Below are 461,373 nucleotides of genomic sequence, written 5' to 3'. Positions count from 1 at the left end.
CCTCGCACCTCGGCTGGAGTGGGCGCTCGGCCGCTCGGGCGAAGGGCACGAATGTCCCCGCTGGTGCTGTGACCGGATAAGTTCACTGGCTCGCAACGCCCGGCACGGTACCTCGCTGCGTTGTCGCATCACCCGAGTACCCCAGTACAAGGGCGATCCTCCGCCTTGCGATGCACTACACCGGACGCCGCGAGCTTCCCGGCAAACCTGTCCGGTCACAGCACTAGGCGGGAAGGATGCCGGTGTCGGCGAGGATCTGTTCCGCCGATGTGCAGTTGCCGTCCTGTATGGCCATGGTCATCGCGGCGTGCGCGGCATCCGCGTCTGCCTCGAGTGGGATCACCAGGAAGGAGAAATGATCCTGAGGTCCCCGAGTGATGAGCATTGTGTGGTCGTCGACCGCGGACCAGTCGATACGGACCATGCGGTCATCGATGACCAGGTGGCCCGGAGCGCGGTCCCAGGCGCTTGCGTCCAAGCCGACGCGTGCGATGGGGCCCACCTGGGCGATGAGGGCGGTGATCAGGCCCGGCAACTGAGCCCCGATGTCGCGGGAGCGTGGCCACCAGGCTCCGTCGAACAGCCCCACACGGCTGGAGGTGGTCTCCATCCTCAGCACAGCCGCACCGGGAACCATCGGCTGATCGCTCGTGTCCGCGAGGAGCAGGAGATGAGTCGTCGGAGTGCTGAAGTCGGAAGTCATGAGCGACGGCGGGGCCAGAGCCGCCCCACGGCACCGGAAGCGTGATTCACGAGCGTGCCCAGGGCGATCATCGCCATGAGTACGAGCACGGTGAGGATGGTCCCCATGATCCTTACACCCCCTCCGTCGGCTCCGGTACGTGAGCGCTCACCGCTCGCCCAGCGGAAGATGAGCTCACGCGGCGCACTTCGTGGCCGCCCTCGGAGTCCCAGACCCTCTCCCGGTTCGAGTCCCAGTCGGCCTCGGCCGCCATCCGGAAGAACTCGGCCTCTTGGATCAGGCCGCTCGCAGTGAGACAGCGCGACGGATCGGTCGCTGTAGCCATCAGACGGGCAGCCGTGGCGGCGCTGGTCTCCGGTGGGATGACCAGCAAGTCCCAGCGGCCGGACGTGTAGGAGAGCAGCAGCAGCTTGTGGGGATCCTGCTCGGCCTTGAACCAACCGACATGCACCACATGCCCGGCGACGGGCAGCTTCCGTGGGATGACCGGCCAGAACGTGGGGTTCACGGTGACGCGGGTGATCCGCCCCCACAGCGGGTCCAGTACGGCCGTCAGTGCGGGAAGTTCCGCACTCAGATCGCGGGAGCGGGGCCACCAGGCACCGTCGATCAGGGCCGGAGCGGTGCCGGCCGGCGCCAGCATGAGTCGGAGCGGCAACGAAGAAGAGGTCCGGTCTTCGACCGCGGGCGTAGGGAAAATGGTCGCGGTCATGACACGGAACCTGCCCCCGGGCCGGTCTGCACCGGCCCGGTGTCGTGAATCGCCGAAAACGACACGAGCGTGGGAGCTGGTGCACGAAGTGTCCTCGGTATCTCCAGGGTACTCCTGGCCGGTACCCACCGGACCCATGCGGAACGCCGGGCTGAACGGCTTGCGGGAGCCGGCCAACGGCCCCGGCGTATACACACCGGGGCCGCCCTTCCGGGCGGTTGCACGTGAGAGTGCACCAACCCAAATCCCGATTTTACTCCCGCTGGTGCTGCAATTCCGGCCCTGGGGCGCGGGCCGATGCCGCGACAGCCGCGCTCTTCCTCCTCGGCCTCCATGCGTCGGATGTTCCAGGTCCTCGATCGCAGCGTGCGTCTCGTTGTCCTGCGTCCTCAGCGGCCCGCCGCGGTAGGCGAGCGGCCCGTCCGCGGGATCGATCCGCCGCAGTGCGGCGACGAACCGCGCCAGATCCAGTGCGAGGGCCGCTGGGTCGGCAAGGTCGCCGACGGTCGGGTTCTCGCCGTCGAGCCAGCTGTACACCGACCAGTTCCAGGGGTACCCCTCGGCTGGCACTCCCCTCCCCGGAACGACGGGAATGTCCACCGGAAGTACCGGAGCAAGCCGTGGCAGCCACCGGTACTCCTTCTTCCCTTCGTCGACGCCCGACGCGATGCGGGGGAGTCGCACAGCCATGTCGTCCCCCAGCCGAAAGACCGCGTTGACGGTCCCGGCCGAGGGGAACGGCTCGACGGGCAGGTTCGCCCACTGCGTGAACTGGGTCGCGAGCAGCCGCCGGACGAGAGAACCGTCGATGTCCGCCTCGTCGGCAGGCATCCTGCCCGCGCACACGAAGGCCTCCGGGAGTGGGTGAGACCGTTGCGATTCGGGCCGGGGTTCATCCGAACGTTTCGGGACGCGGAAGATCAACTCATTTGCGGGTGGGCGGGGTTGTGGACCGGCCGACGGCTTCGGCCGCGGTCGCCTACATCCAGGTGTCGGGGCCCGGGTTGCCGTCCTCCGCGAGGGTGGCGAGCCGGTCGGTGTAGTGGATCCAGCCGTCCTTGTGGGCCGCGCGGGCCTGGGGGGAGGGGAGATCGCGGTGGACCAGGCGGAGCAGCGTGCCCTCGGCGTCGGGTTCGAGGGTGATTTCGACGGTTGTCGAGCCGGGCGGGACACCGAGGTCGCTGTCCAGCCAGCCCCAGGTGAAGACGATGCGTTTGGGCGGGTCGATCTCGACGAAGTGGCCCTCGGCGATGTTCTGGCCGGTGACGGTGGTGCGGTAGGCGCCGCCGGGCCGGAAGCTGAACTCGCCGTCCTGGCCCATCCAGGACAGCCATTTGTTCCGGTCGGTGAAGAAGGAGAAGACGGTCTCGGGCCGGGCGTCGATGCGCCGTTCCAGGGTGACCAGGTCGGTGCTCACGGGCTTGCCTCCTCGGACTTCTCGGCGCGTTCAGCCGCTTCGGCCAGTTCGGTGAGGGCGTCCAGCTTGGTGGCCCACATCGACTGCAGGTAGTCGGCCAGCGGGCCCATGCCCTTGCGGTCGGCCCGGTAGTAGCGCTTTCTGCCGTCCTGGCGCAGCGTAACCAGGCCCGAGTCCCTGAGCACCTTGAGGTGCTGGGAGACCGCGCCGAAGGTGACGTCGAACCGCTCGGCGATCTCGCCCGCGGACAGCTCGGCATCCCAGACCAGGCGAAGAATCTCGCGCCGTCTGGGCTCGGCGACCGCCCGTACCGCATCCATGACCTTCATTTTAGCCACCGCTTCAGCTTGCCATCGGGGCGACATCATTTTAGTCTCGACTAAAGCAATCGAACGGGGCACCTCTCATGGCGGACATCGCGATGCAGCTGCACATCGAGGCCGACGCGGACACCGTGTACGCGGCGATCTCGACCACCGAAGGCATTACAGAGCTGGTTCACCACGACCGCCACCGCCGACCAGGGCGTGGACGGCCTGCACGAGCTGGCGTTCCCGGGCGTGCCGGAGCCCTGGCGGCTGCGCGTCGTCGAGACGGAGCCCGGCAAGCGGCTCGTCCTGGCGGGGGAGAACGGACCCTGGACCGGCACGGCGCAGACCTACGAGGTCCTGGCCCGCCCGAAAGGGACGTCACCCTGCGCTTCACCCACAGCGGCTTCCCGGCCGTCGACGACGCCTACCGGGACTTCACCTACGGCTGGGCGACGAAGTTCCTCCAGCTCAAGGCGTACGCCGAGACCGGCAAGCCCGCGCCCTTCTTCACCGCCTGACCGCTGACCACCCGGCCCTCCCGGGCCGCCTAACAACTTACGGAGAGATCCATGAACACCCAGCAGCACACACTGCCCACCGCCATCCGGGAATGCGCCGACGCGGTCTCCGCCACGGCCACCGGCATCCGCGGCGACCAGCTCGGCGAACGCACCCCGTGCGAGAAGTTCACCGTCGCCGAGCTCCTCGACCACCTGGGCAGAACCTTGATCTCCTCCGAACGCGCCGCCCGCAAGGAGCCTCACCCCGCTGAGGCTGCCGCGGCCGCCGCGTTGGGCATGTCCCCCGCCTCGGTCGCCGACTCGGCGGACAGGGTCGCGGCGGCCTGGGGCGACCCCGGGGCGTACGAGGGCACCACCGAGTTCGGCCCCGGTGAGATGCCGGCCGGCTTCGCCGCCACGATCACCCTTGAGGAACTCGCCCTGCACGGCTGGGACCTGGCCATGGCCACCGGACGGACCTTCGCGATCAGCGAGGAAGCCGGGCAGGCCACGCTCGGCGCGGTCGAACAGATAGCGGAGCAGGGCCGTACCAACGGCGCATTCGGCCCGCCCGTCTCCGTGCCCGCCGACGCACCCGCCTTCCACCGTGCACTCGGTGCCAGCGGAAGGAATCCTGAGTGGGCCCGCTGACCGCCCGGCGGGACCCGCCCGGCAAGGAGGTCGAGGCAGCGGCATGACGATCGACGAGGCAGCGGAGCGGGTGATCCCGCTCCCGCCCGACCAGATGGCGGGCTACGCGATGGACTGGCGCCACGATCCCGAGTGGACCCAGGGCATCCGCACGGCGCGGACCGCAGAGCCCGGGCTCGGGGCTCGGCCTCACCCTGGTCGCGCAGCAGACGGCGCTGCACCGGGGTCAGGTAAGGGTCCAGGACCCGCCCGGGGCGGAGGCGCCCGCTTCGAGGTTCGCCTCCCCGTGCTGGGCGAGAGCGCACCGTCCCTGCCCGCCGATCGGGACCGGCTGATCGCAACGGCCCGGCACCCACAAGGTTTCCACAAAGTCGGCCCCTAACTTCTGGCTGCGCGCAGGCACATGGGCCCCGCGCCCCCTTCCAGGAGGTACGTCATGAGGACCGCCAAAACCGCTGCCGTGGCTCTCACCGCCGCGGCCGCCCTGCTCACCGCGACCGGCGCAGCCGCAGCCGACGCGGGAACACCCGGTACGGCGACACCCTCGCCGGCCGCCGAACCGACCGGCGACGGCGCGCAGGCACTGTGCAAGCGGGTGCCGAAGATCGAGAAGCGCCTGGCGCGAGCCCTGACCCGCCTGGGCGGGGACGCGACACAGCACGGGTCCATCAGCAGGCTGGAGCAGCGGGCCGAGAACGCCAGGAAGGCCGGCCACACCGAGATCGAGACCTACCTCAACGACAAGCTCACCTTCCGGCGCTCACTCGTCCCCACTCTGGAGAAGCGGCAGAAGGACCTGGCCGCGGTGAAGACCTGGTGCGGGGCGCACAACAACGGGAGCGGGAAGTGACAGTCCGCCGGGGTGCCGGAAGGGCGTTGGCATCCGCGCTCGTCGTCCTCACCGTTCTCGGCGGCGTCGCCGGGTGCGAAGGGGGCGGCGAAGAGAAGGGCGGCGGGAGGAGCGACGGCTCGGCCACCACCAGCCCGCCGGATCTCACCGAGATGCGGAAAGTGGTGGACGCGGCCGAATCGGCGGCGGCCGCGGCGGAATCGGCGGCTGGCGAGGACGACTGAGCCTCGCCGTTCGTGTCCGGTCGGCGGCTCGCTGAACTCGTCCCAAGCGGGCCGTAGATGTCAGTGCCGTTGGGCATTCTGCTCCGCATGATCCCTCTGACCCTGACAGACATCACGGCGGCGCTGCGAGCCGGCTGGGCGCGTGACACTTGCTCCCCGGACGATCTCGAGCGCGCCGACTGGACCACGGACAACCCCGCCTGGGGCCACTGCGACATCACCGCTCTTGTCGTGAACGACATCCTCGGCGGCGACCTCGTGGTCAGCGAGGTGCACTTGGGCGGTGAGCAGCACGGCTACCACTGGTGGAACCGGCTGCCCAGCGGGATCGAGATCGACCTCACCCGCGAGCAGTTCCGCGGCGGCCAGAGGGTGACCGGGGGGCGAGTCGTCACACGGCCCCCGGGCCGGTTGCCGCGGCGCTGGGAGGAGTACCAGCTGCTGCGTCGGCGTGTGATGGCAAGGCTCTCCCCGTTGTAGCGCTTCGTATCGGTCGTGCACAGCTTGGTGATTGATGCATTGACGTCGTTCTCCCGCACTGGTTGAGTGGCTCATCCACTGAGCCACCCAATCACGCTGGAGGAACCCACGTGGAGGCGCTGCCCCGCGAGACCATCGTCGATGTCCTGGAGACACGGCTGCGCGAGGACATCCTCGCCGGTCGCCGTCCGGCCGGCAGCTATCTGCCTCCGGAGCGACAGCTCGCCGACGGGTACGGCGTCACCCGTACCACCCTCAAGCACGCGTTCGGGCGCCTCGTGCAGGCCGGGCTCCTGGAGACACGGCACGGTGTGGGCACCCGCGTGCGGGACTACGCGCGGCTCGGCGGGGCCGATCTGCTCCCCATGCTCGTGAGGCACAGTCCGGACTGGATCGGCGAGGTCTTCGAAGTGCGGTGCAGCGTAGGCGCGTTGATCGCCGAGCGGGCTGCCGCCCGCTCCACCGTGGAGCACCGGGGCGAGCTGCGTTCCCTGTTGGCGGCGGTGCGGGCTGCCGAGGGCGGGGATGCCGTGCAGCTCGCCGACATCGAGGTGCACCGGGCGCTGGCCCGGGCCACCGGGAACCGCGTGTATGTGCTGCTGACCAACACGCTCTTCAATGCCTATCTGCCGGTGCGGGCCGCCCTCGTGGCCCCCTTCACCGACCCCGTCGCCGCGCACACCAGGCTGGAACCGGTGGTCGAAGCAGTCGTCGCGGGCGACGAGGGCGGCGCACGGCGGGCCGCGGAGGCGTATCTGACGGCGACCGAGCGGATCATGCTGGAGGGCCTCGCATGAGGACACGCAACGATCGCGGAACGAGGGGGACCGTCTTCAGGGAGACCATGTTGGGCACGGTCACCCTCGACGGGGAGGACCGTGCCCGCGCGGTACGGCTCGATCTGAGGGCCGCGGCGGATCGCGTCCTGCGGCCCCGCGGCACGACCGAGGCGCGGATCACCGGACGCATACGCATCGCCGGATGGGCGGATGACCCCTGTACCGAGGGCGAGTTGGAGATTTCACCGCTGGCCCGGCGGCGAATCCGCTACCGGATCTCCTTCACGGCCGGGGACCGCCGCCTCACTCTCGACGGCTGGAAATCCGTGACTCCGCGCCGACCGCTGGCGTCGATGACCGTGCTGCCGTTCACGGTGTACGAGGGCGGCACCCCGATCGGCGAAGGCACCCTGCGCTTCCCCGTGACGACGGGACTGGTGCCCTTCCTCACAAGCTTCCGCTTCCCGCGGCGCGCCGACGCGGGTACGCATCTGGCGCCTCGCTGGCGGGGTGAGCCGGGTCGTACCGAAGTCTGGTACACCACGCTCACCGACCCGGCCACCGGCACCGGACTGTGGCTGCACCACGAACTCGTCGCGCCCGCCGACGGATCCGGGGCTTTCGCACACGGCTGGGCCGCGGTCTTCCCCAAGGACGGTCCGATACGGCACGCCCGCTTCGGCCCCGAGAAGTGGACCGGGAACGGGGACGCCTTCACCGCGGACGGCTTTTCCGCTGAAGGCATCTCGGCCGTGCCCGGCCGGCTGTCCGGGTCGGCGGGCGCACTGCGCTGGGACCTGACCGAACAGACCGCGGACGCCCCGCTGTTCACGTTCCCCCGCTGGTCCTGGCGCCGCCCTCTGCTGCCCGCGGCCCAGATGCTTCCCGCCGCTCGTGCCTCGTACGCCGGGACCTTCTCCTACGACAACAAGACCCTCACGCCGGTCGGCGCGCCCGGAGCGTCCGCCCGGATCTACGGCCATGGCAACGCCCGCCGCTGGGCCTGGCTGCACGCTGATCTCGGCGGGGGCGATGTGCTGGAGATCGTCGCCGCGGTCTCCACCCGGCCGGGGCTGCGGAGCCTGCCGCCGCTGGTGTTCCTGCGGCTGCGCCGCGACGGCCGGACCTGGCCGCGAAGGGCGGAGCGTACGGCGGTGGGCTGGGCCGGGTTCGGGCGGTTCCGCTGCGCCATCGGCCTGCCCACCTGGAAGGCGACCGGCCGTGCGGGCCTGCGCCGTATCCGGGTCGAGGTCACCCAGCCCGAGGAGCGCACCCTCGCGCTCGACTACACCGATCCGGACGGCAGCCACGCGACCTGCCGCAACAGTGAACGTGCCGACGCGCATGTCCTGCTGGAGCGGTGGTGGGGCGGCTGGCGCACCGAGGCCGAGTGGACCCTGGACGGCACGGCACACGCCGAGGTGGGCGCCCGATGAGTCTCAACGCATCGGTGGCCGCCCTGATCGCCGACGACGGCACCGCCGACTGGCCGGCACGGGTTCCCGGCAGGCTGGAGGCCGTCATCGGCTCGATGCCCGCTCCCGCGCGGGCCGGGGTCCGGGCGGCTGCGGGTGCGCTCGACGCGTATGCCGTGGCCCGCACCGGTCGCAGGCTCGGGACCCTGACCGCCGCGGAGCGGGAGAGGGTGCTCGCCGCGCTCGGCGCCCGCACCGCGCTGCTGCCCCTCCTCGACGTGCTCAAAGTGCCCGTTCTGCTGGCCGCCGGGACCGAGCGGATGCTCGAACACGGCATACGTGCACAGGGGTTGACGCGCCAGGACCCACCGCTCGACTGCACTGACTCGCGCGAGTGGCGGACCCGGTCCACGGCTGACGCCGTGGTCATCGGCTCCGGTGCCGGTGGAGCCATGGCGGCCCGGACCCTGGCCCGGGCCGGTCTCCGCGTCGTCGTACTGGAGGAGGGACAACACCACTCCACGGCGTCGTTCGGACGGCGCACCCCGCTCGACCGCTTCGCCGACCTCTACCGGGACGGCGGGGCGACCGTGGCAGTGGGCAATCCGCCCCTTCTGCTTCCGGTGGGCCGCGCGGTCGGCGGCACCACCGTCGTCAACTCGGGTACCTGCTACCGCACTCCGGACCATGTGCTGGCGCGCTGGAAGGACGACTTCGGTTTCTCGCCCGCCGAGCGTTTCGGCCCCTATCTCGACGAGGTCGAACGCACCCTCAACGTGGCCACCCAGCCGCTGGACGTCCTCGGCAACAACGGCCGCCTCGCGCTCGCCGGTGCCGAACGCCTCGGCTGGCGGGCCGCGCCCCTGCGCCGCAACGCGACCGGCTGCAAGGGCTCCTGCCAGTGCGTGGTGGGCTGCCCCACCGGGGCAAAACAGAGCGTGCAGCTGTCGGTCCTGCCCGACGCATGCGCCGCGGGAGCCCGCATCGTCACGGGCGCCCGCGCCCGGCGTGTCCTTGTGGACACCGACCGTCCGGGCGGTCCCCGCGCGGTGGGTGTGCTCGTAGGGAAGGAGGGCGGCGGTGAGTTCGAGATCCTCGCGCCGCTGATCGTCGTCGCCGCTGGTGCCCTGCAGTCCCCGCCCCTGCTGCGCCGCTCGGGCCTCGGCGGCCACCCACGGCTCGGCCGCAACCTCAGCGTCCATCCGGCGACCAGTGTCGCGGGCCGCTTCCCCGAACCGGTTACCGCCTGGGAAGGGGTGCTCCAGAGCGTCGGCGTCGAGGAGCTGCACGAGCGTGGCGTACTGATCGAGGCCACCGCGACCCCGCCGGGCATGGGTTCCTTCGTACTACCGGGCCTGGGTGGTGAGTTGCGGCGCGAACTGGAGAGCTCCGACCGGCTCGCCACCCTCGGCGCGATGATCGCCGACCGCCCGTCGGGACGGGTACTGGGCCGTGAACGGACTCTGCTCCGCTACGACCTGGACCCGCGCGACGGCGACCGCCTGATGCTCGCCGTACGCGCGATGGGCCAACTCCTGTTCGCGGCGGGCGCCAAGGAGGTTCTCACCGGCATCGCCATCGCGCCCCGTGCCCGCTCCCTGTCCGAACTGGACGCAATCCTCGGGCGCGTGGGGCCGCGCCACCTGCACCTGTCCGCCTATCACCCCACCGGCACCGTCGGTGCCGGTGCCGACGACCAGCTCTTCCCGGCCGACCCCGCAGGGCGGCTGCGCGGAGTGCACGGGGTGCTGATCGCGGACGCGGCGGTGCTGCCGGGCTGCCCCGAGGTCAATCCGCAGCTGAGCATCATGGCCGCGGCGCTGGCAGTCACCGAAGGCCACCTGGAGGGGGCACCCGGCGGGGAAGATCGTCGCCCGGCGGTTCAGCGGCGCTGACCCGCCCTGTCGCGTCGCCCCCACCCCCTGATGACCGTGCGTGAATCCCTCTGTGGTCGGCCGCAGCCACGCACGTCACGGAGTCCACGAGGTCACAGCCGGGGGGCTGTGACCTCGTGGTGTGCCGGTCGGGGGGACACGGTCATTCAGCCGTCGGGAGGATGTCGTCAACACCTTCGAGTGAACCGTCCGCGACGGTCGGCACGGCGACCGGAAGGCCCAGGGACTCACCGAGTGCGGCGGCGTGAGCGCTGGGGGACGGGGTGATGAGGGAGGCGACGACACCGGTGACGAGGGACGCAACAGCAGCCATGCTTCGCTTCTTCATACCGTGGTCAACGGCCGACGCCCCGCGACGTCACGGGTGCCCCGGGTGGACTACTGGCAGAAGGCCGCGTTCGCCCAAGACCTTCTTGGCGACGAAGCCGGCGCTGTAGCCCGGCCGGCCGCTCACCGGATGCCGTGCGGCCCGGAACCCGGCAAGGTGGCCTCCACCAGGATTCTTCCAGGACCTGCCAGGACGCTTCCGCACAGACGAGGAACGCCGCTCATGTCCGTGACCGATCACCGGCGTCTCGGCATTGCCGCCGGGGCAGCACTCCTGACCATCGCCGTCGCGGGCTGCTCCGACCTCGGCCGCAACGCGGTGGGCACTGTTTCCTACCTGACCGAGGAGGAGCGCGTGGTGACCGTGTCCAACCCCTCGGTCAACGGCTGCCACCGCTTCGGGCCCGCCGGTGCGACCGAGGTCGCCAACAACACCCTCGTGGACCTGATTCTTTACCCCAACGAGGACTGTTCCGGGGACCTGACGACGTATCTGGCGACGACCGTCAGCGACAGCATCGTGCCCCACGCCGAGCCGTGGGGCAGCTACACCCTCGTTCACTGAAGACCGCGTGGAACGGAACCGGCGCCGCACCCATCTGGACAGTGGGTAACAACACGCGACGGGGGAGAGTCCTGATGACGACGGGTCGAGGTGTGCGCCGCTCCGGTGCCGTGACTGTGGTGGCCTTGCTCTGCTGCGGGCTGCTGGTGTCGTGCGGACAGGAGAAGCAGAAGCCGAGCACCGTGGTGGCCGGCGGTTCCGCACAGGGACAGTCGGGAGCGGCCCAGGGCAGCACCGATGAGACAACGGACGACACGGCCGATGAGACGACGGATCGGACGACCGACGAGTCGGGAGCGGCTCGGCCCGATCTGACGACCGAGGGCGACGGCGAGCCGGTGATCAGCTCGGAGGAGGAGATGGCGGGCTGGTACGACGCCAAGGCCGATTTCCGCAGGCACCTCGCCTCGAACAAGGACAAGACCGACGACGCCCTGGGCCCGATGGCGGTCAAGGTCGTCATCCGCAAGGTGGGGGACACCAACGAGGCGAAGGTCTGGATGCAGGCCGCCCACGGCTCGGACAAGGACATGAACCGGGTGGCCGACGCCTTTGCCAGGTGGCGCCGGGAGGTGTACGACGACAAGGGCCGGGTGAGCGTCCTGGTCAGCGCGAAGATGGGCGGCGTCGAGAAGGACTGGTAGCCCTCCCCGCCTTCAGGCCCTGACTGCGGGTCAGCCCCAGCTCTGTGAGTAGTGCGTTCGGTAGCGGCGGCGGTCCTGAGCGGACCAGATCGAGCGGGTGGCGATCAGCCCGACGAGGCTCACCACGAGGACGACGAGTCCCGGTGCCAGTGCCCGGGCACTGATGATTCCGGTGACCTCGTCGGGGCCGCTCGCCTGCCCCGGCCCGGGCGGTGTGCCGGCTCCCGCGGGAGCCGGCGGCAGAGCCGCGGGGTTGAGGGGGGCCGCGCTCGCGCCACTGCCCTGTGCGGGAGCGGTGCCGCCCGTCAGGTTCACACCGAGGGCCGTCATCGCCTTGGTCGCCGGCTGGAAGAACGTGGTCCCTCCCGTGCTGCAGTCGCCGCTGCCGCCCGACGTCACCCCGAGCGCCAGCCCCTCCGCGAACAGCGGGCCACCGCTGTCCCCGGGCTCGGCGCAGACCGTCGTCTCGATCAGCCCGCTGACGGTGCCTTCGGGGTAGTTGACCGTCGCGTTCAGCCCGGTCACGCGACCGGAGCGCAGTCCGGTGGTGCTGCCGCTGCGGAAGACCTGCTGGCCGACCGCGGGGTCGGCTGCCCCGGTGATCCGGACTCCCTTGCCGCCGCCGATGTTCACGACGTTGGCTCCGCCGGGGGTCTCGCCGTTGCGGTACTGGATGAGCGAGAAGTCGGTGCCGGGGAAGCTGCTGGCGGTGGTGGCGCCGAGCGGCTGGCTGCCTCGCTTGTCCTTGAACCAGCTGGTGCCGACGGGGCCGCAGTGCCCGGCTGTCAGCACGAAGTTGTCCCGGCCGTTGGTCACGTTGAAGCCCGCGGAGCAGCGGCCGTTGGGAGCGAGGATCGGCTCGGCGCCGTTGACCCTGGTGGTGAAGGCGCCGGTGGTGCGCCGCATCTGTACGAAGCCGCCGATCCCTTCGGCGACGCCGGACATGCGTGACCAGTCGGTGGCCGAGACGGTGCTGTCGGCCTGCACCACGACCTTGTTGGAGGCGTAGTCCACGGCCCATGCGGTGCCTGGCACCCGGGGGGCTTCGCTCAGGGTCCGCGTGGCCGAGCGAAGCCGGCTCATGCTGTGCCGGACGACTTTGGCGCGTGCCCCCGCCCGCTCGACCTCGGCCGCCGCGTCCGCGTCGGTCACCGCGACGACCTGTCGCCCGTCCTCGCCGATCCAGTTGCCGGCGGTACGGGACATGCCGAGCTCCGACACGAGACGTGCGCCCAGGCCGGTGTTCTCAAAGGTGCCGCCCGAGCCCCCTCTCGGGGCGGAGCCTTCGCTCGCCACGGCATCGGTGATCATCAGCCCGCCGCAGAGCAGTCCGCCGACTGCCGCCAGCCGCGCGAACCGCTGCAGCCTGCGTCGTGCATGCGTCATCTGCTGGCCCCTCAGTCGTTCCGGGACGGCGCTGTGGAACGCCGGGGGCCCGGACGTCGGGAGCCCTCCTCTCATACGTGGCGCAGTGCCGCGCGGTTCATCGCGCGGCCTTTGGAGGTCAGTAGTCGGTGTCCTTGCCGATGTACAACTCGGCGAAGGCGGCCGCGGCGGCCGGCGAACCGAGGGCGCGCCACACTGGGGCCGGCCCGCAGGCGCGAGGCGGAGGTCCCGTCGTGAGTAGTTGCTCGGTCTGATCGGACGCGACCCCGGCTGAGCCCCACGGGCGTTCGTCGAGCGCGCGTCGAGTCGGCTGCGACGGCGGTGATCGAGGCTGGCTCCACGAGTGCCGAGTTCGTGGGGCGGAGGGGTGTGGGCCGATGAGTGGTGTTCGTTCCGGGGCTTCGGACGAGGTGGGTGTCGAAGAGGACCTTTCCGGAGAGCTGTTCGAGCTGGCCGTGGGGTATGTGTACTCGGCGGCGCTGCATACCGCGGCCCGGTTCCGTATCGCGGATCTGCTCGCCGGGGGTCCCCGTACGTGTGGCGAGCTGGCCGAGTCGGCCGGTGTGGACGGGCCGAGTCTGCGGCGGGTGCTGCGGTATCTGGCGACCAAGGGGGTCTTCCGGGAGGACGGCGCCGGGCGTTTTCATCTGACGCCGCTCGCTGATGCCCTGCGCTGTGATGCCCCTCGTTCGCTGCGGGACTTCGTCCTGATGCGGGGCGAGGACATCTTCTGGCGCCCCGCGGGCCGGCTTCACGAAGCGGTACGCACCGGCGGCACCGTCTTCGAGGATCTCTTCGGCGTCCCCTTCTACGACTATCTCGCGGCCGATCCCGCACTGGCCGCACGCTTCAACGCCGGCATGGCCGCCTTCTCCGACACGTTGAGCGACGATGTCGCCCGCGCCTACGACTTCTCCGCAGCCGTCGGCGGCACCGGGCAGGTTGTCGATGTGGGCGGTGGACGCGGCGGACTGCTGCGGGCAGTGCTGCTGCGGCATCCGCGGCTGACAGGCGTGCTGTTCGAGCTGCCCTCGGTGGTCGCCGATCATGTGCTGGATGTGCCGGGGCTGGCCGGGCGCTGGAGCGCGGTGGCGGGCAGCTTCTTCGACGCGGTGCCCGACGGCGGCGACGTCTACCTCCTCAAGCACGTCCTCGCCAGCTGGCCCGACAAGGAGGCGGTGCGCATTCTTGCCGAGTGCCGCCGCGCCATGGCGGACCACGCCAGGCTGCTGGTCGTCAACGCGCTGATCCCGCAGGGGAACGCGCCCCATCCCGGCAAAAGCGTCGACGCGATGATGATGACCGTGCTGAACGGCAAGGGGCGTACGAAGGACGAGTACGAGGCGCTGCTGGACCGTGCGGGTCTCATGGTGACCCGGGTGATTCCGGTCTCGCCGCACGCCGGGGTCATCGAGGCGGCCGCGGGCTGAAGGGCCGCCCCGCCCCGGAGGATGCCGGGGCGGGGACGGGGCCGTCAGTCCTCCAGGACGCGGTCGAGGTAGCCGCCGCTGGCGATGGGGATGGCGGAGAGGAATTCGCCGGGCAGGTCGAAGGCATCGACCAGGGTCATCATGTGGGGGGCCAGGTCGGCGATGGCCTCCTCCATGGCGTTGGACCAGGCGCGGACATGATGGCTGTTCAGGGCGCCTTCGGCGAGCAGGTCGCCCGTGTGCGCGCACAGCTGTTGCAGCAGGAACAGCCTGCACAGCCCGTGCAGCAGGCGTGCCGCAGTCGGGTCGGTGGCCCGGGCGGCGGCGGCTATGAAAGCGTCGGTGGCGTTGAGGCCGGCGTGGGTGGAGACCATCTCAAGCCCGGCCGAGGACGCGGCGTTCCACCGGTTCAGCGGGCTTTTCGCCGGGGCCCTGCGCACGGCGGCCCGCGCGCGTAACTGCCATATGCCTTCCACGTCGCCGAGCAGGGCCCGCAGGAAACCGAGGTCGTCGAGATCCTTTTCGGCGATTCCGGAATGGCGATGCGAGCCGGGCCGGGTGGTCTGGTGGCCGAAGACCATCTCGGACGCGGCCTTGACCCAGACCACCAGGTTGTCGCCCTCCGCGGTGATCGAGCTCTCCAGGTTCAGCGGGAAGTCGGCAAGGCCGTTGGCGGGGAACAGGCCCTGGGCGCCGCAGCGTTCGCGGCATTCGAGTGTGATGTCGCGGGCCTGCCAGGTGATCCAGCCTTTCGCGATGGCGGTCATCCGCTCGGCCTCGGCCCGGTCCTCGGGGGTGTGCTGGGACCAGTGGGTGACGACCGTACGGTGCAGAAAGGTCATCGCGTACGCCTTGGACAGCGCGTACAACAGCCGGCCGTGATGACTGCGATGTGCGGCCAAAGGCACCCGCTCGCCCGCCCTGGGCCCGCTGATGTGGCGGTGGTGCGCATAGCGAACCGCGATGGTCAGGGCCGCCCGCGAGACACCGACGGCCTTGGCGCTGAGGCAGAGTTTGCCCACGGTGACGCGGCCGATCGAGCGCAGGAATCGTCGTCGCCGACTGCCCAGGCTGCCGGTGACGAGCCCGTCGCGGTCCAAGCGCCCGTGATCGGCCTCCATCAGCGCCTCGCGCGGCAGTCGCACCTGGTCGAACGACGTGAGGCAGTGATCCAGCGGCACGCCGGTCCGCTCCGGCAGCATCCGGATCCGGACGCCGGGCAGCGGACCGTGTTCATCGCTCAGCGGTGTCAGGAACAGGCAGACGCCCTGGTCCTGACCGTCGATGAGGAGCCGCGCGGCCACGACCGCGCTCTTCGGGCCGCCGATCATGCTGGTGTTCGGCATGAACTTCTGTGCACCGGGAGTGGGTGTGTGCAGTACGAAGCCTCCGGAGGCGCGGTCGAGGGCAGCGGTGGTCTCCAGGCCGGCGACATCGTTGCCGTGATCGAGCTCCGTGCACAGAAACGTTCCGGTGCGCTGCATGGAGGTGAACTCCGACAAGTTGCGGCGGCGTTCGGGGTCGTGGTCGAGGAGGCTGCCCAGGAACAGGTTGTAATGGATCCCCGCCACCGTTCCCAGCGCCGCGTCCACCACCCCCGTCCACTCGTGCAGGCTGGCCAGCCGGCGGGGGTCGCCCGCCAGCGCCTCGGGACTGTCCAGCGCGCCGTTGAGCAGGCGCAGCCGGGCGTAGGAGCGTGCGATGCGCTGTTCTTCGGACAGCCCCGGGCGGTAACGGAACTCCTCGCCGCCGATGAGTGCGCGCCAGGTGCCGTGGACGCGTTCCCGGTCCTCCTGGTCGAAGAGCAGATGCGCCAGTTCTTCGGCGGCCGTGGCCGGGGCTACGGTTTCGGACCCCACGCGCGGGAGTGGTCTCCCCGCGGTCTGGGGATGGTCATCCTTCTGGAACGTCAGCAGGGTCATGGGACCTCTCCGCAGAGACGTCGAGTCAGGGAAGGAAGTTCAGTGGCCCATAAAGATACGGCCCAACCGGTTTTTTGCAAGGAATCGAGGGAAGTCCCAGGTCATCTATGTGGCGTTGGGCCCCGTATGACCGGAAGACGACCGTCCGGACGCCTTGAAAAACCGGACGCTTGGTTTTATTGTGGGGATTGTTCGCACCCCTGCCCGGGAGCGAGGGCCGGACCGACCAGTCCACGCCGTCCGGTGGCGGGGCGGGCGAACGGCAAGCGCAGGCAGGCATGTTGCCCGCCTGCTCCGGCGCCTCTCGTCGGCCGGTGGCCGGCGCGGGGGGCATCCGTCATGTCCGGGTGTGACGGGGGGTACGGAGGTGTACTGTGGCGCGCCAAGAACGGGCCACTCGAACGCGGCAGACGATCCTGGTCGCGGCGGCCGAGGTGTTCGATGAGGTCGGATACGAAGCAGCGACGATCTCTGAGATCCTCAAGAGATCGGGAGTGACCAAGGGAGCGCTGTACTTCCACTACGCCTCCAAGAAAGATCTGGCCCAGGAGGTGCTGGGTGAACAGCTCGGCGCGCTACCGGAGTTGCCTCCCCGGGACCTGAGCCTGCAGCGGGCCGTGGACGAGGCCTTGCTGCTTTCCTACCTGCTCAGGGAGCATGAGCCGATTGTGCGGGGCAGCGTTCGGCTCACCGTGGAGCAGGGGTCGTCCAAGGACGGCCTGGACCGGCGTGTGCCGATGCAGGCCTGGACCGACCACAGTCTGAGCCTCTTCGAACAGGCGAAGGCGGACGGCGAGCTCCTGCCCCACACCGACCTGGCCACCGTCGCGACGATGTTCGTCGGGGCGTTCACCGGCGTGCAGGTGCTGTCGAGCATCATGACCAGACACGAGGACATGCTGGAGCGCGTGTCGGAGCTCTACCGGCACCTGATGGCCGCGATCGCGGTTCCGGGGGTGCTGGTGCGCCTCGACTTCTCCCCGGGCAGGGGGGCCAAGGTGTACGAGGAGGCCATGAAGCTCCGCCAGGAGAAGGAAGTCGCTGCGACCGCGTAGCGCTGTCCGTTGGAGGGGAACTCCGCAGCCCTCGCGGCGGGCGGAGTTCTCTGTTGTGCGGTGTCTCCCTGCCGCCGAGACGGGTCCCCGAGAGGTTGTCGAGCGGGATCCGAGCCCTTCTTGAGGATCGCCGCCGACCGTGGCGGGGAGGAAGGGAGGCCGCTGTGAAGGCTGAACACGGAACCGATCACGTGGTGCGCGTCGAGCGCGGACTGGCCGAGGCGGACGAACTGGCCGCCGTGACCGTGGTGTTGCTCTCGCTGCTCGCCGGGCAGAAGGCCCACGTGGAGTGCGCCGGGGAGCGGCGGCCCGCCGCAGACCGGCGGCGCTGGGAGGGCCTGGCTGCCTACCGCGCTCCGCACAGCTGGCAGTGAGCCGCCCGTGGACGTTGAAGTGGACACACCGCACAAGCGGTTTGTTTTGGGGGCTGCGTCCGGACCGGACGCACCTGCGCCGGAGAAAGGACCCGTTGTGACGCTGCTGAGTGACACCGCCCCGGTCCGCGTGGAGGCGGTCCATGCCCGGGGACGTGTGGCGGAGCTGCATGCCCTTCGTGAGGAGGCCCGTCGTGGGCCGAGTGAGAGGGCGACCGAGGCGCAGCATGCGAAGGGCAAGCTGACGGCGCGGGAGCGGATCGGGCTGCTGCTGGATGAGGGGTCGTTCCATGAGGTCGAGCAGTTGCGCCGGCATCGGGCGACGGGGTTCGGTCTGGAGGCGAAGAAGCCGTACACGGATGGTGTGATCACCGGGTGGGGCACGGTCGAGGGCCGCACGGTGTTCGTGTACGCGCATGATTTCCGGATTTTCGGCGGGGCGCTGGGTGAGGCTCATGCGACGAAGATCCACAAGATTATGGACATGGCGATCTCGGCGGGTGCGCCGCTGGTGTCGCTGAACGACGGCGCGGGGGCCCGGATCCAGGAGGGTGTCTCGGCGCTGGCCGGGTACGGAGGCATCTTCCAGCGCAACACCCGCGCGTCGGGGGTGATTCCGCAGATCTCGGTGATGCTCGGCCCGTGCGCGGGCGGGGCTGCCTACAGTCCGGCGCTGACCGACTTTGTGTTCATGGTGCGGGAGACCTCGCAGATGTTCATCACCGGCCCGGATGTGGTCAAGGCGGTGACCGGCGAGGAGATCACGCAGAACGGGCTGGGCGGCGCGGACGTGCACGCCGAGACCTCGGGTGTCGCGCACTTCGCGTACGACGACGAGGAGACCTGCATCGCCGAGGTGCGCTACCTGCTGGCGATGCTGCCGTCCAACAACCGGGAGAACCCGCCGTCCGTCGCGGCCGAGGACCCCGCGGACCGGCGTGGCGAGGCGCTGCTGGACCTGGTTCCCGCGGACGGCAACCGGCCCTACGACATGCACAAGGTGATCGAGGAGCTCGTCGACGACGGCGACTACCTGGAGATCCACGAACGCTGGGCCCGCAACATCATCTGCGCCCTGGCCCGCCTGGACGGGCAGGTGGTGGGCATCGTGGCCAACCAGCCGCAGTCGCTGGCGGGGGTGCTGGACATCGAGGCCTCCGAGAAGGCGGCCCGGTTCGTGCAGATGTGCGACGCCTTCAACATCCCGATCATTACGCTGCTGGACGTGCCCGGCTTCTTGCCGGGGGTGGACCAGGAGCACGGCGGGATCATCCGGCACGGCGCCAAGCTGCTGTACGCGTACTGCAATGCCACGGTGCCGCGTATTTCGCTGATCCTGCGCAAGGCGTACGGCGGGGCGTACATCGTGATGGACTCCCAGTCCATCGGCGCGGACCTGACCTACGCGTGGCCGACGAACGAGATCGCGGTGATGGGCGCCGAGGGTGCCGCCAATGTCATCTTCCGCCGGCAGATCGCCGATGCCGAGGACCCCGAGGCGATGCGGGTGCGCATGGTCAAGGAGTACAAGGCCGAGCTGATGCACCCCTACTACGCCGCCGAGCGCGGTCTGGTCGACGACGTCATCGACCCGGCCGAGACCCGCGGGGTGCTGATCGCATCCCTCGCCATGCTCCGCACCAAGCACGCCGACCTGCCCTCCCGCAAACACGGCAACCCCCCGCAGTGACGGAGCAGTTCGATGGTCAAGCAGGAACGCGCGGCGCGTACCCGTGAAGCACTGATCAGATCCGCGGCTGAGGTCTTCGACCGGGAAGGCTTCACCGTGGCCTCGCTCACCACGATCTGCTCGCTCGCGGGGGTGAGCGCCGGCGCGCTGCACTTCCACTTCGCCACCAAGGCCCAGCTCGCCGGGGCCGTCGAGGAGGCGGCCCTGGAGCGTCTGGACGGGATCACGGCGGGTGAGGAGCAGGCGGTCGAGCCGGTGAGCCCTCTGCAGTTGCTGGTCAACGCCTCGCACCGGCTCATCCGCGGCCTGGGCGAGGACGTGGTGCTGAGGGCCGGGTTCGAACTCAGCGGTGCCGCTGCCGGCGAGCACGACCTGCGCCGCCACTGGCAGCAGTGGGTCACGCGGACACTCCACAACGCCGAGGGGGAGGGAGAACTGCACCGGACGGTCGCACCGCAGGACGTGGTGACGGCGGTGGTGGCGGCCACGGTGGGCTTCGAGGTGCTCGGCGCGCGAGACTCCGCCTGGCGCTCCTCACCCACCGTCACCCGGTTCTGGGAGCTGCTGCTGCCACGGCTCGCCGTCGCATCGGTGCTCGCAGGACTCACGGCCGAGGGCGCGCCCCGGCCGTAGAACCATCCCTCTCACCCATCACGAGCAACCAGACACTAAACCGTCAAGCTGGTTTGTTTTCAGGGCTCCATTGGGCCTGCGACGCGTGCCCGTGCGAAGCGCCCGGATGGCTTGTGATGAGCCCATCCGGATACCTCCGCGCCCTCGCCGCCTGCCCCATCCGCCACGATGCGCACCCCTGACACGCCTTGCGTGCAAGGGATGCGCACCTTTGTGCGACGAGATCGGCATCGGCCGGAAACCGACCGTAGGTCGCCGGCGGTGAAGCTCGCGGAAGCGACCGTTCCAGGATTGACAAACCGACCGTGCTGTTTTTTAATCGTCATGTTCGTGTACGACAGGTGCCGCAACTGCATCTGCGGGGCGGACGCGGTGAGTTCACACACCTGACCCTGCATGCCCGACGTTGGGGGAGAAACATGAACATCGAAGTGCTGGGGGCGCTGTCGGTGCGGGAGAAGGGACGGTCGATCGCGCCCTCCGCGCCCAAGCCACGGCAGGTTCTGGCCCTGCTCGCGCTGAACGCGGACCAACTGGTCCCGGTCTCCCAGCTGGTGGAGGAGCTGTGGGGCCAGAATCCGCCACGCAGCTCGCGCACCACTCTGCAGACCTATGTGCTCCAGGTGCGTGACCTCATCGGCGAGGCCCTGGCCGTCGGCCCCGACGAAGGGCGCAGCGCCAAGAGTGTCCTGGTCACCCTTCCCGGCGGCTACCGCCTGGAGACCGAGGGCGGCACCGTCGACTTCCGTGAATTCGAGCGCCGCGCCGGTGCCGGGTACCGGGCCATGGACGCCGAGGACTACTCCCAGGCGGCGGCACGGCTGCGGGACGCGCTGTCCCTGTGGTCGGGGCCCGCCCTGGCCGATGTACAGGCAGGATGCCAGATCGGCATGGAGATCGAGCGGCTGGAGGAAGCCCGGCTGTGCGCCCTCGACCAGCGGATCGAGGCCGATCTGCGCCTCGGACGCCACCGGGAACTCCTGTCCGAACTGACCGTGCTCGTCAGCCGGTACCGCACCCACGAGAGCCTGCACGGGCAGTTCATGCTCGCCCTGCACCGCTCCGGACGGCGCGGCGAGGCACTCAACGCCTACCAGCGGCTGCGCAACACCCTGGTCGCGGAGCTCGGCCTGGAGCCGTCGGCCGCGCTGGGCCGGCTGCAGCGCTCCATCCTCATGGCCCAGCCCGACGCCCCGGCGCCCGGGGGTCCGGGACGCGGCACGCGCGTACCGGCTCGCGTGCGCTGACCGGCACCGCCCCGCCTCGCACCATGAGCCCGGAAGACGCCGAGGCCCTGTCCCTCCGGCAGGCTACACAGGTGCTGGCCCGGCTGCTCTACCGGGATGCCGCGGACATCGAACCGGACCTGACCTTCTGGATGCTGGGCGTCGACGCCCTGCTCGGCGCCCAGTTCGTGGCCCTGCTGAACGCCGCTTGCGGATGCGACATCGACGTCGCCGAACTCGACGACTACCCCACGCCCGCAGCCCTTTCCCGGCATGTCGCCACCCAGCTGACGGGCGCCCCGCCGCCCAGACCGTTCGCAGAGCGGGCCGTGCCCGAGCCGAGGCCGGTTGTGTCCGCGGCGGGCAGGGCGAGCGGAAAGAGGTCCGACGTCCTCAGCGTCCTGCGCGAGCAGCTCGCCGAGACGCTCTGCTGCGACGTGTTCGACATCGACACCGAAGCCACCTTCCGCAGCCTGGGCCTGGACCCCGTACTGGGCGCCGAGTTCCTCGACTTCGTCAACGGCGCGTACGGGCTCCAGGCACGGCCCGCCGTCCTGTTCGACCACCCGAGCCTGTCCGCCCTGGCGGCCCATGTCGCGGCGAGCACCGCCGCCCTGGCTCCCGGGCCGTCGGCGGCCTGGACACGTTGAGCGGCCCCGCGAGCGCCCACGCGCGAAACCCTTCACTGTCCGGCCGCGGGTGGGGCCGTCAACTGGTCGAAGCGGTGCATCAGATGCTGCTGTTCGCGCGCGAGCCGCTCGACGTGGCTGCGCAGGCGTGCGATCTCGTCGCTGAGACTCAGCACGCTCGCTCCCAGGCCCGCAGCGGCGTGCGGGGTGGCGTCGTGGAGGGAGCTGGGCAGCCTGTGGACGGTGGCGACCTGCCCGCGGTACGCCGGTGCTTCAAGGCCCGGATCATGGTGGAGGATCGCCTCCATACGGCCGCGCAGCGCGGGCCCCGGCTCCACCCCCAGCTCGTGCACCAGTCGCTTGCGCGCCCGGTCGTACACACTCAGGGCCTCCGCCTGTCTGCCGCACCGGTACAGGGCGGTCATCAGCAGGTCGTAGAAGCGCTCCCGCATCGGGTGATCAGCCGTCAGCTCCTCCAGCTCACCGGTGACATCGCCGTGCCGTCCTGCGCGCAGACACGCGTCGTACAGCGTCTCCAGCACTGTCAGCCGCACCTCTTCCAGCTGGGCGGCCTCGGCCGAGCAGATGTCCCCGCGCCCGGCGCCCTCCAGCGCCGCCCCCCGCCACAGCGCCAGCGCCCGGCGCAGCAGGCCGGCCGCCCGCTCGGGGTCCGTCACGGCGTGAGCGCGTCCTTCGGCGGCCAGCTGGTGGAACTGCCCCGCATCGGTACCGGCCCGGCCCGCGCGCAGCACGTAGCCCATCGAGCGGGTCACGATCCACTCGTGGTGGGGCTCACCCGACCCCGGCGCCGGAACCGGCAACAGCCGCCGCAGCCGCATCACATGAGCCTGCAGCGCATTGGTCGCGTTCGCCGGAGGGGTGTGGCCCCACAGCTCGTCGATGAGCCGGTGCGCCGACACCACCTGTCCGCGCTTCACGATCAACGCGCCCAGCAGCGCCCGCTGTTTGGCTCCCGCCACAGCGATTCGCACACCGGTGCCTTCGTCATGGATCTCCACCGGACCGAGGACGCGGAACTCCATCTCTCCCCTCCTCTCACAGAAGAAAAGAACCGGTATCGAATTCCACGAAAGATCCGTCCGGCGATCCGGTGGAAGGATTCCTGGAATTGATGACGCGCAACTCCTCGCCCTGTCGACCATAGATGCCGTGCGCGCGGCCCGGGAGTGGCACCAGTGCTGCTCAGCGTGTCATGAAACGTTTCTTGAGTCTCGTTCGGGGCATGCCGCGCGCGGGCCGGAAACGGAGGCGACGGCACCGCCGGAGAACGGCTCGAAAGGCGGCGGAGTGTGACGGAGAACGCTGTCGAACGCGGTTACGGTTCTTCTCGTCCAGGGCTCGTGTGGAAAGGACAAGGAGTCCCGCGAGGCGACAGCATCGACGACCCGGATACCGGCTCGAAACGGCGGAGGCCGGCCAGGTACGGAGGAAATCGTGAAGATGAAGGTTCTGGGTCCACTGAGTGCCGAGGTCAACGGAGTCTCGATCGTTCCGACCGCCGGCAAGCCCCGCCAGATACTGGCCCTGCTCGCCCTGTACCCCGGGCGGGTCATGCCGGTCCCGACCCTCATGGAGGAGATATGGAACACGGACCTTCCACCCAGTGCCCTGACCACCCTGCAGACCTACATCCTGCAGTTGCGCAGGCGGCTCGGCACGGCCATGGGCCCCGATGCGCCGGGCTCGGCGAAGGACGTACTCGCCACCCGCTACGGCGGCTATCTCCTGCAGATCCCCTCCGAGGCGGTCGATGTGCACGAGTACGAAAGCCTGGTGGCCCAGGGCCAGGACGCGTTCGAAGAGGGCGATGACCACACCGCGGCCCGCTCCCTGCGCGAAGCCCTCGACCTGTGGGAAGGGCCCGCGCTCGTGGACGTACGCGTCGGCCCGATCCTGGAGATCGAGGTGACACGGCTGGAGGAGAGCCGACTCGTCGCCAGGGAACGCCGCATCGACGCCGACCTGCGCCTCGGCCGGCACGGTGAACTCATCGCCGAACTCACCGACCTGATTGCGCGTCACCCACAGCACGAAGGACTGCACTCGCAGGCCATGGTGGCGCTCTACCGCTCCGGCCGGCAGGCCTCCGCGCTCGACGTTTACCGCCGGCTGCGCAGGCGGCTGATCGAGGACCTGGGCGTGGAGCCCTCCCCGCAACTGCAGCGGCTGCACCAGGCGATCCTGGCCGTCGACCCGATGCTGGACGTCGTCGCAGGCCCCAGGCGCTCCTCGACCTTCGACCTGTACGCGGCGTGAAGCCGCCCGACCGGGCAGGCGGCAAAGGGTCAGCCGTGGGTGAGGGACGATGAGGCGCGTCGTGGTCACCGGCCTTGGCGTGGTCGCGCCCGGTGCAGTGGGCACCAAGGAATTCTGGTCGCTGCTCACCGCGGGCCGCACCGCCACCCGGGCCATCACGCTCTTCGACCCCGCCCCCTACCGTTCCCGCATCGCAGCCGAGGCCGCCTTCGACCCGGCCGAGCACCATGTCACCCCGGACGCCGTCGAACGACTCGACAGGGCCGCCCAGTTCGCTCTGGTCAGCGCGCGTGAGGCAATCGCCGACAGCGGCCTGGACCGTACGGAGGATCCACTGCGCACCGGGGTCGCGCTCGGCAGTGCGGCCGGCTGCGTCACGGACCTGAGCACCGAGTACGCAGTCGTCAGCGACTGCGGATCCACCTGGCACGTCGATCACACCCGCGCCGTGCCGCACCTTCTCGACTGCCTCATGCCCAGTTCGCTGGCGGCCGAAGTGGCTCTGGACAGCGGCGCGCAGGGGCCCGTCACGTTGTTGTCCAACGGCTGTACCGCGGGCCTGGACTCCATCGGGCACGCAGCCGCCCTGATCCGCGAGGACAGCGCCGACGTCATGATCGCAGGCGGCACCGAGGCACCCGTCGCCCCGATCCCCGTGGCCGCTTTCGACGCGCTGAAGGTGACCAGCCGGCGCAACGACGAGCCCCGGACCGCCTCCCGGCCCTTCGACCGGACGCGCGACGGCTTCGTGCTCGGAGAGGGATCGGCCGTGCTGATCCTGGAGGAGTTCGAGCACGCGCGCCGCCGGGGCGCGAGGATGTACGCCGAGATCGCCGGTTTCGCCCGGCGCAGCAGCGCCTACCACATGACCGGGCTGCGCCCGGGTGGCCACGACCTGGCCCGGACCGTCCGGGCCGCCCTCGACCAGGCGCGGATCGACCCCGGAGATGTCGACTACATCAACGCCCACGGCGCAGGCACCCGGCAGAACGACCTGTACGAGACCGAGGCCCTCAAACGCAGCTTCGGCTCGCACGCCTACCGCATCCCCGTCAGCTCCATCGCATCGATGATCGGCCACGCCCTCGGGGCGGCCGGCTCTCTCGGCGTCTGCGCGAGCGCGCTCGTCATCGAACACGGTGTGGTGCCGCCCACCGCCAATCTGCGCGTCCCCGACCCGGCCTGCGACCTCGACTACACCCCGCTGACCGCCCGCGAGCAGCGCACCGACACGGTGCTCGGCGTCGGCAGCGGCTTCGGCGGATTCCACAGTGCCGTGCTCCTCACCCGCCCGCGTCCGGCAGCGGGCCCATGAGCGCCCGGATCCGCAGCGGGCAGCCCGCCGCCCTCGTCACCGGAATCGGCGTCGCAGCCCCCAACGGCCTGGGCGCCCGCGCCTGGTGGGCCGCCGTGCTGCGTGGTGAGAGCGGCATCGGGCCCGTCACCCGATTCGACGCCGACGGCTATCCGGTACAGGTCGCGGGCGAGATCGACGGCTTCGTGGACGAGGACCACGTTCCGGCCCGGCTGCGGCCGGCCACCGACCGGATCACCCGGCTCACCCTCGCCGTGGCGGCCGAAGCCCTGGCCGACGCGGACGCCGCCCCGGCCCTGTCGGCCGGCAACAACGCCGGTGCTGTCACGGCCAGTTCCGCAGGCGGCGTCGAACTCGGCCAGAGCGAGCTGCAGGCGCTGTGGAGCAAGGGGCGACGGCACGTCAGCGTGTACCACGCGAGCGCCTGGTTCCCCGCGGCCGGGGGTGGCCAGCTGGCCATCCGGCATCAGCTGCAGGGCCCCGGCGGCGCCGTTGTCGCCGAACAGGCGGGCGGCCTGGACGCGGTGGCACAGGCCCGCCGGGAGCTGCGTAACGGCGCACGCCTGATGCTGGCCGGTGGCGTCGACTCGGCGCTGTGCCCCTGGGCCTGGGCCGCGCACATGGCGGCCGGCACCCTGAGCACGGTCGCCGAACCGGCCCTCGCCTACCGTCCGTTCGCCCCCGAAGCCTGCGGGCATGTCCTGGGGGAGGGCGGCGCACTGCTGGTCATCGAGGACGCCGAGACCGCACAAGCACGCGGCGCGACGGGCTACGGGACCGTGGCAGGATGCGCGGCCACCTTCGACGGACCCGGCGTGCCCCGATTGCGCGCGGCTGCCGAACGGGCCCTCGCGGATGCCGGAGTGAGTCCCGCCGACGTCGACGTCGTGTTCGCCGACGCCGCCGGCGAGCGCGGTGCCGACAGGGCCGAGGCCGAGGCGATCACCGCACTGTTCGGCCCGTACGGCGTCCCGGTCACCGCGCCCAAGACCATGACCGGCCGCCTGCTGGCAGGAGGCTCCTCCCTCGATCTGGCCGCCGCCCTGCTCGCCCTGCGCGACGGCGTCGTGCCGCCGACCACCGCGACCGAACGCACCGCGGACGACTGCCCGCTCGACCTGGTGATCGGCGAGCCCCGGCGTGGCGGCGTACTGCGCTGCGCGCTGGTCCTGGCCCGCGGCAGGGGCGGGTTCAACTCCGCGGCCGTCGTACGCGGCCCGGGCTGACCACCCCTCCCGGCATCCCGCAGTACACCCCTCCAGGGCACCACGAGCGTGCCGAGCACGCAGGAAGAGAGGCCACCGTGGCACCGTTCGACCTGTCGGACCTGAGCGCCCTGCTGCGTGCATGCGCGGGCGGAGCGGAGGGGGAGGGGGAGGGGGAGGCCGGGGACCTGGACGACAGCAAGCTCGACGTGCCGTTCTTCGACCTCGGGTACGACTCGCTGGCGCTCCTGCAGACCTCTGCCCGGATCGAGGACGAGCACGGGCTCACCCTGGACGAGGAAGCCGTCGACGAGGCCGAGACCCCCCGCGAGTACATCGACCTCGTCAACCGGGCCCTGGCCGCCCGCGGCACGGACGCATTGCACACGGACGCGGTGGTGGTCGGCGCCGGCCCGGCAGGCCTCGCCCTCACCCTGATGCTCCTGCGGTCAGGGGTGAGGGTCGTGCTGGTGGAGCGCTCGCCCTCGGCCGGACGTGACTTCCACGGGGAGATCCTTCAGCCCGGCGGCCAGCGCATCCTGGACCAGCTGGGAGTGCTGGACGCGGCCCGCGTCCGGGGCGCCGTGGACCTGGACGGATTCCAGGTCCTTGAGCGGGACAGGCTGCTCCTGGACATCGACTACCGCCGCCTCGACGCACCGTACAACCGGCTGCTCGCCCTGCCGCAGCGCCATCTGCTCGACGAACTGCTGGCCCGCTGCCGCCGGCTGCCCGGCTTCCACTACCTGGGCGGGCACCGCATCAGCAGTCTGCTGCAGACGGACGGGGAGGGGAACGGTGGGTGTGCGGGGGCCGTGGTGAGCGGGCCCGGCGGGCGGCGCATCACCGTACGGGCCCAGGTGGTCGTGGGCTGCGACGGACGGTTCTCCAAGACCCGGCAGCTCGCCGGGATCGCGTCCGGCCGCACCGAGGCCTTCGACCAGGACGTGGTGTGGTTCGCGCTTCCGGCGTCCGGCCGCACGACCGGCCGGGTGCGGGTGCACCGGGCGGGAACCGCCGCGGTACTCGTCCACGACTGCTGGCCGGACCGGCTCAGGATCGGCTGGACGCTGCCCCACCACACCTGGCAGCAGGCCGCCGGGCGCGGCATCGACGACATCCGGCGCGAACTGGCCGCCGCCCTGCCCTATTTGGCCGACCTCATCGGCGAACATCTCACACAGCTGTCCGACCTCACACTGCTCGACGTCTTCGCCGCCCGCGCCGATCAGTGGGTGCGCGACGGCCTGGTGCTGGCGGGGGACAGCGCGCACACCCACGGCCCGCTCGGCGCACAGGGCATCAACCAGGCCCTGCAGGACTCCGCCGTCCTGCATCCGCTGCTCGTCGCCGCCATCGGCGCCGGGGACTGTTCACAAGCGCGCCTCGCCGCCTTCGAGGCGGCTCGTGCCCCCGCGGCCGAGGCGGTCCTGCGGATGCAGCGCCTGCAGGCCGCCGCCTTCTTCGGCCACGGTGGACCACTCGCCGCGTTCCTGCGCGCCCGCGCCGCGCGGCTCGTCACGCGCACACCGCTCGGAGCGCGGATCACCCGGCGTATCGCCTACGGCGAGCCCCAAGTCCGCGTACGGACCGATCTGTTCGGCGTGGACGGGGACCGCCCCGCTGCTCAGTCGTCGACCTCGATGTCGTAGAAGCCGTCGTGTTCCCACTGCCTGATGGTGGCGTGATCCCGCTCCACCACCGAGCGGTCCCGGTGGATCAGATAGACGGCGCCCGGCCGGGTGAACAGGTCCTTGGTGCGACGGACGAACTCACCCGCGCGTCCGGCCGGAGCGAGCATGCTGTGGTACGAGGGCAGGGTCCGCAGACGGGACCAGTCCAGGTCCCGGCGCAGCCGCCCGCTGCTCGGGCAGATGAAGCTCACACCACGGGCCTCGGCGAGCGGAACCGTCGGCAGCCGCCTGGAGGTGTAGAGATCGGGGACGAGCATGGCGTGCACGGTGTTCGCCACCGGGTTGCGGCCGGTCGCCCGCGTCACCGCCGACACGTCGATGGTGCCCTGAGGGCGTGCCGCGCTCTCGACCAGCCGTGGCCCGTCAGCGGTGTTGATGACCTCGGTGTGGGAGGGACCCCAGCGGGTCCCCAGCGCGTCCAGGACGTCTCGTACGTAGGCGGTGACGGGTTGTGCGTCGGGGTGGTGGGGCGGCACCAGATCGATGTAGTCGTAGACGGGCGCACCCGCCAGGACCGTTTTGACGGAGCGCCAGATCTCGGTGACGGTGTGCTGCCCGTCCGCGGAAAGGCAGTTGACCATGTATTCGTCGCCGGCCAGATACTCCTGCACAAGGACGGACGCGTTGGTCTGGCCGTAGACGCTGCGGCTGCCCAGGAGTTTGCCCGCGGCGGCCGCGGCCTCCTGCGGACCCGTACAGCAGAACACGCCGTCCGTGCCCGCACTGCGCAGGGGTTTGACGACGACCGGCCCGCCGCCGTGCCCTGCGGTCACCGCATACGCCTCCTCGGCGGTGGTGACCGCGGCGTGCCAGGCGGCCGGCGCACCGGCGCCGGTGAGCGCCTGCTGCATCTGCAGCTTGTCCCGGCGCGCGGCCGATGAGGCGGGCTCGTTGTTCGCCTCGAGGCCCAGTACGGCGGCGAGCTTGTCGGCCAGCTCCACCCCCGATTCGGTGCCGGCGGTCACCCATCCGACATCGTGCCGCTCCAGGGAGCGCAGCAGCGTCTCCCAGTCACCGTCGAAGGCGTACGCCGCCCGGTAGCTCTCCGGGGCGTACGTGGCGCGGAAGGCTCCGGCACGCTCCGCCCGGTTCTCCACGTGCACCGTGCCGATTCCGTACGCGGCGAAGGCCGGCGCGTACAGCGCTCCGGTGGAGTAGCCGTCTACGACGACGGCGACCCGCTCGTTCATGGTGTGCAGGGGCATGCCGCTACCTCCGGCGGTCGGGGTGGGACCAGGCCGGCCTGGGCACCCGGTAGACGAAGCTGATCGCCGTCCGCGGCTCGCTCGCCGTCGAGTTGGGGGCCGAACGGTGCAGCATCATCCCGTCGAAGGCGACCGCCGAACCGGGTGACAGCGGCACCGACACGGGAGCGGGTGCGGGCAGCACTTCGGCGGGGTCCACATGAGGTTCGACCGCGTCCGCGAGGGGCGGCCGGCCGGGCTGTCGCTCGCGGACGCCGCGGTGCTCGAACAGGCCGTGCCGGTGGGAGCCGGGGATGAACTGCAGAGCGCCGTTGGCCTCGGTCGCCGCCTCCACCGCGACCCAGACCGTGACCACGCTGTGCGCGGCGGTGTCGAAACCGTCGGGAGCGAACGCCAGGTCCTGGTGCCACGGCTTCTCCGAGCCCAGCCGGGGCGGCTTGGCCCACAGGAAGGAGTTCACCAGCACACCCGGCGCGCCCACCAGCCGGGGCACCAGGCCCTCGGGCAGGTCCAGTTCGGCCTGCAGCAGGGCCAGGTCCGGAGCGTGGTGATGGGCCCGGCTCACCGAGCGCAGCAGCCCGGCGACCTGCGGATCGCCCCGCTGCCAGGCCACCCAGCCGCCCACCCCGGCCGCCTCCAGAACGAAATCCCCCGCCGAGGACTCGAGGTGGGCGGCGCGTTCGCGCAGCACGCCGGCGGCCCGGCGCAGCCGGGCGAGCCCCGCCGCCGGCACCAGGCCGGGCAGTGGGACGAACCCGCTCCCCTCCAGGGTGCCGACGGCGGCATCGGTCACGTTGTGGGTCATAGCCAGTTGCCCTCCTGCATGAGGTCGCGCCCGGACAGTTCATTGACCTCCCGCCACGCCTGTACGTGCCGGGGCTTGATACGGAAGTACTGGTACGGCGTCTTCAGCTCACGCGGATCGAAACCGGTCTTCTGCGCGAAGGTGTCCCCGAACTCGGGGCCCTCGTCCTCCGGTTGAACGGGTGCTGCGGCGCCCTCGACCAGGACGACATCACGCGTCGCGCCGAACGCGAGCCGAACCCGGCCGCCTGCGAGGAGGTTCCGGCTGGTGGGCGAGGAGCGCACCGTGGAGATGTAGAAGAAGGTGCCGTCCCACAGGAAGGACAGCGGCACCAGGTAGGGCCCGCCGTCCAGGTCCGCAGTGGACACCCAGGTGTCGACGTCCTTCTCGAAGTGCACGAGAACATCGCGGCGGCGCTCTTCGCGGCTGCGCGGTGGTGCGAGAGTCATGGTGTTCTCCTCATCGTCGTGTACGGGACCTGCCGACCGCGGCGAATGTACCGGGCTCCTCGCAACGCGGGCCGCCGTCCGCGCCGACACGGCGCACGTCGGAGAGGGCAAGACCGAGGAAGACAGGGGCTCCCACCAGGGCCGACAGCCACATCGCGCTGTGCAGTCCCACCACTTGGGCCAGCGCGCCCCCGAGCAGCGCGCCCACCGGCAGCGCACCCCAGGACACGAAGCGCACGGTGGCGTTCATCCGTCCCATCAGCAGCCGGGGGGTCACTGCCTGACGCACGCTCACCTGGTTGACGTTGAGCACCACCGCACCGACCGCCTGGATCAGCAGGCCGCCGACCAGCAGGGCGTCGACCAGCAGGGCGTGCGGCGCGGCGTACCCGGCCAGCGGAAGCAGCAGGGGCCCTGCCCCGCACAGCAGCGAGGCGGCGACGATGGTGGGCCCGGTGCCGATGCGTCGGGCCGCCCGCCTGGAGGCGAGCGCTCCGCCCACCATTCCGGCACTGGACAGCGCCATGACCAGGCCGATGCGGGCGGGGGAGAAGCCCAGCTGACGCGTCGCGTACGTGACGAGCAGGGCCGAGACCATGGCGTACGACAGATTGGTCAGGCACGACGTGATCGTGATGGGGGCCAGGAGCCGGTGGTGTCTGACGAACTTCAGGCCCTGGATGATGTCCTGGCACGGAAGCCGGCCCGTGCGTGCGGCAGGCTCCGGCGGGCGGGGCCGGCCGGGAATGCGCCACACCATCACGGCGGAGAAGAGGAACGAGAGGATGTCCACGCACAGCGCCACGGGCCCGCGCAGCAGCCCGATCAGCCAGCCGCCCGCGGCGTGCCCGCCGACCAGCGCGCCCGAACGGGCCAGTTCCAGCTTGGAGTTGCCTTCGGCGAGGTCGTCGGCGGGCAGGATGTCGGGCAGATAGGACTGGTAGGCGATGTCGAAGAACACGGTGGCCGCGCCGATCGTCAGCCCGACCGCGTACAGCTGCGCCAGAGTGAGCACGCCGAGCATGTGGCTGACCGGCACCGTCAGCAGCACCAGGGCCCGCACGAGGTCCGCCGTGATGAGGACCGGCTTGCGCGGCATCCGGTCCACCCAGGCGCCTGCGGGCAGCCCGATCAGAAGGTACGGCGCGACCTGCACGGCCTGAACGGCGCTCACCTCGAACGCGCTGGCGTTGAGGGTCGTCAGGGCGGTCAGCGGCAGGGCGAGGATGCTGATCTGCGTGCCGAACTGGGTGACCGCCTGGCCCGCCCACAGGCGGCGGAACGCCGGTTGCCGCAGCAGTCCCATGTCACACCCCCGCCGTGGGGCACTCGGGCGCTGGGGGAGCCGGGTAGGTGAACACATGCGCGGTGCAGGCGCGTTGATCGGCGCCCATCCCCACCACGGCGCCCGCATGGGCGGGCAGCGCGCGGGCGTAGGTGCCGGCGTGCCCGTCCGGAGTGAGGAACAGGCTCCACACGGTGCGCCAGTCCTCGGTGCGGCCCGTGGCGGGATCGAGGACGGGTTCGGGGCGGGTGCGGGCGCGCTCCTGGACGACAGCGCCCGAGACATCGACCGACTCCAGTGCGCGCCGCCACCGCGGCGGGGGTGTCTCCCATCCGGCCACCTTGAGGGCGGTGTTCAGCGGGCCGTCCGGATCGGCGTTCTCGCGCAGAAATGCCGCTGTCACCGGATCGGTCGCCTTCCGGTTCGTCCTCGTGCTGTGGGTCGTCATGGCGGGCAACTGCCTTTCCCTCGGGCTCACGCGGTGCTCAGGCGCACGGCGTGAGCCGCCTTGTCGGCCTCGATCCGGCACATGTCGGCGCTATGCCCGGTGACAAGCACATAGGCGTAGCGGCTCATGATGTGCCCGGCGGGCGGCAACAGCAGTTCCTGCCCCGGCTCGGCCAGCGCCTGCGCCCGTACCGCGGACGCGGGCAGCGCCGCCGCGTCCACCTCCACGCCGGCGGCCACACAGTCCTGTTCGGGGTAGAGGAAGCGGACCGCGGCGCAACCGCTGCGGCGCTCGGGTGGCGGGAGCGTGCCGCCGCAGGCGATCGCGACGGCCCACTGGCCCGGGTCCACCCGGCAGGCGAACGAGGCCACCAGGGGAATGAGATCGCCACCGAGGCGGGCGTTGATCTCGATCACCTTCGGTCCGGCCTCGGTGAGTCTGAGTTCGGTGTGGGTGATCCCCGTGTGGTAGCCCACCGCCGTGTGCGCGCTGCGCAGAACGTCCAGCACCTCGGGATCGTCCAGCAGCGGATCAGCGGCGTCGACGCTGTGCGCGATCTCCTCGAAGTACGGCTCATATCCGCAGACTTTGCGGGCGAGGTAGAGCGGGGTCAGCTCGCCGTCCAGCAGTGCCGCGTCGATGCTGATCTCCTCGCCGAGCAGGTACTCCTCGACCAGGACGCTCCCACCGAAGTCCGGCGCGCCGGCCATCGCCACCGTTCCCGCTGTGATGTACGCCGCCGTGACCTCTGCGGGCGATGCGGCCCGGCTCACTCCGACACTGGCTCCCAGACCGCGGGGCTTGACGACGACCGGGAAGCCGATGCGGGCCGCGGCCTGCTGAGCCTCGGCCGCTGACGCCACCGGGACGGAGCGGGCCTGGGGCACGCCCGCGGCATCGAGGGCCCGCCGGGTGCCGTGCTTGTCGCGGCACAGCGCCACGGCCTCGGGCGGGGAACCCGGCAGGCCCAACTCCCGTTGCAGCCGGGCACTCTGCTCCACCAGCAGCTCGTTCCAGGACAGCACCCCGGCCACCGTGTGGCGGGCAGCCACGGATCGGCCCGCGGCCCGCAGAGCGGCGAAATCATGGAGGTCGACCACGGTGTGGCCGCACAGATACGGCAGCTCCCACGTGGGCTCGGTGTCCAGGAACAGCCAGATACGGGAATGGCCCGCGGCCATCGACAGGAGGTATTCGCGGAATTTCTGCACGCCACTGTGCAGAAGGAGGACCAGCGGAAGTTCCTCTGTACCGGCCACTGAGTTCACCCCGTACCTCTCACGACGCGGCTCTCGTGAAGGAGAGCAATGATGCGGCTGCGGCTGAACTGCCCGCCGCTCGGACGCTAGCCCCGGAAGAGCCCCGGATGCGCCGGACGGGCAAAGATTTGTAACTCCCCGGCGAGATTTATCATTGCTATCCGAAACTTGTCATTGCCCTCGGCGTATATTTCCGGCCAGGCGCGAGGGTGCTGCCATTTAGCCGACTCCCGTTCCCAGCGGGGAAGATGTCGCTCACGCCAGGCTTGATAGCACGGCGAAGCACCTGAACCGGCCATCCCTCACAACCTCCTGGGGAATTCGCTATTGACGATCCGGCGGCTCGGGATTCACTCTGATTCCGCTCGGCGACTGATTGAGGTCGCTGGACTTACCCTTTGTGGAAGGAGGATGGTTCTCATGGAGAAGGACTTCATCGGGTCGCGTGACAACGGCCAGGGCATCGAGAAGTGGTAATTCCGCTCCACCCGTTCCACGCACCCCGAAATACCTAAAAAGCCGCCCGCATGTACGACAGTGCGGGCGGCTTCACAACGTCTTGAGGGAGAGATCTGGTGGTTGGCAACCTTCCGTCGGCGACCATGGAGCTGTCGCCGGAGTTTCTCGAGGTGGACCAGTCGGACGACGCGCGCTACTGGGCGTCGGTCGAGGCCGTCGTGGATCTCGCCGACCGTCGTGGCCGCGACCGGGCCGGCATCCCCCTGCTCATCGGCCTCGCGGTCAAGCACCCGCAGTGGCCCGTGCGCGCCGCTGCCGTGCGCCTCCTTGCCGCTCACCACCGCGACGACCCGACCTCGGCCGCCGCGGTCGCCGCCGCCACCCATGACCCCGTGGACTGGGTGGCGTTCACCGCCCTCAAGGTGGTGACCGAGCACCGCATCCGCCAGGCCGTGCCGGACATGATCCGTATCTCTGGATGGCCGAGCAACTTCGCCCGCGACGACTACGCCCGCAAACCGGTCGGCTGCGGAGCCGCGTTCACCAAGCGTGCCCTGCTCGCCATCTTCGGCACCCGGGACCCACAGGAGCTGCGCCGTCTGGAGGACGAGTACTTCACGGACATGCGCGCCCGTGTCGCCGCGCACGCCCGCCGCCCGCGGCTGAATGACGACGTCGTGCTGGTGCCCGCCGGTCCCTTCCTGGCAGGCACCGCCTCGTCCGCGGGCGGGCCCTTCCGTATGAAGCAGGGCGACAACCCGCTGCGCGCCGAGACCCTGCCCGCGTTCCACATCGACCGGACCACCGTCACCAACGCGCGTTACGCCGAGTTCCTGCACAAGGCCTCGGACACGGGGGAGTACGACCACCCGGACCAGCCCGAGGAGCGCCGCCACCACCAGCCGGCCCACTGGCACGACGCCCGCTTCAACGAGCCCGGGATGCCCGTCGTCGGCATCGACTGGTACGACGCCTGGGCCTTCGCCAACTGGGCCGGCGGCACCCTGCCCAGTGAGCTGCAGTGGGAGAAGGCGGCCCGCGGCACGGACGGCCGCGCCTACCCGTGGGGAGACACCTTCGAACCGGACCGGGTGAACTACGTCGAGCGCTCCTACGGCCGTCCGGTCGCCGACCTGGACGAGCTGGAAGCGCTGCTGGTCACCACGACCCACGACGACACCCCGCCCCACCCGGTGTTCGCCTCCGACAGCCTCCCCGCGGGAGCCAGCCCCTACGGCGTGCTCCAGATGTCCGGCAATGTTTGGGAGGTGACCCGCACCAACTACTACACCGGCGAGGACATGGACCCCTTCTTCAAGGGGCGCCACCCGATGGAGTTCATGAACCGCAAAGAAGCCTTTCATGTGCTGCGCGGTGGTACCTGGACCTCGCCGCCGGTGTGCCTGACCACCTTCTACCGGGGCAAGGACCTGATCACCGACCTGCACAACGAGGTCGGATTCCGCTGCGTGTACGAGGCGCAATGATGCGGCTGACATCCCTGGGGCATGCCGCCGTCCTCATCGACACCGGTGAGCGGCGCATCCTGGTCGACCCCTGGCTCACCCAGCGCCTGGACCGCTTCTGGGAGCACCATCCCGCCCTGCCCGACGGGCTGCTCGACGTCCTGGACGGCGGCGTGGATCACATCGTCTTCAGCCACCACCACTTCGACCACCACCACTTCCCCTCCCTGGCCCGGATCCTTGAGGACAGTGAGGCCGACTTCGACGACAGCCCGCACCGCGCGCCGGAAACGGACTGCATCTTCCCCGTCGGCCCCGTCCCGCCCCGGTTCACCGGATCGGGACTCGGCCACCAGGCCGTCGCATGGACCCTGCGCCGCGTCGGCTTCGAGCGACTGACCCCCGTCACCCCCGGCAGCACCCTGCACCTGGGCGACACGGTCCTGCACACCTTCGTCTCCGACGTCACCTTCCCCGAGATGAGCATCCTGGTACAGAGCGGCGAGGCGTCCGTGATGCTCTGCGGCGACGCCATCCTGCACGAGTCGACCGTGCGGCACTTCGCCCGCCCCGACGCCGCCCGGATCGACGTCGCCTTCGTCCCGGCGCACAGCATGTCGCCGCCCGGTGTGCTCACCGAGCGCCGCCCGCTCGCCGACGCCGAGTCCGTGCGCGCCCGCGCAGTCGCGAACTTCGACCGCTATGTCACCACCCTGAACGCGGGCCTGACTGTCCCGTCGTCCTTCGGCTGGAAGGTCAGCGGCGACGGCGATCAGGACTACTCCTGGTGCAATCGCACCATCTTCCCCCTCACGCCCTACCAAGCTCTCGGCCGCCTGAGTGAGTTGGGCAAGGACGGGCTGCTCTGGGGGCCCGGGCAGATCATCGAGGTCGCGGACGGCAGCGCCGTACTGCACAACGGCTCCCATGCGCCGAAGGGGTACGACTTCGAGGCCGTCTACGCCGAGGTGAGCCTGGACGAGGCCGCCGCCGTCCCGCCGTTCACACCCGAACGCGACCGCCACGGCCGCCAGACGCGGCGCGCCCAAGAGCTGCTCGCCGACCTGATGGAACGCCTCGTCGGCACCGACTTCTGGTACCGCGCCATCGACAGCGGCGCGACCCACACCATCTCGCTGTACGAGGACGGCGGCGCCACGCGCAGCCATCTCCTGGACCCGGTGACCGGCCGCGTCGTCCACCTGGGGACCGGACCGGCCCGAGACCATCTCACGCAGGACACCGGCTACACGGAGATCGCCGCGAGCACCCTGCAGGCCCTGCTGGACAGCGAGTTGCTCTACGGCAGCTCGTACGGACTGTGGGCGAGCAACAGCAATCTGCTCTCCGCCGTCTTCCACCAGCCCCTGAATTACACCCGGCATGTGGACCAGGTCCTGGGCAGGCCCGGCGATGAGTGAGAGGGCCGGGCGGCGCATCGTCGTCGACCACCACAGCAACTGCCTGCGGGACAACCCGCTGGGTGACCCGTACACCCGGCGGATCGAGGTGCTGCTGCCGCCGGGTTACCGGGACGACGCGCGTCACCCCGTCGTCTACTGGCTGCCCGGCTTCGGCGCCGCCCCCACCCTGACCAACCGCGCGCTGGCGTTCGGCGACTCGGTGGCCGGGCGGCTGGGGGCAGCCATGGCGCGCGGCGAGATCCCCGCGGCGCTCCTGGTCGTGCCGGACTGCACGACGGCGTACGGCGGTTCGCAGTACATCGACTCCCCGGCCTGCGGCCGCTACCTCACCCACCTCACCGAGGTCGTCGCCGAGGTGGACCGGCGCTTTGCCACCCGGGCGGAGCCCGCCTGGCGCGCGATCGGGGGCAAGTCGAGCGGCGGCTACGGCGCGCTGATCGCCGCCATGCACACCGGCCTCTTCGGCGCGGTCCTCGCCCACACACCCGACGCGGGCTTCGAACACTGCTATCTGCCCATGCTCCCGGGCGTACTGGACACGATCGAGGCAGCCGGCGGTACCGAACAGTTCCTCGCCCGCCGCGACAGCGGGCCGCACGACGTGGCGTTCATGGTCGCGATGAGTCTGCTGGCCATGGGCATGTGCTACGCCCTCGAGCCTGGGGTTCCTGCCGAGCAGAACCTGCCCTGTGATCCGCGCACCGGGCTCTTCCGCCCCCAGGTGTGGGAGCGCTGGCTGCGGCACGATCCGGTGCGCACCGCCGCCGCGCACACCAAGCGGCTGGGGGCACTGCGGCTGCTTCACCTGGAGACCGGCCGCCGGGACGAGTACCACATGCACTGGGGTGTCAGGGCTCTGCACGCCACCCTGCAAGAGCTCGGCATCGCGCACGAGTACCAGGAGCACGACGGCGGACACCACGGTATCGAGCACCGCTTCACCACCTCGCTGGCCCGCCTCGGCCGGGTGTGGCAGACCGTGGCAGACACCCCGGGAGGACGCTGACATGTGCGGCATCGCAGGCTTCATCCCGCTGGGCGCACCGCGCGAGCGGCAGTGGCTCGCGGCACTCGGCCGCACCATGACCGAGGCGATGGCCCACCGCGGCGAATCGGCGGCCGCCCCCTGGGTGGCGCCGTCAGGCGCGGCGATGCTCGCCTGCGTCCGGCTCGCCGTCCAGGACCGGTCCGGCGCCGGCGACCAGCCCATGGCGGACCCGGACGGGAGGTTCGTACTCGTCAACAACGGCGAGGTGTATGCCTCCCGCGCACCGCTCGCGCCGCCCTGGCCACGACGCACCCACTGCGACACCGAATTCGTCCTTCAACAGGTCAGCCGGGCCACCGCGGACCAGGAGGCATCGGTTCTGAGCGGCCTGGACGGCATGTTCGCGCTCGCCTGGCACGACACCCGCACCCGCCGCACCGTCCTGGCGCGCGACCACTTCGGCGTCAAGCCGCTCCATTACTGCTACACCGACGACGGGCTGCTCTTCGCCTCCGAGGTCCAGGCCCTGCTCGCCACCGGGCTGATCCGGCCGGAGGTCGACCCCGCCGAATTCGTGCTGCGCTCATGGGTGCGGATGGACGCGGCGGACGAGCACACCTGGCTGTCCGGCATCCGCGTGCTCCAGCCCGCCGAGTACCTGGTCGTGGACGCGCCGCGGGTGCGCCTTCGCCGCTACTGGCAGCCCGACCCGTCCGACGAGGTGGTCGGCGCCGAAGAGATCCGTGCCGCCTTCGACCGTGCCGTAGCCCTGCGTTCCGTGGCCGACGTGCCCCGGGCGGCGGTGCTCAGCGGCGGCGTCGACAGCTCGGCCGTCTTCTCGGCGCTGCACGGCAGTGGAGTGGAGGTGGCCCCCTATGTCGCCCACTACGAGGACGGCATCGGCGGCTCCGGCAGCGACGTGGACCACGCCCGTCTGGTGTCCACCACCCACGGCGTCCGTCTCACCGTGTGCGAACTGTCGCGCCGCGACGCGGTCATGCTCATTCCGGAGGTCGCTCACCGGCTCATGCGGCCCCTGCTGCACGGTGCCGAACTCGCCATGTACCAGCTCTACCGGCGTATCTCCGCCGAAGGCCGGGTCGTCGTCTACTCAGGCCACGGGGCCGACGAGATGTGGGGCTACCAGGACGGCGGTTACTTCCCCGTCGTCGACCCCGCGGCCGCGACCCATGTGCACGGCCGCCACTACCTCACCCATCACCTGTACCGCGACGAACGCCCGCTGTGGGGCGAGCTGATCGAGTGGCTGGCACGCGAACTCGGTGTCGACATGGAGGACATCAGGCAGCGGGTATGGGACCGGGTGCTCAGGGAGTACCGGGGGCTGGACACCATCGACCCGCTCAAGCGCGGCAGACACCATCTGATGCGCCGCTTCCTCGTCTACGTCAACGACATGGTGGACCTCACCTCCTCGACGTACACACTCGAGGACCGGCCCGTCTTCCAGGACGTCGCCCTGGCCGAACTCGCCTTCCGCTGCCCCGAACATCTCAAGAGCCCGTCGGCGCCCGGCAGCCACAAGGAACTGCTGAAATCAGCGCTCGGCATCCTGCTGCCGCCCGCCGTCGTCCGGCGCCGCAAACAGGGTTTCCCCTCGCCCACCGACCCGGTCTACGAGCAGGCGCTGCGGAAGCTGGCGGCCGAGCAGGGACTGCCGTTCGGACTCACCGGTCTGCCCGCACACCTTCACGATGCCCTGGGCAGTGGGGAGTTGATGTTCCTTGCCTCCAGCTCCGCATGGCTGGAGCGGCTGCGGACGCCGGAGCCCACCCCCTTGTAGAAGGAGAAACACCCATGGCGCCGACCCATACCTGGCAGTGGCACACGGTCGCCGACGCGGCCGGACTGGAGGACGCGCCGCCCCGGTGCTCTCCCCAACCGGCCCAGGCGTGGTGCAACTTCACGCTGTGGCATCCCGCGGAACTGCCCGGCCGCTGCGACACGGCGGTCGGCACCCTGCGCAAGGAGGCCCCGCCGGGCCGCACCGCCGCGAGCGCCGGCCGCACCCCGTGGTCCGATGCCAACCCGGCCGCGTACCGCACCGAGATCAGCGGCGGCGGGCGCCGGTTGCGGCTCAAGCAGTTCCTGTACGACTGGGCCTTCCCCGCCGCCGACCACCCCTGCCTGTGGGGCAGCGAGACCCGCGCCTTCCCGATCGGTGCGGGGCGCGTGGTCTGGCTCGGAACCGACTACCTCGGACACTCCGCCGCCTCCGCGCGCATGAGCCGTACAACGGTCGAACTGTCCGTGCTGGAGGGTGAGTTCGCCGACGAGGAGCTGGTGGACTTGTATCGGGCGCTGCGTCCGGCCGACCCGGCGGCCCCGGCGCGGATCGTGCGTACCGCGTTCAGTGAACTCTCGTACTGGGCCAGGCACACCACCGACATGGTCTCGGTGCCGACCGGGCTGTATTTCTTCCACCGGCGCGATCGCCTGCACGAGGGAGACTGGGTGCCCACCGCGGAACTCGCCTCCTTCCTTGCGGCCCAGGACCTTCCCGCCGGGCTGAGCGGCTTCGCATCGGACAGCGCCGTCGTCTTCACCGGTCCGCAGGGCGCGCGGGAACTCGAAGCGATCTACACGAACGCAGCCGGCGGCGGTGAGCTGCGGCTGGTCCTGCAGCGCTCCGGCGCCGGGCGGATGCCGTACCCGCCGGAGCGCGAGAAGCACCCCGCCCGTACACAGAAGACCCAGGTCCGGGGCCGGTCCGTGGATCTTGCCTACGTGGATCCGGCGGTCGGCCCCTTCGACGCCGTCTGGCAGGACCCGGCCCTGGGGGTGGAGGGAAAGCTCCTGAGCAGTGCCGGGCAGGGCATGGACGTGGAGTTCGTGCTCGGCTGCCTGGACACCCTGCTGACCTGCTCCCCACTGGCGGGTCGGGGGGCCGCGCTGTGAGCTCCCCGCCGGCACACCCGGACCCGAGCGATCAGCATCTGTGCCTCGATTTCCGCAGCGACACCCGCACGCGTCCCGACGCGGCGATGCGTGCCGCCATGGCCGCGGCCGAGGTGGGAGACGACGCGTACGGGGACGACCCGACCGTCCGGGCGCTTGAGGAGGAGGGCGCCCGGCTCACCGGCAAACAGGCGGCGCTTTTCCTGCCGAGCAGCACCATGGCCAACCTCGTCGCGGTCCTGGCCGCCGCACCCGCCGCACCCGCCGCACCCGCCGCATCCTCCGAACGCGGCGCGCACACCCGCCTCGTGACCGGTGAGGACACCCACATCGCCCGCTTCGAGAGCGCGGCCATGCGCCGGTTCGGCGGCGTACGGCTCGTCGGGGTGGCACAGCACGACGACGGAAGCCCCGAGCCCGTCGCGTTCGCCCGGGCACTTGACGACGGCCGCGGGCAGCCGCTGATCGTCTCCCTGGAGAACACCTGCATGCTCCAGACGGGCAACGCCCTGGACGCGTCCACAACCTGGAGCCTGGCGTCGCTCGCGCGGGAGTACGGGGCCCATGTCCACCTGGACGGCGCACGCCTCGCCAATGCGGCGGTCGCCCGGCAGGTCCCCGTACGGACACTGGCGGCAGCCGCGGACAGTGTCACCTTCTGCCTGGCCAAAGGCCTGGGAGCGCCGGTCGGATCACTTCTGTGCGGGGGCGCCGCCTTCGTGGACCGCTCCCGTGAGCTGCGCCTTCAGCTGGGCGGCACCATGCATCAGGCGGGTGTTGCGGCGGCGGCGGCCCTGGTTGCCCTGCGACGCCTGCCCCGCCTGGCCGACGACCACGCGCTGGCTGCCGCGCTGGCGGCCGGACTGGCTTCGGTGCGGGGCGCGGACGTTGCCGTACCGCCGCGGCGGACGAACATCGTGACGGTCCGGCTGGCCGGGCTCGACGCCGCGGAGTTGCAGCGACGGCTGGCGGCTCGCGGGGTGCGGGTGCTGCCCCTCGACCATGGCCGGGTGCGCTTTGTGGTGCACCGCGAGCACGTGGCCGCGGCGGTGCCGGACGTGGTCCGTGCGCTGGCCGGGGCGCGGGCCGTCTCCGCGAGCGTTGTTCAGCCCGCTTCGAGCTCCCGCTGAAGCGCCTGCTCCAGCGGGCTGAGTGGAATGTCCGGGCGCAGCCGCTCCGGGTGGCGCTCGGGCGGGCCCTTGAGCTCCGGGGCCCGCTCGGGCGGCAGCGGAGGGTACGGGTGCCCCGGCTCCCCGCCGGTGTGCTGCATGCCCAGAGCCACCAGACCGCGGAACAGCGCGGTGAGCAGGCGGCGGAGGAAGGAGGGTTTCACGTCTGACATCACTCCCTCGTCGCGGACCGGGCCGGTTTCCGACACCTTCCGGCCCGCCGCTCGGCACAGCTTCGAGACGGGGTCGAGCCCGGCTCGAACACACAGCCACACACTTCTGAGCACCCGCCGGGCCCGGCCCCGGGGCGGGAGGAGGGACGACGATGACCCGTGACCAGAGCAGGAAGTGGCAGCAGGTGCGCAGGGTTTCGGCGGCGCACACCCGGGCGGGCCTGGGGATCGACGGCTTCGACGAAGCCGTCGCGCATCCCCGGGACGAGGACTCCTCAGCCTTCGCCGAGCCGGCCGTCCCGGGCGGCGACGAGGGCGCCACGGTCGAAGACATCGAGGATCTGGTGGCCGATCTGCAGCTGGAACGTGCCGGGCTGACCGGGTGCGACCCCGAGCCCGCCGTGCGGCGGGCCCGGCGGCTCGGCGACGAGATCGCCTTTCTGGGACTGACCCGGCTGGTCGCCGAACTGACCGGCGACACCGCCCCGCCGGCCGCTTCCGCGGTATTCGCCCTGGAGGCCGACGAGAACGCCCGCCTGGCGTCCTGTGCTCGACAGCGCGCCGAGGCCGGAGGGCTGGTGGAGCCCACCTGGCAGTGGCTTTCGGCTCGCCGTCGCGCCGCCGGGGGACAGCCCTGGTGGTCCACCGGCAGGCTCCGCCCGCTGCCGCCCGGCACCCTGCGACAGCTGGCCGAAGTGTCCGAGCCCGTACCGGACTTGGCACCCATCGCCGAGTCCTGGGGACGCGCGGCCGGACTGCGCGACGGCGCCGCTGAGCACAACTGGCGCTGGCTGATGCACGGTGAGCCGTTGTGCCGATCCACCGCACCGGCAGGACACCGGCTGCCCCGGCTGAACGAACTGCTCGCCGGCCTGGTCGCAGAGGCCCGCGGGCACGGGCTGCTGCCGCCCACTCACAAGGTCAAGCTGATCCGCACGCTGGGCACCGTGCCGCGGGCCACCCCCGTGCGCATGCCAGGGTTTTCGCTGCTGACCGCACCCACGCGCGTCACCCCCGCCACCGTGCGGCAGCTGCAGCGGCACATCGCCGCGCTGACCGAACACGCGTTGCGTCCCAAGCACGCACCGCTGGCCGAACGGTGGACCCTGGACCCTCTGCGCTCCGCCGGCTGGGCCCTGCTGCTCGTGCACCGGGTGCACTCGCCCGAACTGCTTGCCAGGCTCGGCCTGGAGGAGCACACCGCGGTGTCCGCGGCCCGGTTCCTCGCCGAGCACGAGCGCTTCTGCCGTGGGCTGTCGGCGGTCGACCTGGCTCTGGACGCCGCTCTCGACGGATGCCGCAGCGTGGACGGCGCGCTTGACGCGGCGGCCGAGGTCGCCGGGCGCAGCGGGCTGGGGATGGCGCCCGAACTGCTGCTGCTGCGCCAGCCCCGCATCCTGAACCGGCGCTCCCACCTGGCGGCCGGGCCCTGGCACGGAGCTGTACGTGACGCTCTCACCGACCGGTTCGGCACCGGCTGGGGCCAGCGGGACGAGGCATGGGCGCTGCTGCTGCACACCCTGACGAGCACCGATACTGCCGCCGCGTTTCTGGCAGCGCTGGCGGCACCGGGTCGTCCGGGCCGTGGCGGGCGGCGTCCGGGCATGCTCATGCCGGTTGGGGCCGCCGCGTGAGCGGCCTCCGCAGCCAGGGTCTCCGCGGCCAGGGCCTCCGCGCTCGGCGGCCGAAGCGACACCGGCCACGGAGGCGGCGGCCGGCGAACCGGTGAGCAGACCTCCGGCCGCCCGCGTGGTCGTCAGATTCCACGGGGCGGCCGGGTGGCGCGCGGCGCCGGGAAGGGGGGACGCTCCCCGACGCCAGGCGCCTGGCGCTCCGTAAGGAACGCCGGTCACGGGCGGCAGGACGGCCGCAGCTCGCCGATCGAACGACGAGATCCTCCGGGATCAGCTTTCCCGTACCGGCTGGAGCACGGCTGGAGGCACCTGTGACATGGGACGGATCCAGTTGTCCTCGAGGCCGCTCCCAGCCGTGGCGGTCACGCTTCAGGCCGGCAGGTCCGGGCCGCAGTCCGGGCGGGCATTCCGGGTCGGAGCGACGGGAGTTGGCGCCGTGACAGATGTGGTGACCTACGCAAGCGTGGGAGAGGCGGATCGGCGCGCCGCCGTCCGCAACGTGGCGATGAGGCCGCGATGACGGCGACACTCCCCGGCACCCTGCAGACGCAGGAAGTCGCCGACGGGGTCTTCGCGTACGTACAGCAGCCCGGCGGCTGGTGCCTCAACAACACGGGCCTCGTCGTCGGGGACGAGGGACAGAGCGTGCTGATCGACACGGTCGCGACCGAGCGCCGCGCCCGGCGGCTGCGCGAGGAGGTGCTGCGCCGCGTGCCCACTCCGCCGCGCACCCTGGTCAACACCCACTTCCACGGCGACCACGTCTTCGGCAACTTCGTCTTTCCCGAAGCCCTGATCGTCGCGCACGAGGGCACCCGCCGCGACATGGCGGAACACGGACTGCACCTGGCCGGGCTGTGGCCCGACGTGTGCTGGGGCGACCTCGAACTGGCGCTGCCCCAGGTGACCTACCGCGATGCGCTGACCCTGCACACCGGCGGCGTACGCATCGAGCTGCTGCACATGGGCCCGGCCGCGCACACCACCAACGATACGGTCGTCTGGCTGCCCGAACAGCGGGTGCTGTTCACCGGGGACGTGCTGATGGCAGGCGTCACGCCGTTCTGCGTCATGGGGTCGGTCTCCGGATCGCTCGACGCCCTGGACCGGCTGCGCGCCCTGGACCCCGAGGTGGTGGTGCCGGGCCACGGACCGGTCGGCGGGCCGGGACTGTTCGACGCCAACGAGGCGTACTTCCGCTGGATCCAGCAGCTGGCCGAGTGCGGAACCGTGGCCGGTCTGACCCCCTTGCAGCTCGCGCGGGAGACCGACCTCGGACCGTACGCCGAACTGGTGGACGCGGAGCGCCTGGTGCCCAATCTGGCCCGGGCCTACGCCGAGGTCCAGGGCGCGGCCCCCGGTTCGCCGCTGGACGTGGGTGCCCTGTTCGGGGAAATGATCGACTACCACGGCCGGCTGCCCGACTGCCACGCCTGACCGCCACGCACCACTGGACAGCACGACCGGCATCCCCGCGCCACGGCCCGGGGATGCCGGTGCGTGAGGGCTTACGGGAAGTCGTCTCGGGTGACCGTGCGCGTGCGCACCTGCAGCTCGTCGCCGCTGCGCACCAGCACATCGGTGCAGACACAGACCCGGTGCACCCGGCAGCCGCCGCCGATCCTGGAGGCGTACACGATCGTGTAGGCGCGTACGTCCAGCACGCCGTCCGGGCGCTCGGTGATCTCGAGCATGCCGATGAAGTGGCGGTGCCGCTCGCCCGCTTGGGCGAGTGCGTTGGCGCTGCGCCGGGCGGCGGTGACCAGACCGGGGCGGCCGTGCACCGGCTCCGGCAGCGTCGGCACATCGAAGCGGGCGTCCTCGGTGAAGGTGGCCGCCCACCGCTCCGCCTCGCCTGCGTCCAGCAGCTGCATCTGGTGTGCGTAGAACTGCTGCACCTGCGCATAGAGGGCTGCGAACGCGTCGGTCGGCCGCAGGGCCTCGGCCTCGCTCCGCACAGTCATGGCATCTCCGTTCCGTTGGTTGGCGCCACTGTCCAGGACCCCGATCGAGCGGCCTTCGAAGATTCCTCAAGCGTCCCGGCCGACCGTGAGGGCCCAGGGCTGTCTTTTGGATCAGGCCGGATCAGTGAGCGGGGTCTGGCGAGGTGCCGCGACAGGGCATGCGAGCCCGGCAAGATCCGAAAGACGCCCCCGTCGCCGTCCGGAGCAGGAGGTCCGAGCCCATGCCGTCGTTCACCTATCCAGAACTGCCGCTGGACGGGCTGCTGCGCCGGGCCGCCATCCGCCACCCCGGCAAGGCCGCCCTGGTCACCGAGTCGAGCACTGTCGACTACGCCGAACTCGACGACCGTGCCGACCGCATCGCCCACTACCTGGAGCACACGGTCGGCCGGCGCGAGGCGGCGATCGGTGTGGCCAATGTCCTCGACCCCGCTTTCCCCGCCGCCTTCTACGGCACTGTGCGCGGCGGCAGCGTCGCCGTGCTCGTCAACCCCCTGATCAGGCAAGCGGTGTTGCATCATGTCTTCGCCACGGCTGGCATCGAGGTGGCCTTCGTCCCGACCGCAACCGCCGAACTCCTGGTGAAACTGCGGGAGTCACTGCCAAAGCTGCACACGATCGTCGTCACCGACGCCGAGGACGGCGTGGTCCCGGCCGACGCTGTGCCGTTGCAGGCAGCCCTCGACGCGGTGCCCGATAGTGTGGGCGGGCACCGCCGGGGCGCGGCGGCCCCCGGCGCCGTCGCCTGCGTCCAGTTCACCACCGGCACCACAGGCAGGCCCAAAGGAGTGCGCCTGACCCACCGCAACCTGGTGGCCAACGCCGCGCAGACTGTCCACGCACACGCCCTGGGCCAGCAGTCAGTGACCCTCAACCATCTGCCCCTGTACCACGTGATGCACCTCAACTCGGCTCTGTACGCGGGCGCCACGCAGATTCTGTGCCGCGATCCCGACCCGGTCGCGTCCCTCGCGCTCGCCGCCCGCACCGGTGCCACCCACTACTACGGGCTGCCCGCGCGGCTGCACCGGCTCGCCGCCGACCGGAGGCTGGAGGCCCGCCCGGAAGGCGTGCCGGCCGGACCGCGGCTGACCGCAGTGCTCTCCGGCGGCAGCGCGCTGGCCGATGCCACCGCCCGGCGGCTGCGCGAACTGCTCGGCGTCCCCGTCATTCAGGGCTACGGACTGGCCGAACTCTCCCCGCTGTCCCACAGTCAGCGGCCGGGGGACGGATCGCGCAGGGGCTGCGTCGGGCCCGCCGTGCCCGGCACCGAATGCCGGATCGTGGATCTCGGGACGGGGAAAGGCGTCGGCGTGTACGCGACCGGCGAGGTGCAGGTGCGCGGGCCGCAGCTGATGGCCGGATACCTGGACGAGGACGAGCCCTCATGGACGGACGCGGACGGCTGGTTCGCCACCGGCGACGTCGGCCACCTCGACGAGGACGGCGCGCTGTTCCTGGTGGACCGGCTCGGCGACGTGTTCAAGTACGACAACGAACTCGTCTCGCCGACCGCCGTCGAGCGGATCCTTGCCGAGGACCCGCGCGTGGCCGACTGTGTCGTTTCGGGCTGGCCCGATCCCGTGCACGGCGCCGTCGTCTGGGCGGGCATCGTGCTTCATCCGGACGCCGGACAGCGCTGGTGCTCTGTGCTCGACATCCTGGACTCGATCACCGAGAGGGCAAACGCCCAGCTGGCGTCCTTCGAGCAGATCCGCCGCGTCGAGACGCTCGACGAGGTACCGCGCACTCCCGTCGGAAAGCCCCGGCGCCTGGAACTGAGGCAGCACCTGCGCGCCCGCGCCGCCGCCGAAAGCGCCGCCTGAGCCTCGTAACACCCACCCATCGCGCACCACCGACCCGCAGGAGACAGGACATGGCCACCTTCGTCAACAAGCTGACCGTGCATGGCGACCACGAGACCTTCCTGGCCGTCAGGAACCGGCTCACGGCCTACATGGCGGCCCAGCCCGGCTATGTCGGCCACCAGCACCTGCGCCGGCTCGGCGAAGGTCACGTCTACCTGGAAATCGCGACCTGGCAGGACGCCGCGGCCCACCGCGCGGCGTTCGCCACCGAGGGCTTCCAGCGCCTGCTGGCCGAGCTCAGGCCGCTCGTCACCGCCGAGCCCGGCATGTACGAGCCGGTGGACGCGCGCGACCAGGCCGGTCCGGAGGCAGCCGGTGTCCGGTGAGCTCCAGGTCCTGGTCGTCGGCGCCGGTCCCGTCGGCCTGAGTGCCGCCCACGAACTCGCCCGCCGCGGCCTGCGCGTGCGTCTCGTCGACGCCGCCACGGGCCCCGCCCGCACGAGCAGGGCTGTCGCCGTCCACCCGCGCACCCTGGAGACCCTCGACCAGATGGGCACGGTCGGCCCGATCCTCGAACAGGGGCGCCGCAACGGGGCGTTCACGATGTACGCCAAGGGCCGGCGCCTGGTGAGGCTCGACGCCGACTACACGACGATGCCCACCCGTTACCCTTACACCGTCATCATCGAGCAGATACGTACGGAGGCCACGCTGCGGGCGGCAGTCGCCCGGCTCGGCGTCGAGGCCGAGTGGGGTGTGCGTCTGGCGTCCTTCGAGCAGGACGAGACGTCGGTCCGAGCCGTCCTGCGCCACCCCGACGGCACCGAGGAGCCGTGCCGGGTGCCCTGGCTGATCGGCTGCGACGGCGGGCACAGCACCGTACGCAAGGGCCTCGGTCTGCCGCTGATCGGCGAGAGCCGCGACACCTGGATGCTCGCCGACGCACCCGTCACCACGGACCTGCCGCCCGACAGCATCTACTGGGTGCACACCGGCACCGGGGCCATGATGATGGTGCCCTACGCGAGTGAAGGGCACTGGCGGCTGCTGGAGACGGCACCCGGCCACTGCGCAGGGCGGGACGTGGCCGAGCACTTCTCCGCCCGCCTCAGCGGGGGCCTGCGACATCAGGTACGGGTCGGCGAACCCGAGTGGACGTCGGTGTTCACCTTCCAGCAGCGCATGGTCCCGCGCATGCACGAAGGCCGCGTCTTCGTCGCCGGCGACGCCGCACATGTGCACAGCCCCGCCTCGGGGCAGGGAATGAACACCGGAATCCAGGAGGCGTACAACCTGGCCTGGAAGCTCGCCATGGTCGAACAGGGCCATGCCGGGCGGGAGTTGCTGGACAGCTACAGCCAGGAGCGTGTTCCCGTCGGGCGCGAGCTGCTCGGCTCCACCCGCACGGCCACGTTTCTTGTCCAGTTCAAGAACATCCTCGCCTCGGTGGCGCTGCCCGCGGTCTTCGCCGTCGTGCGCAGGGTCCCGGCGCTGCGCCGCGCCATCCAGCGCCGGGTGCTCGGCTCCATGTCGGGACTGCGCCTGAACTATGCCCCGAGCTCCCTGAGCCTTGAGCCCTCGGGCCGGCCCGCACCACCGGCGCACTGCCGCCCCGGACACCGCGTCGCCTTCGCCACCGCCGGGCAGCCGCCGACCGCGGGAGCGCGCGCCCTGAGCGAGGAACTGCGCGACGTACGCTGGACCCTGCTGGCCGCGGCCGACGGCCGTGGCCGGGCCGGTGAACCCGCACGGGCCGCCGCCGACGCGGCCGCCCGGCACGGCGCCTGGCTGTCGGTGCGCACCGTGGGCGGGTACGGCTGGGCGGGCCCGGCCCCGCTGCCCGATCCGGACGGAGCCCTGTGCGCCGCGCTGGGCCTGGTGCCCGGCGGCTGGCTGCTGATCAGGCCCGACGGCTATCTCGCCGCGCACGGCGCCCTGTTGAGCGGCCGGACGCTCGACGAAGCACTCGCCGCACTGCGGCTCCATCGCTCACCTGGAGTGCAGCCGTCGCCCGTCGGCGCCCCTCGACCGGTGTTCGAGCCGTCCTCGTCCGTTCTTCGACCCGGTCAGGAGAAGGTCAATGAGACGGTAAATACCGTGGCCTTCGCGGACAGAGAAACCCGATGACGAGCCGACTACGACCGGGGTGCGCACAGGCCACCGACCCAGCCCGGTGCCGTCCCGCGCACCGGCTGGGAGCCGGACATGCGTGGCGGGCCCGGTGACGCCCGCCCCCGCTCCGGCGAACCCATCCGACGCGAGAGGGGTGTTGCACATGTCGGACACGCGCGTGCACCGTACGAGCCACCGGGCTGAGGTGGCCGCTCCGGCCGGAGTGCTGTACGGGCTGATCGCCGACACCGTACGGTGGCCGCTGTTCTTCCCGCCCAGCATCCATGTCGAGCAACTCGAGTTCGACGGAACCCACGAGCGGCTGCGCATCTGGGCCACCGCCAACGGCCGGGTGACGTCATGGGCGTCGGTCCGCCTCCTCGACCCCGAGCTGCGCCGGGTCGACTTCCGACAGCAGGTCCCCGCCTCGTCCGTCGAGTCCATGGGCGGCACCTGGATCGTCGAGGCGCACGGAGGCGACCGCTCACAGCTGACCCTGCTGCACGACTTCACCGTTCCCGGTGACGCGGCCGAGCAGGCGGCCTGGGTACAACGCGCGACCGACGCCAACAGCCGTGTCCAGCTGGACAGTCTCAAGGACATGGCCGAGAAGTGGACCCGTCTGGACGACCTGGTGCTTCTCTTCGAGGACTCCGTACGGGTCAACGGCCCCGCCGAGCTGGTCTACGACTTCCTCTACCGGGCGGGTGACTGGCCCAAGCTTGCCCCGCACGTGCGGCGGGTCGAGCTGACCGAACAAGCGCCGGGCGTACAGGTGATGACCATGGACGCCTCCGGCGCCGACGGCGCGATGCACACCACCGAGTCGGTGCGGATCTGCTTCCCGCACGCCGGACGCATCGTCTTCAAGCAGACGGCCCCGCCTGCCCTGATGGCGGCACACACCGGGGAGTGGTCGGTCGAACCCGACGAGACGGGCGTGACGGTCACCGCGCAGCACCAGGTCGTCCTGAACGAGGAGGACATCGAGCGGGTGCTCGGCGAGGGCGCCGACCTGGCAGCGGCCCGGCGGCGAGTGCGCGAGGACCTCGGCCGGGTCGGCACCCTCATGCTGGCGCTGGCCAAGCAGCACGCGGAGAGTGCGGTCCGGGTCCTGTGACCGAAGCCGCCTGTTACGGCACGCCCGCCGGCCGGCAGCCCGGTGCTGCCGGCCTCCCGGCCGCCGCTCCCGAGCGGGCCGCGCGCCTGGAGGCGCTGCTCGGCGACCCGTTCGACCCCGCCAACCCGCACGGCCACACCGCGCTGCTGGGGTCGGACGAACGGCGTGAGGTGCCCGAAGCCACCGAGCAACTGCTGGCCGATGCCCACCTCGCCGCGGAGTTCGTGCCCCAGGACCTCGGCGGGCGGCTGGCCAGAGCGGACGACCTGGCCCGCGTCCTGCGTCCGGTCTTCCGTCGCGATGCCGCCCTTGGCTTCGGGTTCGGCATCACCTCGCTGTTCGCGACCTCCGCCGTCTGGGCGGCGGGCGACGCGCGCCAGCGCACGGAAACCGCCACTCTGCTGCTGGAGGGCGGCCGGGCCTCGATCCTGCACCGGGAACTCGCGCACGCGAACGCCATCCTGCGCGACGAGTTCACCGCTCGCCCGGCCCCCGGCGGCGGCTTCACGCTCGGCGGCCGCAAGGACGTCGTCATCAACGCCGACAGGGCCGAAGCCTTCGTCATGTACGCCCGCACCGCGTCCACCACCGGCCCGGGCAGCCATTCCGTACTGCTGCTCGATCCGGAACGGCTGCCTCCGGGCGGGCTGCTGCGCCTCGCGCGCGTCGACACCGCGGGGATGCGCGGCAGCCGCTTCTCCGGTATCGCCTTCGCCGACTGTCCCGTCGGGCCGGACACCCTCGTCGGCGGCCTGGGCGAGGGTGTCCTGCTCGCACTGCGCACCTTCCAGGTCAACCGCTGTCTGATCCCCGGTGTGGTGATCGCCGGAGTGGACAGCGTCCTGCGGCACGCCGTGCGGGCCGCCACCGAGAACCGCAGCAACGGCCTGCCCGCCCGCCGCTGGCACCGGGTGCTCGCCGGGGTGTTCGCGGATCTGCTGGCCTGCGACAGCATGGCGGTCACCGGGCTGCGCGCCCTGAGCCTGCTGCCCGACAGCGCCCATCTGCTCGCGGCGGCAGTCAAGTACACGATGCCCGACCTGCTCCGTGAGGATCTGGAGGAACTGGCCACGGCGCTCGGAGCCCGCGGCTACGACCGCGGACCGCGGTACGGCGGATTCCAGAAACTGGTGCGGGACCTGCCCGTCGCCGGTCTCGGACATGCGGGCACCGCCGCCTGCCAGGCGGTCCTCGTGCCCCAACTGCGCACCCTGGCCCGCACCTCTTGGTTCCATTCGCCCGAGCCGCCTGCCGGCCTGTTCCGGCCCGAGGACCCGGTGCCACCGTTCGACTACCGCAGGCTGACGGTCTCCGGAACGGAGGACCGGATCACCGCGGCCCTGGTCGCCGAAGCCGAGCGTCTCGGCACGCTGCGCTCGGCCGGACCGGTCTGGGCGGCACTGTCGGATCTTGCCGAATCGTTCGTCCAGGAGGTGCGCGCGCTGCGCGAGGAGTGCGCGGCGCCGGCCGGCCGCGGCCCGGAGCTGTTTGCCGACCCAAAAGCGTGCGTCCTGGCCGACCGTTACGCGCTCCTGCTGGCCGGCGCGTCCTGCCTGGGCGTCCGCCGTGCCCAGGACGGAACCGGCTCCTTCCTCGACGATCCCTCCTGGGCGGTCCTGGCCCTGAGCCGGATAGGCCGCAGGCTGGGAGTGCCGGTGCCCGAACTGCCCGACCAGGTCACCGGCACCGTCATCGCCGAGGTGCTGGAGCGCTACCGGGACGGCCGCAGTTACGACCTGTACGCCACGCGGCTCGCCGGATGAGCCCTTGCCGGAACCAGCCACCATGCAGGGAACCTTGGGGACGAGGGGAGGACGACCATGGACGAGCCGACCATTGCCGCGCCGGTCCACGTGCCGCGGCCCGAAGGGCCATGGCATGCCGTACACCGGAACCTGACGGAGACGGGCAGCGCGGTGGTGTACACAACGTGGGGCGAGTGGCTGCCCGCCGTGCTCACCACACCGGGGCTGCGCCGGCTGCTCGGCCACGACTGGACCCGCTACCGCCGTACGGCCGATGCCACGGTGCGCTTCCGCTTCGCGGCCGCCCGCCTGCTCATCAAGTACGCGGCGGGCGCCGCGCTGTGCACCCAGCCCGCATCCCTCGACCTCGCCTACCGGCTCGGCGGCCGCCCGTATCTGCGCGGCTTCGACCAGATCGAGGTGAGCCTGACGCACACCGGCGAGCTCATCGTGGTCGCGCTGAGCCGGATCGGCCGCATCGGTGTGGACGCGGAACCGGTCGGCCGCCCGCTGCGACTGGACCTGCTGAGGTCCCAGATGTGCACCCCGGCCGAGGCGGCCGAGCTGGACGCGCTCCCCGAGAACGAACAGAGCGCGCAGGCCCTGCGGTTGTGGACCTTGAAGGAGGCCTACACCAAGGCGCTGGGCCAGGGCATGCGGCTGGCGTTCACCGAGTTCGGCTTCGGCCTGCACGGCGGCCGGCTGCGCGCCCCCGACGGGAGCGCGGGTTCCCACGGTGAATGGGGCTTTGCCACCCATCGGGAGCTCGGCCGCTATCTGATCAGCATCGCCTGCCACGACGCCGGCCTCGACCCGGCGGGCGACACCTCGGTGTGCACCATGCTCGACGAGGGATTCCTGACGGCGATGACACAACGCCTCACCGCTGAGGACGACCCGGGGCCGTCCAGGGTATGACCCCGCGTCAGCGGCGTATCAGCCCCGCGGCAGCGGCGCGGGGCATCCTCGGCCCGGGAGCACCGTATCCGTCCGGCTGAGGAACCAGGAGACGTCCCATGACGAAGGCAGGCCACCCGTGCCACCCCGGGGACGGAGGTGACGAACCATTCATCACCCAGCATCCTCCGCACCCGGAGCGGCCGGACTCCCCGGCGGGGGAGCACCCCGGCGACGGCCCACTTCTGCCCGACGGCACCCCGGAATGCACCACGCTGTCGGCCGGCGCCCCTGAGGGGTCCGACTGCGTGCCGCTGACCCCGCAGCAGCACAGCCTGCTGCTTGACGCGATCGCGCACCCGGGCACCGGCCGCTATGTCGAGCAACTGGTCTGGCGATGGCAAGGCCCGCTGGACACCCTCCGGTTCACCGCCGCCTGGCAGGCCGTCTTCGACCGTGAGAGTGTCCTGCGCGCCGCATTCGACGTGCTTGGCGAGCCCCGTATCGTCCTGCACGAGCATGTCAGGGCCCAGGTCGTCCGGCATGCCGCGGGCGCCGTCGCCTGGGACGAGCTCGTCGAGCGGGACCGGCTGAGCGGCTTCGACCTCGGCAGCCCGGGTCTGCTGCGGATCACCCTCGTCGACGAGCCCCCGGCCCCGGCGGGCCCGCCTGCGGCCGCCACCCGGATCCTGCTCACGCACCACCATGTCCTGCTGGACGGCTGGAGCGTCGTCGTCCTGCTGCAGGAGTTCTACCGGGCCTATCTCGCCGGGGGCGAACTGCCCGGAGGCGAGCGCCGCCCCGACATCCGTGACTACACCCGCTGGCTGGCGGCTCAGGACACCGGCCCGGCCCGGGGGTTCTGGTCCCGGGCCCTGACCGGCACCGCGCCCCCGCTGACCCTGATGCGGCCCGGGCCCGGGCCCGTCACCGGCCAACGGGGCCACGGCCGCGCCGCTGCCCGGCTCGACGCCGCCGAGGCCGAACTGCTGCGTACCTGGGCGGCGGGCCACGCCGCTACCGAGGCCGGAGCTCTGCAGGCCCTTTGGGCGATCCTGCTGTACAGGGCCAGTGACGCCCGTGGCCCGGCGCCAGTGGGATTCGGCGTCGCCGTGTCCGGCCGCGGCATCCCGCTGGAGGTCGCCGAGCGGCTCCCCGGACTGCTGATGAACGTGCTGCCCATGACCATCCAGGTCGACCCGGCGCAGCACCTGCCGCTGCTGCTGGCCCAACTGCGTGACCTGACACTGGACATGGCCGCGTACGAATGGGTGTCGCTGGAGCAGATCCAGGCGTGGAGCGGCCGCCCCGCCGACGAGCAGCTCCTCGACAGCGTGCTCGTCTTCGCGCACTGTCCGCGGATGGCCGACGGCCTCGAGACGGCTCTCGCCGCGCAGGACATCTGCGTCTCACTGCCCGGCGCCGTCGGCTCGCCCGCCGCGTACCCCGTCGTCCTGCTCGCCGGCCGCGACGCCGACGGCGGCCTCGCCCTCACTGCCGTGCACGACCGCGGCAGGATCGCCGACGACGCAGCCGGCCAACTCCTGGGCCAGTGCATCCGGTTGCTGCGGCAGCTGCCCCACACAGCCGACGACACGACCGTAGGCGACATCCTTCATCTGCTCTGCGAGCAGGACCCGCCACCCGTCACGGGCTGAGCCCCGGCGGCCCTGTCAGCTCCAGCCGCTCTCGAGCAGATCTTGACACCCTGGTCCGATCGAACCGGAGGAGTGGTCCGGGCGATCCCCAGGAGGAGCTCATGCACGACGACAAGCAAGAGCGCGAACGCCCCGCACGAGACCTCGTGTCCCTGGCTCCGGCGCCCCGGCTCGCCGGGGTCGACGAGGACGACACGGCCGAGCCGCACATCGTCCGCGGCATCGACTGAACGTCCCGCCGGTACACCGCAATTCGAGCGCGCCCCGGCACACTGCCCCGGCAGCCGAATCACGAGGGGGAATCACGCCATGCCGCGCTCAGGAGCACGTACGGACATCCCGACGATGCCGCCCCAGGCCGAGGAATTCCTGGCCGCGCCGCAGGTCGGCACGCTGACCACCCTGCGGCCCGACGGAACCCTGCACGCCGCGCCAGTACGGTTCACCTGGGACGCCGCAGCCGGACTCGCCCGGGTCCTGACGGTCGCCTCCTCGCGCAAGGCCAGGAACCTCGTCGCCGCCCCCGGCAGCCGGATCGCGCTGTGCCAGGTGGACGGCTTCAGCTGGGTCACGCTCGAAGGCACCGCCACCGTCAGTGAGGACCGCCGGCGCGTGGCCGAAGGCGTGCGGCGCTATGCCAGGCGCTACTGGTCCGCGCCGCCCAGCCCGGCCGACCGCGTGATCATCGAGATCGCCGTCGACCGGGTGCTGAGCCTCAATCTGTGAGGGTGTCGGTTCACGCACGCGGTGCGGGCGGGTTCCCGGTGGCCCAGATCAGGCGGAACGACAGCAGGCTCAGCCGCCAGCCCTCGCTCGTCCGTCGGGCCTCGCCGGTCACGAACGTGCCGGTGGCGAACAGAGGCGGCCGCTCGCCGCCCGGCAGTTCGCCCTGCGGCAGATGGACATGGGTCGAGATGAGGTTGGCCCGCAGCCGGGCCCGCTCACCGTGGATTTCGACGACGGCCGGCGAGCCCAGATGCTGCGTCCGCTCGAAGGCCGCAAGCGCGCTGCGGTGATAGGCGGCGAGGCCGTCGATCCCTTCGTGCCGGCTCATCGGGAACTCGACGACCGTGTCGTCGGTGAACAGCCTTTTCGCCCAGTCGTCGTCGAGTTTTTCATCGTCGAGGCCGACCAGGTAACGGTCCAGAAGTGAGCCTATTTCGGCGGTGGATCGGGTTGAGGTCATGCCTGAGCATGACCGCAGTTCTTCGCGCGGACCAACCCTGCCTGTACGAGATCTGACATTCACCGCAGACATCTGTACTGGCGTGTAAAAGGCCTGTCCCGGCGGCTATTTACGGCCCGGGCGCCCCTCGCAATACTCGAGAAACACCAGTTGGAAGAGGGCAGATGGACACCTTTGACGCGGACGTGATCATTGTAGGGGCCGGACCCACCGGACTCATGCTCGCGGGCGAGCTGGGTCTCAAGGGAGTCTCGGCCACAGTCGTCGAGCGGCTTGCCGAACCCATCAAGGAATCGCGGGCTCTTGGTTTCTCGGCGCGTACCGTCGAGGAATTCAATCAGCGGGGCCTGCTGTCCCGTCTGGGCGACGTCGACGTTATTCCGGCCGGTCATTTCGGGGGCATTCCTCTCGACTACCGTGTGATCGGCGGAGGTTCGTACGGAGCCCGCGGAATTCCCCAGTCGCGTACCGAGGCCATGCTGGGCGCCTGGGCAGTCGAACAGGGCGTGGAGATACGCCGGTCGCTGGAGGTCTGCGGCCTCGACGCGGACGACGACGGCGTGAGCGTGCAGCTCAGCGGGCCCGAGGGCACCAGTGCGCTGCGCGCCCGGTACGTGGTGGGCTGCGACGGCGCGCGCAGCACCGTGCGCCGACTGGCCGGAATCGACTTTCCCGGCACCGACCCCGCCGTCGAGCTGCGCTTCGCCGACGTCGCGGGCGTCCCGCTGCGGCCGCGTTTCAGTGGCGAACGCGTGCCGGGCGGCATGGTGATGGTGCTGCCGATCGGCCCCGACCGCAGCAGGATCATCTACTTCGACCGGGACGAACCGCTGCGCACCAGCCCCGAGCCGATCACCTTCGAGGAGGTGTCCGCCGCCTTCCAGCGGCTGTCGGGCGAAGACATCAGCGGCGCCACGCCGCTGTGGGTCAGCTCCACCACCGACATCAGCCGTCAGGCCGCCGAGTACCGGCGCGGCCGCGTCTTCCTGGCCGGCGACGCGGCGCACATCCACCTGCCCATCGGGGCCCAGGGAATGAGCGCGGGCGTGCAGGACGCCGTCAACCTCGGCTGGAAGCTTGCCCTGGACATCCAGGGCAAGGCGCCCCACGGTCTGCTCGACACGTACCACAGCGAGCGCCACCCGGTCGGCGCCCGCATCCTGGCCAACACCCTTGCCCAGCGCATCCTCTACCTGAGCGGGGACGAGATGACGCCGCTGCTCGGGGTCCTCGCCGAGCTGACGCAGCACGGGTCGGTCCAGCGTCACCTCGTCGGCATGGTCACCGGCCTCGACATCCGCCATGACGTCGGCCCCGGCGACCACCCGCTGCTGGGACGGCGCCTCCCGGACAAGGACGTGGTCATCGGCGGCAGGAAGACCAGCAGTTCGGAGCTTCTGCACTCAGGACGCGGCGTACTGCTCGACCTGAAGGGCGACCCGCAGCTGCGCGACATCGCCGCCGGATGGGCCGGCCGGGTCGACAGGGTCACCGCCGACGACCCCGACTGCGACGCCCCGATGGACGGAATCCTCGTGCGCCCCGACGGCTATGTCGCCTGGGCCTCACCCTCCGGCTCACGCACCGACGGTCTGGCCGACGCGCTCGGCCGCTGGTTCGGCCTGCCCGACTGAGCCGGGAACGACGGCTCTCATATCCGCCACCTCAAGGAAGCGAAGGAAGAAATGCCCATCATCTCCACCGAGGACCAGCATCTGACCGTCCTCAACCTGTTCACGACCGACGCCCCCGAGAAGCAGGACAAGCTCCTGGCGGAGATGCGGAAGATCGTCGACGCCGCGACGTACGAGGGCTGGATCTCCAGTACCGTGCACGCCGGCCAGGACAAGCCGGGCACCGCGAACTTCATCCAGTGGCGCAGCGGGGAGGACCTTCAGGCGCGGTACGCCGGCGAGGAGTTCAAGCACCGCACGCTCCCCGTCTTCGGCGAGATCACCACGTCGATCCGGCTGCTCCAGAACGAGATCGCGTTCACCCAGCGCCACCCGTCCGCAGGCGAGGCGATCGAGATCTCGCCCACCCGCGACGACCTCACCGTGATCGAGGTCTTCGGGGTCGCCGAGGGCGACCAGGGCGACCTGGTCGACGCCCTGGGCCCGTCCCAGGACTGGCTGCTCGACGTCCCGGGCTACCGATCCCACAGCGTCCTGCGCGGTCTGGCCGCCCGGGGCCTGGAGGGCTCCTTCGTCGTCGTCTACTCCCAGTGGGCCGACAAGGACTCCTACGACGCCTTCCGCGCCGTACCGCGCAGCGAGCAGTCCCCGGCCCGGCAGAAGTCGCAGGCCCGCGTCGAGGCCCTGGCGACGAGCAGTGACTGGAACACCTACCGCGTCGTCCACACACGCTCGGCCGGCCAGTGACACACCCGAACACCTAGGGAGTGTTCCAGGACACGCCCCAGGTACGGCACGCCCGAAGCGACAGGACGCCCGGCTCCGTCGGCGAGCCGGGCGTCCTGATGCGCCCGGCCGGTGCCGCCGATAGATCAAGCCATTCCCACTCTGCCGGAATTCTGGCTTCCCCCGTGCCGGGCACGATCGCGAGGCCTCACCGTCGGCCCTGCGAGCTCAAACCGCGACCGCCAAGGAGCGAACACGTATGAACAGCACGCTGATCGTCGCCCGGATGGCACCCGGTTCCAGCGCTGAGGTGGCCAGGCTGTTTGCCGACTTCGACGCGACGGACATGCCCCGGCTCATGGGAACACGCCGCCGCCAGCTGTTCTCCTACCGGGGCCTGTACTTCCACCTGCAGGACTTCGACGAGGACAACGGCGGCGAGCTCATCGAACAGGCCAAGACCGATCCCCGCTTCGTCGGGATCAGCGATGACCTGAAGCCGTTCATCGAGGCGTACGACCCGGCCACCTGGCGCTCGCCGTCCGACGCCATGGCCACCCGCTTCTACACCTGGAAGGCCTCGGCGTGAGCGGGCGCAGGGTGGTCATCACCGGTCTGGAGGTCATCGCCCCAGGCGGGGTGGGGGCCAAGAGCTTCTGGGACCTGCTGAGCGACGGACGAACCGCGACCCGCGGGATCACCTTCTTCGACCCCGCCCCGTTCCGCTCCCGGGTGGCCGCCGAGATCGACTTCTGCCCCTACGGCCACGGGCTGAGCCCGCAGGAGGTCCGGCGCATGGACCGGGCCGCGCAGTTCGCCGTGGTCGCCTCGCGCGGCGCGGTCGAGGACAGCGGTATCGACGTCGGCGGCCTCGACCCGTACCGCATCGGCGTCACCGTGGGCAGCGCCGTGGGCGCCACGATGGGGCTCGACGAGGAGTACCGGGTCGTCAGCGACGGTGGCCGGCTGGATCTCGTGGACCACCGGTACGCGGCCCCGCACCTCTACAACCACCTGGTGCCCAGCTCGTTCGCGGCCGAGGTCGCCTGGGCCGTCGGCGCGCAGGGGCCGAGCACCGTCGTCTCCACGGGCTGCACCTCCGGCATCGATGCGGTCGGCTACGGCGTCGAGCTGCTGCGGGAAGGCTCCGTCGACATCATGATCGCTGGCGCGTCCGACGCCCCGATCTCGCCGATCACCATGGCCTGCTTCGACGCCATCAAGGCCACGACCCCGCGCTACGACGACCCGCAGCGCGCCTCACGTCCCTTCGACGGCACCCGTAACGGGTTCGTACTCGGAGAGGGCAGCGCCTTCTTCGTCCTGGAGGAGCTGGAAAGCGCTCGCAAGCGCGGCGCCCACATCTACGCGGAGATCGCGGGCTACGCCACCCGCAGCAACGCGTACCACATGACCGGACTGCGCCCGGACGGCGCGGAGATGGCAGAGGCGATCCGGGTCGCGCTCGACGAGGCGCGGATGAACGCCGACGCGATCGACTACATCAACGCCCACGGCTCAGGCACCAAGCAGAACGACCGGCACGAGACCGCGGCGTTCAAGAAGAGCCTCGGCGACCACGCCTACCGCACCCCCGTCAGCTCCATCAAGTCCATGGTCGGGCACTCGCTGGGCGCCATCGGCTCCATCGAGATCGCCGCCTCCGCGCTGGCGATGGAGTACGACGTCGTGCCGCCGACGGCCAATCTGCACACCCCCGACCCGGAGTGCGACCTCGACTACGTACCCCTCACCGCGCGCGACCAGCTCGTCGACGCGGTCCTCACCGTCGGCAGCGGCTTCGGCGGATTCCAGAGCGCCATGGTTCTCGCCAGTCACGAAAGGAGCCTGATATGACCTCGTCGGTAGTGGTCACCGGCCTGGGCATCGCCTCTCCCAACGGGCTCGGCGCACAGGACTACTGGGCGGCGACCCTGAGCGGCAAGAGCGGCATCGGCCGCATCACCCGCTTCGACCCGTCCGGCTACCCGTCCCGGCTGGCCGGGGAGATCCCCGGCTTCGAGGCGGAGCAGTATCTGCCCAGCCGCCTCATCCCGCAGACCGACCGCATGACGCGGATCGCGCTGGTGGCCGCCGACTGGGCGCTCGCGGATGCCGGGGTACGGCCGGAGGACCTTCCCGAGTTCGACATGGGCGTCGTCACCGCTAGCGCGTCGGGCGGTTTCGCTTTCGGCCAGGGCGAGTTGCAGAAACTGTGGAGCCAGGGCAGCCAGTTCGTTTCCGCGTACCAGTCATTCGCCTGGTTCTACGCCGTCAACAGCGGCCAGATATCCATCCGTAACGGCATCAAGGGCCCCAGCGGCGTCGTCGTCAGCGACCAGGCCGGCGGCCTGGACGCTGTGGCCCACGCCCGCCGGCAGATCCGCAAGGGGACCAGCCTGGTCGTGTCCGGCGCCGTCGACGCGTCGCTCTGCCCCTGGGGCTGGGTGGCTCAGCTCGCCGGCGGCAAGCTCAGCACGAGCGACGAACCGACGAGGGCGTACCTGCCCTTCGACCGCGACGCGCGCGGATATGTGCCGGGTGAGGGAGGCGCGATCCTCATCCTCGAGGACGCCGAGTCCGCCAGGGCCCGGGGTACCCGCGTCTACGGCGAGATCTCCGGCTACGGGGCGACCATCGACCCCAGGCCGAGCATGGGCCGGCCCAGCGAGGAGCACGGACCCGGACGCGAGCCGGGCCTGCGCAAGGCCATCGACATCGCTCTCGCCGACGCGGACATCGCCCCCGGCGACGTGGACGTGGTCTTCGCCGACGGCGCGGGCGTCCCCGCACTCGACCGTATCGAGGCCGAGGCGATCACCGCGGTCTTCGGTGTCCGCGGGGTCCCCGTCACGGCACCCAAGACGATGACCGGACGCCTGTACTCGGGCGCGGCCCCGCTCGACCTGGCGACCGCCTTCCTCGCCATTGAGGAAGGCGTCATCCCGCCCACCGTGCACATCGACCCCTGCCCCGAGTACGTCCTGGACCTGGTCCTGTCCCAGCCGCGCCCCGCCGACGTGCGGACCGCGCTGGTGCTTGCCCGGGGCCACGGCGGATTCAACTCCGCCATGGTCGTGCGCGCTCCCGGCAGCACCGCGTGACCCCTGAGAAAACCGCCTCGCACCACCGGGGCGCACCCACCACCACTTGCCGTATCGATGAAGGGATTCACATGGCCACCAAGCTTTTCACCATCGACGACCTCAAGCGCATCCTGCTCCAGGCCGCCGGCGCGGACGAGGGCGTCGACCTGGACGGCGACATCCTGGACACGCCCTTCGCCGTTCTCGGCTACGAGTCGCTGGCGCTCCTGGAGACCGGGGGCTTCATCGAGCGGGAGTACGGGATATCGCTCGACGACGACGATGTCGCCGACGCGGGGACCCCGCGCGCCCTCATCGACGCCGTCAACGCGCAGCTGGTGCCCGTCCAGGCAGCCTGAGGGGAACCGACATGACACAGAACACGGCACGCGTCGCCCTGGTGACGGGCGCGACCAGCGGGATCGGTCTCGCGACGGCCAGGCTGCTGGCCACGCAGGGCCACCGGGTGTACATCGGCGCGCGCAACGCCGAGAACATCACCGCCACGGTCAAGGAGCTGCAGGCCGAAGGGCTCGACGTCGACGGCTCGGTCGTCGACGTGACCGACGGAGAGGCCGTGGCGGCGTTCGTCCAGGCCGCCGTCGACCGCTTCGGCCCGATCGACGTACTGGTCAACAACGCCGGCCGGTCGGGCGGCGGAGTGACCGCCGACATCGCCGACGAGCTGTGGGACGACGTGATCGACACCAACCTCAACAGCGTCTTCCGGCTCACCAAGGCGGTGCTCAACACCGGCGCCATGCGGCACAAGGACCGCGGCAGGATCATCAACATCGCCTCCACCGCGGGCAAGCAGGGCGTCGTGCTCGGCGCGCCGTACTCGGCGTCCAAGCACGGTGTGGTCGGCTTCACCAAGGCACTCGGCAACGAGCTGGCGCCCACCGGCATCACGGTCAACGCCGTGTGCCCCGGCTATGTCGAGACACCCATGGCCCAGCGGGTGCGGCAGGGCTACGCCGCCGCGTACGACACCTCGGAGGCGGCGATCCTCGAGAAGTTCCAGGCGAAGATCCCCCTCGGCCGCTACTCCACCCCCGAAGAGGTCGCCGGACTCGTCGGCTATCTCGCATCGGACACGGCCGCCTCCATCACCGCGCAGGCATTCAACGTCTGCGGCGGCCTCGGCAACTTCTGACCCCAGTCCACGCATGTGAAGGAGGAGTGGTCATGACGACCCGTGAAGTAGAACACGAGATCACGGTCGGCGCCCCGGCGGCGGAGGTCTACCGGCTGCTGGCGGAAGTCACCAACTGGCCGCGCATCTTCCCGCCGACGATCCACGTCGACCAGCTGGAGGCGGACGCGGACGGCACCCGTGAGCGTATCCGCATCTGGGCGACCGCCAACGGCGAGGCGAAGAACTGGACATCACGCCGCACCCTCGATCCCGATGCCCTGCGCATCACCTTCCGGCAGGAGATCACCGCGCCGCCGGTCGCCGAGATGGGCGGCACCTGGATCATCGAGCCGCTCGGTGAGCGGGAGTCCCGGGTCCGGCTGCTGCACGACTACCGGGCCGTCGACGACGACGCGCACGACCTGCTCTGGATCGAGCGGGCCGTCGACAAGAACAGCACCGCCGAGCTGGCGGCCCTCAAGGAGAACGTCGAACTGGCCCACGCCGCCGAGGAGGTGACCTTCTCCTTCACCGACACGGTGCGCATCGCCGGCGCCGCCAAGGAGGTGTTCGACTTCATCAACGAGGCGGACCTGTGGTCCGACCGGCTGCCCCATGTGGCCACCGTACGGCTCACGGAGGAGACTCCCGGCCTGCAGACCCTCGAGATGGACACCCGCGCCAAGGACGGCTCGGTGCACACCACCAAGTCGTACCGGGTGACCTTCCCGCACCAAAAGATCGCCTACAAGCAGGTCACGCTGCCCGCGCTGATGACCCTGCACACCGGGGTCTGGACCGTCGAGGAGATCTCCGGCGGCGGCACCGAAGCCTCCTCACAGCACACCGTCACCCTCAACACCGCCAACATCGCGAAGATCCTCGGCCCCGACGCCACCGTCGCCGACGCCCGCGCATACGTCCACACGGCGCTCAGTACGAACAGCCGCGCCACCCTGGACCACGCCAAGAACTACGCCGAACAGAAGAGCTGACCGTGGCCGCGGACCGCCTGGACACTCAGGTCGTCGTTGTCGGCGCCGGCCCCGTCGGGCTCATGCTCGCCGGTGAGCTGAGACTGGGCGGCCTCGACGTGGTCGTCCTGGAGAAGCGGCACGTCCACACGGACGAGTCGAGGGCCTCGACCCTGCACGCCCGCACCATGGAGATCCTCGACAGCCGCGGCCTCCTCATCCACTTCGGCACACCGCCGAACGAGACACGCGGCCATTTCGGCGGCATCCCGCTCGACCTCACCCTGCCGAGCCCCTACCCGGGCCAGTGGAAGGTCCCGCAGACAAGAACCGAAGCGGTCCTCGAAGAGTGGGCGCTCTCGCTGGGCGCCGACATCCGCTGCGGTCACGAGCTGCGCGCCCTCACGCAGTCCCGGGTGGGGGCGGGGGAGGGGCAGTACGTGCAGGCCGAAGCCGCGGGCCGCGACGGCATCGTGCAGGTACGCGGCCAGTACCTCGTCGCCTGTGACGGCGAGGACAGTACGGTCCGCCGGCTCATCGGCGCCGACTTCCCGGGCCACGACGCCCGCCGCGAACTGCTGCGCGCCGACGTGGAGGGAATCGGCGTCCCCGACCGGCGCTTCAACCGGCTGCCGCAGGGCCTGGCCGTCGCGGCCCGCCGCAACGACGGCGTGACCCGCGTGATGGTGCACGAGTTCGGCAGCAGCGCGCGGCCGCGCGCCGAAGAAGCACAGTTCGATGAGATCGCCACCATCTGGAAGCGGGTCACCGGAGAGGACATCAGCGGCGGAAAGCCGCTGTGGGTCAACTCCTTCGGCGACGCCAACCGCCAGCTCGTCAGCTACCGCCACGGCCGGATCCTGTTCGCCGGGGACGCGGCCCACCGCCAGATGCCCATCGGTGGCCAGGCCCTCAACCTCGGCCTGCAGGACGCCTTCAACCTGGGCTGGAAACTGGCAGCGACGGTGGCCGGCCGTGCCGGAGACGGCATGCTCGACACCTATCACCAGGAGCGGCACGCCGTCGGCCGGCGGGTCCTGGCCAACATCGAGGCGCAGGCGCGGCTGCTGCTCGGCGGGAGGGAAGTCGAGCCGGTACGCACCGTCCTGGCGGAGCTCATCGCGTACACCCCCGTGCGCGAGCACCTCGCCGGCATGATCAGCGGCCTGGACATCCGCTATGACGCCGGGCCGGGCGGCCATCCGCTGCTCGGCGCCCGGCTGCCGCACTCCGTCCTGCTCTCGGGTGAAGGACACCTCACCACCTCCCAGCTGTTGCACCCCGGCCGGGGCATACTCATCGATCTGAGCGGCGGCACCGGAGCACCGCTGCGCCCGTACAGCGGCTGGTCCGAACGGGTCAGCCTGCTGGCGGCGCTCCCACGAGCGGGCAGCGCTCTGGACGGCACAGGCTGTGTCCTGGTGCGGCCGGACGGCCATGTCGCCTGGGCAGGACCAGGAACAGGAACCGGGACAGCCGGACTGCGCCAGGCGCTGGAACGCTGGTTCGGCCCGCCGCGCTGAGCCCCCGACGCCCCGCCCTCAACCCCCCACCCCCGCGGCACCACAAGTCCATCTCGAGGAAAGGACAACCATGGAAGGGACAGCCGTGGACACCGATGTCATCGTCGTCGGCGCCGGTCCGACCGGACTGATGCTCGCCGCCGAGCTGCGTCTGGGCGGGGCACGCGTCATCGTCACCGAGCAGCTGGCCCGCCCCACCGGCCAGTCACGGGGCCTGGGCTTCACCGCCCGGGCCATGGAGGTGTTCGACCAGCGCGGGATCCTGCCCCGGTTCGGCCAGGGCGAGACGCTGGAGATCAGCCCGATGGGCCACTTCGGCGGGGTCCAGTTCGACTACACCACCCTGGAGGGCGGCCACTTCGGAGCCCGGGGAATCCCGCAGAGCCAGACCGAGGCCGTACTCGAGGAGTGGGCCCGCGCGCTGGGCGCGGACATCCGCCGCGGCTGGCAGTTCCTCGAACTCGCCGACGGCTTCCTGGACAGCGAAGGCGACGGCGTCACGGTCACCGTGCAGACCCCGGGAGGGGTCAGGCAACTGCGCGCCGCCTACCTCGTGGGGTGCGACGGCGGACACAGCAACGTACGCAAGGCCGCCGGCTTCGACTTCCCGGGCACATCGGCGACGCGCGCGATGTTTCTCGCCGATGTGACCGGCTGCGAGCTGCGCCCTCGCTTCCTCGGCGAACGCCTGCCGAACGGCATGGTGATGGCGGCTCCCCTGGCCGAGGGCGTGGACCGCATCATCGTCTGTCCGAACGGCACCCCGGCGCGCGGCCGTGACGAGATGCCGGTGACCTTCACCGAAGTCGCCGACGCCTGGCAGCACATCACTGGCGAGGACATCCACGGCGGCGGGGCCGAATGGGTGAGCTACTTCACCGACGCCTCCCGCCAGGCGTCCGAGTACCGCCGCGGCCGGGTCCTGCTCGCCGGGGACGCGGCTCATATCCACCTCCCGGCCGGCGGGCAGGGGCTGAGCTGCGGGGTCCAGGACGCGGCCAACCTCGGCTGGAAGCTGGCCGCCGTCATCAGGGGCGGCGCACCGGCCGGTCTGCTGGACACGTACCACGGCGAACGGCACCCGGCGGGCAGTCGCCTGCTGATGAACACCCGCGCCCAGGGCATGGTCTTCCTCGGCGGCCCGGAGTCGGACCCGCTGCGCGAACTGTTCTCGGAGCTCATCGAGTACGACGACGTGAAACGGCATCTGGCCGGCATCGTCAGCGGCCTCGACATCCGGTACGAGATCGGCGACGGCGACCACCCGCTCCTGGGCCGCCGCCTTCCGCGCCGTCAGCTGATCGGCCAGGACGGCGAGATGAGCACCACCGAGCTGCTCCACCCGGCGCGTGGTGTGCTGCTCGACCTCGGCGACGACGCCCGCATCCGGCAGGTGGCAGCCGGCAGGAACGACCGCGTGAGCGTCATCACCGCCGTGCCCAAGCCGGTCGAAGGAGCCGACCCGCTGACCGGCACGGCCGCGCTGCTCATCCGGCCGGACGGCCATGTGGCCTGGGCCGGGGACGAGTTGGACGGCCTGGCCAAAGCCTTGCAGCGGTGGTTCGGTCCGGGCACGCGGGACGGGTCCGGCGCATGATCCAGGAATGGCCCGGCCTGTGGGGGACGCTGATGGGCAGCGCACTGTCGGATCCGCTGAACGGGACTCCGCTGGCCGGGATCCCCCTGATCGGCGCATCCCTGGCCGGGTCGCCGTCGGCGGTTGAGCCGTCGGCAGGGCCTCCGCCCGCTGTGGCCACCGCGGGGCCCGGGGCCGCTCAGCCCCCGCCCGCCGTGGCCACCGCGGGGCCCGAGACCGCTCAGCCCCCGCCCGCCGCGTCCAGACCGGTACGCCGGATCACCCTGGACGCGGCGGGCATCCCCCTGTCCGCGCTGGTGATCGAGCCGGAGCACACGGCCCCGCGCGCGGTCGTGGTCGCCATCCACGGCGGCGGCATGACCGCAGGCTACTTCGACGGCACGGCCCACCCCGACCAGTCCTTGCTCCTCCTCGGCGCGAGCCTCGGTTACACGGTTCTGGCCGTGGACCGCCCCGGCTACGGGCAGTCCGCGGTGGATCTGCCCGAGGGACAGACACTGGCCGGGCAGACGGGGCTGCTGCGTGCGGCACTCGCCGACTTCGCCTCCCGGTATCCGACCGGCGCGGGACTGTTCCTGCTCGCCCACTCCTTCGGCGGGAAGCTCGCACTGTGCACCGCCGCGGACCCGGCAGAGACACCGCGGCTCCTTGGCCTGGACATCTCGGGCTGCGGCCACCGCTATGCCGCCGTTCCCGCCGCGAACGGCGACGGCAAGGACACCCGGCGGCACTGGGGGCCGCTGCGCCTGTATCCGCCGGACACCTTCCGTTTCTGCGCCACGGTGGTGGCCCCGATGCCGCTGCGCGAAGCCTCGGAACTCGGCCGCTGGCCCGAGCTCTTCCCCGACATCGCGCCCCGCGTCCGTGTACCGGTCCGGCTGACGTTCGCGGAGCACGAGCGCTGGTGGCACCACGGCGATGAGGACCTGGCCGACCTGAGGGCCCGGCTGAGCGGCGCCCCCCGGGTCCAGATCGACCGGCAGCCGGACGCCGGCCACAACATCAGCCTGGGCTGGGCAGCTCGCGCCTACCATTTGCGAGCCCTGGCGTTCCTGGAGGACTGCCTCACAGTCAGGTGACGACGCTCGTGGCTCGTGGCCCAGGACCGAATCGGTCCTGGGCCACGCACGTCATCCGGGCGGCCTCACCGGCCGCCCCGCCGGATCAGCAGGGCCGCGCCTCGACTATCGAGATCGCCGCCGCGGTCTGCACCACCCGCTCCAGCCGGAACCCCGCGGCGGCGAGCAGTTCGGCGTACTGCTCCTGGGTGCGCTCCCTGCCTCCGACGAGCAGCATCAGCCACAGGTCCACGAGCTTCGCCGCGTGCGGCGCGTTCCCCGAGGACGGAGGCACCATCTCCATGAGAAGCAGCCGGCCGTCCTCACTGATCGCCTCCCGCACGTTCTTGAGGATCTCCAGCGCCTGGGACCGGGGCCAGTCGTGCACGATGTGCTTGAGGATGTACGCGTCGTGGCCCGCGGGAGGCGCGTCGAACAGGCCCCCGTCCACTGTCGTGCACCGGTCGGCGACGCCTTCCTCCTTGAGGAAGTCCGCGGCGCCGTTGGTGTCCACACGGGGGTCGTAGAGGATTCCGCGCGCCTGGGCCGCGCGCTGCAGAATCCCCGCGAGCAGGGTGCCGCGGCCGCCGCAGAAGTCGACGATCGTCCCGAACCGCGAGAAGTCGTACGCCGCGACAATCGGCAGCGTTTCGGTGTCCGACATGGCGCCCATCCCGCCGATGAACACCTTGCCGTATGCGGGATTCGCCTCCAGATATTCGAATGCGCCCATGCCGCGCAGCTTCGGCATGCTCGGCTCGCCCGTGCGCACGGAATCCAGCAGATGGCTCCAGTCCTCCCAGTGGGTGGGGTGGCCCATGAGGACGGCGATGGCGCGCATCGAAATCGGCGCGTTCTCGCGCAACGCGTCGGCCATCGGCGTCAGCCCGAACCGGCCGTCCGCCTGCTCCGCGAATATCGAGTAGCCGGCCAGAAGGCGCAGCAGACGGCAGAGCGCTTCGGGGTCGGCGTCGACCTCGCGCGCGAGCTCCTGCACCGTGAGCGGCCCGTCCTCCAGCGCGTCGGCCACGCGGAGTTCGGCGGCGACGTAGATCGCCTGGGTGACCATGGAGCCCTGGGCCAGCTCGAGCAGGGCGAAGGGAGCGGGCGCCAGCTTGCGGGTCAGGTGCTGCAGGCGCGCTCGGACACCTTCGACGGTGCGGACGACGCGGGCGGGTGGCAGAGCGGGCATGAGTTTCCTCCGTGGCGGTGGCTCAGCTGTGGCGGACTTTCCCCTGTGGCGGCGCGTGTTCATCGCATTCCGCGTATTCCGGCGGCTGTACGGGATACATCGATTTTCGGAAAACCATGGGCTTCGCCCGGCCGACTGTAGAGCTGCCGCGCAGAGCCGGACAACTGCTCAGGGAAGCGGCTCGTATTCTCGAGAACTCCTGGGGCCACAGTCGGTGTTCAAGCGCGGAATCACCGCAGTTGAACACCCTGCCGACCCACCCGTAATAGCGCCAAGACGCTGGTCATGAGCCCGGCGAACCACAATGCACCACTGATCGGCGGCGATTGGACACACAGGACCGGCGTGAAATGCATGCCTATCGTGACGCGGGTTTCCAACCGCTCCCACGACAGGGGGCAGGCTCACGACGAGGGAGAGAGATGTCGAGATTGGGCAGGTCATGGACGGGCGCCGTCCTGGCGACCGCGGCCGTGGGCGGCGTCACGGCGGCCATGGGGCCGAGTGCCGCTCAGGCCGCGCAGAATGACACGGCACCCGGCTACGAGGTCATAGCGAGCGGGCTCAACAACCCGCGCGGCATCGCCGTCCTGAAGGACGGCACGGTCCTGGTCGCCGAGTCGGGCACCGGCATGCCCGGCTGCGCGGCGGGCACGGAGTGCGTCGGTGCCACCGGCTCGGTCTACCGGGTCGGCGGCGGCAGGAGCAGCGGCCGCGTCGTCACGGGCCTGAAGTCGGTCGCCATGGGCCCCAAGAGCCCGCAGGAGCCGGTCTCCGCCACCGGCCCGAACGATGTGGCGCCCGGACCCCGCGGCACCTTCGTCGTCCTCAACGGCGGTGGCGGCAATCTCGAGCACCGGGCCACGCTCGGCGAGGACGGCAGGTACGCAGGCACCCTTTACCAGTCCCGGTCCGGCCGGGTGCTCGGGGACCTGGTGAAGTACGAGACCGAGGCCGACCCCGACTGGGTCCTCGGCCACGCGCCGACGCCGCAGGAACCCACGACGGCCCACAGCAACGCCTGGCGCTTCGCGCAGACCCGCACCGGCTGGCTGGTGGCCGACGCGGGCGGCAACGACCTGGTGAAGGTTCCCGGCTGGGGACGCCCTTCCACCGAGACAGTCTTCCCCGACAGCAGGAGTGCCGACGGGAAGCCCGTGCAGGCGGTGCCCAGCGGCGTCGTCGTGGCCGGCGACGGCACCATCTACGTCTGCGACATGGGCGCCCTGAAGCCCGGGGCGTCCCGTATCTGGAAGATCGTGCCGGGCCACAAGCCGGAGGTCTTCGTCAACGGCCTGACCGCGCTCAGCGACCTCGCCCTGGACAGTAAGGGCAACCTGGTCGCGCTCTCGCTCACCGGCGGCTACACGCAGACCGGTCCGCTGCCCGGCAAGGTCCACAAGGTCGACACCCGGTCCAAGGAAGTGACCGAGGTCCCGACCGGCGACAAGCTGTCGATGTCGACCGGCCTGGGCGTCGGGCCCGACGACGAGATCTATGTGACCAACAAGTCGGTCGGCACCAACGGCGAGTTGGTGCGGATCACGCCGTGACGCCCGACGGTCCCGCCGGCCCTGCAACGCCCGGCGGGACCGTCCGCGCCCACGTACCCAGGAGGCAGCCGTGTTCCTTCCCGCCGACACCCCCGACACCCCTGACGCCCGCTGCACCCCCGACCTCTGTGACACCTCCGGCCCCGGGCCCAGGACCGGAGTGTGGTTCCTCGGAGCCCGCGGTTCACTCGCCACCACGGCCGTGGCCGGGTGCGCCGCCGTGGCCGCCGGCCTGATCCCTCCCACCGGGATGGTCACCGGGACACCGCCCTTCGCCGCCTCGGGACTTCCGCCGCTCGGCTCACTGGTCTTCGGCGGCCACGACACGCAGAGCGCCCCGCTGCCCAAGCGTGCTGAACAGCTGGCCGACGGGGGAGTGCTGCCGTACGGCCTCGCCGAGGCCGTACGGGGTGAACTGGCCGCCGCGGACGCGGAGATACGCCCCGGCGGGCCACAACCCGGCGACGCCCGGACGGACGAGGAACTGAGCGCCGCCTTCACCGCCGACATCACGGACTTCGTACGCCGCCGCCGACTGGCCCGGGCGGTGGTCGTGAACGTCGCCTCCACCGAACCGGCCACCGCGGCCGGTGATGCCCGCCTTCCGGCGAGCTCGCTGTACGCGGCGGCGGCGCTGCGCGCGGGCTGCCCGTATGTGAACTTCACCCCCTCGGCCGGGCTGCGCCATCCCGCGCTCGCGGCGTCGGCCACCGTCTGCGGGCTGCCGTACGCGGGGCGCGACGGCAAGACGGGCCAGACACTGCTGCGTTCCGTGCTCGCCCCGATGTTCGTGCAGCGCGCGCTGACGGTGCGGGCGTGGTCGGGTACGAACCTGCTGGGCGGCGGGGACGGAGCGGCGCTGGCCGACTCCCGGGCCGCGGCAGCCAAGAACGCGGGCAAGAACCGGGTTCTCAGCGACACCCTCGGCATGGTGCCCGAGGGGGAGGTCCATATCGACAACGTCCCGGCGCTCGGCGACTGGAAGACGGCCTGGGACCACGTCGCGTTCGAAGGCTTTCTCGGCTCGCGGATGGTCCTCCAGACGATCTGGCAGGGCTGCGACTCGGCACTGGCGGCGCCACTGGTCCTTGACCTGGCCCTGCTCCTGGCCCGCGCGCATGAGGTCGGCCTCGCGGGCCCGCTGCCGGAGCTGGGCTTCTACTTCAAGGATCCGGACGGGGGTCCGGCGGCGCTGGGTGAACAGTTCGAGGCTCTGCTGTCGTTCGCCGACCGGCTGCGGGAGACACAGCGAACGCCCTGTTCTCGCAGGTCGTACGAATCGGAGGGCGTCTGATGTACGCGGAAGCAGGAACAGCCGATCTGCACACCGAACCGGAGGAACGGCTCGCGCCCCCGGCCCGTGACTGGCTCGAAGGCGCACTGGCCGCCGCGGAGTCGGCCAAGCACCGACCCGCACTGCCCGCCCAACGAGGGCTGCCCAGCTGGGAGTTGCGATTCGCCGAGGCCGGCCGCCACTGCGGAGAGGACGCCGCGGACGTCATCCGGGTCCTGCTGCTGCACGCTGCCCGTACCAAGGCCCCCGCGGTGGCCCGCCTCTATCACCAGGGATCCGCCGCGGAACGCCGCGCGGTCCTGCGGGCCCTGCCCTATCTCGGCCTCGATCCGGCCCAGGGGCTGCCGCTGGTCGAGGACGCGCTGCGTACCAACGACACCCGGCTGGTCGCCGCGGCGGTGGGCCCGTACGCAGCCGAGCACCTCGATCCGCACGCCTGGCGGCACGCCGTCCTCAAGTGCCTCTTCAACGGCGTGCCGGTCGACGCGATCGCCTTCCTCGCCGAGCGTGCCCGGGGGGATGGGGAACTTGCCCGCATGCTCGGCGACTACGCGGGAGAACGCACCGCGGCGGCACGTGAGGTGCCCGGTGATCTGTACCGGGTGCTGGCCCTGATCGGCGAGCAGTCCGACGGCCCGGGGCAGCAGTCCTGAGCGGTCCTGACGGCAGCAGTCCTGACAAGGGGACTCAGTCGTTGAGGAACGCCAGGTCGAGACGGCGCAGCCGTTCCGGCTCGGCCACCAGGTCGATGGCGGTGATCTTCCCGTCCGTGATGGTGAATCCGAAGACGACCAGCGGCCGGCCGCGGGGCGCCCACACGGCGCCGACGGCTCCGTCGACCAGCGCTGTCTGGGCCAGTTGGGCGCGGCCGGAGAACGTGCCGGCCACGGCGGAGGCCCCGCGGACGAGATCGGTGGCGCCCGCGCGTACGGCCGCGGAGTCGGCGCGCAGGACGACGTCCGGGTCCAGGACGGTCAGCAGCGCGTCGAACTCCCCGCCGCGCGCTGCCGCGAGGAACGCATCCACGATCTCCCGCTGGCGGGACACATCGGGTTCGGGCAGCGGGGCCGCACCGCGTACCCGGCGCCGTGCGCGGCTCGCGAGCTGGCGGGCGGCCGCGGGAGTGCGGTCGACGATCGGGGCGATCTCGTCGAAGGGCAGCGCGAACATGTCGTGCAGGACGAACGCGAGGCGCTCCGCGGGGTCGAGGGTGTCCAGGACCACCAGCAGCGCCAGGCCGACCGAATCGGCGAGCAGGACCTCCTGCTCGGGATCGACCACGTCCAGGTGATCGGTGACCGGAACGGACGGGGACCCGTCGAGCGGGTCTTCGCGCCGCGAGGTGCGCGAGCGCAGCATGTCCAGGCACACCCGGCCGACGACCGTGGTGAGCCAGCCGCTCAGGTTCTCGACGGTGTCGGGGTCCGAGCGATGGAGCCGCAGCCATGCCTCCTGGACGGCGTCGTCGGCTTCACTGCGGGAGCCGAGCATCCGGTACGCCACCGCCTTCAGCCGCGGCCGGTTCTCCTCGAACCGCGCGGCCAGCCATTCGCCCTCATTCATCGGTCACATTCCTCCGTCGCGGTCCGTCATAGAAGTGACGAACGCGTCCACGGTCACCACCCGGCCGCGGTCCGTCATAGAAGTGACGAACGAAACCCAGCCGATGTGACGAGAACTGGCCCCTTCCGATCGGTTGTCACCGATTCGGACGTGACCGAGCGGTGCAGCCGGGAGCGAGCAACTGATCGCCGGCAGTGCTCGCGGCCGCGTAAGACGACCGGCAGAGGACTGGCGCGCTTCGTCCCTTCCCCCCCCGTGAGTTCGTAACGAGCCCTGGGTAACAGGACTCCCGACCCTTAGCGAGCATTCATGACGACGCACCCTCCGACTGCCGAGCCGGCCATCGCGCAGCCGCCCCCCACATCCACCTTCTCCAGCCGATACGCCTCGCTCGTGGCGGGCCGACGCACCAAGTGGGTCGTCCTCGTGCTCTGGCTGCTGCTCATGGGCGTGGGCGGATCGCTGGCCGCCAAGCTCGGCGACGTCCAGGACAACGACCCCGAGACCTGGCTGCCCGCGAACGCCCAGTCGACGCAGGCGGTCAAACTCGCCGAAGAACACTTCGCCGACAAGGACAGCAGCACCGCCGTCATCGTCTACGCACGCGGTAGCGGACTCACCGAGGCCGACCTGGCCAAGGTCAACGCCGACCGGGGCCGCCTGGCGCAGAGGGGCGCCGCCGGCCCGGTGTCCGAGCCCCTGGTGTCCAAGGACAACAAGGCAGCGTTCCTCAGCGTGCCGCTGGCGACCTCACCGAGCGACAACAGCGTCCTGGGCGACGGTGTGGACGAGGTCAAGAAACTCACCAAGAACGCCGCGCCGGACGGTCTGGAGGTCAGGATCGCCGGTGAGGCAGGCAACATCGCCGACTTCATCGACGTCTACTCCGGTATGGACGGCGCTCTCCTGGGCGCCGCGCTCGCCGTTGTCGCACTGCTTCTGCTGGTCACCTACCGCAGTCCCGTCCTGTGGCTGATCCCCCTGCTGTCGGTGGGACTTGCCAGCCAGGTGGCGAGCGGCGTGGTGTATCTGCTCGCCAAGCACGCGGGGCTCGTCGTCAACGGAATGAGCGCCTACATCCTGGCCGTCCTCGCGATCGGGGTCGGTACCGACTACGCACTGCTGCTCATCGCCCGCTATCGCGAGGAGTTGCACCGCCACGAGGACCGGCACGAGGCGATGGTGGTGGCCGTACAGCGCTCGCTGCCCGCGATCGCGGCCTCCGCCGTGACCGTCGGCATCGCCACGCTGTGCCTGGTCTTCGGCAGCATGAACTCCACGCGCGGTCTCGGTCCGGTCGTGGCCATCGGTGTCGCCGTGGTGTTCCTCGCCATGACGTCCCTGCTGCCCGCGCTCCTGGTCATCCTGGGCCGGTGGGTGTTCTGGCCGTTCGTCCCGCGCCACACGCCCGGCTACGAAGCGAGCGCCGAGCAGGGACGCACGGTGTGGGCGCGCGTTGCGGGAGCCGTGGGTCGCAGGCCCCGCCCGATCTGGATCGGCACCGCTGTCGTGCTGGTGGCCCTTGCCTTCGGGGCCACCTCCGTGCAGACGGGGCAGACCCAGGCCGAGCAGTTCACCAGCACCGTCGACTCCGTGGCGGGCCAGCAGCTGCTCGCCGAGCACTTCCCGGCAGGGTCCTCGTCCCCGGCGGACGTCTATGTCCCGGCCGGCGGCGCGGACGCGGCACGAGCGGCCGTCGAGGGCGTGTCCGGCGTGGAGTCGGCGGCAACCGCCGGGTCCAAGGACGGCTGGACGCACATCACCACGGTCCTGAGCGCATCACCCGACACCCAGGCCGCCCGGGACACCGTCAAGAGCATGCGCACGGCTCTGGACAAGAGTCCTGGGGAAGCGAGTGACGCGGTCGTCGGCGGTCAGACAGCCGTCGCCCTCGACACCTCCACCGCACAGGCCGACGAGGAGATGCTGCTGATCCCGCTCATTCTCGGCGTCGTACTGATCATGCTGATCGTGCTGCTCCGCGCTCTGGTCGCGCCCCTGGTCCTGCTGGTGTCCGTGGTGCTGTCCTACGCCTCGGCCGTGGGAGCCGCGTCCCTGCTGTTCCACGCGCTGGACTACCCGCGCATCGACCGCGGACTCCTGCTGTTCGGCTTCCTGTTCCTGGTCGCGCTCGGGGTGGACTACACGATCTTCCTGATGACCCGGGCCCGGGAAGAGGTTCAGCTGCGCGGTCACCGCGAGGGCATCCTGACCGGTCTTCGGGTGACCGGAGGCGTCATCACCTCGGCGGGTGTCGTGCTGGCGGCGACGTTCTGCGTGCTGGCGGCTATTCCGACCGTGCAGGCCCTGCAGCAGGGGCTCCTTGTGGCGGTCGGGGTGCTGCTGGACACCTTCCTGATCCGCAGTCTGCTGATCCCCGCACTCTCCCTGGAGATCGGTCCGCGCATCTGGCGTCCGGGCCGTCCCGAGGCGGAGCCGCACCTCCCGGTCACCGAGCACGTCGAACCGGCACGCGTCGGAAGCTGACCGGACAGCAACACCCAGGCGGGCGCGGGACTCTGTGAAGTCCGCGCCCGCCGATCGCCATGTCCTTGGCTTGATCGGCCTTGCTGGGATCCCATTGAGTTACGGGGACGACGACAGGGAGAAGAGATGACCGAGCCGACCGTGACAGATCTGCCCGTCGAGGACGGCACCTTGCGGGTGCTGCGCTTCGGCAGCGGGCCGCGCATCGCCATTGCCGCGCACGGCATCAGTGCCTCCGGAATGTCGTTCCGGGCCGTGGCCGGGCAACTGCCCGCCGAGTGGAGCCTGTTCGCCCTGGACCTGCGCGGCCGCGGCGGCAGCTCCGGCACTCCGGGCCCGTACGGCATCGACCGGCACGCTGCCGACCTCTGCCTCGCCGCCGAGGAGTTGGGGAACGGCGGGCCGGTCGCGCTGACGGGCCACTCGATGGGCGCGTACATCGCCCTGCGCGCCGCCGCCCGCAGGCCCGAGCTCTTCGACCGGCTGCTGCTCGTCGACGGCGGTCTGCCGCTGCCTGTGCCCGAGGACGCCGATCTGGACGGGTTGCTCGACCTCACGCTCGGCCCGGCCATGGAGCGCCTGCGCCGCATGTACGCGGACGACGAGGCGTATGTCGACTTCTTCCGCATGCATCCGGCGCTCGGTGCCGACTGGAGCGCGGACATCGAGGCATACGTACGCTACGACCTCACCGGACCTCAGGGCGCGCGCTGTTCCAAGGCCAGGGAGGACGCCGTGCGGCAGGACGGGCGCGATCTGCTCGGCTCCACCGGCCGCTGTGGCGCGGACCTCGGGCGACTTGCCGTACCGGCCCTGCTGGTGCACTCACCCCTGGGCCTTCTCGGGCAGGAGCCCCCGATGCTCCCGGCTGCCGTGGTCGAGCACTGGGTCGAGCGGGTGCCGCAGCTGACAGCAGAGCTGGTCGAACGCTCGAACCACTACACGATTCTCCTGGGCACACACGCCAAGACCGTGGCCGAGCGGCTGGCCGGCTCCTGGGACGTGGCCTGACGGGGCGGGCCCGAGCGGTTTCGGCCATCGCAGTCTCCAGGGGTTGGCCGATTCACGCGCATCCTCCTGTCACATTCGAGGGCCGCGATCCGTCATACCAGTGACCCACGTGCAAGACCTCTGGAGGAGAGATTCATGGAAGCACGGATGAAGAACCCGGCGATGGTCCTCGATGCGATGCAGCCCATCCAGGCGCTGTACAAGTCCGTCTACGCGGGCGGGGTGGAGCCGAAGACGCTGGAGCTGGTGCATCTGCGCGCGAGCCAGATCAACGGCTGCAGTGCGTGCGTCGATTCGGGGGCCAAGAGCGCCAAGAAGGCCGGCGAGAGCGACGAGCGGCTCTTCGCGGTGGCGGCCTGGCGCGAGTCGCCCCTCTTCACCGACGCCGAGCGGGCCGCCCTTGCCCTCGCCGAGGCCGCCACCCGGCTGGCCGACCGCACCGACCCGGTGCCGGACGACATCTGGGACGAGGCCGCCGACCACTACGACGAGAAGGGGCTCGCGGCCCTGATCCTCATGGTCGCGGTGACCAACTTCTTCAACCGCCTCAACGCCACCACCAAGCAGGTGGCCGGGGCCTGGGGCTGAGCAGCACCGAAGCGGCCCGGACAGCCCCTCCAGGGTGGTGTCCGGGCCGCTTCGTTGTGTCCCATCCGCGCAGGCCTAACGGTTGTCGCGGGCACGCGCGGCGTGCCCGGCCGCCTCGGCCAGTGCCAGGAAGGGGCCGTCGTCGTCGCTCTCCTCGGCGTGCCACTGCACGGCCACGGCGAAGGGATGGTCGGCGATTTCCACGGCCTCGATCGTGTCGTCGTTTTCCGACCGGGCGGTGACGGTGAGCCCCTCGCCGAGCCGGTCGATCACCTGATGGTGGTGGCACGGCACCGTGGCCCGCTCGGCGTCAAGGATCTTGGCGAGGCGGCTGCCCGGCTCCAGGCGCACGGGCTGCTGCCCGAAGTCACGCAGCCCGGGGGAGTGGCCGGTGTGTCCCACGATGTCGGGCAGATGCTGGTGCAGGGTGCCGCCGCGCAGCACATTGAGCAGTTGCAGACCACGGCAGATCCCGAGGAACGGCACCCCCGAAGCGAGCGCCGCATCGAGCAGCGCCAGCTCGGCGGCATCCCGCCGCGGGTCGATGGGCGCGGTCTTCTCGTGTCGCGGCGCCGAGTAGGAGGCCGGGTCCACGTCCGGGCCCGCCAGCAGCAGCAGACCGTCGAGACCCTGGACGGCCGCCTCCACTCCGGGCAGCGGAGGCAGCAGTACGGGCACACAGCCCGCGGCGGCCACCCGGTCGATGAACTGCTGCGGGGTGAACGTCGCCTCCATGTCGAAGATCGCGACCTTGATCGATGTCGTGGCGGCACTGATGCCGATCACGGGCCGGCGGGCGCCGTCGGGGGCGCCCGTGCCCTCGTACACAAATGAATCCACAGTCAACGCCTCACAGTGCTCGGGGAAATGAGGGTCAGTGCCCGTCGGCGGCCTGTCCTGCGGGGCGGAAGTCCGCCTCGTGGTAGGCGAGCCATTCGGCGTACGTGTAGGGCGCGCGCCCCGTGACCCGCTCGACCGTGGGCAGCACCTCGGCGGTGGTGCCCACCAGCGAGGCCCGGTGGTCGAGCAGTTCGTCCACCAGGGCGGGCGGCAAATGGGCGGTCATCTGCTGCCGTACGTGTTCGCGGGGCAGTTCCTCGAACCGGGCCGTACGGCCGAGGACCCGGCTCGCGATCCCTACCCGCTCGACCTGGGTCAGTGACTGCGGGCCGGTGACCGTGTGCACCGTGCCGGACCGGGGGTCGAGCAGGGACCTCACCACCACCGCGGCGATGTCGCGTTCGTCGATGGGGGCCAGGGGCGACATTCCGTACGCGCCGCGCACCACTCCTTCACCGGCGAACTGCCCTGCCCAGTGGAGGTCGTTGACCATGAGGGCGCCGGTGCGAACGAACGTCCAGGACATCCCGGAGGCGCTCACCGCTTCCTCGCACGCCTGGTGCGGTTCTCCTTCCGAGTACTCAATGGCCTGCGAGGACAGCATCACCACATGCTTGACCCCCGCCCGCCGCGCGGCTTCGACCGCTTCGGGGACCGCGCCGAACACAGGGAAGAGGTACATGCTCTCGACGCCGCCGAGCGCGGCCGCCAGGGTCCCCGGCTGCTTGAGGTCGCGGGGAACGACCTCCACCCCGGCCGGCCAGGGGCGGCTGCCGGGATTGCGGCTCAGGGCCCGTACCTTCCCGCCCGCCTCGAGCAACCCGCTCACGATGTGCCGCCCCACGTGGCCGGTTGCTCCGGTCACCAGGATCATGACTACGGCCGGCCGGCTGATGCGGGGGCGGACAGGTTGAGGCGCCACGACATCCCGAACCGGTCCTCGACCAGCGCGAACTTGGCGCTGAACCCGTAGGAGCCGACCGGCATGACGACCTCGCCCTTCTCGGAGAGTGCGGAGAAGAGCCGGTCGAACTCGCTGTCGCTGGAGCACTGGACGTAGGTCGCCGTCGCGCCGGAGAAGCGGTACGTGTCCCATGGAGCGTGATCGTGACCGCGGGCTCCGGCCGGCGGAATGTTGATGCACATGAACTGCTGGCCGCCGAGCGAGAAGATGGCGTGCTGCAGGGTCCCCTCGGTCCAGCCGGGCTCATCGGCGCGCGCGCGAATGGTGTGGAGCACCTTGGAGTCCTCGAACACCGACGTGTAGAACGTCACGGCCTCCTCGGCGTCCTTCTCGAACGCCCAGAACGTGGTGAGCTTCTGCGGGGGAACGGCAGACATCGTGGCTGCTCCTTTTCAGGCTGATGTACCGGTCGGCTGTGTCAGAAGTATTCCGGCAGGGTGTCGCCGTCGGGAACGCGTACAGGCAGTGCAATTCCCGAACATGACCGTAACCGCGACTCGTTGTGTTCAAGTGCGGAAAAGAAGCACTTGAACACCCTTGGTCATTCGGCTGGTTGCTCCACAATCCGATGACGGCCACTCTTGGAGTTATGTATCTCAGCCGGGAGGACAAAGAAATGGGAACTGGTGTCATCATCGCCGGTGCCGGACCAGTCGGACTGATGCTTGCCGGTGAGCTAAAGCTCTGGGGAGTGGATGTCGTCGTCTGCGAGCAGCGAGCCGCCCCCAGTGGGGAATCGCGCGGAGTCGGCTTCACGCGGCGCGCGTACGAAGTCTTCGACCAGCGCGGGCTGCTGGAGGGCCTGGGCGAGATCGAAATCGGCAACCAAGGACATTTCGGTGGCGTGCGCGTCGACTTCGACAAGCTCGACGACATCCACTTCGGCATACGCGGTGTCCCGCAGTACCGCATCGAGGCGATGCTCGAAGCCTGGGTGACCGGCCTGGGCGCATCGATGCAGCGCGGCTACGAGGTCGTCGACTTCCGCGAGAGCGACGACGGCATCGTGGTCGTGACCGAGGGGCCTCAGGGCCGAAGCGAGATGACGGCCCAGTATCTCGTCGGATGCGACGGGGGCCGCAGCACCGTGCGCCGGCTGGCAGGCATCGACTTCCCGGGCATCCCCGCCACCCGGGGCATGTACGTGGCGGACATCGCCGGCTGCGACATCCGCCCGCGGCCGGTCGGTGAACGGGTGCCGGGCGGCATGGTGATGGCGATCCGGCTGGAGGAGGGTGTGGACCGGATCATCATCCACCCGGACGGCCAGCCACCGCGCGAGAACGGTCAGGTGACATTCACCGAGGTCGCCGACTCCTGGGAGCAGCTGACCGGCCAGTCCGTCCACCATGCCGACGTGCGCTGGGTGAGCGCCTTCACCAACACCACCCGCCAGGCCTGCGAGTACCGGCGCGGCCGGGTGCTACTGTCCGGAGACTCGACTCACATCCATGTCCCGGCCGGTGCGCAGGGCCTGAGTGTCGGCGTCCAGGACGCCGTGAACCTCGGCTGGAAGCTCGCCGCCACGGTGAACGGCTGGGCCCCCGACGGCCTGCTCGACACGTACCACACCGAGCGGCACCCGGTGGGGCAGCGCCTCCTGCGCAGCACACTCGCCCAGTCGCAGCTCTACCTGACCGGCGACGAGATGGAGCCGCTGCGCAGCGTCATGCGCGAGCTCGCGCAGATCCCTGAGGCGGCGAACGCCCTGGCCGGAATGGTCAGCGGGCTCGAAGTCCGTTACGACGTCGGCGCGTCGGGGCACCCGCTGCTCGGCAGGCGCCTGCGGCCCGACCGTGAGCTGCGACTCGCCGACGGCACCCGCACCAAGGCCGTTGAGCTGCTGCACCGTGGCCGGGGCGTGCTCATCGACGCCGGCCCGGCCGGCGAGGCGGGCAAGCTCGCCGCCCCGTGGTCGGACCGGGTCGACGCGGTCGCGGCCACCTGGGTCCCGGTCGAAGGGGCGCCCGGGCAGCCCGCAGTGGAGTCGGTGCTGGTCCGCCCGGACGGCCATGTCATCTGGGTTGCGCCGGAGGGCGGTGATCTCGAGGAGGCTCTGCGGCGGTGGTTCGGAGCCGCGGGTGCCGGTGCCCAGTCCCGGGATCCGGAGGCCGTGACCGCCGCGTCCTGAGCCGGGGGATGTCCTCCCCGGAAAGAGAAGAGCCGAGGCCGCGAACAAGGTTCGCGGCCTCGGTGTTTGTGCGTCGCCCTACCGCAGCTGTGGCACTGCTGTGTCGGGGGCCAGGACGGTGAGCAGCGCGTCGAACTCGCCGCCGCGCGCGGCGGCGAGAAACGCGCCGGCGGCCCGGTGCTGGCGCGGCAGGTCGCGTACGGGCGCCGTGCCCGAGACCCGGCGCCGCGCGCGGCTGGCGAGCTGGCGCGCAGCCGACGGGGTGCGGTCGACGATGGGAGCGATGGCCTCGAAGGGCAGGGCGAACATGTCGTGCAGGACGAACGCGAGCCGCTCGGCGGGGTCCAGGGTGTCCAGAACCACCAGCAGCGCAAGCCCGATCGAGTCGGCCAGCAGCGCTTCCCGCTCGGGGTCGGCACCCTTCACCAGGCTGACGAGCGGCTCGCACGCGAGCTCTTCGAGGGGGTCCTCGCGCCGGGCCGCGAGTGAGCGCAGCATGTCCAGGCACACCCGGCCGACGACCGTGGTGAGCCAGCCGCTCAGGTTCTCGACGCTGCCCGGGCCACAGCGGTGGAGGCGCAGCCAAGCCTCTTGGACCGCGTCTTCGGCCTCGCTGAGTGAACCGAGCATCCGGTAGGCCATGGCCCGCAGCCGCGGCCGGTTCTCCTCGAACCGCGCAGCCAGCCATTCGCCCTCGTACACGGTCGACTTCACGATAGACACCTCGGCGTTCAGTGTTCCGGTCGGCGCTCGGCCGGTTTTCTCTCCTCGGAGGTGGCCGGAATTGTTAGTGCTGGCGTGCGGCGGGTTTTTTCTGCGTGGCCGGAAAACCCGGTCGGCTCTGATCCATGACCCATCGGCTGCACGGCGCCCGCATTGCTGCGGGCGCCTTCGTAGAATGCCCGGCACGCCACCGGAATGCTGTCCGGTGGAGTGCCCCTGTACCGAATCTCGAGCGGGCTTGGATCAGGAGTCGAGTTCCGTCAGGATTCCGTCCCACAGCGCCACTCGGGCCTTCAGCGCCGCCACGACGGTGTCGGCGCACTCGTCCCACTTGGCCTGGTCGTCGCCGCACAGGTCGGCCACCATCGCCATGGCCATCGGGGTGTGCTGCTCGCCGTCCACCTCGATGTGGCGCGCGAGGTACTCGCGGAAGGTGGCCAGCCGACCGCCCTGGTCGTCGATCTTGATGACCTGGTCGAACATCTCGGGGATGAGGTCCTCGCGGCCGAACGCGAACGCCGCCGCCTGGCAGTGCAGTGCCGCGTTCTCGATGAAGTCCCAGGTGGTGGCGACGAACGCGGCGGCCGCCGGCGGCACCGGAGCGTTCACCAGCGCCTCGCGCACACCTTCGCCGCGCCGGATCCGGTCCAGGAAGTCATGGATCGGCTTCACATCGGCCCCGGCCTCCTCCATGCCGTTGACGTAGAGCTCGAAGTGGCTGATGAACCCGTCGCCGAGCTCGTCGCTCTCCTCGACCAGAACGATGTCGTTGATCAGGCGCCGGCTCTCCGACGAGCCCTGCGGCACCCACGGCACCTGGACACAGGTCAGGTTCCGCTGAAGGTTCTTCAGCAGGGACATGAAGTCCCAGACCGCGAATACGTGGGTCTCGTTGAAGGTGTTGACGTCCTGGAGCGTCTTCAGCCGGGTGTAAATCGGGTGCTTGATGACGTCCAGGCGTGCGTCGTCAATCACCTTACGCAGCCTGGCGATCTCCGGATTCTCTTTGCCCCAGTCGTAACGTGACACTGAAAGCCTCCTCCGTTTAAGGAATGTTTCTCCTTCAGCGGAGACTATGGATGGCTTTCACCGATGGCCGCAACAGTAAAGAGACTTGGTGTTCAACTGTGCTGTTTCCGCGGTTGAACAGTCCGGACCGACCGCCATTGCGCCGGGCTCCAGCGGGCCGCGAGGGCCACTCGGGGGGCCGTCGAGAAGATTCGGCCACTATCGAAGCACCTGGTTTTAGAAGGGTGAATTCCCGTGAGTGAGAACGCTTCGCCGGCTGCACGGCCCGGGCGGGACGAGCGGATTTCCGCCCGCTCCCGCGGCGAATCCTGGAAGAAACCACCACGCCGTATCGAGACGTCGGAATGCATCACGTGCGACACGTGCCTTCGTAGCTGCCCGTCCGAGTTCGGCGCCATATTCGACCGCGGTCTCGATGTCGTCATCATTCCCGAACTGTGCTCGGGCTGCCCGGTGTGCGTGCTGGAATGCCCCGTCGACTGCATCTATGTCGACGAGGACTGGACCCCCACCGACGACGACATGTGGAACCACATCGAGCTGACCGCCGACGGTGCGGCATGACCGCCCCCGCCGAGCACAGCCCCGCCTCCGCGGGCGGCGGCCCGTCGCGCCGTGCGCTGCTTGCCAAGAAGCGCCAGAGCCGCCGGCCCAGCCGTCTCGGCGTGCCCGCGGGAGCCACTCCCAAGCCGGACCGCGTGTCCGAGGACGACGCGGGGTTTGCCGGTCTGCTCAAGCGTGCCTGGCAGCAGGCGACGTCGGCTCCGGATCTGCGCACCGCGGTGGATACGCTCCTGACCCTCGGTGGCCATGTCCCCGCCGACATCCAACTGCGCGCGCTGCGCACCCCGGACGAGGCGGCGCTCAAGGTGCTGTGCGGCCGGTCCTGGCGCACCGGTGAGCAGCACGACCGCCCCTGCGAGGGCACCGGTGAGGAGCCGGCGTTCCTGGGCGAGCTCGGGCTGACCACCGGTGGCCGGATCGTCGTCCGCGTCCCCTCCCAGGGCCCGCTGGCGAGCAGGGAACGCCTGGTCGGCGGCAGCATGCGTGTGCCGTGGTCGGGACAGGACCTGCTGGACTACCAGAGCGAGCTGGAGCGTGCCGAGGCCCGGCTCGCCGAGGCGGCCGCCGACTGCCGCGCCTGGCTGAACTCGGCCGGGCCGGAAGGCCGGAGCCGGCTTCTGGAGCAGCTCAAGGAAGCTGCTCTGCGCACCGCACCGTTCGTCCTCTACCAGGAGGACAAGCAGTACACGAACTTCCGCGACCGCAACACTGTTACGGGCAAGACCCTGTGGCCCGGGCATCCGGACTGCTCGCTGAGCAGTCTTCAGGGCATGCCGCTCCGGCTGTGGTCGGACAACGACGCGGTGATGGTCGTCTGCCTCACCCTGCTCGTACGCTCGGCCGGTTTCGGGCGTATCGAGGAGGCCAACGGGACACAGCTGAGCCTCGATCACATCGCCTTGCTGCTGGAGCGGACACGACGCAACTACAACAGCGCCGTCGACGGGCAGACGGTTCCTCCTGCGCCTTCGGCGCGGGTCGAGGATCTCGACGCCCTTGCTGCAGCGCTGGGTGACAAGCGCCGGCAGGTCGCCACGAGCGTCCAGCTCTACCGGGAGATCCACGGCGCCCTGATGCACAAGATCGAGCGAGTCGCCGCGCCGTACGGCGACGAAGCGCGGCGGCGCGAGGAAGCGCTCTGTGCCAGCCTGCGCGAGCAACTTCCGCTCACCGGCTGCACGTTGGAAGAACTCGGCGCTGAGGTTCAGGACTCGCCGGGCTGGCTCGCGCGGCCGTACGGCGGCTTCGGCACCGGACTCGAGTCCCTGGTGTACGAGGCCGTCTCCGCATCGGCCCATGCCTTCGAGGCCGACTTCGCCATGAGCCGGGGCATCCGCTCGCTGCCCCTGCTGATCCAGGCCCTGCGTGCACAGGACTGGGCCGAGATCACCCAGTGGGGCATCACCGACTTCTTCTGCTGTGTCGTGCCGCTGCCCGAAGCTCGCAGGTACTTCGCCGGCTCCACAGCCCAACTCGCGGACACAGCCTGGGCGATGTCGTCCCGTATGCAGTACAACTCCTGGCACTTCATCGCCGGGAACCTCCCCAAGGTCCCCGAAGTGACCGCCCGCGACCACTTCGTACCGCCCACGATCCCGGACATCGCCTTCTACTCCGACCAGCACCATCACGGTCACGTCGCCAACCGGGTCCGCTTCAGCGTCCGCAGCCCGCAGGCCGTCGACATCCTGGACCGGCCCTTCAACGGATTCATGGACCTGCGGCTGCTGCGCTGCGAGGGCACACCGTTCCACGAACAGGACCTGCTCGCGGCCCACCGCACCTCGGCCTTCGTCGCCCGGGCGACGAGCAGCGCGGCCCGCCTGGTCGCCGAGGGCGAGGGCATCGAGGTCACCTCGTTCGACTCCGTCTGGCACGGGGCGACCATCGCGGGTCCCGAGGCCGCCGCACCGTGAGGAGAGCCCGATGAGCGCACCCGGCATCAGCCGGACACGACAGATGCTCCAGCAGGGGGAGACCTCCGTCGCCGAGCACGTCCAGTCGGTCCTGAGCGACATCCGCGACAGGGACGGCGACGTGGGAGCCTTTGTCGCGGTGGCGGGAGACGAAGCACTTGTGGCGGCGGAGCGGGCCGATGCGCGCATCCGTGAACTCGGCCCGGCCGCCTGGCAGGAGATGCCCCTGCTGGGGGTGACCGTCTCGGTCAAGGACCTCATCCAGACGGAAGGCCTGCCCACCACCCGGGGGTCCCTGCTGGACAATCCGCGCCCGGACACCGATGCGCCCGCGGTCGCCCGGCTGCGGGCTGCGGGCGCCATCGTGGTGGGTAAGACGACCACCTCGGAGTACGGCTGGAGTGCGAGCACCGTGTGCCGGGTGGCTCCTCCCACCCGCAACCCCTGGAACCTCACGCGCACCGCCGGAGGGTCCAGCGGAGGAGCCGCGGCCGCGCTCGCGGCAGGGCTGTGCTCGGCGTCTCTGGGCACCGACGGCGCGGGCTCGATCCGGATTCCAGCCGCATTCTGCGGCGTTGTGGGATACAAGCCTTCGTTCGGCCGCGTCCCCTATGTTCCCTCCGGCGCGGAGCGGCTCGCCCATCTGGGGCCGATCGCGATGAATGTGCCGGACGTCGCGGAGCTCGCGGCGGTGCTCGCGGGTCCCGACCGCAGCGACCCGGACTCGGGTCTGGGTTCGCTGGACGCGCCCCGGGAGGCAAGGAGACTGAGGGTTGGCTGGATCGAGTACGCGGGAACCTCCGAGGAGGTCCGCGCCGTCAGCGAACGCGCGTGGAGCGTTCTCGCCGCACAAGGCCACCAACTCGAGCGGGTCGAGGTGCGCTGCCGCGACATCTATCCGGCCCTCGTCGACATCGTCGCCGCGACGGAGGCCGCCACCACCGCACCCGAGGACGAGGAGTGGATCGACTTAGGCCGGCTCGCGGTCGTACGGCACGGACGCACCGTCAGCGGCGCGACGGTGATGCGGGCCGAGGAGGTGCGGCACTCGCTGCGCACCACCCTGCGTTCGGTGATGGACCGCTTCGACATGCTGGCCATGGCCACCGTCCCCATCGAGCCGTTCGAGGCCGAGGCCATCGGCCCCGCCTGGGCGGCCGATCCGGGCGATCTGCTCTGGCTGGCCTGGGCCCCCGCCTCCTACCCGTTCAACATGACCGGTCAGCCCGCTCTGTCGATGCCGGCGGGACTCACCCGGTCCGGACTGCCCGTGGGACTTCAACTGGTCGGGCCCGTGGGGGCGGACGACCTGGTCCTGTCCACCGCCCGACGCATCGAGTCGGAGCTCGGCACACTCGCCCCGCCGCCGGCCCGCGTCACCGAAAGGATGCTGTAGCCGATGTACTCCCGCTCGTTCTCCCCCCTGTACGCAGAAGGCAGCGTGGGGCGACCCTCGTTCGCCGCCGAACTCGGCCTCTGGAACGACCAGCAGACTCAGGCGGCCGAGCAGATCGAAGCTGGCCTCGACAAGGTCGACCTGGTCCGCCTGGTCTTCTGCGACCCGCACGGGATCGCCCGCTCCAAGACACTCAGCGCGCAGACCTTCCGTACCGTCCTGCACAACGGCATGAACTTCAGCCCGGGCCCGTTCCTCTTCGACACCGGCCACGCCGTCGCCGTCGACTTCCTGGGCGACCCCGGTATCGGCGTCGACGAGATCGCCGGCGCGGGCAACTTCATCCTCGTCCCCGACCCGACGACGTTCCAGCTGCTCCCCGGCAGCGAGCCGCGCACCGCCTGGGTCCTGGGCGACGAGTATCTCCGAGACGGAACACCGCACCCGCTCTCCGCCAGGAACGTGCTGCGCCGCGTGCTCTCCGAGTACGCGGAGCGGGAACTCACCCCGGTCCTGGGCCTGGAGGTTGAGTGGTACCTCACCCGCCGCCTCGGCGGCCCGCCGGGACACAGCGGCAACGGCTTCGGCACACAAGGACCGGCGCCGCTGGTGGAGCCGATGAACTCCGGTTACCAGTTCAACGGCGCGAGCATGTACGACACCGTCGCCCATGTCACAGACCCGCTCGCCCTGCACCTGGGCGCGCTCGGCCTCCCGCTGCGGTCCATGGAGCACGAATCGGGACCGGGCCAGGTCGAGACGACCTTCAGCCCGATGACGGCTCTGGACACGGCCGATGCGATGGTGCTGTTCCGGACCGTGACCAAGCAGTGGACCGCGCGGCGCGGTTACCACGCCTCGTTCATGTCGCTGCCCCGTATCGACAGCTTCGACCCGAGCGGCTGGCACCTCAACCAGTCCGTGCGGGACGAGCGGACCGGACGCAATCTGTTCTGTGCCGAGGGCTTTTCCGGCGGCATGTCGCCGGGCGGAAAGGGCTACGCCGAAGGGCTGCTCGCCCATGCCCGCGACTTCTGTCTGCTGTCCGTGCCCACCGTCAACGGCTACCGCCGCCTCAGCGCCGACTTCTCCCTGTCTCCCACCCGCATCGGCTGGAGCTTCGAGGACCGCAGCGCCATGTTGCGCGTGGTGGGAACCGGCACCTCCGCCCACATCGAGAACCGGGTCGGCGAGCCGTGCGCGAACCCGTACCTCACCATCGCCGCGCAGCTGTTCGCGGGCCTCACCGGAATCGCCGGGGCGCCCGACCCCGACCGGCCGGCGGCAGCCGGCGCCCAGGACACGGACCCCCACCAGACCGTGCCCCAGTCCCTGCGCGAGGCCCTGGACGCCTTCCGCGGCGGACGGGCGGCCCAACTGCTCGGTACGCCGCTCGCCCAGTGCCTGGTCAAGCTGAAGGAGAGCGAGGCCTCCCGGTTCGAGGCCTGGTGCGAGCAGGAGCGGCCCGCGGGCGGCGAGGTCACCGAATGGGAGCAGCGCGAGTACTTCGAGACGTACTGACCGCCGGGCGAGCTCCGCGGGAAACCTTCGCCGTTGCCAGTCCACCACGACCCAGGGATGCAGGCCGTCATGATTCCTCGCTACACACTGCCCGAGATGGCGGACCTCTTCTCGGACCAGTCCCGCTACGAGACATGGGTCCGGGTGGAGATCCTGGCCTCCGAGGCACAGGTGCACCTCGGACGGGTGCCGGACGAAGCGGTCCGGGACATGCGCCGTGCACGGGTGCCGCTCGCGGCACGGGTGGCCGAGATCGAAAAGGAGCGGGACCACGAAGTCCTCTCCTTCCTCGCGGCCTATTGCGAGGACATGCCGGACGAGTCCGCGCGCTGGGTCCACCTCGGGATGACGAGCTACGACCTGGTGGACACCTCCCTGGGCCACACTCTGGCTCGCGCGGCCGATCTGCTGACCGGCGCCGGTCAGCGGCTGCGCAAGGTCCTGGTGGAGCGGGCGCTGGAGCACTGGAACACCGTGATCGTGGGCCGTACCCACGGCGTCCACGCGGAGCCCACCACCTTCGGCCACAAACTCGCGGGCTTCGCGTTCGCCGTCGACCGCTCCCTCGCCCGGCTGGCGGCCGCGCGAGAGGCCGTGGCGGTGGGCACCATCTCCGGCTCCGTGGGCACCTACGCACTGATCGACCCGTACGTCGAACGCCATGTCTGCGAGGAACTCGGCCTGGGCATCGAGCCGGCGCCCAGCCAGGTCGTCGCCCGCGACCGCCACGCCCAACTCGTCCAGGCAGTCGCGGTGCTGGGCGCCTGCGTCGAGCAGATCGCCCTGGAACTACGGCTGTTGCAGCGCACCGAAGTACGCGAGGTGGAGGAACGGCGCACCGCCGCCTACCAGGGCTCCAGCGCCATGCCCCACAAACGCAATCCGACGACCAGCGAGCGTCTGTGCGGGCTGGCACGGCTGCTCCGCGGATACGCGACAACGGCACTGGAGAACGTGGCGCTGTGGCACGAGCGGGACCTTGCCCACCAGTCGGTCGAGCGGGTGATCCTGCCCGACAGCCTGTCCGTCGGCCACTTCCAGGCCACGGCGGCGGCCGATCTGGTCCAGTCACTCACGGTCTTCGAGGACCGCATGCGGGCGCACATCGAGCAGACGGACGGGCTCGTATACAGCTCGGCGGTCCTCGCCGACCTGCTCCAGGACGGTGTGGAGCGGGAGAGGGCCTACCGGGCGGTGCAGGCCGCCTCGAACCGCACCGCCGTCTCCGGCGAACACCTTGGCGACACCCTCGCAAAGGAAGGAATCGACGCGGGGATCGGGCTCGGCCCGGAGCGATTCCTCGTCCACCACGATGTGATCCGCACCCGTCTGGAGGCTCTTTCATGACTGTCACGAACGTCAAGACCGAACGTGTCGACGGCACCGACCTGGACATCGACGAGGTCCTGGAGGTGTACCGGGCCTCCGGCCTGGGCGAGCGCCGCCCGGTCGAGGACCGCGAGCGCTTCAGGGCCATGGTGCGCCGCGCCAACCTCGTGCTGGTCGCCCGCGTGGACGGCGAACTCATCGGCATCGCCCGCGCCGTTTCCGACTTCAGCTATGTCACCTACCTGTCGGACATCGCGGTCGCCCGTGCGCACCAGCGCTCCGGGATCGGCCGCGCCCTGATCGAGGCGCTGCGCCAGGAGGCGCCGGACGCGAAGATCGTGCTCCTCTCGGCACCGGCCGCCGCCGAGTACTACCCGCACATCGGGTTCGCCCCGCACCACTCCGCCTGGGTCCTCAACCCGTAGGGAGGCATGGGGGGATGTTGTCGAAAGCGCTGCTGGAGCCTCATACGCCTGATCAGCCCGATCAGCTGCCCGACCGCGCCGGGCGGCGGATCCTGGTCGTGGACAACGACGCCGACACCGCGGAGCTGCTGGTGAACCGCCTGCGACGGCACGGGCACCAGCCCGTCAGCGTGAAGCGCGGCGGCGCCGCTCTCAAGGCGTACGAGGACGCCGATCTGGTCCTGCTCGACCTCGAACTGCCTGATCTGGACGGCCTGGAGGTGTGCCGGGCGATCCGTTCGATGAGCCATGTCCCGGTGATCATCGTCACCGCCCGCGAGTCCGAACTCGACTGTGTGCTGAGCCTTCAGGCGGGCGCCGACGACTATGTGGTCAAGCCCTACGGGTTCCGTGAACTCATGGCCCGTATCGAGGCTGTCGTACGCCGCACCCAGTGGCAGCCGGCGGCCGCGGGCGAGATCCGCCACGGCCGGCTCTGCATCGACGCCGCCGCACGCCAGGTCAGCGTGGACGGCCGTGTCGTCGCGCTGACCCGCAAGGAGTTCGACCTGTTGCGCCTTCTCGCCGCCCATCCGGACACCGTCATTCCCCGCAGGCTGCTCCTGCAGCAGGTATGGGGGGATTCCTGGTCCCGGCGCACCCTGGACACGCATGTCAGCAGCCTGCGCGGCAAGCTCGGCGACAGTGGCTGGATCACCACCGTGCGGGGAGTGGGCTTCAAGATCGGGAGCGGCTGATACACAGTGGCGTCCCATGGCAACGCGAAGCCCGCCGCCGGGAGTTCCGCTTCCGGCGGCGGGCTTGTCCGTGCGGCAGCTCGGGTGAGCCGCGGGAGGTCACCAGGTGCGTCCCCGCAGTTCCTCGCAGCCCTGCAGCTCGTCCGCGAACAGCCGCCAGAGTTCGGCGTACCCGTTCATCAGTTCCGACATCTGCCCTTTGCAGTGCGGAGGCAGGTTCGCGATGATCGTCTGCCGGTCCTTGGCGACCAGCGAACAGGCGTCCAGCATCCGCAGGACGTTGCGTCCCACCTCGTTGAGGCGCAGGGAGGGATCCCGCCGGAGCGAATCGAAGATCATGAACAGTTCGCCGGGCGACTTCGCCTCCGGCTCCCGCGGCTGCGCCGGCCGCGGCGCCTGCCGCTGCGGCCTGCGCTCCACCGCCGTGATGCCGCGCTGCCTCGGCGGAACCGGATCCTCACCGCGCAGCAGCCGGTCCCGGACATCCGCCACCGTGGCAGGGGAGATCCCGGCCTTCTTGGCGATGGTCCGCAGGGAGGCCGCGGGGTCGTCCTTGATCAGCTGGCCGGCGAGCTCACGCCCGTGCGCGGAGTTGAGCGGCCGGGCCCGGCCGTCCAGGCCGACCCTGCGCTCGCAGTGAAGCGTGCCCGCGGCCGTCAGCCGTATCTCCGACACCTTCTTCGCGGACAGCCCGGCCACGGCCGCCACGGCCCGGTCCGACCAGTGCGGGCGCGAGGCGAAGATGAGCCCGGCCGCTGCCGTCCGGTCGGCCATCGACAGCGGACGCCCCTGGGCCACGTTCATGGCCACCGAGAGAAGAGCGGCGTCGTCCTCGGCTCCGTCGAAGAAACGGACCCGTATGTGCTCATGCCCCTTCAGAGCGGCGGCGCGCAGACGATGCAGCCCGTCGATGACTGTCATGGTCGAGCGGTGCACGAGGATGGGGGGCAGCTCAGCCTCCAACTCGGCGAGTGCCAGGACGTATTCGCCGTCGACTCCCGCCACCCGGGGGGTGTAGGAGACCAGCAGATCGCCGAGCGGCACCAGCTGCACCGGAGCGTCGTGCAAGGCGTTGTCCCGCAGGGCGAGCAAGGAGTCCGAACTGCTGCCTTCGTGCACTCGGACAAGCTGATGGGCGATCACCGCGACTCCTCTATGGCGCGATCGGGCTGCTTCGCTGCCTCTTCGGGCGGTCCCTTATCGACACTTTCTGACAGAGTCGATCCTTCCTGCGCGAGCTGACGTCGCACTGACGGACGCCTGATACGTCCCTGGGATGCGGGATGACCTGCACATACATCCAGGAGACTGAAAACCGCGGCTGACGAGAACGAGGTGGGCACGGCGGCGACGCCCAGTACTGCAGCCGCGAGGGCTTCGCCGTTCAGGCAGGCGACTTCCGAGCCGTCGGCTTCCACCGGCTGTGCGCCCCGCCAGGGCCCAGGGTGTCGCAGGACGGACTGCCAAGACGAGCTCTCGGGAGGGCGAACCGCACCAGCGGCGCACAAGTGGTTCCTGCTGCACTTCGCCCGCGCGCCCATTGACAAGCCTCCTGGAGGAACCATGGTCACCCGACGCAATGTGCTCGGCGCCGGCCTCGCCACCATCGGCGTGGGGCTCACCAATGCTGCTCTCACCCCCCTGATCACCGCGCACAGCGCCACGGCCGACACCGCCGCCTCGCAGGCAGGGGGCGGTGCCGCGGGCTTGGCGGTGGAGCCCTTCCGTATCGCCCTGCCCGTGCCGCCGGTGCTCGCGCCGGTCTCCACGGTGGGAGGTGTCGACGTGTACGCCGTCACCATGCGCCGGGCCGTCAAGGAGATAGTCCCAGGGCAGCCGGCCGAGGTCCTGACCTACAACGGCAGTTTTCCCGGCCCCACCATCAAGGCGCGTTCCGGCCGGCCCGTCGTCGTACGCCAGCGCAACGAGCTGGACATGACCACGTCGGTCCATCTGCACGGCGCTTCGGTGCCGCACCGCAGCGACGGTGCCCCGATGGACACCATCGCGCCCGGGGCCGGACGCACCTACGTCTATCCCAACCGCCAGCCGCACGCCTCGCTCTGGTATCACGACCACGCCCACCACATGGAGTCCGAGCACGTCTACCGTGGCCTGTCCGGCTCCTATCTGCTCACCGACCACACCGAGAGGCGGCTGCCGCTGCCCTCGGGGGCGTACGACATACCGATAGCGATACGCGACGCCCACCTCGACGAGTCCGGTCAGCTCGTGTACGTCATGGGCGACAGGAACCGCACCACGCTCCTGGCCAACGGTGTGCCCTACCCGTATGTCGCTGTCGCCGCCCGCAAGTACCGCTTCCGGCTGCTGAATTCGGCCAACACGCGCTCCTTCCGGCTGCGGCTGGCCGACGGGAGCCCGATCATCCAGATCGGCTCGGACGGCGGTCTGCTGCCCGGCCCGCACACCACCGACTCCCTCTACCTCTCGGCCGGTGAACGCGCCGATGTCGTCATCGACTTCTCGCGCTACCCGGTCGGTACGCAGCTGGTGCTGCAGAACACCACCGGATCGGGACCGGCCGACCAGATCGGCCATGTCCTGCGGTTCGACGTCACTCGCAGCGCCCACGACCCCAGCGTCGTTCCGCCCGTCCTGCGCAGGCTGCGCCCGCTTCCGGCGGCCACCGCGGAGCGCAGCATCGAGCTGCGCATGGACGAGGGCGGCACCGTACCGCCCAAGGCATACATCGACGGCAAGACCTACGACCCCGATCGCGTCGACTCCCTGGTGCGCCACGGCGCCAGCGAGATCTGGACCGTCACCAACCCCAACAAGGTGATTCCCCACAACTTCCATATGCACCTGGTGCAGTTCCGGGTGCTGGAGCGCAACGGGAAGGAGCCGGACCCAGGCGAGGTGGGCCTGAAGGACACCGTGATGCTGATGCCCGGCGAAACGGTCAAGCTCCAGGCGACGTTCGACACCTACCGCGGCACGTACGTCTATCACTGCCACATGCTGGACCACTCGGCGATGGGCATGATGGCGACCATGAAGATCGCCTAGGGGAGTGGCCAGGATGGAGGCAACCGCAGGAAAACCGGCTGCCGTTGACCAGGCGGCGCGCACCCGCAGTGTCCGTGTCGTGCTGCTCCCGCTCATGATCGCGATGCTGTTGTCGATGCTGGACACCATGATCGTGGGCACCGCGATGCCGACGATCGTCGGTGAACTCGGCGGGATGGAGCATCTGTCCTGGGTGGTCACCGCCTATACGCTCGCCACCGCCGCCTCCACCCCGATCTGGGGCAAGCTCGGCGACATGTACGGCCGCAAGGGCACCTTCCTCGCCGCGATCGTCATCTTCCTGATCGGGTCGGCGCTCAGCGGAATGGCGCAGGACATGGGCCAGTTGATCGGCTTCCGCGCCGTCCAGGGCCTGGGGGCCGGCGGGCTGATGGTCGGCGTCATGGCCATCATGGGCGAACTGATCCCGCCGCGTGAACGCGGCAGGTACCAGGGCATGATCACCAGTGTGATGGCGCTCGCGATGATCGGCGGACCGCTGGTCGGCGGCACCATCACCGACCATCTCGGCTGGCGCTGGTCCTTCTACATCAACCTGCCGCTCGGTGCCATCGCCCTCGCCGTGATCAGTGCGGTCCTGCACCTGCCTCACAAGCGCTCCCGCTCCAGCGTCGACTACTTGGGCGCCGCGCTGCTGACCGTGGGCATCACCTCGATCGTGCTCGTCACCACCTGGGGCGGTACGGAGTACGCCTGGGGCTCGGCCACCATCACCGGGCTCATCGCGCTCGCCGCCGCCGCGCTCGCCGCGTTCCTGTACGTGGAGACGAAGGCCGCTGATCCGGTCGTGCCGCCGCACATCTTCCGCACCCGCAACTTCGCGCTGATGTCGGTGATCGGATTCCTGACCGGGTTCGTCATGTTCGGCGCGGTGCTGTTCCTGCCGCTGTTCCAGCAGTCGGTCCAGGGCGCGTCCGCGACCAACTCCGGTCTGCTGCTGTTGCCCATGCTCGTGTCCATGATGCTCGTCTCGCTGATCGCGGGCAGGGCGACCAGCAGCAGCGGCAGGTACAAGATCTTCCCCATCGCGGGCAGCGCACTGATGATCGCCGGGCTCTTTCTGCTCGCCCAGATGGACACCGGGACCTCCCGCCTGACCTCCGGCCTGTCCATGGCGGTGCTCGGCGCGGGGACGGGATTTCTGATGCAGATCGTCATGCTGATCGCGCAGAACAGTGTGGGGATGGCGGACATGGGCGTCGCGTCCTCCTCGATCACGCTGTTCCGTACGCTCGGCAGTTCCTTCGGCGTCGCGATCATGGGCGCGATCTTCAACCACCGGGTCCAGAACGTGATGGCCGAGCGGGCCGGCAACTCAGCCGGACTGCACGGCGCCCAGCTGGACGCGGCGAGCCTGGCGAAGTTGGACGCCTCCACGCGCGCGGCCTACCAGTACGCGGTCTCCGCCGGGACCCACTCCGCCTTCCTGCTCGGCTCCGCCGTCGCCGTCATCGCGTTCCTCGCGGCGCTCTGCATCAAGGAGGTCCCGCTCAGGGGCGGTGCGGGCGAAGGCGCCGGAACCGGGCGCACACGTCGGACGGCGTCGGCTGTCTGAAGCCGTTCCCGAATCCGGGCTGCCGGCCGGGTGCCGTCGTCAAGACGGCCCCCGGAGCGTCAGCCCTTCGCGCCGATGCGCTCGCACCGGAAGCTACGCGCCCTCGCGGATGGCCGCGATCGCCTTGGCGATACGCCGCTGACGCGTATCGGCGGTCTTCGCGCCCTCGATGGCGAGAACATGGCGGCGCCGGTGGGTGTACGCGAGGCGGTCGTACGCCTCGCGGAGCCGCGGATCGGCATCCAGCGCCTCGGCAAAGTCCGGCGGCTCGACCACCACGCGAGGCTCGGTGTCCAGCTGGAGGTCGACCTCCACCTCGTCACCCTCGGCGATCTTGCTCGCGGCACGGTTCGCGGCGCTGATCCCGACGATGAACCGCCCGCCCATGGCCGCGACGCGGCTGCGCCACGTATGCCCGTTGATCGTGATGGCCACCGCGGGGCGCTTTCCCGCGCCCAGCGCGTCGACGACATCCGCCGGGACCTCGACCCCGGTGGCGTTTCCGGCCGGTTCGACCGTGGCTCTGAACTCCATGTCCGCACTCCCCTCAGGCTCTGCGGATGCTGTCATGCCCGCGTGAGCCTCTCAACCAGCGGAGCCTGCCCTGCGGGTTGTGTCGCACCGACAGCTGCCTGTGTACGACTCGGAGATGCGGTAGTTGACCGTCGCGGCTCTGATGCATGCCACGGGCGACTCGCAGAGCGAGCTGGCGCGTGCTCTCGGCCTGACGCAGACGCAGGTGTCGCGCCGCCAGGCGGGGCGTACCGCCTGGACGACTGCGACAGCTTGGCTGCGCACTTCGGGCTCCCTGTTCTGGACCTGCTGGCCGGTCCGACGAGGGCCTGCGAACTGCTCTCACCGGCCCGGCGCCGGGCGCCGCGCGAGACGGCGCGGGCCGCCCGGATCGGCAGGCCGTCGTTCTCGCACCAGGAGTCGGGACGATGACGGACTTCGACTCCATCGACGCGCTGCTGGCCTCGGCCCGGCAGGAGGTTCCGCTGCCGCCCGCCGAGGAGCGGCGCCCCCTGCGGGAGGGGCTGAGCCTGTCACGTACGCAGGTCGCCGGTGCTCTGGGAGTGAGCCCGTCGACGGTCGGCGGTTGGGACGGGGGCCGCGACCCCAGTGGCGAAGTCCGGGAGAAGTGATGACGCACCGATTGTGGCGCGCATCCGGCCGTGGGCGAGAAGCGCCGTCCCGTGTTGCGGCTGAATCGCCGAACGGGGGGCTGCCGCGCGAAACCGCACTCTGGGGTGCCTGGCCGGCATGCGGCGTTCCGCGGGGCGTGGGGTCACCGTGATGCCGCGTTACCGTCACGTGGCGTACGGTGCGCGGCGCAGCAGGGCCTTCTGTGAACCGGCAGCAACCAACCCCTTACTGCCGGGAAACCCCGCGGGCCACCTCGGTTCGTATCGTCGTCGGATGTGATCCACAACCTTCGGCGCCTTCTGCCGCCGCCTCCCGTCCTCCCCGGCTGGGGCACGATTCGCGGCCGTGTGGCCATCGTGCTCGCAGTCCCCACCTGCCTGCTGCTGGTCGTGACCGGCCTCGGAGTGGCAGACAGGGCATCCGACTGGTCCGCGGCGCGCGAGACCGCGGGCCGGGTCGAAGTTGTCCTCACAGCACAGGGGCTGGTACGCGAGCTGCAACGCGAACGGGGCCTGACCAATGGCCTGCTCGGTGGCGCCGCGGGGTACCGCGACGACGTCGACGCCCAGCGCCTGCGCACCGACACCGCCCGTACTGCCTTCGACTCCCTGCTCAGCCAGGGCGGCACAGGCGTGGACGCGGGCGACGGTTTACGCGACGCGCTCGCCCCGGTCTCGGCCCTCGTCGCCGTGCGCCGTCAGGTCGACGGCGGCACTGCCCAGCGCCCCGCGACCCTGGCCGCGTACACGGAGGCGATCGACGGACTGATCGGTGCCTCGGCGGCACAAACGGCTCGTGGCGACCGTTCCCTCAGCGAGGGGATGGACGCCCTGCAGGCCCTCACCCGGACCACCGAAGCGATCGCCCTCGAACGCGGCTTCCTCAACGGAGTGTTCGCGACCGGCCGTTTCAAGGGAGCCGAGTTCCTCCAGTTCACCGAAGTGCGAGCGGAGCGGCTCGCCTTCCTGCGCCAGTACTCCGAACTGGCCGCCCCTGCCCAGCAGTCCGCGCTCGACTCGGCCCTCGCCTCCAGCGACGCCCGGCGTGCAATGGGTTACGAGAAGCAGGCCCAGGGCGGAGCCGATGGCAGCCGGCTTACCGTGGACCCCGGCCGCTGGTGGTCCTCCATGACCGCGCTCGTCGACCAACTCCACGACGTTCAGAGGCAGATCGGCGCCCAGGTGAGGGCCCGCGCGGACCGGATGGGGGACGGGGCCACCGGCCAGCTGGGCGGCTTCATCGGTCTCGGTGTGCTGATCCTGGCGCTCGCCACCGCACTCGCCGTGCTCTCTGGCCGTTCGATCACGCGGCCGCTCGTCGCACTCGCTGATGAGGCCGACTTGGTCGCCAATGCCGGGCTGCCCGCCGCTGTTGCCCGGATTCAGCAGGCCGAAGCGGGCGACGAGCTCGCGCCCCAACCCGCCCGCCGCGTGCCGGACAGCGCCCGTGAGTTCACCCGGCTCGCCTGCGCCTTGCACAATGTCGAGCACACCGCGATCGGTCTTGCGACCGAGCAGGCGGTGCTGCGGCGCAACAGCTCCGAGTCGCTCGCCAGCCTCGGCCGCCGCAACCAGGCGCTCATCTCCCGCCAGCTCGGCCTGATCACCGCCCTGGAGAGGCAGGAGATCGATCCGGACGCACTGGGCGAGCTCTTCGAACTCGACCACCTGGCCACCCGTATGCGCCGCAATGCCGAATCGCTGCTCGTGCTCGCGGGGGAGGAGCTGCCGCCGCGCACCTGGTCGGGCCTCGTCACGGCGGCCGAGGTGGTCCAGTCGGCGATCGCCGAGGTCGAACAGTACCCACGCGTGGCCGTGATCGACGTACAGCAGGCAAGGATCCGCGGGAGCGCCGTCGCCGAGCTCTCCCATCTGCTGGCCGAACTCATAGAGAACGCCCTGCTCTTCTCACCCCCCACGTGCCCGGTCGAGATATACGGCTGGCGCGACGGCGGCGACTACTGCCTCGCTGTGGTCGATCGCGGTTCCGGGATGTCGGCCGAGGAGCTGGCCCGCTCCAACGCCCGGCTCGCGGGCCGGGAGTCATTCCTCGTCGCTCCGACCCGCTATCTCGGCCACTACGTCGTAGGGACCCTCGCGGCCCGGCTCGGTGCCCAGGTGGAACTGCGCCCCACCCAGGGTCAGGGCAGTGTCTGCGGAGTCACGGCGTACGTTGCCCTGCCCACCACGCTCGTCGAGGTGCCTCAGACGCAGTCGGCGGCGACGACGGGCTGAACCGGCTCGGGTCACTCGTCCGTGCAGATGAGCGTTGACGGACTCGGCGGGCTCGCGCCAGTCGTGTAGAACATCTACGGCGGGCAAGTGTTGCCGACGTCCTGAGAGAGGGCTTTTGTGAGTGCCATCAGCGTCAGCCAGGCCGCCGTGCTGGGTGTGGTGGAGGGGGTGACGGAATTCCTTCCCATCTCGTCCACCGGCCACCTGAAGATCACCGAAGGGCTGATGGGCATCCCCGTCGACGACACATCCGTCGTCGGTTTCACGGCCGTCATCCAGGTCGGGGCGATCGCCGCCGTGCTGACCTACTTCCGCAAGGACATCATGCGGATCCTCTCCGCCTGGGGCCGCGGCCTGGTCGACCGCGAGGAGCGGTACCACCACGACTACAAGTTCGCCTGGTGGGTCATCTACGCGACCATCCCGATCGTCGCCGTCGGGCTGGCCGCCAAACCGCTCATCGAGGGCCCGCTGGCCTCGCTGTGGGTGGTGGCCGGATCGCTGATCGCGGGGAGCGGCGTGATGTGGGCGGCCGACCGGATGGGCCGGCACAAACGCGGCGAGGACGACACCGGCCTCAAGGACACCATGCTCGTGGGCTGTTCGCAGATCCTCGCGCTGCTCTTCCCCGGCTTCTCCCGCTCCGGCGCGACCATGTCCACCGCCCTCATGCTCGACCTCGACCGGGTCGCGGCCACCCGGCTGTCGTTCTTCCTGGGCATTCCGGCGCTGACGGGCGCGGGACTGTACGAACTCAAGGACGCCGTCGGCGCGGGCGTGGACACCACCCCGCTCCTTGTCGGCACGGTCGTGTCCTTCGCCGTGGCCTACGCCTCCATCGCCTGGCTGCTGAAGTTCGTCGCGAAGCACTCGTTCAACGCGTTCGTCGTCTACCGGATCCTGATCGGCGGCGTCCTGTTCGCGCTGCTGGGTACCGGAGCGCTCCACGCCTGACCGACATGGGCGCGAGTGGTGGTGCGGTTCGAGCAGGCGACGAGGGTCGCGCCTTTGCGGCCGGCCTGCCACCGAAGTGACCCGCGGATCGGCTCGGGGGCCCCGAACGGCAGGCGGCCGGCCGGGCCGGAACCGGCTGCCGTCAGCTCACCCGCTCCGCGAGGAAGTCCTCCCAGGTCCGCCGGCCGACCGTCGCGCCGACGAGGGTCGGGTTCCCGCCCGCTCGGTACGAGCGCCCGGCCTTTCCGCCGCGCGGCACGCGGTGTCGTCCATGGCATGCCGGACTGGGCCACCGACTGCTCCGCGCCACGCCGAGAGGAAAGCTTCTTCCCGCGGGCTCACTTGGCGGCCGCTGCGTCGATCTCGGCGATCAGGCCCTCGACCAGCTTCCTGATCTCGTCGCGGATGGGGCGTACGGCCTCGACGCCCTGGCCCGCCGGGTCCTCCAGCTCCCAGTCCAGGTACCGCTTGCCGGGGAAGACCGGGCAGGTGTCGCCGCAGCCCATGGTGATGCAGACATCGGACTCGCGGACCGCGTCGACCGTGAGGACCTTGGGCGTCGCGGCGGAGATGTCGATCCCGACCTCCTTCATCGCCTCGACCGCGGCCGGGTTCACGGCGGTGCCGGGGTTGGAGCCCGCGGAGCGGACCTCGATGCGGTCCCCGGCGAGGTGCGTCAGCCAGGCGGCGGCCATCTGAGAGCGCCCGGCGTTGTGGACGCAGACGAACAGCACGGAGGCGGCAGGGGTGAAGGCCATCGGAGCTACTTCCTTTGCTCAGTCCGGACTGGTGTCAGCTCAGGCTGATGTGACAGTATCAGTCCATGATGACGTCAGTCGACACTGACCTGATCCGGGTGCTGGCCGACCCGCTCAGGCTCCAGATCGTGACCCTGCTCGCCCGCGAGACCCTGTGCACCACGCATCTGGTCGAGGAGACCGGCGCCCGGCAGACGAATCTCTCGAACCATCTGAAGGTGCTGCGCGAGTCCGGGGTCGTGGAGACTGAGCCCTGCGGACGGTTCACGTACTACCGGCTGCGGCCCGAGGTCATCGAGGCGCTCGCAGGTCGGTTCACCGCTCTCGCGGAGACCGCGCGCGCCACCGCTGAAGCGAACATCAAGCGCTCCTGCCCCTGATTCGCTCTGTTCTTCAAGTCTGCCTGCGCCTGTACTGAGGAGTCCTGTTGAGCACCACCCCGGCCGCCAGAAACGACTCCGCCGCGGATGTCGTCGTACCAGCCACTGAACCGCAGCCCGTGCCGGGCGCCACCCCGCCGCGCACGCCGCTGGTGGCCCGGGCCGCCGCCGAACTGACCGGTACCGCCGCCCTGGTCGCAGTGGTCGTCGGTTCCGGCATCCAGGCCACTGAGCTCACCCAGGACGTCGGCCTCCAGCTTCTGGCAAACTCCCTTGCCACCGTCTTCGGGCTCGGCGTTCTGATCGTCCTGCTCGGCCCGGTCTCCGGCGCGCACTTCAACCCGGCCGTCACGCTGGCCGAGTGGTGGACCGCCCGCCGCGGTGGCCCTGGCGTCACCGCCCGCGAGGCGGTCGTCTACGTCCCCGCCCAGATCGCCGGAGCCGTCGCGGGCGCCGTGCTGGCTGATGCGATGTTCGCCGAGCCGCTGGTCAAGTGGTCCGCGCACGACCGCTCGTCCGGACACCTGCTGCTCGGCGAGGTCGTCGCGACCGCGGGGCTGATCCTGCTGATCTTCGGCCTGGCGCGCACCGACCGCCTGCGCTTCGCGCCGGTCGCCGTCGCCTCGTACATCGGTGCCGCCTACTGGTTCACGTCGTCCACGTCGTTCGCCAATCCGGCGGTGACGATCGGCCGGGCGTTCACCGACACCTTCGCGGGTATCGCGCCCGGCTCGCTCCCGGGCTTCATCGGTGCCCAACTGGCCGGTGCTGTGGTCGGACTGGCTCTGGTGGCGCTCATCTTCATGCAGGGGCGAGCCCGTAGCCACTGACCACCGCCGCGCCGTCAGGACAGTGTGGCGACGATGGTGCGGACCTGGTCGGCCACCTCTTGCGGCAGCGGGGCGTAGTGGAGGCGCGAGAGGTCCTTCTGTCCCTCCGCGCCCGCGGTGTAGGTCAGGAAGGACTTGAGGGCGGGCAGGGCGTCGGCCGGAGTGCCCTTGTCGCAGACGATCTCGTAGGTGACGAGCACGATGGGGTACGCCCCGGCCGCCTTTGTTCTGTAGTCGAACTTCACCGTCATGTCCTTGCCGGTGCCGGACACATGGCCTGCTGCGATACCGGCCGACGCGGTCTCGGCGGAGACGGCGACAGGCTCGGGCGCGCCGGTGTCGAGTCCGACAGTGGGGATCTTGCTGGCCTTGGCGAAGGACAGTTCGAGGTAGCCGATCGCGCCGTCGGTGTTGGCCACCTGGGCCGCCACCCCGTCGGAACCGGCCGCGGAATTGCCTCCCTTGGCCTGCCAGGTCTTCTCCTTCGGATAGGGCCAGTCGTCCGGGGCCGCTTCGGAGAGGTAGGCATTGAAGTTCTGGGTCGTGCCGGAGCCGTCGGAGCGGTGCACCGCGCTGATGGGGGTGGCAGGCAGACGGACGCCGGGGTTCAGGCGCTGGATGGCCGGCGCGTTCCACACGGTGATCTCCGAGTCGAAGACCTTCGCCAGCGTGGGGGCATCGAGCACGAGGCTGTCGACGCCGGAGAGGTTGTATCCGAGGGCGATGGGGCCGCCGACCATCGGCAGGTCGATGGCTCTGCCTCCCTTGCACACCTCGCGGGAGTCCTTGATCTCGTCCGGCTTCAGGGTGCTGTCGGTCCCGCCGAGCACGGTCGCCCCACGCAGAAACTGGGCGACACCGGCGCCGGAGCCGGCGGGCACGTAGCGGATCTGCACGCCCGGGCAGGCCCGTTGGTACTCCTTCATCCAGTGCGTCATGGCGTTCTGCTGGGCCGTGGACCCGGACGCTGCCAGCTGACCTGTCCTGGCGCACGCGATCTGGCTTCTCGTCGCCTCGGCGCTCGGGGACGGGTCGTCCGCGGCGCCGAGCCCGCAGCCGGAGAGGAGGACGGCGCCGGTCACTGCCGTCACACCCGCGCCGAGCAGATGCCTGCGGCTCGTGGGTCGATGCTGCATCTGTGGTCCCTTCGAGAAGCCGGGGAGACCGATGCTCGGCCATGCGGGAGCGGCCGAGGTGGCGTGTCGGTGAACACCAGCCGTCGCTCTGTCGACGCTCAGTTTGATTAGATGAATGTCTATGTTGACGCTCATCGAACCAGGTGTCATGCTGGCAGGGCAGTCCATCGACGGTTGTCGAAACAGCAGGCGTCTCGCGGCTCGGCCGTTACCGCGTGGCGGGCGCCGACCGCGATCAGCAGCCGTTCACCGCCCTGACAGGAGACACGACATGTCCCGCATACAACTCGCCCTCCGCGTCCCCGACCTCGCCGCTTCCGTGGCCTTCTACACCAGGCTCTTCGGCACCGAGCCCGCCAAACTCCGCGACGGCTACGCCAACTTCGCCGTCGCCGAGCCGCCGCTCAAGCTCGTCCTCATCGAAGGCGACTCCGGGGAGGACACCCGCATGGACCATCTCGGGGTAGAGGTCGAATCCACCGACGCCGTCGAGGCGGCCACCACCCGCCTGAGCGAGGCGGGCTTGGTGACGGTGGAGGAGAACGACACCACCTGTTGCTACGCGCTCCAGGACAAGGTCTGGGTTCATGGCCCCGGGCGGGAGCCCTGGGAGGTGTACGTCGTCAAAGCCGGCGCCGACACGTTGGCCAAGCAGCCGAACAGCACGTGCTGCGCGGGCCCCGGCGAACCGGTGGCCGCCGGTGGCTGCTGCTGATCCGGCGATGGCCCTCGGTCTCGCGGCCTACGCTGAGCCCGTTGTGCAACTACTGATCGCGGCAGCTGACAACGCCGGTTCGATCCGCGTCCTGGAGAAGTGCGGATTCACCGTCACCGGTCGAAGCCGGATCTACGCCCGTGAGCGGGGTGAGGAGATCGACCTCGTCGAGCTCACTCTTGTGTGACCCGGGCCCGGGCGATGAGCAGGGCCACGTCGTCGTGGTTTCCCGGTTGGCGCAGCTCGCGCAGGAGCGCGTCGCATACTTCCTCCAGGGAACTCCGCGGCTGCGCGAGCACGGCGAGGAAAGCGTCCAGACGCTCGTCGATGGCCTGGTCACGTGTTTCGACCAGGCCATCGGTGTAGAGGACGAGCTGGTCGCCAGGGTGCAGAGCGAGCGTGGTGGTGTGGAAGGTGATGTCGCCGACGCCGAGCGGCGCGGCGGTGGGCAGGTCGACCAGCTCGGGGTCCCGGCCGGGGCGTACCAGCGCGGGCGGAAGGTGTCCGGCGCTGGAGATGAGGCACTGGGCGTCGTGCGGATCGTAGATGGCGTAGAGGCATGTCGTGATGGTCTGCCCCATGCGGTCGGTGATGCGGTCGAGGTGGCGCAGCACCTGGGCGGGGTCGAGGTCGAGCTCGGCCAGCGTGCGGGTCGCGGTGCGGAGCTGGCCCATCGTGGCGGCGGCGGTGATGCCGCTGCCCATGACGTCGCCGATGACCAGGGCCGTCTTGTCGCCGGACAGCGGGATGACGTCGAACCAGTCGCCTCCCACCTCACTGGCCGCAAGGGCGGGCTGGTAGCGGTAGGCGATCTCCAGGCCGGGCTGTTCCGGTGGCTGCTGCGGCAGAAGGCTGCGCTGGAGCGTGAGAGCCGTGTTGCGCAACTGCCCGTACCAGCGTGCGTTGTCGATGCACACGGCGGCCCGCGCCGCCAGCTCGCCGGCCAGGACCTCGTCGTCGGCGTCGAAGGGCTGCGGGTTGGTGGTGCGCTTCAGGTCCAGGGCGCCGAGTACTTCACCGCGAGCGATCAGCGGCACGGCCAGATACGAGTGCACTCCGGCGGCGTCCAGCAGCGTCGCGGCGTTGGGACTGCGGGCGATGCGCTTCAGGTCGTCGCTGTCCACGTGGGACACGCGGACCGGGTGGCCGGTGTTCACGCACCGGGTGACCAGCCGGTCGGCGTCGTACCGGGCGACCTCACCGGGGGGATCGGCCGCGCGTATGGCATCACTGGAAGGTGAGGCGGCGACGGCAAGCGCGCGGAACACCGCGGGGCCCGCGTGGATCACGACGCCCGAATGGCCGTTGAGGATGCTGTCGAGCACGTCCACGGCCGCCACGTCGGCGAGCGCGGGTACGGACACCTCGGCGAGTTCGCGGGCCGTTTGCTCGAGGTCGAGCGTCGTACCGATGCGTATCGAGGCGTCCGCGACGAGGGAGAGGCGCTGCCGGGCCTGAGCGGCCTCCCTGGTGGCCAGGTATCGCTCGGTGACGTCCACGACGGAGGTGGCGAGTCCCAGTACCTTCCCGTTCGAGGTCTCCAGCCGGTAGAAGGACACCGACCAGGCGTGCTCGTGGTCCGGGTCGGCCGGTGTGTGCCCGACGGATTCCCTGTCCAGGATCGGAACACCCGTGGCGAGAACCTTGCGCATCGCGGCCTCGATGGCCTCGGTGTCCAGGAACGGCAGTGCCTCACGGACATTACGGCCAACATGCTCGGCGGCGGGCAGGCCGTTGATCCGCTCCAGGGCAGGGTTGACGGTGACGTACCGCAGATCGGTGTCCACCACCGCGAGGCCGATCGGGGACTGGGAGATCAGCCGGGTCGACAGCGCCAGATCCCGCTCGACCCGCCGCAATGTCCCCTGATCGGTGGCCAGGCCCAGGGCGTAGAGGCCCTTGCGGTTGTCCTCCAGCCGCATGTTCCGGAATTCAACCAGCAGCGTGCCGCCGTCCTTGTGCCGCACGGGAAAGACTCCCGCCCAGGTCCCCTCGCCCGCCATGACCTGGGAAAACAGCCGTCGCACCAGCGCACGGTGCTGCGGGTGGACAAGCAGCTGGCCCGCGTACCGGCCGAGCGCCTCATGGGACCGGTAGCCGAACATCTTCGCGGCCTGCGGGCTCCACAGCACGATCCGGCCGTCCGCGTCCAGCACCACGGCGGCGACGCCCAGGACGTCCATGAGGCCACCAGGCTGGGCGCTTCTGCCCTTGGGACGGGCCGCGTCGGCCGGGAAGGATTCGGTTGCGCTCATCCCAAGCCCTCCGTCCGCCCGCCGCCATCCTTTGATGCCCGGTGCTGACTTGCGGCCTCGGGCGCCGCCGGTCTCGTTGCCTTCCATGGTCTCTCTGCCCTGCCTGAGGCCGCACCCTGCCGCACCACTACAGCTCCCGCGTACCCCCGTGGTACGAAACAAGACGTAGCGAGCCTCGCGTACACCCTGCGGGGCCCCAGCCTGGCGGGCCGCCCGCGCCTGTGATCTCCGCCGGGCGAGATCTGCACAGGATGCTCACGCGAGGTCGTCCACCAGCGGCATACGGTCCGTTGCGCCGGGCCGGGCGAGTGAACATCCGGCCGCAAGGGTGTCAGCGCTGACTCACCCGATGCCCAGCCATGAACGGCAGTGAGACCGGCAGACGGCTGGTCGACGGCCCCTTCGGCTTCTCGGACGCCTGGACGGCGCGGCATGGGCACGGTGTGGCGTGCCAGCGAGATTGCCCGGCACCGGGAGGGACCGCTCAAGGAAGTCCGGCGCCGAGCCCGCGCCGGGTGAGCGCGTGTTCCGCACGCGCAGGACTCTCCGGGATCGCGCGATCCGCGGGCCGGCGACATCATCAGAGGGAGCCTTCGCTCACTGTCCATGTCGGCGACGAGTGCAGCTCCGGCTGCCTCAGTGCGGGACTCGACGGCTCGTACGCAGGCTCACTCCGGTGTCCGGCTCGATGCGGGAAGGGTCGTCCGTGACGTCGCGGCGCCGGGTGACAACTCGTGGCCTTCTCGCACCAGTTGATGGTTCGTCACCAACCCTGCAGGTTGAGCGCTTTGCCATCTCTTTGCCAACCGAACAGGGGGATCTTCTCGCATGTCAGGGGCTGTCAGGCAACGAGCGTGAAGAGGCATCTCAAAGTTACTGTCGGGCAGTCGGGTCAGTCGCGCCCGTGGGGGGACCTGGGCGCGCAGCGCCAAGTCGCAGTGATGCGGCGATGGTTGTGAACCGCTCGGCCCGCCGCCGCTCATGGTAGGTGAGCCTTGCCTCACTTTCAAGGGGTGATCCTCGGCGCCTGGCTGTTCGTACAGTCCCGACACCGTCGACCCCTGTACCGGGGTATGCAGAGAAACTGGGAGATCCCAAGGTGACCACGGTCCATGACACGCTCACCACGGAGGAGTCCGGAGCCGGAGTCGTCGGTACGGCGACGGCTCTCCTCGATGCCTATCGGCCCGCGACGGACCGCTTCTTCGCCTCACCGACGAGAACGCTTCTCGCCCGCGGTGTGCGTGCCTCCGTGTCGCACGACACGCGACCGCTGACCGAGCGCGTCCAGGACGCCCTGACTGCGGCAAGGAACTCGGGACAGCCGGACCCCGTGGTCATCGGAGCGATCCCCTTCGACCCGTCCGCGCCCGTCGCGCTCGCCGTCCCCGAGACACTGCACCGGGCACCGGCCCTCGGCAGGGACCCGCTGATCGCGCTCCCCGCGCCCCAACCGGCCGCCACGGCCTGGAAGATGCGCCCGGTGCCGCTGCCCGAGCAGTACACGGCCGCTGTCGCCGCCGCTGTCGGCCGGATGAAGGCCGGCGAGTTCCGCAAGGTCGTCCTCGCCCGCGCACTCGATCTGACCGGCGACCGGGAACCCGACGTACCGGGGATGCTCCAGCGCCTCGCCCGCCGGGACACTCGCGGCTACACCTTCGCGATGCCCACGGGCACGGACCGCACCCTGCTCGGCGCCAGCCCCGAACTGCTGGTCTCCCGACGCGGCAACAGCCTTCTGGCCAACCCGCTCGCCGGTTCCACACCGCGCAGCACCGACCTGGCCGAGGACGTGCGGCGCGCCGCGGCGCTGCTCGAATCGCCCAAGGACCTGCACGAGCACGCCGTCGTCGTGAACGCCATCGGCGAGGCGCTCGCCCCGTACTGCACCGACCTTGTCGTGCCCGAGCGGCCCACCCTGGTGAAGACCGCCGCCATGTGGCACCTGTCGACGACCATCACCGGATCCCTCGGCACACAGCCGGTCTCCGCGCTGGAACTCGCCTGTGCGCTGCACCCCACACCGGCCGTCTGCGGGGAGCCCACGTCGTTGGCGCGCAAGGTCATCGGGGAACTGGAGCCGTTCGACCGGGGGTTGTACTCCGGCGTCGTGGGCTGGGGCGACGCTCAGGGCGACGGCGAGTGGGTGGTGACCATCCGCTGCGCCGAGGCGGCCAGGGGCGGACTGCGGCTGTTCGCCGGGGCGGGTGTGGTGGCCTCGTCCGACCCGGCGGCCGAGACCGCCGAGACGAGCGCCAAGTTCCGTACGTTCCTCGACGCCGTGGGCGCAGAGCTGTGAGCACAGACGCGCCCACCTGGCCCGCCGACGTCGCCGCGCGCTACCGCGCGGCCGGGTACTGGCAGGGGGAGACGTTCGGGCAGATGCTGAGGGCCCGTGCCGGGCAGTATCCGGACCGGGTCGCCGTGGTGGACCCGGCCGGGGACGGGCGGCGCTGGACCTACGCGGAGCTGGACCGCCGGGCCGACCGGCTCGCCGCCGGCTTCCGCGACGCCGGCATCGCCAAGGGCGACCGGGTCGTGGTGCAACTGCCCAACGTCGCGGAGTTCTTCGAGGTGGTCTTCGCGCTGTTCCGGATCGGCGCGCTGCCGGTGTTCGCCCTTCCGGCCCACCGGGAGGTCGAGATCGGGTACTTCTGCTCGTTCTCCGAGGCGGTCGCGTACGTCGTCGCCGACCACCACGAGGGCTTCGACTACCGCGGCCTCGCCGCCAAGGTGAAGGAACAGGCACCCACCCTCCGCCATGTGTTCGTCGTCGGGGAGCCGGGCGAACACACCGCGCTGAGCGTTGTGCCGCGCGAGGTGACCGGACTCGACGACCCTGACGGCCCGGCGGCGTCGGACCTGGCCTTCCTCCAGCTGTCCGGCGGCAGTACGGGAGTGCCCAAGCTGATTCCCCGTACGCACGACGACTACCTGTACTCGCTGCGCGGATCCAACGAGATCTGCGCGGTGGACGAGAACAGCGTCTATCTCGTCGTCCTGCCCGCTGCCCACAACTTCCCGCTCAGCTCGCCCGGTTCGCTGGGCACCCTGTGCGCGGGCGGACGGGTGGTGCTGTGCCCCGGCTCGGCACCCGAGACCGCCTTCCCCCTCATCGAACGCGAGGGCGTGACGATCACCGGCCTTGTGCCCCCGCTCGCCCTGGTGTGGACCGAGGCCGCCCGCGGCACGCCGCACGACCTCTCCAGCCTGGACGTCCTGCTGGTGGGTGGAGCCAAGCTCAGCGAGGCGGCCGCCCGGCGCTTACGCCCCGCGCTCGACTGCACGCTCCAGCAGGTCTTCGGCATGGCCGAAGGCCTCGTCAACTACACGCGGCTGGACGACGACGAGGAGACCGTCCTCACCACCCAGGGCCGCCCGATCTCGCCCGACGACGAGATCCGCATCGTCGACGACGAGGACCAGGACGTCGCACCGGGAGAGCCAGGGCATCTGCTCACCCGCGGCCCCTACACGATCCGGGGCTACTGGCGTGCCCCCGAGCACAACGAGCGCGCGTTCACACAGGACGGTTTCTACCGCACAGGCGACATAGCCCGGGCGACCCCGAGCGGACACCTCGTGGTCGAGGGGCGCGCCAAGGACCAGATCAACCGCGGCGGCGAGAAGATCGCCGCGGAGGAGGTCGAGAACGTCATCCTCGGCCACCCGGCTGTGCACGACGTGTCCGTCGTCTCCGTACCCGACGACTATCTCGGCGAGCGCACCTGCGCCTACGTCATCCTCCGCGAGGCGGCCGAACTGCGCCCCGCCGCCCTGCGACGGTTCGTGCGCGAACGCGGACTGGCCGCCTACAAGGTGCCCGACCGGGTCGAGTTCGTCGATGTCTTCCCGCACACGGGTGTCGGCAAGGTGAGCAAGAAGGACCTGCGCACGACCGCCACCCAGCCCGCCCATCCCTGAAAGGCACTTCCTTCCATGGCGCTGCCCGCCATCGCCCCCTACGCCATGCCCGGCGTCGCAGGCCTGCCCCAGAACCGCGTCGACTGGACCGTCGACCCGGCACGGGCCGTCCTGCTCGTCCACGACCTGCAGAACCACTTCCTGTCCGCGTTCGAGGCGGATGCCTCACCCGTGACCGAACTCCTCGCCAACACCGCCCGGCTGACCGACGAGGCCCGAAGCCGCGGCATCCCCGTCGTCTACTCCGCGCAGCCCGGTGGACAGAGCCCCGAACAGCGCGGTCTCCAGCAGGACTTCTGGGGGCCGGGGCTGCCCGCCGACCCGCACGCGGAAGCCATCGCCGCGGCCGTGGCTCCCAAGGACGGGGACACGGTCCTCACCAAGTGGAAGTACAGCGCCTTCGTGCGGTCCGACCTCGCCGCGCTCATGGAGCGCCAGGGCCGCGACCAACTCGTCATCACGGGCGTCTACGCACACATCGGCGTCGTCATGACCGCCTGCGACGCGTGGATGCGCGACATCCAGGCCTTCGTCGTCGCCGACGCCGTCGCCGACTTCGGCGAGGACGAACACCGTTCGGCGCTGCGCTGGGCCGCCGGCCGCTGCGCCTTCGTCACCACCACCGACGCGATCTTCAAGGGGGACTGACTCATGGCGCTGACCATGCAGCAGATACGTGAGGACGTCGCCGATGTGCTGGGGGAGGACCCCGCGGACATCCCCGACGACGAGAATCTCGCCGACTACGGGCTCGACTCGGTCCGGCTGATGAGCCTGGTCGAACGATGGCGCCGTGAGCACGGCGCGGACATCACCTTCGTCGCACTCGCCGAACGCCCCGCCATCGAGGCCTGGTCGCCACTGCTGGGGGCCGAGGCATGACGGCCCTGCCGACAGCCGAACCCACCGCCCAGGCCGCGGCGCCGCGGGGCGCCGGTCTGCCGCTGACCGCGGCCCAGTCGGGCATGTGGTACATGCAGGCACTCGACCCGCAGAGCCCCGCGCTCAACACGGCCGAATACCTGGAGATCGAGGGGCCCTTGCAGCCGGAGCTGCTGGCGAGGGCGCTGCACCGTACCGCTTGTGAGGCGGACGCGCTGTGTGTACGCATCGCGGAAACCCCGGACGGGCCTCGGCAGTTCGCCCTCGACCCGGGCGCGCCCGAGCACGGCTTTCCGCTGCACACAGCCGATCTGCGCTCGGAGCCCGAGCCGCTGTCGGCCGCCCGCGCCTGGATGGACGACGATCTGACGCGGCCGTTCGACCTCCCCGCCGCGCCGCCGTTCCGGCACGCGGTGTTCCGGGTCGGCGACGAGCGCTGGCTGTGGTACCAGTGCGTGCACCACATCGTCATGGACGGCTTCGGCTACTCACTGCTCGCCCGCCGCACCGCCCAGGTCTACACGGCCCTGGCCGCGCAGGAGGAGCCGGGCGAGAACCCCTTCGGCACTCTGGCCGAACTGATCGCCGACGACGCCGCCTACCGCGACGGCGACCAGTTCGACAAGGACCGGATTCACTGGGCCGAAGCTCTCGCCGACCGCCCGCAGGCGCCCGCCCTCGCCGGACGCACCGTGCTGCCCTCCCGTACCTTCCTGCGGCGCAGCGCCCGCGTCCCCGCCGTTATCACGGCCCGGCTGCGGACACTCGCCGACGAACTGCGCGCCACCTGGCCGGAGTTGCTGGTCGCGGCCCAGGCACTCTATGTCTCGCGAGCCACCGGCACCCCTGACGTGGTGCTGGGGATGCCGATGATGGGCCGCATGGGCTCGGTCGCCCTGCGCATCCCCGGCATGGTGATGAACGTGCTGCCGCTGCGGCTGACCGTCGCACCGGACACCACGCTGGCCGGACTGACGCGCCAGGTCGTCCTCGCCGTACGGGCAGCGCGCCGCCACCAGCGCTACCGGATCGAGGACATCAGGCGGGACCTCGGCCTGCTCGGCGAAGGGCGGGCGCTGGTCGGACCGCTGGTCAACATCATGCCGTTCGACTACGCACTCACCTTCGGCGGCAGCACCGCGGTCCCGCACAACCTCTCCGCGGGCCCGGTCGACGATCTCACCGTCAACGTCTACGACCGGACCGACGGCCGGGGCCTGCACATCGACCACGACGCCAACCCCGCCGCGTACACCGACGACGAACTCCTCGCCCACCAGGGGCGGTTCCTGCACCTGATCAACCGGATCGCCCATTGCGACCCGGCGGCCCCGCTCGCACAGCTCGGCATCGCGACCGAGGAGGAAGCGCAGCGCGTCCTCGTCGAGTTCAACGACACGGCCCGGCCACTGCCCGCGACCACCCTGATCGGCCCCGTCGAGGCGCAGGCACGCCGCACACCCGACGCCACGGCCCTCGTCTTCGGGGACAGGACGCTGACGTACGCCGAACTGAACGCCGATGCCAGCCGTCTCGCCCGCCATCTGACCGGACACGGTGTTCGGCCCGGCTCGCTGGTGGCGATCGCCCTGCCGCGCTCGGTGGAACTGATCGTCGCTCTGCTGGCCGTACTCAAGGCGGGCGGCGCGTATCTGCCGCTCGACCCGGGCTATCCGGCAGGACGCCTCGCCGACATGCTGGAGGACGCCGAGCCGGTCTGCGTGGTCACCGACTCGGCCACCCGGGTCCGGCTGCCGGACACGGACCTGCCGTACATCCTGCTCGACCGGACGGATCTTTCGGCCCTGTCGCCCCTCGATCCGGTGCGCGCGCTCACGCCGCAGCACCCGGCGTATGTCATCTACACCTCCGGTTCCACGGGCAGGCCCAAGGGCGTTGTGGTGCCGCACGCGGCCATCGACAACCGGCTGCGCTGGATGCAGCACACCTACCCGCTCGGCCCCGGCGACCGGGTGCTGCAGAAGACACCCTCCGGCTTCGACGTGTCCGTATGGGAGTTCTTCTGGGCCCTGCGCGAAGGTGCGACGCTTGTCGTCGCCGAACCCGACGGGCACAAGGACCCGCACTATCTGGCCAGGACCATCCAGGAGCAGGCGATCACCGTCTGCCACTTCGTGCCGTCCATGCTCCAGGTGTTCCTCGCGGAGCCGGAAGCGGCCGGATGTTCCTCGCTGCGCGACGTCTTCTGCAGCGGTGAGGCCCTGCCCCGGGAGACCGTGGAGGACTTCCAACAGGCCGTGCCCGCAGCGCGGTTGCACAACCTCTACGGTCCGACGGAAGCCGCCGTCGACGTCACGCACCACACGTGCACACCCGGGCAGGGCGGGTCCGTACCCATCGGCCGTCCCGTGTGGAACACCCGGCTGTACGTCCTGGACGCGGCCCTCCAACCGTGTCCGCCCGGCGTCACGGGCGAGCTCTACCTCGCCGGAGTCCAGCTCGCCGACGGCTACCTTCGCCGCCCCGACCTGACCGCGACCCGCTTCGTCGCCGACCCCTACGGTCAGGACGGCGCCCGTATGTACCGCACGGGCGACCTCGCCCGGTGGACGGCCGACGGCGAGGTCATCTACCTGGGGCGCACCGACCAGCAGGTCAAACTCCGCGGCCAGCGCCTCGAACCCGGCGAGATCGAGGCCCACGTTGCGGCGATGGACGCGGTGACCGGCGCCTGTGTGGTGGTGCGCGAGGACCGGCCCGGTGACCAGCGGCTCGTCGCCTACATCACGGGCAGCGACGCCGTTCCCGACCAGGAGACCCTGCGGGCACGCCTCGGCGCGCTCCTGCCCGAGTACATGGTGCCCTCGGCGATCGTCCGCCTCGACGACTTCCCTCTGAGCCCCAACGGAAAGCTCGACCGCAGGGCCCTGCCCGCCCCCGCCGCCGATACGCACTGTGGCGGACGCGCACCCCGCAACCCCGCCGAGGAGACACTGACCCGCCTCTTCGCCGAGGTCCTCGGCCTCGAACGGGTCGGCACGGATGCCGCGTTCTTCGACCTCGGCGGCACCTCCCTGCTGGCCGCCCGTCTCATGTCCCGTATCCGCGAAACGCTTGGCATCAGCGCCCCGATCGGGACCCTGTTCCGGGCGCCGACACCCGCCGCGCTCGCCGAGCGTCTCACCGACGACAACAGCGCCGACACCGCGCTGGAGGTTCTGCTGCCGCTGCGCGCCACTGGCGAGCGCGTCCCGCTGTTCGTGTTCCACCCGGCCGGCGGCATCAGCTGGTGCTACTCGGGGCTCCTCTCCGGTCTCGGCAGCGGACAGCCCGTCCACGGACTCCAGGCCCGTGGCCTGATGCACGACGAGGAAATCCTGCCCGCCACGATGGACGAGATGGCCGCCGACTATGTGGCACAGATCCGCACCGTCCAGCCGCACGGCCCCTACCGGCTCCTCGGCTGGTCCGTCGGAGGAGTCATCGCCCACACCGTCGCCGTCCATCTCCAGCACAGCGGCGAACAGGTCGACCTGCTGGCCCTCATGGACGCCTACCCCTCGGACCAGTGGCGGGACCTGGCAGGACCCACCGAGGCCGACGCGCTCAACGCCCTTCTGCGCATGGCCGGTTTCGAGGGCGGTGACGGACTGACCCGGGACGGTGTCCTCGCCACCCTGCGCCATGAGGGCAGTGCGCTCGCGGCCCTGCCCGAGCGGGTACTGACCGCCGTCCTCGGCATCGTGACCAACAACGCCCGCCTCATGCGGACCCACCGGCACCAGACCTTCGAGGGGGACCTGCTGTTCTTCACGGCAGCCGCGCCCCGCGCCGAGGACTGGCTCACTCCGCACGCCTGGCGGCCGTACATGACCGGCAGGCTCGACGAGCACAGGCTGGACTGCCTGCATCCCGAGATGACACAGCCACGGCAGCTCGACGAGATCGCCACGCTCCTCATGGCCCGGCTGAAGGAACTCGACACATGACCCAGCCCTTCGACCCCACGGGCACGCCCGACTTCACCCATCTCGTCCTCGTCAACGCGGCAGGAGCACGGTCACTGTGGCCGGTATTCCTGCCCGTGCCCGCCGGTTGGGCCACGGAACACGGCCCCGCATCACACGAGGACTGTCTGCGGGCACTTACGTCCGTGCCGTCCGTGCCGCCCGGCTGATCCGGTGAAGCAGAAGGCCTGGGACACCAATTCCAGGGCTCCCGCGACGGCGGGGAATTCGGCGACACATTTCTCGATACCCGGCCGGAACGTGTCAGCGATATGTCAGACGAGGGGGAACGACCCGCCAACGGACAAGTCCTGCCCCCATAGTGAGGCAGGGGCCCAGCAGGGGCGCATATCCACGGTGCCATGAAACCGGCATCCACTTCTCATTGTTCTGGAGGAACAAACCATGTCCCGCACCCGAAGCTCAATTCGTCGCCGGGTCCTGCTCGCCGCCGCCATAACCGCCACCTGCGCGCTCGGCCCGGCCGGCACGGCCACGGCCACGGCCGCGGCCCCGGCGAAGGTTCACACGCTCCAGGCGTCCTACACGGTCGACTCGGCCGAGCTGGGCAAGGGCCTTTACCAGTCCGCCTATTCCGCGCGGAACAATGTCCTGTGGGTCACCAGCTCTGTCGGATACCCCCCGGTCACCCAGACCCAGCTGCTCAAGGTGGACCCGGCAACGCTGAAGGTGAAGGCCGCCTACACGCCGCCCCTCAAGGACGAGGCCACCGGGGCGCGGGAGGCCGTCTACGGGGTGGCCGTGGACGACGTGCACAACACGGTGTGGACCACCAACACGCTAGACAACTCCCTTGCCGTCTACAGCCAGCGCACGGGCGAGCACCTGGCCTCGCTGCCCGGCGTGAAGCACGCTCGTGACGTGGTCGTCGACCAGCAGCGCAACCTGGCCTGGACGGCCGGGCTCGAAGACGGCAGCATCGTCGCCTTCGACACCCGTACATACCAGGAGAAGAAGCGCGTCACGGTGCCCGGTGCGGCACCGGCGGGCGTGGCCGTCGACGAGCGCACCGGCACCGTCTACGCGGCCGATCTGACCAACGGTCAGCTCATCGAGGTCTCCGCGGCATCCAGCACTCCCAGGCTGATCCCTGCCGGCAAGGGCACGATCGACGTCGCACTGTCCGCCGACGGCAGGACCGCCTACGCCGCCAATCTGACGAGCGGTTCCCTCGCCGTCATCGATCTGCGCGCGGGAGTGGTGCGGAAGGAGATCGCGACGGGAGCGGGTGCCCTGGCGGTCGCGACCGACGCGTGCACGGGCAACGTCTTCGTGGCCAACAGGGAATCCGGTACGACCTCGGTGGTCGACCCCCGCAAGGGAGTCGTGCTCGCGAACCTTGCGACCGGGGCGAACACGGACCATGTCGTCGTCACGCGCGGCACGGCCTATGTCGTCGACAAGGCGGAGGTCGGCGCGGAGGCGATGGACTCCATCCACCGCATTCGTGCGACCGGCTGACCGGCTGCTGTACCTGAGCGCTCCGGATGGCGGGCTTCGCCGTCCGGGGCGCTCTGCTCTGTCCTGGTGGGGTCCCGTGGGGTCCCCGGGCACGCCCCGAAAAGCACATTGTGTCCGAAAAGGCCCGCATGGGCAGTTCATCTCTATTGTTATTCGATGCCCGCACAAGAGGAACCCGGGCGAATTCTCTTTATCCGCATCGCACTGTCGCAAATCGGACTCGGTTGCATTGCAGTCCAGTGAAATGGGTCACGTCTCGCGAGGTCTTCGCAAGGCGGCCGGCGCCCAGTCCCGTTCTGCGACAAGAAAGTTGAGATTCCCGATCATGCCGGCAGTCGGGAATTTCTCGCGAAGAATCCGACTCGCGTATTGAAATGTGAATCGGCACTTGTTCCGCCCGGTCTGCCTCGTTTACGGTCACCGCAACCCGGATGGACCGCCGAATCCTGCCGCCGTCCGGAAACCGACCACCTACGACATACGCACGGCAGGAGCGGGGGACCCAGGTAAGCCGCCGATCCGGAATGCGGAACGGCTTGGGGTGAAGTCGCCAATTGCGGCCGGGCATCTCCAGCCCGAACCCGACAGCTCACCTCGCAGGCGACGGAGAGGAATTCGCCATGCCCGGAAAGGGTAAGCATCGCCGTCCCAAGTCCCGTGCACTCAGCCGCGGTCTCGTCGCCGCGGGCGCGGGCGGCACCGCCCTGGTCCTGCCGGTGATCGGCGCGAGTGTGGCCTCCGCGCAGACGGCACCGCAGTCCGCTCCCGCCGCCAAGACCTCCGTCACGGCCTCCGTCCTCGCGAAGAAGGCGGGCACCACGACCTACACGGTCGTCGCCGGGGACTCCCTGTCCAAGATTGCGGACCAGCTCAACGTGAGCGGCGGCTGGAAGAAGCTGTACCGGGACAACCGCAAGGTCATCGGCGGTGACCCGCGGCTGATTCACCCCGGCCTCAAGCTGACGATCGGCAAGAAGGCCAAGGCGGCCCCCGCCGCCGACCGGGCCAACCGCTCCAAGCGTGCGACCACTCTGACCGCGGGGAAGAGCGCCCCCGCTGTGAAGCCGAAGAAGAAGGCGTACACGAACGACCTCGACGGCTGGATCAAGGAGTCGCTGGACGTCATGGCCAAGCACCGCATCCCCGGCAGCTATGACGGCATCCACCGCAACATCATGCGCGAGTCCTCGGGCAACCCGCTGGCCATCAACAACTGGGACTCCAACGCCATGGCGGGAACGCCGTCCAAGGGCCTCCTGCAGGTCATCGACCCGACCTTCTTCGCCTACCACGTGCCCGGCACGTCGATGGACAGCTACGACCCGGTCGCCAACATCACCGCAGCGTGCAACTACGCCGCCGACAAGTACGGTTCGATCGACAACGTGAACGGCGCGTACTGACCGGCCTGCCCCTCCGCGCCGGGATACTGGTCAGACTTGGATCAACTCGCTGACCACGAGGGGCTGGCACATGGTGGACGACGGGCAGAAAAACGGCAGTTGGCGACGGGGGGCGGGCGCGAGAGGGCGCCACGCCGTCGTTATCGGGGGCAGCCTGGCCGGGCTGCTGGCGGCACACGTACTCGCCGAGCACGCCGACAAGGTGACGATCGTCGAGCGCGACCGCTTTCCCGAGAGCCCCAAACCGCGTGCCGGCGTGCCGCAGGGGCGCCACGCGCATGTGCTGCTCGAGGGCGGACAGCTCGCCCTCGAGGCTCTACTGCCGGGTTTCATGGCCGAGTTGAGGGCTTCTGGCGCGCCCCGGCTCGGCCAGCCCTCGGACATGGTGCAGTGGCAGAGCGGCCGCTGGTTCAGGCGTACGGAGCCGACCTCGTACATCTACACCGGCTCCCGCGGACAGATCGAGCACCTGGTCCGTGAGCGCGTCCTGGCCAACCCGGCGATCGCGACGGTCACATCGGCGGAGGCCGTCGGGCTGCTCGGCGATGCCTCCCGGGTACGAGGTGTGCTGCTGCGCCCCCGCGGCGAGGGTCCCCACGCCGTCGGGCAGGAGCCCCAGGTGCTCGAAGCCGGCCTGGTGCTCGATGCGTCGGGACGCGGTTCGCGCGCCTCGCAGTGGCTGTCGGCGATCGGCGCCGAGCCCCCGGAGGTGGAGACCATTGACACGGGTCTCGCCTACGCCTCTCGGATCTACCACAACAAGAGCGACAACCTCGGCTCCGATTCGCTCGGTTATTACGTCTTCCCCAACCCCTCGCAGGTGTGCGGGGGCGGCGTGCTGCCCCTGGAGGACGGCCGTTACCTCGTGATTCTGTCGGGCGTACGCGGCGACGAACCGCCCATAGACGAGGAGGGGTTCGAGGCGTTCGCGGCCCGTTTCCCGCACCCCTTCATCCATGACTGGATGCGCGAGGCAGAACCGGACACGCCGCCCTTCGGCTTTCGCCAGACGTCGAACCTCCGCCGCCGCTACGACCGCCCGGGCCGCCGCCCCGCCGGATTCCTCGCAACGGGCGACGCGCTGTGCACGTTCAACCCGATCTACGGCCAGGGCATGGCGGTCGCCGCGATGAGTGCGGTGGCGCTGCGCGACGCGCTGGCCCACCCGCGGCGTACGCCGACGACACACGTCGTCCAGAAGGCGCTCTTCGAGGCGTCGCGCCAGGCCTGGGACATCTCGGCGGGCGCGGACAAGAAGATGCCGGGCGCAGTGGGCAACGCGGTCACCACCCGGGCGGCGGACCGCCTGGTGGGCTGGTATCTGGCCCGCGTCCAGCAACGCTACCCGGGCGACCCGGTCGTGGGCCCGGCCTTCCGCTCCGTGCTGACCCTGACAGCGCCGCTCACCGCGCTGTTCGCACCGAAGGTGGCCAGGTCCGTGCTCTTCGGGCCGGTTCCCGTGACGCCCGCTGAGCCTCCGATGACGCGGGAACCGGCCTGCGGCTGAGGTACGGCCGGCGACAGGCGGCGGCACGGCTCACGCTGCGGCCGCGCGCCGGATCGCGTCCAGTGTGCGCTCCACGTCCTGGTCGGTCGTCGACCAGTTGCTCACCGAGATCCGCATGACCCGGCGGCCGTGCCAGGTGGAGCCGCTGATCCATGCCGTGCCGTCGGCGAGCAGGCGGTTCAGCACCTGTTCCGTCCGTTCGTCGTTGCCGAACTCGGCGCAGACCTGGGTGAACACCACATCGTTGAGCACGCTCGCCCCGTCGATCGCGGCAATCCCGGACGCGAACGTGGAGGCGTGCCGGCACAACCGGTCGATCAGGTCGGCCACTCCGGACCGGCCCAGCGACCTGAGCGCTGCCCATACGGTGAAGGCCCTGCCGCGCCGGGAGAGTTCGGGGACCTTGTCGATGGGGTCGCCGTGCTCGTCATGGATGAGGTAGTCGCCGCGCAGGCCCATCGCCGCCCGTACCGCGGACGGGTCGCGCACGATGGCGAGGCCGCAGTCGTACGGGACGTTCAGGGTCTTGTGGGCATCCGTGGCCCACGAGTCGGCCTCGGCGCAGCCCTCCGTCAGATGCGCGTACGCGGGTGAGGCGGCCGCCCAGAGTCCGAAGGCGCCGTCGATGTGCACCCATGCGTCCGCCTCATGAGCGGCGCGGATCGTACCGGTGAAGGAGTCGAAGGCACCGGAGTGGATGTCTCCCGCCTGAAGGATCACGATCGTGGGGCGCTGCCCGCCGGCCGCCAGGGCCTGTCTCAGCCCTTCCGGCTCGATGCGTCCCTGGTAGTCCGACGCCACCAGTTCGGCTTGGCCGAGCCCCAGGTAGCGCAGGGCCAGGTCGATGGCCATGTGGCGGTCCTCGCCCGCGATGACATGGACGGGTGGTCCGCCGGCGAGCCCGTCGCGGGCGATGTTCCAGCCGGCGCGGCGCAGCACCGCGTCGCGTCCCGCGGCGAGGCAGGTGAAGCTCGACATCGTGGCCCCGGTCGTGAAGCCGACGGCGCTGTCGGCCGGCAGGCCGAGCAGGTCGAGCAGCCAGGCGCCGGCGATGTCCTCCGCGGCCGCGTGCGCGGGTGAGACGGCGCGCATCACGCTGTTCTGGTCCCAGGCGCTGACCAGCCAGTCGGTGGCCAGCGCGGCCGGTTCACTGCCACCGACCACGAAGCCGTAGAAGCGGCCGCTGGGAAAGGCGGTGAGCCCCGGCTCGCAGGCGCCGGCCAGCAGGTCGACGACATCGGCGGGAGCGCTTGGACCCTCCGGCAGCTCGGCACCGAGCGCACGCACGATCTCGTCGACCGAGGCGCGAGCCGGAACCGGGCGATCGGACAGGCTCGCCAGCCAGCGGACGGCATGGTCGTACGCCTGATGAAGCGCTGTCTCCCGCGCGTCCATGCCTCGGACTATGAGACAGGTGCGGTCGCCACGCAACCGGGGAAGCCTTCACGCCCTATGCCTGGCGCACGGCTGCGCGCTGGCGGGCGGTTCGTACCGCCGCGGACAGGTGGCCGATGTCGTAGGCGCCGTGGTGGCGGATCCCGTTGATGAAGAAGGTCGGTGTCCCGGACACGCCGCTGAGGTCGGCGGACTCCACGTCCTCGGCCACCCGCGCCGCGCCCCTCCGCGTGCGCAGGTCGCGCTGGAAACGCTCGACGTCCAGACCGATCTCCTGCGCGTGGAGGACGAGATCCGAGGGCTTCAGTGCCTCCTGGCGTTCCATGAGCAGGTCGTGCATCTGCCAGAAGGCGTCCTGTGCGGCCGCGGCCTCGGACGCTTCCGCGGCGAGCTGGGCCCGGGGGTGGACGTCGGTCAGCGGCAGGTGCCGCCAGACGTAGCGGACATCCCCGAAGTCGGCCAGGAGAGCGCGGACGACGGGTTCCGCCTGACCGCAGTACGGGCATTCGAAGTCGCCGTACTCGACCACGGTTACCGAGGCGCCCGCGCTTCCGCGGATGTGGTCGCGTTCGGGGTCGACAGGTGCGGCGAGGTCGACGATGCCCTCCTGGGCGCCCAGCAGCGCACGAATCTGCGTACGGCGGGGCAGCAGCCCGATCACGGCCGTGACCGCCCAGGTGAGGGCGAAGGCGCAGATCACCGCGCTGAGGATGCCGATCTTCGCCTCTTCCAGCTGGTCGCCGCTGAAGGCGAGGGTCGCGATCAGCAGGGACACGGTGAATCCGACGCCCGCGATGGTGCCGCCGGCCGCCGTCGCGCCCCAGCCGACCGGCGGACGCAGTTGCCCGTGGCTGAACCGGCTCGCCAGCCACGACGTAGCGAGAACGGCGATCGGCTTGCCCAGGACCAAGCCGAGCAGGATGCCCAGCGTGAGGGGCGAGTGCGCCGCGCGCGACAGCTGCTCGGTGCTGATGGGGATGCCCGTGTTGGCCAGCGCGAACAGCGGCACGATCACATAGCTCGTCCATGGGTGGAACATCCGCTGCAGCCGCTCGTTCGGCGAGATGGCCGAGGCCAGTCCCTGCCGTACGGAGCGCTCGAGCTCCGGTGTCGGCTGCTCACGGAACAGCCGGAACAGTCCGCTTGCCCGCTCCAGGTCGCTCCTGGCCGCCGGATACGCGTACGTGAGCAGCCCGACCGCCAGACCGGTGACCACAGGGTCGACGCCGGACTTCAGCATCGCCGTCCAGGTCGCGATCGAGAGCAGCGCGTACACCGGACCCCGGCGTACGCCTGCGCCCCTCAGCACCAGAATGCCGCCGAAGATGCCCAGCGCCACCAGTAGCGCCGGGACGACGATGCTGTCACTGTAGGCGACCGCGATGACGCCGAGCGCGACGAAGTCGTCGACGACGGTGACCGTGAGGATGAAGACTCTGAGGCCGGCCGGCAGGCGCGAACCCAGCAGGGCCAGCATGCCGAGGGCGAAGGCAGTGTCGGTGGACATCGCGACGCCCCAGCCGTGCACCGAGGCGTGGCCGCCGTTGACAACGAGAAAGATGACCACCGGAACGATCATGCCCGCGATGCCGACGAGCAGTGGCAGCGTGACGCGTCGCCGTTCGCGCAGTTCCCCCATGTCGAACTCCCGCCGGGCTTCGAGGCCGACGACGAAGAAGAACAGGGTCATCAGACCGCTGTTGACCCACCCGCGCAGGTCGAGCGACACGCCGTGGGAAGCGAGCTGCACCGACAGGTGGGTTCCCCAGAAGGCCTCGTAGGAGCCGGGCGCGGCATTTGCCCAGACCAGCGCCGCTACCACGGCGGCCAGCAGGAATGTGGCACTGCCCGTCTCGGTCCGCAGGAAGTGGCGCCACGGCGTCCGCATCTCGTCGCCGCACACGGTCTGCGCGGACATGCTGGGCGCCGCTGAGGGTTCGGTCACCCGGTGATTCTCTCCCGTACCCGGCCCTCGAGCCTGCCGTCGCGCGGATCCATGTGCCTCATACGGCGCCGCCTGGCACCGAAGCGGTGGGCGACGATGCCTTCCACGGCATCGTCCAAGGCCGAAACAGCACCCACCGCCACGGCGAAGCGTCCGGGCGGACGCCGGTTACTTCACGTTGACCGCGCCCCAGGCGGCGGCGACCGTCTTCGCCTCCGTGCCGTCCGTGCCGTACAGGTCGTTGGCCGCCTTCACGGTCGCCTCACGGGCAGCCTTGTAGTCGGTCTTCGAGGTCATGTACGTGGTGAGTGCCTTGTACCAGATCTTGTAGGCCTTGTCCCGGCCGATCCCGGTGACCGTCGAGCCGTCCGAGGTCGGCGAGTCGTAGTCGACCCCGTTGATCGTCTTCTTGCCGCTGCCCTCGGACAGCAGGTAGAAGAAGTGGTTCGCGATGCCGGAGGAGTAGTGGACGTCCACATCCCCGGCGCCTTCCTTCCAGGCGTCCAGCGACTTTCCGTCCTTGCTGGGCTTGTCCATGTAGCGCAGCGGCGTGCCGTCGCCGTTGATGTCGATCCTTTCGCCGATGAGGTAGTCGCCGACGTCCTCCTTGTTGTTGGCGAAGAACTCGACCGAGGTGCCGAAGATGTCGCTGGTCGCCTCGTTGAGACCGCCCGACTCACCGCTGTACTCGAGGCCCGCGGTACGGGAGGTCAGGCCGTGGCTCATCTCGTGCCCGGCCACGTCGAGCTCGGTGAGGGACTTCTTGTCGCCCTCGCCGTCGCCGTACGTCATGCAGAAGCAGCTGTCGTCCCAGAAGGCGTTGACGTACGACTGGCCGTAGTGGACCCGGGAGTACGCGGCCTTGCCGTCGCCCGCGATACCGCTGCGGCCGAGTTCGGCCTTGTAGAAGTCCCATGTCACGGCCGCGCCGTAGGCGGCGTCGACGCCGGCGGTCTGCCGGTTGTCGTTGCTGCCGCTGCCCCACTTGTCGTCGTCGTCCGTGAGCAGCTTGCCGGTTCCGCTCTGGCCCTGGTTGAGGTCGTACGTCTTGTGGCCTCCGCGCTCGCCGTCGGTGAGCTCGAATCCGGAACCGTTCTTGGTGGTGGTAAGGGGGACCTCGCCGCTGTACTGGCTGGCGCCGGTGCCGGTCTCGATGGCCTCGTACTGGTGGAGCTTCCTGCCCGTGGTGGCGTCCGTGATGATGTGCAGCCTGCTGGGCGTACCGTCCTTCTGCACACCGGTCTTGACGGTCTCGAAGGCGAGGACGGGCTTGCCGTCGCCCGCCCAGATCACCTTGCGGGCGCCGGCAGCGGCCTTGCGTGCGGTGTCGGTGCCCGCCACCGATATCTGTGCGTCGTTCGCCTTGTCCACGCTCTTGAGCGTGCCGTTCGCGGCGGTGTGCGTGACGAGGTCACCGCCGAGAACGGGCAGCCCGGCGTACGTGCGCTCGTAGCGGGTGTGCACGGTGCCGTCGGCGTCCTTGATGACGTCACGGACGACGAGCTTCTCCTTGGTGCCGAGGCCGAGCCGTTCGGCGGCCGAACTGGCGTCGGCCTGAGCGGACTTGATGGCAGCGGCACGCGCGGACACGCTCGTCGGGGCGGGGGTGGGGTCGTCCGCCCGGTTGGGTGCGGTGGTGGCGGAAGCAGTCTGTACGCCGACGACCACCATGGCGGCCGTGGCTACGAGGGCAGCGGCGCGCCGGGAGTTCTTGTGGGGGGTCATGCGATCTCCGTTGTTCGTCCTGTGGGGGGTTGAACCCCACGAGCGTGTCACCAAACGAACGAAGTTGACGGAGTGTCAACAATTACCTCACAACTTTTTGACCAACTCTTGTCCGAATTCAAGCCAGTGTTGTCCGTTACTCGGCGAGTGACCCCACTCTGCGGAGCGCGCCAAGGCACGCGTAGATTCCAGGCTTTGACGTTGATCACTTCTGGGGGAGACGTGGACTGGGGGACACTCGTCGCCGCCGTCAGCGGTGGCACCATCGCCATTTCCGGCACCGTTCTGGCCGACTACCTTCGCCATCGCCACGAACAGGATCGTGGGGTGGGGGAGCGGCGGCGGGCCGTGTACATCGAGTTCATCACCGCCGCCGGTGACTGCCACGCGCGGCTGCGCCAGATCGCACAGGCCCCGGGCGCCGAGGCCGACCCGGACGCGGCGGCCCGCGCGGCACTGAGCGATGCGGCGATCCATGAAGTACGGGAACGGCTCTTCATCGACGCGACCACCGATGTCGCCGCTGCCGGGCAGGCGATGTTCCAGCAACTCCGTGCTCTGCAACGGACGGTCGCGACAGGTGCGTCGCTGACATCACCCGTCTTCCACGATGCCTACCACCCCTACATCGGTGCGGTCTGGATTTATCGGGTCGCCGTGCGCAGGGAGTTGGAAGGAAAACCGCTCGCGCCCGAGGATTTCGGATGGGAAGGGTGGGACGGCAGGGGCCGATGCCCGATCTGCCAAGGCGCCGCTGTCACCGGGGCGTAGGTCTGTCCGCCCGGACGACAGGCTTCTGCCCGTCACGGCCTCTCCGTCACGGCCTCCCCGTCATGACCTGCTCTTCCCGTCCGGAACACCGTCCGCGGCGGCCCGGACCTGGTCGCGCAGCTCGCGAAGAGCGTCGGCAGGTGCTCCCAGCCCGTTCAACTGGAGCCGCCCGGCCTCCACACGGGAGTCCGGGTTCGTGGTGAAGGCGAAGACGAGCGACTGGTGCAGCATCCACTGGTGGTAGGACAGCAGTCGTACGGCGCGTTCGCTGACCTCGGCGACGTCGTCGTCCGCGGGCAGGGCGCGCACCATCCCCCGCAGCCGGTGATAGACCACCACCTGCTCACCGGCCGCTATGGCGACGGCACCCGGTACCGGCTCCGGCTCTCCGCACGCGGCCACCAGCCGGTCCGCCAGAGGCTGTGCGGCGACCGCCGCGTCGAGCACGTCCGCGAGCGTTCTGAGCTGCTCGGACCGAGCGGGCCGCAGCGGAGTCGTAGCTCCGGCAGGCCGCCGGTGCCCGAGCACGCGGGCCGCGCGGTGCAGCAGATCCTGTGTGACAACGAATATGCGGGACGGAGGGTCCTGAGCGGCATGTTCGGGCATGGCTCCTCCTGGTCACAGCCCGGCCAGATCTCGTAGTGGAAGATCAACAGGTGCGGTGAGCCCCGTAACCGGCGCGCTGTGCGCACCTTCAGTGTGCGCCGACCATGGCCCGGTGGCACCGCACCGACCCCCAGTGGTTCGCGGCGGCGTGGTCCGGCATCCCGCGCACGGGAGGTTTCCGCGACTAGCCTCCAGAACATGCTGCGTATCGCCGACACCCGCACCGGCCGCCTCGCGGAGATTCCCCCGGGGCATCGCCATCTGCTGCGTATCTGCGTCCACCTGCCGGGCATCGACGCCGCGACAGACACGACGTCCGCCCCGGCGATCGGCGCGGCGCATCTGCGCGCGCCTCTGGTCGGCGACGTACTGGCACGCGCGGCGGAGCTGCACGGTCTGCAGGCCGTCACGGTCCTCACCGCGCCGGATCTGCCGGACGAGCGTGCCCGGGCGCTCGACCGGGCCATGGGCGCACTCGGCATCCATCCGCCTGCCGCCGTCGACGCTCATGATGCGACTGGGTCACCCGGCGCACCGGCCGACGTGCACCTGTTCGCCCACGGCACCGGCAGCGACACCGCCGACGCCGGCGACGGTGCCCGGATCGACGTGGGCGGCGTCAACGCACCCATTGCGATTGACCTGGGCCTCGAAGGGGCCGATCCGCTCGCCGTCAGAATGCTTCTCCTCGGCCACGCCCACAGCGTGCCGGTCACCGTCACTCTCGCCGCGCTCGCCGAGACCGGGAGGTTCCTGGGGCACTGGCGGCAACAGGTGGCCGACTGGGCGCGGGAGCCGTCCCGGCCGATCCCCGCCGACCTGCTGCAGCGGGCCTATGCCGCGCTCGACGACAATCTCGGCGTGCCGGCCGTTCTGGAGCTGCTGGTCGGCCTGGCGCGGGACTCGGACGTCCCGGGCGGCGCCAAGTTCGAGACCTTCGCCCATCTCGACCGTGTCCTCGGTCTCGACCTCGCACGCGAGGTCGGCCGCCAGCCCAAGGAGACGCGATGACAGCTGCAGACTCCCGGCGCCTGGTCGTGCTGCGGCACGCCAAGTCCGCCTGGCCCGACGATGTGGCCGACCACGAGCGGCCGCTCGCGCCGCGTGGCCGACGCGACGCCCCGGCCGCCGGCCGCTGGCTGCGCGAGGCCGACTGCGTCCCTGATCTTGCTGTCTGCTCCACCGCCCGCCGCACCAGGCAGACATGGGACCTCGCCTCGGCGGAGGCCGGCGTCGCGACCCCGGTGACCCATGACGTGCGCCTGTACGGCGCGAGTGCGACGGAATTGCTCGATGTCGTACGGGAGACGCCCGCACACGTGCGCACTCTGCTGCTGATCGGGCACAACCCGGGCATGCAGGACCTGGTCCTGATGCTCGCCGGGGAGGCAGAGGGTGTCGCGCTGGAGCAGACGCGTACGAAATTCCCGACGTCCGCCATCGCCGTCCTGCGGGTGCCGGGCGCCTGGTCGCACCTCGGCGCGGGGGCAGCCCGGCTGACCGAGATGGCCGTGCCCCGCGGCGCGAAGCCCTGACGCGCGCCACAGGTGACCACTCGGGGGCAGGGGAATGCGGCAGGGCCTCGACGCGTTACCACCACTAGCAAGCTACTGGTAACGATGGCCATCTGGAGGAACCGCATGGCACGAAGTGACACCCGACCGGTCATTACGCTCCGGTCGACTGCCGGAACCGGTCACATCTACGTCACCCGCAAGAACCGGCGCAACCACCCCGACCGCCTGCTCCTGCGCAAGTACGACCCCGCCCTCGGCCGGCATGTCGAGTTCCGCGAGGAACGCTGACCGGCTCACGCACGCCGCACCCGGCCAAATCCTCTCAAGCGAAGGATCCGCGCATGAAGTCTCGTATCCACCCCATATCCCGGCCGGTCGTCTTCCGTGACCGTGCGGCGGGCACTGCTTTCCTGACGACCTCGACCGCGGACTCCGCCCAGCGAGTGGAGTGGGAGGACGGCAACACCTATCCCGTCATCGACGTGGAGATCTCCTCCGCGAGCCATCCGTTCTACACGGGAACCTCGCGGGTCGTGGACACCGCCGGCCGCATCGAACGGTTCGAGCGCCGATACGCGTCCGCAGCCTCCAGGGGCTGACCACCCCACGTCCAGCGGCGGGTGCCCAGCCGGGTGCCCGCCGCAGTCATGTGCGGTCAGAACTGCTCGGACTCCGGGATCAGATGCATCGCCGCCTCCTCCGCCGAGGCCGCGCCGTCGATGCCGACGTCGGTAGCGATCATGTCCTTCTCCAGGCCGGAGTGAGCCCCCTCGTCAGGAGCCACGAGCCTGCCGGCGCGCTCCTCCCCGACCTCGCCGTCGATCAGCTCACCGTCCGTGTCCCAGGTGTCTCCCAGCCCGTCCCCGACGGGAACGGCGACGTCGGGCGTCTCCTCGGCCAGCCGGTCGTCCAGACTCTCGCCGCGGTGCTGCTCCTCGGCGGTGGTGCCCACCCGCTCCACGGCCCAGGGCCGCTCCGGTGGGGAGTACCCGTCGGAGAGGATCTGCAGCGCGGGATCCTCGAGCGTGTCCTCGGCGTCCAGCAGCCCGGCGTCGTCCTGTACCTCGGACCCGTCCGGCTGGTAGACCTCGTCGCCCATGGAGCTCTCGCTCATGTCTCCTCCTCACCGCCCTGTGTTTTCAGTTTCCGTCAGGTTGCGGCGCCGGTCTCCTCGTGGCGGGCATTTCTGCGAGCCGATCACGTGCGGCCGCAGGTGGAGCCGAGGGTCAGGGAGAGGCCGGGCATGAGTTTGTCCCGGTCCTCGCGGCTGATGGTGGCGCTCAGCCTGCAGATCTCGGCCAGCCGGGCAGCGGTGTCCAGATTCCAGAGCCGTACGGTGCCGTCGTTGCTGCTGCTGGCCACCGTCCGGCCGTCGGGCGCGAAGGCCACGCCCCACACCGCGTTGGTATGACCGGCCAGAGCCGCCACCAGGCGGCGCCCGGGAACGTCCCACAACCGCACGGTCCGGTCATTGCCGCTGCTCGCCAGGGTGCGGCCGTCGGGGGAGAAGGCGACCCCCCGTACGGAGCCGGTGTGGCCGGTGAGTATCGCCACCGTCCGGCGGCGCCGGGTGTCCCACAGCCGTACGGTGCCGTCGTTGCTGCTGCTCGCGAGGGTCAGCCGGTCCGGACTGAAGTCCACACCACGCACCGCGCCGGTGTGGCCGCTGAGCGAGGCCAGGGCGCGGCGCCGGGAAACGTCCCACAGCCGCACGGTCAGGTCGTCCCCGGCGCTTGCCAGAGTGCGGCCGTCGGGGCTGAAGGTGACGTCGTTGGCGAAATCGGTGTGGCCGGTGAGTGTGGCGAGCAGTCGCCGCCGCGGCAGGTCCCACAGGCGGACGGTGCGATCGGATCCGGCGGAGGCCAGGGTGCGCCCGTCGGGGCCGAAAGCGACCGAGAACACTGCTCCGGTGTGGCCCGTGAGTGTGGCGAGCGGCCGTCGCCGCGGCAGGTCCCACAGGCGGACGGTGCCGTCGGATCCGGCGGAGGCCAGCATGCGCCCGTCAGGGCTGAAGGCCACCGAGAACACGGTTCCACTGTGTCCGGCGAACGTGGCGAGCAGACGCCGCCCCGGCACGTCCCACAACCGAACCGTGTGATCGGCGTCCGCCGTCGCCAGCCGCCCGCCGTCAGGGCTGTAGGCCGCCTTCCAGATCTCGGTGAACGGACGCGCCGCAAGGACCGACCGGCGAAGGTCCCACAGCACAACGGAGTCGTCGAACCCGGCCGTGGCCACCACCGAGCCGCCGGAGTCGACGGCGACCCCCTGCACATAGTCGGTGTGGCCGGACAGGGTGCTGGTCAGGCGGCCGCTGCGTACGTCCCACAGACGCGTCGAGCCGTCGCCGCCCGCGCTGATCACCGTGGTGCCGTCCGGGGTGTAGGCGACGGCGTTGATGTCGTCGCTGTGCCCGGCCAGGGTCGCGGTCGTCCGGCGGCCGGCCAGGTCCCACAGCCGCAGGGTCCGGTCGACGCCGCCGCTGACGACGGCTCGCCCGTCGGGAGCGAACGCGACTCCCAGAACCTCGTCGGTATGACCCCGCAGCACGGCCGTCGGGCGGGCGCGGACCGCGTCCCACAGCCGTACGGTGCGATCCGCGCCGGCCGACGCCAGGGTCAGGCCGTCGGGGGCGTAGGCCAGGGCGTTGATGTCTCCGTCATGGCCCGCGAGGGTCGCCATCAGGCTGTGGGCCCCGGAGGCCCGCCACAGTCTGATCCTTCCGTCGGGACCGGCGGTGGCGAGAGCGGTCCCGTGGGGTTCGAAGGCCAGCGCCCGAGTGGCTTTGGTTGCGGCGGGAAGAACGGCTTTCGTACGGCGGCTCGTGGTGTCCCACAGTCGTACCGGGCCGTCGGTGGACGTCGCGGCGAGCGTGTGTCCGTCGGGGCTGAAGGCGACCGCGCGAACCCGTCCGGGCGCGGAGAACGACGCGATCTGCCGGCGGTCGGCCACACGCCACATCTTGACCGTGCCGTCGGAACTGGCCGTCGCCAGCGTCCTGTTGTCCGGCGCGAAGACCACGGCGTTGACCGGACCGCTGTGCCCGGTGAGCCGGGCCGAGAAGTACTGCGCCTGCGTACTGAGCAGGGCTCCTCGTGCCTCCGTCGTCGCCGAGGTGCGATACGCCCGCTCGGCGAGCAGCAGCGAAGCCTCCGGCTGGCCCGCTGCCAGGGAGGTGGACTGTGCGGCAAGGGCCTGTGAACGGGCGACGCGTCCCTGGGCGAGTGCGCCGGAGCGCTGGTGATAGGCGACGGCTCCGGCGGTGACGGCCAGTCCCAGCAGAACGGCGAGGGTGGCCATGAGCCTGCGCTGCTGCCGGACCTGGTGCCTGGCGCGCTCTTCCGTGCTCCGTTGCTCCGCCTGACTGGCCTGAAGGAACTGCCCCTCCAGGGGGGTGAGCCGGGCCCGGCCGTCGAGGTCGTCGGCCCAGGCGCGGACTGCGGCGAGCCGGCTCCCGCGGTAGAGGTGGGAGGGGTCGCGCTCCTCGCGCTCCCATTCTCCCGCGTCGCGGGCCAGTTGCTGATGGATCAGAAGCCCCGCCCGGTCGGCACTGATCCACCCGTGCAGTCGCGGCCAGGCGTGCAGAAGGGCCTCGTGGGTGATCTCCACGGTGTCCCGGTCGAGGGTGATGAGCCGGGCCCGTACGAAGGCGTCGAGCGCGGCGGCGGATCCGTCCGTGTTTGCCAGTTGTTCCATCAGGGCGGTACGGCTCATCCGGCGCCGAGTCGGCCCGGCGCCGTCGGCGACATGGACCAGCCGTACCAGGATGCGGCGGATCGTCTTCTGCTCGGCGGGGTACAAGCCCGCGAAGACATCCTCGGCGGTCCGCGCGATCGCGCCCTGGATGCCTCCAGTTCGCTCGTATCCGGCGACCGTCAGCGTGGAGCCGTCGCGCTGCTGCCAGGTGGCCCTCAGCGTGTGGGACAGCAGGGGAAGTGCGCCGGGCGGCGTGTGGTGGGGCATCCTGCCCGGCTCGTCGCGTAACCCCGCGTCACGGAGCAGGAGTTGGACCAGACCCGGTTCGAGCGTCAGACCGGCCGGCTCCGCCGGACGGGTGATCGACTCCCGCAGTTCCTCCATGGACATCGGAGGTAGCACGAACAGCGCGTCCGTGAAGACGGAAGCCAGTTCGGGAACGTCGAGGCAGTGCCCGGAGAAGTCGGCGCGTACACCCAGCACGACAACTGCCGGACTCTGCTCGCCTGCGGCCGGCCCCGATGTGGCCACCGCCGAGAGCACGGATACGAACGCGCGTCGCTCGGCCTCGTCGGAGCACAGGGTGAAGAGCTCCTCGAACTGATCGACCAGCAGCACCAGTCGGCTGGGAGGAGGTTCGCGGTCCCCGGGGCCCGCCGGGGCCGGAGCCGGCATCGTGTTGACGGCGTCCAGCAGCGCATGCGGGCGGTCGCGCAACTCCTGGACGGTGATGTCGAGCGAGGTTCCGAGGACCTTCCCCGTGCAGTCGAGGAGTTCGTCCAGCGGATGCGCCGTGGGGGTGAACATCACCACGGGCCACGCGTCCGCACCCGGCATCGGGAAGGCGCCCCTGCGGCGCAGGGCGGGCACCAGGCCGGCGTTGAGCAGCGAGGACTTGCCCCCACCGGAGGGTGCGACCAGCATCAGCGGTCCGCCGCCGATCCGTTCGAAGACCCGGTCGACCAGGGCGGCGGTGACACGCTCGCGTCCGAAGAACCGTCCGGCATCGTGCGATGTGAACGCCGACAGGCCCTGGTACGGACACTCACCACCGGACTCCGGCCCTGCCGCAGGCCCCGTTCCCCTGCGAGAGCCCGGTGAGCCGGCCTCGGGCAACAGGCGCAGCAGCTCGCCTTCGGCTCGCAGCACCTGGTCACAGCGGCGCGCGACGTCGAAGGTCGCAGGCTTCGAACCTGTCTCGATCTTGCTCAAGTAGCCTTTGCTGTAGTGCGTCTGACGGGCCAGATCGGCCAGTGACAGGCCTCGCCGGACACGCAGGCGCCGGAGTTGTGCGGGGAATGACATCCCCGCGGCGTCAGGTAACTCACCCTGGTCGATGGGTTCCTGTCCGTCCCGTTGCTCCCACAAAGAGCACCCCCTGGCATTTCGTGCGTAAGCCACGTTACAGCTGGTGCACAGGCCACAGCGGGGTCGGACGGTGATTTGGCGACTTTCGGCCGATGGTCAGGGGCGCATGTCCTTGGGCAGTGTGACCAGCCAGCGGGTGTCCTGCCGCGGACGGAGGTAGAGCGCCCAGTACACCGTTGCCGTCGCCATGATGCCGCCGGTCCACGTCAGGTACTGCGTTTCCTGCTGGCTCAGGATGTAGACGAGTACGGCGATCAGCACGAGGGGCATGGCGGGCCAGAGCGGCATCCGCCACGCGGGCAGCTTCTTGTGCGAGGCGCGCCGGGCAGCGAGCGCGGCGACGGCGACGAGGAGGTACATGCCTGTCACGGAGACGCCGGTCACGCCGTAGAGAGTGTCGAGGTTCACGAAGCACAGGGCCGCGCCGGGGATTCCGACCAGGAGCGTGGCGACCCACGGGGAGCCGAACCGGCCCAGGCGCGAGAGGGCGGTGTTGACCGGCTCGGGCCAGGCCTTGTCGCGGGCGGAAGCGAACAGCACGCGGGAGTTCTGAATGACCATGACGATGCCCGCGTTGATGATCGCCAGCGCGACGCAGAGGCTCACGAAGGTGCCGACCGCCGAGTTGCTCCAGGCGGTGACCATGGTGCTGATGTCGCCGGAGGTGAGGGCCGCGAGGTCGGGGGCGCCCATGGTGATCGCGACCACCGGGACGAGGATGACGGCCGTCGAGATGGCCAGGGTGGCGAGGACAGTACGCGCCACATTGCGCCGTGGATTCTCCATCTCCTCGGAGAGATAGACGGCGGTGGAGAAGCCCTGGGTGACGAAGAGGGCGATGGCCAGGCCCGAGACGATCAGCATGGCGTTGACCGGGCCCGGTGAGCCGCCCTCGTCCGCGACCACGCCGTGGACGAGGCTGCCGGCGCCGCGCTCGCTGTGAGCGAAGCCCAGGACGGCCACGACGGCGGCGGCAATGACTTCGAGGACCAGGAAGACTCCGGTGATCCAGGCGTTGGCGCGCAGGTCGAGGAGACCGGCGAGGGTGGCCAGCAGCATGACTCCGGCCCCGGCGGCCTCGGCCGGTACGTGGACCAGCGGTGCGAGGTAGTCCGCTGTGCCCATGGCGATCACGGGCGGCACGATCATCACGACCAGCAGCGACAGGACGAAGACCAGCCACCCGGCCAGGCGGCCGGTCAGGGTGGTGACGATGGCGTACTCGCCGCCCGCGCTGGGAATCAGGGTGCCCAGCTCCGAGTAACAGAACGCGACAGCGATACAGAGGAGCGAGCCGATCGCGATGGTGAGAGCGGTGGCCGTGCCGAGGCTCCCGAACAGGTCGGGCACGACGACGAACAGGGTGGAGGCGGGTGTGACGCACGAGAGGGTCAGCAGTGTCCCGCCGACGACGCCGATGGAACGCTTGAGGGTGCGCGGCCCGTCCTGGCCGCTGGAGCCTGCCCCCGCAGGTGCTGGGTCGGCTGTGAGCGGCTGGCTGAGCGTGTCGGTCATGGAGCGGTTCCGATCGGCTGGGCGTGACGAGTGACGGCGGGAGTGCTATCGCCTCCGTGGCTGGCCTGGCTGTGGTTCATCCACTCCCGGCGCGTTATGGAATCCTGTCGAATCCGGATCGTCAACCCCTGTTCACCTTCGGAATTCGTTGCTCAGGAGATGTTCTACGGCGGTTTCCGAAGATGATCGCCGAATCGGCGGTCGGACGGCCGGTGGTTGATCCCGGCCCTACGTCGGGTCGATGACCTTCGAAGCGAAGGTGTGTAGGCGTGATCGCCTTCGATATGCAAGGCGAGAGTGTGGGCCACGTCGGTCATCGGCAGTGAGGGGAGCCCTGCGGGAATCGAAGCCGACAGGCCCAACTGGCTTCGCAGCCTTTGCGTTGGGACGCGCCGAACGCCGACGACCTCGGACACGGAGTGGTCGCGCACAGGTTCATCGACCATACTGCCCGTCGTGGAACAGCGCGTAGATCCAAACAGCCCGCTCGAGTACGCCGCCGGGACCGACCCGGCTTACATCCCGGGCCTCACTGCACCCCGCTCTGCCGAGTCGGCCGAGTCGGTAGAGGCGGAAGAGGCGCAGGAGCCGGTCACGGAGCCGGCCGCGGAGCCTGCGGCCGACGCGGCCGCCCCGGACGATGCGTCCGTCCCTGACGAGGAGGGCGCCGCCAGTGAGGCGGACGAGGGGGCGAGCGGCCCCGTCTTCGAAGTCGAGGACCGGCGCGGTTCGATCAAAGCGGACCGCGAGGGCATCCGGTTCCGGCTGGACGACCAGGAGGCCGAGTTCCGCTGGGACGAACTCGGCGCCGTCGAGGTCAAGCCCGCGCGATTCGGCCGCCGGTTCACCGTCACGGTTCACCTGACAACCCGCCGCTGGTTCGACGCCGAGGTCGAGGCCCCGGCCAGGAGTTGCCTCAAGGAGTGGACGGCGGACCTCGACGCGGTCCTGGACGCCTACTTCGAGGACGCCTGACGGTTAGTCGGCGTATCTGTCGGCCCGGGGGGTGTCTGCAGGACTCCCGCTGAGCCGTCTCGCTGAGGACCCCCATGTGCAGGCATTGTTCGGTCTGGTGCACGATCTGATGGTGCGTGGGCACACCGATGCGCTGATGGGCACGATTGCCCGTCGGCGTGAGCGTGAGGGGGTTGATCGGCAGATGTCCCAGGTGGCCGGTGTTGGTCATGACGTTCTCGAGGGCGACCGAACCGGTGAAGGCGAGCCCGTCGGCGAGGACGGGTCGCGGGCGGAGGGTGGGGGAGTCACAGGGCGAGTGCGCGCCGCGCTGAGTTGGTTCGCACGTTTCGTCTGGAGCACGATCGTCGGTGAGTGGCGTGGCATTGTCGTCGCTCCTCTGCGGGAGCTGGTGCACCGGCGGCTGGGCGGGCTCTCGTTGGCGTTTGTGGCCACGTTCGCGGTCATCTTCTTCCACGCGATTCATGTGACACCGAGTGGTGCGGTGGTGGTGCGGCTGCTCGGCGAGGTGCGTGCCGACCTGCCGCTCCCTCTCGCCCTGTTGCGCACCCCCGTGTCTTTGTTCGTCCCTGCGCTCGATCTGCCGGTGTGGGCAGGCATTACGCAGTTGTTCCTGGCATTCGCCCTTGCCGAGCTGTCGCTGGGCCGTGCCCGGACGCTGATGGTCGCGTACGCCACAACTCTGGCGGGCACGCTCAGCGTCCGGGTCATGATCGCCATCGGCCCGGGCTGGTGGGGGCTTGGGCTGCCGCCCGAGATCGGGCAGGTCCTCGACACGGGACCGTCTGCCGCTGTGGTGGGTCTGTTCAGCTACCTCGCGGTGGTACGGCGGGCGCCCGTCCTGTTTGCCTTCACCGGAGGCTCGATGGTGCTGGAGTGTCTCGTCAAACCCAATCTGGCGGCTCGTGAGCACCTGATCGCGATAGCCGCGGCGATCGTCCTGGGGCTGTGCCACGGACGCTTCCGGACGCGGACCGAGGCCGCCGACGAGGCCCCTGTCCGACCTGGACCGTGATGACGACCTTGCCGCGTACAAGGCCGTCGTGCAGATGCCGGATCGCCTCAGGGACGTCGCCCAGGGAACCCTTGACATCCGTCAAGGGTTCTTAACATCGTCGAGCAGCGTCCAAGCAGGAGCCACGGGGTCTCGTCGAGCGGGCGGCGGGGTCTTTGCGCGCACGCGCACGTGTGCCACGCCTGTCGCGGCAGGGCTTACGACGTCACTGCGCAGGCGGCGGCCGGGTGCGGTACTTCCAGACGATCAGGACTGCGGCCGGCGGGACTGGTCGCCTCGCTCCGCGTTCTTCTCCTTGACGCGCAGGGCTTCCTTGCGGACCTCGGCCTGGGTGGCGCGCTCCTTGTGCAGCCACTCGGGACTTTCCGCCTTCAGCGCGTCGATCTGTTCGGTGGTCAGAGCTTCGGTGATTCCGCCCCGTGCGAGACCCGAGATGGAGATGCCCAGCTTCGCCGCGACCACGGGCCGGGGGTGCGGGCCGTTGCGTCGCAGCTCCTGCAGCCACGTGGGCGGATCGGCCTGCAGCGCACTCAGCTCGGCGCGCGAGACGACGCCCTCCTGGAACTCGGCGGGGGTGGCCTCGAGGTACACACCCAGCTTCTTTGCCGCAGTGGCGGGCTTCATCGTCTGGGTGGTCTGGTGCGACGTCATGGTGTCAAGAGTATCGAGCGTGTGCACCACCTCTGACCACGACCGATAACCTTGCAGGGTGACAGGCTCGGAAGTATCCCCTTCGTTCCGGCTCGCGTATGTCCCGGGAGTGACGCCCACCAAGTGGGTGCGGATCTGGAACGAGCGGCTGCCCGACATCCCCCTGACCCTCGTCGCGGTGTCCGCCGCCGAAGCATTCGACGTACTGCGGGGCGGAGGCGCCGACGCGGGGTTCGTACGGTTGCCGGTCGACCGTACGGACCTCAGCGCGATCCCGCTCTACACCGAGACGACGGTGGTCGTGGTCCCGAAGGACCACGTCGTCGCGGCGGTCGACGCGGTGTCCGCCGAGGATCTGGCCGACGACATCGTGCTGCATCCCCTCGACGACACCCTCGCCTGGGAGCGCCTGCCGGGGCGGCCCGCGAACGAGCGCCCCGCCACCACCGCTGACGCCGTCGAAGTGGTGGCGGCCGGAGTGGGCGTGCTTGTCGTGCCCCAGTCGCTCGCCCGCCTGCACCACCGCAAGGACCTCACGTACCGGCCGGTCACGGACGCCCCCGAGTCGCGTGTCGCGCTGTCCTGGCCCGAGGACGCAACCACCGACCTGGTGGAGGACTTCATCGGGATCGTCCGCGGGCGGACCGTCAACAGCTCACGGGGCCGCACTCCGACCCCGGCACAGCCGAAGCGCAAGCGCCCCGACACGGGCGGCGGCCCACGGCAGAAGTCCGCAGCCGGCAAGACGGCCGGCAAGAGCCCTCGGAGCGGTTCCGGCGGCTCCAAAGGCGGCAAGCGCGGCAAGCCCCGCCGTCGCTCGTAAACCGGCTCGGCGCAGTACGGCCGGGGCTTGTGCGCGGCCGGCTCCGAATCACCGCGCCATCGCCCGCAGCACCCAGTCCGCCGGCGGCGCGGTCGCCGGACGGGAACGCCGGAGATCGCCCACGTGGCCGAAGCCCGGCCGGTCTTCCCCTGAAGCTGCGAGCGGCCGCAGACGGAAAATGTGGAGCCGAAGATCAGCCAGTGGCGCCCGTGCCGCTGCCCGGAGAGGCCGTGGCGCGGGGGAGCGCGGCGCAGAGGCGGTCGATTTCGTCGTCCGTGTTGTAGTAGTGCACCGAGGCCCGGACCACGGAGGTCAGGCCCCGTGGTTCGAGGTCCCAGCGTGCGTAGTCCGCCACCGAGACCGAGACGTTGATCCGTTTCGCCAGGAGCTCGCGGGCGATGTGATCGCTGTCGTGACCGTCGACAGTGAAGGTCACGATGCCGCACTGGCGTGATCCCCGGTCGTGGACAGCCACCCCCGGAAGGGAGCGGAGACCTCGGCGCAGATTCTCGGCGAGGAGGGTGACTCGGTCCTCGATGGCGTCCAGGCCCAGGTCGAGTGCGTAGTCGACGGCGACGCCGAGGCCGATCTTGCCGGCGTAGTACGTTTCCCAGTTCTCGAACCGGCGGGCGTCGTCCCGGACGCGGTAGGTGTCCGGCGAGGTCCAGGTTGCGGCGTGCAGGTCCAGGAAAGGCGGCTCCAGGCGCGCCCGGACACGTGGCGAGCAGTAGAGGAAGCCGGTGCCGCGTGGGCCGCGCAGGAATTTGCGGCCGGTCGCGGTGAGAAGGTCGCAGCCGATCTCGTTCACGTCCAGGGGCATCTGCCCCACGGACTGGCAGGCGTCCAGCAGGTACGTCACCCCGGCTTCCCGGGCTGCCCTGCCGATCTCGGCCGCCGGGTTCACCAGGCCGCCCTGGGTGGGGACATGGGTGACGGCAATCAGCTTGACCCGCTCGTCGATCATCCCCCGCAAGGCGCCGACATCGAGCTGTCCGCTGTCGTCGTCGGGCACGACATCGACCTGGACACCATGGCGACGGGCGGTCTGCAGGAAGGCGATGGCGTTACTGGCGTACTCGGCGCGGGCCGTCAGGATCCGGTCGCCCCGGGCCCAGGGAAGCGAGTAGAAGGCCATGTCCCACGCGCGGGTGGCGTTCTCCACCACCGCGATGTCCTCGCGGGCGGCACCCACCAGGCGGGCCAGCGCGTCATAGGTGTGCTCGATGCGGTCGGCCCGGGCGGCCGCGGCCTCGTAGCCCCCGATCTCTTCCTCCAGCCGCAGGTGTTCCACCACCGCGTCGACCACGGGCCGCGGCTGCAGCGCGGCCCCGGCGTTGTTGAGGTGGGTGACACGCGCACAGCCTGCTGTGTCCTGACGTACCTGCTCGACATCGATCCGCATCATCGGCTCCACCTCGTTGGTCCTCGCATTCTGCCTCTGCACACCGCGTGGGAGCCGGACAACATCCCCAGACGCCGGCGGAGTCTGTCGTCGCGCCGGCGCCAGCTCGCGCGGCGTCACCCCCTGAGCCCCAATGGGCTGTTCCACCGTTCGGCGATGGTGGCCGCGTGGGCGCAGTGGGCGGCGGCCTCGTCGCGGCCGAGGAGTCCGGCGAGTTCGCCGAGCGTGTACGCGACCGGTCGGAGGGCCACGGTGAAGCCGGATGACGGCGGCGGCGCGTCGCGGCAGGGCAGCAGGGACCCGTACAACTCATCCGCGCCCTTCGCCTCGCCGAGCTCCACCATCGCCATCGTGCGGATCGGCGACGGCCGACTCGGGCAGCCCGCGCAGAGGCCGCGCTGAGGCGATTTCCGCGCCAGAACGGCGAGTGCGTCGGTGAGGCCTCCCTCGGCCTCGTCCGGCCGGTACGCGGCGACCATGTGGCGCACTCGCACCGCTGATTTCCTCGCGGATCGCGCCAACCGCACAACTCTCCGGAGATCTCGTTGCACTGGTGTAACAGTCGCCGCCATTACCGGCCGGGATGGGCCGGTATGCGGCCCAACAAGCCCAATAGGTAAGGAGAGTTGAGCGATTGCGTACCCTTGTCACTCCGTCGGTGGTTCCACATAATCGCAGGGCGCATTGCGGACTCATCCCCCACTGGGTTCGGACGCCTTATGACGTGCTGCCCTTTTCAACGCATGTCATTCGATGGTGACTTCCGGTCCCCGGGGGCGGTGTGAGTTCGCCTTTGCGGCGTACCCCCCACGAGAGGAAGTCCGTTGAAGAGCCACCTGAATTACCTGAGGACGGCCACCGCGATCGGTGCCGTCGCCCTCGCCGCCTTCAGCCTCCAGCCCGGCGCGGCCAACGCCGCCTCCGCACCGACCCCACGCGGTGACGTAGGCACGAAGGTCGTCGGCGGGACCAAGGCCGAGCAGGGTGAATTCCCGTTCATGGTCCGCCTGTCCATGGGCTGTGGCGGCGCGCTGTACGCCAAGGACATCGTGCTCACCGCCGCCCACTGCGTCGAAGGCAGCGGCCCGAACACCGGCATCACCGCGACGGCGGGCGTCGTCGACCTGCAGGACTCCACTGCGATCAGCGTCAAGTCCACCGAGGTCCTCCAGGCGCCCGGCTACAACGGCAAGGGCAAGGACTGGGCCCTGATCAAGCTCGAGAAGCCGATCGACCTGCCGACCCTGGCGATCGCCGGCGACGACAAGCTCAACAACGGCGACTTCGACATCGCCGGCTGGGGCGCCGACAAGGAAGGCGGCGACCAGCAGCGCTACCTGCTCAAGGCCAAGGTTCCGTCCATCGACGACGCCACCTGCCAGAAGGCGTACGGCGACCAGTTGACCCCCGGCGATGAGCTCTGCGCCGGGAAGCTGGACACCGGCGGCGTCGACACCTGCCAGGGTGACTCCGGTGGTCCGATGTTCCGCAAGGACGAAGCGGGCGCCTGGATCCAGGTCGGCATCGTCAGCTGGGGCGAGGGCTGCGCGCGCCCGGGCAAGCCCGGTGTCTACACCGAGGTGAGCACCTTCGCGGCGGACATCAAGAAGGCCGCCGACGGGCTGGGCGGCTGAGCAGTTGATCACCGCGTCCCGGCGCCGTGAGGCCAGTGGCCCGGCGCTGGGACGCGGCTCGCTCCGGGGGACCGGATGACGAGAGCAGGCACGGCCGCCCACGGCACCTACAGGTCGTGCACCGCAGCTCGGGCCGTGGAGACAAACGTCAGGACAGACTGCCAAAAGGGGTCGTAACACTGATCAAAGGCGGCGGGAGCATTCGAGTCACCCTCGATCGACGCCGCAAGTGCCTGGTAGGGAGGCCGGGTTGAGAGTCTGACATTCTCCGCCGCATCGGCGACATCGTCGGGCCCTTCCAGGTTGATCACCCATATGAAATGGCGGAGTTTGCTGTACTCCTCCCGGAGGTTCGCCCGGACTTCCTTGAGCGCGGGCAGCTGCTCAGTGCGTGTTCCACCCGATCCAAAGATGTCCGAAACCTTCCAGTACAACTCGGCCATTCTGTGGGCCTGTTCAATGAGGCTCACGTAGGCGGACCGCCGTGCCTCACTCACTCGAACGGTGCGCTGAGTCTTCTCGGCCGCGTCGGCCTGGATCTGCGCGGCACGGGATGTCCCGCGGCTGGTGACCCAACTGGCAAGCACAGCGGTGCCGGCGGTCAACGACGAGATCCACAGGGCGGAGTCAGTCATGCCGGTGAGTGTTCCCCGGCATGGTGCCGCCGATGACGCCGACAGCCTGGCATTGGCTACGGCGGTCGCTGTTTCAGCCACGTCGGCTGTCGGGTCGCGGTGGATGGCGTACGGGCCGGGCGCCACGTCGGCGCCTCCAAGCCGGCACGCCGATGACCGGCTCCCGGCCTCGCCTTCAATTCCGCCTTGGGATATGCCATCCGTCCTGAAACCTGCGCTGCCGGGCAGCCAACCGTGATTGATGTCTCTCGGACTCCGGCTCGCGCTCCGACTGTTCAACTGCCGCCGCCACAAGCCTCGCAGAGCCGTCGGCGTGTTGTGATCAAGCCAGGCGACGGCTCGCCCGCGTCACCTGGGGATCTTTCCGAAGCGGGGTTACGCATGTGGTCGGTTGGAGCCCCTGACGGCCGCCTGCCCTATCGACGTTTTCCCAGGTGCGGGCTCCAGGGCGGCAAGCTCTGTGGCGCGATGGCCCTATTGGAACGGAAGTGACAGCTGGGTACTATGCGGCGTCGTTGATCAAGCGCGTGGCGTGATTCGCGCCGCGGAGCTGACCGTTTCTCAGAGAGGTGATCACGTGGGACCGGAGCTGACAGTTCCGCCGATCTACTCTCCGATACCGCCGGCCATACACCCGAGCCATCCGGCCATCGACGCCCAGACCACCGCCTGGGCCCAGGCCATCGGTATCGGATCCGACGAGCTGCGCAGCCGGCTCGTCCAGCACGACATCGGAACCTTCGCCGCGCGGGTCCTGCCCGACGGACGCGAGGCCGTGGTCGGCATCCTGTCGGACTTCGTACTGTGGCTGTTCGGTGTGGACGACGGGTACTGCGAGGAAGGCGAACTGGGCCGTCGGCCCGGCGAGTTGATGGCCGCACTCCAGCGGCTGCTGCGTGTCGCGCAGAACCCGGAAGTGCCCATGCTGCTGGACGACCCGATCGCCGGCGGGCTGCGTGACCTCCGGCGCAGAATCTCCGAGCACGGCACCGTGGGTCAGGCGGCTCTCTGGGTCAACGCGCTGCGCGAATACTTCTCCACGGTTGTGTGGGAGGCGGAGCATCGCCGCGCGGACTCCGTACCCGACCTGAACGACTACACCCTGATGCGCCTCGCGGACGGCGCGACGACTGTCGTGCTGCCGTTGCTGGAGATTGGCCACCGCTACGAACTCCAGCCGCAGGAGAGGGACCAGAAATCCGTGCGCGCGGCGGCCGAGATGGCCTCGTTCATCATCACGTGGGACAACGACATCTTTTCCCACAGCAAGGAGAGCCGGAGCCCCGGCTACTACCTGAACGTGATCCGGGTGCTGGAGCACCAGTACGGGCTCACCCCCGGCCAGGCCCTCGATCTCGCGATCTCCCAACGGGACCGGGTGATGCGTCTGTTCATGCGCGTGCAGGAACGTCTGCTTCCGGCGGCGAGCCCGCAGCTGCGGCAGTATCTCCACAATCTGGGCACGTTCATACGGGGCGCCCAGGACTGGGGCACGAGTTCCGTGCGCTACACCACTCCCGGCGATCCGGCGAACCTTCCCACCGTATTCCGCGAGACCCCCACGGATCCCAGTGACGATCCGGTGGACATCCCAGCCATCGCCTGGTGGTGGGACCTGGACATTCTCCGGACGTACACGCACTTCGCGGACCGTACGCAGCCGGCCTGATCGCACTCTTCCGCGTCCGGCCCGCCGGCCCGGCCGGACCGCATTCCGCCGCGGGTGCAGCTCCGCGTCGCGCCGCGCGGTCTGAGACCGTGCCTACCCTTGAGCCGCCGGCATGGAGGTCAAGGGGAGGGCGGGCGCGGAGGAGGACAGATGATCGGACAATTGGGGGATATGCCACCGAGGCAGGACGCTGCGCTGGCCCGCTGGGCCTTTGACACGGGAGCCGACGAGGTTCTCGCGGTGGTCCGGCCCGCCAACACCCGCGCTGCCCGGACCGCTCGCCGGATCGGCATGGAGTGGGTCGGGGAAACCGAGAAGTACTGCACCATGCGTCTTCAGGTGTTCCGGCTTCGCTCCGGTGACTTCGACGCTCAGATGCCCCCGCCGGGACGCGGGGCGCGGCAGGGCCTTAACGCTGGAACGGATGTCCCCCACCGCGGAGGAGCGCGGGACTCTGTGACATGGGCCGAAGTGGTGGCACCATAGGCGCACGGACCGTACAGGCGGTCGGCACACGTACCTGGGGCATTCATGAACATCCGGCTCCCAATCCGACTCCTCGCCGCAACGGCCGTGACCGGCCTGATGCTCACCTCCTGCAGTAGCGGCGGGTCCCCGAACGCATCGGGATCTCCGTCCACCACACCCGCGGCGTCCTCGCCGGCCCAGTCGCCCACCGTGTCCGCCTCCTCGGCCCCGTCGGCGACCACACCGTCGGGCACGCAAGCGCCCACGACGCCCGCACCGGGCGCCACTGCGCCGGCGATCGGCCCCGGACGACTCCAGCCGTTGTGGCCGTTCGCCACGCTCGCCCAGGCCCAGGCATGGGAACGCGAGTATCACTCGGGCGGACATCAGCCCTGGCATCTGGACCCGGAGCAAACCGCCCTGTCCTTCACCCGGGGCTACCTGGGCTTCCGTGAGATCGACCGAGTCTCCTCGCGCAACGTCCGCGGGGCGCACGCCCGCATCGGCGTCGCGGGGAGCGGAGCCGAGGGCGGCACCGCGGCGATTGTCCACCTCGTGCGGTTCGGAACGGGCCCGAGCGCCCCGTGGGAGGTCGTGGGCACCGACGACACGACGCTCTCCCTCACCACGCCCGGATACGGGTCGCTCGTACGCTCCCCGGTGGTGACCGGCGGACGGATCACCGGCGTGGACGAGGGCATCCGGGTGCAGGTGCGCCAACTGTCGTCCGCGGCGCCGCTGGGCACCTCGTGCTGCACGTCGGCGGGCGGCAACAACCAGCCCTGGAAACAGTCGGTGTCCTTCTCCGGCGCCCGCGACCGGGTACTCACGGTTGTCGCGTCCACCGGCGGGCACGTCGCCGAGGTCGAGCGCTTCACCATCACGGCGGTACGCACCGGCTGACCGCGCACATCGTCCGTCGGATTCGGGAAAGGGTCACTGGCTCCCGAAAGCCGGGCTTCGCCGACAGCCCGGCCCCGTACGACGCGGGCGCCCCGTCAGATCTCTTTGTGCGTATCAGATCTCTTTGCGCATGCAGGCCCGCGGCCACCTGTCCAGTCCGTGTGCGGCCTCCGCCGCCCGGATCTCACGGAGTCCGGGAGTCAACTCCGCCTCGGGGAGCAGCCGGAAGCCGAGCTTCTCGTAGTACGGCCCGTTCCAGACCACCTCGGTGAACGTGGTCAGCGTCAGTGCCGGCGCTCCCTGTGCCCTCGCCCACCCCGCGGCATGGTCGATAAGGGACTTGCCGATCCTCTTGCCGGCGTGGTCGGGGTGTACGGACACCTGCTCGACATGCCCGTTGCCGTCCACCAGGTCCGCGATCAGGTACGCGACCGGGAAGTCGTTGTCGTCCGCCCACACCCAGGCCCGGCCGTGTTCCTGATACTCACCGAGAACCTGCAGCGACGGCGGCTCGTCCTCCGCGACCGCGACCATGTCGATGTCGGCGAAGACCTTTCCGGCAGCGCGCTCGATGTCTTGCAGATTCGGCAGGTCCGCCGCTCTGGCCAACCGGATCACGGCTCTCCTTCGTCCAGTCCATGTGTTGGTGAAAGGCAGGGTATCCAATGCGTGGGTTTCCCCGAGGACTTGGAAAGCGGACGTCAGCGTTCTGTCAGCCGGGGGACCCCGCGTCAGCGGAGTGACACGTTCGGAGGGCGAAGCTCGGAGGAGTCCCATTGGGACGTGGTGCGGTTCGTGCCCTGCTCCGCCGGGCTCGCCGCTGCGGGAAGCGGAACCGGAATCGACGGGCCCGTGCGGAGACCTCTTAGACAGTGCTCAAAAAATTCCAGGCAGCTCTGTGCCGGTGGGTTGTGCGTGTGCTTCACTGTTGCCAGACCTAAACGGGGCCCAAAGCGGGGGGCCGGGGGATGTGCAGGGGGGCTTTTCGTTTTCTCATCGCTACTGTGGTGCCCTGATGTAAAAGGGTCCCGGGCGATTTCGGCGGGGTAGAGATCTCCATCAGTCATTGTTGGCGCGCGAGCGGGTCGTTTTTTTGACGATCCGCCGGACGGGCCTACCATAAAAACGGGGAAAGGTCATGGAGTCAGCAAAGGGCGAGACCCGGGGCAGAGGGAATCCGGGGTCTCCGCACTTACCGTCGATTGTTTCCGATGACGGCGTGCGGTGGGTCGACTTCCGTAAGACCTTAAGGCCCCGCTTCGGGATTGTGTGGCGCGATATCGGTCTTTGCTATCTGTTCCTGGCCGTCGGCGTCCTCGCCGCCGCCCTCGCGTCGCAGGTGTGGCCCGGATGGGCGGCGGGCGCGCTCGTCGTGCCGGCGGCCTGCTGGACCGGGTTCTGGCTCCACTCGCTGTTCCTGTTCGGTCACGAGGCGGCGCACTCCAACCTGGCACCGCGCCGTAAGACCAACGACCGGCTGGGCGACTGGTTCGTGTGGCTCCTCTACGGCTCCACCACGGTCAACTACCGCCATACGCATATGGCCCACCATGCGCACCTCGGCGATCACGACGACACGGAAACCACCTATCACCTGTGCCTTTCCGTGCTGAACATGCTCAAGGCGGTCACCGGCATCCATGTGCTGGAGGTGTTGCTGCGCAAGCAGCGGATCGGTGAGACCCGCAGGAAGTCCAGCCGTACGTCCAGCGGACTGCTGGCCTCGCTGCGCTCCTTCGCCGTCCACGCGGCGATCGTGGCCGGGCTCCTCCTCGCAGGCTTTCAACTCGGCGCGCTGACCTGGGTCGTGGCCGTCGGGGCCGTGTTCCCGCTGCTGGCGACGGTGCGGACGATCGTCGAGCACCGGCACCTCGAAGCCCCGTGTGACGTCGACTTCTCCGTCGAGCTGCACGGGCCGGTGAACCGGCTGTTCGGGACGGGCCTGGTGTCACGCACCTTCGGCTCGGCCGGTTTTAACCAGCACCTGCTGCACCACTGGGACCCGGCCATCTCCTACACACGTTTCGCGGAGATGGAGCAGTTCTTTTCCCGTACCCCGCTTGCCGCGGATATGGAGGCCAGCCGCACCGGATACGGCGCGGCCGTCAGGACGCTGATATTGGAGGCCCGTCGTGGCTAAGACGTTGATGGCTTGCCCAATTTGCGGGGAAACCGCGGTCGAGTTGTTCGCCAAGGCGTACGACAAGGAATACTTCACCAGCGACGAGGAATACCACTACGCGCTATGCCCGTCCTGCACCGCCGTTTACCTGGACTCGCCGCCGGCGGACCGTCTCGACGAGATCTACCCCACCAATTACTATTCCTATGGCGGGATCGGGGAGTCGACCACTTTCACGGAGCGCATCAAGGAACGCCTCGACGGTCGAATGCTCGCGAAGGTACTCAAGGGAATTCCCGGCGAAAAGCTGCGGGTGCTCGACGTCGGCGGGGGTTCCGGCTGGCTGCTCAGCACCGTGCGCAAGGTGGATCAGCGGGTGGTGGAGACCCACGAGGTCGACCTCCAGGCCGCGGCCGCGCCGCTGGCCGAGGCGGCCGGCCATGTCTACCACTGCATGCCCATCGAGGAGTTCGCCTCTGACGAGCCGTTCGATCTCATCCTGATGATGAGCATCATCGAGCACGTGCCCGACCCGCGGAAGGTCATGGCCGGGATGGCCGGCCTCCTGTCGGAGAACGGTGTGCTGCTGATGAAGACCCCCAACACCGCCACCGTCGACGCCCGTATCTTCCGGCACCGTAACTGGGGCGGACTGCACTGCCCACGGCACTTCGTGCTGTTCACGGAGCCCGGGCTCGACAAACTCGGCTCCCAGGTGGGGCTCGCCAAGTCCGACAGCTACTACACCCAGGGCGCCCCCCAGTGGGCGATCAGTGTGATGGCGTGGCTCAGCGACCGTGGCTGGATCAAGGTCACCCCCCAGAAGCCCGCCTATATGAACTGGGTGTACGAGCCGCTCACCGCGTTCTTCGCCGGCGTCGACTTCCTGCGCGCCAGGTTCGCCCCGACCGCGCAGATGATGATCAGTTTCAAACGAGCCCGCTGATGACTGAGGCCGTCAGAAATGACCATGACCATAGGGACCGTAGGGAAGACATGAGCCGGAAACTCGACGAGCACCTGACCGACGCGGCCGACAGCGTGGACCTCAGCTTCGTCATCCCCATGTACAACGAGGCGGACATCGCCCGCGAGGCCGTGGAGCGGGCGGTGAAGGTAGGCAAGAACTGGGGCCGCTCCTTCGAGGTGCTCGCGGTCGATGACGGCAGCACGGACGCGACCCCGCGCATCCTCGCCGAACTGCGTGCCACGACGCCGGAGTTCCGCTGGGTGCAACTGCGCCCCAACTGCGGTCAGCCCGCGTCGAGCAAGGCCGGCATGATCGCCGCGCGCGGCGCGATGGTGTGTGTACTCGACGCCGACATGCAGACCCCACCCGAGGTGGTGGCACAGCTGGTCGCCGCGCTGGAGCAGGCGGGACCCGAGATCGCCGCGGTGTTCGGTGTGACATCCACCCGCAAACGCGACGACCCGACGCGGCTGCTGGTGGGACAGGCGGTCTTCTACTTCCTGGAGACCAGGTTCGGCAGGCATCCGATCCCGCACGGCGCCAGCTCGTTCTTCGTCATGCGCCAGGACGTCGCCCGCAGACTGGGTCATCTGACGTTCACCAAGGGCAACGTCGGCGCGATCATGGCCGCGCTGGGGCTCGACATGGACACGGTCACCTACGTCAAGCCCAAGAGCTACCGCGACGATTCCCGACTGGGCCTGAAGGGCCATGTCGAGGAGGCGGTGGGGTCGCTTGCGCTCACCGGAGTGCTGACCCGGTTCGGCGTGACGGGCGGGGCGCTCGCCGCGCTTGCGGGTGTCCGGTCCCGCTCGCGGTGGTTCCGGGTGGCTGCCACGGCAGCGGCGGTGGCCTCGCTCGGATCCGTCGCCGCCGCGGAACTGTTCAACAGGCGCTCGCTGCAGGTCGCAACCACAGACCTGCCGATCTTCGAAGGCGAAGCCGCAGTCGCGGAGCAGGTCTGAACACGGCCTGCCCGTGCAGGCCTGAACACCCGCCTGCCTACGCAGGTCTGAACACCAGCCCGTCCAGGTCGGACAGTGCCTTCGGCACGTCCTGAGCCGAATGCTGCCACAACGGATTACGACGAAAGGAGGGGAACGTGCGAGTCGCGGCTATCGGGCAGGGATACGTGGGTTTGCCGCTTTCCATCGCCATAGCGTCCTCCGGCCACACCTTGTACGCGGTCGAGATCGATCCGGTCCGGTTCGAATCACTGCGGGCGTGCCGGTCGTACATCGTCGACGTCACCGACGAGGAACTGCGCAGGGAGACCGAGAACGAGCGCTATGTGCCGATGGCGAACCTGGCCGAGGTGCCGGAGGTCGATGTCTATCTGATCTCCACGCCCACTCCGCTGACCGACGACAAGCGGCCCGATCTCACCTACGTCGACCGGGCGTTGGCGCAGGTCGCCTCGGTCGCCAGGCCGGGTGCGCTGATCGTGGTCGAGTCGACGGTCTACCCCGGCGCGATACGTCAGCACGTCGCGCCGCTCTTCGAGCGGCTCTCCGGTCTGAAGTCGGGCGTCGACGTGTTCTTCGCCTACAGCCCCGACCGGGTGGACCCCGGCCGTGACGCGGTGCTGTGTGATGTGCCCAAGCTGGTCTCCGGCCTCGACGACCAGGCCCTCGAAGCGATCCGCACCTTCTACGGAACGGTCTTCAAGGAGGTCGTTCCGGTCTCCAGCTGTGAGGTGGCCGAGTTCACCAAGCTCCTTGAGAACACCTTCCGTTATCTGAACATCGCCTTCGTCAACGAGCTGAGCAAGGCGACGTCTGCGATGAACATCAGCCTGCGCGAGGTGATCTCCGCCGCGTCGACCAAGCCGTTCGGGTTCATGCCGTTCCACCACGGGCCCGGCGTCGGCGGGCACTGCCTGCCCAACAATGTGCACTACCTCAACCACGCGCTGGGCTCGGCGGGACACAAGAGCCATCTGCTCAACGCGGCTGCCGAGATCAACGAGTCGATGCCGCGCCATGTGATGCAGCGGCTGGCCGCGTCGCTGCGGCGGCAGGGCAAGAGCCTGCAGGGCGCGACCGTGCTCATCCTCGGTGTCGCGTTCAAGTCCGGGGTGGCGGACTCGCGCAACTCTCCCGCCTTCGCGATCGGCGCCGAACTGGTCAGCATGGGCACCACCGTCAAGGTCACCGACCCGTGGCTCGGCATCGACATGGACTCCGACACGTTCAAGGCCGTCGAGTTGACCGCGGACGAGTGCCGCCACGCCGACGCCGTGGTGCTGGTGACCGACCATGAGGAGATCGACTACGAGACGGTGCTCGCCTCGTCGAACCTGATCTTCGACTGCCGGGGCATGCTCAACGCGGCGGAGGTCGAGCAGCTGTGAGCCGCGCACCGGCGACCCTGCGGCTGACGTTCGACGGGCTGCGCCGCAGCCAGATCGAGACGCGCTGGGCCCGCGAGCTCGGCGGTCTCGAGGCCTACGTCTTCGACGGCGGCGACATCGCCGACGAGGACCAGTGGCAGGTGCTGAGCCAGAACCTGCGCCACGCGTTCGATGTCGGCGCGCGGCGGCTGACCCTGCACTTCCCGACCGAGAACGCGGACTGGGTCGCCGACAAGGGCGTCTTCGGCCGGCTGCGCCGCTTCTGCGACCTTGCCGCAGAGGTCGGTGCGCTGGGTGTCGTGCTGCACGCGAACCAGTTCGTGTCGCTGGCCGACTGGGCCACGTTCGACCTGCCGGGGGCGCGGGCGCGGGTGGTGGAGAGGGTCGCCGAGCTCGACGCGTACCTGGGCGACTCGCCGATCTGGATCGGCATGGAGAACATGCCCGTCATCGGCGCGCAGGGCATCGACTTCGACTCCGTCTTCGTGCGGCCGGCGGACTTCGCCCCGCTCGCCGAGCTCGGCTCGCAGCGCGTCGGGGTCACTTGGGACGTCTGCCACTGGGCCGTGTCGTACTCGACGCTGACCGCGGTGGCGCGGCTGGAACAACGCGCCGAGCCGGTGGGGCCGTTCGAGCTGCCGTCACTGCCGGTCAAGCACCTGCACTTCGCTTCGTTCTCCGGGCACGCCATGCCGACCTGGCCGGACCAGTGCCTCGAAGGCGTACCGCCGCAGCACGGCGACATCGCGCAAGACCTGCTCGCCGGCATGCTCGCCGCCGCACTCGACGCGGCAGCGGCCGGGGGCGGCGAGGTCGGAGTCGTCTTCGAGGTGCAGGAAGACGACTACGAGGACCGGAAGAACTGCTGGGCGACCTACGAATGGCTGGCCTCGGTCCCCGAACTGGCCGCGCGGGTCGACTGTACGAGGAGGGGCGATGTCTGAGCCCGATCTTCCGTACGCCCGGCCCCACTGGGACGCCGAGGAAGCCGTCGCCCTGATGGCGGCCCTGGAGTCCGGGTTCTGGACCAACGGCAGCCAGGTGGTGCGGTTCGAGGAGGAGCTGAAGCGGATCACCGGCGCGCCCACGGTCACCATGGCCAGCGGAACCAGTGCGATCTTCGCACTCCTGCACACGCTGGGGCGCTCGGTGTCCGGGCCGAAACTGCTGGTGTCGCCGACACTGAACTTCGCCGCGGGCCCGGCGTCTGCCCGGCTGCTCGGCTGGGACGTCGCGCTGTGCGATGTGAGCGCCGACGACCTCACCCTCTGCCCGGCGAGCCTCGGTGACCTGCTGGAGCGCGTACACGGCGACTACGCCAGGATCGTCGTGCTGCCGGTGCACTACGCCGGCCACTGCGCCGACATGGCCGCGCTGTCGGCGCAGTGCGAGCGCTACGGCGCGGACCTGGTCGAGGACGCCTGCCACGCGGTCGGCGGCTCCTACGACGGCGTGCTGCCGGTCGGGTCGTGGCCGACCTCGGTCGCCGCGTACTTCAGCTTCCACCCGACCAAGCCGATCGCCGCGGGCGAGGGCGGCGCGGTGAGCACGGCCGACCCGCACCTGCTGCACGAGCTGCGCCTGGTACGCAACCACAACATGTCGGCCGTCGACGCACACACCGACGACCACGGACCGTGGCCGTACTCGATCACGGTGCCCGGCATGAACCTGCGCCTGTCGGAGTTCAATGCCGCCGTCGGGGCGGTGCAGGCCGGCAGGGTCGAGGAGTCCCGGCTGGAGCGTGCCCGGCTGGTGGCGCGCTACCAGGACGCGCTGCACGGGCTGCCGTTCGTACGAGCCGTACCAGAGCGGCAACGCGCCGGATCCGCACACCACTTGTTCCCCGTCGTGTTCGACGTCGAGGGCCTCGGCATGTCGAAGAAGGACCTGCTGGGCACCTTCTTCTGCTGGGGGATCCGCTGCCAGGTGCACTACACCCCGCTGCACCGGCTGCCCGCCTTCGCCGGCATCGCGCCCCTGCTGAGGACGTCGTTCACCGCCGTCGACGCCGTCTTTCCGGGACTGGTCTCGCTGCCGCTGTGGCGCGGGATGACGGACGGCGACTGCGACCGCGTCATCGGCGTCGTCACCGAGATCGTGCACCGATCCACTCGAGCAATGGGAAGATCATGAGCGAACAGCACACTGGTCCGCGCACTCTGATCACCGGCGGATTCGGCTTCCTGGCGACCTGGGTCGCAGCCGGTCTGGTCCGGTCGGGCCACCGAGTGGTCCTGGTCGACAACCGGGAGCCCGGCGGCACACCGATCTGGCTGTCCGGGCTGCTGGACGACCCCGCGGTGGAGACCGGCAGGGCCGACATAACCGAGCGAGGGTCGCTCGATCAGTTCGGCGAGGTCGACTACGTCGTACACGCCGCGGCACTGCTCGGGGTGAACAAGGTGCGCAACGCGCCCCGTGAAACCCTGCGCGTCAACATCGACGGCACCGCGGTCGCCCTGGACTACGCCGCGCGCATGCCGGGGCTGCGCCGCTTCCTGCTGCTGAGCACCAGCGAGGTGTACGGCAGCGACGCCAAGGACGCAGAGGAGAGCGAGTGGCTGTCGGTGCGGACCGGCGACCCGCGCTGGGGCTACGCGGTCAGCAAGGTCACGGCGGAGTCGATGACCGCGGCCTATGGCACCGAGGACAAGCTGCCGTTCGCGATCGTGCGGCCGTTCAATGTCTACGGCCCGCTGCGGACCGGCGCGTACGCGGTCGGAATCCTGGCCGCGCAGGCGGTGGCCGGGCAGCCGATCACCGTACACGGCGACGGATCGCAGTCGCGGGCCTGGTGCCACGCGGAGGACTTCGCCGCCGGCCTGATCCGCTGCCTGCACGCGCCGGAGGCCATCGGTGAGGCCTTCAACATCGGTGACGACACCAACGACCTGACGGTGGCCGAACTGGCCAGGCTGACGGGGGACTTGAGCGGCACCGACGCCCGGATCCAGCAGATCCCGCACACCGGCCCCGACATCCAGTCGCGCAGGCCCGACCTGACCAAGGCCCGCAAGCTGCTGGGCTACGAGCCGGTGCGCGACTTCGAGGCGGGACTGAGGGAGACGATCGAGTGGGTCCGCGGCGGCTCGGGGCAACTGCCGTTGCGTCTGGAGCGCACTGACTGGCCGCAGTGGACCGCCGACGGGGCGGGTGTCCGGTAGCCGTGATCCATGACCAGGCAGAGATGTCCGACCTGTGGTACGCGCCCGTGCCGCGCCGCCCGGTCGGCTACCTCCACCCGTCCCGCATGACGGCGGGCCGCGTCGCCGCGACTGCGCGCGCGGCGGCCCGGCCGCGGCACGCGCGGACGGGCCTCGCCGCCCGGCTGCGCGAGCATGCGGGACGGAACCGGTGTGTCCTCACCTCGACCGGGCGCGCCGCGCTCGAACTCGCGGTGCGGCAGACCGGTGCTGCCGAGGTCGTGCTGTCCACCTTCAACTGCCCCGCCGTGGCGGACGCCGTACTCGCGGCGGGCGCGCGACCGGTGCTGGTCGACCTCGACCACGTCCAGGGTGCCGCGTTCACCTCGGTGGACCTCGACGGTCGTGCGGTGGTGCTGACCAACGCACTCGGCCTGGACGAGTGGAGGGCACACGCGGCGCAGATCCATGAGCGCGGAGGCACAGTGGTGCTCGACCTGGCGCAGGCGAGCGTCGCGCCCAGGGTGCTGCGCCGGTTCCGGGAGGCTGCCTGTCCGATCGTGCTCAGTTTCGGCGAGGGCAAGCCACTGGGCGGAGTCGGCGGCGGCGCTCTGCTCACCTCGGTGTCTCTCTCCTCGGCGCCGGTCGCCGGTGCCGCCGGGCCGCGGCGGCGCGGTGAACTGGCTCCGCTGCGGCGGGCCGTGGCTGAGCGGATCGTGGCGCACGCACCGGGCTTCGTACGGGCCGCGGTCCAGCGCGCGCAGTCGCGCACACCCGGCTGGTCGAACACCAAGGCCGACCACCTGCCCACCGAGGCGGGTCAGGTCACCCAGGGCGAGGCGTCCCGCTGGGAGGTCGCGTCGGCTGCTGCTCTGCTACGGACCGCATCCTCCGTCGCGGACGAGGCCGCGCTCACCCATGAGCGTGTCCGCTCCGCTGTCGTCGGCGAGCTGACCACCTGTCAGCCGGTGGCCGCCGACCCCGATTTGGGGCCGGGAATCGAGCTGGTGTTCCGGCGTCCCGGGCAGCGATTTCTCTTCGCGCGGGCGCTGGCCGAGGGCGGCGTCCCGAGCACGTGGAACTACTACCCCCTGCACAGGCTGGCTCCGTACGCCGCCTTCGCAGCGGGATCGATGGCCGGAGCCGATGCGCTGTGGCCGCGAGTGCTGACCGTGGCCAAGCAGCCGCAGCCGCGACTCACGGCGCAGTTCCTGGTGGAGGCGATGGTCGCGGCCGACCGTTCGGTGCGGGAACAGGAGGCGGGTCGTGACTGATCTCCGTGAGCGCACTGCCGCGTCGGTGCTGTCGGAGTCCGCATGGGACGCCCGGCTGGCAGCCGCGCGTGCCGAACTGCCCTTCGCGCGGCGGTGCTGGCTCACGCTCGGTCTTGCGGACTCGCCGGACCTGCGCTTCGTGCCGACAGCGGTGCGGTGGGGGCACTCGGGTGAGCTGTTGTTGCCGCTGTGCGTATCCGGCCGGCGGGCGCAGATCGGCTGCTACGGCTACGGATCGGTGGCCGTGTCCGCCGACTGGCAGGGAGAGCTGCCCGGCTTCGCCGAGCTTGCCGAGGTCGTGTGCCGTGACCACGCTCTGACGGAACTGTCCACTCTGCTCCCTCCGGCCGCCGCTTCGTCCGGCCTGGAACGGCAGTTGGGGCACTGGCCCGCGCGGCCCGGCAGGAACACCTTCCTCCTCGACCTCACCGAGGGCGCGGACGCGGTGTGGAAGGCAGCCAAGGGCAGCTCCCGCACAGCCGTCCGGAGGGCGGGCGCGCTCGGCCTCGTGGCATCGGTCGCGCTGCCCGCGCACGGGGACGACCTGCTCAGGCTGCACCGGCAGACCCTGGGACGCAACGGCGTCGGATCCGCCTACAACGCATCGGACATTGCCTTCCTCCTCGACGGCGACCAGACAGTCACCACCGTCGTCGCCAACGGCGACGCGGTCCTTGCCGCGTCGGTGTTCGCGGTGGGTGCGGCGGGGGCGTACCACCTCATGCAGCTGACCTCAGAGCACGGGCGCAAGGCCAACGCCGGCCATCTGGCCTTCTGGTCCGCCCTGACAGCACTGGCCGACCGCGGTATCGGCACGGTCGACCTCGGCGCGGCGGCCGGCGACGGGCAGGAGAAGTTCAAGGCGGGCTGGGGCGCGCTGGCCGCGGCGACCCGTCTCGTCCACTGGCCGTACGGGGAGGCGCGATGATCATCAGCGCGCACCAGCCCGCCTACCTGCCGTGGCTGGGCTACTTCGCCAAGATCGCCGCCTCCGACCTGTTCGTGCTGCACGACCGCAGCCGGATCGGCCGGCGGAACATGCTCAACCGCAACAAGATCGGCGGTCCCGGCGGCGAACAGCTCCTGACCATTCCGCTCTCGCACGAGGACCTGCGGGCCGAGCGGCCGATCGACGAGGTGCGGCTGGTCGACGACGGCTGGCGGCGCAGGCACTGGAAGGCCATTCAGATGGCCTACCGGCGGGCGCCCTACTTCAGGCTGCACGCCGAGTTCCTGGAGACCTACTACGCCACCGAGTTCGCCACGCTCAACGAGGTGTGCCTGCCGTTCATCGACTACTGCCTCGAACAGCTCAAGATCGACTGCCCGGTGCACCGGATCTCGACGCTGCAACTGCCCGAGTTCGACCGCCAGACCATCATCCCGCTGCTGTGCCGGAAGTACGGCGCCGACGCGTTCATCGCGGGGCCGCAGGCGACGAACTACCTGGACACCACGGGCCTGGACGCCATCCGGATCGAGTACTTCCACTACGCGCACCCGGAGTACCCGCAGGGGCGCGACGGCTTCCAGTCGCACCTGTCCGTACTCGACCTGTTGATGCACTGCGGGCCGGAGAGCGCCGACATCGTCAGGGGGACCCCGTCATGAGCACCGTGCTCGCCGTCGTCGCGCATCCCGACGACGAGGTGATCGGCCCCGGCGGCACGCTGGCCAAGCACGCCAAGGCCGGCGACGAGGTACACGTACTGATCCTCGCCGAGGGCAAGACGTCGCGGGCCGACGACCCCGATCCCGAGGCCAGCGCGGCACTGTCGGCACAGGAGACGGCAGCGTCCTGCGCGGTCCTGGGGAGCACCGGCGTGCACCGGCTCGACCTCGCCGACAACCAGCTCGACACCTACCCCCTGCTCATCCTGGCCCAGCAGATCGGCGCCGTCGTCGAACGGCTCGCCCCGCACACCGTCTACACCCACCACAGCGGCGACCTCAACATCGACCACGAACTGACCACCCGTGCCTGCATGATCGCGTGCCGGCCGCACGCGAGCCCGGTGCGCTGGCTGCTCGGCTTCTCCACCCTGTCGGCCACCGACGCGGGTTACGCAGGCCGCGAACCGTTCGTGCCCGCTCTCTACAGCGACATCACCGACACGCTGGCGAACAAGCTCGACGCCATGCGCTGCTACGCGTCGGAACTGCGGGACTTTCCGCACCCGCGCTCGCTCAAAGCCATCGGCCTGCAGGCCGAACTGTTCGGCGCGCACGCGAACACCGCCGCGGCGGAGGCGTTCAGCGTGCTGCGCGGGACCTGGGACACACACATCAGCCAGTCGAAGGAGGTGTGACCGCTCGTGACCGGTCACGTGGTGCTGCCGGCGCCAACGAAGGTGAAGACCCATCCGTTCATGGTGTGGGGGGAGCGCGTCGAGCCCGACAACGACCCCCGCGTACTGGAGTTCCCCAACGGCGCCAGGGCCGCGGTCCCGCGGCTGACCCGGGCGCTCGTCGATCGGCTGCACAACCCGCCGACCGACCTCGCCGAGACCCCGCTGCAGGAGATTGTTGCCTACCTCAACCGGATCGGGCACCTGTGGAACAACGAGGAGTACGCGCGCCGCAGGCTCTACGTCCGTGAGCTGAAGCGGATGCACGGCTACTCCCAGCAGATGGCCGACGCCGAGGCCGACCTGATCTCGGCGACGCTGCGCGCCCACGCACAGCTGCACGACATGGTGGCCGTCGAGCTCGGCCACCGGCAGATCATGGACCGCTGGATCCCCCGCGAGGACGCCGAGGTGCGCGCCTATCCGCGCGGCCGCAGCGTGCACATCCTGCCGGGCAATGTCCCGTACTCGACCACGGTCTCGCTGATCCGCGCGCTGCTGACCAAGAACACCTCGGTGCTCAAGTACGCCGCGGGCGAGCCGGCCACCGCCGTCGTACTCGCTCAGAGCTTCACCGACATCGACCCCAATCACCCGGTGACCAGGTCGGTGAGCGCGGTGTTCTGGGAGCGCGACAGCGACCTGGGCAAGGAGATCCTCGGCAGCGCCGACGTGATCTGCGCCTGGGGCGGTGCCGAGGCGGTGCAGGTTGCCTACCGGAACTGCTCGTCCGAGGCGATCGTGGTGCCCTACGGCCCGCGGCGCAGCTTCACCGTCGTCGGCAAGGACGCGGACATGGCACGGGCGACCCGCGGCATCGCGCACGACGCGTCGATGTACGAGCAGCGTGCCTGCTTCTCCACCCACCAGGTGTTCACCGACGCCGACCCCGAGGAGTTCGCCGACCGGCTGCAGGCCGAGCTGGTGCGCTACGAGGACATGCTGCCGCGTACCTCGGTCACCGCCGACGAGGCCGCGCAGGCGTCCATGGAGGTCGCCGCGCAGCAGTTCCTCGGGCAGCGCGTCCGTACCGGCTCCTGGGGATCGATCCTGATCACCGACCCGGCCACCGTCACTGAACTCCCCAGCGCCCGGACGGTGTTCGTGCACCCGGTCGCCGACCTGGCCGAGGTGTCGAAGTGGGTCGACCCGACGGTGCAGACCATCGGCCTGGCGCCGTGGTCCCTGCACGAACAGCTGCGGCACGAGCTGGCCCGGCGCGGCGCGTGCCGGTTCGTCGAGGCGGGACTGTCGCCGTTCTTCCGGCTCGGCGGCTCCCACGACGGCCTCCAGCCGCTGCAGATGATGACCCGGATGGTCTCGGTGGAGGCCCCGCGGCTCAACTACGGCAAGGGAATGGTCGTGCCGATCGACCAGTCCGAGTTCCTGGAGCACCGCCGCCTGCGCGACCTGCTCATGTGAGGGGCCGCGGCAAGCGCCCGACGCCCGAAGTTTCCCGACCGAATAACCCAAGACGAATAACACAGAGGAGAATTCTGATGGACGTAGGCGTGATGCTGACGACGGCCCACCCCGACCACTGGTCGGAGACCGAGGTCTTCGACTACTCGATGGACTTCGCCGTCGAGGCCGACAAGATCGGCTACCAGTCGGCCTGGCTGCTCGAGCACCACTTCACCCGCTACGGCCTGTGCCCGAACACGCTGACCATGGCGGGCTATGTGCTGGGACAGACCAAGCAGATCAAGGTCGGCACCGCGGTGGTCATCCTGCCGCTCGACCACCCGATCCGCATCGCCGAGCAGACCAACATGCTCGACCAGCTCAGCCACGGCCGGTTCATCCTCGGTGTGGGCCGCGGGTACTTCCCGAAGGACTTCGAGGCCTTCGGCGTGGACCCGGCCAAGTCCCACATCCTGCAGACCGAGTACGTCGACATCATCCGCAGCATCTGGGAGACCGGCAGCGCCAAGTGGGAGGGCCAGGAGATAACGCTGCCCGACGTGACGCCGTTCCCCACCCAGTACACCAAGCCGACCCCGCCGCTGTACGGCGTGGGCCAGTCGCCGTCGACGATCGAGTGGGCGGCCTCGCGCGGCATTCCGCTGATCATGCCGGCCATCGGCGCGTACGAGGCGATGCGCTCGATCATCGACCTCTACAACGAGACCGCCGAGAGCCACGGCATCGACCCGACCACCGTGCCGCACGCCCTGTGCACCGTCGCCCATGTCGCCGAGACCACCCAGAAGGCGCATGACGAGATCTGGAAGCACATGTGCTGGTGGGAGCAGGAGCACGACGACGCCGCGTTCACCATGGAGCAGCTGCAGAAGCTCCCGAACTACCGGTTCCAGTACGGCGAATGGCAGGCAGCGGCGCTGCGCGGTGACCGCACCAACGCCGACTTCACCAACTACATGCTGGAAAACAGCATCGTCGGCAGCGTCGAGGAGTGCGTGGACCGCCTCGGCCGGACCATGGAGGTCACCGGCGTGCGCAACTTCCAGCTCGGCGTCGAGGCCACCCTCAACCGCGACCGGATCCTGGAGAACATGAACATGTTCGCCGAGGAAGTCCTTCCCCGTATCGGCTGGAAGCCGAGCGCGGTCTCGTGATGACGACGCACATCGACGCCGGGCCGCGGTCGTCCATCGCGCTCACCGGCACCGAGTTCGCCGAACTCGACCGGTTGATCTTCGAGGACGACGACTGGTGGGCGATGCCGAGCGCCGACCAGGCCGCGCTGCGGCACCGGTTCATCACCGCGGCGGTGGCGCACCACCTGGAGCACAACGCGGACTACCGGGCCTTCGCCGAGTCGAGCGGGTCCACGCTCGCCGACCTCGGCGCCCCCGGGAGCCTGGAGCGGGTGCCTCAGTTCCCGACCCGGATGTTCAAGCGCGTCGAGGTACGCAGCGTCCCCGCGGCGGACTGCGACGTGTTCAAGTCCAGCGGTACCAGCGGCACGCAGAGCATGGTCTGGCGAGACGAACCGTCGCTGGAGCGGCTGGCCGGCTCACTGCGTCCCGAGGGCGACATCTGGCGCACCCTCTACGGCGACATCGACCTCGACGACGACGGCCAGATGATCCACCTCGGGCCGAACCGTCGCGAGGCGGACGGCGTGTGGATCAGCTACATCATGACGCTCGTCGAGATGTTCGCCTCCACTCGCTCCTATGTCGCCGACGGTGTGCTGCGCCTGCGCGACGTCGTACGCGACCTGGAAAGCGCGCTGGCCGACGGGAAGTTCGTGTGCGTGGCCGGTCCGCCGGTCTTCACGGCGGAACTGCTGCGCCACATGTCGGACAACAGCATCAAGCTGTCCGCGGGCGACCGGATGGCGGTGATCACCGGCGGCGGCTGGAAGAAGAACGAGTCCACCAAACTCGACCCGGACCGGCTGCGGTCACTCGCCATGGACACCTTCGGCCTGGCATCGGAACAGCAGGTACGCGACGTGTTCAACCAGGTCGAGCTGAACACGGCGTTCATCGAGTGCGAGCACCACCGCAAGCATGTGCCGCCGTGGGTCGAGGTGATCGTGCGCGACCCACGCGACCTGACCCCGGTTTCGGCCGGGCAGGTCGGCCTGATGTCGTACCTGGACCCGACGGCGCGCAGCTACCCGTGCTTCCTGCTGGCGGAGGACTTCGGATCCGCCGAGACCGACAACTGCCCGTGCGGGCGGGCCGGCACCACGGTTCACATCGACCGCAGGATGCGCACCTCCAGCCACCACGGCTGTGCCCTGCGCCTCGCCGAGACGGTGCGGACCGACTGACGGGCAACAGGACAGACAAGCAACAGATCACACAGGAGGGGGAGCCATGTCGACAGAGTGTTTCGACGTGACTACGAACAACGGCCGGACCGTGGCCGTATGGCGCGACAGCCCGTCGGACAATGCCGGCACCGGGCCGATCGTCGTCATGGCGCCGGGATTCGGCCAGCGGATGCGCAGCTCCGGGGTGCTCGCGCTGATGCTGGTCTACAACGGCGCAACGGTCTACCGGTTCGACGCGCTCGACCACGTCGGGATCAGCGACGGCGAGATCGTCGACTATTCCGTCACCGAGCTGATGCAGGCCCTCACGGCGGTGGTCGACAACGTGCGCAAGCGCGAGGGTGTGGAGACCGTCTCGATGGTCGCCACCAGCCTCTCCGCGCTGCCGGTACTGCAGTTCGCGGCCGCCAACAAGTGCGCCGACAACATCGCTCTGATGCTGGGCGTCGTCAACGGCCGGCAGACCCTGCTCAAGGTGCTCGACGTCGACTACCTGGACTGGGAGCTGGACGACCTGCCCGCCCGGGTGCACATCGACAAGCACTCCGTGGACCCGCGGCCGATCGTCAGCGAGACCCGGGTCGTCAACTGGTGGGAAATGTCGGCCACCGTCGATGCGCTGTCCCAGCTCACCATCCCGGTGCGCAACTTCGTCGCCGCCGACGACGACTGGGTGGACATCGCCGACGTACGCACCGCGTTCGGGGCCGCCGACATCGACCAGAGCAATGTCATCGAGGTCGCGGTGTCCGGGCACGCGCTGCTGCGCAACCCGGTGGCGCTCAAGCAACTGCTGATGGACGTGACCCGCAGCCTGATCGGCGGAGACGACGACCCGGTCATGCCGAGCTTCGAGGAGATCGTCGCGCTGCGCGGCTCGGAGCGCGAGCTCGAACGCCACCATGTGGCCACCCGCGAGGGCGGCCGGGCAGAACCCACGGAGTAGGTGCGATGAGCGTGGAACCGGCAACTCACGGCCAGGGCGAGACGGCGGCCGACCCGGGGGACTCGACCCTGATGAACGCCACGTACAGCGGCGTCTACGGCGAGATCTACCGCACGCACTGGTGGTGGCGGGCCCGGGAGCACCAGGTGCTGCACTACGTCGGCAAACACGGCCGGTGGGCCGGCCGCCGGGCGAAGGTCCTCGACGTCGGCTGCGGCGACGGGTTCATCTGGCGGCGGCTCGAACCCTTCGGCGACGTCGAGGGGATCGAGCCGGACCGGGTACTCGTGGCCCCCGATTCGCCGGTACGCGACCGCATCGAGGTCGCGGACTTCGTGCAGGGGCGGCCGCGCGGCGACGACCACGACCTGGTGCTGATGCTCGATGTGCTCGAGCACATCGACGACCAGGACGCGGCGCTGCGCCGGGTGGCGTCCCTGCTCGGCCCCGACGGCCGGGGCGTGATCACGGTCCCCGCGCTCATGGCGCTGTGGAGCGAGTTCGACGAACTCAGCGGCCACTTCCGGCGCTACACCCGCACCTCCTTGCGGGCGGCGCTGGAGGGCGCCGGCCTGAGGGTGCTGGAGCTGCGCTACTACTACGCGTGGACAGTGGTGCCGCTGTTCCTGCGCAGGATGCTCTTCAAGGCGGACGCCTCGGAGCACAGCCACTTCGTGAAGGCGCCCGCGCAGCCGGTCAACCGGCTGATGTACGGGCTGAGCCGCATCGATCACTGGCTCACCCGCCGGCTGCCCGCGCCTGCCGGCAGCTCCCTCATCGCGGTGGTCGCACGGACTCCGTGACGGGCCCCAACCAACACTCTTAAGGAATGTGACATGTCGGAACATCGTGCGCGGTGGTCCCGCCGCGTCCTGGGGCTGATCGCCGCGGGCAGCACTCTGGCCCTCGCGGTGGTCGTGCCCACTCTGGCCGATGCCCACGAGGCGAGTGCCGAATCGACGGCGGAGATCGGCTGGGCCGACTGCGGTGAGGGCTCGGTGCCCGGCGCCCAGTGTGCGCAGATGGAGGTGCCGCTGGACTGGACGAAGCCGGACGGGAAGAAGATCACCCTGGCTCTGTCGAAGCTGCCCGCGCTGGATCAGGACAACAAGATCGGTCCGCTGCTGTTCAACCCGGGCGGCCCCGGCGGCTCCGGCATGGGGGCGGTGGCCTACAGCGACCTGCTCGCCGTCGCGCCCGAATTCGCGCCGCTGCGCCAGCGGTTCGACCTGATCGGGTTCGACCCGCGCGGTGTCGGCCAGAGCACGCCGATCGCCTGCCCCAAGCCGCTGCACGACTCCGCGGTCAGTACGTTCCCGCGCAGCCGGGCCGCCTTCGAGCAACTCAAGCAGTTCAACAAGGCAGCGGGGCAGGCCTGTCGCGAGGCGACGGGACCGCTGATCGACCACGTCGACACTGCCAGTGTCGTCTCCGACGTCGAAGCCCTGCGCAAGGCACTCGGCGCACAGAAGATCTCCTGGCTGGGCCTGTCCTACGGCACCGAGATCGGCTCGCTCTACGCCCAGCGCCACCCGGACCGGGTGCGGACGATGGTGCTCGACGGAGTCGTCGACCACAGCCTGCAAACCCGCACGGCCGCGCTCGACGAGGCCCGGGCCACGGAGAAGGCACTGCGGCGCTTCGCCGACTGGTGCAAGACCGATGAGCAGTGCGCCCTGCGCGGCGCCGACGTGATCGCCACGTACGACAGCGTCATGACCGCGGCGCGGACCTCGGGCATCCCGGCGTCGAACCTCGGACGCAAGGCCAACGCCGAGGAACTCGCCAACGGCGCGTACACGTTCCTGACCCAGCCGTCGGCCTGGCCGCTCCTGTCGGGTGCGCTCGCGGCCGCCGCGGGCCTGGCCGGGGACGCCGACGCCACGGGCCTGGTCACCCCCGCGTCGTTCCTGCAGCCGGAGTACAAGGCGTACCGGACCGTGGGCTGCCACGACTTCGCGCCGAACACCCGCGGATTCGTCGACATGGCCGTGCAGTCCGCCCGCCTGCGCTCGGCGGCCCCGCACACCTGGCGCTACTCGGAGTTCTGGGACTGGACGAGCGGCTGCCTGGGCTGGCCGGTGCCCGCCGCCAACCAGCCCGCCCCGCTGGAGGTCCACGGCGCACCGCCCGTGCTGCTGGTCAACACCCGCTACGACGCGGCGACTCCGTACCCATGGGCGCAGCGCCTCGCGGCGAAGATCGAGGGCAGCCGGCTGCTCACCGTCGAGGGCGACGGGCACACCGGCATCCTCAACTCCGCCTGCGCGCGCGGCCACGAGGCCCAGTACCTGGTGACCGGAAAGACGCCCGCGGCGGGCACGACCTGCGCGACCTCGAAGTCGGCCGCAGTCGCCAAGGCGATCACCAGCGGCGGACTTCGGTGACCGGGACCCCCGGCGCTCCCTCCGCCCAAGACGCCGAGGCCGCTGCCGGTCAAGGCACCGTGGGCAAAGCCACGTACGAGGAGTGGCTCGGCCTGGTCGTGATCGTGCTGTGCTGCGTCCTTGTGGCGATGGACATCAGCGTGCTGTTCTACGCGGTGCCCTTCGTCTCGGCCGATCTCACCCCCAGCACCACCGAGGTGCTGTGGGTGATGGACATCTACGGATTCCTGCTGGCGGGCCTGCTGATCACCATGGGAGCGCTGGGGGACCGGATCGGGCGGCGCAAGCTGCTGCTGTTCGGCGCGGCGGGCTTCGGCGTCGCATCCGTCCTCGCCGCCTACTCCAGCAGTCCCGGGCTGCTCATCGCCAGCCGGGCACTGCTGGGGGTCGCGGGCGCGACGTTGGCGCCCTCGACGCTGTCGCTGATCCGCAACATGTTCCACGACGAGGGGCAGCGCCGCACGGCGATCGGATTGTGGACCGCGGGCTTCGCCGCGGGCGCGATGCTCGGCCCGATCACGGCGGGCGTGCTGCTGGAGCGATTCTGGTGGGGCTCGGTGTTCCTCATCAATGTGCCGGTCATGATCCTGGTGATCGTGCTCGGCCCGATCCTGCTGCCGGAGTTCCGCAGCCCCAGCCCGGAACGGTTCGACCTGTTCAGCGCGGCCCTCTCGCTGGCGGCGGTGCTGCCGGTCGTCTACGGGGCCAAGAGGTTCGCCGAGGGACACCACGACTGGAAGTCGATTGCGGCGGTCGTCGCCGGACTCGCCGTCGGCGCGCTGTTCATCCGGCGGCAGCGCCGCTCGCGCGACCCGCTCATCGACACCAAGCTCTTCCGCGACCGCGCGTTCAGCACCGCCATCGTCACCACCACGGTGGTGCAGTTCGCGATGCTCGGCATGATGATGCTCAGCTCGCAGTACGCACTGTCCGTGCTGGGCCTGCGGCCGTTCGTCGCCTCGATGTGGCAACTGCCCGCCATCGCCACGCTGTTCCTCGGGCTCACGCTGGCGGGCGTCCTGGCCAAGCGGGTCCGGCCCGCGTTCATTGTCTGCACCGGACTCACGGTCGCCGCTGCGGGCTTCGCGGTGATGAGCCTGGTGACCGCGGACAGCGGGCTGGCCCTCATCGTCGTCGGCAGCAGCATCATGACCTCCGGCGTGGGCATGGTCGTGCTGCTGGCCACCGACGTCGTGGTCGCGAGCGCCCCGCCGGAGCGCGCGGGGTCGGCGTCGGCGCTGTCGGAGACCAGCAACGAGTTCGGCGGCGCCATCGGCATCGCGATGCTCGGCAGCATCGCGCTGACGGTGTACCGGCGCGAGGTCGAGGACGTCATCCCTCCCGGCCTTCCGGCCACGGCGGACGAGGCCACCCGCGGCACGCTCCAGGCGGCGATGGAGGTCGCCAAGTCCCTGCCGGACCCGGCAGGCGCGGCGCTCAAGCAGGGCAGCATCGAGGCGTTCACCGACGGGTTGCAGATCGCGGTGCTCACCGGGTCGGCGATCCTGCTGGTCGTCGCCGCCGCTGCGGCGATCGCCCTGCGGCCCGTACGTATCGACGCGCAACAGGTGGGGGAGTGACACCCGTGACCATCCAAGGGGCGGCCCTGCGCACGGCACTGCGGCCGTACGCCTCGGGAATCGCGGTCCTCACCGCAGCAGACTCCGCGGGCCCCGCGGGAGTGACCATCACCTCGCTGACCTCGATCAGCACGGAACCCGCGCTCGTCTCCTTCGCCCTGGCCGACACCTCCTCCACCTGGCGGCGGATCAAGGACAGCCAGTGGTTCGGGATCCAGATCCTGGCCGGCGACCAGCTGGACCTGGCCCAGCGGTTCGCCACCCCGGGCACCGACCGCTTCGCCCCACCCACCCGCTGGCACACCGGCCCCCACGGCGTCCCCCTCGTCGAGGGCTGCCTGTCCTGGCTGGTCTGCTCCCGCTACGACCAGATCAGACTGGGCGACCACCACTTGGTCGTCGGCGCGGTGGACTACGCGGAGGTCGGGGCGGGCGGGGACAGCCTCGTCCATCTCCACGGGGCACTGCAGCCGGTCGCCTCCGTCGCCCTGACCCAGGCGAGCGTCGACTAGCGGGGTCCCTGCCCGACACGATCGGCTGTCACAACGAGCGCGCGTATGGCCCTCAGGGGGTGCCCGGACCGCGGCTGCCATCTTTTCCCGTCACGGCACTATGAACTGATACGCCCCCTCGCTACCCTCCGCGCATGATTTCCACGGTTGTCTGGGGTACCGGCAATGTCGGTCGTGCGGCGATCCGTGCCGTCGTGGCCCACCCTTCGCTGAAACTCGCCGCCGTACTCGTCCACAACCCCGACAAGGTCGGCCGCGACGCGGGCCAACTCGCCGGACTCACCGAGGAGTTAGGGGTCGCGTGCACTGACGACATCGACGCGGTACTGGCCGCCGGTCCCTGCGCGGTGGTGTACGCGGCGTCCGGCGACATCCGTCCCGACGAGGCCCACGCGGACATCATCAGCGCGATCCGGGCCGGAGCCGTGGTTGTCACCCCGGCGCTGTATGGGCTCTACGACCAGCGCAACGCTCCGCCTGAGCTCAGGGAACCGGTGCTGGCCGCCGTCGCAGAGGGCGGAGGCTCGCTGTTCGTCTCCGGCGTCGACCCCGGCTGGGGCAACGATGTCCTGCCCTTGCTGATCAGCGGGCTCGGCTCCACCGTGGACGTCATCCGCTGTCAGGAGATCTTCGACTACTCCACGTACGAACAGGAAGAGTCGGTCCGGGACCTGGTCGGGATGGGGCGGCCCATGGACTACGAGCCGCTGATGCTCGCGCCGTGCATCCCGACCATGGTGTGGGGCGGGCAGATACGCCTGATGGCCCGGGCCCTCGGCGTCGAACTCGACGAGATCCGCGAGACCATGGCCCGGCGCCCGCTCGACGCCACGGTGAGCACCAGGACGATGGGGGAGTTCGAGGCGGGCACCCAGGGCGCGGTGCGGTTCGAGGTGCAGGGCATCGTCGGGGGCGAACCCCGCATCGTCATCGAGCACGTCACCCGCATCCACCCCTCCTGCGCACCGGACTGGCCGACACCGCCGGACGGCGCCGGGGCACACCGGGTGATCATCGAGGGCCGCCCGCGCATCGAGGTGACGGTCGAGGCGACCGACGAGGGCGAGAACCGGTCCGCGGGCGGGAACGCCACCGCGGTCGGACGGCTGGTGAGCGCCATCGACTGGCTCGTGGACGCGGAACCCGGCCTCTACGACGCGCTCGACGTCCCGCTGCGCCCCGCAGTCGGCAAGCTCGGAAGGAGACAACGATGAACATCGAGATCCCCGAGGGCCAGGAGCCAATCGGGTATGTGTGGGGCGAGATGGTCCCCGGCATAGGGATGGCCGCCGCGAACTTCTCGCTCGCGGTGTACGAGCACACGACCCTGGGACTGCGCGAGTTCGAGGCCGCGCGGCTGCGGATCGCACAGATCAACGGGTGTCTCTTCTGCCTCGACTGGCGGACGGACCGGGACGGACACAAGGTCGAGGAGGAGTTCGCCGACGCCGTGACCCAGTGGCGCACCACCGACGCCTTCGACGACCGCACCCGGCTGGCCGCGGAGTACGCCGAGCGGTACGCCCTGGATCACCACGGCCTCGACGACGAGTTCTGGACTCGGATGACCGCGCACTACAGCCAGCGGGAGATCGTGGAGCTGAGCATGAGCATCGGCTCCTGGCTGGCGTTCGGTCGGCTCAACCATGTGCTGGGCCTGGACGCCGTGTGCGTACTGCCGGGGAACTGACGCGTTGGCGGCGAACTCGCCCTCACCGGACCGTCGTTAGAGGTCGGTTGCGATGATCGTCTCGATGTTCCGTTCGGCGAGCGCGGTGATGGTGACGAACGGGTTGACGCTGGTGTTGCCGGGGATCAGTGAGCCGTCGATGACGTACAGGCCGGGATGGCCATGGAGGCGGCCGTAGTTGTCGGTGGCTCTGTTCAGAACCACGCCGCCGAGAGGATGGTACGTGAGGTGGTCGCCCCAGATCTTGTAGGTGCCGAACAGGTCGGTCCGGTAGATCGTCCCTTCCCTGGCGTTGATCTTGTCGAAGATCGTTTTGGCCATGTCGATGGACGGCTGCTTCCAGGCGGTCTGCCAGTTCAGGCCGACCTTGCCCGTGGCGGCATTCCAGGCGAACTGGGCGCGGTTGGGGTTCTTGGTGATCGACAGATAGAACGAGGCGTAGGTCTCGATCCCGGTCGGTAGCGGAGCGATTTCGGCGAAGGCGCCGCCCGCAGCCCAGTTGTCGATGCCGGAACAGGGGATGGACGACTGGAGCTTGCCGGTCGGGTCCCACATGTAGTTGGCGCGGCCGCACATGACGTTGCCGTTGTCGCCCCAGCCCTTGCCGATCTCGTTGTTCAGGGCCGGCAGTGCGCCGGTGGCCTTCAGCTTGGTCAGCAGTTTGCTGGTGCCGACGCTGCCGGCCGCGAAGAACACCCGGTCCGCGGTCACGGTCTTGGTGGCGGTGGTGTCTCCGGTGGTGTTGATCTCGTCCATGACCACCGAGTAGCCGCCGCCCGCCGTCGGGGCAACCGAAGTGACCTTGTGCAGCGGCGAGATGGTGACTCTGCCGGTCGCTCTGGCCTGGGCGAGGTAGGTCTTCTCCAGCGACTTCTTGCCGTGGTTGTTGCCGTACAGGATCTCGCCGATCAGCGCCGACTTGGGGACGGTACCTGCCGCCTCCTGCTTCATGTAGTCCCAGTCGTACACGTCGGGCACGAAGACGAACGGGAAGCCTGAACGCTGGGCGTGCTTACGGCCCACCCGGGCGTACTGGTAGCACTCGGCGGTTTCGAACCAGGCCGGGTCGACGACGCCGACCCCGAGCCCGGCGTTGGCGCGCGGGAAGTAGGTGCCGTACATCTCGTCGGCGTTCACCGACGGCAGGACGGCCCCAAAGTTCTCGCGCCTCGGCGTCACCGCCATACCGCCGTTGACCAGCGAACCGCCCCCGACGCCGCGGCCCTGGTAGACGATGATGCCGCCCATCTCCTCGGCATCCAGGATCCCGGTGTAGCGGGGGATGTCCTTGTCGAGCGGGAACCCGAGGAAGTTGCTGATGGGCTGTTTCGTTTTGGTGCGCAGCCAGTACGACCGTTTATCGGGTTTGGTCGTGTTGGCGAAGATCTTGCCGTCGGAACCCGGGGTGTCCCAGGACATTCCCATCTCGACCATGTGCACGTCGACGCCGGCCTGAGCGAGCCGCAGAGCGGCCACGGAGCCGCCGTATCCGGTACCGATCACGAGGACGGGGACGTGGTCCCCGGTGCCGATCGGGGCGGCTGCGGAGGCGGCCTTCGCCGCGGCTGCGGTGGCGTGACCGGCAAGGGCGACGGCACCCAGAAGAGAACTGGTTCCAGCGATAAACCGGCGGCGCGAAACGTCGCTGGAACCCTTACTGTGCACGGCAGTTTCACTCATGTGATGTTCCTCACTCTTTGACGAATGGGAACACGTTCTACTGCTGCTTGTGCATGAAGTCACTACATACCTTTAGGTAACTTGTGGCCGATCACGCACTCCGAGAGCCACTCGCAACCAAAGCGCCGTGGAAGTGCCCTGGGCACCGCGACCCTGCATCCACGTCGCCGGGCAACGCCGCGACCGCCCCGGCGAACTCCTCGACCCGCAGCCCGGCGATGACGCCTCCGCGACCTGGACCCTGGAATGCACCACCGCCGCCTCGCCGACCGGCACCGATGTGAAAGCCCCCTATGTGCAAGGCCGGGTCGGGAAGCTGAGGTCCACGGCGCGGCTTCGGCGGCCTTGGGCAGGGCCGTGCCGCATGCCACGGCAGGGCGCCTGAAGTTCCGGGTACGACCGTCACGGCCTGACGGGGACGTTGGTCAGGCCGCTGACCGCCCGGGTCACCGTGTCCGAGGCGTATACGACATTGGGCCTGCCGGAACACTTCGACGCGGACGTGATTTTGATGGCGTAGTCGCCGACGCCGCCGAGGTCGCAGTCGTTGCCCCGCCACACCGTTCCGCAGCCGTTGGGGAACGACGGCGATGTGCCGGGTCTCGCCGTGACGCAGGGATCCTCGCCTCCTTCCGATCCTTCCGACCGGAGCCCGGCCTCAGGCAAGCGCTTCGGCGAGTTCCGGGAGGTAGCCCGCCAGGAAGCCCAGGTCGGTGGCGCGCCCGAAGTCCGGGTGGCTGCGGTGGTCAGGCAGACGGGCCAGTGCCTTGCGGCCGAAGTAGCCACCTCCGGCAGCCTCGGCGGGCCGGGTGGGTTCGCCCCTCCAGCCGGGGTCGGTCGCGGCGAGGGGCAGGCAGCGTACAAAGAGGTCGTGGCAGGCCTGCAATCCGCGGCGCAGCACCACGTGGTAGGGGTCGTCCGGACCGATCGGGTAGGGCTCGGCGGCCAGTGTGCGGCCCGTGTCGATGCCCGCGTCGACCTCGTGGAGCGTCGCGGCGAACTCGCGCTCGCCGCGCAGCATCGCGTACACCAGGGCCACTTCGGGAATCCCCCGATAGGCAGGCAGCGGGCCGTGGTGGATGTTCAGGATGCGCAGCCCGGTGGAGAGGACCGGAGCGCGGAAGATCATCCGGTTGTTGACCGACCAGAGCAGCCCGTCCGTGCCGGCGTCGCCCAGTTCGGCAGCGACCGCGTTGATGTCCTCGACCGCCAGGAAGGGGATGTCGGGCCGAGTCGTCCCAGTGGCCGGCGCGGGGCCGCAGACCAGGTCGACGGCCAGGTCGCGGTCCAGGGTGTGCTGTACGGCGCGCCAGAGCAGCGCGCCCTCACCGACGAAGATCACGACGTGCTCCGCAGTGCCTCGACGGTCTCGACGACTCGACCGAGCGTCAGATTCTCGCTGAGGGACCCGAGCCGGGCCAGAAACTGCTGCTCCGCGGACCGGCCCAGCAGTTCGTCGCCGAGCGCCGACAGCATCTCCAGTACGGCGAGAGAGTCGCCGCCCAGTGCGTGGAAGTCGGAGGAGGCGTCGAGGCGGGTGGCCTCGCAGTGCAGGATGCGGGACCAGATCCCGGCAATCAGCTCTGCTGTGCCGGGTCCGGGAGCACGTACCCCTTCCGGCTCAGCGGCTGCCTCGTCGAAGGGGTTCGGCAGCGCGTTGCGGTCGGTCTTGCCGCTGGACGTTTCCGGAAGCGAGGGCACCGCACACACCACCGAGGGCACCAGGTGGGACGGCAGCGAACGCTCCAACGCGGCCCGTACGGCAGTCTCGTCGAGAACGACCGAGCCCTCGGCGGCAACGACGAAGGCGCACAGCGCCTGCGGGCCGGTGGGGTGCCTGCGGCGGGCGACCACGGCGGCCTGTGCGATGTCAGGCATCGCGGTGAGCGCCGCCTCTACCTCGCCCGGCTCGACCCGGTGACCGCGGATCTTGACCTGTGCATCGATCCGGCCCGCGTATTCGAGCTGCCCGTCCGGCAGCCGTTGCACCAGGTCGCCGGTCCGGTAGGCGCGCCGCCCGTCGGGGAGGTAGACGAAGCGGTCGGCGGTCAGGTCGGGGCGGCCGAGGTAGCCGCGGGCCAGCTGAACACCCGTCACATACAATTCGCCCAGCCCGCCGTCGGCGACTTCGTGCCGCTGCTCGTCGAGCACGGCCACGGAGGTTCTGTGCACCGGTACCCCGATCGGCGCGGACGTTCGTGAGCCGTCGTCGCCGACGACGGCGACGGTGCAGGCCACCGTCGCCTCGGTGGGGCCGTAGATATTGACGATCAGACAGTCGGGCCCGAACCACTCGCGTGCCCAGCGGCTCGTGGCCGTGGTGAGGTTCTCGCCGCCGAGGTGCAGCGCGCGGATGCCCGCCGGGCGCAGGCCGAGCCGTGCGGCGAGATCGAGGTGGGTCGGGGTCAGCGCCAGGGTGTTGGCCTGCCGCCCCGAGAACATCTCACGCAGCTTGACGTGGTCGAGTTCGCCGGGCACGGGTACGACGGCGCCACCGTGCAGCAGCGGCGGGAAGATCTGCATCATCGAGAGGTCGAAGCCGGGCGAGAAGGAGTACGCGGCCCGGGTCTGCTCGTCGCACCGCAGGAACGGGGCTATCCAGCCGACCACGTTGACGAGGCTCCGGTGTTCGATCTGCACACCCTTGGGCTTGCCGGTTGACCCCGAGGTGTAGATCACGTACGCGAGATCGTCCGGTCCGGGAGCCGCGGCTGCGACGGCCGCCCCGGCGTCCACCATGGCGTCGTCGGTCGCGACGTCTTCGAGGAGGATCGTTGTGCAACCGGCCCCCTCCGTACGGTCGGCCGATGCCGCGTCCGTCAGACAGAGGCGGACCTGGGCGTCGTGCAGCAGTTCCTTGACCCGCTGTGCCGGATTGCGCATGTCCATCGGCAGGAACGCGGCGCCCGCCTTGAGGACACCCCAGACCCCGGCCAGGCCGAACGCCGAACGGTCCGCCAGCACGCCGACCACCTCGCCGCGCTGGACGCCCCGGGCCAGCAGCACGGCTGCCACGGAGTCCGAGCGGCGGTCCAGATCCCCGTAAGACCAGGGGAGTCCGTCTCCGATCACGGCGGGTGCGTCCGGCCGCCAGGCGGCCTGCGCCCGGAACAGCTGCACCACGGTCTCATCCAGCGGCGGCAGCCCGTCAGGTCCGGGTTCCAGGAGCCGCTCGGCCGCACCGGGCTCCCGAGGCGTTGCCACGGGCGGCGCGCACGAAACCGGCACCGCGGAGGCCAGCGCGGTCTCGATCCGGTCCAGCAGTGCATCGCAGCGCTCGCCGACGTCCTCGGCACCGCGGGCGGAGACCACCAGCTCGGTGTGCTCGGGCAGTTCGAGCAGGGCGATGCTGACGGGAACCAGCGGTGCGTGCACGGGCAGGGCGTACACGGTCCCTGCCGTGAACTCCTCCGTGCTGAACTTGTCGAGCGCCATGCGGCCGGCGTTGGACACGATGGCCGACGCCAGATAGCGGTGGCGGGCGTAGGAGGCGGTGCGCGAGGCGCCGACCAGCCCTGCGGCCACGGGCAGTGGCAGCCGGGCCAGCGCCGCCTCCGCCCCGGCCGCCAGTTCCTGCCGCGCGGCCAGCGCGTTGAGCAACCGCCGGTGCACCGCGTCCGCGTCCTGGCCTTGTGGCACATCGAGGAACACCGGCAGCGCCAGGTTGGCGGTCGACGACTCCGTGGGGGCGTGGCGCCGCAAATCCACCGGAACCATGATCCGGGCAGAGGAACCGCCGACCGTCGCGGCGACCTCGGCGGCCACCTTCGCGGCCAGCGCCGCGTGCCGGCCCGAGACCGTGCGCCGCCGCCACACCGAGCCGCTGCCCGGCCGGCCCGCCAACGGCGAGCGCTGGTCGAGCCCGAGGCGGGGCCGTTGCCCCGTACGGCCGAGCGTGTCCAGCAGGTGATAGTCGGCCAGGGAGCCGGCGGCGCCGCGCAGTGGTTCACCGCGCAGTGCCCGGAAGACCTCGGCGGCCCACATCGCCGTGCCCTTGAGGTCCATCACGGCATGGGAAGCGCGGAACACCACGGTGCTCGGCTCGCCGGTGAGAAGCAGGACCTCGCAGCCTGCGCGGCCTTCGGCTTCGGCCAGCGGGCCGGTGAGTTCCGGCAGGCCGGTGAGCGTGCTGCGGTCGAAGCCTTGTCCATCGGCGACCACCACCCGCGCCGGAAACCCGCTGTCGATCCACATTCTCCCGCGCCGCACCAGCCGCGAGCCCGGGCAGGCCGCCGAGGCTTGTGCCACGGCGCGGCTCAGGTCCAGGGCGTCGATCGGCCCTTTGCCCTCGACCACCAGCTGAAGTACCAGCAGCTCACCCAGGCGGGCGGCGGCCAGATACGACCACTCGGTCGGCGACACGGGCCGGCGGAAAGCAGTACGGCCCGATGGGTGGACCTCGGGGCCTACGGCCGCGGCGGCGTGCTGGGCAGTCATGGCTACTTCACCTTCCGGATGAATGCGTCGACGCCGCCAATGCTGTCGATCCAGGCCTCCAGCCGGGCCATCCCGGCGTCGTGGTCCACCCGCGGCGCCGTCAGATCCCGCCGGGCCGCCGCAATGTCGTACGTCGCCGAACGGGTGAGCAGGGCAAGCGAGTAACGGGACAGCGGAGGCGAGGAGTTCTTGGCCAGCGGCGGCAGCTTCCAGACCATGTCGGCCGTGAAGGCGATGGCGCGCAGCAGGCTGTGGGAGACGCGTTTGGTCGGGGGTTTGCCGCCGAACCGTTCGGCGAGAGAGGCGAGCGTGCTCCAGATCTCCACCGGCGCTTCGTCGGCTATGAAATACGCCCTGCCGCCGACACCCTCGGCACGCGCCGCCCGCACGCACGCATCAGCGGCGTTCTCGCAGTAGCACAGCGAGGCGTACACCTGCCTGCCCCCGGACAGGTCGGGGAGGCTGCCCGTCATCATCTTCGCGAGCAGCCGCGGCATGAAACCGGAGTGGTCGCGCGGGCCCCACACGGCGCGCGGGCGCAGTGCGACGGTGGTGAAGTCCGCGCGGTCCGCGGCCAGCACCAGGCGCTCCGCGGCGGCCTTGGTCTCCGAGTAGAGATTGAGGTGACGCGTCGGGAAGGGCTCGCTCTCGTCGATGTCGAGCCGGTCGCCGCCGCGGATGCCCATCAGCGCGCTGGGGCTGCTGATGAAGACGAAGCGTCGTGCTCCCGCATCCCTGGCCGCCGACATGAGGCGATCCGTGCCAGAGACGTTCTCGTCCCAGAACTGGGCGCGGGTGCCCCTGTCGGTGACGCGGGCGGCGCTGTGGTGCACCACCTCGATCCCGTCCATGGCCCGGCGTATCGAGGCGGCGTCGCGCAGGTCGCCGTACGCGAACTCGATGCCCGCGACGGTGCGCAGATGGCTCAGGTCGCTCTCTTTGCGTACGAGCACCCGTACGTCGTCGCCGGCACGCGCACAGGCGTCGACGATATGGCTGCCGAGGAACCCGGACGCGCCGGTCACCAGCACCTTCATCGGGAAGCGCCCTTCGTCTTGCGGTGCCCAGTCCGCCACCAGGTCGCTCCGAAGAGCATCGTGAGGGCGGCTGTCGCCCATGGTTTGCGCCCGGTGGCGAGTTCCTGCTCCGCGCTCAGCGCGGACGGTATCTGGGCGGCGTGGACGACGACGCTCAGGAAGGCGTCGAGCCACCACAGGGTGGTCAGCGCACCATGGTCCCAAGGCAGCAGCGGCCAGGCAGCGAGGTATGCCCACCCGAGCAGCGGGACGGTACGCAGGGCCCGGTCGGCCGCCGTCGGGCGGCGGCTTCCCGTGAGCCGGTCCTCGGCCCAGCCGGCCAACAGCTCCCGGCGGATCTTGGCGTTGTGGCGGATGTCCACAGGGAACGCGGGATGCGGCAGGAAGTCGCTGATCGCCTTGGTCACCGGGTTGTTCGCGCCCAGTTCCCGCAACTCGCCCTCGATCCGGGGCCATTGCCTGCTGTCGGCGCCCGGTGCCAGCTCCACGCACAGCACCGGCCGTTGTTCATCGGGCGGGCCGAAGCCCACCAGAGCCGTGCGCTTCACCTCGGGGTGGGTGTTGAAGACGCCCTCACAGCGCACCGTGTGCAGGTCGCCGTCGGACGCCCGGACCCGGTGGCTCTTGCGCCCGCAGAACCAGATCCGTCCCTCGCCGTCGATCCATCCGACGTCACCAGTGCGGTGCCAACGACGCTCACCGTCCTGGATCTTGTGCTCGGAGTCGGCCCGGGGCGACTGGAAGTAGCGCGGGCTGACCGCCCGGCCACTGACCACTATCTCGCCCATCTCACCGGTCGCCACGCCCAGTCCGGGAATCCAGCGGGGGACCGGGCCGTCGCTGATCCCGATCACGCGGACCGACGTACCCGGTGCGGGCCGACCCACACAGACCCCCAGACCGGCGGCTGGGCCGTCGGCCGGCCACGCGCGCGCTTCCCGGCTCTCCAACAGCGCCATGGGCAGGGCCTCGGTCGATCCGTATGTGCTGAACACACGGGCCTCGTCGGGCAGTACGGCCCGCAGAGCCGCCATCAGTTCGGGACTCACCGGTGCGCCGCCGGAGACGATCAGCCGGAGCGAGGGCACGCGGGCCCGGGACTGCGCCAGATGGGCGGAGAGCGGACCGAGCAGCGCGGGTGAGGCAAACATGGCGTTGACGTGGAAGCGCTGGATCGCGTCGGTCAGCAGCGCCGGATCGGCGGCGCCGACCCGGCCCATGTTCATCTTCGGCACCACGGCCGTGCGGCCCGCCGCGAGGTCGAACACGCCCATCAGGGGCAGGGTGACCAGCGTGCTGGTCATGTCGGTGGTGAAGTGGCCCTCCTCGACGCCGTACGCCATCCCCAACAGCATGCCGACGGTGATCTCGACCGGCTTGGCCGGGCCGGTACTGCCGGTGGTGTACCCGATCAGTGCGAGGTCCTCGGGCCCGGACTCCAGCGGAGGCGACTGCGGAAGGCTCGCGCCGAGGGCCGTCAGCTCCTCAAGTGCCGTGCCGTTCCCGCGGCCGACCTTGATCAGGCTCCGCACTCCGGCGAAGGCACGCGGGCGCAGCCGCCGCAGGATGTGCGCGGACGGTACGCCGATGAACGCCTGTACCCCCACGCGGTGGATGCAGTCCAGCATGCGGCCCAGCCCCATACCGGGATCGACCACCACCGGTACCGCTCCGACGTGCATCAGGGCGAAGACCAGTGTCAGCAGGTCGACGCCCGGAGTCACCAGCAGGGCTGTACGGGTGCCGCGACGGATGCCATGGGCTTCCAGTGCGGCGGCGCAGGCGTTGACCCGGGTGGCGAGCTCGCCGTAGCTGACGGAGGCGTAGGCCGGTCGGCCGGCCGACTCCATCCGGTCGCCGTCCGGGTGGATGACGGCCGGCTTGTCCGGCGTACGGACGGCGTGCCAGGCGAGCAGTTCGGCCAGGAACGCGTCCTGGCGCAGGGCGGTTGTGGTGCCGGGCATCAGCGCGCGGCTCCATCGCTGTCGTCGTTCAGGCGGTAGAGACAGGCCGCCGAACTCAGCCCGGCGCCGACGGCAAGGAACAGGATTCGGTCGAAGCCGGCGAGCCTGCCAGCGTCTTGTGCCTGCCGGAAGCCGTAGGTGAGTGCCGAGGTGTGCGGGTCGCCCTGTACTCCTTCGACGGTGACCGCGGCATCGGATGCCATGCCCAGCCGTTTGGCGAGCTGGGCGGGGAAGTCGGACGACGGCTGCGAGGTGATCAGCAGTGTGCGGTCGAGGACCGCTGCGGTTCCATCGGTGTCGGCGCCGTATTCGGCCGCGAGGCAACCGTGCGCGGAGTCGACCGCCAGATCGAGCATGCGCTCCAGGACGCCGCCCTCGCGATCGACGACGATGGTGTTACGACCTGCCGAGCCCGCCTCGTACAGCGGCAGATAACCGTTGACCCCGTGGTCACCCGGCGCCGACCGGTGGTGGACCCGGCCGAAGCCGCTGCCGTCGGCGGTGCGTTCCAGCAGGAGTGCAGCTCCGGTGCTCGCGTACGGGAACTCGACGGTGCCTGCCTTCGACGGATCCATTGAGGGGTGCGTGTCGGCTGAGACCACAAGTACCCTGCGAGCACTGCCGGTTGCCAGCAGGGCGCTGGCGGCCTGGACGGCGTTGAGTACGCCGCAGGCGCCGTTCATGAGGTCGAACGAGAAGGCGGGCCGCCTGTCCGGGTCGTGTAGATAGTCCAGGTTGATGCCGATGCGCTTCTGGATGAGTGCGGCGACGGAGGGCTCGGAGAGGTTGGAGTCGCGGTAGACGCCGACGTTGATGAGGACGTCGATGTCCGCGGCACTGAGCCCGGCCTGGTCCAGGCAGGCGCGTCCGGCCGACGCCGCGTACTCGATCGCGCTGCCGGTGTCGTCGGCAGGGCTGAGAGCGGTGGAGGTAATGACGGTAGCCACTTTTCACACCTCCAGACTGGAGACGGTCGCGGACAGGAAACCGGTGACCACGCCCGACGCGGCGGGCACCAGGAGGACTTTGGACCCCTGGGGTATGCGGCGTTCCGCGAGTGCTTGATGCAATACCAGGTAGTGAGAGGTGGTCGCGGTATTGGCGAACTTCTCGACGACCGACAGTGTCTGTGGCATCGGTGTCTCGAAGATGTTCTCGCCCACCTGGTTCATGAAGTCGACGAACCGGCTGCCGACCTGATGCTGTACGACGAAGTCGTAGCCCTCCTCGGCGAATTGGCGGCCGTCCTCGGCCAGCTTGTCCCGATGGAAGGTCGGCCAGAGCGAGAGCCTGTCCTGGGCGTGCATCTCTTTGTTGTTCGTGTACATCGCCAGATCGCCGGTGTCGTCGCTGGGCATGCCCAGGCACAGATGCGAGTACTCCGAACAGGTCATCAGCTCGACGTCGTGGATCACGTCCGCTTCGTCGGTGGCGCGGTCGACCATCACGGCGACGGCGGAGTCGCCCACGGAGAGGGACGCGAACTGGGGGTCCCTGCTGTCCTCCATCTCGCGCGCGGCGGTGAAGGCGATCGGGGTGATGTGTTCGCCGCTGAGCACCAGGCCGTTACGTACCTCACCGGACCGGATCATCCGGTCCAGCAGATAGACGCCGGTCATCATGCCCGCGCAGGCGTTGGAGACATCGAAGTGAAGGGCCGAGAGCGCGCCGATCCCCTTGGCGATGCGGTGGGCGAACGACGGCTCGAACTGGTGGCGTCGGCCGTCCGTCGTGCGGCTGATGGAGCAGGAGATCACGACGTCGATCTCGTCCGGGGTGTAGCGCGAGCGATCCAGACATGCGCGGGCTGCCGAAACCGCCATCGTGAGGCAGTCCTCGGGAATGTCGCCCGTATCGTCCGCGACGCGGCGCTCGGCCATGCCGGTAATTTTGAAGAGGTCGAATTCCGGAGTCTTCTCCATGCGGGCGAGGAGTTCCGGAGTGCTCATCACAGTCGAAGGGAGATATGCCCCTATGGACTCTAAGCGACTCTTGTTCATAAACCCCTCCTGGTGGTTCCTTGTTCATGCGGCCCACCGGAATGGTCAAAACCTCAATGAGTGTCACGAGTCATTGAATTCCCCCGACTTCGGCGCGCCGCACGACGACGTTAGCGCACTGTGGAGGGTGCCTGGCCGCAACAAGCCTGTGATGATCACCACTTGACGGCTATTTAGCATTCCCGGGGCGCTGGCCAAAATGTGTCAGCCGATATTGCGACACGATGTCGGTGATGTTTCGAAACGTCGACGTGGGCAATCCGCGGGCGTATCCGCCGCCCGGCGTGCCCGATCGGGTCCCAGCCCCGCGAATGCCGTGCAATGCGTGAGCAGGCACCGTCCTCGCCCCTCGACCGGACCGTCTGCGCCCCGGCCGGGCCGCACCCGTTCGACTGCTACGACGAGGAGCAACGAGCCCTACTCGCCAGTAATTTGGCTGATCATCGTCTCACCGGGGCGGTTTGCGCCCCTCTACGCTCCGGATCACCGTTCCGCGGTGCCGTCCGTTCAGAACGGTCCCAGCCACATGGAGCCCCCCAGTGAGACGAACGCAACGCCGCGGCGGTCACCGCGCCGCGCTCCGGACGACAAGTACCGCCGCTGCTACGGCACTTGTGATCGCCGGAACAGCCGCTGCGGCACCCGCCGCGTCCGCGACGCACACGGTGGTGGCAACGGGGACTGCCCACGCGGCGGCCCGCGCCCCGGGCCCCTCCTTCCGCCTCGCCGACATCCCGATGAAGGACGGTGTCGTCCTCAAGGCGAATGTGTTCTCGCCCGCCTCCGGCACTCCCGGCGCCGACGCGCGCGGCCGCTACCCGGTGATCGTGCAGCCGGCCAGCTGGGGCCAGAACGACATCGAGTACGTCCTCCAGGGCAAGCGACTCGCCGCGGCCGGCTATGTCGTGGTCACCTACACCGTCCGCGGCTTCTGGCTCTCCGGAGGCGAGGTCGACGTCGCGGGACCCAAGGACGTGGCGGACATCTCGGCGGTCATCGACTGGGCCATCGCCCGGACTCCGGCGGATCCGCGGCGTATCGGCATGACCGGTCTCTCTCTGGGCGGCGGCCTGACCCTGCTGGGGGCTGCCGCGGACCCGCGGATCAAAGCGGTCGCCGCGATGAGCGGTTGGGGGGACCTGGTGGACTCGCTGTACAGCGGCGAGACCCGGCATCTGCAGGCCGTTGCCGCACTCACCGCCGTACAGACGCCGACGGGCCGCCAGAGCGCCGAGCTCCGGGGCATGCTGTCCAACCTCTTCGCCGACCGCGACACCCCCGACGTCATCAGATGGGCGCAGACCAGGTCGCCCGGCGCGTATGCAGACCGCATCAATGCCAACGGCACGGCCGTCTTCCTGGCGAGCGCCTGGGGGGACAGCATCTTCAACCCCAGCCAGATCACAGCCTTCTACCAGAAGCTGACCGGTCCCAAGCGCATCGAGATGCGCCCCGGAGACCACGCCACGCAGGAGTTCTCCGGCCTGCTGGGCCTGGACAACGCCACCTGGGCGAGCGCGCTTCGCTGGTTCGACGAGCACCTCATGGGCCACGGCGGCTCTGCGCCACGGCCGCCGGTGGAGCTGGAGGTGCGGCCCAGCGGTGCACGGGAGAGCTACCCGTCCTGGCAGGCTGTCGGTTCCCGGACCGAGCGGCTGCGGCTCGGCAGGGCGAACGCCTTCGGCACCGGCGCGCTCGGCACCGGCGCCACGGTGGGCACGGGATGGCGGACGTCGGTCGTCGGCGGCCTGAACTCGGGCGCCGACGGCGGTATTACCGAACTGTCGGGACTGCTCGACCAGTTCATCAAACTTCCTCCGGTCGTCGCGGTCCCGTTGCTGCCCCGACGGGCCGCAGCCGTATGGCAGTCGGAGCCGTACGCCGCCGGGCGGCACATACGCGGAGTCGTCAGGCTGCACACAACCGTCACGTCCTCCGCGCCGCAGGGCACGGTGATCGGCCACCTCTACGATGTGAACTCCCTCGGCCTGGGGAAACTGATCTCCCACGCCCCGCAGAGCTGGAAGGGCAGAACACCGAGACACGCCTTTCCGCTCGACATCCAGCTCTTCGCCACCGCCTATGACCTGCCCGCAGGACACCGGCTGGCCCTGGTCCTCGACACCCAGGACCCGCTGTACGGCGGCCGGACGCCGACGGGCAGCAAGGTGACGTTCGGCTCGCCTGAGGACGACCCTTCCGAGGTGGTGCTGCCCCTTCGGTAGCCGGCGATCAACCGGGTGCGTCGCCGGGGCACGCCGATGCCCTGACCGCGGAGCGTGATGTGTCGGCAGGCCCAACGCTCCCGCAGGAGGCCGACATGCATCGAAACGCAGTCGCTGACGGCTTGAGCGCGAGCGGCTTGTTGACGGGCACGACCCGCGGTGCTCCGTTCAACCAGTTGGGGGCGTCGCGGCGCGGTCGGTGATGTGTGGCGGCGGCGCGATGCCGTCGGGAAGCGCGGGGTCGGGCTCCGGTGGGCCGAAGCCCGTCGGTCCCGCCCGTCGGCTCCGTAGACGGTCGGGACGACCATGATCTGACCGTCGACGGGCACGCCGAGGTGGCAGACGAAGCCCGCCTCCAGGACGGCGTCGAGCGCCGCGCGATCGGGACGCCCCTGCTCCCGCAGGCGCCGGTGGCGAGTGAGCTGTGTCTGCGGCAGGGTGGCCGGAAGCCGGCTGTGGTTCATGTCGGCCCCTTTCAGCGGCTCGGCAGCAATGCGTAGGGCACAACGTTATCGATATCGACACTTGAACTGCTAGAGGTCAACGGAATCGGTTGTCTCCAGGTGCTGCAGCAACTGAATCCATCCGAGGGGATGTGGCCGTGTCCGACGCGCAGGATCCTTGACCGCAGGTCGGGCCTCCGTGATGCTGTCGTTGCGGCACATGAGGCGCGTGCCGTAATAAGCAACGCATCCCATGGGTTCGCATCAGTCGAGGAGTGGCCATGACGCACCAGGTCCGTGCTGTTGTCGCGAGGGGGAAGGGCGCCCCGGTCAGCCTGGAAACGATCATCGTGCCTGATCCGGGACCGGGTGAGGCACTGGTGAACATCGAGGCCTGCGGGGTCTGCCACACCGATCTGCACTATCGCGAGGGCGGCATCAACGACGACTTCCCCTTCCTGCTCGGCCATGAGGCGGCGGGCCGGGTCGAGTCTGTCGGCGCGGGCGTCACCGAGATCGCGCCCGGCGACTTCGTCATCCTCAACTGGCGTGCGGTCTGCGGCCAGTGCCGCGCGTGTCTGCGCGGGCGGCCCTGGTACTGCTTCAACACCCACAACGCCAAGCAGAAGATGACCCTCACCGACGGCACCGAGCTGTCCCCGGCCCTGGGCATCGGTGCTTTCGCCGAGAAGACGCTGGTGGCAGCCGGGCAGTGTACGAAGGTCGACGAGCGGGCATCGGCCGCGGTCGCCGGGCTCCTGGGTTGCGGTGTGATGGCGGGTATCGGGGCGGCGATCAACACCGGTGGCGTCGGGCGCGGTGATTCCGTCGCCGTGATCGGCTGCGGTGGCGTGGGCGACGCCGCGATCGCCGGGTCCCGGCTCGCGGGCGCGGCGAAGATCATCGCCGTGGACATCGACGAGCGGAAGCTGGCCACCGCGAAGAAGATCGGTGCCACCCACACCGTCAACTCCAAGGAGAACGACCCGGTCGAGGCGATCCGGGAACTGACCGGAGGCTTCGGCGCGGACGTCGTCATCGAGGCCGTCGGCCGCCCCGAGACGTACAAGCAGGCCTTCTACGCCCGCGACCTCGCGGGGACCGTCGTCCTCGTCGGCGTCCCGACTCCGGAGATGAAGCTGGAGCTGCCGCTGCTGGACGTCTTCGGCCGCGGCGGAGCGCTCAAGTCGTCCTGGTACGGCGACTGCCTGCCGAGCCGCGACTTCCCCATGCTGATCGACCTCCACCTGCAGGGGCGCCTGGATCTCGACGCGTTCGTCACCGAGACGATCGCGCTCGACGAAGTCGAGAAAGCCTTCGAGCGGATGCACCACGGTGACGTGCTGCGCTCGGTGGTGGTCCTGTGACGTCCGCGAGAATCGACCGACTCGTCACCTCCGGCACCTTCTCCCTGGACGGTGGCACCTGGGACGTCGACAACAACGTGTGGATCGTCGGCGACGACGAAGAGGCCGTCGTCATCGACGCCGCTCACGACGCGGACGCCATCATCGCCGCGCTCGGCGGCCGGACGCTTCGCGCGATCCTCTGTACGCACGCCCACAACGACCACATCGACGCCGCCCCGTTGCTCGCGGACCGGACCGGCGCCCCGATTCTGCTGCACCCGGACGACCTGCCGCTGTGGAAACAGACCCACCCCGAGCGGCTGCCCGACGCCGAACTGGCCCACGGCCAGATCGTCACGGTGGCGGGTGTCGACCTGACGGTGCTGCACACCCCCGGCCACGCCCCCGGCGCGGTCTGCCTGTACGCGCCGGCCCTGAAGGCCCTCTTCAGCGGTGACACGCTCTTCGCGGGCGGGCCGGGGGCGACGGGGAGGTCGTACAGCCATTTCGGCACCATCATCGAGTCGATCAGGGACCGGCTGCTTGCGCTGCCCGAGGGCACGGTCGTGCACACCGGGCACGGGGACACGACGACCATCGCCGCGGAAGCCCCGCATCTGCAGGAGTGGATCGACCGCGGGTTCTGACAGCGGCTCTGGCAGCAGGTTTTCACAGCAGGTTCTCACCGCGGCGTCCGGCCGCGGGTTCCGAGCGCCTCGCGGCGGCCTCCGGTCAACACGTCGACAGTGACGTTGACCGCGAGGCCGCCGTGCGTTTTCTCCTGGCTCGACATCCCCTGTGAACAGGCCGAAGGCGCCGATCGGCGGGGCGTTGCCGGTTGACCTGTAGTTGTGTACTACGCACAGCGTTGCGTGAAAAGAAACATGGAACAAGGGGTCGCCCTGTCCGGAGGATGCCTTGACACCGGCTTTGGGGGACTTCAAACTGGCGTTGCGCTTACCGCAATCTGTTTCGCTATATGCACCCGAGCACCCGAGGTGTCATGATGATTCCCGCGTGCCGTCTCGCGGATCTGCCGCGAGGCGAGGCCATACGGCTCGACATGGATCCGCCCGTGTCGGTGTTCCACACCGACGACGGCGAGGTCTTCGCCATCGACGACACCTGCACGCATCAGGATGCGTCGCTCGCCGACGGCTGGCTGGAGGGCTGTGAGGTCGAATGCCCGCTGCATGCCTCGAAGTTCGACCTCAGGACGGGGGCCGTCGACTCATCGCCGGCCAAGCTCCCCGTCCGTACCCATGAGGTCCTGATCGAGGACGGCATGATCTATGTCCGGCCGTCCACCGAGGCCCCGAACCTGCCGCCCTGCATCGCGGCGAGGCTCGCCGGAGGTCCCGCGTGAGGACCGTGGCCGTGGTCGGCGCCTCGCTCGCCGGACTGTCGGCCGCACGTTCCCTGCGGAAGCAGGGCTTCGACGGACGGCTCGTCGTGATCGGGGACGAGCCGCACCGCCCGTACGACAGGCCACCGTTGTCCAAGGAGTTCCTCGCCGGCACGATCCGCGAATCGGATCTCGCGCTGGAGGCGGACGGCGAGGACCTGCAGGCGGAGTGGCTGCTCGGCGTGCGGGCCGCGGGTTTCGACCCCGGTGACCGTGCCCTGCGGCTTGCGGACGGCCGGTCCGTGCGGGCCGACGGGATCGTCATCGCCACCGGTGCGACCGCCCGCATGCTGCCCGGCAGTGACGGCCTCGAAGGGGTGCACACGCTGCGGACCCTGGACGACGCCCGGGCCCTGCGGGACGATCTGGCCCTGGGCGGGCGGCTGGTGGTGATCGGCGGCGGGTTCATCGGCGCCGAGGTCGCCTCGACCGCGTACGGACTGGGCCTTGACGTGACGGTCGTCGAAGCGGCGCCGACGCCGCTGGCCGGACCGCTCGGCGAGGTCATGGGAGGCGTCGTCTCCACGCTCCACGCGGATCACGGCGTACGCCTGCTGTGCGGCGTCGGGGTCAAGGGGCTGAGCGGCCGGACCCGTGTCGATGCGGTCCTGCTCCAGGACGGCCGCAGCATCCCGGCCGACACCGTTGTCGTCGGCGTGGGTGCCCGCGCGTGCGTCGACTGGCTCGACGGCAGCGGCGTCGTCCTTGACGACGGCGTTACGTGCGGGGCGGACGGCCGCACCAACGTGGCCGGTGTGGTCGCGGTCGGGGACTGTGCCTCCTGGTACGACCCCGCTGCCGGGATCCACCGCCGCGTCGAGCACTGGACCGGCGCCCGGGAGAGGCCCGATGCGGCCGTGGCCGCGCTGCTGTCCGGAGGTTCGGCAACGCCGGGGGTGCCCAAGCCGCCCTACTTCTGGTCGGACCAGTACGGCGTACGCATCCAGTTCGCCGGACATTCCGCCGGCGCCGACAGCGTGACGGTCGAGGAGGGACTGCCCGACGACCGCAGCTTCCTGGCCGTCTACCGGCGGTCGGGGAATCCGGTCGCGGTCCTCGGGATGAATCAGCCGCGCCTGTTCACCCGCTGGCGCAAGCAGCTCGCCGCCGCGACGCTCTGACCCCACGCGTGCGGCGTCACGCGCTACCGCTCAGCACGCCGCTCATTGCATACCGCACAGCGGCGCCCGGACTTCCCTGTCCCGGCGCGACGACCGACCGACGATGTCACCCGCGAGGAGTGCACAGTGACCTCGACCAGCCTGCCCGACAGCCTGATCGCCACCCTCCCCGGCTCCTACTACACCGATCCAGGGATCTTCGCCCAGGAACAGGAGCACATCTTCGAGGCGATGTGGTTCTGCGTCGCGCGCTCCTCCGATCTGGCCGGGCCCGGCGCCTTCAAGACCGTCGACGTGGGCCGCGAGAGCATCCTCGTCACCCGGGCCCGCGACAACTCCGTGCGCGCCTTCTTCAACGTCTGCCGGCATCGCGGCGCCAAGCTCTGCACGGAGGAGTCCGGCGAGGTCAAGCGCGCCTTCCAGTGCCCGTATCACGCGTGGACCTACGACCTGACGGGCAAGCTCGTCGCGGCGCCCAACCTCACGAAGATGCCCGACGTCGGCCGTACCGAGTACGGCCTGGCGAGCGTGGCCACTCGCGAGTGGCTGGGCTATGTCTGGGTCTGTCTGGCGGAGAACCCACCCTCCTTCGAGGAACAGATCGTGGGCGAGGTCGTGGCACGGCTCGGCGATGTCGAGTCGATCGAGCGCTACGACATGGACAACCTCGAAGTCGGCCGGCGGATCGTCTACGACGTGAAGGCCAACTGGAAGCTGATCATCGAGAACTTCATGGAGTGCTACCACTGCGCCACGATTCACCCCGAACTCACCGAAGTGCTGCCGGAGTTCGCCGACGGCTATGCCGCGCAGTACTACGTCGGCCACGGCGCCGAGTTCGGCGAAGAGATCAAGGGCTTCACCGTGGACGGCTCCGAAGGCATGGACCGCATCCCCGGTGTCTCCGAGGACCAGGACCGCCGCTACTACGCGATCACCGTCAGACCCCAGGTGTTCATCAACCTCGTCCCGGACCATGTGATCTTCCACCGGATGTACCCGGTCGCCGTCGACCGCACGATCGTCGAGTGCGACTGGCTGTACCTCAAGGACGTGGTGGACAGCGGCAGGGATGTCAGCCGGTCCGTGGAGCTCTTCGACCGGGTCAACCGGCAGGACTTCGACGCCTGCGAGCGCTGCCAGCCCGCGATGAACTCACGCCTGTACGCCAAGGGCGGCGTGCTCGTACCCAGTGAGCACCACATCGGTGCCTTCCACGACTGGATCCACGAGCGCCTCGGCACAGGGGAGCCCTAGCCGAACGACAGACCCCGGGCTCAGCCCAGGTAACCCATCCGGTGACTGATCTCGTCCGCGCCCTGGATCAGCACCGGAGCGAGCTCGCGCATGCGCTCCTCGGTGAACCGGTACGAGGGCCCGGACGCACTCAGCGCCGCGATGACCTCTCCGTCCCGGGAGCGGATCGGCGCGGCCATGGCGTGCAGCCCGATCTCGAGCTCCTCCAGGGTCCAGGCGTAGCCGTGTTCGCGGGCATCGGCGAGGTTCTTCTCGAGCTTCGTCTTCGCGGTGATGGTGCGCGGGGTCACCTTCTTCAGACCCGTCTGTGCCAGCAGCTCGTTGCGTTCCTTGGCAGGCAGGTGGGCCAGAAGGATCTTGCCGCTGGAGGTGGCGTGCAGCGGGGTCAGCTGGCCGACCCAGTTGTGCGCCGCGACGGCCGCGGGGCCGCGCACCTGGAAGAGGTTGATCGCATAGTGCTCCTGCATGACCGCGATGTTGACGGTCTCGCCGATCTCCTCCGCGAGGCGCTCGCAGACCGGGCGGCCCTGCTGGGTGATGTCGATACGGCCCGTGACCGCACCGGCCAGGCGCACGATGCCGAAGCCGAGGCGGTATTTGCCGCGCTCGCCCGCCTGCTCCACCAGGCCGCGCGACTCCAAGGCCCCGAGCAGGCGGAATGCCGTGGATTTGTGGACATCGATTTCGGCCGCCACGTCGCTGACGCCCGCTTCACCTTGCTGGGCAAGGATTTCCAGCACGCTGATGGCGCGGTCGACGGACTGGACCCCGCCGGGCTGCGAACCGGTCGTTTCGGTATCTGGACTGTAGTTGCTCACAGCGAAACTATACGCGCAGTAAACAACGATCGTGCGGAGAGGTGCGCCATTATTAAGTTGCGTTGCTCGCAACCTGGTGCGTATCGCGCTACTCGTACTAGCATGCCCGGCGTATCGAACGGCGCGACCGAGACGAGGCAGCCATGGCCCCCCAGCAGTACGACTTCGTCATCGTCGGCGGCGGATCGGCCGGCAGCGCACTGGCGAACCGGCTCTCAGCCGACCCGGGCAACCGCGTGCTGGTGCTGGAGGCCGGCCGGCCCGACTATCCCTGGGACGTGTTCATCCACATGCCCGCGGCGCTGACCTACCCGATCGGCAGCCGCTTCTACGACTGGAAGTACGAGTCCGAGCCGGAGCCCCACATGGGCGGCCGGCGCGTCTACCACGCCCGTGGCAAGGTGCTCGGCGGTTCCAGCAGCATCAACGGCATGATCTTCCAGCGCGGCAACCCCATGGACTACGAGCGGTGGGCCGCGGACCCGGGCATGGCGACCTGGGACTACGCGCACTGTCTGCCGTACTTCCAGCGCATGGAGAACTGCCTGGCCGCCGACCCCGACGACGAGTTCCGCGGCCACGACGGCCCCCTTGTCCTCGAACGCGGCCCGGCCTCCAGCCCCCTCTTCCCCGCCTTCCTCGAGGCCGTCCAGGAAGCCGGCTACCCCCGCACCGACGACGTCAATGGCTACCGGCAGGAAGGCTTCGCCCCCTTCGACCGCAATGTCCACCGCGGCCGTCGTCTGTCGGCCTCGAAGGCGTACCTCAAGCCCGTGAGGAAGCGGCCGAACCTCGACGTCAAGACCCGTGCTCTGGTCACTCGCGTGCTCTTCGAGGGCAAGCGCGCCGTCGGCGTCGAGTACCGGCGTGGCCGCGGCAGGCCCCAGCAGGTCCGGGCCCGCGAGGTCATCCTGTGCGGCGGCGCGATCAACTCCCCGCAGCTGCTCCAGTTGTCCGGCGTCGGAAACGCGGCGGAACTGAGCGCGCTCGGCATCGACGTCGTGCACGACCTTCCGGGTGTCGGCGAGAACCTGCAGGACCACCTGGAGGTCTATATCCAGTACGCCTGCACGCAGCCGGTCTCCATGCAGCCGTACATGGCCAAGTGGCGCGCGCCGTTCATCGGTCTGCAGTGGCTCTTCCGCAAGGGACCTGCCGCGACCAACCACTTCGAGGCCGGCGGCTTCGCCCGCAGCAACGAGGACGTCGACTACCCCAACCTGATGTTCCACTTCCTGCCCGTCGCGGTCCGCTACGACGGATCCTCACCGTCGGGCGGCCACGGCTACCAGGTGCACGTCGGCCCCATGTACTCCGACGCCCTCGGCTCCGTGAAGATCAAGAGCAGGGACCCGCGCGAGCACCCTGCCCTGCGCTTCAACTACCTGTCCACCGAACAGGACCGCCGCGAGTGGGTCGAGGCGATCCGGGTGACACGCAAGCTCCTCAACCAGCCCGCGCTCGCCCCGTACAACGGCGGAGAGATCTCACCGGGACCGTCCGTCGAGAGCGAGGAGGAGATCCTCGCCTGGGTCGCGAAGGAGGGCGAGACCGCCCTGCACCCGTCCTGCACCTGCAAGATGGGCACCGACGAGATGGCCGTCGTCGACCCCGCCAGCATGCGCGTGCACGGCGTCGAGGGACTGCGCGTCGTGGATGCCTCGGTGATGCCCTACGTCACCAACGGCAACATCTACGCGCCGGTGATGATGATCGCCGAGAAGGCCGCCGACCTCATCCTCGGCAAGGACCCGCTGCCGCCCTCGAAGGCCGCCTACTACCGGCACCGCGACTCCGCGAGATGACCGCGTTCCGTTCGCTGCTGCACCATGTCCGCTACGAAGTACTCCCCGCGAGGGCGACGCAGGACAAGGTGCTCGCCCATGTGCCGCGCGACGTGGTGGTCACGGTCACCGCGTCGCCGGTCAAGGGTCTTGAGCCGACGCTTGACCTGGCCACCCGGCTGGCGGCGCACGGCTATCGCGCCGTGCCGCACGTGCCCGCGCGGCTGCTGCGGGACGGCGCCCATGTGAAGGAGGTCGTCCACCGGCTGTGTGAGGCAGGCGTGGACGACGTCTTCGTACCCGCCGGGGACGCCGATGCGCCCGCGGGCCCCTACGAGGGCGCGCTGCCACTCCTGCGGCACCTCGCGGAACTGGGCAGCCCCTTCGCCAGGGTGGGCATCACCGGCTACCCGGAGAGCCATCCGCTCATCGACGACGACATCACCATCCAGGCGATGTGGGACAAGCACGCCCACGCGACGTACATCGTCAGCAACCTGTGCTTCGACGCACGCGTGCTGGGGGAGTGGGTGGGCCGGGTGCGGCGGCGCGATGTCACGCTTCCGGTGTACGTGGGCGTGGCCGGGCCCGTGGAACGTACGAAGCTGCTGGCGATGGCGGCGAAGATCGGCGTGGGGGAGTCGACGCGCTTCCTGGCGCGGCACGCCTCCTGGTTCGCGCGCCTGGCGGCGCCGGGCGGCTATGCGCCGGAGCGGCTGCTGCGGCGCAGCGCGCCCGCGCTGACCGCGCCCTCGGCGGCGGTGGCGGGGCTGCACCTGTTCACCTTCAACCAGATCGCCGAGACGGAACGCTGGCGGCGGGCGATGCTGGACCGCATCGACGGGTGTTGAGCCACCGGACCCCCGGCGGGGCCGGAGGTCCAGGAGGCCGCTTGCGCGGGCGTGAGGGCAGCGCCCCGGCTCAGCGGAAGACCACCGTGCGGTTCCCGTCCACCATGACGCGGCTCTCGCTGTGCCACTTCACCGCGTGCGCCAGGACCTGCGCCTCCACGTCCCGTCCCACCGTGACCAGTGCGTCCGGGTCGAGCGAGTGATCCACGCGCACCACGTCCTGCTCGATGATCTGCCCCTCGTCCAGGTCGGGCGTCACATAGTGCGCCGTGGCGCCGACGAGTTTCACGCCGCGGTCGTACGCCTGTCCGTAGGGGCGTGCGCCCTTGAAACTGGGCAGGAAGGAGTGGTGGATGTTGATGGCCCGGCCCTCGAGCTGCTTGCACAGGTCGTCGGAGAGGATCTGCATGTAGCGGGCAAGCACTACCAGGTCGATGTCCAGCTCGCGTACGAGTTCCAGCAGCCGTGCCTCGGCATCGGCCTTGGTGGCCTTGGTGACCGGGATGTGGTGGAAGGGGATGCCGTAGGTCCCGGCCAGCTCCTCGAACTCCTCGTGGTTGGAGACGATGGCCGGAATGTCGATGTTGAGCGCGCCGGTTCGCCGGCGGAAGAGCAGGTCGTTCAGGCAGTGGCCGAACTTCGACACCATGATCAGCGTGCGGGTCGGGGTCGAGGCATCCCGAAGGGTCCACGAGATCCGGTACGCCTCGGCGACGGGACCGAAGCGGTCGCGAAGGTGTTTCACATCGGTGTCGGGGTCCGACACATCGAAATGGACCCTCATGAAGAAACGGTCCTGAAGCCGGTCGTCGAACTGCTGGCTCTCCAGGATGTTGCCGGAATTCCTGACCAGGTAGCCGCTCACGGCGTGCACCAGTCCGGCCTGGTCCGGGCACGAGAGGGTGAGGACGTATTCGCGGCCAGGTTGCGGTCGAGGGGACATACGCGGCCTCCGTTGGTGCGTATTGCACAACGCGGTGAGTGATACGCAACATGGTCAGCCCCCTCGTGGGCCGTGGTCAAGAGAGTCGGGGCAACTGGGTCTCGGGGAGGAATCGGCCCGTCTCGCCCCCTTGACGTGGGTCACACGTTCGGACAGGGTGTTCCACCACAAGCAATGCAGTGCATGATGCGCAACGAACTTCGCTCGAAGGGCTCCGCTCGTGGCAGATCTGTATCTGGACGGAGAATGGCGCGACGCGGTGGCCGGTGGCCACCGGGAGATCCTCTGCCCTGCAGATGGCACGCTTGCCGCGCTTGTGTCCGAGGGAACGCGAGCCGACAGCGAGGCCGCGATCGCGGCGGCACGGCGGGCCTTCGACGAAGGCCCCTGGCCGAGGACCCCCGAACGGGAGCGCGGCGCGCTGCTGCTGCGCACCGCCGATCTGATCGAGCGCGATGTCAAGGAATTCGCACGGGCCGAGTCGCTCGACACCGGCAAGCGGCTCGTGGAGAGCGAGTACGACATCGCCGATGTGGTCGCCTGCTTCCGCTACTACGGGGGGATCGCCGGCACCAGCGCCGGCCGGGTGATCGACACCGGACGGGACGACGCCGTCAGCCGCATCACGTACGAGCCGGTCGGTGTGTGCGGGCTGATCACCCCGTGGAACTACCCACTGCTCCAGGCGTCGTGGAAGGTCGCCCCCGCTCTTCTGGCAGGGAACACGGTCATTCTGAAGCCGAGCGAGCTCACCCCCTCCACATCCATCCTGCTGATGCGGGCACTTGAGGAGGCCGGTCTTCCGCCCGGCGCCGCCAACCTCGTGCTCGGCTCCGGTCCCGAGGTGGGCGCACCGCTGTCCGAAGACCCGGCAGTCGACATGATCTCCTTCACCGGGGGCCTGGACACCGGCCGCAGGATCATGGCCACGGCCGCCGCGACCGTGAAGAAGGTCGCCCTCGAACTGGGCGGCAAGAACCCCAATGTCGTCTTCGCCGACGCCGACTTCGAGACCGCGGTGGACTTCGCTCTCACCGCCGTCTTCCTGCATTCGGGGCAGGTCTGCTCGGCCGGCGCCCGGCTCATCGTCGAAGACTCTCTCCACGACGCGTTCGTCGACGAGGTGGTACGCCGCGCCGGAGGCATCCGGCTGGGGGGCCCCTTCGATCCCCAGGCCGACACGGGACCGCTGATCTCCGCACAGCACCGCGAGAAGGTCGAGGCCTATGTCGCCGCCGGCCTCACCGAGGGCGCCGTCCTGCGGTGCGGCGGCAGCCGCCCCGCGGACCCCGCGCTCGCGAGCGGTCACTACTACCCGCCGACCGTGCTCGACGAGTGCCGCCAGGACATGCGTGTGGTGCACGAGGAGTCGTTCGGACCCGTGCTGACCGTCGAGCGCTTCAGCGACGAGGACGACGCCGTACGCATCGCCAATGACACCGAGTACGGACTCGCCGGAGCGGTCTGGACGCAGGACGCCGGCAAGGCCCAGCGCGTCGCGCGGCGGCTGCGCCACGGCACCGTGTGGATCAACGACTACCACCCCTATGTGCCGCAGGCGGAGTGGGGTGGCTTCGGGCACTCGGGAGTGGGCCGCGAACTGGGCCCGACAGGCCTGGAGGAATACCGCGAGCCCAAGCACATCTGGCAGAACATCCAACCCCGGCCGCAGCACTGGTTCCGCGGCTGAACGCCGAAGAGAGGTCGATCGTGACCCCAACGCAGACTGAACTGCCGCAGCGGCGCGGCACGTCCCAGGACCGGGACGCAGCCCCGGTCATTTCCGTGCGCGGGCTGTGGAAGGTGTTCGGGCCCAAGGCCGACCAGGTGCCGGGTTCCGAGGAGTTGTGCGGGCTCTCGCGCCGGGAACTCATGGACCGCACAGGATGCACCGCCGCCGTACGGGACGTGAACTTCGACGTGTCGCCCGGCGAGGTCTTCGTCGTGATGGGTCTGTCCGGCTCCGGCAAGTCCACGCTGGTGCGCTGTCTCACCCGGCTGATCGAACCCACCGCGGGTGCGGTCGACTTCGAGGGCGAGGACATCCGCGGCGCGGACCCCAGGCGTCTGCGCGAGCTTCGGCGCCGCAAGTTCTCCATGGTCTTCCAGCACTTCGGGCTGCTGCCGCACCGCCGGGTCGTCGACAACGTGTCGTACGGCCTGGAGATCCGCGGCATGAGCAAGGCCGAACGCAACAAGCGGGCCCTGGAGGTCGTCGAACTCGTCGGCCTGTCCGGATACGAGAACTCCTACCCCGACCAGCTTTCCGGCGGCATGCAACAGCGCGTCGGTCTCGCCCGGGCGCTCGCAGGCGACCCGGACGTGCTCTTCTTCGACGAGCCGTTCTCCGCGCTCGACCCGCTGATCCGCCGCGACATGCAGAACGAGGTCATCCGCCTGCACCACGAGGTCGGCAAGACGATGGTCTTCATCACGCACGACCTGTCCGAGGCGCTCAAGCTCGGCGACCGCATCCTCATCATGCGCGACGGCAAGATGGTCCAGTGCGGCACGGGTGACGAACTGGTCGGTGCGCCCGCCGACGACTATGTGCGCGAGTTCGTCAAGGACGTGTCCCGCGCCGAAGTCCTCACCCTGCGCTGGATCATGCGCGCCCCGGAGCCCGGCGATGCCCTCGACGGCCCGGAGTTGGGTCCGGACGTCGTGGTGCGCGAGGCGACTCGGGCGGTGCTCGCCGCCGACAGGCCGGTCAAGGTCGTCCAGGACGGCAAGCTTCTGGGCATCGTCGGCGACGAGGAGATCCTCGCGGTCGTGGCGGGGCAGGAAGGCGGCGCGTGATGGCCGTCATCACCAAGACGGCCGCACCGGTCGCATCCGTACGCAGGGTCAGCCGCCGCGTAGTGGTGGCCGCGATCCTGATCGCCTGGCTGGTGCTGTTCGCCGCCCTGCGCGGCCGGCAGACGCTGACCCTCGCGGCGGCCGATCTGACGGACCTGCACCGCTGGTTCAACTCGGTCAACGACAGCATCGGTGCCAACCGCAACAGCAACCCGCTCTTCCTCTACTTCTTCAACGAGATCCGGCTGGTCATCGACAATCTCGTCACCTTCATCCAGTCGCTGATCTCCCAGCCGGGGGCCGGGCGCCCGGTGCCCGTCATCGGCTGGCTGGGCGTCGTCGCCCTGACCGGCTATGTCTCGTGGGCCTTCGGCAACATCCGCGTCGCGGCCCTGGCCGTGGCCGGGTTCGTCTTCCTCGGGCTGCAGGGACTGTGGCAGGAGAGCATGGACACGCTGGCCCTGACGCTGTCGGCCGTGTTCGTCTCCCTGCTCATCGGGATCCCGCTCGGCATCTGGGCGGGGCTTTCGGACCGGGTGAACCGCGCGATCACGCCGTTCCTCGACTTCATGCAGACGATGCCCACGTTCGTCTATCTGGCTCCCCTGACGCTGTTCTTCCTCATCGGTCCTGCATCCGCGACGATCGCCACACTCATCTACGCGGCGCCTCCCGCCATCCGCATCACCGCGCACGCCATCCGCTCGGTGCCCGCCACCACGGTCGAGGCTGCCGAGTCGCTCGGATCCACCCGGAAGCAGACACTCACCAAAGTGCTGCTGCCCATGTCCAAACGGACCGTCGTCATGGGCGTGAACCAGACCATCATGGCCGCGCTGTCCATGGTCACCATCGCCGCCCTGATCGATGCGCCCGGCCTGGGCAAGACCGTCGTCAAGGCACTGCAGACCCTCGATGTCGGCGTCGCCTTCAACGCCGGGCTCGCCATCGTCGTCATGGCCATCGTGCTGGACCGGGTGACGACCGCGGCAGGTGACCGCGTGGAGACCGCCAGGAGGCGCGGCGCCGGCCGCTTCACGAAGTGGCGCCGTCCCCTGCTGCTCGCCGGCGGCGCGGCGGCCGCGGTGTGCGTATGGCTGTCCCACACCTATGTGTGGGCAGCCCAGTTCCCCGGCGAGGCCGGGGTGGGAAGCGCGATCGCCCGCTCTGCGGACTCGGTCACGCTGTGGACGCAGGACACCTTCGGTGGAGTTACCAACGGATTCAGGGACCTGATCACTACGGCGCTGCTCAACCCCTTCGAGACGCTGCTCACCGAGTCGCCCTGGTGGCTGGTGGGCGTGGTGATCGTCACCATCGGCGCCGTGCTCGGCGGGTGGCGCGCGGGTGCGACGGCGGCGGTCTGTGTGGCCCTGCTCGTCGGGACCGGGGTGTGGTCGGACAGCATGACGACCCTGGCCTCAACGGCCGTTGCGACGCTGATCGTGATGCTGCTCGGCGTCGTGGTCGGTGTCTGGATGGGCCGCAGTCCGCTGACCGACCGATTGATCAGGCCCAGCCTCGACGCGGGCCAGACCATGCCGTCGTTCGTGTATCTGGTGCCGTTCCTGGCGCTGTTCGGGGCCACGCGCTTCACGGCGATCATCGCCGCGGTGGTCTTCGCCGCCCCTGTGACTATCAAGATCATCGCAGACGGTGTGCGGGCGGTGCCGGAAACCACGGTGGAGGCCGCCACTGCCGCAGGTTCCAGTACCTGGCAGATCATCACCAAGGTTCAGCTCCCCATGTCACGCAGCGCTCTGACACTCGCGACCAACCAGGGCCTGATCTATGTCCTGTCCATGGTGGTCGTGGGCGGTCTGGTCGGTGCGGGCGCCCTGGGCTACGACGTCGTAGCCGGCTTCTCCCAGGGCGAGTTGTACGGCAAGGGCCTCGCGGCGGGCCTGGCCATCGTTCTGCTCGGGGTCATGTTCGACCGGATATCCCAGGCGGCGGCACGGCGCACGACGAGAGCGCCCGGCGCTCGGTAGTCCGGCCACACCTCAGCGGCCACCGGAAACAGCACAGGAGGCAGTACATGATCGGGAACATCATCACCCAGTCGCGGCCCGCAAGACGCAGGGCAGCGGTGGCCGGACTGGCCGCGCTGAGCCTGATCTCGCTCGCCGCATGCAGCGGCGCCAAGGTCGGCGAGTCGGGGTCGGACAAGGCGGGGGGCGACGCCGGCAAGTGCGGCACGTTCAACCTTGCGGTCAACCCCTGGGTCGGCTACGAGGCCAATGCCGCGGTCATCGCCTATGTCGCCCAGAACGACCTCAAGTGTCAGGTGACCAAGAAGGACCTCAAGGAAGAGGTCGCCTGGCAGGGCTTCGGCACCGGTGAGGTGGACGCCGTCGTCGAGAACTGGGGCCACGACGACCTGAAGAAGAAGTACATCACCGACCAGAAGACCGCCGTGGCTGCCGGGGCGACCGGCAACAAGGGGGTCATCGGCTGGTTCGTGCCGCCGTGGCTGGCCAAGGAGCACCCGGACATCACCGACTGGAAGAACCTCAACAAGTACGCCGCCAATTTCAAGACCTCCGAGTCGGGCTCCAAGGGCCAGTTCCTCGACGGCGATCCGTCGTTCGTCACGAACGACGCCGCACTGGTGAAGAATCTGAAACTTGACTACAAGGTGGTCTACGGCGGCAGCGAGGCGGCGCTGATCCAGGCGTTCAGGCAGGCCGAGGCCAAGAAGAGCTGGGTGATCGGCTACTTCTACGCGCCGCAGTGGTTCCTTTCGGAGGTCGAGCTCGCGAAGGTGAATCTGCCTCCGTACAAGGAGGGCTGTGACGCGGACGCGGCCAAGGTCGCCTGCGACTATCCCGAGTACGAGCTCGACAAGATCGTCAGCAAGAAGTTCGCCGATTCGGGCAGCCCTGCCTATGACCTCGTCAAGAACTTCACCTGGACCAACTCCGACCAGAACCTCGTGGCCAAATACATCGCCGAGGACAAGATGACGCCGGAGGCGGCCGCCAAGAAGTGGGTGGACGCCAACCGCGCCAAGGTTGATTTCTGGCTCAAGAAGGGCTGATCCACAAGAGGGGCCGGGAAGCGCTGACCGTGCCCGGCGGGCTGCCGTGACAGCCCGCCGGGCACGGCTGTTTTTTGCCCCGGTTACGGCCGTGAAGACCCCTTGACACCCTCCTCGGCGACCGGCATCGTGAGTTGCGCAACCTGATGCATGTTGCGCTGACAGCAACTCAAACGCTTAAAGGCGGAGGTGCGGCGATGGCGGGACCCCGAGTGGTCATCATCGGAGCGGGCGTTGTGGGAGCGGCACTCGCCGACGAACTGTCCGTCGCGGGCTGGACCGACATCACCGTCGTCGACCAGGGACCCCTCCCGGCGACCGGCGGATCCTCGTCCCACGCGCCAGGACTTGTCTTCCAGGTGAACTCCTCGAAGACCATGACCGAGCTCGCCCGCTACACCGTCGAGAAGTTCTGCCGCCTGGACGTCGACGGACAGCCCTGCTTCCTCCAGGTCGGGGGACTCGAGGTGGCCACCACCCCCGAGCGGCTGACCGAGCTCCACCGCCGCCACGGCTGGATCACCGCCTGGGGCATCGAGTCCCGGCTGCTGAGCCCCGAGGCATGCATCGAACTGCACCCGCTGGTGGATCCCGAGCGGGTCCTCGGCGGCCTCCTGGTCCCCACCGACGGCCTGGCCAAGGCGGTGCTCGCCGTCGAGGCCCAGATTCGGCGGGCCACCGAGCGCGGCGTACGCTTCCTCGCCCGCCACGAAGTCCTCGACGTCGTACACAGCGAGGGCCAGGTCAGCGCGGTGGTCACCGATCAGGGGGAGATCCCCGCCGACATCGTCGTGTGCTGCGCCGGCATCTGGGGCCCGAAGATCGCCCGCATGGTCGGCATGAACCTTCCGCTGACCCCGCTCGCCCACCAGCTCGCCTGGACAGGCCCCGTCCCCGCCCTGGAGGGCCAGGCCGAGGAAGCCGTCCGGCCGATCCTGCGCCACCAGGACGCGGACCTGTACTACCGCGACCGCTTCGACCGCATCGGCATCGGCTACTACGGTCACCGGCCCATGCCCATCGACCCGCAGGACATCGTCTCGGTCGACGAGGCCGAGCAGATGCCCTCCGTCCTGAAGTTCACCGAGGACGACTTCGCCGAGGCATGGGCCGAGACTCAGGCACTGCTGCCCGCGACCCGCGATGCCAAGATCGAAGAGGGCATCAACGGCCTCTTCTCCTTCACCACCGACGGACTTCCGCTGCTCGGCGAATCACCCGACGTCAAGGGCTTCTGGGTCGCCGAGGCCGTGTGGGTCACCCACTCCGCCGGTGTCGCCCGCGCGGTTGCCGAATGGCTCGTGGACGGCCACTGCTCGTCCTTCGACCTGCACGAGTGCGACGTCAACCGCTTCGAGCCGCACCAGCTCTCCCCGGAGTACGTCCTGGCCCGCGACTGCCAGAACTTCGTCGAGGTCTACGACATCCTTCACCCCCTCCAGCCCGCAGGCGCGCCACGGCCCCTGCGCACCAGCCCCTTCCACGCCCGCCAGCAGGAACTCGGCGCCTTCTTCCTGGAGGCCACCGGCTGGGAGCGGCCCCAGTGGTACGAGGCCAACGCCCCGCTTCTTTCGGGCCGGTCGATTCCGACCCCCAACGACTGGGCTGCGCGCTACTGGTCGCCCATTGTCGGTGCCGAGGCCCAGACGACGCGCGAGACCGTGGCGATGTACGACATGACGGCACTCAAGCGCCTGGAAGTCACCGGCCGCGGCGCGGCCGCCTTCCTCCAGCGGCTGTCCACCGGAAACGTCGACAAGTCGGTCGGCTCGGTGACGTACACGCTGCTCCTGGACGAAGACGGCGGCATCCGCAGCGACATCACCGTCGCCCGTCTCGGCCGCGACCACTTCCAGGTCGGCGCCAACGGCAACATGGACCTCGACTGGTTCGGTCGCCACCTGCCGGCGGACGGCTCGGTCCAGGTGCGCGACATCACCGCGGGCACCTGCTGCATCGGCCTGTGGGGCCCGCTGGCCCGCGAGGTCCTCCAGCCGCTCGCCGACGCGGACTTCTCCAACGACGGTCTGAAGTACTTCCGCGCAAAGCGCGCCCACATCGGCTCCGTCCCCGTCACAGCGATGCGCCTTTCTTACGTCGGCGAGCGCGGCTGGGAGCTGTACACCACCGCCGACATGGGCCAGAAGCTGTGGGACACCCTGTGGCAGGCCGCGCGGCCCCTGGGCGGCATCGCCGCCGGCCGCGGCGCCTTCAACAGCCTCAGGCTGGAGAAGGGTTACCGCTCCTTCGGCACCGACATGACCTATGAGCACGACCCCTACGAGGCGGGAGTCGGCTTCGCCGTCAAGCTCGACAAGGGCGACTTCATCGGCAAGGCCGCGCTGGAGCGGCGCAAGGCGGATGTGCGGCGCCGCCTGACCTGTCTGACCATCGACGACCCGCAGGCCGTGGTCATGGGCAAGGAGCCGGTGTACGACGGCGACCGCCCCGTCGGCTACGTCACCAGTGCCGCGTACGGCTACACGATCGGCAGGGGCATCGCCTACGCGTGGCTGCCCACCGAACTCGCCACGACCGGCCGCACGGTGCACATCGGCTACTTCGACCAGCGCGTCGAAGCGGTCATCGCCGACGAGCCCCTGTTCGACCCGTCCATGTCCCGCCTTCGCGGCTGAGGCCCCAGCCGTATGAAGAGGAGCACCGTGAGCGCAAAGGTCCTCGACGGACGCCGTACCGCCGCCGCGATCCGCACCGAACTCGCCGAGCGCGTGGCCAAGCTGGCCGCGCGGGGAATCACACCCGGCCTCGGTACCGTACTGGTCGGCGACGACCCCGGCAGCAACGCCTACGTCGCAGGCAAGCACCGCGACTGCGCGCAGATCGGCGTCGCCTCCATCCGGCGCGAACTGCCCGCCGACGCAACGCAGGAGCAGGTCGAGGCCGTCATCGACGAGCTCAACGCCGACCCCGGCTGCACCGGCTACATCGTCCAGCTGCCACTGCCGCGCGGGCTCGACGCCAACGCTGTACTGGAACGCATGGACCCGGCCAAGGACGCCGATGGTCTGCACCCCGTCAGCCTCGGCCGCCTTGCGCTCGGTGTCGAGGCCCCGCTGCCCTGCACCCCGCGCGGCATCGTGGAACTTCTCCGCCGCCACGACGTCCCCCTCGCCGGTGCGCGGGTGTGCGTCATCGGGCGGGGCATCACTGTCGGTCGGCCGATCGGACTGCTGCTGACGCGCAAGTCCGAGAACGCCACGGTGACCCTGTGCCACACCGGGACCAAGGGACTCGCCTGGCACGTACGCGAGGCGGACATCGTCATCGCCGCCGCCGGATCGCCCGGACTGATCACCCCCGACATGCTCAGGCCCGGCGCCGTCGTCCTCGACGTCGGCATCACCCGCACCGGCGAAGGGCTGATCGGCGACGTGCACCCGGACGCCGCCACGGTCGCCGGATGGGTCGCGCCCATGCCGGGCGGCGTGGGCCCCATGACGCGGGCCATGCTGCTCGCCAATGTCGTTGAAGCCGCCGAGAGGAACGCCGAATGAACACCCTGAACGCGCCGCTCGCCGAGCTGGACCCGGAGGTCCATGCCGCTCTCTCCGCGGAGCTGGAGCGCCAGCAGTCCACCCTGGAGATGATCGCTTCGGAGAACTTCGCGCCCTCGGCGGTCATGGAGGCCCAGGGTTCGGTCCTGACGAACAAGTACGCCGAGGGCTACCCGGGCCGGCGCTACTACGGCGGCTGCGAACACGTCGACGTGACCGAGCGGCTGGCCATCGAACGCGTCAAGTCCCTCTTCGGCGCCGGATTCGCCAATGTGCAGCCGCACTCGGGCGCCCAGGCCAACACCGCGGTCTTCTTCGGCCTGCTGAAGCCAGGTGACACCGTCCTCGGCCTCGACCTCGCACACGGCGGGCACCTCACCCACGGCATGCGCATCAACTACAGCGGCAAGATGCTCAATGTCGTGCCCTACCACGTGGACCAGGCCGACAACCTGGTGGACATGGACGAGGTGGAGCGGCTCGCCAAGGAACACCACCCCAAGATGATCATCGCGGGATGGTCGGCGTATCCCCGGCAGCTGGACTTCGCCGAATTCCGGCGGATCGCCGACGAGGTGGGCGCGTATCTGATGGTCGACATGGCCCACTTCGCGGGCCTCGTGGCCGCCGGGCTGCACCCCAGTCCGGTACCGCACGCCCATGTCACCACCACGACCACCCACAAGACACTGGGCGGCCCGCGCGGCGGCGTCATTCTCACCAACGACGCCGGCCTCGCCAAGAAGATCAACTCGGCGGTGTTCCCCGGTATGCAGGGCGGGCCGCTGGAACACGTCATCGCCGCGAAGGCAGTGTCGTTCAAGCTCGCCGCATCGCCGGCGTTCGCCGAGCGGCAGGCCCGCACACTCGCCGGCGCCCATCTCCTCGCCGAACGGCTCACGAAGCCCGACGCGGCCGCGGCCGGAGTCAGCGTCCTGACCGGCGGCACCGACGTCCATCTGGTCCTCGTCGACCTCAGGGAGTCGGAGCTGGACGGGCAGCAGGCGGAGGACCGGCTCCACGAGATCGGCATCACGGTCAACCGCAATGCCGTCCCCTTCGATCCCCGTCCGCCCATGGTCACATCCGGCCTGCGGATCGGCACCCCGGCCCTGGCCACCCGCGGCTTCACCGAAGTGGACTTCGCAGAGGTCGCCGACATCATCGCGCTCGCCCTCCAGCCCGCTCCCGACGTCGCGGCGCTGCGCGCCCGTACGGAGGCGCTGGCCGCCAAGCACCCGCTGTACCCGCACCTGATCGGAGACGCCCGATGAGCCCCCGCACCCCGGGCGCCGACCTCCCCGAGCACCCCGACTGGCTGTGGCGCACGCCCGAGCCGAAGCGGTCGTACGACGTGGTGATCGTGGGCGGCGGCGGACACGGTCTCGCGACTGCCCACTACCTGGCGAAGAACCACGGCATCACCAATGTGGCCGTGCTGGAGAAGGGCTGGCTCGCGGGCGGCAACATGGCCCGCAACACCACCATCATCCGCTCCAACTACCTGTGGGACGAGAGCGCCGGAATCTACGAGCACGCCCTCAGACTGTGGGAAGGGCTGGCGGACGAACTCGACTACCCGATCCTCTTCTCCCAGCGCGGCGTGCTGAACCTCGCCCACAGCCTGCAGGACGTCCGCGACAGTGTGCGCCGCGTCGAGGCCAACCGGCTCAACGGCGTCGATGCCGAATGGCTGGACCCGCAAGCGGTCAAGGACGTCTGCCCCATCGTCAACATCTCGCCCGACGTGCGCTATCCGGTGATGGGCGGCACCTACCAGCCGAGGGCCGGCATCGCCAAGCACGACCATGTCGCCTGGGGACTGGCCCGCTCGGCCGACGCCGCCGGGATCGACATCATCCAGAACTGCGAAGTCACCGGCATCGACATCCAGGGCGGTCGGGTCACCGGCGTACAGACGACGCTCGGCCCCATCGCCGCGGGCAAGGTGGCGCTATGCTCGGCCGGGCACACCTCGGTGCTCGCCACCATGGCGGGCTTCGAACTGCCACTGCAGAGCCACCCGCTGCAGGCACTGGTCTCCGAACTGCTCGAGCCGGTGCACCCCACGGTCGTGATGTCCAACGCGGTACACGTGTATGTCAGCCAGGCCCACAAGGGCGAACTGGTGATGGGCGCCGGCATCGACGCCTACAACGCCTACACACAGCGCGGCGCCTTCCACATCATCGAGCATCAGATGTCAGCGGCCCTGGAACTCTTCCCGGTCTTCGCCCGCGCCCATGTGCTGCGTACCTGGGGCGGCATCGTCGACGTCAGCCCTGACGCCTCGCCGATTGTCGGGCTCAGCCCGGTGGACAACCTCTACCTCAACTGCGGCTGGGGCACGGGAGGCTTCAAGGCCACCCCGGGCGTCGGCTGGGTCTACGCCCACACCATCGCCCACGACACCCCCCACCACCTCAACGCCCCCTTCTCGCTCGACCGATTCACCACCGGCGCGCTCGTGGACGAGCACGGCGCGGCCGCGGTGGCCCACTAGGGAGCCGATTCGATGCTGCTCATCCCATGCCCCTGGTGCGGGCCCCGTGACGAGGCCGAATTCCACTACGGCGGCCAGGCGCACGTTCCGTATCCCGAGGACTCCGCTGCCCTGACCGACCAGGAGTGGGCCCGCTACCTGTTCTTCCGCGACAACCCCAAGGGCCCGTTCGCGGAGCGCTGGACCCACGCGTCGGGATGCCGCCGCTGGTTCAACGCGGTCCGGGACACGGCGACGAACGAGATCCTGGCGGTGTACCGCGCGGGCGAGCCACGCCCGGAACCGGCGGCCTCCCCTTCAGCCGGTCCGGCGTCTCCGGATCGTCCGCGGGACGGGCAGGCCGAGCGGCACAATCCAGCCCCTCCGGCGTTTGAGGACCGGGGTCCAAGGGCGGAGCCCCTGGCATCCGCCATCGGCACCGGCACTCAGCCCTTCCGCCTCAGCACAGGCGGCCGCACAGCCCGGGCGGAACGTCTCACGTTCACCTTCGACGGCACGGCATACCAAGGCTTCCGCGGCGACACCCTCGCCTCCGCCCTCCTCGCCAACGGCATCATCCGGACGGGCACCAGCATCAAACTCGGCCGCCCCCGCGGCATCCTCTCCGCCGGAGTCGAGGAACCCAACGCGGTCGTCCAGATCGAGGAGCCGTTCCCCGAGCCGATGCTGCCCGCGACGGCCGTGGAGTTGTACGACGGCCTCGTCGCGAGCAGCCTCCCCGGACAGGGACGGCTCGCCACCGAGCCCGACCCCGCACGCTACGACGCCGTCCACGCCCACTGCGACGTGCTGGTCGTCGGAGCGGGCCCCGCCGGACTCGCGGCCGCGGACGCCGCCGCCCGCGGCGGCGCTCGCGTCATCCTCGCCGACGACCAGCCCGAGCTGGGCGGCAGTCTCCTCGGCACCGGCCAACTCCTCGACTGGGCAGCCGATATCGAGGCGCTGCTCGAAGCCGCACCGGAAACCCGCATCCTGCGCCGCACCACCCTCTTCGGCTACTACGACGACAACCACCTCCTCGCCGTCGAACGCCGCACCAACCACCTCGGCGGCGAAGCCCCCGAGCATGTTTCCCGCGAGCGTGTCTGGCGCATCCGTGCCCGCCGTGTCGTCCTGGCCACCGGCGCGCACGAGCGCTCGCTGGCCTTCGCCGGCAACGACCGCCCCGGCGTCATGCTGGCGGCATCGGCGCGCACGTACGCCAACCGTTACGGCGTCCTCCCCGGCCGCCGCGCCGTCGTCTTCACCACCAACGACAGCGCCTACGCGGCCGCGCTCGATCTGGCGGCGGCGGGTATGGAGATCGCTGCCGTCGTCGACACCCGCCCCGAACCGGGGGAGTGGGCGCGCCGCGCCGAGGACGCCGGGATCGAGGTGCTGGCCGGGCATGCCGTGGCCGGCACCGAGGGCGATCAGCGGTTGTCTGCGGTGACCGTCACTCCGTATGGAGAGGCAGCGGGGCACCGCGAGTTCAGCGCCGACCTGCTGCTGGTCTCCGGCGGCTGGAACCCCGTAGCGCACCTGTTCAGCCAGGCGGGCGGCAAGCTGCGGTACGACGACGCGCTCGGCACGTTCGTACCCGACACCTGCCGTCAGGCGGTCGAGGTCGCAGGCTCCGCAGCCGGCGCATTCGGTCTCTCGGCGGTACTGGCCCAAGGCGCCGCGGCGGGCACCCGCGCGATCGAGGCCGAGGGCCTTGTGACCGGCCGACGCGAGCTGCCGGTGACGGCGGACGAGCCCCAGTCCCCGCCCATGCAGGTCTTCGTCGTCCCCGGTCCCGCCGGCGCGCCCCGCTTCGTGGACCTCCAGCGCGATGTCACCGTCGACGACCTCGCCCGCGCCACCGGCGCCGGAATGCGCTCGGTCGAGCACACCAAGCGCTACACCACCGCCGGCACAGCCAACGACCAGGGCAAGACCTCAGGCGTCCTGGCCAGCGGGACTGTTGCCGAGCTCCTGGGCGTGGACATCTCGGCGCTCGGCACGACGACGTTCCGCCCTCCCTACACGCCCGTCTCCTTCGCCACCCTCGCGGGCCGCGACCGCGGCGCGCTCCACGACCCCGTGCGCGTGACCGCCCTGCACGACTGGCATGCCGCCCATGGCGCTCTCTTCGAGAACGTCGGTCAGTGGAAGCGGCCCTGGTACTACCCCCAGGACGGCGAGGACATGAAGGCCGCCGTCCTCCGTGAGTGCCGCGCCGCCCGTGAGGGCGTCGCCTTCATGGACGCCTCCACGCTCGGCAAGATCGACGTGCAGGGTCCTGACGCCGCCGCCTTTCTCGACCTGCTCTACACCAACATGATGAGCACCCTGAAGGTCGGCATGATCCGCTACGGCGTCATGTGCCGCCTCGACGGCATGGTCTTCGACGACGGAACCGTCATCCGCCTCGCCCAGGACCGTTTCCTCGTCACCACCACGACCGGCAACGCGGCCACCGTCCTGGACTGGATGGAGGAATGGCTGCAGACCGAGTGGCCCGAACTGCGCGTCCACTGCACCTCCGTCACCGAACAGTGGGCCACCGTCGCCCTCGTCGGCCCGAACTCCCGCGACGTACTGGGTGCCCTCGCTCCCGAACTGGCCGTCTCGAACGACGACTTCCCCTTCATGGCGTGGCGCGAGTCCACGGTCGCGGACATCCCGGCCCGGGTCTGCCGGATCAGCTTCTCCGGCGAACTGGCCTACGAGATCAACGTGTCGCCGTGGGATGCCCGCGCGCTGTGGGAGGCGCTGTACGCGGCCGGAAGCCCGTTCGGGATCACCCCGTACGGCACCGAGACCATGCACGTCCTGAGAGCCGAGAAGGGCTACCCGATCATCGGCCAGGACACCGACGGCACGGTCACCCCGCAGGACCTGGGCATGAGCTGGGTGGTGTCCAAGAAGAAGACCGACTTCATCGGCAAGCGCTCCCACGCACGCGCCGACACCACACGTCCTGACCGCAAGCACCTCGTCGGCCTGCTCCCCGAAGACCCGGACTCCTTCCTCCCCGAAGGCACCCATCTGGTCGCCGACAGCGTGCTGCCCGAGCCTCCCGTACCCATGCTCGGCCACGTCACCTCCAGCTACCACAGCGCGGCGCTCGGCCGGACCTTCGCGCTGGCCCTGATCAAGGGCGGCCGGGACCGCATCGGCGAGCGGCTGTACGCGCCGGTCGGCGACCGTCTGGTCCCGGTGACCGTCGCAAGTCCCGTCCTCTACGACCCCGAGGGAGCCCGCCGCGATGGCTGACACCGCAATCCGCCACAGCCCCCTGGCGTCCGTCGCCGGCCGCTTCGCCGCGGTCACCCGCGCCAGTGGCGGCGAACTGCGCCTGGCCGAACTTCCCTTCCTGGCCCAGCTCAACATCAGGCTCGACCCCAAGGGCCCGGCAGCCGACGCCGTCGGACTCGCCCTGGGCCTCCAACTGCCCCTCGAACCCAACACCGCCGTACACGCCGGTGATCTCCATGCACTCTGGCTCGGCCCCGACGAATGGCTCCTCGTCGGTCCCCGCGGCAGCGGGCCCGGTCTGGAGAACCAGATCCGGGCGGCCGCCGGGGACGAGCCGGCAGCGGTCACGGATGTCTCCGCCCAGCGCACCACCCTGCTCGTCACCGGCCCCCGTGCCCGCGACCTGCTGGCTCACGGCTGCCCACTGGACCTGCACCCGCGTGCGCTGGGACCTGGCCGCTGTGCCCAGACGACCCTGGCCCGTGCGCAGATCGTGCTGGTGGCACGGGACGAGCCGAGGGCGGGGTTCTGGCTGCTGGTCCGTTCGTCCTTCGCCGGGTATCTGGCGGACTGGCTGCTGGACGCGGCGTCGGAGTACGTCTGACGGTCAGCCGCCGAGCGCGACCGCCGCTGCGGCCTCGCGGTGCGGGCGGGCGAGGTTGTTCGGGCGCAGGATGAACTGAAGCTCGTCCTTGGTCAACAGGCCCTTGTCCAGGACGAGTTCATAAACGCTCCGGCCGGTCCTCAGGGCTTCCTGGGCGACCGCAGTGGCCTGCTCGTAGCCGATGTGCGGGTTCAGCGCGGTCGCCAGGCCGATGGACTGGGCGACGAGGCCGGCGAGGTGCTCCCGGTTGGCGGTGATGCCGGTGACACAGCGCTCGGCGAGGGTCAGACAGCCGGCCCGCAGGTGGCTCAGCGACTTCAGCAGGCTGTGGGCGATGACCGGCTCGAAGGCATTCAGCTGGAGCTGGCCCGCCTCGGCGGCCATGGTCACCGTCATGTCGTTGCCGATGACCTCGAACGCGATCTGGTTGACCACCTCGGGGACGACAGGGTTCACCTTGCCCGGCATGATGCTGGAACCGGCCTGTACCGGCGGCAGGTTGATCTCGGCGAAGCCGGCGCGCGGTCCGCAGGAAAGCAGCCGGAGGTCGTTGCAGGTCTTGGAGAGCTTGACGGCGATCCGCTTCAGCACGCCCGACAGCTGGACGAACGCGCCGGCGTCCTGGGTTGCTTCGACGAGGTCGTGTGCGACTGTCAGCGGAAGCCCGGTGATGGCGCGCAGATGCCGGGAAGCAAGCGCCGCGTACTCGGGGTGGGCGTTGAGCCCGGTGCCGATGGCGGTGCCGCCCAGGTTGATCTCGCGGATCAGCTCACAAGCCTCGGTGAGGCGCTTGTGATCCTCGCCCAGCATGACGGCGTACGTGGCGAACTCCTGGCCCAGGGTCATGGGCACGGCATCCTGCAACTGCGTACGGCCCATCTTCAGGACGTCCGCGAACTCCTCCGCCTTCGCGGCGAAGGCGGAGCGAAGCACCTCCATGGCGTCCAGCAGACGCTGGGCGGTGAAGTCGAGGGCGATCTTGACGGCGGTCGGGTAGACGTCATTGGTGCTCTGTCCCGCGTTGACGTCCTCCAGCGGGTGCAGGTTGCCGTACTCGCCCTTGCTGTGGCCGAGGAGCTCGAGGGCCCGGTTGGCGACGACCTCGTTGGCGTTCATGTTCGTCGAGGTGCCCGCGCCGCCCTGGATCACGTCGACCACGAACTCGCCATGGAGCCTCCCGGCACGGATCTCCTCGCAGGCGCTCACGATCGCGTCCGCCTTGAGGCCTTCCAGCAGTCCGAGGTCACGGTTGGCCAGTGCCGCTGCCTGCTTGACGCAGGCGAGGGCGGTCACCAGGTCGGGGTAGGCCGAGATGGGGATGCCGGTGATGGGGAAGTTCTCCACCGCCCGCAGGGTGTGGATGCCGTAGTAGGCGTCGGCGGGGATGTCCCGGTCGCCGAGCAGATCGTGTTCGGCGCGGGTCGCGGGGCGGAGGTGGTCGTGCGTGGCCATGGAGGTGCGGACTCTCCTGTCAGGTGCGTACGGGGAGGAGCGGGACGAGAGCCAAGAAGGGTGGGGCCGCTCGGTCGGGGGAGGGGGAAGGAGGCCGAGCGGCCCCGGTCTGTGAGGGTTGAGCCCGGCCGGTCTATGCGGGGACGAGCTCGGCCGGCGGATCGGCGTCGGCGGACAGGGACTCGCCGAGCGCGTGGCGCAGCACCCGCTCCCGCTCGCGCGGGTCGGTGGCGGCGAGCAGTGCGGTGAGCACGGCGATCCGAGCCTGGCCCGCCCGCAGCGTGCCGGTCGGCACGGCGCCCGCGGCCACAAGGTCGACCGCGCCGCCGTGGGTGTAGATCTCGGAGACGGGCCCGGCCTGGACACGGGTGGTCAGAGCGACGAGCACGCCTCGGGAGGTCGCGGAGGCCACGGCCTCGACGAACTCGGGGGTGGCGTTGCCTGCGCCGGTTGCCACCAGGACGATTCCCTGCGCACCGGCGTTCACGGCCGCCTCCAGCAGGAGCGGGTCGGCGTCGCAGTGGTGCATCACCATGTCGACGCGGGGCAGGACTTCCGGAAGACCGGGCAGAACCAGCGCGGCCGGGCGCCGGGGGTGGCGCAGTACGGAGACCCGGCCGAAGCCGATGTTCCCTACGCGGGCCGCGGAGGGGTCGGCGAAGGCGTCGGCGGCAAGTGTCTGCGTCTTGACGGTGCCACGGGCGGGGTGGAGCTTGCCGTCGAAGGCGACCAGTACCCCAAGGCCCCGAGTCGTCGCCGCGGTCAGCAGGGCGTCGTGGAGATTGTCCGGTCCGTCGCCGTTCGCCGCGTCGAGTGGAAGCTGGGCGCCGGTGAAGACGACGGGGCGCGGATCGTCGTGGTGAAGGTCGACCAGGAACGCCGACTCCTCGAGGGTGTCGGTGCCGTGGGTGACGACGATGCCGTCGACGCCGGGGTCCGCGAGTGCCTCGTGCACCGTGCGGAGCAGGGTGAGCTGGTGAGCGGTGGTGAGACGGGGGCTGTTCACGCTGAACAGGTCGACGACCTCGATGGTGACCCCGTCGGGCATGGCGGCGGTCGCCATGACCTCGTCGCCGTGCGCGTCGGCGGCGAACCCGGAACCCTGCCAGCGGCTGGCTATCGTCCCGCCGGTGCTGATGACGACGACACGTCCCACAGGCCCACTCCTCGTTCGTGCCGCAGGTGCCGCGGCGAATCGGACGGGGCACGCGGCCCGGCTTCGCTCGTGGCCCCGGCCGGCCTGCGCCCCATGATGGCTGACCCGGGGATGCCGGAGCAGTCGGACGCAATGATAGGGCTGTCGCCGCGCAATTTGATCGCCAATTTCGGCCCACAACCCCGATCGCTATGGTGAATAATTGCGCCATGGATGAGATCGATCGAGATATCTTGCGTGAGCTTCAGGATGATGGGCGGCTGAGTAATCAGGAGCTGGCGCAGCGAGTGGGGCTGACCCCATCGCCGTGCATGCGCCGAGTGCGGCAGCTGGAACAGGACGGGGTGATCCAGGGCTATCGCGCGGTGATCGACCCGGAGGCGGTCGGCAGGAGTTTTGAGGTCCTCGTCTCCATCGAGGTGAAGCGCGACCGTGAGGTGGTCGAGGCCTTCGAGGCCGGTCTCCAGGACATCCCCGACGTGATCGAGGCGTACCGGCTCTTCGGCAGCCCGGGATGCCTGCTGCGTATCGCGGTCGAGGACCTGCGCGCGTACGAGCGGCTGTGGATCGAGAAACTGACCTCGCTGTCCGGCGTCACCGAGGTCAACTCGCAGATCATCATGAAGCGGATCAAGGAGCATCGCGGCCTGCCGGTGGACGGCTGAGCCTCCCTGATCCGCCTCGCAGGTGCCCGCCAGGCGATGGGCCGCCTGAGAGGACCTGGAGATCGACGGACTCTCCCAGTGGGATACGGGAGTAGTCGGCCCCGCCGTCACCGTCGAGCCACTGGGTTGACTACCGCCTCGTGAGCGCGTCCTGGGTATCGCCGCGCAGCCGGTCCCGGACCACCGAGATCGCCACGACCAGTGCCGCCACCAGCAGGGAGAGGATCACCTGCTCACGTCCGGCGTCATCGGTCAGCATGTAGACGAGGACAAACGAGATCATCGCGATGGTCGCCCACGTCAAGTACGGGAAGAGCCACATCCGTACGACCAGACTGTCCGGCGACTCACGCAGCAGGATCGCGCGCATCCTCAGCTGTGTGAAGCAGATGACCAGCCAGACGAACAGCGCGACCGCACCGGAGGAGTTCAGCAGGAACAGGAACACCGTGTCGGGCCACTGGTAGTTGAAGAAGACCGCGACGAAGCCGAAGACGACCGATCCCAAAATGGCGGCCTGTGGCACGCCGCGGTTGTTCGTACGGGCGAAAGCCCTGGGCGCGTCGCCGCGTTCGCCGAGCGAGAAGGCCATACGAGAGGCTGTGTACAGGCCGGAGTTGAGGCAGGAGAGCACCGCGGTGAGGACGATGACGTTCATGATCTGCCCGGCGTGCGGGATGCCGATCGCGTCGAGCGCCGCCACGTACGAGCCGCTCTCCTTGATCGCCGGATCGTCCCAGTCGAGCAGGGACACCACGACCAGGATCGAGCCGAGGTAGAAGACGCCGATCCGCCAGATCACGCTGTTGGTCGCCTTGGTGACGGCGCGTCGCGGGTCCTCGGACTCACCGGCCGCGAGGGTGACGATCTCGCTTCCCATGAAGGAGAAGACGACCATCAGGATGCCGGTGAGGATCGCCCCGGGCCCGTTGGGCAGGAACCCCCCGTGACCGGTCAGATGGGCCAGGCCAACGGCTTCGTGGCCGGAGCCGGGCAGTACGCCGAACATCGCGAGCCCGCCGAGCAGGATGAAGCCGGCGATGGCGACGACCTTGATCCCGGCGAACCAGAACTCGAACTCGCCGTACGACGACACGGACACGAGGTTGGTCGCCGTGAGGACCACCATGACGATGAGCGCCCACCCCCACTGGGGGACCGCCGGTACCCAGCCCTCGAGGATCTTCGCGCCGGCGGTGGCCTCGACGGCGAGGACCACTACCCAGAAGAACCAGTAGAGCCAGCCGATGGAGAAGCCGGCCCAGCGCCCAAGTGCCCGGTCCGCGTACGCGGAGAAGGAGCCGGACGTGGGGTGGGCGGCGGCCATCTCGCCGAGCATCCGCATGACGAAGACGACCATCGCGCCGACCAGGGCGTACGAGACCAGGATTCCGGGGCCGGCGGCCGCGATGCCGGAGGCGGAGCCGACGAACAGGCCGGCCCCGATCACACCGCCGATCGCGATCATCGACAGATGACGGTTCTTGAGCCCGGCCTGGAGGCCGTCGGGGGAAGGCGTCCGTCCGCTCTCACGGGGTGGCGAAGCCACGTCGGTGTTCGAGGGTTGCGCGCTCATGCTCAGTCCTTACAGAAGGAAGAATTGGGCGAGTCCGGTCTGTGGGTCGCCCCCATGCCGAGCACGGGTGGGACGACGATGTGGACGACCCCAGGGGAGGCCGGAATGCCGACCCGCCGGAGCAGGTCGGTGGTTCGCGGCCTGCTCGCCGTTGCCGGTGCCCACGTGTCGGGTGAGGACGGCCGCCCGGCCCATCGGCTCGCTCACTGCGAGCCGCCGGGGGCAAGGACACGTGACGGTATGGGACGCCAGGAGGGTGACCCGACGCCCGGATTCGGGGGTACGCAGAAGGTAGGAGCGATGACGACCGGGCCACCATGGACAGATGTCACGCGGGCCGGAGCCTCGTTCAGACAAATGCTCAAAGGAGGTCGTAAATGTGCAGGTGAACTAGCCTGGGAGATGCGACGCGGCCGCGGTGATATCCGCGCGTGCATCGCCGTCCTGCGGGTGATCGCAGCGCTCCGCCACCGGCCACGGCGTGAATTGCCCGTCCCCGCACTGCACCAGCAGCTGCTTGCCGTGCGTCACGACGCCCCGTGGCCGCAGCCCGCTCAGACTCGCAGTCGTATACGCGGCGGTCAGGCTGTTGAGGTCATGGACATCGCCGATCCGGAACAGGGAGCGGGTCTCCGCGATGGCCTCGTGCTCGCCCGCGCGCATGACGACGCGCAAATCGGGCGCGACGGCCAGTGCCGCCACCGATACGGCGATGTTGTCCAGGTCGTCGGAAGCCACGGCGGCAAGTGCCTGCGCCTGCCGCAGACCGAGCGTGCTCAGCACGAACCGGTCGGTTGCATTGGCCACGACCACGGGAACGCCAAGTGCCCTGGCCAGCCGCAGGTTCTCAGCCGCCGGATTCCGTTCGACCGCGATCACGCCTATGCCCAGAGCCTGCAGCCGGGTGCACAGGCGCAGGCCCACCTGTCCGAGGCCGACGACGACCACATGCCCCGCCCGAGGCAGGGCCCGTGAGCCCACGATGCCGACCGCACGCGGTCCCAACAGGCGATCGACCATGCCCGCAGTGAAGACCGCGGTGAAGACTATGGTGACAAGCATCGCCACGGCGGAGAACGCCAAATAGGTGTCCGAACCATGGGCGTTCGCCGGGCCGACGGCGGACACGGTGCGTGCCGCTTCGAACAACGCTTCCACAGGCGAGCGGTGGTGGAAGGCCATGCTCCAGGCCCAGTCGGCCACCAGCACCGTGAGCAGCCCGGCCAGACCCGTCAACATGATCCGCGAACTGCCGTCGTGCGGCCGCAGCTGCCCCCGGATCCTGCCAAGGCGCGCCCGCCACCGCAGCGAGCGCGACGGCACCCACGGCTCCAGGTGCACGGTGTCCTCCTGCCACCGGGCGCCGATGTGTCCCTCGGGTGTCCGGGTGAGGCTCAGCAAACCAGGTTGGAGGCAGGCGGCAACAAGCACGGGCGCGGCGACATCGGCCGGCGACGTGACCTGGCAGTTCGGCAGTACGCGCAGGAGCTGCTCGCCGACCGTCCGGTCGAAGACCGTCACAACCAGCTGGACGTTGGGGTGTATGTGCTCGACGGCGAGCGCGTAGCGCAACGCCTCGACGTCGTTGTCGAGCAGCACCGCGACGCCCGCCACCTCCCGCCGCAGTGCCCGGCGCAGATCCTCGTCCGTGGGACGGTCGAGGTGGCGCACGAGGTGCCCGGCGGACTGCAGCAGACCGCAGACCCTGCGCGCCATATCGCTGCCGATCACCACGAAGTACTGCGGTGGCGTTGCGCTCTCGGGCATCGCGTGTGCACTCCCTCGCGTCTCGGGTGGTGAGAATGCTAAGGGCTCGGTCCGGGTGTGTGCTCGTCCCTGTGTCTGAGATCGGAGTGCCGTTGCCTGTACGCCTGCACAAGGCTGATGTGCACTGCGGGCTTCCACGCGCGGTGGCGGATGTCCCACGTCGGTGAGGTGCTGGGCGGGTCAACCTGGTTGATGTCGCGGACGGTTCGGCCGAGTTCGGATAGCGCATCGCAGAGCGGGCCGCCGGCCGGGGACTGGCCACGGCTGCCGTGCGTGAGCTGTGCGCCCTGGCTGTCGCGGAGTACGGCCTGACTTGGCTGCGGGCCGTCACGACACTCGACAACCCCGCCCCGCGAGCCGTGCTGGCCCGTACGGGATTCGTCCCTGCGGGCGAGATCGAGCTCGACGACCGCCCAGGTCTTCGCTTCGTACCGGACCTGCGGGGAGCCCGGGAACCCCGTCGACCGATGTCGAGCGCGCCCCGCGCGAGGAACGGCATGCCGCTGTAAACGGCATCGATCGGAACCGAAGATCCTTCCGACGTGTCTGGATCTACGAACGCTGGTCGTCGTCAGAGGAGAGCGATCGTGGAGATCTTCGGAACGCGTCCGAGCCGCCGGGCATTACTGACCCTGGGGGCCGGGGCGGCACTGGCCGCAGCGGTCACCATGGAGGTGCCGGCCTCTGCGGTGTCGCGCAGCACGGGGGACGACATCTCCGGGGCGCTGAGCAACCTTGAGCGGGAGCATTCCGCGCGCCTCGGAGTGTTCGCGCGCAACACGGTCACGGGCAGGAGCGTGCTGCACCGCGCGGACGAGCTGTTTCCGGTCTGCTCGGTGTTCAAGACGATCGCCGCCGCTGCCGTCCTCAGGGACCTCGACCGGCGCGGCGAATTCCTCGCCAAGCGCATCCGGTACACCGACAAGGATGTCAAGGACTCGGGCTACGGCCCCATCACGGGCACGCCCGAGCACCTGGCGGGCGGCATGACCGTCGCCGAACTGTGCGCGGCCACCATCGAATACAGCGACAACGCCGCCGCGAACCTCCTGCTCCACGAGCTCGGTGGCCCCACGGCCATCACGTGCTTCTGCCGCTCGATCGGGGACACGACAACCCGGCTCGACCGGTTCGAGCCCAAGCTGAACTCGGCCGAACCGTGGCGCGTGACGGACACCACGAGTCCGTGCGCCATCGGGCGGACCTACGAAAAGCTCGTACTCGGCGACGCACTGACGCGCCCCGACCGGCAGCAGCTGACCGCGTGGCTGCTGGCCAACACCACCAGCGGGGCGCGCTTCCGCGCCGGTCTCCCCAAGGACTGGACCCTCGCGGACAAGACCGGCACCGGCGAATACGGAACCACCAACGACGTCGGCGTTGCCTGGACGCCCGACGGAGCACCCGTTGTCCTGGCGGTCCTCTCCACCAAGCACGACGCCCACTGCCCGGCGGACGAACCGCTGGTAGCCAAGACCGCGGAACTGCTGACGGCAGCCCTCGCGTGACCGCCCCGCGCGCTTGTCGACCGGGCGGCAGGACGCGGACTTCGTCGCTCTCGACGAGTGGCTGCGCAGGACTCAGGGGATGACGCGCCCGCGCGCGCGGCGTAAGGCGGCCCGAGAGGCGAGCCAGGGAGGCAACCTCCGCGGCGCGCCGACCATCCTCCCTACGCGACGAGTTGCAACCGTTACGCAGCCCGCCCCGCACCTCAGCGCATGGAGAGAGATGACAAGGGTCCCTACATCGGTCGTCGTGCCCTGCTTCAACGAGAGTGAGGTGATCGGCGCCTTTCACGCGGAACTTGTCGGCGCTCTCGAGCCCACTGGGACGGCCTTCGAGATCTGTTACGTCGACGACGGCAGCAGCGACCGGACCCGTATCCACCTGCAGGACCTCGCGGCCGCGGACCCCCGCGTGCGCTACACCTCCTTCAGCCGTAACTTCGGCAAGGAGGCGGCGATGCTTGCCGGGCTGAGGATGTCCTGCGGTGAAGCCGTCGTCCTCATGGACGCCGATCTGCAGCACCCGCCGGAGCTCGTGCCGCGCATGCTGGAGCTGCAGCGGCACGGCTTCGACCAAGTCGTCGCGCAGCGCGACCGGGCAGGAGAAGGCCCGCTCCGCAGGACGCTCAGCCGGGCGTACTACGGTCTGGTGCGCCGGTTCATGGAGGTCGAAGTCGTCGACGGGGCAGGCGACTTCAGGCTGCTTTCGCGCCGCGCCGTCGATGCCGTCCTCTCCCTCCCGGAGAGCAACCGGTTCTCCAAGGGGCTCTTCTCCTGGATCGGTTTCGACACGGTCAGCTTCACGTACCAGAACGTGCAGCGCGCGGCCGGACAGTCCAAGTGGGGCGGCCGGCGGCTGCTCAACTACGGCATCGACGGGCTGCTTTCCTTCAACAGCCGCCCTCTGCGCATGGCGATCCACACCGGACTCTGGCTCTTCCTGTCGGCCCTCGGCTACGCCCTGTGGATCATCGCGAACGTCCTGCTCGACGGAGTGGACACCCCTGGGTACGCGACGCTGATCACCGCCATCGTCGGCCTCAGCGGCATCCAGCTCGCCACGCTCGGCGTTATCGGCGAGTACGTGGGCCGTATCTACCACGAGGCCAAGAGGCGGCCCCACTATGTGGTCCGGGAGACAGACATGTCCCACGGGGCCGCCTCCGCCCCCGCGCTCAGGGACGCTGCGGCGCGTAAGTGACCTTGTCCAGGTGGTAGTAGTCGGCGACGCACTGCGCCGGCCAGACTCTGCGGCCGTGATTGCTGAAGGGCTCCAGCATCCAGGCGACCGACACGGGCGTGTACGGCGCGACCTTGGCGCCGTGTGCCGCCTGTCCGCGCAGATACCGGTCTTGACGGTCCCACTTCTCGGCCCGTACCTGCATGGCGTTCCCGAGTCCGTTCAGCGGGCCGACCAGTCCCAGCACCGCCGCGGCGCACACCGCCGCGGCTCCCGCCGCCACCACACCCGTACGCCGTACACGCAGCCGGAGCGAACGCCCGATGAAGGCACCTGCGCCGACCAGCAGCATGACGTAGAGGAGGAGGTAGTCGTTCCATGTGCGTTCCGTCGTCACGACGTCCGCTCCGAAGACGGGGTACGTGATGACCGTGCACAGATAGCCGGAGACCAGGAAGGCGGCCGAGCCGAGCGCGGCGAGCAGCAGCGGGCGGCAGGGCAGCAGAACGGCGGGCCGCCGGGCGTGGCCGCGGGCCAGAAGACCGAGGAGGACGCCGGCCGCGACGGCTCCTGTGTACTGCCAGGTGGTCAAGATCGTCTCGAGTATCTGCCCGTAACCGCGCAGGGAGCCGAGCAGCGATTCGGGGGCGAGCATGGACGCGCGGTCGGCACCGTAGTGCTCGCGGCGGTTCCGCGAACCGGGCGACGTCATCAGCACGACGGTGCCGATGATGACGCCGGCCATCCCGAGCAGCGACCAGCGCCGTGCGAAGGCCCTCACGCGCTCGGCGAAGAGGCGGTGCGCGAAGAGCACCACACAGGACAACACCACGAGCGCGACGACCGACGCCTCTTCGGAGAGCGTGCCCATGAAGACGCCTGCCGTGAACACGACGGCCAGGGCAGCGATACGGCTGCGGCGGCCCCCCGCGCGCAGCAGCGGGATGGCGACTGCACAGGCGAGCACCGGTGCGACGGTGTGCGAGACGGAGGCGGCGGGCCAGTAGAACGTCTTGTAGGTATTGGGGGTCGCGAAGAGGAAGACCGCGGTGATCATTGAGGCCACCAGCAACGGGAGACCACGCGGCACCTCCAGATCGGCCCGGCGCAGGAGTTGAACGGTCAGGGCCCACAGCAGAACCAGCATGAGCACGCCGCTGACGAGCCCGAACCACTGGTGGCCGGCGACCGGGAACTGCGCGTAGAGACCGACCAGCAGGCCGTTGCCCACCCGTCCGTTGTCGGTGAAGTAGAACTTCCCGATCAGCCCGGAAATCCCGTGGTCGCGCACGCTCGGCAGGAAGCACCACTCGTCCGCACTGGGGCGCACGTACCGGCCGGTCCACGACGCCATGACGAGCAGACCGAGCGGCAGCACCGACAGAGCCGGCGGCCAGGCGGTCCGCCATGAAGACGAGGTGCTCCGGCCGCCGTTCTTCCGCCCTTCACGTGACGCGTGGTCCTGCTCTCCTGCGACGCTCGATGCGTCGACGGCCATATCAACCTTGCCTTTCGGGAAACGAATGGTGCGAATCCCTAGAGGCGAATCCGGGATGTGCCGTTCCATCGCCGACGCGGCAGGCCGCCTGCGGCACCGATGCTTGCGCGCTAGTCGGCTTCGCCGGTCATGTTCTCCGGGAAGTGGCAGGCCACCAGGTGCCCCGGCTTGAGCTCTCGCAGCGGCGGTTCCTCCATCCGGCAGATCTCCTGCGCCTTCCAGCAGCGGGTGTGGAAACGGCACGCCGGAGGGGGGTTCACGGGTGATGGCACGTCGCCGGTGAGGAGGATCCGTTCGCGTTTCGTGCGGCGCTCGGGGTCCGGGACGGGGACCGCGGACATCAGCGCAACCGTGTAGGGGTGCATCGGCCCGTGGTACAGCGAGTCCTTGCCGCCGATCTCCACCACCTTCCCCAGGTACATCACCGCCACCCGCGTGGAGACGTGCCGGATGACCGACAGGTCGTGCGCGATGATCACGTAGGTGAGGCCCAGCTCGTCCTGGAGGTCGTCCAGCAGGTTGACCACCTGGGCCTGGATCGAGACGTCCAGCGCCGACACCGGCTCGTCCGCCACGATCATCTTCGGCCGCAGCGCCAGCGCTCTGGCCACGCCGATGCGTTGGCGCTGGCCGCCGGAGAACTCGTGCGGATAGCGGTTGTAGTGCTCGGGGCTGAGCCCGCACAGCTCCAGCAGCTCCTGGACGGCGCGCTTCACTCCCTGCTCGGTCTCCACCTTCTGCAGCCGGAAGGGCGCGCCGACGATCGTGCCGACCGTGTGCCGGGGATTGAGGGAGGAGTACGGGTCCTGGAAGATCATCTGGATGTCCTTGCGCAGGGGCCGCATCGCGCCCGGGGACAGGTGCGTGATGTCGTGTCCCTCGAATTCGATCTTCCCTGCGGTCGGCTCGAGGAGTCGGATGATCAGCCGTCCCGTCGTGGTCTTGCCGCAGCCCGACTCGCCGACCACGCCCAGCGTCTCCCCGGGAAGCACGCTGAAGTCGATGCCGTCCACCGCCCGCACCGCGCCGACCTGACGGCGCAGCAGGCCCTGGGTGATGGGGAAGTGCTTTACCAGCCCCTCGACGTTCAGCAGGGGCTCGTGATCCGTGGTCTGCGCCGGTCCCATGGTCCACCTCCTTCGTCCGGCCTCACAGCCGGGGCGCTACGTCCTCGGCGAAGATCCGGCGCCGTTCTTCGGGCGGCAGATGGCAGGCCACGAGGTGGCCGGTGCCCGAAGCGTCGGTCAGCTCCGGGACCTGAGTGAAGGACCTGTCGCCGTTGCGGTCGGCAAAGGGGCAGCGAGGGTGGAACGCGCAGCCGCGTGGCAGCCTGATCAGGCTCGGCGGGTTGCCGGCGATCGGGATCAGCCGCTCCTGCATTTCGCGGTCCATGCGCGGCATGGATCCCAGCAGGCCCCAGGTGTACGGATGCTCGGGCGCGGTGAACAGCTGCTTGGCCTCGCCCTTCTCCACGCACTTGCCGGCGTACATCACCAGGATGTCGTCGGCCAGTTCGGCCACCACCCCCAGGTCGTGAGTGATGATGATCACCGCGGAGCCGTACTCCTGCTGCAGCTTCCGGATGAGGTCCAGGATCTGCGCCTGGACGGTGACGTCCAGCGCGGTCGTCGGCTCGTCGGCGATCAGCAGCGACGGGTCGTTGACCAGGGCCATGGCGATCATGGCACGTTGGCGCATACCGCCGGAGAACTGGTGCGGATAGTCGTCCACCCGGGTGGCGGGCTGGGGGATGCCCACCCGTTCGAGCATCTCCACCGCCCGGAGGCGGGCCTTCTTGCGGCTTGCCTTCGGGTGGTGCACCCGGTAGGCCTCGGTGATCTGGGCGCCGATCGTGTAGAAGGGGTGCATCGCGGTCAGCGGGTCCTGGAAGATCATCGCCATCTTGTGGCCCCGCAGGTGCTGCACCCGGTCGGGAGGGGCGGAGACAAGTTCTTCGCCGTCCAGCCAGATCTCGCCGGAGATCTTGGCCTTGCCGCTGCGGTGAAGGCCCATGATGCCCAGCGAGGTCACCGATTTTCCGGAGCCGGACTCGCCCACGATGCCCAGCGTCCGGCCGCGCTCGAGCTCGAAGGAGACGCCGTCCACGGCCTTGACCAGGCCGTCGTCGGTGTCGAAGTGGATGCGCAAGTCGCGTATTTGGAGAAAGCCGGCACCGGTGAGGGCGCCGCGGCCCGCCTCCACACTGCCGATGGGAGCCTCCAGCGGCGGCTGTTCACGAGATTTGCGGCTCATGAGTACCTCACCCGGGGGTCGACAGCGACATAGAGCACGTCCACCACAAGGTTGGCCACGACAATGAAGAAGGCGGCCAGCGTGGTCACGGCCATGATCTTGGGCAGGTCGTTGTCGGCGATCGCCTGCACCGCGTACTGCCCGACTCCGGGCAGCGAGAAGGCGGTTTCGGTGAGTACGGCACCGCCGAGCAGCAGCCCGATGTCCAGGCCGAAGATGGTGATGATCGGGGTGAGCGCGGCGCGCAGGCCGTGCCGGACGACCACCGTCCGTTCGCTGAGGCCCTTGGCCCGCGCGGTGCGGATGTAGTCCTCGCTCATCGTCTCCAACATGCCCGCCCGGGTGAGCCGGGCGTACAGCGCCGAGTACAAGAAGGCGAGGGTGACCCAGGGCAGCACCAGATTCTTCGCCCACAGCAGCGGATCCGTGGTGAAAGGTACGTACTGCAGGTTGGGGAAGACCGGCCACTTGTAGCTGAACAGTGCGAGCGAAACCAGCGCGGTGAAGAAGATCGGCAGCGAGACGCCGGCCAGTGCGATGCCCATGGAGAGCCGGTCGAAGAGCGAGCCGCGCTTGAGCGCCGACAGCACGCCGATCGACACACCGCTGACCAGCCAGATGATCGCCGCACCCACGGCCAGCGACAGTGTCACAGGGATGCGTTCGGTGATCTGCGGCCAGACCGGCAGATGGCTCTTGAACGAGTAGCCGAAGCAGGGCACCTCGCAGTGGGACGCGTCCGGCCCGAAGTGGAAGGTGCGGCCGGCGAAGATGCCGTGCACGAACTGCCAGTACTGCGTGTACAGCGGCTGGTCGAACCCCAGGTTCTTCTGGACGGCGGCCAGCGCCTCTGGACTGGGGTCGCGGCCGACGTACTGAGCGGCCAACTGCGTGCTCGTCTCGCCGGCCAGTCGTGGCACCAGGAAGAAGATCGCGAAGGTGATGGCCGTCACGACGAACAGCAGGATCACCGCAGCCGCCAGGCGGCGGATGATGTACGCACCCACGGTTGGGCGGCGCGGCCATCGCCGGCCGGGCCTCGGCCCGGTCGGCAGTGGGCCTCGCCCTTCACCTCCTCAGCTCCTCCGTTCCAGACGTCCGCGCGCCCGCCAAGGGCTACTTGACGCCGACGTTCAGGTAGTCGTACATGCCGTATGCCTCGGTGACGTACACGTTGGTCGCCTGGTCCGGGCGGTACAGCGGGTCCTTGCGGTACAGCAGGGGCACCAGAGGTGCCTGCGCCATCGCCGCCTTGTCGATGTCACCCCACGCCTTGGTGCGGGCTGCGGCGTCGGTGTTGCCGATGGCCGTGTCGAGCATCTGGTTGATGCTGGGATCGTTGAGCTCGGACAGGTTGCTGTTGCCCGAGGCCTTGATGGCCGTGCCGTCGATGATCTGCTGGAGGAAGCCGTAGCCGTCCGGCCAGTCGGCGGCCCACGCCATCATCATCAGACCGAGGCCGTGCGAGTGGGCGAAGGCCGGAGCGCCGGCGGCGTCGGTGAAGTACTTGCCCGAGGGGTACTGCTGGATGCCGACGTTGACCCCGACCTTCTTCAGCGAGGCCTGGACGGCCTGTGCGATCGCGATCTCGTTGGGCCGGTCGGAGCGGGCGGAGATGTTGGTGGAGAAGCCCCCGGGGTGGCCGCATTGCTGGAGCTCGGACTTGGCTGCGGCGAGGCCCTCCGGCGAGTTGGCTCCCTTGTAACCAGGGGTCTTGTACAGGTCGTACTTGACGTGGCCGGAGACCGTGGGCGGCAGGATCGTCGTGGCGATGTCACCGTGAATGTCGCCGCCGGTCGCGGTCTGCGCGGAGACCTTGTCGACCGCGTACTCCATCGCCTTGCGGCAGTGCACATTGTCGAAGGGCTTCACGGCCGTCGAGATCGCCACATAGGCGAGCGCGCCGCTCTGCGCGTCGTCGAGGTGTCCCTTCTGTGTCGGGTTGCTGAGGGTGGCGGCCTGGCTCTGCGCCGCGATGCCGGCGCCTGCGATGTCGAGCGTCGCGTTCCCGGCGATCAGGTTCTGGTCGACCGTGGTCTGGGCGATGTTGAACTGGACGGTGATCTTGTCCGGGAGCTGCTTGCGGATCGTGTCGGAGGACGCGCTCCAGTGCGGGTTCCTCACCAGCGTTGCGCCCTTGCCGTCCTGGTAGCTCTGGAACATGTACGAGCCGGACGAGATCACGTTCTTCACGTAGTCCGCGCCGTTGTCCTTGGCCTGGGGCACAGGCGCCGTCTGCGGACTGCTGACCAGGTAGTCGAAGTCGGCGAACGGCTGGCTGAGGTGGAAGACGATGGTGGTGTCGTCAGGCGTCTCGATGGACTTCAGGTCACCGGTCTTGTCCTTGTACGGCCCCTGGTACTCGGGGGTGTTGTTCACCAGATACGCGTTGAAGTACGTCGGTCCGTTGGACATCACCTCGGGCGCGTAGTTGCTGCGCTCGATGGCGTACTTGACGTCCTTGGTCGTGATCGGTGTGCCGTCGGAGTACTTCAGGCCCGGACGGATGTGGTACGTCCAGGTCTTGCCGTTGTCACTGGACTTGCCGAGCCCCGCCGCGAGGTCGGGTATCAGCTTCAGGCCGCCCTTGCCGGGGGCGGGCTGGTAGGTGGTCAACGCCCGCGCGTAGACCCGGGAGAAGTTCCACATGAAGGCGTAGTAGGTGTTGCCGGGGTCCATCGAGTCCGGTGTGCTCGACAGCTGGTACACCACTGTCCCGCCCTCGTTGTCGGAGGGATTGACCACGCCGGTGATGCCGGCGTTGAAGGTGGGGGCTTTCCCCGCCGTTCCGCCGCCGCCGTTGCCGCCGCATCCGGACACGACCAGCGCCGCGACTGCGGCCCCCGCAAGAACGAATGTGGTCTTTGATCTCCTCATGACGAGCTCCCCTCGCCCGAGACGGGAATCGGTACGCGCATCACTTGCTCCGCGGGTCCAGGGCGTCCCGGAGTCCGTCGCCGAGCAGGTTGAATGCCAGGACAGTGATGAAGATCGCCAGACCCGGGACCAACATGAACCACGGATCCGCCTGGTAGAGGCTGATGGCCTGGTTGAGCATGCCGCCCCAGGACGCCTGCGGCGGCTGGATGCCGACGCCGAGGAAGCTCAGACCGGCCTCGAAAAGAATGTTCGTCGGGATCAGCAGCGTCGAGTAGACGATGATCGGCGCGACGAGATTCGGCAGCAGCTGCTTGAACAGGACATGCGGCCCCCGGGCACCGAGGGTCCGTGCCGCGTCCACGAACTCGTGCTCGCGCAGCGAAAGGGTCTGGCCGCGAATGATGCGCCCCATATAGGGCCAGCTGAAGAAACCGATCACGAAGATCAGCACGCTGATATGGAGCGTCAGCCCGTGCAGTCCGAAGGCGCCGCCCTGCAACGAGGCGGACAGCGCGATCGCGAAGAGCAGCAGCGGGAAGGCCAGGAAGATGTCCATCAGGCGGCTGATCACGGTGTCGACCCAGCCCCCGTAATAGCCGGCGGCCACGCCCAGCACCGTGCCGAGAGTCACCGACAGCACGGTCGCGCCGAACGCGACCGCCAGCGACACCCAAGCACCCTCGATGATCCGCGCGAGCAGGTCACGGCCGAACTGCGGCTCGACGCCGAGCGGATGGTCCCAGCTGATCCCGCCCCATGCCCCCTTGGGCCTGAGCAGCACCGGATCGATCAGATTCTGGTGGAAGGCATTGGGTTCCAGCTTGAAGACCGATTCGATGACCTTGGCGAAGACTGCCAGCACCATCAGGCAGAGAACGACGATGCCGCCCGCGACGGCGACCTTGTCACGCTTGAACCGCATCCACGCGATCTGCCCGAGCGACCGTCCCTCGATCCCCTCGCCCATCCCGGACAGCACTGAATCCGGCTGGGCCTCGGCGGCTGAGCCGGTTACCTCTATGGGGGCCGTCATGGCATTGCACCCCCTGTCCGGTGGTGACCGGTTCCAGGTGCAGCCATGACAGACGACGACGCCCCTCTATGGGCGGTGATCATCCATCCAGCACCGGTCCGATGGGTCGCCAGACCAGGTGAATCAGAACGTCTCATTATAAGCAAATAAGGTGAATGGACTCTAATGGTCGATAGGGCAAATATCACCAGAACGGCGACATCTTGACAGGCGCACGATGAGGTCTTAAGCAGGATCATGAGGAGGTTTCCTCCATATCGGCAGGTGAGAGCACCTTTGGCTGAGGAGAAGGCCATGACGCGTGCAGTAGGTATCGACCTGGGAACGACGAACTCGGTGGTCTGCGTTCTGGAGGGCGGCGAGCCCACCGTCATCACCAACACCGAGGGCGCCCGGACGACCCCGTCAGTGGTCGGGTTCGCCAAGAGCGGCGACGTACTGGTGGGCGAGGTTGCCAAGCGGCAGGCTGTCACCAACATCGAGCGCACCGCACGGTCGGTCAAACGCCACATGGGCGAGGCGGACTGGCGTTTCCCCGACAGCGGTGACATCGACGGCAAGCGCTACACGGCGCAGGAGATCTCCGCCCGGGTGCTCCAGAAACTCAAGCGCGATGCCGAAGCGTATCTGGGCGAGGACGTGACGGACGCCGTCATCACCGTCCCGGCGTACTTCAACGACTCTCAGCGCACCGCCACCAAGGAGGCCGGGGAGATCGCCGGCCTGAAGGTTCTGCGCATCATCAATGAGCCGACGGCGGCTGCGCTTGCCTACGGCCTCGACAAGGAGAACGACCAGACGATCCTCGTCTTCGACCTCGGCGGCGGCACCTTCGACGTCTCGCTGCTGGAGATCGGCGAGGGAGTCGTCGAGGTGAAGGCCACCAACGGTGACACCCACCTCGGTGGGGACGACTGGGACCAGCGCGTCGTGGATCATCTGGCCAAGCAGTTCAAGAACGCGTACGGCATCGACCTCTCCAAGGACAAGATGGCCACGCAACGGCTGCGTGAGGCCGCGGAGAAGGCGAAGATCGAGCTGTCGGCGGCGACCGAGACGAACATCAATCTGCCGTATTTGAGCGCGTCTGCCGAGGGTCCGCTGCACCTGGACGAGAAGCTCACCCGGGCTCAGTTCCAGCAGCTCACCGCAGACCTGCTCGACCGGTGCAAGACCCCGTTCCACAACGCGGTGAAGGATGCGGGGATCAAGGTCGGCGACATCGACCATGTGATTCTCGTCGGCGGTTCGACCCGTATGCCCGCGGTGACCGAGCTCGTCAAGGAGCTCACCGGCAAGGATCCGCACAAGGGTGTGAACCCGGACGAGGTCGTCGCCATCGGTGCCGCTCTGCAGGCCGGTGTCCTCAAGGGTGAGGTCAAGGACGTCCTGCTCCTCGACGTCACCCCGCTGTCGCTCGGTATCGAGACCAAGGGCGGCATCATGACCAAGCTGATCGAGCGCAACACCACGATCCCGACCAGGCGTTCGGAGATCTTCACGACGGCCGAGGACAACCAGCCGTCCGTGCAGATCCAGGTCTTCCAGGGCGAGCGGGAGATCGCGGCGTACAACAAGAAGCTCGGGATGTTCGAGCTGACCGGTCTGCCGCCGGCGCCGCGCGGGGTCCCGCAGATCGAGGTCGCCTTCGACATCGACGCCAACGGCATCATGCACGTGACCGCGAAGGACCTGGGCACGGGCAGGGAGCAGAAGATGACCGTCACCGGCGGCTCCTCGCTGCCGAAGGACGACATCGACCGGATGGTCCGCGAAGCGGAGAGGCACGCCGAGGAAGACCGCGTTCGCCGCGAGGCCGCCGAGACCCGCAACCAGGGTGAGCAACTCGTCTACCAGACCGAGAAGTTCCTCAAGGACAACGAGGACAAGGTCCCCGGTGACGTCAGGACCGAGGTCGAGACCGCGCTCGGCGAGCTGAAGGAGAAGCTCAAGGGCGAGGACACGGCCGAGATCCGCACGGCGACCGAGAAGGTCGCCGCGGTCAGCCAGAAGCTCGGCCAGGCGATGTACGCCAGGGCGCAGGCCGAAGGCGCCCCCGCCTCCGGCACCCCCGCCGGCGAGCAGGCCGACGACAAGGCCAAGGAGCAAGCCGAGGAGGAGGTCGTCGACGCCGAGATCGTCGACGACGACAAGCAGGAGGGGAGCGCAGGATGAACCGCCCGGATGACGTTCATGGCTTCCCCGGCCCGCCGCTGAGCATCGTCAGGGACAGGCAGATCCGCATTCCCGCCACGCTCCCCACCCCTGCCCGTCGCGACCGGAAGCGGACCGAACGCGACGGCGGCTCTCCGGGCTCGCGCGGCCAGAGGCTCGCGGCCGACCAGTCGCCGCCCCGCGGGTCCGGGCTCCGCGAGGAACTGCGGGAACGCACCGCCGACCTGCAACGCCTGAAGGCCGAATACGACAACTACCGCAAGCGGGTACGCCGCGACCGCCTGGCCGTCCGCGAGATCGCCGTGGCCAATGTGCTCGGCCGGCTCCTGCCCGTACTCGACACCCTGGCTGAGGCGGCCGAACAGGGTGAGGTCACCGGCGGTTTCCAGCGCGTCGCGTACGCGCTGGAGGCCGAACTGGCCGCCCTGGGCCTGCAATCCTTCGGCGCGGCGGGCGACCCCTTCGACCCGGTCGTGCACGAGGCCGTCCGCTCCACCCCCAGTGACCAGGTCGAACACCCCACCTGCACCGCGGTCCTGCGCAAGGGATACCACGTCGGCGACCACCTCCTGCGCCCTGCACAGGTGGCGGTCGCCGAACCGCGGTCCGTCAGTCCGCCGGCCTCATGAGACGGCCGCGGGCACGGTGAGAGGTGCCGCTCTCAGCCGTTCGAACGCGGTGGGGGCCGGCCGCCGAGGGAGAAAGGTCTTGATCTGGCGGGCGCAGTCGAGCGGACTCGTACTGCCGGTGTCGCACTCGATGTCGTACGTGCCGTGGCCATGGACCTGGTTGATCTGGCGGGCGGCCAGCCCTGGCGGACGATCGCCGCGGGCTTGCTCCCGTCGTTCCAGCTCCGGCAGGGGGCAGTGCACCCCGACGAGGACGACGTCCTGGGGAGGGAACAGTGCCAGGCAGTCGCGAAGGCGCCACGGCTCGCTGAGGACATGATCCACGACGACGGTGTTGCCTGCCGCGGCCATTCCGGCGACCGCTCGGTGGAAGCCCATCCATGTGTGCCTGAGTACGACATGAAGCTGCTCCTCGGTGAGTTCGTGTCGCGAACGCATGGCATGGAACGCGTCCACCGGCATGTGAAAACACGTCTCGTCAAGGACGGCGAGCAACTCCTTCGCGATGCTCGACTTGCCCGAACTCGAGGTGCCGTTCAGGAAGATGATCAGTCCGCCGGTTGTCCGCCCCGGTTCCGCCGAGCTTGAGGAGCGGTCGGCTCCGGGAGCCGGGCCTGCCGACCTCTCGCCGGTCACGGTGCATCGAACAGCGCGCTGACCGACTCGCCGTTGTGGATTCGCCGCATGGCCTCGGCCAGCGCCGGGGCGATCGACAGGACCGTCAGCTTGTCCGTGCGGTGTTCGGCCGGGATGGGCACGGTGTTCGTACAGACGATCTCCAGCACATCGGGCTGATCGGACAGACGCTTGAGGGCGCCGGCGGAGAACAGACCGTGCGTGCAGGCGACCCGGATCGACCTGGCGCCCAACTCCCTCAGCCGGCCCAGCAGCTCAAGGACGGTGCTGCCCTTCGCGATCTCGTCGTCGAGCACGATGACATCACGGTCGGCGACGTCCCCGATGACCGAGCTGATGCTCACCCGGTCGTCCGCGAAGCGCTGCTTGGCCCCGGCTGCCACTTTCGCTCCCAGTAGCCGGGCGAATGCGGCCGCCTCCTTGGCGTTACCCAGATCCGGAGAGACAACGGTCGTGTTCGACAGGTCGTAGCCGCGAAAATGCTCGGCCAGCTCGCGCAGAGCGTGCAGATGATCCACGGGCACCGAGAAGAAGCCGTGCACCTGAGGCGAGTGCAGCGTCAGCGCCAGGACGCGGTCGGCCCCCGAAGCCACCAGGAGATCAGCCACCAGTCGCCCGCCGATCGAGATCCGCGGCGCGTCCTTCTTGTCCGAACGTGCATAGGCATAGTGCGACATGACCACGGTGACGCGACTGGCCGATGCGCCGCGGGCGGCGTCGCACATCAGCAGCAGCTCAACGAGGTTCTCCTGTACGGGAGTGACCAGCGGCTGGACCAGAAAGACGTCCCGCTCACGGCAGTTGGCCTGCAACTGGACCTCAAGGCAGTCATTCGCAAACCGGCTCACCCGCACCGGACTGAGCGGAACACCCAGATGGGCACAGACCTCGGCTGCCAATTCGGGATGGGCACTACCGCTGAATACGGCGATGTCTCGCACGAACCGCTCCCGGCGTGATCGATCGGATACCACCGACAGGCTACCGGCCCGGCTGCGCGTGACCGGGGCAGACCTCAACCCCGGTCGGCCCCTACCGTACTTCAGGGGCCTTCACCGGGGCGGTCGCCAACCGCACGGCCGGCTGACGGGCCGGATCAGTTGTGGCCGAACTTCCGCTGGTGCTTGCGGGTGGCCGGCTCGGAGATCCGGTGCTCCGTGTCACGAGGGGCCGAGGCCCTTGGCTGCTGTTCCTTCGCCTCCGCGGCGGTGCTGCGATCATGGCCGCCGGTGCGGGCGCCGCGGTTTTGCCGACTCTGTTTCCTGCCCATGATCGTGCCTCCTGGCGCGGATGTCGGACTATGGGCTGCTACCAGGTTTTCATGCGACTGAGAAGCGCGCATTTCAGGCAGGCGCCGGGGGCGGCCGGCTCCCCGCCGAGGTCGCGCGCCGGTACTCCAGTAAGCCGAGCAGAGTGGCGGTCTCGTCGGCGGCGACGGGCGATTGCGGGCGACCCTGCTCGTCCGGGTTCGTCATGGTCGGCGAGTCCAGGCGCTGACGCCTCCGCGCCACCATCGGCGAACATCTCGCGGTCGGCGGCCACTTCGGACCGGCAATGTCTGCGGGTGAGGCGGGAGTGAACGAAGAAACCTATTGTCGCTGGCCATTGATACGCACAGTTGGTCGACGCTAGCTTTCTTCGTCACGTACCCCCGCCCATGCGTACCCGCTGTGGGCGGCCCCACTGATGATGTGGAGTACTTCATGGCTCAGCTCCGCTCCAGACGCCTGCGTGCCGCTCTCGCGGTGCCGGCCGGTCTGGCGCTGACCGCGTCGCTCGGCTTTCTGCCGGGCACCGCCCAGGCCGCCGTTCAGGACACCCCTGCCACGACGGCCGCGGAGGGCCCCAAGCTCTCGTACGTGGTCAACACCAAGGCGAACCACGGCACCATCAAGGCTGTTGAGAAGGCGATAGCCGCGGCCGGCGGCACGATTGTCATCACCCACGAGAAGATCGGCGTCATCGTCGTCCACTCGACGAACCCCGACTTCGCCAAGCAGATGCGCACGGTCAAGGGCGTACAGAGCGCTGGTGCCACGCGTACCGCCGCACTCGCCCCTGCGAGCACCACCGAGATCGGCGCTCCGGAGTACGTGGACAGCGCCAAAGCCCAGGCAGGCGCGGCCGGCACCGATGGCGCCGAGCCGCTCGAGGCCGACCAGTGGGACCTGCGCGCCATCGGCGCGGACAAGGCCGCCAAGATCAACCCGGGCAGCAGGAACGTCACCGTCGCCGTGATCGACACCGGTGTCGACGACACCCACCCGGACCTCGCCCCGAACTTCTCCAAGAGCCAGTCCGCCAACTGCGTGGGCGGCGTCGCGGACACGAGTGACGGCGCCTGGCGTCCCTACGACCCGGCGAACGACTACCACGGCACGCACGTCGCGGGCGAGATAGCCGCCGCCCGCAACGGCATTGGTGTGGCCGGTGTCGCTCCGGGCGTCAAGGTCGCCTCGATCAAGGTGAGCGACCCGACGACCAGCCTCTTCTTCCCGGAGAGCGTGGTCTGTGCGTTCGTCTTCGCCGCCGACCACGGCGTCGAGATAACCAACAACAGCTATTACATCGACCCGTGGCTCTACAACTGCATGGACGACCCGGACCAGAAGGCCATTGTCGACGCGGTCAACCGGGCCTCGCTCTACGCGCAGAGCAAGGGCACTCTGCACGTCGCGTCCGCGGGCAATTCCAATGACGACCTGGACTCCGACGCCCTTGTCGACGACTCGAGCCCCGACGACACCACCCCGGTCCCGCGGACCGTCGACCCGCACAAGTGCTTCGATATTCCGACCCAGTTGCCCGGTGTCGTCACGGTCTCCGCGACGGGCGTGCAGAACCTGAAGTCGTACTACTCCAGCTACGGACTCGGCGTCGTCGACGTCGCGGCCCCGGGCGGCGACAAGTACCAGATCCCGGACACTCCGTCGAAGAACGGCCGGATCCTGGCGACCATGCCCAACAACGGGTACGCCTTCCTCCAGGGCACGTCGATGGCCGGCCCGCACGTGGCCGGCGTGGCGGCGCTCCTCAAGAGCACCCACCCATGGGCCGGTCCGCTGGCTCTGCAGACCCTGCTCAAGGCCCAGGCGGACAACCCGGGTTGCCCGACCGGCCTGTACGACCCCGATGGCAACGGCATCGAGGACTCGACCTGCAAGGGCTCCAAGCGGGTCAACGGCTTCTACGGTTACGGCATCGTCAACGCACTCGACGCTGTCACACAGCACTGACCCACCCGAGCCCTGGGGCACGCAGTATCTGCGGGCCTCAGGGCTCGTCCATGGCCGTGTCCATGGCCGGCCGAGACCTGATCGTGGCCGAGGAGGACACCGATACCTTCTCCGACTTTGCCGAACACCACCCTGCTCTGCTCGACAAACGCCTGCTCACCCGCTTCTACCGCTCTGCGACGCTGGCGAGCGTGCCCGCTCGGACCGGCTGGGTCGAGCCTGACCTCGCCCCGTTCCCCTGGCGTGCCGCCGACCAGTAGCACTTGGATCTCGTGGGCAGGACCGCTCGCCCGGCCTCGTGCCCCGCGCGGCGTGGAGAGACTCCACCGCCTCACACCGTGATGACGACCTTCGCCCGCGCGTGCTCCACTTCGAGGTACCGGATGGCCTCGGGTGCCTGGCTCAACGGAAATGTCCGGTCGATGACTGGAGTGACCTTCCCGGACTCGGCGAGCTCCCTCAGCGCCGCAAGGTTCTCCTTGCCCGGCGACTCCGTGAGTGCGAGCAGCCGATGACGGACGAAGGGGGAGAGCGCCTGACCCCTGATGAGCAGACCCACCGGCCCGACAGCGCTGCCGCCGCCAGACACACCGCCGCCCGACAGGACGAGCGTCCCCGCCGGCGTCAGCGCGCGCCGGTATTCGGCCAGCGAACGGTTCCCCACCAGGTCGAACACGACGTCGTACTGCCGTCCGCCACGAGTGAAGTCGTCCCGTGTGTAGTCAATGACGTGGTCCGCGCCGAGCGACCGCACCAGATCCACGTTTCTGGTGCTGCAGACGGCGGTCACCTCCGCGCCGAACGACTTGGCGATCTGTACGGCGAACGTTCCCACGCCGCCCGACCCACCATTGATCAGGACGTGCTGTCCCGGTTTCACCCGCCCGACGTCGCGCAGGCCCATGAGGGCGGTGTTGCCCGCCAGCGGTATCGCTGCCGCCTGCTCGAAGGTCAGGTTGGCGGGTTTCGGCTCCACCGTCGTGTCCGGGGCGCACACGTACTCGGCGAACGCTCCGTCGGCGTTGCCGAGGTCGCCGTACACCTCATCGCCAGTACGGAACCGTGTCACCTGCGCGCCCACCGCTTCCACCCGGCCCGCGAAGTCCCTGCCCCGGATCTGCCTCTTGGGCCCGCTGAACCCGAACACGGAGGGGAGCATCAGGCGCGCAATGTACGGGTCGCCGCGCATGATGTGCCAGTCGCGCGCGTTGACCGCGGCCGCGTGGACCCGTACAAGAACCTCGTTGGGCGCGGGCACCGGCCTGTCGAGCTCTTTGAGTTCCAGGACGTCGGGTGAGCCGTACCGGTCCTGGACGATTGCCTTCATCGCGTTCTCCGTAACGAGTGAGTTCGGTACGGAAGGGCCGACTGGCCGGAAAGCTCCGCACTACTCGCGACGGTAGGGGAACGCCCTGGGTCCGGACATCGGGGACCATCCCTAGGTGACGCCCGGAGGGATGCCGATCGGGCCGGCGGGTGGGGTCAGCCCCGCTGCACCGCGGCAAGCCCCTTCTTCATGTCCTCGGTGTTCATCACCGGCTGGATCTCGATCCTCGCACCGAGTCCCTCGAAGAGCGGCTCCGCGATGGTGGGCAGCTGAGAACTGTCCTGCATGTCAAAGACGAAGGTGCAGCTCCGCCCGCCCTCGCTGGGACCGAAGTAGGCGGCCTCGGGCTTGAGCTGTTCCCCCAGCGACTGCATGATCTTCAGCAGTTTGCCGCTCTTGAGCGCCTCATTGGACAGCTGGGTGTCCAGGTGTGCTCTCAGTATGACCCTCATCGATCTTGCTCCTTCCGCCTCACCGGCCGGCGCGGTCCGGTTCGCGCCCGCTGAGCCTGATGGCGTCCCGCTCAGCCTCGCCTCGGGTGACCAGGGCGGCAACATCTCGTCCTCCATCCGTGTCGCTGTTCGGGGGGCGGCGGGCGGTCGCGGCATGCGGCTTTGCCGATCGGGTCGCGCTCCGCCTGGCCGACGGGTCCTGGGAGCCGCACCAGGGCCCTGTAGTCACGGGCAGGGTGCGGGACGCCTCCTGGACCGAGGCTCTCGTCGGGCCGCCATGACTTGGGGAGAGTGACTGACTGCTTTGTGCCCCTCACGTTGAGTAGATCGCAAGGGCCACCGCCCCGATCGTGACGGATCTTACATTCTTCCGATTTCGCCCATTTTCTGAACTATTCTGGGCGAATTCGTTTGTGCAGGTCCGTCTCTGGCTGGCCAAATGCACCTTTCCGGCCCGTCGGAGCTAGAGGAGAGACATGGGACGCGAACGCAGCAGAACCGTCAATTGGCGGATGGTTCTGCCCGTCGCGGGTGGGGCTGTCGTACTTGGACTCGGTGGCCTGTACGTCACGGGGCTCGTGGCAGGCGACGACATCGCTGACGGCACCAGCGTGCGCGGGGTCGACATCGGCGGGATGGACCGGGAACAGGCCCAGCGGGTGCTCGACCGGAAGCTCGGGCCGGCGTTCGCGGCACCGGTCGCGTTGAAGATCGGTGACCGTACAGAGAAGGCCGATCCCGGCGCGCTCGGGCTGTCCCTCGACACCGCGGCGACCATCGACCGTGCTGCGAGCGCAGGCTCCGGCCCGGCGACGGCGATCGGCAGACTCTTCGCCTCCGACGGCCGGGACGTCGAGCCGGTGGTACGAGTGGACAGGCACCAGGGCCGGACGGGACTCGACCGCATCACCGAGGCCGCCGAGCGTCAGGTGCGGGACGGGTCCATATCGTTCGAGAATGGCAGGGCGAAGGCCGTCGCTCCGGTCACAGGCGTCACCGTGATCGAAGACAAGGCCCTCGACACCATCCGCGACAGCTACCTCCGTACGCCGCATTCGGCGCCCGTCGTGCTGCCGGTGAAGCAGACGCCGCCGCGCGTCGGCACGCACGAAACCGAGCGGGCCCTGGAGCAATTCGCACAGCCCGCGATGTCCGGCCCGGTCACACTGACCCTCGCCGACCAGCGCATACCCATCGGCCCAGCCGCGCTCGGCAGGCATCTGGCGATGAAGCCCGACGGCGGAAACCGCCTCGTTCCCGCCCTCGACTCCAAGGGTCTGCTCACCGACCCCGCCGTCTCCCGCCCGGTGCGGGACGCCTCCCAGGTTCCTCAGGACGCCGTGCTCCGGCTCGACAGCCATGACCGCGTCGTAGTGGCCCAGGAAAGCGGCACGGGGCGGCAGGTCACCGCGAAGGCACTCGGCGAGGCCGTGGTACCCCTCCTGACCCGCACCGGCGCCGCCCGCACCGGCGAGATAGCCACAACGACGCTCCATCCGCAGTTCACGAGCGCATCGGCACAGCGGCTCGGCATCAAGGAGAAGGTCTCCTCCTTCACCGTCAACTTCCCGCGCGCGCCCTACCGCACCACCAACGTCGGCCGTGCGGTGGAGCTCATCAACGGCTCGGTTGTCCTGCCCGGACAGGAGTGGAGCTTCAACCGGACGGTCGGCGAGCGCACGAAGGAGAACGGCTTCGTCGACGGCCTCATGATCAACAACGGTCAGTACGTGAAGTCCTCCGGCGGCGGCGTCTCCGCAGTTGCCACCACCATGTTCAACGCCCTGTTCTTCGCGGGCGTCAAGCCCGTGGAGCACGGCGCCCATTCCTTCTACATCGAGCGCTACCCCGAGGGCCGCGAGGCCACGGTCGCGTGGGGCACCCTCGACCTCCGCTGGATCAACGACTCCGGTCACGCCATCTACATCAAGGCCCAATCCACCGACACGTCGGTGACCATCACCTTCCTGGGCACGAAGAAGTACGACGAGATACGGGCGACCAAGGGGCCGCGCACGAACATCAAGCCGCCCGCCACGCGCACGGACAGCGGCCCGGAGTGCGAGGTGCAGACCCCACTTGAGGGGTTCGACGTTTCCGTCGGCCGTGTCTTCGTGCAGGACGGTTGGGAAGTCAAGCGCGAAGACTTCAACACCCACTACACGCCTCGCGACAAGGTCACATGCACCCCGGAGAAACCGGGCTCCGCAGCGACGCCCGGCGCATCGGACGCACCACCCGCAGCGGCGGAGAGCGCAGCCGGCCCCCTCAGCTGACGCGAGGCCGCCGGGGTCCCCGCGCCGAAAGGCAGTGGGCCCCGGCCCCGACGTCACACGGGCGGCGTTCCGTGCTTCGGCGCGGTCATCGGCTCCGTGGACAAGAGCTGGTGGGGAATCGACGCCTCTCCCTGCCGCAGGGCGATGGTGCGAGTCGGAGCGGGAACGCTGATGCCCTCGGCGCGGTAGCGCCGGTGCAGGCGCTTGATGAACTCGTGCTTGATCCGGTACTGGTCACTGAACTCGCCGACCCCAAGGATCACCGTGAAGCTGATCCGGGAGTCGCCGAACGTGTGGAAACGAACGGCCGGTTCATGGTCGGGCAGGCCGCCGTCGATGTCCTCCATCACGCTCTCAACGACCTCCGTGGTGACCCGCTCGACATGGTCCAAGTCGCAGTCGTAGCCGACTCCCACCTGGACGTTCAGCGTCATCTGCTGGTCCGGCCGGTGGAAGTTGGTCATGTTGGTGCCGGACAGCTTCGTGTTGGGGATGATCACCAGGTTGTTGGAGAGCTGACGGACCACGGTGTTGCGCCAGTTGATGTCGACGACATAGCCCTCCTCGCCGCTGCTGAGCCGGATGTAGTCACCGGGCTGCACCGTTCGGGAAGCAAGGATGTGCACGCCTGCGAAGAGATTGGCCAGCGTGTCCTGCAGGGCGAGGGCCACTGCCAGACCTCCGACGCCCAGCGCGGTGAGCAACGGTGCGATGGACACGCCCACGGTCTCCAGCACGACCAGGAAACCCATGGCCAGCACCAGGACGCGGGTGATGTTCACGAAAATGGTGGCCGATCCGGCGACACCGGACTTGGACTGGGCAAGAGCCTGCACCAGCCCGGCGACGATCCTCGCGGCCGTGAGCGTCGCGGCCATGATGAGCACGGCGGTGAGCACCATGGTGACGTTGCGCTGGACCCCGGCGCTCAGCGGCAGAACTGACGCCGCGACTGCCGCGCCACCGGTGATCGCGCCCCAGGGGGCCAGTGCGCGCAGGGCGTGGACGAGGATGTCGTCACCGCTCCAGCGGGTTCTGTCGGCCCGTATACCGAGCCATTTGAGGATCACCCGCAGCACAAGGGCGGCCGCGATGCCTGCGGCCACGGCGATTCCGGCGACGAACAGGTCGTGCATGGTGAGGTCCCGGTTCACTGCGTCCCTCCAGTTGCACGGGGAGTTCCGGCGGCCGTGGTTGCCGCTTGGATCCTTATGTGATGCGTTGTCACTGTGGCACCTGTTGAATTCTGGGAGCGCGGTTGTGCGGCCGCGCCGGGGAGTGTGGAGCCCACCCGTCGCGACCTGTCATCCTGCCGCACGCCCCGGACTGTGCTGCGGGTGGGCTCGCGCCGGCGGAAGTGCGGACGGCGTTGGCCTCCCGCCACGGAGAACGTCACGAACGTATCGTGCCGTGTCACCGTCGTGTCACAGCCGCTCGAGCAGGTGAACCCAGGAAGCCGGCCGTGTCCTCTCAAGCGTCGAGTGTCGGTGAGGAACCGGCACCTGAACTTCTACTTCGGGGGCTTCATGCAGTACGGAACGGGTATCCGCAGAGCCGCGATGGCGATGGTCACCGCGTCGGCAGCCACACTGCTCATGACCGGGTGTCAGCCGGGCGGGGACGCGGCAGGGCCGGCCGGTTCGCCGTCGGGTGCGCCGACCGAGGCGGGAGGATCTTCCTCCGGCACGCCGACTTCCGCCGCTTCGCGCCCTGCGGAGGGCGGCTCTCCGACGGCCCAGGACCCGTCATCCGGGTCTTCGTCCCCCACGGCCAAGGCATGTGCTGTGGCGGACCTCAGGGCGTCCATGTACCAGGCCCACGTCCGGCCGCCGGGCACTGGAGTCGGAGCGGTGGTCGTCGAGTTCACCAATGTGTCCGGCAAGCCGTGCATCGTCCAGGGCCATCCGACCGTGGCGGGTGCGGGCAATGGTTCGCCACAGCGGAACCGTCCGCTCACGGTGACCCCTACAGGCTCCGCGTCCGCGGTGCGGGTCGCGCCGGCCGGCAAGGCATGGACGAAGCTGACGTTCGTGCAGGTCCAGGGTGAGGCCGACGGCTACTGCGTATCCGGATCCGAGCCCGTCACCTACCCAACCCTGGTGGTCGGCATCCCGGGGGCCGGAGCGCACCAAGTCGCTCTGGAGGACGGCTCTCTGGCCGAGTGCGACGACAAGGTGACTGTCACCGCCGTATCCGCGACAAAGCCCTCCTGACCTCGCGGGACGCTGCACTTCAGGCTCCGAAGTGGGTGAAAGGACCCCAGACCGTCGCGGGGATGCCCTCGGCCATGGCGCGCGTCACGGCGCGGCCGAGGGCCACGGACGGGGAGGCCTCGCCGCTCAGTTCCTCGTGGAGCCAGGACATCAACGCGACGGTCTGCTCGGAGTCGGGCATGGACCACAGCGCCGCGATCACGGAGCTTGCTCCCATGGCGAGCATCGCCGCCGGGAAGCCGAGTTGCTCCCCGGGCAGGTGAGTGCCGATCCCGGCCAGGTGGCAGGCGGAGAGCACGACCGTCGTGCCGCGCTGGATGTCGTGTTCGAGCAGCGCGGACAGCGGCAGCGGCCGCCCGAGCAGGATCGCCGACCGGAGCGGTTCGTGCGCGTCCAGGGTGCCGTGACCGGCGAGGTGGACGAGGTTGGCCGCGGTGATCCGGTGCGCGAGGTCGTGCGGGGCCTCACCTGACGGCGGAACGGGCCGCGCGGGTCCCACTGTTGTGCGCAAACGGTCCCCCTCGCCCTCCTCGGAGGCCTGTTCCGGTTCGCGGAGGATCACCGGCTCCACGCCGTGGATGGCTGCCACCGTCCGGGCTTCGGGAACGGTGAACGGGATCGGCCTCCCGCCCTCCCCGTCGTCGTACCAGGGATCGGCCACGATCAGTGGGTCGCGCGTGGCCGGCCGGGGCCAGGCTCCCGCGAACATCAGGGCGTCCCCGGACGGAACGACGGTGAGGTCCATCAGACCACAGGCCGGCGTACCGTCCACGGGTGCCGTGTACAGCGGCAGCAACGCGCTCTCGCCCAGCGGGATCAGGGCGACGCGTCCTCCCCCGAGCTCCGGCCAGGCGTCGAGCACCGGGCCCCACACGGCCGCCCCGACGGCCTCGTGCGCCTCCTGCACTGCCTGGTTCCGCACCCTGATCCGCCGCTCGTCCGACGCCAGGACCTCACGCACCTTCTTCCCCTGGGCCCGGACGGCGTCAAGCCCGAGGTCCGGAAGCGTGATGCTCTCGCACAGTTCACGTCCGGTCTCCGGCGCCTCCAGGCGGATCGCGGCCCCTGCGCCGAACCCGGGTACGACATAGACGACGGACCGGGAGGTCGCGCTCGCGGCAACAACGGCGGGCACGGCAGTCGTTCCCGCGAGCACGTATCCGCGTGAGGCATCGCCGATGACCGCGTCCAGGTCCGCCATCAGCATCTGGTCCGCCTGCGCCCGCAGCGCGGCGACGGAGTCGAGACCGGCCGACGCCGGGAGCTTCTTCGCCCGCGCCACGGCCTCCCGCTGGCTGCGCCGGATCGTGCGCAGCCGGCGCATCGCTTCACCGGGCCCTTTGCGCGGCACGCCACTCGGGTGCGAGAACCGACCAGATCTCGGTGTCCTGCCGTACGCCCCGGTACGGGTCGTTCTCGCGCTGGACGCCGTCGAGGCTCATGCCGAGCCGCTTGGCCACGTTGATGCTCGGCGTGTTCTTGGAGGATACGAGCCACTCGACACGGTGCATTCCGCGTTCCTGGATCGCCCAGTCGATGATCAGCCGTACCGCGCGGGTGACCAGACCGCGTCCGGCGGCGGCCGGTTCCAGCCAGCAGCCGGCCTCGCAGTTGCCCGTAGCCGCGTCGAAGATCCTTAAGAGGACACCACCGACAAGGAGCCCGTCGAGCCAGATGCCGTAGAGCCGGCCGGTGTCGGCCGCGGCCTTGTCGGCGTACTTCTGGAGCCAGTTCCGCGCGGAGTCGATGTCGGCCACGACATCGGGGAGTCCGACGTACTGGCCGATGTATTCGCGGCCACGGTCCATGTGAGCGAGGAACTCGTCGGCCCGCCAGGGCTCCAGGGGCCTCAGCTCGGCTCCGTCACCCAGGGACATCGCGAACATTCTCATCCTCCACTGTGGCCGCGCGGTCCTCGGATCCTCGCACGGGTCTGTCGTCCCGCCGCTCGCAACTCCCGACGGCTGCGTCACCTGGTCCGCCGGTGTGGTGCGGCGGTGCTGTGGCGAAGGACCAGATGGGTGGCAAGTTCCGCACGGACAACGGTGAGTTCGCCGCCGTCCATCAAGGTCGTGACCATGCGCATCGCCACCCCTCCGATCTCCCGCAACGGCCGGCGGACGGTGGTGAGCGACGGCGAGATCCATGACGCGTGGGTCAGGTCGTCGAAACCTACGACGCTGAGCCCGTCCGGCACGCGAACTCCCAAGTCCCTTGAGGCCTTGTAGACACCCAGGGCCTGCGTGGTGCTGCCCGTGAGGATGGCGGTCGGTGGTGTTCGCGCCCTCAGCAGCGACCAGGCGTGTCGGTGGCCTTCCTCCTGGCGAAAGCCGCCGAACCGGACGAGGAACGGGTCGTACGGGATATGGGCGACCGTCAGCGCTTCGCGGTAGCCGGCGACGAGGCTGCCGGCGAAATGGGATCCGGACGGCCCGCCGATCACCGCGATCCGCCGGTGACCGAGTCCTGTGAGGTGCTGCGCGGCGGTCAGCGCACCGTGCCGGCTGGTCGCTGTGACGGAAGGCAGCGCGTCGTCCGAGTGATCGGTGGCATCGACGAGGACGGCCGGGATTCCGCGCCCGGCGATCTCGCGGCGCTGGTAGGCGTTCAAGCCGGTGCGTGCGGCGATGATGCCCGCGGTTCCGCGTTCGGCCAGCGAATCCAGCCAGTCCATGCCCGGTGTGGCCCGGTAGTGCACTGGGTGGAACGCCACTCCGACGCCGTGCTCATGCGCGACTTGTTCGATTCCGGCAAGCAGTTCCGCGACCCAGGAGCTGTCCGGTTCTCCGGTCACCAGGTCGACCAGGGTGGCCCGGCTGCCGCTCTGCGTCGCCCGCGTGGACACCGCCGTTCCCCTCCGACTTCGAAAACTTTCGGGCCGCGGCCAGGTATCACGAAAGCCGCTGAGCTGCTTGTCGAGGCTCAGGGGAGCGATTAGATTCCCCTCTCTGGGAGCGCTCCCAACCCTGAAGCCGATTCTATGGAAAGGACCCCATGCGACAGTGGAAGAAGGCCATACGGGTGTTAATGGGCGCCCTGCTCATCGCGGGTGGCACAACGGCTGTCGGCCCGTCGGCGCAGGCCGCCGTCGAGATCTGCGACCGGGTCGGCACCGCCAAGCTCGCCGGTGGTGAGATCATCGTGCAGAACAACCGCTGGGGCGCGGACACGACTCAGTGCATCAGCGCGGACGGCACCGGCTTCCGGATCACCCGGGCCGACCACAACAACCCGACCAACGGCGTCCCCGCCGGCTACCCGTCGGTGTACAAGGGCTGCCACTACGGCAACTGCTCGGCCAACAGCGGCCTTCCGCTGAAGGTAAGCGACTTCGGCGACCCGCGCGCCACCTATGACATCAGCACCCCGGACTCGGGGGAGTGGAACGCCTCCTTCGACCTGTGGTTCGACGCCAACCCCAACCCGAGCGGGCAGAACTACGGTGCCGAGCTGATGATCTGGGCCAACCACCGAGGCCGCCCTCAGCCGATCGGGTCCAAGATGGGCACCGCCTGGATCGAGGGGGCGAACTGGGACGTGTGGATCGGCAACATCGGCTGGAACGTCATCTCCTACGTCCGTCAGCAGCCCACCAACCTCCTGGACAACGTCAGCATCAAGGCGTTCACCCACGACGCGGCCAACCGAGGCCAGATCAACGGGCGCTGGTACATGACCAGCGTCCAGGCCGGGTTCGAGCCGTGGGTCGGCGGCACGGACCTGGCGGTGAAACGCTTCGCCTTCACCGCCAACGGCGGCGGGGGCGGTGGTGGCGGCGTTGGCGCTCAGAAGATCGTCAACTCCGGCAGTAACCGCTGTGTGGACGTGGAGAACTGGGGCACCAGGGACGGCGCCGCGTTGCAGCTGTGGGACTGCTCGGGCGACACGAACCAGCGGTGGCAGCCGCAGGGTGAGGCGCTGGTGAACCCGGTCTCCGGCAAGTGCCTGGACGTTCAGGGCGGCGGCACCGCCAACGGCACGCGGGTGCACCTGTGGTCGTGTTCGCCGGGCAACGGCGCGCAGCGCTGGGTCAGGGACGCCAACGGCAAACTGCGCAACCCCCAGTCGGGCAAGTGCCTGGATGCTGTCGAGCGCGGGACTGCGAACGGCACTGCGCTCCAGATCTGGGACTGCGGGGGCGGGTCCCAGCCGCAGCAGCAGTGGCGGTTCGAGAACTGACCTCGATGGGGCGGCGGTTCGCTGCCCGGCGGCGTCCCGGCAGCGAACCGCCGCCCCGCGACGAGTCGGGCGGGCGGACAGCGCCCGGCCCACGCCTCCGGGCAGTGGTCACCGCGACCGTGATGCCGCGACGGGGCCCGTGCTCTCGCGCACCACGAGATTGGTTGCCAACTCGATGCGAGCAACCGGTGGTTGCCCACCGTTGACCAGCGTGACGAGCATCCTGGTCGCCAGCGCGCCCATGTCCCGAAGGGGCTGTCGGACGCTCGTCAGCGGCGGCGACGTCCACGGCGTGAAGTGCACGTCGTCGAACCCGACCACGCTCACGTCGGACGGAACGCGCAACCGGTGCTCCTTGAGGGCTTGATAAGCCCCCAGCGCCTGAACGTCGTTGCCCGCGACGATCCCGGTCGGAGGAGTCGGCAGCTCCAGCAGCGCGCAGGCCTGCCGGTAACCCTCCTCGTGCCGGAAGGGGCCGTAGCGGATCAGGCGCGGATCGCATCGCAGCCCGGCCACCTTGAGCGCGTCACGGTAGCCCGCCACTCGTTCCCGCGTGCAGGACAGGTGCTCGGGGCCGCCGATGACGGCGATCCGGCTGTGCCCCAGGGAGATCAGGTGCTGGGCAGCGCTGAAACCACCGTGCCGATTGGTCACAGTGACCGAGTTCGCCGGGGGATCCGCACCGCCGACCGCGTCGACCACGACGAACGGGATCGACATCCGGCGCAGCTCCCTGCGCTGGACGGCCGTGAGATCCGACAGCACGAGGATCACCCCGCGCGAGCCTCGCGCGCCGAGCGCCTCCAACCAGCCGAGCGCAGGCGGAGCGTCGGTATGGACCGCCCTGAGCACGAGGTGCATCCGGTGCTCCCGCGCCACCTCTTCGGCACCGGTGAGAATCTCGGCGGCCCAGGCGCTGTCCAGGTCGTTGATCACCAGGTCCAGCAGCGCGCCCGCTCCGTCACGAGGCTTCGACGGACGTACGTACCCCTCCTGGGCGATGATTCGCTCGACCCGCTCCTGGGTTCGCACGGAGACGTCACGGTAGCCGTTGAGCACCTTGGACACCGTCGGCACCGACACGCCCGCCAATTCGGCGATGCGGGCCAGTGTGGGTCTTCGCTCCGACTCGATCGTCACCCGTCCCCCCGCTGTCACCGACCAGGAACGCGGTCACGATAGCTCCGAGAACGTGAGATCGGCGGCGAGAGCCGTTTCCTGTGAGGGCCGCATTCCGGAGCGTGGGCTGAGCGGGTGATGTCGAGGTGGCTGATGCTGTCGTGATTCTTGATCACGCGTTGTGCAGGGCATGGATCCTCGCGGTCACGGCGATGTGCCGTATGCGGCCCTGCTTGTGGCTTCCTGGCTCGAGCCCGAGCGAGGCGACCTGGACGCCGTTGTCGCGCGCGCAGGCCGGTGCAGCCGGGCCGCCATGGTCATCTGCTCGGCGGCAACCGTTGCCGCCACTGTGGTGCTGGCCGTCGCAGGTCGGCTCGCTTGAGAGGTTCAGGAATGGCTGGTCAGGACTTTTCGGACGAGGTGGACTCGGGTGACGGCGCAGCCGCGTCCGGCGGCGGTATGTGTCTTCGTGACCAGCTGGCCGAGGCGATTACCTGGATCCGTTCGCAGGCAGCGGTGACGCTGTCGCCGCCACCCGGCAGTCTGGCTGAGGATGGGGCCCCGAGGTCGGAAGACTGGCCATGGGTGTGATCTCCGTTTCCCATGTGATGACGGCCTCGCCGTGCCGGGGCGAGCGTTCACGGGGGCGTCTGCACGTCTGACGAATGGGGCCGACGCCGGGACTCTGCCTTTCAGGCACATGCCGTCGTCGACGGTCGCGTCACCCGACTGGGCTATCTCTCCGTGGGCGTCTGTACGCACGCTGGGGGCGCGTCTGCCTTGCCCTTTGGGCGACGACGCGGCTGCAAGGCGGCCCGGTGGTGTCCCGGCGGGGCGTACACCCGCTTTCGGGCGGCACCCGTCCGGGTGACGATGTCAAGCAGAGCCCGGTGTCGACAGCACGTCCCCTGCCCGGCTCGGATGCAACGCCGGTGCACGCACCTGTCCAGTCACGCAGTTGTTCACGCAGTCCTGACAAACGACCCCCCCTGTCCAGCGCGGGAAGGCACCGAAGTGCCCTCCCCACCGCATTTCTGGGAGGCGACGGTGGTACTGGCCGTGATAGCGCTGCTCGTTCCGGTCCTGATGCTTGTGCTTGTGCTTGCGATGGACGTGTTCGAGGAGCGCCTGTTCGGCGCCAGATCGCCATTCCCGTCGATCCCCGCGGCCCATGAGGTCCCCGAGACCCCGCACACGCCATCGCCCGAGCAGCCTGCCGCGGCAGACGGCAGCCAGGGGACAAGGCTCGTGTGACCGAGTCGGCTGGGACGCGCAGCGGGGCGGACCGAGGGATCCTCATACGTCTTCCTTGCTCCGTGGCCGTCGGGGCGCGGCAGCCCGCCGCCTGAAGGTGAACATCTCCGCGTACGCGCCGCCGAGGACCATCAGCTACCGGTGCGCGTGGGATTCGGTGATCCGGCCGCCGTCGAAGGCGTAGATGCGATCGCACCTCCACGACGCTCGCAAGCCGGTGCGAGATGGGCACGTGATCTGGTCCGCCCTGCGCTTGCCACGCAAAACCGCCTGGTGGACGACGTGTTCGGCTTTCGGGTCCATGCTCGCGGTCGGTTCGTCACAACAGCACGGGCGCGCGCGACGGCGATCCTCGCCCACTGGCCGGCAGACAGCTCCTGCTCGCCACGGAACCGCATGGACGAAAGCGCGCCGCCCAGGTGCCGGGCTCGGCGACAGTGCGGGTTCGTCGGTCTCAACCGCTGCCGGCAGGCCGTCCGCGTAGTACCGCAGGTGCGGGTTCGCTGCCAATCGCCCTTCAGGGAAGGGCACTTGTGTGATCGAACTCTTTCCATCCAGGGCTGATTTCTGACATCTTGCGTTCACCACTTCCCACACTCGGCCCGGTTCGGTGCAACCCGCGCCACCGGGCTCTCGGAGGATGCCTTGCATACCCTCATATCCAGCCGACTGAGACGCTCGCTCGTGGCCACGGCTGCCCTTGGAGCGGCCGTGGCGCTCGCGAACCCCGTCGGGGCGGCGCACGCCTCCCCGGTCGCGTCCGGAACCTCAGCGGCTGCTGTGTCGTCCCCGGCCGCGTGGGCCGCCGGTACCCGCGCCTATCTGGTGATCACCGCGCCGGGAGACACCTCGGCCGTACGGACGGCCGTCACCAACAACGGCGGCACGGTCTTCGCGAACTACGACGCGATCGGCGTGATCGTGGCGCACTCGGCCTCCTCGGCCTTCGCCGGCACCATGCGCGGCGTCAGCGGCGTCCAACTGGTGGGCGCCACGCGGACGTCGGACGTCCCGGCCGATGCGTACAACCCCGCGCTGCCCGCGACTCCCACGCAATCGACGACCACCCTCACCGAGTCCAACCGCTGGGACATGACCCAGATCAAGGCTGACAAGGCCTGGGCCGTCACCACCGGCTCCCCGGCCGTCAAGGTCGGCGTCCTGGACACCGGCGTCGACGACCTCCACCAGGACATCGCGCCCAACTTCGACGCCGCCGACTCCGTTTCCTGCGCCTACGGCAAGGCCGACACCCGCACCGGCGCCTGGCGCCCCGTCGGCGATCACGGCACGCATGTCGCGGGCACGATCGCGGCCGCCAAGAACGGCAAGGGCGTCATCGGCGTCGCGCCGAGCGTGAAGATCTCCTCGGTCCGTATCGCCGAGCCCGACACGAGCATGTTCTTCGCCGAGAACACCGTCTGCGGGTTCATGTGGGCGGGCGACCACGGCTTCAAGGTCACCAACAACAGCTATTACACCGACCCGTGGATGTTCAACTGCCCGGACAACGCCGACCAGGCGGCCATCATCGAGGGTGTGAAACGGGCGCAGGAGTACGCGGAGAACAAGGGCTCACTGCAGATCGCGGCAGCGGGCAACTCCAACTACGACCTGGCCAACAAGCGGACCGACACCTCGAGCCCGAACGACTCGACCCCGGTCACCCGCACCATCACCAACGCCTGCATCGACATCCCCACCGAACTGCCGGGCGTGGTGACCGTCGCGGCGATGGGCAACGGCAACGTCAAGGCCTCGTACTCCAACTTCGGCCGGAGCATCATCGACGTCGCCGCCCCGGGAGGCGACGGCGCGTCAGGGGTCTACTCGACGCTGCCCGGCGGCAAGTACGGCACCATGAACGGCACCTCGATGGCCTCCCCGCACGTCGCGGGCGTGGCGGCGCTGCTGGCGAGCGCCGACCCTGCCGCCACGCCGGCCGACCTGCGGACCAGGCTGGCAACCCAGGCCACCGACACCGCCTGCCCCTCCGACAGCCGTTGCACGGGCACGACCACCGTCAACAGCTTCTTCGGCGAGGGTCAGGTCGACGCGCTCAAAGCCGTCGGCGGCACCCCGCCGCCCGGCGCGTACTTCGAGAACACCGCCGATGTCGCCGTCGCCGACAACAGCACGGTGGAGTCCCCGATCACGGTGACCGGCGTCAGCGGCAACGCCCCGGCCACGCTGAAGGTGGGGGTGGACATCAAGCACACGTACCGCGGCGATCTCGTACTTTCCTTGGTGGCCCCCGACGGCACGGTCTACACCCTGGAGGACTTCCCGAACAACGACGGCAGCGACAACGTCGCCAAGACGTACTCGGTGAACGCCTCCTCGGAGGTGGCGGCAGGAACGTGGAAGCTGCGTGTCGCTGACCTGGCCTCCCAGGACACCGGCAAGATCGACGCCTGGAACCTGACCTTCTAGGAGCACACGCGCAAACGGGTCCCGGGGAGGGGTGGTTCGCCTTTCTCCCCGGGACCTCTGCTGAGCACGGCGCGAACCGCTCCGACACGCCGCAAGTGGCCACCGCAGCGCCCGGCTGAATTTGACTGGGCGTTCAGTGTTCTTCCGCCTTCGCCTGCAGCCACGTTGGGAGATAACCACACTGGCCTGGTGAGAATGAGCGAAGCGTAGGCAGCGACAGTTGCAGCAGTGGCGCCTGTGGTCCTTTTGGTGGCTGCAGTCGAGATGGAGAAGTACGAGCCTCGTGTCCGCGCCGTCTTTGAGGCGGCTGCCCGCCCGTGGCGAATGATGCGGGAGATTTGTATGGACGGCTCAGCGCCATCGCGTGAGCAGGTCGAGGAAGTTGAGCGACTGCAGTTGGAGCAGCGCCAGCAGGTGTTGAAGGGCTTGTTGGTCCTGCTGTACGTACTCGGTGCTGTGACGTCTGCCTTTGCGCTCTTCGTGGCCGAGTACCTGTCATTGAGGTGGCTCGCCATGCCAGACGCTGGTCCTGCCCCCGGCGTTGCTGAGGGCTGTGCACTTGCTCTGATCTTCGGCTTCGCTTGGGTTGTGTTGGCGCCGGTGGCCAACCTGGTGATCGCTGGACACTCGATGGCGCACCTCTTCTTGGCCCAGAAGAGCGCTTCGCGCTTTCGTCGGCACGCTCGGGAATACGCGAGAGAGGATCGTGAGCGGGAGGGCGCTGAGGACCGCAGCGCCCAGCGTGGGCGCCAAGCGAAGGTCCCAGGAGACTCAGCGCGTGATCGACGCCGTGGACGCCGTGGAGGCGATGATCGACCCGGAGGAGCGCGCGAAGGCAATCGGCGAAGTGCTGTGACGGGCGATCTGGCGCACGCTGGAGGTATGGCCGGGCTGCCTGTGATCGTTTATCCGCCGTCGCCGACGGGTGGTCGGCGGGTGCGCGTGGATGGGGAGATCCTTGGCCTCGCACACAATCTGGCGGACGTGGCCGAGTTCCTGCGGCGAGCGGGGCTGGAAGGCCTGGACGCTGACGACGTGGCGCGGTCAGAGATCATCGAGTGGCGGGGCGGCGGCCCGCAGGTGTGGAACGAGTCGCCGCCCTGACGGGGTTTGTCCTCATCAGGCTGACCGCCGTCTTAATGGGGGTTCCCGCGCAGGCGCAACGGGCTCATGGACGTACCGCGGTCATGGCATGTCCGGCTGGCACCGGGGGCACCACACAGTGCCGCGGCCGCCGACCCGCGTGCGGCACAGCGGCGCTTCGCAACGCGGGCAGGTCGGGTCGGCGTCGTCGCGGCGGCCGGTGAGCCAGGACTTCCGGGTGGGTACGCGGCCGGCGTGCACCGATGAGCGCAGGGTACGGCGCATCTCGGTGTGCAGCCGGTGGAGCTCGTCGCCGGTCAGTTGGTCGGCCCGGCGGGCCGGATGCAGGCGGGCGCGCCACAGGATCTCGTCGGCCAGCAGATTGCCGAGCCCGGCGAGCACGGACTGATTGGTCAGGGCCGACTTGATGCGGCCGCGCCGCCGGGACAACAACTCGTCGAACTCGGCCCGTTTCACTGACATCGCGTCAACGCCCTGGTCGTCCAGGATGCGCGCAACGTCGGTGTCTGCGTCGTCGGCGAGCCAGAGGCCCTGCAGCCTGCGCTGGTCGCGGTAGCGCAGTTGGTTCCGGCCGACGGTGAAAACGACGCGGTCGTGCGGATCGGGCCGGTCCGCCTCGCGGCAGCAGACCAGCTGTCCGGTCATGCCGAAGTGCAGCAGCACGGTGGGCCCGTCGGTGCGGGCGAGCAGCCACTTGCCGTGCCGCGCTGGTGCCGTGAACCGGTGACCTTCCAGGTCGCGGCTCAGCCTCGCCGCGCTCACCCCGTGCAGGACGCCCGCGTCGTACACGTCGACCCGCGTGATCCGCTTGCCTTGCGCACAGGACGCGAGGACCTCCCGGAACCCCTCGACGTCGGGCAGCTCGGGCATGACGTCACCCGTCGATCTTTGTACTCACTCTGTGCGGTGGGCCGTATATCCCAGGATTGCATCGCGGATGGATCACCACCAGGCGATCCACAGTGCCCGCGCGCCGAGCGATGCCCGTGCGATCGCGCACGTCGCCCGGGCTGAGCCAATCCATACGGCGGCCCCATCGTGACCATTGTGCGTCTGCGTCTGCGTCTGGTCTGCCGGGCGGCGCCGACGGCTCGTGGTCCAGGTCACGCCGTCCCGCTCAGGCGGCACCGTTTGAATGATCAAAGTGGCGGCGGGTTAGCATGTGAGCGCCGCCTAGCTCGAAAGATAAACCTGTGACTGTCAATGACGACTCGTTCACCAACTGGAAGAACCGCGAGGAGATCGCGGAGTCGATGATCCCCATCATCGGGAAGCTGCACAGGGAGCGGGACGTCACAGTCCTGCTTCACAGCCGCTCCTTGGTGAACAAGTCGGTGGTCAGCATCCTCAAGACCCACCGATTCGCCCGGCAGATCGACGGTGAGGAGCTCTCGGTCACCGAGACGCTGCCGTTCCTGCAGGCTCTCACCGCGCTCGATCTCGGCCCGTCCCAGATCGACATAGGCATGCTCGCCGCGACGTACAAGACCGACGACCGCGGTCTGTCGGTGAAGGAGTTCACCGCCAAGGCCGTCGTCGGCGCCACGGGTGTCAACAAGATCGAGCGCCGCGAGCCGCGCGATGTCGTCCTCTACGGGTTCGGCCGTATCGGTCGTCTCGTCGCCCGCCTGCTCATCGAGAAGGCCGGATCCGGCAACGGCCTGCGGCTGCGTGCCATCGTCGTCCGCCAGGGCGGCGACCAGGACATCGTCAAGCGCGCCTCGCTGCTGCGCCGCGACTCCATCCACGGCCAGTTCCAGGGCACCATCACTGTCGACGAGGCGAACAGCACGATCGTCGCCAACGGCAACGAGATCAAGGTGATCTACGCCAACGATCCGTCCGAGGTCGATTACACGGCGTACGGAATCAAGGACGCCATCCTCATCGACAACACCGGCAGGTGGCGCGACCGCGAGGGTCTGTCGGAGCACCTGCGCCCCGGCATCGACAAGGTCGTCCTGACCGCGCCGGGCAAGGGTGACGTCCCCAACATCGTGCACGGCGTCAACCACGACATGATCAAGCCGGACGAGCAGATCCTGTCCTGCGCCTCGTGCACCACGAACGCGATCGTTCCGCCGCTGAAGGCGATGGCGGACGAGTACGGCGTCCTGCGCGGCCACGTGGAGACCGTCCACTCGTTCACCAACGATCAGAACCTGCTGGACAACTACCACAAGGCCGACCGTCGCGGCCGCTCGGCGCCCCTGAATATGGTCATCACCGAGACGGGTGCCGCCTCCGCCGTCGCCAAGGCGCTGCCCGACCTCAAGGCGCCGATCACCGGCAGTTCGATCCGCGTGCCGGTGCCGGACGTCTCGATCGCGATCCTCAGTCTGCGGCTCGGCCGCGAGACCACCCGCGAAGAGGTGCTCGACTACCTCCGCCATGTGTCGCTGACCTCGCCGCTCAAGCGCCAGATCGACTTCACCACCGCCCCCGACGCGGTTTCGAGCGACTTCATCGGTTCGCGCCACGCCTCGATCGTCGACGCGGGCGCCACCAAGGTCGACGGTGACAACGCGATCCTCTACCTGTGGTACGACAACGAGTTCGGCTACTCCTGCCAGGTCATCCGCGTCGTCCAGCATGTCTCCGGGGTGGAGTACCCGACGTTCCCGGCCCCGCTGGTCTGATCTCGGCGGACTCACCAATCCGGTGTCCCGGCAGGCGGGCGGCGGTGGGATGGCTCTCCCATCGCCGCCCGCCCGCTCCCGCGACCATGGCCGGCCGATCCACCTTGTCCGGTGTCACCCAGTGGTATCGGTGCGGTCGAGAAGGTCGGTCAGAGGTACGTCGGGGTCGGCGAGCCGCGCGGGGTCGACCGGGTGACCGGAGGTCACGAGGGCGCGGATCGACTCGATGACGTCCCAGACGTTGACGTTCATGCCCGCAAGTACCCGACTCCGGTCGCCGAGCCAGAAGGCGACGAACTCGCGGGTCTCGGGCCTGCCGCGGAAGACCACCTGGTCGCAGCCGCCGGGCTCGACGGAGCCGGAATACTCCATGCCCAGGTCGTACTGGTCGGTGAAGAAGTACGGAATACGGTCGTAGATCACGTCCTGGCCGAGCATGGCCCTGGCCGCGGTCTGGGGCTGGTTGAGGGCGTTGGCCCAGTGTTCGACGCGGATGTGCTTGCCGAGCAGCGGGTGGAACGCGCTCGCGACGTCCCCGGCGGCGTAGATGTCGGGGTGGGAGGACCGCAGGCGGCGCGGTGCCGAAGCGCTCGGCGTAGCCGGCCAGCGGCATGCCTTCGGCCTGGAGGAGCGACTGGAGCAGTGCGCGACGAGATCCGCACCCGGCCATGGGCCGATGAGCGACGCCGTCTGCACGACGAGTTGGGTCCCCAGGGCTGGTGCGCGCTGTGGTCGGCGACCGGCGCGCAGTTGTGGGACACCACGAGGGAACTGGCCGAGCGGATACGTACAGGAATCGTCGCGGAGCTCGTGGAGCGCCCGGAAGACGAGTCCGACGTGCGGTTGCGTCTCCTCGACGCGGTGCTCGGCCAGCACGACGCGGCCTGGCTCGCGGCGTTCGACGGCCGTGGCGAGCGGCTCTCGGGACTGGCGCAAGTGGCCAGGAACGCCGGATGGTGGTGGCCTTACGAAAACGTGGTGGTCATCAGCGAGCGACCGGTTGAGCTGCATCGCGACGAGGACGGACGCCTCGACCGTGGCGACGGCCCGGCCCTGGCCTTCCCGGACGACTTCGCGCTGTACGCGTGGCGGGGCATGCCGGTATCCGCCGCGTTCCTCGACGAGCTGGCTTCACTGACCCCCGCACACATACGGGCCGAGGAGAACGCGGAGTTGCGCCGCGTGATGCTGGAGTTCTACGGCTACGACCGCTATCTGAGCGAGTCGGATGCCCGGCCGGTGCACCGCGACGAGACCGGCATCCTCTGGCGGATCGCCCTCGAGGGCGACGAGGACGTGGTGATGGTCGAGGTGGTCAACTCCACCCCCGAGCCGGACGGCACGCACCGTACGTACTGGCTGCGTGTGCCGCCCACGACAAGGACCGCGAAGGAGGGCGTGGCCTGGACGTTCGGGCTCGGCCAGGAGGTGTACGAACCGGTGCGCCAGACTTGAGCGGATCGGACGCGCCGGAACGGGTGCCTCGAAAGTCTGGCCGCACCCGCCACGTACAGTGAGCGCTGTGACACTGACCGACGGAAACTACCGCCTCGGACCGTCGACCGGCCGGCTGCTGATCAAGACCAGCCGGACCGGGCTCGGCCGCAGGGCGGGACACGACCTTACGATCGAGGCCACCCGATGGTCCGGGGACGCGACGGTAGTCGTCGGCGATCCAGAGAAGTCGTCGGTGACCGTGACGATCGAGACGGGCTCGCTGGACGTCCGGGAGGGGACGGGCGGGCTGAAGCCACTCACCGATTCCGACCGGGCCGAGATCAAACGGACGCTGGGGGGCGAGGCCCTGTTGCACACCGCCCGGCATCCCGTGATCACCTTCCGCTCCACCCGGATCGCGGGAACGCCTGGGTCGTTCGAGATCACCGGGGACCTCACCCTCAAGGGCTCGACTCACCCGGTGACGGTTCACGGCGGCGCCAATGGCGGTGCGCTGCTGCATGGCTGGGCAACCGTCACGCAATCCGTTTGGGGAATCAAGCCCTACAGCGCGTTCTTGGGCGCGTTGCGGTTGGCCGACGAGGTTCGGATCGAGTTCGAGGTGACTGAACTGGAACCGGCACCCGACGCCGGGCAATCCCCGGAGTAGGCGCTGCGGACGGACCGCCTGACGTCCCGCCGTCCTTCAGACGCATGGGCCCGGCAACCTGGCCGGACCCGCGCCCTGGTCATTGCAACCGTCGCATCGGCCAGGACACGCGGCAGGCTGCGCTGGGCGGGCCCGCTGCCGGGGGAGCATGAGGAGGGGCCCGGTGTTCAGGGCAGCTTTCGGCTTCGGCCGGACAACCGTGCCGGGCACGGGCCGGAGCTGCCAGCGCGCGCTCACGGCGGCGAGCGCAAGCGTCGCTTCGGCCATGCCGAAGCTGTCACCGATGCATTTGCGGCTGCCTGCGCTGAAGGGAACCATGGCGCCGCGCTGTGCCGACGACACGCGCCCGGGAAGCCAGCGGTCAGGGTCGAAGCGCTCGGGGTCGGGGAAGACATGGGGGTCGCGGCCGAGGACGTACGGGCTGAACAGGACGATCGTGCCGGGAGCCAGCGGCTTGCCCGCCAGCTCGGTCGCGACGGTTGTCGTCCGGGTGAGGATCCAGGCAGGCGGGTAGAGGCGCAGCGCTTCGGTGATGGTGCGGCGGGTGTAGTCGAGCGCGGGCAGGTCGTGGAAGTCGGGCAGCATACGTTCGCCGAGGACGGCGTCGACTTCCGTCTGCAACTCCTGTTCGGCCTCTGGGTGCCGGCCCAGGAGGTGGAGAGCCCACGCGAGGGCACTCGCGGTCGTCTCCGTTCCGCCGATCAGCAGCGTCATGACCTGGTCGCGGATCTCGTCGTCGGTGAAGCTCTTGCCGTTCTCCTCGTCCTGGGCACCGATGAGGATCGACACCAGGTCCTCGTTGTGCGACCCGGAACTCCGGCGGGCCTGGACCGTCGCGTCGATGATGGTGCGCAGTCTCGCACGCGCCTGGTCGAACTGCCTGTTGCCCGGGGTGGGGAGTTGGTGCAGCAGACCTATCGGCGCGATCATCCGCCTGTAGATGCCGCCGAGGACGACAGGCAGGCAGTGCTGCACCTCGGCAACGGCTCGGCTGCCTATGGTGGTTGAGAAAAGGGTGCGCATGGTGACGCGGATCGTGAGTGCGTGCAGCGCGGCGTTGAGGTCGAAGGCCCGGTCCGTCTCCCATGCAGCGAGCGCGTCGTCGATCTCTTCGCGCATCACGCCGACGTACGCCGCCATCCGGCCGGGGTGGAAGGCGGGCTGTACGAGTCGGCGCTGGATCCGGTTCTCGGCCCAGCCGGATGTGACCAGGCCGTTACCCACCAGCAGCCGGGCCGCCTCGAACAACGGGCCGCCCTTGTCGAAGGTACGCGGGTTCAGCAGGACCTGCTGTGCGAGCTCGGGCCGACAGACCATGAAGGCCCGGCGTGGGCCAAGGCGCACCTCGACCAGGTCGCCGTGAGCGGGCAGGGAGGTGAGGAATTCCAGCGGTTGCCGTAGCAGGGCAATCGCGTGGCCGAGGACGGGGATCTTGCCGGGGGCGGTGCCTGCCGCTGTCCGCGGGGGAGCGACCGGTGCCGGCATACGAGGCCTCAGCCATGTGGGTCGTATGGGTGCCAAGGTTTCAAATCCCTGTCATGGAAGGCTCGGGCCGGCCTGTGCTGCTTGCGAGTGAGGCGCCGGGATCATTGCCTGGCCCCCGACCGGGCGGGGGCGGGGGCGGGGGCGGGGACTGGGGCCGGAGTCTGGCGACGGGAGCGGTGAGGCTGATCCAGCCCGATGTGGAGCCGTCCCAGACATAGCCGTCGCCGAAGTAGCGAGGCGTGAGGTACTCGAATTCCTGGCTGCCGCCGATGAGGTGGTCCAGCCCGCGCAGGTAGGCGCGGATGTCCGCGCGCGAGCCGTGCGGCCCGTGCAACAGCCGGTCCCGTGCCTCGAGATAGGCCCTTTCATGGTGCTCGACCAGCCGACAGAGCCGGTCGACCGACTGCTGCAGACCGAGCCCGTCGCGCTCGATGAGGACACGGACCAGGGTCATCTTGTCCTCCTGGGCATGCTCCTTGCGCCAGGACAGCAGGTCGTTGACGGTGATCATCTGTCGCATGCCGTATGTGTGCACGTCCCTGAGCAGCGGCTCGTCTGCGGTCATGTCGACCTCAGCCGCGTACTCGGTCATCAGCCGGATGAAGCCGCAGCCGAAGCTGTCCATGCGCACGGCCATGCAGGTCGCGTAGTCCGGCACGCGGGATGCGAGCTTGTAACCGATCTCGGTGGCGCACCCGCGCATGAACGCCTCCAGCGCGTCTGTGAACCGCCGTGTCTGCGCGGGCGAAAGTGCGGGGCTGATACGTCGCCACAGGTCTTTGCCTGCACGAGCGTACGGGTGGGCCTCGTCCCCGCCCGGGCCGCCGTGGAACGCCGCCATGATTCCGGCGAACACCGCGCGGGCGTCGGCCTCGTCGGCTCCCAGCGCCGAGCGGTCCGAAGCCGAGCTGTCGATGACGGTGACGTACTGGTACCAGTCGGTGACGTCGAGCGTCCGCCGCTCGTTGGCGTCCGGCACGGTGAGCGGCCCGTACAGCCCGTTCCGCTGGCGAAGGAAAGACAGCAGGTCCTCCTCGCGTGCGAAGCAGTCGCCGAGTTGGCGGCGCACCCAGCCGTTGGACCAGAACTCGATCTGTGCCGCCTTGGGGTGGTAGGCAACCGGAAGAAGCCGGGGCAGTTCGGGCAGGAAGAACTCGGTCAAGGAATGGTCCTCGGCACCCGTCGCAGCAGTGAGCATTTCCCCCTCCAGCGGAGCGAGACGAGGAACAGGGGGTGGTGAACATGAACTCTCGTTTCGCGCCGTGATGGATCCTGCGCCGCACACCGCTGACGGAAACCGAAGATGCGGGCCCATGGCGCACTCACGCCCACGAGGTGGCGCACGCCCCGCGCATGCGTCCTCACGTGCGCCGTTCACTCCCTGTAGGGCGCGCCCTAAGGCGATTCGGGCGGTGTCACGTCTAAGCGGCGCGGCCTCAGCCCCGCGGCGACCAGTTCGTCGCGGGCCTGCGCCGCCACACCGCCGGCTCCGCACCGGCCGGCCAGGTCCACTCCCCGGTGCAGGGGCTTTGCGGCCTCGCCAAGGCGTCCGGCACGGCGCAGCGCGGTTCCGAGCTCGACCAGTGCGCTCGCGAGCTCGTACGACGAGGGCGCCGTCTCCAGCACAGGGACGGCCCGCCGTAGCAGAGCAATGCCCTGCGGCCCCTCGGTCACTCGGGCGAGCACACGCAGGGCCCGCCCCACCGCCGTTGCCGTACCGAATCGCTCGGCGCGCCGCAGCGCATCCTGGGCGAGTCCCACCGCCCGGGCGGCGTCCGCCGTACGCGAGGCGAGCGCCAGGTGGGGCAGCCATGGACACCAGGCAGGATTACGCATGCCGCGCAGGTCGAGGCGGTTGCCCACCTCGGTCAGCTCCTCGCAGGCTTCCTTGTCCAGGCCGCGGGCCAGCAGCAGTTCGCCGTGGACGGTCTGGGCGTCCGGAAGGGTCACGACCGCCGGGAACGGCTTGCCGAACCGACGGCTTGCGGCCAGTTCCTGGGCGGCCGCAGTTTCTCCCCGAGCCATCAGAATTTCGATCAGGCCCCCGAGCGCATAGCACTGGGCATGGGTGCCTCCGGGTCCCAGCCGATCGGCCAGCTGCAGCCCCGCTCGGACGAAGTCCTCGGCGTCGGTGAGTTGGCCCTTCCAGAAGCGGATGTAGCCCAGCAGGCTGTAGCCGAGCGAGAGGTGGACCCCGCGCCAGCCCTGGCGCTCGTACTCCGCGATGGCCGCCGCATACAGCTCTTCGGCCCGGTCGGGCCGGTCGCAGTACAGGAAGGTGAGGGCCACCAGCGACGGGACCTCGAAGCCCCACTCCTCGTCCGTCCAGCTCATGCCCTCGGGCCCCAGCGCCCGCTCCGCGTACGACAGGGCGGTCGCCGCCGGTTCGCCGCGCACCATCGCATTCCACCCGCGCAGTCCGAACAGGTAGCGCTCGGTCTGGCTCCGGCCGGACAGCCGCCCGGTGAGCAGGGTGAGCCGACGCGACAGAACAGTGGCCTCCTGGCTGTTGGAGGTGACCCCTGCCACCAAGAAGTGCTCCATGAACATGCGCAGGCGCACGCGTGAGTCCGAGGCCATGCCGGCCTCCCCGGTCGCCACGTTCGACGCCTCGGCCAGCCGGTCGCAGTACGCCAACGCTCGCATGAGACGGATCACGATGCTCTGCCGCAGCGACGACGACAGACCCGGCTCGTCCAGCGCGGCTCGCAGATGGTTCACCGTCGCCGCAGGGTCCTGCATCAGTGCGGGAGAACCGAGTTCGTACAGGACCGTGGCCCGCAGCGAAGCGGGTGGGGGCTCGCACAGAGCGCGGCTCAGACAGCGACGGGCCGCCTCCGGAGCACCCTGCCTCACGTACTCCCGGGCGGCGTCACACAGTTGCTCCGCAGCCCAGGCGTCACCCTCCGGCTGCGTCTCCAGCAGGTGCCGCGCCGCCGCGGCCGGGCCGTGCCCCCGCTCGACGAGTTCCCAGGCGGCCTTGCCGTGCAAAGCCACGCGAGTCGCGGAAGGAATGGCACGGTAGATCGCCCTCGCGATGAGCGGATGCACGAATTCCAGCTGCGGCCCGTACGTCAGGATCCGCTCCGTTCGCAGCATGTCCGCCGCGTCAATGAACTCGGCCCGGCCGAGTGCCGCGATGGATGCGGCCAAGGGAGGGGTTGCCTCGGAGCCGAGGACGGCCACTGCCCAGGACAGCCGCATCGCGATGGTGCCCAGTTCCTTCAGCCGGTCCACCAGATCGCCGCGCCAGGTCTCGGCGGCAAGGTCCCGCAGTGCGCAGGCGTTGTCCCGGACGGGAACAAGCCGGCGGTCGCGCACCTTCGCCACCAGCTCAACCGTCTCGAACGGGTTGCCGCCGGTCACCAGCCAGGCCTCCTGGCAGAAGCTGTCGTCGGCTTCGGTGTCCAGGCCTTCGCGCATCAGTTCCGCGACGGCGCTCGGGCTGAGCGGCGCCAGGTCCAGGGGACGCGCCCGGATCCGCTCGGCCATGTCGGTGAACGTACGTGTCACCTCGCCGAGTTCGTCCGGGCGGTAGGCGACGACCATCAGCACTGGAAGCCCTTCCACCCGCTTTGCGAAGGACGCGAGCCACGCGACGGACTCCGCGTCCGCCCAGTGGAGGTCGTCCACCGCGAGGATCAACGGGCCGCGCTGGACGGCCACATGGGTGACAACCCAGTCCAGGCCGTCCCGTACACCCTGCGGATCCGGTGCCGCGCCCTCCGGCGCGGGAGGGCACAGCCCGACACACGGACCGACGATGCCGTACCAGTCGCCCAGGACCTCCCGGCGCTCGCTTTCGGAGTACGAGGCGAGCAGCGGCTGGAACAACTGGCGTACCACATGGAAGGCAAGGCTCTGCTCCTGCTCGGCGCCCTTGGCGAAGAGCCCGGTGCACTGCCGCTCGGCCGCGCGCCGGCGCACCTCGTTGAGAAGGGTCGTCTTGCCCACTCCGGCCGGCCCGGTGAAGGCCAGAAGTCCGCCGCGGCGCTCGGAGGGGCTCGTGGTGGTCGTCACCGAACGCCCGCTCACCGCGTCCAGCGCGATCTGAGCGACGGACAGTTCAGCGTCTCGCTCCAGCGTCCTCGGTACGGGGCGCACACCCCGCTTGCGCTGCTGCCCCGTTGCCATCCGGGTCACCATCCGCTGAGTGTCGGTCTGATCGGTGACCACCCGTTTTCCTCCCGGCACGGTGCAGCCGAAGTGTTGATCGTTGACTCAGCGTATCCCTGGAGCAACCGTCAGCGACAGAACTGCGGTGTATTCGTATTTCATGAGCATCCGCGCGTTACACTCCCGCCGCCCTGTGGAGGAACGGCCGGTGCGCCCCTGTCGGGCCGTCACTTGGGGCTCCACTCGGACTCAGGCCATCTGTACTGGTCGAAGTGGTCCGGGAGTTTCCCGCATGGGGCGTAGACGCTCACGGCAAGCGTTCCGGTGGGCTGGTGCCAGTCCACAGCGACCTTCTCGTCGGTGTCCGGGCGCTCGAACCTGAAACCCATACCGGAGACGTTCTCGCTGGTGAGCTTCCAACCCTCCTGTTCCAGGCGCCGGCGGACGCGCTCCTGGCCGGTGCGGGCGGTGTTCCTCGGGACGTCCGTAACACGCCACTGGAGTCCGAAGCTGCTCACGTCGCTGCGGCCTTCGTCCACATGGGCCAGGGACCGCAGTCCGCGGTAATAACAGGTGCCTGTTTCCACGCCGTTGGAGCTCACGTCGGGCTGCCCGGGGAGGGCCAGCTCGCTGTACACCCGCTGGGCTTCCTGCTTGAGCCGCGTGGCGACCTGGTCGGGATCGGCGGCCGGATACGGCTCCCCGTTCCAGAGGCGGTAGCCGGCCACGGACATGGCCACGACGAGCAGGCCGCCCATGAGCGCCACAATCGAACGAACCTGAACAGATTTCATGGTGCGGAGGTTAGAGGGCTGGTCAGGCGCGTGGCGTGGGGGTGGCTACTCAGATCCAGGTGAGTAGCCACCAGCTCGGCAGTTGAAACAGCGTTGGCTGGGGCCTGCCACGGTCTCATCGCCCTTGAATAGTCAAGGCTGTTGGTAGATCTTGCATTGCAGGTTTCAGCCCAGCCCCCGTTCTCGAGGCAGAGCCGGACGGTGCCGGGCCACATCGGGTTCACGGCGGCCGGCGTCGCCGCAGGTACACACTGCCGAGTGGCTCCACCGAAAGCCCCGGACCCTCGCCCGAAAGATCTGGATCTTACGGTGCGTAATCCTGGCCATGGCCCGGCGCCCGCTGGTGGGATCGAGCCAGGCAGGCGCCCCCGACTCCCGGGAGAGCCCTGCGGCGACGGGCAACCCTACGGGCCCGTGACCCACGCACGATGAGAAGAGCACCATGCCGCACACCCCACAACCCGCAACCGCCGAGAACCCGCCGGTGGTGCACCGGACTTCGCCGGTACCCGCCGAGGCGCCGGTCACCGCGACCGGTTCGGCGCCGCCACAGGTACTGTGGCCGCCCTCGGTGCCCGCTCGTGCCGACCGGCACGGCAACAACGCCGTCATCGTCGTTCTCTCCTGCGCCCTGTTGCTCAGCCTGTGCAGCCTCTACATCGCTGTCCAGCACAACATGTACGCCGAGAGGACGCCGGCTACCGAGCACTCGGGCGAGTGCCAATCGCCCCTCGACGACCAGGAATTCGACTCCTGGGACTCAGTCGTGCTCCACCGCACCCCTCCCGGCACCCGCAAGTGAAGACCAACAGCGCAGCCCGTCGCCCGGCAGAGAAGCTGGTTCGCGGCCTTCTCCTGGTCTCCGCCGGAATTCTCACAGCCGTGACCGGAGTCGTCATCTGGGCCGTCTCCACCCTGGGCGGCGGTCCGCCACTCGTCGCGGCGATCGTGGTCATCGCTGCACCGTGGGCGATCATCCACTGGCTCACCACTCGCCCGCGATCGCGTCGCCCGAAGGACGAGATGGTTCAGAGCAGTGCCTCCGCCAGTCCCTGACGGCCCTTGATTCCCAACTTGCCGTAGACATGGGTGAGATGAATCTCCACCGTGCGCAGGCCGACGAAGAGATGCTGGGCGATCTCCCGGTTGGTCATTCCACCCGCGGCGAGATCGGCCACCCTGCGTTCGGTCGGAGTGAGCGCGTCCACACCGTGGAAGGTGCGCGTACGGGGCCGGTCGCCGAGGGCGCGCAGCTCCCGAAGCGCGCCCTCCGCGACCACACCGGCATTGCACGCATGGGCGAGGCTCACCGCCTCCTGGAGGTCCGCGCGGCCCTCCGCAATCCTGCCGCAGCGTATGGCCAGGACCCCGCGGTCGGCCAGCGCCTGCGCGTACCGGAAGCGGGCAAGTGACCTCTCCAGCGTGCCCACCGCTTCGTCGAGCATCTGTAGGCCCTCGGGCCCGCCGGTGACGATTCCCAGGGCGCGCAGCGCGACCCCGTCATCTCCGGGACGCCCCATCGCCGGGCGAGCGCCACCTCCTCCTCGGCGAGACGCACGGCATCCTCGGCGTGGCCAAGCCGCGCGTGCACCAGCGCTGCCTCGGACCGCCAGGGGTAGAAGCCGGGGGCCGGCATATTGCGGGCCACCGTGCGGGCACCGCAGGCAAGGAAGTCGGCGACGCCCTCCTCCAGCCGGCCCTGCTCCACGCGCAACCAGCCACGCGCGAGCAGCGGATAGTCGTTGATCCAGTACGGCTGGAGCTGCCCGTCCATGCCGCTGCGCTCCAGGAGGGACTGTGCCTCCTCGGTGCGGCCCTGCCGGGTCAGCGACTCGACGAGGGTCGCGACGGCGAACACCGTGTGGCTGGCTCCGAGCGGCACTCCCACTTCCAGCAACGCCTCCAGGGCGGCATCGGCGTCGGCCTCGCATTCCAAAGTGCGGCCCAGCCGCGCGTTGGCGTTGCCGCGTATGGCGATGGCATGCGCGTACTGGAAGACCGCGCCCCCGGCTCGCGCCTCGTCGATGGCCGCCTCCGCGTAATCGAATGCAAGGTCGGGGCGGCCGGCGGCACCGATTGCGAGCATTGCGCAGTGGTAGACGACCGACTCGTCGTCTGCCGGCGCCAAGCCGTGGCCCAGCGCCACGCGGGCCAGCCGGATCACCTCCTCCGCGTCTTCTCCCACCATCGCTCCGCGCAGGCTGAGCAATGCGGCCAGGGGACGTTCGACTGCGGTTCCGGACGCGTCCGTCATGGCCAGGTCCATCAGCCGCGGATAGGCACGTGCGGCGGAGGCGAGCTCGACCAGGCTGATGAACAGGAAGTCGATCTCCAGGCGCAGCGCGTACGAGGGGTCGAGCGGGCGTAGGGCGGCGCTGGTTCGTTCCAGGACGTTCAGGGCGTCGAGATAGCGGTCGAGGGCGAACAGCGCGCCCGCCAGTCGGCGGGCGGCCGACGTCTGCTCGCTGGGGCCCTTGCTGAGCTGGAGGCTGCGGCGCAGTTCGCCTATGGCGGACGGGACGCTTGATTCGAGCTCTGCCTCGCCGAGCAGACAGAGAACCGCCGCCCGCTCCTCCTCCGTCAGTGGTTCACGCAGGGCGCGTCGCAGATAGAGGGCGGCACGGTCGTGGGCCCCGGCGTCACTCGCCTCGACCGCTGCCCTGCGTAGGGTCTCGGGTGCATATGGCTGCCCGGGGGCGCAGTGGAGCAGATGGCGGGCGACCTGCTCGGGCGCGGCGACTCGACCGAGCAGGAAACGGGCGGCGCCGGCGTGGAGTTCTTGGCGTCGACTGGGCGGTACGAACTGTTCAACGGCGTCCGAGAGCAGCGAGGCGGCGATGCCCACGCCCTGCCCGCGCTGGTGCAGGATCCCGGCACGTACGAGGGTGTGCACTGCGTCCTCGGCGGCGGGCTGCGGCACTGCGGTGACTTCGGCGATGAGTTCCACCGGCTGAGGGGACCCGAGGACCGCCACCGCACCGGCCACGGCTTCACAGTGGGCTCCGGTGCCGCGGAGCAACGACCGGACGGCGGGCGCGAGTTCGGGCAGCAGCGCGCCGAAGGCGACAGACGCGGTCCGCTCACCGTCGGCAGGATCGGGCCTCTGCTGCGGGGGTGCGGCGGCAAGGACGCCAAGGAGGGAACGCAGCAGAAAGTGGTTGCCGTCCGTTGCCTGTTGGCATGCGTCGAGGAACGGCCGGCCGACGTCGTGCCCAAGGGTCCGGGCGAGCTGTTCTCCTGTCACGTGCGGGGTGAGCGGGGGAAGGCCGACGTGGTCGCGGAAGAGTGGCAGGAGGGCGCCGAGCGCGTCCTCGTCGGGTGATGTGCCAGGGCCCAGCGAGGCGATGACGGCGGGCGGAGAGCCGTCGGCCCGGCGCATCAACCGCCGGAGCAGGTGGAGCGAGGCCGCGTCCGCCCACTGCAGGTCGTCCACGCAGATCAGAGGCCGGCGCCCGTCGGCGGCCGGCCGGGCGACCACGGCGTTCAGGCTCCGTTGATACGCGCTGTCCTCGGGCGGTTCGCCGGAGGCCCGAGCGCAGGGGGCGGGCGAGGCCGATTCGAGCAGTTGCCGCAGCACGGCGTGGTCGGTGCGGCTGTCGCCGGGATCGGCCCAGGCTTCGAGCACTGTCCTGCCGTCGGCCCGCACCTCATCGAGCAGGGCGCGCAGGAGGGCGCTCTTCCCACTGCCGAAGCCGCCCCGTACAAGGACGAACATGTGGTCACGGTCCGTGATCGCAGGGTCGTCAATCCCCAACAGGGACCGAAGTTCCGCGAGTTCCGCCTCCCGTCCGATCAGATCGGGGACCATGCCGGGCGAGCTGGGAGGCGCACCCGGAATCGCGGTGTCCCGCTGCCCGGGCGTGGTGGTCATGTGTGCTGCGTACTGCATGGATATCGCCTGTCCCCCTTCACGGCTCTCCGTGGCTCGGATGCCGCTGACAGATTCTTGCACCGCGGCACGGGCGGACCTACCGAAAGAGACCACAGCCTCACCGAAAGATCTAGACCTTACGGTGCGTAACGCTGGTCGTAGCGCGTCGGCCACTGATGAGATCAGATCGACCCTCGGTGCACGCCGACGTCACAAGCCTCCGGCACCGGCCGTGGAGAGCTTCGCCCCGCGCACTTGCCGGGCATCCCTCTGTCCCCAACTCATCAGCACGTACGGAGATTCATGTCCAGCCCGCCCGAACCGCCTCAGGAAACGCAGTACTCGGACATACGCGACACCAAGAGCTTCGCCGAACTTCGCAGCCGCTTCAGGCGTTTCAGCTTTTCGATGACTGGTGCGTTTCTGCTCTTCTATGTGTTCTACGTCGTCCTGTGCACCTATGCACCGCACCTGGTGGCCACCAAGGTCATCGGGGATGTGAACATCGCCCTGCTGCTGGGTCTGGCGCAGTTCGCCTCCACCTTCGTCATCGCCTGGCTCTACACCCGTCACGCGAAGAAGCGACTGGACCCGCTCGCCGATTCGCTGCGGTTCGCCGCGCAGCCGGCCATCGCCCCTCTCGCCCCGGCCCGAGGTGAGGTGTGAACAGCCCTGGACTTCTCGGGAACGGCACGCTCGCCGCGTCCAGCGCCTCGCAGAACCGCACCATGATCATCGCGCTGTTCCTGCTCTTCGTGGCCATCACCCTGGGCATCACCGTCTGGGCAGGCAGAAACAACAGGAGCGCCACCGACTTCTACGCCGGAGGACGGTCGTTCAGCGGCTTCCAGAACGGTCTCGCCATCTCGGGCGACTACATGTCCGCCGCCTCCTTCCTCGGCATCACCGGATCCATCGCCCTCTTCGGCTACGACGGCTTCCTCTACTCGGTCGGATTCCTGGTCGCCTGGCTCGTGGCCCTGCTGCTCGTCGCCGAACCGCTGCGCAACAGCGGACGGTTCACCATGGCGGACATCCTCGCGTTCCGGCTGCGGCAGCGTCCGATCCGGACAGCCGCCGGTATCTCCACCATCGTGGTTTCCATCGTGTACCTGCTGGCCCAGATGGTCGGCGCCGGCTCGCTGGTCGCGCTGTTGCTCGGGGTCTCCGGCGACGATGCCAAGAAGTGGATCATCCTGGGCGTCGGTGCGCTGATGATCTTCTACGTCACCATGGGCGGGATGAGGGGCACCACCTGGGTGCAGATCATCAAGGCGGGCCTGCTCATGGCAGGCGCGCTGCTGTTGACCGTTCTGGTGATGAACCGCTTCGGCTGGAACCTCTCCTCGCTACTCGGCTCTGCGGCCGATGCCAGCGGCAAGGGTGACGCGTTCCTCGAACCGGGGCTGAAGTACGGCATCAGCTCGCTGACCCGGCTCGACTTCATCAGCCTCGGCCTCGCCCTCGTACTGGGCACGGCAGGTCTTCCGCACATCCTGGTCCGCTTCTACACGGTGCCCACCGCCCGAGCCGCGCGAACCTCCGTGAACTGGGCCATCGCGATCATCGGCATCTTCTATCTCATGACCATCGCGCTCGGTTTCGGCGCGGCGGCGCTGGTCGGCCCGGAATCGATCAAGACATCGAACCCGGGGGGTACGACCGCCGCGCTGATGCTCGCCGAGGAACTGGGCGGCGGCCCGGCGTCCACCACCGGAGCAGCGCTGCTCGCCGTCATCTCGGCGGTCGCCTTCGCGACCATCCTGGCTGTCGTGGCCGGACTGACCCTGGCATCCTCGGCTTCCTTCGCCCATGACCTGTACGCCCATGTCATCCGCAAGGGCCAGGCCGGCGAGAAGCAGGAAGTGCGGGTGGCCCGCTGGTCGGCGGTGGCCATCGGAGCTGTCGCGGTGGCCTTGAGCATGCAGGCGGACAAGCTCAACACAGCGGCACTGGTGGCGCTGGCATTCGCGATCGCGGCGTCCGCCAATGTGCCGACCATCGTGTACAGCCTCTTCTGGAAGCGCTTCACCACCACGGGCGCACTGTCCAGCATCTACGGCGGCCTGGCTTCTTCCCTGCTGCTGGTGATCTTTTCCCCGGTGGTCTCCGGCAAGCCGACGTCGATGTTCCCGAGCGCCGACTTCCATCTCTTCCCGCTGGAGAACCCGGGACTGATCTCCATTCCACTCGGATTCCTGCTCGGGTGGCTCGGCACCATGCTGTCCCGGCCCGAGGAACGCGGCGCAGAAAAGCACGCGGAGCTGGAGATCCGCTCGCTGACGGGCATCGGCGCGAACTGACCCCGCCCACTGCCCTCCCGGCGTCCCCGCCGAGGCCCTCCATCGTTCGACCATCTGCAACAGACCACGAGGTACGAGAAATTGAGTAACGAAAGCCTGGCCAACCTGCTCACGGAGGAACGACGGTTCGCCCCGCCCGCCGAGCTGGTCGCCCGTTCCAACACCGGGGCAGAGGCGTACAAGGAGGCGGAGGCCGACAGGCTGGGTTTCTGGGCCGAGCAGGCCAGGCGCCTGACCTGGGCGACCGAGCCGACCGAGACGCTGGACTGGTCGAGCCCGCCGTTCGCCAAGTGGTTCGCGGACGGCACGCTGAACGTGGCATACAACTGCGTGGACCGGCATGTCGAAGCAGGCCATGGCGAACGGGTGGCCATCCACTTCCAGGGTGAACCCCGAGACAGTCGCTCGATCACCTACGCCGAACTCAAGGACGAGGTCTCGCGCGCCGCGAATGCCCTGACCGAGCTCGGTGTCCGCAAGGGCGACCGGGTCGCCGTTTACATGCCGATGATCCTCGAGACGGTCATCGCGATGCTGGCCTGCGCGCGTATCGGCGCTGTCCACTCGGTGGTGTTCGGCGGCTTCTCCGCGGACGCGCTCGCAGCCCGTATCCAGGACGCCGACGCCAAGCTGGTCATTACTGCCGACGGCGGCTATCGCCGCGGCAAGGCCTCGGCCCTCAAGCCCGCAGTCGACGAGGCGGTCGCCAAGTGTCCGCAGGTCGAGCACGTGCTGGTGGTTCGCCGCACCGGCCAGGACGTCGCGTGGACCGACGTGAGGGACGTTTGGTGGCACGAACTCGTCGAGCGCCAGTCCGTGGAGCACACCCCCGAGGCGTTCAAGGCGGAGCACCCGCTGTTCATCCTCTACACCTCGGGTACGACAGGTAAGCCGAAGGGCATCCTGCACACCTCAGGTGGCTATCTCACCCAAGCGAGCTACACCCACCACGCTGTCTTCGACCTCAAGCCGGAGACGGACGTGTACTGGTGCACTGCGGACGTCGGCTGGGTGACCGGCCACTCGTACATCGTGTACGGGCCGCTCGCCAACGGCGCGACGCAGGTGTTGTACGAGGGCACGCCCGACACTCCGCACCAGGGCCGGTTCTGGGAGATCGTGCAGAAGTACGGGGTCACCATCCTCTACACGGCGCCGACCGCCATCCGTACGTTCATGAAGTGGGGTGACGACATCCCCGCCAAGTTCGACCTGTCGTCCCTGCGCATCCTCGGCTCGGTCGGTGAGCCGATCAACCCCGAGGCGTGGATGTGGTACCGCGAGCACATAGGCGGCAACCGCTGCCCGATCGTGGACACCTGGTGGCAGACGGAGACCGGCGCGATGATGATCTCGCCGCTGCCGGGCGTCACCGAGACCAAGCCTGGTTCGGCGCACCGGGCGCTGCCTGGCATCGCGGCCACCGTCGTCGACGACAAGGGCGAGGAAGTGCCGGACGGCTCCGGCGGGTACCTGGTGCTGACCAAGCCGTGGCCGTCGATGCTGCGCACCATCTGGGGCGACGACCAGCGTTACATAAAGACCTACTGGTCCCGATTCAAGGGCCAGTACTTCGCCGGTGACGGCGCCAAGAAGGACGACGACGGCGACGTCTGGCTGCTCGGCCGGGTCGACGACGTGATGCTGGTGTCCGGGCACAACATCTCCACCACCGAGGTCGAATCCGCCCTCGTCTCCCACCCCAAGGTCGCCGAGGCGGCGGTCGTCGGCGCGACCGACACCACCACCACGCAGGCCATCGTCGCCTTCGTGATCCTGCGCGGCACCGCCGACGAGGACGCGCGGCTGGTCACCGAACTGCGCAACCACGTGGGTGCCGCACTCGGCCCCATCGCCAAACCCAAGCGGATCCTGCCGGTCGCCGAACTCCCCAAGACCCGCTCCGGGAAGATCATGCGGCGGCTCCTGCGGGACGTCGCGGAGAACCGACAGCTCGGTGACGTCACAACACTCACCGACGCCTCCGTGATGGACCTCATCCAGTCCAAGCTGCCGACCGCAGCCGACGGGGACTGAGTCCACCGCGCCACCACACAGCGGTGATCCGTAGAAACGGGCCGCCGCACAGACCGGGTGCCGGGCAGTGATTTCCCCCCACTGCCCGGCACCCTTTGCGCTTTTGTGGCCCGGCCCGGCCTGTGGCTCGGTGGGGCTAGGCGTGGGCTAGGCGGCGAGAGCGTCCGCCAGTCCGGCCCGGCCACTGATACCGAGCTTGTGATACGCGTTGCTGAGGTGGACCTCGACGGTTCGCAGACCGACGAAGAGCCGCGCCGCGATCTCCTTGTTCGTCAGGCCCTCCGCAGCGAGGTCCGCGACCCGGCGCTCCGAGCGGGTCAGCGCCCCCACCCCGTGTGAACCGCGGGGCTCCGGCCGGTAACCGCCGGCCCGCAGCTCCTCCTGGGCGAAGCCGGCCACGGCGGTCGCCCCGCACTGCTCGGCTACGCTCACCGCCTGCTGCAACCAGTTCCGCGCGGCCGAAGGCTGCCCGTTCTGTCGCACCAGCGCCCCGTAGTCGGCGAGCGACTGCGCGTACGAGAAGCGCGCGGTGGACGGCTCCAGCAGCCGGACGGACTCACGGAGCATTTCCGCGCCCGCTGAGCCTCCGGTGATGAGTCCACCAGCGCGCAGCGCCACCGCGGTGACCTCCGGTACGCCCCACGCCCGGGCAAGAGTGAGCTCTTCCTCGACCAGTGCAGCAGCTTCTTCGTATGCGCCGAGGGAGGCGTGGGCCAGGGCGGCTTCGGAGCGCCAGGGCAGCACGGCCGGTCCGCCCATCAGGCGGGTCCGGGCACGGGCTCCGGCGTGGAGGAAGTCGGCAAGGCCCTCCTGGGCACGGCCCTGTACCATCCTCAGCCGGCCGCGGACCAGCGCGGTGAAGTCATTGGCCCAGTGGGGGTTGAGCCGGCCGGTCAGCCCGTGGTCGGCGAGCAGTTGCTCGGCCTCCTCCGTACGGCCCTGCTTGACCAGTGCGTCCGTCCACATGGCCACGCTGTGACTGGTGGTCGGTCCGGCGCCGACACCCCGCAGCGACTCGACGGCGGCGCGCGCGTCGGCCTCGCATCCGGCGACGTTGCCGACGCGGTAGTTGACCCCGGCCCGTAGCGTTGCGAGGTAAGCGGAGCGGATTGTGGACCCTCCCGCCCGGACCGCGTCCAGGCTCGCGTTGACGTGGGTCAGTGCGAGATCGGAGCGGCCTGCCGCGGCCAGTGCCAGGATGGGGGCGGTGTAGACGAAGGATTCGTCGTCCGCCGGGCAGACCCCGCCACTCATGGCCTGCTGGGCATAGGTGACGGCGTCCGCCGCGTTGCCTCCGTCCATGATCGAACGGAGTGAGAGCAATGCGGAGAGCGGCCGTTGTACGTCGGGTCCCTCGGCCTCGGCCAGGTCCATCGCCATCAGCCGGGGCATCCCCGAGGCGGCGGTGGAGGTGCGGCTGACCCGGGCGTAGACGAGGTCGATCTCCAGACGCAGGGCGTCCAGCGGTCCGGCCGCGCGGATCCGCTCGGAGACGTCCTCCAGCACGCTGAGCCCCTCGGGGTAGCGATCCAGGGTGAACAGGGCAGCGGACAACGAGCGCGCCGCCGCGGCCTGTTCGCCGGGCGCGGTGGCGAGATCCAGACTTCGGCGGAGGCTGTGCACCGCGCTGGGCACGCAGTGGGCCAGTTCGGCCTCACCGAGGGAAGCAAGCGCCCGGGCTCGAACCGGGTCGGGCATGGGTTCGCGAAGAGCACGACGCAGACAGCCGAGTGCGGCGGCGCGGTCTCCGTCCGCCATTGCCTCGTCGGCAGCGAGGAGCAGGGCGTCGACCACCCACGACTGGCCCAGCGGGGCGTTCAGCAGATGAGGGGCGACACAGTCCCAGGCGGCTCCCTGGTCGATCAGGAACCGCGCCGCGCGGGCGTGGAGTTCCTGATGGCGGCTGGGCCGCACTTCATTGGCAATGGCCACGGAGACGACCGGGCTGCTGAAGGCGGTGCCGGCCTCTGCCCGGATCATCAGTCCGGTGGCGGTGAGCGTGTGCAGGCTGTCTTCGACGGCCGGCTGAGGCATGTCGGCGGCGAAGGCGATCAGGTCGGCTGCCGGTGCCGGTGCTGGTGGCCCGGACAGTACGGCGGCTGCCTCGGCGGTTGCGACCGCCTCGGGTCCGTAGGCCCGCAGCGTGGCCTGAAGAGTTCGGCCTACCTCGGCAGGTACGTAGCCGGCGAGATCGGCGCCGGTGTCGGCGTCCGGCGCCGCTCCATGGGTGCGTATGGACCGGAGCAGGGCGTGCAGCAGGGCGGGGATGCCGCCGGTGGCCGTGCGGCAGGCGGTGACGAAGTCGGGTTCGGGCTCAGCCCCGAGCACCGATTCGGCGAGTTCACCGACTTCTGCGTCGCCGAGCGGGGTGAGCCAGACGCGGTGCCGGAACAGCGGCAGCAGCGTGCCGATGTGGTCCTCGTCGCCGGACGGGACCCCGGGACCCATCGTGGCGATCACCGTGATCGGCAGGCCATCCAGTCGGCGAAGCAGCTTCCCCAGCCACATGACCGAGGCCGTGTCGGCGCAGTGGAGGTCGTCAATCCCCAGCACGACCCTGCGGTCCGGGCTGGTGAGAGCGGCCGCGGCCCGGTACGGAGCGTGGAGGTCGGCGATGGCCGCCTGGACGGTCTTGTCCAGCTGCTCTTCGGCGACGTCGTCCAACAACTGGTGGACGACACCGAAATCGATCGGTGTGTCCAAAGCGTCGGCCGTGGCACAGAGGACGAGATGCCCGTCGGCTCTCGCTCGGCGCAGCACCCTGCGGAGCAGGGCGCTCTTGCCCACGCCGCTATCCCCTCGCACGATCACTGCCGTTCCGCGTGCGGCATTCCTGGTCAGCTCACTCAGCGTAGCGAGCTCTCGCTGTCGTCCAATCAGCACGGTCGTTGCCCCGTTGTCATGCTTCCCCTACCCACAGCCCCCCACTGTGATCAGGGGGGCGACCGTGCCGTCACCGTACCGGGTATGGCGCCGAGGATGACGCTCCGTGGTGTCGGGCAAGGCTGAGCTCAGGATATTTGCTGGAAATTTCAAACGCAGAGGCGTACCGAGTTACAGCGTGTCGTCGGGCTGCCGACGAACGAAAGAGGGACGTGTCCACCGAAGGCGTTGACCGGGGTCTCGAACTGGACACCCAAGGGTTTGGCCAGAAGGTGGTTCCTGGCTTGCGCGGCCGTTGTCGGCGTTGGTGAAGTGAGATCCATCAACAGCGCTTCCCCGGACAGCTGGAGGACGACCCCTCGCTGCCGGCAACAGCGCCGCCCCAGGCTGCGGTTCGGGAAATTCCTGCGCATTTGTGGACCACGAGGGCCACCCCGGTACCACCGTCGGGGCGGCCACGCCGCTTCGCCTGCGGGCCTTGGGGCGTGGCCAGTGGCTCGATTTGCGATCTTCAGCGGTTCGTTCTTGGCTGGAGGTGTCCGTTTGGCACCCGGAGGGGATCGCTTGATCTTCGTTTGCACCCCATTGCCCGTGGGTGTGAATGCGTCAGACGTCTGCTCCCGTTTCCCGCCCGGGGACGCTGCTGGTCACCCGTCGTTCGAAGATGCCGCACCGAAGCCGTCGCGGCCGGTCTGTCAGTGGCCCGGCCGCGTCTTGTGGCGGTGCCTGACATGTGGAGGCGGAATGGAACGGGAGCACAGACCACCGAGCGGGCAGTACGCGGCAGACGACGAGGAGCGGTTCCGGCTGCTGGTGAAGAACTCCCCGGACATGGTCTTCCGCCGGACGGTCGATGGCGTCTACCAAGAGGTGTCCGCAGCGGGGGCGGCATTGCTCGGTCGCCCGGTCGACGAGATCGTGGGGACGTCGGTGGGCTCCTGGGTGCACCCCGGCGATGTGGAGGAGTTCGACTGGGCTGAGCGGGACCTGCTCCGCCATGGCCGGGTGGCGGTCTGTCTGCGTCTGCGGCGCGCCGACAGGCACTGGATGTGGACCGAGACGACGTCCTGGGTGGTGCGGGACGAAGCAGGCGACCCTCTCGAAGTGCGTGGATTCATCCGCGAGGCAGAGGGCCAGCGGCGCAGGGAGGAAGCGCTTCGTCTGTTGCAGGGGCAGGCACGTTCGGTCATCGAGACCGCCCGGGATGCGTTCGTCTCCATCGACGAGGACGGCCTGGTCATCGACTGGAACCAGAGCGCCGAGAAGTTGTTCGGGTTCAGCGCTCACGAGGCCATGGGCCATCCGCTGACGGAGACGATCATTCCGGAGCGGTACCGCGCCGCGCACACGGCAGGTCTGCAGAGGGTCCTGTCCGGCGGAGAGGCTCATGTGCTGGGCCGTCAGATAGAGCTCACCGCGCTGCACCGCGACGGCCACGAGATACCGGTAGAACTGGCGGTGTGGCGGCTGAAGTCGGCGAAGGCGCGCTGCTTCAATGCCTTCGTCCGCGACATCACAGAACGTAAGCAGGCCGAAGCCGCCCTGGCGGAGGCCCGCGACCAGGCCATTGCCGCATCCCAGGCAAAGTCCCAGTTCGTTGCCTCTGTGAGCCACGAGATCCGTACCCCCATGAACGGCGTCATCGGACTGAGCAACCTGCTGCTGGGCACTGAGCTGGACACCGAACAGCGCCGCTACGCCGAGGGCATTCAGGCCGCCGGGACGGCACTCCTGTCGCTGATCAACGACATCCTGGACTTCTCCAAACTGGAGGCGGGCAAGCTCGAACTGGACGAGGTCGCCTTCAGCCCCCAGCAGTTGGTGGAGGAGGTTGTCTCGCTGGTGGCGCAGACCCCCCAGGCCGAGGGCCTTGAACTGCTCGGCGACTGCCACCCCGACCTGCCGGTGATGGCGCTCGGGGACGCGGCCCGCCTGCGGCAGATCCTGCTCAACCTGGCGTCCAACGCCGTGAAGTTCACCGAATCCGGCGAGGTCGTGCTGCGCGCGCGCCCGGCTCCGTCCCAGCCACCCGCAGAGCATGCGCCCTGGGTGCACTTCGAGGTGGTCGACACCGGCATCGGCATCGCCGAGGCCGACCAGGGGCGGATGTTCGACGCCTTCTCCCAGGCGGATGCCTCCACCACCCGACGCTACGGCGGCACCGGCCTCGGCCTGGCCATCTGCCGCAGGCTCACCGAGGCCATGGGCGGCTCCATCGGCGTCAACAGCCGGCCCGGCCAGGGCAGCACCTTCTTCTTCACCGTGCCCGTGCGCACCCCCGACACCCCCGAACGGCCCCTGGCACCGCCGCACCCCGACACCCTTCGCGGTCTGCGGGCCCTGGTCGTCGACGACAACGAGACCAACCGGCTGATCCTCGATGCCCAGCTGCAACGGTGGCACATGCAGCCGACCTTGGTCGCCAGCGGCCCGGAGGCCATGGTGTGCCTGCACGAGGCGGTGGCCGCGGGTCGCCCCTTCGACCTGGCCCTCCTCGACATGCAGATGCCCGACATGGACGGCCTGGAACTCGCCCGCCGGATCACCACCGACCAGACCATCGGCCGGATTGGGCTGCTGATGCTCACCTCCGGCACCCCGCTGCCCGCCGCCGAACTCCAGGCTGCCGGGATCGCGCACAGCCTGTCCAAGCCCGTACAGCAGTCCCAGCTCATGGACGCCCTCGTCGAACTCACCACCCGGACAACGCCGGTGACCACGGCGGCAACACCGGCGACCGCCGCCGCACAGCCCGCACAGCCCGCCCACCGCGGCCATCTCCTGCTGGTCGAGGACAACGACATCAACCAGATGGTGGCCGAGGGCATACTCACCCGGCTCGGCTACAGCGCGGATACCGCAGGCGACGGCATCCAGGCTCTGCGTATGATCGAGGAAAACAGCTATCGGGCCGTGCTGATGGACTGCCAGATGCCCAAGATGGACGGCTACAGAACCACCCGAGAACTTCGCCGCCGGGAACGGGACATCGACCGTCACCTGCCGGTGATCGCCATGACCGCAGGCGCCCTCGCCGAGGACCGGGATCGCTGCCTTGCCGCCGGTATGGACGACTACATCACCAAACCCGTCACCGCCGACGAGCTCGAACAAGCCCTCACCCGCTGGGTCCACCCCACCCAGCCCCCGGCGGACAACGAGGACCTGCACGCCTCCATCGAGCAGCGGCTGAACGAACTGCGCGGCGCCTGCACCCCGCCCGAGAACGAACTGGTGAACCGGCTGGTGGACCACTTCCTTGTCCGGGCTCCCGAGATGACCAGCGCGCTCTTCCACGCGATGGACCGGCACGACACCTCCGAGATCGCAGAGCAGGCGCACAGCCTCAAAGGTGCTGCCGGCAACATGGGAGCCAGCAGTCTCGCTGCCTGCTGCCTGGAGCTGGAGCAGTACGCCAAGGCCGGATCAGCGCCGCTGGCCGAGGCCGCTCCCCGCCTCCAGGACGAACTCGACCGCACCTGCCGCATCCTCGAGACGCTCCGCTCGCAACCTCCCGGCCAGGGATCTGGATGAGGACCCGCCGGTACGCGGCTGCATGGGCGCGTGCGGGCTGTAGCGGGGAAGGAGGGCATGTGAGCAAAGCTCAAGTCCGCTTGGTGTCCCGCCACGATGCGGTGGCCTGGGCGTATGCGGCAGCCGGGATCGCTGTGATCGTCACCTATCTGGTCACTTCCTCCACAGCGCGCTACATGCTGCCCGTGGTGATCTCTGCCTCCGTGGCCCTCGCGATCGTGGTGGGAGTGGCGAGGAACAAGCCACCGTCGGCCCTTCCGTGGTACCTGTTCGCGGCGGCCATGGCACCGTTCGCGGCGGCGGACACGATCTGGGGTCTCTACCAGGTCCGCGGCGTCGAGGTTCCCTTCCCAGGTGTGGCCGACTGGCTTTACCTGGCTACCTATCTGTTGTTCACGGCGGGCCTGGTGATGCTGGCCAGACACCAGGCAGGCCACCTGCACTGGGCGGGCCTGCTGGACGCCGGAATCGTCACGTTGGGCGCCGGCATGCTGTGCTGGGCGTTCATTATCGCCCCGTACCTGCGCAGCGAGCTGACCGCGTGGCCGCTCGCGATGACCATCGTCTATCCCGTAACCGACCTGGTGCTGTTGTCCATTGCCGCGCGGCTGATGCTCACCACGGGTACGCGGACCCTGTCGTTCCTTCTGGTCATCGGTTGGCTGGTGGTCCTGCTCGCTGCCGACGGCCTCTACTACGGAACGCTGGCCACGACCGGGACGGCGATCGCGGAGGACGTGTCCGAAGTGGGCTGGATGGTCTCGTCCCTCCTGCTGGGGACAGCGGCGCTGCACTCGTCCGTTGCCCGGCCGACACAGTTGGCGGAAGACCAGGAGAGGCTGTCCCACCAGAGACTGTCCATCCTGATCGCGCTCATCCTGATGGGGCCGTTGATCGTGCTGGCCAATGTCGGTGGCATTCAGGACCAACCCGTGAACATCACGGTGATCGTCGGCTTGATGGCGGGCCTGTCGCTGCTTCTGGTGCTGCGCATCGTGTTCCTGGCACGATACGCCCAAGGCCGGGCCACCGAAGCACGGACGCAGGCCGACGCCCTCGCGGCATCACTGCGCGAGCAGGCACAGCTCCAGGAGAAGCTGAGCTATCAGGCGACCCACGACCCGCTGACGGGTCTGGCCAATCGAGCGCTGCTGAACGAGCGCCTGGAATTCGCTCTCGGCCGGTGCTCCGCCATGACCACCACCGGACTGCTGATACTCGATCTCGACGGCTTCAAGGAGGTCAACGACACGTTGGGGCACCCGGCGGGCGACGAGCTGCTGGTTGACGTCGCACGGCGGCTGATGGGCAGGGTCCGCAAGCAGGACCTGGTGGCCAGGCTCGGCGGAGACGAATTCGCGCTTCTCGTGGAGGACGTGGATGTGAGCACACTGCACGTCTATACCTCACGGATCCTCGACTCCTTCAAAGATCCCTTCATGCTTGCCCACAGTCATTCTGTCCACGTGACAACAAGCATCGGAGTACGGAGCGTCACCAAGCCGACCCCGCCCTCGGATGCGATGAGGGACGCTGACACCGCCCTGTACAGAGCCAAAACCGCAGGCAAGAACCAGGCCGCGTTCTTCGAATCGCCGCGGCAGCATTCCCTTTCCAAGGCGCAGGAGGGCGTCATCCCGAGCAGAGGACCTGAGAGAACCTGATGATTCGTCGAGCGAACACCGCGCAAATCGTCAGGCCGTTCCGGTGGTGAAGACTGCGACGCGGTCGACGAGCATGGGGCTGCCGGGGCGGGTTCTCGGGGTGGGTGTGGTGTGCCCGGCGAGGGCGTTGGGGAATCCGCCGCCGACGGCGAGGTTGAGGAGGATGAAGTGGCCGTGGCCGGTGGCCTCCGCCTCGCGATGGAGCGTTTGTTGCCGGGCTCAGGAAGTCGGGCCTGCCGGCGGGGCGCCGGTGATCGCGGCGCGGTAGAGGACCCTGGTGGCGGCGCCGAAGTAGGCGCTGTAGGAGACCTGGGGGGTGTTGCCGCCGGTGTGGTAGCCGCCGATGACGCCGATCACCGCCCAGCCGCCAGGCCACGGGACCAGCATCGGCCCGCCGCTGGTCCCGCCCGTGAACGCGTCGCACGCGATGCGCGGGAAGGTACCTGGGTCGGCCGGGTCATCGCTGGCCCATTGGGTGGTCCAGCTCCAGCACTCCAGCGGCTTCTGCGACCTCGCCGGATAGCCGATCATCCGAACCGGGACGTGGTAGTACCCCGTCCCGGTGAGCAGGTGCACTCCGCCGACCGCGTCCTGGAGCCGTGTCCCGTCCTGGTTGGGCTGGGTGAGCGCGAAGCCGAAGTCGTAGGCGGCTCCCGCGTGCGTGCCCAGGTCGTAGTACTGCTGAGGAACGTAGACGCCGTTGTTCCTGATCGGGAAGATACCGAAGGGCTTTAGGCCGTCGTGGTACTGCGGCACGAAGCCCAGATTGCGCTTGGGCGAGGTGCCGGAATAGCCCATCAGGCAGTGCCCGGCGCCGAGTACCAGGTCGTGGCCGGGGCTGCGCACCACCGAGCCGCTGCAGGTGCGCCCGGTTCCGGTGGCATCGGTCCAGAAGAAAGTGCCTGCCTGGGGTAAGCCGTCGAAGCTCTGGCTCGGCGGGATGTACTCGCCCGGCCGAGGCCCGTCCACCGTGGGGGAGATCGATCGGGGTGCGAGCGCATCCTCCGGGCCCTTGCCGGTGTCGCCGGGCAGCGCGGCTGCCATCCGGGCGTGCGTCCAGTAGGTGTCGAGCTTGACGGCGACCGGGTTCGGCCCGGCCGGGAGCCCGTTTGCGGAGGCTGCCGGGGCGGGCCCCGCGGAGAGCAGCAGGGTTGCCGCGAACGCTGCCGCGTTTCGGATGAGTGTGATCCTACGCGCCATCAGTTCTCCTCTGGCCGGACACAGGTGACGGCTCACCATACGAGCGGTGTTGCTACGAGCAGAAGTGCGCCCACAGTGGCCGGCGTCCTGGGGCAACAGGGGCGTCACCGCGTGCGGTGGTGCCAGAAGCGCCCGAGCGTCGCCCACGGGAATCAGAAACGATTCGGCAGGGCACGGCACTTGCGGAAGGGGCGCTGCAGGGTCTGTCTTACCACCTCGACGTCGCCGACGTCTTCGGCGCACAGAGCTGTCGTTACTTCAGGTGACCCCCCCCACGCTGTCATACGACTCGGGCATGTGATCCCTCTACCCTCTAATCGCACTCGAGCAGTCCAGGGCGTTTGTGTCTGCCCTTCTGAGCTCGATCACCCTCGGGGGTTCGCATGATGCAGGGATGGGCCGGTCGGGCCGTTTTGATTGACGCGGCCTGTGTCGGCCGGCTGAAGGAGGCGGAGGTGGGCAAGGCCCTGTGTGTCGGGTCTGCGGTAACCGCCGCCGGGGGAGCGGGTGTGACGGCGGCGGCGTTGCTGGGGGCCGGTATCGGTGTGCCGGCAGTGCACGCGGTAGCCACCCTCTCACTGCTTGCCCGTACCCGAACGGCGACGGGCAGGGTGCGTCCTCGCCTGATGCTGCTCGCTGCTTCGGTGGCAGCGGGCGGTGTTCACCACCTGGTGCTGGGGCAGTTCGCTTCGTCGCCAGGAGGCACTGGCGTTCCCTCTTCTGTCGTTGGCCTGCTGGCAGTTGGAGGGCTCACCGTCTGTCTTGGCCTGGGTGTCGCGGGACTGGTGGTGGCAGCCGCGGACAGCGGCACGACACTTATCTGGTTACGGCGGCTCCTGGACGGATGGATGATCGCAGGATCGCTGCTCACGCTGAGCTGGGTCCTGCTCGTGCATCGCGCCGATCAAGGCGGTGATGTCTCGGGGTCGCTGTTGGATCTCGGTCGTGTCGGGACGGACATCCTCGTCCTGGGACTCCTGGTCGCCTTGCGCTTCAGCCTGAGACGCGACGAGCGCACATCGACCACCGTGTCCGCCGTGGCCCTCGTCCTCGTGGCCGTCAGCGACATGCTGCGTATCCTCTTGCCCGCGCCGGGCACTTGGAGCGGGATGCCTCTCGCAGCGACCTGCTCGATGACCGGATTGTTCCTCGTCGCAGCCGCGCCGTGGCTGCCCGGCGGCGCCAGTGCGGTGGGAGTGGACCAGAGGGAGATGCCCGTCGTCGGGGTAGTGGCGGCCTTTGTGCCCGTGGTTGTCTGCGTACTGGCCATGGCGGCACACACTCTTGCCGGCGGTCACACCGATGTCGTGATGGTGATACTGGCAGGTTCAGTGCTACTTGGGCTCGGCACCCGACAGGGCGTCACCCACGCCGACCATCTGCGTATCACGCGCGAGGCCGCAGCACGCGAAGCCCACTACCGCACGCTGGTCGATGGTTCGAGCGACGTGATCACCATCGTCAGTCTGGACGGTCGTGTGCTCTACATCAGTCCGGCCGTCCTGCAGGTCTTCGGGTACCGGCCCGAGGATCTCGTGGGCGCCCGCCTGCCCCTGTACACCCACCCCGACGACCTGGACGAGCTGATGCAAGCCGTCGAGACGCTACGCGAGGAGGCCGAGGCAGGTACCTGTGGCCCCGGCCGCTACGTGTCCTGTCGGGTCCGGGCCGCTGACGGGCGATGGCGTCACATCGAGTCGACGATCAGCCACCACTCCGACGGGCTCATGTTCAACAGTCGCGACGTGACCGAGCGGGCCGCGCTGCAGGCAGAGCTTGAGCACCTGGCATTCCATGACGCGCTGACCGGCCTGCCCAACCGGGCGTTGTTCTCTGACAGAGTCACACACGCACTAAGGAAAAGGACCGCGAACACGACCCCGCCTGCGCTGCTTCTGTTGGACCTGGACGGCTTCAAGGCAGTCAACGACTCGGCCGGACACGCTGCAGGCGATGCAGTGCTCGTCCAGGCTGCCCGTCGGCTTCAGGCATCCGTACGGGCTGGAGACACGGTCGCCCGTCTGGGCGGCGACGAGTTCGCCGCACTGCTGGAGGGAGAGGCGGGAGCATGCCCGTTCCGGACCAGGGAGGTAGCTGAGCGGATCCTCTCCGCCCTGGCGAATCCGTACCGCATCGGCAGCACTGATGCGGTGGTCTCGGCTTCCATCGGAATCGCGGTAGCCACTCCCGGGATCACGCCCGACGAACTTCTGCACAATGCCGACCTGGCCATGTACGAAGCCAAAGCCACAGGAAAAGGCCGCATCAGCATCCACCGCCCGCAGCCGCGCTACATCCACTGCGAGACCTCCCTCCCCGCCGTCACCAGAATGTAGACGGATACGAGGACGCGCTCGGGACCGCCTGCGATCGGCCGATCGACGAGCTGTACATCCCGCCGATCCGAAGGATCTCAGCGGGTCAGGTACCGCGCGATGCGTTCTCCCCATGTCCGGATGTCGGCGCGTGTCCGGGACACGTGCAGGTGGGCCTGTGGCAGCAGATCGGCCAAAGCCACAGCGGTTGACAGTGGGTGGCCGGGGTCGTCGGCCCAGGCCAGGATCAAGGCGGGCGGGCGCAGCGCGGCGATTGCCTTGGGGGAGGGCAGGTCGGACAGGGCCAGGCCGCGCAGGATGGACGGCAGTACCTGCTCGGCGGGTGTGGGTGGGAATTCGGGAATGTCGGCCACGACTGCGGGGCGGGGCTGTTGTGCCTTGGCGGCGAGCCAGGCGTCCACTCCGTCTCGTTCGATGGTGTCAGCGGATTCCCGGTTGGCCCGTGCATGCGCATCCCGCGTCTGCCAGGCGGTGGGTGGAATGAGCAGGACCAGCCGGGAGAACCGGTCGGGCGCCTGGACAGCGGCGTGCAGCACGGTGCCGCATCCCATCGACGCGCCCATCGCGTTGACGGGCTCAGCGGCGCCCAGGTGGTCGAGCAGGGCCAGCAGATCGTCGGCAAGCGCGGCATAGGTGTAGTCGGTGTCGACAGGGTCACCGGTGGATCGCCCGTGGGCCCGGGCGTCGTAGCGGACCAGGCGCTGCCCCGCGTCCAGTACCGGCGCCCAGTCGAACATGCCCATTCGGTCCTCAACAGCCTGACTTACGTACCCGCCGTGCGCGTACACAGCGAGCGCTCCCTCACCGGCGTCGTCGTAGACCAGCCGAGCCCGTCGATGTGTGAAGCGGCCTTCCCTGACCGTATGCCTGCCCATTGGCCTCATAGCCGTGCGCCTCGCCTCGGCCGCGTCAGAGCAGGAGCGTTGTCGGGCGGGACCGATGCACGCGCAGCACCCGCCCGAATCACCTCTGGAGCGGCTCGTCGGGATGGATTGTTACGGATCGGGACAGTAGGCGATGTTCCCCCAACAACGCTGCCGGCCGCGCCAGGACCGGTCGGGTTTCACCTGCCGACATCCACGCGCTGTATGCGCTCTGCGGCCGGTGCCTGGCTGATGAGGCCGTTGGTCAGCTTCATCAGGCGTCGCCGGGCGGCTGTGTCATACGCCTGATCGTGTGCACGGGTGTCGGTGAACTGGTCGAAGTAGTGGCCTGTGGTGGTCGCGAGATCGGGGTCGATGAGCAGCCGTACGGTGGGCCGCACCCCCTCGTCGACGCTGGTGACCGGCGTCAGGCCGTACTCGCGCACCCCGTCGGTGTCCATCAGATGGGCCGGGTGAAGGGTGTTCACCGTGACGCCGGTGCCGTCCAGCTCGGCGGCCAGCTCGAACGTAGCCATGATCATCGCGAGTTTGCTGCGGCAGTAGGCGCGCAGGCCTTGGTAGTTCCGCTCCAGCATGACGTCGCGGAAGTCGATGGCCTCCTGGCCGATAGAAGCGACGTTGACCACGCGGGCGGGGGCCGATGCGGTGAGCAGCGGCAGCAGGTCGCGGGTCAGGGCATAGGGGGCAAGGTGGTTGACCGCGAAGCGCAGCTCGTGGCCCTGCCGGCTCAGCTCGCGCCGCAGCGGGTCGGCTCCGCCGCCTGCCACGGCGTTGTTGACCAGTCCGTCGAGACGGGGCTCGGCCGTACGGATCCGGGTGGCCATCGCGTGTACCTGGTCCAGGTCGGCCAGATCGGCGGGGTATGTGCGGATGGTGGTGTCGGGGGCGGTGGCCAGGATCTCGGCTGCGACAGTCTCCAGACGGGTGTGGTCGCGGCCGTGAAGCAGAAGACTGTGGCCTCGGGAGGCAAGGTCGAGTGCGATGGCGCGGCCCAGGCCCTGAGTGGCGCCGGTGATCAACGTGGTGCGCTGGTTCATGCGCTCACCCTGGCAGCATGGCGCTCCGGCAGGGGAGGGCGAACTGAGCCTGGTGTTGTCACCACCAGGGTACGAAGCCATCACACGCGACTCACCCCACAGTCCCTAGCCGGCAGGCGCGGCATGGTGGACCGTCCGCCGCGACGGATACCACTCCTTGCCCGCGGGGCGGCCCTCCAAGTTTCAGCTCCAGGAGAGCGTCGGCGTGATGCGCATATAGAGGCCAGGACCGCATCCCGACGCGCTCGACCGGGTCTTCGGCAAGGCCGTAGACCCGTACTCCTCGTGCGATGAACGGATCGAGGGACACCAGATCGTCGATGACGAGGGCCACGTCATGGTTGCCGGCCCGGACATTGCGGAACCTGCGGGTCCCGGCGACCGCCGAGCCGGTCCCTCCGACCCAGAAGTACGTGCCGTCGAACTCGAAGGCGAGCGGGACCACATCGGGCTGCCGGCCGTCGGGAGACAGCGTCGCGACACGGGCGAGCGGCTGCGACCGCATGTAGGCGATCTCTGCGTCGGTGAACGGCATGACATCCACATGCAAACCCTGTCCGGAGATTCCTCTTCCGCTGCGTTCCGTGACGCAAGATGTGCAATGCGTGACCAGGATGGCGTGAAGTCGACTTGAGGCGGCGGGGGAGTGGCAAAAGACTTCCCCTGTGCCAACGGCGGACCGGCGCTCCCTCTGGGCTCCGTGGCACATCAGTCAGGATCGCGACTTGAGGAGGCTGCCCAATGCCCGACGCCGGGCCTCTAGGCACCGCACACCCGATCACGCTGACCGACGGCACCGCTACTCGGACCCGGGAGGTGACACCCGATGACCTCGGACCGGTGCAGGCGCTGCACCGCCGTTGCTCGCGCGGCAGCCGAGCCCTGCGCTACCACGCAGGTAAGCCCCAGCTGTCTTGGGCCGGTTGGCGGCTGCTGTCCGACCCCGAGCGCGGTACCACCTTGGTGACCACCACCGCCGAGCGCCGGGACCACATCATCGCCATGACCAACGTCATGCGCACCGACCGGCCAGGGGTGGGCGAACTCGCCGTGCTGGTCGAGGACGAGTGGCAGTCCAAGGGACTGGGCACCGCCCTGGCGGCACACGCGGCCGATGTGGCTCGCCGCGCCGGCCACCACACCCTGACCGCCGCCGTCGCCGCGGTCAACACACCGATGCTTCACGTCCTGAAGAGACTGGTAATGCGGCCCATCCGCACCCCCGGGCCAGTCCTTGACGTCGACATACCGCTGTAGCGGAGCACTGCGGCTTGCGCGGGACCGTCAAAGCGAGTCAATGAGAACGGTGTAGCGACGAGGCCGCAGTGCCGACAACATCCCATTGCTGGGCAACTGGGCCGCCCCATACGGGAACCATGCCGGGCTGTCCCGTAACTGCCCCCAGAGTTAGGGGACTTCCGCGCCTGTGAGGCTCCACCGCTCCATCTCCACGACTCAGCCTCTCTGTGGCATTGTCTGTGGCACCGTGATAAATGTGGAGCCACGGACGGACCCTTCGTTCCGGGCGACGACGCATCGGTTTCCTCCGCACTGCGCACCGTCCTGGCGGGCGTCGCCAACTCGGTGCGCGTGGTGGGCCGGGCGAACACCGCCGGGGTGGTGAACGCGGGCGAGGACGCGCAGGTGGCGACGTCGCTGTACGGACTCCTCTCACGGCTCGGTGACCGTCGTGAACGGCAGCACCTCGTCTTCGGTGTCGGCGATGCCGGGCTGCTGCGGCTGCGCATCGAGGACGACCAGGCGGGCACGCCCTGCTGGACGCCTCTCCTGGTCCCGGACGCCTCCCTGGCAGCGGATCAGCACGTGCCCCGGCGACCTCCTGGTCCTCGCCTCCGGGCCGATGGCGCAACTACTGAGCCGCGAGGACGTGGCCGACTGGTACGCCCGGCGCTGGCACGGCCGTCAACCGTTCCTGACCTCCTTCCTCTCGGACGTCAACGCCAACATCCGCGACGGAGGGGCGAGCGCAGCCTCGTTTGTCTCTCTGTCGCCGGGCCGGGCACGGACCGCGTATCCGCAGCTCAAACCACTGATCACCGAGGGGCTGCATGTTCCCTGGAGGCCCGATGTCCATTTAGCACCGATATGATGAATGTTGTGATCATGTCCGGGTGGCGCCGACGCCGTCGTCCTCCGTACGGCGGCCGGTGGGACGCTGGTCGGCTGTCACCGCTGATCCTCACCGTTCTCATCACCGCCCTGGCGTTCTCCACGCCGAGGGAGATCGCGTTCAGCCGCCTCCTGCCCGCCGCACCCGCCCTCGCCGCCGCGATGTGGCCCGTGCTCGCCACGATCCTGCTGGGGACGTTCTGCCTGCTGGTCATGATCGGCCTCAGCTTCGCCTACACCGACCTGGGGACGCCCTACACGGCGGCTGCGATCGTCGCGGTCACCCTGGCGGCCGCATACGCAAGCCACGTCCGACTCCAGCGGGAGGAGACGCTCTTCCACGTCCGGCTCGTCGCCGACACGGCTCAGAAGGTGCTGCTGCGCCCCCTGCCGCGCCGCATCGCGGACGTCGAGGTCGAGTCCCTGTACTTGGCGGCCCAGCAGCAGGCACGGATCGGCGGGGACTTCTACGAGGTGGCCGACACCCCGTACGGGGTCCGGCTGCTCATCGGCGACGTGCGGGGCAAGGGCATGCCCGCGGTGGGGACGGCCGCGGCGGTCATCAGCTGCTTCAGGGAGGTCGCGTACGACGAGCCCGACCTGAGGGGCATCGTTCATCGCATGGAGACCAGCATCACCCGCCACAGCGCCGCGTTCCCCGCCCAGGACCTGCCGGAGCGCTTTGCCACCGCCCTGCTCGCCGAGATCCCGCTCGGCAGCGGCCACGTGAGACTTCTCAATTGCGGGCACCCCCCGCCGCTGCTCGTGCACGGCGGGGAGATCCGCGTCCTGGAGCCCACCGCCCCCTCACCGCCCCTCAACCTCGCGACGCTCATCGGAGACCGCTACTGGGTCGACACCGTGGCCTTCGCCCCGGGCGACCAGCTGCTGCTCTACACCGACGGCGTAACGGAGACGCGGGACCGCAACGGTGAGTTCTTCCCCCTGCCGGACTGGATGCGGCGGCAGAGCCCGGCGCCGCCCCGCGAACTGCTCGACCGGCTTCACCGGGACCTGCTCGACTACAGCGGCCGAGGGCTCGACGACGACATCGCGGCCCTCGCCGTGAGGCATGCCCGGCCAGAGCAGTAGGCGAGGGGCAGAGCCGGCATGCCGCAGCGCGCCGACGCTGGTGGCGTCAGACAGCCGGGAACTTCGCGGGCCCCCCGAGCGTGCCGGCCACCGCACCCCAGATGGCATTCTGAGCCGTCTCCAGGCTGACCCGGGAGTCGGCCAGCATCAGGCGGATTCCGAACCCGTCGCACAGGGCGAGCAGGAGCGTGGTGGTCGCATCGACGTCGCAGGGTACGAATTCTCCCGAGTCGATGCCCCGCTGAAGCGCCCGCCCTCACCGCCTCCGGCAGCTCCGGGCGGGCGTCCGCGGCGCTCACGGGTAGCTGTGAAAGCCGCGGTCGGACTTACGCCCGAGCATGCCCGCGTCGACCATGCGGGCGAGCAGCGGCGGAGGTGCGTACAGCGGCTCGCGGAACTCCTCGTACATCGACTCCGCGATCGCCTGGGTGGTGTCCAGCCCTATCAGGTCGATGAGGGCGAGCGGACCGAGCGGGTGGGCGCAGCCCAGGACCATGCCGCGGTCGATGTCCTCCACGGACGCCGTGCCGGACTCGACCATCCGGACCGCGGCCAGCAGGTAGGGCACGAGCAGGGCGTTCACGATGAATCCGGCCCGGTCCCGGGCGCGCACCACCTGCTTGCCCAGAACTCCGGAGGCGAACTCCTCTGCCCGCCGCTCCGTGGTCTCGTCGGCCAGCAGCGACGGCACCAGTTCGACCAGGGGCAGGACCGGCACGGGGTTGAAGAAGTGCAGACCGATGACCTGCTCGGGTCGGCCGGTGGCCGCGGCGAGGCGGATGACGGGGATCGAGGAGGTGTTGGTCGCCAGGATCGCGTCCCGACGCTTCACCGTCGCATCGAGGCGTGCGAAGACGTCCAGCTTGGCTGCTTCGTTCTCGGCGACGGCCTCCACGACCAGGTCCCGGTCCGCCAGCCGATTCATGTCCGTGGCCGTCTCGATACGGCCCAGCGCGGCGTCCCGGTCCTCGGGGGACAGCTTCCCGGCGGCGGTGGCGCGTGCGAGGGATCGGCCGATGCGTCGGAGCCCGGCTTCCGCGGCGGCGCGGCTCGTCTCGAGGACCACCACGTCCCGTCCTGCCCGGGCGCATACCTCGGCGATGCCCGATCCCATCAGGCCGCAGCCCACGACCCCGATGCGCTCGATGTCGTCCATGGGTCCTCCTGTGACAGCGTGTGAGGGAGAGAGGGGCCCCGCCGTGGCGGAACGGCCGCGGCGGGGCCCGGCGGACTCAGGCGGGGGACGGCATCTGCAGAACGCCCGAGCCCCGCTTGACCAGTTCACCCGCGATGATCAGGCGCTGGATTTCGGAGGTGCCTTCCCAGATGCGGTCGACGCGCAGTTCTCGGTAGAGGCGGTCGACGGCGTAGGAGCGGTCGTAGCCGCGGCCGCCGAAGATCTGCACGCACCGGTCGATGACCCGGCCCGCCGCCTCGCTCGCGGACAGTTTGGCGATGGCCGCCTTCGCGTGGAGTGTCCTGCGGTCGCAGGCACCCACCCGCCTGCTCGTTGACGCCCGTATCCATGACGCCATTCGTGGACGCCTTCGCCGCCTGCGCGGCAGACCTGACCCCGGGCATCGACTTCGGTCCCCTCAACAACGCCTCCCAGCTCGCCGCCGTGAAGGGCCTGCTGGAACGCCTGCCCGGCCACGCAAAGATCGCGACGGGCGGCAACGAGGCACGGGGCCCCGGCTTCTACCATGAGGCCACCGTCGTCACCGGCGTCTGCCAGAGCGACGAGATCGTCCAGGAGGAAATCTTCGGCCCGGTGGTCACCGTCCAGCCCTTCGCCGACGAGTCCGAAGCCCTTCGTCTCGCCAACGACGTGCGGTACGGTCCGGCAGCCGGCGTCTGGACCACGCATCACGAGCGGGCCATGCGGGCGATGAGGGCTCTTCGTACCGGCATCGTCTGGGTCAACACGCACGGCACCACCGTGTCCGAGATGCCGCACGGCGGTGTCAGGCATTCGGGCTACGGCAGCGGCCTGTCCCTGGCGGGCCTGTTGGACTACACGCAGGCCAAGCACGTGATGCTGTAACCCTGCCCGTCGCCTGCGACCGCCCGCGTCAGATGGCCATCGCTTCCTGGATCCAGCGTTTGACACGGTAGGGAAGCCACCAGGCGAACTCGCCGACGGTGAGGACCAGATGTTCCTCGGTGAAATCGGCCAGGACGTCCTGAGGAACGGACGCCGCCTCAGCGCCGTAGTCCAGCAGTGCGATCGCCTGGTGGTAGTGAGCTTCGTCGGACGTGAAGCGGCGCAGGTCGCCCCAGCGGCGGTCGCGAATCTGAATGAAGCCGGGTCCCTGTCGCCACAGGCACTTGCACAGGTAGTGGGTGTGCCGCCAGGTGAGCAACTGCTCGTCCCCCTGCAGGGGTCCGGCAACGTGCTGGGGCGGCTGGAGGTGGCTCAGGAGTTTCCACGTCTCGTCGTCGTCGGGTTCGAGGCGCAGCTGCCATTCGACGAGTACGGCGCGGGCGGTGAGGTCCCGTACAAGGCTGAGGGACCGCACAGTGTGCTGCGCCGCCGCCCGCGTGCCGGTCGCGGCGCGGGTGAGGTCGATGGGGTGGGGCATGACGACGCGCCGTGCGCCGAGGTTCCACAGGTGCTCGCTCTCCTGGGCGATGGGCCGGGAGAGTTCGTGGTCACCGAGTGACATGCCCAAAAGGGCGCAGACGGCCGGATCGTAGTCGCGCCAGGCGGTGACGGTCAGAGGGGATTCGCCGCGGATGCCAGGCGCGTGGAGCGCGGTGTTCATGAAGCCTCCTGGGGGCACATCGGGGGTCAGACCGTCAGGGGCGGCTGGGCACTCTGCAGCGCCGTTGCGGACATGTCGCCGCCGGACGTGCTCTCGGGCGTGGTGAATGCCTCGGCCGTGTGCAGATGACGCATGAAGTCCAGGCGCAGCAGGTCCTCGTTGACGGCGGCGGGGGCGATGTGCACGTACTGGCCTCCGTCGGTGAAGAGCACCCCCAGGGCGGTCCAGCGGTCCAGGATGTGCTGTACCTCGTCCTGGCCATGTGCGTCCCCGGCAGTACGTGCCGCTGCCTTGCGGGTGAGGGCAGCCGGTGCGTGCGGCTGGTCCAGGAGACGGAACAGCGCGACTTCGAGGGGGTCGGTCAGTTCGATCGCGCGCCAGTCGAACGCCCGGCGCCGACTGACCAGCACGATGCGGTCGCCGAGGTCCGCGTGGGTGAGGCGGGCGTCCACGTGGTGCTTCTTCCAGCCGGCGAGCGCGTCGTTGAGTGCGGTGACGGTGGGTTCGCCGATGCCGCGGGCGGGAGCCTCGAAGACGTAGGCCATGTCGTACAGCTCCCGCTCGGGCAGGTCGTAGGTGAAGCGGTAGTGTGCCTCCGGCCTGAGGCCCGTGAAGCCGAGTTCGGGGCGGTTGAAGTACGGGCTGAACCGTTCGATGGCGATACGGGCGGACATGTCGACGGGCGGATCGAGGTGTTCCAGGGCCGGGATCTGTTCGATGATCGGTGCGTAGTCCTCGGCGCTCTCACCGGGGAATCCGTGGAGGTAGTTCCATGACACCGACAGGCCCGTCTCGGCTCCGTCGCGGAGCATGCGGACGTTCTGGCAGCCGCTGACGCCCTTGTCCATCAGGTCCAGCACCCGGTTGTTGAGGCTCTCGATGCCCGGCTGGACGTAGATCAGTCCGGCGTCGGAGAGGGTGCGCAGTTGGGACCGGCGCATGTTGGCCTTGATCTCGATGTGCAGGCGCAGGTCGTAGCCGCTCTCGATGATGCGTGGCAGCACGGTGTTGAGATAGCCCATGTCGAGGATGTTGTCCACGACGTACATGTCCAGGACGCGGTGCCGCCTGGCAAGGTCCATGATCTCTTCGTAGAACACCTCGGGGCTCTTGCTGCGGAACTGCATGAAGGAGCCGTTCAGTCCGCAGAAGGTGCAGTGGTGCTTCTCACCCCACCAGCAGCCGCGGGCGCCTTCGACGACGAGCTTCGGTTCGACCCAGTTGCGGGCGACGGAGGAGGCAAGGCACTCGAAGTAGCCGCTGTAGTCGGGTGGAAGGATGTGGGCGGGCGGCAGCGGAGCGGTGGCCATGGCGTTGGCGACGCTCGTGCCGTCGGCCTTGCGGTGGCACAGGCCCGGGATCGCGGACAGGTCGGTCTGCCCTTCGGAGAGACTGGTCACGAGTTGAGGGAAGGCCGTTTCTCCTTCGCCCCGGATGACGTGGTCCACAAAGAGGAAGTTGCGGTGGACGGCGGCTCCTTGTTCCGCGTCGCAGTTGGCGCCGCCCATGACGGTCACGATGTGCGGTGCGAGTCGTTTGACGTGCCTGGCGGCTGCCAGTGCGGCGGTGTTCTGCTGGAAGGTGGAGGTGAATCCGACGACGTCCGGGGCGTGATCGACGATGCGCTGTGCGATTTCCTCCACGAACTGCGGTACCTGCCGGTGCAGTTTCTTGGTCATCCGCATCCGGGACTTGCGCAGTCGGTTGCTCATCACCTGTGTGAACTCGTCCTCCTTCCACTCCGGGTCGTCGTAGAGGGCGGAGGAGAAGACCCAGTCGCCGCATCCCATGAAGTAGGAGGAAAGCGCGTAGTACTCGTAGTCGTCGGCGGTGAATTCGGTGCGCTTGGTGATCCAGTCGGTGAATTCCAGGTTGGCGTGCAGCACTTCGGCCCGGGCGCCTATGACGCGTTCGTCGATGCTGCGTTTGAGGATGCCGAGGGCGAGTGAGGGCAGGTCGATGGGGGACCACGGCATATTGACCAGCAGTACTCGCACGTCGGCTCCTTGAGGGTATGAGCGGAAGCTGCGTCGCAGGCAGGTGCCCGGGTTGATGGGTGGGGCACCGGCCGGCCCGGCAGGTACGCCGGACCGGCCGGTATCCGGATCAGTCCTCTTCGGAGTCTTCGGCGTTGCGGAACGGGATCGTGATGGTGATCCCGACGCTCGGCTTGCGGTTCTCCTCGTCACCCGCCAGCGGGTCGTTGTTGATGATGTCCTTCTGCACGGTGTGCCTCCTCTCCGTGGTGCCTGGCTTGGTGCCTGTCCCGGCGTTCTCGCGGACGGCGGTGCGGCCGGGATCCCCCTCCGGTCGGAGCGGGACGTCTAGGGGTTCGCTGTGGTCCGAGTGCGGCTCTCGGGAGTCTTGCGGCTCGTTGTGCGACGGGCTCCGCGCAGCTCGTGGTCGAGGAAGGTGATGGCGCGGCGCAGAACCGCGACATGGTCCTGGCCGTCGTAGCCGTCGTGGCCGGTGTCGAGCCACATCTCCTCGTGCCGTACGCCTGCGTCGTTGAGCGCGGTGAGGTAGTCGCGGACTTGCCCCGGTGGGCATTTGTCGTCGCGTTCGGCGGCGACGACCAGCAGCGGGGCGCGTACGAGTCCCGCGTAGTGGATGGGGGAGCTGCGGGCGTAGGCGTCGGGCACCTCGTCGGGTGTGCCGCCGAACAGGCGCTCGTCGAGGGCGCGGAGCGCCGGTGTGGTGGTGCGGTAGGCGGCGGCGCAATCGGCGACGGGTTTGACCGCGACGGCGGCCTGCCAGAGTTCGGGGTCGACGCCGAGTGCGAGCAGCGTCAGGTAGCCGCCCCAGGAAGTGCCCCACAGGGCGATGGCGTCGTCGCGTACGAGCGCGCGGCGGATCAGATCGGCGCGGACGGCGGCCAGGTCCTGTACCTGGGTGAGTCCGACGCCGGCCGTGTAGGCGCGCCGCCATCGTGGCCCGTAGCCGGTGGAGCCACGGTAGTTGACGCGAACGACCGCGAACCCGGAGCCCACCAGGGAGTGCACGACGCCGTCGTAGGCGTCGCGGTCGTGATCGGCGGGGCCGCCGTGCACAAGGAAGACGGCCGGCGCTGGTGAGATGCCCTCGGGAAGGCTGAGGAGGGTGTGCACGGGCCCGTCGATGCCCGATGTCCACAGCTCACTGTGCTCGCCCGGAACGTGGCCGTCCACCGTTCCGAGCCGGGGCAGCGGCAGGCCCGCGGTCGACTGCATACGCGGCGGCTGCGCGGTGGAGGTCCACAGATAGTGCACATCGTTGCCGGGCCGCGCGGCGGCGGCCAGCAAGGTGCCGGCAGGGGTCGGGACCGGGGTGACCGTGCGGGTGTCGAGGTCTGCGTGGTGCAGGTGGCTGCGGCCGTGGCGGTCCTGGCGGATGAGCACGCAGGCGCGATCGGGGTACCAGGAGGCGGTGATCTCCGTGGCGAAGGTGCACCAGTCGAAGATGCGCAGACCGGTGCCGGGCTGCCATCCGGCAAGCACGTAGCGGTCGTGGCGCTGCTGGACGAGCAGAAGTTGCTCGCGCTGCGCCATGGGGGAGAAACCGAGCGCCCACAGTTGGCTGCCGCCGGGGCCGCCGGGCAGAACCGCCTGGACGGTGCCGCTCGGCGAGATGACGGTCACCGCGCGGGCGGCGCCTGCCGGCCCGCTGATCGCCAGGTACTGCCCGTTGGGTGAGATGCCCGCGAGGGCTGCGTGACCGTCGACCTGGGCCACCGGCCGGGCCTGTGCGCCGCGCGGTCCGATGTGGATGGTGGTGCCCGTCTCCGTGCCCGTGCCCGTGCCCACAGCCATGGCGACGGTGGCGTCTTCGGCGACTCCCAGGCCGCGAGCGACGCCGGGCGGGACGCCTCTGAGGCCTGGCAGGTCGGGCCCGCCGTCGAAGGGCTGGAACATCCAGCGTCCGAGCCCGTTTGCGTCCTCGTCGAACCACCACACGTGTCCGTCGCGGTCGATGGCGGTGTGCAGTGTGCCGCGCGGGCGGTCGGTGACCTGGCGGGCCCGGCCGGTGGCTGCGTTCCAGGTGAACACCTCGCACCGGCCGTCGGCGTCGGCGGTGAATGCCATACGGGTGGGATCGGTTGCGCACACCTCGGGCAGCTCGCTGCGGTAGGTCTGGTAGCGCGAGCCGGGTCGCCCAGCGTTGTCCGGGGCGGGGGGCTGCGGCGTGCCTGCTGTGAGGGGTTCGGTCACCGGTCAGCCTCCGGTCTTCAGACGTCCGGCGCGCACGGAGGTGAACAGCGCCAGGAGTGCGAGGGCGGCGGCGCAGACCACCGCGGAGGGGGCAGGGCCGTCATGAGTGACGAGCGCCCCGGCGAGCACCGGGCTTACTGCCGCGGCGCCGATGGCGGCCGTGGCGAGTACCGCTCCGGTTCTCGCCTGGAGATGGGAGGGGGTGTCGGCGATGGCGGCGGCCTGGATGACCACGGTGGCCGGCGCGAGGATCAGGCAGAAGGTGCCGAAGCAGAGCCCGTACGCCCAGGGCCCTTCGGCGAATGCCAGTCCTCCTGACGGCAGCACCATCAGCCAGGTGACCCCGACGAGCGTTCGCGCGCCGCCGAGCCGTCGCACCAGTGCCGGTGCCATGACGGAGCCGACGAGTCCGGCTGCTCCGGACAGCGCCAGCACCACTCCCATGGCCGCGCCTCCCCCGCCGGCCTGGAGGGTGAAGACGGCGGTGAAGTACAGGGCGGACAGCGCGGCGTTGACGGTCGTCGTCCAGGCCATGACCAGCCGCAGCCGAGGGGCGCTCCGCAGCAGGGCGAATCCGGCGAACGCCTCCCGCGCGAAGGCGGGAAGCGCTCGCAAGGCGCTGCCGCTGCAGGGGTCTGGAGTTTCGGTGCTCATCGCCTCGGCCGTAGCGGGCGGGGGCGTGGTGGGGCTTGTTGCTCGCAGGTCGGAGCGCATGAACCGCACGCACAGGGCGGTCACCACGTAGGAGGCGGCGTCGGCCGCGAAAGGGATGGTGCGGGAGATCTGGTAGAGCATTCCGCCGAGGGCGGGGCCGGCCACCAGCGCGGCACGGTCGCCCGCTTCGAGGCCCGCCACCACCCGCGGGAGGTCCTGCGGCGCGGAGACCAGCGCGATGGTGCCGCGGGCCGCGGCCTCGAAGCATGCGGTGGCGATGCGTTCCGCCAAGAAGGCCCCGAGGAGCAGACCGAGTGGTGGCTGCCCGCTGACGACGGACGCGGCCACCGCAGCCATGGCCGTGGCCGCGAGGGCTGCGGAGGTGACCATCACGGGCTTGCGTAAGCCCCGGTCGGCCGCAACCGCCACGACTGGGCCGCACACCAGGGCCACGAGCAGGCCCGCACCGGCGAGGAGGCCGACTGTCGCAGGTGTGTAGCCGAGTCCTAGAAGCAGCAAGGGGAAGGCGACGGTCGACATGTGCGTGCCGAGCGCGTCGGCCGCGTTCGCGGACCACAGCAGCCGGACGTCCCGCGTCGCAGAATGCAGCTTGCATTCCGCCGATGGTGCCGTCGGCGGTTTGCGTAAGCCTGCGCCGTCCGGGTCGCCGGACACCGAGGCTTGCTCCATGCCTGCCCCCTTCGAGCCGCCGCACAAGAGACCCGTTCAGGAGAGATGCCTAAGCGGCACTCAAATGTGCGGGAAATGTGCGGGAATTGAAATCGAACGGAGCCTAGTCACGCCGAAACGCGACCCACAAGGGTCCTGAAGAGGCTGGAACCAGTGGCGAAATGGCCGACAGCCGTCCCTGTACAGGGACGGCTGACAGGTTCGGCGCTTACCCGGGCGGGGCCGGGAGTCGCTGGTCGCGACGCGAGTTCGGCTGCCCCTGAACTGCGGCTTCCGCCATTCCACTTCGCACCGGCATATGCCCGCGCCCATGCTGATCTTGAACGCATCCTCATCCCGGTGTGTCCTGCCCGCATTCCGGACCGAACTCCAGAAGAGTGCGTGTCCACGGAAATGATCGTTGCGTTTGTCTCCGCAAACTCCTACGGCCAGCGGTCGTTGGCCGATGGGGGAGGGGCTGCTGTTGCTCCTGAGAATTACGGGGCCCGAACGGGAGAACCTCAGAGGTCTGGCGGGCGGTTGCCAGTATTGGCTCGGATTGAACGCAGGGCTGCAGACCACACAGGGCACAAGACTGCGCCCGAGTCACCCTGGGCTCCTCCGCCACAGTAACGCCCCGCACGACCCTGCTCCGCAGCCGGGTCGACGCCCATGCGTCGCCGCGGACGCGCGGGCTCGGCTCGCTCCGGACTGGGCGCTTGGGCGCTACTTCACAGCACCGCCACCAGGATGATCAGCACGACGACCGCGACGAGGACCGCCACGGCCTTGACCGAGGGCTTCAACCCGTCCGGACCTTGCGGCACGGCGCCCGCCGGGGCTCCAGTGCCTCCGGGGACCGTCGAAGGCGGGTTGAACACAAATTCGCTGCGACTTTCGGTGCGCCGCGCGACGGTTGGTCACAGATTCCGGAACGCCGGAACCCGGCGATCGTGCCGCAGCTGGTGTCCGCCACGAAAACCGCTTGCGCTCGCGTGGTGTGTGGACAGAATCAGCGGGTGCAGATCCTGTCGTTCCCCGAAGAGGCCACTCCATCCGAGTTGCGCGTCCAGGTGCGGGAGATCCAGGAGCAGGCGTGGCCGTCCGCGCGTGTCTCGGTGACCCCTGCCGATGCGTCCACCCACGATCCTCTGCTGCGGCCGTTGTCGATGCTGCTGGTGGAGGAGGGCTCGGTGCTGGCCGCGCTGGACATCCTGTTCAAGGAGATCGTCCACGCCGGTCGGCGCTACGCCGCCGGTGGGCTGAGCACGGTGGTGACGAGCCGGGAAGCTCGTGGTCGCGGGTATGGCCGGCGCCTGGTGGCAGTGGCCCGGGAGACGATGGCCACCCAGGGACTGGACCTGGGGGTGTTCACCTGCGACCGCCCGCTTCTGGCGTTCTACGAGAGCGCCGGCTGGCACCTTCTACCGGGGGCCGTACTCATCGGGGGAACACCGCAGGCTCCCTTCCCCAGCGATCTGCCCGGCTTCGACAAGGTCACCATGGCCGCCTTCTTCTCGGCCAAGGCCAGGCAGGCCCAAACATCGTTCTACCACAGCCGCATCGAGCTCTATCCAGGAGAGACGGACAAGCTCTGGTGACGCCCGGCTGGGCCGGCAGCGGCAGGGGCCGGGGTGGGCGTCGTCGAGCAGCACCGGCTCCCTGTTGGGATCGGTCGTCGCCGGCGGCACCCGGCAACCCGGTGGCTGTGGGCCCCAGTGTGTCGATCACCATCGGCGGACGGGGACGGTATGGCGCCCCATGGATGAACTTCTGTCCGGCAGCCCGCAGCCCGCAGCCCGCAGCCCGCAGCCCGGAATTCGGGGTTCGGCATCGGCGTGGCTGAAAGGCCGCTCCCGGTAACCTTGACCGGAGGCGGACACGATGCCCCAGCCCAGCCCCGGTCTCACCCCTGAAGATCTGGTCAGTACCGCCCGTGCCCTCGGCGTGGTGGATGAGCGCCTGTTGCAGGTTATGCGCGTCACCCCGCGCTCGGCATTCGTCCCCGCCTCCCACCACGCGCTGGCGTACGCGGACGTTCCGATTCCCATCAGCCACGGTCAGGTGACCACTCAGCCCTCCCTCGTGGCCATGATGATCGCTGCCCTCGGCCTCGCCGGGAGCGAGCGCATCCTGGAAATCGGTACCGGATACGGCTTCCAAACCGCGCTGCTGGCCCGGCTCGCCACGTACGTCGTGAGCGTCGAGCTGTGGCCGGACATGGCGGAGAAGGCCCGGGGCAACCTCGCCGACGAGGGTGTCCAGAACGTCGAAATCGTCGTCGGCGACGGCACCCTCGGCATGGCCGGCCACGCCCCCTACGACGCCGTCATCGTCTGCGCCGCCTTCCCCAAGGTGCCGCCGCCGCTTGTCGAACAGCTGCGGATCGGGGGCCGTCTGGTCCAGCCGATCGGCCCGGGCGGTCAGGAGGAGGTCGAGCTGTACGAGCGGACGGCCCACGGCCTCGTGCGCCGACGGGTCGTGACAGCGGCCCACTTCGTCCGTCTATATGGGCGCTACGGATATCCGCCGACGTCCCGTTTCGGGGATGCTGAGTGACATGGTGACGGTCCTCGGCGTCGATGCGTGCCCGGCCGGGTGGGTTGCGGTCGAACTCCGGGACGGTCGATTCGAGGGGGCACGTCTGGGCGCCGATCTTCGCTCGCTGCTGCGCGAGGCGGGCGAGCCCGGGACCGGCGCCGGCAGCGGCATCGAGGTCGTGGGCGTCGACATCCCGCTGGGACTGCTCGACGTGGGGTGGCGGCTCGCGGACACGGAGGCGGCGGCCCTGTTGGGCAAACTGCGAGGCAGCGTCTTTCGGGTGCCGCCGCACGCGGTGTGGCAGGAGGAGCAGTACGAGGGCGCGAACCGTCGGTGCCGGGAACTCACCGGTGCCGGCCTGAGCCGCCAGACCTGGGGGCTGGCCGCCAAACTCCGCGAGGCGAACGGCTTTTTGGCGGACGCCGGTGGCGACCGCCTCTTCGAAGTGCACCCCGAGGTGTCGTTCTGGGCGCTGGCGGGGAGTACACCGCTCCCGCACCGCAAGAAGAGCTGGGCGGGGCAGATGGCTCGGCGCTCGCTCCTCAAGGCCGCCGGCATCGTCCTCCCCGACGACCTGGGGGACGCGGGACGTGTGCCGCCGGACGACGTGCTGGACGCGGCCGCCGCGGCATGGAGCGCACACCGGATCGCCCAGCGCCGCGCGCACAGCCTCCCGGACCCGCCCCAACACGACTGCAGGGGGCGGCCGATCGCGATCTGGTACTGACACCGGCGGAAGACGTGGTACTGGACGACGGCACTGAGTGGGCGGAGTCGAGAACCTCGACGTTCGAGGCGGCATCGCCGGCCGGCTCCTGGTCCGCAGGGTCAGTACGAGTTGTGGCGACGCAGCCGCAGGGGCCGGCCGTCCGGGTCGACCACAAGCCGGTACAAGGGCAGGGAGAGCGCCTTCACCGTCCGGGAGAGGCGCGGCGGGTGGTAGGTGCGAAGGCGCCCGGGTGGCCTTGGACCGCGCTGCCCGCGGTCGCACCAGGAGTCCAGCGCGGCTGCGGTTTCCGCGAAGGCGTCGAAGGCGCTCCCGGGGTCGCAGAGAACGTCGGGCGTGTGCGCAGCGTCTGTTTCTCCCCGGTCCAGGTGCTCGCGGGACAGTTCCAGCCGCAGGTTCCTGGCGAAGGTGCGCGCGCCGTCCCCGAGACCTCCGGGGTCACGCGGCTCCCAGGGGTCTCGTGTCCCGTCCAGGACGGCGCAGTTGAGTTCGGAGTCGTGGGTCCAGGAGCGGAGGTTGATGTTGTCGGATCCGACCGAGGTCCACACATCGTCGATCACACACACCTTGGCGTGCACGTACACCGGAGTCCCGGCGTGGTTCTCCAGCCCGTATACGGCGACGCGCGGGCCACCCGCGCGTCGAAGTCTCTCCAGGGCCGATATCCGGCCGATCAGGTTCATCGGCAGTGTGAGACGGCCGTCCTGTTCGGGGAAGGAGGGGACGACCGCGATCAGGCGCAGACCGGAGTTGTCCGCCAGGGCCCGGGCGAAGCACTGCACCACGTGTGGGGACCACAGGTACTGGTCCTCCACGTAGATCAGTGCCCGGGCGCGCCTCAGTGCCTTGAGGTAGCTGCGCGCGATACTGCGCTCACCGTCCGGGGCGTAGGCGTAGCCGCGCAGCAGGCGGTTGGGGTACGTGCGCAGCACTTGGACGGTGTGCGTGCCGCAGGGTTCGGGGTCAGGCAACTGGGGCGGCAGCGCATCCGCGTCCGTGTCCTCGCGGTGTATGAGCTCGCGCAGGCGGGTGAGCGGGCTGCGGCTGAGCGGGGCAGGGTCCTCCCAGCGTTCGCGGAAGCCGGCCTCGAGGTCACCGACCGCCGGCCCACGTATCGCGAGCTGGACGTCGTGCCACGGCGGGTGCGGTCCGTACGCCGCGGCCATGGGCTGCGACTGGCTGTCACCGCGATGAGCGGCGTCGTCGTTGCGGTTGTGGCACAGGTCGATGCCGCCGACGAACGCGATGTCGAGTCCTGGGCGGCCGGGGTGTCTGAGCACGACCAGCTTCTGGTGGTGTGAGCCGCCGGGGCGTACTCGCATGTCCAGCAGGCACTCGCCGCCCGCCGCCTCGATCTCTTCGCCGAGATGACGGTTCTCGGTCTCGCTGAAATCGAAGCGGTCCAGGTGGGAGCGCCAGACCAGCCCTTTGACGATCACACCGCGCCCGGCAGCCTCCCCCAGCACGGCGCCGATCTCGCTGCCCTCGCCCTCCAGCCGTTCGCCGGGATCGCCGCGCCAGTCGGTGAACAGCAGAAGGTCACCGGCCCGCTGCGAGCGGATCGCGGAGAGAAGTGCCCTGAAGTACGTCGCGCCGTGGACCAGCGGCCGGACATGGTTGCCCTCCGACCACGCAGCCCGGTCCCGTCGGCGGTCGTCCAGGCGGGTCGCGGCGTTACCGCGTTCGCCGGATGTCAGCAGCCAGTCGGTGAGTTCCACAGCAAGGGGCCTTTGGCGTTCGGTCTCCCCTGCGGCTACCCGATTCCGGCCCGCTCATCCGGAGCTCATCGCGCCGCGGCCGGTCAAGGCCGCCTACGGGCCGCCCCGAACAGCCCCGACCGCAACCCGTCCGGCAACAGATCGCGACCGACCGGGTCGGCCGATGAGCGGCCGACCCGGACATCGGACTCAGACGAGGTCGAACCGATCGAGGGTCATGACCTTGTCCCACGCGGCCACGAAGTCACGCACGAACTTCTCTTTCGCGTCCTCGCACGCGTAGACCTCCGAGACGGCTCGGAGCTGGGAGTGGGAACCGAAGACGAGGTCGACGGGGGTGGCGGTCCACTTGACCTCTCCCGTGGCGCGATCCCGACCTTCGAATACATTCTCAACCGAGGCAGATGCCTTCCACTCCGTGCCCATGTCGAGCAGGTTGACGAAGAAGTCATTGGTCAATGTCTCGGGCCGATTGGTGAAGACGCCGTGTTGTGATTGCCCGAAGTTGGCGTTGAGGGCCCGCATGCCGCCGATCAGAACGGTCATCTCGGGAGCGGTGAGCGTCAACAGGTTGGCCCGGTCCAGCAGCAGAGTCTCCGCCGCCGCCTTCTCTCCCGCTCGGAGGTAGTTGCGGAATCCATCTGCGCTCGGTTCCAGTACGGCGAACGACTCGACGTCGGTTTGCTCCTGCGAGGCGTCCGTGCGCCCCGGCACGAACGGGACTGTGATCTCGTGCCCGGCGTTTCTCGCCGCCTGCTCGACGGCCGCGCACCCGCCCAGGACGATCAAGTCAGCGAGAGAGACCTTCGTTCCATCGGACTGTGAGAGGTTGAAGTCCTGCCGGATCTGCTCAAGAGTCTCCAGCACCTTGGTCAGTTCGGGCGTGTCATTGACCTCCCAGCCCCTTTGCGGCGCGAGTCGGATCCGTGCCCCGTTGGCCCCGCCACGCTTGTCGGTGCCGCGGAAGCTTGCCGCCGACGCCCAAGCGGTGGCGACCAGCTGGGGGATGGAGAGCCCCGATGCGAGGATCCTGCCCTTGAGGGCAGCGATGTCCTCGTCCGCGACCAGCTCGTGATCGGCCTTGGGGACCGGGTCCTGCCACAGCTGCGGCTCGGGAACCCAGGGGCCGAGGTAGCGCGAGATCGGTCCCATGTCGCGGTGCAGCAGCTTGAACCACGCCTTCGCGAACGCTTCCGCGAGCTCGTCCGGATTCTCGTGGAAGCGCTTCGCGATCGGCCCGTAGACGGGATCCAGCTTCAGCGAGAGGTCTGTCGTCAGCATCATGGGGGCGTGCCTCTTCGACGGATCATGAGCATCCGGCACGGTGCCCTGGGCCGCGGGATCCTTGGGTGTCCACTGCTTCGCACCGGCGGGGCTCGTCGTCAGCTCCCATTCGTACGTGAACAGGTTGTCCAGGTATCCGCTGTCCCACTTCGTCGGCTCGTTGGTCCATGCGCCCTCCAGCCCGCTGGTGAGCGTGTGGGCGCCCGTGCCGCTGCCGAAGGTGTTCCTCCAGCCGAGGCCCTGCTCCTCCAGGGGGGAAGCCTCGGGTTCCGGACCGATGTACCGGGAATCGACCGCACCATGGCACTTGCCGAACGTGTGGCCGCCCACGATGAGCGCGACGGTCTCCTCGTCATTCATCGCCATACGGCCGAAAGTCTCGCGAATGTCCCGCGCGGCAGCCAACGGATCCGGGTTGCCGTTGGGCCCCTCCGGATTCACGTAGATCAGGCCCATCTGCACGGCGCCGAAAGGACCCCCGAGTTCCCTGTCGCCGCTGTAGCGCTCATCTCCGAGCCAGGTGTCCTCAGGCCCCCAGAAGATTTCCTCGGGCTCCCAGATGTCTTCTCGCCCGAAGCCGAACCCGAACGTCTTGAACCCCATCGATTCCATGGCACAGTTGCCGGCGAAGATCAGAAGGTCGGCCCAGGAGATTTTCCGGCCGTACTTCTGCTTGACCGGCCAGAGCAACCGGCGAGCCTTGTCGAGGCTCGCGTTGTCCGGCCAGCTGTTGAGGGGGGCAAAGCGCTGAGCGCCGGAGCCGCCGCCGCCCCGACCATCGGCGATGCGGTACGTTCCTGCGGCATGCCAACTCATCCGGATCAGGAGCGGCCCGTAGTGGCCGTAGTCGGCAGGCCACCAATCCTGCGATGTCGTCATCACCTCGAAGATGTCCCGCTTCAGCGCGTCGGGGTCGAGAGTCTTGAACTCTTCCGCGTAGTCGAAGTCCCCGCCCATCGGATTGGACCGGGGCGAGTGCTGGTGGAGAACCTGTAGGTCCAGCTGGTTCGGCCACCAGTCCCGGTTTGTCCTGGGCCGAGTCGGCGTGGGGGTGGGGGAGGGGATTACTGGGTTCTCGCTTTCGCTGCCGGACACGACGGGTCCTTCTTCCTGTCTCGGTGTTTCCTTGTGCTGGCTGCCACCGGCCGGGGGACACGCCTCGCCGACCCCGGGGCAGTCAATGTGGAGCTGGCAATGGAGCCGTGAACCTGCGATCAGGATTCTATTTGCATGCCTTCGCGAAAACGTCGCTCACGGCCCAAGTCAATTGCATATTCCCACGGCTACACTACTCTGCGAGCTTATTCACCGCTTTGGTGGGCGACTTTCGGGTCCTGCTGCTTGGCCTGGGAATGCCATATACCGTTCAGTGGAACAAGCCGGTGGCATCCACTGGCCTGTCCCCTCACGGTGGCGGCGCGTCCTGGCCGGTCCTGTCGGAGAGCGTGCGCAGGCGTGGCATGGCAGGGCGAGGGTGTGGGCCGGGCGGTGCAAGATGGACCGGCGTCCGAAGTGCGGTTCCTGACTGCTTGCGAGTGAAACGCGAGCCTTCGCACTCGCGTCGAACCCACGCAGTCGATCATGCCCGTTAGGGTCGGCTCCCATGCCGCTGAGCTGTGCCTTTGTGAATCTCAAGCCTGGAGTCGGCAAGACGACCAGCGCCGTATGGCTCGCCCACGCGCTTCACGAGTCGGGCTACTCGCCGCTGCTGGTCGACGGCGACCCGGCCTCCTCCGCACTGCGCTGGAGCGAACTGGCCGACGGCTTTCCGTTCCCCGTCATCGCCCTGCCCGTGGGTGACGTGCACCGCCGCGTGAACGACTTCCTGGGCAATCGGCAGGCTGTGGTGCTCGATGCGCCGCAGCTGGAGGACCATCCGCGCATCGCCCGCAGCATCATGAAGTACGCGGGCGAGTGGATCGTCCCGGTGACCCCCGCTCCCATCGAACTGGACCGGATGGCGCCAATCCGGTCCGAGATGGACGACGTCCAGTCCCTGCGCGCCGAGCCGGCCCGCAGTGCGGTCCTCCTGAACCGGACCAATCGTCCCGACGCCACACGCACCGGCCCCGATGCCGACGCCCGTGAGGCGCTCACCGAATTGGGGTTCGTGGTGCTTGACACCCAGATCGCGCGGCTCGAGCTGTACGCCCAGTCGTTCGGAAGTCCGGTACGGGCCGAGGGGTCGGCGTACATGGACCTCGCCGATGAACTCATCAAGCGTCAGGAACAGGCATGAAAGAGCGCAAGGACAGGTACCGCGCGGCATTGCAGCGCGGAGGGGACGTCGCTGCCCGGTCCTCCAAGGTCTTCACAGTCAACAGCAGGTACCTCCGGATGACCATCGAAGTGGACCCGGACCTGCAGCGCGACCTGACGCGATGGGCCAGTCTGCCGGTCTCGGCGCTGGTGCTCGCCGGCACGACAGTCCTGCGGACCTTGGCCGGCACCCCCTCGGCCGTGCCGCGATCCATGGACGGCGCCCGGCATACGGAGCCGTAGGCCTCGACCCGGCACGGCAGCCCGGAGGATGCGTCGAACGGCGGTACACCCGCCAGGTGCCGCGCCGTTTTCCCGGCGCGGCACCATTGCCCGGTCAGCAGCAGCGGCTGCTCGGGTGGGTCTCCCGGTGCTGGATGCGCAGCTGCTCGTACTCCCGGCGGGTGGGGACGGGGGCGCCTGGACGGTTGCGGCGGTGACGGTCGCAGTAGCGGTCGTAGGCGGCCTCGCCGGTGAACTCCCGTACGTACCAACGCAGTCCGTCCAACACTTGGCGGAGCGTCATTCGCGGGCTCCGGCAAGCTCCTTGCGGGGCCCCGGCACCGGTGCTTCGATCTGCGAGGCGACATACGGCGCCTCCGTGAGCGGCAGCGGGGAGGGCGAGCGCAGGGCGCGGACGCACACCACGGCCGCGTTGGCGATCACGGTCGCGACCAGCACGAGGAAGACGGCGATGAGGACACCGTCGACGGTTGAGTTGGTGACCACGGTGTGCATGTCGTCCATGGTCTTGGCGGGAGGAAGGACGGTGCCGGCGTCAATGCCGTCGGCGTACTTCTGCCGCTGGGCGAAGAAGCCGACGCGTGGGTCGTCGGAGAAGATCTTCTGCCAGCCGGCGGTGAAGGTGACGGCGACCACCCAAGCCAGCGGGACGGCCGTGACCCAGGCCCAGCGCCGCCGTCCGGACTTGACCAGGACGGTGGTGCAGACGGTGAGGGCGACGGCGGCGAGGAGTTGGTTGGCGATGCCGAAGAGCGGGAAGAGCTGGTTGATCCCGCCGAGCGGGTCGGTGGCGCCGGTGTAGAGGAAGTAGCCCCAGGCGGTCACGACCAGTGCACTGGTGATCCAGATGCCCGGCTTCCAGTTGACGCGGCCGATCGGCTTCCAGACGTTGCCGAGCATGTCCTGGAGCATGAAGCGGCCCACCCGGGTGCCCGCGTCGACCGTGGTGAGGATGAACAGCGCCTCGAACATGATCGCGAAGTGGTACCAGAAGGCCTTCATCGCGGCCCCGCCGAAGATCCCGGAAAAGATCTCCGACATTCCCACAGCCAGTGTCGGCGCACCGCCGGAGCGGGCTATCAGCGTCTGCTCCTCCACCGCCTTCGCGGCGGCGGTCAACTGGTCGGGAGTGACGGTGAAGCCGAGGCCCGCCACCGCCTGGGAGGCGGATTCGGCAGTGGCTCCGAGCAGTCCCGCGGGGGCGTTCATCGCGTAGTACAACCCCGGGTCGAGGACTGAGGCGGCGATCAGGGCCATGACGGCGACGAACGACTCCATCAGCATCGCGCCGTAGCCGATCATCCGTACCTGGGATTCCTTCTGGATCAGCTTCGGGGTGGTCCCGGACGCGACCAGGGCGTGGAAGCCGGACAGCGCGCCGCAGGCGATGGTGATGAACAGGAACGGGAAGAGGGAGCCCGCGAAGACCGGTCCGGTGCCGGAGGTGGCGAAGTCGCTCACCGCGTCAGCCTTCAGCGTGGGCGCCGCCACCAGCACGCCGACCGCCAGCAGCGCGATGGTGCCGATCTTCATGAAGGTGGAGAGGTAGTCGCGCGGCGCGAGCAGCATCCACACCGGCAGGACGGAGGCGACGAATCCGTAGCCGGCCAGGCAGAAGACGAGCGTCGTGGGGCTCCATGTGAAGGCGTCCGCGAGTGAGGAGTTCTCGATCCAGCCCCCGCCGACGATGGCGAGGAGCAGCAGCGCGACACCGATCAGGCTGGTCTCGGTGACCCGTCCGGGGCGCAGGTATTGCATGTAGAAGCCCATGAAGAGGGCGATGGGGATGGTCATGGCGACCGAGAAGGTGCCCCAGGGGGAGTGGGCGAGGGCGTTGACGACGACCAGCGCCAGCACACCCAGCAGGATGATCATGATGACGAAGACCGCGATCAGCGCGGCCGCCCCGCCGACCTTGCCGACTTCCTCGCGTGCCATCTGGCCCAGGCTCTTGCCGTCACGGCGCATGGACAGGAAGAGCACCACCATGTCCTGCACCGCCCCGGCGAAGATCACGCCGACGACGATCCAGATGGTCCCCGGCAGGTACCCCATCTGGGCCGCGAGCACCGGCCCGACCAGGGGGCCGGCCCCGGCGATCGCCGCGAAATGGTGGCCCAGCAGGACCCGGCGGTCGGTCGGCTGGAAGTCGACCCCGTCCTCCAGCCGCTCGGCGGGGGTGGCCCGGCTGTCGTCGAGGTTCAGCACGCGCCGGGCGATGAAGCGTGAGTAGAAGCGGTACGCGATGGCATACGAACCCAGCGCCGCGACCACCAGCCAGATGGCGGAGATCTCCTCGCCCCGGGCCAGGGCCACCATGCCCCAGGCGAAGGCGCCGAGCAGGGCGACAAAAGTCCACAAAACAATGTATTTCGGACGGAGTTGGATGGTTTTTGGCATGGAGGATCCTCGGCTCGGCGGGGCAGGGGTGAAGGGCGAAGGTGAAGGAGAACGCGGAAGGCGTCAGGGCTTGGGCCCACGCCGGGTCAGCAGATACGCCCCGAGGAGGGCGAGGCTGCACCCCGGCACCCACGCGAGTTGGTACCAGTAGAAGAACGGCACCCCAGCCAGCTGCGGCCGGCCCTGCGCGTACCAGGGCACCCAGAGCAGGGCGACCACGGGAGCGGCGAGGCAGACGCCGGCCGCGATCCGGCGCCGGACGTGGTGTGTGAGGGCGATCCGTACCACAGCGCTTCCTCGTTCCTGTCGGTCTGTGCAAGAGTTGCCGACGTCCGCGATTCGGTTGACAGCAGATTTCCAGGAGATTTCCCGGGGAGTCCTGTCATCGCAGCAGGCCCCCAGCGCAACTCGTATGCGACAGGGGTCGCGCACCCCCGAGGACACAAGGACGGTGACCGATGACCGATGGCCCCATGGCCGCGGCGTTCCTCGCCGTCATCGGCGGTGCGTCCCTGCTCGCCGTCACCGCCCGCCGCCTCCACGCCAACGACGACCTGCCCTCCCTGGAAGGCTGGGCGCTGGCCGACCGGAGTCTCGGCACCGTCTGGACCTGGTTGCTGCTGGGCGGCACCATCTTCACCGCCTACACCTTCGCCGCCGTACCCGGCCTCATCTACGGCAACGGGGCACCCGCCTTCTTCGCCCTGCCCTACACCGTGATCGTCTGCCCGCTCGCTTTCGTGCTGCTGCCCCGGATGTGGAGCGCGGCGAGGGACCACGGCTACGTCACCGCAGCCGACTTCGTACGCGGACGCTACGGTTCTGCGCCGCTGGCACTGGTGGTCGCGCTCACTGGCATCCTCGCCACCATGCCCTACCTCGCCCTGCAGCTACTGGGCATCCGCGCCATACTCACCGCGGGCGGGCTCTCCCCGAGTGCCGCCACCGGCGACCTGGCAATGGCCGCGATCTTCGCCGGTCTCGCGGTCGCCACCTACCGGCACGGTCTGCGCGCGCCCACCGTCATATCGGCGCTCAAGGGCGTGGCGGTCTTCTGCTCGGTGCTCGCCGTCAGCTGGCTCGTCCTGGCCCGCCTCGGCGGGCCCGGTGCCGTCTTCGACCAGGCCGCCCGACGGCTCTCCGGGCCGGACGCCGGGCACGCCTCCCTCGTCCTCTCACCGGACCAGCAGCCGGCCTTCGCCACCCTGGCCCTGGGTTCAGCGCTTGCCCTGCTGATGTACCCACACGTCCTCACCGCCGCCTTCGCCGCCTCCGGCCCCCGCGTCCTGCGCCGCGTCGCCGTAGCCCTGCCTGCCTGGACCGCGGTGCTCGCACTGTTCGGGCTGCTCGGCATTGCGGCGCTCGCCTCGGGCGTCGAGGCCCCCGAGGGCGGCGCCGAGGCCGCTGTCCCCATCCTGGTGGACCGCCTGATGCCATCGCCCCTGGCGGGTCTGGTCTTCGGCGCGATCACCGTAGGGGCGCTGGTCCCGGCCGCCGTCATGTCGATCGCGGCCGCGACCTCGTTCGTACGCAATGTGTACACCGAGTACTTCCACCCCACGGCCACCCCCAAGCGGCAGGTACGGATCGCCAAGACCGTCTCCCTCACCGCGAAGGCGGGAGCCGTCGCCTTCGTCTTCGGGCTGCGGGACCAGGACGCCATCAACCTCCAGCTCCTCGGTGGCGTCTGGATCCTCCAGATCTTCCCCGCGGTGGCCATCGGACTGTTCACCCGCCGGCTGCACCACCGGGCACTGCTCGCCGGATGGGCCGCCGGGATGGTGTTCGGCACGGTCATGGTCGTACGAGAGGGCTTCTCGCCCGTCGTAGCACTTGGCCTGCCCGGCCTGTCCGGCCATCTCCCGGAGATCTACGCGGGACTGGCCGCTCTGTTCATCAACCTGGTGATCGCGCTGACCGGCACCGTGGTACTGGACCGGATGGGCATTCCCCGGGGCACTGACTCCACCGCACTGCCTTCTGGCCTGAGCGCCGGGCACCGGCCCGGGACGGGAGCGAACAACTCATGAGACGCACGATCAGAACCACGGCTGTCCCGCAGCCTGCGGGGCAGCCGGTCGTAAACGGCGGCGCGGCCGACGACACGGCCCAGCCGGGGCGGACGGCCTCACCGGCTCCTGTGCCGGTCTCGGCCGACCCGGTCGGACAGGAGCGGGAGGCGGTCGTCGCCCGGCTCTTCGACCAGCACTATGCCGCGATGCTCCGCCTCGCCGTGCTGCTGGGCGCCGACGACCCCGAGAACGTCGTGGCCGAGGCCTACTACCAGATCTACCGGAAGTGGCGGAAACTTCGGGATGCCGAGTCCGCGGAGGCGTATCTGCGCTCCACCGTCTGCAATCTGACGCGCATGCGCATACGCCATCTCCAGGTGGTCCGCCGGCACGCCGAGGTCTCCCCCGCCGAGCCGGTCGCCTCGGCCGAGAGCTCGGCCCTGCTCCGTGACGATCAGCGGGTGCTGGTGGGCGCCCTCCAGCAACTGCCCACCCGGCAGCGCGAAGCCCTCGTGCTGCGCCACTGGCTCGGCCTCAAGGAAAGCGAGATAGCCGCGGCGATGGGCATTTCGGCAGGATCGGTCAAGACGCACACTGCGCGCGGCCTCGCCGCTCTCACCCAGGCAATGGAGGCACGGCGATGAGCACCACTCCAGGCGCCCCCGGCACCGAAAGGCAACTCCGCGAGGCCCTTGAAGCCCTCGCCCACCAGGTGCAACCCGCCCCCGACGCCTATCGCAGCGCCCGCGGTGACTGGCTGCGCCGAGAACGCAGGCGCCGCCTGGTCCTCGCGGTCCTCATCACGGTGGTCTTCGCCCTCGCCGTACTGATCGGACTCTGGGTCCTCAACCAAGCGCCCTCCGGCTCCGGAGCGATCTTCACCGGCGCGCACAGCCCGGTCGCCTCAGCACCCACGACGACGCCGATCGTCAGCCCATGAACGTGTAGCGCGCAAGGGCCGATGGCGCAGCGGACTGCTCCGGCGGAAATCCCGGATGCGATGCACAGCGTCCCGTGGTGGGATGCGCCGCATGAGCGACTTGCTGCGTGACCGTATCGAGCAGTACTACGCCACCGTGCCGAGCTGTTCTCCGACGCCGAAGAGTTCGGTCCGCTGCGTCTGTTCGTGCGGAAGGAGGTGCGGCGGGCCGTACGGAGCTGTCGGCGGTGGCCGAGGAGCTGACCGAGGACGGCACCGTTCGGGCGGTCCGCCTCACGATCCGTGCCGGGCACAAAACGCTCATCGCTGCGTTCGCCTCTGACGGCACCCCGCTGGCCGTCGGCCAGTATCACCCGGCGAACGGCACCAATGAGATCGGTGGCATCGGCACGCTTCCCGTCGCCCGCCGCCAGGGCCTGGCCGCCGCGGTCACCACGGCCCTGGTCACCCACGCTCGCGACCATGGGTTGAGCACCGTCTTCCTCGCTTATGCGGACGACGCCGTCGCCCGCGTCTACGCACGCCTGGGCTTCCGCCCTGCCGGCAGCACCCTTCTGATCGCCAACCAGCCCGCGCGATCCTAGGGTTGCAGGCTGAGTTTCGACCGGGGCGGGTGGTGACCCACGTAGGGACGGAGCAGCGGCGAGGCCGGGCTGCTCCCCCCGTAACAGAAGGAGCAGCCCGGCCTCGCAACACCGCTGCGGTGGCTCATCACCGGGCGGCCCAGACCTGAAGTCGCAGCCGGACCGCGGCGTGACGATGGGCGACTGGCCCGGTCCGTCAGCCCCCGAACGTACCGGTGGTCTCCGCCTTCCAGGCACCGCCCGTGACCTGGTAGACGGTGAGCTGCTTGTTGGTGGCGTCGCCGTATTCGTCGAAGGAGACCTTGCCCATGACTCCGTCGAAGGAGACCTTCTGCAGGGCCTCGGTGACCTTGGCGCGGGCGTCGGAGGGCAGCTTGCCGTCCTTGGCCACGGCCTTCACCGCCTGGATGATCGCCCAGGCCGAGTCGTAGGAGAAGCCACCGTAGGCTCCGTACGCCTCCTTGTAGCCGACTGCCTTGTAGTCCTCGATGAACTTCTTGGCGGAGGGCAGGTCCTCGACGGGCGCGCCGACCGAGGTGGCCAGGTCGCCGTCGCCGCGGGCGCCGGTGAGCTTGAGGTACTCGTCGCTGTAGATCGCGTCGCCGCCGATGAGCGGGATCGTGGCGCCCGACTTCTTGACCTGCGCGCTGAGCGGGCCGGCCACCGGGTACTCACCGCCGTAGTAGACGACGTCCGCGCCCGAGTTCTTGATCTGGGTGGCCACGGAGCCGAAGTCCTTGGCTTCCGGGTTGACGTGCTCGGTTCCGACGACCGTGCCGCCGAGCTTCTTGAAGTGGGCGGAGAAGGTCGCGGCCAGGCCGGCGCCGTAGGTCTTCTTGTCGTCGACGACGAAGACCTTCTTCTTCTTGGCCGTGTTGTACAGGTACTCGGCGGCGAACGGGCCCTGGATGGCGTCCGTGGTCGCGGTCCGGAAGTACGTCTTGAACGGCCGGACCTTCTTCCCCGTGTCCCACTTGTCACCCTGGGTGAGGGCGGGGTTGGTGTTGACCGAGACCTCGACCACCTGGGCTGCGTCGAAGACCTTCTGCATGGACTGGGCCACCGAAGAGTTCAGCGGGCCGACGACTCCGAGGACGCTCTTGTCGGCGACGAGCTTGGTGGCGTTCTGCTGGCCGGAGGAGGGCTGTGCCTGGTCGTCGAGAGACTCGACCTTGAAGGTGACGCCGGGCACCTCCTTGTTCTTGTTGGCCTGCTTGACGGCGAGGTCGACCGAGTTCTTCATGCCGAGGCCGAGAGCGGAGAGCTCCCCGGTCAACGGCGCGTCGAAACCGATGGTGACGACGGTGGAACCGTCGCCGGCGGCGTCGTTGGCCTTGCCTGTGTCGCGGGAGCCGCACGCTGTGAGCGAGAGTGCTCCGGCGGCGAGCGCGGCGGTGACAGCTATGAGAGAACGGTTGCGCACGATCGGTCCTTCCCCTTCGAGGCGCTTGACCGCGCGGTCGGGACCGAAGGTCGGTCCTCTGGCGCGGCGGCTGGCGTGACTCTAGATGGCGTCCACCGCAGTGAGCAGGGGGGACGAACCGCTGTGATTCTCTTGTGATGGCGCTCCTGAGGAGGAGGACTTCCCCTCATCGGGCCGCTTCGGCGGTCACGATGCGGCGGTGGAGCGTCCTCGGGGATGTCGACAGGCGGAATGGCTGCAAGCCGCGGGACGGTTGGCTCAGTGACCGATGTCGTGGTCGCCCGCCTTCGACGAGTCCGCTCTCGTAGGCGAAGATCACGATCTGGATGCGGTCGCGGAGAGCCCACCGCCCTGGCCGTCGGCCGACACGGAGTGGACCGCGGTTCCGAGACCGTCGTCGAGCACCTCGATGGTGAGGCTGCCACTGTCGCAGCTCAGGCGCACCTCGGTGTGGGTCCGCGGTCCGCTGTGCTTGAGCACATTGGTCAGTGCCTCCTGGACGATGCGGTATGCCGACAGCTCCACGCGGGCCGGGAGAGCAGCCTCGACACCGCCGGTCACCGAGACATCCAGACCCGCCCTCGACACGACGATCGTCCGCATGGTGCTGGTGCCCGCGGCCATGGCGCTGATGGGGCACGCGAGTTGGTGGCTGCCCCGCTGGCTCGACCATCGGCTGCCCCGCATCGGCGTCGAGGACACGGACCGGGAGCCTCGCCCCGAGCCGGTGCTGGTGCCCGAGCCCGGGAGCCGGCGATGAGCGCTCCGCCACGGCCTGGGAGGTTGTGAGTTGGCTGGTGGTTCGCTCAACGTGTTGGCCCGCTGATCCCATGGGTCCCTCCCGCCACTCCTGGCGCGGCCTTTCCCGCCGATCAGGACACACTCGGACTCGCAGCCGGCAACTTCGGAGAAAAGACGCCAGAAGATTGCATCCGGCCTGCGGTGCCATCGCTTTCCGTAGCCTCAAAGCCAGTTGAACGAGGGCAAAGCGGTCCGAGTGAGGTCCCGCCGAGTGAGGCCTACGAGCGCGGCCTTTGCGAGTGCTGCCGAGGATGGGGAATGCATGTCTGATCTGCTTGCGGCTGCAGCCGCCGTTACCCCGTTCCTGAGCGCGGCAGCGGTGGGGTTCGCGGGCACGCTGGCCCAGTCGGCGCAGAACCGGCTCGCGGACAGTGCCGTGGAGCGCGGACGCCACCTCCTCGGCGGACTGCTGCGCAGGCAGGCCGACAACTCGGCGGTGAGCCCTGAGGAAACAGCTGCAGTCGAAGCCGTCGCCCAACTGACGGAAGAGGACCGGCTGGTACTGGAGGCGGCGATCGGACGGTGGCTGGCGGGCGGTTCGCTGACGGGCGAAGCCCTGCTCACCCACGTACGACGCACCATGGAGTCGAACCGGCCCGGTGACACCATCACCGTGACGTCCCATGGTGAGAACTCACCGGCGATCGGCCAGATCACCCACGCTGAGTTCCACATCGGACGCCGCCCTGACGGTGGAGCCCGTCGGTGACTCCTCCTCGCTCCACCGACACCTACCATGTGGACTCAACAGGCTCCGGATCGCTGACGATCGGCAAGGTCGGCCGGGTGGTGCTCAGCCTCTTCGCCGGTGATGTGACCGAGTTCTCCGGCACGGCCAAGCGCTGGAGCGGCTGGAACTGGCCACCCTTCTTTCTCGTACTGGCACTGGGCGCCACAGCGCTGATCATGGGGCCGCCCGGACCGACTCGTCAGTTCGCCTGGGTGTACGCTGCGATCGGCCTCGCCGTGGGGCTCTCCTTCTGCCGGGTCGTGGGCGTGGGGGGCGAGAGCCGCTCGCCCGTACCGCGTGCGCTCATGCAAGGCTCCGCCCTGCTTCTCTCGGTCCTGGGTCTGGTGGGAATGGACCATCTCGCCGAGCACGGCGAGATCGACGTCACCGGACGCACGCATCTGTCGCCCCCGGGTCCGATGACGCGCACGTCCGCCGCGCAGATCGTCGTGGACGGCGACGCGCAACGCTCCTGGCTCCGTCTGACGCTGGCGGTTGAGGATGCCGCTCCGCGCGAGCAGTCCTGCACCCCCGAGAGCGAAATTGCGCTGCAACTCGTCGGGGGAAGCAAGTCCGGCCGGGTCGACGGGGTGCACGCGGGGACGCCCGTCGAACTCCGCCTCGGGGGCTCACGCACCGCGGTTCGCGTCCAGGTCGCCCTGTCGGCAGAAGAGGGCTGTCTGCTTGCTGTTTCCGTCGCCAGTGCGGCGTTCCACGACTGAGGGGGAGACCATCAATCGCACACCACCCACGCGGCCGGGTTGCCGACCGCCGCGACGGTCATCAGCCTGCGGCAGGGCCGCGCTTGCCATCGCAATCACCACTGCTCTGACGGCCTGCGGCCTGCTGTCGGGCGACGACCCACAGTTCCTTGGCGTCAGGAGAGTCACCGTTGCGATGCACAACGATCTGCCGGGGATCTCCTACACCAAGAATTATGACCGTTCAGGCGTGGACTATCTGCTCTTCAAGCGTGTGAAGGAGGAATTGGGGGTCCCGTTCAGTGAGCCGGTCGATGTTTCGTCGGGGGACCGCATCGCTCAACTGGAGGGCGGAACGGCGGACATGGTGATCGCATCGTTCTCCATCACGCCGGAACGGATGCGCAAGATTGATTTCGTCGGTCCCTATTTCAAGACTCGTCAGGGCTTCCTCGTGGGCCCTGACGGCTGGGACATCACAAAAATCGAGGATCTACGAGGTAAGCGGGTCTGCACCTGGGACGGCACCACCTCGCAGGAGGCGCTGGCCAACCTCAAAGGAATGGGTGTGGTCGTGCAGGTCCTCGACGACGCCTCCGACTGCATCGAGGCTCTGGTGGGTGGTCAGGTCGCCGCTGTCTCGACCGACCAGGCAATCCTTTACGGATTCGCTCAACAGCACGCTGCTGACGGCCTGCGCGTCCTCCCGGGGGTCACCATCGGGGGGCCTCAGCTCTACGGAATCGGCTTGCCCAAGGGGCATCGCGCGGACTGCCGGAGACTGGCCGGCTGGCTGAAGGAGTTCGTGGGCACCAGCGAGTGGACGGGGGACATCGTGACCTCGCTGCCCGCGTTGCCCATCGCGGACCCCGGCTGGATCAGCACCCATAAGCCGAGCGACTCTTCGATCGACGCCCGTTCCTGCCGTGACAAGCCGAGTCCTTGAGGGACGCTCGGCGTCCCCACGCAGCCGCCACCGCATTCGGTACGACAGGGGCTTGCGAGAACAGGCGGGTCACAGAGGCAGCGAGACCCGCACGGCCTTGCCCCGCCGATCGGGATCGGAGCGCACCTCGAGGGTGCCATCGACCTCGGAAGCGAGGTCGTGGACCAGCCGCAGGCCCCGCCCGCCGGTGTCATCGGGGTGCGAGGGGGGCAGCACACGTGGAAGGCCCGGGTCGGTGTCGTGGACGGCGATCGTCAGAGAGCGGTCGTCGGTCACCAGCGTCAGCTCGGCGCGGGGGGAGCGCCGGGCGGCGTGCTTGACGGTGTTGGCCACCAGTTCGGTGATGATCAGCAGCGCGCGGTCGAGGCAGTCATCCTCCATGTCCGGAGTGCCCCCGACGAGGATGGCTTTGGCCGCGCGACGGGTGGCGGGGACCGAATACGCGTCGGTCCGGAACGTCATTTCGTAGCGGAACCGGGGGGCGCCGAGGGCCTGGATCAGGGGTTCAGGTGCCATCGCACCGTCTGCGCGGCCACTTTGAACCTGGGTTGTATACATTGCCAGTGACCGTCCTGACTTGTGTCGGACTGGAGAGATGGACTGCGGTCGACCTGATGTCCCGCGGAGAGGGAGCGAGGCTGAGGCCGTGGGTCGGCGGTGGAGAGCCACCTTTTCGCCGACAGCTGGAGTTATGCATACATGTTAAGTAGGGGTGCGGGGGGTGTGTCAATGGCCTCACAGGAAGGATCACGGTGTTATGTCCGGCAATGTCGGGCACTGTAACGGTCCGCGCTGTCGGCGGGACGGAGTGTGCCGCCGGAGCCCGGGCTCAGCCGCGGCGGACGATGGCCTGCAGCTCTCGTGCCAGGCGGGCGACGGCTGCGTCGGAGGTCTGGCGCCCTGCAAGGGCATCGTGTGCGACTGCCTGGACGGCCAGACTCACCTGCTCGTAGCGCGGACTCTTGGGGCGGGGTTTGGCTGTCAGGACGCTCTGCTTGAGCGTCGGCAGGTACGGGAACCTGCGCACCAGGGCGGGGTCCGAGTACAGGGCAGCCCGCACGGGTGGCAGTGACCCCTGGGTGAGCACCTGGCGCTGGACGCGCTCGCTGGTGAGGTAGGCGATCAGCTCGTTTGCCGACTTCTGATGTCGTGAGCCGGCGTTGACGGCGAGATTGGAGCCTCCGAGGACGCTCGAGCCCTGGCCGTTCGGTCCGGGCAGCGGGATGGCGCCGACCTTGCCGGCGATCTCGGAGCCTTTCTCGTTGGCCAGGTCGTACACGTATGGCCAGTTGCGCAGGAAGAGCAGGTCGCCATTCTGGAAGGCGCGCCGGGATTCTTCTTCCTTGAAGGTGAGGGCGTCCCTCGGTATCCAGCCGTCGCGAACACCGCGGGCGAGGAAGTCCAGGCCTTCGCGGGCGGCGGGGGAGTCGACGGTGACCCGGGTTCCCTCGTCGCTGAGGACCTGGCCCCCGGCGGACTGGATGACTTCTGCGATGTTGACGGTGAGCCCTTCATAGGGAAGGTATTGGCCGGCGTAGCCGTGAAGGCCGTATTTCGGCGCGATCGACTTCGCCTCACTCTCGAGTTCGCGCCAGGTGCGCGGTGGCTGCCGGCCCTCTCGCTGGAGTAGATCCTTGCGGTAGTAGAGCAGCCCCGCATTGGTGACGTAGGGGACGGCATAGAGCTCCCCCTGGAAGGTGGCGGTGTCCACAACGGGAGGCAGGAAATCGTCCAGCGGGAACCGTTCGGCGTCGAGCGGGCTGATCCAGCCGGCGGCGGCGAATTCCGAGGTCCACGTGACGTCGATGTTGAGCACGTCGAATCGGCCGCTGCCCGAACGCAAGCCGGTCGCCATTTGTGCGCGCACCTCGTCCGCAGCTTCCGGCAGCTCGATGACCTTCACCTTCTCGGCAGGATGCGTGCGGTTCCATTCGCTCAGCACGTTGCGCAGGTAATCTGTCAGGTCACCGCCAGTCACGAATGTCATCGGACCGGTCTCAGAGGGCCGTTGCGCGCTGCCCCCGTCCCCCGTGCAGCCTGCGAGGAGCAGGGCCGTGACGGTGAGCCCTCCAGCAGCGGCTCGCGCCCACCGCATAGACGCCTCCTTCGTACGGCGCGTTCGTCGCTCTCCCGGCGTATGCTCTATGCATACCTGTTAGCCATTACGGATCGTAGAGCTGGCAGGAAAGAAAGCAAAGCCGGAGGAAGTCACAATCGCCTCCGCGATCTGCGGCGAGGGGAAAGATGCGGAGTGCGTCTCGCCCTGCTGGTGCTCTTGTCCAAGGGGCCGGCTCATGGATATGAGCTCAAGCAAGCTCTTGAGAGGCTCATGGGTGCAGCTTACTCTCAGCCCAACATCGGACAGATTTATGTCACTCTCAGTCGCCTGGAGAATGCAGGTCTGATCCAGGGACAGGAAGTCGCCCAGTCCCGTCGGCCGAACAAGCGCATCTACGAGCTCACCGAAGCCGGGCGAGAGGCAGTGGCCGACTGGTTCGAGGAGCCGGCCGAGCCCAAGGTGCGGGACGACTTCTTCATGAAGCTGGCGCTCGCCCGTGAGACGGGGGCCGCCGACCAGATCGGGCTGATCAACAAACAGCGTCGCTACTGCCTGAATGCCATGCGTGACCTGTCCAAGCTCGCAGCCTCGGAAGACCGTGACAAGCGAGTCTCGCATTTGCTGATCGAGGGTGCCATGCTGCACCTACAGGCTGACCTCGACTGGCTGGAACGCTGTCAGGAGGAGCTGGAATGAGCCGCGACGACTCGTCTGCTGCTGATGTTCCTCAGCCGATGGTGAAGGCGCAGGGTCTGGTCAAGACGTACAAGGCGGAAGGCGCCGAGGCGCGAGCCGTGCGTGGCGTCGATCTCCATATTGAGCCAGGCGAGTTCGTTGCCGTCACCGGACCCTCCGGCGCCGGCAAATCCACGCTCCTGCATTTGCTGGGTGGCCTGGACCGCCCGGACAGCGGGCAAATCTGGCTGGACGGCCGACAGGTCGACTCGCTGAGCGAGGCTCGCTGGGCAGTGCTGCGCCGGCGCAGCATCGGCATCGTCTTCCAGTTCTTCAACCTGATCTCGAACATGACCGTGGCCGACAACATCGAACTCCCGGCACTGCTGGCCGGCAAGAGCCCGCGGCAGGCGAGGGCAAGCTGCGAGGAACTGCTCGCCGAGCTGAGCCTGGAAGGCAAGATGCGCAGCATGCCCGGTGAGCTGTCCGGAGGCGAGCAGCAGCGGGTGGCGCTGGCTCGTGCCCTGGTCAACCACCCGCGCCTGCTCCTCGCCGACGAGCCGACCGGCAGCCTGGACAGCAAGGGAGGCCGCGATGTCCTGCGCCTGCTCACCCGCTTCCATCAGCGCGGCCAAACCATCCTGCTGGTCACCCACGACGCGAGGGCTGCCAGCACGGCGGACCGAGTGATCAGTTTCTTCGACGGTCAGGTAGTCGACGACGCGGTGCTCGGCGGGCCCGAGCATGTGCCGGGCAGTGTCGCCGACATCTTGAGAATCAAGGGTTGACCGATGCGGGCCACCGTGCGGTGGGCACAGGCCGACCTTCGGGCCAACCGCGGCGAGGCACTGTTCATCGTCCTGGCCACCGCAGGGATCATCGCCTCCCTGCTGCTGGCGGGCGCGCTCCTGCAATATGCGGCCAACCCGTGGCAGCGCGTCTTCACCGAGTCGTCCGGCGCACATGTATGGATCCACACGCGGGCAAACGAGCGCACCCAGAGGCTGACCGACATCGACGGTGTCGCCGCCTTCTCCGGGCCCTTCCCGACCGCCGCGGCCACCGCCGAGAGCCGGGGCACGAGGGTGTCACTGGAGCTGCGCGGTGCCCCGACCAAACCCCCCAAGGCGGCTCGCCCACTGGTTGACTCCGGACACTGGCTGGAAGCCGGCGTTCCCAATGGCATCGTGCTCGAGCGATCGGCCGCCGATGCACTGTGGGCCAAGGCCGGCGACGTCCTGCGGGTCCGCGGCAGCGACGGCAGATACACGACTCTTCGCGTTGTGGGGGTCGCCGACACCGCAGAACCGCGCTTCGTCCGTGGGGTGCGGCCCGGTGTCGCCTGGCTGCTGCCCTCGGAGCTTCACCGGGTCGAACCCGACACCCGCCGGGTCGGGCAGACGGTCGGACTGCGGCTGGCCGATCCCCAGGACACCGATTTCGCCGTGCAGCAGGCGGTTACGTTGATCGGTGCCGACCAGGTGGCCAGCGTCTCCACGTGGGACGAGGCGCGGTCCGAAGCGGAAGGCGACAACCGCCTCCTGGGACTGCTGCTCGGCTCCTTCGGTCTGGGGGCATTGCTGGCTGCCGCTCTCGCGGTGACCGGAGCAATCAGTACCCGCGTTCGCGGCCATCTGCGGGACATCTCTGTCCTGAAGGCCATCGGGTTCACACCCGGTCAGGTCGTACGCGCGTTCCTGGTAGAGCACGCGGCCTTCGCGGTCGTCGGAGTTGCCTTCGGGGCGATCGTCACGGAGTTGCTGGGTCCCCGGATTCCCGGCCGCATCGGGGACGCGATGGTGCTGTGGCGCGACCTGCCCGAGCACGCCTGGAGACTCCTTGCCACGTCACTCGGGGCGGTTCTCGTCATCGCAACGGCGACCGGCCTGGCCGCCTGGCGTGCCGGTCGCGTCTCACCCATTCCCATCGCCCGAGGAGCCACCAAGAGCGGCCGTCGGCTGTCCAGAACTGCCAGATTCGCTCTGCGGCTCAGAACGCCGCCCGCACTCGTGCTCGGCTGGCGCGGCGCCTTCCACCGCCCGGCGCGCGCAGCAGCGGCCGTGGGTCGGCTCGCGCTCCCGCTGCTGATGATCACGATCGCCCTGGGTGCCTGGTCGACTCTCGACCGCTTTGAGAGCCGGCCCGACGATGTAGGGCTTGCCGCAGAACTTCGCGCCAAGCCGGAGGGCATCGACGATGCGACGGCACGCAGGCTGCTGTCCGATCAACCGGGCATCACAGCGGCCTACCCGGGCGTCGAAGTCGCGGCGCTGGTCCCCGGCCAGACCAGGACGATCACGCTCCGCGGCCTGGGCACCCCGGAGCACCCCTACCCCTTCACCATCGCCGAGGGCCGCACCATCCAGAACTCGGACGAAGCCGTGGCGGGCCAGGGGCTTCTTGAGCTCATGGGAGCGAAGGTCGGGGACTGGGTCCGCATGACCGTCGGAAGCAGCCCGCAAGTCCTCCACATCGTAGGCCGCAGTATCGAGCCACAGGACGGCGGCCGGGTGATCTCCACGACCGTCGACACGCTCCGCGAGGGGGACGCCTCACTGCGGCCCGAGTTCTACAACCTGGTCCTGACGCGTGCGGCCGATCCCGATGAAGTGAGCACCGCCCTGGCCGAGTCCTCCCAAGGCGGTCTCGAGGTCCGGAAGAACACCAACCCCGCCGACCAACTCTCCGCCGCCCGCGGGGTGATCATCGGTCTCGTCGGAGTGCTCGCCTTCATCGGTCTGGCGGAACTGTCCACCGTCATCGCCGCCGGACTTCGCGAACACGGCCGCGACCTTCTGGCTCTCAAAGCCATCGGGCTCACCCCCCGCCAGATCACCGCGGTGATCGTCACAAGCACAGGGTTCATCGCGGCGGCAGCAGCCCTGACAGGAACTCTCCTGGGCGTGCGCGTGTCGACGTGGCTGATCGACCTGCAGGGGCGATCGAGCGGGCTCGGCGCGGGCGTTGCTCAGCCACCCTCCCCGGCCATGCTGCTCCTGCTCGGGGGAGCCGCCGTCGCCGGGGCGATCGCGGTCTCGGCCCTGCCGGCCGCGCGCGCCTCCCGGCGCAGGCTGGCGGACACGCTCAGCGATGTCATGTGAGCGTGTGGGGCGACCGCTGTTCGAGGCTTGTTCCCCCCTACGTTGCGCCTGGCTGCTGGGCGGCCACGCGCAGGCGCTTACCGCGCCTGCCCGTCACCCACTTGACCGGGATCAGCACCGCCCACCACAGCTTCGCGCCGGTGGGGGAGACGAAGGCGAGCGGCACGGCGACGGCGAAGACCAGCACCGTCGACGCCAGATCGATCACATCGTTGCGTACGACGGGATCGGGCAGCGCCGCACTGCACAGCCACGGGCGCTTCCACAGTGCGACTGTCAGCGCGAGTTGTGCGGCACCCATGGCCGCGACGGCTCCGCAGTACACGGCCACCGCCTGCGGCTGGTCTCCGTACTCGGCCAGCAGGGTGGTGGGGAAGGGCATCAGGGCGACCAGCCCCAGGCTCAGCAGCCCGAGCCTGATGACCGTTCCATCCACCTCGCTTGTGTACTGGAAGATCTGGTGGTGACCCCGCCAGAACGCCGCGATGACCAGAAAGCTGAGGGCGTACGCCCACACGTTGGGCGTCACATCCCCCAGCGCGTGCCTGAAACCGGCGGGGTTCAGCCCGGCGGGCACGGAGATGTCCAGTGCCAGCAGCGTCAACGCGATGGCGAACACGCCGTCCGACAGCGCGAGGAGTCGGGCCGAGCCCCCCTCCTCGTCCCGCACTCGCTGGTGGCCGATCACAACCCCTCACTCTAGGGTCGAATGCCCCGGAATAGTCGGATTGATCAATCCCAGGGTGGCGCCTCAGCTCCTGGGGGACCTCGGGCTGATCGGGTGTCACCGGGAAGCCCAGTTCCAGGCGATGGGCATTGTCTTCCCGCCGAACCGGGCGATGTCCCGTGCGGCGGCGGGGCACCCTCCCCGCCGCCGTGGCGGCCGAACCTGGGCCCGGCTCCCACCCCGGAAGCGGCAGGGGTCAGCGAGCGTCGGCCGGCACGGGCGCCTGCTCCGTCGCGGGCGCACTGGGCGCGTTCGCCGCGATTGCCTTGCCGGCCTCGACGACCCGGGGGCCGTGCTGTCCGCGAAGGCCGAGCCAGCTGATCACCGCGACGAGCGCGAAGGCGACGGCCCCGATGCCGAAGGTGAGGGTGAACCCGGATTCGACGGGCAGCGGCGGCACACCCGCCGGCAGGTGGTCGATGGTCTTGGAGGCAAGGATCGTGGTGACGACGGCGCTGCCGATCGCGCTGCCGGTGGAGCGGGAGATCGAGTTGATGCCGTTGGCGATGCCGCTCTGGTGGTGCGGAACGCTCCCCATGATGACGGCGGGCATGGCGGCGTAGCCGAAGCTGACGGCCGCGCCGACGATGAGGCCGGCGCCGATCACCGAGGAGGTGTGCGCGTGGTCGAGGGCCAGCCAGCCGAAGCCGACGGCTCCGAACGCTGCGGCCATGCCGAGCACGAACCGGGGGCCGCGGTGGCGGACCAACTGGCCGCCGACAGGCGAGGCGAGCAGCGAGACGATCGCGCCGGGCAGCAGGAACTGGACGGACGCGCGCAGGATGGAGGCGTCGAAGCCGAAGCCGGTCAGGGCCTCGGGCATCTGCACGAGGTAGGAGACGCCGAGGAAGTTCGCGAACATGCCGAAGCCGACGAAGATGCCGGCCAGGTTGGCCATGAGGACGGGGCGGTGGACGAACATCCCCATGTCGACGAGCGGCTCGCGCACCGTGCGCTCGACCAGCACCCAGACGGCGGTCATGACGGCCGCGCCGGCGAAGCTGCCCAGCGTACGGCCGGAGGTCCAGCCCCACTCATGGCCCTGTGAGATGGGCAGCAGGAGCAGCAGCAGGGCGAGGCCGAGGGTCAGCGCGCCGAGGAAGTCGGTGCGGCCGCCGGTCTTGTGCCGGGTCGCGGGGACCAGGAAGACCACGGCGAGCAGGGCGAGGACCGCGAAGCCGGTCGCCATCCAGAAGGCGTTGCGGTAGTCGGCGCCGTCGCCGGAGGTGAGCAGACCGGTGGCGACGAGTGCGAGTCCGCTCCCGAACGCGAGCGTGCCGCTGACCAGTGCCATGGCGCCGGGCAGCTTCTGCGGCCGGACCTCTTCACGCAGGACGGAAAGGGCCAGCGGGAAGATCGCGGTGGCGGCACCCTGGAGCACCCGGCCCAGGATCAGCAGCGGCAGCGAGCTCGCGACCGCGGCGATGACGGAGCCCGCGACCATGACGCCGAGTACGGCCACCAGGGTGGGCTTCTTGCCGTGCTGGTCGCCGAAGCGGCCGAGCAGCGGGGTGAAAACGGCGGCGGACAGCAGGGTGGCGGTGGTCACCCAGCTGACGTTGGCTGTCGAGGTGCCGAGGTCGTTGCGGATCAGTCCCAGGATCGGGACCGGCAGGGTCTGCATCATCGACACGACCATCGCGGCAAGGCTCAGGGCGAAGACGATGACCGTCTCGTTCCTGTGCCGGGCATCGGCGACGGGCGAGGGTGCGGCGGTGCTCATGGGAGTGGGACCTTCTCAATGCTTCAGAGCGCAGATGTTTGATGACATCAAGTACTTCGCAGACTGTAGTCCTCAATAGTTAAGAGGGTCAAGTAAATAATTGAGAATATGAAGCACCTTGAGTAGGCTCGAGCCATGAGCGCCACCACCCCGCAGGCCCCCACCAAGCTCCAGCTCCTGGAACTGCTCGCCGCCATCGGCACCGCCCAGTGGCGCGATTTCGCGGCCACCGCCGCCCAGCACGGCCTCACCTCCACCCAGGCCAAGGTCCTCGCCCAGCTCGACGGTCCGCTGCCGATGCGCGGCCTCGCCGCCCTGCTGGTCTGCGACGCGTCGAACGTCACCGGGATCGTGGACCGCCTGGAGGCCCGCGAGCTGGTCCGCCGTGAGGCCGACCCGGCAGACCGTCGCGTGAAGAACGTCGTCGCAACCGACGCGGGCCGCGAGATCATCCGGCGCGTTCGCGAGGAGATGCAGGAGACGCACGGCGCCCTCGATGCCCTGGACGAAGCCGAGAGCGCGACGCTCTACGCCCTGCTGGAGCGCCTGCGACTGACGATGGCGAAGGATGCCTGACGGTCCCGCGGCCTGTGCGCGTCGGCGCTTTCGGCGTGTATTCAGGCGACGCGCAGGATGCTCTTGCTGAGGGTTGTGCCCTCGGCGAGGCGCCGCAGTCGGGCCGCCGACCGGTTCGAGGATCACGTCGAACGTCTCGTCGCCGAGCTCGGCCGGGAATTCCTCGCGCAGCAGGAGCTGGTCATGGCCGAACTGGGCGGCGTACTCGGCCCTGATGTGATTGCCGACCACGCCGACGATCAGGTCGGCCCCGGCCGGTCGGGCGAACTGGGCGGCGAGCGTGCCGACTGAGCCGGCGGCGGCGTGGATCAGCACAGCCCGAGGCCGCCACCGCAGGCGTCCGTGGTCGCCCTCCTTACGGCAATTCAGCGGGCTCGGCCGCTAGCGCGTCGCGGGCGGCGGTCTGTGCCTCCTCCCGGTCGTGCGGGACCAGGCCGATGCGGGTGCGGCGGTCCAGGATGTCGGACTCGTCGAGGGCTCCCTCGTGGCGTACCGCCCACCGGAGTTCGGCGCCGGTGACGGGGTGGCCGGGGATGACGGGGCGGGCGAGTGCGGGGTCGGCGAGGCCGAGCGCGTGGATCTGGCCGGCTTCGCTCCCGTACCGGCGGACGAGGCGGCGGGGGGCGTCGAGGGCTGCGAGTGCACCTGGGCCGGCGGCGCCGACGAGCGGGAGGGTGGCCGTACCGCTGGGGCCTGCGGCCAGGTTGCGTACGGTGACGGCGGCGTCGACGGCGTCCTGGGCCATGCGCCGGTAGGTGGTGAGCTTGCCGCCGACGACCGTGACGACACCGTCGGGTGAGGTCAGCACCGCGTGCTTGCGGGAGATGTCGGCGGTGCGTGCGGAGTCTCCCGTGGTGTCGAGGAGGGGGCGCAGTCCTGCGAAGGCACCCATGACGTCGTTCCGGGTCACCGTGACGTCGAGTGCGGAGCCGAGGACGTCGAGAAGGAAGCCGATGTCGGTCTCCGGAACTTCGGGTACGTCCGGGATGTCGCCGTCGACGGGTTCGTCGGTGAGCCCCACGTACACCCTGCCGTCGCCCTGCGGCAGGACGAGGACGAAGCGGTTGGTCTCACCGGGGATCGGGATGTGCATGCCGGCGGTGAGGCTGCCGAGATCTTCGGAGCGCAGGACGAGATGCGTTCCGCGGGAGGGCCGCAGGCGGATGTCGTCGACGAGGCCGCCGGCCCATACGCCTGCGGCGTTGATCACCGTACGCGCCCGTATCAGCAGTTCCTCGCCGGTGAGCTCGTCGCGGACGCGGGCGCCGGAACCAGTGAGCTGGAGGGCGCGGGTGCGGGTGAGAATGCGTGCGCCGTGCGCGGCCGCGGTACGGGCGATCGCGGTCACCAGGCGGGCGTCGTCGGTGAGTTGGCCGTCCCAGGACAGCAGCCCGCCGCGCAGGCCGGCAGGCCGGAGCGCGGCGGCCATGTGACGCGTCTCCACCGCGGAGAGGGTGCGGGGGGCGGGGAGGGTGGCGCGTGCGGTGCGGGCCGAGGCGCGCAGCAGGTCGCCGGCGCGGAAGCCGGCCCAGGCGAGTGCGGCCTGACCACGGGAGACGAGCGGGGTGAGCGGCAGCACGAAGGGCTGGGCGCGGACCAGGTGCGGGGCGGTGCGTTCCATGAGGATGCCGCGTTCGACGGCGCTTTCGTGGGCGACGTCGAGCTGGCCGGTGGCGAGGTAGCGCAGTCCGCCGTGGATGAGTTTGGAGCTCCAGCGGGAGGTGCCGAAGGCGAGGTCGTGGGAGTCGATCGCGGCGACGGTCAGTCCGCGGGTGGCGGCGTCGAGGGCGGCTCCCGCGCCGGTGGCTCCGAGGCCGACGACAAGGACGTCGACCTGTGTGCCGTCGGCGAGTTCGGAGAGTTCGCGGCTGCGGCGTGCGGCGTTGAGTGAGGATGCCGCGAGGGTGGTCGGGCTGCTCATGGTGTGAGGGTCCTCTCCAGAAGGGTCCGCAGTTCGCCGAGGAAGGACCTCTCGGTGAGTTCGGGGTCGGCCTCCTCGGTCATCGTGCGCAGCGACAGCGTGAAGGACTGCACGACCAGCAGCAGGGAGCGGGCCTGCAGGCCGGGGTGCATGGCGCGGACGGATCCGTCGGCGTGGCCCTCGGCCAGGGCGCCGGTGATGAGTCCGAGCAGCGCGTCCTGGCTGGCGCCGCGGCGGTCGAGCACGTAGGGCAGGAGCAGTTCGGGGTCCACGTCGATGATCTTGTGGAAGAGCGGGTGTGCGCGGAAGGCGTTGACACCGGCGACCAGTCCGTCGACGAGGCGGGTGCGCGTCGGTGTGCCGGCGTCGATGTCCGGCATGGCGCCGACGGCGAGCGCGATCCATTCCCGGGTCATCAGGTCGCCGACCAGGGTTCGTACATCCGGCCAACGGCGGTAGAGCGTCATACGGGAGACCCCGGCACGACGGGCCACGTCCGTGAGGGTCGTCCGGCGCACGCCGACGGCGAGGACGCAGTCGCGTGCCGCGTCGAGGACGGCATCTGTGTCCGATTGGTTGTGACGAATGGGCGTCATCTGTCACAGTGTAATGCCAGTGCCGGACGCACGGCACGGCCCAGGCAAGACCGACGGTGAGGAACGGCCCAAGTGACCCAGAAGGACATGTTGTGGAGCGGCTGGGGCGACCCGGACAAGGCGGCCCCGCTGCCCGACTCGGTGATCGGTCTGCTGGCCGGTCTGCTCGGCGTCACACCGCGCGAGGACGAGCCGGCTCAGCTCGACGGCATCGCCGTCCCTCCGTCCCCGCTCGCCGAGGACGCGCTCCGAGCGCTCGCCGAGTGCCTGGGCGACAGCGCACACGTACGCACCGATGCCGAGAGCCGTATCCGGCACACCCGGGGCAAGTCGACCCCGGACCTGCTGCGCATCCGGGCCGGTGAGGTCGACGACATCCCGGCGGCGGTCCTTCTGCCGGGCGGCCATGACGAGGTGCTGGCGGTGCTGCGCGTCTGCGCCGAGCACGGTGTGGCGGCCGTGCCGTTCGGCGGCGGGACCTCCGTCGTCGGAGGACTCGCACCGGAGTCGAAGCGCTGCTTCGTCGCGCTGGACCTGCGCCGCCTCGACGGGCTGCTCGCCCTCGACGAGGTCTCACGCACCGCGACGCTGCAGCCCGGCCTGCGCGCGCCGCAGGCGGAAGCGCTGCTCAACGAGCGCGGCTTCACGCTGGGCCACTTCCCGCAGTCGTACGAGTGGGCATCGATCGGCGGCTTCGCCGCGGCTCGCTCGAGCGGTCAGGCCTCGGCCGGCTACGGCCGCTTCGACGAGATGGTGCTCGGCCTCACCGTCGCCACCCCCGAAGGCACCTGGGAGGCGGGGCGGGCGCCGCGCTCGGCGGCAGGGCCGGACCTGCGTCAGCTGATCCTCGGCTCCGAGGGCGCGCTCGGCGTGATCACCGCGGTGACCGTGCGGATCAGGCCGCTGCCCGCGACCCGGATCTACGAAGGGTGGCGCTTCGCCTCGTTCGAGGCGGGCGCCGCGGCGCTGCGCATGCTCGCCCAGGACGGCCCGCGACCGACCGTGCTGCGCCTGTCGGACGAGACAGAGACGTTCATCGGCCTGGCCCAGCCGGACAAGATCGGAAGCTCTGACGCACCCGCGGCGGCCGGATGCATGGCGATCGCCGGATTCGAGGGCACCGCCGAGGACACCGCGGACAGCCGCGCGCGGGCCCGCGAGGTGCTCCTCGCGTGCGGTGGCGAGTACGTGGGGGAGGAGCCGGGGGACCGCTGGGCGCACGGCCGTTACAACGCTCCGTACCTGCGCGACGCGCTGCTGGACGCGGGCGCGTTCGCCGAGACACTGGAGACCGCGGGCTTCTGGTCCGCCCTTCCGGCCCTGTACGACGCGGTGCGCCAGGCACTCACCGACACGCTGACCGAGGCCGGCACACCGCCGCTGGTGATGTGCCACATCTCCCATGTGTACGAGAACGGCGCGTCGCTGTACTTCACGGTGGTCTCGGCACAGGGCGACGATCCGGTCGCTCACTGGGCTCCGGTCAAGCGAGCCGCGAACGACGCGATCCTTGCGTCCGGCGGCACGATCAGCCACCACCACGGCGTGGGGACCGACCACCGAGACTGGTACACGGAAGAGATCGGTCCGGTCGGCGTCCGTATCCTGCAGGCCGTCAAGGCCGAGATCGACCCTGCCGGGGTTCTCAGCCCCGGTGTACTCATCCCCGTCCGCTGACTCCTCAAGGCCCCCGCCGTCCGAAAGGCGCACACATGCGACAGTTCACCGCGGTCGTCAACCCCGCCGCAGGGGGATCCAGCGGTACGGCGGCGCTGCTTCCGCTGGCCCGCCTCCTGCGGGAGGCCGGGGCGCAGATCGACACGCAATACAGCCGCAGCCTGGGGCACGCCGGGGAGCTGGCGCGGCAGGCCGGGGAGCAGGGGCACATCGTGCTCGCCGTCGGTGGCGACGGCATAGCCGGCTGCATCGGGGGAGTGCTCAGCGGTACGGACACCGTGTTGGGGCTCGTACCGGCGGGCCGCGGCAACGACTTCGCCCGGGCGCTCGGGGTGCCCACGGATCCTGCGGCCCTCGCCGAGGTGCTGCTTGGCGGCACAGCGAAGCCGATCGACACCATCGAGGTCGAATCGGCCGTCCACGACAGGACGTCCGTGCTGGGCAGTGTGTACGCGGGCGTCGACGCGGTCGCCAACCGGCACGCGAACACCTCCCGGCTGCTGCGCGGCGCCGCCTCGTACTACGCGGGCGGACTGCGGGCTGTGGTGACGTGGCGCCCCGCCGCCTACCGCATCACGGTCGACGGCGTGGCACACGAGCGGCGCGGCTACACGGTCGTCGCCGCGAACTCTGGCTACTACGGGTTCGGCCGCCATATCGCCCCGGACGCGCGGCTCGACGACGGGCTGCTGGACGTCGTCGTGATCCAACACGCGCCCAAGCGGCTGTTCTTCGCGATGATGAACGAGCTGAAGACGGGCGCGCATCTGAAGCGGCCGCAGGTGGAGGTGCTGCGGGGCAAGGAGGTCCGCATCGAGGCCGACCGGGACATTCCCTACGGCGCGGACGGCGAGGTCGACGCGAGGCTTCCGGTCACGGTCAGGGTGCAGCCGGGCGCGCTCAGGGTGTTGTGCTGACAGCTGGTCCCCGCAGTACCCGGCCCGCCGGTCGCGCGACCCCGCCGCGGCCGGGGGCCGGACCAGGCCGCCCTCGCGCTCTCCGTTCGAGACTCGTACGCGTAGCGTGCGCCCGGGCTCGCGGCGCAGTTCCTGTTATTGCGCTCCCTGCCGACGGTCTCCCTTGTGTCAGACGGGAAAGGCGAGGGCCGAGAAGGAGTGGACGGACATGGGCGCAAGCAGACTCGACAGCGCGGTGGTCGAGGCGGCGCGGCAGGGCGACCAACGGGCACAGGACGAGCTTGTCGCTGCGTATCTGCCGCTTGTGTACAACATCGTGGGCCGGGCGCTGAGCGGACATGCCGACGTCGACGACGTGGTGCAGGAGACCATGATCCGCGCGCTTGGCGGTCTCGGGTCGCTCCGTGACCCGGGCAGCTTTCGGTCCTGGCTGGTGGCCATCACGATGAACCAGATACGCGGCCACTGGCAGACGCACCGTGATGTGCCGGCCAGTTCGGGTCTGCAGGACGCGTACGACGTGGCCGATCCGGGTGCGGACTTCGTGGATCTGACGATCGTGCGGCTCGGTCTTCAGGGGCAGCGGCGGGAAGTGGCCGAGGCCAGCCGCTGGCTGGACACCGACGACCGTGAGCTGCTGTCGCTGTGGTGGCTCGAGGCGGCGGGTGAGCTGGGGCGGGCCGAGGTGGCCGCTGCGTTGGATCTGTCGCGGCAGCACACTGCGGTGCGGGTGCAGCGAATGAAGGCGCAGCTGGAGACGGCCCGGGTGGTGGTGCGGGCGCTGTCCGCGATGCCCCGCTGTGTGCTGCTGGACGAGGTGATTCTGACCTGGGACGGTATCCCGTCGGCGCTGTGGCGCAAGCGCGTCGCGCGGCACGCGCGTGACTGCACGGTCTGTTCGGGGTTCGAAGCGGGACTCGTGCCTGCCGAGGGGCTGTTGGTGGGCCTCGGCCTGGTGCCGGTGGCCGGGGTGCTGGGGGGACTTGCCGGGCTGGGCGCCTTCGGGGGTGCGGGAGCGACCGGTGGGACGGCGGCCTTCGGTACGGTCAGCCACACCGTCGGCGGTGTCCACATGGACCCGGGCGGCGACGTCGGCTCGGGCCGCCACGCAAGCGTCGGCGGAGGGCACGGAGCACCTGGCGATGACACCGCCGTCATCGCGACGGTGGGCGGTGGCCGGCTGCGCGACCGCCAAAACCGCAGCGCACAAAGCCGCATGCAGAAGCGGCGCCGTGCTACCGCCGCGGTCGCTGTGGCCTTGCTGGTAACGGGAGGAACCGTTGCCGGGGTGACCCTGATGACGCCCGACGAGGAGCGGGATGCGGTGCGGTCGGCGTCCGCCGCCGAGCCGGAGTCGGCGACGACTTCTGCACCCGCCACGTCCCCGTCGCCGTCGCCGACCGCCTCGGCGTCCCCGTCTCCCTCGCACAGCAAGTCCGCAGCCCCGAAGCCCCGGCCGACTGCCTCGGTCGCCACCCCGCGCCCGCGCAAGGCCACGGCCGGCGGGGCCGCTCCACGGCCCACATCCAATCCCGCGGACAGCCCGGCCGAGCAGGTCCTGGCGATCGTCAATGCGGAGCGGGCCAAGGCAGGCTGCCGACCCGTGAAGCTCGACGACCGCCTCGCCCGCGCCGGCCAACTGCACAGCGAGGACATGTCGGCCAACGGTTACTTCGACCACGCCAGCCAGGACGGCCGCACCTTCGTCGACAGGGCCAAGGCACAGGGCTACGAATCCCCCGGCGCCGAGAACATAGCCCAGGGGCAGAACTCTCCTGAGCGCGTGATGGAGGCGTGGATGAACTCGCAGGGTCACCGCGAGAACATCCTCAACTGCTCCCTGAACACCATGGGCCTCGGTGTCGTCACCAAAGACTGGACCTGGACACAGGTGTTCGGCTTCTGAACGATGTCACCGTCACGCTTGCATGGCGGGCATCCCCGGACACGGTCACAGAGTCATGCTGCTGCCGTGAGGCGCGCCGAAGGCAGGGTCGGCATCCATCGTCGTCCGCACAGTTGACCCGTCGAACTCCTGGGCGCGGTGAAGACGTCGTTGCGGTCCTCGGCGAGGCGCTGCGCAGCGCAGCCCGGCACGTCCGGGCCAGCCCGGTGGAGGTTTCCCTGCGGGCCGCCGGCAGTGAGGTCGTCCTTGAGGTGAGCGACCGTGGGCACGAGGCGGGCGACACGAGCGAACACAGCGCGGCACCGGGTCACCGTCGGCGGCCAGGGGCCGACAAGGCGGCGGTGAAGTCGTCCAGGGCCGCGAAGCTGTGGGCGCTGACGACGGCGTCGCAGTAGGGCAGCGCGGCGGCCATGCCGCCGACGAGCGGACGGTAACGGGGGCTGGCCGTACGGGGGTTGACCCATACGACGCGGTAGGCGACGCGGGACAGCCGTGCCATGTGCGTGGTGAGATCGGCGGGCGCACCGGTGTCCCAGCCGTCGGAGACGATGACAACCACGGCGCCGTGCGCCAAGCCGCGTCGGCCGAACCGTTCGTTGAACTCCGCGAGGCAGTCAGCTATCCGGGTGCCTCCGGACCAGTCCGGGGCCGCCCGCCCGGCCCGTGCCAGGGCGTCGTACGGTCCGGTCCTCCGGAAGGCGGGCGTGAGGCGGGTGAGCCGGGTGGCGAAGGTGAACACCTCGGCCCGGGCCGCGCGCGAGGCGCAGTAGAGCAGTTGCAGCATGGCCCGGGCGTAGGGCTCCATCGATCCGGAGATGTCGCAGAGCACGACGAGATCGCGGGGACGGGTGCGCGGTACGAAGCGGCGCAGCCGCAGGGGATACCCGCCGGTGCGCCGGCTGGCGGCCAGTGTGCGGCGCAGGTCGACTCGCTCGCCGTGGGGCGCGGGCCGGCGCCGACGGGAGGGCCGCGTCGGGGTGCGAAGCGCGACGGTGCGCATCATCTCGGCGAGGCGCGCCAGTTCCTCGGCGGACAGGGCCTCGAAGTCGCGGTTGGCGAGGTGGTCGAGGGGACTGGCGGCAAAGGGAAGGGCCATCTCCCGCGGCTGTGCGTCGCCCTCCCGGCCGTCTTTGTCCGCGGTGGCCTTCCTGTCGGCGCCGGGGACGGCGCCCGCGAGCGATCGGGGCGGGTCGCCGGGCTGACCGCGCCGTGCTCCGAGGTCGGCCGGGCCGCCGAAGATCTCGTGGAAGACCGCGTCGAACGGCTCGATCTGCTCGTGGTCGGACACCAGGGTGGTGAGCGCGCAGTGCCGCAAGTCGCGTGTCGTCGAAGGCGCCAGCAGGGTGATGGCCCGGGCGAAGCTCCGTGTGCGGTCGGGGCCCACCGCGATCCCGGCGTCGTGCAGGGCCGCGGTGAACGACGCGGCCAGTTCCGGCAGGTCAGGCATCGGTGCCCCGCTCCGCATCGACCAGCTCCGCCAGCCCGGTACGGCGCACGGCCTGCAGGTCCTCGGCGTACTTGAGCACCGCCCCCAGGGTGCGGTCCGCGGCGTCGGCGTCGAGAACGGAGAGCCCCAGCGCCTGCAGCGCGCCTGCCCAGTCGATTGCCTCGGCGATGCCGGGCGGTTTGGTGAGCTCCTGCCGGGCACGCAGCGCCGCCACCCCGTGCGCCACGCGCGCGGCCAGCCATTCGGCCGACTCCGGTACCCGTTTGCGGATGATTGCGGCGACGCGTGCGGTGTCCGGGTAGTCGATCCAGTGGTAGAGGCAGCGGCGTTTCAGCGCGTCGTGCAGATCCCGGGTGCGGTTGGAGGTCAGTACCGCCACCGGCGGCACCGTGGCCCTGCGGGTTCCCAGTTCGGGGATGGTGACGGCGGCATCGGCCAGCAGCTCCAGCAGGAACGCCTCGAATTCGTCGTCGGCGCGGTCCACTTCGTCGATGAGCAGCACGGCCGGCCGCGGCCCCGGGTGGGAGATCGCTGCGAGCAGCGGCCGTGGCAGCAGATAGTCCTCGGCGAACAGGTCGGTGTCCCGCAGGGACTCCCCGCGGGACTCGGCCAGCCGGATGGCCAGCAGTTGCCGCGGATAGTTCCACTCGTACAGGGCCTCGGCCGAGGAGAGCCCCTCGTAGCACTGCAGCCGGATCAGCGGGGTGTCGAGTACGGAGGCGAGGGCGCGGGCCGCCTCGGTCTTGCCGACACCGGGTTCGCCCTCCAGCAGGATCGGCTGCCGCATGCGTACGGCCAGCAGCAGCGCCGTGGCCAGGGCGTCGTCCGCCAGGTAGCCGACGGCGTCCAGCCGCGAGCGCAGGTCGGGGACATCCGGTACGAGGGCGTCGAGGTCAGGCATGCGCGTAGCGGGAGGGGTCGTCGGCGAAGGCGTGCTGGCACACCGGCCCGCAGAAGTACGCCGTGTCGCCGTTCCGGTCCAGCGAGAGGGTGGCGGCGGTGATCGCGACGGTCATGCCGCAGACGGGATCGACCGCCTCGGCGACGGCGGGCGCCCCGGAGGCGCCTGCGTGCCGCACGGCCGGGGCACGCGGGGGCCGCAGCGAGATGATCTCGGCGTAGACCGACAGCGCCACCTCCGACGGGGTGCGTGCGCCGATGTCCAGGCCGGCCGGGGTCCTGACGTGCGTGCGCTGTTCCTCGGTGAGGCCCAGTCCGGCAACCACCGCCGTGCCGCGCTTTCGGCTGGCCACCAGCCCGATGTAGGGGACCCCGGCGCGTACGGCCTCGATCAATACGGGTTCCTCGTCGCGGCCGTGCGAGGCAACGACGACGACGTCCAGATCGGACGGCAACGGCTCCCCGGATGAGACGGGCCGAGTGTCGAGGCCGAGCGCGCGACCGACGTCGAGCAGGGCCCGGGCGATCGGCGCGTGCCCGTAGACGTACACCAGTGCCGGCGGGAGGTTGGCCTCCAGGAAGATGTCGAGCGTCCCCCCGGACAGACACGGATTGGCCACCGTCACCAGGCCCTGGCCCGTCGCGCCCGCGTCCTCGGTCCCGGCGCCCGCGGCGGCCGTGATCCGCAGCAGCAGTGATTCGCCGGTCTCCAGCAGCCGCAGACCTTGCAGTTGCACGGTCGACTCGGCGCATGTCCCGCCCACGAAGCCTTCGACGGTGCCGTCGGGCAGAACCAGTGCGCTGTCCCCGGGCTTGGCGCTCGTGGGCCGTTCCGCGCGGACAACGGTGGCCAGCACGAACGGGGTCCGGCCGTGCCGGAGTGCGTCCGCGCGGGTCAGCAGTTCGGTGCTCGTCATCACGCGGCCTCAGGTGATCGCCAGGTCGGTGCGCAGCGGCCGGCCCTGGGCGGCCCGCCATACGGCGGCGGGGGTCAGCGGCATGTCGATGTGGCGTACGCCGAGCGGTTTCAATGCGTCGACCACCGCGTTGACCACCGCTGGAGGCGAGCCCACGGTGGCCGACTCGCCGACACCCTTCGCACCGATCGGGTGGTGCGGGGAGGGGGTGACGGTCTCGCCGAGCTCCCAGGACGGGCACTCGACCGAAGTCGGCAGGAGGTAGTCCATGAAGGACCCGCCGAGGCAGTTGCCGTCCTCGTCGAAGGCGATGACCTGCATGAGTGCCATGCCGAGGCCGTCGGCGAGCCCGCCGTGCACCTGCCCCTCGACGATCATGGGGTTGATCCTGTTGCCGCAGTCGTCCACGGCGATGAACCGGCGGACCTTGACCTGACCGGTGCCCGCGTCCACGTCGGCCACGCAGATGTAGGCACCGAAGGGGAAGGTGAGGTTCGGCGGGTTGTATACGCAGGTCGCGTCCAGGTGGCCCTCGACGCCCTCCGGCAGTTCGAGGGTGGAGTGCGCCGCGAGGGCGATCTCGGACATGGTCTTTCCCTGGTCGGGGTCGCCGGTGACGAACCACCGGCCCTTCTCCCATTCCAGGTCGTCCGGGCTGACTTCGAGCATCGCGGACGCGACGATCTTCGCGCGCTCGCGCACCTTGCGGGCGACCACTGCGGTCGCCGCCCCGGACACGGGCGTCGAGCGGGATCCGTAGGTGCCGAGCCCGAACGGGGTCTGGTCGGTGTCGCCGTGCACCACCTCGACGTCCTCGGGCGGGATGCCGAGTTCCTCGGCGACGATCTGCGCGAAGGTCGTCTCATGGCCCTGGCCCTGGCTCTGCGCGGAGATCCGCAGGACGGCCTTGCCGGTGGGGTGGACGCGCAGCTCGGCGCCGTCGGCCATGCCCAGCCCGAGGATGTCCATCTGCCGGCGGGGGCCGGCGCCGACGGCCTCGGTGAAGAAACTGACGCCGATGCCCATCAGCTCGCCGCGCTCGCGCTTCTCGGCCTGCTCCCGGCGCAGGTCCTCGAAGTGCGCCATGTCCATCGCCAGCCGCAGAGCCCGCGGGTAGTCGCCGGAGTCGTACTCCCACCCGGTCTGGGACCGGTAGGGGAACTGATCGGGTCGCAGCAGGTTGCGCATCCGCAGCTCTGCCGGGTCCGCGCCGAGCTCGGCAGCGAGCAGGTCGACCATCCGCTCGACCACGTAGACGGCCTCGGTGACGCGGAACGAGCAGGCGTAGGCGACACCGCCGGGCGCCTTGTTGGTGTAGACGCCGGTCACGGTGCAGTGCGCGGCCGTCATGTCGTACGAGCCGGTGAACACCCCGAAGAAACCGGCAGGGTACTGCGTCGGCTGCGCGGTGGCGTTGAAAGCGCCGTGGTCGGCGGTCACATGGACACGCAGGCCCTGGATCTTCCCGTCCTTCGTCGCCGCGATCTCGCCGTGCATGTGGTAGTCGCGGGCGAAGGAGGTGCTCATCAGGTTCTCCGAGCGGTCCTCGACCCACTTGACCGGCTTGCCGGTGACGATCGAGCCGACGACCGCGCACACGTAACCGGGGTAGATGCCGACCTTGTTGCCGAAGCCGCCCCCGATGTCCGGGGAGATGATCCGGATCTTGTGCTCCGGGATGCCGGCCACCATCGCGTACAGCGTGCGGTGGGCGTGCGGGGCCTGAGTGGTGGACCACACCGTCAGCTTCCCGGTGATGGCGTCCATGTCGACGACGGTGCCGCAGGTTTCCAGCGGTGCCGGGTGCACGCGTGGGTAGAGCATGTCCTGCTTCACCACGACGTCGGCGGCCGCGAAGACCTCTTCGGTGCGCTCCTTGTCGCCCGCCGACCAGTCGAAGATGTGGTTGTCGGTCTGTCCTTCCTTGTCGTCGCGGATCACCGGTGCGTCTGGGGCGAGCGCCCTGCGGGCGTCGATGACCGGCGGGAGCGGTTCGTACTCCACATCGATCAGCTCGAGGGCGTCACGGGCCGCGTATCGGTCCTCGGCGACGACGAAGGCGACCTCCTGGCCCTGGAAGCGGACCTTGTCGGTGGCGAGCACGGCCTGGGTGTCGTACGAGAGCGTGGGCATCCAGGCCAGCCCGAGACCGGCCAGAGTCTCCCCGGTGATCACTGCCTTGACCTTCGGGTGCGCCTCGGCGGCGCTGGTGTCGACGGACACGATCCGGGCGTGCGCGAGCGGGCTGCGCAGGACGGCTCCGTGCAGCATCCCGGGCAGTTGGACGTCGTCGACGTAGGTTCCGTGGCCGCGGACGAACCGTGCGTCCTCCTTGCGGGGCATCCGTCCGAAGCCGACCGGCCGATCCTCGGTGGTCGTCATGCCCGCACCTCCTCGCGGCCGGGCGCCGGTTCGGTGCCCGCGTCGGCGGCCTGCGCTCCGCCGCCGTGCTCGGCGGCCCAGCGGACGGAGCGCACGATGTTCTCGTAACCGGTGCAGCGGCACACCTGTCCGGAGATGGCCTCGCGGATGTCCTCCTCGGACGGATCCGCGTTGTGGTCCAGCAGCCAGCGGGCGGTCATCATCATCCCCGGCGTGCAGAAGCCGCACTGCAGCCCGTGGCAGGCGACGAATCCCTGCTGTACCGGGTCGAGTTCGGCCCCGTGCGCCAGGTCCTCGACGGTCCGAACCTCATGGCCGTCGGCCATCACCGCGAGCACGGTGCAGGATTTCACCGGCGTGTCGTCCAGCCAGACCGTGCACACCCCGCAGTTGGAGGTGTCACAGCCCCAGTGGGTGCCGGTGAGCCTGAGTTCGTCGCGCAGGAAGTGCACGAGCAGCAGCCTCGGCTCCACGTCCCTCGTGTGCTGCTCGCCGTTCACGGTCACGGTGATCCGCATGTCATGCCTCCTGCCCCTGGGCGCGGGCGGCGGCGGTGCGCAGCGCCCGCGTGGTGAGCTCCCCGGCCAGATGCCGCTTGTAGTCGACCGGGCCGCGCTGGTCGGCTGTCGGCCGGCACTCCTGCGAGGCGATCCGGCCCGCCTCGGCGAAAGCCTCGTCGTCCGGGCGCCCGCCGCGCAGGAAGTCCTCGGCCTGCTCGGCAACGAACCGTCGGGCGCCCACCGCGGTCAGCCCGATGCCGGCCTCGGTGATCACCCCGCCCGAGATCTCCAGCACCGCTCCTGCGGCGACGACCGCCCAGTCGCCGACCCGGCGCTCGACCTTGCGGTAGGCGCTGGCGTGCGAGCGGATGGGTACGCGGATCTCCACCAGAAGCTCCGCCTCGTCCAGTGCGGTCTCGTACGGGCCGAGGAAGAACTCCCTGATCGCGATGGAACGTCTGCCTCCGGGGCCCTGGGCGACAAGGGTTGCGCGCAGCGCCGAGAACGCCGCGGACAGGTCCTCCGACGGATCGGCCTGGCACAGCGAGCCGCCGACGGTGCCGCGGTTGCGCACGAGCGGATCGGCGATGACCCGTTCCGCGTCCCGCAGGATGGGGAAGTGCTCGCCGACGACCGGCGAGGCGAGCAGTTCCGCGTGGCGGACCATCGCTCCGACGGCGAGCTCGTGCCCGTCCACGCGGATCAGCGCCAGCTCGTCGAGCGCGTTGATGTCGATCAGTGCCTCGGGCTGGGCCAGCCGCAGCTTCATCATCGGCAGCAGGCTGTGGCCGCCCGCCACCACCCGGGCCTCGGGGCCGTACTGAGTGAGCAGCTCGATCGCGTGATCGAGGCTGGTGGCTTTCTCGTACTGGAACGCGGCTGGAACCTGCATCGGGCCTCCCTCGACGCTGCCCCCGCCTATCGCGATGCTGCGCTCGTCGGCACCCGCCGTACAAGGGGAGAATAAGCATTCACTTATCACCACAAATGCAGGAAAATTGCCTAGTGACCGTTACCCAGCTCAGCACCTTCGTGCTCGTGGCCCGGCTCGGTTCGGTGGCCGCTGCCGCGCGGACTCTGAGCGTGAGCGAGTCCGCCGTGTCGCAGGCGATCGGCGCGCTGCGCACCCACTTCGGTGATCCGCTCATCCGGCGTACCAGCGGTGGTGGCATGCGGCTGACACCGGCGGGGGCGCGGCTCTTGCCGGTCGCGTCGCGAATGGTCGCGCTGAGCGCGGATGCCGAGGTCGCGGTGCGGGCGGCGCGGGGAGTGCCCGACGAACTGCGCGTCGTCGCCACGAGCACACTGGCCGAGTTCGTACTCCCGTCGCTCATGGAGGCCTTTGCCGTCCGTGCCGGGCGCAGGACCGAGACTTCCTTCGGTGTGGCCGTCGGCAACGAGATGCGCGTGCTGGTGGAGAACCGGCTGGCCGATGTCGCGCTCGGACCGGATCTCGGTGCCGCCCGCGGGGGAGAACTGGTCAGCGAGCCGCTGTTCCGTACCCAGCTGGTCGTGGTGACCGGTGCCAGGGCGCCGCGGCCTCCCGGTCCGCCACCGCTGTGGTCGTGGCTGGTCGACTCCTCCGGCACCGATCCGGAGGCGGACTCCGGGCGGCTGCTGCGGCGGCTGGACGTGCCCGAACGGCACGTGCTGGTGTTCCCGAACCAGACCGCGACCTGGGCGGCCGCCGCCGACGGCGCGGGTGTGGCTCCGGCCCTGGCCCATCTGGTGTCGCCCCGCATCCGGCGTGACGAGCTGCGCATGCTGGAGACCTCGGCCACACCGTCGGACGCCACATGGCACGCGACCGTCCTGCAGCCCGAGCACCGCTCCCCGGCCACCGACGCCTTCCTGCACTTCCTGCACACCCCCGGGGCGACCCGGATCATGGGGGCACCGGGCGCGGGCGTCCCGCCCTCCCAGTTCCGACCCCCGGTGTACGTCACGCTCTGGGGCGGTTGAGAAGTCCGCGACCGGGACGCAAGGTTCAGCCGAGGGCCGCACGCAGGCCAACACCCAGCCTGGCGAACATCGCCGGCCAAGCAGGGTCGTAAGGCATGATCTCGACCGGCTCTCCCACATCGAAGAGTGATCCACGGCTCGCACTGCTGCAGCCGCACGAGGACCCGCTGACCGGGGCACCGTAGTCGGCGGCAGGCGGAGCCTGCACGAAAGCGCGGTCAACCAACGAGTTCGGGCTGCGGTTCGCGTCGCTGTTCCGGCAGATGCACCGACGCGGCCTTCCGTTCCCACAGCTTGGTGGTCCGTACGTAGCCGTAGACCACTGAGGTCATCGCCCCAATGAGCAGCGGTCCGAACACCCACGGATGTGCGGCCATTTCCGTCGACAGATAGCGATACGACGCCAGGAGCGCAGCGAAGACAGTGGCGCCGTAGACGACCAGCTGGATTCCCGGCCGGTCCCAGCCTCGGTCGCGTGAGCGAAGAGCCGTCTCGATCGTGACCGTGAACACCACACCGGCGATGATGTCCGCGCCGTAGTGGTAGCCGAAGCCCAGCGTTGCGCCGAGCGTGGCGATCAGCCAGAACGTGCCTGCGAATCGCAGCGCCCTTGGGCCCTTGCGGGAATGAATGAAGATCGCGGTGGCCCACGCTGTGTGCAGACTGGGCATGCAGTTGCGCGGGGTGATCTCGTCGAACGACATCGGGAGCGGGGTACCGACCGGCGGCGGTGTGTTCGGCCACAGGTTGGCCACCGCCCAGTGCCCCCCGTCGGCACCGTAGGCGAAGATCGGTCCGACCACCGGGTAGATCATGTAGATGCCCGGCCCGAGCAGGCCGATGACCAGAAAGGTGCTCACCAGGTGGTGGCCCGGGAAGCGGCGCTCGGCCGCCACGTTGCGCAGCTGGTACACCGCGACGACGACCGCGCCCACCGCGAGCTGAACGTAGACCCAGTTGAGAACTTGGTGGCCGACCGCGCCGGTGACCGCGACAATCCGGCCCACCAGCCACGAAGGGTTGCCCAACGCGTGATCAGCGGTTGCCACGTACTGGTCGAGCACCGCCGGGCGGGTCTTCGACGTGATGAGCAGCCAGGTGTAGCCGGTCTTGCGGCCGGCCACCAGCAGCAGGGCCAGTCCGACGCCTTTCAGCAGCAGGATCCGGTCCCGGCCGGTGCGGCGCGTGACGGCGATGACGGCACAGGCCAACGTCACCCACAACGCGCCGTTGCCGTACATCATCTCGGCGTCGAGAGCCCACCGCACGAGCCAGAAGACGACGTCGATGCCGATGGCTGCGCCGACCGCGATCAGCCGCTGCCGCCAGGTGAGCACCACCATCATCAGCATCATGCTGACGTACAGCACGGTCCCCGATTTCGGGGCGAATATCACCTCTCGCGCCTGGTCGGAGATCGGCCCCCGCTCGCCGTACCGACGCGCGGCTATCTCCAGTGCGATGAGGAACCCCAGGCCCACCACACTCACCGCGCCCCACAGCATGACGCGTGGTTGACGCCATGCAGCCAACCGAAGGCTGCCCCGTATTCGCTCTCGCGTTACAGCAGATATCAATTTTCAACCGATTTGTCATATTTCAACGTGATCGTTGCGAGCACTCGAACATGCTAGCGGAGCGGGTGCGTCGCTGATCGCGGGTGCGTCGATTACGGCGATTGGCCCCCTTTGCCCTCGGCCGCGGCGGACTTGAAACGCCGCGCGGCCCGGATCGGGCGGCGGGGACGGCTCGGTTGACGCGAGGGCGGGTGCCGGGGCGGGCTGAAGGCAGCACAGGAGCCGCGGAGTTCCAGGCGGACGACTAGGCCGTGTTTTAGAAGTCTCGCCTGCCCCGCGACGCCTGGCACGCACACTCGCGGTGTTGTCGGAGTCGCCCAAGTACGTCCAGTACGAGGGCGATCCTCCGCCTTGCGATTGCACGCACCAGACGCCGCGGGGCCCGCCCTGCGGGCGGACGGCGCCACTTCTAAAACACGCCCTAGGGCCTGTCGTTCGGATCTTGCCGGGCTCGCGTGCCCTGGCACGCACATCTGCTGCGTTGTCGTCAGTCGCCTACGCTCCGCGTGGGCTCTCCCCCTGCCTTCGGCGGGGGGACCCCCATCCTCCGCCTTGCATCTGCACGCGCCAGACCCCGCTCACTGATCCGGCCTGATCCAAACGACAGGCCCTAGGAGCACCACGACCCGCGCGTCGGCGGCTCGATGAGTCGCGATGCGCGCGGTGCCCCTATCCGCGTGTCACCCTCACGCGCGTTCGGGCTGGCGTAACCACCAGTCATGGGCTCTTTCTGGTTGCAGTGGTCCGCCCCGGTATCGGGCGACCCATGGACGCGGAGAGGAAGCGAGCTGGCCGCCCATGGTGACAAGACATCAGGCGCTGCGTACTCGGCGGGCCGCGGGCCTGGTGGGCATCATCTTCGCTCTGCTGCTCGGCACCGCGATCATTCTGGTCCGCCTGACGCTGCCCGGCCCGGATGATGTGGGCGGCGACTGGTTCTCCGATGCCTCGCGGCGGCGCACGGTACAGACGGCGCTCGGCCTCATCCCGTTCGCGGGCATTTTCTTCCTCTGGTTCATGGGTGCTGTACGCGCACGCATGGGGGACGCGGAGGACAAGTTCGTCGCCACTGTGTTCCTGGGCAGCGGTCTGCTCTTCGTCGCGACCCTCTTCGGCGCCGCGGCGTCGGCGGGAAGCCTGCTGGCCGCGGCGGGTGTGTCCGGGAGCGGCTCCGGGCCGCAACTGCAGTCGTTCGGCCAGCACTTCACCTACGGCCTTCTGACGACGTATTCGATGCGTATGGCAGCGGTGTTCAGCCTGACGACCTCCTCCATCGGGCGCCAGCTCGGAATCCTTCCCCGATGGCTGTCGATCCTGGGCTATCTCGTCGGGCTGACGCTGCTCTTCGTGACGGACAGCATCGCCTGGTCGGAGCTGGTCTTCCCGGCGTGGGCCCTGATTGTCAGCCTGCACATCCTTGTGGCCGGTCTGCGCGGGCGGTCCAGACCGGCCCCCTCGTCATGACGCACTGTTCCGCGGCTTGCCGACCCATGACGCTTCTGGCCCTTCTGTGCTCGCGACAACACGACAACACCCGCAAGCTGAGGAACGGAACCACTGGAAGGGCGCACCTTTGATGAGGCTTGTCGTCGATCTGAACCGCTGCCAGGGATATGCGCAATGCGCGTTCCTCGCACACGATGTCTTCACCATGCACGGCGACGAGGCACTGCTGTACAACCCGCAGGCCGACGCCGGGCAGAGGGAGCAGCTGCGGCGTGCCGCAGCCGCGTGCCCCGTGCAGGCCATCCTCGTGGAGGGCCTGGACGAAACGGCCGGTGCTCACCCCGCGCACGGCGAGGAGGCATCCCGTGGACGGTGACCGCCAGCTGGAATGGTTGAGGCGCGAGGGACGAATCGTGATCGTCGGCGCCTCACTGGCCGGCTTGCGGGCCGCGGAGACGCTGCGGGAGGAAGGCTTCGCCGGTTCCCTCACGCTGATCGGCGACGAGCCGTACGAGCCGTACGACCGGCCGCCCCTGTCCAAGCAGGTCCTGCTGGGGAAGGCGGCCGCCGACCGCACGGCGCTTCCCCGGCGACGGGACCCGGACGCGCAGTGGCGCCTCGGGGTCGCGGCCACCGGTCTCGACATGGCGGCGAGGCGGGTGCAACTCGCCGACGGAGACGAGGTGGCGTACGACCGGCTGCTGATCGCGACCGGCGTACGGCCCCGTCCGTGGCCGAACCAGAGCGAGGCGGAGCTCGACGGGGTCTTCGTCCTGCGTACCCGCGACGAGGCGGCCCGGCTGCACAGCCGGCTCGCGCAGGGACCACGCCGGGTGCTCGTGATCGGCGCTGGATTCACAGGCTCGGAGATCGCCTCTGCCTGCCGGGAGCGCGGAATTGCGGTCACCGTCGCGGAACGCGCCGCCGCTCCGCTGGTCGGTGCGCTCGGCGGTGTGATCGGTGATGTGGCCGCACAGATGCAGCGCGAGCAGGGCGTGGACCTGCGCTGCGGTGTCATGGTCACCTCGCTGGAGGGTGACTCCGCGGGGCGGGTGCGCTCCGCCCACCTGTCCGACGGCGCCGCGGTCGAGGCGGACATCGTGGTCGTCTCGCTCGGCGCGACCCGGAACACGGAATGGCTGGCCCGATCCGGGCTGGGCGCGGGACCCCGTGGCATTGCGTGCGACGCGGGATGCCGGGCCTTCGACATCCGGGGCATCGTGACCGACGACGTCTTCGTCGCCGGCGACGTGGCGAGGTCCCCGCACCCGCTGTTCGGGTACCAGTTCCTGTCCCTGGAGCACTGGGGCAACGCCGTCTCGCAGGCCGAGATCGCCGCGCACAACATGGTCAGCGCCGGCGCGGACCGCCGCCCGCACATGTGGGTGCCGGCCTTCTGGTCCTCCCAGTTCGGGGTGAACATCAAGTCGGTCGGGGTGCCGTCCATGGGCGAGGAGATCCTCATCAGCCAAGGTGCACTCGCGGAGCGCAGGTTCACGGGAGTGTACGGATACCAGGGACGCGTCATCGGCGCCGTCACCTTCGACAACGCGCGGTGGTTGCCGTTCTACCAGCGGCAGATCGAGTCGACCGCGCCGTTCCCGCCGCCGTTCCCGACCCTGGACATGCGCTCCGACGGACAGCGCCCACTCCCGGCCGATTTCCCCGACCCCTCCGTGCCGACCCATGGTCCGACCGTCACCCTCGGCGGCTACTCGCCCGCCGACCGGCGGATGGTCTTCACCCCGGGCCGATGACGACCGTGAGCAGACCGACAACCTCGGGCCGTCCGGCGGCGGCCCCTCCCGTGCGGGTCTGTCCGGGGCCGGACCACTCCACCGCCCGAACCGCCTCCGGCAACGTCTCCACGGCCGACGCCCACGCCAACAAGGACCTGTCATGACGTCACTCCTGCGGCAGATCACCGACTACTCCAACCGCGCCAACCCCTACCCCCTCTACACGGAGCTCCGAAAGACGCCGGTGGCCCACGACGAGGGCGGCCCGTACGTCATCAGCACGTACCACGACATCCTGAGCCTGCTGCACGATCCGCGGATCAGCTCCGACGCCCGGAATCGCACCGCGTCGGTGGCCGACGAACTGCAGCAGCCGGATCAGGAGCAGGAGACGACCCTTCCGCCCGGCTTCCTGAAGCTCGACCCCCCGGAGCACGACCGGATGCGCCGCATGACCAACCGTCCCTTCGGGCCACCGCACAGCCCCCAGCGCATCGAGAGCATGCGCCCGGAACTCGGTGAGATCGTCTCCGGTCTCATCGACTCTTTCGCGAACGGGGGCCGCATCGACCTCGTCGAACAGTTCTCCTACCCCTTCCCCGTCACGGTGATCTGCCGACTGCTCGGGGTGCCGCGTGAGGACGAGCCACGCTTCCACACCTGGGCCGACACCCTCGCCGCCAGCCTGGATCCCGCGCCGGACGAGGACCACAGCGAGCGGGACCGCATCGCGAAGGAGGCCAGGACACAACTGGGCATGTACCTGGCCGGGTTGATCGAGGAACGGCGCAAGTCACCGCGTGACGACATGCTCTCCGCACTGGTCACGGGAGGCGGACCGGACGGAGCCATGACGACGATGGAGGTTCTCAGCACCGCGGCCCTGCTGCTGATCGCGGGGCATGAGACGACGGTCAACCTGATCACCAACGGCATGCTCACCCTGCTGCGCCACCCCGATGTCCTCCAGCGCCTGCGCCACGAGCCGCGCCTGGCCGTGCCGATCGTGGAGGAACTGCTGCGCTACGAACCGCCGGTGCAGCTACTGCCGCAGCGCACACCGATCGCCGACATCGAGGTCCGCGGTGTGACCATCCCCAAGGGATCGTCGCTGTGGCTGGTTCTGGCGTCTGGCAACCGCGACCCGCAACGCTTCGAGGACCCCGACCGCTTCGACCCGGACCGGAAGGACATCCAGCACCTCGGACTGGGCAGCGGCATCCACAGCTGCTTCGGCGCGCCGCTGGCGCGCCTCGAGACCCAGCTCGCCCTGTCCGAACTCGCCCGCAGGCTCGACAGTCCCCGCCTGGTGGAAGACCCTCCGCCCTACCGCCAGAACGCCGTCCTGCGCGGGCCCCGCCATCTGAACATCGAGTTCGACGGCGTGCGCGCCTGACGAGCTCTTGCGTGGTTGGCGGTGAGGTGTCGAGCCGGGCCTGACGGCCGATGTGCTGGCCGAACTCGTCGCCGAAACAGGTTGGTTGCGGCATGAGCGCCACGCCTTCCTGACGGACTGCCTGGCGCGGCTCGCCCCACGCCGTGCTGGGAGACGCGTGGAGGGGGAGCGGGACGCACCGAAGTGAGAAGCCCTCCCCGCGACCGGAACCAGCGCCACCGTTCGCTCATCCTGTACCCCGGGTGGGCCAGTGCTCCCCCCTCTCGCGGACGCAATAGGTGGGGGTGGGGGCGCATCACACGCAGGTCACGTCCGGGAGCAGCCCCCTGCCGACCGGTTCTCCCATGCGGACTGCTGCCCACCCTCGCTGCGGCCGCTGACGGTCCACCTCCCGCCTCCCTGGTAATTAATTGTTCTCACCCGGCACTGCGCACCTTGAGAGGTCTTCACCATGCCCGTGGTCCATCCCCGTTTCAGCATCCTGTCCGAGGACTTCGCCGCAGCCCCCTACCGCTACGCCGCACAGTTGAGGGAGCAGGCTCCGGTGCACTACGAGCCGGCGATCGACAGTTATTTCCTCTCCCGCTACCAGGACGTCAAGCGGGTACTTACCGACCATGAGGCGTTCACTACCCAGACGCTGCAGGTGCGCGCCGAGCCGGTGATGCGCGGTCCGGTCCTCGCCCAGATGACCGGGGCCGAGCACACCGCCAAGCGAAAGATCGTCGTCCGGGGTTTCACCGGCCAGGCCCTCCAGAACCAGATACGCGCCATCCACGCCAACGCCGCCGAACTCCTGGCCCCCTTCCTTTCTCGAGGCCGGATGGATCTCGTCAACGATTTCGGCAAGCCCTTCGCCGTCCACGTGACCCTCGATGTCCTCGGTCTGGACAGAGGGGACTGGCGGCAGGTGGCCGCCTGGCACAGCGGGGTCGCCGAGTTCATCACCAGCATGACCCTCACCCCCGAGCGTCGCCGGCACTGCATGGACTGCGCGGAGCAGCTTGAGGCCTATCTCCTACCCGTCATCGAACAGCGGCGCCGCCACCCCGGCGAGGACCTGATATCGACGCTGTGCACCGCCGAGTTCGACGGCGTTGCCATGAGTAATCGGGACATCACCGCGCTGATCATCAACGTGCTGGCTGCCGCCACCGAGCCCGCGGACAAAACCCTCGCCCTGCTCTTCAAGCACCTGATCGACCACCCCGAGCAGATGGCGCAGGTCCGCCAGGACCCGGACCTGCTCGCCGCCGCGATCGCCGAGACCCTGCGCCTCACACCGCCGGTCCAGCTCATTCCCCGCCAGGCGGAGGAGAACGCCGCGTTCGCGGGCACCACCGTCCCAGCAGGTGCCACCGTCTTCTGCATGATCGGCGCGGCCAACCGCGACCCCGATGCCTTCACCGCCCCGGACACCTTCGACATCCACCGTCCGGACCTGGGCACCGCCCGCTCCTTCACCGCGGCCGCCCAGCACTTGGCCTTTGGTACCGGACTCCACCAGTGCGTCGGCGCGGCCTTCGCACGCGCCGAGATCGAGACCGTCGCCGCAATGCTGCTGCTCCTGCTCGACCAGGTCCGCTACAGCCCCGGCTTCCGCTACCAGGAGACCGGCCTGTACACCCGAGGTCCTGCCTCCCTCTCGGTGGACTTCACCCCCTGCACGATGGCGGCACCGGCCACGACTCACGGTCATCAAGTGACTCGGGCTCACCAAGTGACTTAAGTGACATGGACAAGGCCTCCGTTACGATCTCCCCGGAGCAGCGGCCCTTGAGGGGATCGGCCTGCGAAGCGCCGGATGCGGCACCGCTTCGTACCCGTGCGCGGCACAGCCTCGACCAGCCGGAGCCGGGTGGTTCCCAAGGGGTTCGGACCACCGCTCTGCGTAGCTCGTGCCGGTGGGTGTCGCCGCGGGCCCGATGGGTGTCTTTGGGCATGGCTGTCCAGTGCTGGAGCAAAAGGGGATGGGAACCGCCATGGTGTCCGTGGGAGAGAGACTGAGCAGAGCGCGCGTGCGCGCCTTCATCGGCCGGGACAAGGAAGTCGGGCGCTTCGAGGAGGCTTTGGCCGGCGATCCGCAGGCACCGTTCGCGTTCTACGTGTGCGGGCCGGGCGGTATCGGGAAGTCGACGCTGCTGAGGCGTCTGGCGGACCACGCTCGTGCGGCGGGCCGGCTGCTCGTCGAACTCGACGGCCGGTTCGTCAGCCGGGACCCGGCCGATTTCGAGCACGCTGCCGGTCCTTTCCTGGATGTTCCGGGCACGGTCCTGTTCGTGGACTCCTTCGAGCACTGCCGGTGGCTGGAGGGCTGGCTGTGGCACCACTTTCTGCCCCGCGCCGCAGACGACACCCTGGTCGTCCTGGCGGGACGGCGCGCTCCGCAGCCGCAGTGGACCGCCGACCCCGCCTGGTCCCGGCTCCTGCACGTGACCGAACTGGAGCCGTTCTCAGCGGAACAGGCCCGGAGCCTGCTCGTCGCGGCGCAGATCCGGCCCGAACTGCGCGACCGAGTGCTCCGCTTCGCCGGCGGCAACCCGTTGGCCCTGTCCCTCGCCGCCGCGGCAGGATCTGCGGGCTGCTCCAGGGAGGAGATCTGGGCCCCGTCGGCCGACGTCCTGCGCACACTGCTCGCGGGGTTGATCGGTGAGGTCCCCACGGCTGCACACCGCCGCGCCCTGGAGGTGGCGGCACAGGCCCACTCGATGTCCGAGGAGCTGCTCGCCGCCGTGCTGCCCGGGGAGGATGCCCATCTGCTCTTCTCCTGGCTGAGGGACCTGCCCTTCATGGAGTCCACGCATCGGGGGCTCCACCCGCACGACGCCGCTCGCGAGACGCTGGCCGCCGACCTGCGCTGGCGTGCTCCCAACTCGTTCGCGACGATGCGCCGGCGCCTGGCGGACGAGTACCTGCGCATCCTGCGCGAGGCGCCCGAGGAGCGGGTGTGGACCGTCACCGACGAGCTCTTCTACCTCTTCCGGGAGGGGGAGACCCTGGCCCGGCTGCGCACCTGGTCCCGCGAGGACGAGGTGCACGACCGTCCGCTGCACCCGGATGACATCGATGTCGTGCTGCGTATGGCCGAGGAGACCGAGGGGGCGGCCTCCGCGGAACTGGTCCGCTACTGGGCAGATCGCCAGCCGCAGGCTTTCAGCGTCTACCGTCTCGTGAGCACGGGCCGGATCGTGGCCTTCACGGCCCGACTTGCTCTGCCGGCCCCTCCCGACCCCCAGGACCTTGCCACGGATCCTGTCGTCGCCGCCGCGTGGCGGTTCACCGATGCCGCCGCCCCGGTGAGCCCCGGCGAACACATCGGCATAAGCCGCTTCTCGATCTACCCCGAGCGGTACCAGGTGCCCTCGCGCGTCATCGACTTGAGCAGTTCCCGGGCCCACGCGGAGGCAGCCCGTGCCCGCGGCCGAGCCTACGGCTTCGCCGTCTTCCGGGACGCCGAGACCTGGGCCGAGCGCGTCGAAGGCACCCTCGCCGACACCGGAGCGCGCCCGCGAGTGGGCGAGCACACCTACGGGCTGTTCAGCGTCGACTGGCGTCAGGTCCCCGTGGAGACATGGCTTCTCCGCTTCATAACAGCCCCCGACGCACCTGTCCCCGCCGGACCGTCGGCCCTCTCACGTACCGCGTTCGACCAGGCCGTGCGCGAAGCGTTGGCGCACTGGCGCGATCCGAGCGCGTTCGCCGCCTGCGCCCTGATGCGTACGCGACTCGCAGCCGACTTCGGCGATCCCGTCGAGGAGTTGCGTACCCTCCTGCGCCATGCGGTCGACGACCTCGCACAGGACCCGCGCGGAGTGCGCGCCTGCGGGGCCCTGACGGCAGGTTACTTCTCCGGTGCACCCACCCAGGAGGCCGCGGCTCGCCGCCTGGGCCTTCCGTACGGCACCTACCGTCGCCACCTGCGCCAGGGCCTGGACATGCTCTGCGAAGCCCTGTGGCAGCAGGAGCTGCACGGCCGCTGACAGCGACCGAGGCCGCGGCCTTCGGCCGATGCGGGTGGACGGGTGCGGACAGCAGCGGACAGTCCCCGCCCCTGTCGGGCCTGGAAAGTGGACACTGCCGGGCACGAGCCTGTGCGCCATGAACGTTGCACTCACGCAGACGAAACAGGCAGCACGCCAAGCACCCCCGCCGGGTGCTGTGCTCGCGGCACTCGCCGCGGCGCAGTTCACCGTCATGGTCGCCACCTCGATCGTCAATGTGGCGCTTCCGCAGATCCGCGCCGGAGTCGGCCTGTCGGACGGCGGAACCACCTGGGTGGTCAACGCCTACGGCCTGGCGTTCGGGGCACTGCTCCTCGCGGGCGGAAGAGCGGCCGACCTCCTCGGCCGCCGTCGGGTGCTGATCGCCGGGCTCGCGTTGTTCGCCGCGGCTTCGTTTTCGGCGGGACTGGCCACCGCTTCGGGCGTGCTGATCGCCGCCCGCGCCGTTCAGGGCCTTGCCGCCGCCGCAATCGCCCCGGCCGCGCTGGCCCTGACGATGGACCAGTTCCCCTCCGGCCCGGGGCGTGGCAAGGCACTGGGGGTGTGGGGGGCTGTCTCCGGCGCGGGAGGAGCGGGCGGCGTCCTGCTGGGCGGTGTGCTCACGCAGGCGTGGGGCTGGCCCTGGATCTTCCACTCGGTCGCGCTCGGGGCAGCGCTGGTACTGGCAGCCGTGGCTGCGTTCGTACCGCGGGCGCCCGGACAGAAGACCGGACGGTTCGACCTGCTGGGCACGGCCACCGTGACCCTCGCCCTGACCTGCCTGGTCTGGAGCCTGACCACCGCACGCGGCGCCGACTGGACCGACGGCCGGGTGCTGGGCGCCCTCGGGGCCGCCGTCACGCTGCTCGCGGCCTTCGCGGTGATCGAGCGCCGCCGCCCGAACGCACTCATACCGCCGCGTCTGTTCACCACCGGCCAGGTCGCCGCGGGCAACCTGCTGATGGCGCTGCTGGGCTCGGTGTGGATCGCCCTGTTCTTCTTCCTGCCGCTCTACCAGCAACAGGTCCTCGGATCCAGCCCCTTGGCCACCGGAGCGGGACAACTCCCGCTCGCCGGCGCCAATATGCTCGGCGCCGCCCTGGCACCGCGCATCTCCCGGCGTATCGGGGCCCGCGCGACCGTGACCGCAGCCCTGCTCACCGAGGCCGCGGGCCTGATGTGGCTGTCACAGATCACCGCCCACGGCGGCTACCTCGCCAGATTCCTCGGTCCGAGCATCCTGATCGGCACAGGACTCAGCATCGCCTTCGTCCAGCTCACCGCGCTCGCCGTGGACGGCGTCCCACGGGAGGACGCGGGCCTGGCCGGCGGCCTGGTGAACACCACCCGCCAGGTCGGCGGCGCCGTCGGCCTCGCCGCCCTGGCCACCCTGGCCGGCTCCGTCACCGCCGACGCGTCCACCCATCAGCCCCACCTGGAAGCCCTCACCGCCGGCTACCGCACCGTCTTCACCGTCGCCGCCGCGGTCCTGGTCGCAACAGCCCTCCTCGCGCTGGTCCTCACCCGCCGCACCAGCCCGCGCACCCCAACCGCCTCCACCGGCCCGGCTTCCGGCCCGCAACCCGCCTGAATCTCCCGAATCCGGCCGAACCGACGGCTCAGCCGCGCCACCGAAACATGTCATCCAGAGAAAGGAACCCGCAGCCATGGTCACCATCGACGAGAACGCCCCCGTCATCGTCCGCCTGAGCACCGAGATCAACGCCCCGCTCGCGACAGTGTGGGGGCTGCACACCGACATCGCGGCCTGGCCCACCTGGAACACGGACATCGACCAGGCTGAGCTCAACGGCCCCCTGAAGCCCGGCAATTCCTTCAGCTGGCGAACCCACGGCCTGGAAATCACCTCCACCGTGCGCGAACTGATCCCCGACGAGCGGATCGTGTGGGGCGGCCCCGCCGAAGGCATCACCGGCATCCACGTGTGGACGTTCGAGCAGGACGGCGACCACGTCACCGTCCGCACCGAGGAGTCCTGGAGCGGCGGCCCGGTCGAGGCCGCGGCCGACCACCTCGGCAAGGCCCTCCACGACTCCCTGGAGAACTGGCTTTCCCACCTCAAGGCCCGCGCCGAACAAGCTGCCTGACCAAAACCATCACATCCACAGAAGGAGATTCATGCCATGACTGCTGCGAAGCCCTACCTGACCGGCCACTACACCCCCGTCGCCGACGAGGTCACCGCCACCGGACTCACCGTGGAGGGCACACTGCCCCAGGAGCTGGACGGCCGGCTGATCCGCAACGGCCACAACCCCAAGCCGGGCGTCACCCCGACCCACTGGTTCAAGGGCAGCGGCATGGTCCACGGCATCCGCCTCCGCGAGGGCCGCGCCGAGTGGTACCGCAACCGCTGGGTGCACACCCCCGCCCTCGACGGCGCGCCCTACATGACCGAGCGCGGCCCCGACCTGACCGCCAGCACCGCCGGCACCCACGTCATCGAGCACGCCGGACGGCTGCTCGCCCTGTGCGAGGCAAACGTCCCCTTCGAACTCACCCCGGACCTAAAGACCGTCGGCGCGTACGACTTCGACGGCAAGCTCCGCAGCGCGATGACCGCGCACCCCAAGGAGGACCCGGTCACCGGGGAGTTGCACTTCTTCGGCTCCTCGCCCTTCCCGTCGTTCCTGACGTACTACGTCGCCGACACCAAGGGCGCGATCGTCCACACCGCCGAGATCCCGGGAGCGACCGCCTCCCTCAAGCACGACTTCGCCCTGACCCGCCGCCATGTTGTCTTCATCGAGGGCAACGTCACCTTCGACCCGGCCGAGCACTCCGGCATCCCCTACGGCTGGAGCGACTCCCAGCCCGCCCGCATCGGCATCATGGCCCGCAGCACTGACAGCGCCCCGCCGGTCCGCTGGTTCTCCATCGAGCCCGGCAGCCTGCTGCACGTCGCCAACGCCTACGAGGACGGCCAGGGCCGGATCGTCCTGGAAGGCCCCACCGTGGACCGAGAGGGCTTCCAACTCTCCTGGAACTGGTGGGTCGGCGCCCCCGGGCGCGGCACCGAGCCCGCCGCCCGCTCCTACACCCGCCGCTGGGTGGTCGACATGGCGGCCGGTAGCGTCGACGAGCAGATCATCGACGACCTCACCGTGGAGTTCCCGACCCTCAACGAGGACTACCTGGGCTCCGAGAACCGCTACCAGTACGCCATCTCCTTCCCCGACGAGACGGGCTACGGCGGCTACGGCATCGTCAAGTACGACCGCACCACCGGCGCCCGCCGCATTCACCAGGTCGGCGACGCCCGCATGCCCAGCGAAGCCGTGTTCGTCCCCGCCGCCGGAGCCACCTGCGAGGACGACGGCTACCTCCTCAGCGTGGCCTCAGACCTCAAGCAGGACGCCTCCCAGCTCCTCGTCCTCGACGCCTCCAGCCTCGACCAGGTCGCCACCGTCCACCTGCCGCGACGGGTGACCGCCGGAATCCACGGCTCCTGGATCCCCGACACAGCCCTGGACGCCACCAAGGGCTGACCCGCAGCGAAGACGCACATCAGCTCCACCGGCGGCTTGTGACGCAAAGCTGACGTCCCCCGGAGCTCCAACGGGACCTGCCGAACCCACAAGCCGCCCGTGAGCCTCCAACTGCCGCCGACTCGTAAGGCGCACACCGGACAGTGCCACCCCACCAAGGCCACCGCCGGCCCCGTGCCCGCCGGCCTCGCACCGGGGCGCTGCCCGCTCCGGGCACCATCTGCACCGACTGAGAAGCATCGCCTTGCCGAAGGTGACCGCCATGGCGTGACGCGCCCATCAGGAACTCCATCGGGACGGTGATCCGTGCGGCGGCATCGGGAGAGGTCGCCGCCCCGTTCAGACCCAACACCGCCGCGCGGACCCGGGGTTCGGCGGCAATGAACGGAACGCCGAGTCCGTGCAGCGGACCATCGAGCTCAGAGCCCGGTGACTTTGGCGCTCGCCGACAGCTCGTAGACCAGGGTGACCGTGCAGCGCCCGCCGGGCGGGAGGGTGACGTCCCACCGGGCGATGCCTTCGGCGTCGAGCATGTCGGGTGCCGGGGAGCAGAGTTCCTTGCGAAGGCGTATTTCCACCGCCGAGACCTCGGAGACGGGGATCCGCTCCCGGAGGACGACGGCCCGTTCGCTGTTCTCCCCGGGGGCAGAGAACCGGGACAGGTGCAACCGGACCGTGCGGGTGACCACGGTCCGTTGGGTGATTCCGGCGGAGTCGCGGGACTCCTCGGCGTGCCGGACCACCCGGCAGTCGTCGCGGCTGCCGAAGGCGAGCTCAACGGGGGCGCCGGGGGCGGTGAAGTCCAGCGTGCCGCGGCCGGTGAATCCGCTGCCGCGGATCAGGTCCACGGGCCCGGCGAGCAGCGCATGGCCGGACAGGTTGTCGAACCGCACCACCTGGGTGACCAGCCCGGACAGCTCCGGTGAGCAGGCGTACTCACTGCTCGCGGCCGTGGTGAAGGCGGAGAGCGGCACCCGGTGGGCGCGGCCGTCGCTGGGCACGGAGACCGGCGCGGGGGAGTGCAGCACGCGGGCCTCGCCGCCGTCGTCCACCCCCGGCAGGCCGAGCACCGGGGCTGGGCCGAGGTCGCCGATCTCCTCCTCGCGCAGCTCGACGTCGACCGTGCGCCGCTCTGCGGCGGAGCGGTCCCTGAGCGTCAGCCGGTCCTCGCTCAGCCGAGGTGGGTCGGTGGCGAGCGCCGACCGGGCCGTCGACAAGGTCAGCCGTACGTCCGACCAGTCCTCGCCGGTGCGCTGCCAGACCATCGCGTCGGTCTCCAGCGAGAGGGAGTCCCCGTCGAGCACGGCCCGGTAGGCGGGCCGCCACATGGCACACGGGGTGAGGTGGCTCAGACGCAGCCCGGCCGGCCCGGCGGCCGCTGCCTCCACGGTCAGTTCGACATGGCCGACCAGCTCGGCGGGCTCCTGCTCGGAGTGGTCCAGGGCCTGCTGGGCCCGGCCGAATTCGTTCGCGAGGGTGGTCAGCCGGGCCTCCACCGTGCGCAGTTCCTCGCCGTACGACTCGCGCTCGGCGTCCACCCGGTCCAGTTCGCGGGCCCAGCGAGGCCGATCGGCTTCGCCGAAGCCGGTGCCTTCGCCGATCTCCCGCAGCAGATCGGCGGCGAGGCTGCCGAGGAGTTCCAGGCGGGCCCGGAGACGGTCGCGTCGTTGCCCCAGGGCGAGCCGCTCCTCTTCGAGGGCGTGCACGCGGTGGCGCAGCGCGGAGTCGTCGTCGGTGGGCGGCTGCGGCCCGCGCGGCATCCAGCTGCGGACAATGCGCAGGTCGAGCACGGTCGCCGGGTGATCCGCGGTCAGCTCGGCATGCAGGGTGCGGTCGACGGCCAGCGCACTGACCGGTCCGAGACACAGCCGCTGGACCCCGGCCTCCAGGTCGAGCACGGTGGCCCGCTCGATGTGCGCGCGGTCCTCCAGACAGGTGACGGCGGTGGCGGGGAGGGGGATCGCCTTCGGGGCTGTGGACGCTGTGGACATGGCGTGTCAGCTCCTCCGGTTGCCGCCGACCAGGCCCTTGCCGGCCGGGATGCGGATCTCGTAGCGGCCGTCGAGTGCGGCGCTGCCGCCGACGGGCAGGTCCACCCGCCAGATGCGGGTGCCCGGGGCATGGTGCTCGGGCCCCGCGCCATCCTCGGGTGCTGTCCAGTCCGCCCGTTCCTCGATCCGGACGTCCGGTTCGGAGGTGACCGGCACCCGCTCGTGGACCTCCACGGTGACGGGCCTCGCGAGCTGGTTGGCCAGCTCCACGTGAACGCGGTGGTCGAGCAGGGTGGTGTTGCTGCGCAGGCCCGATGTCGACTCGTTGAGGTTCGTACGGCGGGTGACCCGGATGCCCTCTGCCGGCCCGAGCCCCACCCGGCGGACACCGCCCGGGGCGAGCGTGGGAAGTGCGGCGGTCAGCAGGAAGTCGTCGTCGACGGTGATCTCCACCGGGCCGGCCAGCAGAGCCTGGTCGGTGGCGTTGGAGATCACCAGCGTCGCGTAGACGGTCTGCTCCACGGACGGCACGCAGAGGTACTCGGTGCGCAGACCGACCGGGATCTCGGCGACCGTGACGGTGTGCCAGGTGCCGTCCGACGGAATGTCGGCGCGGGCGGTGGCATCGAAGCGGTGGTCGAAGGAACCCGCCGACTCGCGCGGCCGCACCGCGTGGCCGGGCAGCGGCAGCGCGGCCACCGCTTCGGCGCGGCGGCGGTATTCGGCCGCCACCGGGTCGAAGGGAGAGTCGGGAAACAGCCGGCCTCTGCGACCGCCCTGCTCTTCAGGGCCGCACAGGACGAGGGCGGCGTAGTCGAGCTCGGCGCCGCTCGGCTGCGGCGGACCGGGCACCGGTGGCGGAGGCGGTGGCGGCGCAGCCAGGCCAGGAGCCGCAGGCGCCATGGGAGCGGGGGCCGCGAAAGACCTGCCGCGGCCGCCCGGTCCCGACCGGACCGGCTGCGCGAAGTCGGGCATCCCGCCGCCGAAGGCCTCCGGGGAGGCCCCGACTGCGCTGCCGGGCACTGGGAGCGCAGCGGGCGACCCGCCGGGGCTCTGCGGTGCCGGCGGCGGTGGCAGCGGTGGCGGAAGGGGGCCGGACGCGGAGCTGCCCGCGGCGGCCACGGCTATGGGCCCGGCCCCAACAGCCGCGGGTGCGGCGGTCGTGGCGGGGCGAGTGCCTGCCGCGTCGTACCCGGTGAACAGATCGGCGAGCCCCGCCGGGGGCTCGCGCCAACCAGTGGGCGTGGGGGCGGGCTGACGGCGTCCGATCCGGATGGAGCGGAGCCTCGGCAGCTCGGTGCGGCGCCGCAGGTCCGCGGTGGCCAGGGCGATACGCACGCCAGTCCAGTCCTCGCCCGTGCGCTGGGCGACCGAGGCGCGCAGCATCAGACGGCCGCTGCCGTCGCCCTGACGGTGGGTGAGACGGTAGGCCGGCAGCCAGACGGCACCCGGCACTCCGTACTCCAGCTCGAGCTCCACCTCGACGTCACCGGTGCCGGCGCCGTCGAGGGTCAGCAGGGCGGAGACCGTGGTCTCCACGTGCGCTGACGGTACGTCGGTCGAGGCGCGGGCGAGCCGGTCCGCGGCGACAGTGAACTCGTGCTCGACGCGGAGAAGCGCCTCCTCCAGCTCGACGAGGCGGGTGTGCAGCGCCGTCAGCCGCTCGTCGACGAAATCGGCGAGTTCCAGCCACGCGTCGACGGGGGTGCGGCGGTGCGGGTCATCGCACCTGCGGGCCGGCGGGACCGGGCGCAGAGCCCTGACCTCCTCGATCAGACTCAGCTGCCGGTCCCGGCGTTCCCGCGCCGCCCCGTACTCGTCACGCAGCAGCTCGACCTTGCGCTGCAACTCGTCGGGCGTACCGGCGCCGAGCGGCTCGGCCTCGACCTCCACCCGGGCCTCAGCGACCCGCGCCCCGGGGGCGCCCAGGACACGGGCCCGCAGTGAGCCCGGGTCCAGGGAGCGGGGCAGTCCCGTCACCCGCACCCGGCCGTCCGGCGGGACACTGCCGTGGGCCAGGCGGCGGCAGAGCGCGCCCTGCGCATACACCACGACCGAATCGAGGGCCGACCCCCACTGCTGTGCCGACTCAGCCGTCATGCGCTCCGCCCCCCGCCGCGTCCATGCTGGGGAAAGCCTACGCCCGAGCGGTCCGTGCATCCGCGTCGAGTCCCGATGTCAGTGACCTGTCGTACGGTCGGGGCATGTGCACGTCCGACGCAGTCCGTGAACTGGCCCTCTCCCTGCCCGGGACGACGGAGAAAGAGGCCTGGTCCATGCCCACTTTCCGGGTCGCCGGGAAGATGTTCCTGACCCTGCCCGACAGCGAGACGTCGATGGCCGTCCGCTGCCCGAAGGAGGAGCGCGACGAACTGGTCCTCGCCGAGCCCGAGAAGTTCTGGGTCGCGGACCACGAGGCGTCCTTCGCCTGGGTGCGGGTGCGCCTGAACGCCCTCGACGACGCGGATGAGCTCCGGGCGATCGTCGTCGACTCCTGGCGCCAGGCGGCTCCGCCCGCGCTGCTCAAGGCCCACCCGGACCTCGTGCCCCCGGCATAGACCGCCGAGCCCGGAGACCGAGCCCCGCCGAAAACCCGTGACATCGTGCGGGGCTGTTCCCTTGACTTCCGCTCCCCGCCCTAAGGGGCGGGGATTCCTACCATGGTCGTCTGACCGTCTCGGTGGGTTCCTGTTTCTTCGCGCTGTGCCGGGACGAGTCCCGGTCTTACCTGCGCTCCGCAGGCTGATACCGCCAGTCCGGCGGCTTTGGCGACGTTGACCGCTGCGTTGATGTCCCGATCAAGGACTGCCCCGCACGCCCCACACGTCCACGTCCGGACGTTGAGGGGCTTGGGGCCGTCCTTGACGCCGCACACGGAGCACACCTGAGAGGTGGGTTCGAAGCGGCCGATGCGGTGGAAGGTGCGCCCGTACCGGGCGGCCTTGTACTCCAGCATCGTGGTGAACGCCGACCATCCGGCGTCGTGCACGGACTTCGCCAGGCGGGTGCGGGCAAGTCCCTTGACCGCCAGGTCTTCCACTGCCACCGCTTGGTTCTCACGGATGATCTTCGTGGAGAGCTGGTGGTGGAACTCGCGCCGCGCATCGGCAGTCCGTGCGTGGGCGCGGGCAACCTTGACCCGGGCCTTCGCCCGGTTGTTGCTGCCCTTGGCCTTACGGGACAAGTCCCGCTGCGCCTTCTTCAGCTTCTTCTCAGCCCGGAGCAGGAAGCGCGGGCTGTCGATCTTCGTGCCGTCCGACAGGATCGCGAAGTGCGTCAGCCCCAGGTCGATGCCGACGACGGGCGTGGTCTCGGGCAGCGTCTCGTCCGTGCCGGTCTCCACTACGAACGAGGCGAAGTACCGGCCCGCCGCGTCCTTGACCACGGTCACCGTGGACGGCACAGACGGCAGGGCACGCGACCACCTGACGCGGACATCGCCGATCTTCGGCAACGACAGGTCGCCGCCTGCCGTGATCTTCCACCGGGCGTTGGCGGTGAAGCGGACCGTGTGCCGGTTGTCCTTACGGGACTTGAACCGGGGCACACCCATGCGCGGGCGCTTGCCCTTCAAGCTGTCGAAGAAGTTCCGGTACGCAGTGTCCAGATCGCGGAGTGACTGTTGCAGCACCACGGCGGAGACCTCACTGAGCCAGGCCCGCTCTTCGGTCTGCTTCGCCGCCGTGACCTGCTTCGACAGCTCGGCCGAGGTGACGAACGGCAGCCCCGCAGCGCGGGCGGTCTCACGAGCCCGCAGGGCATCGTTGTAGACCACCCGCGCACACCCGAACGCCCTGGCCAACGCACTGCGCTGCGGACCGTTCGGGTACAGGCGGAAGCTGTACCGGAGCTGCATGCCAACGATCGTACGGCAGTTGGTTTATGGCTGAGTATCAGAACATCCGCACAGGTAGACACGGCGCATTCGTCCTTCACGCCCACTTGGTTTTCGTGACGAAGTACCGGCACAAGGTCTTCAACGACCAGCACCTGACACGGCTCGACGAGATCACGCGCAGCGTCTGCCAGGACTTCGAGGTCGAGATGGTCGAGTTCAACGGCGAGAACAACCACGTCCACCTGTTGGGGAACTTCCCCCCGAAGGCAGCCCTGTCCAAACTGGTCAACAGCGGGCGCAGCGGCTGTGGTCCGGCTCGTACTTCGTCGGTTCCGTCGGCGGGGCGCCGTTGTCGATCCGCCAGTACATCGAGCACCAGAAACGTCCGCTGTGACCTGCGGGTCACAGCAGTCCTGAGAGTCGCTTCACCACCGCCCTAAAGGGCAGCGCACTGCGATTAGTCCCGGTAGCGTTCACTGCGACCGCACTCGTCCTGGCCGGAGACGCCGCACCATGAACATACTTCTTTCGGGGATAGTTGGCTCCACAGCCTACGGACTTGCCGGGCCGGGATCCGACGTCGACCGCCTCGGCCTCTTCGCCGTGGACACGGCCGCACTCCACGGCCTGCACCGCCCAACGGAATCCCACGTCACCACGGCACCGGACCGGACCCTGCACGAGGCGGCGAAGTGGTGCCGCCTCGCCCTGCGCGGGAACCCCACCGTCACGGAACTTGTCTGGCTCCCCGACGACCTCTACGAGGTTCGCACCCCCCTGGGTGACGAACTCATCGAGCTGCGAAGCTCGTTGTTCCCGCCAAGTGCGTCCGGGACGCCTACCTCGGCTACGCCACCCAGCAGTTCAAGCGGCTGTACGACCGGGGTGACGGTTCCGCCTCGGCAGACACCCGCAAGCGGACCGCAAAGCACGCCCGGCACCTCATGCGCCTGTGCCACCAGGGTTTCGAGTTGTACGCCACCGGCCGGCTGAACGTCCGTGTCGAGGACCCTGAGGCCTTCCATGCCTTCGGCGATCAGGTCGCGGCGGACACGATGGCGGCACTTCCCCTCCTGCAGCGGTTCGAGGAGCGCTTCGACGGGACGAGGAGCGTCCTGCCCAACCGGCCGGACGAGGCCCCCGTCGAGGCGTGGCTGCACCGTGTCCGCACCGCGCACTTCACACCCTGAGCGTCAGGGCCGCGCTGTAGCGGGGCGACGATCCGCCTGGCTCGGAACCGGCGGAGCGGCTTACGGTGGCGGCTCACTACCCGGGCGGTGGTGCCGGCGGCCGTCGGTTCGTACGGCATGAGGTACTCCCGCGGTCGTGGGGCAGGGTGTAGCTGGCGCCATTCGGCGAAGTGGTTTGAGAGCAGCGGTGGTTATCGCTTGGCGCCGGTTTTGAAGGTGCGGCGTGCCCACACGTAGCCGACCAGGGAGAGCGCGACGCACCAGGCGAGGCCGATGACTGCGCTGGAGCCGATCTCGGTTCCGAGCCACAGGCCGCGCAGGGTCTCGATGATCGGAGTGAAGGGCTGGTATTCGGCGAACCAGCGCAGGCCGGTGGGCATGGACTCCGTCGGCACGATGGCGCTGCCGACGAACGGGAGGAACGTCAGCGGCATCGGGATGTTGCTGGCGCTCTCCACGGTCTTGGCGACCAGGCCGATGCCTGCGGAGAGCCAGGTGAGGGCGAGGGTGAGCAGGGTGAGCAGGCCGATGGCGGCGACCCATTCGACGGGCGTTGCGTTGGGGCGGAAGCCATGGTCACGCCGTCGTCGGCGACGAGGCCCCGGATGATCTCCCACATGGTGCGCCGGCTGCGCGGGTCGAGTCCCGTGGTGGGCTCGTCCAGGAAGATGATCCGCGGGTCGCCGACGAGGGTCATCGCCAGGTCGAGCTTGCGCCGCATGCCGCCGGAGAAAGTGACGGCGGTCTTGCCCGCCACTTCGGACAGGTCGAAGCGGCGCAGGAGATCCTTGGCCCGGCGCTTGCCTCGCGACGGTCGAGGTGGTGCAGGTCCGCCATGAGGAGCAGGTTCTCCTCGGCGGTCAGCAGGTTGTCGACGGCCGAGAACTGGCCGGTGACGCCGATCGCGGAGCGCACCGCGTCGGCGGCCCGGGTCAGATGGCGGCCCGCGACCCAGGCCTCGCCCGCGTCGGCGTCGATGAGCGTTGAGAGGATTTCCACGGTGGTCGTCTTGCCGGCGCCGTTGGGCCCGAGCAGGGCGAACACGGTGCCTTCGGCGATGCTCAGGTCGATGCCGTCGAGCACGAGCTTGTCGACGTAGGACTTGCGCAGTCCGGTGGCGGCGATCGCCGGTGCAGGCGCTTTCGCGGCGGTTGGCGCGGACGTCTGGGTGGCAGTCATGCCACTTTCCTTTCGGGGGCGGGGAGTTGGGGGTGCGCGGTATTCACGCGCGGCGGACGATGATGTCGCCGGCCGCTGTCCGCGCGTGCACCTCGACGGTCTCGTCGCTGTCCGCGGGGCCGGCGGAGGAGCCGAGCGAGTTGCGCACCATGCCGAACTTGGTGTTCACGTCGAGCCAGGCGGCGGTGCCCTCGCGGATGCCAACTTCGAGGTCGCCGACCGAGGTGCGCAGGTCGATCCGGCCGCGGATGACGTCGCCGACGCGGATGCCGCCGGCGGCGCAAGAGGCGTCGACCCCGGCGTGGGCGACGCCGATCTCGACCCTGCCGTTGGCGGACTTGGCGCCGACGCTGCTGTGCGCGATGCCCACGGAGATGTCGCCGTTGGCCGCGTTGGTCTTCAGGTCGCCGGTGACCTCGCCGATTTCGGTCCCGCCGTTGGAATTCTTGACGGTCGCCGCGCCGTCGACGGTGCCGACCTCGACCCGGCCCGAGCCGATGACTTCGACGTCACCTGTCGAGCGGGCGAGGCGGATGTCGCCATGGTCGGTCCTCAGGTCGGCGCCTGCCGCCTCCTCGACCTGGAGGTCACCGAGGGAGCTCTTGAGCACGGCTTCGCCGAGGCGGCCTTCGCAGAAGAAGCCGCCCAGGCCGGTGGTGCCCCGGACATCGGATCCGGCGGGCAGTTCGACGATCACCTCGATGGCACCCGGCTTGCCGAACGGGGACCGCTTCTTGGGTGTCTTGACCGTCAGACGGCCGCCCGAGCAGGTGACCTGGGTCTGCTGCACAGCGCGTACGTCGTTGTCGTCGGAGCCGTTGCGGGGCAGGACCTCCACGACTGTGTCGGTGCGCTTGCCCGCAGTAATGCGAGCGGTGCCGGCGTCCAGCTCGAAGGTGGCGGAGATCGGTTCGGGGGTCTCGAATGCAGGCATGACTGTTCCGTCCTCTTGGCTTGGTTGGGTGATCCCGCTGGTGGGGCGGGTGATGAGTGACGTCGGCCGGATCGGCGATCCGCCCGGTGAAAGTAGGGGTGGGCCGGACCTAGCGGACCCAGCCGGTGAAGCCCCGGCTGCCCGAGTCCTTGCCGCGACCCGGCGGACTCACGCGCTCACCGCCGTCAAGGGCGGTGGAGACGGCCCGCACCAGCCAGGCGTTGACCGACAGGCCCTCCGCTGCCGCGGCGTTCTCGGCGCGGCCCTTGAGGTGGGCGGGGAGGCGGAAGTTGATCCGCGCCATGGCGCCGTCGTCGGCGTCCGCGGGCGGCGGTGGCGGCGAGGGTGCGGCGGGGGCCGTGACCGGCGCCTGCGTCTCGTGGAACGGCTCGGGTGCGGGCGGCGGTGTCACCACGAACTCGGGGTCGAGTCCGCGCAGCCGCACGTCGACCGAGCCGGGCGCCAGCTCCCGGGTGACCTCACCCATGGCTGCGGACAGCGCGTTGAGCAAGGTGAGCCGGGTGGCGGACTCCAGAGGAGCGGTGAGCCGCTCGGCGAGGGCGCGGGCTTCGTCACCGCCGGCGTCCGCCGCGACGGCGAGTTCTTGCCGGAGGTTGTCGACGTAGGGCGTGAGGTCCATGACGCCATCATGACACATTCATGGCGCCATGGCGAGCCACGTTGGCGCTTCTCTGGCGCGATGGCCTCTGGCCTGGGATTTCTTTGCCGTCGTGGTGTGGCGTGGTGCCGTTTTGTTGAGGGTGTGGCTTGCGGGTGGCGCCATGGTGGCACCACTTGGCGCCGGGCATGGCGTTGTGTCGAGTGGCAAGGTGGCGCCAATTGCTGGAGCTTGTTGATGCAGCGTTCGACGGTGTTGCGGGCGGGTACTGCCCGGGCGTTTCCGTCACGAACTCAAAGGGACGGCGTGACCGGGGACCACATGCCGAGCCACTGCTCGGCGGCCCATGCCTCGAACCGCTCTACCTCGGTGAACCCCAGCTTTGCCGCGAGGCGCATCGAGCGGACGTTGGCGGTCTGGGTGGTGAGCACCACCGGCTCGCCGGGAAGGACTCCGTGGAACCAGTCGAGTGCCGCCGCGCACGCCTCGGCGGCGTACCCGAATCCCCACGCCCGCGGCAAGAACAGGTAGCCGAGATCGGCCTTCCCTACGGCGGCCGGGCGACGGTGCCCGGTTGCTCTCCTGAGCAGGACCTGGCCGATCATCGCCCCGTCGAGATCAACGACGAAACTCCCGGGCCGTGGCTCGGGCACCTCAGGCGTCTCGCGTTCAAGCTCGTCACGCGGGCGGGGACCGCCGAGGTAGGTGTTCACCTCTGGCGAGGCGAGCAACTCGATGAACGCCGCTCGGTCCCGCGCCTCGGGCTCACGAAGCACGAGCCGCTCGGTCCTGATCGGCTCAGGCGACCAAGCCGCGAGTCCAAGATCTTCCATCCGCGCACGCTAACAGATGGTCAAACCAACCGAACGGGAAACGCTTGGCTGCCGGCCTGCGACGCCTAGGTCTAAACTGACGGACGCTACGAGGCGACTGCGCTGGTCGCGGCCGTGAACGGTTGGCTGTGACCAGCACAGTCGCAACGGCCCTCAGACGACGTCGAATTCGTTGCCCTCGGGGTCCTGCATGGCAGCGGCGTAGAGCCCCATGTCCGGCTCATCCTTAATCCGCAGCACGGTGGCACCGGCTTTGACCAGCCGTTCCACCGCAGCCTTGACCCGCTGTGTGCGGACGTCCGATGGGATGTCACGGCCCCCACCGACCTTCAGGTCGAAGGGCCACCGGTTCTTGGCGACCTTCGGCTCCGGAACTTGCTGGAACCACACCCTCGGCCCACGTCCCGCGGGATCGATGATCGACTCCGGAATATCCCCGGCACCGACTGGCAATTCTGCCTCGGGCACCCCCACCGCCGCCCAGTGAACACGCCACGTGGCGTGCCCGCTCGGCGGAGGCTGAGGCACGTAGCCCAGGGCCTCGGCCCAGAAAGTCACCATTCTCTGCGGATCGGAGCAGTCGATCGTCAGCTGCACTGTCATGTCCAGGCTCGGAGCATCCCAGGCAGCTCTGACAGACCCATCCACTTCGCAACAGGCCCTAACGGCACAACTGAACCAACGATCAAATGACCCGAACGAGACAGCCTAGTCCGCCACAGGTTGGTGTGACAGGCCCGCCGAGTAGGCGAGGATCGCCGCTTGGACCCGGTTGCTCAGGCGGAGCATCCGCAGGATCCGGCTGACCTGCGCCTTGACCTGAGATTCCGTCAGGCCACGGCATGCGCCGATCTCGGCATTGGACAAACCCTGGGCGATCAGGGCGAGGATCGTGCGCTGTTCCTCTGGGAGGGCACGCAAGCGGTCCTGCGCGCTGGGGGCCGGCGAGAGTTCGGGAGGGGTGAACCGCTGGATGAGCGAGCGGGTCATCGACGGGGAGATGATGGCGTCGCCGCCCGCGACCGTCTTGACGGCGTTCAGCAAGTCGTGCGGCGAGACGTCCTTGACCAGGAAGCCGTCGGCCCCGCCCTTGAGGGCCGCGAAGAGGTACTCGTCCTGAGCGTAGGACGTGAGCATGATCACGCGCGGCGGCTGTGGAAGGAGCACCAGTTCGCGCGCCGCGGCGAGTCCGTCCTTGACGGGCATGCGGATGTCTACGAGGGCGAGATCCGGGTGATGCCTGCAAGCAGTGTCGACGGCTTGTGAGCCGTCGGTGGCCTCGGCGACCACGGTGATCTCGTCATCCGATTCGAGCACGAGGCGGATGCCCTGTCGTACCAGTGCCTCGTCGTCCGCCAGCAGCACCCGGATCATCGACGTCCCCAGGGGGACAGGGCTCCGGGAGCCCCTCCGCAGCCCGCGGCATGCCAGTCGCGTCGGCATCGGCGGCGGCCTCGACCGGTATGCGGGTGACGAGCGTGAACCCGCCTTGCGGCGTCGCGGACGCTCGCACGGTTCCCCCCAACAGGTCCACCCTCTCGCGTATCCCGATGAGGCCGTGGCCCCCCCCAGTGTCGCCCCGGACACCGACTCGGCCGGCCGACCGTTGAGGACGCAGACGTCCAGGCTCTGGGCGGACACCGCTACCGATACGCGGACCTCGGCTCCGGGCGCGTGCCGGACCGCGTTCGCGATCCCCTCCTGGATCACGCGGTAGGCGGCCCGCTGCGCTGCCGCGCCGGCTCTCTGGGGTTCTCCGCTGACTTGACACGTAGCTAGTACGCCCGCGCGGCGTACTTCGTTCACCAAAGCCTGAACGTCCCGCTGCCATGCTTCGGTGCTGAGTACCTGCGAACCCGCTGGTCCCTCTGCCTGCCCGTCCACATCCTCGTACCTCAAGACGTCGAGCAGGTCGCGGAGTTCACCCATCGCGCGGCGCCCCAGATCGCCGAGAAGACGGGCGCTTCGGTGCGCCGGGGAATCCTTGGCCTCACTGATTTCCAGCGCTCCTGACTGGATGACCATGAGCCCCACATAGTGGGCGACCACGTCATGAATGTCCCGGGCGATCCGCGCACGCTCCTCCAGCCGGGCGTTCCGCGTGGCCAGGTCCTGCTCACGCTGGAGTTGTTCCGTCCTGCGATGCAGGCTGCGAATGAGCGCCCGATGCGTGCGAACCGTGGTGGCCGCCAGCGTCGGAGCGACGAGCATGGGAAGCAGGTAGCCCACCGCGGCCTCCTGAACGAACAACGGCACAGGAGGTCGTTCACCGGTGATCAGCAGAAAGTCCAGGACGGGCACCGCCGCCCCGGCAAGGCCAACCGCCACCGCCCAGCGGTTCCGCCCACGCACCACCAGGGTGTAGACAGCGACGGGAAAGGTGACTCCGGAACCTCCCAGCCACAGATCGGCGATGGAGGTCGCGGCCAGTACCAGCGGCAGCCGACGTCGGGTCAGCAGGGAGAGAGCGGCGAGGATCTCCGCAGCTGTGATCGCCACGAGGAGGGCACCGGAAGGAGCCCCGTTGGCGGGCGCCGAGGGCGCCATACGCCAGAGCGGCTGGAATATCAGTGCTTGCAGAAGGACGTAGGCGAGTGCGGCCACCGTGAGCGCGGCATCGATCACGATGGCCCGACTGATCGTCAGCCGCTTCCGGTTTCGGTGCGGCCGGTGCTTGGATCGCCTCGCCGGCGGTTTCTCTTTCGCCGGCAGCGGTTCGTCCTGCGCCGCGTACACCCGCATCCTCTTGATGCCGACTGCCATACTGCCCGTCCTCCCTGCCGACTTCTCGTCGCGCCGGAGCCCGAGGGTCGGACCCGTCCCGGTTCGCGGCCCGCTCGCCTCTCCCGGCGGTGGCGTGCCGCGACGAGTAAGTCCCATGGACCTCCGGTGCCGGGCAGGCGTGAGGCGGGACTACCGTCGATCCGCTCGATGGTAGCCCCGCCCCTTTGCGCGACAGGATCAACAGCCCCTCTCGCTCGCTACTTCACGTTCACCGCGTCCCACGCCTCAGCAACGGTCCGGGCTTCGGTGCTGTCCTGCCCGAACAGGTCGGCGGCAGCCTGCAAAGTGCCCTTTCTGGCATCCAGGAAGCCGGTGTTCGAGGTGAAGTACGTCGTCACCGCCCGGAACCAGATCTGCTCGGCCGCCTCGTTGCCGATTCCCTTCACCTGGGAGTTGTCACACGTGGGGCTGTTGCCGAACTCGGACTCACCGCTGCCGTTGACCAGCAGGAAGAAGAAGTGGTTCGACACTCCGCCACCGTCGTGCGGGTCAAGTCGGCCGACATCGGGGGAGAAGCAGTCGGGCGACCTTCCGTCCCTGGAGGGGCGGTCCATGAAGCGCTGCAACCGCTTCTGCTGGGCGTCGCCCTCCAGAGCCTCGCCGAGGAGGAAGTCCGGCGGGTCGTTCGGGTTGTTGGTGAAGAACTCTGTCATCGCGCCGAAGATGTCACTTGTGGACTCGTTGAGCGCCGCCGGCTCACCCTGTTCGGACAGTGCGTTGTTCGACAGGGTCACCAAATGGCCCATCTCATGGGCGACGACGTCGAGTTCGGTGAGCGGCTTGACGTTCTGACCGTCCCCGTCCCCGAAGACCGCTGTGAAGGTCTGCGGGTCGGCGAAGGCGTTGACGACACCGTCGCCGTAGTGCGTGTAAAGGGTGGGGCCTCGCCCGTCACCGCCGAAGCCGTTGCGACCGAACTTCTCCTGGAAGTAGTCCCATGCCCGGGAAGCTCCGAAGTGCACGTCCGCCGCGACGGTCGAGCGGTTGGAGGCCTCTCCGGTCCCGAAGGTGTTGTCGTCGCTGACGACCGGCTTGGCTCCCGGCACTCCGAGCGGGTTGCCGTTGTCGCCGCCGCCCTGGCCACTGTCGCCGTCGCCTTGGCCGTTGCCGCCGCCCGTCGACGGGATCTCCTCAGGCTGCCTGCCCTGCCGGCCCGCTCCATAGCAGACCGGCACTCCCTTGAGGCAGTACCCCTCGGCATCAACTCGCAGCGCCGGCAAGGGCCCCACGCCAAAGGCGGTCCCGCCCCTGTCGGCGCTGTCTTCGCCGGGTCCGTTCCGGTCCTGACCATTGCCCGGACCGTCGCCGCCACCCGCGGGATCCTGCGGACCACCAGGGCCGGCCGGGCCGCCACCCCCACCTTGCCCGTCGCCCGCATTGCCGCGGCAGTTCGGATCCGGGTCCTGCGGCGCGCACTGGTTGTCACCGTCCAGGGTTGTCGTTCCGCCCCGCGTGGCGTCCGTGAGTTCGAACCCACCCTGTTGGCCGGGATTCGTCTCCAGTTTCACCTGCCCGCTGTAGAGGGTGTTGCCCGATCCCTGCTCGTGCCTGTACCGATCCCGGGTGCCAAGGACCTGCCCGTTCTCCGCGTCGACGTAGGTGTGCACCTCGGCGGGAGTGCTGTCGCCGCGGACTCCGCGGATCACGTTCTCGTAGGCGAGCCGGGGTTGCTTCCTACCTGCCCACACGACGAGCCGGGATCCCGCCCGCGCCTCCCGGGCCGAGTCCTTGCCCGAGCGGGCCACCCCCTTCTTGGCTTTCCCGTCCTGCGCTGGTTCCTGCAAGGGGCTGTGCTTGAACGCGCTCGTCCACGCGTCCTCGACTGAGAGCGCGGGCTGGGTGTCGAAGCCGGGCGCCGAAGCGAGCGTCTGGCTGACGCCCTTGAGCCGGCCGTCCCCGGCCATGTGCAGAGCGAGGTCGCCGCCGATGACCGGCAAGCCCTCGTAGTACCGGTCCATTCGTATGTGCCGGTCCCCGTCTTTTTCCTGTTGGATGGCCCGGATCCTGAATGTCTGGCCCCGTGCGTAGTGCGACGTGGCCGGATCGCCCTTGAGCGCCTCGTAGGCCAGTGCGCGGAGGTCAGTCGCCTTCGGATCCGGCGGGTTGGCGGACGCGTTGAACGCTATGAGGGTGACGCAGGAACCGACCAGTCCTATGGCCGCTACGAGAGAGGTGGGCCGCTTGTAGAGGGGAGGCCGTCGTCGTCTTGTCATGTGAAGTCCCGGGGTCGATGGGTGGGTTGGTCGCGATGGACGCGCCCTTGCAGCCGCGCCGAAGGAGATTCCGGCGTGGCCCCGCAGCGGGAGACCATGGGTGTGGGGTTCAACCCCGTGCTGTTGGCCCGCCCGCGCCGGGTGGTTGGAATTCAATGACCGACGAACGTCACGGGGATCAGCCTCAAGGAGGAATCATGAGACAGCTGTGGTGTCTTGAGGCGCGGGGGAACTGGAACAGAAACCCGGCCGAGCGGACAGGTCCATGCGGATGACAGCGGTCCTTGGCGCGGAGTGCTCCGACGCTACCGACGAGTGGCCGGGATCCAGAACGCAGAGATGCCCCACCCGGCCCCGACTGCGTACGGTGCCGAGGCACGGCGCATGGGGGGCGGGTGGGGCTCGTCGTCAGGGCCTGGTGATGCATGACTGATCAACGCGCGCCGGTGCGGTCTGCGGTTACACTCTCGCCGTGACCAGCTCAGATGAGCCTGCTCCAGGAAGCTGCGCGCGGGGACTGTCCGGCGCACACGACCCGATCGTGCCGGTGCGGCCGGCTGGGCAGGAGTCGTTCCGGAGCCTTGGTCGTCGGGATCTTCTGGGGCTGGGCCTTGGCGGGTTCGCAGCTGTCCTGGTCGGGTGTTCCGCGGACTCCGGCCCGGTGCGTCGGCTGCGGCTCGCAACGGGGGCGCAGGGTGGGCCGTACCACGCCTTCGGCCGGGCGCTCGCCGACGCCGTTGCCACAAGTGGGCATCGGCTGGAGGTCGTTCCCGTGGGCACCTCGGCGAGCGTGGACAATCTGCGTCGGCTCGGCGAGGGGTCGGTCCAGCTGGCGTTGGCGATGGCGGACGTGGCTCAGGACGCGGTGTCGGGGCTCGGGCAGTTCTCTCAGCCTCTTGCGGTGACGGCGCTGGCCCGGGTCTATGTGAATTACACACACCTTGTCGTTCCGGCGCGCGGGCCGGTGCGATCGGTCCATGAACTCGCCCGACGGCCGGTGGCCGCTGGTGCGGAGGGTTCGGGGGTGCAGGTGTTGGCGGGACGGTTGCTGCGGGCGGCCGGGCTGACCGGCGACCGGTCGGTGCGGGAACTGCGGCTCGGCCTTGCCGAGTCGGTGGAAGCACTGCGCGAGGGTACGGTCGATGCGTTGATCTGGTCCGGAGGTGTGCCGACGCCCGCGCTGTCGGCGCTCGCGCGGGCTCTGCCGTTGCGGTTGCTGCCGCTGGATGGCGTCGCGGGCGCGCTGCGTGAGCGCTACGGCTCCCAATACACGGCGGTCACGCTTCCGGCCGGGGCGTACGGGCTGCCCGAACCCGTGGGCACGATCGGTGTGGGCAACTACTTGACGGCGCGGGCCGATGTGCCGGAGGGCGCGGTACGCGAGTTGCTCCAGGTGGTGTTCGACCGGTGGCGTGACTTGCTGCGGGATGTGACGGCGGGGGCGCGGCTGGAGCCCCGGTTCGCCATCTCCACCGGTCGTGTGCCGCTCCACCCGGGCGCGGTTGCGTACTACCGGTCCGTGTACGGCTGAGCGGTGCGGCCGCAGGGCGTGCACGGTGATCGGCACGAGGCGTCGGAATGAGGGTCACCGGTCCGTCTTCTGGGCCGGGAGCTGCAGTTCCACGACCAGCCCCCGCGGCGTGTTGTGGCTGGTGGCAAGTCGGCCGCCGCTGATCCGTGCGATCTCGTCGGCGATGGCCAGCCCCAGTCCGCTGCCGGGCACGTTTTGATGCTGGGTGCTGCGGACGAAGCGCCGCAGCAGTGTGGGCAACTGATCCGCGACCACTCCGGGGCCGTTGTCGGCGACACGTACAACGACGGTCTGGCCCCGGAGCGTCGCGTGCACCTCGACACAGCCGCCGGACGGTACGAACTTGGCGGCGTTGTCGAGAAGGGCGTCCAGGACGCGGCCCGCCGCGTCGGCCAGGGCCCGCGCCCGCAGATTGTCGCGGATGTCGGCGGTCAGTTCCAGGCCGCTTGCGTGGAAGACAGGCTTCCAGGCGCTCACGCGCTCACGCGCCGCCGCCGACACGTCCTGGTCGGTGAGTTCGGCGGTGCCCGATTCCACCCGTGCCAGGGTGAGCAGACCGTCGAGCAGTTCTCCGAGACGTTCTGCTTCGTCGAGCGCGCGGGAGTGCTCGGCCCGGCCGGCGCCGGGGCCAAGGTGCGGCTCGACGTTCTCCAGCTGAAGCACGAGGGTCGCGAGTGGGTTGCGCAGCTGGTGGGAGGCGTCGGCGACGAAATCGCGCTGACGGTTGATGGAGTCGGTCACCGCTTCCGCCATGGTGTTGAAGTGGCTTCTCAGACTGCGCAGTTCCGGCGGTCCGGTCTCGGAGACGGCCCGCGCCTCGAGACTGCCGGCGCCCAGCCCTTCCACAGCCCGGTCCAGATCGCGCACCGGCCGTATCAGCCAACGGGTGATCCCGGCGGCAACCAGGGCAGCCGCGGTGAACGCGGCCAGGGCGCCGGCTGCGATGAGTGCCCAGCTGAAGGCGACATCCCGTCGTGCGGCGCCGGTGGGGACGGCCAGGATGACGGCTCCGCTGACCCGCTCGTCCCGCCCCACCGGTTCGGCCAGCACCACGACCGACGGCCCCCAGGGCCGGATCGTCGGCAACTTCGCTGTGGGGCGTCCGGTCAGGGCCTGGCTCCGGGCGTCCATCGCCTTGGAAGCGGCGACCGCCGCGGCTCCCGTCCCGGCGTGTGCGACGGTATGTCCGGCTGTGTCCACAATCAGTACATCGGCCCCGTACAGCTCGGCATACCGGCCGATCTCTGCGGCCAGTTCGGACCGGTCGGCGGCGGTGCGCACCAGGTCGGCGAGGTCGGCGAACCGTACTGCTTCGAACCGCCGCTCAAGCAGCAGATGCTCGGTCCGGCCGCGCGCGGAGGCGTTGGCCAGGGGAAGGGACAGCAGGAACACCGCAGCTCCCATGAGCACGATCAATACGGCCAGGAGTCTGCGCCTCATCGACTGTTCTCCTGGCTTGCGGCGCCGAGTTGGTAGCCGAACCCGCGGACCGTACGGACCAGGCCGGGCCTGCCCGTCTTGGCGCGGATACCGGCCACATGGACATCCAGGGAGCGGGAAACCGCCAGAAAAGCATCGCCCCAGATACGGTCGAGGATCTCCTGGCGCGAGTGCACCTCGTCGGGCCGGGCCGCCAGCAATGCCAGTACGTCGAACTCCCGGCGGGTCAGCTGCACCGGCGTCCCCGCCACTCTGACGGTGCGGCCCGCCGGGTCGATCTCGACGTCTCCCGTGCACACGGGCCTGCCGGTGCCTCTGGCACCGGACGATACGCCCGTGCGGCGGCGCACGGCGTCGATGCGGGCCATCAGCTCGGTCATCCGGAAGGGCTTGACCACATAGTCGTCGGCGCCCGCGCGCAGGCCCTGCACGATGTCGCGCTCCTCGCAGCGGGCTGTAACGACGATGAGGGGCGCGCCGCACACGGTGCGCAGCCGCCGCAGCAGCTCGAGCCCGTCCAGGTCCGGCAGGCCCAGGTCGAGCAGCACGAACTGAGCTTCGCGCCCATGCTGCAGGGCGTCCGTGGCGCGGCCGACTCTGCGGACGGTGTGCCCGCGCTGGGCGAGGGCCGTGCCAAGGGCGTGGGCCATACGGTCGTCGTCCTCGACCAGAAGTGCGTGCATGCGGCCTTTCCTCTGTCACCTGGGACAGTGCCCTCTGGATACCTCACGGGCAGGCCCCGGCGGAAGAGGCCGCCCGGCCGAGGCTGCTGCGCGGCCACGGCCCGCGCAGCAGCCGGGACGGATCAGCGTGCGGCCTCCACGGCAGCCCCGGCCGCCCGTTCCCCGCCGGCTGCGGAGTCCGCGGCAGCCTCGGCACGGCTGAGTGCCGCATCGCGGGTGTCCGGCATCAGGACGTAGGTGACCAGGGAGATCAGCGCGCACCCGGACACGTACCAGAAGAACATGGTCTCCTGGCCTGCGTCCTTGAACCACAGGGCCACATACTCCGCCGTGCCGCCGAAGAGCGCGTTGGCGATCGCGTAGGGCAGCGCCACGCCCAGGGCGCGCACCCGGGTGGGGAACAGTTCCGCCTTCACGGCCGCGTTGATCGACGTGTAACCGGTGACAATCACCAGGGCCACCAGCGACAGCCCCAGCGCCGACCAGTACGACGTCGCCGACCGCAGGGCCATCATGAGCGGGTAGGTTCCGACGGTGCAGCCGACGGCGAAGGTGATCAGCAGCGGGCGGCGGCCGATCCGGTCCGACAGCGCCCCGGCGAAGGGCTGCAGCACGGCGAAGACGGTCAGCGACGTGAAGCTCACCAGCGTGGCGGTGGTCTTCGCCATGCCCGCGCTGCCGATCAGGTACTTGGTCAGATAGGTGGTGTACGTGTAGTAGGCCACCGTGCCGCCGAGAGTGAGCGCCATGACGAGGCCCGCCTGGCGGCGGTGCTGCCACAGTGCCTTCAGTGAGCCGCGAGTGCTGTCGTCGTGGCTGCCACCGGAGGACTCCTCGGTGAACGCCTCGGTCTCCTGCAGACGGCGCCGCAGCCAGAAGACCACCACGGCGAACAGCGCACCCAGCACAAAGGGGATCCGCCAGCCCCAGCTCGCCAGCTGGGAGGTGCTGAGGGTGTGCTGCATGGTGATGAGGATCCCCAGGCCGAGGAGTTGGCCGCAGGTCATCGACACGTACTGCATCGACGACCCCAGCCCACGGCGGCCACGGGCCGATGCCTCGGTCAGATACGTGGCGCTGGCCGCGTACTCGCCGCCGATGCTCATCCCCTGCAGCAGTCGCGCGAGCAGGAGGACCAGCGCACCGGCGTAGCCGGCCTGGCCGTAGGTCGGGGCGACGGCGATCAGTAGGGCGGCAACCGACATCATGGCGACGGTGAGGGTGAGTGCGCTCTTGCGTCCGTGCCGGTCCGCGGCTCGGCCGAGGACCCAGCCGCCGACTGGGCGCATCAGAAAGCCGACGGCGAAGATCCCGGCCGTGTTCATCAGCTGGGTGGTCGGGTTTTCGCCGGGGAAGAACGAGTCGGCGAAGTAGATGGCGAAGGTGGCGTAGACGAACCAGTCGTACCACTCGACGAGGTTACCGAGCGACCCGCCGATCAGGGCGAGGCGGCGCTTTGCACGCTCATCGCCGGGCGGCCTCCCGGTCATGAGGTGGGACGATGACATGGCGGCTCCAGACGAGAGAAGTCCCCTGGTGGGAGAGGGGATGACGTGCCCAGAGCATGCGAAGTGCCGACCCGTGGGACAAGGCTTGGCCCCCAGATCTAACACGCCGCTAAGAAAGGGGGAGTGCAGGACGCCTCGCGCCGCGCCGAGATGTGAAACCGCCGCCGATCCGCGGTCAGCCCACCACCCTGCGCATACCGCAAACCACCGGCCTACCGCAGCGATCAGCACATGTCACCCCCGACAACGCTCCTAAGAGATCAGTAACTGGGCGATAGTGCGATCATTACGGGCGTGCCTGACTGGACCTATCATCCGCTGAGTCCCCTCGCGGCCGGCCTCTTGGGAGCCTCGCGCTCGCGACGTGTGGCATTGCGACTCCTGGCGCTGCTGACCGCCCTGCCGGGCGGCACCAGGTTGGTCGCCGCCTTCCTGGGCCGGTTCCGGCCACCGACGGGCCTACGGGTCGGCGCGGTGGTGCCGGTCGCGCACGCTCGGGACGCGCTGCGAGTCCTGCCCGCGCTGGGTGCGACGGTCATCGAGGTCGGCCCTGTCGGTTCGCATCAAGTGCCGGCGGTCCGGGCGGCCTTGGCAGGGCGACGCTGTGAGGTAATAGTCCGGGCCGAGGCCCCGGACGTGGCCGCAGCGCTTGGTCCGGACGTCGACCGGGTCGTAACCGGCCCTGAACCGGACCTGGTTCACCTGAACCAGAATGATCCGGATGACTGCAGCGTCGAACGGGCCGTGGCAGCACTGGCCGACCCGGCAGCGACAGTCCTGGCCACCACAGACCTCCTCGTGGCCACCGGACCGGGCTGGTTCCGACGGGTCATGGAAGCGGCGACACCCACCGAACCGGCGCAGCGCTGGCAGAACCTCCGGCGAAACCCCCTGCGTTGGCCGTCCTGGGCGTGGGGTGTGCTGGTCGGGCTCGGGATGATCGGCGCGGGCATGGCCGCCGCTGCGATCACCCTCGGGCCGCTACTGCTCTGGTACGACTCCGACTACCTCGGCGCGACCAGGGATGATCTGCACGAGCTCAACCACCACTTGGTGCACTTCCTGCAGCACGACAGGATCACCTTGGCCGGGACGATGGTCTCCATCGGCATCCTGTATACCGGCCTGGCCTGGGGCGGCATACGGCACGGCTGGCTGTGGGCCCGCGACGCCTACCTCATCTCCGGCGCGGTCGGTTTGCCCACGGTGTTCTATTTCCTGGGCACCGGCTTCGTCGAGCCGTTCCACACAGCACTCACGGCGGTGCTGTTCCCACTGCTGCTCCTCACTGTCTGGCGGTCCCCGGCGCGCCCGCGGTGGAGCATTCAGCCAGACGCACCCGAACCCCTGCGCCGACGGGCCTTGACCGGCCAGCTGTTGATGATCCTCACCGGTACTGGGCTGCTCATCGGCGGTGCGACCATCTCGGTGGTCGGACTGACGCGCGTCTTCGTCCCGACCGACCTGGTCTTCCTCGGCGCCGACGCCGCCCACCTGCACGCCGCCGGCCCGCACCTCATCCCGTTCATCGCCCATGACCGGGCCGGGTTCGGCGGCGCGTTGCTGTCCGCAGCGATCGCAATCATCCTGATCAGCGCCTGGGGCTGGCGGCGAGGAGCATCGTGGGTGTGGTGGACACTCCTGCTCGCCGCCGCCTTCGGCTTCGGCCCGACGATCGTGATCCACCACCTGATCCACTACACCGATGCCATGCACCTGGCGCCAGTCTATGCGGGCACTGTGCTCACAACAGCAGCCCTTACCCTTGCCCGCCCGTACCTGTGCAGCCCGACGTCCCCTACCGATCTCGGCCAGGACGACATCGGCAGGTACGCAACCGCCGATGCCGGCACGGCGCCCGTCTAGGAACGCAGAGTGGCGTCGGCCCGCCGGTCCCGCATGCGACTCGTCTCGACGGGCACCCGGTGGTCGCGACCTCGCCTTCCCGGTGAGCGTCCTATGTGTCAGCCCACGTTGAGCACTTTGGCTTTGCTGGGTACGCCTTGGGAGTTGAGGGCGAAGAGGAAGTATGTGCCCGGCAGTGCGACGCCCGGGTCGGCCGGCACCGTGACCTCGTACGTTCTGGTGTCTGTCTGGCGGGCTGTGAGCGGGACGCGGCGTTGGCCGTTGTCGTTGGAGTGGGTCGCGGCGCCTGTGCGGACCAGGGCGAAGGAGGTTACCGCGGTGTCGGTGGTGATCGTGAGTTTCGTCCCGTTGGCTGCGCGGGCCGGGACGCCGCCGGTGATCTGGGGCCGGGTCTTCTCGGTGCCGTCGGCGTTGAGGAGGTAGGGCGGGGTGAAGATCGCCCCGTCGGGATGATTGGTGGCGCAGGCCCCGCACAAGCCGCCCCCGCCGCTGAATATGCGGCCGTCGGGCAGCAGGTTGGCGACGCTGTGGTAGTTGCGCGGCACGGCCATTGCGGCCATGCGGCTGAACCTGCCGGTCGCCGGGTCCCAGATCTCCGGAGTCATTGCGGATGTCGCGTCGCTGAACGGGACCGGGTAGGACTGGCCGCCGAAGACCGCGACCTTGCCGTCGGGCATCACGACGCTGTTGGCGAACGCGCGGGCGTAGGCGAGGTCGCCGGTGCGTGTGCTGACCGGCCTTCCGCCCCCGTTGAGGTCGACGGTGTAGGCGCGCCGGGTGGCCTTCACGTTCTCGTAGGCGGTGGCGCCGCCCAGGGTGAGCAGCTTGCCGATGTCGTACGCGACGGCGTTGCCGTTCATCGCGTCCTGGCTGTCGGCTCGGGTGCCGGCTGGGGTGATGCTGCCGTTGCCGCTGGTGGAGATCCAGTTGATCTGCTTGCTGGGTCCGAGCTGCAGCACGCGCCCTTTCGAGGTGGCGTGCAGCCACTCGTGGTTGTCGGCGCGGTAGGGGCCGCGGGGGTCGGCCGTCATGGTCGTGGTGACGGGGACGCCGTCGAGCTTGCGCCATGTGTGCGGTGCGGCAGGTTCAGCCCGTTGCGGCAGCGGTCCCGTCCCCAGTTGGGGCCTCGCAGTGGACCGCGGCCCGGCACGAGGCCTACGCCAACGACCGGCGATCCGTTGCAGGGCCGGGGGCACCGGGCGGCACGAACGGGCGCAACGGCGATGTACCGGACCGCGGCTCCCTGCAATCTCAAGGTCAAGCTACGGCGAGCCCTGCCCTGCTACGAGAGCGACAACGAACTCCTCCTTGTCACCGCAATGAACTGAAGAACGCCCGGATGTCGAGGACCAGCAGGTCGGGCGCCTCCAGGGCGGCGAAGTGACCGCCCCGGTCGAACTCGGTCCAGTGCACGATCGTGTTCTTCTCCTCGGCGTAACGCCTGATGGCCACATCCTCCGCGAAGTTCGCGACACCGGTGGGCACTTCGGAGCGCGTGGCGGGGAACCAGTCGAGGCCATGGCTGTTCTCGTAGTACATCCGGGCAGCCGAGCCCGCCGTGCCGGTCAGCCAGTACAGCATCACATTGGTGAGTAGCGTGTCGCGGTCGATCGCGTCCTCGGGCAGCTCGGCCGCCCTGCTCGTCCACTCCTTGAACTTCTCCATGATCCAGGCGAGCTGGCCCACCGCCGAGTCGGTGAGGCCGTAGGCCAGTGTCTGCGGGCGCGTCGACTGGATGGCGTGGTAGCCGAAGCCGTCGCCGGTGAATCTGGCGATCGCTTCGAGCCGTGCCTTCTCGCTCTCGGTGAGCTCCGAAACGACCTCGTCGGGCACCGGTCCGAGCGGGATGAACCCCACCGAGGCGGCATTCACATGGACCCCGACGACCGAGTCAGGGGCGTGCCTGCCCAGCGCGGGGGAGATGAGCGCGCCGAGGTCGCCGCCCTGGGCGCCGTAGCTCTCGTATCCGAGCCGTCGCATCAGCTCGTCCCAGGCCCGCGCCACCCGGGCGGCGTTCCAGCCCCCGTCGGTGGTCGGACCCGAGAAGCCGAATCCGGGGATGGTCGGAATCACCAGGTGGAAGGCGTCGGCGGGATTGCCGCCGTGGGAGCGGGGATCGCTCAACGGGCCGATCACATCGAGGAATTCGACGATCGAGCCAGGCCAGCCGTGGGTGAGGACCAGCGGCAGCGCGTCCGGCTCGGGGGAGCGGACATGCAGGAAGTGGACTTGCGCGCCGTCGATCTCGGTGAGGAACTGCGGGTACTCATTGAGCTGTGCCTCATGCTTGCGCCAGTCGTAGCCGCTGCTCCAGTACTCTGCAAGGGAGCGGATGTACGGGAGCGATGCGCCGTATGCCCAGGCTGCGCCCGGAAGTTCATCGGGCCAGCGGGTCTGGGCCAGCCGCTCGCGGAGGTCGTCTAGCTGCGACTGGTCGGTCTCGATTCGATACGGCCGGATCTGCTGGTGTGCGCTGTTGTCTGCCATGCCCCTGACGGTAGACAGCTTTGCGGACAACTATTGTCCTCAACAGCTTGGCACTCGGGAGAGCGTGGCGTTCACGCAAGCTGGTCCTCGTTCGCCGGCCGGCGCCAGGATCCAAGATCGCCGAACGGTCGCAGGCGGCAGGCTCCGTTCGGCCGGCCTTCTGCCGGATCAGCGGTGGCCGGGGAACCGCAGGGCGTTCGCCCAGAGCCGGGTGACCGTGGACACGAGTTCCTCGAAGTCCACCGGTTCACCTTCTGCTTGACCTTCACCGAGCGTGAAGGCGTTGTAGGCCATGACGCTGACCAGCCGGACAGTGCACGGGAGGCCATCATCGGATCGACCTCACGGTCTGCGACCCCCCGAGCCTGAAGGTCGGCGATACCGCGGGCGTTGCGGCGGATGAACGCGTCAGGTCGGCACTCGGCTGCCGTTGCGGGAAGGCGGTGCTCTCGGCCTTGACAATCCATATCCAGGGCGGAAGGCTGACCGACCAGTCGGTATGAGGGGGGCATCGTGACTGAGTTGAGCATCTCCACTGCCGAGGGCGTCTTCGACGCGTTCGTGGCGGGTCCGCCCAAGGGCCGCCCGGTGCTGATGCTGCACGGCTTCCCGCAGACGGGTCTGGTGTGGCAACGGCAGATCGCGGTGCTGGCCGCGCACGGCTACCGGGTGGCGGCGCCCGACCAGCGTGGGTACTCGCCCGGGGCCCGCCCCGAACGCGCCGAGGACTACCGCATGAGCGTCCTGGTCGACGATGTGGTCGCGATCACGGACGAACTGGGCTGGGCGTCGTTCGACCTGGTCGGCCATGACTGGGGAGGCGCGGTGGCGTGGTGGACCGCCGCTGCCAACCCCGGCCGCGTACGAACCCTGACGGTTGTCTCGACCCCTCACCCGAGGGCTCTGGCCACCACCCTGCGCACCGATCAGGACCAGCGCGAACGATCGCGCTACATGATCGACTGGCGCGACACGCCCGCGACCGAAGAACGCATGCTCACCAACGACGCCTCGGAGCTTCGCGCCGCGTACGCCGGAAAGATCCCGCAGGCCAGTGCCGACGCCTACGTGCAACACCTGTCCCAGCCGGGCGCTCTCACCGCGGCGCTGAACTGGTACCGGGCCGGCCGCCCTGACGGCGCGATCGGCCCCATCGACGTGCCCACCCTGTACGTCTGGAGCACCGCGGACAGCGCGTTCGGCGAGGCCGCCGCGCAGGAGACGGGGCAGTGGATCAACGGGCCGTACCGGTTCGAGACCCTCCAGGGCATCAGCCACTGGGTCCCCGAGGAGGCGCCCGAGACGCTGAACCGCCTGCTGCTCGACCATCTGCAAACGCACGGCGAGTACGGAACCACAGCTAACCGTTCCTAGAGACTGAGTGGCTGTTCGCGGATCGGTTCGCCCGCCGGTACGCCGACGTGCGCCTGCGCCCAGAGAGCTTGGCCGTGACCGACCGGGGGGTGACGACCACATCGGCCTTCAGCGCCATGTATGACTCCGCGCTGCAGCTCATCCGCGAGCACGACGGCCCCCGCGTCGCCCGCAGCACCGCGCGTATCTCTCGTTCTCCGGTCTGCTCGTGCGCGGCCGTGGTGGGAAAATGAAGTGGGTGATCCGCAGCTGAGGAGGTGGATCATGGGACAGGCTCGTGAGGTCATGGACCGGCTCACGGATGCGCTCACCACGCACCCGGATCTGAAGGTCATCGCTGAGTTGTATGCCGAGGACGCGATCGCTGTCACCCCCGACGAGGGGGAGATCCGCGGGCGCGACAACATCGTGGAGTACTGGCGGCAGATGACGGAGGCGGTCCCCGAAGCCAGATTCGAGTCGTTGCACGCGTACGAGGCCGGCGACACAGCCATCGACGAGGGGTTCTTCAGCGGCAGGAACACCGGGCCGCTGCATCTGACCTCCGGGGAGACTCTTCCCGCGACGCAGAAGGAGATCAGAATCCGCGGGGTGGACATCGCCACCGTGGCGGACGGCCGGATCGTCGACTACCGGCTCTACTTCGACGAGATGGACTTCTTGGGGCAGCTGGGGCTGCTGCCCGATGAGCCGTCCTGAGCACTCGTCCGTCAGGGGATCGAGTGGAGGGCGTACCCGTGCACGCGGACTACGACGGTCCAGGGCTGGACCGCGCGTCCAGCGTCAGTCTGCTGGGGCGCCGCTAACGACCTGACGCACATGTCCGCGCGGGCGGTGGAGCTGGTTCGGCTGCGCCAGCGCAGGGAACTGCGGCAGTTCGTGGGGTGGGACGGTGTAGCTGGGTGGTGGGAGTTGCCGGAGTGACTGCCACCGGTCCGAAGTGCGCCTTCCCTGCGGCACCTTCCGCCTCGACATGGACGGGCAAGCGGTAGCCCCCGGCATGGTGGTGTTCCGCCTCCGTGTACCGAGTCGGAGCCCGGAGTGGCTCGGGGTCGGCCTTCGGCCTCGGGCAGGGCTTCAGTCGAAGGCTCTGCCGGTGAGGGCGAAGAGGCGGGCGCAGCGTTCAGCCATCGCGTCCGGCGTCTGGTCGGGGTGGTTGATCCACCAGCGGACCAGGGCGGTGACCAGGCCTCGCCATGCGTACTTGAGCGCGTCCGCGTCGAGTGGGTCCGTAGATCCCGCCGCGCGCAGCAGCTCGGCGGTGCCGGTCGCGGCGAGTTGGTCGATGGCGGTCCGGTAGCGCTCGGCGGCGCGGGCAGGCCCGCTGTCGAGGGGCAGCGAGGTGTCGTAGAGCACGAACCATGCCTCGCGCCGGCCCTCCAACGCGGTGAAGATGCTGCGCAGCACCAGCAGTGGTGTGTGCGGTGTGGTGCCTCGGCCCTGCGTCATGGCAATGCGCATCGCGTCCAGTAGTTGGTCGCCGACCGGGGTCAGGCACGCGAGGTAGAGGTCCTGCTTGGCGCCGAAGTACTGATGCAGCAGCGTCTTGGTGACGCCGACGCGCCCGGCGATGGCGGCCAAAGACGCTGCGGAGTAGCCGTGACGCCCGAACTCCTCGGTGGCCGCGGCCACGATCTGCTGCTCTCGGCGGGCCCGCGGGACACCTTTGGTGCCGGCCGTGCCTTTGGGGGTGGTCATGAGATCGATATTACCTTACGGTAAATTACCTCAAGGTAAGTTCCTGGTGGCAACCACTGGAGTACCGAACGATGACTCACCCCGTGCCCGCGCCCAGCACCTCCCGTGTCCGCTCCGCCGTCCGCACCGAGGTCGGCACCGCCGCACGTCACATCACCGGCCACCCCGCCACCGTCAACTGCCGCCTCACCCACGTCTACCCCGACGGTGCCGCCCCCTACTTCACCGTGCTCGCCGCCGGCAGGCCCGGCGACGAAGTCGCCGTCTGGGACGACCTCAAGTCCGTCGCGGGCGACATCCTCCACCGCTACCGGGCCACCATCACCCACCACCACGCCGTCGGCCGGGACCACCGCCCGGGCTACGACCGCCAACGCCCCGAACCCTTCGCTCTCGCCCTGCGCGCCGCCAAACATGCCCTTGACCCGCACGGCATCCTCAACCCCGGCGTGCTCTTGGACTGAACCCCCCTCTTCGGACCGGCGGGCGCCGCAGACACGGCCTGCAACGGTGGGCCAGGACAGGGCGAGGGCGAACCGTGTGGCGTGCCGGCCCGGCGACAGTCCCGCACGGTGCGGCACGAAGAGCCGAACTGCCTGATCTCGCGGCCAGTCGGCGCAGTCTCCGGCTTCACGTCTACGGCGGCTGCCGGCATCTGTGGTGCCCGCAGAATGCTCGGCCTCTCGCTACCGAGGCCTTGATCCGGGCTCACGGCTCCAGAAACCCGGGAGCGGAGCTGCCAACTCGGCTACAGGAAGGCGCCATTGAGGCGGTAGCACCATCCCCTCTCAGAATTCCAGCACTTCAAGGGTTGGGGGATCGGGGGCGCCGCAATGGGGGAGATAGCAGTGCCAGTCAGGACCGTGTATGCCCGTGCGGCAAACAGTTCCGCGGGACAAGCGTGAAGTGCAGTCGCTGCCGCGCTACGTGGCTTACCTGTCGTCAGTGCCTGGAACAGTTCTACGGCCATGGACGGGTCTGCAAGAGATGTCAGGCCAGGGTGAAGCAGTGCGCCCGCTCCGGGGGCGAGCGCTGGGTGAAGCCGGTGCTCAAGCCCCTCATCAGCGGTCCGTCGATGCCTCCGGGCCCGGTGACACCACCCCCCGGATCATGAACAACAAGGGGGGGAAGTCATGCCGGACCCGAAGGCCGGAGGCCCCATTGCGGAGCCACGAAAAAGGTGACCGGGGGGCCTGCGCGGATGAAAACCCGGTCACTTATGAATAGTTACCTGACCGCCGACACCAATGGGCCGCCGTGGGAAAATTCTTATGCGTCCTGCGGATACCAGCGCAGTTCCACAGTGTTGCCGTCCGGGTCCTGCACATAGAGGGAGACCGCGGTGCCCCGGGCGCCGAAGCGCTCGTCGGGACCGTCCAGCACCGTGAAGACGCCGGAATCGATGACCTGCTGCCAGTCGAGCGGCTCGACCACCAGGCAGATGTGGTCGACATTGGAGCCCTCCGGTCGCTCGGCGGGCTCCTCGACGAGGTCGATGATGGTGGTCGCGCTCACCCGCACGGACGGGAAGGGGACCTTGTCGGCCCGCCACTCCTCCACCCGCACTGGCTGCAGGCCCAGAGAGCCGGTGTAGAAGGCGAGCGAACGCTCGATGTCGGCGACGTTGAGGACGAGATGGTCGAAGGCGATCACGCGCATGGGTATCTCCGCGGGGTCGGGGCGCCCGGGGCGCCGATGGTGGTACGAGGGGGGCCGGCGGCCCCGGACCTCGCCGTTCTGCGGTGGCTGGTCACCGGCTGTCGTGGCCTGCCCCTGGTGTGAGCATCGCCGAGCCGGCATTCATTGGTCCAACGCATGTTTGTCATCTGATTCAGCTCGTTTCACGATTGACCTATGGATCTTCAGCAGATGGGTTATGTCCTCGCCGTGGCGGAGACCGCCAGCTTCACCCGCGCCGCCGAGCAGCGCCACATCGTCCAGTCCGCGCTCAGCCACCAAGTGGCCCGGCTGGAGAAGGAGCTGGGCGCCCGGCTGTTCGATCGGACCAGCCGCCGGGTGCGGCTGACCACCGCCGGGCAGGCGTTCCTGCCTGCTGCCCGCCAGTCCTTGGGACCACGGGCGGCATTTCGCGGTAGTCGCCCCGGGCCACCCGCTGGCCACGGAACACGAGGTGGATCTCCGCTCCCTCGCCGAAGAGGTGTTTGTGGATTTCGCCGACGGCAGCGCCGCTCGTGCCCAGCCGGACCAGGCGTTCGCGGCGGTCGGTCTGCGGCGCGAGGTCGCCTTCGAGGTGTCCGGTGTCGAGCTCTGCAGCGTGGCGAGGGTGACCAGTTCGGCATCGCGCAGGCGGGGCGTAATGCCGACCGGCGGGCGTCACGGCGCCACGTCGGGATGCTCCTTCAGCAGGTCGTCGGTCGTCGCATAGAGTGCTGTCGCGAGGGTGTCCACGTCGTTCGTCACAAAACGATCTTGGACACCCTCGTTCTCGTCTCCGCAGGCACCCCTTGGACCACGCCACCAGGAGGAACCAGTGTCATACCCGCAACTGCTCACCCCCGAGGAGAAGCTCGCCGACGCGAAGAAGCTGTTGAGCCTCCCGCGTATCGTCGTGATCTGCGGCTCCACCCGCTTCATGACCGAGATGAACGAGGCCGATCTGCGGGAGACCAAAGCCGGAAAGATTGTCGTCAAACCGGGCTGTGACATGAAGTCGCCGCACGAACTCTGGTCCGATCCCGTCGAGGCCGAGGCGCTGAAGGTTCGACTCGACGATCTGCACCGGGCGAAGATCCGGCTCGCTGATGAGGTGCTCGTAGTCGGCGACTACATCGGAGACAGCACCCGAGCCGAAATCGCCTACGCCCGGTCGCTGGGCAAGCCCGTGCGGTTCACGCACCCCGAAGTCGACCCTGACGCCTGACCGCCCGCCGCCACGGGTCGGCAGCCCGCCGCCTGACCGTCTCACGGTGGCTTCGGCCGCCGCCCACCCCGCACCCTCCGCAGGCATCCCTGGGAATTGATCATCTAGTTCCATGCCCTTGAGGTTCCTGATCCGCCCGGCAGATTCCTTGGAGGACGCCCGGACGGTCGCGATCTACGACTTCACGAACGGCCCCGCCGGGTACCTCCACACCAACTGCCGGGTGAACCCACGACGGGCGTAGCCTGCGCTGCCCGAAGATCGAGGTCAGGTCGTGAGTTGGTATCGGAGCTCGTGGGTGGGGATACAGGCGTTCACGGGCGAGCTGTCGGCCCCAGACTCTCTCTTGGAAACCGCCGTTGTCTGTCAGAACACGGAGTCTGAGGACGGCTTCAGCGCCGACCCGCGGCCATGTGGGCTGGTGGGTCAGCCGGGCCTCCGCCGAGTTCGTACCCGATCGCGCGCCCCGAGGTCCAGAAGATCCGTGGCTGCCTCCGGATCAGACAGCCCGATCTGCCAGCTGCTGCTCGCGTAGCCCTGCCTGGGCACTTGGGTGCGTACGGGGCCGGCTGCGGGCCGCCCGGTCCTGGCCGCTTGAGCTGAGGCCGGTCTGTCGAGCCAGGGACCGGTGTCACGGACCGGCAATGAGCCGGGTGAACTCGCCCAGTGTGACGTGTGGTTGCCTCCCGCGGAGACGCCGTCCGCGCCGCGCTCAAGCCCGAGGCCACCCGCCTGCGTAACTTCCCTGCCGTGCAGGCGAAGGGCACAGCGCCCCACCCACCGGCGCACCACGTCAGAGGCAGTCGCACCGGTCCAGGGTCGTCACCGGCAACTGCGGCGTCACGGGACAGGGATCGTGGTCGGCTCCGGTCCTTCCACGGTCTTGTCCACGCGGGACCAGCGCAGCCGGGGCGGATGTGAGGCGCCCACGTCCTCGGCGAGCTGGTGACGCAGTTCGCTGGCGAGACTTCGCAGTAGCCGCGACTCCGCTTCGGTGAGCGGCTCGGCGGAAGGTGTCCCGGTCGTGTCCTCGCGGGCCACGTCGATCAGGGCGTTCTGCAGGTTCAGGTAGCAGGCTTTCGCGGTCTTGGTCAGGAACATGCCGCCTGCGTCCGGCCCGAAGTACCAGTCGTGGAAGGTGTTCCAGAACTCCAGCAGGCGTGCCCGCGTCGGTTCGGTGCCGGGCCGCCAGCGCCGCGGGATGCACTCGGAGAGGTGGAACAGCACCTGGTAGCGCTCCAGCCGCTTGTCCCGCAGGGCCACGTCGTAGGAGTGCTCCAGCTCGATGAGCATGCTGGAGCGATTGGTCACGTAGCTGGTCACGGCGCCGATCAGGCCGCCCAGCACCACCCCGACCAGGCCGATGATGACAGTCATGAAATCCCCCGGAACAGCCCGCCATTGCCGCCATGCTGCCATGGGTCGGGCACGGCCGTACCCACGAGCGGCGAGTTTCGTGAGGGGGCTACGGCAGGTGCGGGTCGGCCTCGGGGATGAGACGGTCCAGCGGGGGAGCGAAGGGATGCTTGGGGGCGGTGGGGCCGTAGGCGTCGGCGCGTTTCCCGTTCCATGCGGCTGGTGGGCGAGGTGAGGCGAAGCGGAGCGGCCCGGTCGGCGATGAGGCGTAAGGGATATTCTTGAAACCGGTGGTGCCGTGCCGGCCGGTGATGCCACGAACGGCGCCGTGACGGGTGACGACGGCCGGTCGCATGGTTGCTCCTCGGCGCAGAGGTGGACGGGGGGCGGGCGTTCATCTGTCGGCGACGACCATGCGCAGGGCGAACGGTGCGTGCCGATCGGCGACTTGTTCGCGCGTGCGGTCGAGGGCAGGTCCCAACCACTGGGCGACCTGGACACCGAGACCGCCTATTGCGGTCGCCGTCAGAAGCAGGTCGTCGATGCTGAACTCGCCTTTCTTCACGCCCCAGGAGGACTTCAGCGAGCATGTGGCGGCATTGCTCGCGTGCCAGCCCTAGCGGTAGCTCCAGCCCACCGCGGCCAGAGCCTCTACGAGTAGTAGTCCGCGCCCCCCTCGGTACCGTCGCCTGCCGTGGAGCGCGGTATCAAACTGGTGATCGTCCGAGGCGGCGTCGCCCACGGCTCCGGACTTGGGCAACGTCCGGCGGGGCGGTCGAGCGCAGGTAGCCGTTCGCGCAAATCATGCCCTCGGGGCGCACGAGGTGACGCATCGTCATGTCCTACTCCTCCGGCTCCCAGGCCTGGAGCAGGTCGAAGAGATGTCGGTCGCCGTCGAGCTTCAGGGAGTCCACCGGAATTCGGCCGTACAGGGCGAGGACCAGCGCACTGGCCGTGCCCCTGGCGGAGGCGGCGGCGGACTCCGGGGCCGGGTTACTGCCGGCAGCGGTGGCGGGCCTTGTGCCGGGCGTGGGGAGTCGGGTGGTCCGTGCGCCGTCGGCGGCAAGCGAGAGCCGCCAGGAGCGTCCCCGGTGGCGTGGAAGTCGACGGCAGCGGGCTTGTGCGGCCAGGCGCTTGTCCATGCGCAGCAGGTGGACAGGAACTCGTCGACACCGTCGAGTGCCGCTTCCTCCGGCAGCGGCTGCGGGGAGCCCAGGGTGATCTGGGCGTCGTAGGTGTGCACCGCGATCTCCTGGAGTTGGTGCCGGGCGACGGCACGGGAGGTCTGCGGCGACTCCGACGGACCCCACCACGTCCAGCAACCGCGACCCGGGCCGGCCTGGCGCAGTGCGTTCAGCAACTGCTTCGTCGACTCGGCCGACCAGGCGAGCAGGGCCTCGCGCTCCTGGGGCACAACCGGTGCGCCCTCCGACGCGGTCTCGGCCGGGGGAGCGTCGGCAGGCCCTGCAGCGACGGTGGTGGCCCAGAAGCGGTGCACCCCGCCCAGATGTTGCACCAGATCGAACAACGTCCACTCGGGGCAGGTCGGCACCTGCACGTCGAGGCTGGGCGCGGAGGTGACCGCGCCCCGGAACGCGACCGACCGTTCGTCGATCAACTGCAGCAGGACGGAGAACTCCAGAGTCATTTCCACACCGGCTGTCTATCACCGTGCTCCGTCAACCGGCACGCGACTTTCGCTGCCGGTGCACAGCGGGCACAGCGGGCACAGCGGCGTGCGACACGGGCCGCGTGCTCTCGGATGACGCGGTGGCCTCATGCCTGGTCGCATCTCCGTCCCGTCCCGTCCCATCACCGAGCCCGGCCCGCCCGGCAAGTTCACACGCGGCCCGCGGATATGCCGCCTGCCGACCGCCCTCGGCAGCGCGAGGGCGTGCATCCGCCGGGTTCCGGGTGTTCCAGCGTCCCGGATTCCCCCAGCGTGAGGCGCGGTTGGCGTTTCAGGCGTTCCAACTTCCCGTGCCTTCGTGGTGCCGCGGCGCCGGAGGCTGCAAGTATCGGGCCCCGGCCGAGCCGTAGCCGAGACCAGCGAGACCGGCGTACTCCACCGCGGCCCGACCACCCATCCGCAGCGTCCCGCACGCGACACCAGGGGGGAAGCACACTATGAGCATGCGCGCAGCAGTCCGGGGTGCCGCCGTAACAGTGGCGGCAGGATCGGCCCTGCTCCTGACAACCGCCGGCCCGGCCCACGCCGTCGTCGGCGGGGATGTGATCCGCCACGACAGCATCCAGAACCTCGTGATCGCCAAGGACATCCGGGATCACAACGTGGGCTTCGGCAGCAACTGTTCGATCTGGAACTGGAACGGAGGAAACGACGGCAGCAAGTACGTCAACGGCGGCGGCAACTGCAAGACCGCCAGCATGAACGGCCGCACCTACAGCTGGACCGTCTGGAACGACACCGACGCCTTCACGCTCCAGTACGAGAGCTACTGGCTCAACATGCACGGCACGTGGCACCGCATCGGTGCGAACGTCTACACCAAGATCCGCGACAACGAGAACGCGCACTGTTACCGGGAGTCCGACGGGGTCAACTGCTACGTCTCCTACGGATGACGGCCCCGAAATCTTCTGCGGAGGACTTGCGACGGTAACGCGGGGAGGGGACACCTCCACGGGGGACGGCTCCGCCGCGACGAGGGCCTCGTCACGCTCCGGCGGGACGAGGCCCTGGGGTTTCGAGGTCCAGCGAGCCTGGACACGATGGTTGGAAGCAGCGGGGCGGGGTGAGTCGGCGGTTTCTGGTCGACGGGATTCGCTTGATGGCACCAAGTGGTCACGCTTGTTGCAACCAGCCGCGAGTTGCGAGTGAGGTTTTCTCAACTAAATGATTTCTTGAAGTGACTCGGCCCAGGGGATCCCGCGAGTCGCGATCAGTCTTGCGGCGTCCGGCGGTCGTACTGTCGATCCCGTCACCCGGAGGACTACTGATGCGCAGCGTGACCTATTCGATGAACGTTTCACTCGACGGTTACATCGTCGGGCCGGACGGCGACTTCGGCTGGACGGCGCCCGACGAGGAGGTCTTTCGCTTCTGGATCGACGAGATTCGAGAGGTCGGCGTTCACCTGTTGGGGCGGCGGCTGTACGAGACGATGCTGTACTGGGAGACCGCCGACCAGGATCCGTCGCTCGACGACTCAGAGCTCGAGTGGGCCGCGATCTGGAAGCCGCTCCCGAAGGTGGTGTTTTCCACCACGCTGTTGGCGGTGCAGGGCAATGCCCGCCTGGCCTCCGGCGGCCTGGCGGAGGAGATCGAGCGGTTGCGAGCCGAGCCGGGTGAGGGCGACATCGCGATCGGCGGCGCGACTCTCGCCGCTGAGGCGGCGGCGTTGGGTCTGATCGACGAGTACCGGGCGGTGGTCCACCCGGTGCTGGTTGGCGGTGGCATTCCATTCTTTCCCCAGCGCGAGCGCCGGGTGGATCTCGAACTCGTCGAGACCCGCACCTTCAGCTCGAGAGTCGTCTACCTCCGCTACCGCGTGGCGCGCTAGCCTGCTGGTCGCCAAGTAACTCGACCCAACGAGGTCCCCCGGAGCGCAGAGCTGATCTCCGGCACTTGGCGCTTCAGTTGGAGAGTTGAGTGCTGATGTCGGCGAGCGAGCTGATCTCGCCCCGACACGCAAGCTCTTGCCGCCCGAATCGACCGAGGCGCCGCAGCCCGCCACCCGGAGTCATGGCGCACGAGCACACAAGGCTCACGTGTCGGGGTGTCGTCAATGCTCCGCGTCAGGATGGGACGAGGACGCAGAACTCGCGGTCCTCCGGGTCGGCCAGGCACACGTTCACCGGACGTCGCCCGGGCCGAGGTCGGGGTCGGTGGAGCCGGGGCCCGCAGCCAGCGTGCCAGTTGCCGCAAACGTCAACGTACTGCCGGATCAACCGGCGATGCTTCGCAGCGGAGGCGCGCGGAGACCAGTTGGCGCACCTGAGCCTCCTGCTCGTCCAGATAGAAGTGCCCGCCGGGCAACACACGCAGCTCGAAGCCACCCCGCGTGTGCCTGGCCCAGGCCTCCGCCTCCTCGAGCGTGGTCCAGCGGTCGTTGTCTCCGATGATCGTCAGGATGGGCGTGCGCAGCGCGAGGCCCGGTGGGCAGCGGTACGTCTCGATCGCCCGCAGATCGCTGCGGACGGTCGGGAGGATCATGTCCCTCGCCCGGGGGTCTTGCATCAGACGGCTGTTGGTGGCGCTCAGCTCGGCAATGTGCGTGGTCAGATCGGCGTCGCCAAGCTGGTGTACCAGCACGGCGCGTTGTCGGGAGGGGGCTCGACGAGCCGATGCAACCAGCAGCTCGGGGCCGTCGCCTTCGGCCTCCAGCCGCCGGGCCACCTCGAATGCGAGGGTGGCGCCCATGCTGTGTCCGAACAGCGCGTACCGGCCGTCGCCGACCGCGGCCCGCAGAGCCGGCAGCACCTGTTTGGCCAGCTCCGGGAGGTCCTCGACGCGCGGTTCGGCAAGCCGGTCTTGCCGGCCCGGATACTGGACGGCGAGTATCTCCACGTCCGGGTGGAAGGCCGCTGCCCAGGGGTGGAAGACCACCGCCGAGCCCCCGGCGTGCGGGAAACAGACCAGCCGCACCGAGGCGTTCGGCCGCGGCCGGTAGCGGCGGATCCAGGCGGCGATACTGCGGTCGCGGTGCATGGCGGAACATCCTCCTGCGTGAGGGTGGTGCGCAATGGGATACGGAAACCGCAGCGCGGGCTGGTGGCGGACGCTGCGATCAGGCTACCGCCCAGCGCCGGGACGGCCACGGGCGGCCCTGTTTCTGGCCGTACCGGTATCTCGCTCCACTGCGGTGGGTCGCGAGGGCGGTGTACGGAGGCGTCCCAGGCCACCTTGATGCGAGATCCTGTGCGGCATCGCCGACGAGCCCCGGCGATGCCAGTGCCGCGCGCCCGCGCATAGCGACACGGGAGATGGCGTCCACCACTTCCCGCAGGCGCTCGCTGCGCACCAGGCAGCGGCCGCACGCGCCGCGTCAGGCGTGACTCATGCGCCGAACGCCAGCAGACAGCCGATGACGGTTTCCGGTCTCTCCTCTACCGCAATGGCTGAATCAGGTGCATGCTGTGCGCACCCCGCTCGCCTGTGGCGAGCGGGGGCCAGCCGTCCCTCCCGGCTCCCCACGGGAGGGCCGACTACTGCGTGCCCTGCGCCCACTGCGCCGTGGTGTGGGCAACGAAGGCTTCATAGAGGCGATCGACTCTTGCCAGGGCGATGCCCAGGTCAGTCCATGCCGTGCCCTCCATCTTCCGGTCGGCGGTTGCGCCGAAGAGGGCAGCGGCTCGGGAGAATGCATCAATGGCCTGGTCGAACTGCCCCTGTTCCAGCAGGGCGCGGCCGAGTCTGCCCCGGGCTTCGGCCTCGCCCTGAGGGTCTGCGTAGGCACGGTAGACGGCGGCGGCCTCGAGCCGGCCTGCTTCTTGCAGCGCGGGGCGCGGGTGACGCTGCCGGAGATGAGGCCGGCTGCGGGGCGGGGGGCGAGTTCTCCGATGGCGATCAGACGGGCTGGCAGGGGGGCCAAGGTATGGCGCGAGGTGACCAGAAGCCGGTGCTCGCAGCGAGCGGGAACCAGAGGCATGACCTGCGCGGCGCCGGATGCGTCGTCGGCGACCGGAGGACTGCCCCGTCCCCATCCGCGCGGCGGGCCAGTTCCGACTGGTACAGACGCCCGTTCCTCAAGGGGCGGCGGTAGGTCGTCATTGCGTACACCCAGCGCCCGTAGCAGCGCCCCCAGCGCCTGTTCGGCAGTGACCGGTCCGGCCGGGTCGTAGCTGCGCAGGGGAACGAAGAGCACACAGCCGGGGAACCAGCCGTGGTCCGCCGCTCGGTGGGCGGGGTGCAGGGCGAGCGCGGTCTTGCCGATCCCGGCCGGCCCATGCCACCAAGTTGCTTGGCGTTGTTCGGTCGCAAGCTACGGATTGGGCTTCTCGGTGTGGTCGGTCAAGCAAGGATCTCGACGTACCCGTCGGTTCCGTGCACGCGGAGCCGCTGCCCGTCCCGGATCAGCCGGGTGGCCTGCTCCACGCCCACGACCGCCGGCAACCCGTACTCCCGGGCGATCACCGCGCCATGGGTCATCAGGCCGCCCACCTCCGTCACCAGGCCCGCGATTCCGACGAACAGCGGTGACCAGCTGGGGTCCGTGAACGGCGTGACCAGGATGTCGCCCGCCTCGAGATCGGCCTGCGCCATGTCAAGGACGACGCGGGCCCGTCCCTCGATGGTCCCGGCGGAAACCGGTACGCCGATCAGGGCGCCGGCCGGCACGTCGTCGCGGTGGTACGCCCCGGTGAGGGCCTCACCTTCCGATGTGAGCACCCGGGGCGGAGTGAGGGCGTGGTACGACCGGAACGCGTCCTTGCGCTGCTGGATGAGCCCCTCGTCCACCTGGTTCGAGCGCACGACGTCGTGGAGTTCTTGGAACGTGAGGTGGAAGACGTCCTCCTTCTCAGGAAGCACGCCGGCCAGCACGAGGCGCTCGGCCTCCTCCAGCAGGGCCTGCTTGTAGACGAAGTAGCGGCTGATGATTCCGTACTTCGGGTACTCCCGGTACCCGATGAAGGTTCTGACCCGGTCGATCATCTGCTTGGCCTCGTCGGCTTTCTGGTCCCCGTCCGGCAGGGCCCGCAAGCGTGACAGCACGTCATGTTCCTTCTTCTGCGCCTTCTGGCGCCCTTGCTCGAAGCGCCGCTCGGCGGCGCCCGGCTCGAAGTTCCTGACGTTGTCGAGGATCACGGGCACGAGCGTGGTGGGCCGTTCGCGCCAGCGTGGCCTCGTGATGTCGATCTCGCCGACGCAGCGCATTCCGTACCGGTCGAGGTAGGCCTCGATGGCGTCGCGCGCTTCGGTCCCGCCCGCGAGCTTCGCCATCTCGTCCAGGAAGCCCTCGTCCTCGACGCCTTGCAGGAACGACACGACCTCCGGCTGCGGGCGGATCACGTCCGCGACGTCGAGCAGCGCCAGTCCCATCTCCGAGGTGATGTTGTCGGGGGCTGACAGTGTGAGGGTGTCAGCCGCGTTCTTCTCGCCCAGCCACTCGTGCAGTTTGTCGTTGAGCCACCACGTGGCCTCCATCCCCGCCATGATCGCCTGCATGCTCAGCGGGTCACTGAGGACTCGCTTGTGCTCCTCGAAGGCCCCCAGCAGGAAGTCGAACAACGCCGGTCCGGTCTTCGTCCGGATGTCGTGCTCCAGGGCGTCGATGGACGCCTGGCTGCGCTCGATCAGCTCGGTGACGATGGCCGGATCGGTCTCGATCGGGGCGGACGCTCCGCCGGCCGACGGCCCGCCCGGACCCGTGTCCGGGAGCGACGGGACGAAATCGTCGCGGTCGAGTACGGTCTCCAGAGCGTCCCTGACCAGGGGATCGCCTCTCCCGATGACGTCCAGGAGGCCGGCGCGGCTCGCGGGCGAGGCCAGGCGCCGGGTGACGTCGACGAACAGCCTCCCGCCGGCTTCGTGCATCGGCACCAAGGCCGTCAGCTGCCACATCGAGAACCCCAGGGGCTTCATGGGGTTGGTCATCATCTGCTGGTGACCAACGGAGACGTAGACGTGATTCTCCTGGTCGCCGGTCTCGGGGATGGGAAACAGCGTCGTGATCGGCCGGCTCTGAACGATCTGGAAGTCATCGTCGACCAGGCACCATTCGATGTCCTGCGGGCTGCCGAAACGCGCTTCGATCCGCCGCCCGAGCTGCGCGAGCTGTACGACCTGCTCATCCGTCAGTGTCGGCTGCTCCTGCCGCTGCGAGTCGATCGCCACCTCTTGCGTACCGCCGGCGGGCAGGGCGTGAACGGCACGCTGTTTGGCGGCGATCGCCTTGGCGACGACTTCGCCCTGTCGCACCGTGAAGACGTCCGGGTTCACCAGGCCGGAGACCAGGGCCTCGCCGAGGCCGAAGCCGGCGTCGACGGTGGCGACCTTCCGGTTGCCCGTGACGGGGTCGGCCGTGAACAGGATGCCGGCCGCCTCCGGGAAGACCATCTGCTGCACGACCACGGCCATGTGGACCGTACGGTGGTCGATGCCGTTACGCTGGCGGTAGGTCACGGCCCGCTCGGTGAACAGGGAGGCCCAGCACCGGCTGACGTGCTGGAGGATCGCCGTCGGCCCCACGACGTTCAGGTACGTGTCCTGCTGGCCGGCAAAGGAGGCTGTCGGGAGGTCTTCTGCCGTCGCGCTGGATCGGACGGCGCAGGCGGCTTGCTCGCCGAGCTGGACGAGTGCGCCGGTGATCGCCGCCGCGAGATCGCCCGGGATGGCAATCTCTTCGATGGTCCGGCGAATCTGCGCGCTGAGCGTGCGGATCGCCTCCCGGTCGTCCGGGCTCAAGCGCGACAACTGATCGAGCCGGTCGTCGATCGACGGCGCTTCCGCCATGATCCGCCGGAAGGCGTCCGTCGTCACGCAAAAGCCACCCGGCACGCGGATGCCTTCGATCCGCGACAGCCCGCCCAGGTGCGCTCCCTTGCCGCCAACGACGGCGACCTGCGTCTCGTCAACCTCTTGAAGGTCCAGCACGTACTGTTCGATCATTGCGAGACCTCCGAGGCAGCCGTGCGCCGTTGCACTGCGGTGGCCGATCGAATCACCGGCGCCCCCAACTTTGTCGAACTTCTTGTCGAGCGCGTCCTCAACTCTTCTTGCCTTTCCTCTGACGAGTCGGCCGGCCGCGCCGCCGGGTCGGTCGGCGCGCACCCCGTACCTCCGCGCCGAGCACGCGCAACAACTGCAACTGCGCTGCCGGTTTCACCACCGGTTCGACGTCACCGCGTCCCCCATACGTCGACAACAACACACGCACGTCGTGCCCCCATTTCCGCAGGTTGTGGCATCGGCCAACGATTCTGCGCTGTGGCCCGGGCCTTGCGGCAAGCCCCCCAGCGCGCTATACGTTGAGAGTGGCAAGGAGAGAGTTCTCCTTGCCTTTGCCTTTGCCGTCCAATGGAACTGACAAGCTTCTCGCGAGGCGGTGGCGCGCCGCGTACGGGATCTGGGGACTGATGGCGTGGTGGACCTCATGTCCCTATCGAACAAGGGCAGCCGGAGTACGCCGGAAGCAGGCAACAGAGCATGGAGAGCGGCGAAGTTGCTGACCTGTCCGTCTCTCACCGCAGTTGCTCGGCCAGTCCGACGATGATGCCCTCCGGGCCGCGGATGTAGCAGAGCAGATAGCTGTCCTCGAACCGGGCGATCTCGCCGACGAGTTCGGCGCCGTGAGGGCGCAGGCGGGCAACGGTGTCCTCGATGTCGTCGACGGCGAACATGACGCGGTGCGTGCCAAGAGTGTTGTGCGGCCGGTTGCGCGGCCCGGCGCCGATCACCGCGGGGCTGCGGTACTTCGCCAGCTCGAGCCGGCTGTGACCGTCCGGGGTCCGGACCATCGCGATGTCACAACGGACGCCGTCGAGTCCGGTGCACTGGTCGGCGAAGAGGCCCTCGACCTCCGCCCTGCCCTCCAGCTCCATACCGAGTTCCACGAAGAACGCGATGGCGGCATCCATGTCCTCGACGACGATGCCGACGTTGTCCATCCGCTGAATCGCCATGCTGGTTTCTCCTTCTTCCTCAAGCGGCCGGTGGTGGCCGCTGGTGTCCCTGGGACGGAGTCGGTGGCACGTTCTCGACATCCAAGGGCCGCCGAACTCCAAGAATTCTGGATCGCGCCTCAGACCGCTACAGCAGACCCGCCAGCCAGGCGCCACCACCGAGGGTGAGTGCGGCGCAGGTGGCCGCTCCATGAAGACGATCAGCCGCAGCGGGGCGTCCCCGCTTTTCTTGCCGGCGCCGGCACCTATGACGGGCCGGCGATCCGGCCGTTTGCCTGGTGAATGGAGAGCACAGCACTCAGTGCGGCGGCACCGTCGAGGAGGGCTTTGGACCGAGCAGTGATGCTGGCGTCCCTGGCAGCAAGCGCCGAGGCGACATCCTCCGATCGGCGGGTGCGCCGCAGCTCCGGCATGAGGGCCCGAAGGGACGTGATGCGGTATCCGGCCTTGCGCAGCTGATGCACGATCCGCGCATCCCGCACCTGAGTCGGTGTGTATCGCCGCGTTCCACGCACGGGGTCGCGGTCCGGGATGACGAGAGCCTGCGCATGCCAGTGCCGCAACGTCGAAGGGCGCACACCCAGGGCGATGGCGAGTTCGGAGACGCTCATCGAGTCCGACACGCGCACGTCTTCGATGGGCTCGCTGGAGATGGCATGGGCGGCCTCCCTGGCCTGCCTCAGTTCGGCGCGCTCTGCATCGAGCCGGGCGTGCGCCGCGTCGAGAAGGGCAAGCGCCTGCGAGGATGGTCATCAGTAGTACCTTTTGGCCCTGCAGTGCCAGGGCAAGCCCGCGATCCGCGAGCCGACGTTGCGCCGCGAGATGACCTCGGCGCTCGGACCGCAGGGGCCGCGCCTCGAAAACCGCCGACACCGGGGAGCGGCGCGGTCGTTCGTGCGGGGCTCTGGCACCGCGGGGCTGCGCCCCGGATTGCGTTCAATGAGCGAGAAGAGCGGACAGCTGCGGCGAGTACGTCGAGTGCAGTACGAGCGCGGCAGCGCCCACCACGGCGGCGTCCGTACCGAGGGGCGACGCCTTGACCTCGACGACCCGGATGCTGCGGGACAGTGGTCGGGTTGCCAGCGCCGAGGCGACGACGTCGACGTAGCGCGACTCCACGTGCTGGATGCCGTGACCGCCGAGAACGATGAGATCCACGTCGATGAAGTTGGCGATGCTGACAGCGACCGAGGCGACGCGTTCCGCGGCCTCGTCGATGACGGCGGCGGCGACGGGGTCGTCGGCAGCGGCGGCGAGCCGGATCGCGGGATGGTCGACCGACGCCGGATTCCGGTCGAAGGCTTGCGACAGCTCACTGTCGTCTCGGGGCCGGTCGGCGAGTCGGCGATGCACCTCGGCCACGATCGCCGAGGGATTGACCAGCCGCTCCAGGCAGCCCCGGTTGCCGCAGTAGCATTCCGGCCCTTCGGGCAGCACCGACGAGTGGCCGAACTCTCCGGCGTTAAGCGAACCGCCCCTGTAGACCTGGTGGTTGAGGATCAGGCCACCGCCGATGCCGGTGCCGAAGAAGAAGTACGCGAAGTTCGCCACGCCCTTGCCTGCGCCGGACCAGCGTTCGCCGACCGCGGCGGCGGTGGCGTCGTTGTCCATTGTCACCGGCAGTCCGGTGGCATCGCTCAGCAGCTTTTGCATGGGCACCCGGGTCCAGTGCGCGAGTTGGGGCGGGGTGACGATCATGCCGAGCTCCTGGTCGATGGGTCCCGGGGTGGCGAGTCCCAGACCGAGCACCTTGTCGCGCGGGACGTCCGCTTCGCCCAGCACCTCGGCGACCAGCTCGGCCATGGCCGTCACCGCTTGGGACGGGTCGATGCCGGGCGGAGTGGGGCGCTTCTTGACGACCAGAGGCTGTCCGCGCAGGTCGACAACGGAGCAGGTCAGTTCGATCGGGTCGAAGTGCAGTCCGACGGCGCTGCCCGCCTCCGCGTTGAGCCGCAGCGTGGTGCGGGGCTTTCCACCGCTGGCGACCCGGCTGGCCCCGTCCTCCCGGACGATGCCCTCGTCCAGCAGGCGGCGCACGATGCCGGAGACCGTCTGCGGGGTGAGGCCGGTCTGCTGGGCGATCTCCACCCGGCTGATGCCGTCGACCAGCTGGATCTGGTCCAGGACCACCGCCCGGTTGTACCGGCCCACTTTGGGGAGGTTCGTTCCTGCCTGCTGCACGTCCCGGTCCTCTCTGATTGACCCCGGGCAAACATATCCTCAGGCCCTTGACTTAGTAAAACAAATGGATTTAGTGTCCCCGCACGCAGTCGTAACCCCCGGAAACGAGGCACCCCGCAGTGCCATCGGAGGCAAGCTGATGTCCACGAAACCCCGCACCGCCGAAGGCTCGGACCCGAGCGCTCGGCGCGGCCTGAGCAGTGCGGAGTCCTGCCCATGAGCCAGGCGCCGACCCTGCTGGAGATGCGGTCGATCACCAAGACCTTCCCCGGCGTCAAAGCGCTCGCCGATGTCAACCTGGCCGTCCGAGACGGCGAGATCCACGCGATCTGCGGGGAGAACGGTGCCGGCAAGTCCACCCTCATGAAGGTGCTGAGCGGCGTTCACCCGCACGGCAGCTACTCGGGCGAGATCGTCTACCACGGCGAGCAGATGCGGTTCCATGACATCCGGGCCAGTGAACAAGCCGGGATCGTCATCATCCACCAGGAGCTGGCGCTGGTACCGGGCATATCGATCACCGAGAACATCTTCCTCGGCAACGAACCCCGCAGGCGGGGCGGGATCGACTGGAAGGCCGCCCGGCGCAGGGCGCTGGAACTGATGGAACAGGTCGGGCTCCGGGAGGATCCCGACACGCTCATCAAAGACATCGGTGTCGGCAAGCAGCAACTCGTGGAGATCGCCAAGGCGTTCGCGAAGGACGTGAAGCTGCTCATCCTCGACGAGCCGACCGCGGCCCTGAACGAGAACGACTCCCAGCACCTGCTCGACCTGCTGCGCGGCTTCCGGGAGCGGGGCATCACCTCGATCATCATCTCGCACAAGCTGGGCGAGATCGAGGCGATCGCCGACAGCATCACGATCCTGCGCGACGGCCGCACCATCGAGACCCTCGACGTCAAGGCGGACGGCGTCAACGAGGACCGCATCGTGCGCGGCATGGTCGGCCGCGAGCTCAGCAGTCGGTTCCCCGACCACACGCCCGACATCGGGGAGGTCTTCTTCGAGGTCCGTGACTGGACGGTGCGCCACCCCAGTTCCGACGAACGGCTCGTGTGCAAGGGGTCGACCTTCCATGTCCGACGCGGCGAGATCGTCGGTTTCGCCGGCCTCATGGGGGCCGGACGCACCGAACTCGCGATGAGCCTGTTCGGGCGCTCCTACGGTACCTACCTGTCCGGCCGGGTCTTCAAGGACGGCGAGGAGATCCAGCTGAAGTCGGTGACGGACGCCATCCGCCACGGCCTCGCCTACGTCAGCGAGGACCGCAAGTCCATCGGCCTCAACCTGCTGGACGACATCAAGACCTCGATGGTGGCCGCCAAACTGTCGAAGATCGCCAAACGCGGTGTCATCGATCCGGTGCGTGAGTACCGCATCGCCGAGGAATACCGCACGAGCTTGAGGATCAAGACGCCCAGCGTCGACGAGGGCGTGGTCAAGCTCTCCGGCGGCAACCAGCAGAAGGTCGTGCTGGCGAAGTGGATGTTCACCGACCCCGACCTGCTGATCCTCGACGAGCCGACCCGCGGCATCGACGTCGGTGCGAAGTACGAGATCTACGGGATCATCCAGCGGCTCGTGAGCCAGGGGAAGGGCGTCATCGTCATCTCCTCGGAGCTGCCCGAACTCATCGGACTGTGCGACCGCATCTACACGGCGTTCGAAGGCACCATCACCGGCGAGGTCCCGCGCCGCGACGCCGACCCCGAAGTGCTGATGAAGCAGATGACCGCGATGAAGAAGAGCCCGACCTCATGAGCCGAATCAAAGACCTGCAGAAGAACCTCTTCGGAGGCGCGACCTCCAACGCCCGCCAGTTCGGCATGATCTTCACCCTCGTGGCGATCGTCCTGCTGTTCCAGATCTGGACCGGGGGGCTGACCCTCACCTCCGGCAACCTCATCGCGGTCGTCAGCCAGTACTCCTACATCCTGATTCTCGCCATCGGCATGCTGGTGGTGATCGTCGCCGGGCACATCGATCTCTCGGTCGGCTCGGTCGCGGCGTTCACCGGCATCGTGGTCGCCAAGGCCATGGAGGAGTACTCGCTCCCGTGGCCCCTCGGCATCGCCCTCGGCCTCCTCGTCGGCGCATTGATCGGCGCCTGGCAGGGCTTCTGGGTCGCCTACGTCGGAGTGCCCGCGTTCATCGTCACCCTGGCCGGGATGATGCTGTTCCGCGGCGGCAACCAGTACATCGGCAACGCCGACACAGTGCCCGTCCCCGAGCACTTCCGCGAGATCGGAGCGGGCTTCCTGCCCGAGGTCGGGCCGAACACCGGATACAACAACCTGACCCTGCTGCTCGGACTGGCGGCCTGCGCCGGCATGGTGTGGCGCGAGTGGAAGGCGCGGCAGACCCGCCGCGAGATGAACGCCGACGTGGCTCCCCTGTGGATCACGGGGATCCGCCTCGCGGTGATGCTGGGGGTCATCGTCTTCGCAACGCTGCGCTTCGCGGGCGGCCGTATCGGCACCAGCCTGCCGATCTCCGGCATCATCCTCATCGTCCTGGTGCTCGCGTACTCGTACTACACCCGCAACACCATCGGCGGGCGCCACATCTACGCCGTCGGCGGCAACACCCGCGCGGCCGAGCTGTCCGGTGTGAAGCTGAGGCGGGTCAACTTCGTCGTCATGATGAACATGTCCGTACTGGCCGCCCTGGCCGGCATGATCTTCGTGGCGCGGTCCGCGGCATCCGGCCCGCAGGACGGCCTGAGCTGGGAGCTCGACGCCATCGCGGCCGTCTTCATCGGTGGCGCGGCCGTCTCCGGCGGGCTCGGCACCATCAGCGGCTCGATCGTCGGGGGCCTGGTCATGGCGCTGCTCAACAACGGCCTTCAACTGGAGGGCGTCGGCTCCGACATGGTCCAGATCATCAAGGGTCTGGTCCTCCTCTTCGCCGTCGCGTTCGACGTCTACAACAAGCGCCAGGGCCGCTTCTCGATCATCGGGTCGCTCATGCGCCCCTTCCGTCGGGAAGAACCGGTCGGCCCGGCGGGCCCGGCTCCCGACCCCGACAAGACGCTGGTCGCAGGCTGACCGCACCACCCACTCGCCGGCCGAGCCGTCAGGCCCCGCCCACACCGCCAATACCCGCAGCACACCACTCCCGGCAACAGCATCCGCACGAAGGGCTCAACTCACCATGCGCAGAATCATCACCAGAGGCATCGCCGCGGTCGGCGCCGTCGCACTGCTCACCGTGGGCACGGCGTGCTCCAACGAACGCGAAGGCTCCACCGGCACCGGCAGCACCGACGCCAAGGGCTTCGGGCAGGACTCCCTCGTCGGTGTCGCGCTGCCGGCGAAGACCTCGGAGAACTGGGTGCTCGCCGGTGACCTGTTCACCAACGGCCTGAAGGAGGCGGGTTTCAAGGCCGACGTGCAGTACGCGGGTGCCTCGACCACCGTCGCGGACCAGCAGTCGCAGATCTCCGCCATGGTCACCAAGGGCGCCAAGGTGATCGTCGTCGGCGCTACCGACGCCTCGCAGCTCGCCACCCAGGTGGCACAAGCCAAGCAGGCCGGTGCGACGGTCATCGCCTACGACCGCCTCATCACCAACACGGCCGACGTCGACTACTACATCGCCTTCGACAACTTCAAGGTCGGCCAGCTGCAGGGGCAGGCCCTCCTCGACGGTATGAAGGCCAAGAAGCCGAAGGGCCCGTGGACGATCGAGTTGTTCTCCGGCTCGCCGGACGACAACAACTCGAAGGTCTTCTTCGACGGCGCGATGGCTGTCCTCAAGCCTTTGATCGACAAGGGTGACATCGTTGTCGGGTCCGGTCAGACGAACATCAAGCAGACCGCGATCCAGGGCTGGAAGGCCGAAAACGCCCAGCAGCGCATGGACTCGCTCTTGACCTCGACCTACAACGGGGCCAAGAAGCTCGACGGCGTCCTTTCACCGAACGACACCCTCGCCCGCGCGATCCTCACCTCCGTGAAGGGCGCCGGCAAGCCGGTCCCGGTCGTCACCGGTCAGGACTCCGAGGCCGAGTCGGTGAAGTCGATCATGGCTGGCGAGCAGTACTCCACCATCAACAAGGACACCCGCAAGCTCGTCGCCGAGACCATCAACATGGTCAAGTCCCTGCAGAAGGGCGACAAGCCGCAGATCAACGACACCAAGTCCTACAACAACGGCTCCAAGGTCGTCCCGGCCTACCTCCTCCCGCCGGTCATCGTGACCAAGGAGAACGCGGCCGAGTCCTACGCCAACGACCCCAAGCTGTCCCCGCTCACCAAGTAGCCCACCGACCCTCAACGTCGCGCGCCCCGGCGGGTTGTCCCGGGGCGCGCGACGGCACGGGACGGCAACCGGTCAGACCGTAGAAAACGTTGTTGACCTCGGGCGCGGTGACGCCTGTCCGCACAAGTACCGAGACAAGGAATGGATCCGCTCGTGTACGGAGCACTCGACATCGGTGGGACCAAGATGACCGCTCGACTGTGTTGCGCTGCTTTGTATGCCTGGCGGTCGAAGAGCATGGCTGCCGTCCCGGCTTCCCCACGCAGCCGGTGACTTCACTGGTCCACCGGGGCCCGGGATCACCGCCCGGATGCCACGCTTGCGCAGGTGTTCTCGGATAGGGCGGGACAGATCGTCATCGCCATGGGTTACGATGCCGGAGATGAAGAACTTCTCCTCGTACGGATTGGGGGAATCGTTCGCACAAGGTGAGTGCTGATGGCACATCACTTCGCGAACGACATTCCGGCCCACCTGTTGATGTGGCAGCGCGTGCGCGAGTACGCCGTGCCACCGTCCATGATCGAGACCGCGACCGCACGGCGTGCGGTCGGCGACTGGGCGGGGGCCTGCGCCGCCGCCCGGATCGACGTTGATCTCGACCTGCGCGCCGTGCGCGACCGCCACGGCACCGATCTCGTCACCCACCTCCGTGCAGATCTGCGTCGGCTGGCGCCGGATCTGCTCCGCTGGCACATGCCTCGTATCGCCCCCGACGGGCGGCTCCGGCCCGGCCTCACCATCCCTCTGGCCCGCTACCGGAGTTCCGGCGCCACGCCGCTTCAGCTGGTGGTGCGGACACCGCCGGCCTGGGCGGACGCCGGACAGCGAATGTCCCTGGCCCTGTGGGAGGTGCCCGGGGACAGCGCCCCCGGGCACTACCCGCACCCGCATCCCGACCGGCGTTTCCGGCTCGACCTGCACCGGCATCTCTGGGACTCCGGGCGGAGCGGCGAACTGGCGCGACGGTGCGGTGCGGGCGGGCCGTCGTCCATGGCGCCTCCCGACCGGCCCGGCGCACTCAGCCGGCCAGTCCTGCCAGATCGGCCCGATCGGCGCACCGTCCACGATTCCCCGTGGGCGCAGGCACGTTGGGCAGCCGAGGCAGAGTTGCTGTTGCTGGCCGAGGGGCGCCCTCGCGGGGCCTTCACCGTGCGGCTCGGTACGCGAAGCCGCGCGGTGCTCGAACTCGTGGCCCCCGACGACAGCCATGCCCCGACGTTCCGGCCGCTTGGGGAGGCGCTGCCGCCGCAGGAGGTCGCCGCGCTTCCGGTGCTACCGGAGGCGGCGGCACGGGTCCTTCCGGATCTGGAGCTGCTGCGGGCCGGGCTGGTCACGGCCGAACGGCTGCATCCGCTCGTCGCCGTAGCGCTGGCGGCGTCCACCTCTGCACCGGTGGCCGACCGCGCCCCCGAGCCCGGCGATCCGCACCGGGTTGAGTGCCGGGGCGAGGTCCACCGGATCGCGCTGCGGGGCGGGGTGCTGACAGCGATCGATCACGATTCGGCCCAACTGCGCCGGGAGGGGCTGCTGGTGGCGCTTGGCGGTCCGGCACTGCCCTGCCTGCGGGCGATCGACGCGGTGCACCGCACCCCGGAGGCACTGCCTGCGGTCCGGGAGAGGCTCGGCCACGGTGACGTCGCCGGGGCACTGGCCGTGGTCGTGGGACTGCTCGGTCCCGGTGCGGTCCTGCGCGACGGGCCGCTCCGGGAGGAACTGGAGTCGGCCGCGGCCCGCCGCATCTACCACGGGCTCTTCCGCTCGGGGCTGGTCGCCGTGCACCCCGGTGCCGGTGCGGTACGGGGCAGGAACGCCCCGGGCATCAGTCACGCGGAAGCGGGCCACCGTGCCCGGCTCGACCGCCGTACCCCTCTCGCAATGCGCCGCAAGCGGAGCGGTCGGGCCCGGCCCCGCACCGGCCTGACCTGCTGACCAGCTGCCCCCACCGAAGTCCCCTTCCCGCCCTGCGCATTCCGCGCCGCTCCCACGTCATCCGGGACGGGCCGTCCCGTTCCCTTATCCCACCCCAGGTGATGCCCATGACCTCAAGCACCCTCCCGTCCGCCCTGATCCCGGCCGCAGGCACGCCCGCACCCACCCTTGCCGGCGCATCCGGAACCGGTAGCCACCTCGCCCTGGCCGACGACCTCCTGACCCTCCTACGAACGACCACCATCGAGCCGCGCCCCGACGAGCAGCTTGAAGCGCTCACCCTGGCGGTCGCGGCCGACCTGCCCGTGCTGCTCTGGGGCGAGCCGGGCATCGGCAAGACCGCGGCCCTGACGCATCTCGCCACCTCCCTGGACCTGCCGCTGACGACCGTTATCGCCAGCGTCCACGAGCCGTCCGACTTCTCCGGGCTGCCCATCGTGGGCGACGACCCGGCGGTCCAGGGGGTGCCGATGGCGCCGCCGCAGTGGGCGGTGGAGCTCGTGCAGGCCGGCCGGGGGCTGCTCTTCCTGGACGAGCTCTCCACCGCCACCCCGGCTGTCCAGGCCGCACTGCTCCGGGTCGTCCTGGAGCGGAGGGTCGGTGCGCTGCAACTGCCCCCGGGAGTACGGATCGTGGCCGCCGCCAATCCGCGCGCGTCGGCGGCGGACGGGTGGGAGCTGAGCCCGCCGCTGGCCAACCGCTTCGTGCATCTGTACTGGGTGCACGACCGGGAGGTGGTGGTGCGCGGGCTGGGCGGGGTCTGGCCCCGGGCGGAGCTGCCCCACCTGGTGCCGGAACGGCTGCCGGAGGCGGTTGCTTTCGCCCGGCGCGCGGTCTGCGGCTTCCTGGAAGCCCGGCCGACGCTGATCCACCGGCTGTCAGGCACCGAGACGCAGCGCGGCGGTGCCTGGCCCTCGCCCCGGAGCTGGGAGGCTGCGTTGACCCTGCTGGCCTTCGGCACGGCGGCCTCCGTCTCCCGGGAGGTGCTGGCGCTGCTGGTGCGGGGCGCGGTGGGGGACGGGCCGGGGCTCGAACTCCTCGCCCATCTGGACCGGATGGACCTGCCGGATCCGGAGTCGCTGCTGGCCGATCCGGCCTGCGCCGAGCTGCCGGTGCGGGGCGATCTGCGTCAGGCGGCGCTGGAAGCGGTGGTTGCCGCCGTCGGGACGCAGCCAGAGCGGGAGCGGTGGGAGGCGGGCTGGGCGGTGCTGGTCCGGGCGCTGGAGACCGGCGCCCCGGACCTGCTCGTCGCCCCGGCGACGGCGCTCGCCGCGCTGCGGCGCGAGGACTGGGAGGTTCCGGAGGCGGTGGAGCGGCTGACCGGGGTGGTCGGTCTCGCCCGGCGGGCGGACCGGTCGGTGGGCGGGCCGTGGCGGCCGACGGCGGGCGTGCGACGGGGGCGCGCCGATGACGGGGGACGCGAAGCGACTGGGGCCGCACCCGCTGCCGCGCCCGATGTCCCGACCCGCGCCGCCGCGCCCGCTGCGGCCCACCGTGTCGAGGCCGTTGGCCGGCTCCGGCGGGCCGGTCGGCCGGCCAGGACTCCCGCTGGACATGGAGAAGTTGCTGGCCGCCCGGCTGCACGCGGTGAAGGTCCGTCCCTACCTGGCCAGCGCGCTCTTCGCGCTGCACGTGGTGGAGGACTGGTCGGTGCCGACGATGGCGGTGGACGCGCACTGGCGCTGCTATGTCTCACCCGGCTTCGTGGCGCGCACCCCGGTGGAGGAGCTGGCGGGCGTCTGGGTGCATGAGGTCTCCCATCTGCTCCGGGACCACCACGGGCGGGGCGAGCGGTATGCGCGGGAGCACGAGGAGCACGGGCCGGGTGAGCGAAGCGAGATGGGGGTCCCCCCGGCCGAAGGCTGGGGGAGGCTGCGGCGGAACATCGCCGCCGACTTCGAAATCAACGACGACATCTACGGTGACGGTCTGCCCCTGCCTGCCGGGGCGGTGCTGCCGTCGCTGTTGCGGCTGCCCGACGGACTGCTGATGGAGGATTACCTGCGGACGGCCTCGATGTCCGGGCTCGCCGCGGACCTGGCCTGGCTGGACTGCGGCAGCGGTGCCGACGGGCAGGACCGGCCGTGGGAGCTGGGGCCCGACGGGGCACACGGGCTAAGCAGGCAGCAGCGGGACGCGGTCCGCTTCAGGGTCGCAGAGGGGATCAAGGGCCGACCCGGCGACGCGCCGGAGGGGTGGCGCCGATGGGCGGACGAGGCGTTCCATCCGCCGCAGCCGTGGCGACAGTTGCTGGGGGCGGCGGTCCGCTCGGCGACGGGTGCGCCGGGGGTGGGCGAGGATTTCAGCTACCGGCGTCCCTCCCGGCGCTCGGCCGGTGTCCCCGGGGTACTCCTGCCGAGCCTGCGCCGTACGCCGCCCCGGGTCTGTGTCGTGGTCGACACGTCCGGGTCGGTGAGCGACGCCGAGCTGGGCAGCGCGCTGCTGGAGGTGGCGGCGATCTCACGGGCGGTGGGCGGGCGGCGCGACCTGGTCTCGGTGATCTCCTGCGACGCGGCGGCCGGGGTCGCCGTCCCGCTCTGCCGCGCCGAGAACATCGAGCTGATCGGCGGCGGGGGAACGGATCTGCGCTCCGGTTTTGCCCGGGCGCTCCGCTCTCGGCCATGCCCGGACGTGATCGTCGCCCTGACAGACGGTCAGACGCCGTGGCCCTCCACGCAGCCGCCCTGCCGCACCGTCGTCGGTCTTTTCCCCCGTCCCGCCCGCGCCGTGGTCGAGGAGAACCCCGACTACGTCCCGGACACCCCGCCGCCCTGGGCGCGCGTCGTCACCATCAGCTGACAAAGCACAGTGGCGCGGCGTCGCCCCCCGTTACCAGCGGGCCGCGATCATCTGCCTGGCCGGTCTCACGAGCGGTGATCCCCGTTTCAGTGGGACCCACGGGGTCACCGACCGCGTCAAGGCAGCCGTGGCGGCCGGCCACCCGCCTTCGGCCGTGAGGCGTACAGGCAGCGCCTATGGTCGAGCGGTTGCATACCGCTTGAAACAGTGGCGCGGCATCGCCACCCTTGTCCGGCGTCGGCAGTGTCCGTCCCGACCCGCAACCGCGGGCCGGGACTTCCTGGGGCCTGCGCTGGTGCCTGAGCGACTGCTCCGCCTCCCCGCTCCACCGGGCCCGGCGTTACCGCGACTTCAACACTATGTACGTCGCCCCAGGCGCGTCAGTCTGTGTCGGTTCTCGGTCATCCGGTTGCGGACGTGCTCCGGCGGCAGCTCTGCCGCCAGTCGGGCCAGCTCCTCGAAGATCGACATATACGTTCCTCCGCCGCCCTCGCCCCGCAACTCCCGCTCCCGCTCCACGAACGGCCGGACTGCCTGCCAGACCGAGACGATCCGGGTCCGCAGGACCGTGACCATCAGGGTTTCGTCGAGCAGCCCGAAGACGGCGAGGTTGGCGAAGGACTGGTAGTAGTACACGACGCTGTAGAAGGCCGTCTTGGCCTCACCGGGCAACCCGCGCACTCCAGCCTCCGGGTCGTGCTCCGCCCCCAGGCGCGTGCACACGTAGTCGTGCTGCTCGTGAAACTCGGCAGACCGGAACTCCTGGAGTAAGTCGACCATCACCGATATGTGGTTGGCGTGCCGCGCGATGCGGGCCTGCCGCGCACTGAACACGATGGAAGTCACCACTGCGACGACGGCGATGCCCGTGGTCGCGACGTTGAAGACGACAGAACTGTCCATCCGGTCACCGTACGGAGCCTTCACCTCGAGCGCATGCACGGCGAGCCTCCGAACGTGCGACACATGCCTGGTGATTCCCTGTAGGCCGCGCACGGTATCCGCAGGCAACGACGCAGCCGCGCGCCCTGCAGGCGTGGCCGGCCGCCCCGTTCGTAGCGTTGATCGGTGGTGCTGACGCCGTGGGCGAGACGGTGCCGCTGAGCAAGGACAAGGTCCTGGCGTTGCTGGCCAGCCTCGAAGAGCTCTGACAACTCCGGCCGGAGGAGCCGCGGGGCTGCTCAGGCTCTCGGCTGCGGTGGGGGAGTGGCACTCCCGCCGCAGTCGAGACCACCCACCCTTTCCGAGGAGGAGTTCAGCATGTCGGTCACCTTCACCGCCGGACTGGCTGGTGTGTTCCGGCTTGACGGAACCGAGGCCGGGGGTCGGCACCGTCCTCCCCGCCGACGCGGGGTCCGGCGTCGGGCCAATCGGCCAGGCGTGTGGAGCCTTCCTCCTGCAGGCGCGAGGCGACCAGGGCGACCGGGGCAATCTCAATGCACAGGGCAGCGCTGCCACTCTGATGAACCGCCAGCCGAGCCAGCAGGTAATGCGAAAGTGCGGGATCGTCAATCGGTCCGGGTGCGGAGGCTCCGCGTCAGGGTGGGGATCATCACCGTCGCAGGGACGAGGTGTAGCCCGAGGAGGGCGGTGGTGGTGGCGGTGTTTGCCCCGGAGAGGAGGGGCGGGACCAACGAGATCGCGGTCAGCGACACTGCCGTCCACACGACGCTCGGCGGGTCGAGCGTTCCAACGAAGAAGAGCGACGGCAATGACGATGCCCACGACCGAGAAGAAGCCGGTCACGACGGCGAACCCGGACAACGGGATCGTCGCGCCACCATCGGGGACCTCGAAGCCGCCCGCGGGTGACGACGCCGAATGCGTCGCACCACTCCGCCGCGACCGCCGCGACACGCGCGCCACCGCGCAGCGCGAGCGTCCACACCGGGACTACTCCGTGCCGTCCGCCGCCAGGCGCTCCGGCAGCCCGAGCCGCGGGAACTGGTCGTCGTGGAACGTGACGATCTCAGTGATCGCGCCGCCGGTGACGCGCAAGACGTCGATCGTCAGCGGCAGGTACGCGCCCTCCCGCTTCCGCCAGAGGTAGAAGGCGACGGCGGGCTGCCGGTTCACGGAGGTGAGGAGGGCACGCAGGCCCTTCATGCCCTCGAAGCCGCTCTCGACCCAGTCGTTCACCACCGCGTCGCGGCCGACGTACAGGCCCGGCGTGGGCGGCATCGAGCAGCGGACGTCGTCCCGCAGCAGCGCGGCGAGCCCGTCGACGTCCGTGGCCACGCTGGCCTCGGTGAAGCGGCGCACCAGCTCGCGCGTCCCGGCGTCCTGTTCGCCGCCGGTCCAGTCCTGCCGCTCGGCGGGCAGGTGCTCCCGCATGCCGGCGCGGGCCCGCGGCAGCGCGCTGTTCACGGAGTTGACGGAGTCCCCGAGGAGCTCCGCGACGTCCTTCGCCGGTCAGGCAAGCACGTCCCGCATGATCAGCACGGCCCGTGGGCGCGGCGCGAGGTGCTGGACTGCGACCAGGTACGCCAGCTCGATCGTCTCCCGCGCGACGGCGACGGTCTCCGGCTCGTCCGAGTCGCCCGCGGGCAGCTCGTCGAGCAGCCGGTCCGGGTAGGGCTGTAGCCACAGCACCTCGCCGCCGGTCGCAGGCTCCGGGCGGCACTTGGCGAGCAGGTCCAGGCAGGCGTTGGTGGCGATCCGGTACAGCCAGGCCCGGAAGGTCGACCGCCCCTCGAAGGTCTCCCGCCGCCGCCAGGCACGGAGGAACGTCTCCTGCACGGCGTCCTCGGCGTCCTCGAACGACCCGAGCATCCGATAGCAGTGCACGTGCAGCTCCCGCCGGTGCCGCTCCGCCAGTCCCGAGAATGTCGGCTCGTCGACCTCGCCCAGCCCGCTCACGCCCAGCTCCTCCAACCGCGTGTCCGCACTCATCACGTCATCCTTCCGCCTCGTCGTGTCCCGTCGTAGGTGTGACGGGCGCGGGCGCGGAAACTCATCACGATCGGGTGGACAGGGGGATCGAGGCCGGGTGTGGCAGCAACGAGGCTCCCGGTAGGAAGCTGACGGCGGAGGGGAGAGGTACGCCCCCGTTCGAGCCGATCGCCACGTGGGGATCGCGGCTGGGGTCGAATCCCTGGTGGTCATGGAGCCCGCGGTGGGACGCGGCAGCCGGCCGGGCGCTCGCCCACCTGCTGGTGGCCTCGGAAGGCCAGTCGCTGACCGTGCCCGGCTGCCTGGACGGCAAGCACGGTCACTCGGTGGGTGTGGACGTGGTCGGGGTGGCCGGTCATGCCGTGGCTTGCCGGCGCCGAGGATCTGGAGCGCCTCGGCCAGTTCTGCAGCGCGCGGGGTGTCCGGGGCCCAAGTGGCCGTGACGACAGCGGTTCGGGCACCGGCGCCGCCTGAGCACAGGGACTCGTCGTCCGGGTGGGCGTACACCGCGAGCAGGCTCGCCACAGTCTTTGGTGAGCCACCCCGTTTCCAGTACGCGAAGATCGGATCATAGCCAGCTTGCACGCCCAACTGCCCGTGTTCGACTGAGCGCGTTGTGCACCCTGGAGTCGGGTTGTGGTGTATCAGGAAGCGGTGTCCTGCGGCGTGATGGCGTGGACCACCTCGGAAAGGTGCCGGTTGATGCGGATGCTGGTCATGCCTGTCGCAAAGACGGCTGTGCCGGCTATGGCTGTCGGAATCGAGGCGCCCAGGACCGCAAGCAGCTCGGGCCAGTCGCGCTCGGCTTCACACCGGCCGCCCCCGGCGGCCAGCTCGTTGGCTTCCCGCCGGTCAGTGAAGAGCCGAGAGTCGCAGTCCGCGGGGCTGCCCTGCGCCTGATCGACGGTGTAGGGCGTGAACAGCAGAACGGCGAACCAGAGCCACAGGGCTCCAGTGGCGGCGAGCAGGACGGCCCCCCACTTCCGCAGACGCGCGGAACTCTCGTCGAAGTACTCCATGGTGTAGGTCAGAAGAGGCATGACGCAGAAACCTACCGTCTCGAACAAAGATCCCGGGAGCCGATCCGTGCACGGCATTCCCGTGGCCGCTGCGGATCGTGATGTGTCGTGTGGACGGCCTGCATTGAGGACCAACCCCGTTTGCTGAACATCCCGGTGGTCCCATCCGTATCTCTGGGTGCGTGCCGTGCCAGCCGCCGTGAAATGCCTGCTCCCGTCGACATGAAGGAAAGAGCTCTCTATGCCGAACCGGGAGGCATCATGCGTCCGAGCCGACGCGCAACACCGTCCAGGGTTTCGATGCGGACCATCGCGGTCATTGCTACCGCGTGCGCCGTTGTCGCCGCCGTTCTGATAGCGATCCGGGGCAGTGGCGGGGAAGCCTCGGCCGACCAGTTGAACGCGGGGCTGCCACAGCACAGCGGCGGCCACTACGACGCTTCAGACACATCCGGGCAGAGCGCGCAGGGCGGGGTTCAGCCCGTGACACAGGTGGATCGCACTTTTCTGGTGAAGGTACGCCAAGCCGGGCTGTGGGAGATTCCGGCCGGGCGGCTGGCCCAGACGCACGCATCCAGCGATGCCGTTCGGCGCGCGGGACTCCATCTCCTCGACGGACACAGCAAACTCGACCAACTCGTCCGTGAGGATGCCAAGATCCTCGGCGTCGAGCTGCCGAACGAGGCCACGCCCGAGCAGCAAGGGTGGGTCAAGCAGCTCGACGAAGCCCAAGGGGACGAATTCGACCGTCTCTTCGCCAATCTGCTGCGCGCTTCGCACGGAAAGATCTTCGCCACCATCGGCGAGGTGCGGGCGGCCACCCAGAACGACCTGATCCGCCGTCATGCCCGCCAGGCCAACCAGACCGTCCTGGATCACCTGGAAGTACTGGAGGACACCGGCCTGGTCGACCCCAAGACGTTCCAGGAGGTCGAGGCCGCCGTCAGGCCGAAGTAGAGGACGGCGCCGGGACCGGGCATCGCCACCGGTTGGTGGCCGTCGCCCGGTCCTGCGGAGCCCGCACCCGTTCCAGGGCCCAGTCCGGCATGTGAGAGACGAGCGGATTCCCGGGGCTGTTGAGCCCTGGCAATGGACCTTTGCATTGTGCAATGATGCGTGCGGGGGGCTGGTTGAGGGTCGGCCCCTGGACGGGAGCGGGCACTGGCACGGTGACGCAGCTTGAGTCCACGTGACTGACCGTCACCGGCCTCCCCTGTTTGTGGAGTGTGAAGGCGCGCCGATCGGCGACATGCATTTCGGGTCGAGCCGCGCGGTGGCACGCTGATCTAGCCCCCGAGCGGCGAAGCATCCGTCCAGCCGAGCGGATACAAACCTGCTCCCTCATCAGGAACCCGCGGTTCACCGCCCGCCTCGCTGAACGCCGTCAGCGCCCCGATCAGAGCAGACCGCTGCTCCGGGGCAAGTCGTTCCACGATCGAGGCGATCTCCGCCCGCCGCCGCGCGGTGACGTCCTCGACCAGCCGATGGCCGTCATCGGTGAGCCGCAGCACTGTCTCGCGCCGGTTCTCGGGATTCGTCCGGCGATCCACCAGACCTGCTGAGACGAGCCGGTCGATCATGCGCATCGCCGTCGACGGCTTCACCCCGAGCAGGTCGGCGAGGGCCACGAGTTTGGCGGAGCCATGAGTCGACAGCACGACCAGAAGTCGGAACTGGGGAAGCGTGACACGGTCCTCGACGGCTGCCAGCGAGCGGGCAGACACCGCCACCAGCAACCGGGACGCAGTCAGCACCGCTCGCGTGACAGCGTCGACGTCGTTCACGCTCTCTGCCTGCGCGCCTGGGGGCTGGGTCATACCTCTTTGTACCGTGCCGCTTGATCATGCCGGCATCGTGGTTGCCCATTTGACGTGCCCTTGACTATTCGCGACAGCGCAGCAGAAGCATGGCGACATCGTCATGGGCCGGTCCGGCAGGATGGTGCGCCTGCCATCGAAGCGGTGTTCCCTGCGTGGTGGTTGGTTCCCACGGCACTCCACGATGCGGTGGATCCCCATGGCAGCGCCTCCGCCGCATGGGGGAAGCGGATCATACGCCGGCCTGATCCCTGCGGGATGCGGATCCAGAACAGTGATCCCATGGCAATCAGCGAGACGAGTCCAAGGAGTCGGACGAGGGGCAGTCCGCGCGTCCGACGGGGACGACGCCGACCCCTCCGTCAGTCAACTGGGTTGCGGACGATGGGGGACCATCTGTGACGATCTGGCTCCTGTCATTCCCGGCCTTCGCGTGTCTGCTGGCCTTGTTCGCCCTGGTGGAGAGCGCGTGGCGATGGTTCGCGGGGCTGGGCTTGATCCCGTGGCTACGCCGGCGCACGGGGCGGTCGTTGTCGAATACCGCCTTCGATGAATTCACGGCGGTCGTGAACGGAAACAAGTCGGTGGAACTGGAGCAGCGTCGGGTGGAGCTGCTGCGGCGGGACGACGAGAGCGACGGTGCGCCGCCCCGCTCCAGCATTGACCTGACCAAGGGCACGGCGTTCATCGTGTTGCCACGGGAAGCAGACGGCCCGTGGCGACCGCCGTTGGGCACGTCCGGCTTGTGCAGCCATGTCTCTCTTCCCGCCCCCTGCGGCTGCGGAGAACTTCCATCGGCCCGCCCGGCGCGGAGTTGACGGCTCGATACATCCTTGTGAAGAGCATTGAAAAGCCATGTGACATGTGCCATTTTACTGCGCAGCCCTTCACGGACGGGCCCCTCCTCCCATCCCCAGGAGTGAATCTTGCGCGCCATGGCCATCGCCACCGCACTGCTCATCGCGGCCGCCGCAGCCGCCCCCGCCCAGGCCGCTCAGGCCGAGCCCCCGCCGGACCACGTCTTCGCGGATCCGGGCCAGCGCCCGGCCCACGGCAGCGCCAAGGGCGTCCCCGGCGCGACCGGGACCAGCGGCGGGCGACTGGAATCGCGGATCCTTCCGATCGTCCACGACTGCAGCCCGTCACTGCGCATACGGGCCCAGGAGATGACCAACGCCCAACTGACGGCGACCTGCGCGAGCCTGGCCAACCAGGACGCCTACTTCCACAGCGTGGTCAAGGACTCGGGACCGGTCGCGAACGACTACAACACCACCCTGGAGGTCGACGTCTTCAACTCGAGCGCCGACTACAAGGCCTACGCGCGGAAGATCTACGGCATCGACACCAACAACGGCGGCATGTACCTGGAGGGAGATCCGGCCAAGGCCGGCAACCAGCCGCGGTTCATATGCTACGAGCGCACCGACGTGAGCCCCGGCTGGCAGATCTGGAACCTCAACCACGAGTACACCCACTACCTTGACGGCCGCTTCGACCTGTACGGCGACTTCAGCGCCAGTCAGACCACCCCGACCGTGTGGTGGGGCGAGGGCATCGCGGAGTACGTCTCCTACTCCTACCGCGGCGTCACCTACGCCAACGCGGTGGCCGAGGCCGGCAAGCACACGTACTCGCTGCGCACGCTGTTCGACACCACCTACGCCAACAGCGACGTCAACCGCACCTACAACTGGGGCTACCTCGCCGCCCGCTACATGGTCGAGAGGCACCCGGCCGACGTCGCGACCGTGCTCGGCCATTACCGCACCGGTGACTGGACCGCCGCGCGTTCCTTCCTCACCTCGCTGGACTACGAGAGCGACTGGAACGCCTGGCTGACGGAGGTGGCGGCGGGCGCCTGACCCGTACCGCCCGGCTCCCCCGGAGCGCGAAGGGCCTCAGGATGCTGCAGACGGCCGCCAACGCCGGGAAGGGCGTTGCCCGTTCAGGATGGCGGCAAGGCGGTACAAGGGGCGGCGGGGCTGGGCCCGGTTCTGTTCCGCCCGCCCGGGACCGGCTTGTCGCCGCGCGCCGTCCAGCGGGGCGTGTACCGCGTGCGCCGTCCGTGCCGCTCCCTGCTGAGACAGCCGGCCTGTTCGAGGCCCACGACGATGCCCCGCACGGTGCGTTCGGTGATGTGGCAGGCCGCGGCGATGTCGCAGAGGCAGGCGGCGGGATCGCGTGCGACGACCAGGAGCATGCGGGCGTGGCCGGTGAGGAAGCTCCACCCTGACTGCTGATGCACGCTGCCTGCCCCTCCAACCGCCTTATAGGCGGATGATGACGAGAGCGATGTCGTCGGGGGCGCCATCACCGACGCCGAGGCGGTCCAGGAGCGCGTCGGCCAGCAGGTCAGGGGGGAGGGTTCGGTCCTGGGCCAGGGCTGTGGTCAGGCGTTCCAGGCCGGTGTCGATGTCCTCGCCGCGGCGTTCGATGAGGCCGTCGGTGTACAGCACGAGGGTGTCTCCTGGGGTGTAGGCGAGGCCGGCCTGTGGGCGGGGGACATGGTGCTCGCGTGCGCCGAGCGGTGGATCGGTGGCTTGGTCGAGCTGTTCGCAGGTCCCGTCGGGGTGTAGCAGGATCGGCGGTGGGTGTCCGGCGTTGCTGTAGATGATCAGCTTGCTGCGGGTGTCGATGAGTGCCTTGACCGCGGTGGCGGCCATCGCGCCGTCCACGGAGCGGGCATACAGGCCGAGGACTTCCAGGGCCTGGGCGGGGCTGGGGAGGGCGCGGATGACGGCGCTCAGGGCGCTGCGGAGCATGCCCATGACGGCTGCCGCGTGCAGGCCGTGGCCGACGACGTCTCCGACGGCCACGGCGTAGCGGTCGGGTGGGAGGTCGACGACGTCGTACCAGTCGCCGCACACATTCAGTGACGCGGTCGCCGGCAGGTAGCGCACGGCGATGTTGCCGTGCTGGTCCAGGTCGGGGACGGAGAGCATGGCTTCCTGCAGGGTGACGGCGACCTGCTGTTCACGGGCATGGGCCTGACGCAGTTCCTGGTTCAATCGGTCAAGCTCGCCAGCCCGCGCGTAGAGCTCGGCCGACATGCCCTTCGCCTGCTCAGTTCTCTCCTCGCTGAGCTGATGTGCACGGAGTGAGTGGACGAAGGCCGTGACGTCCTCCACCTGTTGGATGATCCACTTCACCGTGCCGCCAGGTCCACAGAGTGGGGTGTGGATCACCGACCACCATCGCTCCTCGAAGCCGCCCGGCTGGTCGGGGCGGGGAACTTCGTACCGCTGCAGCACCGCGGTTTCCGGCTTCCCGGTGTCCACAAGCCGGTTCAGTGACGCTTTGAGATTCCGTCCTGCGTCGCCGCGGATTCCGGGATTTTCCGGCAGGACGTCGAACAAGTACTTCCCAACCAACTCGTCCTTGGTCAGCCCGGTGATCCTCACGCATGCCGGGTTGACGTACCGGATCACCAGGTCCGTGTCCAGCACCAGGCACGGGCTCGGTGTGGCGTCGAAGAACGCCGTGAAATCGATATCCAGGTTCATCACACGCTGTCCGTCGCTTGTCAGTGCGACTATCCGCCCTTCCAATCTAGGAGCGATCCAGTGTCCGCGCTCGCCCGCCTTCATTCGTTGGCCCCATGCACCTGGCCGAGGCCCCACGGCGCTGCCGAAGGTGTGCGAGACCTGGCCGATGCACGCCCCTGGCGGTGCCGTGCGCACGGCTTGAGGTTCCCGCACGACCATCGGCCCTGCCCGGAAGGGGTTGTCGTCTGGTCGGCTCCCGGCATCACGCTGCACGGTGACGTGCGGCATCTGGACGCGGGCATCGACGGCGAACCTGTACGGCTACCCCTCCCCGTCCTGTGCGGAATCCGGCCGGGTGCCCTGAGTTTGCTGCTGCCGAAGGACCGGCCAGGGATCCCGCCGGAACCCGTGGTGCGCCACTGAGGGATCCGTGCCGCGCAACACAACTGCGTGGCCTCCTCCGGCCCCCGTCCCGTCCCCCTCATACGAAGCGGGCCGCTTCCGGTGATCGTCCGGGGCGGCCCGCTTGGCGATGCCGTCGGGGCGCTATCCGGTTGCCTTCTCGTCAGCCTCCATGCGGGCCAACTGGGCATCGAGGACCGCGTACTCTGCCTCTTCGATGGCGGCCAACGCGAATTCGACCGCGGCGACAGCATCCGCCTCCGCCCGATCGGCCTCGTGGGCCGCACGAGCCGCGTTGTGCTCCTGCTTGCGGGTCGCGATGTCTCTGCTCACCTCGGCCGTGTGGTCGCGCCAGTTCTGCTGCATCTCGGCCCACCACTGCGAAATCTTCGCTTCGGCACCGCGCGCCGACTCTTGGAGTTTGGCGGCTTGGGCCTGGGCGTCTTCGCGTGCCCTGTCAACCGCGGCCTGCACCTGCTCGCGGTTCTGGGCTGTGGCCCGGGAGACGTGATCTTCGGCGGCCTTGGCCCGCTCGGCAAGGGTGGTGAGGGTGTCAGACAGAGCCATTGGCTGTCTCCTTCCCGGGGCAATCCCTCCACTGGCAACGATCCCTGGCGCGTGTCCGACCGGCAACTTCGGTTCAGCGCCCCGGCGACCCGCTCGCGGCGTACAACAAGCGGCGCCGCTCCGTCCTCGTTCCAGTGGGGGTCCGGGTGGGGGTGGACGGGGCGGCTCGATCGCCCGGTGGCCTGTCTCAGGCTCGCCGTCTGGGGTGTGATGCGCAAACCCAGCGGTGAATGCCGCCATTTCTGCCCGATTTCGGGCAGGATCGTGGACGTTCCATGGCGTCCGGCTTAGGGTGTTCGTTCATGATCACCGTTGACGCGATAGGGACTTTCGCCCTGATCGTGGGACTCCTCACGCTCACCCCCGGACTTGATACCGCTCTCATCCTGCGCACCGCGGCGCTCGGACACCGGCGTCGCGCCTGGGGCGTGGTCCTCGGCATCCAGAGCGGCACGCTGGTCTGGGGCACGCTCACCTCGCTCGGTGCGACCGCGCTGCTGACGGCATCTCACCTCGCATACGAGACTCTTCGTTGGGCCGGGGCCGCGTACCTGGTGTGGATGGGCGGCAGGCTGCTGTGGGCCACCTGGCGCCACTCATCAAGCAACAGCCCGCACACAGCGAAGGCCGGGGGACCGGTACCGGGGCCGGGACCGACGCCGGGAGAGGCGCCGACGATGAGCTGCTCGGCGGCCGGCGGCAAGGCATCGCGACCAATCTCCTCAACCCGAAGATCGGCGCCTTCTACGTTGCTGTGCTCCCGCAATTCATCCCCACCGGAACCTCGCACATTGCTCTGGGCGTGCTCCTGGCCGGTGTTCACATCCTCCTGGCCGTCGTCTGCGCCCGCGCGCTGATCGCATGCGCGCGACGGCTCCGGGACCGCCTGCAACGGCTCTCGGCCCGCCGCTGTTTCGACCGCGTCACCGGCACGGTCATCGCCGCCTTCGGTATCCGGCTCGCGCTCGGGCAGTGAGGCAGCGGTGGCGCAACCACAAGACCACCGACAGCCGCCGCACGGGCAACCCCGCATGACCCACAGCGAAAGGACACCTGCATGTACTCGCTCCCCACCAGCATCGAGGCCGTGGTCTTCGACTGCGACGGCTTGCTGGTCAACACCGAAGCATGCTGGACCGTTGCAGAAAGGGCCATCTTCGCCGCGCACGGCCATCCCTTCGGCCCCGAACAAAAAGCCCTGCTCATCGGCCGAACCCTGGAGGCCGCTGGAGACGCCATGGCCCACTACCTCGGCCGCCCCGGCGCCGGAGCCGAACTCGCGGCCGAACTTTTCACAAGGGTCCGCAAGGAGCTCTCCCGGGGAGCCGCAGCCCTCCCCGGAGCGGCAGAACTGGTGCGCGCCTGCCGGGCAGCGGTGCCCATCGCGGTAGCCAGCAACAGCCCCCGGGAACTGCTCGACGCGGCGCTGTGGTCGGCCGGCCTCACCGACTGCTTCACCCACTCGTTCGCCGCCGACGAGGTACGTTCCCCCAAGCCTGCACCCGAGCTCTACCTCACGGCATGCGAGACACTCGGTGTGGCCCCGAAGCGTTCCGTCGCCTTCGAGGACTCGGCCACAGGCATCGCCTCGGCACGTGCCGCCGGGCTCTACGTCGCGGTCGTACCGTCCCTACCAGGAGCCGGCCTCGACCACGACTGGCTGGGCACCACCCTGGCCGAACCCGAAGTGCAGGAGTGGGCCAGGAAGCTGGGGCATGGCACGGCCAGCTGAGCCACCCACTGTGAAGCGCACGGGCAGGCCCTCGGCGAGTTGACCCGCCGTTGGAGCGAGCCCAAAAACTTGGGGGCCATGCGCTCTCGGCGTTTCAGCGGGACGGGTGGCCCGGGACCTCGTGCTGCTCCAGCTGGGTCGCCAGGACCGCGGCCTGGACGCGGCGGTGAACGCCCAGCTTGGCCAGCAGGCGGGAGATGTGGTTCTTCACCGTCTTCTCGGACAGATACAGTCGCTTGCCGATCTGCCGGTTGGTGAGCCCCTCTCCGATCAACGCGAGAATGTCCCGCTCACGCGGGGACAGGCCCGCCAGCGCGCCCGGCATGGGCTCGAAGTCGTTCGGCTCCGCCCGCAGGCTGCTCATGAGCCGGGCCGTCGTAGCGGGATCGAGCATGGACTGGCCCGAAGCGACCGTGCGCACAGCCGATACCAGGTCGGAGCCCTTGATCTGTTTGAGCACATAACCCGAGGCGCCGGCCATGATCGCGTCCAGCAGGGCGTCCTCGTCGTCGAACGAAGTCAGCATCAGACAGGCCAACTCCGGCATGCGGCTGCGTAGTTCGCGGCACACGCCGATACCGTCGCCGTCAGGCAGGCGCACGTCGAGCACGGCCACGTGTGGGCGCAGCGCCGGTCCGCGCGCCAGCGCCTGTTCGACGCTGCCCGCGTCACCGACCACAGTGATGTCCGGCTCGGCGTCGAGGAGATCAGTCAGTCCACGGCGTACGACCTCATGGTCGTCGACGAGGAACACCCGTACCGGATCCTCCGCAGTGAATGTCCGTACCTCGGTCATGAGGGCCCCTCGGTTGTGATCTCTCCCGCACTGCGACTGCTGAGACGATCATTGCCCTATCAGGGCAGGAGTACCAGGGCCGACCGGCCCTAGTCGGGCCTGTGAGAGGCCCCGGTTGGCCTGCCGACCACGGACCAGCGGCCCCTCGCGTCGGCGGCGTCCGGCCTGCGGCCCGACACCGACCGTGTCCTGTCGAATGCGCGCTGGACCGCTTCGGAGAAGCCGTGCGCACCGGAACGGCCCAGGTGGCGACAGGCACCACGGCGGTACGACGGTCGGGTGTGGACGGATGACCGCGACGTCTGGTGGCTGAGCCAGTCGCCCCAGGAGGCGACCCTGAAGGTCGCGCATGCGGGTACCTTCGTGCTGCCGTCGGCGGTGTGATGGTCATCGTGAGCAGCTGGAGGGCGCAGCGGGCGACCCGAGCGGACCACCGAGCGCTGGGGTGAGGAGCGGGACCAGATCAGGCCGGGGCGGGGGCGCACCATCGGCTGACCCCTCCAGCCCCCTCGCGGCCCGGGACGGAGGGCTCCGGCCGGAGTTCGCTCTGGAAGACCAAGACGGACCTGGCGGCCGCCACTCCGAGGGCCTGCGCCCCTGCCTTTCGCGCCGAGCTTCCGCCGGGGGTGACCTCGGGGCGCTCGCCTCTCGTCTTGGGTGCGCCTGACGGGACCTGTCGATTCGAGCCGCTGGCCGAGCGAGCCCTTGCTGAGCCCGGTGCGTCGTGGCGCGGCACCCCGCCCAAGGAGGCGGTGGTACGTGTCCGGCCGCTTCCTGTGGCCGTACCGTGTCAGTCTCGCCCGCGCTGCGGGTGGCTGGTCTCAGCAGATCCGCGGGAGCAGTTCGCCCAGCGGCATGTCCACCACCCGGCGGGCGCCGACCAGGGTCCGGATGACCACTCGGCCGGGCTGCCCCTCGCGCGGTACCTGCCCGACGCGTACCGCTCCCGAGCCCTCCGGCTGGGTCCGCATGAGAGCCAGCGCCTCGTCGGCGGCCGATGGTGCGACGAAGGCGACCAGGCAGCCCTCGTTCGCCACCACCAGCGGGTCCAGGCCGAGCAGATCGCAGGCGGCGGCGACGGGTGTGGGTACGGGGAGGGCGCTCTCCTCGATCTCGACGGCGATCCGTGCATCGCGGGCGATCTCGTTGAGTGCCGCGGCCAGTCCTCCCCGGGTCGGGTCGCGCAAGGTGTGCACATCGCCGCCGAGGCGGGCCATGGCGCGTACGAGCCGGTGAAGGGGTTGCGAGTCGGAGGCGATGTCGGCTTCGAAGCCCAGCCCCTCGCGGGTGCTGAGCACAGTGGTGCCGTGCAGTCCGATGGGGCCGGAGAGCAGGATCGCGTCACCGGGTTGGGCGAGGGCGGCGGAGGGGCGGAGGGAAGAGAGCACGCGGCCGACCCCCGTGGTGTTGATGAAGATCTTGTCCGCGGCGCCCCTCCCGACGACCTTGGTGTCCCCGGTGATGACCGGGACTCCCGCTTCGCGGGCTGCCTTGCCCAGGGAGGTGAGCACGGAACGGAGTTGGGAGAGTTCAAGGCCCTCTTCGATGATCAGCGCGACCGTCAGTGCGATGGGCCAGGCGCCGCGCATTGCCAGGTCGTTGACCGTGCCGTGCACGGCGAGTGAGCCGATGTCGCCGCCGCGGAAGAACAGCGGGCTGACGACGAAACTGTCTGTACTCACCACGAGTTCGGGATGGTCGGGGAGCAGCGCGGCGTCTTCGAGTGGCCCCGGCTGCTCCTGCGGTCCGTCGAGGGTAGGCAGGATCATGTCTTCCAGTAGTTCGGCAGTCAGCCGCCCGCCGGCTCCGTGGCCGAGGAGTACGCGCTCGCTCTCCGCGTACGGGACAGGGCAGTTGAGGCTGGTCAAGTAGGGGTTCGCGTCGGAGGTCATGCCGGGCTCCTTGCCTGCCTCGTTCGGCCCGCCGCGTGGAAGGCGGCGCAGGTACCCTCGGCGGAGACCATGGGCGCGCCGAGCGGATGGCGGGGCGTGCAGCGCACGCCGTAGGCCGTGCAGTCGGTGGGCAGCTTCGCGCCGGTGAGGATCGCGCCTGCGATGCACTCGGGGTGTTCTTCGGGGCGCATCCCGCCGATGTCGTAGCGCTGTGCCGCGTCGAATTCTGCGTATTCATCCGTGAGTTCGAGACCGCTGGCGGGCAGGGTGCCGATGCCGCGCCAGGACCGGTCGGTGACCTGGAAGACCCGGCGCAGGACGTCCTGGGCCTCGGTGTTGCCGGAGCGGCGCACGGCCCGCACGTATTGGTTCTCCACCGTGTGCTGCCCGCGCTCCAGTTGCTGGACGGCCATGAGGATGCCCTCCAGCAGATCGAGCGGCTCGAAGCCGGTGACCACGATGGGGACCCGATAGCGGGCGGCGATCGGTTCGTACTGCGTCCATCCCATGACCGCGCACACGTGTCCGGCGGCGAGGAAGGCCTGAACCTCGCAGTCCGGCGACTCCAGCAGGGCCGTCATGGCCGGAGGCACGAGGACATGACTGACCAGCATGCTGAAGTTGGACAGGCCCAGGCGGGAGGCATGGAGCACCGCCATGGCGTTGGCGGGTGCGGTGGTTTCGAAGCCGACGGCGAGGAAGACGACCTCGCGGTCCGGGAGTTCGGCGGCCAGACGTACGGCGTCCATGGGTGTGTAGACGACCCGGACGTCCGCGCCCCTGGCGCGCAGCGAGAGGAGATCGGTGCTGCTGCCGGGGACGCGCAGCATGTCCCCGAAGCTGGTGAGGATCACTCCGGGGCGGGCGGCGACGGCCATGGCCCGGTCCAGGGTCTCCAGCGGGGTGACGCAAACGGGGCAGCCGGGCCCGTGCACCATCCGGATGCCGGCGGGCAGCAGTTCGTCGATGCCCTGGCGGACGAGGGTGTGCGTCTGCCCGCCGCAGACCTCCATGATCTGCCAGGGCGCGGTCGCGGTCCGGTGAAGCTCGTCCAGCAGCTGCAGGGCGAGAGCCGGATCGCGGTACTCGTCGAGGTACTTCATTGCGAAGCCTGTGCGCCTTCGGCCGGGTCGGGGTGCCGGTGCGGACTGGTCAGGTCGAACTCCACGTCCACCACGCCCTCGACGGCCTGCACCAGGCGGGCTGCGACGGGTACGAGGGCGGTGTCGCGGATGCGCCCCGTGAGGGTCACCACGCCGTCTTCCACCTCTACCCGGACGGGTTCCGGCTGCATCGGGAAGAGGAGGGACACCACGTCCTTGCGGACCTCTTCGGCGATGTCCTCGTCGTCCCGCAGGAAGACCTTCAACAGGTCGGCGCGGCTGACGATGCCCTCGAGCATGCCTATGTCGTTGACGACGGGCAGTCGCTTGACCTTGCGCTGCGCCATGATCCGTGCGGCCTGTGGGAGGGTCGCGCCCGGGTGGGTGGTGATGGCGGGGGCGGACATCAGCTCCTCGGCCGTCACTGCTCCGGCCTTGGCGAGATCGGGCGGTCGCCGCAGCTGGGTGTAGCGGTCCGCGTCGCTCTCCCGGAACTCCTCCTTGGGCAGCAGATCGGCCTCGGAGACGACGCCGATCACCCGGCCCTCGCCTTCCAGGACGGGAAGGGCGCTGACCTTCCACCGCTCCATGGTCTGCACGATTTCCTTGAACGTCGCGTCGCGGCTGACGGCGACGACGGTGTGGGTCATCACATCGCTCACGTTGTGCGGGGTGCCGTGCATGGTGCCCTCCTGGTCCGGACGGTCAGCTGCGATGGAGGGTCAGGTCAAGGAAGTGGGTCGAGCAGGAGATGCAAGGGTCGTGGTTGCGGATGGCCCGCTCGCACAGTGCTGTGAGCTCGGCGTCGGTGCCCCCGCCCCGGTCGGACTCGTCCTGGACCAGGCGGCGCAGGTCCTCCTCGATCGCCGCCTGGTTCTGGGCGGTGGGCGGGACGAGCACGGCGTCGGTGACGGTGCCTTCGGCGTCCAGGACATAGCGGTGGTACAGCAGACCCCGGGGCGCCTCGGTGGCACCGTGACCGGTGCCCGCACGGGGCGTCACCTCCATGTGCGGACGGGGCGGGGGCTCGTACGCCTCGACGATCCGCAGTGCCTCCTCGACGGCATACAGCGCCTCCACGGCCCGTACGAGGATGCTGCGGAAGGGGTTGCGGCACACCGTCCCGGCGAGCGGGTCGCCAAGTCCGGCCTCCTTGGCCGCTTCGACGGCGGTGGGGGAGAGGAGTTTGCCGTTGATGGCGTAGCGGGCGAGCGAGCCGGTGAGGTGGCGCTCTCCGCGCAGGGTGGCTTGCAGGGCAGTCGAGTGGGGCACCTGGTGTTCGACGACCTCCTTCGTGAAGGCCGAGACGGGGAAGGTGCGAATCGGCAGTCGCCGTGTGGTGTCGGCGGGGAGCCCGTGCGTGCTCGGGGCAGCCATCGCCGCCGGGACGCCCGCGTCGATGGCGTAGCGGCCGGGCTCGGTGAGGGCGAGGAGTACGTTGTCGCAGCCGGCGTCCGGGAAGTCGAAGCCGGCCACCCAGCGGACGGTGGCCCAGGCGTCGTCCATGGCGCGACGCAACCGCTCGCCGAGCGGCCGCAGTTCGGCGCGGGCAGGCACCCGGTGGAAGCCGCCGAGGCGCACGTTGACCGGATGGATCGCGCGCCCGCCGAGCAGTTCGAGGATGGCGTTGCCGGTCTGCTTCAGGCGCAGTCCGCGCTCGACGTGGCCGCGGTGGGCGCGGGCCAGGTCGATGGCTCCGTCGCAGCCGAGGAAGTCCGGGGCGTGCAGCAGATAGATGTGCAGGACCTGGCTCTCGATCCACTCGCCGCAGTACAGCAGCCGTCGCAGCTCTGCCAGCTGTCCGTCGACGTCCACCCCGCAGGCGTTCTCGACGGCCCGGCAGGCGCTCATCTGGTATGCGACCGGGCAGATTCCGCACACCCGGGCGGTGATGTCGGGCGGCTCGGTGTACGCACGGCCGCGAAGGAACGCCTCGAAGAAGCGGGGCGGCTCGTAGATCTGCAGTCGCGTCTCGGTGACCCGTCCCTCGTGCATGTGTACGTGGAGGGCGCCCTCGCCCTCCACGCGGGAGAGCGAGCCGACGTGCAGGACTCTCGATCCACGATGCGTCACGGCGTGGCCTCCTTCGCTTCCCGGTCGAAGGCGGCGGCGTTGAAGGTGCGCAGGAGCCGCTCCACATCGCGGTCATCCATGCCGTCGCGGTGCAGCAGCGGGATCAGGGCGGTCAGGTTCACCGATCCGGAGGGGCCGAAGCAGCCGTAGCAGCCGCGTCCGTACGCCGGACAGATCGCTCCGCAGCCCGCGTGGGTGACAGGCCCCAGGCAGGGCGTGCCGTGGGCGACGGTGACGCAGACCGTGCCGCGCCGCTTGCAGGCGAAGCACACGCTGTGGTTGGGGATGTCGGGCTTGCGGCCCGTGAGGAAGGCGGTGATGACTTCCAGCAGCTGGCCTCGGTCGATGGGGCAGCCGCGCAGCTCGAAGTCGACGTCCACATGGGCCGAGACAGGGGTGGAGGTGCTCAGCGTGTCGATGTAGTCGGGCCGGGCGTAGACGGTGCGCCGGAACTCCTCGACGTCCGCGAAGTTGCGCAGGGCCTGGATGCCGCCGGCCGTGGCGCAGGCTCCGATCGTCACCAGCCGGCGCGACTCGGCGCGGATGGCGCGGACACGTTCGGCGTCTGCGGCCGTAGTCACCGAGCCCTCGACCAGGGAGAGGTCGTACGGACCCGGCCTTACCGCGCTCGATGCCTCCAGGAAGTGGGCGATCTCCACCTGCCCGGCCAGGGTGAGGAGTTCGTCCTCGCAGTCCAGCAGGGTGAGCTGGCAGCCGTCGCAGGAGGCCAGTTTCCAGATCGCCAGGGTAGGAGCGGCGAGCGTCGGAGTGTCCATCTCACAACTCCCTTACAATGAGGAGAGGTTCGGCGCGGTCGTAGCCGAGGACCGGACCGTCGCGGCACAGCAGGACGGGTCCCAGCTGGCAGTGTCCGCAGTGCCCGGTCGCGCAGCGCATGTTCCGCTCCAGCGAGACCCTGATTCGCTCCGCCGGCAGCCCGCGGTGAAGCAGTTCGCGGGCGACTGCGCGGATCATGACCTCGGGGCCGCAGACGAACGCCGTCGTCCGGTCGGGCTGGAAACGGGCGCCGTTCAGCAGCGTGGTGACGACCCCGACCCCGCCGTGCCAGTCCCGGCCCGCCCGGTCGACGGTGACGGCCACGTGCGGGCCGCGGCGGTGCGCCCAGTGCCGCAGTTGCTCATGGAAGACGACATCGTCCGGGCTGCGGGCGCCGACCAGCAGGTTCAGCCTCCTGTACGGGCCCGGGTCGGCCAGCGCGGCGACCATCACCGGGCGCAGCGGAGCCAGCCCGATGCCGCCCGCGACGACCAGGACATCCTGCCCGGCCGCCCGCTCCAGCTCCCAGCCGGTGCCGAAGGGGCCGCGCAGTCCCACCCTGTCTCCGGGCAGCAATGCGTGCAATGCCCCAGAGGTCGCACCGACGGCACGCACCGTGTGTTCGAGGGACGGGCCGTGGATGCCGGACACCGAAACCGGGATCTCGCCCACCCCGAAGGCGTACATCATGGCGAACTGCCCCGGTGCGAACGCGGGCAGCGCGTCGGGGCCGGCCGGCGACAGCCTGAGCGTGATCGTGTCGGCGGTCTCGGGACGGCGGCGTACCACGCGGTACGGCACTGGGGGCGCGGTCATCGAGGGCTGCCGCTGCCGTAGGGGGCGTACAGGTCGAGCAGCCGGGTCCTGGCCGCTTGCAGCCGGTGGGCGATCACCTGGCCCACCCACTGGGCGACCGCTGCCCTGAGTTCGGGGTCGGTCTCGCACATCAGGCGCACCGCAGTTGCGTCGAACTCGTAGGCGCGCACCGGGCTCGTCGCCTGTGCGCCCAGCTGCCAGGTGTGGGGCGGGAACAGCCAGGAGCAGCCGACGAGCTCGTCCAGGCCCAGGTTCTCGATGATGGCCGCCGGGCGGCCCGGTACATGCATGTCGAGGGTGACCGTGCCGGAGCGGATGATCCAGAAACGGTCTGCCCGCCTGCCTTCCTCGAAGATGCGGGTTCCCTGCGGGAAGTTGACCTCGCGAGCGATGCGCAGCAGTTGGTTGCGGTGCTCGGCGGGCATCGCCCGCATCATCGTGGTCGTGTTCATCGGCCTGCCTCTTGCTGGAGTTCCTCGTTGAGTGCCGTGATCTCTTCGGTGAGGTCTATGCCGACAGGGCACCAGACGATGCAGCGGCCGCAGCCCACGCAGCCGGAGCTGCCGAACTGGTCGTGCCAGGTGCCGACTTTGTGTGTGAGCCACTGGCGGTAGCGGCTGCGCGTGGAGGCGCGGACCGGTCCGCCGTGCAGATAGGAGAAGTCGAGGTCGAAGCAGGAATCCCAGCGCTGCCACCGCTCGGCGTGGTCGCCGGTCAGATCGGTGACGTCCTCGGTGGTGGTGCAGAAACAGGTCGGGCACACCATGGTGCAGTTTCCGCAGGTCAGGCAGCGCTGTGCGACCTCGTCCCAACGCTCGGCGTCCAGGCTCGCGCCCATAAGCGCCCGCAGGTCGACCGGCGGCACGGACCGGCCCATCCGGTCTGCGGCTCCGGCGACGGCGGCGCGTGCGTCGGCCTCGGTCCCCGGGTCTGCGGGCAGGTGCGGAATGTCCGCGAGCAGCGCCGCGCCTTCCTCACTTCCGGTGCGTACGAGGAAACGATGCCCGGCACCGTCCACGATCTCGGTGAGCGCCAGATCGAAGCCCGCATCGGCTGCGGGCCCGGAGCCCATGGAGGCGCAGAAGCACGTGGCCCCGGGCTCGGTGCACTCGGCGGCGATCAGCAGCGCGCCCGCGCGCCGCCCGGCGTACCCGTCGTCGCGGAACCGGCCGCCGGCCAGTACCCGGTCCTGGATCGCGATGGCCCTCAGATCGCAGGGCCGTACGCCCAGAAATGCATACGAACTCGAAGGCGCTTCTTCGGCCTGTACCGTCAGCTCGCCGTCGGGTCCACGGTCCGCGCTCCACAGCTTCTCCCGCTGCGGGTGCAGGAACGTCTTCCACGAATGGGGCCCCGCGCTGTGCGCGAAGGCCGCCCCGTCGTCGCGCGGGCGCAGCCGGTAGTGACCGGCCTCCAGCTCGACGCCCCACCCGAAAGGCAGCTCGTCGGCGCAGGCCAGCTCGGCGAGGACGATCGCTCCGTCCCGGACAGTGGGTCCGACGACAGTGCGCCCCTGCGAGACGAGCAGCCTGATGAGCGCGTCGAGTCCGGTCCTGTCGAGTACGGCGACTGCAGGATTCTCATCCATGTCGTCCCCCTGGATGTGACGAGGCTGACAACCTCAGCGTCCGGCAGACGCCGCACCGCTACTACGGGCCGCCCGGCCCTTCGCCTGGGTCGTTCGGCCCTGAAAGGGGAAGGACAGCACCGTGTGTCGCACCCCGCCTCGCTACGTGATGGAAGGTGCGAGCCCCCACAGCTGAGCGGGACGGAGGTGCGGATCATGCTTCGACCGGTCGTCGTGGGAATCGACGGATCCCCTGAGAGCCTGGCTGCCGCGGACTGGGCGGCGGGGGAAGCCCTGCTGCGCGCGCGGCCCCTGCGCCTGGTGCACGCCTGGGAAGGCATGGCGGGTGACGACGCGACCCTGCCGGAGCTTCAGGTCCCGCGGGACCGTGCGCGCCGCACTCTGAGCCATGCGGCGGACCGGCTGATCGAGCGCCATCCCCACCTCCGCATCAGCGCGGACGTGATCGCGCGGCCCGCGCCCGCCGGGCTGCTGGCCGAGGCCGAGGCCGCCGAGGTGCTGGTACTCGGCAGCCGCGGCCTCAGGGGTGTCGGCGGCTTCCTGGTCGGCTCGGTCGCCCAGGCGGTCGTGGCTCATGCGCGGCGGCCGGTGGTCCTCGTACGAACCGGCACGGTCACCGGGGGCGACAACGTGCCCAGCCCCGACGGAGGGGCCTCCACGCTCACGCCACACGGACCTGTGGTCCTTGGCATCGACCCGTCGAGTCCCTGCGGTGAGCTCATCGAGTTCGCCTTCGACGAGGCGGCCCGGCGCCAAGCGCCCCTGCAGGCTGTCCACGCCTGGGACTTCCCCCACGCCTCGGGCTACGCGCCGGGCCCCATGGACGCCGGAGCTCGGGCGGAGTCCGGCGCCGAGGCGTCAAGGGCCCTCGCGTCGGCACTCGAGCCCTGGCGGAAGAAGTTCCCGGCGGTGGAGGTCCACGAGCTGGTGGCGGAAGGCCGGCCCGTCCAACAACTCCTTGAGGCTGCCCAGGGAGCGGGCCTGCTGGCCGTGGGCCGCAGGGTGCGCCCGGGCTCGATGGGAACGCACACCGGTCGGGTCGCCCACGCGCTCATGCACCGTGCCGGATGCCCCGTGGCGATCGTGTCTCATGACTGAGGCCACCTGAGCGAGTCCCACGACCCTGCGCCGACCGGCCATGAAGAGAGGTGGCCCGGGTGACCCGCGGCGCGGGCCATTCGGCCCTCGCGCCCGGAGCCCCACCCGGTTTCACATGGGAGGTACCGGCTCTGGGAGGCCCTCATGAACGCCGACGCGGCCATCGACGCGGCCGCCGCGCCACTGCTGTTGAACGGTGACACCGTCGGCGAGCAGGACCAGCCCTGGGTGGCCTTCGGGCGAGAACCCGGGGAGCGGTCTCTGCTCATCTACGAGGCTCGCACTGCCTGCACCGATCCGGCGTCCACGGCGCGCTTCGGCCTTCACCGGACGCCCGTCTCGCCGCGCGTCGCTGCGCGCAACGCTTCAGGCGGTCAGGAAGGCGGCAGGGACGACACGGTCCGCATCCGCGGACGCCCGAGGTTCTGGAGGAGATGAGACGCGATGCGTGTCGCGATCGTGTACGAGAGTCTGTTCGGCAATACGAGCCAGGTCGCCGCGGCGATCGCGGATGGTGTGCGCGAGTCCCGGCCGGACGCCGAGATCGAGTGTCTGAGAGTGGACGAGGCGACCCCGGAGCGAGTCGGGGCGGCAGACCTGCTGGTCGTGGGAGGGCCGACCCATATGCGGGGCATGACGTCAGGCCTCAGCCGGAAGATGGGGCTGCAGGCCGAGCAGAAGGAGGGCGAGAAAGACCAGGCGAAACCCCGGCACGAGCCCGAGGAGGGCGCGGAGGGCCCGGGGGTTCGGGATTGGTTCCGTGGCCTGTCCAAGACCGGCAACGGTGCCCGCGCCGCAGCCTTTGACACCCGTGCGGACTTCCGTCTGGCCGGCGGCGCCGCACACGCCATAGCGCGCAGGCTGCGCAGTCATGGCTACCAACTGATCACCGAACCTGAAGGTTTCATCATCGAGGACACTGAAGGCCCGCTGCGGGAAGGGGAACTCGACCGGGCCAAGGCCTGGGCCGCCGGCCTCGTCACCGAATGAGTACGCGCTGCCCGGAGTGGGGGGTCATACGAAGTCCAGTACGTCCCGCACCGGCCGGCGAGGGCTCGTCGGGCCCACGGGGCCGTAGCCAAGGCGGAGCGTCAGATGGACGTACGCCATTTCCGACAGCGGCTCGCGCGCTGCCCAGCGCAGGTCACGCCGTTCGAGAGCCTGGGTGGTCAGGGAGGCGACCAGCTCGTGGCCGGTGGCCCGGAGCAGTACTCGCTGCAGTGCCTGGCCCGCGCGCAGCCAGTCAGCGGGGCGGTCGGTCTGCGTTCCCAGCAGGGCGAGCTGGGGCTTCTCCTCGAAGTCCGTGGTGCCCAGGTCGGCGGGGTGGCGCCGGCCAGCGAAGTCGCGGACGGGTGCCCTGCCGCCGCGTCGGCGAGGCCCGAAGGCGTACTCGGGAACGCCGTCGGCGGTAGCCGTCTCCGCGCCGATGCGGGTCCATTGCTCCACCTCGGCGACACGGTCGGGGTCCATCACGTCGAGCCCCTCCGCGTCCTCCACCAGGTCCAGCAGGAACTGCACGTGCCAGGGCCCCGGGAAGGACATTTCGGCTCCCTCCAGCCGTGCGGCTTCGCACAGGTCGTCTCGTACTGAGGTGGGGACCGGTGTATCCGCGAAGGGGTAGCGGCTGGTGTGCCGGCGGGCGATGGCGGGGTACAGCTCGGCGAGGCTGCCGCCGGGCACTGCGGGCGCTGACAGGTCCACCGCCGCGAGGAGTTGAGGGCGATCAGGGTCGGGCAGCAGCCGGATGTGCGGCTCCCGGCCCGCATGCACGGCGGCCACTCGCAGTGTGAACAGCGCGGCCCCGCAGCCTATGTGGAGAGCGCGGCCTGCCGGATCGGCGTGCGGCATCGCACGTTCGGGATCGGCGTACATCTCGACGGTGCCCAAGTCGCGCAGGAACCGGAACCGCCAGGGCTGGGCGTTGTGCATGGACGGTGCGGTGGTGGCGTCCTTCACCAGTGCGGCCACGGTCGTGGTGTCGAGAGCAGGCACGGACACGATGGCCTCCCTTCGTCGGATTGCCTCCAGCATCAGGTCCTGCCCACGGGCGCCGCTGGGGCCGAAGGTCCCCAGTGGCTGGCCGTGCGGGCCACACGGCGCAGCGAGGGGCGACGCAGCTCAGTACAGCGAGGCCGGCCACTGGCCGCATACGGCGGCGAGGACCCCCGCGTCCAGCAGCACACCCACCAGGAGCCAGGGGTTGAACCAAACCGCCTTGAGGACCAGGCCGGACACGGCTGCGGCGATCGCGGCATCTGGCCAGCCACCGCTGTGTGCGGCCGCCGCCGCGCCGGCGATGACGTAAAACAGCGCGGTAACAGCGGCGAGGGACACGGCGGAGATGTTGACCGCCGACCGCGGCAGTCCGGATTCCGCAAGGATCCATGAATGCGTCGGCGAGAACGACATGGGGCGCTCGGGGCCGGCAGGTCCGGCCCATACCGCGAGATGGACAAGGCCGTGGGCAATCAGGAAGACGGCGACGAGTGCGGTGATCACCGTTGCGGCTCCGGTTCCTCGCCGCCCAGGTCGAGGCGGAACGGCAGGTGGACACAGGTCATGGTGCGATCTCCTTCGGCTTGTGCTGGGGCAGGCCGGCTGCCCCTCAGGCGCGGGAGTCGCGCGGGGACAACTCTGCGGGGTGCCTCACGTCGACGACGCCGGCCCCGCCCCTTCTCCGATTTCCTTGGCAATGCCGCGGGCCCAGGCGCGTATCCGCTCCATGTCGCGGAAATCACCGCCTCGCCCCTGCTTGACGATCATCCGGGCGACGAAGCCCCGGGCTCCCTCCTCGAGCCGGCCGCCGAAAGTGACGTGCTCCCGGGCGTCCAGCAGGGTCGCCGCGCGGGCAGCACCCCGCACCGGAGGGATGTCGCGTTCGCCCGCCGAGGCGTCCAGCGGACCGCTGCTGAACAGCCACACCGGCCGCTCGGCCAGGGCGTGCTCGTGGCGGCGGGCGAAGCGTACGGCGTCGCGGTGCCAGCGGCCCGCGTACAGGGCGCCGCCGAGCACCACCGCGTCATACTCCGGGACATCGCGGACCTCCGCGGCAGGCCGGGCTTCGGAGCGCAGTCCCTCCCCTTCCAGTGCGTCGGCGATGACGCCCGCGATCTCTGCAGTCGAGCCGTTCTTCGTTCCGTATGCGACAAGTACTCTGGCGTTCATCCGGACACCTCCTCAGTGCCTGCGCAGCCACTCCTCGCCGACGCCATAGACGGCCGGCTCGTCGGGCCGCAGATGCGAGTCGTCCATGCGGTAGGTCAACGTGTCGACGACGGCCACGACTCCGTCCACCTGGCTGACCATCCGCAGCGCAATCGGTACGTCGCTGCGCCGCTCCAACTGGCCGCTGAGCGTGACGACGCCTTCGCTCACGTCGACCGTCAAGGTTTCCGGGTCGAGCCAGAGAGCGTTGACGACCACTTCGTCCACCACCGCACGGCGGATCTCCTCGTCCGGCCGCAGGAAGACCTGGAGCAGATCCCGGCGGGTGACGATGCCGACCAGCCGGTCCTCCTCATCGACCACGGGCAGCCGCTTGATCCGGCGCTGCGCCATGGTCCTGGCGGCCTCCGCGATGGTCGACTCGGCCCTCACGGTGATGGCAGGCGCGGACATCAAGGCTCCCGCGGTACGGGCATGGGCCTTGTCCGCATCATGCGCCTTGGAGATGTGCAACCGGCTGAGCCAGTGCGGCCGTCCGTGCTCGTCCAGCGCCGGTTCCTCGGCCTGCCGGGCCATCAGGTCGGTCTCCGAGATCACCCCGATGACCTTCTCGTCCTCGTCGACCACCGGCAGTCCGCTGATGCGGTGCTCGCCGAGCAGCTGGGCCACTTCCTTGAACGGAGTGTCGTAGGTGACCTTGACGACGTCATCGACCATCAGTGCACCGATCTTCATGTGCTTCATGTCCATTGCTCCTCTCAGCGCAGTCGGCGCAGATACGGGTTGCGGGCTTGCCGCGGGACAAGCCGGACGCGGACGTCAAGGGCCGTGATGCCGCCCGGGCGGGCGATCACGGGATTGAGATCGGCCTCGGCGAGCTGCGGAAGGTCACCGGCCATCCGGGACAGCCGCAGCAGCAGCTGCTCCAGTCCTTCGAGGTCGACGGCGCCTCCGCCGCGGAAGCCGAAGAGCAGCGGCGCGCAGCGCGGCGAGGTAATGAGGTCGTGGGCGTCGTGGTCGGTCAGCGGGGCGAGCCGGGCCGCATGATCGGCCAGGAGCTCGGTCGCCGTACCGCCCAGGCCGAACAGGACCAGCGGGCCGAAGACTTCATCCTGGACCACACCCGTGAACAGTTCAATGCCGCGTTCGGCGAGCGGCTGGACGACCACTCCGGTCATCAGGTCTCCGAAACGGGTGACCAGATCGCGGTATGCAGCCCGCACCTGCGAGGCATTCTGAAGATCGAGGTGGACGGCTCCCTGTTCGCTTTTGTGGACCAGCCCCGGCCAGTGAGCTTTCATCACGACCCGCCCGTCAGGTCCCGCCAGCCGTGCCGCGGCGGCGACGGCGGCCTCTTCGTCCTCGGCCCACTCCCAGCGGATCTGCGGAATGCCGTAGTGGCCGAGGAGTTCGGCCGTCGCACGGGGGTCGAGCCAGCCCCCGTCGGGATGTTCGGCGAGGAAAGCGTCGACCATCCCTTTCGCCGCCGGGGTGTCCACGTCTGCGAGCTCGCGCACCGTGCCCTCCGGACGGGCGCGCCAGCGTGCGTACGTCACGGCGTGCGCCAGGGCGCGGGCCGCGTCTGCCGCGTCGGAGTAGGCGGGTACAAAACCGCCGCCCGCGGTCGGCAGCAGCTCCACCCGCGCCGCCTGGGCGGGCAGGACCGCGGCGACCGTTCGGGAGCGACGGCGGTCCGGGCCGGGGGACAGGGCCCGGACGAGAACGTCGCCGGTCGCCGCGGCAACCGCGGTGGGGACCAGCACCACCAGCACGGCGTCCACGGCCCCGTGCGCCGCGAGCCGGTCGACGCATTCCTGCAGTTGCGTCTCGCTGACGGCGGCGGTGGCGTCGACGGGATTGGTGGCGGCGGCCCCCTCGGGCAGCCCGGTCAGCAGCTCGGCGACCAGCTCGCTGCCGAGCTCGGGAATCCTCAGCCCGGCCTCTGCACATGCGTCGGCGGCCAGTACGCCTGCCCCGCCCGCGTTGGTGACGATGGCGACCGAGGAGCCGGACGGCACCGGCTGGGAGTGCAACAGCGCTGCACTGTCGAGGAGTTCACCGATCGTGCGGGTCGCGATGATTCCGGCCTGGGTGAACAGGGCCTGCCGGGTCATGGTCCGGGTGGCTGCCGCCGCGGTGTGGGAGGCGGCGGCCCGGCGGCCGGCCTCGGAGCGCCCGGCGTCCACGGTCAGGACCGGCATCGTGCGGGCCACCCGCCGCGCCGTGCGCGAGAACGCGCGCGGATTGCCGAAGGATTCAAGGTGCAGCACAGCGAGGTCGGTCCGCCCGTCGCTCTCCCACCACTGCAGCATGTCGTTGCCGCTGACGTCGTATTTGTCGCCCAGCGAGACGAAGGTGGACACTCCGATGCCGAGCCGGGACAGCCCGTCGAGCAGCGCGATGCCCACCCCTCCGGACTGCACGGCGACTCCGGCCGTGCCCGCCAGGGGGCGGTCGGCGGCGAAGGTGGCGTTCAGCCGCAGATCCGGGTCGGTGTTGGCCAGACCGAGGCAGTTCGGGCCAACCAGCCGCATCCCGTACGCACGGCACGTGGCGAGCAGCGCGGCCGCCTGCTGGGCGTCGAGGCCGGAGGAGACCACCAGCAGCGCCCTCGCGCCAAGCTTTCCGCAATCCTCGGCAGCCTGCGGTACAGCGTCCGCGGGGACGGCGAGCACGGCGAGATCGGGCGGAAAGGACAGCTCGGCCACAGAGTGGTGGCAGCTCACCCACTCGATCGCGTCCGCATGCGGATTGACCGCGTCCAGACGGCCGGCGAAACCACCGGTCCGCAGATTGCGCAGCACGGCCCGGCCGACCGAGCCTGCCTTTCGGCCCGCGCCGACGACGGCGACCGTGCGGGGCCGCAGCAGTGGTTTCAGGCTGGCCACGTCGGCGGTGCTCGCCCGGTTGTCGACCGCGGACAGGTAGTCCTCATTCGCGGCGAGTTGGACCGTGCAGCGCACTTCGGGACCGTCGAAGCGGCGGGTCGTATGCAGGCCGAGGTCGGCGAACACTTTCAGCATGTCGTGGTTCTCGGCCAGTGCGTCCGCCGCGAAAGCGGTGATGCCCGCCTGGCGGGCGGCGTCGACAAGATGCTCCAGCAGCAAGGTGCCCAGGCCCCGGTGGTGCCAGTCGTCTGCGATGCTGAGTGCGATCTCGGCCGTCGTCGATTCCGGTATGGCCTCGCACTCGGCGAGTCCGACGAGCCGCCCGTCACTCTCCGCGACCAGAGCGCGGTAGCCGGACCGGTCGCGCCGAGTGAGCCGGCCGGCTGCCTGTTCGACGGACAGGTGGCTCACCGTGAAGAAGCGCCGCCGCAGATTCTCGGCCGACATGCCCTCGTACAGGGCCATGACGGCGTCGTGATCGGTCGGCTCCGCCGGCCGTATCCGCACTGTCCTGCCGTCCGTCAGTAGCGCGTGCACCTGCCGGGCGGTGCTCGCGGGGCTGTGGGTCTGCGTCATGACAGTGCCCTCCTCGTGGGATCCACGTCCAGGCTCGGGCGGGAGCGCGGCCGGCCGCAGGGGTCGGCCGGGCCAGTCAGCGGGGCCGACCGGCCCTCAGTGCGCTTCCGGTCGGTCCACAGGAGCCTGCGGCAGCGGCTCGCCCAGCTCGCCGGTGACGGCGTCCGCCATCGCGCGCAGAACCCCGAGCGTCCGCTCGGCCTCCGCCTCGTCGACGGTCGTGATGGCGAAGCCGACGTGGACGATGACGTATGTTCCGGCCTCGGCCTCAGGGGTGTACTCCAGGCACACCTCGCGCCGCACTCCGCCGAAGTCGACGGTCGCCATGCGCAGTCCGCCGGAGTCGTGGACCTCAAGGACCCGGCCGGGAATGCCCAGACACATCGCGCTCACCCCTTCGCTTTCGCCAGCCGGGCGGCGGCCACCGCCGCCTGGCCGTAGCTGATGCCGCCGTCGTTGACCGGGACCGCGCTGCCCACCAGTACGCGCAGACCCTGGGCGCGCAGCAGTGTTCGTACGGCGGTGAGCAGCCGCCGGTTCTGGAAGCAGCCGCCGGCCAGGCATACGGTCCGCGGCGCCCCTGCGGCAACGGCGCGATCGACGAGTGCGGCGGTCGCCTCGGCAATGGCGGTGTGAAAGGCGGCGGCGATCCGCGGCACGCAGACGCCCGACGCGAGCTCTTCGAGGAGTGCGGTCAGGGTCGCGACCGGGTCGTAGACCCACAAGCCCTCGACCCGGACCAGCCGCCACGGCAGCGCGTCGGTGTGGATGTCACCGGCCGCGGCTTCCAGTGCGACGGCTGCCTGGCCCTCGTACGACACCTCGTCGCCGAGCCCCAGCAGACCGGCGGCCGCATCGAACAGCCGACCCGCGCTGGAGGCGCGCGGACAGTTGATCCCGCGTTCGATCATCGCCCGGACCAACCGCACCTCGCTCGGGTCGAGCCGTTCGGTGAACGGCTTCGTCAGCCAGGGCGCGGGCCGGGGCGTGCCCAGCGTCTCTGCACCATACAGGTAGCCGAGCGCCATCCGGGTCGGGTGGCGCACCGCCGCCTCGGCGCCCGGCAGGGATGCGGTGGCGAACCTGCCGACGCGGCGGTAGCCGGCCAGGTCCGCGAACAGAATCTCGCCGCCCCACAGCGTGCCGTCGTCGCCGAGCCCCAGCCCGTCGTAGGCCACGCCGACGAAGGGCCCACGCACGCCGTGTTCTGCGGCGCAGGCGGCCACGTGGGCGTGGTGGTGCTGGACGGCGATGCGCTGCTCGACGGGCCAGGAGCGGGCCCACTGTGTGGAGAGGTACCCCGGGTGGAGGTCGTGGGCGATGGCGCTCGGGGTGATGCCGGTGAGGCGTCGGAGATCGGTGTACGAGGTCGCAAAGGCGTCCAGGGTCGCCGCGTCGGCGAGATCGCCGCCGTGCGGGCCGAGGTGCGCGTGCCTGCCCTCGGCGAGGGTGAAGGTGTGTTTGAGCTGTGCACCGGCCGCGAGCAGAGGCAGCGAGGCGCGGACGGGGAGCGGCAGGGGCGCGGGGGCGAGGCCGCGGGCTCGGCGGACGGTGAGCACGGTGCGGCCCGCGACGGTGGCCACGGAATCGTCGTAGCGCGCGCGGATCGGCCGGTCGTGGGTGAGGAAGCCGTCGGCGACCGATGCCAGGCTCCGGCGGGCCTCGGCGTCGTCGATGGCGATGGGCTCCTCCGCCCGGTTGCCGCTGGTGACGACGATCGGCCGGTCCAGATCGTGCAGCAGCAGATGATGCAGCCCGGTGGTGGGCAGGAACAACCCGATCCTGTCGGTTCCGGGGTGAACGTCGGGGCACAGCTGCCCGGCACGGGCGGGGAGGAGCAGCACGGGCCGCGACGCGGACGTCAGCACCCCACGCTCCGTGCGGGTGGTCCGGGCCAGGTGCTCGACCGCGGCCAGGTCCCGCACCATCACCGCGAACGGCTTCGCGGGGCGCCGCTTGCGGCGGCGGAGTTCGGCGACGGCGGCCGCGTTGCCCGCGTCGCACACCAGTTGGTAGCCGCCGATTCCCTTCATCGCGATGATCCCTCCCGCTGCCACGGCGTCCGCGGCGGCGCGCAGCGCGTCCTCCCCGGCCAGTCCGTTCCACGCGAGGACGGGTCCGCAGTCGGGGCACGCCAGGGGTTCTGCGTGGAAGCGGCGGTCGGCGGGATCGGCGTACTGGGCTGCGCAGGGCGGGCACAGGGGGAAGCCGCGCATGGAGGTGCGTGCACGGTCGTACGGGAGATCATGGATGACCGTGGCGCGGGGGCCGCAGTCGGTGCAGTTGATGAACGGATAGCGGTAGCGGCGGTCGGCAGGATCGAACAGTTCGCGCAGGCATGCCTCACAGGTGGCCGCGTCCGGCGGGATCTCGCGGGGCGCGTCCGGCGCGGAGGCTGAACTGCCGCGGACGGTGAACCCGGTTCCGGGAGCCGGGGGTCCGCCGGAGACGTGCGTCACCCGTATCCGGCGTACAGCCGCCAGCGGGGGCGCATCGCGCCGAATCCGGTGGACGAAGTCGCGCAGTGCGGAGGGCGGTCCGGCGACGGTGAGTTCCACATGGCCGTTCGCGTTGCGCACCCAGCCGTCCAGCTCCAGGCCGGTCGCCAGGCGGTGCACGTGCGGGCGGAAGCCCACGCCTTGGACTGTGCCGAAGACCTCGATGCGCTGCGCGACGCGCTCGCCGGTCACGGTTGGCCTCCGCTGCGTGCGTCGCTGGGGCCGCGGGCGGCCGTGTCCCGGTGGCTGACGATCTCGTCCTCCACTCGTTCGACGAGTGCTTCGACCCTGGCGGCAACAGGCTCCGACAGTCCCGTGCCGAGCGAGGTGTCCGCCCCTTCGACGGCGTAGACCACGAGATGACCGGGCAGTCGCCCGAGCGCCCGCGACAGCTCGACGGCCTCACCGAGGCCCAGCCCGTGCGAACTCGTTGTGTGCGGCCTCCCCAGCTCGGTTGCTTCCAGCTCCAGTCGGTGCACCCGCCCCGGGTGGTCCGGATGGGCGTGCGCGGCGTCCAGTACCACCGCCAGGTCCGCGTTCTCCCACAGCCCGATCAGGCGCCCCGGATCGCCGTCGCACACCGACAGGACTGTTCCCGCGGGCAGGGGACGGCCGGCAGCCCGCTCCCGCAGCCGGGCGATCACCGCCCAGGCAACCCCGTCGTCGTGGCGGAACTCGTTGCCGACCCCGATGATGGCGATACGGGCGGAGTGCGTGGAGCCGGACATGATTCCTCTCCCTCCACTGCGTTTGTCTCCAGCCTGCGTGCGGACCTGCCGGGGAGCGTTGGGCCGAAGGGCCCCAGGAAGGGTCTGGGTGGCCCCTGCGAACCAGACCGCGCACGCGCCAGGCTCGACGGGCAAGGCACGAAGCGGAGCCCTGCACAGGAGGAGCGGATCATGCATCGACACGTCGTCGCCGGAATCGACGGATCCCCCGAGAGCCTCGCCGCGGCGCACTGGGCGGCCCGTGAGGCCCTGCGCCGCGGCCTGTCGCTGCGGCTGGTGCACGCCTGGCAGTGGCAGCCGCGTCCGCCCGTCTACGTACCCGCCGGCACGACCCAGCGCTACTGGGCGCACCGGACCCTCAGCCAGGCGAGCGACAGCGTGCGTGCCGCGCACCCCACGCTGCACCTCACCGACGAGTCGGTGGCCGAATCGCCGGTCACCGCCCTGCTCACGGCGGCCGAGCAGGCCGAGATGCTGGTACTCGGGTCCCGGGGACTCAGCAGCGTCCCAGGGTTCCTGGTCGGCTCGGTGTCCCAGGCGGTCGTCGCGCGGGCGGTGCGCCCCGTGGTCCTCGTACGCGCCGGTGAGGAAGCGGCCGACGAACAGTTCCCGGCCCCGGAGGGAGCCTCTCCGGACCGGGACTCGGTCAAGACCTCCTACCGGAACATTGTCCTCGGCCTCGACACCAGTAGCCCGTGCGACGAACTGATCGAGTTCGCCTTCGACGTCGCACAGCACCGTGCTGCCGCGCTGCGCGTGATCCACACCTTCAGCGCCCCGCCGCCGTATGCCGTCATCGGCCAACTCGTCCCGACGCCCGGCCCGGAACTGCTCGCCGAGCACGAACACGCCGTGAGTGCGGCGCTGCACCCGTGGCGGGAGAAGTTCCCCGAGATCACTGTCACCGGGACCGTCACCGAAGGCCGGGCGGCCTCCGAGCTGACGCGCGCCTCGAGCGGGGCGGGCCTCGTCGTCGTCGGGCGCCGGATCCGCACCGGGCACCTGGGCATCCACGTCGGCCCCGTCGCCCATGCGGTGCTGCACCACGTCGGCTGCCCCGTGGCCGTCGTCCCGCACGTCTGAGACCCCCAGCAGGAGGCCGAGCCCCATGAGGCAGTACGTGTACGGATTCGGCGAGGGCAGCCGTGAAATGGCGGACCTGCTCGGCGGCAAGGGCGCCAACCTGGCCGAGATGACCCGGCTGGGGCTGCCCGTGCCCCCGGGGTTCACCGTCACCACGCAGGCATGCCGCGAGTACCTGGCCGCCGGCGAGGAACCGGTGGAACTCGGGGTACAGGTCGCCCGGGCACTCGCGGATCTGGAGCGGCGCGTCGGCCGGCAGCTGGGCAAGAGCGACAACCCGCTGTTGCTGTCCGTGCGTTCGGGCAGCAGGTTCTCGATGCCCGGCATGATGGAGACGATCCTCGACATCGGTCTGAGCGACGCATCGGTACGCGGACTCGCCAAGGCCACCGGACAGGAGCGGTTCGCCTGGGACTCCTACCGCCGGCTGCTGCAGATGTTCGGCCGCACGGTGCTGGGTGTCGCCCCGGAGCTGTTCGAGGAGGCCCTGGCCCGGCACAGGGCGGATCGCGGTGTGGCAAGCGATACCGGGCTGGACGCGCACGATCTCGCCTCGCTGGCCGACGACTTCAAGACGCTGATCCGCGAGGCGACCGGTGAGGAGTTCCCACAGGACCCGGTCGAACAGCTCTACCAGGCGATCCGTGCCGTCTTCCGTTCCTGGAACGGGGAGCGCGCCCGCCTCTACCGCAGGCGTGAGCACATTCCCGATGACCTGGGCACGGCCGTCAACATCCAGATGATGGTGTTCGGCAACCTCGGTCCCGATTCCGGCACGGGCGTCGCCTTCACCCGCGACCCGGCCACCGGAGCACGAGGCGTCTACGGCGACTACCTGACCGACGCGCAGGGGGAGGACGTCGTCGCGGGCATCCGCAACGCCGTACCCCTCCAGGAGCTCAAGCACCTCGACCCGTCCTCCTATCTGCAGCTCGGCGACCACCTGCGGACCCTGGAACGCCACTACCGGGACCTGTGCGACGTCGAGTTCACCATCGAGCGCGGCACGCTGTGGATGCTCCAGACCCGGGTCGGAAAGCGCACCGCCCAGGCTGCGCTGCGTATCGCGCACGAACTCGTCGACGAGCGCCTTATCAGCGAGGACGAAGCGCTCGCCCGGGTCGGCGGGCACCAGCTCGCCCGGCTGATGTTCCCCCGCTTCGACGAGGACGCGACCGGCCAGCCGCTGGCACACGGTGTCCCGGCCTCGCCGGGCGCGGCCGTCGGAGCAGTGGTGTTCGACTCCACCGAAGCCGTGCGCCGCGCCGCGGCCGGGGAGAAGACGATTCTCGTACGAAACGAGACCACGCCCGACGACCTGCCGGGGATGGTCGCGGCGGAGGCGGTACTGACCAGCCGGGGTGGCAAGACCAGCCACGCCGCCGTGGTCGCGCGGGGCATGGGCAAGGTCTGCGTGTGCGGGGCCGAGGAACTCGCGGTGGACACCCGGGCACGGCAGTTCACCGCGGCAGACGGGACCGTGGTCGCCGAAGGCACGGTGATCTCCGTGGACGGCACGGCAGGCACGGTCCACCTCGGCGGCCTGCCGCTGACCGAATCACCAGTGGCGCGCTTCCTTCAGACCGGCGAGCAGGAGGGGGCGCTGACGAGCGCTGTGGCCCGAACCCTCGAACGGGCCGATGCCGTACGCCGGCTTGAGGTCCGAGCCAACGCCGACACCCCCGAGGACGCGGCCCGTGCGCGGCGCTTCGGCGCCCAGGGCATCGGGCTGTGCCGAACCGAGCACATGTTCCTGGGCGAGCGCCGAAGCCTCGTCGAGGCGATGATCCTTGCGGAGGACGAGGCCGGGCAGCGCGCGGCGTTGGATGCTCTACTGCCGCTCCAGCGCAGCGACTTCACCGGAATCCTTGCCGCCATGGACGGCCTGCCGGTGACGATCCGCCTCATCGACCCGCCGCTGCACGAGTTCTTGCCGGATCGCACCGAACTCGCCGTGCGTGTGGCCACCGCCCCGACGGACCACGACAGGCGGCTGCTGGCGGCCGTGTCGCGCATGCACGAGAGCAACCCCATGCTCGGGCTGCGCGGCGTGCGCCTCGGGCTCGTTGTCCCAGGCCTGGTGCAGATGCAAGTGCGAGCGATCGCCGAGGCCGTCGTGGAGCGAACGCGGGCAGGTGGCGACCCGCGGGCCGAGATCATGGTCCCGCTGGTCGGTACGGCCGAGGAGCTGCGGATCGTACGGGCCGCCGCGGAGCGTGTCCTCGCCGAGGTGTCGGACGCGTCCGGTATCGCTGTGCGGTGCCCGGTCGGCACGATGATCGAACTGCCCCGCGCCGCGCTGACCGCCGACCGCATTGCCGAGGCCGCCGACTTCTTCTCCTTCGGCACCAACGACCTGACCCAGACCGTCTGGGGCCTGTCCCGGGACGACGTGGAAGCCTCCTTCTTCCCCGCCTACCTCGACCAGGGAATATTTGCCACATCGCCCTTCGAGACGCTCGACAGGGACGGCGTCGGCCGGCTCATCCGTATAGCCGTCGAAGAGGGCCGCGCAGCCCACCCGGGCCTCAAGATCGGTGTATGTGGCGAGCACGGCGGGGACCCGGACTCCATCCACTTCTTCCACGACGCCGGACTCGATTACGTCTCCTGCTCCCCGTTCCGAGTCCCGGTCGCCCGACTCGAAGCGGGACGCGCCGCCATCGAGGGCCGGTCGGCCTGAGCAGCCCATGCCATGAGGCTCATCTGCCAAAAGGCGGGGCGTGAACTCGTCGGAGAGGAGGCGTCGGGGGCGGGCGCGGCTCGCCGGTTGGTCACTCGGCCTGGTTGTTTCCCTGTGCGCGGATCCACTGCCGGTATGCGGCCACGGCGGTCGGCAGCGTGGGGAAGATCCGGTCGTGGCCGACCGATTCGGTCATCCCGTACGCGTCCAGATTTTCGCGCAGCTCCTGTTTCACACGGGCGAGTGCGAAGACGATGCCGCGACGGGTCAGTTCGCTGCGCAGCGATTCGACCGCGTCCAGCGCGGTGATGTCCACCTCCACATTGGCCTCGGTGTTGAGGACGAACCACGACACGTGACCTTTCTGCTCGTCCACAGAGGCCAGGGCGCGGCGTCTGAAGTCCTCGGCGTTGGCGAAGAACAGCGGCGAGTCGTAGCGGTAGACGAGCAGCCCGGGGATGGTGCGGGCCTGCGGATAGTCGTCCACGTCGTGCATCCCGGCCACACCGGGCACCAGGCCCTCGACGGCGTCGTGCGGCCGTGCCACCCGCGCCAGCAGCTCGGCCACCGAGAGACCGACCGCCACCAGCACGCCGTACAGGATGTTCAGGACCAGCACGCCCGCCAGGCAGCCGAGCGCCAGCAGCAGTTCCCGGAGGCGGAAGGAGGCCAGCCGCCGGAACCCGGCCAGGTCGATCATGCGGACGGCGGCATAGACGACCAGGGCGCCGAGCACGGTCGTGGGTGTGTCCGCCAGCAGCGGGCTGAGGAAGAGCAGCACCGCCAGCACGGCCCCGCACGCGACGAGCGAGTACGCCTGGCTGCGGCCGCCGGCCGACTTGGCGAGTGCGGTACGGCTGGCACTGCTGCTCACCGGGAAGCCGTGCAGTACGCCGGCGCCGAAGTTCGCCGCGCCCAGGGCCAGCAGCTCCTGGTTGGCGTCGAGCCGTTGGCCGCCGTCGCGTGCCGTGAAGGCCCGCCCCGTGAGGATCACATCGGTGTAGGCGACGAGGAGAACGCCGAGCGCGGGCAGCAGCAGGTGCGGCAGCTCGCCCAGGTCCGGTACATCGGGCCGCGGGAGTCCTGCCGGGACCTCGCCGATCACCGCGATGCCGTGGTCCTCGAGGCCGAAAGCCGCCACGACGGCGGTTCCGAGGACCAGGGCCAGCAACGGGGCGGGCACGGCACGGGCATACCGCGAGAGGGTGAAGAGAAAGATCAGCGTGGCCGTGGCAAAGACCGCTGTCGCCGCGTGGATCTCAGGAAGATGCCGCACGAAGGAGGCGAGCTGGGGGAAGAATCCGGACCCCTCGGTTGGTACGCCGGTGAGCGTGGGCAGCTGGTCCACGATCATGATGAGCGCCACGCCGGCCAGATAGCCGACCAGGACCGGCCGCGACAGCAGATCGGCCACAAAACCAAGCCGTACCGCCCACGCCACCAGGCACAGCAGCCCGACCGCGACGGCGAGCGCGGCCGCCAGCACGGCATACCTGCCCGGATCCCCGGCGGCGAGCGGCCCGACCACCGTGGCGGTCATCAGAGCGGTCGTCGACTCGGGGCCGACCGAAAGCAGCCGCGACGAGCCCAGCACGGCGTACAGCACCAGTGCGGGAAGGATTGCCCACAGCCCGGCGACCGGCGGCAGCCCGGCCACGCCCGCATACGCCATGACCTGTGGCACGAGATACGCGGCCACCGTCAGGCCGGCCAGCAGGTCCCCGCGCAGCCAGGAGCGCTCGTATCCCACGAGTACGGCCATCCCGGGCACCAGGCGCCACCTCGCGCCGCCCGTACTGGTCCGCTGGGACATGGGACTCCTTTCGTCGCGGCCCCTCAGCATCCCGCCGCCCCCGGGCAATCGCGAGGGCCGATCGGTCCCATGATCCGCTTCCGTACCCCAACGAGCCCCGGAAGCAGGGCCGTTCAGCCCCAGCAGTACCGCCCTTCGGCCCGCGGCGGCGCGGGCCGCCGTGCCACGACGGTGAGCGATGTCAGGCACCGACCCGGCATCCTCCGAAAGGAACACCACCATGGCTGTGCACGAGCACCCCCACAAGCGCCCCGCCTTCCACTTTCCCTCGTGGCGCAGGACCAGGACCGCGTCCGCGACGACGGCCGGAACACAGACCCGGTCGGCCTACGCCATCGCGGCCCTGCGGCTCCTGACCGGCTTCGTCTTTCTGTGGGCTTTCCTCGACAAGACCTTCGGCTGGGGGTATGCCACCCCGTCCGGCAAGGGCTGGATCGACGGCGGCTCGCCGACCAAAGGCTTCCTGAGCTCCGTCGCAGCCGGGCCCATGGAGTCCACGTTCCACGACTGGGCAGGGGCCGCCTGGACGGACTGGCTGTTCATGCTCGGCCTGCTCGGTATCGGTGTCGCCCTGCTGACCGGCACCGCTCTGCGCCTGGCGGCAGTCGCCGGCACGGCGATGATGGCGCTGATGTGGCTCGCGGAGTGGCCGCCTGCCCAGCACCTGTCCGACGGCTCGCCGAGCATGTCAACCAACCCCGCCGTGGAGTACCACGTCATCTATGCGGCCGCCCTTGTGGCCCTCGCCCTGACGTCCGCGGGCGAGACCTGGGGACTCGGCCGGATCTGGGCGCGACTGCCGTTCGTACGCCGCAACGGCTGGCTGCGCTGACCCCTGTGCCACCTTCCGCAGAGGGGACTGCCGGTCCCCGGCCACCGACCGCCCAGGTATGGGCCGGTCGGCCCCGGCCGGGGACCTGCGGCCCCTCCAAGACGCCCGTCCCGCCCACGACGCTGGAAGCGGGTCGTCCGACAGATCCGCCCGCTGTCCAGGAGGTACGTATCATGTCCCGCTCCGTAACCGTCGGCGTGGACGGCTCGAACGAGAGCCTGGCCGCCGCCGAATGGGCGGCCCGCGAAGCGCGGCTGCGAGGTCTGCCGCTACGGCTCGTCTACGTCTGGGAACCGGAGCGCTACATTCAGGCTCCGCTCCTGGGCGGCGAGACGCTGCAGCACTGGGCGGAGCGTATCCCCCGCGACACGGCCGAGGAGTTGCGGCTCCGTCATCCCGACATGGAGATCACTTCGGATCAGGTCGCCGGCCGTCCGGGTACCGTCCTTGCCGACGAGGCCCGGGGCGCCGAGCTGCTGGTCCTCGGCTCCCGTGGCCTGAGCAGCGTCGCCGGATTCATGGTCGGGTCTGTTGGGATGGCAACCGTGGCCCACACACAGCGGCCCGTCGTCCTCGTACGGGCAGAGCACAAGGCCGAGGACGAGCGCGCGCCGCGTCCTACTGCGACGCGGCCCGTTGTGCTGGGCCTCGACACCGAGCACCCGGACGACTCGGTGATCGAGTTCGCTTTCGATGCGGCTGCGCGCAGTGCCACGGCCCTGCACGTCGTCCACGGCTGGAACTTGCCGCCCCACTTCGCATACGGGCTTCCTGCCGACCCGAGGATGAACGCCCAACTGGCTGCCCAGGAGGCGGACTCCCTGGCCGAGACGCTGCGCCCCTGGCGGCAGAAGTTCCCGGCCGTCGAGGTGGTCGAACGGTCGAGGTCGGGCAAACCCGCCCACCACCTGGTGGACGCCTCCCATGACGCGTCCCTGGTCGTTGTCGGTCGCCGTACTCGCCGTACTCGCCGTTCGCCGCTCGGCGCCCACATCGGGCCCGTCACCCATGCCGTGCTCCACCACGCAACCTCGCCCGTTGCGGTGGTCCCACACGACTGACGCCATGTCGAGGACTCACCCCTGGGAGTCGATGCGGCAAGGGCGACCCGGCGCGCTGCGCGGCCGGGCCGATGCCCGCATCGTCTTCGAACTCTGAGAGAAGCCCGAACCCCGAAGGAGAAGGAAGAAGGTGGGGACCATGGAACTGCCCCTCGTCGTAGGCGTGGACGGCTCCGAGTCCAGCCTGCGGGCCGTGGACTGGGCGGCCGACGAAGCAGTCCTGCACGGTGTACCGCTGCGCCTGGTGAACGCGTCGATGTGGGAGCGGTACGAAGGTGCCGCGCTCGCCCAGGAGCTGGGACGTCCCTCGGGGCGGGTCATGGCCGAGAACATCGTCGGTACCGCCGCGGAACGCGCCCGCCGTCGCGATCCGGACCTCAAGATCCAGACGGACATCCTGCCCGAGGACACGGTGAGCGCCCTGCTGAGCGAGGGACGCAATGCCTCCGCCCTCGTCACCGGCTCGCGCGGCCGCAGCGGACTCGCCGAGGTGATGCTCGGCTCGGTCAGCCTGGCGATCGCTGCCCGCGCCGACTGCCCGGTGTTCGTCATTCGTGGCAACCACGACCCGCAGAGCGGCAAGCACCGGCGGATCGTCCTCGGCGTCGACGAACCCCCGGGGGGCTCGGCCGCTGTGCGTTTCGCGTTCCGCGAGGCGGAGAGGCGCCGGGCCGTCCTGCACGCGATCCGGGCGTGGCGCTGCCCTGCGCATGAGGCGGTCGACCATGCTCGGGACGCGGGTGACGCCGCCCGTTACCACAAGAGCCAGGCCGCGGAGATCCTCGAAGCTGCGCTGCGCGAAGCCGTAGCGGACCACCCTACCTTGGAGGTGCACCGGGCAACGGCGGAGGGTCCCGCCCGTATGGTGCTCATGAACGCCTCGGCCGCCGCAGATCTGCTGGTCGTCGGCGCCCATCGGCGGCACGGGCACTTCGGACTCCAGCTCGGCCGGGTCGCTCACACGGTGCTGCACCACTCCATGTGCCCCGTGGCCGTCGTACCGCAACGGGCGTGACGACATGAGCGCCCTGGGCGTCTGGGCGATCGACTCCCGGTCCATCGGCGAGAGCCTTTGCCGTCAACGACCAGGCCCTCATCGACGGCGGCCCCACGAGGGCCTGCGCCTCGCCCGCTCCGCCGCCCTGAACATCGTTTTGACGAGCAGCCGCGCCGCCATCGTGGACCCCGCCCTGTGCGTCGTCGACTCCGTCCTGACCCGGGCGAACAGCGAGAAGGTGAAGGTCTTGGGCCGGCACGACAATGAATGGGGCCACAGCAACCGGCTTCTCGGACTCCCCGCCATCGTGGCCGGTGACACATGAATCCGACACAGCCCCACACAGCCATGCCCCGCGCGCTGCGGGGTATGGCGGCCGTGGTCCTCGACACCGACGGAGTGATCACCGACTCCGCGCGGTTGCATGCCGCCGCCTGGAAATCGGCCTTCGACGCCTTCCTGCGCGATCACCCGCCCGCCGATCCCGCCCAGCGGCGTCCCTTCGACGCGCGGGAGGACTATCTGCGGTACGTGGACGGCAAGTCGCGCACGGACGGTGCCGCGGCCTTCCTGGAGTCCCGGGGGCTGCGGCTGCCCGACACGGAGGTGCACGCCGTCGCCGGGACCAAGGAGCGGTTGTTCACCTCACGGTTGCGGGAGCACGGCGTCAGCGCCTACGAGGGCACGGTCCGGCTGCTGCACGCCCTGCGCTCCGCCGGCGTACCCCTGGCCGCCGCCTCCGCCTCCCGGCACGCCCGCGAACTCATCGAACACGCGGGAGTGCTGGACCTCTTCGATGCCCTGGTGGACGGCGGTGAAGCGGCACGCCTGCAATTGCCCGGCAAACCCGACCCGGCGCTGTTCCTGGAGGCGGCCCGCCGCCTTGGTGTCCCCGCCTCCCGTACCGCTGTCGTCGAGGACGCTCTGGCCGGAGTCGAGGCCGGGCGCCGCGGCGGCTTCGGCCTGGTCGTCGGCGTGGACCGGGCGCGCACGCCACAGACGCGTGCTGAACTGCTCAAGCACGGCGCGGATGTGGTGGTCCGCGACCTCGCGGAACTCCTCACCGACAGCGACTGCCAGAAGGGTTGACGATGCGCGACTGGACCTGGGAGTACGAAGGCTACGACCCGGCAGAGGAGCGCCTTCGCGAGTCGCTGTGCACCCTCGGCAACGGCTACTTCGCGACCCGTGGCGCAGCCCCCGAGTGCACGGCGGACTCCGTCCACTATCCGGGCACGTATGCGGCGGGTTGCTACAACCGGCTGATCTCGGACGTGTCGGGACGGCGCGTCGAGAACGAGGACATGGCCAATCTGCCCAACTGGCTGCCCCTGCGTTTCCGTACGGGCTCCGGGAGTTGGCTGTCTCCGGACACCCACAGACTCCTCGACCATCACCAGGTGCTGGACCTGCGCGCGGGCACGCTGGTGCGCACGCTTCGGTACGAGGACGAGGGCGGCCGTCGCCTCCGGGTGCGACAGCTGCGCCTGGTCCACATGGCTCACCCCCATCTGGCTTTGCTGCGTACCGAGTTCACCGCGGAGGGATGGTCCGGGGAGATCGAGGTCGAGTCGGCCCTCGACGGTGCCGTTGCCAACACCGGCGTGGAGCGCTACAGACAGCTTGCCGGCTGTCATGTCACCCACGTTCACACGGGGACCTCCGCGTCGGACACCATGTGGCTCCGCTGCCGCACCAGCGCCTCCGACATCCGGGTCGGCCTCGCCGCACGCACCGTGGCCGACGTCCCGGCCGAGCCCAGCATCCGCCACGAGGACTTGCGGGTTGCCTGCGTCCTGCGCCTCCCCCTGGCCGCGGGCCGGACCGTCACCGTCGACAAGACGGCCTCCCTTCACACCTCCCGGGACCGGGCGATCAGCGACCCGCTGCACGCCGCCGTCGACCGGGTGAGCCGTGCCCCTGACTTCGACGCCTTGCTGACCTCGCACCGCACGGCCTGGCGCCAGCTGTGGCGCACCGCCGAACTCGACGTGCCGAACAGCTCTGGCCCGGTCCTGCGGCTCCACCTCTTCCACGTCCTGCAGACGCTCTCCCCGCACACCGCGGACCTCGACGTCGGAGTTCCGGCCCGGGGACTGCACGGCGAGGCCTACCGCGGTCATGTCTTCTGGGACGAACTGTTTGTCCTGCCCTATCTGAACCTCCACTTCCCCGAGGTCTCCCGGGCTTTGCTCAGCTATCGCCACCGGCGTCTGGAACGAGCTTGCTTCGCAGCCCGCGACGCCGGACGCGCCGGGGCGATGTACCCCTGGCAGAGCGGCAGCAACGGCCGGGAGGAGACCCAGCAGCTACACCTCAACCCGCGCTCGGGCCGTTGGCTGCCCGACAACTCCAGGCTCCAGCACCACGTCGGATCGGCGATCGCGTACAACGTGTGGCAGTACTGCGAGGCGAGCGGCGACACTGATTTCTTGCACACCAAGGGCGCCGAAATGCTGCTGCAGATCGCCCGGTTCTGGGCCGACGCAGCGGCGTACGACGAGACGCTCGGCCGCTACCGGGTCCGCGGAGTCGTCGGCCCGGACGAGTACCACGACGCTTATCCCGAAGCGAAGGAACCAGGCCTCGTCGACAACACGTACACCAATGTCACCGCGGCCTGGGTGCTCACCCGCGCCCTCGACGTGCTGCACTCTCTCCCGGCACCGCGCCGCCGGGAATTGGCCGAGCGCATCGGGCTCGACGACGGCGAACCCGCAAGGTGGGAGGAGGTCTCCCGTAAGCTGCACGTCCCCTTCCACGCCGGGGTGATCAGTCAGTTCGACGGCTACGGCGAGCTCGCTGAACTCGACTGGGAGCACTACCGGGCCCGCTACGGCGACATCCGGCGCCTCGACCGGATCCTGGAGGCCGAGGGCGACACGGTCAATCGCTACCAGGCATCGAAACAGGCCGACGTGCTGATGCTCGGTTATCTCTTTTCACCGGCCGAGCTCCAAGCGCTCTTCCGTCGGCTCGGCCACGAGGTCGACGACACCATCTGGCAGCGCACCGTCGACTACTACCTGCGACGCACCAGCCACGGCTCGACGCTCAGCAGCCTCGTGCACGGCTGGGTGCTGGCGAGAGTGCGGCGGGCGGAAGCATGGACGTTCTGCCAGGAGGCGCTGGCAGGGGACATCGCCGATGTGCAGGGTGGAACCACCGGCGAGGGCATCCATCTCGGCGCCATGGCAGGCACCCTCGATCTCGTGCAACGCGGACTGACCGGCCTCGAGACCCGGGGCGGCGCGCTGCGGCTCGACCCGGTGCCGCTGCCCGAGCTGTCGGAGTACGGCTTCGCGATCCGCTACCAGGGCCACTGGGGCGTACGGCTCCGGCTGCGCGCGGGGGAGCTGCAGATCACCGTGCCCGAATCCGACCGATCACCGATCGACTTCGTCCTGCCGGACCGCACGGTCTCGGTGGCGCCCGGGGAATCCTGCACGCTCACCCTGCTCCAGGAGCAGCACCGGGATGAGGACGGTGCGATGGCCACCAGGCACGATGTGTGACCGCGTCGGCTCGTATGAACAGGCGCGAAAAGGGCAGGGCGGCCAGCATGGTGCGGGGACAACTGCTCATAACGCCGCCCGCCTCGCGTGACTGACGTCGGCCAGTCCGCTGCCCCGTCAATGGGTTCAAGGGCGCTGGGTGTTGCCGACGGCGCCGTGGCGGTTGTCCGCTTCGGCCGCCCCGAACTCGTCGTCGCCGGGTGAGTCGAGAACCCCGTGCACGGTGATGACGCCGTCGACTGCCTGGCACAGCCGCATCGCGATCGGAATGAGGCTGCGCTGCCTGATCCTGCCGGTCAGCGTCACCACACCGTCGACGACACTGACTTGGACTTCTTCGGAAGAGAGGGACAGTGTGTCCCTCAGGACCTCTCGGGTGATCTCCTCGCGGATCGCGCTGTCCTGCCGCAGAAAGACCCGAAGGAGATCGCTTCGGCTGATGATCCCGACGAGGTGTCCGGCCTCGTTGACCACGGGCAGTCGCTTGACCTGGTGGCGGGTCATTTCCCGGGCCGCTTCGACGATGCTCCACTGGGCGCGGGCAGTCACGGCGGGCGAGGTCATCAGCCCTTCGGCGGTCTCTGCCGTGGCGCGGTCGCGGTCGCGGGGGCGCATCCCCAGGGACGCCGCACGGCCCCCTGGATCTGGCCGGGCGGCTTCGTGCCGGAGCAGGTCCGCCTCAGAGACCACGCCGACGGGGTTGTCCTGCTCGTTGACCACGGGCACAGCGGTGACGCCGTGCTCGGCGAGCAACTGCGCGACCTCCTTGAAGGGCGTGTCCGGGCGGGTCTGGACCACTTCGCGGGTCATCAAGTCTTCGACGGTGCGGTGCTGCATGGCTTCCTCATCCCTTTGCTGCGCCTCCTCCGCGAGAGGCGCGGTCAATGGCGGAGCGGGTGTCCGGAGGGCGTGCGCAGGTCCAGGGGCGGCGTCGCTCACTGGCTGTCGGCGGACGATGGCTCTGATGCGGATCACCTTCGGCCATCTCCCCGACGGTCCGGGTTTTCACCCTCGTTCTGCGCCGGGCTGGACGGAAGGGGACGAAGGTCCTCCGCAAGGGGCCGATCGGCCGTGCCGGAGACCTCTGCGGGCTGTGGGCGGCTCGCGGCTTCGCAGGGCCGGGCCACTGTCGCGGGCAGTACGGACATCCGTGTACGGCTCTCCGCCCGGAGGGGGACGTTCGGCCCCCACGTTGGGCCTGAGCGGCCCTCCTGGCCTCGCGGGCACCGTGGCAGCGTGAGCAGATGTCACCCCCGGCCATCGCGACACGGGAGGAGGACACGATGGCCGGCAGCGCTTCGGCGTCTGTTGCGGGACACCCGGGCGTGCCGTGGTCGGTACGGACCGTTTGGCCCATGCGACAAGCGCCGGCTGTCGTGCCCCACCGGGACACGACGCCTCGGGCGCACAAGAACTGAATGGCCTTTGTATAGGCGGTGGTTGGGCCTTTTCGGCCCGATCGTCAATGGCTCGCCCGCCGTTCGCGGGCACAGGCCCGGAGTGTCACGGTCCCCGCTCACCAGGGGGTGTGGAGTCAAGATGAGGAGCAGCAACGGGCGTACGAGCACGAGGTTCTGGCGATGGCGGCGCAGCCCGCTCAGGCGCCGCAGCGACGTGGTCGAGGCCTGGATCGTGCTGGCCGTATGGGTGCTGGCGTTGGTCGGCGGAGCAGCCGTCACCCTCGCAGCGAGCCTGACCGTCGTGCACATCCAAGAGCGGCATCGGGCGGAACGCTACCCCGTCCAGGCGGTGCTCACCGAGGCCGTGCCGGAGGAGATTCCCACGGCAGACGGTGTGAAGACGCACGTCCGGGCGCCGGTGCGCTGGAGGGACCGATACGGCGTGGTCCGCAGCGCGACGGTGAGTGTCGAGGCGAGCGGCCCTGCCGGATCGAAGGTCGTGTTCTGGACGGACCGCTGGGGTACTCCGACCACGCCGCCGGTCGCCGGCGCGGAGGTGGCGGCCCAGGCGGTTGCCGCCGGAGCACTGGCTTTCGGCGCCTGGGGTGGACTGGTGGCGTCCGCAGGCTGTGCCGCACGCAGGCGACTTGACCGCATCCGAATGGACCAGTGGGCGAAGGAGTGGGACGAGGTCGGTCCGGGGTGGCGGCGCAGGATCACCTGATCCGGACCGGCCTGTCCCTGGCGAGTCCGGTCGGCCCTGGTGTGCGAACCGGGAGCGGCGGAGGCTGGAACCTTGGGTACCAGAGCGTGGGTGCTATTCCGTGAACATTGCTGCTCACAACGACCGGCACGGGCCGTTCGCACCGCTGCCAGGGACTCTCGGCCCATTCCCACGCACCGGCCGACGCCGGAGCGTTGGGAGTGTACAAGCGCAGTTCCGGAACAGGGAGGGATCGGCGAGGCCTTGCGTGCCCTACCTCGATCCGGGCGGACCGCCCTAAGGATGGACGCTATGCACCACCACGACGGCTTCCGTGAGCTCGACCGGGAGGTGTGCCTGCGTCTGCTGGGGCAGGTGCCGATCGGGCGCATCGTCTACACCGACCAGGCCCTGCCTGCCGTCCTGCCGGTGAACTTCTCCCTGGATCACGACTTCTCCGTGCTGCTGCGCACTTCGGCGGCCTCCCGCGTGGCCCGGGCGGTGGACCAGGCCGTGGTGGCGTTCGAGGTGGACCGGTTCGACGAGGCGGCCGGCACCGGGTGGAGTGTCGTGGTCATGGGCCCGGCGATCCTGGTCACCGACCCGGCTGAGCGTGAACGGCTGCTGCGGACCGGACCTCATTCGTGGGTGCCTGTGCCGGACGGAGTGTTCATCCGGATCCGTCCCGAGATAGTGACCGGACGCGTTGTGGACCGCAATGAATTCCGCTCGGACGCGCGCGCGTCGCACGAGCAGCGGTCCGCCCCCTGACCCGATGGAACCTGGGCGTGTGAGTCAGGGGGAGCCCACCGGTACACGCCAGACCAGCGAGGTCCCGCCACCGGAGGGGCAGGTCAACTCCAGCTCACCGCCCAGCTGCTGGGCCCGCTCCGAGATGTTGGCCAGGCCGCTGCGGCGCCCGTCCGGAGGGAGCCCCACTCCGTTGTCGGAGACCGTCAGCACCACTTCCCGTCCGTCCGTCTCCAGGGCCACGTCAGCCCGGGTGGCGTGCGCATGACGGCCGACATTGGTCAGCGCCTCTGAGAGAACCGCCACCAGGTGGTCGGCAATCTCCCGCGGCACGTCGGTGTCCAGCAGCCCCTCCATCCGGAGGCTCGGCGCGAAGCCCAGCACCGGAGCCGCTTCTCCGGCGGTCCGCACCGCGCGTGCCCGCAGGCCCTGCCCGCCGCCCGCCTCGCGTGAGCGCAGCCCGAAGATGGTCGATCGGATGATCTTGATGGTCTCGTCCAGGTCGTCAACCGCGCGCAGCACACGATCCGAAGCCGGGGCGTGTTCGATCAGACGCCCCGCGCTCTGGAGTGTCATGCCGGTGGCGAAGAGCCGTTGGATCGCGAGGTCATGCAGGTCACGGGCGATCCGGTCGCGGTCCTCCAGCAAAGCGATCTGCTCCGCGTCGTTGCGTCGCTCCGCCAGCTCCATCGCCACCGCCGCCTGACCGGCGAAAATCCGCAGAGGGTCGATCTCCTCGTCCGCGAAGACCGTCGAGCCCGCCTCGCGGGCCAGCAGCAGCACTCCTCGCACGCCGTCCGCGGTGCCGACGGGCACAGCCACAGCGGGCCCCAGCCCGGCGAATCGCGGCGGCCCGGCCGAAACGCGCTCGTCGTGGGCGACATCCGTGCTAGTCACCGGCACGCCCGCGGCGAACGCGGCGCCGCTCAGGCTTCCCTCCACCGGCAGCACCAGCCCCCGGTGAGCGTCCGCGTCGCGCCCGATCGCCAGCTCGACCGCCAGGGTGCCGGCGTCGGGCATCGGCAGCGCCACCACAGCCAGTTCCGCGCCGGCGATCTCCTTGGCGTGTTCGGCGATCAGGGTGAGAACTTCGCTGCGCGGGCCGCCCGACATAAGACTGTGCGTGATGTCCGCGTTTGCGCGCAGCCAGCGCTCGCGCTGCTTGGCCTCCTCGTACAGCCGGGCGTTGTCGATGGCCACCCCGGCCGCGACAGCCAAGGTGGACAGGACGGACTCGTCCTCGTCGTCGAACTGGACCCCGCCCCGCTTCTCGGTCAGATAGAGATTGCCGAAGACCTGGTCGCGCACCCGGATCGGGACGCCGAGAAAGGTGTTCATCGGCGGGTGATGCGGCGGGAAACCGTACGACGAAGGGTGCTCGGAGATCTTCGGCAGCCGCAGTGGCACGGGGTTCGTGATCAGCTCGCCGAGGATGCCGTGCCCCGACGGGTACGGGCCGATCGCGGCGATCTCCTCGTCGCTGACCCCGACCGTGAGGAACTGCGAGAGTGACGTCCCGCTCGGCCCGATCACACCCAGCGCGGCGTACTCCGCGTCGACCAGCACGGCCGCCGCCTCAGTGATTCTGTGCAGCACCTGCTCCAGGTCCAGCTCCCGACCGACCGACAGCACGGCCTCCAGCAGGCTGTGCACCCGGTCCCGGGTGCCACGCGCCGCGTCCAGGCGGGCCTGCAGCTCTTCCAGCAGCTCGTCCAGCCTCAGCTGCGGCAGCCGTACGCGGCCGTACTCCGAGCTTCCCACCGCTGCTCCCTCCGGGTGTGCCTCGACGGGCCGACAGCTGACTCTGGCGGTCATGGCTACCGTACCGGGCCTGATGGCGCGGCGGCATGGGGAAAGGTGGCTCGGCGGTCGGGTGTCCGAGATCGGGTGTACTCGTCGGGCAGCGGCAGCGGCAGCGGCAGCGGGCACGCGGAATCAGCGGACCAGAACGGCCTCACCTGAGCGGGGCACGACCGTGGTCCAGCCCAGCTCCTGGTCGAGACGGTCGCGGAGCGCCCCGGCGGCGCCGGGCTCACCGTGGACCATGTATGTCGTGCTGGGCGCGGGAGCGCCACGAAGCCAGTCGATGATCTGTCCCGCGTCGGCGTGCGCCGAGAAGTGCGGCACATTGGCGATCTCGGCCCGCCGCGCGGTATGCGCGCTGGTCAGTACGGGCCCGCGGAAACCCTGCCGGACCAGACGGGGAAGATAACCGCAGTGATCGAGGTGGGCGTGTGTCACGACCACGGCGTGGATGTCGGAGGCATCGCACGGCAGGCGCCGCCAGTTGCGCCGCCGGAGGTCGGCGAGCCCCTGGAACAGGCCGCAGTCGAGCAGGATTCGGGCGTGATCGCTCTCGACGAGGAACTTACTGCCCGTCACGGTGCCGACACCGCCGAGAAAGGACAACAGGGCCGGCTTCGACCTGGCCGTCGGCGCCGCCGCCGGGTTCGAGACTGTCTCTTCTTCCATGGCTGCACACTCCTCGCTTCGCGGTGTCGGCCTCCACTGTCACACTCCGGGCGTCTCGCCCGGATGAGCCGACAGGTCCCGGCGCGGGATCGTTCGGGCCCGCTTCGGCCCCATGGGCGCGCTCACTGGAATGCCGAGTGGATCTCCTGCTCGGTGGCGCTGTGCGAGACGAGAAGCAACTCGTCACCGGGCTGGAGGCGGACGGCCGGTCCGGGCACGGTCGGCCGGCCTTCCCGTATGACGGTGGCGACGACGGTTCCGTCGGGCAGAGGGATGTCCGAGAGGGGTTTGCCGACTGCGCGAGAGTGCGTGGTGATCACGGTTTCGATGATGTCGACGCCCGCCTTGCTGAGGCGCAGCAGGGCCACGGTATCGGTGGCACCGGTTGCCTCCTCGATGAGGGAGATGAGCGGAGTGGCAGCGGGGACGGCGATGTCGACACCCCAGCGCTGGTCGAACAGCCAGGCGTTCTCACTGTCGTTGACGCGGGCCACGACGCGTGGCGCGGCACACTGCCGTTTGGCCAGAAGGCTGATGACGAGATTGTCCTCGTCCTCTCCCGTGGCGGCGATGACGAGGTCGGCCGTGTGGGCGCCGGCCTGGGCCAGACACGCGGGTTCGCAGGCGTCCCCCAGGACGAGGCGTACGGCGAGCTGTCCCTGAAGCGCGTTGATGCGGTCGGCGTCCGCGTCCACCACAGTGACGTCGTTCCCGGCGGCGGCGAGCACCTGCGCGATCTGGGTGCCCAGTCGCCCGGCGCCCGCGATGAGGGCCTTCATGTCCCCAGCTCCTTGTCGAGAAAGCCACGCAGACGGCCGAGCGCGGTGGCGGCGACGGCGAAGGTGACGAGATCTCCGGGCTCGGCTGCCGTGCCGTGGGCGGGCACCAGCGAGCGGCCCGCTCTCGTCACTTCCACGACACGGATCTCACTGTCGACGTCGAACTCGGCGAGCCGGCGCCCGGTGAGGTAGGCCGGGAGCTGCGAACGGACCAGGAGCGTTTCGCCGTTGCCGAAGGCGAGTTCCGGTGTGAGATGGCGGTGCAGCAGCATCTGATGGATCTGGTTCACGGTCCAGCGGACACTGGCGATGGTGGGGATGCCCAGTTCCCGGTACATGTCGGCGCGCCAGGGGTCGTAGATGCGGGCGAGCACGATCGGTACCCGGTACGTGTCCTTCGCGGTCCGCGCGGTGACGATGTTGGTGTTGTCCCCGGAGGTGACGGCGACGAGCGCGTCGGCGTGCTCGATACCCGCTTGCTCCAGGACGGCCCGGCTGAATCCGTTCCCTTCGAGGAACTGGCCGGGGAACCCTGCGGGCAGGCGCCGTCGGCTGCTTTGTTCGCGGTCGACGAGCCGTACGTCATGGCGCTCCTCGCTGAGCCGGACGGCGAGTGCGGATCCCGTCCGGCCGCAGCCCACGATGATGATCCTCATCGCTTTCCTCCCTGCTCGACGGTTCTGGAGCTGTGGCGTCGCCGCAGCGACCACTTGCGGGCCTCATCGGCGGCCAGCGGCAGGACGCCGAGTACGGCGAGGACCGCCCAGTCCGTGACGGCGATGGGGGCCGTGTTGAACACGTTCTGGAGCAGAGGCCAATAGCTGATGCCCGACATCCAGACGAGCCCTATACCCCCGGCGGCAAGCAGCCAGGGATTGCTCAGCAGACCGGCCCGGAAGACGCTTTCGCGTTCTGTGCGCAATGTCAGGGCGATGAAGAACTGGCTGATGACGATCCCGGCCTGCACCAGAGTGATCGCCTCCCGGTAGACGGCGTTGTCCTCGGTGAAGTGGGAGAACGGAATGCCTGAACCGTTGACGTGCCAGAAGAAGACGGCACACCCACACAGGGCCTGGATCCCGCCCAGGAAGAGGATGCGGCCCATCACGGCCGCCGAGAACAGCCTCTCGTGCCGCGAGCGTGGGGGACGGTCCATGACGTCGTCCTCCGGGCGCTCGGCACCGAGGGCGAGTGCGGGCAGGACGTCCGACCCCAGATCGATGGCAAGGATCTGTACCGCGCTGATCGGAACCAGGGGGAACCCGGCGAAGGTCGCGGCGATGATTGGGCCGAGTTCCCCGATGTTGCTGCTGAAGACGTAGACGAGAAACTTCCTGATGTTCTGGTAGACGGAACGGCCCAGCCGCACCGCCGTGGCGATGGAGGCGAACGAGTCGTCGAGCAGCACCATGACGGCGGCTTCCCGAGCCACATCCGTTCCCGACGCGCCCATGGCCACACCGATGTCGGCGTGCTTCAGTGCCGGGGCGTCATTTGCGCCGTCGCCCGTGACTGCGACCACCTCGAGACGCCGCTGGAAGGCGGTGACCACACGCATCTTGTGCTCCGGGCTGACCCGGCACAGCAGCAGATCGCCCTGGCCGGCCAGCAGTCCGTCGAGGGCGTCGTCGTCCAGTTCGTTCAGCCGGGCACCAGTTACGACCGTTGGAGCGGAATGCCGCACGATCCCCACGCGCCGGGCCACGGCCTCAGCGGTCAGCGGATGGTCCCCGGTCACCATGACGACGCGGATACCGGCTCGGTGGCAGGCGGCGACCGCCTCTCGTACCTCGGGCCTCGGCGGGTCCAGCATGCCGACGAGCCCCAGGAAGGTCAGCCCCGACTCGACGGTGTCCCGGTCGGGGTGCGGGCCTGACAGCTCCCGCCGGGCGGCGGCCAGGACCCGCAGTCCCTGTGTGGCCAGCTCGTCATTGACAGTCATCACCTCTGCACGCAGGGCGTCGGTCAACGCGATCACTTCGCCCTGCCGGTCGATGGCCGTGCACCGTTCGAGCAGTTCCTGAGGTGCGCCCTTCACACAGGCGTGGTAACCGTGGTCCCCGGAGTGCACCGTGCTCATCAACTTGCGTACGGAGTCGAAGGGATGCTCGCCGACGCGCGGAGCGGCCGCTTCTTCGGCGGCCCGATCGAGCCCGGCCTTGGCGGCGGCTACGAGCAGCGCACCCTCGGTGGTGTCCCCGAGCACATGCCAGCGGCCGCCGTCGGAGGGCGGCACCAGTCGAGCGTTGCTGCACAGCGCCGCAGCCCGGAGTGCTGCGCGCACCGGTTCGGGATCCGTGACCTCACCGGCCGGCTCGTAACCCACTCCGGACACGGTGTGCATGACGCCTCCGGCCCAGACCTGGACGACGGTCATCTCCGCCTGCGTCAGTGTCCCGGTCTTGTCCGTGCACACCACCGTGGTCGAGCCCAGCGCCTCGACGGCGAGCAGTTGCTTCACCAGCGCATGGCGGCGAGCCATGCGCCGGACGCCGATCGCAAGCGACACGGAGAGCGTGGCGGGCAGCCCTTCGGGGACGAGTGCGACCATCACGCCGAGGGCGAAGACGAATGCCGACACGAGGTCCTGCCCTGCGGGCAGCCGTACGGCGAACAGAAGCGATCCGACAGCCAGTGCCGCACCCGCCACCCGACGCGCCATCGAGGCGACCTGATGCTGCAACGGAGTCTTCTGCCGTGGTGCGGCGGCCGTGAGCTGGAAGATCCGCCCGAACTCGGTCGACCGGCCCGTGGCGAAGACCACAGCCTTTGCGGTTCCCGCCACGACATCGGTGCCCATGAAAAGACAGTTGCGCGCCTCCAGGACCGGGCCCTGCTGATCGGGCTCGTGGCCGCGGCCGACCGCGTCGCTCTCCCCGGTGATCGCGGCGTTGTTGACGGTGATGTCGTGCGCCTCCACCAGGCGGCAGTCGGCGGAGACGGCATCCCCGGCCTCGAGAATCACCACGTCCCCCCGCACCAGCTCCCGCGCGGGCAGTTCCCGGAGCACGGCGTCGCGCAGCACCCGGCAGGTGTGCGGCACCATCGCCTGCAGCGACTCCGCCGTCCGCTCGGCCGAGTATTCCTGGGCGAACCCGATGGACGCGTTCAGGACCACCACTGCGAGGATCGCCACCGCGAGTTGCAGTGTGCCGGGATCCCTTGGCTCCTGGAGTGTGTACGCGAGGGCGGTGATCGCCGAAGCGACGAGCAGGACGACCGCGAAGAGGTCCGTGAACTGGGCTGCCAGTTGCCGCCACATGGCTGGGTGCGCTGCGCGCGGGAGTTCATTGGACCCGAACCGCCGGAGTCTGGTGTCGGCTGCCTCGGTCGTCAGGCCACGGGGCGACGTGTCCAGTGCGGAGTACACGTCGGTGGGCGGCAGCGTCCGTATGGCGAGGCCGTCGGCATCTCCCGAAGTTTCCCCGCCGGAGCCGCCGGGAGTCAGTACATCCGTCGGGGCGGCCACTACTGGGTCCCTGCAGCGAGCCGACCCAAGAGGCCGGCCGGGCACCGGTGCGGGTCACGTGATGTCGAGGACATCGCTCACCGACCGGCGCGGGGTCGCGGGACCTTCGGGGCCGTATCCGAGGCGGATCACCATCTGTACGTGACCCATCGGCGACCCCGGGTCGCGTACGGCCCACCGCAGTTCCGGCCATTCGAGGGCCTGCGACGTCAGGGACGTGACCAGCCCGTCCAACGTGGCCTGGAGCAGAACACGCTCCATCGCCTGACCTGCTCGCAGCCAGTCCTCCGGCCGGTCGCCGGCCGTGCCGAGCAGAGCGAGGCGGGGCTGCTTCTCGAAGGTGGCGGAGCCACGGCCGGGAACGGGATGCCGGCCGGCGAAGTCCCGCATGGGAGCGGTGACATCGTGCTGACGGGGGCCGAAGGCATATGCGGGGATTCCTTCCCGCCGTGAAGCGTCGCCCTTGGCACCCGTGTCCGTCCAGCGTGCCATCTCTTCCCGCACGTCGGGGTGGAGCGCTTCACGGCCCTCGGCGTCGTGCACCAAGTTCAGTACGGACTTCACGTGCCACGCGTCGGGAACGTACAGCCGGGCACCTTCGAGCAGGGCGGCGCTGCGCAGCCCGTCCAGGATGTCGTCCGGGATCTCCTCGTCGGTGAAGGGGTGGCGGCTGGTGTGCCGTCGGCGGACAGCGGGGTGGAGTACGGCGAGATCGTGCTCGGGGCCCGCGGGTTCGGTGAGGTTCACCTCGGCCAGCAGCCACGCGTCGGTGGGGTCGGGGAGCAGTGTGGTGACCGGTTCCCGGCCGGTGTGCACGGCGGCCACTCGCAGGTTGAACAGCGCTGCGGCACAGCCGAGATGGACGGCACGGTGCGTCGGGTCCGACTTGGGCATCGTGCGCTCCGGATCGGCGCGCAGTTGCATCGTTCCGGTGCGGCTCAGGTACTGGAACTTCCAGGGCTGTGCGTTGTGCATGGACGGGGCTGCCGAGGCGTCCTCGACAAGGGTTGTCACGGTGGTCGGGTCGAGCGGTGGTGAGGGCACTTGATCCTCCTGCCGAGGGGTCAGTCGTGGGGGACGACGGCGACAGGTGCGGCGCTGTGGTGCATGACCGCGTGTGCGACGTGGCCGATGTGCGCACCCAGGGGAGCCCGGCGCAGGCGCCGGCCGACGACCACCAGATCCGCGTCGGCCGCCGAGTACACCAACTGCTGCGCTGGCGAACCGATGGGAGCCCGCTCGACAACCTGCACAGACGGGAACTTGTGCCGCCACGGCAGCAGCATGTCGCTGAGGGCATGCTCGACTTGCCGGCCCACTTCCAGCTGGATGCCGGGGTCGAGCATCGGTGCGTAGCTGAACACGAGGGGGAGCGTCCAGCCGTGTACGGCGTGGAGTGTGCAGCCACGGCGTGCGGCCTCGTCGAAGGCGAAGGCCAGGAGCTTGTCGCAGGACTGGTGGATGTCGAGGCCGACGACCACGTCGCGGTACACCGATGGGGTGTCGGTGTGCTCGGCGTCGCCGGATCCGGTCCGGGGCTCCTTGTCGTGGTGTTTGGGGGCTCGCACCAGCACGACCGGCCGCTCGGTGGCACTGACCGTGGCCATTCCGGCCGAGCCGATGAGGAAGCCCATGATGCTGCCAAGCCCCCGTGAGCCGAGCACCAGCATCTCCGCGTCACCCGCCTCGATGGGGAGGGCGGCGGCGGGCCTTCCGGAGAGCCGTCGTGTGGTGATCTCCAGTCCGGGATGGCGCTGCCTCAGCTCGTCGGCGGCATCGGCCAGGACCTTGTCGGCCCACCGCTGCTGCACTTCGGGTCCGACCATGGGAATGGCCGCGGTCGTGGGCCACTCCTCCGCGTGAACGAGGTGCAGGGGCACTTCGCGCAGCAATGCCTCCTCAGCAGCCCAAGCGGCGGCGGCGCGGCTCTCGGGCGACCCGTCCAGGCCGACGGTCACATGGCGAGTCATGGTGCGGACCTCCTCCGGGCCGCGCGTGCAGCCACAGTTCCAGCGTCATGGTCCGGCCGGCGTGACAGGAGGGGCCGAGGGGCCCCCGATGGGACCGACCGGCCCTGGTGCCTCGCCGGACCTGCCCTGATCACGGTGGGCAGGCTGTATCAGCGCCACCCATGTCCAGCAGGAACGGCGGGTACTGTCATCAGACCCGCGTACGCGACGAGCCGCAGCACCCACCGGTTGCTCGGCGGGCAGTCTGGCGACGTCCTTGAACGGCGTGGCAGGCGTGGCCGAATCACATCGCCCACCATCACGCTTGCGACATCGCTGAGTTTTATGTCCGTATCTCCTCCTCGATACGGCGACGTACCGCGGCCGACATGGCGGCCAGTCGCCCGGATGTGACCGGGCGGAGTGGTTCGGGGCTGTGGATACGCCGTGCCGATGCCGGGAGAGCGGCGATGTCGGCGTCGAACCGCGCGCGAGCGTCCGACAGGCTGTCCGGCCTCCCCGTCCTGCGGCCCCCGCGCATGACCGTGCGGAGCAGAGGTTCTGCGCCGGGCGATGGGTCCTCGTTCCACAACCCGAGTACGTCGGCGCGGCCGGACCGGCGGAAGACCTGTTTCGGCGCAGGGGCGGTGACCTTCGCGGAGGAGAGCTTCATGACCGGCCGCCCCTCGTACTCCACCAGTTTGTACGCCGCGTCGAGGTAGGGCGCGTCCGCGGCCACGCCGACGCGGGTACCCACCGCATACACGTCGATCGGGGCGCCGGCCCGCACGAGCTCGTCCACTGCGTACTCGTCCAGGCCACCGCTGGCGATGATGCGGACATCTGTGAGCCCGGCGGCGTCGAGAATGTCCCGCGCCCTGAACGCGAGAGCCCCGAGGTCACCGCTGTCGAGGCGAATGGCGCAGCCGGAACCGCGCCCGAGCTCCTTGAGCACCCGCGCCGCGATCGCGACTCCGCCATCGGTGTCATACGTGTCGACGAGGAAGGTCACCGGTCCTGGATGGGCACGTGCGAACCCCCGGAACGCCTCCTCCTCGCCCGGGAAGGCTTCGATGTACGAATGAGCCATGGTGCCCGAAGCGGGTATGCCGAGGCTCGTGGCCGCGGCGACATTGCTGGTGCCCGCGAAGCCGACCAGTGCGCCCAGCCGGGCGGCCTGGAATCCCGCCTGCGGTCCGTGCGTGCGACGCAATGAGAAGTCCACCAGGGGCCGCCCCGCGGCGGCTATGACACAGCGGGCCGCCTTGGAGGCGACGGCCGTCTGATGGCACAGCTGAGTGAGCAGGTACGTCTCGACGAGCTGGGCCTGGGGCAGCGGCGCGGTCACTTCCAGCAGCGGCTCTCCGGCGAACACGAGCCGCCCCTCGGGGACGGCACGCACCTCGCCGTCGAATCCCAGGCCGAGCAGCGGCTCCAGGTCCGCGGCCGGCCGGTGCAGGGCCTCGGCGAATTCCCGCACGTCATGCGGACCGACCCGGAAACGGGACAGGTAGTCGAGCGACGGCTCCAGGCCGGCGGCCACCAGGAACCCGCGGTCTGGCGGCAATTCCCGCACGAACAGACTGAAAGTGGCCGGAGCACGCATCCCCTCCCGCAGGTAGGACATGGCCATCGTCACTTCGTACAGATCGGTCGTGGTGACCTCAGACATGGCGGTCGCCGCCCTCCGCTGCCGCCGAGTCGTCCACGTCGTAGGCGAGCCGGTCGACCACATCCACCACTCCGTCGACGCTCTCGCACAGCCGCAGGGTGATCGGGATCAGGCTCTTGCGCGCCACAGTGCCGCTGAGCGTGACTCTGCCGTCGGTGACCTCGACCGTCAGCGAAGAGGGCGGCAGTCCGAGGGTGTGGGTGACGACGTCCTCAAGGATTTCCTCCTGGATCGCCCGGTCCCGCCGCAGGAACAGCTGCAGGAGGTCGCTGCGGCTGATCACGCCGACCAGACGGCCAGACTCGTCGACGACGGGCAGCCGTTTGATCCTCTTCTTCTCCATGACCCTGGCTGCGCGGACCACGCTCCACCCCGGCTGCGCGACGATTGCCGGACTGGACATCAGTTCCTCGGCCACGCTGGAGGTGTCTCTCGCTGTCTTTTTGCGCAGCAGGTCGGCCTCGGAGACGACTCCGACGGGCCGCTCGTGGACGTCGATCACCGGTACGGCGGTGATGCCGTATTCGTCGAGGAGGCGGGCGATCTCTTTGAATGGGGTGCCCCGCTGCACGCTCACGGCCGTGGGGGACATCAGGTCCGCGACACTGCGGTGCCTCATGGCTCGCCAGTCCTTTCCATCACGTGCTGGATCAGGCCGTCCTGAATGACAGCGTGGAACGAATCCCGCCCGCGTGCCCAGGGCCGAGAGGTCCCTGGAGCGGACCGAATGGATCAGCTTCGGCCGGAGAGGGACCTTCGGCCCTGGCGGGGGCCCCTGCGGCCCTCACCATCCTGAACTCGTGGTGACACCGTCAGGAGTGATCCCCGATGGCATTCGGCGAGGAGGAGCCATGCGCATCAGCACGACAGGCGGCGCGGAACTCGGGACGGTCGTCGTGGGCGTGGACGGTTCGGCGAATGCGGCGACGGCTGCGGACTGGGCCGCGGCCGAGGCCGACCGGCGCGGCAGGCCGCTGCGCCTCGTTTACGCCGCCGACACCTACCGGAGAGCCATGTACGCCTCGGTCGAGACGGTCGAGCGCGTGCGCCAGCGCGGGCGCGACGTGCTCAAGGACACGGCGGACCGGCTGGCGGAGCAGTACCCCGAACTGCAGATCAACAGGGAACTGAGCCCACGGGAGCCAACCGTCAGCCTGCTCGACGCTGCAGGCAGCGGCGGCACGATCGTCATGGGGAACCGCGGCTACGGAGGCTTCGCCGCGTTGCTGCTCGGCTCCGTCGGGCTCCGAGTGGCGGCGGGTGCGACGGTCCCCGTCGTGGTGGTCAGGGGTGCAGCACAAGGGGCGGGGACCGGTGTGGTGGTGGCCGCAGTCCGAGACGAGGACGACCTCGGCTGCGTCCGGCACGCGGCGCGCGCGGCGGAACTGCGCAAGGCGTCGCTGCGTCTGCTGGGCGTCTGGCAAGTGCTGCGGTACGTGGGCATGGTGGCCACCATGCTGGACGACGTCGACGAGATCGCCCAGCGGCACCTGCACGGTGTTTCCGCGGTGGCCGACCGGATCCGGGACGAATTCCCCGAGCTCACCGTGACCGCGGACGTGGAAGAGGGCACCTCCGTCGCCGGGACGCTCGTGGAGGCATCGCGTCAGGCCGACCTGCTCGTCATGGGCGGTCGGCGGCCGCCCGATGCCTTCGGCCCCACACTGGGACGGGTGACGCATGCGGTTCTCCATCACGCCGAATGCCCCGTGGAGCTCATTCCGCGCGAGAGCAAGCGACACCGGGAGGAACAGTGACAGCCCTCGCAGAGCGGCGCGAGATGATCGTCGGCATCGACCCGCAGCACCAGTCCCGCCCCGCACTTGCCTGGGCCGCCGACGAGGCCCACCGCCGACAGCTTGCCCTTCGGCTTCTGCTGGCCGTGCCGCCGTCGCATGACACACGCCACGCCGATGCCGGCTCGCACCACATCGAGTTGCGGCGTCGAGGAGCCGAGGCGCTTACCTCCGCTGCCGCATGGACACAGGAGCGGCACGGGAAGCTTGAGCTGACCACGGACCTGCTCGACGGGATTCCCGCGCCGGCGCTCTGCCGCCACTCGGAGCAGGCCCGGATGGTGGTCCTCGGCTCGCGTCGGCTCGGCCGGGTGGAGGAGTTCCTCAGCGCCAGCTCGGTGGTGGTGCCTGTCAGTGCGCAGGCGAAGTGTCCGGTCGTCGTCGTGGGAGAGCCGGAGCACGTGTCGCAGCAGCCGCCCTACCTGGTGGTCGGCGTCGACGGCAGCCGGACCTCCGGCGCCGCCGTCGCCCAGGCCCTCGAAGAAGCAAGCCTGCGGGGGGCCGGCGTGCGTGCCCTCTGGGTGTGGCAGCGCCCGGTGGTCTCCTTCACAGACGAGGCGGAGGCGGTGCAGGAGCGCCGACGGCTGCTCTCGGAAACAACGGCGGGCTGGTCGGAGAAGTACCCGGATGTGGCCCTGACACACGAGGTGGTCCGCGGGCATCCGGTCGAGGAGCTTGCGCGGGCCTCCGAGCACGCACTGGCAGTCGTGGTGGGCCGCCGGGGCCGGGGCGGATACAGCGGCATGATGCTGGGATCGGTCGTCCACGGCGTGCTGCACCGGGCGCTGTGCCCGGTGATCACGGTTCCCACGCCGTGAACGGCGCCTCGCGACGCCATGACCTCATCCGCTTCACGCGGGCCCTGTCGCAGTCGATCGGAGCACTCACGTGACCTCGCGCCCCCTCCACACGCCTCCGGTTACCGACGAGCGGAGCCGAGGGCTCACGGAGGAGGATGCGGCACGCCGCCTCGCCGACTACGGCCGCAACGAGGTGACCGCCCGGAGAACCGTGCGCCTGCATACGCGCGTGGTGGCGCAGCTCAGAGACCCGCTGATCATGGTCCTCCTGGGGGCCGTGGCACTGACCGTCGCGATCGGGGACCACGCCGACTCCGTCGTCATCGCCCTCGTGATCGTAGTGAACACCACGGTGGGGGTGATCCAGGAGGTCAGGGCCGACAACGCCGTTGCCGCACTCTCCGCCATGTCAGCCCCGAACGCACGTGTCCTGCGCGGCGGTTCGGAGCGGGAGGTGCCCGCGGCCGAAGTTGTCCCGGGCGATGTGCTGGCGCTCGGCGAAGGGGATATCGTTCCCGCCGACGCGCTCCTCACGCAAGCATCGGCGCTGCTCCTTGATGAGTCCATGCTGACCGGTGAATCCGTACCCGTGGACAAGGACCTGCGCTCCGGACGGCCGGGGGCTGCGACGCTGAGTGCGGGCACCGTCGTAGTCCGGGGGAGGGGCATCGCGACGGTGACAGCCACCGGGGCCGCCAGCGCACTGGGCCGCATTGCCGCACTGCTGGAAGGGCGACTC

At 69.6% G+C, this 461,373-nt stretch carries 397 protein-coding genes, 20 pseudogenes and 1 riboswitch (1 of these 418 cut by a window edge); of the genes and pseudogenes, 235 read left to right on the top strand and 182 right to left on the bottom strand.

Going from position 1 to position 461,373, the window contains the following annotated elements:
- Positions 1-223: 223 nt before the first annotated feature.
- The 5 genes and pseudogenes from FBY35_RS03505 to FBY35_RS03485 form a co-directional block, all read right to left on the bottom strand.
- Positions 224-703 carry a DUF5994 family protein gene (locus FBY35_RS03505; protein ID WP_142212365.1) on the bottom strand — a complete coding sequence of 160 codons (480 nt, stop codon included), beginning with the start codon at positions 701-703 and terminating at the stop codon, positions 224-226.
- 112 nt (positions 704-815) lie between these two features.
- Complete coding sequence (locus FBY35_RS03500; RefSeq protein WP_142214874.1) at positions 816-1,415, bottom strand: DUF5994 family protein; 600 nt, start codon at positions 1,413-1,415, stop codon at positions 816-818.
- A gap of 360 nt (positions 1,416-1,775) precedes the next feature.
- Positions 1,776-2,246, bottom strand: a pseudogene (locus FBY35_RS03495) (phosphotransferase); the annotation flags it as partial.
- Between the two features lie 148 nt (positions 2,247-2,394).
- Complete coding sequence (locus FBY35_RS03490; RefSeq protein ID WP_142212364.1) at positions 2,395-2,832, bottom strand: SRPBCC domain-containing protein; 438 nt, start codon at positions 2,830-2,832, stop codon at positions 2,395-2,397.
- A complete protein-coding gene (locus FBY35_RS03485; RefSeq protein ID WP_260848659.1) occupies positions 2,829-3,161 on the bottom strand; it encodes a helix-turn-helix transcriptional regulator in 333 nt (110 codons plus the stop codon). Before FBY35_RS03485 ends, FBY35_RS03490 begins: the two co-directional genes overlap by 4 nt.
- A gap of 77 nt (positions 3,162-3,238) precedes the next feature.
- Here FBY35_RS03485 and FBY35_RS03480 point away from each other — a divergent pair, with 77 nt between their 5' ends.
- The 8 genes from FBY35_RS03480 to FBY35_RS03445 all read left to right on the top strand — a co-directional run bounded on the left by FBY35_RS03480 (position 3,239) and on the right by FBY35_RS03445 (position 9,937).
- Positions 3,239-3,661 carry a hypothetical protein gene (locus FBY35_RS03480; RefSeq protein WP_260848493.1) on the top strand — a complete coding sequence of 141 codons (423 nt, stop codon included), beginning with the start codon at positions 3,239-3,241 and terminating at the stop codon, positions 3,659-3,661.
- Positions 3,662-3,712: 51 nt separating this feature from the next.
- Positions 3,713-4,294 carry a TIGR03086 family metal-binding protein gene (locus FBY35_RS03475; RefSeq protein WP_142212363.1) on the top strand — a complete coding sequence of 194 codons (582 nt, stop codon included), beginning with the start codon at positions 3,713-3,715 and terminating at the stop codon, positions 4,292-4,294.
- Positions 4,295-4,730: 436 nt separating this feature from the next.
- Positions 4,731-5,144, top strand: coding sequence for a hypothetical protein (locus FBY35_RS03465; protein ID WP_142212362.1), 414 nt, complete (start codon positions 4,731-4,733; stop codon positions 5,142-5,144).
- Positions 5,141-5,368, top strand: coding sequence for a hypothetical protein (locus FBY35_RS36025; RefSeq protein WP_160159219.1), 228 nt, complete (start codon positions 5,141-5,143; stop codon positions 5,366-5,368). The genes FBY35_RS03465 and FBY35_RS36025 overlap by 4 nt, the downstream gene beginning before the upstream one ends.
- An 87-nt stretch (positions 5,369-5,455) precedes the next feature.
- Positions 5,456-5,848, top strand: a complete 393-nt coding sequence (locus FBY35_RS03460; RefSeq protein ID WP_142212361.1) for a hypothetical protein — start codon at positions 5,456-5,458, stop codon at positions 5,846-5,848.
- Between the two features lie 110 nt (positions 5,849-5,958).
- A complete protein-coding gene (locus FBY35_RS03455; protein ID WP_142212360.1) occupies positions 5,959-6,645 on the top strand; it encodes a FadR/GntR family transcriptional regulator in 687 nt (228 codons plus the stop codon).
- Positions 6,646-6,692: 47 nt separating this feature from the next.
- Positions 6,693-8,063 carry a hypothetical protein gene (locus FBY35_RS03450; RefSeq protein WP_260848492.1) on the top strand — a complete coding sequence of 457 codons (1,371 nt, stop codon included), beginning with the start codon at positions 6,693-6,695 and terminating at the stop codon, positions 8,061-8,063.
- Positions 8,060-9,937: a GMC family oxidoreductase gene (locus tag FBY35_RS03445; protein WP_142212359.1), complete on the top strand. Its 1,878-nt coding sequence runs from the start codon at positions 8,060-8,062 to the stop codon at positions 9,935-9,937. Before FBY35_RS03450 ends, FBY35_RS03445 begins: the two co-directional genes overlap by 4 nt.
- Before the next feature lie 142 nt (positions 9,938-10,079).
- On the opposite strand, the gene FBY35_RS36020 is transcribed toward FBY35_RS03445, so the two are convergent.
- The gene (locus tag FBY35_RS36020) at positions 10,080-10,250 is read right to left on the bottom strand and encodes a hypothetical protein (protein ID WP_160159218.1); all 171 of its coding nucleotides are present in this window, start codon (positions 10,248-10,250) and stop codon (positions 10,080-10,082) included.
- 237 nt (positions 10,251-10,487) lie between these two features.
- Between FBY35_RS36020 and FBY35_RS03440 the strand changes: the two genes are divergently transcribed.
- A complete protein-coding gene (locus FBY35_RS03440) occupies positions 10,488-10,829 on the top strand; it encodes a hypothetical protein (RefSeq protein ID WP_142212358.1) in 342 nt (113 codons plus the stop codon).
- A 74-nt stretch (positions 10,830-10,903) separates the two neighbouring features.
- Entirely contained in the window at positions 10,904-11,473 is a 570-nt protein-coding gene (locus tag FBY35_RS03435; RefSeq protein WP_142212357.1) for a hypothetical protein, read from the top strand.
- 30 nt (positions 11,474-11,503) lie between these two features.
- Here FBY35_RS03435 and FBY35_RS03430 read toward each other — a convergent pair whose 3' ends face one another.
- Positions 11,504-12,859, bottom strand: a complete 1,356-nt coding sequence (locus tag FBY35_RS03430; RefSeq protein ID WP_142212356.1) for a S1 family peptidase — start codon at positions 12,857-12,859, stop codon at positions 11,504-11,506.
- Positions 12,860-13,236: 377 nt separating this feature from the next.
- On the opposite strand from FBY35_RS03430, the gene FBY35_RS03425 reads away from it, so the two are divergent.
- Positions 13,237-14,289, top strand: coding sequence for a methyltransferase (locus FBY35_RS03425; RefSeq protein ID WP_142212355.1), 1,053 nt, complete (start codon positions 13,237-13,239; stop codon positions 14,287-14,289).
- Between the two features lie 44 nt (positions 14,290-14,333).
- Here FBY35_RS03425 and FBY35_RS03420 read toward each other — a convergent pair whose 3' ends face one another.
- Positions 14,334-16,148: an acyl-CoA dehydrogenase gene (locus FBY35_RS03420; protein ID WP_313904640.1), complete on the bottom strand. Its 1,815-nt coding sequence runs from the start codon at positions 16,146-16,148 to the stop codon at positions 14,334-14,336.
- Between the two features lie 437 nt (positions 16,149-16,585).
- Here FBY35_RS03420 and FBY35_RS03415 point away from each other — a divergent pair, with 437 nt between their 5' ends.
- The 6 genes from FBY35_RS03415 (at position 16,586) to FBY35_RS03390 (ending at position 21,839) form a co-directional block, all read left to right on the top strand.
- Positions 16,586-17,266, top strand: a complete 681-nt coding sequence (locus FBY35_RS03415) for a ScbR family autoregulator-binding transcription factor (protein WP_142212353.1) — start codon at positions 16,586-16,588, stop codon at positions 17,264-17,266.
- A gap of 164 nt (positions 17,267-17,430) precedes the next feature.
- Complete coding sequence (locus FBY35_RS03410) at positions 17,431-17,640, top strand: acyl-CoA carboxylase subunit epsilon (protein WP_142212352.1); 210 nt, start codon at positions 17,431-17,433, stop codon at positions 17,638-17,640.
- A gap of 97 nt (positions 17,641-17,737) precedes the next feature.
- On the top strand, positions 17,738-19,330 hold the full coding sequence (locus tag FBY35_RS03405; protein ID WP_399208221.1) for an acyl-CoA carboxylase subunit beta: 1,593 nt from the start codon (positions 17,738-17,740) through the stop codon (positions 19,328-19,330).
- A gap of 12 nt (positions 19,331-19,342) precedes the next feature.
- Entirely contained in the window at positions 19,343-19,963 is a 621-nt protein-coding gene (locus tag FBY35_RS03400) for a ScbR family autoregulator-binding transcription factor (RefSeq protein WP_142212351.1), read from the top strand.
- 419 nt (positions 19,964-20,382) lie between these two features.
- Positions 20,383-21,210, top strand: coding sequence for an AfsR/SARP family transcriptional regulator (locus FBY35_RS03395; RefSeq protein WP_142212350.1), 828 nt, complete (start codon positions 20,383-20,385; stop codon positions 21,208-21,210).
- 23 nt (positions 21,211-21,233) lie between these two features.
- A complete protein-coding gene (locus tag FBY35_RS03390; protein ID WP_142212349.1) occupies positions 21,234-21,839 on the top strand; it encodes a phosphopantetheine-binding protein in 606 nt (201 codons plus the stop codon).
- 32 nt (positions 21,840-21,871) lie between these two features.
- Here the strand turns inward: FBY35_RS03390 and FBY35_RS03385 are convergent, their stop codons facing one another.
- On the bottom strand, positions 21,872-22,861 hold the full coding sequence (locus FBY35_RS03385; protein ID WP_142212348.1) for an AfsR/SARP family transcriptional regulator: 990 nt from the start codon (positions 22,859-22,861) through the stop codon (positions 21,872-21,874).
- A gap of 412 nt (positions 22,862-23,273) precedes the next feature.
- Here FBY35_RS03385 and FBY35_RS03380 point away from each other — a divergent pair, with 412 nt between their 5' ends.
- The 4 genes from FBY35_RS03380 (at position 23,274) to FBY35_RS03365 (ending at position 28,267) form a co-directional block, all read left to right on the top strand.
- On the top strand, positions 23,274-24,095 hold the full coding sequence (locus tag FBY35_RS03380) for an AfsR/SARP family transcriptional regulator (RefSeq protein WP_142212347.1): 822 nt from the start codon (positions 23,274-23,276) through the stop codon (positions 24,093-24,095).
- Positions 24,096-24,144: 49 nt separating this feature from the next.
- Positions 24,145-25,410, top strand: coding sequence for a beta-ketoacyl synthase (locus FBY35_RS03375; protein WP_142212346.1), 1,266 nt, complete (start codon positions 24,145-24,147; stop codon positions 25,408-25,410).
- Positions 25,407-26,636, top strand: coding sequence for a beta-ketoacyl synthase N-terminal-like domain-containing protein (locus tag FBY35_RS03370; protein WP_142212345.1), 1,230 nt, complete (start codon positions 25,407-25,409; stop codon positions 26,634-26,636). Before FBY35_RS03375 ends, FBY35_RS03370 begins: the two co-directional genes overlap by 4 nt.
- A gap of 77 nt (positions 26,637-26,713) precedes the next feature.
- On the top strand, positions 26,714-28,267 hold the full coding sequence (locus FBY35_RS03365) for an FAD-dependent monooxygenase (RefSeq protein WP_160159217.1): 1,554 nt from the start codon (positions 26,714-26,716) through the stop codon (positions 28,265-28,267).
- On the opposite strand, the gene FBY35_RS03360 is transcribed toward FBY35_RS03365, so the two are convergent.
- Genes FBY35_RS03360 through FBY35_RS03340 form a run of 6 tightly spaced genes read right to left on the bottom strand, consistent with a single transcriptional unit; the run spans position 28,243 to position 33,760 of the window.
- Positions 28,243-29,514 (bottom strand): ATP-grasp domain-containing protein, encoded by a 1,272-nt coding sequence (locus FBY35_RS03360; protein ID WP_142212343.1) that lies wholly within the window; start codon positions 29,512-29,514, stop codon positions 28,243-28,245. The genes FBY35_RS03365 and FBY35_RS03360 overlap by 25 nt on opposite strands.
- Positions 29,515-29,518: 4 nt before the next feature.
- On the bottom strand, positions 29,519-30,319 hold the full coding sequence (locus FBY35_RS03355) for a phytanoyl-CoA dioxygenase family protein (RefSeq protein WP_142212342.1): 801 nt from the start codon (positions 30,317-30,319) through the stop codon (positions 29,519-29,521).
- The gene (locus FBY35_RS03350) at positions 30,316-30,768 is read right to left on the bottom strand and encodes a pyridoxamine 5'-phosphate oxidase family protein (RefSeq protein ID WP_142212341.1); all 453 of its coding nucleotides are present in this window, start codon (positions 30,766-30,768) and stop codon (positions 30,316-30,318) included. The genes FBY35_RS03355 and FBY35_RS03350 overlap by 4 nt, the downstream gene beginning before the upstream one ends.
- Positions 30,769-30,778: 10 nt before the next feature.
- A complete protein-coding gene (locus tag FBY35_RS03345) occupies positions 30,779-32,074 on the bottom strand; it encodes an MFS transporter (protein WP_160159216.1) in 1,296 nt (431 codons plus the stop codon).
- A 1-nt stretch (position 32,075) separates the two neighbouring features.
- Positions 32,076-32,501, bottom strand: coding sequence for a hypothetical protein (locus tag FBY35_RS36015; protein ID WP_160159215.1), 426 nt, complete (start codon positions 32,499-32,501; stop codon positions 32,076-32,078).
- A 26-nt stretch (positions 32,502-32,527) separates the two neighbouring features.
- Positions 32,528-33,760 (bottom strand): acetyl-CoA carboxylase biotin carboxylase subunit family protein, encoded by a 1,233-nt coding sequence (locus FBY35_RS03340; RefSeq protein WP_260848491.1) that lies wholly within the window; start codon positions 33,758-33,760, stop codon positions 32,528-32,530.
- Positions 33,761-34,335: 575 nt separating this feature from the next.
- Here FBY35_RS03340 and FBY35_RS03335 point away from each other — a divergent pair.
- Genes FBY35_RS03335 through FBY35_RS03310 form a run of 6 tightly spaced genes read left to right on the top strand, consistent with a single transcriptional unit; the run spans position 34,336 to position 42,146 of the window.
- Positions 34,336-35,706 (top strand): formylglycine-generating enzyme family protein, encoded by a 1,371-nt coding sequence (locus FBY35_RS03335; protein WP_260848490.1) that lies wholly within the window; start codon positions 34,336-34,338, stop codon positions 35,704-35,706.
- Positions 35,703-37,106, top strand: coding sequence for an MBL fold metallo-hydrolase (locus tag FBY35_RS03330; RefSeq protein WP_142212339.1), 1,404 nt, complete (start codon positions 35,703-35,705; stop codon positions 37,104-37,106). The genes FBY35_RS03335 and FBY35_RS03330 overlap by 4 nt, the downstream gene beginning before the upstream one ends.
- Positions 37,099-38,115 (top strand): alpha/beta hydrolase-fold protein, encoded by a 1,017-nt coding sequence (locus FBY35_RS03325; RefSeq protein ID WP_160159214.1) that lies wholly within the window; start codon positions 37,099-37,101, stop codon positions 38,113-38,115. The genes FBY35_RS03330 and FBY35_RS03325 overlap by 8 nt, the downstream gene beginning before the upstream one ends.
- Position 38,116: 1 nt before the next feature.
- Complete coding sequence (locus FBY35_RS03320) at positions 38,117-39,901, top strand: asparagine synthetase B (protein ID WP_142212337.1); 1,785 nt, start codon at positions 38,117-38,119, stop codon at positions 39,899-39,901.
- Positions 39,902-39,915: 14 nt separating this feature from the next.
- Positions 39,916-41,016: a hypothetical protein gene (locus FBY35_RS03315; protein ID WP_142212336.1), complete on the top strand. Its 1,101-nt coding sequence runs from the start codon at positions 39,916-39,918 to the stop codon at positions 41,014-41,016.
- Positions 41,013-42,146, top strand: a complete 1,134-nt coding sequence (locus tag FBY35_RS03310; RefSeq protein ID WP_142212335.1) for a GntG family PLP-dependent aldolase — start codon at positions 41,013-41,015, stop codon at positions 42,144-42,146. Before FBY35_RS03315 ends, FBY35_RS03310 begins: the two co-directional genes overlap by 4 nt.
- On the opposite strand, the gene FBY35_RS03305 is transcribed toward FBY35_RS03310, so the two are convergent.
- Positions 42,122-42,358 carry a DUF6059 family protein gene (locus FBY35_RS03305; protein WP_142212334.1) on the bottom strand — a complete coding sequence of 79 codons (237 nt, stop codon included), beginning with the start codon at positions 42,356-42,358 and terminating at the stop codon, positions 42,122-42,124. The genes FBY35_RS03310 and FBY35_RS03305 overlap by 25 nt on opposite strands.
- A 152-nt stretch (positions 42,359-42,510) precedes the next feature.
- Here FBY35_RS03305 and FBY35_RS03300 point away from each other — a divergent pair, with 152 nt between their 5' ends.
- Positions 42,511-43,992, top strand: coding sequence for a hypothetical protein (locus tag FBY35_RS03300; RefSeq protein ID WP_142212333.1), 1,482 nt, complete (start codon positions 42,511-42,513; stop codon positions 43,990-43,992).
- A gap of 516 nt (positions 43,993-44,508) precedes the next feature.
- Positions 44,509-45,429: an MBL fold metallo-hydrolase gene (locus tag FBY35_RS03295; protein ID WP_142212332.1), complete on the top strand. Its 921-nt coding sequence runs from the start codon at positions 44,509-44,511 to the stop codon at positions 45,427-45,429.
- A gap of 71 nt (positions 45,430-45,500) precedes the next feature.
- Here FBY35_RS03295 and FBY35_RS03290 read toward each other — a convergent pair whose 3' ends face one another.
- Positions 45,501-45,956, bottom strand: a complete 456-nt coding sequence (locus FBY35_RS03290; RefSeq protein ID WP_142212331.1) for a nuclear transport factor 2 family protein — start codon at positions 45,954-45,956, stop codon at positions 45,501-45,503.
- Between the two features lie 221 nt (positions 45,957-46,177).
- On the opposite strand from FBY35_RS03290, the gene FBY35_RS03285 reads away from it, so the two are divergent.
- The 9 genes from FBY35_RS03285 to FBY35_RS03250 all read left to right on the top strand — a co-directional run bounded on the left by FBY35_RS03285 (position 46,178) and on the right by FBY35_RS03250 (position 56,022).
- The gene (locus FBY35_RS03285; protein ID WP_142212330.1) at positions 46,178-47,782 is read left to right on the top strand and encodes a class I adenylate-forming enzyme family protein; all 1,605 of its coding nucleotides are present in this window, start codon (positions 46,178-46,180) and stop codon (positions 47,780-47,782) included.
- Positions 47,783-47,832: 50 nt separating this feature from the next.
- Positions 47,833-48,150: an antibiotic biosynthesis monooxygenase gene (locus tag FBY35_RS03280; RefSeq protein ID WP_142212329.1), complete on the top strand. Its 318-nt coding sequence runs from the start codon at positions 47,833-47,835 to the stop codon at positions 48,148-48,150.
- Positions 48,140-49,891 (top strand): FAD-dependent oxidoreductase, encoded by a 1,752-nt coding sequence (locus tag FBY35_RS03275; RefSeq protein WP_260848489.1) that lies wholly within the window; start codon positions 48,140-48,142, stop codon positions 49,889-49,891. The genes FBY35_RS03280 and FBY35_RS03275 overlap by 11 nt, the downstream gene beginning before the upstream one ends.
- Positions 49,892-50,039: 148 nt before the next feature.
- Complete coding sequence (locus FBY35_RS03270; RefSeq protein ID WP_142212327.1) at positions 50,040-50,996, top strand: aromatase/cyclase; 957 nt, start codon at positions 50,040-50,042, stop codon at positions 50,994-50,996.
- On the top strand, positions 50,993-52,759 hold the full coding sequence (locus FBY35_RS03265) for an acyl-CoA dehydrogenase (protein ID WP_142212326.1): 1,767 nt from the start codon (positions 50,993-50,995) through the stop codon (positions 52,757-52,759). The genes FBY35_RS03270 and FBY35_RS03265 overlap by 4 nt, the downstream gene beginning before the upstream one ends.
- Before the next feature lie 57 nt (positions 52,760-52,816).
- Positions 52,817-53,659 (top strand): 4'-phosphopantetheinyl transferase superfamily protein, encoded by an 843-nt coding sequence (locus tag FBY35_RS03260; RefSeq protein ID WP_142212325.1) that lies wholly within the window; start codon positions 52,817-52,819, stop codon positions 53,657-53,659.
- 98 nt (positions 53,660-53,757) lie between these two features.
- Positions 53,758-55,296 (top strand): condensation domain-containing protein, encoded by a 1,539-nt coding sequence (locus tag FBY35_RS03255; RefSeq protein WP_142212324.1) that lies wholly within the window; start codon positions 53,758-53,760, stop codon positions 55,294-55,296.
- 101 nt (positions 55,297-55,397) lie between these two features.
- Positions 55,398-55,526 carry a hypothetical protein gene (locus FBY35_RS36865; protein ID WP_260848488.1) on the top strand — a complete coding sequence of 43 codons (129 nt, stop codon included), beginning with the start codon at positions 55,398-55,400 and terminating at the stop codon, positions 55,524-55,526.
- 79 nt (positions 55,527-55,605) lie between these two features.
- Positions 55,606-56,022 (top strand): pyridoxamine 5'-phosphate oxidase family protein, encoded by a 417-nt coding sequence (locus FBY35_RS03250; RefSeq protein WP_399208220.1) that lies wholly within the window; start codon positions 55,606-55,608, stop codon positions 56,020-56,022.
- Positions 56,023-56,032: 10 nt separating this feature from the next.
- Here the strand turns inward: FBY35_RS03250 and FBY35_RS03245 are convergent, their stop codons facing one another.
- Complete coding sequence (locus FBY35_RS03245; protein ID WP_142212323.1) at positions 56,033-56,482, bottom strand: nuclear transport factor 2 family protein; 450 nt, start codon at positions 56,480-56,482, stop codon at positions 56,033-56,035.
- Positions 56,483-56,646: 164 nt separating this feature from the next.
- Between FBY35_RS03245 and FBY35_RS03240 the strand changes: the two genes are divergently transcribed.
- The 11 genes from FBY35_RS03240 (at position 56,647) to FBY35_RS03190 (ending at position 68,239) form a co-directional block, all read left to right on the top strand.
- Positions 56,647-58,116, top strand: coding sequence for an FAD-dependent monooxygenase (locus tag FBY35_RS03240; protein ID WP_142212322.1), 1,470 nt, complete (start codon positions 56,647-56,649; stop codon positions 58,114-58,116).
- 51 nt (positions 58,117-58,167) lie between these two features.
- Entirely contained in the window at positions 58,168-58,863 is a 696-nt protein-coding gene (locus FBY35_RS03235; protein ID WP_142212321.1) for an antibiotic biosynthesis monooxygenase, read from the top strand.
- A gap of 238 nt (positions 58,864-59,101) precedes the next feature.
- Positions 59,102-59,431 carry a TcmI family type II polyketide cyclase gene (locus tag FBY35_RS03230; protein ID WP_142212320.1) on the top strand — a complete coding sequence of 110 codons (330 nt, stop codon included), beginning with the start codon at positions 59,102-59,104 and terminating at the stop codon, positions 59,429-59,431.
- Complete coding sequence (locus FBY35_RS03225; RefSeq protein WP_142212319.1) at positions 59,428-60,699, top strand: beta-ketoacyl synthase; 1,272 nt, start codon at positions 59,428-59,430, stop codon at positions 60,697-60,699. The genes FBY35_RS03230 and FBY35_RS03225 overlap by 4 nt, the downstream gene beginning before the upstream one ends.
- On the top strand, positions 60,696-61,946 hold the full coding sequence (locus FBY35_RS03220) for a ketosynthase chain-length factor (RefSeq protein ID WP_142212318.1): 1,251 nt from the start codon (positions 60,696-60,698) through the stop codon (positions 61,944-61,946). Before FBY35_RS03225 ends, FBY35_RS03220 begins: the two co-directional genes overlap by 4 nt.
- A 71-nt stretch (positions 61,947-62,017) precedes the next feature.
- Positions 62,018-62,287, top strand: coding sequence for an acyl carrier protein (locus FBY35_RS03215; protein WP_142212317.1), 270 nt, complete (start codon positions 62,018-62,020; stop codon positions 62,285-62,287).
- A gap of 11 nt (positions 62,288-62,298) precedes the next feature.
- A complete protein-coding gene (gene fabG / locus FBY35_RS03210; RefSeq protein ID WP_142212316.1) occupies positions 62,299-63,084 on the top strand; it encodes a 3-oxoacyl-ACP reductase FabG in 786 nt (261 codons plus the stop codon).
- Between the two features lie 32 nt (positions 63,085-63,116).
- Positions 63,117-64,061, top strand: coding sequence for an aromatase/cyclase (locus tag FBY35_RS03205; protein ID WP_142212315.1), 945 nt, complete (start codon positions 63,117-63,119; stop codon positions 64,059-64,061).
- 2 nt (positions 64,062-64,063) lie between these two features.
- Entirely contained in the window at positions 64,064-65,563 is a 1,500-nt protein-coding gene (locus FBY35_RS03200; protein ID WP_142212314.1) for an FAD-dependent monooxygenase, read from the top strand.
- A gap of 70 nt (positions 65,564-65,633) precedes the next feature.
- Entirely contained in the window at positions 65,634-67,160 is a 1,527-nt protein-coding gene (locus FBY35_RS03195) for an FAD-dependent monooxygenase (RefSeq protein WP_142212313.1), read from the top strand.
- 194 nt (positions 67,161-67,354) lie between these two features.
- A complete protein-coding gene (locus tag FBY35_RS03190; protein WP_222123137.1) occupies positions 67,355-68,239 on the top strand; it encodes an alpha/beta hydrolase in 885 nt (294 codons plus the stop codon).
- An 85-nt stretch (positions 68,240-68,324) separates the two neighbouring features.
- Here FBY35_RS03190 and FBY35_RS03185 read toward each other — a convergent pair whose 3' ends face one another.
- Positions 68,325-69,410, bottom strand: a complete 1,086-nt coding sequence (locus FBY35_RS03185) for a methyltransferase (RefSeq protein ID WP_142212312.1) — start codon at positions 69,408-69,410, stop codon at positions 68,325-68,327.
- A 422-nt stretch (positions 69,411-69,832) separates the two neighbouring features.
- Between FBY35_RS03185 and FBY35_RS03180 the strand changes: the two genes are divergently transcribed.
- The 3 genes from FBY35_RS03180 to FBY35_RS03170 all read left to right on the top strand — a co-directional run bounded on the left by FBY35_RS03180 (position 69,833) and on the right by FBY35_RS03170 (position 72,910).
- Positions 69,833-70,963 (top strand): ScyD/ScyE family protein, encoded by a 1,131-nt coding sequence (locus FBY35_RS03180; protein WP_160159213.1) that lies wholly within the window; start codon positions 69,833-69,835, stop codon positions 70,961-70,963.
- Between the two features lie 160 nt (positions 70,964-71,123).
- Positions 71,124-72,257 (top strand): inositol-3-phosphate synthase, encoded by a 1,134-nt coding sequence (locus FBY35_RS03175; RefSeq protein WP_260848658.1) that lies wholly within the window; start codon positions 71,124-71,126, stop codon positions 72,255-72,257.
- Positions 72,257-72,910, top strand: a complete 654-nt coding sequence (locus FBY35_RS03170) for an EboA domain-containing protein (RefSeq protein ID WP_142212309.1) — start codon at positions 72,257-72,259, stop codon at positions 72,908-72,910. Before FBY35_RS03175 ends, FBY35_RS03170 begins: the two co-directional genes overlap by 1 nt.
- Before the next feature lie 34 nt (positions 72,911-72,944).
- Here the strand turns inward: FBY35_RS03170 and FBY35_RS03165 are convergent, their stop codons facing one another.
- Positions 72,945-73,820 carry a sigma-70 family RNA polymerase sigma factor gene (locus tag FBY35_RS03165; RefSeq protein ID WP_142212308.1) on the bottom strand — a complete coding sequence of 292 codons (876 nt, stop codon included), beginning with the start codon at positions 73,818-73,820 and terminating at the stop codon, positions 72,945-72,947.
- A gap of 309 nt (positions 73,821-74,129) precedes the next feature.
- Here FBY35_RS03165 and FBY35_RS03160 point away from each other — a divergent pair, with 309 nt between their 5' ends.
- The 3 genes from FBY35_RS03160 (at position 74,130) to FBY35_RS03150 (ending at position 77,906) form a co-directional block, all read left to right on the top strand.
- A complete protein-coding gene (locus FBY35_RS03160) occupies positions 74,130-76,307 on the top strand; it encodes an MMPL family transporter (protein ID WP_142212307.1) in 2,178 nt (725 codons plus the stop codon).
- 126 nt (positions 76,308-76,433) lie between these two features.
- Entirely contained in the window at positions 76,434-77,318 is an 885-nt protein-coding gene (locus tag FBY35_RS03155) for an alpha/beta fold hydrolase (RefSeq protein ID WP_142212306.1), read from the top strand.
- Positions 77,319-77,453: 135 nt separating this feature from the next.
- A complete protein-coding gene (locus FBY35_RS03150) occupies positions 77,454-77,906 on the top strand; it encodes a carboxymuconolactone decarboxylase family protein (protein ID WP_142212305.1) in 453 nt (150 codons plus the stop codon).
- A 75-nt stretch (positions 77,907-77,981) separates the two neighbouring features.
- Here the strand turns inward: FBY35_RS03150 and FBY35_RS03145 are convergent, their stop codons facing one another.
- From FBY35_RS03145 to FBY35_RS03135, 3 genes are read right to left on the bottom strand one after another with little or no spacing between them, the layout of a single operon-like run.
- Positions 77,982-78,746: a gamma-glutamyl-gamma-aminobutyrate hydrolase family protein gene (locus tag FBY35_RS03145; RefSeq protein WP_260848487.1), complete on the bottom strand. Its 765-nt coding sequence runs from the start codon at positions 78,744-78,746 to the stop codon at positions 77,982-77,984.
- Between the two features lie 34 nt (positions 78,747-78,780).
- Entirely contained in the window at positions 78,781-79,611 is an 831-nt protein-coding gene (locus tag FBY35_RS03140) for an NAD(P)H-binding protein (RefSeq protein WP_160159212.1), read from the bottom strand.
- A gap of 11 nt (positions 79,612-79,622) precedes the next feature.
- Positions 79,623-80,087, bottom strand: coding sequence for a VOC family protein (locus tag FBY35_RS03135; RefSeq protein ID WP_142212303.1), 465 nt, complete (start codon positions 80,085-80,087; stop codon positions 79,623-79,625).
- A gap of 239 nt (positions 80,088-80,326) precedes the next feature.
- Here FBY35_RS03135 and FBY35_RS03130 point away from each other — a divergent pair, with 239 nt between their 5' ends.
- Positions 80,327-81,841 (top strand): FAD-dependent monooxygenase, encoded by a 1,515-nt coding sequence (locus tag FBY35_RS03130; protein ID WP_142212302.1) that lies wholly within the window; start codon positions 80,327-80,329, stop codon positions 81,839-81,841.
- 78 nt (positions 81,842-81,919) lie between these two features.
- Here FBY35_RS03130 and FBY35_RS03125 read toward each other — a convergent pair whose 3' ends face one another.
- Together FBY35_RS03125 and FBY35_RS03120 are read right to left on the bottom strand one after the other, a co-directional pair.
- A complete protein-coding gene (locus FBY35_RS03125) occupies positions 81,920-82,555 on the bottom strand; it encodes a sigma-70 family RNA polymerase sigma factor (RefSeq protein WP_313904639.1) in 636 nt (211 codons plus the stop codon).
- 252 nt (positions 82,556-82,807) lie between these two features.
- Positions 82,808-83,593: a DUF3050 domain-containing protein gene (locus FBY35_RS03120; protein ID WP_142212301.1), complete on the bottom strand. Its 786-nt coding sequence runs from the start codon at positions 83,591-83,593 to the stop codon at positions 82,808-82,810.
- A 234-nt stretch (positions 83,594-83,827) separates the two neighbouring features.
- On the opposite strand from FBY35_RS03120, the gene FBY35_RS03115 reads away from it, so the two are divergent.
- From FBY35_RS03115 to FBY35_RS03085, 7 genes are all read left to right on the top strand, one after another.
- Positions 83,828-84,157 carry a 4Fe-4S dicluster-binding protein gene (locus FBY35_RS03115; protein ID WP_142212300.1) on the top strand — a complete coding sequence of 110 codons (330 nt, stop codon included), beginning with the start codon at positions 83,828-83,830 and terminating at the stop codon, positions 84,155-84,157.
- Entirely contained in the window at positions 84,154-86,073 is a 1,920-nt protein-coding gene (locus FBY35_RS03110; RefSeq protein ID WP_142212299.1) for a hypothetical protein, read from the top strand. The genes FBY35_RS03115 and FBY35_RS03110 overlap by 4 nt, the downstream gene beginning before the upstream one ends.
- Positions 86,074-86,083: 10 nt before the next feature.
- Entirely contained in the window at positions 86,084-87,469 is a 1,386-nt protein-coding gene (locus tag FBY35_RS03105; RefSeq protein ID WP_142212298.1) for an amidase, read from the top strand.
- 3 nt (positions 87,470-87,472) lie between these two features.
- Positions 87,473-88,990 carry a glutamine synthetase family protein gene (locus tag FBY35_RS03100; RefSeq protein ID WP_142212297.1) on the top strand — a complete coding sequence of 506 codons (1,518 nt, stop codon included), beginning with the start codon at positions 87,473-87,475 and terminating at the stop codon, positions 88,988-88,990.
- A 69-nt stretch (positions 88,991-89,059) separates the two neighbouring features.
- A complete protein-coding gene (gene purB, locus FBY35_RS03095) occupies positions 89,060-90,337 on the top strand; it encodes an adenylosuccinate lyase (protein WP_142212296.1) in 1,278 nt (425 codons plus the stop codon).
- Entirely contained in the window at positions 90,334-90,744 is a 411-nt protein-coding gene (locus FBY35_RS03090; RefSeq protein ID WP_142212295.1) for a GNAT family N-acetyltransferase, read from the top strand. Before purB ends, FBY35_RS03090 begins: the two co-directional genes overlap by 4 nt.
- A gap of 14 nt (positions 90,745-90,758) precedes the next feature.
- Positions 90,759-91,481, top strand: a complete 723-nt coding sequence (locus FBY35_RS03085) for a response regulator transcription factor (protein ID WP_142212294.1) — start codon at positions 90,759-90,761, stop codon at positions 91,479-91,481.
- A gap of 99 nt (positions 91,482-91,580) precedes the next feature.
- Here FBY35_RS03085 and FBY35_RS03080 read toward each other — a convergent pair whose 3' ends face one another.
- Positions 91,581-92,624 carry a ParB/RepB/Spo0J family partition protein gene (locus FBY35_RS03080; RefSeq protein ID WP_142212293.1) on the bottom strand — a complete coding sequence of 348 codons (1,044 nt, stop codon included), beginning with the start codon at positions 92,622-92,624 and terminating at the stop codon, positions 91,581-91,583.
- Positions 92,625-93,044: 420 nt separating this feature from the next.
- Between FBY35_RS03080 and FBY35_RS03075 the strand changes: the two genes are divergently transcribed.
- Entirely contained in the window at positions 93,045-94,514 is a 1,470-nt protein-coding gene (locus FBY35_RS03075; protein ID WP_142212292.1) for a multicopper oxidase family protein, read from the top strand.
- 13 nt (positions 94,515-94,527) lie between these two features.
- The gene (locus FBY35_RS03070) at positions 94,528-96,090 is read left to right on the top strand and encodes an MDR family MFS transporter (protein WP_142212291.1); all 1,563 of its coding nucleotides are present in this window, start codon (positions 94,528-94,530) and stop codon (positions 96,088-96,090) included.
- Positions 96,091-96,183: 93 nt separating this feature from the next.
- Here FBY35_RS03070 and FBY35_RS03065 read toward each other — a convergent pair whose 3' ends face one another.
- On the bottom strand, positions 96,184-96,624 hold the full coding sequence (locus tag FBY35_RS03065) for a YdeI/OmpD-associated family protein (RefSeq protein ID WP_142212290.1): 441 nt from the start codon (positions 96,622-96,624) through the stop codon (positions 96,184-96,186).
- A 142-nt stretch (positions 96,625-96,766) separates the two neighbouring features.
- On the opposite strand from FBY35_RS03065, the pseudogene FBY35_RS36860 reads away from it, so the two are divergent.
- The 4 genes and pseudogenes from FBY35_RS36860 to FBY35_RS03045 all read left to right on the top strand — a co-directional run bounded on the left by FBY35_RS36860 (position 96,767) and on the right by FBY35_RS03045 (position 100,424).
- Positions 96,767-97,035, top strand: a pseudogene (locus FBY35_RS36860) (XRE family transcriptional regulator).
- Positions 97,032-97,232: pseudogene (locus FBY35_RS03055) on the top strand (helix-turn-helix domain-containing protein); the annotation flags it as partial. The pseudogenes FBY35_RS36860 and FBY35_RS03055, both read left to right, overlap by 4 nt.
- 279 nt (positions 97,233-97,511) lie before the next feature.
- A complete protein-coding gene (locus FBY35_RS03050; protein ID WP_142212289.1) occupies positions 97,512-99,470 on the top strand; it encodes a nitrate- and nitrite sensing domain-containing protein in 1,959 nt (652 codons plus the stop codon).
- A 117-nt stretch (positions 99,471-99,587) separates the two neighbouring features.
- Positions 99,588-100,424, top strand: a complete 837-nt coding sequence (locus FBY35_RS03045; protein WP_142212288.1) for an undecaprenyl-diphosphate phosphatase — start codon at positions 99,588-99,590, stop codon at positions 100,422-100,424.
- A gap of 338 nt (positions 100,425-100,762) precedes the next feature.
- Here the strand turns inward: FBY35_RS03045 and FBY35_RS03035 are convergent, their stop codons facing one another.
- On the bottom strand, positions 100,763-101,182 hold the full coding sequence (locus FBY35_RS03035) for an arsenate reductase ArsC (RefSeq protein WP_142212287.1): 420 nt from the start codon (positions 101,180-101,182) through the stop codon (positions 100,763-100,765).
- A gap of 65 nt (positions 101,183-101,247) precedes the next feature.
- Here FBY35_RS03035 and FBY35_RS03030 point away from each other — a divergent pair, with 65 nt between their 5' ends.
- Both FBY35_RS03030 and FBY35_RS03025 read left to right on the top strand, forming a co-directional pair.
- Positions 101,248-101,562 (top strand): helix-turn-helix transcriptional regulator, encoded by a 315-nt coding sequence (locus tag FBY35_RS03030; RefSeq protein ID WP_142212286.1) that lies wholly within the window; start codon positions 101,248-101,250, stop codon positions 101,560-101,562.
- 47 nt (positions 101,563-101,609) lie between these two features.
- A complete protein-coding gene (locus FBY35_RS03025) occupies positions 101,610-102,392 on the top strand; it encodes an MIP/aquaporin family protein (protein ID WP_399208217.1) in 783 nt (260 codons plus the stop codon).
- Positions 102,393-102,406: 14 nt separating this feature from the next.
- Here the strand turns inward: FBY35_RS03025 and pstS are convergent, their stop codons facing one another.
- Positions 102,407-103,528, bottom strand: a complete 1,122-nt coding sequence (pstS, locus tag FBY35_RS03020) for a phosphate ABC transporter substrate-binding protein PstS (protein ID WP_142212284.1) — start codon at positions 103,526-103,528, stop codon at positions 102,407-102,409.
- A 271-nt stretch (positions 103,529-103,799) separates the two neighbouring features.
- On the opposite strand from pstS, the gene FBY35_RS03015 reads away from it, so the two are divergent.
- Positions 103,800-104,243, top strand: a complete 444-nt coding sequence (locus FBY35_RS03015; RefSeq protein WP_142212283.1) for an ArsI/CadI family heavy metal resistance metalloenzyme — start codon at positions 103,800-103,802, stop codon at positions 104,241-104,243.
- 58 nt (positions 104,244-104,301) lie between these two features.
- Positions 104,302-104,430, top strand: a pseudogene (locus tag FBY35_RS03010) (GNAT family N-acetyltransferase); the annotation flags it as partial.
- Here the strand turns inward: FBY35_RS03010 and FBY35_RS03005 are convergent.
- A complete protein-coding gene (locus FBY35_RS03005) occupies positions 104,417-106,498 on the bottom strand; it encodes a SpoIIE family protein phosphatase (protein ID WP_142212282.1) in 2,082 nt (693 codons plus the stop codon). The pseudogene FBY35_RS03010 and the gene FBY35_RS03005 overlap by 14 nt on opposite strands.
- A 1,099-nt stretch (positions 106,499-107,597) precedes the next feature.
- Between FBY35_RS03005 and dhbC the strand changes: the two genes are divergently transcribed.
- The 9 genes from dhbC (at position 107,598) to FBY35_RS02960 (ending at position 119,664) form a co-directional block, all read left to right on the top strand.
- Complete coding sequence (gene dhbC, locus FBY35_RS03000; RefSeq protein ID WP_142212281.1) at positions 107,598-108,797, top strand: isochorismate synthase DhbC; 1,200 nt, start codon at positions 107,598-107,600, stop codon at positions 108,795-108,797.
- Positions 108,794-110,422, top strand: coding sequence for a (2,3-dihydroxybenzoyl)adenylate synthase (locus FBY35_RS02995; RefSeq protein ID WP_142212280.1), 1,629 nt, complete (start codon positions 108,794-108,796; stop codon positions 110,420-110,422). The genes dhbC and FBY35_RS02995 overlap by 4 nt, the downstream gene beginning before the upstream one ends.
- A 15-nt stretch (positions 110,423-110,437) precedes the next feature.
- Positions 110,438-111,070, top strand: coding sequence for an isochorismatase family protein (locus FBY35_RS02990; protein ID WP_142212279.1), 633 nt, complete (start codon positions 110,438-110,440; stop codon positions 111,068-111,070).
- 3 nt (positions 111,071-111,073) lie between these two features.
- Positions 111,074-111,304, top strand: coding sequence for a phosphopantetheine-binding protein (locus FBY35_RS36855; RefSeq protein WP_142212278.1), 231 nt, complete (start codon positions 111,074-111,076; stop codon positions 111,302-111,304).
- Positions 111,301-115,254 carry a non-ribosomal peptide synthetase gene (locus FBY35_RS02980; protein WP_142212277.1) on the top strand — a complete coding sequence of 1,318 codons (3,954 nt, stop codon included), beginning with the start codon at positions 111,301-111,303 and terminating at the stop codon, positions 115,252-115,254. Before FBY35_RS36855 ends, FBY35_RS02980 begins: the two co-directional genes overlap by 4 nt.
- Complete coding sequence (locus FBY35_RS02975) at positions 115,251-115,442, top strand: MbtH family protein (RefSeq protein ID WP_142212276.1); 192 nt, start codon at positions 115,251-115,253, stop codon at positions 115,440-115,442. The genes FBY35_RS02980 and FBY35_RS02975 overlap by 4 nt, the downstream gene beginning before the upstream one ends.
- Before the next feature lie 235 nt (positions 115,443-115,677).
- A complete protein-coding gene (locus tag FBY35_RS02970) occupies positions 115,678-116,754 on the top strand; it encodes a YncE family protein (RefSeq protein WP_142212275.1) in 1,077 nt (358 codons plus the stop codon).
- Positions 116,755-117,181: 427 nt separating this feature from the next.
- Positions 117,182-117,370, top strand: a riboswitch (cyclic di-AMP (ydaO/yuaA leader).
- 4 nt (positions 117,371-117,374) lie between these two features.
- Positions 117,375-118,157: a transglycosylase SLT domain-containing protein gene (locus tag FBY35_RS02965; protein WP_142212274.1), complete on the top strand. Its 783-nt coding sequence runs from the start codon at positions 117,375-117,377 to the stop codon at positions 118,155-118,157.
- Between the two features lie 70 nt (positions 118,158-118,227).
- Positions 118,228-119,664 carry an NAD(P)/FAD-dependent oxidoreductase gene (locus FBY35_RS02960; RefSeq protein ID WP_142212273.1) on the top strand — a complete coding sequence of 479 codons (1,437 nt, stop codon included), beginning with the start codon at positions 118,228-118,230 and terminating at the stop codon, positions 119,662-119,664.
- A 30-nt stretch (positions 119,665-119,694) separates the two neighbouring features.
- On the opposite strand, the gene FBY35_RS02955 is transcribed toward FBY35_RS02960, so the two are convergent.
- The 3 genes from FBY35_RS02955 to FBY35_RS02945 form a co-directional block, all read right to left on the bottom strand.
- A complete protein-coding gene (locus FBY35_RS02955) occupies positions 119,695-121,059 on the bottom strand; it encodes a pyridoxal-dependent decarboxylase (protein ID WP_142212272.1) in 1,365 nt (454 codons plus the stop codon).
- 55 nt (positions 121,060-121,114) lie between these two features.
- The gene (nhaA, locus tag FBY35_RS02950; RefSeq protein ID WP_399208215.1) at positions 121,115-123,004 is read right to left on the bottom strand and encodes a Na+/H+ antiporter NhaA; all 1,890 of its coding nucleotides are present in this window, start codon (positions 123,002-123,004) and stop codon (positions 121,115-121,117) included.
- Positions 123,005-123,172: 168 nt separating this feature from the next.
- On the bottom strand, positions 123,173-124,729 hold the full coding sequence (locus FBY35_RS02945; protein ID WP_142212271.1) for a M4 family metallopeptidase: 1,557 nt from the start codon (positions 124,727-124,729) through the stop codon (positions 123,173-123,175).
- A gap of 195 nt (positions 124,730-124,924) precedes the next feature.
- Here FBY35_RS02945 and FBY35_RS02940 point away from each other — a divergent pair, with 195 nt between their 5' ends.
- The gene (locus FBY35_RS02940; RefSeq protein ID WP_260848486.1) at positions 124,925-125,500 is read left to right on the top strand and encodes a CchlQ; all 576 of its coding nucleotides are present in this window, start codon (positions 124,925-124,927) and stop codon (positions 125,498-125,500) included.
- A gap of 60 nt (positions 125,501-125,560) precedes the next feature.
- Here FBY35_RS02940 and FBY35_RS02935 read toward each other — a convergent pair whose 3' ends face one another.
- Entirely contained in the window at positions 125,561-126,106 is a 546-nt protein-coding gene (locus tag FBY35_RS02935; RefSeq protein ID WP_260848485.1) for a hypothetical protein, read from the bottom strand.
- A 198-nt stretch (positions 126,107-126,304) separates the two neighbouring features.
- On the opposite strand from FBY35_RS02935, the gene FBY35_RS02930 reads away from it, so the two are divergent.
- The 4 genes from FBY35_RS02930 to FBY35_RS02915 all read left to right on the top strand — a co-directional run bounded on the left by FBY35_RS02930 (position 126,305) and on the right by FBY35_RS02915 (position 128,222).
- Complete coding sequence (locus tag FBY35_RS02930) at positions 126,305-127,117, top strand: hypothetical protein (protein WP_142212270.1); 813 nt, start codon at positions 126,305-126,307, stop codon at positions 127,115-127,117.
- On the top strand, positions 127,114-127,641 hold the full coding sequence (locus tag FBY35_RS02925) for a histidine phosphatase family protein (RefSeq protein WP_142212269.1): 528 nt from the start codon (positions 127,114-127,116) through the stop codon (positions 127,639-127,641). The genes FBY35_RS02930 and FBY35_RS02925 overlap by 4 nt, the downstream gene beginning before the upstream one ends.
- A gap of 105 nt (positions 127,642-127,746) precedes the next feature.
- Positions 127,747-127,911, top strand: coding sequence for a 50S ribosomal protein L33 (gene rpmG / locus FBY35_RS02920; RefSeq protein ID WP_142212268.1), 165 nt, complete (start codon positions 127,747-127,749; stop codon positions 127,909-127,911).
- 53 nt (positions 127,912-127,964) lie between these two features.
- Positions 127,965-128,222: a type B 50S ribosomal protein L31 gene (locus tag FBY35_RS02915; protein WP_142212267.1), complete on the top strand. Its 258-nt coding sequence runs from the start codon at positions 127,965-127,967 to the stop codon at positions 128,220-128,222.
- A gap of 56 nt (positions 128,223-128,278) precedes the next feature.
- On the opposite strand, the gene FBY35_RS02910 is transcribed toward FBY35_RS02915, so the two are convergent.
- The 3 genes from FBY35_RS02910 to FBY35_RS02900 form a co-directional block, all read right to left on the bottom strand.
- The gene (locus FBY35_RS02910) at positions 128,279-128,737 is read right to left on the bottom strand and encodes a DUF5709 domain-containing protein (RefSeq protein ID WP_142212266.1); all 459 of its coding nucleotides are present in this window, start codon (positions 128,735-128,737) and stop codon (positions 128,279-128,281) included.
- An 83-nt stretch (positions 128,738-128,820) separates the two neighbouring features.
- Positions 128,821-132,654, bottom strand: a complete 3,834-nt coding sequence (locus tag FBY35_RS02905) for a helix-turn-helix domain-containing protein (protein WP_399208335.1) — start codon at positions 132,652-132,654, stop codon at positions 128,821-128,823.
- A gap of 126 nt (positions 132,655-132,780) precedes the next feature.
- Positions 132,781-134,199, bottom strand: coding sequence for an APC family permease (locus FBY35_RS02900; RefSeq protein ID WP_142212264.1), 1,419 nt, complete (start codon positions 134,197-134,199; stop codon positions 132,781-132,783).
- A 456-nt stretch (positions 134,200-134,655) separates the two neighbouring features.
- On the opposite strand from FBY35_RS02900, the gene FBY35_RS02895 reads away from it, so the two are divergent.
- Both FBY35_RS02895 and FBY35_RS02890 read left to right on the top strand, forming a co-directional pair.
- Positions 134,656-135,174, top strand: a complete 519-nt coding sequence (locus FBY35_RS02895) for a hypothetical protein (protein ID WP_142212263.1) — start codon at positions 134,656-134,658, stop codon at positions 135,172-135,174.
- 76 nt (positions 135,175-135,250) lie between these two features.
- Positions 135,251-136,189, top strand: coding sequence for a hypothetical protein (locus FBY35_RS02890; protein WP_399208213.1), 939 nt, complete (start codon positions 135,251-135,253; stop codon positions 136,187-136,189).
- A 246-nt stretch (positions 136,190-136,435) separates the two neighbouring features.
- Here the strand turns inward: FBY35_RS02890 and FBY35_RS02885 are convergent, their stop codons facing one another.
- Positions 136,436-136,840, bottom strand: a complete 405-nt coding sequence (locus tag FBY35_RS02885) for a DUF5997 family protein (protein ID WP_142212262.1) — start codon at positions 136,838-136,840, stop codon at positions 136,436-136,438.
- A 58-nt stretch (positions 136,841-136,898) separates the two neighbouring features.
- Between FBY35_RS02885 and FBY35_RS02880 the strand changes: the two genes are divergently transcribed.
- Complete coding sequence (locus FBY35_RS02880; RefSeq protein WP_142212261.1) at positions 136,899-137,663, top strand: LysR substrate-binding domain-containing protein; 765 nt, start codon at positions 136,899-136,901, stop codon at positions 137,661-137,663.
- Between the two features lie 193 nt (positions 137,664-137,856).
- Here FBY35_RS02880 and FBY35_RS02875 read toward each other — a convergent pair whose 3' ends face one another.
- Both FBY35_RS02875 and FBY35_RS02870 read right to left on the bottom strand, forming a co-directional pair.
- A complete protein-coding gene (locus FBY35_RS02875; protein WP_222123098.1) occupies positions 137,857-139,068 on the bottom strand; it encodes an aminotransferase class V-fold PLP-dependent enzyme in 1,212 nt (403 codons plus the stop codon).
- Between the two features lie 113 nt (positions 139,069-139,181).
- Positions 139,182-139,559 carry a hypothetical protein gene (locus FBY35_RS02870; protein WP_142212260.1) on the bottom strand — a complete coding sequence of 126 codons (378 nt, stop codon included), beginning with the start codon at positions 139,557-139,559 and terminating at the stop codon, positions 139,182-139,184.
- Positions 139,560-139,889: 330 nt separating this feature from the next.
- Between FBY35_RS02870 and FBY35_RS02865 the strand changes: the two genes are divergently transcribed.
- Entirely contained in the window at positions 139,890-140,699 is an 810-nt protein-coding gene (locus FBY35_RS02865; RefSeq protein ID WP_142212259.1) for a trypsin-like serine protease, read from the top strand.
- Positions 140,700-140,806: 107 nt separating this feature from the next.
- Here FBY35_RS02865 and FBY35_RS02860 read toward each other — a convergent pair whose 3' ends face one another.
- On the bottom strand, positions 140,807-141,334 hold the full coding sequence (locus tag FBY35_RS02860; RefSeq protein WP_142212258.1) for a hypothetical protein: 528 nt from the start codon (positions 141,332-141,334) through the stop codon (positions 140,807-140,809).
- Between the two features lie 577 nt (positions 141,335-141,911).
- Between FBY35_RS02860 and FBY35_RS02855 the strand changes: the two genes are divergently transcribed.
- The gene (locus FBY35_RS02855) at positions 141,912-143,003 is read left to right on the top strand and encodes a selina-4(15),7(11)-diene synthase (protein WP_142212257.1); all 1,092 of its coding nucleotides are present in this window, start codon (positions 141,912-141,914) and stop codon (positions 143,001-143,003) included.
- A gap of 678 nt (positions 143,004-143,681) precedes the next feature.
- Positions 143,682-144,374 (top strand): hypothetical protein, encoded by a 693-nt coding sequence (locus tag FBY35_RS02850; RefSeq protein ID WP_260848484.1) that lies wholly within the window; start codon positions 143,682-143,684, stop codon positions 144,372-144,374.
- A 114-nt stretch (positions 144,375-144,488) separates the two neighbouring features.
- On the opposite strand, the gene FBY35_RS02845 is transcribed toward FBY35_RS02850, so the two are convergent.
- Positions 144,489-144,992, bottom strand: a complete 504-nt coding sequence (locus tag FBY35_RS02845) for a GNAT family N-acetyltransferase (protein WP_260848483.1) — start codon at positions 144,990-144,992, stop codon at positions 144,489-144,491.
- 649 nt (positions 144,993-145,641) lie between these two features.
- Here FBY35_RS02845 and FBY35_RS02840 point away from each other — a divergent pair.
- The 21 genes from FBY35_RS02840 to FBY35_RS02740 all read left to right on the top strand — a co-directional run bounded on the left by FBY35_RS02840 (position 145,642) and on the right by FBY35_RS02740 (position 167,453).
- The gene (locus FBY35_RS02840; protein ID WP_160159211.1) at positions 145,642-146,514 is read left to right on the top strand and encodes a fatty acid desaturase; all 873 of its coding nucleotides are present in this window, start codon (positions 145,642-145,644) and stop codon (positions 146,512-146,514) included.
- Positions 146,507-147,442 (top strand): bifunctional 2-polyprenyl-6-hydroxyphenol methylase/3-demethylubiquinol 3-O-methyltransferase UbiG, encoded by a 936-nt coding sequence (locus tag FBY35_RS02835; protein ID WP_142212253.1) that lies wholly within the window; start codon positions 146,507-146,509, stop codon positions 147,440-147,442. The genes FBY35_RS02840 and FBY35_RS02835 overlap by 8 nt, the downstream gene beginning before the upstream one ends.
- Before the next feature lie 50 nt (positions 147,443-147,492).
- Positions 147,493-148,431 carry a glycosyltransferase gene (locus FBY35_RS02830; protein WP_160159210.1) on the top strand — a complete coding sequence of 313 codons (939 nt, stop codon included), beginning with the start codon at positions 147,493-147,495 and terminating at the stop codon, positions 148,429-148,431.
- A gap of 137 nt (positions 148,432-148,568) precedes the next feature.
- Positions 148,569-149,819 (top strand): nucleotide sugar dehydrogenase, encoded by a 1,251-nt coding sequence (locus tag FBY35_RS02825; protein ID WP_142212251.1) that lies wholly within the window; start codon positions 148,569-148,571, stop codon positions 149,817-149,819.
- Positions 149,816-150,763, top strand: a complete 948-nt coding sequence (locus FBY35_RS02820) for a TIM barrel protein (protein WP_142212250.1) — start codon at positions 149,816-149,818, stop codon at positions 150,761-150,763. The genes FBY35_RS02825 and FBY35_RS02820 overlap by 4 nt, the downstream gene beginning before the upstream one ends.
- The gene (locus tag FBY35_RS02815; RefSeq protein ID WP_142212249.1) at positions 150,756-151,955 is read left to right on the top strand and encodes a DegT/DnrJ/EryC1/StrS aminotransferase family protein; all 1,200 of its coding nucleotides are present in this window, start codon (positions 150,756-150,758) and stop codon (positions 151,953-151,955) included. Before FBY35_RS02820 ends, FBY35_RS02815 begins: the two co-directional genes overlap by 8 nt.
- Complete coding sequence (locus FBY35_RS02810) at positions 151,952-152,986, top strand: NAD(P)-dependent oxidoreductase (protein WP_142212248.1); 1,035 nt, start codon at positions 151,952-151,954, stop codon at positions 152,984-152,986. The genes FBY35_RS02815 and FBY35_RS02810 overlap by 4 nt, the downstream gene beginning before the upstream one ends.
- Before the next feature lie 2 nt (positions 152,987-152,988).
- Positions 152,989-154,239 carry a DegT/DnrJ/EryC1/StrS family aminotransferase gene (locus FBY35_RS02805; protein ID WP_142212247.1) on the top strand — a complete coding sequence of 417 codons (1,251 nt, stop codon included), beginning with the start codon at positions 152,989-152,991 and terminating at the stop codon, positions 154,237-154,239.
- Positions 154,232-155,167 carry a GNAT family N-acetyltransferase gene (locus FBY35_RS02800; RefSeq protein WP_142212246.1) on the top strand — a complete coding sequence of 312 codons (936 nt, stop codon included), beginning with the start codon at positions 154,232-154,234 and terminating at the stop codon, positions 155,165-155,167. The genes FBY35_RS02805 and FBY35_RS02800 overlap by 8 nt, the downstream gene beginning before the upstream one ends.
- Positions 155,164-155,850 carry a WbqC family protein gene (locus FBY35_RS02795; protein WP_142212245.1) on the top strand — a complete coding sequence of 229 codons (687 nt, stop codon included), beginning with the start codon at positions 155,164-155,166 and terminating at the stop codon, positions 155,848-155,850. Before FBY35_RS02800 ends, FBY35_RS02795 begins: the two co-directional genes overlap by 4 nt.
- Entirely contained in the window at positions 155,847-156,548 is a 702-nt protein-coding gene (locus tag FBY35_RS02790) for a PIG-L deacetylase family protein (protein ID WP_142212244.1), read from the top strand. Before FBY35_RS02795 ends, FBY35_RS02790 begins: the two co-directional genes overlap by 4 nt.
- A gap of 6 nt (positions 156,549-156,554) precedes the next feature.
- Positions 156,555-158,009: an aldehyde dehydrogenase family protein gene (locus FBY35_RS02785; RefSeq protein WP_142212243.1), complete on the top strand. Its 1,455-nt coding sequence runs from the start codon at positions 156,555-156,557 to the stop codon at positions 158,007-158,009.
- Between the two features lie 77 nt (positions 158,010-158,086).
- Positions 158,087-159,166: an LLM class flavin-dependent oxidoreductase gene (locus FBY35_RS02780; protein WP_142212242.1), complete on the top strand. Its 1,080-nt coding sequence runs from the start codon at positions 158,087-158,089 to the stop codon at positions 159,164-159,166.
- On the top strand, positions 159,166-160,335 hold the full coding sequence (locus FBY35_RS02775; protein ID WP_142212241.1) for an acyl-protein synthetase LuxE: 1,170 nt from the start codon (positions 159,166-159,168) through the stop codon (positions 160,333-160,335). Before FBY35_RS02780 ends, FBY35_RS02775 begins: the two co-directional genes overlap by 1 nt.
- Before the next feature lie 67 nt (positions 160,336-160,402).
- On the top strand, positions 160,403-161,284 hold the full coding sequence (locus tag FBY35_RS02770) for a hypothetical protein (RefSeq protein ID WP_160159209.1): 882 nt from the start codon (positions 160,403-160,405) through the stop codon (positions 161,282-161,284).
- A 5-nt stretch (positions 161,285-161,289) separates the two neighbouring features.
- On the top strand, positions 161,290-162,087 hold the full coding sequence (locus FBY35_RS02765; protein ID WP_142212239.1) for a class I SAM-dependent methyltransferase: 798 nt from the start codon (positions 161,290-161,292) through the stop codon (positions 162,085-162,087).
- Between the two features lie 33 nt (positions 162,088-162,120).
- Positions 162,121-163,671, top strand: a complete 1,551-nt coding sequence (locus FBY35_RS02760) for an alpha/beta hydrolase (RefSeq protein WP_142212238.1) — start codon at positions 162,121-162,123, stop codon at positions 163,669-163,671.
- 59 nt (positions 163,672-163,730) lie between these two features.
- Complete coding sequence (locus tag FBY35_RS02755) at positions 163,731-165,251, top strand: MFS transporter (RefSeq protein ID WP_260848482.1); 1,521 nt, start codon at positions 163,731-163,733, stop codon at positions 165,249-165,251.
- Positions 165,252-165,256: 5 nt separating this feature from the next.
- On the top strand, positions 165,257-165,763 hold the full coding sequence (locus FBY35_RS02750; RefSeq protein WP_160159208.1) for a flavin reductase family protein: 507 nt from the start codon (positions 165,257-165,259) through the stop codon (positions 165,761-165,763).
- Positions 165,764-165,897: 134 nt separating this feature from the next.
- On the top strand, positions 165,898-166,977 hold the full coding sequence (locus tag FBY35_RS02745) for a dihydrodipicolinate reductase (protein WP_142212236.1): 1,080 nt from the start codon (positions 165,898-165,900) through the stop codon (positions 166,975-166,977).
- Positions 166,974-167,453 carry a carboxymuconolactone decarboxylase family protein gene (locus FBY35_RS02740; protein ID WP_142212235.1) on the top strand — a complete coding sequence of 160 codons (480 nt, stop codon included), beginning with the start codon at positions 166,974-166,976 and terminating at the stop codon, positions 167,451-167,453. The genes FBY35_RS02745 and FBY35_RS02740 overlap by 4 nt, the downstream gene beginning before the upstream one ends.
- A 36-nt stretch (positions 167,454-167,489) precedes the next feature.
- Here the strand turns inward: FBY35_RS02740 and FBY35_RS02735 are convergent, their stop codons facing one another.
- Positions 167,490-169,133 (bottom strand): GMC oxidoreductase, encoded by a 1,644-nt coding sequence (locus FBY35_RS02735; protein WP_142212234.1) that lies wholly within the window; start codon positions 169,131-169,133, stop codon positions 167,490-167,492.
- A gap of 127 nt (positions 169,134-169,260) precedes the next feature.
- Here FBY35_RS02735 and FBY35_RS36850 point away from each other — a divergent pair.
- Positions 169,261-169,449: pseudogene (locus tag FBY35_RS36850) on the top strand (DUF5990 family protein); the annotation flags it as partial.
- 86 nt (positions 169,450-169,535) lie between these two features.
- Here FBY35_RS36850 and FBY35_RS02725 read toward each other — a convergent pair.
- The 7 genes from FBY35_RS02725 to FBY35_RS02695 all read right to left on the bottom strand — a co-directional run bounded on the left by FBY35_RS02725 (position 169,536) and on the right by FBY35_RS02695 (position 178,520).
- A complete protein-coding gene (locus FBY35_RS02725) occupies positions 169,536-169,694 on the bottom strand; it encodes a hypothetical protein (protein ID WP_222123096.1) in 159 nt (52 codons plus the stop codon).
- Between the two features lie 97 nt (positions 169,695-169,791).
- A complete protein-coding gene (locus tag FBY35_RS02720) occupies positions 169,792-170,475 on the bottom strand; it encodes a formyltransferase family protein (RefSeq protein ID WP_142212233.1) in 684 nt (227 codons plus the stop codon).
- Entirely contained in the window at positions 170,472-173,570 is a 3,099-nt protein-coding gene (locus FBY35_RS02715; protein ID WP_142212232.1) for a non-ribosomal peptide synthetase, read from the bottom strand. The genes FBY35_RS02720 and FBY35_RS02715 overlap by 4 nt, the downstream gene beginning before the upstream one ends.
- A gap of 2 nt (positions 173,571-173,572) precedes the next feature.
- Complete coding sequence (locus tag FBY35_RS02710) at positions 173,573-174,607, bottom strand: NAD(P)-dependent oxidoreductase (RefSeq protein WP_142212231.1); 1,035 nt, start codon at positions 174,605-174,607, stop codon at positions 173,573-173,575.
- On the bottom strand, positions 174,604-176,571 hold the full coding sequence (locus tag FBY35_RS02705; RefSeq protein ID WP_142212230.1) for a fatty acid CoA ligase family protein: 1,968 nt from the start codon (positions 176,569-176,571) through the stop codon (positions 174,604-174,606). Before FBY35_RS02705 ends, FBY35_RS02710 begins: the two co-directional genes overlap by 4 nt.
- Positions 176,571-177,518: a hypothetical protein gene (locus FBY35_RS02700; protein ID WP_142212229.1), complete on the bottom strand. Its 948-nt coding sequence runs from the start codon at positions 177,516-177,518 to the stop codon at positions 176,571-176,573. Before FBY35_RS02700 ends, FBY35_RS02705 begins: the two co-directional genes overlap by 1 nt.
- A gap of 3 nt (positions 177,519-177,521) precedes the next feature.
- Positions 177,522-178,520 carry a 3-oxoacyl-ACP synthase III family protein gene (locus FBY35_RS02695; RefSeq protein ID WP_260848481.1) on the bottom strand — a complete coding sequence of 333 codons (999 nt, stop codon included), beginning with the start codon at positions 178,518-178,520 and terminating at the stop codon, positions 177,522-177,524.
- A gap of 590 nt (positions 178,521-179,110) precedes the next feature.
- On the opposite strand from FBY35_RS02695, the gene FBY35_RS02690 reads away from it, so the two are divergent.
- A complete protein-coding gene (locus FBY35_RS02690; RefSeq protein ID WP_142212228.1) occupies positions 179,111-180,796 on the top strand; it encodes a CocE/NonD family hydrolase in 1,686 nt (561 codons plus the stop codon).
- 275 nt (positions 180,797-181,071) lie between these two features.
- Here FBY35_RS02690 and FBY35_RS36845 read toward each other — a convergent pair.
- Positions 181,072-181,260: pseudogene (locus tag FBY35_RS36845) on the bottom strand (pyridoxamine 5'-phosphate oxidase family protein); the annotation flags it as partial.
- A gap of 260 nt (positions 181,261-181,520) precedes the next feature.
- Here FBY35_RS36845 and FBY35_RS02680 point away from each other — a divergent pair.
- The 5 genes from FBY35_RS02680 (at position 181,521) to FBY35_RS02660 (ending at position 186,371) form a co-directional block, all read left to right on the top strand.
- Entirely contained in the window at positions 181,521-182,606 is a 1,086-nt protein-coding gene (locus FBY35_RS02680) for an S-(hydroxymethyl)mycothiol dehydrogenase (RefSeq protein WP_142212227.1), read from the top strand.
- Positions 182,603-183,235 carry an MBL fold metallo-hydrolase gene (locus FBY35_RS02675; RefSeq protein ID WP_142212226.1) on the top strand — a complete coding sequence of 211 codons (633 nt, stop codon included), beginning with the start codon at positions 182,603-182,605 and terminating at the stop codon, positions 183,233-183,235. Before FBY35_RS02680 ends, FBY35_RS02675 begins: the two co-directional genes overlap by 4 nt.
- A gap of 356 nt (positions 183,236-183,591) precedes the next feature.
- Positions 183,592-183,954 (top strand): bifunctional 3-phenylpropionate/cinnamic acid dioxygenase ferredoxin subunit, encoded by a 363-nt coding sequence (locus FBY35_RS02670; protein ID WP_142212225.1) that lies wholly within the window; start codon positions 183,592-183,594, stop codon positions 183,952-183,954.
- Positions 183,951-185,114 (top strand): NAD(P)/FAD-dependent oxidoreductase, encoded by a 1,164-nt coding sequence (locus tag FBY35_RS02665; protein WP_186356848.1) that lies wholly within the window; start codon positions 183,951-183,953, stop codon positions 185,112-185,114. Before FBY35_RS02670 ends, FBY35_RS02665 begins: the two co-directional genes overlap by 4 nt.
- A 126-nt stretch (positions 185,115-185,240) precedes the next feature.
- The gene (locus FBY35_RS02660) at positions 185,241-186,371 is read left to right on the top strand and encodes an aromatic ring-hydroxylating dioxygenase subunit alpha (RefSeq protein WP_142212224.1); all 1,131 of its coding nucleotides are present in this window, start codon (positions 185,241-185,243) and stop codon (positions 186,369-186,371) included.
- Positions 186,372-186,391: 20 nt separating this feature from the next.
- Here the strand turns inward: FBY35_RS02660 and FBY35_RS02655 are convergent, their stop codons facing one another.
- Positions 186,392-187,189 (bottom strand): IclR family transcriptional regulator, encoded by a 798-nt coding sequence (locus FBY35_RS02655; protein ID WP_142212223.1) that lies wholly within the window; start codon positions 187,187-187,189, stop codon positions 186,392-186,394.
- Positions 187,190-187,332: 143 nt separating this feature from the next.
- On the opposite strand from FBY35_RS02655, the gene betA reads away from it, so the two are divergent.
- Positions 187,333-188,994 (top strand): choline dehydrogenase, encoded by a 1,662-nt coding sequence (gene betA / locus FBY35_RS02650; protein ID WP_142212222.1) that lies wholly within the window; start codon positions 187,333-187,335, stop codon positions 188,992-188,994.
- On the top strand, positions 188,991-189,824 hold the full coding sequence (locus FBY35_RS02645) for a methylenetetrahydrofolate reductase (RefSeq protein WP_142212221.1): 834 nt from the start codon (positions 188,991-188,993) through the stop codon (positions 189,822-189,824). The genes betA and FBY35_RS02645 overlap by 4 nt, the downstream gene beginning before the upstream one ends.
- Positions 189,825-189,894: 70 nt before the next feature.
- Here FBY35_RS02645 and purU read toward each other — a convergent pair whose 3' ends face one another.
- Positions 189,895-190,767 (bottom strand): formyltetrahydrofolate deformylase, encoded by an 873-nt coding sequence (gene purU / locus FBY35_RS02640; protein WP_142212220.1) that lies wholly within the window; start codon positions 190,765-190,767, stop codon positions 189,895-189,897.
- A gap of 220 nt (positions 190,768-190,987) precedes the next feature.
- On the opposite strand from purU, the gene FBY35_RS02635 reads away from it, so the two are divergent.
- The 10 genes from FBY35_RS02635 to FBY35_RS02590 all read left to right on the top strand — a co-directional run bounded on the left by FBY35_RS02635 (position 190,988) and on the right by FBY35_RS02590 (position 206,450).
- Positions 190,988-192,457, top strand: a complete 1,470-nt coding sequence (locus FBY35_RS02635; RefSeq protein WP_142212219.1) for an aldehyde dehydrogenase family protein — start codon at positions 190,988-190,990, stop codon at positions 192,455-192,457.
- A gap of 20 nt (positions 192,458-192,477) precedes the next feature.
- Complete coding sequence (locus tag FBY35_RS02630) at positions 192,478-193,566, top strand: glycine betaine/L-proline ABC transporter ATP-binding protein (protein ID WP_142212218.1); 1,089 nt, start codon at positions 192,478-192,480, stop codon at positions 193,564-193,566.
- Positions 193,566-195,557, top strand: coding sequence for a proline/glycine betaine ABC transporter permease (locus FBY35_RS02625; protein ID WP_142212217.1), 1,992 nt, complete (start codon positions 193,566-193,568; stop codon positions 195,555-195,557). Before FBY35_RS02630 ends, FBY35_RS02625 begins: the two co-directional genes overlap by 1 nt.
- A gap of 47 nt (positions 195,558-195,604) precedes the next feature.
- The gene (locus FBY35_RS02620; protein WP_142212216.1) at positions 195,605-196,606 is read left to right on the top strand and encodes an ABC transporter substrate-binding protein; all 1,002 of its coding nucleotides are present in this window, start codon (positions 195,605-195,607) and stop codon (positions 196,604-196,606) included.
- 197 nt (positions 196,607-196,803) lie between these two features.
- Positions 196,804-199,242 (top strand): FAD-dependent oxidoreductase, encoded by a 2,439-nt coding sequence (locus FBY35_RS02615; protein ID WP_142212215.1) that lies wholly within the window; start codon positions 196,804-196,806, stop codon positions 199,240-199,242.
- A 27-nt stretch (positions 199,243-199,269) separates the two neighbouring features.
- On the top strand, positions 199,270-200,121 hold the full coding sequence (locus tag FBY35_RS02610; RefSeq protein ID WP_142212214.1) for a bifunctional methylenetetrahydrofolate dehydrogenase/methenyltetrahydrofolate cyclohydrolase: 852 nt from the start codon (positions 199,270-199,272) through the stop codon (positions 200,119-200,121).
- Positions 200,118-201,395, top strand: a complete 1,278-nt coding sequence (gene glyA, locus FBY35_RS02605) for a serine hydroxymethyltransferase (protein WP_142212213.1) — start codon at positions 200,118-200,120, stop codon at positions 201,393-201,395. The genes FBY35_RS02610 and glyA overlap by 4 nt, the downstream gene beginning before the upstream one ends.
- Positions 201,392-202,624, top strand: coding sequence for a sarcosine oxidase subunit beta family protein (locus FBY35_RS02600; protein ID WP_142212212.1), 1,233 nt, complete (start codon positions 201,392-201,394; stop codon positions 202,622-202,624). Before glyA ends, FBY35_RS02600 begins: the two co-directional genes overlap by 4 nt.
- Positions 202,625-202,636: 12 nt before the next feature.
- Positions 202,637-205,864, top strand: coding sequence for a sarcosine oxidase subunit alpha family protein (locus tag FBY35_RS02595; protein WP_142212211.1), 3,228 nt, complete (start codon positions 202,637-202,639; stop codon positions 205,862-205,864).
- Positions 205,857-206,450, top strand: coding sequence for a sarcosine oxidase subunit gamma (locus FBY35_RS02590; RefSeq protein ID WP_142212210.1), 594 nt, complete (start codon positions 205,857-205,859; stop codon positions 206,448-206,450). Before FBY35_RS02595 ends, FBY35_RS02590 begins: the two co-directional genes overlap by 8 nt.
- A gap of 3 nt (positions 206,451-206,453) precedes the next feature.
- On the opposite strand, the gene aspA is transcribed toward FBY35_RS02590, so the two are convergent.
- Together aspA and FBY35_RS02580 are read right to left on the bottom strand one after the other, a co-directional pair.
- The gene (aspA, locus tag FBY35_RS02585; RefSeq protein ID WP_142212209.1) at positions 206,454-207,902 is read right to left on the bottom strand and encodes an aspartate ammonia-lyase; all 1,449 of its coding nucleotides are present in this window, start codon (positions 207,900-207,902) and stop codon (positions 206,454-206,456) included.
- A 133-nt stretch (positions 207,903-208,035) separates the two neighbouring features.
- Entirely contained in the window at positions 208,036-209,058 is a 1,023-nt protein-coding gene (locus FBY35_RS02580; RefSeq protein WP_142212208.1) for an asparaginase, read from the bottom strand.
- Between the two features lie 209 nt (positions 209,059-209,267).
- On the opposite strand from FBY35_RS02580, the gene FBY35_RS02575 reads away from it, so the two are divergent.
- Positions 209,268-209,723, top strand: a complete 456-nt coding sequence (locus FBY35_RS02575; protein WP_142212207.1) for an Lrp/AsnC family transcriptional regulator — start codon at positions 209,268-209,270, stop codon at positions 209,721-209,723.
- Between the two features lie 130 nt (positions 209,724-209,853).
- Here FBY35_RS02575 and FBY35_RS02570 read toward each other — a convergent pair whose 3' ends face one another.
- Both FBY35_RS02570 and FBY35_RS02565 read right to left on the bottom strand, forming a co-directional pair.
- On the bottom strand, positions 209,854-211,299 hold the full coding sequence (locus FBY35_RS02570; protein ID WP_142212206.1) for an amino acid permease: 1,446 nt from the start codon (positions 211,297-211,299) through the stop codon (positions 209,854-209,856).
- Positions 211,300-211,689: 390 nt separating this feature from the next.
- Entirely contained in the window at positions 211,690-213,066 is a 1,377-nt protein-coding gene (locus tag FBY35_RS02565) for an NAD-binding protein (RefSeq protein WP_142212205.1), read from the bottom strand.
- Between the two features lie 173 nt (positions 213,067-213,239).
- On the opposite strand from FBY35_RS02565, the pseudogene FBY35_RS02560 reads away from it, so the two are divergent.
- The 3 genes and pseudogenes from FBY35_RS02560 to FBY35_RS02550 all read left to right on the top strand — a co-directional run.
- Positions 213,240-213,575, top strand: a pseudogene (locus FBY35_RS02560) (GNAT family N-acetyltransferase); the annotation flags it as partial.
- Between the two features lie 78 nt (positions 213,576-213,653).
- Positions 213,654-214,574: a class A beta-lactamase gene (gene bla / locus FBY35_RS02555; protein WP_260848480.1), complete on the top strand. Its 921-nt coding sequence runs from the start codon at positions 213,654-213,656 to the stop codon at positions 214,572-214,574.
- 220 nt (positions 214,575-214,794) lie between these two features.
- Complete coding sequence (locus FBY35_RS02550; protein ID WP_142212204.1) at positions 214,795-215,772, top strand: glycosyltransferase family 2 protein; 978 nt, start codon at positions 214,795-214,797, stop codon at positions 215,770-215,772.
- Here FBY35_RS02550 and FBY35_RS02545 read toward each other — a convergent pair.
- The 6 genes from FBY35_RS02545 to FBY35_RS02520 all read right to left on the bottom strand — a co-directional run bounded on the left by FBY35_RS02545 (position 215,747) and on the right by FBY35_RS02520 (position 223,415).
- The gene (locus FBY35_RS02545) at positions 215,747-217,249 is read right to left on the bottom strand and encodes a DUF6056 family protein (protein WP_142212203.1); all 1,503 of its coding nucleotides are present in this window, start codon (positions 217,247-217,249) and stop codon (positions 215,747-215,749) included. The genes FBY35_RS02550 and FBY35_RS02545 overlap by 26 nt on opposite strands.
- Positions 217,250-217,359: 110 nt before the next feature.
- The gene (locus FBY35_RS02540) at positions 217,360-218,376 is read right to left on the bottom strand and encodes an ABC transporter ATP-binding protein (protein ID WP_142212202.1); all 1,017 of its coding nucleotides are present in this window, start codon (positions 218,374-218,376) and stop codon (positions 217,360-217,362) included.
- Positions 218,377-218,398: 22 nt separating this feature from the next.
- Entirely contained in the window at positions 218,399-219,502 is a 1,104-nt protein-coding gene (locus FBY35_RS02535; RefSeq protein WP_142212201.1) for an ABC transporter ATP-binding protein, read from the bottom strand.
- On the bottom strand, positions 219,499-220,509 hold the full coding sequence (locus FBY35_RS02530) for an ABC transporter permease (RefSeq protein WP_142212200.1): 1,011 nt from the start codon (positions 220,507-220,509) through the stop codon (positions 219,499-219,501). The genes FBY35_RS02535 and FBY35_RS02530 overlap by 4 nt, the downstream gene beginning before the upstream one ends.
- A gap of 109 nt (positions 220,510-220,618) precedes the next feature.
- Positions 220,619-222,379: an ABC transporter substrate-binding protein gene (locus FBY35_RS02525; protein WP_142212199.1), complete on the bottom strand. Its 1,761-nt coding sequence runs from the start codon at positions 222,377-222,379 to the stop codon at positions 220,619-220,621.
- A 40-nt stretch (positions 222,380-222,419) separates the two neighbouring features.
- Positions 222,420-223,415, bottom strand: coding sequence for an ABC transporter permease (locus FBY35_RS02520; RefSeq protein WP_142212198.1), 996 nt, complete (start codon positions 223,413-223,415; stop codon positions 222,420-222,422).
- A gap of 294 nt (positions 223,416-223,709) precedes the next feature.
- Here FBY35_RS02520 and dnaK point away from each other — a divergent pair, with 294 nt between their 5' ends.
- Together dnaK and grpE are read left to right on the top strand one after the other, a co-directional pair.
- A complete protein-coding gene (gene dnaK, locus FBY35_RS02515; protein ID WP_142212197.1) occupies positions 223,710-225,590 on the top strand; it encodes a molecular chaperone DnaK in 1,881 nt (626 codons plus the stop codon).
- Positions 225,587-226,219 carry a nucleotide exchange factor GrpE gene (gene grpE, locus FBY35_RS02510; RefSeq protein ID WP_142212196.1) on the top strand — a complete coding sequence of 211 codons (633 nt, stop codon included), beginning with the start codon at positions 225,587-225,589 and terminating at the stop codon, positions 226,217-226,219. The genes dnaK and grpE overlap by 4 nt, the downstream gene beginning before the upstream one ends.
- On the opposite strand, the gene FBY35_RS02505 is transcribed toward grpE, so the two are convergent.
- The 3 genes from FBY35_RS02505 to FBY35_RS36335 form a co-directional block, all read right to left on the bottom strand.
- Entirely contained in the window at positions 226,214-226,771 is a 558-nt protein-coding gene (locus FBY35_RS02505; protein ID WP_260848656.1) for a chloramphenicol phosphotransferase CPT family protein, read from the bottom strand. The two genes, grpE and FBY35_RS02505, sit on opposite strands and share 6 nt — an antisense overlap.
- Before the next feature lie 80 nt (positions 226,772-226,851).
- Positions 226,852-227,796 (bottom strand): ribose-phosphate pyrophosphokinase, encoded by a 945-nt coding sequence (locus FBY35_RS02500; protein ID WP_142212194.1) that lies wholly within the window; start codon positions 227,794-227,796, stop codon positions 226,852-226,854.
- 155 nt (positions 227,797-227,951) lie between these two features.
- Positions 227,952-228,125, bottom strand: a complete 174-nt coding sequence (locus tag FBY35_RS36335) for a hypothetical protein (RefSeq protein WP_186356847.1) — start codon at positions 228,123-228,125, stop codon at positions 227,952-227,954.
- Between the two features lie 433 nt (positions 228,126-228,558).
- Between FBY35_RS36335 and FBY35_RS02490 the strand changes: the two genes are divergently transcribed.
- Together FBY35_RS02490 and FBY35_RS02485 are read left to right on the top strand one after the other, a co-directional pair.
- Positions 228,559-230,091, top strand: a complete 1,533-nt coding sequence (locus FBY35_RS02490) for a S8 family serine peptidase (RefSeq protein WP_142212193.1) — start codon at positions 228,559-228,561, stop codon at positions 230,089-230,091.
- A gap of 62 nt (positions 230,092-230,153) precedes the next feature.
- A complete protein-coding gene (locus tag FBY35_RS02485) occupies positions 230,154-230,351 on the top strand; it encodes a hypothetical protein (protein WP_142212192.1) in 198 nt (65 codons plus the stop codon).
- A gap of 71 nt (positions 230,352-230,422) precedes the next feature.
- Here FBY35_RS02485 and FBY35_RS02480 read toward each other — a convergent pair whose 3' ends face one another.
- A complete protein-coding gene (locus tag FBY35_RS02480) occupies positions 230,423-231,418 on the bottom strand; it encodes an NAD(P)-dependent alcohol dehydrogenase (RefSeq protein WP_142212191.1) in 996 nt (331 codons plus the stop codon).
- 155 nt (positions 231,419-231,573) lie between these two features.
- The gene (locus FBY35_RS02475) at positions 231,574-231,870 is read right to left on the bottom strand and encodes a DUF3303 family protein (protein ID WP_186356846.1); all 297 of its coding nucleotides are present in this window, start codon (positions 231,868-231,870) and stop codon (positions 231,574-231,576) included.
- Positions 231,871-232,346: 476 nt separating this feature from the next.
- On the opposite strand from FBY35_RS02475, the gene FBY35_RS02470 reads away from it, so the two are divergent.
- Entirely contained in the window at positions 232,347-234,146 is a 1,800-nt protein-coding gene (locus FBY35_RS02470) for a VanW family protein (protein ID WP_186356845.1), read from the top strand.
- A gap of 53 nt (positions 234,147-234,199) precedes the next feature.
- Here FBY35_RS02470 and FBY35_RS02465 read toward each other — a convergent pair whose 3' ends face one another.
- Positions 234,200-235,300 carry a mechanosensitive ion channel family protein gene (locus tag FBY35_RS02465; RefSeq protein WP_142212190.1) on the bottom strand — a complete coding sequence of 367 codons (1,101 nt, stop codon included), beginning with the start codon at positions 235,298-235,300 and terminating at the stop codon, positions 234,200-234,202.
- A 630-nt stretch (positions 235,301-235,930) separates the two neighbouring features.
- Between FBY35_RS02465 and FBY35_RS37680 the strand changes: the two genes are divergently transcribed.
- The gene (locus FBY35_RS37680) at positions 235,931-236,359 is read left to right on the top strand and encodes a DUF4232 domain-containing protein (protein WP_313904638.1); all 429 of its coding nucleotides are present in this window, start codon (positions 235,931-235,933) and stop codon (positions 236,357-236,359) included.
- A gap of 19 nt (positions 236,360-236,378) precedes the next feature.
- Here the strand turns inward: FBY35_RS37680 and FBY35_RS02455 are convergent, their stop codons facing one another.
- The 3 genes from FBY35_RS02455 to FBY35_RS02445 all read right to left on the bottom strand — a co-directional run bounded on the left by FBY35_RS02455 (position 236,379) and on the right by FBY35_RS02445 (position 239,204).
- Complete coding sequence (locus tag FBY35_RS02455; protein WP_142212189.1) at positions 236,379-237,683, bottom strand: CHAT domain-containing protein; 1,305 nt, start codon at positions 237,681-237,683, stop codon at positions 236,379-236,381.
- Positions 237,684-237,687: 4 nt separating this feature from the next.
- Entirely contained in the window at positions 237,688-238,245 is a 558-nt protein-coding gene (locus tag FBY35_RS02450; protein ID WP_142212188.1) for a GNAT family N-acetyltransferase, read from the bottom strand.
- Positions 238,246-238,328: 83 nt separating this feature from the next.
- A complete protein-coding gene (locus tag FBY35_RS02445) occupies positions 238,329-239,204 on the bottom strand; it encodes a substrate-binding domain-containing protein (protein ID WP_160159206.1) in 876 nt (291 codons plus the stop codon).
- A 182-nt stretch (positions 239,205-239,386) separates the two neighbouring features.
- On the opposite strand from FBY35_RS02445, the gene FBY35_RS02440 reads away from it, so the two are divergent.
- Complete coding sequence (locus tag FBY35_RS02440) at positions 239,387-240,538, top strand: RICIN domain-containing protein (RefSeq protein ID WP_160159205.1); 1,152 nt, start codon at positions 239,387-239,389, stop codon at positions 240,536-240,538.
- A 108-nt stretch (positions 240,539-240,646) separates the two neighbouring features.
- Here the strand turns inward: FBY35_RS02440 and FBY35_RS02435 are convergent, their stop codons facing one another.
- On the bottom strand, positions 240,647-241,678 hold the full coding sequence (locus FBY35_RS02435; protein WP_222123095.1) for a LacI family DNA-binding transcriptional regulator: 1,032 nt from the start codon (positions 241,676-241,678) through the stop codon (positions 240,647-240,649).
- A gap of 169 nt (positions 241,679-241,847) precedes the next feature.
- On the opposite strand from FBY35_RS02435, the gene FBY35_RS02430 reads away from it, so the two are divergent.
- The 4 genes from FBY35_RS02430 to FBY35_RS02415 all read left to right on the top strand — a co-directional run bounded on the left by FBY35_RS02430 (position 241,848) and on the right by FBY35_RS02415 (position 246,448).
- Positions 241,848-242,039, top strand: a complete 192-nt coding sequence (locus FBY35_RS02430; RefSeq protein ID WP_142212185.1) for a hypothetical protein — start codon at positions 241,848-241,850, stop codon at positions 242,037-242,039.
- Between the two features lie 632 nt (positions 242,040-242,671).
- The gene (locus FBY35_RS02425; RefSeq protein ID WP_142212184.1) at positions 242,672-242,911 is read left to right on the top strand and encodes a hypothetical protein; all 240 of its coding nucleotides are present in this window, start codon (positions 242,672-242,674) and stop codon (positions 242,909-242,911) included.
- Between the two features lie 684 nt (positions 242,912-243,595).
- Entirely contained in the window at positions 243,596-245,344 is a 1,749-nt protein-coding gene (locus FBY35_RS02420; protein ID WP_142212183.1) for a S8 family serine peptidase, read from the top strand.
- An 882-nt stretch (positions 245,345-246,226) separates the two neighbouring features.
- Complete coding sequence (locus FBY35_RS02415; RefSeq protein ID WP_142212182.1) at positions 246,227-246,448, top strand: hypothetical protein; 222 nt, start codon at positions 246,227-246,229, stop codon at positions 246,446-246,448.
- Positions 246,449-246,529: 81 nt separating this feature from the next.
- Here FBY35_RS02415 and FBY35_RS02410 read toward each other — a convergent pair whose 3' ends face one another.
- Positions 246,530-247,318, bottom strand: coding sequence for an Fpg/Nei family DNA glycosylase (locus tag FBY35_RS02410; RefSeq protein WP_142212181.1), 789 nt, complete (start codon positions 247,316-247,318; stop codon positions 246,530-246,532).
- Positions 247,319-247,641: 323 nt separating this feature from the next.
- Here FBY35_RS02410 and FBY35_RS02405 point away from each other — a divergent pair, with 323 nt between their 5' ends.
- Positions 247,642-249,087: a glyceraldehyde-3-phosphate dehydrogenase gene (locus tag FBY35_RS02405; RefSeq protein ID WP_142212180.1), complete on the top strand. Its 1,446-nt coding sequence runs from the start codon at positions 247,642-247,644 to the stop codon at positions 249,085-249,087.
- Between the two features lie 114 nt (positions 249,088-249,201).
- On the opposite strand, the pseudogene FBY35_RS02400 reads toward FBY35_RS02405, so the two are convergent.
- Positions 249,202-249,660, bottom strand: a pseudogene (locus FBY35_RS02400) (oxidoreductase C-terminal domain-containing protein); the annotation flags it as partial.
- Here FBY35_RS02400 and FBY35_RS02395 point away from each other — a divergent pair.
- Both FBY35_RS02395 and FBY35_RS02390 read left to right on the top strand, forming a co-directional pair.
- The gene (locus tag FBY35_RS02395) at positions 249,583-250,542 is read left to right on the top strand and encodes a DUF6745 domain-containing protein (protein ID WP_260848479.1); all 960 of its coding nucleotides are present in this window, start codon (positions 249,583-249,585) and stop codon (positions 250,540-250,542) included. The pseudogene FBY35_RS02400 and the gene FBY35_RS02395 overlap by 78 nt on opposite strands.
- A 67-nt stretch (positions 250,543-250,609) precedes the next feature.
- A complete protein-coding gene (locus FBY35_RS02390) occupies positions 250,610-251,194 on the top strand; it encodes a YceI family protein (RefSeq protein WP_142212179.1) in 585 nt (194 codons plus the stop codon).
- A gap of 36 nt (positions 251,195-251,230) precedes the next feature.
- Here the strand turns inward: FBY35_RS02390 and FBY35_RS02385 are convergent, their stop codons facing one another.
- The 4 genes from FBY35_RS02385 to FBY35_RS02370 form a co-directional block, all read right to left on the bottom strand.
- On the bottom strand, positions 251,231-252,679 hold the full coding sequence (locus tag FBY35_RS02385) for a cytochrome P450 (protein WP_142212178.1): 1,449 nt from the start codon (positions 252,677-252,679) through the stop codon (positions 251,231-251,233).
- Between the two features lie 40 nt (positions 252,680-252,719).
- Complete coding sequence (locus tag FBY35_RS02380; RefSeq protein WP_142212177.1) at positions 252,720-253,841, bottom strand: terpene synthase family protein; 1,122 nt, start codon at positions 253,839-253,841, stop codon at positions 252,720-252,722.
- Positions 253,842-254,074: 233 nt separating this feature from the next.
- The gene (locus FBY35_RS02375; protein WP_142212176.1) at positions 254,075-256,855 is read right to left on the bottom strand and encodes an AAA family ATPase; all 2,781 of its coding nucleotides are present in this window, start codon (positions 256,853-256,855) and stop codon (positions 254,075-254,077) included.
- A gap of 167 nt (positions 256,856-257,022) precedes the next feature.
- Entirely contained in the window at positions 257,023-257,589 is a 567-nt protein-coding gene (locus FBY35_RS02370; RefSeq protein ID WP_142212175.1) for a hypothetical protein, read from the bottom strand.
- A 442-nt stretch (positions 257,590-258,031) separates the two neighbouring features.
- On the opposite strand from FBY35_RS02370, the gene FBY35_RS02365 reads away from it, so the two are divergent.
- Complete coding sequence (locus tag FBY35_RS02365) at positions 258,032-258,391, top strand: hypothetical protein (RefSeq protein WP_142212174.1); 360 nt, start codon at positions 258,032-258,034, stop codon at positions 258,389-258,391.
- A gap of 226 nt (positions 258,392-258,617) precedes the next feature.
- On the opposite strand, the gene FBY35_RS36005 is transcribed toward FBY35_RS02365, so the two are convergent.
- Together FBY35_RS36005 and FBY35_RS02355 are read right to left on the bottom strand one after the other, a co-directional pair.
- A complete protein-coding gene (locus tag FBY35_RS36005; protein ID WP_160159204.1) occupies positions 258,618-258,899 on the bottom strand; it encodes a helix-turn-helix transcriptional regulator in 282 nt (93 codons plus the stop codon).
- The gene (locus tag FBY35_RS02355; RefSeq protein ID WP_160159203.1) at positions 258,896-261,460 is read right to left on the bottom strand and encodes an AAA family ATPase; all 2,565 of its coding nucleotides are present in this window, start codon (positions 261,458-261,460) and stop codon (positions 258,896-258,898) included. Before FBY35_RS02355 ends, FBY35_RS36005 begins: the two co-directional genes overlap by 4 nt.
- A gap of 303 nt (positions 261,461-261,763) precedes the next feature.
- Here FBY35_RS02355 and FBY35_RS02350 point away from each other — a divergent pair, with 303 nt between their 5' ends.
- The 3 genes from FBY35_RS02350 (at position 261,764) to acs (ending at position 265,800) form a co-directional block, all read left to right on the top strand.
- Positions 261,764-262,126 carry a DUF485 domain-containing protein gene (locus FBY35_RS02350; RefSeq protein ID WP_142212172.1) on the top strand — a complete coding sequence of 121 codons (363 nt, stop codon included), beginning with the start codon at positions 261,764-261,766 and terminating at the stop codon, positions 262,124-262,126.
- A 62-nt stretch (positions 262,127-262,188) separates the two neighbouring features.
- A complete protein-coding gene (locus FBY35_RS02345; RefSeq protein ID WP_142214850.1) occupies positions 262,189-263,763 on the top strand; it encodes a cation acetate symporter in 1,575 nt (524 codons plus the stop codon).
- An 81-nt stretch (positions 263,764-263,844) separates the two neighbouring features.
- On the top strand, positions 263,845-265,800 hold the full coding sequence (gene acs, locus FBY35_RS02340) for an acetate--CoA ligase (protein WP_142212171.1): 1,956 nt from the start codon (positions 263,845-263,847) through the stop codon (positions 265,798-265,800).
- 147 nt (positions 265,801-265,947) lie between these two features.
- On the opposite strand, the gene FBY35_RS02335 is transcribed toward acs, so the two are convergent.
- Positions 265,948-268,683, bottom strand: coding sequence for an AAA family ATPase (locus FBY35_RS02335; RefSeq protein ID WP_142212170.1), 2,736 nt, complete (start codon positions 268,681-268,683; stop codon positions 265,948-265,950).
- 744 nt (positions 268,684-269,427) lie between these two features.
- Between FBY35_RS02335 and FBY35_RS02330 the strand changes: the two genes are divergently transcribed.
- Positions 269,428-272,217: a response regulator gene (locus FBY35_RS02330; RefSeq protein ID WP_142212169.1), complete on the top strand. Its 2,790-nt coding sequence runs from the start codon at positions 269,428-269,430 to the stop codon at positions 272,215-272,217.
- Positions 272,218-272,276: 59 nt separating this feature from the next.
- A complete protein-coding gene (locus tag FBY35_RS02325) occupies positions 272,277-273,881 on the top strand; it encodes a GGDEF domain-containing protein (RefSeq protein ID WP_160159202.1) in 1,605 nt (534 codons plus the stop codon).
- A 219-nt stretch (positions 273,882-274,100) separates the two neighbouring features.
- Here the strand turns inward: FBY35_RS02325 and FBY35_RS02315 are convergent, their stop codons facing one another.
- A complete protein-coding gene (locus tag FBY35_RS02315; RefSeq protein WP_142212167.1) occupies positions 274,101-275,081 on the bottom strand; it encodes a serine protease in 981 nt (326 codons plus the stop codon).
- A 455-nt stretch (positions 275,082-275,536) separates the two neighbouring features.
- On the opposite strand from FBY35_RS02315, the gene FBY35_RS02310 reads away from it, so the two are divergent.
- Complete coding sequence (locus tag FBY35_RS02310) at positions 275,537-277,417, top strand: diguanylate cyclase domain-containing protein (protein WP_160159201.1); 1,881 nt, start codon at positions 275,537-275,539, stop codon at positions 277,415-277,417.
- 77 nt (positions 277,418-277,494) lie between these two features.
- Here the strand turns inward: FBY35_RS02310 and FBY35_RS02305 are convergent, their stop codons facing one another.
- The 3 genes from FBY35_RS02305 to FBY35_RS02295 all read right to left on the bottom strand — a co-directional run bounded on the left by FBY35_RS02305 (position 277,495) and on the right by FBY35_RS02295 (position 279,873).
- The gene (locus tag FBY35_RS02305; protein ID WP_142212165.1) at positions 277,495-278,292 is read right to left on the bottom strand and encodes an alpha/beta fold hydrolase; all 798 of its coding nucleotides are present in this window, start codon (positions 278,290-278,292) and stop codon (positions 277,495-277,497) included.
- Between the two features lie 188 nt (positions 278,293-278,480).
- Positions 278,481-279,338, bottom strand: coding sequence for an SDR family NAD(P)-dependent oxidoreductase (locus FBY35_RS02300; RefSeq protein WP_142212164.1), 858 nt, complete (start codon positions 279,336-279,338; stop codon positions 278,481-278,483).
- 91 nt (positions 279,339-279,429) lie between these two features.
- On the bottom strand, positions 279,430-279,873 hold the full coding sequence (locus tag FBY35_RS02295; RefSeq protein WP_260848655.1) for a PPOX class F420-dependent oxidoreductase: 444 nt from the start codon (positions 279,871-279,873) through the stop codon (positions 279,430-279,432).
- A gap of 206 nt (positions 279,874-280,079) precedes the next feature.
- On the opposite strand from FBY35_RS02295, the gene FBY35_RS02290 reads away from it, so the two are divergent.
- The gene (locus FBY35_RS02290; protein ID WP_142212163.1) at positions 280,080-280,595 is read left to right on the top strand and encodes a GNAT family N-acetyltransferase; all 516 of its coding nucleotides are present in this window, start codon (positions 280,080-280,082) and stop codon (positions 280,593-280,595) included.
- A 414-nt stretch (positions 280,596-281,009) separates the two neighbouring features.
- On the opposite strand, the gene FBY35_RS36000 is transcribed toward FBY35_RS02290, so the two are convergent.
- Positions 281,010-281,162, bottom strand: coding sequence for a hypothetical protein (locus FBY35_RS36000; protein ID WP_160159200.1), 153 nt, complete (start codon positions 281,160-281,162; stop codon positions 281,010-281,012).
- A 37-nt stretch (positions 281,163-281,199) separates the two neighbouring features.
- On the opposite strand from FBY35_RS36000, the gene FBY35_RS02285 reads away from it, so the two are divergent.
- Positions 281,200-281,448 (top strand): hypothetical protein, encoded by a 249-nt coding sequence (locus FBY35_RS02285; RefSeq protein WP_142212162.1) that lies wholly within the window; start codon positions 281,200-281,202, stop codon positions 281,446-281,448.
- 8 nt (positions 281,449-281,456) lie between these two features.
- The gene (locus FBY35_RS02280; protein ID WP_260848478.1) at positions 281,457-282,560 is read left to right on the top strand and encodes a PP2C family protein-serine/threonine phosphatase; all 1,104 of its coding nucleotides are present in this window, start codon (positions 281,457-281,459) and stop codon (positions 282,558-282,560) included.
- Positions 282,561-282,606: 46 nt separating this feature from the next.
- Here FBY35_RS02280 and FBY35_RS02275 read toward each other — a convergent pair.
- The 3 genes and pseudogenes from FBY35_RS02275 to FBY35_RS02265 all read right to left on the bottom strand — a co-directional run.
- Positions 282,607-282,798 (bottom strand): annotated as a pseudogene (locus FBY35_RS02275) (TetR/AcrR family transcriptional regulator); the annotation flags it as partial.
- A 57-nt stretch (positions 282,799-282,855) separates the two neighbouring features.
- Positions 282,856-283,716: a 3-hydroxybutyryl-CoA dehydrogenase gene (locus tag FBY35_RS02270; RefSeq protein WP_142212160.1), complete on the bottom strand. Its 861-nt coding sequence runs from the start codon at positions 283,714-283,716 to the stop codon at positions 282,856-282,858.
- 76 nt (positions 283,717-283,792) lie between these two features.
- Entirely contained in the window at positions 283,793-284,095 is a 303-nt protein-coding gene (locus tag FBY35_RS02265) for an acyl-CoA dehydrogenase family protein (RefSeq protein WP_260848477.1), read from the bottom strand.
- On the opposite strand from FBY35_RS02265, the gene FBY35_RS02260 reads away from it, so the two are divergent.
- Positions 284,086-284,604: an aldehyde dehydrogenase family protein gene (locus FBY35_RS02260; protein ID WP_260848476.1), complete on the top strand. Its 519-nt coding sequence runs from the start codon at positions 284,086-284,088 to the stop codon at positions 284,602-284,604. The genes FBY35_RS02265 and FBY35_RS02260 overlap by 10 nt on opposite strands.
- Positions 284,605-284,632: 28 nt before the next feature.
- Here FBY35_RS02260 and FBY35_RS02255 read toward each other — a convergent pair whose 3' ends face one another.
- From FBY35_RS02255 to FBY35_RS02240, 4 genes are all read right to left on the bottom strand, one after another.
- Positions 284,633-285,325: a DUF5825 family protein gene (locus tag FBY35_RS02255; RefSeq protein WP_142212159.1), complete on the bottom strand. Its 693-nt coding sequence runs from the start codon at positions 285,323-285,325 to the stop codon at positions 284,633-284,635.
- A 26-nt stretch (positions 285,326-285,351) separates the two neighbouring features.
- Positions 285,352-287,322, bottom strand: coding sequence for a RiPP maturation radical SAM C-methyltransferase (locus FBY35_RS02250; protein ID WP_142212158.1), 1,971 nt, complete (start codon positions 287,320-287,322; stop codon positions 285,352-285,354).
- A 327-nt stretch (positions 287,323-287,649) separates the two neighbouring features.
- Positions 287,650-289,512, bottom strand: a complete 1,863-nt coding sequence (locus FBY35_RS02245) for an alpha/beta fold hydrolase (RefSeq protein WP_313904637.1) — start codon at positions 289,510-289,512, stop codon at positions 287,650-287,652.
- A 3-nt stretch (positions 289,513-289,515) separates the two neighbouring features.
- Positions 289,516-290,856 (bottom strand): MFS transporter, encoded by a 1,341-nt coding sequence (locus FBY35_RS02240; protein ID WP_142212157.1) that lies wholly within the window; start codon positions 290,854-290,856, stop codon positions 289,516-289,518.
- 998 nt (positions 290,857-291,854) lie between these two features.
- Between FBY35_RS02240 and FBY35_RS02235 the strand changes: the two genes are divergently transcribed.
- From FBY35_RS02235 to FBY35_RS02225, 3 genes are all read left to right on the top strand, one after another.
- Complete coding sequence (locus FBY35_RS02235; RefSeq protein ID WP_142212156.1) at positions 291,855-292,436, top strand: GNAT family N-acetyltransferase; 582 nt, start codon at positions 291,855-291,857, stop codon at positions 292,434-292,436.
- 283 nt (positions 292,437-292,719) lie between these two features.
- Positions 292,720-293,394, top strand: a complete 675-nt coding sequence (locus FBY35_RS02230; protein ID WP_142212155.1) for a protein-L-isoaspartate(D-aspartate) O-methyltransferase — start codon at positions 292,720-292,722, stop codon at positions 293,392-293,394.
- Positions 293,384-294,103 (top strand): DUF429 domain-containing protein, encoded by a 720-nt coding sequence (locus FBY35_RS02225; RefSeq protein ID WP_260848475.1) that lies wholly within the window; start codon positions 293,384-293,386, stop codon positions 294,101-294,103. Before FBY35_RS02230 ends, FBY35_RS02225 begins: the two co-directional genes overlap by 11 nt.
- A gap of 101 nt (positions 294,104-294,204) precedes the next feature.
- On the opposite strand, the gene FBY35_RS02220 is transcribed toward FBY35_RS02225, so the two are convergent.
- Positions 294,205-295,821: a phospholipase D family protein gene (locus tag FBY35_RS02220; protein WP_142212154.1), complete on the bottom strand. Its 1,617-nt coding sequence runs from the start codon at positions 295,819-295,821 to the stop codon at positions 294,205-294,207.
- Between the two features lie 189 nt (positions 295,822-296,010).
- Positions 296,011-298,200 carry a catalase/peroxidase HPI gene (katG, locus tag FBY35_RS02215; protein WP_142212153.1) on the bottom strand — a complete coding sequence of 730 codons (2,190 nt, stop codon included), beginning with the start codon at positions 298,198-298,200 and terminating at the stop codon, positions 296,011-296,013.
- Between the two features lie 508 nt (positions 298,201-298,708).
- Here katG and FBY35_RS02210 point away from each other — a divergent pair.
- A complete protein-coding gene (locus tag FBY35_RS02210) occupies positions 298,709-299,344 on the top strand; it encodes a ParA family protein (protein WP_142212152.1) in 636 nt (211 codons plus the stop codon).
- On the top strand, positions 299,341-299,607 hold the full coding sequence (locus FBY35_RS02205) for a hypothetical protein (RefSeq protein WP_142212151.1): 267 nt from the start codon (positions 299,341-299,343) through the stop codon (positions 299,605-299,607). The genes FBY35_RS02210 and FBY35_RS02205 overlap by 4 nt, the downstream gene beginning before the upstream one ends.
- Before the next feature lie 94 nt (positions 299,608-299,701).
- Here FBY35_RS02205 and FBY35_RS02200 read toward each other — a convergent pair whose 3' ends face one another.
- The 3 genes from FBY35_RS02200 to FBY35_RS02190 form a co-directional block, all read right to left on the bottom strand.
- Positions 299,702-299,890 carry a YbdD/YjiX family protein gene (locus FBY35_RS02200; RefSeq protein ID WP_142212150.1) on the bottom strand — a complete coding sequence of 63 codons (189 nt, stop codon included), beginning with the start codon at positions 299,888-299,890 and terminating at the stop codon, positions 299,702-299,704.
- Positions 299,887-302,007: a carbon starvation CstA family protein gene (locus FBY35_RS02195; RefSeq protein WP_142212149.1), complete on the bottom strand. Its 2,121-nt coding sequence runs from the start codon at positions 302,005-302,007 to the stop codon at positions 299,887-299,889. The genes FBY35_RS02200 and FBY35_RS02195 overlap by 4 nt, the downstream gene beginning before the upstream one ends.
- Positions 302,008-302,070: 63 nt before the next feature.
- Complete coding sequence (locus FBY35_RS02190; protein ID WP_142214846.1) at positions 302,071-302,286, bottom strand: DUF3311 domain-containing protein; 216 nt, start codon at positions 302,284-302,286, stop codon at positions 302,071-302,073.
- Positions 302,287-302,465: 179 nt separating this feature from the next.
- Between FBY35_RS02190 and FBY35_RS02185 the strand changes: the two genes are divergently transcribed.
- From FBY35_RS02185 to FBY35_RS02170, 4 genes are all read left to right on the top strand, one after another.
- Positions 302,466-304,037: a sodium:solute symporter gene (locus FBY35_RS02185; protein ID WP_142212148.1), complete on the top strand. Its 1,572-nt coding sequence runs from the start codon at positions 302,466-302,468 to the stop codon at positions 304,035-304,037.
- Complete coding sequence (locus tag FBY35_RS02180) at positions 304,034-304,663, top strand: RNA polymerase sigma factor (RefSeq protein WP_142212147.1); 630 nt, start codon at positions 304,034-304,036, stop codon at positions 304,661-304,663. The genes FBY35_RS02185 and FBY35_RS02180 overlap by 4 nt, the downstream gene beginning before the upstream one ends.
- Complete coding sequence (locus tag FBY35_RS02175; RefSeq protein WP_142212146.1) at positions 304,660-304,959, top strand: hypothetical protein; 300 nt, start codon at positions 304,660-304,662, stop codon at positions 304,957-304,959. Before FBY35_RS02180 ends, FBY35_RS02175 begins: the two co-directional genes overlap by 4 nt.
- 227 nt (positions 304,960-305,186) lie before the next feature.
- Complete coding sequence (locus FBY35_RS02170) at positions 305,187-305,543, top strand: GNAT family N-acetyltransferase (RefSeq protein WP_260848474.1); 357 nt, start codon at positions 305,187-305,189, stop codon at positions 305,541-305,543.
- Between the two features lie 196 nt (positions 305,544-305,739).
- On the opposite strand, the gene FBY35_RS02165 is transcribed toward FBY35_RS02170, so the two are convergent.
- Together FBY35_RS02165 and FBY35_RS02160 are read right to left on the bottom strand one after the other, a co-directional pair.
- Positions 305,740-306,966, bottom strand: coding sequence for a branched-chain amino acid ABC transporter substrate-binding protein (locus tag FBY35_RS02165; protein ID WP_142212145.1), 1,227 nt, complete (start codon positions 306,964-306,966; stop codon positions 305,740-305,742).
- A gap of 315 nt (positions 306,967-307,281) precedes the next feature.
- Complete coding sequence (locus FBY35_RS02160; protein WP_186357006.1) at positions 307,282-307,569, bottom strand: sensor histidine kinase; 288 nt, start codon at positions 307,567-307,569, stop codon at positions 307,282-307,284.
- Between FBY35_RS02160 and FBY35_RS36330 the strand changes: the two genes are divergently transcribed.
- From FBY35_RS36330 to FBY35_RS02145, 4 genes are all read left to right on the top strand, one after another.
- Positions 307,568-307,726 (top strand): hypothetical protein, encoded by a 159-nt coding sequence (locus FBY35_RS36330; RefSeq protein ID WP_186357005.1) that lies wholly within the window; start codon positions 307,568-307,570, stop codon positions 307,724-307,726. The two genes, FBY35_RS02160 and FBY35_RS36330, sit on opposite strands and share 2 nt — an antisense overlap.
- A 303-nt stretch (positions 307,727-308,029) precedes the next feature.
- A complete protein-coding gene (locus FBY35_RS02150; protein WP_142212142.1) occupies positions 308,030-308,476 on the top strand; it encodes a hypothetical protein in 447 nt (148 codons plus the stop codon).
- Positions 308,473-309,219 carry a hypothetical protein gene (locus FBY35_RS36840; RefSeq protein ID WP_260848473.1) on the top strand — a complete coding sequence of 249 codons (747 nt, stop codon included), beginning with the start codon at positions 308,473-308,475 and terminating at the stop codon, positions 309,217-309,219. The genes FBY35_RS02150 and FBY35_RS36840 overlap by 4 nt, the downstream gene beginning before the upstream one ends.
- Positions 309,220-309,394: 175 nt before the next feature.
- Positions 309,395-310,144: a transporter substrate-binding domain-containing protein gene (locus tag FBY35_RS02145; RefSeq protein ID WP_260848472.1), complete on the top strand. Its 750-nt coding sequence runs from the start codon at positions 309,395-309,397 to the stop codon at positions 310,142-310,144.
- 69 nt (positions 310,145-310,213) lie between these two features.
- Here the strand turns inward: FBY35_RS02145 and FBY35_RS02140 are convergent, their stop codons facing one another.
- Both FBY35_RS02140 and FBY35_RS02135 read right to left on the bottom strand, forming a co-directional pair.
- The gene (locus tag FBY35_RS02140; RefSeq protein WP_160159199.1) at positions 310,214-310,660 is read right to left on the bottom strand and encodes an ATP-binding protein; all 447 of its coding nucleotides are present in this window, start codon (positions 310,658-310,660) and stop codon (positions 310,214-310,216) included.
- 313 nt (positions 310,661-310,973) lie between these two features.
- Positions 310,974-312,239: an ABC transporter substrate-binding protein gene (locus tag FBY35_RS02135; protein ID WP_142212139.1), complete on the bottom strand. Its 1,266-nt coding sequence runs from the start codon at positions 312,237-312,239 to the stop codon at positions 310,974-310,976.
- 156 nt (positions 312,240-312,395) lie between these two features.
- On the opposite strand from FBY35_RS02135, the gene FBY35_RS02130 reads away from it, so the two are divergent.
- From FBY35_RS02130 to FBY35_RS02120, 3 genes are read left to right on the top strand one after another with little or no spacing between them, the layout of a single operon-like run.
- On the top strand, positions 312,396-312,899 hold the full coding sequence (locus FBY35_RS02130; protein WP_142212138.1) for a PadR family transcriptional regulator: 504 nt from the start codon (positions 312,396-312,398) through the stop codon (positions 312,897-312,899).
- Positions 312,896-313,666 carry an ABC transporter ATP-binding protein gene (locus FBY35_RS02125; RefSeq protein ID WP_142212137.1) on the top strand — a complete coding sequence of 257 codons (771 nt, stop codon included), beginning with the start codon at positions 312,896-312,898 and terminating at the stop codon, positions 313,664-313,666. The genes FBY35_RS02130 and FBY35_RS02125 overlap by 4 nt, the downstream gene beginning before the upstream one ends.
- Before the next feature lie 3 nt (positions 313,667-313,669).
- The gene (locus FBY35_RS02120) at positions 313,670-315,979 is read left to right on the top strand and encodes an ABC transporter permease (RefSeq protein ID WP_142212136.1); all 2,310 of its coding nucleotides are present in this window, start codon (positions 313,670-313,672) and stop codon (positions 315,977-315,979) included.
- Positions 315,980-316,016: 37 nt separating this feature from the next.
- Here FBY35_RS02120 and FBY35_RS02115 read toward each other — a convergent pair whose 3' ends face one another.
- Together FBY35_RS02115 and FBY35_RS02110 are read right to left on the bottom strand one after the other, a co-directional pair.
- Positions 316,017-316,667 carry a TMEM175 family protein gene (locus tag FBY35_RS02115; protein ID WP_260848471.1) on the bottom strand — a complete coding sequence of 217 codons (651 nt, stop codon included), beginning with the start codon at positions 316,665-316,667 and terminating at the stop codon, positions 316,017-316,019.
- Positions 316,668-316,902: 235 nt separating this feature from the next.
- Complete coding sequence (locus tag FBY35_RS02110) at positions 316,903-318,429, bottom strand: MFS transporter (protein ID WP_142212135.1); 1,527 nt, start codon at positions 318,427-318,429, stop codon at positions 316,903-316,905.
- Between the two features lie 135 nt (positions 318,430-318,564).
- On the opposite strand from FBY35_RS02110, the gene FBY35_RS02105 reads away from it, so the two are divergent.
- A complete protein-coding gene (locus FBY35_RS02105) occupies positions 318,565-319,005 on the top strand; it encodes a MarR family winged helix-turn-helix transcriptional regulator (RefSeq protein WP_142212134.1) in 441 nt (146 codons plus the stop codon).
- Between the two features lie 156 nt (positions 319,006-319,161).
- Here the strand turns inward: FBY35_RS02105 and FBY35_RS36835 are convergent.
- From FBY35_RS36835 to FBY35_RS02090, 3 genes and pseudogenes are all read right to left on the bottom strand, one after another.
- A pseudogene (locus tag FBY35_RS36835) lies at positions 319,162-319,236 on the bottom strand (hypothetical protein); the annotation flags it as partial.
- Positions 319,237-319,360: 124 nt separating this feature from the next.
- On the bottom strand, positions 319,361-320,926 hold the full coding sequence (locus FBY35_RS02095; protein WP_142212133.1) for a glycerol-3-phosphate dehydrogenase/oxidase: 1,566 nt from the start codon (positions 320,924-320,926) through the stop codon (positions 319,361-319,363).
- On the bottom strand, positions 320,923-321,522 hold the full coding sequence (locus tag FBY35_RS02090; RefSeq protein ID WP_142212132.1) for a TetR/AcrR family transcriptional regulator: 600 nt from the start codon (positions 321,520-321,522) through the stop codon (positions 320,923-320,925). The genes FBY35_RS02095 and FBY35_RS02090 overlap by 4 nt, the downstream gene beginning before the upstream one ends.
- Before the next feature lie 87 nt (positions 321,523-321,609).
- On the opposite strand from FBY35_RS02090, the gene FBY35_RS02085 reads away from it, so the two are divergent.
- The 3 genes from FBY35_RS02085 to FBY35_RS02075 all read left to right on the top strand — a co-directional run bounded on the left by FBY35_RS02085 (position 321,610) and on the right by FBY35_RS02075 (position 326,022).
- Positions 321,610-323,199: an FAD-binding oxidoreductase gene (locus FBY35_RS02085; RefSeq protein ID WP_142214844.1), complete on the top strand. Its 1,590-nt coding sequence runs from the start codon at positions 321,610-321,612 to the stop codon at positions 323,197-323,199.
- A gap of 35 nt (positions 323,200-323,234) precedes the next feature.
- Positions 323,235-324,116, top strand: coding sequence for a YegS/Rv2252/BmrU family lipid kinase (locus tag FBY35_RS02080; RefSeq protein ID WP_142212131.1), 882 nt, complete (start codon positions 323,235-323,237; stop codon positions 324,114-324,116).
- A 208-nt stretch (positions 324,117-324,324) separates the two neighbouring features.
- Positions 324,325-326,022: a sigma-70 family RNA polymerase sigma factor gene (locus FBY35_RS02075; RefSeq protein WP_142212130.1), complete on the top strand. Its 1,698-nt coding sequence runs from the start codon at positions 324,325-324,327 to the stop codon at positions 326,020-326,022.
- 307 nt (positions 326,023-326,329) lie between these two features.
- On the opposite strand, the gene FBY35_RS02065 is transcribed toward FBY35_RS02075, so the two are convergent.
- The 6 genes from FBY35_RS02065 to FBY35_RS02040 are packed head-to-tail and all read right to left on the bottom strand — an operon-like array spanning position 326,330 to position 333,060.
- Positions 326,330-327,469: a VWA domain-containing protein gene (locus tag FBY35_RS02065; protein ID WP_142212129.1), complete on the bottom strand. Its 1,140-nt coding sequence runs from the start codon at positions 327,467-327,469 to the stop codon at positions 326,330-326,332.
- Positions 327,462-328,370, bottom strand: coding sequence for a MoxR family ATPase (locus tag FBY35_RS02060; protein WP_142212128.1), 909 nt, complete (start codon positions 328,368-328,370; stop codon positions 327,462-327,464). Before FBY35_RS02060 ends, FBY35_RS02065 begins: the two co-directional genes overlap by 8 nt.
- On the bottom strand, positions 328,363-329,286 hold the full coding sequence (locus FBY35_RS02055) for an XdhC family protein (RefSeq protein WP_142212127.1): 924 nt from the start codon (positions 329,284-329,286) through the stop codon (positions 328,363-328,365). Before FBY35_RS02055 ends, FBY35_RS02060 begins: the two co-directional genes overlap by 8 nt.
- Before the next feature lie 9 nt (positions 329,287-329,295).
- Positions 329,296-331,668: an aerobic carbon-monoxide dehydrogenase large subunit gene (locus tag FBY35_RS02050; protein ID WP_142212126.1), complete on the bottom strand. Its 2,373-nt coding sequence runs from the start codon at positions 331,666-331,668 to the stop codon at positions 329,296-329,298.
- Complete coding sequence (locus FBY35_RS02045) at positions 331,665-332,186, bottom strand: (2Fe-2S)-binding protein (protein ID WP_142212125.1); 522 nt, start codon at positions 332,184-332,186, stop codon at positions 331,665-331,667. The genes FBY35_RS02050 and FBY35_RS02045 overlap by 4 nt, the downstream gene beginning before the upstream one ends.
- Position 332,187: 1 nt before the next feature.
- A complete protein-coding gene (locus FBY35_RS02040) occupies positions 332,188-333,060 on the bottom strand; it encodes a xanthine dehydrogenase family protein subunit M (RefSeq protein WP_142212124.1) in 873 nt (290 codons plus the stop codon).
- 113 nt (positions 333,061-333,173) lie between these two features.
- Between FBY35_RS02040 and FBY35_RS02035 the strand changes: the two genes are divergently transcribed.
- On the top strand, positions 333,174-334,130 hold the full coding sequence (locus FBY35_RS02035; RefSeq protein WP_142212123.1) for a LysR family transcriptional regulator: 957 nt from the start codon (positions 333,174-333,176) through the stop codon (positions 334,128-334,130).
- A 218-nt stretch (positions 334,131-334,348) separates the two neighbouring features.
- On the opposite strand, the gene FBY35_RS02030 is transcribed toward FBY35_RS02035, so the two are convergent.
- Complete coding sequence (locus FBY35_RS02030) at positions 334,349-335,635, bottom strand: phosphatase PAP2 family protein (RefSeq protein ID WP_142212122.1); 1,287 nt, start codon at positions 335,633-335,635, stop codon at positions 334,349-334,351.
- Between the two features lie 870 nt (positions 335,636-336,505).
- Here FBY35_RS02030 and FBY35_RS02020 point away from each other — a divergent pair.
- The 10 genes from FBY35_RS02020 to FBY35_RS01980 all read left to right on the top strand — a co-directional run bounded on the left by FBY35_RS02020 (position 336,506) and on the right by FBY35_RS01980 (position 347,777).
- Positions 336,506-337,171 (top strand): hypothetical protein, encoded by a 666-nt coding sequence (locus FBY35_RS02020; RefSeq protein WP_142212121.1) that lies wholly within the window; start codon positions 336,506-336,508, stop codon positions 337,169-337,171.
- Between the two features lie 112 nt (positions 337,172-337,283).
- Positions 337,284-337,529, top strand: coding sequence for a ferredoxin (locus tag FBY35_RS02015; protein WP_142212120.1), 246 nt, complete (start codon positions 337,284-337,286; stop codon positions 337,527-337,529).
- Positions 337,519-338,910 (top strand): NAD(P)/FAD-dependent oxidoreductase, encoded by a 1,392-nt coding sequence (locus FBY35_RS02010; RefSeq protein ID WP_142212119.1) that lies wholly within the window; start codon positions 337,519-337,521, stop codon positions 338,908-338,910. Before FBY35_RS02015 ends, FBY35_RS02010 begins: the two co-directional genes overlap by 11 nt.
- A gap of 5 nt (positions 338,911-338,915) precedes the next feature.
- Positions 338,916-339,056, top strand: a complete 141-nt coding sequence (locus tag FBY35_RS35995; RefSeq protein WP_160159198.1) for a hypothetical protein — start codon at positions 338,916-338,918, stop codon at positions 339,054-339,056.
- Positions 339,053-340,288: a cytochrome P450 gene (locus FBY35_RS02005; RefSeq protein WP_142212118.1), complete on the top strand. Its 1,236-nt coding sequence runs from the start codon at positions 339,053-339,055 to the stop codon at positions 340,286-340,288. The genes FBY35_RS35995 and FBY35_RS02005 overlap by 4 nt, the downstream gene beginning before the upstream one ends.
- Before the next feature lie 451 nt (positions 340,289-340,739).
- The gene (locus tag FBY35_RS02000) at positions 340,740-342,017 is read left to right on the top strand and encodes a cytochrome P450, cyclodipeptide synthase-associated (RefSeq protein WP_142212117.1); all 1,278 of its coding nucleotides are present in this window, start codon (positions 340,740-340,742) and stop codon (positions 342,015-342,017) included.
- A gap of 289 nt (positions 342,018-342,306) precedes the next feature.
- The gene (locus FBY35_RS01995; RefSeq protein ID WP_222123092.1) at positions 342,307-344,268 is read left to right on the top strand and encodes an ATP-binding protein; all 1,962 of its coding nucleotides are present in this window, start codon (positions 342,307-342,309) and stop codon (positions 344,266-344,268) included.
- A gap of 118 nt (positions 344,269-344,386) precedes the next feature.
- On the top strand, positions 344,387-345,859 hold the full coding sequence (locus FBY35_RS01990; RefSeq protein ID WP_142212115.1) for an MFS transporter: 1,473 nt from the start codon (positions 344,387-344,389) through the stop codon (positions 345,857-345,859).
- Between the two features lie 76 nt (positions 345,860-345,935).
- Complete coding sequence (locus tag FBY35_RS01985; RefSeq protein ID WP_142212114.1) at positions 345,936-346,376, top strand: SRPBCC family protein; 441 nt, start codon at positions 345,936-345,938, stop codon at positions 346,374-346,376.
- Between the two features lie 36 nt (positions 346,377-346,412).
- Positions 346,413-347,777: a carotenoid oxygenase family protein gene (locus tag FBY35_RS01980; protein ID WP_142212113.1), complete on the top strand. Its 1,365-nt coding sequence runs from the start codon at positions 346,413-346,415 to the stop codon at positions 347,775-347,777.
- A gap of 277 nt (positions 347,778-348,054) precedes the next feature.
- Here the strand turns inward: FBY35_RS01980 and FBY35_RS36830 are convergent.
- The 3 genes and pseudogenes from FBY35_RS36830 to FBY35_RS01965 form a co-directional block, all read right to left on the bottom strand.
- A pseudogene (locus tag FBY35_RS36830) lies at positions 348,055-348,177 on the bottom strand (alpha/beta hydrolase); the annotation flags it as partial.
- 19 nt (positions 348,178-348,196) lie between these two features.
- The gene (locus FBY35_RS01970) at positions 348,197-349,768 is read right to left on the bottom strand and encodes a mucoidy inhibitor MuiA family protein (RefSeq protein ID WP_142212112.1); all 1,572 of its coding nucleotides are present in this window, start codon (positions 349,766-349,768) and stop codon (positions 348,197-348,199) included.
- A gap of 6 nt (positions 349,769-349,774) precedes the next feature.
- Positions 349,775-351,868 carry a DUF4139 domain-containing protein gene (locus tag FBY35_RS01965; RefSeq protein ID WP_142212111.1) on the bottom strand — a complete coding sequence of 698 codons (2,094 nt, stop codon included), beginning with the start codon at positions 351,866-351,868 and terminating at the stop codon, positions 349,775-349,777.
- Between the two features lie 104 nt (positions 351,869-351,972).
- Between FBY35_RS01965 and FBY35_RS01960 the strand changes: the two genes are divergently transcribed.
- Positions 351,973-352,326: an MmcQ/YjbR family DNA-binding protein gene (locus tag FBY35_RS01960; RefSeq protein ID WP_142212110.1), complete on the top strand. Its 354-nt coding sequence runs from the start codon at positions 351,973-351,975 to the stop codon at positions 352,324-352,326.
- An 80-nt stretch (positions 352,327-352,406) separates the two neighbouring features.
- On the opposite strand, the gene FBY35_RS01955 is transcribed toward FBY35_RS01960, so the two are convergent.
- On the bottom strand, positions 352,407-353,624 hold the full coding sequence (locus FBY35_RS01955; RefSeq protein ID WP_142212109.1) for an RNA-guided endonuclease TnpB family protein: 1,218 nt from the start codon (positions 353,622-353,624) through the stop codon (positions 352,407-352,409).
- A 26-nt stretch (positions 353,625-353,650) separates the two neighbouring features.
- Between FBY35_RS01955 and tnpA the strand changes: the two are divergent.
- From tnpA to FBY35_RS37910, 3 genes and pseudogenes are all read left to right on the top strand, one after another.
- Positions 353,651-354,000: pseudogene (gene tnpA / locus FBY35_RS01950) on the top strand (IS200/IS605 family transposase).
- A 119-nt stretch (positions 354,001-354,119) separates the two neighbouring features.
- Positions 354,120-354,599 carry a DNA polymerase beta superfamily protein gene (locus FBY35_RS01945; RefSeq protein WP_399208205.1) on the top strand — a complete coding sequence of 160 codons (480 nt, stop codon included), beginning with the start codon at positions 354,120-354,122 and terminating at the stop codon, positions 354,597-354,599.
- On the top strand, positions 354,551-354,796 hold the full coding sequence (locus FBY35_RS37910; RefSeq protein WP_399208406.1) for a hypothetical protein: 246 nt from the start codon (positions 354,551-354,553) through the stop codon (positions 354,794-354,796). The genes FBY35_RS01945 and FBY35_RS37910 overlap by 49 nt, the downstream gene beginning before the upstream one ends.
- Before the next feature lie 191 nt (positions 354,797-354,987).
- Here FBY35_RS37910 and FBY35_RS01940 read toward each other — a convergent pair.
- From FBY35_RS01940 to FBY35_RS01905, 8 genes and pseudogenes are all read right to left on the bottom strand, one after another.
- Positions 354,988-355,368 (bottom strand): annotated as a pseudogene (locus FBY35_RS01940) (ABC transporter permease); the annotation flags it as partial.
- Positions 355,368-355,975: pseudogene (locus FBY35_RS01935) on the bottom strand (ABC transporter ATP-binding protein); the annotation flags it as partial. The pseudogenes FBY35_RS01935 and FBY35_RS01940, both read right to left, overlap by 1 nt.
- 43 nt (positions 355,976-356,018) lie before the next feature.
- On the bottom strand, positions 356,019-356,909 hold the full coding sequence (locus tag FBY35_RS01930) for a DUF4097 family beta strand repeat-containing protein (protein ID WP_142212108.1): 891 nt from the start codon (positions 356,907-356,909) through the stop codon (positions 356,019-356,021).
- A gap of 109 nt (positions 356,910-357,018) precedes the next feature.
- Positions 357,019-357,549, bottom strand: a complete 531-nt coding sequence (locus FBY35_RS01925) for a hypothetical protein (RefSeq protein ID WP_142212107.1) — start codon at positions 357,547-357,549, stop codon at positions 357,019-357,021.
- Between the two features lie 272 nt (positions 357,550-357,821).
- Positions 357,822-358,361 carry a GNAT family N-acetyltransferase gene (locus FBY35_RS01920; protein ID WP_142212106.1) on the bottom strand — a complete coding sequence of 180 codons (540 nt, stop codon included), beginning with the start codon at positions 358,359-358,361 and terminating at the stop codon, positions 357,822-357,824.
- A gap of 153 nt (positions 358,362-358,514) precedes the next feature.
- A complete protein-coding gene (locus FBY35_RS01915) occupies positions 358,515-358,970 on the bottom strand; it encodes a VOC family protein (protein ID WP_142214843.1) in 456 nt (151 codons plus the stop codon).
- A 99-nt stretch (positions 358,971-359,069) separates the two neighbouring features.
- Positions 359,070-361,124: a response regulator transcription factor family protein gene (locus tag FBY35_RS01910; protein ID WP_160159197.1), complete on the bottom strand. Its 2,055-nt coding sequence runs from the start codon at positions 361,122-361,124 to the stop codon at positions 359,070-359,072.
- A 218-nt stretch (positions 361,125-361,342) separates the two neighbouring features.
- Positions 361,343-363,358 carry a M4 family metallopeptidase gene (locus FBY35_RS01905; RefSeq protein WP_142212104.1) on the bottom strand — a complete coding sequence of 672 codons (2,016 nt, stop codon included), beginning with the start codon at positions 363,356-363,358 and terminating at the stop codon, positions 361,343-361,345.
- A 472-nt stretch (positions 363,359-363,830) separates the two neighbouring features.
- On the opposite strand from FBY35_RS01905, the gene FBY35_RS01900 reads away from it, so the two are divergent.
- Positions 363,831-364,889, top strand: a complete 1,059-nt coding sequence (locus FBY35_RS01900; protein ID WP_260848470.1) for a TAXI family TRAP transporter solute-binding subunit — start codon at positions 363,831-363,833, stop codon at positions 364,887-364,889.
- A 54-nt stretch (positions 364,890-364,943) separates the two neighbouring features.
- Here the strand turns inward: FBY35_RS01900 and FBY35_RS01895 are convergent, their stop codons facing one another.
- The 3 genes from FBY35_RS01895 to FBY35_RS01885 form a co-directional block, all read right to left on the bottom strand.
- A complete protein-coding gene (locus tag FBY35_RS01895) occupies positions 364,944-366,329 on the bottom strand; it encodes a HAMP domain-containing sensor histidine kinase (RefSeq protein ID WP_142212103.1) in 1,386 nt (461 codons plus the stop codon).
- Positions 366,326-367,012: a response regulator transcription factor gene (locus FBY35_RS01890; protein WP_142212102.1), complete on the bottom strand. Its 687-nt coding sequence runs from the start codon at positions 367,010-367,012 to the stop codon at positions 366,326-366,328. The genes FBY35_RS01895 and FBY35_RS01890 overlap by 4 nt, the downstream gene beginning before the upstream one ends.
- Before the next feature lie 122 nt (positions 367,013-367,134).
- Positions 367,135-368,502, bottom strand: a complete 1,368-nt coding sequence (locus FBY35_RS01885; RefSeq protein ID WP_142212101.1) for an MFS transporter — start codon at positions 368,500-368,502, stop codon at positions 367,135-367,137.
- Between the two features lie 384 nt (positions 368,503-368,886).
- Between FBY35_RS01885 and FBY35_RS01880 the strand changes: the two genes are divergently transcribed.
- On the top strand, positions 368,887-370,386 hold the full coding sequence (locus tag FBY35_RS01880) for a hypothetical protein (protein ID WP_222123091.1): 1,500 nt from the start codon (positions 368,887-368,889) through the stop codon (positions 370,384-370,386).
- 98 nt (positions 370,387-370,484) lie between these two features.
- Here the strand turns inward: FBY35_RS01880 and FBY35_RS01875 are convergent, their stop codons facing one another.
- The 3 genes from FBY35_RS01875 to FBY35_RS36825 all read right to left on the bottom strand — a co-directional run bounded on the left by FBY35_RS01875 (position 370,485) and on the right by FBY35_RS36825 (position 373,167).
- Positions 370,485-371,417 carry a galactose oxidase-like domain-containing protein gene (locus FBY35_RS01875; protein ID WP_142212100.1) on the bottom strand — a complete coding sequence of 311 codons (933 nt, stop codon included), beginning with the start codon at positions 371,415-371,417 and terminating at the stop codon, positions 370,485-370,487.
- 280 nt (positions 371,418-371,697) lie between these two features.
- Entirely contained in the window at positions 371,698-372,873 is a 1,176-nt protein-coding gene (locus FBY35_RS01870) for an epoxide hydrolase family protein (RefSeq protein WP_142212099.1), read from the bottom strand.
- Between the two features lie 168 nt (positions 372,874-373,041).
- Complete coding sequence (locus FBY35_RS36825) at positions 373,042-373,167, bottom strand: hypothetical protein (protein WP_260848469.1); 126 nt, start codon at positions 373,165-373,167, stop codon at positions 373,042-373,044.
- 219 nt (positions 373,168-373,386) lie between these two features.
- Here FBY35_RS36825 and FBY35_RS01860 point away from each other — a divergent pair, with 219 nt between their 5' ends.
- The 3 genes from FBY35_RS01860 (at position 373,387) to FBY35_RS01850 (ending at position 374,946) form a co-directional block, all read left to right on the top strand.
- Positions 373,387-374,247, top strand: a complete 861-nt coding sequence (locus FBY35_RS01860; protein WP_260848468.1) for an alpha/beta fold hydrolase — start codon at positions 373,387-373,389, stop codon at positions 374,245-374,247.
- 74 nt (positions 374,248-374,321) lie between these two features.
- Positions 374,322-374,480: a hypothetical protein gene (locus tag FBY35_RS01855; RefSeq protein WP_260848467.1), complete on the top strand. Its 159-nt coding sequence runs from the start codon at positions 374,322-374,324 to the stop codon at positions 374,478-374,480.
- A gap of 31 nt (positions 374,481-374,511) precedes the next feature.
- On the top strand, positions 374,512-374,946 hold the full coding sequence (locus FBY35_RS01850; protein ID WP_142212097.1) for an ester cyclase: 435 nt from the start codon (positions 374,512-374,514) through the stop codon (positions 374,944-374,946).
- A gap of 378 nt (positions 374,947-375,324) precedes the next feature.
- On the opposite strand, the gene FBY35_RS01845 is transcribed toward FBY35_RS01850, so the two are convergent.
- On the bottom strand, positions 375,325-375,945 hold the full coding sequence (locus FBY35_RS01845) for a TetR/AcrR family transcriptional regulator (RefSeq protein WP_142212096.1): 621 nt from the start codon (positions 375,943-375,945) through the stop codon (positions 375,325-375,327).
- A 116-nt stretch (positions 375,946-376,061) separates the two neighbouring features.
- Here FBY35_RS01845 and FBY35_RS01840 point away from each other — a divergent pair.
- Positions 376,062-376,409 (top strand): annotated as a pseudogene (locus FBY35_RS01840) (FAD-linked oxidase C-terminal domain-containing protein); the annotation flags it as partial.
- An 805-nt stretch (positions 376,410-377,214) separates the two neighbouring features.
- Here FBY35_RS01840 and FBY35_RS01835 read toward each other — a convergent pair.
- The gene (locus tag FBY35_RS01835) at positions 377,215-377,604 is read right to left on the bottom strand and encodes a VOC family protein (RefSeq protein WP_142212095.1); all 390 of its coding nucleotides are present in this window, start codon (positions 377,602-377,604) and stop codon (positions 377,215-377,217) included.
- 195 nt (positions 377,605-377,799) lie between these two features.
- Between FBY35_RS01835 and FBY35_RS01830 the strand changes: the two are divergent.
- Both FBY35_RS01830 and FBY35_RS01825 read left to right on the top strand, forming a co-directional pair.
- Positions 377,800-378,211 (top strand): annotated as a pseudogene (locus tag FBY35_RS01830) (LysR family transcriptional regulator); the annotation flags it as partial.
- A 225-nt stretch (positions 378,212-378,436) separates the two neighbouring features.
- A complete protein-coding gene (locus FBY35_RS01825) occupies positions 378,437-378,826 on the top strand; it encodes a hypothetical protein (protein WP_037743720.1) in 390 nt (129 codons plus the stop codon).
- Positions 378,827-379,666: 840 nt separating this feature from the next.
- Here the strand turns inward: FBY35_RS01825 and FBY35_RS01820 are convergent.
- From FBY35_RS01820 to FBY35_RS01810, 4 genes and pseudogenes are all read right to left on the bottom strand, one after another.
- Positions 379,667-380,203, bottom strand: a complete 537-nt coding sequence (locus tag FBY35_RS01820; RefSeq protein WP_142212094.1) for a hypothetical protein — start codon at positions 380,201-380,203, stop codon at positions 379,667-379,669.
- An 88-nt stretch (positions 380,204-380,291) separates the two neighbouring features.
- A complete protein-coding gene (locus FBY35_RS01815; RefSeq protein WP_142212093.1) occupies positions 380,292-380,537 on the bottom strand; it encodes a carboxylesterase family protein in 246 nt (81 codons plus the stop codon).
- Positions 380,538-380,576: 39 nt separating this feature from the next.
- Entirely contained in the window at positions 380,577-380,747 is a 171-nt protein-coding gene (locus FBY35_RS35990) for a hypothetical protein (protein ID WP_160159196.1), read from the bottom strand.
- 277 nt (positions 380,748-381,024) lie between these two features.
- A pseudogene (locus tag FBY35_RS01810) lies at positions 381,025-381,836 on the bottom strand (maleylpyruvate isomerase family mycothiol-dependent enzyme).
- A gap of 479 nt (positions 381,837-382,315) precedes the next feature.
- Here FBY35_RS01810 and FBY35_RS01805 point away from each other — a divergent pair.
- Together FBY35_RS01805 and FBY35_RS01800 are read left to right on the top strand one after the other, a co-directional pair.
- Positions 382,316-382,768: a hypothetical protein gene (locus FBY35_RS01805; protein WP_142212092.1), complete on the top strand. Its 453-nt coding sequence runs from the start codon at positions 382,316-382,318 to the stop codon at positions 382,766-382,768.
- Between the two features lie 374 nt (positions 382,769-383,142).
- Positions 383,143-383,706, top strand: coding sequence for a dihydrofolate reductase family protein (locus FBY35_RS01800; RefSeq protein ID WP_142212091.1), 564 nt, complete (start codon positions 383,143-383,145; stop codon positions 383,704-383,706).
- A 368-nt stretch (positions 383,707-384,074) separates the two neighbouring features.
- Here FBY35_RS01800 and FBY35_RS01795 read toward each other — a convergent pair whose 3' ends face one another.
- The 5 genes from FBY35_RS01795 to FBY35_RS01775 all read right to left on the bottom strand — a co-directional run bounded on the left by FBY35_RS01795 (position 384,075) and on the right by FBY35_RS01775 (position 391,948).
- On the bottom strand, positions 384,075-384,854 hold the full coding sequence (locus FBY35_RS01795; RefSeq protein WP_142212090.1) for a thioesterase II family protein: 780 nt from the start codon (positions 384,852-384,854) through the stop codon (positions 384,075-384,077).
- Positions 384,855-386,156: 1,302 nt separating this feature from the next.
- On the bottom strand, positions 386,157-388,754 hold the full coding sequence (gene rph / locus FBY35_RS01790; protein ID WP_142212089.1) for a rifamycin-inactivating phosphotransferase: 2,598 nt from the start codon (positions 388,752-388,754) through the stop codon (positions 386,157-386,159).
- A 572-nt stretch (positions 388,755-389,326) separates the two neighbouring features.
- Positions 389,327-389,767 (bottom strand): VOC family protein, encoded by a 441-nt coding sequence (locus FBY35_RS01785; RefSeq protein WP_142212088.1) that lies wholly within the window; start codon positions 389,765-389,767, stop codon positions 389,327-389,329.
- Between the two features lie 245 nt (positions 389,768-390,012).
- Positions 390,013-390,396 (bottom strand): MerR family transcriptional regulator, encoded by a 384-nt coding sequence (locus tag FBY35_RS01780; protein WP_260848466.1) that lies wholly within the window; start codon positions 390,394-390,396, stop codon positions 390,013-390,015.
- 307 nt (positions 390,397-390,703) lie between these two features.
- Positions 390,704-391,948 carry an ROK family transcriptional regulator gene (locus FBY35_RS01775; protein ID WP_142212086.1) on the bottom strand — a complete coding sequence of 415 codons (1,245 nt, stop codon included), beginning with the start codon at positions 391,946-391,948 and terminating at the stop codon, positions 390,704-390,706.
- Positions 391,949-392,164: 216 nt separating this feature from the next.
- Here FBY35_RS01775 and mmsA point away from each other — a divergent pair, with 216 nt between their 5' ends.
- The 6 genes and pseudogenes from mmsA to FBY35_RS01745 all read left to right on the top strand — a co-directional run bounded on the left by mmsA (position 392,165) and on the right by FBY35_RS01745 (position 400,945).
- Positions 392,165-393,712, top strand: a complete 1,548-nt coding sequence (gene mmsA / locus FBY35_RS01770; RefSeq protein WP_142212085.1) for a multiple monosaccharide ABC transporter ATP-binding protein — start codon at positions 392,165-392,167, stop codon at positions 393,710-393,712.
- A complete protein-coding gene (gene mmsB / locus FBY35_RS01765; RefSeq protein WP_142212084.1) occupies positions 393,709-394,998 on the top strand; it encodes a multiple monosaccharide ABC transporter permease in 1,290 nt (429 codons plus the stop codon). Before mmsA ends, mmsB begins: the two co-directional genes overlap by 4 nt.
- Positions 394,999-395,104: 106 nt before the next feature.
- Positions 395,105-396,214: a sugar-binding protein gene (locus FBY35_RS01760; RefSeq protein WP_142212083.1), complete on the top strand. Its 1,110-nt coding sequence runs from the start codon at positions 395,105-395,107 to the stop codon at positions 396,212-396,214.
- A 438-nt stretch (positions 396,215-396,652) separates the two neighbouring features.
- Entirely contained in the window at positions 396,653-398,146 is a 1,494-nt protein-coding gene (locus tag FBY35_RS01755) for a hypothetical protein (RefSeq protein WP_142212082.1), read from the top strand.
- Positions 398,147-398,253: 107 nt separating this feature from the next.
- A pseudogene (locus FBY35_RS01750) lies at positions 398,254-399,557 on the top strand (AAA family ATPase).
- A 143-nt stretch (positions 399,558-399,700) separates the two neighbouring features.
- On the top strand, positions 399,701-400,945 hold the full coding sequence (locus FBY35_RS01745; RefSeq protein ID WP_142212081.1) for a DUF2201 family putative metallopeptidase: 1,245 nt from the start codon (positions 399,701-399,703) through the stop codon (positions 400,943-400,945).
- 357 nt (positions 400,946-401,302) lie between these two features.
- Here FBY35_RS01745 and FBY35_RS01740 read toward each other — a convergent pair whose 3' ends face one another.
- From FBY35_RS01740 to FBY35_RS01720, 6 genes and pseudogenes are all read right to left on the bottom strand, one after another.
- Positions 401,303-401,848 (bottom strand): hypothetical protein, encoded by a 546-nt coding sequence (locus FBY35_RS01740; RefSeq protein WP_142212080.1) that lies wholly within the window; start codon positions 401,846-401,848, stop codon positions 401,303-401,305.
- A 605-nt stretch (positions 401,849-402,453) separates the two neighbouring features.
- Entirely contained in the window at positions 402,454-402,600 is a 147-nt protein-coding gene (locus FBY35_RS37905; RefSeq protein ID WP_399208331.1) for a DUF6069 family protein, read from the bottom strand.
- A 238-nt stretch (positions 402,601-402,838) separates the two neighbouring features.
- The gene (locus FBY35_RS36810) at positions 402,839-403,312 is read right to left on the bottom strand and encodes a nuclear transport factor 2 family protein (RefSeq protein WP_260848464.1); all 474 of its coding nucleotides are present in this window, start codon (positions 403,310-403,312) and stop codon (positions 402,839-402,841) included.
- Between the two features lie 45 nt (positions 403,313-403,357).
- Positions 403,358-403,837 carry a sigma-70 family RNA polymerase sigma factor gene (locus tag FBY35_RS36805; protein ID WP_260848463.1) on the bottom strand — a complete coding sequence of 160 codons (480 nt, stop codon included), beginning with the start codon at positions 403,835-403,837 and terminating at the stop codon, positions 403,358-403,360.
- Positions 403,838-404,130: 293 nt separating this feature from the next.
- Positions 404,131-404,362, bottom strand: a pseudogene (locus FBY35_RS36800) (hypothetical protein); the annotation flags it as partial.
- Between the two features lie 119 nt (positions 404,363-404,481).
- Entirely contained in the window at positions 404,482-404,877 is a 396-nt protein-coding gene (locus FBY35_RS01720) for a hypothetical protein (RefSeq protein ID WP_142212079.1), read from the bottom strand.
- A gap of 279 nt (positions 404,878-405,156) precedes the next feature.
- On the opposite strand from FBY35_RS01720, the gene FBY35_RS01715 reads away from it, so the two are divergent.
- Positions 405,157-405,813 carry a DUF4142 domain-containing protein gene (locus FBY35_RS01715; RefSeq protein WP_142212078.1) on the top strand — a complete coding sequence of 219 codons (657 nt, stop codon included), beginning with the start codon at positions 405,157-405,159 and terminating at the stop codon, positions 405,811-405,813.
- Positions 405,814-406,142: 329 nt separating this feature from the next.
- On the opposite strand, the gene FBY35_RS01710 is transcribed toward FBY35_RS01715, so the two are convergent.
- Positions 406,143-406,673: a MarR family winged helix-turn-helix transcriptional regulator gene (locus FBY35_RS01710; protein WP_142212077.1), complete on the bottom strand. Its 531-nt coding sequence runs from the start codon at positions 406,671-406,673 to the stop codon at positions 406,143-406,145.
- A gap of 398 nt (positions 406,674-407,071) precedes the next feature.
- On the opposite strand from FBY35_RS01710, the gene FBY35_RS01705 reads away from it, so the two are divergent.
- On the top strand, positions 407,072-407,491 hold the full coding sequence (locus tag FBY35_RS01705) for a DUF6191 domain-containing protein (protein WP_142212076.1): 420 nt from the start codon (positions 407,072-407,074) through the stop codon (positions 407,489-407,491).
- 279 nt (positions 407,492-407,770) lie between these two features.
- Positions 407,771-408,532 (top strand): annotated as a pseudogene (locus FBY35_RS01700) (collagenase); the annotation flags it as partial.
- An 89-nt stretch (positions 408,533-408,621) separates the two neighbouring features.
- On the opposite strand, the gene FBY35_RS01695 reads toward FBY35_RS01700, so the two are convergent.
- The 3 genes from FBY35_RS01695 to FBY35_RS01680 all read right to left on the bottom strand — a co-directional run bounded on the left by FBY35_RS01695 (position 408,622) and on the right by FBY35_RS01680 (position 411,130).
- Positions 408,622-408,921 (bottom strand): BlaI/MecI/CopY family transcriptional regulator, encoded by a 300-nt coding sequence (locus FBY35_RS01695; RefSeq protein ID WP_142212075.1) that lies wholly within the window; start codon positions 408,919-408,921, stop codon positions 408,622-408,624.
- Positions 408,922-408,943: 22 nt separating this feature from the next.
- Complete coding sequence (locus FBY35_RS01690) at positions 408,944-410,179, bottom strand: SpoIIE family protein phosphatase (protein WP_142214840.1); 1,236 nt, start codon at positions 410,177-410,179, stop codon at positions 408,944-408,946.
- 528 nt (positions 410,180-410,707) lie between these two features.
- A complete protein-coding gene (locus tag FBY35_RS01680) occupies positions 410,708-411,130 on the bottom strand; it encodes a YtxH domain-containing protein (RefSeq protein WP_142212074.1) in 423 nt (140 codons plus the stop codon).
- Between the two features lie 230 nt (positions 411,131-411,360).
- On the opposite strand from FBY35_RS01680, the gene FBY35_RS37900 reads away from it, so the two are divergent.
- From FBY35_RS37900 to FBY35_RS01670, 3 genes are all read left to right on the top strand, one after another.
- The gene (locus tag FBY35_RS37900) at positions 411,361-411,987 is read left to right on the top strand and encodes a LysE family translocator (RefSeq protein WP_399208204.1); all 627 of its coding nucleotides are present in this window, start codon (positions 411,361-411,363) and stop codon (positions 411,985-411,987) included.
- Positions 411,885-412,106 carry a hypothetical protein gene (locus FBY35_RS37895; protein WP_399208203.1) on the top strand — a complete coding sequence of 74 codons (222 nt, stop codon included), beginning with the start codon at positions 411,885-411,887 and terminating at the stop codon, positions 412,104-412,106. The genes FBY35_RS37900 and FBY35_RS37895 overlap by 103 nt, the downstream gene beginning before the upstream one ends.
- 81 nt (positions 412,107-412,187) lie before the next feature.
- Positions 412,188-412,862 (top strand): HAD family phosphatase, encoded by a 675-nt coding sequence (locus tag FBY35_RS01670; RefSeq protein ID WP_142212073.1) that lies wholly within the window; start codon positions 412,188-412,190, stop codon positions 412,860-412,862.
- Between the two features lie 94 nt (positions 412,863-412,956).
- On the opposite strand, the gene FBY35_RS01665 is transcribed toward FBY35_RS01670, so the two are convergent.
- The 9 genes from FBY35_RS01665 to FBY35_RS01625 form a co-directional block, all read right to left on the bottom strand.
- Positions 412,957-413,658, bottom strand: a complete 702-nt coding sequence (locus FBY35_RS01665) for a response regulator transcription factor (protein ID WP_142212072.1) — start codon at positions 413,656-413,658, stop codon at positions 412,957-412,959.
- A gap of 821 nt (positions 413,659-414,479) precedes the next feature.
- Positions 414,480-415,550 (bottom strand): hydrogenase expression/formation protein HypE, encoded by a 1,071-nt coding sequence (gene hypE / locus FBY35_RS01660; RefSeq protein ID WP_142212071.1) that lies wholly within the window; start codon positions 415,548-415,550, stop codon positions 414,480-414,482.
- Positions 415,547-416,653, bottom strand: coding sequence for a hydrogenase formation protein HypD (gene hypD / locus FBY35_RS01655; RefSeq protein WP_142212070.1), 1,107 nt, complete (start codon positions 416,651-416,653; stop codon positions 415,547-415,549). The genes hypE and hypD overlap by 4 nt, the downstream gene beginning before the upstream one ends.
- A complete protein-coding gene (locus FBY35_RS01650) occupies positions 416,650-417,336 on the bottom strand; it encodes a CBS domain-containing protein (protein WP_142212069.1) in 687 nt (228 codons plus the stop codon). Before FBY35_RS01650 ends, hypD begins: the two co-directional genes overlap by 4 nt.
- Positions 417,337-417,358: 22 nt before the next feature.
- On the bottom strand, positions 417,359-418,726 hold the full coding sequence (locus tag FBY35_RS01645; RefSeq protein ID WP_142212068.1) for a Ni/Fe hydrogenase subunit alpha: 1,368 nt from the start codon (positions 418,724-418,726) through the stop codon (positions 417,359-417,361).
- Positions 418,723-419,502 carry an oxidoreductase gene (locus FBY35_RS01640; RefSeq protein ID WP_142212067.1) on the bottom strand — a complete coding sequence of 260 codons (780 nt, stop codon included), beginning with the start codon at positions 419,500-419,502 and terminating at the stop codon, positions 418,723-418,725. The genes FBY35_RS01645 and FBY35_RS01640 overlap by 4 nt, the downstream gene beginning before the upstream one ends.
- Before the next feature lies 1 nt (position 419,503).
- Positions 419,504-420,319 (bottom strand): FAD/NAD(P)-binding protein, encoded by an 816-nt coding sequence (locus tag FBY35_RS01635; protein ID WP_142212066.1) that lies wholly within the window; start codon positions 420,317-420,319, stop codon positions 419,504-419,506.
- Positions 420,316-420,771 (bottom strand): Crp/Fnr family transcriptional regulator, encoded by a 456-nt coding sequence (locus FBY35_RS01630; RefSeq protein ID WP_142212065.1) that lies wholly within the window; start codon positions 420,769-420,771, stop codon positions 420,316-420,318. Before FBY35_RS01630 ends, FBY35_RS01635 begins: the two co-directional genes overlap by 4 nt.
- Positions 420,768-421,907 (bottom strand): 4Fe-4S dicluster domain-containing protein, encoded by a 1,140-nt coding sequence (locus tag FBY35_RS01625; RefSeq protein ID WP_142212064.1) that lies wholly within the window; start codon positions 421,905-421,907, stop codon positions 420,768-420,770. The genes FBY35_RS01630 and FBY35_RS01625 overlap by 4 nt, the downstream gene beginning before the upstream one ends.
- A gap of 195 nt (positions 421,908-422,102) precedes the next feature.
- On the opposite strand from FBY35_RS01625, the gene FBY35_RS01620 reads away from it, so the two are divergent.
- The 3 genes from FBY35_RS01620 to FBY35_RS01610 all read left to right on the top strand — a co-directional run bounded on the left by FBY35_RS01620 (position 422,103) and on the right by FBY35_RS01610 (position 423,995).
- Positions 422,103-423,005 (top strand): universal stress protein, encoded by a 903-nt coding sequence (locus FBY35_RS01620; protein ID WP_142212063.1) that lies wholly within the window; start codon positions 422,103-422,105, stop codon positions 423,003-423,005.
- A gap of 144 nt (positions 423,006-423,149) precedes the next feature.
- A complete protein-coding gene (locus FBY35_RS01615; protein ID WP_142212062.1) occupies positions 423,150-423,443 on the top strand; it encodes a hypothetical protein in 294 nt (97 codons plus the stop codon).
- A gap of 6 nt (positions 423,444-423,449) precedes the next feature.
- Positions 423,450-423,995, top strand: a complete 546-nt coding sequence (locus FBY35_RS01610) for a flavodoxin domain-containing protein (protein ID WP_142212061.1) — start codon at positions 423,450-423,452, stop codon at positions 423,993-423,995.
- Positions 423,996-424,019: 24 nt separating this feature from the next.
- Here the strand turns inward: FBY35_RS01610 and FBY35_RS01605 are convergent, their stop codons facing one another.
- The 8 genes from FBY35_RS01605 to FBY35_RS01570 all read right to left on the bottom strand — a co-directional run bounded on the left by FBY35_RS01605 (position 424,020) and on the right by FBY35_RS01570 (position 432,860).
- Positions 424,020-425,003: an Acg family FMN-binding oxidoreductase gene (locus tag FBY35_RS01605; RefSeq protein ID WP_399208201.1), complete on the bottom strand. Its 984-nt coding sequence runs from the start codon at positions 425,001-425,003 to the stop codon at positions 424,020-424,022.
- A gap of 120 nt (positions 425,004-425,123) precedes the next feature.
- On the bottom strand, positions 425,124-425,504 hold the full coding sequence (locus tag FBY35_RS01600) for a hypothetical protein (protein WP_142212059.1): 381 nt from the start codon (positions 425,502-425,504) through the stop codon (positions 425,124-425,126).
- Positions 425,505-425,651: 147 nt separating this feature from the next.
- The gene (locus tag FBY35_RS01595) at positions 425,652-426,170 is read right to left on the bottom strand and encodes a flavodoxin domain-containing protein (RefSeq protein WP_142212058.1); all 519 of its coding nucleotides are present in this window, start codon (positions 426,168-426,170) and stop codon (positions 425,652-425,654) included.
- A 12-nt stretch (positions 426,171-426,182) separates the two neighbouring features.
- Positions 426,183-426,914 (bottom strand): CBS domain-containing protein, encoded by a 732-nt coding sequence (locus tag FBY35_RS01590; RefSeq protein WP_142212057.1) that lies wholly within the window; start codon positions 426,912-426,914, stop codon positions 426,183-426,185.
- Positions 426,915-426,928: 14 nt separating this feature from the next.
- On the bottom strand, positions 426,929-429,634 hold the full coding sequence (locus FBY35_RS01585) for a bifunctional GNAT family N-acetyltransferase/acetate--CoA ligase family protein (RefSeq protein ID WP_142212056.1): 2,706 nt from the start codon (positions 429,632-429,634) through the stop codon (positions 426,929-426,931).
- 96 nt (positions 429,635-429,730) lie between these two features.
- A complete protein-coding gene (locus FBY35_RS01580; protein ID WP_142212055.1) occupies positions 429,731-430,018 on the bottom strand; it encodes a HypC/HybG/HupF family hydrogenase formation chaperone in 288 nt (95 codons plus the stop codon).
- 5 nt (positions 430,019-430,023) lie between these two features.
- The gene (gene hypF / locus FBY35_RS01575; RefSeq protein ID WP_142212054.1) at positions 430,024-432,324 is read right to left on the bottom strand and encodes a carbamoyltransferase HypF; all 2,301 of its coding nucleotides are present in this window, start codon (positions 432,322-432,324) and stop codon (positions 430,024-430,026) included.
- On the bottom strand, positions 432,321-432,860 hold the full coding sequence (locus FBY35_RS01570; protein ID WP_142212053.1) for a hydrogenase maturation protease: 540 nt from the start codon (positions 432,858-432,860) through the stop codon (positions 432,321-432,323). Before FBY35_RS01570 ends, hypF begins: the two co-directional genes overlap by 4 nt.
- A 171-nt stretch (positions 432,861-433,031) precedes the next feature.
- Here FBY35_RS01570 and FBY35_RS01565 point away from each other — a divergent pair, with 171 nt between their 5' ends.
- Both FBY35_RS01565 and ppdK read left to right on the top strand, forming a co-directional pair.
- Positions 433,032-433,943: a universal stress protein gene (locus tag FBY35_RS01565; RefSeq protein ID WP_142212052.1), complete on the top strand. Its 912-nt coding sequence runs from the start codon at positions 433,032-433,034 to the stop codon at positions 433,941-433,943.
- Between the two features lie 25 nt (positions 433,944-433,968).
- Positions 433,969-436,626 carry a pyruvate, phosphate dikinase gene (gene ppdK, locus FBY35_RS01560; RefSeq protein WP_142212051.1) on the top strand — a complete coding sequence of 886 codons (2,658 nt, stop codon included), beginning with the start codon at positions 433,969-433,971 and terminating at the stop codon, positions 436,624-436,626.
- A 91-nt stretch (positions 436,627-436,717) separates the two neighbouring features.
- Here the strand turns inward: ppdK and FBY35_RS01555 are convergent, their stop codons facing one another.
- Positions 436,718-438,439: a SulP family inorganic anion transporter gene (locus tag FBY35_RS01555; RefSeq protein ID WP_142212050.1), complete on the bottom strand. Its 1,722-nt coding sequence runs from the start codon at positions 438,437-438,439 to the stop codon at positions 436,718-436,720.
- Between the two features lie 220 nt (positions 438,440-438,659).
- Here FBY35_RS01555 and FBY35_RS01550 point away from each other — a divergent pair, with 220 nt between their 5' ends.
- From FBY35_RS01550 to FBY35_RS01525, 6 genes are all read left to right on the top strand, one after another.
- A complete protein-coding gene (locus tag FBY35_RS01550; protein ID WP_142212049.1) occupies positions 438,660-439,271 on the top strand; it encodes a DoxX family membrane protein in 612 nt (203 codons plus the stop codon).
- Positions 439,272-439,444: 173 nt separating this feature from the next.
- Positions 439,445-440,332, top strand: a complete 888-nt coding sequence (locus FBY35_RS01545) for a universal stress protein (protein WP_142212048.1) — start codon at positions 439,445-439,447, stop codon at positions 440,330-440,332.
- Between the two features lie 139 nt (positions 440,333-440,471).
- The gene (locus FBY35_RS01540; protein WP_142212047.1) at positions 440,472-441,347 is read left to right on the top strand and encodes a universal stress protein; all 876 of its coding nucleotides are present in this window, start codon (positions 440,472-440,474) and stop codon (positions 441,345-441,347) included.
- Positions 441,348-441,351: 4 nt separating this feature from the next.
- Positions 441,352-441,654 carry a hypothetical protein gene (locus FBY35_RS01535; RefSeq protein WP_142212046.1) on the top strand — a complete coding sequence of 101 codons (303 nt, stop codon included), beginning with the start codon at positions 441,352-441,354 and terminating at the stop codon, positions 441,652-441,654.
- Entirely contained in the window at positions 441,651-442,418 is a 768-nt protein-coding gene (locus tag FBY35_RS01530; RefSeq protein WP_142212045.1) for an HAD family phosphatase, read from the top strand. The genes FBY35_RS01535 and FBY35_RS01530 overlap by 4 nt, the downstream gene beginning before the upstream one ends.
- 2 nt (positions 442,419-442,420) lie before the next feature.
- Positions 442,421-444,844, top strand: coding sequence for a glycoside hydrolase family 65 protein (locus FBY35_RS01525; RefSeq protein WP_142212044.1), 2,424 nt, complete (start codon positions 442,421-442,423; stop codon positions 444,842-444,844).
- Positions 444,845-444,970: 126 nt separating this feature from the next.
- Here FBY35_RS01525 and FBY35_RS01520 read toward each other — a convergent pair whose 3' ends face one another.
- Positions 444,971-445,681 (bottom strand): CBS domain-containing protein, encoded by a 711-nt coding sequence (locus FBY35_RS01520; RefSeq protein ID WP_142212043.1) that lies wholly within the window; start codon positions 445,679-445,681, stop codon positions 444,971-444,973.
- A gap of 702 nt (positions 445,682-446,383) precedes the next feature.
- Between FBY35_RS01520 and FBY35_RS01515 the strand changes: the two genes are divergently transcribed.
- Positions 446,384-446,968 carry a hypothetical protein gene (locus tag FBY35_RS01515; RefSeq protein WP_142212042.1) on the top strand — a complete coding sequence of 195 codons (585 nt, stop codon included), beginning with the start codon at positions 446,384-446,386 and terminating at the stop codon, positions 446,966-446,968.
- 291 nt (positions 446,969-447,259) lie between these two features.
- Positions 447,260-447,718: a pyridoxamine 5'-phosphate oxidase family protein gene (locus tag FBY35_RS01510; protein ID WP_142212041.1), complete on the top strand. Its 459-nt coding sequence runs from the start codon at positions 447,260-447,262 to the stop codon at positions 447,716-447,718.
- 24 nt (positions 447,719-447,742) lie between these two features.
- Here the strand turns inward: FBY35_RS01510 and FBY35_RS01505 are convergent, their stop codons facing one another.
- The 9 genes from FBY35_RS01505 to FBY35_RS01465 form a co-directional block, all read right to left on the bottom strand.
- Entirely contained in the window at positions 447,743-449,458 is a 1,716-nt protein-coding gene (locus tag FBY35_RS01505; protein ID WP_142212040.1) for a GAF domain-containing sensor histidine kinase, read from the bottom strand.
- A gap of 174 nt (positions 449,459-449,632) precedes the next feature.
- Complete coding sequence (locus tag FBY35_RS01500; RefSeq protein WP_142212039.1) at positions 449,633-450,169, bottom strand: MBL fold metallo-hydrolase RNA specificity domain-containing protein; 537 nt, start codon at positions 450,167-450,169, stop codon at positions 449,633-449,635.
- 122 nt (positions 450,170-450,291) lie between these two features.
- The gene (locus FBY35_RS01495) at positions 450,292-450,948 is read right to left on the bottom strand and encodes a TrkA family potassium uptake protein (RefSeq protein WP_142212038.1); all 657 of its coding nucleotides are present in this window, start codon (positions 450,946-450,948) and stop codon (positions 450,292-450,294) included.
- Positions 450,945-451,604 carry a TrkA family potassium uptake protein gene (locus FBY35_RS01490; protein WP_142212037.1) on the bottom strand — a complete coding sequence of 220 codons (660 nt, stop codon included), beginning with the start codon at positions 451,602-451,604 and terminating at the stop codon, positions 450,945-450,947. The genes FBY35_RS01495 and FBY35_RS01490 overlap by 4 nt, the downstream gene beginning before the upstream one ends.
- Positions 451,601-454,417 (bottom strand): cation-transporting P-type ATPase, encoded by a 2,817-nt coding sequence (locus tag FBY35_RS01485; RefSeq protein WP_142212036.1) that lies wholly within the window; start codon positions 454,415-454,417, stop codon positions 451,601-451,603. The genes FBY35_RS01490 and FBY35_RS01485 overlap by 4 nt, the downstream gene beginning before the upstream one ends.
- Before the next feature lie 54 nt (positions 454,418-454,471).
- Positions 454,472-455,461 carry an Acg family FMN-binding oxidoreductase gene (locus FBY35_RS01480; RefSeq protein WP_142212035.1) on the bottom strand — a complete coding sequence of 330 codons (990 nt, stop codon included), beginning with the start codon at positions 455,459-455,461 and terminating at the stop codon, positions 454,472-454,474.
- 20 nt (positions 455,462-455,481) lie between these two features.
- Positions 455,482-456,387, bottom strand: a complete 906-nt coding sequence (locus FBY35_RS01475) for a universal stress protein (protein ID WP_186356844.1) — start codon at positions 456,385-456,387, stop codon at positions 455,482-455,484.
- 322 nt (positions 456,388-456,709) lie between these two features.
- Positions 456,710-458,038 (bottom strand): nicotinate phosphoribosyltransferase, encoded by a 1,329-nt coding sequence (locus tag FBY35_RS01470; RefSeq protein WP_142212034.1) that lies wholly within the window; start codon positions 458,036-458,038, stop codon positions 456,710-456,712.
- On the bottom strand, positions 458,031-458,657 hold the full coding sequence (locus tag FBY35_RS01465; RefSeq protein WP_142212033.1) for a CBS domain-containing protein: 627 nt from the start codon (positions 458,655-458,657) through the stop codon (positions 458,031-458,033). Before FBY35_RS01465 ends, FBY35_RS01470 begins: the two co-directional genes overlap by 8 nt.
- 232 nt (positions 458,658-458,889) lie before the next feature.
- Here FBY35_RS01465 and FBY35_RS01460 point away from each other — a divergent pair, with 232 nt between their 5' ends.
- From FBY35_RS01460 to FBY35_RS01450, 3 genes are all read left to right on the top strand, one after another.
- Entirely contained in the window at positions 458,890-459,795 is a 906-nt protein-coding gene (locus FBY35_RS01460) for a universal stress protein (RefSeq protein ID WP_142212032.1), read from the top strand.
- The gene (locus FBY35_RS01455) at positions 459,792-460,652 is read left to right on the top strand and encodes a universal stress protein (protein ID WP_142212031.1); all 861 of its coding nucleotides are present in this window, start codon (positions 459,792-459,794) and stop codon (positions 460,650-460,652) included. Before FBY35_RS01460 ends, FBY35_RS01455 begins: the two co-directional genes overlap by 4 nt.
- Positions 460,653-460,722: 70 nt before the next feature.
- A protein-coding gene (locus FBY35_RS01450) for a cation-transporting P-type ATPase (protein WP_142212030.1) crosses the window boundary here: on the top strand, positions 460,723-461,373 show its 5' end (the start). Its footprint extends 1,968 nt past the window's final position; the window shows 651 of its 2,619 coding nt (coding positions 1-651); its start codon is at positions 460,723-460,725; the stop codon falls past the right edge of the window.

The sequence above is a fragment of the Streptomyces sp. SLBN-118 genome (assembly GCF_006715635.1).
In the GTDB taxonomy this organism is placed as follows: Bacteria; Actinomycetota; Actinomycetes; order Streptomycetales; family Streptomycetaceae; genus Streptomyces.
The sequence above is the reverse complement of the archived record's forward strand: the minus strand, read 5'-3'. Positions and strand labels throughout refer to the sequence as shown.

Bases quoted from the DNA above. Each gene is read 5' to 3' on its own strand.
- FBY35_RS03505 (WP_142212365.1), bottom strand. From the start codon at position 703: ATGACTTCCGACTTCAGCACTCCGACGACTCATCTCCTGCTCCTCGCG.
- FBY35_RS03500 (WP_142214874.1), bottom strand. From the start codon at position 1,415: ATGACCGCGACCATTTTCCCTACGCCCGCGGTCGAAGACCGGACCTCT.
- FBY35_RS03485 (WP_260848659.1), bottom strand. From the start codon at position 3,161: ATGAAGGTCATGGATGCGGTACGGGCGGTCGCCGAGCCCAGACGGCGC.
- FBY35_RS03480 (WP_260848493.1), top strand. From the start codon at position 3,239: ATGGCGGACATCGCGATGCAGCTGCACATCGAGGCCGACGCGGACACC.
- FBY35_RS03475 (WP_142212363.1), top strand. From the start codon at position 3,713: ATGAACACCCAGCAGCACACACTGCCCACCGCCATCCGGGAATGCGCC.
- FBY35_RS03465 (WP_142212362.1), top strand. From the start codon at position 4,731: ATGAGGACCGCCAAAACCGCTGCCGTGGCTCTCACCGCCGCGGCCGCC.
- FBY35_RS03460 (WP_142212361.1), top strand. From the start codon at position 5,456: ATGATCCCTCTGACCCTGACAGACATCACGGCGGCGCTGCGAGCCGGC.
- FBY35_RS03450 (WP_260848492.1), top strand. From the start codon at position 6,693: ATGTTGGGCACGGTCACCCTCGACGGGGAGGACCGTGCCCGCGCGGTA.
- FBY35_RS03445 (WP_142212359.1), top strand. From the start codon at position 8,060: ATGAGTCTCAACGCATCGGTGGCCGCCCTGATCGCCGACGACGGCACC.
- FBY35_RS36020 (WP_160159218.1), bottom strand. From the start codon at position 10,250: ATGGCTGCTGTTGCGTCCCTCGTCACCGGTGTCGTCGCCTCCCTCATC.
- FBY35_RS03440 (WP_142212358.1), top strand. From the start codon at position 10,488: ATGTCCGTGACCGATCACCGGCGTCTCGGCATTGCCGCCGGGGCAGCA.
- FBY35_RS03435 (WP_142212357.1), top strand. From the start codon at position 10,904: ATGACGACGGGTCGAGGTGTGCGCCGCTCCGGTGCCGTGACTGTGGTG.
- FBY35_RS03430 (WP_142212356.1), bottom strand. From the start codon at position 12,859: ATGACGCATGCACGACGCAGGCTGCAGCGGTTCGCGCGGCTGGCGGCA.
- FBY35_RS03425 (WP_142212355.1), top strand. From the start codon at position 13,237: ATGAGTGGTGTTCGTTCCGGGGCTTCGGACGAGGTGGGTGTCGAAGAG.
- FBY35_RS03400 (WP_142212351.1), top strand. From the start codon at position 19,343: ATGGTCAAGCAGGAACGCGCGGCGCGTACCCGTGAAGCACTGATCAGA.
- FBY35_RS03395 (WP_142212350.1), top strand. From the start codon at position 20,383: ATGAACATCGAAGTGCTGGGGGCGCTGTCGGTGCGGGAGAAGGGACGG.
- FBY35_RS03390 (WP_142212349.1), top strand. From the start codon at position 21,234: ATGAGCCCGGAAGACGCCGAGGCCCTGTCCCTCCGGCAGGCTACACAG.
- FBY35_RS03385 (WP_142212348.1), bottom strand. From the start codon at position 22,861: ATGGAGTTCCGCGTCCTCGGTCCGGTGGAGATCCATGACGAAGGCACC.
- FBY35_RS03375 (WP_142212346.1), top strand. From the start codon at position 24,145: ATGAGGCGCGTCGTGGTCACCGGCCTTGGCGTGGTCGCGCCCGGTGCA.
- FBY35_RS03370 (WP_142212345.1), top strand. From the start codon at position 25,407: ATGAGCGCCCGGATCCGCAGCGGGCAGCCCGCCGCCCTCGTCACCGGA.
- FBY35_RS03360 (WP_142212343.1), bottom strand. From the start codon at position 29,514: ATGCCCCTGCACACCATGAACGAGCGGGTCGCCGTCGTCGTAGACGGC.
- FBY35_RS03355 (WP_142212342.1), bottom strand. From the start codon at position 30,319: ATGACCCACAACGTGACCGATGCCGCCGTCGGCACCCTGGAGGGGAGC.
- FBY35_RS03350 (WP_142212341.1), bottom strand. From the start codon at position 30,768: ATGACTCTCGCACCACCGCGCAGCCGCGAAGAGCGCCGCCGCGATGTT.
- FBY35_RS03345 (WP_160159216.1), bottom strand. From the start codon at position 32,074: ATGGGACTGCTGCGGCAACCGGCGTTCCGCCGCCTGTGGGCGGGCCAG.
- FBY35_RS36015 (WP_160159215.1), bottom strand. From the start codon at position 32,501: ATGACGACCCACAGCACGAGGACGAACCGGAAGGCGACCGATCCGGTG.
- FBY35_RS03330 (WP_142212339.1), top strand. From the start codon at position 35,703: ATGATGCGGCTGACATCCCTGGGGCATGCCGCCGTCCTCATCGACACC.
- FBY35_RS03325 (WP_160159214.1), top strand. From the start codon at position 37,099: ATGAGTGAGAGGGCCGGGCGGCGCATCGTCGTCGACCACCACAGCAAC.
- FBY35_RS03320 (WP_142212337.1), top strand. From the start codon at position 38,117: ATGTGCGGCATCGCAGGCTTCATCCCGCTGGGCGCACCGCGCGAGCGG.
- FBY35_RS03315 (WP_142212336.1), top strand. From the start codon at position 39,916: ATGGCGCCGACCCATACCTGGCAGTGGCACACGGTCGCCGACGCGGCC.
- FBY35_RS03305 (WP_142212334.1), bottom strand. From the start codon at position 42,358: ATGTCAGACGTGAAACCCTCCTTCCTCCGCCGCCTGCTCACCGCGCTG.
- FBY35_RS03300 (WP_142212333.1), top strand. From the start codon at position 42,511: ATGACCCGTGACCAGAGCAGGAAGTGGCAGCAGGTGCGCAGGGTTTCG.
- FBY35_RS03295 (WP_142212332.1), top strand. From the start codon at position 44,509: ATGACGGCGACACTCCCCGGCACCCTGCAGACGCAGGAAGTCGCCGAC.
- FBY35_RS03290 (WP_142212331.1), bottom strand. From the start codon at position 45,956: ATGACTGTGCGGAGCGAGGCCGAGGCCCTGCGGCCGACCGACGCGTTC.
- FBY35_RS03285 (WP_142212330.1), top strand. From the start codon at position 46,178: ATGCCGTCGTTCACCTATCCAGAACTGCCGCTGGACGGGCTGCTGCGC.
- FBY35_RS03280 (WP_142212329.1), top strand. From the start codon at position 47,833: ATGGCCACCTTCGTCAACAAGCTGACCGTGCATGGCGACCACGAGACC.
- FBY35_RS03270 (WP_142212327.1), top strand. From the start codon at position 50,040: ATGTCGGACACGCGCGTGCACCGTACGAGCCACCGGGCTGAGGTGGCC.
- FBY35_RS03260 (WP_142212325.1), top strand. From the start codon at position 52,817: ATGGACGAGCCGACCATTGCCGCGCCGGTCCACGTGCCGCGGCCCGAA.
- FBY35_RS03255 (WP_142212324.1), top strand. From the start codon at position 53,758: ATGACGAAGGCAGGCCACCCGTGCCACCCCGGGGACGGAGGTGACGAA.
- FBY35_RS36865 (WP_260848488.1), top strand. From the start codon at position 55,398: ATGCACGACGACAAGCAAGAGCGCGAACGCCCCGCACGAGACCTCGTG.
- FBY35_RS03250 (WP_399208220.1), top strand. From the start codon at position 55,606: ATGCCGCGCTCAGGAGCACGTACGGACATCCCGACGATGCCGCCCCAG.
- FBY35_RS03245 (WP_142212323.1), bottom strand. From the start codon at position 56,482: ATGACCTCAACCCGATCCACCGCCGAAATAGGCTCACTTCTGGACCGT.
- FBY35_RS03240 (WP_142212322.1), top strand. From the start codon at position 56,647: ATGGACACCTTTGACGCGGACGTGATCATTGTAGGGGCCGGACCCACC.
- FBY35_RS03235 (WP_142212321.1), top strand. From the start codon at position 58,168: ATGCCCATCATCTCCACCGAGGACCAGCATCTGACCGTCCTCAACCTG.
- FBY35_RS03230 (WP_142212320.1), top strand. From the start codon at position 59,102: ATGAACAGCACGCTGATCGTCGCCCGGATGGCACCCGGTTCCAGCGCT.
- FBY35_RS03220 (WP_142212318.1), top strand. From the start codon at position 60,696: ATGACCTCGTCGGTAGTGGTCACCGGCCTGGGCATCGCCTCTCCCAAC.
- FBY35_RS03215 (WP_142212317.1), top strand. From the start codon at position 62,018: ATGGCCACCAAGCTTTTCACCATCGACGACCTCAAGCGCATCCTGCTC.
- fabG (WP_142212316.1), top strand. From the start codon at position 62,299: ATGACACAGAACACGGCACGCGTCGCCCTGGTGACGGGCGCGACCAGC.
- FBY35_RS03205 (WP_142212315.1), top strand. From the start codon at position 63,117: ATGACGACCCGTGAAGTAGAACACGAGATCACGGTCGGCGCCCCGGCG.
- FBY35_RS03195 (WP_142212313.1), top strand. From the start codon at position 65,634: ATGGAAGGGACAGCCGTGGACACCGATGTCATCGTCGTCGGCGCCGGT.
- FBY35_RS03185 (WP_142212312.1), bottom strand. From the start codon at position 69,410: ATGCCCGCTCTGCCACCCGCCCGCGTCGTCCGCACCGTCGAAGGTGTC.
- FBY35_RS03180 (WP_160159213.1), top strand. From the start codon at position 69,833: ATGTCGAGATTGGGCAGGTCATGGACGGGCGCCGTCCTGGCGACCGCG.
- FBY35_RS03170 (WP_142212309.1), top strand. From the start codon at position 72,257: ATGTACGCGGAAGCAGGAACAGCCGATCTGCACACCGAACCGGAGGAA.
- FBY35_RS03165 (WP_142212308.1), bottom strand. From the start codon at position 73,820: ATGAATGAGGGCGAATGGCTGGCCGCGCGGTTCGAGGAGAACCGGCCG.
- FBY35_RS03160 (WP_142212307.1), top strand. From the start codon at position 74,130: ATGACGACGCACCCTCCGACTGCCGAGCCGGCCATCGCGCAGCCGCCC.
- FBY35_RS03155 (WP_142212306.1), top strand. From the start codon at position 76,434: ATGACCGAGCCGACCGTGACAGATCTGCCCGTCGAGGACGGCACCTTG.
- FBY35_RS03150 (WP_142212305.1), top strand. From the start codon at position 77,454: ATGGAAGCACGGATGAAGAACCCGGCGATGGTCCTCGATGCGATGCAG.
- FBY35_RS03135 (WP_142212303.1), bottom strand. From the start codon at position 80,087: ATGTCTGCCGTTCCCCCGCAGAAGCTCACCACGTTCTGGGCGTTCGAG.
- FBY35_RS03130 (WP_142212302.1), top strand. From the start codon at position 80,327: ATGGGAACTGGTGTCATCATCGCCGGTGCCGGACCAGTCGGACTGATG.
- FBY35_RS03110 (WP_142212299.1), top strand. From the start codon at position 84,154: ATGACCGCCCCCGCCGAGCACAGCCCCGCCTCCGCGGGCGGCGGCCCG.
- FBY35_RS03105 (WP_142212298.1), top strand. From the start codon at position 86,084: ATGAGCGCACCCGGCATCAGCCGGACACGACAGATGCTCCAGCAGGGG.
- FBY35_RS03100 (WP_142212297.1), top strand. From the start codon at position 87,473: ATGTACTCCCGCTCGTTCTCCCCCCTGTACGCAGAAGGCAGCGTGGGG.
- purB (WP_142212296.1), top strand. From the start codon at position 89,060: ATGATTCCTCGCTACACACTGCCCGAGATGGCGGACCTCTTCTCGGAC.
- FBY35_RS03090 (WP_142212295.1), top strand. From the start codon at position 90,334: ATGACTGTCACGAACGTCAAGACCGAACGTGTCGACGGCACCGACCTG.
- FBY35_RS03085 (WP_142212294.1), top strand. From the start codon at position 90,759: ATGTTGTCGAAAGCGCTGCTGGAGCCTCATACGCCTGATCAGCCCGAT.
- FBY35_RS03075 (WP_142212292.1), top strand. From the start codon at position 93,045: ATGGTCACCCGACGCAATGTGCTCGGCGCCGGCCTCGCCACCATCGGC.
- FBY35_RS03070 (WP_142212291.1), top strand. From the start codon at position 94,528: ATGGAGGCAACCGCAGGAAAACCGGCTGCCGTTGACCAGGCGGCGCGC.
- FBY35_RS03065 (WP_142212290.1), bottom strand. From the start codon at position 96,624: ATGGAGTTCAGAGCCACGGTCGAACCGGCCGGAAACGCCACCGGGGTC.
- FBY35_RS03035 (WP_142212287.1), bottom strand. From the start codon at position 101,182: ATGGCCTTCACCCCTGCCGCCTCCGTGCTGTTCGTCTGCGTCCACAAC.
- FBY35_RS03030 (WP_142212286.1), top strand. From the start codon at position 101,248: ATGATGACGTCAGTCGACACTGACCTGATCCGGGTGCTGGCCGACCCG.
- pstS (WP_142212284.1), bottom strand. From the start codon at position 103,528: ATGCAGCATCGACCCACGAGCCGCAGGCATCTGCTCGGCGCGGGTGTG.
- FBY35_RS03015 (WP_142212283.1), top strand. From the start codon at position 103,800: ATGTCCCGCATACAACTCGCCCTCCGCGTCCCCGACCTCGCCGCTTCC.
- FBY35_RS03005 (WP_142212282.1), bottom strand. From the start codon at position 106,498: ATGAGCGCAACCGAATCCTTCCCGGCCGACGCGGCCCGTCCCAAGGGC.
- FBY35_RS02990 (WP_142212279.1), top strand. From the start codon at position 110,438: ATGGCGCTGCCCGCCATCGCCCCCTACGCCATGCCCGGCGTCGCAGGC.
- FBY35_RS36855 (WP_142212278.1), top strand. From the start codon at position 111,074: ATGGCGCTGACCATGCAGCAGATACGTGAGGACGTCGCCGATGTGCTG.
- FBY35_RS02980 (WP_142212277.1), top strand. From the start codon at position 111,301: ATGACGGCCCTGCCGACAGCCGAACCCACCGCCCAGGCCGCGGCGCCG.
- FBY35_RS02975 (WP_142212276.1), top strand. From the start codon at position 115,251: ATGACCCAGCCCTTCGACCCCACGGGCACGCCCGACTTCACCCATCTC.
- FBY35_RS02970 (WP_142212275.1), top strand. From the start codon at position 115,678: ATGTCCCGCACCCGAAGCTCAATTCGTCGCCGGGTCCTGCTCGCCGCC.
- FBY35_RS02965 (WP_142212274.1), top strand. From the start codon at position 117,375: ATGCCCGGAAAGGGTAAGCATCGCCGTCCCAAGTCCCGTGCACTCAGC.
- FBY35_RS02960 (WP_142212273.1), top strand. From the start codon at position 118,228: ATGGTGGACGACGGGCAGAAAAACGGCAGTTGGCGACGGGGGGCGGGC.
- FBY35_RS02955 (WP_142212272.1), bottom strand. From the start codon at position 121,059: ATGGACGCGCGGGAGACAGCGCTTCATCAGGCGTACGACCATGCCGTC.
- FBY35_RS02945 (WP_142212271.1), bottom strand. From the start codon at position 124,729: ATGACCCCCCACAAGAACTCCCGGCGCGCCGCTGCCCTCGTAGCCACG.
- FBY35_RS02935 (WP_260848485.1), bottom strand. From the start codon at position 126,106: ATGCCCGAACATGCCGCTCAGGACCCTCCGTCCCGCATATTCGTTGTC.
- FBY35_RS02930 (WP_142212270.1), top strand. From the start codon at position 126,305: ATGCTGCGTATCGCCGACACCCGCACCGGCCGCCTCGCGGAGATTCCC.
- FBY35_RS02925 (WP_142212269.1), top strand. From the start codon at position 127,114: ATGACAGCTGCAGACTCCCGGCGCCTGGTCGTGCTGCGGCACGCCAAG.
- rpmG (WP_142212268.1), top strand. From the start codon at position 127,747: ATGGCACGAAGTGACACCCGACCGGTCATTACGCTCCGGTCGACTGCC.
- FBY35_RS02915 (WP_142212267.1), top strand. From the start codon at position 127,965: ATGAAGTCTCGTATCCACCCCATATCCCGGCCGGTCGTCTTCCGTGAC.
- FBY35_RS02910 (WP_142212266.1), bottom strand. From the start codon at position 128,737: ATGAGCGAGAGCTCCATGGGCGACGAGGTCTACCAGCCGGACGGGTCC.
- FBY35_RS02900 (WP_142212264.1), bottom strand. From the start codon at position 134,199: ATGACCGACACGCTCAGCCAGCCGCTCACAGCCGACCCAGCACCTGCG.
- FBY35_RS02885 (WP_142212262.1), bottom strand. From the start codon at position 136,840: ATGACGTCGCACCAGACCACCCAGACGATGAAGCCCGCCACTGCGGCA.
- FBY35_RS02875 (WP_222123098.1), bottom strand. From the start codon at position 139,068: ATGATGCGGATCGATGTCGAGCAGGTACGTCAGGACACAGCAGGCTGT.
- FBY35_RS02860 (WP_142212258.1), bottom strand. From the start codon at position 141,334: ATGACTGACTCCGCCCTGTGGATCTCGTCGTTGACCGCCGGCACCGCT.
- FBY35_RS02830 (WP_160159210.1), top strand. From the start codon at position 147,493: ATGAGCCGGAAACTCGACGAGCACCTGACCGACGCGGCCGACAGCGTG.
- FBY35_RS02815 (WP_142212249.1), top strand. From the start codon at position 150,756: ATGTCTGAGCCCGATCTTCCGTACGCCCGGCCCCACTGGGACGCCGAG.
- FBY35_RS02810 (WP_142212248.1), top strand. From the start codon at position 151,952: ATGAGCGAACAGCACACTGGTCCGCGCACTCTGATCACCGGCGGATTC.
- FBY35_RS02795 (WP_142212245.1), top strand. From the start codon at position 155,164: ATGATCATCAGCGCGCACCAGCCCGCCTACCTGCCGTGGCTGGGCTAC.
- FBY35_RS02790 (WP_142212244.1), top strand. From the start codon at position 155,847: ATGAGCACCGTGCTCGCCGTCGTCGCGCATCCCGACGACGAGGTGATC.
- FBY35_RS02780 (WP_142212242.1), top strand. From the start codon at position 158,087: ATGGACGTAGGCGTGATGCTGACGACGGCCCACCCCGACCACTGGTCG.
- FBY35_RS02775 (WP_142212241.1), top strand. From the start codon at position 159,166: ATGACGACGCACATCGACGCCGGGCCGCGGTCGTCCATCGCGCTCACC.
- FBY35_RS02765 (WP_142212239.1), top strand. From the start codon at position 161,290: ATGAGCGTGGAACCGGCAACTCACGGCCAGGGCGAGACGGCGGCCGAC.
- FBY35_RS02760 (WP_142212238.1), top strand. From the start codon at position 162,121: ATGTCGGAACATCGTGCGCGGTGGTCCCGCCGCGTCCTGGGGCTGATC.
- FBY35_RS02745 (WP_142212236.1), top strand. From the start codon at position 165,898: ATGATTTCCACGGTTGTCTGGGGTACCGGCAATGTCGGTCGTGCGGCG.
- FBY35_RS02740 (WP_142212235.1), top strand. From the start codon at position 166,974: ATGAACATCGAGATCCCCGAGGGCCAGGAGCCAATCGGGTATGTGTGG.
- FBY35_RS02735 (WP_142212234.1), bottom strand. From the start codon at position 169,133: ATGAGTGAAACTGCCGTGCACAGTAAGGGTTCCAGCGACGTTTCGCGC.
- FBY35_RS02715 (WP_142212232.1), bottom strand. From the start codon at position 173,570: ATGACTGCCCAGCACGCCGCCGCGGCCGTAGGCCCCGAGGTCCACCCA.
- FBY35_RS02710 (WP_142212231.1), bottom strand. From the start codon at position 174,607: ATGAAGGTGCTGGTGACCGGCGCGTCCGGGTTCCTCGGCAGCCATATC.
- FBY35_RS02705 (WP_142212230.1), bottom strand. From the start codon at position 176,571: ATGCCCGGCACCACAACCGCCCTGCGCCAGGACGCGTTCCTGGCCGAA.
- FBY35_RS02695 (WP_260848481.1), bottom strand. From the start codon at position 178,520: ATGAGCACTCCGGAACTCCTCGCCCGCATGGAGAAGACTCCGGAATTC.
- FBY35_RS02680 (WP_142212227.1), top strand. From the start codon at position 181,521: ATGACGCACCAGGTCCGTGCTGTTGTCGCGAGGGGGAAGGGCGCCCCG.
- FBY35_RS02670 (WP_142212225.1), top strand. From the start codon at position 183,592: ATGATGATTCCCGCGTGCCGTCTCGCGGATCTGCCGCGAGGCGAGGCC.
- betA (WP_142212222.1), top strand. From the start codon at position 187,333: ATGGCCCCCCAGCAGTACGACTTCGTCATCGTCGGCGGCGGATCGGCC.
- FBY35_RS02645 (WP_142212221.1), top strand. From the start codon at position 188,991: ATGACCGCGTTCCGTTCGCTGCTGCACCATGTCCGCTACGAAGTACTC.
- purU (WP_142212220.1), bottom strand. From the start codon at position 190,767: ATGTCCCCTCGACCGCAACCTGGCCGCGAATACGTCCTCACCCTCTCG.
- FBY35_RS02625 (WP_142212217.1), top strand. From the start codon at position 193,566: ATGGCCGTCATCACCAAGACGGCCGCACCGGTCGCATCCGTACGCAGG.
- FBY35_RS02620 (WP_142212216.1), top strand. From the start codon at position 195,605: ATGATCGGGAACATCATCACCCAGTCGCGGCCCGCAAGACGCAGGGCA.
- FBY35_RS02615 (WP_142212215.1), top strand. From the start codon at position 196,804: ATGGCGGGACCCCGAGTGGTCATCATCGGAGCGGGCGTTGTGGGAGCG.
- glyA (WP_142212213.1), top strand. From the start codon at position 200,118: ATGAACACCCTGAACGCGCCGCTCGCCGAGCTGGACCCGGAGGTCCAT.
- FBY35_RS02600 (WP_142212212.1), top strand. From the start codon at position 201,392: ATGAGCCCCCGCACCCCGGGCGCCGACCTCCCCGAGCACCCCGACTGG.
- FBY35_RS02595 (WP_142212211.1), top strand. From the start codon at position 202,637: ATGCTGCTCATCCCATGCCCCTGGTGCGGGCCCCGTGACGAGGCCGAA.
- FBY35_RS02590 (WP_142212210.1), top strand. From the start codon at position 205,857: ATGGCTGACACCGCAATCCGCCACAGCCCCCTGGCGTCCGTCGCCGGC.
- aspA (WP_142212209.1), bottom strand. From the start codon at position 207,902: ATGGCCACGCACGACCACCTCCGCCCCGCGACCCGCGCCGAACACGAT.
- FBY35_RS02575 (WP_142212207.1), top strand. From the start codon at position 209,268: ATGGATGAGATCGATCGAGATATCTTGCGTGAGCTTCAGGATGATGGG.
- FBY35_RS02570 (WP_142212206.1), bottom strand. From the start codon at position 211,299: ATGAGCGCGCAACCCTCGAACACCGACGTGGCTTCGCCACCCCGTGAG.
- FBY35_RS02565 (WP_142212205.1), bottom strand. From the start codon at position 213,066: ATGCCCGAGAGCGCAACGCCACCGCAGTACTTCGTGGTGATCGGCAGC.
- FBY35_RS02550 (WP_142212204.1), top strand. From the start codon at position 214,795: ATGACAAGGGTCCCTACATCGGTCGTCGTGCCCTGCTTCAACGAGAGT.
- FBY35_RS02545 (WP_142212203.1), bottom strand. From the start codon at position 217,249: ATGGCCGTCGACGCATCGAGCGTCGCAGGAGAGCAGGACCACGCGTCA.
- FBY35_RS02540 (WP_142212202.1), bottom strand. From the start codon at position 218,376: ATGGGACCGGCGCAGACCACGGATCACGAGCCCCTGCTGAACGTCGAG.
- FBY35_RS02535 (WP_142212201.1), bottom strand. From the start codon at position 219,502: ATGAGCCGCAAATCTCGTGAACAGCCGCCGCTGGAGGCTCCCATCGGC.
- FBY35_RS02525 (WP_142212199.1), bottom strand. From the start codon at position 222,379: ATGAGGAGATCAAAGACCACATTCGTTCTTGCGGGGGCCGCAGTCGCG.
- FBY35_RS02520 (WP_142212198.1), bottom strand. From the start codon at position 223,415: ATGACGGCCCCCATAGAGGTAACCGGCTCAGCCGCCGAGGCCCAGCCG.
- dnaK (WP_142212197.1), top strand. From the start codon at position 223,710: ATGACGCGTGCAGTAGGTATCGACCTGGGAACGACGAACTCGGTGGTC.
- grpE (WP_142212196.1), top strand. From the start codon at position 225,587: ATGAACCGCCCGGATGACGTTCATGGCTTCCCCGGCCCGCCGCTGAGC.
- FBY35_RS36335 (WP_186356847.1), bottom strand. From the start codon at position 228,125: ATGGGCAGGAAACAGAGTCGGCAAAACCGCGGCGCCCGCACCGGCGGC.
- FBY35_RS02490 (WP_142212193.1), top strand. From the start codon at position 228,559: ATGGCTCAGCTCCGCTCCAGACGCCTGCGTGCCGCTCTCGCGGTGCCG.
- FBY35_RS02485 (WP_142212192.1), top strand. From the start codon at position 230,154: ATGGCCGGCCGAGACCTGATCGTGGCCGAGGAGGACACCGATACCTTC.
- FBY35_RS02480 (WP_142212191.1), bottom strand. From the start codon at position 231,418: ATGAAGGCAATCGTCCAGGACCGGTACGGCTCACCCGACGTCCTGGAA.
- FBY35_RS02475 (WP_186356846.1), bottom strand. From the start codon at position 231,870: ATGAGGGTCATACTGAGAGCACACCTGGACACCCAGCTGTCCAATGAG.
- FBY35_RS02470 (WP_186356845.1), top strand. From the start codon at position 232,347: ATGGGACGCGAACGCAGCAGAACCGTCAATTGGCGGATGGTTCTGCCC.
- FBY35_RS02455 (WP_142212189.1), bottom strand. From the start codon at position 237,683: ATGCGCCGGCTGCGCACGATCCGGCGCAGCCAGCGGGAGGCCGTGGCG.
- FBY35_RS02450 (WP_142212188.1), bottom strand. From the start codon at position 238,245: ATGTTCGCGATGTCCCTGGGTGACGGAGCCGAGCTGAGGCCCCTGGAG.
- FBY35_RS02440 (WP_160159205.1), top strand. From the start codon at position 239,387: ATGGGCGCCCTGCTCATCGCGGGTGGCACAACGGCTGTCGGCCCGTCG.
- FBY35_RS02430 (WP_142212185.1), top strand. From the start codon at position 241,848: ATGGATCCTCGCGGTCACGGCGATGTGCCGTATGCGGCCCTGCTTGTG.
- FBY35_RS02415 (WP_142212182.1), top strand. From the start codon at position 246,227: ATGGCCGGGCTGCCTGTGATCGTTTATCCGCCGTCGCCGACGGGTGGT.
- FBY35_RS02410 (WP_142212181.1), bottom strand. From the start codon at position 247,318: ATGCCCGAGCTGCCCGACGTCGAGGGGTTCCGGGAGGTCCTCGCGTCC.
- FBY35_RS02385 (WP_142212178.1), bottom strand. From the start codon at position 252,679: ATGCCGGCACCGGTCGCTCCCCCGCGGACAGCGGCAGGCACCGCCCCC.
- FBY35_RS02370 (WP_142212175.1), bottom strand. From the start codon at position 257,589: ATGAAATCTGTTCAGGTTCGTTCGATTGTGGCGCTCATGGGCGGCCTG.
- FBY35_RS02365 (WP_142212174.1), top strand. From the start codon at position 258,032: ATGCCGCACACCCCACAACCCGCAACCGCCGAGAACCCGCCGGTGGTG.
- FBY35_RS02355 (WP_160159203.1), bottom strand. From the start codon at position 261,460: ATGACCACCACGCCCGGGCAGCGGGACACCGCGATTCCGGGTGCGCCT.
- FBY35_RS02350 (WP_142212172.1), top strand. From the start codon at position 261,764: ATGTCCAGCCCGCCCGAACCGCCTCAGGAAACGCAGTACTCGGACATA.
- FBY35_RS02345 (WP_142214850.1), top strand. From the start codon at position 262,189: ATGATCATCGCGCTGTTCCTGCTCTTCGTGGCCATCACCCTGGGCATC.
- FBY35_RS02330 (WP_142212169.1), top strand. From the start codon at position 269,428: ATGGAACGGGAGCACAGACCACCGAGCGGGCAGTACGCGGCAGACGAC.
- FBY35_RS02315 (WP_142212167.1), bottom strand. From the start codon at position 275,081: ATGGCGCGTAGGATCACACTCATCCGAAACGCGGCAGCGTTCGCGGCA.
- FBY35_RS02305 (WP_142212165.1), bottom strand. From the start codon at position 278,292: ATGGGCAGGCATACGGTCAGGGAAGGCCGCTTCACACATCGACGGGCT.
- FBY35_RS02300 (WP_142212164.1), bottom strand. From the start codon at position 279,338: ATGAACCAGCGCACCACGTTGATCACCGGCGCCACTCAGGGCCTGGGC.
- FBY35_RS02295 (WP_260848655.1), bottom strand. From the start codon at position 279,873: ATGCCGTTCACCGACGCAGAGATCGCCTACATGCGGTCGCAGCCGCTC.
- FBY35_RS02290 (WP_142212163.1), top strand. From the start codon at position 280,080: ATGCCCGACGCCGGGCCTCTAGGCACCGCACACCCGATCACGCTGACC.
- FBY35_RS02285 (WP_142212162.1), top strand. From the start codon at position 281,200: ATGGCGCAACTACTGAGCCGCGAGGACGTGGCCGACTGGTACGCCCGG.
- FBY35_RS02270 (WP_142212160.1), bottom strand. From the start codon at position 283,716: ATGGACGACATCGAGCGCATCGGGGTCGTGGGCTGCGGCCTGATGGGA.
- FBY35_RS02260 (WP_260848476.1), top strand. From the start codon at position 284,086: ATGACGCCATTCGTGGACGCCTTCGCCGCCTGCGCGGCAGACCTGACC.
- FBY35_RS02265 (WP_260848477.1), bottom strand. From the start codon at position 284,095: ATGGCGTCATGGATACGGGCGTCAACGAGCAGGCGGGTGGGTGCCTGC.
- FBY35_RS02255 (WP_142212159.1), bottom strand. From the start codon at position 285,325: ATGAACACCGCGCTCCACGCGCCTGGCATCCGCGGCGAATCCCCTCTG.
- FBY35_RS02240 (WP_142212157.1), bottom strand. From the start codon at position 290,856: ATGGAGCAAGCCTCGGTGTCCGGCGACCCGGACGGCGCAGGCTTACGC.
- FBY35_RS02230 (WP_142212155.1), top strand. From the start codon at position 292,720: ATGCCCCAGCCCAGCCCCGGTCTCACCCCTGAAGATCTGGTCAGTACC.
- FBY35_RS02225 (WP_260848475.1), top strand. From the start codon at position 293,384: ATGCTGAGTGACATGGTGACGGTCCTCGGCGTCGATGCGTGCCCGGCC.
- FBY35_RS02210 (WP_142212152.1), top strand. From the start codon at position 298,709: ATGCCGCTGAGCTGTGCCTTTGTGAATCTCAAGCCTGGAGTCGGCAAG.
- FBY35_RS02205 (WP_142212151.1), top strand. From the start codon at position 299,341: ATGAAAGAGCGCAAGGACAGGTACCGCGCGGCATTGCAGCGCGGAGGG.
- FBY35_RS02200 (WP_142212150.1), bottom strand. From the start codon at position 299,890: ATGACGCTCCGCCAAGTGTTGGACGGACTGCGTTGGTACGTACGGGAG.
- FBY35_RS02195 (WP_142212149.1), bottom strand. From the start codon at position 302,007: ATGCCAAAAACCATCCAACTCCGTCCGAAATACATTGTTTTGTGGACT.
- FBY35_RS02185 (WP_142212148.1), top strand. From the start codon at position 302,466: ATGACCGATGGCCCCATGGCCGCGGCGTTCCTCGCCGTCATCGGCGGT.
- FBY35_RS02180 (WP_142212147.1), top strand. From the start codon at position 304,034: ATGAGACGCACGATCAGAACCACGGCTGTCCCGCAGCCTGCGGGGCAG.
- FBY35_RS02175 (WP_142212146.1), top strand. From the start codon at position 304,660: ATGAGCACCACTCCAGGCGCCCCCGGCACCGAAAGGCAACTCCGCGAG.
- FBY35_RS36330 (WP_186357005.1), top strand. From the start codon at position 307,568: ATGGTGCTGGTGCCCGCGGCCATGGCGCTGATGGGGCACGCGAGTTGG.
- FBY35_RS02160 (WP_186357006.1), bottom strand. From the start codon at position 307,569: ATGCGGACGATCGTCGTGTCGAGGGCGGGTCTGGATGTCTCGGTGACC.
- FBY35_RS02150 (WP_142212142.1), top strand. From the start codon at position 308,030: ATGTCTGATCTGCTTGCGGCTGCAGCCGCCGTTACCCCGTTCCTGAGC.
- FBY35_RS02145 (WP_260848472.1), top strand. From the start codon at position 309,395: ATGCACAACGATCTGCCGGGGATCTCCTACACCAAGAATTATGACCGT.
- FBY35_RS02140 (WP_160159199.1), bottom strand. From the start codon at position 310,660: ATGGCACCTGAACCCCTGATCCAGGCCCTCGGCGCCCCCCGGTTCCGC.
- FBY35_RS02135 (WP_142212139.1), bottom strand. From the start codon at position 312,239: ATGCGGTGGGCGCGAGCCGCTGCTGGAGGGCTCACCGTCACGGCCCTG.
- FBY35_RS02125 (WP_142212137.1), top strand. From the start codon at position 312,896: ATGAGCCGCGACGACTCGTCTGCTGCTGATGTTCCTCAGCCGATGGTG.
- FBY35_RS02120 (WP_142212136.1), top strand. From the start codon at position 313,670: ATGCGGGCCACCGTGCGGTGGGCACAGGCCGACCTTCGGGCCAACCGC.
- FBY35_RS02110 (WP_142212135.1), bottom strand. From the start codon at position 318,429: ATGAGCACCGCCGCACCCTCGCCCGTCGCCGATGCCCGGCACAGGAAC.
- FBY35_RS02105 (WP_142212134.1), top strand. From the start codon at position 318,565: ATGAGCGCCACCACCCCGCAGGCCCCCACCAAGCTCCAGCTCCTGGAA.
- FBY35_RS02095 (WP_142212133.1), bottom strand. From the start codon at position 320,926: ATGAGCAGCCCGACCACCCTCGCGGCATCCTCACTCAACGCCGCACGC.
- FBY35_RS02090 (WP_142212132.1), bottom strand. From the start codon at position 321,522: ATGACGCCCATTCGTCACAACCAATCGGACACAGATGCCGTCCTCGAC.
- FBY35_RS02085 (WP_142214844.1), top strand. From the start codon at position 321,610: ATGTTGTGGAGCGGCTGGGGCGACCCGGACAAGGCGGCCCCGCTGCCC.
- FBY35_RS02080 (WP_142212131.1), top strand. From the start codon at position 323,235: ATGCGACAGTTCACCGCGGTCGTCAACCCCGCCGCAGGGGGATCCAGC.
- FBY35_RS02075 (WP_142212130.1), top strand. From the start codon at position 324,325: ATGGGCGCAAGCAGACTCGACAGCGCGGTGGTCGAGGCGGCGCGGCAG.
- FBY35_RS02065 (WP_142212129.1), bottom strand. From the start codon at position 327,469: ATGCCTGACCTGCCGGAACTGGCCGCGTCGTTCACCGCGGCCCTGCAC.
- FBY35_RS02060 (WP_142212128.1), bottom strand. From the start codon at position 328,370: ATGCCTGACCTCGACGCCCTCGTACCGGATGTCCCCGACCTGCGCTCG.
- FBY35_RS02055 (WP_142212127.1), bottom strand. From the start codon at position 329,286: ATGACGAGCACCGAACTGCTGACCCGCGCGGACGCACTCCGGCACGGC.
- FBY35_RS02050 (WP_142212126.1), bottom strand. From the start codon at position 331,668: ATGACGACCACCGAGGATCGGCCGGTCGGCTTCGGACGGATGCCCCGC.
- FBY35_RS02045 (WP_142212125.1), bottom strand. From the start codon at position 332,186: ATGCGGATCACCGTGACCGTGAACGGCGAGCAGCACACGAGGGACGTG.
- FBY35_RS02040 (WP_142212124.1), bottom strand. From the start codon at position 333,060: ATGCAGGTTCCAGCCGCGTTCCAGTACGAGAAAGCCACCAGCCTCGAT.
- FBY35_RS02030 (WP_142212122.1), bottom strand. From the start codon at position 335,635: ATGCTGTGGGGCGCGGTGAGTGTGGTGGGCCTGGGGTTCCTCATCGCA.
- FBY35_RS02020 (WP_142212121.1), top strand. From the start codon at position 336,506: ATGGTGACAAGACATCAGGCGCTGCGTACTCGGCGGGCCGCGGGCCTG.
- FBY35_RS02015 (WP_142212120.1), top strand. From the start codon at position 337,284: ATGAGGCTTGTCGTCGATCTGAACCGCTGCCAGGGATATGCGCAATGC.
- FBY35_RS02005 (WP_142212118.1), top strand. From the start codon at position 339,053: ATGACGTCACTCCTGCGGCAGATCACCGACTACTCCAACCGCGCCAAC.
- FBY35_RS02000 (WP_142212117.1), top strand. From the start codon at position 340,740: ATGCCCGTGGTCCATCCCCGTTTCAGCATCCTGTCCGAGGACTTCGCC.
- FBY35_RS01990 (WP_142212115.1), top strand. From the start codon at position 344,387: ATGAACGTTGCACTCACGCAGACGAAACAGGCAGCACGCCAAGCACCC.
- FBY35_RS01985 (WP_142212114.1), top strand. From the start codon at position 345,936: ATGGTCACCATCGACGAGAACGCCCCCGTCATCGTCCGCCTGAGCACC.
- FBY35_RS01980 (WP_142212113.1), top strand. From the start codon at position 346,413: ATGACTGCTGCGAAGCCCTACCTGACCGGCCACTACACCCCCGTCGCC.
- FBY35_RS01970 (WP_142212112.1), bottom strand. From the start codon at position 349,768: ATGTCCACAGCGTCCACAGCCCCGAAGGCGATCCCCCTCCCCGCCACC.
- FBY35_RS01965 (WP_142212111.1), bottom strand. From the start codon at position 351,868: ATGACGGCTGAGTCGGCACAGCAGTGGGGGTCGGCCCTCGATTCGGTC.
- FBY35_RS01960 (WP_142212110.1), top strand. From the start codon at position 351,973: ATGTGCACGTCCGACGCAGTCCGTGAACTGGCCCTCTCCCTGCCCGGG.
- FBY35_RS01955 (WP_142212109.1), bottom strand. From the start codon at position 353,624: ATGCAGCTCCGGTACAGCTTCCGCCTGTACCCGAACGGTCCGCAGCGC.
- FBY35_RS01945 (WP_399208205.1), top strand. From the start codon at position 354,120: ATGAACATACTTCTTTCGGGGATAGTTGGCTCCACAGCCTACGGACTT.
- FBY35_RS37910 (WP_399208406.1), top strand. From the start codon at position 354,551: ATGCGCCTGTGCCACCAGGGTTTCGAGTTGTACGCCACCGGCCGGCTG.
- FBY35_RS01930 (WP_142212108.1), bottom strand. From the start codon at position 356,909: ATGCCTGCATTCGAGACCCCCGAACCGATCTCCGCCACCTTCGAGCTG.
- FBY35_RS01925 (WP_142212107.1), bottom strand. From the start codon at position 357,549: ATGGACCTCACGCCCTACGTCGACAACCTCCGGCAAGAACTCGCCGTC.
- FBY35_RS01920 (WP_142212106.1), bottom strand. From the start codon at position 358,361: ATGGAAGATCTTGGACTCGCGGCTTGGTCGCCTGAGCCGATCAGGACC.
- FBY35_RS01910 (WP_160159197.1), bottom strand. From the start codon at position 361,124: ATGGCAGTCGGCATCAAGAGGATGCGGGTGTACGCGGCGCAGGACGAA.
- FBY35_RS01905 (WP_142212104.1), bottom strand. From the start codon at position 363,358: ATGACAAGACGACGACGGCCTCCCCTCTACAAGCGGCCCACCTCTCTC.
- FBY35_RS01895 (WP_142212103.1), bottom strand. From the start codon at position 366,329: ATGAGGCGCAGACTCCTGGCCGTATTGATCGTGCTCATGGGAGCTGCG.
- FBY35_RS01890 (WP_142212102.1), bottom strand. From the start codon at position 367,012: ATGCACGCACTTCTGGTCGAGGACGACGACCGTATGGCCCACGCCCTT.
- FBY35_RS01885 (WP_142212101.1), bottom strand. From the start codon at position 368,502: ATGACCGGGAGGCCGCCCGGCGATGAGCGTGCAAAGCGCCGCCTCGCC.
- FBY35_RS01875 (WP_142212100.1), bottom strand. From the start codon at position 371,417: ATGACGGCCGACCCCCGCGGCCCCTACCGCGCCGACAACCACGAGTGG.
- FBY35_RS01870 (WP_142212099.1), bottom strand. From the start codon at position 372,873: ATGGCAGACAACAGCGCACACCAGCAGATCCGGCCGTATCGAATCGAG.
- FBY35_RS36825 (WP_260848469.1), bottom strand. From the start codon at position 373,167: ATGGCCTACAACGCCTTCACGCTCGGTGAAGGTCAAGCAGAAGGTGAA.
- FBY35_RS01850 (WP_142212097.1), top strand. From the start codon at position 374,512: ATGGGACAGGCTCGTGAGGTCATGGACCGGCTCACGGATGCGCTCACC.
- FBY35_RS01845 (WP_142212096.1), bottom strand. From the start codon at position 375,945: ATGACCACCCCCAAAGGCACGGCCGGCACCAAAGGTGTCCCGCGGGCC.
- FBY35_RS01835 (WP_142212095.1), bottom strand. From the start codon at position 377,604: ATGCGCGTGATCGCCTTCGACCATCTCGTCCTCAACGTCGCCGACATC.
- FBY35_RS01820 (WP_142212094.1), bottom strand. From the start codon at position 380,203: ATGACTGTCATCATCGGCCTGGTCGGGGTGGTGCTGGGCGGCCTGATC.
- FBY35_RS01815 (WP_142212093.1), bottom strand. From the start codon at position 380,537: ATGCGACCGGCCGTCGTCACCCGTCACGGCGCCGTTCGTGGCATCACC.
- FBY35_RS01805 (WP_142212092.1), top strand. From the start codon at position 382,316: ATGCGCGCAGCAGTCCGGGGTGCCGCCGTAACAGTGGCGGCAGGATCG.
- FBY35_RS01800 (WP_142212091.1), top strand. From the start codon at position 383,143: ATGCGCAGCGTGACCTATTCGATGAACGTTTCACTCGACGGTTACATC.
- FBY35_RS01795 (WP_142212090.1), bottom strand. From the start codon at position 384,854: ATGCACCGCGACCGCAGTATCGCCGCCTGGATCCGCCGCTACCGGCCG.
- rph (WP_142212089.1), bottom strand. From the start codon at position 388,754: ATGATCGAACAGTACGTGCTGGACCTTCAAGAGGTTGACGAGACGCAG.
- FBY35_RS01785 (WP_142212088.1), bottom strand. From the start codon at position 389,767: ATGGCGATTCAGCGGATGGACAACGTCGGCATCGTCGTCGAGGACATG.
- mmsA (WP_142212085.1), top strand. From the start codon at position 392,165: ATGAGCCAGGCGCCGACCCTGCTGGAGATGCGGTCGATCACCAAGACC.
- mmsB (WP_142212084.1), top strand. From the start codon at position 393,709: ATGAGCCGAATCAAAGACCTGCAGAAGAACCTCTTCGGAGGCGCGACC.
- FBY35_RS01760 (WP_142212083.1), top strand. From the start codon at position 395,105: ATGCGCAGAATCATCACCAGAGGCATCGCCGCGGTCGGCGCCGTCGCA.
- FBY35_RS01755 (WP_142212082.1), top strand. From the start codon at position 396,653: ATGGCACATCACTTCGCGAACGACATTCCGGCCCACCTGTTGATGTGG.
- FBY35_RS01745 (WP_142212081.1), top strand. From the start codon at position 399,701: ATGGAGAAGTTGCTGGCCGCCCGGCTGCACGCGGTGAAGGTCCGTCCC.
- FBY35_RS01740 (WP_142212080.1), bottom strand. From the start codon at position 401,848: ATGGACAGTTCTGTCGTCTTCAACGTCGCGACCACGGGCATCGCCGTC.
- FBY35_RS36805 (WP_260848463.1), bottom strand. From the start codon at position 403,837: ATGAGTGCGGACACGCGGTTGGAGGAGCTGGGCGTGAGCGGGCTGGGC.
- FBY35_RS01720 (WP_142212079.1), bottom strand. From the start codon at position 404,877: ATGCCTCTTCTGACCTACACCATGGAGTACTTCGACGAGAGTTCCGCG.
- FBY35_RS01715 (WP_142212078.1), top strand. From the start codon at position 405,157: ATGCGGACCATCGCGGTCATTGCTACCGCGTGCGCCGTTGTCGCCGCC.
- FBY35_RS01710 (WP_142212077.1), bottom strand. From the start codon at position 406,673: ATGACCCAGCCCCCAGGCGCGCAGGCAGAGAGCGTGAACGACGTCGAC.
- FBY35_RS01690 (WP_142214840.1), bottom strand. From the start codon at position 410,179: ATGAACCTGGATATCGATTTCACGGCGTTCTTCGACGCCACACCGAGC.
- FBY35_RS01680 (WP_142212074.1), bottom strand. From the start codon at position 411,130: ATGGCTCTGTCTGACACCCTCACCACCCTTGCCGAGCGGGCCAAGGCC.
- FBY35_RS37900 (WP_399208204.1), top strand. From the start codon at position 411,361: ATGCCGCCATTTCTGCCCGATTTCGGGCAGGATCGTGGACGTTCCATG.
- FBY35_RS01670 (WP_142212073.1), top strand. From the start codon at position 412,188: ATGTACTCGCTCCCCACCAGCATCGAGGCCGTGGTCTTCGACTGCGAC.
- FBY35_RS01665 (WP_142212072.1), bottom strand. From the start codon at position 413,658: ATGACCGAGGTACGGACATTCACTGCGGAGGATCCGGTACGGGTGTTC.
- hypE (WP_142212071.1), bottom strand. From the start codon at position 415,550: ATGACCTCCGACGCGAACCCCTACTTGACCAGCCTCAACTGCCCTGTC.
- hypD (WP_142212070.1), bottom strand. From the start codon at position 416,653: ATGAAGTACCTCGACGAGTACCGCGATCCGGCTCTCGCCCTGCAGCTG.
- FBY35_RS01650 (WP_142212069.1), bottom strand. From the start codon at position 417,336: ATGCACGGCACCCCGCACAACGTGAGCGATGTGATGACCCACACCGTC.
- FBY35_RS01640 (WP_142212067.1), bottom strand. From the start codon at position 419,502: ATGGACACTCCGACGCTCGCCGCTCCTACCCTGGCGATCTGGAAACTG.
- FBY35_RS01635 (WP_142212066.1), bottom strand. From the start codon at position 420,319: ATGACCGCGCCCCCAGTGCCGTACCGCGTGGTACGCCGCCGTCCCGAG.
- FBY35_RS01630 (WP_142212065.1), bottom strand. From the start codon at position 420,771: ATGAACACGACCACGATGATGCGGGCGATGCCCGCCGAGCACCGCAAC.
- FBY35_RS01625 (WP_142212064.1), bottom strand. From the start codon at position 421,907: ATGGATGAGAATCCTGCAGTCGCCGTACTCGACAGGACCGGACTCGAC.
- FBY35_RS01620 (WP_142212063.1), top strand. From the start codon at position 422,103: ATGCTTCGACCGGTCGTCGTGGGAATCGACGGATCCCCTGAGAGCCTG.
- FBY35_RS01615 (WP_142212062.1), top strand. From the start codon at position 423,150: ATGAACGCCGACGCGGCCATCGACGCGGCCGCCGCGCCACTGCTGTTG.
- FBY35_RS01610 (WP_142212061.1), top strand. From the start codon at position 423,450: ATGCGTGTCGCGATCGTGTACGAGAGTCTGTTCGGCAATACGAGCCAG.
- FBY35_RS01595 (WP_142212058.1), bottom strand. From the start codon at position 426,170: ATGAACGCCAGAGTACTTGTCGCATACGGAACGAAGAACGGCTCGACT.
- FBY35_RS01590 (WP_142212057.1), bottom strand. From the start codon at position 426,914: ATGAAGCACATGAAGATCGGTGCACTGATGGTCGATGACGTCGTCAAG.
- FBY35_RS01585 (WP_142212056.1), bottom strand. From the start codon at position 429,634: ATGACGCAGACCCACAGCCCCGCGAGCACCGCCCGGCAGGTGCACGCG.
- FBY35_RS01580 (WP_142212055.1), bottom strand. From the start codon at position 430,018: ATGTGTCTGGGCATTCCCGGCCGGGTCCTTGAGGTCCACGACTCCGGC.
- FBY35_RS01570 (WP_142212053.1), bottom strand. From the start codon at position 432,860: ATGTCCGGCTCCACGCACTCCGCCCGTATCGCCATCATCGGGGTCGGC.
- FBY35_RS01565 (WP_142212052.1), top strand. From the start codon at position 433,032: ATGCATCGACACGTCGTCGCCGGAATCGACGGATCCCCCGAGAGCCTC.
- ppdK (WP_142212051.1), top strand. From the start codon at position 433,969: ATGAGGCAGTACGTGTACGGATTCGGCGAGGGCAGCCGTGAAATGGCG.
- FBY35_RS01555 (WP_142212050.1), bottom strand. From the start codon at position 438,439: ATGTCCCAGCGGACCAGTACGGGCGGCGCGAGGTGGCGCCTGGTGCCC.
- FBY35_RS01550 (WP_142212049.1), top strand. From the start codon at position 438,660: ATGGCTGTGCACGAGCACCCCCACAAGCGCCCCGCCTTCCACTTTCCC.
- FBY35_RS01545 (WP_142212048.1), top strand. From the start codon at position 439,445: ATGTCCCGCTCCGTAACCGTCGGCGTGGACGGCTCGAACGAGAGCCTG.
- FBY35_RS01540 (WP_142212047.1), top strand. From the start codon at position 440,472: ATGGAACTGCCCCTCGTCGTAGGCGTGGACGGCTCCGAGTCCAGCCTG.
- FBY35_RS01535 (WP_142212046.1), top strand. From the start codon at position 441,352: ATGAGCGCCCTGGGCGTCTGGGCGATCGACTCCCGGTCCATCGGCGAG.
- FBY35_RS01530 (WP_142212045.1), top strand. From the start codon at position 441,651: ATGAATCCGACACAGCCCCACACAGCCATGCCCCGCGCGCTGCGGGGT.
- FBY35_RS01525 (WP_142212044.1), top strand. From the start codon at position 442,421: ATGCGCGACTGGACCTGGGAGTACGAAGGCTACGACCCGGCAGAGGAG.
- FBY35_RS01520 (WP_142212043.1), bottom strand. From the start codon at position 445,681: ATGCAGCACCGCACCGTCGAAGACTTGATGACCCGCGAAGTGGTCCAG.
- FBY35_RS01515 (WP_142212042.1), top strand. From the start codon at position 446,384: ATGAGGAGCAGCAACGGGCGTACGAGCACGAGGTTCTGGCGATGGCGG.
- FBY35_RS01510 (WP_142212041.1), top strand. From the start codon at position 447,260: ATGCACCACCACGACGGCTTCCGTGAGCTCGACCGGGAGGTGTGCCTG.
- FBY35_RS01500 (WP_142212039.1), bottom strand. From the start codon at position 450,169: ATGGAAGAAGAGACAGTCTCGAACCCGGCGGCGGCGCCGACGGCCAGG.
- FBY35_RS01495 (WP_142212038.1), bottom strand. From the start codon at position 450,948: ATGAAGGCCCTCATCGCGGGCGCCGGGCGACTGGGCACCCAGATCGCG.
- FBY35_RS01490 (WP_142212037.1), bottom strand. From the start codon at position 451,604: ATGAGGATCATCATCGTGGGCTGCGGCCGGACGGGATCCGCACTCGCC.
- FBY35_RS01475 (WP_186356844.1), bottom strand. From the start codon at position 456,387: ATGACTCGCCATGTGACCGTCGGCCTGGACGGGTCGCCCGAGAGCCGC.
- FBY35_RS01470 (WP_142212034.1), bottom strand. From the start codon at position 458,038: ATGTCTGAGGTCACCACGACCGATCTGTACGAAGTGACGATGGCCATG.
- FBY35_RS01465 (WP_142212033.1), bottom strand. From the start codon at position 458,657: ATGAGGCACCGCAGTGTCGCGGACCTGATGTCCCCCACGGCCGTGAGC.
- FBY35_RS01460 (WP_142212032.1), top strand. From the start codon at position 458,890: ATGCGCATCAGCACGACAGGCGGCGCGGAACTCGGGACGGTCGTCGTG.